Here is a 368,839-nt window from a genome sequence, read left to right as displayed (position 1 = left end):
CCCTGTTGTTATAAATGATAGTCAAATGATAACTTACGAAGGTTGTTCTACCATTTCGGATGCAAACGGGAAGTTATTGTTTTATACTGACGGGTATAGAGTTTGGAATAAAAATCATCAAATGATGCCTAATGGTACCGACTTATTAGGAGACTCATCAAGTACACAATCTGGAATTATAATACCTAAGCCTAATACCCCTGGTATTTACTATATTTTTACGGTACCTGCATTGGCAGGTCCGGATGGACTTAGATATTCAGAAGTAGATTTATCCTTAAATGGAGGTCTGGGAGATGTAACCTCAAAAAAAAATATTTTATTATACACTCCTTCTTGTGAAAAACTTACGGCTATAAAAAATGCTGCCGGTGATGGATATTGGGTTCTATCACATGGCTTTGGAAACAATCGTTTTATGGCTTATAGTATAAAAGCAAATGGTGTAAATTTAACCCCAATTGTAAGTAATGCAGGAAGTATCATTGATAGTGTAGATGGAGACAGATCAGGTTCAATAGGTTACTTAAAAATTTCTCCTAATGGTGATAAGGTAATAAGCAGTAATAGAAATCTAAATGTCGAATTATTTGATTTTGATAATGCAACGGGGATTGTGAGTAATCCAGTAGTAATTTTATCAAATAGTTGGCCAAATTATGGTGCTGAATTTTCTCCTTCCGGAAACATAGCATATGTTACAACAAAAGATGGGGATCTACTCCAATTTGATTTAAGAGCTTCAAATATTGCAAGTACCGCAACTACTCTGCACTCCAATTATAAAAATTTTGACCCACATATAGTATCAGCACTTCAATTAGCCCCAGACGGTAAAATTTATGGGGCTCTTTTTGCAGAAAGATATGTTTCCGTTATTAATAATCCGGACGTTTTAGGAGTAGGAAGTGATTTTGTAGCACAAAGGCTTTTTTTAGGAAATGATGCAACATCTATTAGTGGTTTACCACAATTCATTCAATCCTATTTTAATGTTGGAATCAATGTTCTAAATAATTGTTTAGGAGAAAACACAACTTTTTCTTTAAGCGGTAACAAATCTATAACTTCTGCAACATGGGATTTTGGAGATGGAACAACATCGACAGATATTAATCCAACGCATACTTACCTGGCTGATGGAGCTTTTACGGTTTCAGTTACCGCTACGAGCCCTGGTGGCACAAGCAGCAAAACGAGAGATATTATTATATCAAAAGTTCCCACAGCTACAAAGCCAAAAGATATATTGGCTTGTGATGATAACAATGATGGTATCTATACTTTTGACTTAACCATTCAAAATACAGCTATTTTAAACGGACAAGATCCTAACTTATACAAGGTGAATTATTTTGCAAACAATATTGCTATCACAACACCTACTGCTTACGCCAATAAAGTTGCTTATCAAAAGGAAATCATTACTGCTGAAATTTCAAATTCTGCTAACGGAAGATGTAAAAGCAGTACAAGCTTTGCAATTGATGTTTTTGATAGCCCGTTACCAGAAACAGCAGCTGCCATTGTGGATTTAACTTCTTGCGACAATACAAGTGTTGGAACGGATAATGATGGTCGCATCGCTTTTGACTTAACGCAACGAGCTCCGGCCATTTTAAAAGGACAATTGGCTACTCAGTTTTCAATATCCTATTATAAAGATGCCGGTTTTACGCAACCTATTATTACACCAACAACCTATCAAAACACAATTTCTACTGAAACTATTTTTGTAAAAGTTGCAAACAAAGAAAATCCTGACTGTATAGCAACTACCTCTTTTAAAATTGCCGTTTTAGCTTTGCCAGTAATTACTGCAATTGCTAATTTAAAACAGTGTGACGATGATGTTGATGGTTTCAGTATTTTTAATTTAGAAGAAGCTATTTCTAAGATAACAACAAATGCTTCAAATGAAACGATTGCTTTTTTTAAGACGATAGCTGATGCGCAAAACAATACTAATTCAATATCTAATACTACAACTTACACTAATGCAATTGTAAGTAATGATGCCGTTTATGTTAGGGTTAGTAATGCCAATGCTTGTTTTAGAATAGCCCGATTAAACCTGATTGTTTCCACAACTCAGATTCCTTCAAGTTTTTCAAAATCGTTTACACAATGTGATGATGTAGCTTCCGGAACTAATACTGATGGTATAGCTATATTTGATTTTAGTAGTGTTACCAATCAGATTCAGTCTATTTTCCCTTCAGGACAACTTTTAGATATTACTTATTATAAAAACCTAAACGATGCTTTGGCCGAAAAGAATACGATTACAGATATTTCGAATTATAGTAATGTTGGTTATCCCAATTCTCAAAAAATATATGTACGTGTAGATAGCAAAGTCAATAATGATTGTTTAGGATTGGGAGGATATATTACTTTAAATGTTGAAGCAATTCCTATCTCAAAATCTCTCATAGAAACTAAATGCGACGACAATCAGGATGGATTATTTGCTTTTGACACATCAACTATTGAATCCCGAATTTTAAATGGATTAACAAATGTATCGCTTTCATATCTGGATCAAAATAATAATCCATTATCCAGTCCGTTACCAAATCCATTTGTAACGGGTTCTCAAACAATAAAAGTAAAAATAACAAACAATACTGCATCAGCTTGTTCTTACGACACTACAATTGCGTTTGTAGTAGATCGTTTACCACAAGCTTTTCCTGTTTCTCCTACTTTGACAACTTTTTGTGATGATGAAATTGACCCTGTTTTACAAGACGGAAAATATCCTTTTGATACCGCCGCTCTTCAAGATAATATTCTTGGTAATCAAACCGGAATGATTGTAAAATATTATGATGCAAATGGTAATGCCTTACCAAGTCCATTACCAAATCCGTTTGTATCAGCAAAACAAGATGTTAAAGTAGAAGTTATTAATCCGGTAAATCAAAATTGTACTGCAACAACAATTATCCCGTTCAAAGTTAATTCAGTTCCAAGTATTCAATTAACAGGAGACGAATTGGTATGTAGTGATTTGCCAACTTTTACCAAAATAATTAATGCTGGTTTAATAGATGAAACTCAAAAAGCAAATTATACCTACACCTGGACATTAGATGGAAACATAATTGTTGGTGCAAATCAATATGATTTAACCGTCAACAAAAAAGGAATTTATAAAGTAGAAACCACTAATAATAATGGCTGCTCCAGAACAAGAACTATCACTGTAAACGCATCTGACAAAGCAACCGTAAAAGTAGATATTGTTGATTTATCTGAAGAAAACAGCATAACAATTTTAGCAACCGGAGCGGGAAACTATGTTTTTTCTTTGGATAATGAATTTGAAGAATATCAGGATAGTAATGTTTTTCAAAATGTTCCATCAGGAATTCATACCGTTTATGTAAAAGACCTAAATGGGTGCGGTGTTGTCACAAAAGAAATCGCTGTTTTAGGAATTCCAACTTTTTTTACTCCTAATCAGGATGGTTCAAACGACACTTGGAATTTAAAAGGAGTCAATTCTGTTTTTAATGCAAAAACAACTATTCAAATTTTTGATCGTTATGGAAAATTGCTTAAAGAAATAAACCCAATGGGCGAAGGCTGGGACGGTACTTATGTTGGTCAACAAATGCCTGCTTCTGACTATTGGTATTCGATTAGACTGGAAGATGGAAGAATTTTCAAAGGACATTTTTCTTTAAAGCGATAGAGAATTTTCATCCCTTTTTCTTAAATCACTTAATATTTATGCGATGTGTGTGTTTAAATCATTAACAAAATTGTCCAAAAAATGTTCCGTAGAAATACGTAATACAAAGCTTCAGAGAAATCTGGAACTTTTTTGTTTATTATAGTTTTTTATCGATTTACTTTGTATCACACGAAAGAATTCGTTCAAAACCTAGGAAAGAACAATACAATTTAATCTGGAGATAATATGTTTAATTTTTTTAAAAAGAAGAAGAAAAAAGAATATCTAATAACAAAAGTTGAATTAGCTTTCTTTAAAAGTTTGATCACAGTTTTGCCTAGTAAGTATCGTTATCTGTTACCCCAAATAAATGATGGTTTTTTACTTGCTTTTAAAGAAAATGTGCTCGGGTTTAAAGATAGTTATACTTTTTTGTTAAATGCAAAACTGGAGCCAATCTATATAAACAAAAAGTTACCCCATTTTTTTATCTTACAGAATATTAAAGTATGGAATAAAGTAAAAAATGATTATATCTCAGTTAATTTAAATATCTTATCAGGTTATTTAGGTGGATTTAATGTAGAAAGTACTGAATTTTCAAACTTTGATTTTACCAAATTTGATATTTCAGATATTAATGAAAAGCACTTTGAAAATAAAGAACTCGACGATTTATTAGTACAATCAAATTTTAACAGTACTAATAAAGTATTATTTGAACAAAAAATCAATTATACTTATTCAATAAAAATTCCAGAAGGGATTTTCTTCTATATTGATCATATTAGTAATGGTGATGTACTTGCTATTGATCTCTTGGGTAATTGTTATCTTTTAATACATGACCCATATAAAGTAATCAAAATTTTCAATACAGAAGAATTTTTCTTCAAATTGGAAACAGATTCACTATTAAAAGATGCGACTGAGAAATATGAATATTATGCTCGATCTAAATAAATTAATAAAAATAGCTACAGTTTAGACTGTAGATTTTTTTTTGTGACAAAATCTTAATATGGTGCAAAATAATATGACCCAAGTGAAATTCTAGCTTATAAATTAGAAAATTTATATAATAAAATAAACGCGGTAGCAGAGAAATTTTGGGCCAAATATGGAATTAAACACTAAACCATTAGAATGGTATTAAAAAGGATGACAATAGGAAATATATTTAAAATTAATATTGAAAAAGAAGTAAGATATTTTCAATATTTTTATTCAGATTCTAACTATCTCGGAGGTGACTTAATTTGGATTTTTAATTTAAATGAGGACACTGAAAATCTAAATGAAATTTTAAATTCAGGGTACAGTTTTTATTTTTATACTACGGTAGAAACGGGAGTAAAACTAAAAAAATGGAAATTATTAGGCAATTTAGAGATCCCTGAAGAAATGAAATCACATCTTCCATTTCGTTGGAGAGATATTGAAACAGGTATATGGTACAAATTGCAGTATGATAAAAAAACTCCCTTAGGTACTACTTTAACAAATGAACAACTAAAAATACCAATTGTTTCCTTTCAATTTCCTGTATGAGCCCTTGAATTTATTCTAAATGGAAAAGATTTTCACAAAGAAAAGACTGTTGATTTTGAAAGTAAATACTTTGAAAAAAATAAAAAAATATAAGTTAGAATAATTCTCCACTTATGGAAGAGTTCCTTCTGAAAAAGTTGCAAATGTCTCTGAATTTGCGCATTTTTTTTTATATTCTTGTAAAATCTTTGATTCATAAAAACCCTCTACTATCAGCCGTTCTTACGAGTGAATGTACTAACTTACCGTGGAGTTTTAGTTAAGGGCAAACCTCTTACAGGCTCTATGGAGCACCTTGGAATGGTAGGTGTTTAACACAATATATTAAAGCTTTAATATTATTATTAAACCATTTAATTTCTTAAATCCTTCTTCTATTCCATTAAATTTGGAAGGAAGAATTTTGGAAGGTGGTACATCAGCATTTTAACATATTATGAAAAACGTATTTATAAAAAAAAATTGGGAGGAAGAAAACATATTGTTTTACCTGCATTTTCAAGATGGTGAAGCAATTAGGCAAATTGAAATCAAAGAAAATGAAAAACTCTTTTTGTCTTCAGATACACCACAAATAGGTGATTCATTTTTATATGACCAGTCACTAGATGAACTCGATTTACAGGAATCTGATTTCATTACAGAAAATGAATTTGATAAAATTTGGAATAATCAATAAAAAAAAGCTCCGGTTTACGGAGCTTTTTTTTTATTAATTTTCTTTATAATTTTCTACGACAAATAAGTCAATATTAGGAAAGCTTCCAGCTACTTTATCAATTACATTTTTTACATCATCCCAATTTAAACCACCTAAACCAGCTCCAATTTTCGGCAATGCGATTTTGTAAACCTTATTTTGATTGGCATAATCCATCATTTTCATTAATGCAGTTTCAATAGCTTTAATATCCGCCTTCGTTTTCCAAGTCTTTTGGGTTCCAAGGTTAAAAATAATTTTATCATCATGATTATATGTAAAAACATCCCCTAAAGAAAACTTTCCTTCTTTACACATTTCTTTATATTGCTGATACATTACAGGAAATTTATCTCGAAATTGCAATGCTATTCCTTTTCCCATTGCACCAGCACAATTACAGCCATGAGCATAATTTAAGATTCCTTCTAAAGTGAAGATATTGCCATACTCAATATATGTAACCATTAATTTTAAGTTTATAAGTTAGTTATTACTTCTAAACAAATATAGAATACTTTTGCAAAGCAGTAAAACCTGGTAAAGCAATATTATATTCGATAAAGAGAAGTTAATTTATAATAGAAGTACTACTGAAATTATACCGAAAAAGTATGATCCGCCGTGGAGTCCCCAGGACGACATAAGGACATTTTTAAGAAAATTAATGGTCTTTTTGGTAGAATGAAACTTCAAAATACTGAAGCAAAAAAAAAATAGAGAGCAGTTTATATTACTGCTCTTTAAATAACTATATTTTTCAGGAAAATAAAATTTTAAAAACCAATACCTTACAATTGATTTTCAACTGTAATTTTCATACATTTACATCTATAACAGTACATTGACTAACTGATATTAGAATGTTCAAGAAAACAAAGGGCTATAAGGTAAATCATTATATATGAGACCTATTCGGCTACCCTTTTTGGAAGAGTGCTTGAGAACACCAATAAAATCAACGAATTAAGGAATAGGCATGTAATCCTGCCACCCCGACAAAAGTCTTTTCATCTTCTTGAAAAGACTTTTTTTTTGCTTTATACCGAAATCTTCTTTTATATAAAATTACAACATACGCTTATCACGGATCAAGACGAAAACCTGTGGAGTAGCAAAAATTAAGCATAAATATTAGTTAGTCTGAAAAGGAAGTATTCTATATTTCTAACGCCCCTGAATTTTGACCTAAATGCTGGGTCAACACAAAAACCTGTGGAGAAACACAAAACATTTTGTATTGTAAATAATTTTAACGCAAAGCGCACTAAGATTTTATGCGGCAGATTATAGATATAAAAATGTTTTTTTTTGCCACAAATTTCACAAATTTTCACAAATTAATTCGTGAATTCGTGGCTGATAAACTTTGCGAATCTTTGCTGTAAAATTCATCCCTGATTTATAGCTCCACAGGTTTTGGCATTGATCCGTTATCACGTCCCAATTGAAAATCGAAAAAACCGCAGTTTCAAATACTACCACTAACAAAAGACTTATTATCCTTTCTTTATTCGCAATACTGTCATTTCGACCGGAGGGAGAAATCACATCCAGAGAGCAACGAACCGTAAATCCGTAATGTGATTTCTCGTTCTTCGAAATGACAAGATTCCGGTTGAAGACCATTCATTACCAAACCCGACAGGTTTTTAAAACCTCTCGAGTTTAAATTGTGAAGATCCGTGTTTACAGCAAATGATACAATTTTAAGTTTTCAAATACTACTTGTCCGAAAAATTGTATTTTTGTTTAATACATTTCAATTATTCAGCTTATCGCATGGTACAGAATTACTTTTACCGATATCGCACCATATTGAATATGTATTTTACCAATTTCTTAATTTTTGATTTGTAATTATTATCTTTGAGCTATGAGCACATTAACAAAACCAAGTCATATCGGACGAAAAATTAGCCGTATTCGTGAATTGAAAGACATGAAGCAGGAAGCACTGGCACAAGCTTTAGGAACAAATCAACAAGCGGTTTCTGCAATTGAAAATAGTGAAACAATAGATGACAATAAACTTACCGAAATTGCCAAAGCACTTGGTGTGACGGTTGAGGCAATCAAAAATTTCTCTGAAGAAAATATGATTAATTATTTCAATACTTTCACGGATAATGACTTCAGTAATATTCAAGGTGCTATTGGCGGACAAAATAATGCGTGTACATTTAATCCGCTTGATAAATTAATGGAAGCTCATGAGGAAATCAAAAAGCTTTACGAACGTTTATTACAAGCCGAAAAAGATAAAATCGAATATTTAGAAAATATTATAAAGAGTAAATAATCTTTATAAAAGATTTATAAGCAATAAAAAAAGAGGCTCTTTCGAACCTCTTTTTTGTTTTATTTACTTCTCCATATTAATATACGAAGGATATGATTCACGATTGGGTAAATCAAATTCTTCATCATAAGGTTGAGTACCTGTACCATTATTGTATAATGCCAAACGTTTTACACCTGTTGCCGTGCTGCCGCCAGTACTATTGATAACGTTTTGAATATTACCCGAACCCGCAAAACGAGTGATACACATTTTTTCGAGTTTTACATTTGAACTATTAGGAACTTCAAAACCGTTTTTCTTATTTACATTGCCATCATTTCCTGTAAAAACTGCATAAGAACCCATTCCTATAGTATGATGTTCTTTTACGGTATTAGCAACCTTGAATGCTGCAAAACCATCAACTCTGCCTCCCTGACTACTCCAACTTGCTTGATTTGGAGCATCGTATGGCGGTTCGTTTTGAAAGAAATAAGTTCTGCCGCGTTCTCCTAACCATAACACTTCATATTCTTGAAAATGTTCGACAAATAAACCATAAAGTGTAACATTATTGCCTGTAACAATAAGCCCGTTTTTGCATCTGTCTCTTAACCAGCGTGCATTTCCGCCCTTTTGCGAACCATGATCGGCACGCCAAAGCCAGAAATGATCGCCAACTACATTGTTGCTGTTTATTTGCATAGCAGTTTGTATCTGAATATTTTTTGACTGAACTCCACCCACTCTACAAGTGATATCTGCAAGCAAAATAGGATCTGCCGAATGATCTGCATTTGCTCCTTGTTCCCCAATTCTAATTTGATACGTTGTACTATTAAAGGAATCCATAAGAAGTCCTGCAATGATAATTCCATCTTTATCATCAGCATAAATACATCCCCAAGTATTTTTCTCAGTCGGCTCTAATGTTACAGAAGCTATTCCAGCACCCAGAAGAATTGCATCTTTTCGATTTACTTGGATTGGAGCATTCAATGCATAATGTCCTGGTGTAAAGAATATATTTTTGCCTGCTTTTAACGCGTTATTAATTTCTACATCGGTATCACCTTCTTTGGCAACATACCATTCAGTAAGCAAATCCTGAGTTTGACCTTTTCCCATATCTGTTACGGACCACGAAACTCCTACTCTATCCCTTTGCCAAGCCGGAACAAATACTTTGTATTCACCATCTTTATCTATAAAAAGGAATGGTTTTTCTCTGACAATAGGTGTCGTTGGAATTGGAGAATTGGCGTCGTCTGCTTGAGGAGAATTGACACAACCTTGCCAAACCATATTATACGAACCGCCCATAACACCTGAACCTTCAGGAAAAACAGCATTTCTGGTATACCATTGTTGTTGTCCGCCCCAGTCTGGTCTGGATGATGTATAATGAGTATCGGCAATAAAGCCACCACTGCCCCAAAAGTTGGTATCGCCAATATCCGAAATATATTTTGAAGTACTTTCAATAAGCATTCTTCGTGCACTGGTTGATTGAGAAACTGTCCAGGCAAAATCGCGCATCACCGCAACATTTTCTACAGAACGCCAAAATGTGCACGTAGCATTTGCTCCGCCCGAAAGATGTGGTCTTGTGAATATAGCACCTAACTTAACATCTGATGGTACTTTTCCTAAACCTCCAATATGAGAATAAAATCCTAATTCTATTGAATTGGCTTCCGCCGATGATGCAGAACCTGACCCGCCCGAATCATAAGTTTGATCCTTAACATTTGCTTTAAAATAATAGGCCTGACGTTTTATAGTCCACTCGCCATTTGATCCCCCAAGACCAATAGCAGCAAATTGCGAATTAATTTCGTTTCGTGCAGTTTCTGCTTTTTCATATTTTCTATCGTAGAAATACATATTACTGCCAAAAATTTGATTCTCTAATGAAAGTATTATTGTTATATCGTTACGGGTAACTTTATAGTAGTTCTCGTATTTATCTTTATTTGGCTTATTATCTGTAAATATCAATTTAGACGTCGAGCCAACAGAAACAAAATCTGATGCCAAACGACTTCCTCCTTTTGTAATTGTATAATTTCCCGAAGAGCCAAATTCTTGCCATGATAAAGTCATGCTGTGTTTTTTCTTGTTGTAAACAATTTTGCCTTCTGCTTTATTCTCCTGACTTTTTTCATCAAATGAAGAGGATGTTACAAAACTGGATAAAATCAGCATAAATGAAAATACTGCACATATTAAGAACGCTTTTTTAATCATAAAAAAATCTTTTTGGTTTAATAGTAATTATAGTTTTTAAGGATTCGAAAAATAGTCATAATCTTTAACCTATAAGTTCCTTTTTAGTTTCTATTTTCTCATCAAAAACTATACAAACCACTAAAATTAGGCTTTTCGTAACATAAATATACCTTATAGAATACTTTCATTTTTACCTGTAGGCTTTTCTTTGCCCGTCAAAAAAATGAAAAATGAAAAATTTAATAATACTTATAATCCTGGTTTTTTCCACAGCTGTCAATGCACAAAAAAAAGCAACAGACTCCTGTGATGCAAGCATAAAATATACGCTATATAAGGAAAATGCTCATGCCTCTTATTATCACGATAAATTTAACGGACGAAAAACGGCAAGCGGCAAGAAATTCGACAATACTAAATTGACTGCCGCACATAAAAAATTTCCTTTTGGAACAAAACTAAAAATTACAAACGAAAAAAATAATAAATCTGTCATTGTAGAAATCACTGATCGCGGACCTTTTGTCAACGGAAGAGAAATTGACTTATCTAAAAAAGCTTTTATGGATATTACTTCAAATAAAGGAGACGGAGTAGTTTATGTGAAAATTGAGATTATAGAAGATTAATTCTCATAACTAAAAAGCATAATTTTCTCCTTAAAAGTAATAATTCCACTTACTTATTAACATCTGAATTTCAATCTTTTATAGAAATTTGATAATACAAAAAGTACTAAACACATTTTGTTTTTAACTAAGTAATAATTCAAAAAACTAAAATTATGAAAAATTTAAAAGAATTGAAGTTTACAACATTAGACGCTTCACAAATGAAACAAGTAAAAGGAGGAGGTTTACTGAACGATACAATAGGTATTGTTAATACTACTGTAAATTCTACTGCAAATGCAGCAAATACGGCAGTTACTAAGGTATACAAGGCACTAAATATAGACTTAGCAGGTATAATTAAGGCCGTTATTTAAGTTCCTTAAAATTAATGCAAAAAAGGAAAACTTACGTTTTCCTTTTTTTTATATCCTATACTAAAGCAATTTTGATATAGTTCTTTCCATTTGCTCAATAATTCGGTCTTTTTCTTTAAGTCTTTCTTTATAAAGCAACTCTATCAGAGCAAATTTCTCTTTGTTAGTCTGATGCAAGCTTTGCTGCAGTTCAAGCTGATTGGCAGTTTTTGTATCAATCCCCAAAAGAGTACCTACGGAAGTTTCCAGAATTTCGGCAATCCTAATAAGTCTTTCAAGGGTGAGTTTCGTTTCGCCTTTTTCTATTTTCGAATAGGCGACTTGTCCAATATTCAATTGATACGCTATATATTCATGCGAATAACCCTTTTCTTTACGAATGGCTTTTATTTTTTCGATTACAACTTTCATAACCAAATAGTATTTATTTAGCGGCTTGTTTTGAAAGTAATGAAACAGCATTTCCGGGGGACAAAAATTACTGCATTAATAATTGGATAATTTGATTATTATAAAAGTAAGGAATAATTTAATTCGTTGATCGTTAAGAGTTAATTATTTAGCTATTTTCCTATAATAATTATAATCTCGTTAAGTAATTAAGTCATATTAAAAAAAACTTTAGCCCTAATTCATAAAAAATCACTGCAACACATAAAATTATCAATTTTAAGGCTTTAAGAAATTTGAAATAAAATATTTGCATTCGCATAAATGATTTTTCGAGTCTTAAAAAAAAAGAAAATCATTTTTCTTTTGAAGTCCGTTTTTATTTGATTTTTTACATAATTAGAAAACTTCCATGCCAAATACATATTTTCATCCCTAAAGAAAATACCTCATATTTTGCAAACAAAACTCCGCCAGACAATGAGAAATCAGGCTTTCACAAATGTTAACAAAATAGATTTTCAAAAACCATAAATAATTGTATTTTTACGGTTCAAAATTCAGAAAATAAATGGGCAAAATCATTGCGATTGCTAATCAAAAAGGAGGCGTTGGAAAGACTACTACATCTGTAAATCTTGCGGCCTCATTAGGTGTTTTAGAAAAGAAAGTATTACTGATAGATGCTGATCCTCAGGCGAATGCCACATCTGGCCTTGGCATTGATGTAGAATCTGTAGAAATTGGTACTTACCAAATACTTGAACACAGTCATACGCCAAAAGAAACCATTATAAAATGTTCAGCTGTAAATGTTGATGTGATTCCTGCTCATATTGACCTTGTTGCCATCGAAATTGAATTGGTTGATAAAGAAAACAGAGAGTATATGCTTAAAAAAGCATTAGAAAGTGTTAAAGATGAATATGATTATATCATTATCGACTGCGCACCTTCGTTAGGTTTATTAACCTTGAATGCTTTGACCGCAGCAGATTCAGTGGTTATTCCAATTCAATGTGAATATTTCGCACTTGAAGGTCTTGGAAAATTATTGAATACTATAAAAAGTATCCAAAAAATACACAACCCGGATCTTGATATCGAAGGATTATTACTAACGATGTACGATTCTAGATTGCGTTTATCAAATCAGGTTGTCGAAGAGGTTCAAAAACATTTTAACGATATGGTTTTTGATACCGTGATTCAGCGTAATGTAAAATTAAGTGAAGCTCCAAGTTTTGGTGAAAGCATCATTAACTATGACGCAACAAGCAAAGGAGCAGTTAATTACATTAATTTAGCTCAAGAAATTATAAAGAAAAACAGTAAATAGTTTTTATGACAAAAGCAATTAAAAAACAAGCCTTAGGAAGAGGATTATCAGCATTATTAAAAGATCCGGAAAACGACATTACCTCAGTAGAAGACAAAAATGCTGACAAAGTTGTTGGAAATATCATAGAGCTTGAAATAAGTGCTATCGAAATAAATCCGTTTCAGCCCAGAAGCAATTTTAATGAAGAATCATTACGCGAATTAGCTACTTCTATTAAAGAACTTGGCGTAATTCAACCTATAACTGTTCGAAAATTAGACTTCAACAAATACCAATTAATTTCTGGAGAACGTCGTTTACGTGCTTCGACTTTAGTTGGCTTAACTCATGTTCCGGCTTACATTCGTATTGCCAATGACAATGAGTCTTTGGTTATGGCTTTGGTTGAAAACATCCAACGTCATGATTTAGACCCAATTGAGATCGCACTTTCTTACCAACGATTAATTGACGAAATTCAATTAACGCAGGAACAAATGAGCGAGCGTGTTGGAAAAAAACGTTCTACTATTGCCAATTATTTGCGTCTTTTAAAATTAGATCCAATTATCCAAACTGGTATTCGTGATGGTTTTATCAGTATGGGTCACGGTAGAGCGATTATCAATATTGAAGATTTAGATATTCAAACTGATATCTATCAAACAATAGTAAGCCAAAACCTTTCTGTTCGTGAAACAGAAACTTTAGTAAAAAATTATCACGAAAGCCTAAAACCAAAAGCCGAAGGAAAACCAAAAGCAGATTCTTCTTTTCTGGTTAAGGAAACGCAAAAAAACACCTTCAACGATTATTTTGGTGCGAAAGTTGATGTAAAAGTAGCCGGTAACGGAAAAGGAAAAATTACAATTCCATTTAATTCTGAAGCCGACTTTAATAGAATTATAAAATTAATTAACGGATAGTGAATAAGATTGTCCCCATAAGTCTATTGTTCTTTCTTATAGGAACCGTTTYTATTTTTGCTCAGGTAAAAAAAGACACGGTTTTAGTCGTAAAAGACACTACTGCATATAAGGAAATAGACCCACTTACTCCCGCAAAAGCAGCATTTTATTCTGCAATCCTGCCTGGTTTAGGTCAGGCATACAATAAAAAATACTGGAAAATTCCGCTTGTTTATGGAGCAATCGGTACCAGTTTATACTTTTATATTGATAACAATAAAAAATACCACGATTATCGAGATGCCTACAAACGAAGATTGGAAGGCTACAATGACGATAATTACAAGTTTTTAGATGACAGCCGACTTATTGCCGGACAAAAATTCTATCAACGAAACCGGGATTTATCTGCTCTGTTTGTTGTTGCTTTCTATGTTTTAAACATTATTGACGCTAACGTTGATGCAGCTTTAATCCAATTCAATGTCAACGAAAGATTATCGATGCGTCCGGAGGTTTATCCTAACGATGTAACTTTCAGACCAAATGTTGGACTAACTTTTAATTACCAATTTTAAATAGCTGCTGTTATTTAAAAAATCAAAAAATATATAAAATGAAAATTGCGCTTTTAGGATACGGAAAAATGGGTAAAGTAATTGAACGAATTGCTTTAGAAAGAGGTCATGAAATTGTTTTAAAGAAAGACGAACACAATACATACGACGGACTTTCTACAGCTGATGTTGCTATCGATTTTAGCGTTCCTACTGCTGCCGTTGATAATATTTCGAATTGTTTTCACGCAAATGTTCCAGTGGTTTCAGGAACAACGGGCTGGTTAGAACATTATGATGAAATGATCGCACTTTGCAACGAAAAACAAGGAGGTTTTATCTCCAGTTCAAACTTTAGCTTAGGTGTAAATATCTTCTTTGAATTAAATGAATATTTAGCCAAAATAATGGCACAATTTGATTCGTATAAAGTGACGATGGAAGAAATTCATCACACACAAAAATTAGATGCTCCAAGCGGAACTGCAATTTCACTGGCTAAAGGTGTTATTGAAAACAGTAATTATGCCAATTGGACTTTAGACGAAGCAAAAAACAACGAAATTCATATTGAAGCCAAAAGAATTGGTGATGTTCCGGGAACTCACACGGTAACTTACGATTCAATTGTAGACAGTATCGAACTAAAACATACTGCTCACAATCGCGAAGGTTTTGCTTTGGGCGCTGTTATTGCTGCTGAATGGCTAGCAGGAAAAACTGGTATCTATAACATGAAAGACGTATTAAACTTAAAATAAACAGATTTAACGATTAAGGCAAAATTCAGATTAGAACTTAATCCTAAAACTTTAAACAAAATATCATGACTCTATATCTTTGGTTTGTTTTTTTCTTAGCAGTTCAGGTTATTCACTTCATAGGAACCTGGAAATTGTACGTCACAGCAGGAAGAAAACCTTGGGAAGCTGCAATTCCGGTTTATAATTCAATTGTTTTAATGAAAATAATTGGACGACCAGCCTGGTGGACCATTTTACTTTTCATCCCGATTATCAACTTGATTATGTTTCCGGTTGTTTGGGTGGAAACTTTAAGAACTTTTGGGAAAAAATCTACTTTAGATACTGTATTAGGAATCTTTACTTTTGGTTTTTATATCTATTATGTTAACTATACTCAAAAACTGGAATATAATGCTACTCGTAAATTAACATCTGAAAACAAAGCTGCAGATACTGTAAGTTCATTGCTTTTTGCTATTATCGTAGCAACACTAGTACATACTTATGTCGTACAACCTTATACTATTCCAACTTCATCATTAGAAAAATCTTTATTAATTGGAGACTTTTTATTTGTTAGTAAAGTAAATTACGGTCCCAGAGTACCTATGACTACTATTGCATTACCAATGGTTCATGACTCTATACCGTTAATGAAACGCAAATCATACCTAAGCTGGCCACAATTACCTTATTTCAGATTGCCTGCATTAGAAAAAATCAAACGAACTGATATTGTTGTTTTTAACTGGCCGGTTGATACTGTACATTATTTTTATGAACAAAAGGGAAGACCTGGTGTTATAAAACCAATTGACAAAAAATCAAACTACGTAAAAAGATGTGTTGGTATTCCTGGAGACAGCTTATCTATTAAAGACGGATTTGTTTTTATCAACGGAAAAAAATTAGTTTTACCGGAACGTGCTAAACCACAATATTCCTATGCAATTGCTTTAGATGGAAAAACGTCTATTGATTTTGAATCTTTACTAAAAGAATTAGACATTACGGATGGTGCTTACTTTAAAGATGAACAAAAAAGAGATACGCTTTACTTCAGAGCTTTAACTGAAGCCAGCGCAGAACGATTCAAAAATACTCCTGGCGTAACTGGTGTAATAAGACAAATTCAGAAAGGAAACGACAATTCAATTTTCCCTCATATCAACAAATGGAATCAGGATAATTTTGGTCCGATATATATTCCCGAAGCTGGAAAAACTGTTGCTTTAAACAATGAATCTTTGCCTTTTTACAAAGAAATCATTACGAATTACGAAGGAAATACATTGCAATTGGATGGTTCTAAATTTATCATAAATGGAAAACCTACAACAACTTATACCTTCAAACAAAACTATTACTGGATGATGGGAGATAACCGTCACAACTCTGAAGATAGCCGTTATTGGGGTTACGTTCCAGAAGATCACATCGTGGGTAAACCGGTTTTTATCTGGATGAGCTGGGATACTAACGGAAAAGGAATCAATAAAGTTCGTTGGAACAGAGTATTTACTACTGTTGACGGTGAAGGACAACCACAATCTTACTTTAAATACTTCCTATTTATTCTTGCAGCCTATTTTGTTGGAGATTATTTCTGGAGAAAAAGAAAAGAAAACAAAGCATAAAAAAATTAGTTATTTTTGTTTCAGGTTTCATGTTTCATGTTCTTTGCGAACCTGAAACATGAAACCTGAAACTTTTAAACAAAGAATATAATGAACTCATTATTACTTCCTACCTATTTTCCTTCGATAAGCCACTTTGCAGTTATGGCTCAATCTGAAAATATTACTTTTGAAATGGAAGATAATTTTCAGAAACAGACCAATAGAAATCGTACGTATATCTATAGTCCGAATGGGATTCAGTTATTAAATATTCCGGTTAAACATTCTAAAACACTTCATCAAAAAACAAAAGATGTTTTAATTGAGAATGAATTTGACTGGCAGAAACAGCATTTCAAATCGCTGGAAGCTGCTTATAGAAGTTCTCCTTTTTTTGAATTTTTTGAAGATGATATTCGCCCCGTTTTCGAAAAACATCACAACTTCCTAATGGATTTAAACCTTGAAGTTTTAGACATTACGACCAAGTGTTTGCGCATGAAACTGGAGTTTAGCAAAACCACAGAATATTTTCATGAAGCAGAAAATATTTCTGACTTTAGAGTTTTGGCTAACGGAAAAAAAGATCTTAATTCTTTTGAAAAATATACGCAGGTTTTTGATGACAAACATGGCTTTATAAACAATCTAAGTGTTTTGGATTTACTTTTTAATGAAGGTAAATTTGCAATGGATTATCTGAAGACGCAGAAACTGCTAGTCTAGATTAAAATGATTTTTTTGCCACGAATTACACAAATTTCCACAAATTAATTCGTGCTGATTCGTGAACCGAGCGATAGCAAACAGGCGAAGCAAATTCGTGGCTGATAAACTTTGCGAACTTTACGCTTTTTACTTTGCTTCCTTTGCGGTTATTTTTTCGCCACTTATTATATGATTAAAAACGATTTTTTTGCCACAAATTACACAAATTTTTACAAATTAATTCGTATTCATTCGTGAACCGAGCGATAGCGAACAGGCGAAGCAAATTCGTGGCTGATAAACTTTGCGAACTTTGCGCTTTTTACTTTGTTTCCTTTGCGGTTATTTTTTTTTGCCACAGATTATAGAGATAAAATGATTTTTTTTCGCCACAAATTTCACAAATTTTCACAAATTAATTCGTGCTAATTCGTGAATTCGTGGCTCTAAACTTTGCGAACTTTACGCTTGATGCCTTGCGCCCTTTGTGGTTAATTTTTTTTTTGCCACAGATTATAGAGATTAAAATGATTTTTTTTACACCACAAATTACACAAATTTCCACAAATTAATTCGTGTTCATTCGTGGAATTCGTGGCGATAAACTTTACAAAAATCTCTCTTTAATTCTTTTCAGCGATTCTTTTTATTTCGAGCCATCTTGAAAGAGTTTCCATGATAAGTGCTTTATCTTTTTCAGGGAAATCTTTTACTCTTGTGGAATGGCTCCCAGTAGGAAGAACCATTTTTAAGGCATCCAGTTTTGGGTTTGGTGTTGGCGAACAGGAGAACCAAGTATCATAACCTCCGTAGATATATAAAATTTTGTCTCCTTTGTTTTCAACATATTTTCGGACTTTCTTAATATATTTCGGATTGTATTTTATTGCAACTCCTTTTGGTGCAAATCGATCATTTGAGGTGCTTTTTACAATCTGCAGTAAATCAGCAACGGGGGATAAATCAAAACCATAGTAACCTAACTCACTTAAATGCTGATAATAGGATGGCAGATAAGTAAAATATATTTTGTCATTGTAAGTCCTTACTCCAACTATATCATTCAGATAATCAAACAGTTCTTTTGGTGATGCTGTTACAGGCGGAATCGCTTCGCACTTTCCTCCCCATTGCCAAAAAGAAAAAGGAAATTCTAAAACTGCATATTCTAAAGATTCAGCCATAGGAACTTCTGTAAAAGTCATTTTTTTAGCTTCTGCATATTGAGCAAACTCCTTTAATACGGCTTCTCTATTTTGTAAAACCGCTCTTTGAAATGCTGTGATTTTGGCTCTGCATTCTGGTGTTCCAACCGTTCTGTCGTGATTTATTGTTCTGGGATCTTCCTGCGTATTAATTAACGGAGCCACGTAAGGCATTGCAACATCTACATCATTTGGATATTTTGATTTATAAATCAAAGCTGTTTCTCCGCCTTTGCTTATTCCGGTTGAGATCCATTTACCTGAATATATTTGCTTTAGTTTGGTTACAATATTATGATAGTCTTCAATTGCCTGATCGTTGTCTAAATATTCCCACGGAAGTGGTTCCGGACGTGATTTTCCATAAAAACGATATTCGACAGCAATTTGATTGGCACTTAATAAGGTACTTACTTCGCTTTTAATATTGTTGGTATTATAGCCATGCGTTTCAATTACCAGTGGTTTATTAAAACCAACATGCGAGAGATATACATAATGTTTAAATGTTCCTTTTTCAGGATTTTTATGGTCTAATGGCTCATCCAAAATCAACTGATATGATTCTGAATAACCTTCTAAGTTTTCTATGGCGGTGATTTCGGCTTTGGGAAATAATTCTGTTAGCTTTTGAAATAGATTTGATGTTTGTGCCGAACCTAAATATGGCGTTAAAACCAAAAACAGTATTACCAGCAAACTTTGTATTCTTTTCATTTTTTAAGGTTTAATTGAATTTTAAAAATACTGGCATTATCGCTCTAATTATGATAGTATATTACCATCAAATTATTCTATTTTATCTACTTGGAGTTAAAATAACACTATACCAAAATAATTACTTAATTTTAATCCGTGACGGAAATTGACCTGAATTATTAACTTTAAAATATAAAAAATGACAATTGGAGTTGGCGGATCTACTATAAATACAGAACTGGAAAAAATACAAAATATGACACTGAATGTAAAACCCATTCAGATAGAAGAATACCAACAGCGTATTCAGAAAGCAGTGTCTCTTATCAAAACAGCGGGATTTAAAGCTTTATACTTAAATGCCGGAACCAATTTATATTATTTTACAGGAACCAAATGGAATGCTTCTGAAAGAATGGTTGGCGCCCTATTATTTGAAGATGGAAGCTTAGAATATATTGCTCCTAAATTTGAGGAAGGTACTTTTAAGAAATACATGAAAATCGATGGCAAAATTAATTGTTGGGAAGAACATGAATCTCCTTCTGCTCTATTTGGGAAGTTACTTCAAAATAAAAACATCAATTCAGGGAAAATTGCTTTGGACGAATCTGCAGGTTATTTTTTAATTGATGCTATAGTAAAAGCCAATCCTGCTTATGAATTTGTAAATGCGCAACCTGTTACTGCCGGATGCCGTATGCAGAAATCAGAAAACGAAATCGCTATTATCCAGCAGGCTAAAGAAATCACGATGGTGGTTCAACGTGCTGCTGCCCGAATTTTACATCCCGGAATAAAAGTCGAAACTGTGGTTGATTTTATACATCATGCACATATTAAAGCAGGAATTTCTTCCGGTTCATACTTTTGTATTGTTCTCTTTGCCGATGATTCGCAATATCCGCATGGTGTAACTGTTCCGCAGGATTTAAAAGACAATGATGTTGTACTAATTGATACCGGTTGTCGCCTTGAAGGTTATCTGTCCGATATTACCAGAACTTATATCTATGGAACTCCAACTGAAGCGCATATCAAAATTTGGAATTTAGAGAAAGCGGCACAAAAAGCAGCTTTTGATGCAGCACAATTAGGCGCAACTTGTGGCTCTGTTGATGATGCTGCCCGAAAAGTAATTGCAGAAGCAGGTTTAAGCCCTGATTATGAACTTCCGGGATTACCTCATCGTGTGGGTCACGGAACGGGATTAGACATACATGAATTCCCATATTTGGTACGAGGAAACACTACTACTTTACAAGAAGGAATGGTTGTAAGTAATGAGCCAATGATTTGTATTCCGGGACAATTTGGAATTCGTCATGAAGATCATTTTTATATGACAGCTGAAGGTCCAAAATGGTTTACGACTCCCATGCATAGTATTGAAAATCCCTTTGGAATTGGCGTGAACTAATTTATGAGTTTTTAAATACAATTGCTTCATCTATCATTTCTCTCGGATCATAAAAAATCAAGAGTTTAAAGTTTATAATTGTGCCGTTAGGCACTAAATATTGGTAGTCATTAGATTTGAAATTCGATGGCGTGCCGTAGGTACGCAACAAAACGATACCATTGCGTACCTACGGCACGCTATTTATTTTTGCAATCCATCTTTTTTACCAATATTTAGTGCCTAACGGCACATTTCAACTCTTGATTTGTAAGAATCAAAAAGGGGAAACGACTAATCGTTTCCCCTTTTTTCTAATAACCAAACTAGAATTACTTAATTAATAATTTTTTGTTCTCAGTGAAGCTTCCGTCTGTAGCCACCACTATATAAATCCCCTTTCTAAGACGATATGCAGGATATGATGTTACGTTGTGTAAAACATCTACCAAACCTCCCGTACTGTCATAAATAGTTATTTTAATATTTGATAAGTCCAGATTATTAAAATTGAAATTAACGATATCTGAAGCTGGATTAGGATACATTGAGAATGATTTCGTTGAATCAAGATCGATTGCTCCGGCACTTCCGCTTTGTAAATCAATTGTCAATGGATTACTCCAATCACTAAATTCTGTAGCATTTTTTGCTCTTACTCTAAACTGATAAACAGTTTGTGTTCCCTGTTTTGGAATCCATAGATAATAGCTTGTTGAAGTTCCAAATGTTGTCCAGCCTGTAGTGGCATTATTCAATTGCACTTCATAACTCGTAGCATTCGAAACTGTTGTCCATGAACTGTAGAATCCTGAAGAATAAACTCCAGAGTTACCTGCAACAGGCATAGCCAATGTTGTCGGATTCGGGTTTGTAACTGTTCCTGAAACTACGGTATAATCTTCAACTTCTCCGTCCGTAATATTACCGCAAGCTGATGGATTCGAATAGTATTTCATTACAATACGCATTCTTGTCGATCCTGTAAATGCAGCTGCCGTAAAGCTTCCGGTTGCAGTTCCGTTAGAAGAAATTCCATCAATAACTTTTTCCGAAGCTTCAAAAATATTGTTTTTATTGTAATCAATCCAGATTCCCCAATATTCCAAATAAGCATCACCAGAGAAACCAGGCGTCAAACTTACATTTGTAACAGTGCTTGGCGCAACGGTTATTGTTTTTGAAGTATAATCAGCATAACCAGCTGTGTTTTTACCAGAAGCATTAGTAAAACTTCCAATTGTTACTGAATTAATATATTCGTATTTATTATCTGATTGTGTCGTACAATATGCTGAATTTGCTGTAATCGTCGCAGATACTTCATTAGAATATGCCGAATAAATAGTATTTGCTTTTGCACGAACCCTATATTTATAAGTACTTCCAGCTGTTAAACCTGTATTCGTATACGTTAATGCTGTACTTGGCAATGTTACTATTTCTGCATAAACATTATCAGTTCCTGCTCTTTCGATTACAATGTTTGTTGCATTTACAGCATTATTTACCCAAGTTAATTGTACTTCGAATGCCGTATTATTTATAGTAGCTGCTAAACTTGTCGGAGCCAAAACTGTTGTTGTCGTTTGAGTTCCTGCTAAGATTACTTCGCCCGGTTTTGTGTTATAAGCATAATCTAAAACGCTATATCCTACTCCGCCTGCTTCTACTTTTACATGCATCCATCCGTAACAAGTGCGTCCTCTGCTTGTATATTCAAAACCAACATATCCTGTTTGATTGTCCCAAGCTGTATAAGTTGCTGTTCTCAAATCTAACTGATCCGGATATGCTGCTCCCGGAGCCACAAAATTACTTGAGACACCAATTGAAGTTCCCTGAGCAATTAAAGTAATATTTCTAGTTCCCGTCTGGCTCACTAATCTTTTGCCATAGGTTTCTATTTTTAAAGCCGCAGCTGCAAATTGCCATGCTCCATACTCTGTATTATCACCAATTCCCATATTAAAATACTGCCATGTTTGTGCTGCAGAAGCAACATAATCAGGGTTATTAACATAGATTATTCCGTAAGGCGCATCAAATTTGACATTGATTGTTTTTGAAGCACTATCAAGAGTTGAGATTCCGCCTGTAATTGCAGCATCTTTAAAGCTAATAATGACAGAAGCATCATTTGCCGGAAGGTGTGCAGTTGCTTTTCCTGTAAATGATAATGCAACTTTATTATTTGCCTGAAGTGTTAATACTGCCGTTAATCCAGCCGGAACTCCGCTAATTGTATAATCAGTTCCTGCTGTAAAAGTTCCTGTACTTTTTGTAAATGTTGCGTTGTTAGTCGATAAAGAAATCACACTGGTTGCCGTAACACCACCATCATTTGCATTTGCCTCATACAAAATACTATCAGATAATGTTACCGCAGTTTTATTTGACATTCCGGTATAGATTGGCGCGTTTGGTTGTGTATTATAAGCATACTCAGAAATGGTAAATGCATCTCCACCTGCCGCAACATCAACTTTGAACCATCCGTAGCACGTTTGTCCTTCGATTTGGTATTCAAAACCTACATATCCTGATTTTCCTTCCCATGCAGTATAAGTTGCCGTTCTCAAATCTAATTGATTAGGATATGCGCCCGGAGCCGTCATGTTGCTTGCCGGTCCTACTGCTACGTTTTGTCCTAATAAAGTAATATTTCTCGTTCCTGTTTCACAAGCTAATTTTTTGCCATAAGTTTCAATTTTTAACGCATTGGCAACATAACGCCAAGCTCCAAATGAAGTATCATCTCCTTTTGCGATGTCAAAAGCTTTCCAGGTTAAACTTGAAGAAATGTTTATGTTAGGCATATCAACAAAAAATATCCCGTATGGATCTGTAAATTTCAAATTGAAAAATAAAGATGAACACGATAATCCCGTAGTTCCGCCGGTAAATGCAGCTGGCAAGAATGTAATTCCGGCTGTTGTGTTTTGTGCTGCAGCGTGATTAACCGCTTTACCGGTAAGCGTTACCGTTACTTGTCCGCTTGAATTTACTGTAACTATTGGTGTAATACCCGCCGGAAAAGTGTGAGTATAATGTGTTCCGGCTGACATCGTTCCTGAACTTAATGCAAAAGTTTTTCCTGCACTAAGTGTTACAATCGATGGTGTATCAAAAGCTCCATCGTTTACAACTGTTTCTTTTAATGTAGTTACACTTGCCACTAAACTGCTCTCTGTTGAGTTGACTCCTGTGTCTATCAAATTTTGTGGCTGCCAAAGCGTTATCCTCGCCGGATGCTGCAATGCTGCCAACATTCTGTCTATCTGTCCCTGAGTGTACATTTTGTAGCAACCTTGTGCTCCATTATAACCCATGTAGTTTTCAACGTTTACTTTGTCTCCGCTACAATTGGTTCCGGGCGTACAAGCAAGTGTATGCAAACCATCTTCCGGAGGTGTATCTACAACTTCATCAGTTCCGGTACAGCCTCCTTCAAAAGTGTGAATTAGATTTAGAAAGTGACCAAACTCATGTGTTAAGGTTGAAGAGAATTCTTTGCTATAGGAATTATCATAAAGATAAGCTCCGTTAAAAACAACACGCGCTGTATTGCTTGCCGTCATTCCAGAATCCGGATACCATGCAACTCCGGAATTATTTAAAGCACCATCGTTATACAAGTCGTTCTGAATGTAAACATTCATATATTTTGTATTATCCCAGGCATCTGCAGCAATTTGATCATCATAACCGCCACCGTTTCCGTAACCGTTTTTTGCGGTATGAAAAACGACACCTGTTGTACAGCCTCCATTAGGATCTTTTTTGGCTAATTTAAATTCGATGTTTATCGTTCCTCTTCTCGCCTGAAAAAAAGGTTCAACGGTTTGGTAATCTGTATTTCTTCCGTTAAAATCATCATTTAATTGTGCCAGATGGTTGACAATTTTTTCATACGTAATTGTTTTACCACTTTGTACATCTCCATAAATGTGAAAAACGACCGGAATGGTATAAGTAACTGCCTCAGTTTTTGAAGTTTTGCTTTTACGCTGAAGCGTGAAATTCTTTGTAAAGTTTTCAAAATTCTTTTTCTCCTGAAGTGCGTTTGGGTTCGCCCGATACACTTTTGCGTTTTCTTCCGTCGTCCGGCAAGGAAGTCCCTGCGCGCTGATTTTTCCTATCGAAAAAACCAACAATAACATTAGTAATTTTATTCTCATAATATGTTTAGGTTAAATTGTTGCCACCAAAATTACCAACATAGAGGCTATTTGACTGATACTATGTTATTTAAAAATAATACATAATTAACAGCTTTTTAACCTTAAAAAAACGTTATATTAAAAAATATTCTTATAATATTATTTATACACAGCTAAATAGTAGGTTTTATTACATATAAAAGAACAAATATTTCTAAAATTGCACCCTTACAAATTTAACCGCAAGGAGCGCAGTGGAAACAAGAACTCAAAAAAATCTCGCAAAGGCGCAAAGTTTTTTGTTTCACGCAGATTTTAAAAAGATTTAGGCAGATGTACGCAGAGATTTATAAATTTAATCTACTGAAATTTGCAGAATCTGCGTGAAACAATTATATATAAGAATAAATAATCCGCAAAGAGCGGAATGATACAAAAACACAAAAACATCTCACAAAGAGGGAAAGTCGCAGATTATCAGGATTAAAAAAAAATGTTTCACGCAGACTTTAAAAAAAATTTAAGCAGATGTACGCAGAGGATTTATAAATTTAATCTGCTGAAATTTGTAGAATGTGCGTGAAACAATTACACATATAAGAATAAATAATCCGCAAAGAACGGAATGATACAAAACCCAAAAAAATCTCTCAAAGAGGGAAAGTCGCAGATTATCAGGATTAAAAAAAAATGTTTCACGCAGATTTTAAAAAAATTTAAGCAGATGTACGCAGAGATTTATAAATTTAATCTGCTAAAATTTGCAAAATCTGCGTGAAACAATTATATATAAGAATAAATAATCCGCAAAGAACGGAATAATACAAAAACGCAAAAAAAATCTCGTAAAGAGAGAAAGTCGCAGATTATCAGAATTAAAAAAAATGTTTCACGCAGATTTTAAAAAGATTTAAGCAGATGTAGGCAGATGATTTATAATTTTTTTTAAAATCTGCTAAAATCTTTTTAAAATCTGCGTGAAACAAAAAAACTTTGCGAGCAAAAAAATCTTTCTCCCAATCCCGAGACTTCGGGACGAGATTGTGCGCTTTGCGTAAATCTTTAAAAAACAAAAAAACCGGGTAATCTAATTAAAGACTCCCGGTTTCAAAAACAGAAACTAACTCAATTTTTTAAAATTTATCCCAAAATATTTTTGTTGTCATTGCATCTCCTCCAATAGCAGCGGCAGCGACATCATAATTATTTTTATTCAGTGTTTTGTCAAAAAGTGAATAAATATTACGGACCGGTACTTTCCCTTGTGCCGCTTCAACCGCGGTCGCAGGCGCTTGTAAAACTGGGTAATCCAATCTTCTATATTCTGTCCAGGCTTCAAATCCTCTATTGTAGTAGGCAATCCAAAGTTGGTAGGCGATTTTTTCTTTAGGTGTTCCAGTTGCTGTAGCAAAAGCAACATCGGCTCTATTGGCATATGTTTGCGCATCTGCATCTGGAATTCCCCAAAAATGCATACTTGCCAAAATTCCTTTTTTATAGTAGTCAGCAGCAGTTCCTCCTACAGAAAATCCTCTATTAGAAGCATCTGCCAATAAAAAACAAGTTTCTGTATAATCGAAAATAACACCAGGATTTGTTTTTTCCTTTAGCCTTGTTCCTACATTAGAAAAATCACCATAAGTTACTTGTTTAGCATAAGGAGCGCCTTTGTAAACACCTCCTTTTTTAGAAGCAGGGTTAAAGAAAGCATCACGTCTTGGATCTTCTTTTGCATTCAGTTCATTAACAAGAAATTCTGTAGGTACAGTCTGTTGTTCGTTTACCAAAGTATTGTACAAAGGATTCATATCAACATTTGACGAAAAATACTGAAACAATGCCGTCTGACCTTCATTTGTCATTACTCCTGAATTATAGGCACTTTCTACTATACTTTTGGCTTTTGCAGGTTCTACGTCAGCAAGATGTAACCCTAATTTTAGTTTTACGCTGTTGGCTAATGTTTTCCAGTTGTTTACATTGCCTTTATATATTAAATCGGCTTTGCCAAAACTTTCCTGTGAACCATCCATACCAGCAATTGCAGCATCTAGTCGTGATGCCAAATCCAAATAAATGGTTTTTGCATCATCATATTTAGGAAGTGGATGCGCCGTAATGTCCAAAGCTTCGCTATACGGAACATTCCCAAACAAATCGACAAGCGCTTGATAAGCCATAATAATCTGAACTTCAAGAATTGAAATTTTGTTTTTCTTAATGGCGATATCAACCGAACCAAGTGCTTCCTTATCTTTAATTTGATTTTGCGCTTTTATCAAATCCTGCAAAACATCCCTATACAATATTACGGAATGAGAATTTCCTAAATTCCTTCTTTCCTGATTGTAATTTACCTCATCTGTATACGTTGTGCTCGTCCAATATTGAGCATATCCTCTAAAATTGTTATCATTTACAGAGGCATTTGTCAGGAAATAAGCGTAATTAACTTGTGAACTCGTCATTAAGGCACCAGGCAAAACAGTTGTATATGCTTTTTTATCCTGATTTAAATCTTCTAAATTATCACACGAAGCAACCGAAAGTAAAATGGCTCCTGCAAAAAATATTGTTTTTACTATTTTCATCTTATTTGTTTTTTAGAATTGAACTTTCATATTAAAGTTATACTCTTTTGATGTAGGCAAAACTCCGGTTTGAAATCCTTGAAGATTTCCTGAAGACATTCCTGCTTCCGGATCTGCATAAGGTAAATTTTTACTAATAATCCATAAATTAGATCCATTGAAAGCCAAAATTATATTGCTTATAAAAGTCTTTGTAAGGAATTTTGAAGGCAATCTATAGCTTAATCCAACCTCACGTAACTTTACATAAGAAGCATCATAAACATATTGCTGTTCCGGCATCGAATTATAAAAATTATATCCATCAGCTCCCGTCACACTTACAACCTTATCATTTGGAGTTCCGTCTGCTTTTACACCTGGCAACAAAATTCCTCCGCCATTTGCAACAGGATCTCTTTGTGGATTTCCTAAATAATTGTTAGATACCGTACTTTCATATATTCCTGTAGTATGTCCAAAACGTTGGTCTAATGAATAAACATCTCCTCCTTTTTTCACATCGATTAAGAAGTTAAATGTGAAATTTTTATAGGTTAAAACATTATTTACACCACCAATCCAATCCGGGTTTATATCCCCAATTGTAGCTCCGGCAGTTTGCTGATATCTTCCGTTTGCACGAATTACTTTTTGTCCGTTTAAATACGTAAATCCTGAACCAATAAGTTGTCCAACTGGTTTTCCAACCTCAGCAACATAACCTACACCCTGAAAAGATCCTAACGAGATTCTGTCAGCTCCTCCTAATGAAATTACCTCATTTTTATTTGTAGACCAGTTTACTTTTGCTTCCCAGGAGAAATCTTTTGTTTTTACCGGAACTATAGTCATCGTTACTTCATATCCTTTATTTTGAACATCTCCAGCATTTATATAAGCTCTTGTGTATCCTGTTTGTGAAGGAGTTTCGATGGAAAGAATTTGATTCGTAGTATTGGTTTTGTAGTAAGAGAAATCAAAACCTAATCTGTTTTTAAACAATTTAAGTTCAATACCTGCCTCGATACCTTTTGTTAGCTCACTTTTTAAATTAGAGTTACTTTTATTATTTTCTGTAGAAAAGCGAATTCCATCAGGACCAAAATTATCATTCTTAGGATATGTTGATGAAGTCACCGCAAAAGGAGCATCATTTCCTGTTTCTGCATAATTCAGACGTAGTTTCCCAAAAGACAGCCAATCTGCTTTAATATGATTACTAAAGATATAGGTTCCTGTAATAGACGGATAAGAGTAGGTATTATTATCCTTTGGCAATGTTGAGGACTGATCTACACGATAAGTTCCTTCCAGAAAATAAGTATCTAAAAAATTAAAACTTGCATTGGCATAAATACTATTTGTCCCCAAAGTTGTCTGAGATTCCCCCGGACTGTTTATTTTATCAATAGAATTATTCAAAGCATAAATTCCAGGCACTACCAATCCTCCATTTGTAGCCGCAAATATTGAATTGCTAATAGAGCGTCTTGAATTTCCTCCAATCAATCCGTTGAATTTAATTCCATCTGCAATGTCAGCCTTAAAATTTAAAATTAAATCAAAATTGATCTCTCTAAAAGTTTTATCATACCTTGTATATTGTCCAAGTGCATTTGAAACTCTTTTTGATCCCACAGCAATGCGCTCTTCCTGCATTTGATGATAATAATCTACCGCACCTTTACCTGTAATATCAAACCAGTCGTTTACTTGTGTAGTTAAAGCTACGTTACCGAAAAAACGATCACGATCTAAACTGTTGTAATTATTGTATCTCTGAAAATAAGGATTATCATGAAACTGAAGCGTCAAATCTGTAGGACTGGCCACGTTCCATGTTGTATTTTCTTTGGTCAAATTATAGGCTTCTTTTAAATCCCTAAAATCTACACTTGTAGAATACCACTGTCTTATACTGCTTAAAAAATTATTTCCACCATCACCATAACCCGTTTCATTCATTCCCTTGGCATTTGCTTTTAAATAATTGGCAGAAGCCGATAATTTAGTCTTTGGCTTTAGGTTGTAACTTGCCGAGAAATTGAAATTGTCTTTACGATTGTCACTGTTTGGCAAAATTCCCTGATCCATATTGTAATTTGTATATCCAAATCTGAAATCACCAAATTCATTAGATCCTGCAACCGCAACGTTATTTACATACGTTATACTCTTTTGATAAAAGCTGTTTGGATTGTCTTGTACTGCTTTCCACGGTGTTGCTTTTCCGTAACCCGGCAATTCAGGATAAAATGATTTCCAGTTGTAAACCAGTAAATTAGGATCAAATTTTGGTCCCCATGAAGCATCATCTGTCGCTGCATAAGGATGAACTCCGCTTCCTAAATTTACCGTTCCATAAAAATCACCATATCCGCCGCCATATTGATTTTGATATTCCGGCAATGTTTTTTTATCGACTACACCAATAGTAATTCCAGAGCTAAAAGTCACTCCCAAACCGCCTTTAGATTTACTTCCTTTTTTTAAGGTTACTAAAATTACTCCGTTTGAAGCCCTCGAACCGTACAAAGCAGAAGCTGCAGATCCTTTTAGAACGTTCATGGTTTCGATATCATCCGGATTAATATCCGCAGCAGCGTTTCCATAATCATAACCACCAGTATTACCACCACTTTTTTGATCAGCACTATTCGTATTATCATTATTTAATGGAATACCATCAACGATCCACAATGCCTGATTGTTTCCGGTTAGCGAAGTTGTACCACGAATAATAACATTCGTCGAACCGCCAATATTATTATTACGTCTGATTTGTACACCGGCAATTTTACCCGAAATTGAGTTGGCAACGTTACCCGTATTTACTTTTGTCAGATCCTCACCTTTTATTTCCTGAGTGGCATATCCCAGAGATTTCTTTTCTCTTTTTACACCCAAAGCCGTCACAACAATTTCCTGAAGCTGTTCTGAACCTCCAGCCAAAGCTACATTCACCACAGTTTTTGAAGCTGTAATTTCCTGAGTTTTCATTCCGATATAATTAAAGACAAGAACCGCATTTGCACTTGCTTTAATAGAATATTTACCGTCAAAATCCGATTGTGTTCCCGTTTTTGTTCCCTTAATTAATACACTCGCACCTGGTAAAGGTATTCCTGCATTATCTGAAACAATTCCCGATACAATCCGCTCTTGTGCGAGCGCAAATTGTGCTAGCAGTACAAAAAAAAGTACCGCCATTTTTCTTTGAAAAAACTTAAATTTCATAAAATGATTTTATAATTAGTATTGGCAAATGTTTTGCTTTTTTGATAATTTTTATACCAATATATTACCACAAAAACCTACTATATTACCCTTAATTACATATTTATCATTTTTATATGTATTATCTTACCTTCTAAAATCAACCTCCTTTATACCTTGTAAATCAATCAGTGGAGAAATATAAAATATTTTGCATTGGCTAATCATTTTAACCGCAAAGCACGCTAAGATTTTTATCTTAATACTATGTTTGAAAAACACAAAGTTCGCAAAGCTTTGTGTTGATCTAGCTTTGCGAACTTTGTGTTTTCTGTGCATAAAGTAAAATTAAATCTTAGCGTGCTTTGCGGTAAAATTTATTCCAAAACAAAAAAGAGAGAATTTCCTTTTACAGAAATTCTCTCTTTTTTTATTCTAACAATTAAATTTTATTTTGCTCCCGGAGGGCTTTTTTCATATATAAATTTTATAAAAGTATCTACTAAATGTCTAGTAGTACCTTCTCCTTCATAAATCGAATGCGAACGATTTGGGTAGATCATTAAATTAAACATTCTATCGTATTTTATAAGCTCATTAATCAAAACTTCTGCATTTTTGTAATGCACATTATCATCTCCCGTTCCGTGAATGTAAAGCAGATTTCCTTTTAAGTTTTTTGCATAAGTTACTGGTGAAGCTTTAACATAAGTCGCCTCATTTTCGCTTGGCAATCCCATATAACGCTCTGTATATATATTATCATAAAAATGCTGATCTGTAACCGCCGAAATAGCTACACCGGTTTTATATATATCAGGATATTGAAACATTAGGTTTAACGTTACAGCGCCGCCACCGCTCCATCCGTGAACAGCAACTCTATCTGAATCAATAAAATTCCATTTCAAAATTTCTTTTGCAGCCATTGCCTGGTCACGAGTATTAATAATTCCGATATTCTTATAAATCGATTTTCTCCATTTTGTTCCTTTTAAGGATGGAGTTCCTCTATTATCCATAGCAATTCCGATATATCCTTTTGGAATTAATAAATCTATAAATTCATTAAAATAAGGAGTATCATTTGCTACACAAGCCATTGGTTCTCCATAAACATAAAAAAACAGCGGGTATTTTTTATTCGGATCAAAATCAAGCGGTTTAGCCATGATTCCATCCATTTCAACTCCATCAACAGTTGTCACTTTAAACTTTTCAAGAGAAAAATCACGTCTTGGTTTCGCAAAAACATCTGCTTCTTTTGGTAATATTTTTTTATGATCTGATACCGAAACTAATCGCATATTAAAATCACGATTGATATTAGAATTCATGTGTTTTGCATACGATCCGTCTGTTGAGAATTCATATTCATTGGTTCCTTCAAATACTTCGGGAGTAACTCTTTTTGTTTTTCCCGAATTCAAATTGGTTTCATACAAATATCTTTGCGTCGCATCTTTAGGACTTGAAATATAGTAGATTGATTTTGTCTTATCATTATAAGCTTTATAATAAGCATCAAAGTTTCCGGTTGTAATCAATTCTTTCTTTTTTCCGTCACTGCTAATTTTATAAATATGCATCCAGCCATCAGCATCTGAACTCCATAAAAAGGCTTTTCCATTATCTACAAACTGACATGGGAAACCGTCATAAACGCCTGAGGAAATATCAAAAACATCGATCCACTCCGCTGATTTTTCCTGATAGATTAAATTCGCTTTCCCTGTTTGTGAATTGCAATTATAGATCGAAGCCTGATTTTGATGTCTGTTCAGCTGAATCACCATTATTGCATCTTTAGCAGTCCATTCCATACGAACCAAATAATTATTATCAGGTTCACCCGGAATATCCAGCCAATTTGTTTTTAGAGAAGCAATATCTATAACACCAATTTTTACCGATGAAGGTTTTTCACCTGCTTTAGGATATTCAACAGGAACTACAAATGGATATAGCGCATCTGTATTATTAATCATTAAATGGAATTTTGTTTCCGAAGCATCAACACGCCAGTAAGCAATACTTTTTCCGTCAGGGCTCCAGCGAAATCCGTCGCGTGCAGCAAGTTCTTCTTCGTAAACCCAGTCAAAAGTTCCGTTAATAATCTTATCAGTTCCATCTGTTGTCAAAGGCGTTATTTTGCCCGAAGCCAGATTTTCCAGATAAATATTGTGTTTTGAAACGTAAGCTACATTTTCATTATCGTTAGAGAATTTAGCAAACATCAATGAAGACGCTTCCAGATTTCCTCCCAGTTTTCTTCCTTTTCCGGTTGCCAGGTCAAAAAACCAATAATCACCTTTAGTTTTGGCTCTCCAAACTGTTTTTGAATTGGTGTAAACCAAAACTTTCGTCTTGTTTTGATTCCAAACCAAATCTTCAACTTCACCATTGAAGCCTGAATTTTTTAATTGTTCACCTGTTAAAACAGTAGTACTTTGATTTAATTTATCTACATCGTAAACCAAAACATTCTGATCAGAACTTACCCAGAACGAATGCGAATTGGGTAACCATTTTAATTCATTTATATCAATACCCGTTTGGGCAAAGACACCTGAGCAAATAAAAAGTAATAGTAAAAAGTGTTTTTTCATTTTGGTTATTTGGTATTAATTATCAATTCTATTTCTTTAATTTCAATTGGTATTTCCTCAGATAAATTGATGTTTCCATTTTCGATCAGTAAATAATCATTTTCTAAACGGCAGCCTATTCCTTCTTCCCGAATGTAAATTCCGGGTTCGCAAGTAAGCACCATCCCTTTTTCGAACGGTTTTGAATACAAACCAACATCATGAACATCAAGTCCTAGAAAGTGCGCCGTTCCGTGCATGAAATATTTCTTGTACGCAGGATTTTGAGGATCCTGATTGGCAATTTCTTCTATGGTAATCAATCGTAATTTTACCAATTCTGCTTCGATCAGACTTGCCATTTGCAATTCATAATCTTTCGACAAAACTCCCGGTTTCAAAAACTTCGATCCTTCTTTTAAGCAATATAAAACCGACTCATAAACTTCTTTCTGACGTGCCGAAAATTTTCCGTTTACCGGAAGACAACGTGTAATATCTGAATTATAATTGGCATAACAAACACCAAAATCTACCAAAATCATTTCGCCATCCTGACAAACTGAATCATTGGTATTATAATGTAACGCACAGGCATTTTTGCCCGAAGCCACAATTGGTTTGAACGCGTGACGATTTCCTCCGTTTTTAATATATTGATACGCCAATTCTGCTTCTAATTCGTACTCTTTTATGCCAGGTTTTACAGCATTCAAAAGTCCTTTGAATCCTTTGACACTTATTGAAACTGCTTTCTGAATCAACTCAATTTCTTCCTGAGATTTTACTGGTCGCAATTCTCGGGTAATTTTGGCAACACGCTCATATTGATGCAATGGATATTTTTGTTTGCACCATTGAATCATTCGATCTTGTCGCGTATTCATTTCCGATGTTATTCTTTTAATATGCTCGTTATGTCCTAAATAAATTGCATCTGCTTCAAAAGCAAAAAGCTGTATTGTCTTTTCGAATTCATGAATCCATTTTACATTTTTAATTCCGGAAATAGCCGAAACTTTTTCTTTTGTCAAAAAATCTCCTTCCCAAATTAAAGTTTGCTCACTTACTTCTTTTACAAATAAAATGGCTTTATTTTCTTCTTTAAAAGCATCCGGATAAAGTACTAAGATAGTTTCATCTTGTTCAATTCCTGACAAATAAAACAAATCATTGTTTTGGGCAAATCCCATTACGTCATCTGCGTTATTAGGCATAACATCATTTGAGGTTAAAATTGCCAAACTATTGTTTTGCATCTTTTCGACAAATCTTTTTCGGTTGTTTTCGAACAAAGAAACTGGAATTGAATCGTATCTCATCTTTTATAATTGAAACATTTTGGTATCTACAGAGGTCGTTTTTCCCGAAATTAATTCAGTAATTACTTTTCCTGTCGCCGGCGCAAGACTTAAACCCATCATGGCGTGTCCCGTGGCGAAAGTCAAATTTACAACTTTTTTTGATCGCGTAATAATCGGCATTCCGGAAGGTGTGCAAGGTCGGAATCCAAACCAGGTATCTTGTTCTTCGGGCATTCCGATTTTCATTTCGGGATAAAATTCATTTATGCTATTCACAATTCCCTGTAATCTGTTTTTATTGATTTTAGTATCTCCGGTATGCGTAATTTCCATAGTTCCTCCAAAACGAATATCATTATTCATAGGCGTTACGGCAACTTTCCCTTCGCATAAAATAGAAGGTATTGAAGGTTTATGGCTTTTATCTTTTAAGGTAAAACTGTATCCTTTTCCCGGTAAAATTGAAACTGAAATTCCTAATTTTTTCGCTAATGAAGGACTCCAGGAACCTGCTGCCAAAACTACTTCGTCTGTTGCAAATATACCTTTGCTCGTTATTATTTTTGTGATTTTATTATGATCGAAAACAAAATCCTGCACCGTTGTTCCCGAATGAATTTCGACTTTTAATTGTGCCAATTCCTCTTTGATAAATTTCATAAATTTTTGAGGATATAAATGTGCATCACCTGTATAATGTACACCTCCCAAAACTTCCGTTTTTGTGCCACTCTCTAATTTTGCAACGGCTTCTGCCGAAAGATAATCGACTTTCAAACCTAACTTTTCTGCTTCTCTTCCTTCAAGAAACATTTCGTGTCCCACTTTTTCTGTTTTGTATAACATCAAAAGTCCTTTTTCTTCATAGAAAAAAGAATTGTTCTTTTTAGCAAAATCCTGATACAACTCTTTACTTAACAAAGACAAGTCCCGAAGTGCTGGCATTGCTTTTTCTACATGTTTTTCATTTGCATGTTTGTAGAATTGTAATCCCCATTTTATCAAATCAGCATCTAATCTTGGTTTTACGTAAAACGGACTTTGGCTATCAAACATCCATTTCATTCCCTGTGCAATCATTCCGGGTTGCGCTAACGGAATTATATGCGACGGTACAATCATTCCGGCGTTTCCATAAGAACAGCCGTCATCCATCGCCGACTGATCAAAAATGGTCACCTCATATCCTTCTTTAGCAAGATAATAAGCTGAACAAAGCCCTATTATTCCTCCTCCAATTATACTTACTCTTTTCATTTAAACAGAATTAAAAAATTCATTGAAGGAAGTTTTTATATCTCCCTTCAATGAATCTAAATTTTTATAAGTTTTTAAATTACCTGAAAACCATGTGCATACGGATCATCTGATTCATCGATCATGATTGTATTATAACCGTACACTTTTGCCCAGCCTTGAATACTTGGTACAATTGCAGGAATATCTCCAATAGTTGTTTCTTCTTCGACTCTGCCAATAAATTTGCTTCCAATATAACTTTCGTGAATAAAATCTTCACCCAATTTAAGTTTTCCTTTTGCATGTAATTGTGCGATTCTTGCCGAAGTTCCTGTTCCGCAAGGCGAACGATCGATGGCTTTGTCTCCATAAAAAACAGCATTTCTTCCGGATGATGATGGATCTAAAGGTTCACCTGTCCACAACATGTGTGTTACATCACGAATGGTGTCATTTTGCGGATGGATAAAATAATCGGGATATTTCGAATTAATTCTTCTACGGACTTCCTGACTAAACTGAATAATTTTTCCGGCAGTAAAATTCTGAATCCCGGAGAAATTTTCCTGCGGATCTACAATCGCATAATAATTTCCTCCATAGGCAACATCAAAAGTAATTTCGCCCAATTCGGGACAATCAATAGTCAAACCTTCGGCAGCCAGATACGATTTTACATTGGTCAAACGTACCCAGTCTACTTTTCCTGCAGTTTGTTGGTATTCTATATTTACCAAACCTGCAGGAGCTTCCATTTTTATTTTTCCGGGTACTTTTGGTGTTATCAAACCTTCTTCGATTGCTATCGTAATGGTTCCAATTGTTCCGTGACCGCACATTGGCAAACAACCGGAAGTTTCGATAAATAAAATTCCAAAATCATTGACAGGATCACTTGGCGGATATAAAATACTTCCGCTCATCATGTCGTGACCACGAGGTTCAAACATTAATCCTTTGCGAATCCAATCAAATTCTTTTAAAAAATGCTGACGTTTTTCGCTCATATTAGCGCCTGTCAAATTTGGTCCTCCGCCAGCCACAACTCTCACGGGATTTCCGCAAGTATGTGCATCTACACAAAAAAAAGTTTTCTTTGACATTGTTATATCTGAGATTTTGTTTGAATATTATTTAGCGTTCTTAGTATTTGCAACGGATTTTCATTTTGCAATTCAGGAGGTAATAACTCATTTGGCCAGTTTTGATAACTAAATGGTCGCACCCAGCGATTGACAGCGTGAATGCCAACTGCAGTAAATCTTGAATCTGAAGAAGCCGGATAAGGACCTCCGTGAATCATTGACGGACAAACTTCGACTCCTGTAGGCACGCCATTAAAAATCAAACGCCCTACTCTGTTTTGCATCGCCGCAATCAGTTTATTATATTCTTTTAACTCATTTGGTTCTCCGATTATCGTTCCTGTTAATTGTCCGTCCAATTGGTTGAGAATTTTTACTAACTGCTCCTCATTATCACATTGTACCAATATAGAAACTGGTCCAAAAACCTCATGACTTAATGTTTTATTCTCTAAAAAAGTTTTGCCTTCTACAGTAAGAATTTTTTGAACTCCGTAATTTGCAGGAGCTTCACCTTTATATTCTGCAATCTTCGAAACGCCATTTTGAGAAATCATCGTTGCTGCTCCTTCTTCAAAACTATTTTTCATTGATGGGTGCAACATACAAAATGGTTCAACTTTTTCAATGGCTTTTGTCAATTCTTCTGAAAAATTATTTAATTCAGCTCCTTTTACTCCTATTAATAAACCCGGATTGGTACAAAACTGACCTGCACCCATCGTAATTGATCCTGCATAAGCAGTAGCCCATTTTTGACTATTTAATGCTAATGCTTTTGGCAAAAACACTACCGGATTCACGCTTCCCATTTCGGCAAAAACCGGAATTGGTTCTGGGCGTTGTGCAGCAAGATCAAATAAGGCTCTTCCGGCACGAATGCTTCCTGTAAAACCAACTGCTTTTACCAACGGATGTTGAACCAAACTGGCTCCAAGTGTTGTGCCGCCTCCAACAAGATTAGAGAAAACTCCTTCGGGCATATTTGTTTTTTGTGCCGCTTTAATAATTGCCGTAGCAACCATTTCGCCCGTACCCACATGCATCGAGTGACTTTTTACAATCACAGGACAACCCGCAGCCAAAGCTGAAGCGGTATCTCCTCCTGCTGTTGAAAACGCAAACGGAAAATTACTTGATCCAAAAACCACAACGGGACCTAATGGCACCATCATTTTGCGTAAATCTTCTTTTGGAGCAGGAACTCTGTCTGTTATTGCAGTATCAATTGCAGCCTGAACCCAGCTTCCTTCGGTAAGCATTTGAGCAAACGAACGCAATTGACCAACCATTCTGCCGCGTTCACCCTCTGCCCGACCGATTGGAAACCCGGATTCACTGCAATACTGAACTAACAAATTATCTCCTAAAGCTAAAACTTCATCGGCAATAGCATTTAAAAAATTGGCTTTTTCAAGACCGGAACAATTTTTATAAGTTCCAAATGCCTGATTGGCCAACGTAACAGCTTCTTCTATTTCTTCTTGAGTTGCTTCCGTAAAAACCCAAGGATTTTCTATATCTAACTGCGGATTAAAGGTTTTGAATGTTTTTTCTCCGGCAGCTTTAAGTTTGCTCCCCACGTAATTTTTTCCTGTAATCATATTTCTTTTTTTATTTTTAGAATAAATACTTTACAATTCTTAAAAGATGAAGTTTGTAAAACCAATTGTAACTCCTAACGACTATAGATTTTTATAATCCGGCAATTCCGGTCTCGTTTCTAATGATCTGGCGATGATTCCTAAAACGTGTTCTCTCTCAGCTCCACGAAGCGGTAATCTTGGCGCACGAACATTTTCTGTTCCAATACCTGTTGCTACTTCTGCAAGCTTGATATTCTGAACTAAAAAAGCATTAATATCTAATTCTAATAAAGGTAAAAACCATCTGTATATTTTCAAAGCTTCATCAATTCGACCCGCTTTTGCCAATTTGTAAATCGCAACAGTTTCTCTAGGAAAAGCGTCTACTAAACCTGAAACCCATCCGTGAGATCCCATCAATAAACTTTCTAAAGCCAATGTATCTACTCCTGATAATATTTTTAAACGATCTCCAAAACGGTTGATCATTCTTGTTACATTAGAGATATCTCTGGTTGATTCTTTTACTGCCTGAATATTATCGAATTTCAAAATTTCTTCGAACATATCCAGTGTAACTTCTATTTTATAATCGATTGGGTTGTTGTAAACCATGATTGGAAGCGATGTGTTTTTAGCCACTTCAGAGAAAAAAACAACTGTCTCATAATCCGAAGCTTTATAGCGCATTGGAGGCAACATCATCAAACCTTTTGCTCCATCTTTTTCTGCTTTATTAGCCGCCAAAATTGCTCCGCGGGTAGTTTGTTCGGCAATATTCATTATTACAGGCACCTGATTGTTAACCATGCTAACCGTACCTGTTACTAACTCTCTTTTCTCTTCTTCTAACAGTGTGCTGGCTTCTCCTAAAGTACCTCCAAGAATAATTCCTTCTACACCTGCGTCTAATTGTGCTTTTAAATTTACCTCAAACATTCTGAAGTCTAACTTATCATCTGCAGTAAATTTTGTAGTTACTGCCGGCATTACGCCTTTCCATTGAATACTCATAATATTGATTTTAATTGGAACCAAAATTATTTATATTGAACAAAGCAGAAGGCTAATAAATTACCTTAAAACAATACTATATTACCTTATACAGGCCGTTTATGTAAAAAACTAACTAATATATTGCTATTTTTTTGCATAAATAAAATATATTTGAAGTAACTAACTAACCCAACCATGAAAGTTTTTCCATTTAAAATCCCTAAATCGGGAGAAGATCCCCTTATATATCAAGAAGATAGAGAAATTGTTTTCTATGACAAGCTTCATCAACATGAAGAGATTCAAATTAGTTTTATCGAAAAAGGCGAAGGTGCAGTTTTTGCCGGCGACACTATATCGCACTACAATCAAGGCGATATATTGGTGATTGGCAGCAATTTACCTCATGTTTTCAGGAGTGAAATACGCGAAAATGAACCCTCAATAATGCTTACCTTATTTTTTACAACATCTTCATTTGGCAAAGATTTTTTTAATCTGAATACGTTCAAAAACATTCATCCTTTTTTAGAAAGCAGCAAAAACGGCTTTATAATTCATAATGCTCCAAAAAAAATAACCAAGTCTTTTAAAAAGTTAAATAAAGCCGACAATTATCAGCGCTTTATTTTGTTTCTGGAAATCATGAAATGGCTTTCAAACAACGATAAAGAACTCTTGTCGAATCATTTATACGATAAGAAAATTACGGATAATGAAGGAAAACGCATGCAGACGGTTTTTGAACATGTGATGACTAACTTTAGCAAAAACATAAATCTAGACGAAATTGCCTCAATTGCCAATATGACCAAAAATGCTTTTTGCCGGTATTTTAAAGTCCGGACCAACAAGTCTTTTTTCCAGTTTTTAATCGAAGTGAGAATTGAGCATGCATCAAAACTATTGGCAAACAACAGCGAACTGTCCGTTCTGGAAATCGCCGAATTATGTGGTTTTAATAACATCTCCAATTTCAACAGAAAGTTTAAAGAGTTAAAACAAACTTCTCCATTGCAGTATAGAAAGCTAAACTTGTAGACTGTGTGTTTTTTTACCGCAAAGTGCGCAAAGTTTTTTTATATACAAGCTTTTTATAAAACACAAAGTTCGCAAAGCTAGATCAATACATCCGAAGCTTCGGGATTATGAAGTTTGTGTTTTATATGCGTAAAGTAAAAGTAAACCTTAGCGCACTCCTATGTTTGCCCACAGATTAGAAGATTAAAAATGATTTTTTGCCACAAATTTCACAAATTATCACAAATTAATTCGTGCTGATTCGTGAAATTCGCGGCTGATAAACTTTGCGAATCTTTGCAGTTAGAATAGTGTTTTTTTACCGCAAAGTGCGCAAAGTTTTTTATATACAAGCTTTTTGCAAAACACAAAGTTCGCAAAGCTTTGTGTTGATCTAACTTTGCGAACTTTGTGTTTTATATGCGTAAAATAAAAGTAAATCTTAGCGCACTTTGCGGTAAAAAAACCTTTGTGGTAAAAAACTATTCTATAGAAAGCCTTGTCATTATCGGATAATGATCTGAGTTTTCAAAATCAGGAAAACTTTCGAATTGTTTTACTTTCATTTTACTGTCTGTAAAAATATAATCAATTCGGGCGGGATAGTATTTGAATTTATATGTGGCTCCAAAGCCTTCTCCAGCTTCTTCAAAAGCGTCTTTTAGCTTGCCTTTTATACTTCGATAAACGTATGAAAACGGACTATTATTCATGTCTCCACAAATAATAATCGGATTTTTACATTCTTTAATATTTTCTTTAAAGATCTGGGCCTGTTCTTGTTGTTGTCTGAATCCTTTACTGATTCTGGTATAAATCAATTGCGATTTTTCCTGATTTACATTGTCTATATTATTCGAAATATCACTAACATCAGGCGAAATCTTAATCGATTGCAGGTGCATGTTATAAACCCTGATAATATCTTTTCCGCGCTTTATATCAGCATAAATGACATTATTATCAGAATTCGGAAAAATAATATTTCCTTCATATAAAATTGGGAACTTCGAGAAGATTGCCTGACCGGTTTTAATTTTATTTCCTTCTATAAAAATATAACGATGCGGATATACTTTTAAATCAATATGTGCCGAATTCGAATACTCCTGAATACATAAAATATCCGGATCTTTCTCGTCTATAAAAGTTTTTATATTTGAAGGAATATCGTCTCGATCCAACCATTTAAAAACATTAAAAAGACGCACATTATAACTCATTACAGAAAAATCCTTTTCGTCCTGAACATATTCTTTAGCCGAGAATTTATAAAATTTACTGATAAAGGTAATTCCGGTCAATAATACCAAACCTGATAAAATAAGACGCTTTTTAAACTGAATCGCCCAATAAACGAAGAACAATCCGTTCAGGACAAAAAAAGCTGGCATAAACAGCGTAAGCACCGATAAAAGCGGAAAGCTTTTAGGTGCTAAGAATGGTAAAATATAGATACTAAATGTTAGAACAGTCAGCACTATATTCAAAAAGAACATTATTTTATTAAACCACGAAAGGTTTTTCATATTTGTTTGCTAAAAGGATTATTTTCCAGCTTTAAATAAAAACTCTTTTTCTTCTTTTGTCAGACAATCATAACCGGACTGGCTAATCTTGTCTAAAATTTCGTCGATTTGCTGTTGCGTTTTGTCTTTCGTAACAATTCTTGACGTCACTTTTTCTGTAGGTTTTTTGTAATTCTTATGAACTTTTGTGAATGGGGTCGATGGGGATTTTTTGAATAGATTGGTAAAGAAATCAATTGTTTTAGAAATAATGATACTCAAATCTGTTCCGTTTTGAAGTAATTTAATGTAAATAAATCCAAAAATTGCTCCGGCTAAATGTGAGATATGCCCGCCGGTATTGTCTAAACGAAACTGCATTAAATCTAAAATCAAAATTACAGCTGTAATGTGCCATAATTTTACGTTTCCTATAAGTAACAAACGCACATTCATTAACGGCTGATAGGTTGTAGTAGCGACCAAAATTGCCATGATAGCAGCAGAAGCACCAACGATAGAAGCCGAAAAATTTAAAAAGTAAAAACTCAAGGCAAAAGCAACTCCGGAGAAAATAGCACTTAAAATGTATAATCCTAAATATTGCTTTTGTGTAAAGAAGGTCAAAAATAATTGACTGGCAAAGTTCAAAACCATCATATTAAATAACAAATGCAAAAATCCGTCATGAAAGAAGGCATACGTTAAAAAAGTCCAGGGTCTAAACAGGAAAACTTCGGGATCTGACGACAATGCCAACCAACTTGGAAAAGTAAATTGACCAATAGAAAATTGGTAGAAAAACACTAACGAAATCAAGAAACAAGCAATGTTCCAGTAAATGACACGCATTGCGATTCCCCCTAATTTATATTGTAATTTCAGATCGTCCAGAATATTCATAAAAGCTTTCTTTAGTTTTTATTTTTTATATTAAAGTTAAAAATTAATTCCAACGATTTTGATTAAACTGATTTTTTTTCCAATACAACATCATCAAATACCCAGTTAGTGCGCCACCAATATGAGCAAAATGCGCTATTCCAGTACCACCGCTTCCAAATAAAGAACTTCCTTTAAATCCTAAAAATAAATCGACAGCTAAAATACCCGGAACAAAATACTTTGCTTTAATTGGAATAGGTATAAACATTATACCCAACTCAGCATTTGGAAACATAAACGCAAAAGCAGTAAGTAATCCATAAATTGCACCTGAAGCTCCAACAACAGTTCCCTGAGAAATTGCTGCTGCTTCCGTTAAAATGCCAAATTGCTCCTGATTACAGTGCGCTCTATCTAAAACAGCCTTAATAGGACCTTCAATCATATGCCCGCTTGCATCAAATAAAGATTTATAATCCATATTTAAAACCAAATGCAAGTCAGCCTTTGAAAGCCCCAAAGTTGAAACTGAATCTAAAAGAGAATGTATTTGAATATAATTTATCCCTGTATGAAGTAATGCCGCTCCTAAACCACAAGATATATAAAAAAATAGAAACTTTTTACCACCCCAAAAATGCTCCAAAGCTGATCCGAAAGAATACAAAGCGAACATATTAAACAAAATATGCATGTAACCACCATGCATAAACATATGTGTAAGTAATTGCCAAAATTGAAAACTTTGATCCTCTGGATAATAAAGCGCAAAAATACGGAAGGCAGGATTATAGGACGAAAAATTACCCAATGCCATCGTTCCTATAAAAAAGAGAACATTTATAATTATTAACTGTTTAACAGTTTCTGTTATTTTCATCATAAGGCAAACTTTTTATCTATATCTTCAACACGCATGGTGATGAATGTAGGTTTTTGAAAAGGTGAAATATTTGGGTCTTTACAGGCAAACAAACCATTTACCAAATTATCTTGTTCTTTTTCGGTTAAATAAGATCCGGTTTTAACCGCTAAACTTTTTGCCATAGATTTCGCAATTGTATCATTCTGACTGTAACTGCTGGCTGGAATTCCGTCTTGCAAATCTGTCAATAATTGCTCGATTACAAGAGAAACTTCACTTTCTGTGATATTTACCGGAATTCCGGAAATAACAATATGATCCGTTTTTGCTTCTTCAAAAACAAAACCCGTTGTTTCTAATGAAGGCTTTAATTCTTCGATTAATGTCATTTCATCTGAAGAATAAAACAAATCTAAAGGAAACAATAATTGCTGGCTTGATGCTTGATTAACAGTCATATTCAACAAAAATTGTTCATATAAAATACGTTGATGTGCCCGTTGCTGATCGACAATAACCATTCCTGATTTTATTGGCGAAACTATATATTTTTTATGAATTTGGTAGGTTCCCTGACTCGCTTGTTCTATCTCATTATCATTAAATAATGATGATGTTACTTCTTCGTTTTCAAATGTAAAAGGCGAACTTTCGATACTTTCAGTTTCCAAACCTACATACAAACTTTCCCAACTTGCGGTTGGTTCTACTCGTTTGGAATATCCTCCTGAATATGAATTTGATCCGGAACTATAGCTTGCACCAGAACTTGATCCTGAACCAGATCCCGAACTTGCTTTCGAATAATGCTGATTTGTTTTATCATCCGTAAACGGATTAAAAGTTCCATCAACCTGAATCGTTGGTGTTTCAGCTTCTAAATCTTTATAATGATAGGGTGTATCCAAATTTGCATCGCGATCAAAATCCAAAACCGGCGCTACATTAAACTGTCCTAAACTATGTTTAATCGAAGCTCTTAGAATAGCGTACAAAGCCTGTTCATCATCAAACTTAATTTCTGTTTTGGTCGGATGAATATTAATATCAATCGTGTTTGGCGGAACTTGCAAATACAGGAAATAACTGGGTTGTGAACCGTCTTTCAAAAGTCCGTCGTAAGCTGCCATTACTGCGTGATGCAAATAACCACTTTTTATGAAACGATCGTTTACAAAAAAGAATTGCTCTCCTCTGTTTTTCTTGGCAAATTCAGGTTTACAAACAAATCCCTGAACATTTATAATCTCGGTATCTTCATTAACGGGAACCAATTTTTCGTTGGTTTTACCGGACATTATCCCAACAATTCGCTGACGATAACCTGCCGCGGGCAAATTATACATTTCGCTTCCGTTATGGTAGAATGTAAAGTGAATATTAGGGTGTGCCAATGCTACACGCTGAAACTCATCCATTACATGACGAAATTCAACGGTATCTGATTTTAAGAAATTACGACGAGCGGGAATATTAAAAAACAAATTTTTAACCGCAAACGAAGTTCCTTTTGGTAAAACTGCGACTTCTTGCGAAACAAATTTACTGCCTTCTATTATAATATGGGTACCAAGTTCATCCTGATCTTGTTTGGTTTTCATTTCCATGTGGGCAATTGCCGCAATAGAAGCCAAAGCCTCTCCACGAAACCCTTTGGTATGAAGAGAGAATAAATCTTCTGCCTGACGTATTTTTGAAGTTGCATGACGCTCAAAACACAAACGAGCATCTGTAACGTTCATTCCCATACCATTATCAATCACCTGAACCAATGATTTTCCAGCGTCTTTAATAATCAATTTAATATCAGTTGCTTTTGCATCAACAGCATTTTCCAATAGCTCTTTTACAACTGAAGCAGGTCTTTGGACCACTTCTCCGGCAGCAATTTGATTAGCAACGTGATCAGGAAGTAATTGAATTATACTCGACATTTAAAATTTTAGATTGTAGATTAACGATTTAAGATTTTTGATTTAAAATCTAAACCAAGGTGTACAAATTTAATGAATTTCTGTTGGCTTTTAGAATAAGTCTTGTCATAAAAAAAACAAAAAACCTGTACTATTTTACACAGCACAGGTTTTTAATATTTTAGAAGAAAAATATTTTATTCTTTTTCAATCGTTATTGGCTTGTCTTCTATCTGAAGCGCGCCTGAAGACAATAATGGTTGATGAAACGGATGTGACATTGAAGCTTGCTGACGAATATATGCCATTTTTATTGCTGCAATTGCCGCTTCAGTTCCTTTATTTCCGTGAACTCCTCCACTTCTGTCAATCGATTGCTGCATGTTATTGTCTGTTAAAACACAAAAAATAACCGGAATATCAGTCTGAACATTCAAATCTTTAATTCCCTGCGTTACACCTTCACACACAAAATCAAAATGTTTGGTTTGTCCCTGGATTACACATCCAATTACAATAACCGCATCTACATTTTGCGTCTGTAACATTTTCTTTGCACCATAAATCAGCTCAAAACTCCCAGGAACATTCCAACGGATAATTTGCTGTTGTGGCACATCACAATCAATTAACGCATCAAAAGCACCATTGTAAAGCCCTTCTGTTATGGTTTCGTTCCACTCAGAAACAACAATCCCAAATCGAAAGTCTTTCGCATTTGGGATCGTGTTTTTATCGTATTCTGATAAATTTTTATTTTCAGTAGCCATCTTTAATATTTAAGATTTTAATCCCGACAGGTATCGGTAATAGATTTTCGAATGTAAAAATACAAATCTAAAATCTAAAATCTGAACTCTATAAATAAAATTATTGCGCTAATCCAATCAATACATCAACAGAAGCTGCTTCTGGAGTTGCATCGTAGTTTTCTTTAATATCTGTTAAGTACTTAATAGCATCTTCTTTTTGACCTAAAGCCAAAGCTGTTTTACCTGCTTTTAATAAGAAACGAGGTGTTGTGAAATCATTTTTGTTAGATTCAGCAGCTTTCACATAATAGTCTAAAGCTTCTTTTTGTTGGTTCTTTTGAGAATAAGCATCTCCAATCGCACCAATTGCCAAAGCTCCAACGATAGCTTCTTTTGACTTAAATTCCCCTAAGTATTTAATAGCGTCATCATATTTACCAATGTTCAAAGAAGCAATACCTGCATAGTAGTTTGCTAAATTTCCTGCATCAGTTCCAGAATATTCGTCAGCAATTTTAACGAATCCGAATTTACCTTCAGAACCATTCAAAGCTAATTTATATAATGAATCGCTTGCTACACCATTTGTCGCTTTTTCAAAATTTTGTTGCGCAACAAACATTTCGCTTGCAGCTTCATTTTGTTTTGGAGCTTCAATAAATTTTTGGTAAGCCAAGTATCCAATTGTAGCAACTGCAATACCAGCAACTAAACCAATAATGATTTTTTGATTTTTAGCAACCCAATCCTCAGTTCTTGAAGCAGTTTCATCTAATTTTGAGAACACACCGGCTGTTGTACTATCCTTCTCGTCAATGATTACTTGTTGTTCTTCTGTAACAACATCTTTAACTTCCTTTTCTTTTGGTGTTTTATATCCTCTTTTATTATAAGTAGCCATTTCAATTTAATTTAGTGAACGGCAAAAATAAAATTTTTATTGAAACTAAAGCAAAAAAAAGCAAATTTATATCCATTTTAAAAAAATAATTCACTAAACAGTACCATCTTTAGTGTTTAAGGGAAAATAATTCATCTTGCAACGCCCTAAAAGTCTATTATATCAATAATTTTCAATAATTTGCACCCTTAAATTTTTACTGTTCAAAACAGGGCTTTTCGGGAGCTGCGAGCATAATTTTCGCCACAGATTCTCACAGATTCTCACAGATTAGAAATATTTTTCAAGAGAAATCCTTTAAAAATCATTCAATCTGAAGCGAAGTCCTATTTATAAACACCCGATTTTACCCTTAGAGTTTCCAAAAAAATGCATTTAAATAAAATTTCTTTATTCAATTATAAAAATTTCTCCGAAGTCAGTTTTGATTTTGACCGCAAGATCAATTGCTTTGTGGGCAAAAACGGCATTGGAAAAACCAATGTGCTTGATGCAATTTATCATTTGGCTTACGGAAAAAGTTATTTTAATCCGCTGGCGGTTCAGAATATTAAACACGGAGAAGAGTTTTTTGTAATTGATGCCGAATTAGAAAAAAATGACAGAATAGAACAAATCGTTTGCAGTTTAAAAAAAGGACAAAAGAAAATCTTAAAAAGAAACGGAAAAGCTTACGATAAATTTTCAGATCATATTGGATTTATTCCGCTTGTGATTATTTCTCCCGCAGATCGTGATTTAATTGTTGAAGGAAGCGAAACACGCCGTAAATTTATGGACAGTGTGATTTCACAATTGGACTCTACTTATTTACACCAGCTTATTCAGTATCAAAAAGTGATTGTGCAGCGAAATGCATTATTGAAGTATTTTGCCCTGAATCATGTTTTTGACAATGATACTTTATCTATATATAATGAGCAGCTGAATAGTTTTGGGCAATCTATTTTTGAGAAACGAAAAGATTTCCTGGAACAGTTTATACCTATATTTAATGTACATCATCAAACCATAACAGGATCTGAAGAAACGGTGCAATTGGTCTATGAAAGTAATTTATACGAAAAAGATTTACTGACGCTTTTGCGAGAGCATATCAATAAAGATCGCGCGCTTCAATACACAAGTGTCGGAATTCATAAAGACGATTTGTCATTTGAGATTGATTCGCATCCGATAAAGAAATTTGGCTCTCAAGGTCAGCAGAAATCTTTTTTGATTGCCTTGAAATTAGCTCAATTCGAATTTCTGAAGAAACAAAGCGGCGTAAAACCGTTGTTATTATTTGATGATATTTTTGATAAATTAGACGAAAGTCGCGTTGCCAAAATAATCGAAATGGTTAATAGCGAAACTTTTGGTCAGCTTTTTATTTCGGACACACATCCGGAACGTACCGAAGCGATTGTGAAATCGACACATCAGAGTTATAAGATGTTTAATTTGGGGTAGTTATTTTGCCACAAATTTCACGAATTTCCCCGAATTTACTTTGTTTGAAATATTAGCCACAGATTTTACGGATTAAACGGATTTTATGTTTTTAGAATGCTTTGAAGCAAAGTAAACTCAATATTGTCATTCCGAGGAACGAGGAATCTCCGTAAGTAGCTCGACAAAGATTGGCGATTTTGCCTGAGGAGTTTCTTGCGGAGATTCCTCGTTCCTCGGAATGACAAAAATGCGAGTATTCGCTTTAAATGAGAAATTCGTGGCAAACCATTTTTTTTCACTTTCTATTATGAACTCAAAAATTGAAAAATCACTACTTTAGCAATTCTATTTTTAAAATTCACTCTTATGAAATTTCCTAAAATTTTATTACTAATAGTTTCCGTTGTATTATTTTCCTGTAACGAAAAGAAAGACAATTCTTTTAAGGAAATTGCTCCGAAAGATTTTGCAGAAAAAATTAAAACAACCGAGAATCCTCAGATATTGGACGTTCGAACTCCTGAAGAATTTGAATCAGAGCATATTGACAATGCCGCAAATGTAAACTGGAACGGCGAAGGTTTTGCCGAAAAAGTAGCAACTTACGACAAATCGAAACCTGTTTTTGTTTATTGTTTAAGTGGCGGAAGAAGTAAAAAAGCTGCTGCAAAACTAAATGAATTGGGGTTTACCAACGTTTATGAATTAGAAGGCGGAATCATGAAATGGAATGCAGAAGGATTATCAACTCCTTCAACAGCTCAGGTAGGAATGACAATGAATGATTTCAATGATTTATTAACTTCTGACAAAAAAGTTCTGGTTGATTTCTATGCGGAATGGTGTGGTCCGTGCAAACAAATGGAACCGTATCTTTTAAAAATGCAGAAAGAAATGGCCGATAAAGTGGTAATCATTAGAATTGATGTGGATAAAAACAAAACTCTGGCAACTCAAATGAAAATTGAGCAGCTTCCTACTATGGTTTTATACGAAAACAAAGCGGTACAAAAAAAATTGATCGGTTACATCAGCGAAGAAGACTTAAAAAAACAACTGCAATAATATATCAAATATGCTAACGAAAGAATCATTGCAATTTTTAGACGATTTAAAAAAGAACAACAACAGAGATTGGTTTCAGGATAATAAAAAAAGATACGAGGTTTTCAAGAAAGATTACCATCAATTGGTCAGCGATTTTCTGGATGTGATGAAACCACTTGATCCTTCATTAGAATTATTGGAAGTTAAAAATTGTATTTTCAGAATCAATCGTGACATTCGGTTTTCTAAAGACAAATCTCCTTACAAAGCACATCTTGGAGTTTGGATGTCTTGCGGAACGAAAGGCTTAAATCGTGCCGGATATTATGTTCATATCGAAAAAGGCGCCAGTTTTATCGCCGGTGGATTTTATTCGCCTGAAGCTCCGGATTTAAAGAAAGTCCGTAAAGAAATTGCTTTTTTCCATGATGATCTGGAAGCTATTATAACCAATAAAGAATTCAAAAAAGAATTTGGAAGTCTGGATGTAAACGAAACTAATTCGCTTAAAAATCCGCCAAGAGGTTACGAAAAAGAACATCCTGCAATTGAATTTTTAAAATTGAAAAGTTTTACTGCAACTCAAAAATATGATATTTCTGAAGTGACTCAGAAAGACTTCGTTGCCAAAATGAGCAAAAAACTAATCGCATTAAAACCATTAAATGAATTTATCAATCGCGCTTTAGATACTGACGAATTTTAGAAAAAAAAGGTAGCCACGAATTACACTAATTTTCACCTATTAAAAGCTTTAACAAAGTTTAAACTTTCTCAAAGCCAAACAATAAAAATTCGTGGAAATTCGTGTAATTCGTGGCAAAAAAATTTATGTTTGCCGAATGAAAAAAAGAAAAATACTTTTTCTGGGAGAATCTTATCGCGCCGACGCTATCACTTGGATGAAAGGTTTGAAAGAATTTGGCGATTTTGAAATCTGCACTTGGGAACTTCAAACTCCAAACAATTCAAAACTCAACAGATTCAAGCGAATATTAGAATATGCCTTCTCTCCTACTTCTATTCGAAAAACAATCCGACGAGAAAAACCGGATATGATTATCGCCGAAAGAACAACCAGTTACGGTTTTCTTGCTGCTATTTCAGGAATGCATCCAATTGCAATTGCTCAACAAGGCAGAACTGATTTATGGCCGGACGGTTCTGTTTTACTTCCTCTTAAGAAAATTATTCAGAAACACGCGTTCAAAAAAGCCGATTTAATTCATGCTTGGGGTCCGGTTATGACGATTTCTATGAAAGCAATTGGAGTTGATATGAGCAAAGTTTTGGTTATCCCGAAAGGTATTGATTTATCACTTTTTTCTCCTTCTATTAATAATTCGGATAAAATTGAGGCAATTGTAACACGTTCTTTGCAACCGGAATATCGTCACGATTCTATTTTGAAAGCTTTTGCAATTCTTAACCAAAAAGGAATTGATTTTTCGTTAACTATCGTTGGTGACGGAACACGATTGCAATTCCTGAAAGATTTAGCAAAAGAATTACAAATCGAAAATRAAGTCATTTTCACAGGAAGAATTCCAAATATAGAACTTCCTGGATTATTACAGCAATCCAATATTTATATCAGCATGCCAATTACCGAAGGCGTTTCGGCATCATTATTTGAAGCAATGGCTTGTAATTGTTATCCGATAGTTTCAGATATTGCCGGAAATCAAAGTTGGATTAAACATCGCGAAAACGGACAATTGATTGAAATCGACAATATCGAAATGCTCGCCGAAGAATTAATCTGGTCTTTTGAAAATGCCGAATCCCGAAATAAAGCTATTTTACAAAACAGAAAGTTTGTAGAAGAGAATGCGAATTATAATATTAATATGAAGGTGATTGCAGATAAATATCATGATTTGCTGAACCAACATTCTATTTAAAAAAAACCAATAAAAACCAACTCTATTTATATTTCACAATGAAAGATCTTTTTGAAAAAATCAAATTAATTTACTTGCCTTTTTTAATAATTGCAATAGGTTTTATTTTCATTTATACTTTCTTACATTGGTTTTTATTTATCAAATTAGACTTATTTTCTGTTAAGGAAATGCTTCTAAAATTTTGGCTTCCTTGTGGTATTCCATGCATACTTGTTTATTTTTTCTTACGACCAAGATTAAAAAATTTAAAATTTAAAGACGATAATAAATCTATCTTCTTTCTTTTCATGGCAGTTGTTGTAATTGCACTTCCCACTATGATTGCACAAGAATATCTGATTACTGCAACTGGAAAACTAACTCCAATTGAAACTATTTCAGAGATTCCAAAACATGAAAAGACAAAATATTATACTTTACAAAAATTCTATATTGACAAAAAGAATATCGGAGTCTTAAATACTGCCAATGTATCCGGAAAGAACAACGAATACTTTGATATGCTTATTTACGTTGCAATGCCCATCTTAGAAAATGCCAAAGAAACGTCTAAACATGAATGCAAATATTGGTTAGGAAAAAAATATTCAGAACAGGCAAGTAATCGTTTATCCAATATCGAAAAACAGATTAGATTCAAACAATTTGCTAAGAGAATTGAACAGGAATTTGAACACACAGACTTTAATCAATTTACTTATTTAGAGTTAGTAGGAAATACCGAGGATCATGACAATTTTAATTCGGCAATTGAGCAAAACACACATTACGATCTTAATAAACCTATTTTATTAGAAGCTCACGAAGAACCTTTTAAAAATCGAAACGGTAAAAAACTCGAATGGTTTTTAGGCAGTTTAGGAATTGGCCTTTTATTTTGGTTTATCCTAATATTTTTTACCAAACTTCAACCACAAAGTTTCAGAAATTCTAAAATTGGGGAAAAATCAAAATTACAAAGTCTAAAAGATACTTTTGATTTTTTAGTGCCAAGAGAAGATTTTTACATCACTCCAATTTTAATTAACCTCAACTTCTTCATTTTCATTTTAATGGTTTGTACAGGTTTTGGACTTTTTACTTTTAAAGGAAAAGATCTGCTTGATTGGGGCGCAAACTTCAGACCTTTTGTCGAAGACGGACAATGGTGGAGATTGCTTACATCTGTCTTTTTACATGGCGGTATAATGCATTTAGTCTCAAATATGTTTGGTCTTTATATTGTTGGTTTATTTCTGGAACCTCTTTTAGGAAAAGCAAAATATCTTATAATATATCTCGCTACAGGAATTTTTGCAAGTCTCGCCAGCATTTGGTGGCATAACGCAACTGTAAGCGTTGGAGCGTCAGGAGCAATTTTTGGGCTTTATGGACTTTTTATTGCGTTATCGTTTCGAAAAGTTTTTTCACCACTATTAAACAAAGCTTATTTAATTTTCAGTGCAATATTTGTGGGCTACAATTTATTAATGGGATTATTTGGAAACATTGATAATGCAGCACACATTGGAGGGCTTATAAGTGGCTTTGTTATTGGCTGTATAATAGCATCACATTTAAAAGAAGAAGCTGATTTTGACAATCAATAAACCCTAAAAAAACAACATATTATTATATTCAAATCAGAGCGTAACTTTTCTTCCATCTCAACGACATATTGTTGTAATGAATTGTTTAATTTAATCTAATAGTAAAAAATGAATAACAGAAGAAATTGGCTAAAACAAATAGGTTTAGGTACGCTAGGATTGGGATTTTGTCAAATTGAAGCTTTTGCAAGCCCTACAGAAGAATACATTTTACCTGATTTAGACAATTCTCCAATTTTGCTCAGATCAAATGAAAATCCTTATGGTCCGTCTCCATTAGCTCGTGTTGCGATGGCAAAAAGCATTAATAACAGCAATCGATACGGCTGGAAACTTTGGCCGGAATTAATCGCTCTCATTGCTAAGAAGAATAACGTTTCAGATAATAATATTACGCTTGGTGCAGGATCAACAGAAATTCTGGATTTAGTACTTCAATACACGGCATCCAAAAAAGGGAATTTTATAATGGCCGAAACCACTTTTGATTATTGGACTGCTCCTTATGAAAAATTAGGGCTCAAGAAAATAACTGTTCCATTAACCAAAGACAAAAAACATGATTTACCCGCCATTTTGAAAGCTATTGATTCAGAGACAAAAATGATTTATATCTGTAATCCAAATAACCCAACAGGAACAATCTGTAATAGAGAAGAATTGGTCTCTTTTATAAAAGAAGCCACACAAAAAACCACTGTATTTGTCGATGAAGCTTATATCAATTATACAAAAGAACAATCCTTAAGCGATCTGGTTCTTGAGAATAAAAACCTGATTGTTACCAAAACATTCTCAAAAATGTATGGTTTGGCAGGCGGTCGTATTGGTTATGCAGTTGCACATTCGGCAACAATTGACGAACTCAATACTTTGAAATCAAGTCCAAATATGTCTGTGAGTATTGTATCGGCTGTGGCGGCAATTGCTTCTTTAGACGACGAAAAATTCATTCACCAAGTTTATACTTCGAATCAAGAAGTAAAAAAATATACTACAGAACAACTCACTCAATTAAACCTAACTTGTATTCCGTCTTATTCCAATTTTATTTATTTCTCTTTAGAGAATTATAAAAAAGATTATTTCAAACAATTGGAAGATCATAACATTCAAGGAACCAGAATTTATGAAGAAAACGGAAAATGGACCCGAATTACAATAGGAACCCAAAAAGAAATGCAACGATTTATTGCCGCTATAAAATAAAGACTACAATACTATTTTTGGTTTATTAATTAACACCCAACAGTTGTAAAAACTCCAACAGGCTTAATTATTCTTCCCTTTTTAGCAGGTTTAGACAAATACAATGTTGGGCTCGAAACATTGTAATGACTTGCTGTATTAATGATTAAGTCTAATTTATTGTCGTCGTCAAGATCTCCGGCAAACATTATTTGAATCATCTGGTCATCAAAATCTTTCTTTGCAACCAGGAGTTCTGTAATTTGTTTTCCGTCAATCACAGCAGTTAAGTATAATTTGTAATTCGAAACTACAATCCAATCTGCATCTGATTGTTCCCTTTTCTTTTTACCTGTCGCAAACAAGGTGTACTCGATGCCTTTGTAGCTAAATTTAAAATTGTCTTCTGGATAAATATTTTCGGGTATTTTGACATTTGATATATTCCCATCGATAAAATAAGGCAGTTTTTCAATTAAAATCAAACAAGTATCTTTTACAGAAGCGCTGACTTCCCAACCTGTTTTGTCTTGCTCATTCTCATCAATTATGGGATCATTGACACGCTTAAAAAATACTTTCGTTTCAGAAAGAGAATAATCATTATTATTTTTAAAAAGTCCAAACCAAACTTTTTTATCGAAATTTTCATCAATTTCATCACTATGAAACGTTTCCAACTGAAGAATTTTAACTTGTAAAGTACTATCAACAGGAAAAGAAAAATCATCTTTTACAGGATCATTAACTGCTAGTTTTGATTCATCATTTGTGTCTTTATTTATACTGCTAATAATTGCAGTTTCTGATTTAGATTTATTACAACTGAATAATTGAAAAATTACAATTAAAAGAAATAATGTTTTGCAGGTTACTTTCATCTATTTGTTTTTTTGATAAGGGGAATCAAACATACAAAAGAAAATTTTTAATATTGCGGGAACAATGTAAAAATTGAATTACGAAATTAAAAATGTTTCATTAAGAAAACTTACGAAAAGTATTGTAAATGGAATTAAAATTTCAATTCGATATTTTAACAAAATCTAACTGAAATAAATTATAATCCTTACTTTTGACCTCAGAATTATCCCAACATTTCGGGATTCAAAAAAGCCTTTTATTTATGGAGATCCAATCCAATTTTTCTTTAAAAAACTACAATACTTTTGGCATTGAAGCCAGTGCTAAACAATTTGTCGCAGTACATTCTGTTGCTGAATTGAAAACTATTTTAGAAGAGCACAAAAACGAGAAAAAATTTATTTTAGGAGGCGGAAGCAATATGCTTTTAACTAAAGATATCGACGCTTTGGTAATTCATATTGATTTAAAAGGTAAAAAAATCATTAGAGAAGATGACGATTCCGTTTGGGTAGAAAGTCAAGCCGGAGAAACCTGGCACGATTTCGTATTGTGGACGATCGATAATAATTTTGGCGGTTTAGAGAATATGTCCCTGATTCCGGGAAATGTTGGTACAACTCCAGTTCAGAATATTGGTGCCTACGGAACCGAGATAAAAGATACTTTTATTTCTTGTGAAGCAATAAATATTGAATCGCAGGAAATGAAAACTTTCACAAATACAGAATGTAATTTTGGATACCGTGAAAGCATCTTTAAAAATGAGATTAAGGATCAATATATTATTACATCGGTAATTTATAAATTAACGAAACGCAATCATAAAATCAATACTTCGTACGGAGATATAATTGCGGAATTGGCTAAAAACAACATTGCAAATCCAACTTTAAAAGACGTGAGTAATGCTGTAATCGCAATCAGACAAAGCAAATTACCGGATCCTAAGGAATTAGGAAATAGCGGAAGTTTCTTTAAAAACCCGATTTTGTTGAAATCTGATTTCGATAAAATCCATCAGAAATTCCCTGAAATGAAATATTATGAAGTTTCAGAAACTGAAGTAAAAGTTCCGGCTGGTTGGTTAATTGAGCAAGCAGGCTTTAAAGGAAAACGTTTTGGTGATGCGGGAGTTCATAAAAATCAAGCTTTGGTTCTGGTAAATTACGGAAATGCAACCGGACAAGAAATTTTGGCAGTTTCGAGAGATGTTCAGAAAACTGTTTTTGAAACTTTCGGGATTCATATTGAAGCTGAAGTCAATGTCATTTAAAAACAAGCATAAACAATTTAATTTCTAAATGAAAAAAATTAATATCCTTGTTATTTTAATACAATTGTTTGGAATGATTTTCCTGATTCATGGCATATTGCAATTAAGATATTACTCAGTAGCCGAAGAGTACATTTGTGCTATAAAACATTTTCAAGGTCAACGATCAGAATGCTTTAACGAATTATTCCCTAACAAAGAAATTATAATAGATTTTTGGCCAAGTATCTATATTTGGATCTTTTTGGGTTTATCAGTTGGGATTCTTCTGGTTTCTTTCCTGAATTGGAAACATAAATTTTCATCCCTAAATACACTTATAGTTGCCATAGTAATGTACATTATTATAAGGCTTAAGTTTTTTAGAAGAGGCGTGTTTTCCCAATTATTCCACTCTTTTACAGCTGCGTTTTCTGATGACTTTACGGTGCAATTAATTGTTGGAGGAGTTCTTTTTACTTTGACAGGAATTACAATTTTATGGATTAGTGTTCATCCAAAGCTGTTTAACATTAAAAAAGACTTCATTACACCTTAAAAAATGACTCAGACACTTTCCATAAAAACGGCAAATCCTGACGATGAAAAAGTCGCTGCAATTATCGAAGAATTGTCCATAAATCTTTATCTTCGTTTTGGAAGTGACGGAAAAAATTCTTTTACAGATTGGCAATATAACAATTCGAAGTTTGCATTTGTAATCGCCAATCTTGACAATGAAATTGTGGGTTGTGGCGCTATAAGACCTTTTAATGATGTTATTGGTGAAGTAAAACGAATGTATTCTAAATTTCCCGGAAAAAAAATCGGACAACGTATTTTGGCTTTTTTAGAAGATAAAGCAAAGGAAATAGGATATAAAACAATTCCGAATTACGGAAAATATACAGATCGACCGGAAGCTATTTGCCTTGGAAAATCTTTAAATCAAAATTCATAAAAATGTATACTCCTAAAATATACAAAGACGAAGATCCGGAATCTATCAGAACTTTTTTGAAAGAAAATAGTTTTGGAATTCTGATCAATCAAACTCACGGAAAATTATGTGCAACTCATATTCCAATTGAACTTGAAGTTAATGCTGATGGAAAAGAGATTCTGCAAGGACATCTTTCTAAACTTAATCCGCAAGCAGAAGGTTTTGCCGAAAACGATCACGTTTTAGCCGTATTTACAGGTCCGCACAGTTACATTTCTTCATCTTGGTACGATCACGAAAATGTACCAACATGGAACTATATAGCCGTACATGTTTATGGGCGAATTAAGATTGTTGATGAAACAACTACAATAGAACAGCTTAAAAAACTAGTTGATAAATACGAAGCTGGTTCTGTAAATCCGGTTCGTGTTGAAGATTTATCAACAAAAACGATGCGCGAAGCCAGAGGAATATTTGGTTTTGAAATTGAAATTGATGAGATTCAAGCCACTAAAAAACTATCTCAAAACAGAGATGATCACAATTATAAAAATATAATTTCGGAATTAGAAAAAACTGAAAACCCTCAGGCTATTGCTGTTGCAAAAGAAATGTCGAAGTGTCGAAAGTAAATTGGCTTTAGCCATTGAAATCTAGGAATTCATAAGTACATTTGCACTCGCAAGATTCAGAAATTAAAAGACATTAAAATCAGATGCTTATAACTTTATTTTACTTCTTTATTGCTATTGTTGTTATTCAAATTTTCTATTATTTAGGGATTTTTGGAAAATTTGCTTTTGGTAAACCACAAGAGATTACGCCCAAAAACCTCCCCGTTTCAGTAATTGTCTGTGCTAAAAATGAAGAAGAAAATGTTAAGAAATTCATTCCGCTATTAGCAGAACAAGATTATCCTGATTTCGAAATTGTTTTAATTGACGATGCTTCAAGCGACGAAACGTTAGAAGCTTTTGAAGAATTTGAAAAACAATACTCCAACATCCGCTTGGTTAAAGTACAAAATAATGAAGCCTTTTGGGGAAACAAAAAATATGCATTGACATTGGGAATCAAAGCATCAAGAAAAGATTACTTATTATTTACTGATGCTGATTGCTACCCAACCTCAAAACATTGGATTACTGCAATGACTTCGCAATTTACAATGAACAAAACTATTGTTTTGGGTTATGGCGGTTATGAAAAAATAGAGCGTTCCTTATTAAATAAAGTAATTCGTTTTGAAACTGTTTTAACAGCAGTTCAATATTTTTCTTGGGCAAAAATCGGACTTCCATATATGGGAGTTGGACGAAATCTAGCTTACAAAAAAGAAGAATTCTTTAATGTTAACGGTTTTATAGATCATATTCAGGTTCGTTCCGGCGATGACGATTTGTTTATTAATCAGGCTGCACATAAAGCAAACACCGCAATTTCATATAATCCGGAAAGTTTTACCTATTCAAAACCGAAGGAAACTTATGGAGAATGGTTTACCCAAAAAAGAAGACATACTTCTACTGCAGAATATTATAAGTTTTTTGATAAAATGCAATTGGGTTTATTTTTTAGCACACAATTATTATTCTTTTTATTAGTTATTCTTTTACTGGCTTTCCAATTTCAATGGATTGCAGTATTGGCAATTTTGGCAACGCGATACACTGTTATCTGGACAGTAATTGGATTTTCTGCAGGAAAACTAAAAGAAAATGATCTTAAAATTTGGTTTCCTATTGTAGAAATCGTGCTTATATTCACGCAAATTAATATCTTTATAACTAATATCTTTTCAAAACCTGTACATTGGAAATAAATTCTAAAATAGAAAAAGCAAAAAAAGGCGACCAAATTGCCTTTACTTTTTTATTAGATTATTACTGGAATGAAGTATACGGCTTCATGCTAAAACGTACTGAAAACGAAACAACTGCCGAAGATATTACGATTGAGACTTTCTCAAAAGCCTTTGACAAAATAGCCTCTTACAATTCTGAATTTCAATTCAATACCTGGTTAATTGCAATTGCAAAAAACGTTTATATTGATTTACTTCGAAAAAAGAAAACCAATCTTTTTATAGAAATCACTGACGCCGAGGATCAGCAGGCTTACAATATTGCTGACACTACTCCATCTGCTGAGGATGCTTTAATTAAAGAGCAAAACCTCTCCAGATTGCTTCTTTGCATCAAAGAATTAAAACCCCACTATCAGGAAGTAATCCAGTTACGTTACTTTCAGGAAATGACTTATCAGGAAATCGCTTTGAAAATTGACGAGCCTCTGAGCAATGTAAAAGTAAAGTTACTTCGTGCTAAAAAATTATTAGCAGAAATCATTGAACGTAATAGATAATTTATTATCTTTAGATAAAGAATAAAACATCTACACTTTTATTCTTAAAAAAATAAATTATTCACATACTAAAATAACAATCCCTACGTTGTTAGCTAAAACCAAAACCCAATTGCTTATGATTTAAAGTTACTTAACCTTAAAATCCAAAAATCATGTCTAAATCAAACATCTACGAAACCACTTGGACCGACCTTGTTTTCGAAAACAAAAACAAAGAGTACGGCGCGTATCAATTACGCCAAGAGAATTCCAAAACAACAATTACAGCTCTATTTGCGGGACTGCTATTATTGGCAAGTCTGGGAACTGCGTCGATGTTGATTAATAAATTAGGAGGCGGCACTGTCATAGAAACACCAACCGCTCCTGATATTCCAATACACCCAACAAAAGTTGACATTCACCCGCACGTAGTAGAACCGCCAAAACCAATTGCGCCTCCACAACAAACTGCACCAGCTCCTGAAGTAGTTCAGTTAACACATCCTGTGGTTGCTGCAGCTCCCGAGGCCGCACCGGAAATTGCAACTAATAAACAAAATGGTCCTGCTATTGACAATGCTACGCCAGGAAGTGGAACTCCTAGTAATAATGTATTACCTGGTGGTAACGGACCAGAAATAATAGTAACACCATCAGTGAATCCAGAGGTTCCTGTAATTGTTGCCGCATTAGACAAATTACCAGAATTCCCTGGAGGAATCAATAAATTCTACACTTTCGTGGGGAATAATTTCAACAGACCTGAATTAGATGCAGAAAAAACATTAAAAGTGTATGTTTCATTTGTGATCGAAAGAGATGGTTCAATGACTGACATCGAAGTAAAAAGAGATCCTGGTTACGGAATGGGTAAAGAGGCGATTAGAGTTTTAAAATCATTAAAAACAAAATGGAGTCCGGGAATGCTAAACGGAAAAGCGGTTAGAACTGCCTACAATCTCCCAATAACTATAAAAACAGAACTAGAATAATAAACTGGAAAAAGCAGAACTTAGGTTCTGCTTTTTTTTTGCTTTTCCAAATAAATCAACCTACACAGAAAAACATTCTCCTTTATATTACTTAATCTCTTAACGGTAAAACAACCTCCTTTTTTTATTTTTAATTACTTTTACAGTTCCTAAGAAGGCTAAAAAATTGTAAATTAAATTAAAAACTAAAAAATGGGAATATTTTCAGCTATTCTTGGTAATGCTGGTTCAGTAAGCCAAGAAGATTTACTTAAAAAATACGGACAACTTTTAACTGACAGTGAAGAAATTGAAATGGGTTTTAAATTAATCCGTGACACTTTTATCTTCACTAACAAAAGGTTAATTCTTGTTGACGTACAAGGATTAACAGGCAGCAAAACCGAATACAAATCAATTGCTTACAAAAGCATCACAAGATTCAGTGTAGAAACTGCAGGAACTTTTGATCTTGATGCCGAATTGAAAATCTGGGTTGCCAGCGAATTACAGCCTAGTATCGTAAAACAATTCAATAAATCTGTAAATGTTTATGATGTGCAAAAAGTATTAGCCTATCACGTTTTAGGTTAATCTTAAAATAAAAAAACCGACAAATTCTTGAAATTTGTCGGTTTTTATTTTCTAAAAGAAATTATTATTTCTTTTTAGTAGTTGTTTTTTTCTTCGTTGCCGCTTTTTTAGTTGTAGTAGTTTTTGCCGGCGCAGTATTTACAATTTTTTGCTGTACATATGGTTTATACAAACCGTCTTTTTCTGCACGTTTTTTAGCATCTTCAGCTCTTTGTTTTGAATCAGGATGCGAACTCATCATTTGATCAATAAATGAAGCTTCGGTTCCTTCGCTCATTTTAGCCAATATTCTAAAGGCAGATTCTTCGGCATTTACATTATAACCATTCTTTTTCATGAAATTATAAGAAAACAAATCGGCCTCAGCTTCTTGTTTACGGCTAAATTTACTATCGATAATAGAACTTCCAATTTTCCCTAATTGACTATCCGTAACACTTGCAACTGTTGCTGATTGCGAAGCTGCTGCATCCATTAAAGCCTCTTTTTTATATGCTGCCTTTATTGCATCCTGAGAATCATGATTGGCAACGTGACCAATTTCATGACCAATTACAGCCAGTAATTCATTGTCATCCATAATATCCATTAAACCAGTATAAACACGAACGCTTCCGTCAGCAGTTGCAAAAGCATTTACTTCTTTTAATTTATAAACTTTATAGTTTAGTGTATAACCCTCACCTGCAGTATATTTTCCAAAAACCCTGTTCAATCTTAATGTATAAGGATCAGTTGCACTTGCGACATCATGCTCAGTATCCATTTTGTCCACTGCAGCTTTTGATAGTGCAGCTGCATCTGCATTACTAAATGTAAAACCTGTAACGCCTTTTTGAAGAGCTCCTATAGCTTTATCTCCTAAATTAATTTGCGCATTCATTCGAGTAAAACCAAAAGTGGCAAATAAAACTCCCAATACAATAAATTTCTTTTTCATGTTTTTTATTATTACAATTTAACAGCAAATGTAGTACAACATCAATACCTTTTATTTGATTAAAGGTTATTTTTTTAACAAATAAAGATATAAATTTTAAACGAGTAAAAATCAGACTTCTATCAAAATTATTCGTCTTATTCAAATTAACAAACAAAAAACAGACGTTTCAATCAACTTCATGATTTAAAAACAATGATTTAACATTAAGACAAAACTTTCGTCAAAACAAGCTTTTGCAAATCCCAAATAGATCAATACCAAATTAAATCTTAAACGAATCCCCAAATAAACTACATTGCTTATCTTTGTACTTTGAATTTTGATATATGGAAACAGTCATTGAAAATATACCAACTGGAAAACCTAAATGGTTAAAAGTAAAACTTCCAATTGGACAAAAATATAGTGAACTACGTGGTTTAGTTGATAAATATAGCCTAAATACTATTTGCACCTCAGGAAGTTGCCCTAATATGGGCGAATGCTGGGGCGAAGGAACAGCAACATTTATGATTTTAGGAAATGTGTGCACTCGTTCTTGCGGATTTTGTGGTGTAAAAACCGGCAGACCTGAAACGGTAGATTGGGACGAACCTGAAAAAGTAGCGCGTTCTATAAAAATCATGAACATCAAACATGCTGTAATTACAAGTGTTGACAGAGATGATTTGAAAGATGGCGGTTCTATTATCTGGATCGAAACTGTGAAAGCTATTCGCAGAATGAACCCAAATACTACTCTTGAAACTTTGATCCCTGATTTTCAAGGAATCGAAAGAAATATTGATAGAATTGTAGAAGCAAATCCTGAAGTAGTTTCGCACAATGTTGAAACGGTTCGTCGTTTAACCCGTGAAGTTCGTATTCAGGCGAAATATGATCGTAGTTTGGAAGTTTTACGTTATTTGAAAGAAAAAGGAATCAACAGAACCAAATCCGGAATTATGCTGGGTCTTGGAGAAACTGAAGAGGAAGTTTTTCAAACTATGACAGATTTAAGAAACGCAAATGTTGATGTTGTTACAATTGGTCAATATTTACAACCAAGTAAAAAACACTTACCTGTAAAAGAATTTATCACACCTGACCAATTTGCCAAATACGAAAAATTTGGTCTTGAATTAGGCTTCCGTCATGTCGAAAGCGGACCATTAGTTCGTTCTTCATACAAAGCACAAAAACATATTCTTTAAAAGTTTAACCGTTTGTTCGTTTAATCGTTAAATCAATTAGCCGAACAAACGATTAACTGAACAAATAAAAACATTGAAAACTAGAATTGCCATAAACGGTTTTGGAAGAATTGGCAGAAATTTATTCCGTCTTCTTATAAACCATCCCCAAATTGAAGTCGTTGCAATTAATGATATTGCTGATAACAGAACCATGTCGCATTTGATAAAATACGACAGTATTCACGGTGTTTTACCTTTTAAAGTTAGTCACGATGACGAAGGTATTATTGTTGACGGAAAACATTTTTTATTCTTTCATGAAAAAAATATTTCGAATTTAGACTGGAAAAGTCATGATATTGATTTTGTGATTGAGTCTACCGGAAAATATAAAACTCATGAAGAACTACATGCACATATTGAAGCCGGAGCAAAAAAAGTTATTCTTTCAGCCCCTTCAGAAGTTGATACTATAAAAACAGTTGTTCTTGGTGTAAATGAAAATATCCTGGACGGAAGCGAAAATATCGTTTCGAATGCAAGCTGCACGACAAATAATGCTGCTCCAATGATAAAAATCATCGATGAATTGTGTGGAATTGAGCAAGCTTACATCACAACAATACATTCCTACACAACAGATCAAAGTCTTCATGACCAGCCACATAAGGACTTGCGACGCGCAAGAGGTGCAAGTCAGTCGATTGTTCCAACAACTACGGGTGCAGCTAAGGCATTAACGAAAATTTTCCCTAAATTGCATCATAAAATCGGAGGTTGCGGAATTCGCGTTCCGGTTCCCGATGGTTCATTGACAGACATAACGTTTAATGTAAAACGTGCTGTTACTATTGAAGAAATTAATAACGCATTTGAAAAAGCCTCAAAAACAAATTTAAAAGGAATATTAGATTACACAGAAGATCCAATCGTTTCTGTTGATGTAATTGGCAACACGCATTCATGCTTGTTTGACGCACAGCTAACCTCTGTTATTGACAAAATGGTAAAAGTTGTGGGTTGGTATGATAACGAAATTGGCTATTCATCAAGATTGATAGATTTGATTTTACTAATAAGGAAAACATAAGGTTCATTGTAAAAGCATAGCCATACATGAAATATCATCTTTTTATTCTTGTTTGTTTTTTTAATTCATTTTTGTATTCTCAAACCAAACAGAGTACAGATAGCATTTCCTATTATAATAAACTGGTAAACAAGAATCTTAATAAAAAGGAATATAATCAGGCTGTATTTTACACTAAAAAATCAATTGATTTTTGCGAAACCAATCATAAAACAGAGAATTTAGCCAACCAGACTTTTAAGCTTGGTAAAATCTATTACAATCAAAAAAAATACGAAGAAGCGTTAAAAAATTTCCACAAAAGTGTTTCTTTCTTTGATAACGTAAATCCTACTTGTACTAAAGTTTTGGCGTTGCATTATATTGGCGTAACCAATACTGCAAAAGGCGATTACAAAACAGCTGATATCTATTATAAAAAAGCAGAGGATCTTTTAAAACAACTGAATATTATTGACCATGCCGAAGTTTTAAATTATCAGAAGGCAATGGCGCTAAAAACAAATAAAAACTTGCCTTTAGCCGCAAAATCTTTTCAAGATATAATTAAAAAACCAGACAATCCTTCTATTTTAAAAACAAAAACTAACGCTTATTACGAGCTTGGTTTAATTGAAACAAAGCTGAAACGAAATGATTCTGCCATAATTTATTTTGACAATGCTTTAGATTATAATGCCCGGACTAATAATCTGGCTCAAAAATCCCAAATTATTTTAGGCATCAGTGAGTATTACAAACAAAATAAAAATTATGGTCTTGCTTACTCTTATTTAGATGAACATTATCAAATTGAGAACTATCTTTTAAAGTTGAAAAATGCAAAGGTTGATCTTAATGAGTTTGAAAAATTCAAAAAAAATCAATCTTTAAACAATACGCTTAAACGCGAAAGTGAAGAAAAAATTCAATTAAAAACCTACCGATACTCTAAACTTGTCAGTATTTTAGCCATTGCCCTTATTTCGATTTTATCTCTTTTGAGTTTAGCTTTATACAAAAATAATATTATTCGAAATCAGAATAATTTACTCTTACGAGAAAAAAACAAAGAACTCATTCTGGCAAAAAACAAAGCCGAAAAAGCATCAAAAGCCAGATCAGAATTTCTATCAACTGTAAGTCACGAGCTCCGGACGCCCCTAAATGCAATTAACGGAATAACACATTTACTACTCGAAGACAATCCTAAAAAAACACAATTAAAATATCTGGAGTCTTTAAAATTCTCCGGAAATTATCTGACTACTTTTATTAATGAAATTCTTGAAATCAATAARATAGATTCGACTAAAGTTGAAATAGAACATATTAGTTTCAACTTAAAAGAATTATTATTCAACATTCAGAGCTCTTTGAAAGAATTAGCAACAGCCAATAAAAATTATTTTAATCTGGAAATAGACGAAACAATTCCGGATAATTTAATTGGCGATCCAACCAAGTTATCCCAAATCATACTTAATTTAATAAACAATGCTTTAAAATTTACGCAAAACGGAAACGTAAATGTCATAGCAAAACTGTATGCTCAGGAAGAGGAAGTTGCAACCGTTTATTTTGAAATAGTTGACACCGGAATTGGAATTCCCGAGGATAAATTACAAACTGTTTTCGAAAGTTTCTCACAAGGATCTATTGAGGTTAATCGAAAGTATGGCGGAACGGGACTGGGACTAACCATTGTAAAAAAACTGATTGAACTTTTGGGTGGCGAAATAAAACTAAAAAGCGAGGTTGGCAAAGGATCTACTTTTACGTTCAAACTTAATTTCAAAATTAACTATGAACCATTGGAAGTAGTCGAAGAAGTAAAACCTTATAACGATAAGCAATTAAAACACAAATCGATTCTATTGATTGAAGACAACAAAATCAATCAAATGATTACCCGAAAAATGCTCGAAAACAAAGCGATTTGTTGCGAAATCCTCGATAATGGCGAAGATGCTGTAGAACTTTTAAAAGTCAAACGTTTCGACATGATTTTAATGGATGTTCATTTACCCGGAATCAACGGAACGACAGCAACAAAACAAATCAGGGAATTTGATAAAACAACTCCAATTATTGCTTTGACAGCTATTTCGCTTGACGAAAACAGAGATATGCTGATATCTTTTGGAATGAATGATGTTATTACAAAACCATTTGTTCCAGATGAATTTTACAGCACTATTGCTAAGTTTTTTGATTAGTTTTTTGAGTTTCTGAGGTACTATCCCGAAACTTCGGGACTAAGATTCTAAGTTAATCTTAACATACTCCAAAACGGTTGCATCAAAATTTTGCTGATTCTGAATAAACGTACTTTTTATTGGAAGGTAATATAATTGCGAAACCAATTTAGAATCTTTCAGACGTACATAATCTTTCTCTGTCGTAATAATCTTTTTGCTTTGCGCTTTACTTTGAATCAAAGCCAGATCTGAATCAGAGAAATTATGATGATCCGGAAAAGTCAAACATTCATCTTTTTCATTTTTTAAATAATCAAAAAATGGCGTTGGCTTTGCAATTCCCGCTAAAAGCAATTTTGGCTCGTCTTTAATTTCATCCACAGCAATTTTTTCCTCTTTCCCATAAATTGCATCATCATAATCGATGAATGTAAAATAAGATTGTTGCGAACAATTTAGTTTTAACTTCGATCTGATTTCCTCTTGTTTTTGAGCCGATAAATCTTTCGGACATTTTGTTACTACAACAATATTCGCACGATTTGCTCCACTTCTGCTTTCACGCAAATTTCCGGTTGGCAACATAAAATCATCCGCATACAAATCACCATAAGAAGTCAATAAGATATAAAAACCAGCTTTTACTTTTCGATGCTGAAAAGCGTCATCCAATAAAATTATTTGAGGTTTTTCTTTTTGAGAAAGTAATTCTGTAATTCCGTTTATTCTATTGGCATCAACTGCAACTTGGATATTAGGGAATTTTTGATAAAACTGAAAAGGTTCATCACCCAAAATTTCGGCATTTGAAGTTGAATCTGCCAGAACAAAACCCTCAGATTTTCGTTTGTAACCACGGCTTAAAGTTGCGACTTTATATCGATCAGATAATAACCGAATCAGATATTCTATTTGAGGTGTTTTTCCGGTTCCGCCAACGCTTAGATTTCCAACTGCAATAACCGGAACTTCAAATGAAGTTGATTTCAGAATTCCTTTATCAAAAAGAAAACTCCTGATTGTAGTTATGAATCCGTATAAAATAGCAAACGGAAAAAGTATTTTTCGAAGTAATTTCATAAAGTTATTTATCAGAATAATGACCCATTGCAGAAATCACAAAAACAGTTACAACATCTTCTTCTATCCTGTAAATTAAGCGATCTTTTTGATTAATACGTCTTGACCACAATCCCGAATATTCATATTTCAATGCCTCAGGATTTCCAAAACCCTGATCTGGATTTTCTGACAGTTCAATTAAAATTTTAGCAATATTTTTAATTGAAATTTTATTTCCTGATTTTTTATGTTTTTCAATATCTTGATTTGCGATTTTGGTTACTTCAACCCTAAACTTCCCCATATATCTTTTGGATCTAGCGTTGTAGTTTCTCCATTTTTAATGTTTTCTTCTGCTTTTTTAACTTTTTCAATAAATTCTGGACTATATACACTTTGTTCCTCGTTAACTTGTCCATAAGCATCTGTTTCAACAATTTCAATTTCCTCAAAACCTTTAAAACTATCAAACATGACAATAAAAGCTTTCCCTATCTTAGTGCGTTCGTTTATTTTTACGGTTAGCGTTTTCATGATTCTTGATTTAAACACAAAGATACAAAATTACTGGTAGTACTAAATTCATATATAACAATATCAATTCCCTGACATTTATTTTTATCCTTCGGCATAATTAATTACAAAATTTTATTCTATCAAAAAGAAAATTCCTAATTGTAGTAATGAATCCGTATAAAACAGCAAACGGAAAAAGTATTTTTCGAAGTAATTTCATAAAGTTATTTATCAGAATAATGTCCCATTGCAGAAACTATAATAACAGTTACAATTTCTTCTTCTACCCGATAAATCATTCTGTCTTTTTGATTAATTCTTCTAGACCAATATCCATTAAAATTATGCTTCAGTTCCTCAGGTTGTCCTTCGCCTAAAAATGGATTTTCAGTCAATTCTAAAAGTATTTTTTCAATCTTTTTAATAGTAGCTTTATTTCCTGATTTATAGTGATTTTTCAAATCTTTACGAGCAATGTCGTCAAATTCTACAAAATACTTCCCCATATATCCTCAGGATTTAATCTTGTTGTTTTTCCTTGTCTAATATTTTCTTCTGCTTTTTTAATCTTCGCAATAAATTCAGGACTATATATACTTTTTTCTTTTATTAATTTTTTAGAATCTGTTTCAACAATCTCCACACCATCAGCGCTATTACTAAATGTTTCGGACAAAATTGCCATAAAAGCTTTTCCTGCTTTAGTCCGTTCGTTAATTTTTATTATTACCGTAGTCATGATTATTGATTTATAATTACAAAGATACAAATTTAGTAACATTATGTTACTCGTGTTACTAATGTTACTTATCCGCATAAAACAATACCATTCAAATATTTTAAATTTAATTCGTTAATTTGTTTCAAGGTTTTCCCAGTAACATGAAACTTGAAACAAATAAAACCAGAAACTAAAAGCAAAAAATGAAAATCAAAGAAATATTAGCAGTTCTCGAAGAAATGGCACCTTTGGCTTACGCCGAAGATTTTGACAATGTTGGACTTTTAGTCGGTAATTCTGAAACTGAAAGTACAGGAGTTTTAGTTTGCCATGATGCCTTAGAAAACGTAATTGACGAAGCTATTGCTAAAAATTGCAATTTAGTGGTTTGCTTCCATCCCATTTTATTCTCTGGAATTAAAAAAATCACAGGTAAAAATTATGTGGAACGTGCGATCCTCAAAGCTATTAAAAATGATATTGCTATTTATGCCGTTCACACTGCACTTGACAATCATTCGCAAGGTGTTAATAAAATATTTTGTGATGCTTTAGGTTTGACCAATACAAAGGTTTTGATTCCGAAGCAAAACTTCATTCAAAAATTAGTTACTTATACAACTCCTGATAATTCAGATAAAGTTCGCAATGCGATGTTTGAAGCTGGTGCGGGAACAATTGGAAATTATGACAATTGCAGTTTTAATACCGAAGGTTTTTTTACTTTTAAAGGAAATGAAAACAGTAATCCTGTAATTGGTGAAAGAGGAAAATTACATACAGGAACAGAGGTAAAAATTGAAGTTATTTTTGAAAAACACTTACAATCTAAAATTTTAAAAGCGCTGCTTGCCAATCATATTTATGAAGAAGTCGCTTATGAAATTTACAATCTTCAAAATTCGCATCAGAATATTGGATTGGGAATGACTGGCGAGTTTGAAACTGAAATGGATGAAAAAGACTTTCTACATTTCGTAAAAGATAAAATGATTGCTGACGGAATTCGTCATTCTGCCTTTTTAGGAAAAAAAATAAAGAAAGTAGCCGTTTTGGGTGGTTCTGGAAGTTTTGCAATAAAAAATGCAATTATGGCAGGTGCCGATGCTTTTTTGACTGCCGATTTAAAATACCATCAGTTTTATGAAGCCGAAAACCGTCTACTTTTAGCCGATATTGGTCATTTTGAGAGCGAACGCTATACAAAAAACTATATTGTTGATTATCTTCGAAAAAAAATCCTTAATTTTGCAATCATTTTATCAGAAGAAAATACAAATCCAGTTAAGTACTTATAGAATATGGCGAATACGAAAGAATTAAGTGTTGAGGACAAGTTAAGAGCAATATACGATTTACAGCTTATTGACTCTAGAATTGACGAAATCAGAAACGTAAGAGGGGAACTTCCTTTAGAAGTGGAAGACTTAGAAGATGAAGTTGCAGGTTTAAGCACGCGTTCAGAGAAACTGAAAAGTGAACTTGAAGTGATTGAAGATCTTATCAAATCGAAAAAAAATGCGATTGATGAGCACAAAGAGGTTATCAAAAAATACACAAAACAACAAGAATCAGTTCGTAATAACAGAGAATTTAATTCTTTGACTAAAGAGGTTGAATTTCAGGAATTAGAAATTCAATTGGCTGAAAAGCAAATCAAAGAAATGAAAGCTTCTATCGAACATAAAAAAGAAGTTACTTCTAATTTAAAAGAAAAACTTGACGCTAAAAGCTCTCATTTAAAACATAAAAAATCTGAATTAGACGCTATCATGGCTGAAACTCAAAAAGAAGAAATCTTCTTGTCTGAGAAATCAGCTGAATTTTCTGCTCAGATTGAAGAAAGATTATTAGCTGCTTATACTAGAATCAGAACAAGTGTTCGTAATGGTTTAGCTGTTGTATCTATCGAAAGAGGAGCATCTGCAGGATCATTCTTCACTATTCCGCCACAAACTCAGGTAGAAATTGCTTCAAGAAAGAAAATCATTACTGATGAACACTCTGGAAGAATTTTAGTTGACAGCGCACTAGCTGAAGAAGAAAAAGAAAAAATGGAACAATTGTTCTCTAAATTCTAAATATTTAAAATCCCGATTTAATCGGGATTTTTTTTTGCATTTAATTTTTTGCCACAGATTAAAATGATTTTACTAATCTGTATTTTTTCGCCACGAATTTCAAGAATTAGCACGAATTAATTAGTGTGAATTCGTGCTAATTCGTGGCGAAACTTTTTACTAATCTGTGAAAATCATTTTACTCTGTGGCAAAACATTTTTTATCTTTATAAAAAAATTAAGTTTTGGGAATTAAAAAAGGAATTCGTTTCATTACATTAAAATCGGTTGGATCATATATTAACTTTCTGAGTTATGTTCGCCCACAAAAAGCTGTTGAACTTTCATATGCCCTTTTTAGTCAGCCCAGAATTGGGAGATTACAAAAAAACAGTTTGCCAAAAATTCTAAAAAATACTGAAACAGAAACGTTTCATCATAATGAACATCATTTTCAAACTTATGTTTGGAAAGGAAACGAAACCAAAATTCTTCTTGTTCACGGATGGGAAAGTAATGCTTCTCGCTGGAAAAAAACTTTACCACATCTTCAAAAATCAGGAAGTACCATTATTGCCATCGATGCTCCGGCTCACGGACAAAGCAGTGGTAAAGAATTTAATGTTCCGCTTTACGCCGAATTCATTAATAAAGCTGTCGAGAAATATCAGCCAAGTATTATTATTGGTCATTCTATTGGCGGTGCAGCTTGTGTTTATCACCAATATTTATTCCCAAATACCAGCATTAACAAAATGGTGATTCTTGGAGCGCCATCAGATTTGAAAATTTTAATTAATAATTACATTTCGATGCTAAGCTTGAATACCAAAATGTTTTCGCTTCTGGAAGGCAAATTTATGAAGCGTTTCAACTTTAAACTGGAAGATTTTTCCGGGCAAAGATTCGCTTCAGAATTTAATGTTGCCGGTTTAATTGCACATGACACATCAGATAAAATTGTGGCTTTTGAAGAAGGTAAAAAAATCGCAAGTAATTGGAAAAACAGTCAGTTTGTTGAAACCAAAGGCTTAGGCCACGGAATGCATGACGATGAATTGTATGACAAAGTGATGGAATTTTTGTTTAAGGAAGGTTCTGAGCCACTAAGTCGCTAAGGCACTAAGCTTTTTTTGATTAAAAGCCGTAGTATTGTCATTTCGACGGAGGAGAAATCACAATAGAAATTCGACAATCAAAATCGCAGATCTTTGTCGAGTCACGAGTGTGATTTCTCCTCCGTCGAAATTGACAAGATTGCGCGAAATCTAATAATCTGCAATCTAAAATTCTAAGAAACCACTATCTTAAAATATTTCAACAGCTCTTTTTCTCCTTTTCCGGTAATAATTATAGCTCTTGAATCTTTGGTTTTCCTCAACCAATCTTCGTTTATCATTTTATTGAATAAAAGCGAACCTATGGAACCTGCAATATGATTTCTTCTTTCGCTCCAATCCAGGCAAGGCTTTAAAAATATCCGTTCTTGTTTTTGGGCTTCTTCTAAATTAATCCCAAAATTAGAAAACCATTTTTCTCCTTCAGAGCTGACTTCAAAAGTGTTTTTATTTTCTATTATTATCTTTTGTTTTAATAAACTATCGGCTAAAGCCACGCCAATTTTTCCTGCTAGATGATCATAACACGTTCGGCAATACTTTATTGGAGGATATTTCTCTGTGTCTTTTTTGGATTGAATTTCAAGTTTCGGAATAAGATTTGCCATTGCTTCAACAACATACGCTACTTCTTTATTCGAAAATCTGTAATATTTATGACGTCCTTGCTTTTCAACACTTAACAAATCAGCATCCAGAAGTTTTCCCAGATGCATACTCAGATTTTGTGGCGATGTATTTACTGCAACTGACAATTCTGTAGCTGTAAAGGCTCTTCCGTCGAGCAATGTCCACATAATTGCGGCACGAGTTGGATCTCCTATTAAAGTTGCCGCTTTTATAAATTGATCTTCCATTTAGGTTTTTATAGTTAAGTACAGAATGAAGTATCCTTGTGTAAAGTTAAATAACTTTGCTAAAAAAGTAAACATGATCTCTTCTTTATTCTTGCAATCTGATGTTCCTGATCCTTATTTAATATATGAAAATATGTTGAATATAAATCCCGTTTATTGGGATGAACCAAATAAAACCTGGGCAATATATTCTTATAAACATTGCGTTGAAATTCTAAAAAATACTAAAACACATATTCCGGATATAAATCCTGATAACGTTCAAAAATTAAATACAGATGCTTTATATATTTTGAATAACTTAACTCGATTGTCAAATGGAGTTGAACATGAAATTGCGAAAGAAATCACAACAATAATTTTTTCGAAGATGAAATCAGTTGAAATCGGTCCGGTTACCGCTGCGTTAATTCAAAATGGTTTAGTCGAAAATAAAATAGATTGGGTAGATTCGATATGTAAAAAACTACCTGTTTTAATTCTTCTGAAAAGTTTCAGTTTTGACACTAATGATTCTGATTTTATTTCTAAGAAAATAGAAACTATCGTTAAAATAATGCTTCCAAAGAAAACCGTTGAGGAAGTAAATTCTATCAATGAAATTTCAGAGGATTTGTTTTTCATAATTAAAAAGCATTTATCATCTCTTGCCCTTGAATCATTATTATCTAGCATTGCAGAAAAACATAAAATGACACTTGAACAGGTTATAAAAACAGTTGTGAGTAATTTAATCGGATTATTTATTCAGAGTTATGATGCGGGGCGTGGAATTTTGAGTAATGCGTTGTTGCAAATTATTCAAAATAAAACTTTTTCGAATAAAAAAGCAATAGAAAAATCAGTTATAGAAACGCTTCGTTTTGATCCGCCCATTCACAATACGAGAAGAATTGCAACTGAAGATTTTTTTATCGGCGAAAGCCTTATTAAAAAAAATGACTTCATATTAATTGTTCTGGCATCAGCAAATCGTGATCCTGAAAAGTTTGAAAATGCATTCGAATTTAACATTGAAAGAAGTAATAACTTTGAAAATCTAACTTTTGGGATTGGTGGTCATATGTGTCTTGCAAAATATTTCTCGATTCAATTAGCGACAGAAGCTTTATGGCTTTTATTTGATGAATATAAAACGATAACCATTTTAGATCACAACATTCAATACGAACCTATGATTAATGCCCGATTACCTAAGAATATTTGGGTTTCGATATTATAATTAAAAAACAAAAAAAAATGATAGCAGTAATTTTTGAAGTGATTCCAAACGAAGGAAAAAAAGAAGAATATCTTGATATCGCAGCAAGTTTGCGACCAAAGTTAGACGATATAGATGGCTTTATATCTATCGAAAGGTTTCAGAGTTTTAGTAATCCTGAAAAGGTTTTGTCTTTATCTTTTTGGAGAGATGAAGAAAGTATTCAGCAATGGAGAAATCTCGAGATGCATCGCGACGCCCAATCAAAAGGAAGAAATGAAGTTTTTAAGGATTATCACTTAAGAATTGCGACGGTAGTTCGTGATTATGGAATGTTTGACAGGAAAGAAACTCCTGAAGATAGTTCTGAGTTTCATTCTTGAAGAAGGTTCAAAGGTGCAGAGGTTCAAAGGGACAAAGGTTTTTCTTTTGAGTTTGTCATTTCGACCGAAGGGAGAAATCATACTAGAAACTCCGTGCCTGTAGTCGCCAATCTTTGTCGAATTACTTGTGCGATTTCTCCCTTCGGTCGAAATGACAAGATTGTGAAAAATCTAAACTCTGAGATCTAAAATTCTAAGAAGTCTAAATTTTGACTACTTTTGCAGTATGGAAGAGAATTTAAAACGTCTTAATAAATTTATTGGAGAAACAGGTTACTGTTCTCGTCGTGAAGCCGATAAACTTATCGAAGAAGGGCGTGTGACAATAAATGGTGTTGTACCAGAAATGGGAACCAAGGTTTCACCAAATGATGAAGTACGTATCGACGGAAAATTGATTGTAGAGAAACACGAAAAATTAGTGTATTTAGCTTTCAATAAACCTGTTGGTATTGAATGTACAACCAATTTGGAGGTTCGAAATAATATTGTGGATTATATCAATTACCCAAAACGTATTTTTCCGATTGGAAGATTGGATAAAGCCAGTGAGGGATTAATTTTCATGACCAATGATGGTGATATCGTAAACAAGATTTTACGCGCCAGAAACAATCACGAAAAAGAATATACGGTAACGGTTAACAGACCAATTACAGATCGATTTATAGAACGAATGGGAAATGGTGTTCCGATTTTGGATACGGTTACCCGAAAATGTAAGGTGGAGCAAATAAGCCAATATACTTTTAAAATCATCCTTACACAAGGTTTAAACCGTCAGATTCGTAGAATGACTGAATATTTGGGTTATGATGTTACGGCACTTAAGCGTATCCGAATTATCAATATATCGCTTGATATTCCGGTGGGTCGTTATCGAGATTTGACTGATGATGAGATTAAAGAATTAAATCAGTTGATTGAACCATCCAGTAAAACCGAGGAAGCGAGTTTACCAAAAGTAGAAACGCCTAAAAGTCCTCCAACCAGAAGAACAGAATTCATCTCAGAACATGATCCCCGATTTAAGAAAAAAGGAGATTATTAGATTATAAAAAATTCCCATTTGTTTATGACAAATGGGAATTTTTCTTTTAATTATATTGAATACATTTTTATCAAAACCATCTTCTTCTTTTAAACAAGAATGCTCCGCAAGAAGACAAAATAACAGATACAAAAAGAAGAATCCAAAAACCATATTTACTTTCTTCTAATCCATTTGGGACATTCATTCCGTATAAACTGGCGATCAGGGTAGGAATCATTAGAATAATAGAAATTGAAGTCATTTGCTTCATGATATTATTCATATTATTAGAAATTACCGAAGCATACGCATCCATCATTCCCGTCAAAATATTACTGTAAATATTGGCTGTATCTTGTGCCTGACTTAATTCGATATCAACATCTTCCAGCAAATCCGGATCAAAATGCTCTCTGTGGGCTTTTAGGTTTTTAATTCGGTGAAACAAAACATCATTCCCTTTTAAAGAAGTTATGAAAAACACCAGACATTTCTCTATTTGCAAAAGTGCCTGTAGTTCCTGATTTTTAATAGATTTCTCCAGATTGTCTTCTGCCAGTTTTATCTTTTGATTAATTTGTTTTAAATATTTTAAATACCAAACACTTGATGATAACAACAATCTTAAAACTAAATCGAAGTTGTCTTTTGTATTTATGTTTTTGCGTTTTGTGTATTGTACAAAATCAGAAATCATTTCTGTTTTATAAAAACTGATGGTAACACAAATATCAGCTTTAAAAATCACACCGATCGGAATGGTTTGAAAAGGCAATTTAATGTCGTTACTTTTTATGGGAACACGCATGATAATTAATGTCCAGCCATCTTCTATTTCGATACGCGGTCTTTCGTCAATATCTTCAATATCATTGTAAAATGCTTCTGGAATTTGAAGTTCTTCGAGTAGATATTTTTTTTCAGTTTCTGTAGGAGATTCAATGTTGATCCAGCAATTTGGAGTCCATTTTTGTGTCTCGATTAATCCGTTGTTGTTTTTGTAAAAGGCTTTCATTTCAAAATTGCGGGGTTTATTATAGCAATTTGAAAAAGATCAAAAAGCTATTTTTAATTAAATAGTAACGAATAATAATCGTCCATTGGAGAAGTTTTTTTTTAAGTGCTGCAAAAGTATCCTTTATTTTTAGAATCAAAAATAATTAGGCATTAAAAAACCGTCTTAAGATTACATCAAGACGGTTTTATTACAATTTATTAATCTTATTTTAAAAACTCATAATACAAAGCTTTCGATAAAAACGTTTTTTCCTGATAGATATAAATATCATTCTCTTTATTTAATTCTGCATTTGTCTCTTTAATTTTATTTTCCAGAAAATATTCCCGACGTAGTTCATCATTAAAATTTAAATCATTTAAAAATGTCGTTTCTACTCCTTTATTAACTGAAATATTATAGATAGTAATTAAGTTTCCCCAATTTACAAAACTGCATAAAAGTATTGTTCCATAAAAGCACCAAACCATCTGGTTAAAAAGATAAGCGTTTGTTTTTTGCTTTGTAATCTTAAAAAATGCAAAAACTAATCCAATTATTGCCAGTATCAGAAATGCGTAAACTCCCAATCGTTTATAGGTTAAACCGAAAAAAGAAACATATTCTGAATTTTTAATAATTGTACTTACAATAAGAATAACATTTAAAACGATCCAAATTTTAGCGAGTTTTTTTAGATTAGTTGCTTTTTCATCAAAATTAAATCCGCCTTTAAAGTAAAACAAGATCACACCAACTGCCATAATAATCGAAAAGATAACCGCATTTACTCTTTCGTGTGTATCTGAACTTAGTTTCGTTTTTTCTACCACTTCGAAAAACTGTTCGTAATTATAGGTAACAATAAAAATTAAGAGCATAAAATTTAAAAGTACCAACGTTATCTCGCCGCTTTTTCTTTCGAAATCGAGATCAAGAAACGAAAATGTCTGTTGATTTTTGACTTCGGCTATATTTTCGAAATCATTGTCTAATAACTCATTTTTTTCATAACAAAGCTCCGGAACCCAATAATTCCAAAAACTGAAAGAAATATAAAACCCCAATAAACCAATTAGAATAACTTGTACAATGTCAAGATCTAAAGTATAATCTGTTAGTAAAGAAGAAAAATGAGTACTTCCGAATGAATATGCCGCAAAAAACACAATTAAAAAAATTGCTGGAATAATAAAATAAGCCACCAACTTCTTAGCAAAGTTATTATGAATTTTTCTTTCCGGAAGCCATTGGCTAAACATAAAAACACGACCCAAAGTGGCAAATGCATTTAAAAATACAAGAGGAAAAATCTGTATTACTTTAAGTTTTGAGTCTTGTGTTTTAAATTGTAAAAAGAGAACTGACATTGCTAAAGCCAAAAATGAAGCAAAATCACCATACCAAGCAAATGCCAAACAAGATAAAACCGATGTTATTACCAAAACTAAATGTGATCTGTCAACCGACCGATCCTGAAATGAATACGAAACCAAACAGGTTAATAATAGTCCGAAAATAGCGAGGTTCACTCCTATAGACTCGTTGTAAAAAAGCAGTGTAAATATCAAACTGCAAGCTAGAATAATCTGGTGTTTTTTCATATTTGTTGATTTTATTTATTAGTGGTCAAATATGTTATCGCCTTTTTTATAGGTTTTATTTTTTAGTGGCGATTTCATAATTTTAAATTTAAAAGTACTTTGCATTTCAAAGTATTTAGGTAAAAAAATATAGTTATTAAGATTTCATTAATTTTTCAAGGTAAGATAAGTGTTCTTTAAAGGCTGCACGTCCTCTAGGTGTAACTTGGTATGAAGTTTTGGGCTTTTTGCCTACAAACTCTTTCTTTACTTCGATATATTCTGATTTCTCAAGTGCCGAGGAATGACTGGCTAAATTTCCATCGGTGATGTTCAGGAGATTTTTCATCTCGGTGAAATCAACCCATTTATTAACCATCAGTATGGACATAATACCCAATCTGACACGGCTTTCAAAATCTTTATTTAGTTTATCAATAATTCCCATTGCTTGGATTATTTATATTTTTTGAACATTATTAATCCGTACAAGATATGCAAAATACCAAATCCTATGATCCAAAAAACTAAACCATATCCAATATAAAAAAGTGAAATAAATCCTAAAACCAACTCACAGAATCCTAAATATTTAATATCTGAAAAAGTATATTTTTCAGCATTTATAAGTGCCAAACCATAGAAAATTAAAGTCGCCGGCGCTACTAAACCATAAATTTCATGATACAAAAGCGCTAAACAAAATATACCTCCAGCCAAAAGTGGAACGGCCAAATTAAACAACATTTTTTTTGTCGCTGATGTCCAAATAGGCAAATCGTATTTTTTGCTTTTTCTGATCGTAAAAAGAAGGCCAAATGTAAAAGCGCAAATCAGAACAATAACTGCGGTAATGAATAAGTGAGAAACTAAATTGGCGGAATACAATTTATGTTCTCCATCAAAATATTCAAGTCCGTTTGCTTTGAACAACTGATAAACATATAATCCTCCTATTAACGCTGAAAGTCCGGCAAATACTCCTGAGAGCCCGCTTAACGATATAAATCTGGAAGAGCGTTCCATCATGGAACGAATATGTGCTAAATCTTCTTGGTGCTTCTGATTCATAATAAAGTACTTTGTAGTGCAAAGTTATGTTTTATTTTGAATTGACAAGTATAAAATTTGATTTTTTTAATGTGCCGAAATTAATTATAATTTTTATATGTCACCCCGATGGGGTTCTGAAAAACGAATCACTGTTTTTCTATAAATATATCGTCCCAATGGGACTTGATTCATTACCGTAAAATTGCGTGAGGGATAGGAATCAATGTCATTAAGTTAAGGGAATATTGCCGAATAAATCTCGCGCAAAGTCGCAGAGTCGCAAAGAAAATGTGTGTAAACTTGGCGGCTTTGCAACTTTGCGCGATTTTTTTTCAGTCTTAATTATCTAAAAAAAGCTTAACTTAATGACATTGGGATAGGAATAAGCTACCGCAGTAGCATGGATAGCCCGACCGTATTTGCGAAAGGCGCACATAAGCGTCATGTTAAATAGCGCCTTTTGTAAATACGGTCACGCCCAAAGTAAATTAAAACGACAAAGCCTACTCGATTGAATAGGCTTTGTTTATTATTATAGTCGAAAAGATTATTTCTTTGCGCTTCTCATTTTTCTTGCCAAAAGCGTATTTTTAAGCAACATTGCGATTGTCATTGGTCCTACTCCACCAGGAACTGGCGTAATATATGATGCTTTTTTGCTTACGCCGTCAAAATCAACGTCGCCTTTTATAACGTAACCTTTTGGGTTTGAAGCATCGTCTACACGAGTAATTCCAACATCAATGATTACAACTCCATCTTTAACCATGTCTGCTTTTAAGAATTCAGGAACTCCTAAAGCTGTGATGATAATATCTGCATTTTTAGTAAATTCTGCTAAGTTTTTAGTACGGCTGTGTGTCAAAGTAACGGTAGAATCTCCTGGATTTCCCTTACGACTCATTAAGATACTCATTGGGCGTCCTACAATATGACTTCTACCAATCACTACTGTATGTTTTCCGGCAGTTTCTACTTTGTAACGCTCCAACAATTCCATAATTCCGAATGGCGTTGCAGGAATGAAACTTTCCATTTCAAGCGCCATTCTACCAAAGTTTGTTGGATGAAATCCGTCAACATCTTTATCAGGATCGATTGCTAATAAAATTTTTTGCTCATCGATGTGTTTTGGCAAAGGCAACTGAACAATATATCCGTCAAGATCGTCGTCTTCGTTTAATTCTTTAATTTTAGCTAGTAAATCCTCTTCGGTAATATCTTCCGGTAAACTCACTAAAGTTGAATCGAAGCCAATTTGCTGGCAAGATTTTACTTTACTTCCTACGTAAGTTAAACTTGCCCCGTTTGTACCAACGATTACAGCTGCCAAATGAGGTACTTTTCCTCCGGCATCTTTTATCGATTGAACTTCGGCTGCAATTTCGTTTTTAATGTCTTCAGCTGTTTTTTTACCGTCTAGTAGTTGCATTATTCTTTAGTTAAAATGTTTCAGGTTTAAAGTTTCAAGTTTTAAAAAGCTAAAACTTGTGTTTATTGTAATCAAAAAAGTTTCAAGTTTTAGTCCCGAACATGAAACTTTAAACCTGAAACTTTTTTCTTATTTTTTTATCTCGGCATTCCGCCTGGCATTCCTTTCATGCCTCCCATCATTTTCATCAGGTTTTTTCCGCCTGGACCTTGCATCATCTTCATCATTTTGCTCATTTGGTCGAATTGCTTCATTAACTGATTTACTTGCTCGACTTTCGTTCCGGAACCTTTAGCGATTCTGGCTTTTCTCTTTACGTCGATTATGGCAGGTTTACTTCTTTCGATTGGTGTCATCGAGTGAATAATTGCTTCGATATGTTTAAAAGCATCATCTTCTATTTCTACATCTTTCATGGCTTTTGAAGCTCCTGGTATCATTCCAACCAGATCTTTCATATTACCCATTTTCTTTACTTGCTGAATTTGTGTCAAGAAATCATCAAAACCAAATTCGTTTTTAGCGATTTTCTTTTGAAGTTTTCTGGCTTCTTCCTCATCAAATTGTTCCTGAGCTCTTTCTACAAGCGACACAACGTCTCCCATACCTAAGATACGCTCGGCCATACGATCCGGATAGAAAACATCAATTGCTTCCATCTTCTCGCCTGTACCTACAAATTTGATTGGTTTGTTTACAACCGATTTAATCGAAATTGCAGCTCCACCACGTGTATCTCCATCTAATTTGGTTAAGATAACTCCATCAAAATTCAGGATATCGTTGAAGGCTTTTGCTGTATTTACAGCATCTTGTCCTGTCATTGCATCCACAACAAACAAGGTTTCCTGAGGTTGGATTGCTTTATGAACACGAGCAATTTCATCCATCATTTCTTTGTCTACTGCCAAACGACCAGCCGTATCGACAATAACTACATTGAAACCGTTTGCTTTTGCATGTTTGATTGCGTTTTGAGCAATTTCAACAGGATTTTTATTTTCCGGTTCTGAGTAAACCTCAACACCTATTTGGTCCCCAACAACATGTAACTGATTGATCGCCGCAGGACGATAGATATCACACGCTACAAGTAGTGGTTTTTTATTTTTCTTTGTTTTTAAAAAGTTGGCAAGTTTACCAGAGAAAGTTGTTTTACCAGAACCCTGAAGTCCTGACATCAAAATAACTGTTGGTGTTCCTGAAAGATTGATTCCTGCAACATCACCACCCATCAATTCAGTTAGTTCGTCTTTTACTAACTTCACCAATAATTGTCCCGGCTGAAGTGTTGTTAAAACGTCCTGACCAATTGCTTTTTCTTTTACTTTAGTTGTAAAATCTTTAGCAATTTTAAAGTTAACATCGGCATCTAATAAGGCACGACGAACTTCTTTTAAGGTATCGGCAACGTTTACTTCTGTAATTTTACCGTGTCCTTTTAATATATGGAACGCTTTATCTAACTTATCACTTAAATTATCAAACATACTATTTTCTTTATTTGAAGTGCAAAGATAATCTAATTAGACATTTCAGGCAATTTTTATTTAAGGGCAATTTTTTGGTTTTGCCACAAAGGCACTAAGACGCAAAGTTTTTTATTTATATCTGGTAATGCTTATATAAAAAAAGCGCAAAGAAAAATAATCTTTGCGCTTTTGTGCCTTTGTGGCAATATTTTTTAAAACTGAAAATAAATAAAGGGTTGTGAACCTGCAACGGCTGTTGCGTAAACAATCCAATAGACGAAGCCCAGAATTACGGCTTTTAGCAGTAAAGGTGTATTATCGAAAACAAATTTCATTTTGGATGTAAATACTTCTGGTAAAAAGTGCCAAACATATCCGAAAAGCATTAATCCAAACACATTTTTATATCCTAAAACTATTACTTTCCATTGTTCCGGCTCGAATGTTAACTGACCAATATTGTTGATTACTTGTATCGCTGTTTCGAAATCTCTGGCGCGGAAAAAGATCCAGCAGAAAACCACGAAATGAAATGTTATTACGATTGAAAAGAACCTCCATACAAAACCGGAACTTTTACCTTCTTTTTTGGAAGGGAAAAATTCTAAGAAAATTTTATGAACCGCCAATGCTAAACCGTGTAACGCTCCCCAAATAATAAACTGTGCTCCTGCTCCATGCCATAATCCTCCTAAAAGCATTGTGGTAAATAAATTAAAATTGGTTACCAGCGTTTGATTTTTTTTCTTCGAAAGTAAAAATGTCAAACAAAAAACTACAAGCGCTCCAATTGCTATTCCTAACGGAATAAAGCTCACATTTACATTTGAAATTCCCCAAAGCAATAATCCAAAGAAGAATAAACTCGGGAATAAAAACCCTGCAAATGTTCCTTCTCTGTTTCCTCCGATAGAGATATACAAGAAATCCTTTAACCACGTTGAAAGTGAAATATGCCATCTTCTCCAAAAATCCGTTATCGAAGTTGATTTATATGGTGTTCTAAAGTTGGCTGGTAATTTGAATCCTAATAACAAAGCGATTCCGATTGCCATATCTGAATATCCCGAGAAGTCACAATAAATTTGTATCGCATATCCGTAAGATGCCATTAAGTTTTCGAATGACGTATAATTCATTGGCGTATCAAAAACACGGTCAACGAAATTTATAGAGATGTAATTTGAAATTACTGTTTTCTTGATTAATCCGCCAATAATCAAAAACAAGGCGTTGTTTACATCTTGCTTTGTTAAGTTTAATTTTTGGTAAATCTGAGGAAGAAAATCTTTTGCCCTAACAATTGGTCCGGCTACTAATTGTGGAAAAAACGAAACGAAAAATAAATATTCGATGTAGTTTTTTGTCGGTTTAATTTCTTCACGGTAAATCTCAATAATATAACTCATCGACTGAAAAGTATAAAACGAAATTCCCACTGGAAGAAAAACATCATGAAGCTGGAAATTACCATGAAACATATCATTGAACGTTACAATCATAAAGTTCATGTACTTGAAATATCCAAGTAATCCTAAATTCAGGATGACACTTATTACCAAATAAATTTTCTTGGTACTGTCTTTTGTTGCTTTAAAAATAATCTGGCTCAGACTATAATCAACTACAGAGGAAAGCAATAAGAGTAAAAAGTAAATTCCGCTTGACTTATAGTAAAAGAAAAGCGAAAACAGAATAACATACGTTAATCTCAAATAAAATGTTTTGCGTAAAAAAGCATACACAAAATAAAAAACCAAAAACAGTCCTAAGAATAAACCTGTATTAAACAATAATTTTTCTTCGGGATTGTATATAAACCAGCTTTTAGCCTGCTCTAAGGTAATTGCACCAAAATTTTGAACAAACCAATTATTTATGCTATCAATTGTAATCAACTTAATTCTTTAATTTAAAATTATTGTATGCGCTTAAAAATGCCTGTGTAAACAAATCACCTTGTTTTTCGTATCCTTTTTTAGAATAATGAACCCAATCCGGTCCAATTAATCCTTGAAGTTTTAATTGATTAATACCGTGCATCCCACCAAATTCATCATATAAATCCCAAACAGCAACATTGTCGCTTTCTGCAATTTGAATTATACTTCTCGCATAATCGAATATGTAAGTATTGGTTCTTTTTGCTTTAAGCAAAGAAGGCGCTGGTGTACTAATAATTATTGGAACGTGTATGTTTTGTTCTTTCACTTTCTTTATAAACTGGCGCAATTGCTCAATATAAGCCGGAGCTTCCATGTGATCATAGCTTTCGTTTGTTCCTAAAGAAAGAACCAACATATCGGGATGTAATGCTTTTAACTGTTCAAAAAACAAAGGATATTTATTGTAATCTGAAAACTTAGATCCGTTTACTCCAATACTGCTGTAAATTAAACCCGGTGAATCTTTCTCGAGAACAATTCCGTTCAATTCGTATTTTGAAGCGTCTTTATTCGGAATTAGAAAAATTTTATCTAATGCTTTTTCAGAATTGTAATAATGACTAAATGAATCTGATTCTAAATCTAAAGAAACAAATGCCGAATTCTTGATCGCTTTGGGTTTTGTTTCGTTTGTCTGAATTTTCAATACTCTTCCGGCACGAATATTATCTGACTTTAAGTGATTGTTTCTTTTAATTTCGGCAACTGAAACATTGTATTTATCGGCAATAGTCGATATCGCTTCTCCCTTTTTGATTTTGTGTGTAATTACTTTTCGCTCTGTAGACTGAATAATATTGGTTTGAGATGATGTTGCCAAATCAAACATATTCTGGTTTCTAGGCGTAATAATGCGTATTGTATTAAACTTATAAGCAGGATCTTTGACATTCAATTCGACGGCAAAACCGCCACTATCTCTCCAAAGTCCTATTCCGCTTAAACCTATGGGAACATTTTTAAAGGGATGAATGTTTCTATAACTTTCCCATGTTCTGTTCGAGCGAAAACGCTCATTATAAGAACCGTTTGTTTTGGCTAATTGATATGGAAAAACTAAACCTCGACCAGCATTTCCAAATTTCTGTTGTAGATTCTTTCTGATTTCATTGGTCATTAAATCGCCCTGAATATGAGAATCGCCAATATGAACAATGTTTATCTTTTGATTGTTATGCTTTTCATTTTCCTGTAATTTCTTGAAAAAACTCTCCAATGCTTTCGCATTATAAATATCCTGATCAGAAATAGGTTCAATCGCTGCTGAATCGACTTTTTGAATCATATTTTTTTCTATTGAATGTGAATCTGTCGTTTTTGGTTTATCGTTTGTTGAGAAAAAAAGGCAACAAAACAAAATTATAAGTCTAGTCATATACGCTATCTTTTTTTACAGAAACGGAATCTGTATTTGCTTTTTTTGCTGTTTTCCGTTTATCGGTAACAACTTCTCTATTCTCTCTAAGAGCTTTGTATTGTTCGTATCCTTTATTTAATTGATCGTATAATAATTTACCTATTGCTTTTGCACCGCGTTGATTAAAATGCGTGTAATCTTTATTGGCTCTCGCAGGAGATTCATCAACCCATTTCACCATAGATCCGTCGCCGCCCATTAAAGTGTATAAATTTACAAATCCGGATTCGGTTTCCAGTGCATATCTTTTTTGAGCTTTCATTAAAGGAACAACAGCAGAATCTGTTTTCATTTCCAGATCATACTTTGTTGATTTATCTGCAGTCGAAATAATAAGAATAGAAACTCCCGGGAAAGATTCTTTGATTTTATTCACCGTTTTTTTCATTCCTCTTTCGTACCAGAAATAATTTTTGGTACCGTAATTCAATACGTTGGTTCCGTAGTGTAAGATAATCAAATCGTACTTCAAATTAGTATTGAAGGCTTGCATTACACTGGCATCAAAAGCCGAAATTGGTAATCCTGAATTTCCTCTTTGCGAGAAATTGTCGACGTGAACTCCTTTTCCGTTATCGAAATTAAATCCGTAAATCGGAATTGAATCGGCATGAATGAAATTTGCCTTGAAAGCTTTTATACTTCCCGATGTTACTTTTAAGGTATTTACCAAATTATTCGGAATCAGGCTTTTTCTCAAGGTATCTTTTCCAATCACAAAATTCACATTTCCTCTCTTAGAAGATCTTCCGTAAAACAAGGTTGGATTATCTAACGAGGTTGAATTTTTATTAGGTCCTGCTTCATATTGAACCCAGGTTGCGTTTGCTTTATCATTTGCAAAAAACACATGCCCGTTTACTCCAAAAGGACTTGATGGTCTTCTCACATTCAAGTAAGATTGCATTTTCCAGTTCTTAGAATACAATGATTTTACAGAACCTCTGGAAGCAGCAGATTCTGAGGTTATGGATACAAAACCAACTCCGTTTCCGCCAAAACGTTCCTGATAATTGGCACGAACATCTTGTACAATTAAATCTCCGTCTGTCATAGAATCTCCGTAATAAGCGATTCTAACATTGCCTTGGGGGTTTTTTTCCAGCTGATATAATTTTTCGTAAAAAGAAATCAAATATTGATACCCTTTGTAATTGTCAAAAGTCTCAGACGGAAATTCAATTCCTTCTGAAGCATCATAAACAATTTTTTCCTCACCCAGTTTTCGCTCGCTTTCCTCGATACTATCGCTTTTTAGCGATAATGAATCTTTTGCTACTGATTCTAAAAGCATACTGTCGATTAGTATATTTTTGGAATCGATTTTACTCTCCGAAAATATTTTATCCGGTAAGATTTGCTTAAACCCAATGAAAGCTACAAACGCTAAAGCGACAATTGCAAAAGACTGAAAAAAATAAGATTTTGTATTCACCTACTATTATAAATTTGAAGGATATAATTACAAGAATTAAACCGTTTTTAAATCTCTGTTAATTGCTTGTAAAAAAAATATGCGCAAAGATAGGACTAAAAATGAATGTTTGGCGCATTTTATTTGCAGTAAAAACAAAAAAAGAGGTTAGACGAATCCAACCTCTTTCTCAAAAAAAAATAAAAAAAACAAAGCTAATGATTAACTGAATTATAAAACAAGCAATCTTGATTTGCTGTTATTGAACTATTATTTTACCAGTTTTAACTTCCTTATTTCCAGAAAGAATTTTATAAAAATAAATTCCTTTTTGGTAACTAGCAGGAATATTCCAGTTCACAACTTGATTTGGCGTTACTGTTCCTTTAAAAACTGATTTTTCATTTCCTAATTTATCTGAATACACAACAATTTCAATTTCTTTATTCGTAGAGAAATTTGTTGAGAAGTTAATTGATTCGGATGTTGGATTGGGATAAACTGTTAATAAATCACTCTCTGATTGAAACTTTAAAGTTTGTTGTTTCAAAGCAGATATACCATATAAACTTATTTTATTGCTATTTGACCTCTTTACAGATCTTACAGTCCTAAATATAACTGCAGTATGATCATTCTGTAAAAGACTTATCGCAAGGGGGTATGGAGTCAAATCCAAATCCTTTGTAGTTTCATCAAATACAATTGGATCTTCTTGACTTCCCAAAAACCATGAGTATCTATATTCACCAACTCCTCCAGTCGGTTGACTGCCTGTTATTTTATAACCACTAATTGATATGCTATTGTTTTCTATATCAGTAATAGGCAAAGGTACTGGCAATATATTAACATGATTACTTGTAGAGCTTCTACTTCCAGAAGTTATATATCTTACGATAGTTGCATTTGGATATGAACTTAAAAAATTATATAAGCTTTCTGTGATTTCTAAATTCTGTCCATTATCTGGAAAAGTGTAAGGGTCTTCAGCCCCTAATAACACCCAAGAAAAAGTGTAGGAAGAATTTATGCCTCCCGTAGGAATAGTTCCTTTAATTGTCCAGTCAACTAAATTAATTGTATTATTTTGTATAGCTGGTGCTGGCTTTATCCAAATTGCAATTCTATTACTATAGACATCCTTAGAGACACCATACGCTCTTCTCCAATAATACGTTGAGTATTGCTCGACAGGCAAATAATCTTTCCCGACAGCACCTGGAATAGCAACTGTACCTCCAACTGCATCTGTACGTAGTTTGTACCACTGATAGGTAGATCCCATATCGCTCCCTATTAGCTTTTTAAACTCAGTCCCTTCATTAACAGTCTGATCATTTTCGGAAGAATTATTATAAGTAATTATATTAGTGCTTGGCGTTGGATTTGTTGGATTCGTTGGGTTTGTCGGATTTGTTGGGTTAGTTGGGTTGGTTGGAGTTGTCGTCGATCCATTTTTATAATTTACAGTAATTTTAATCATTTCAGATTCACTCTGAAAACAACTTCCATTGGTAGTAAACTTATAAACTTTTTGAGTATCCGAAGTGACCGTTTTTTTAAATTTAAATTTTAATGTTGTTGTTTGTCCTGGAATTAAGGATAATCCATTTGAAGCTAGATTAGAAACAAATCCATCAGGATCACCACATAAGAAGTGCTGATTAAGAATTACGGGGTTACCACTATTTCCATAACAACTAATTATAATATCCAGAGATCCTTCGACACCTGAATTAGTTGTTACTGTACCACTTTTGGATGAGTATGTCACAGAATTTTGAGCAAAACCAATCTCTACAAAAACCAGTAAAGACAATAAAAGTAATTTTAATTTCATATTTATAGTGATTTACATAACATTAAGTAATTATCCTCATCTGTTTTTAAAATTTATTTTAGATCTCTATTTATAAAACAAAGACGTAAAACAAAATTTACAATAGAATAAAAGTAACTTTCTACATGTTAAAATTAATTATAGGTTAAAAAATAACCCCGAATAAATTCGTATTCGAGGTTACTAATACTTTTTTAGAAAGTTGTTGTGCTATTAGCTTGGTATGCGAAATTGAAAGTATAATATCTTGACGTAGATTCTGCCGTTGGAGTTGTTGGTGCTCCTTTATAGTAGCTTAAGATTTCGAATTTTGCGTATTTCCCATCATGAGTTTTTACAACAATAACTTTCCCTGCAATTGGAGAAATTATTGTGTTAGCATAGTTGTACCATCCTTGCCCACTTACTCCAGGAATTGCGTACACAGTAGCGGCATCTTGTTTAAAAGTAGCTGTTGCCGGAAATGCTGTTACAGCGGCGAAAGTGTTAGAAACAATACTAATAGCTCCTGATCCAGTTCTTGCTGGTTCACCTGCATCATCAACATTGACTTTTGCTCCCCCGTTTACAATAATGAACGTTCCACGAAAAGCGATATCCCACTTATCAGTAGTAACAACTTTATTTTCAGAAAAACTGAATTTTGTATACGCACCACCTGTTGGTAATCCCGTTCCACCTCCTCCAGTTTGCGGAGCATTAAGATCAGACACTTTTGTTGTTACAACTACTTCAGGAGTTGTATTTTTATCATCATCACTGCTACAAGATGCAGTAAAAAGTACTAGTGCTAAAAGCGAAAATTTTAAGAAATTTGTTTTCATTGTAAAGGTTTTAAATAATTATTAAATTAGAAATTGTATTGAATTCTTGCATAAATTTGTCTTCCTGCCAAACTCGGAATTTGGCTAGGATCTGTGTAGTCAAATAGATTATTAACTCCGGCCTGAAGCATGAATTTATCCATAATATATTTTGTGGCTGATAAGTTTGCTATAAAATAATCCCCTATAAAGTTGTCATATTTGTCGAGAATTCCATTTCCGTTGGTATCAAACAACCCGTATTTGCTTCGATAAAGAACACGTAAATTGATGTCTGTTTTAATTGAAGGAATAGTATACGCAAATTTAATATTGGCCGTATGCTTCGATCTATTGTATAGTCCGAAATAATCTGATTTATCAATTTTAATGGTTTGTAAATCCGAATTTCGAATGTATTGATGCTCCTCAAAATTATCAACAACTGATTTGTCTTTGGCAGTTAAATATTGATATCCAACCGAAACTGAAAAGTCTCTCGTAAATTCATAAGCAGAATTAAACTCTAAACCATAGGTAAAAACTTTGCTATAATTGAAGTAGCTAAAAATGTTTTGTCCACTCTTTTTTGCAGCAACAACACCTGTATCAATCAAATCACTAATCGAATTGTAAAAAGCATTTAGTTCTATTTTGAGCTTGTTTTTTTTATAATATCCTCCAAAATTAAAATTGATGGAACTTTCCGGTTTCAATGGTTCATCAAAATTGATTCCCGCTACTCTGGAAGACAGAAGTCCTTGACTATCAAATTCATCCAAACGAGCTTCAGCTACATTATATCCCAATACGGTATATCCTACTGATGGATTTGTAAAATCGAAATATAACTGACGGAAATCTGGTGCTTTATAACCATATCCTACTGCACCTTTTAAAGAAAAACTGGTATTAAATTTATAATTTACCGCTAATTTCGGGCTTAATTGCGATGCATATTCGCTATGATTATCATATCTGAATCCTGCAAGAATATTTAGTTTTTCCGTGGGATTATAATCATATTGCAGGTAAACATACTGCGAATTAAACTTGACATTATTCGCAAAATACGTACGATCCAAGGTTTCATAATTTAATCCTGCTCCTGCTGTTAATTTATCCCTATTTATAGACCATGTTGTTCTTATTTCTGGTCTAACAAGCCATTGATTATAATATGTTTTCTCAAAAAGCACATTATCGGGATCATTCAAAAAAGCATCATTCTTATAATTAGTAGCATAAAATTCATATTCCCAATATAATCTGGAATTCCATCTGTGTTCTAATTTAATTTGCGAATTCCATTCATTTTCTTTTGCATCACCTGTATATCTTTCAGATTCAATTATAGCTTTGTTGTCTATCTTTTGATTGAAAAAACGGTTGTTTACAGTTAGTTTAAGATTTTCTGAAAAATCGTAATATATTTTTGGCTGAATTGTCGTGTTATGAAATTTTTCAACATTTTGTAACCACGTACTTTTATCTAAGTCAAATCCGTCTGTTGAATAAAAATTAGCAAATAAGTTGGCAGCAAATTTTTTCTTTTTCCAAAGTAAATTAGCGTTCGCATCATTGGTATTAAATGTACCATATCGATAAGACAGATTACCAGAAAACATATCTTTTTTAGGTCTTTTTGTAATTACGTTAATCACTCCGCCCATTGCTTCTGAACCATACAAAGCCGATGACGCTCCTTTTACAATTTCAATTCTTTCTATATTTCCTACAGAAATTCTTGATAAATCCAAAACTCCTGAACTTCTTCCTACAAGCGGAACGCCATCAATAAGAATCATGGTATAAGCTGCATCTAAACCCTGAATCTGAACACCTTCAAAACCACTTTCATCCGGAATCAAAATAATACCTGTTTGTTCATTTAGAATTTCATTTAATCTTGTAACGCCAGATTTTATAATTGCTTCAGATGTAATAACTGTCATTGGTAATGGCAAGGAAGAAAGCACTCTCTCGGTTCTTGTTGCCGTTGTAACCGTTACTTCTGACAATTCGTTCGCTTTAATACTATCTTTTTGTTTTTCCTGCGCAAAAGAAATTTGACAAAAAATGAACACAGCTAAAAGGGTAAATGTTATTTTCATTATTTTTATTCAGTCTTAATAATGGCGCAAATATAGAAACTATTTTTATTTGTTCTAAATAAATTATATATATTTGCCAAAAAATTTAAAACAAAACAATAAGTTATGATTTCAAAAAGCCTCTATTTTTCAGCCGTAATGGCTTTGACTTGTAGCCTTGGTTTCAGTCAGGACAAAAAACAACAAGACATTAATTCAATCAAATCAATGTGTGGTTGTTATGAAGTGAAATTTAATTTTACAGAAACTTTTCAATACCCTAAAGATTCTGCTACTTATAAGCCATCAGAGACCAAACATGAATCTGGTTTAGAATGGGTAGAGTTATTAGAAGACACTCCTAACAAAATCTCCATGCAACACTTATTAATTGTAAGTGATGATATGATCATCAAACACTGGAGACAAGATTGGCTATATGAAAACACTGACTTATATTCTTTTGACAAAGGTTCTTCCTGGAAATACAAAAAATTAGACAAGAAAGCTGTTAAAGGACAGTGGACTCAAAAAGTATATCAAGTAGATGATAGTCCAAGATATGAAGGTTCCTCAACTTGGGTTCACGTTGACGGACAAGATTATTGGGCAAATGTTGCTGATGCTCCTCTACCAAGAAGAGAGCAAACAAAACGTAATGATTACAATGTTTTGAAAAGAAGAAACATTCATGAAATTACTGCTACAGGATGGAATCACGAACAAGACAACGATAAATTGATCAGAGATGACAGTGGAAAAGATGTTTTGTTAGCACAAGAAAAAGGAATGGATATTTATACTAAAGTTCCAGATGTAAAATGTATTGCTGCTCAAAAATGGTGGGTTGCCAACAATGCTCTTTGGAAAAATGTTCGTGACAAATGGCAAACGCTATTTGACAGACATCAGGACTTAAATTTAGAAGCTAAAGTTGACAGAAAACCTCTTTATTCTCTTTTGTTTGATTTAAAACCAGACGCTACAAAAGCAGAAACGGATGCAATTATCAACAAGTACGTAAAATAAAAATGTTTCTGTTAGTTGTAAAAAAGCCGATAGTCTAAACACTATCGGCTTTTTTTATGCAAAAAAAACCGCCTGAAATTCAATCCAGACGGTGTACCCTTTTATGTTTTCTACTAAATGTTTACTAATCCAATATAATTTAAAACGATATAGGGATTTGTTTTAATACTTTATAAACGCAATAAAATGCATTTAATTTTTATCCCAGAATAATTTTGTTTTCAATTTATCGCCGCCAATTGCTGCAGCCGCAGCATTGTAATTTGCAGCATTCAAAGTTTGCTCTCTAATTGGATAAGTCATTCTTGACGGAATCTGACCTTCTGCAGAAGCATCAGCATTTGATGGCGGAACAAGAGCCGGAAAATTAAGTCTTCTTGTTGATGTCCAACCTTCAAATCCTCTATTGAATAATGCATACCAAGCTTGTTCACCAATTTTTTGTTGCCAGGTTCCTGTAGCAGTCGAATACGCAACAGTCGATTGAGCTAAATAAGTATCTATATCTGCTTGTATTATTCCCCAATCTTCCATAGATGCGGTAATTGCTTTTGTGTAATGAGATGCTGCATCTCCGCTTACTGCAACTCCTCTTTCAACGGCTTCAGCCAATAAAAATTCAATTTCGGCATAATCCATATAAGTTCCTTTAAAGTCCGGTGCCTGAATTTTATCGCTTACGTGGGTATATCTTGAATACGTATTTTTTACTCCCACAATACCACCTTTATAACCTGTTACAACAATTAAATCACCGGTGGGATTTGCAGGATCTATATCTTTATAAGTTTGATTAAAATAAGTTTTTGTTCGAGGATCATTTTTTGCTACCAACGCATCAACAAACGGTTTCGCTGGCACAAAATCATGTCTTCCCGAAGAAACCAACTCTACGTATATAGGATTTGTATTAGGAACATTTTTTTCATAAGATATTTTCGCATTGTCAGCATTTGTGCTAAAAACTCCTTTTGAAGCTGAAATAATAGCGGCATCTGCGATAGCGTCTTCCAAGCCGGAAGCTTTAAGGTTAATCCCTAATTTCAATTTAATACCATTTGCAAATTTTACCCATTGAGTCAAATTATCTTGATAAATGATATCTGCATCTCCAAAGCCAGGGTGCGAAGTATCGATGTTTGCAATATCATTATCAAGTCGTACAATTAAATCTTTATAAATATCTAATGCTTTATCATATTTTCCCAAATAATATTTCGATCCTTTGAATGCTTCAGAATATGGAACATCTCCAAAAGTATCAACCAAAATTTGGTACGAATAAACAATCAGAATATCAATCATAGCAAGCTGATTCTTTTTGATATTCATTTTAGCAGCAAACTGTGGATCAGAAGCAATAATAACCTCATTTTCTATAAAAACTTTTGCCTGAATTAAATCACCTAATGAACCATCCTTGACTGTACCGGCATAAAAAGCTCCCCAATGATTATCAGAAATCTTTCTGGTTGTCCATTGATAAACAGATTCATCTGTATAGGTGGTTTCTGTCCATTGCTGATTTACCAGTCTAAAGATGTTTTTGTTTACACTTGTATTTACTACCTGTTCTGCAATTCCTTTTGCTGCAGCTGTAAATAGTGACGAGGCTGGAGGTTTTGATGAGTTTTTCTCATCTGTATTTAAATCCGTTAAATCGCTGCAAGAGCTTATCAGAAATGTGATAGTTAAAAAATATATTATTTTTTTCATGTTTTTTCTTTATTAAAATTTTAACGTTAAGTTGAATCCAATATCTCTCGTTGTAGGTAAAGATCCAACCGAATAACCTCTCGATTTATTTCCCGATGACAATCCACTTTCAGGATCTGCATAAGGTAAATTTTTACTTATTATCCATAAATTTGAACCTAACAAACTTAAAGTCGCCGCGTTTACGAATGTTCTTTCAAAGACTCTTTTAGGAAAATTATACGAAATAGAAACTTCTCTTAATTTTACATAAGAAGCATCATAAATAAAAGCTTTCGTTGGTTCAGCAAGATATCCGTAATTGCTTGAATAAGCGCCCGGACCAGTTTTACCAGGTGTATCATTAGTGTTTACTGTCGAAACTGTGTTGGGGATACCATTAGGAGCTACACCTACATTTACAATACCGTTTTCTCTAACATTACCAGCTGCTGTTTCCGTATATAAACCATTGGCAAGTCCATAATACATATCTAATGAAAAGATATCTCCTCCTTTTTGAGTATCGATTAAGAAACTCATAGAAACATTTTTATAGGTCAGTTTATTTCTAACTCCTCCATTCCAATCTGGCGTAATATTTCCAATAGTATTGTCTGATGTACCAGAGATTAAATATTTACCCGTTTTTTGATCCACTGTTCGTTGACCATTTGTATATACATAATCTGTTCCTTTCAGACTTCCGTAAGCTTCCCCTTTAGTCGCATTAACTGTAACTCCTCCTTGAAAAGAAGCAATTTCAAGATTGTCTATATTACCTGGTAAAGAAATAACTTTACTCTTATTATTAGACCAGTTTATAGTTACATCCCAACTAAAACTCTCTGTTCTTACAGGAGTTCCGGTAACTTGAATTTCTAAACCGGAATTTTCAATGTTTCCACCATTAATCCATCCACCTGTATATCCAGAAGCTGACGGAACCGCTGCCGACGCAATTTGATCTACTGAGTTTGTTATATAATAGGTAACATCTAAACCTAAACGTCTGTTGAAAGTGCTTGTTTCTACACCTACTTCAAAAGATTTTGTTCTCTCGGGTTTAAGATCTTTATTTTTATTAACATTTGGCAAAATATACATTGGCTGCCCATTAAAATTAGGAATTCTGGTATACGTATTTATTAAACTTAAAGGCAATGCATCATTACCCACTTCTGCATAGTTTAATCTAAATTTCCCTAAGTTAAGCCAGTCTGCTTTTACTACATTTGAAAACAAAAATGATCCTGAAATTGCAGGGTATGTATATTTATTATTCCCTTTTGGTAATGTTGAAGAAGCGTCTCTTCTTATAGAAGCATCAATAAAATAGGTGTCCAAATATCCTAAAGAAGCTTGTGCATAAATACCATCTACTCCCCAATTGACTTTATCTTCAAGAGGAAAAGGCAGTTCAAATCTGGAATTAGAAAGAGCATACATTCCGGGAGTAACTAAACCTCCCATTGTAGAAGAAAGTATATTATCTCTATTGTTTCTTCTAATATTTGCTCCCACAACTCCTGTTAAGCTTAAATTTTCTCCGAATTTTTTATTGAAATTCAGCATAAAATCATAATTGATTTCCTGAAAATTAATGTCATATCGTTGATAACCGGAATTTTCATCAATTGGTGATAATCCAAAAATAGCCGCTGTAGATCCTACCGCTCTTCTCTCCTCTTGCAATTGTTTATAGGTATCCAGAGAGACCCTCCCTAATGCACTTAACCAAGGAGCTATTTTATAATCAAGTGAGGCATAACTAAATAAACGTGTTTTATTATCTGAAGAATAATTTTGATAACGACTAAAATAAGGATTATCCCAATATGCAGGTTTTAGTTCAGAAGCTGTTGGATCTGCCCAGTTCCAAGATATGTTTTGACCTCCTGACGCGTTGTAAACATTTTGCAATTCTTTTACATCAACGTTAGTTTGCCACCATTGTCGATATGATGACATAATATTATCACTATATCCTGTAGTATTTCTACCAACAGTACTTTGTAATGTTACTGCCGCATAAGCATTTGCTGTTAATTTATCAGTGATTTTTTGACTGAATCGGGCACTTAACTGATTTTTTTTCAACTCACTATTTGGCAATATTCCTGTTTGAAGTGTATTGACATAAGACATTGACAAACTTGATCTCTCAGTTGCTTTTTCAAGAGACAGACTGTTTGTATTTGTTATTGCTGACTTAAAAAAAGTAATCGGACCATTTTCGGCAGCACTCCATGCAGTAGATTTATTGTAGTTTTTTGAATATGGTGTAAAAGAATCCCATTGATAAACCTGATTTCCTGTAAATGGATCTCCATAAGAAGCGTCATTTGAAGTGTCTACTGTAGGTATTGCTTTTTCGTCAAGAAAAGAGGTGCCAAATCCGTAACCTCCTCCGTATTTATTTTGATATTTAGGAAACGTAGATTTATCAACTGTACCAACTGTCATAGTACTCGAAAAAGTGAAACCTACTTTATTATCGTCTCCTTTTTTTCCTTTTTTAGTAGTAACCATAACAACTCCGTTAGCAGCTCTGGAACCGTATAAAGCCGTTGCGGCAGCTCCTTTAAGAATATTAATGCTTTCAATATCTTCCTGATTAATATCTGCTACGTTATTACCATAATCATAACCACCTCTGCCTGTTTCCTGATCCGATTTGTTTGAACTTGAATTATCTACAGGAACTCCATCAATTACCCAAAGAGCCTGATTATTTCCTGTAAGAGACTTATTACCACGAATCACAACATTTGTAGACCCTCCAAAGTTGGTGTTTCTCGACACCTCAACTCCGGCAGCTTTCCCGGATAAAAGATTGGCCACGTTTGCATTTCCTGCCCCGCCATCTAAGTCTTTTCCTGAAATTTGCTGTGTTGCATATCCCAAAGATTTCTTTTCTCTTTTGACACCCATCGCAGTAGTTACTACAACTCCTTCAAGTTCTACAGAATCATCTTTTAATTTTACATTAATTACTGAAGAACTAGCCGTTACTTCTTGGGTTTTCATCCCAATATAACTAAATACTAAAATTTGGTTAGCTTCTGCCTTAATAGCATATTTTCCATCAAAATCAGTTTGTGCACCTGATTTGGTTCCTTTAACTAAAATGCTCACCCCTGGTAAAGGTATTCCGGCATTGTCGGAAACTGTCCCTGTAATTACTTTTCCTTGACCAAATGTCAATTGCAAAGCAAGTACAAAAACCAGTACTACAAATCCTTTTAATTTTTGTTTCATTATTTTGAGTTTTTGATTTAAGAGCGCAACTTATCACAAAAATATAATTTTAACAAGATTTTTATTTTATTTAATATTATAAATTATAATATAAATATTACAATTAACTTATTTTAATGATAAAATAGTAGTAGAAGTTGTTGGCCTTAAGAACCTTATCTTACAATCTTGAGTTATTTTTGTAAGAATAAATTAAAAATATGAAACCAAAATAAAAACATTAAAACTGTTATTTTTTTAAGTTTTCAGCAATTAACATGAATTATAAATTGCATTGAAAAGAATGTTTATTCGAATAAAAAAACCATCTAAAATTCAATTCAGATGGTTTTATCCTTTTATTACTTTCTTCTAAAAGCTTACTAATTCAAAATAGTTAAAAATAAATATAAGGGTGTTTTACTAATTACTAACCTAATTAAACCTGTAGCAAAAGTATTACAGAATATCATCTTAATCTGACACAATAAGTCATAAAAACAATAAAAAAAGCCAATAGTTTTTCAACTATTGGCTTTTATAATTTGTAATCATTTAGATTTTTACATTCTCTCCGGAACTTCTATTCCTAATAAAGTAAAGGCCGATTTAATAACTTCGGCTACCTTTTGAGAAAGCTGTACTCTGAATATTTTTTTGGTTAAATCAACTTCACCTAAAATATGAACAGATTGATAGAATGAATTATATTCTTTTACTAGATCGTAAGTATAATTTGCGATCAAAGCTGGACTATGATTATGAGCTGCATTTTGAATTACTTCGGGGAAAAGCTCGATTTGTTTTACCAATTCTTTTTCTTTCTCATGAAGCACTTCGACTCCGCTCAGTGTGACATTATAATCAAAATCAGCTTTACGAATAATAGATTGAATTCTCGCATATGTATATTGAATAAACGGACCTGTGTTTCCTGCAAAATCAACCGATTCTTCCGGATTAAATAAGATACGTTTTTTGGGATCTATTTTTAAGATGTAATATTTTAACGCTCCTAAACCAATTGTCTTATACAATTTAGCTTTCTCTTCTGCTGAATAACTGTCTAATTTTCCTAAATCTTCTGAAATTTGTTTTGCTGTATCGGTCATATCCTGCATCAAATCATCAGCATCTACAACAGTCCCTTCACGGCTTTTCATTTTTCCAGACGGAAGATCAACCATCCCGTATGATAAATGGTATAAATTTGAAGCCCAGTCAAAACCAAGTTTTTTTAGAATTAGGAATAAAACTTTAAAATGATGATCTTGTTCGTTACCAACGGTATAAATCATTCCCCCTACATCGGGCATATCTTTTACACGCTGAATTGCTGTTCCTATATCTTGCGTCATATAAACCGCAGTTCCGTCTGAACGTAAAACAATTTTACGATCTAATCCTTCATCGGTTAAATCAATCCAAACTGAACCATCGGGATCTTTTTCGAAAACACCGCTATCAAGACCTATCTTTATAACATCTTTTCCTAATAAGTAAGTGTTGCTTTCGTAGTAATATCTATCAAAATTAACTCCAAGATTAGTATAAGTAATTTCAAAACCAGCATAAACCCATTGGTTCATTTTGTTCCAAAGTTCCATTACTTTTTCGTCACCAGCTTCCCATTTCTTTAGCATTTCTTGTGCTTCAACAATAATTGGAGCTTGTTTTTTAGCTTCTTCTTCGGTTTTACCGGTTTCTATTAATTGATTGATTTCCCCTTTATAAGCTTTATCAAATTCAACATAATATTTCCCAACTAATTTATCTCCTTTTAAACCTGAACTTTGAGGAGTTTCTCCGTTACCAAATTTTTCCCAGGCCAACATCGATTTACAGATATGAATCCCACGATCGTTGATGATTTGCGTTTTATAAACTTTTTTACCTGAAGCTTTAATAATTTCAGCAACAGAATATCCTAACAAATTGTTACGAACGTGTCCTAAATGCAACGGTTTATTAGTGTTTGGCGAAGAATATTCGACCATTATTGCTTTATCCTCCGGATTAGGCGTTACATATCCAAACTTGCTATTGTCTTTTATTCCATTAAAGAAATTCAGATAATAACTATCTGCAATTACAATATTCAGGAAACCTGAAACTACATTAAAGCGAGACACTTCAGAAACATTTTCAACCAGATAGTTTCCAATTTTATTTCCCAATTCAACAGGATTGCTTTTGATCACTTTCAATAAAGGAAAAATTACCATAGTAATATCGCCCTCAAACTCTTTTCTGGTAGTTTGAAATTCGATTTTTTCAACAGTAACATCAAATAATGCTTGTATTGCTTTTTGTATAGAAGGAGTAAGAATTTGTGATAATGACATGTAAACTTATTTTTAAAGTGAGCAAAGATACTGCTTATTCATCAATTACAGAAAATGAAAAACATATAAAATACAAGAAAACGATTAGAATTTCTTAAAAAGCAAACTGTTCTGAATGTTAAAATTATCAAAAAATCAAAACACTAATCTCTTATAAAACAGGATATATAACTTAAAAGATATTTTTTATTTTAATTTTCTTGTAACATATCCATGATAAAAGAGTCTTAATAGGGACTTTAAATTTGTTTAAAGCAGAAAACTAAAAAAACAAAATAACAATCATCATCATCAATCAATCAAAAAAAATCAATTATTACAATATGAAACTAAAATTCTTTCTGTTTGCATTACTGGGTGTATTTGCAACAGCACAGGCCCAGAATGCAGGAACGGTCTCCGGAAAAATTACCGAAAAAACAAATAATGCACCAATTTCTTATGCTACCGTTTCTATCAAAGACAACGGAAAAGTAGTTACTGGAGTAAACACAGACGACAATGGTGATTTTACAATTAAAAATTTAGCCCTAAAAAGCTATACGATTGAAATTCAATATATTGGATTCAGAAAATATATTGGTACTGTTATTTTAAGTGATAATAAAAAAACAGCAACTGTTAATGTATCTCTTGAAGAAGAAGCTACTCAGCTTAAAGGTGTAAACATTGTTGCTGAACGCTCTACAATAGAACAAAAAATCGACAGAAAAGTAATTACCGTCGGGAAAGACTTAACGACTGCGGGCGCTTCTGCCTCTGATATTATGAGTAACATTCCGTCAGTAAACGTAGATCAGGACGGAAAACTTTCTCTTCGTGGAAACGACAATGTACGTGTTTTAATTGACGGAAGACCATCTAATATTGATCCTGCCCAATTATTGAAACAAATTCCATCGACTTCTATCAAAAAAATTGAGTTGATTACAAATCCAAGTGCAAAATACAATCCGGAAGGAATGTCTGGAATTATCAACATTATTCTACATAAAAATGCTAACACTGGTTTCAACGGAAGCTATAGTGGTGGCATTACCTTTGGAGAAACGGCTAAATACAATCAATCACTTGATTTGAATTACAAAACCGGAAAAGTAAATTTCTTTGGGAATGTGGGTGAAAATTTTGGAACTTATTTTAACAATGGAAGAATCCAACGATTAGATCAGGATGTTAACCAAAAATTAAAAATCTCTAATGATAATGATAACTATTTGTACAAAGTTGGTATGGATTATTTAATCGATGATCATAATACTTTATCTTTTTATACCAATCAAAATAAATCTACCGGAACCGGAATTGTATTAACTGATATTGATTATAATAACGGTGATCCGAATATTAAAAACATCTATCAAAAAGCAAGATACCAGGGACCTAATCAAACCGGGACTTATAATTTAGCTTACAAACACATCTTTAAAAAAGAAGGTCACACTTTAGATTTTGAAGGAAACTATAGTGATACTAAAGAAACTCAAAATGCAAGTTTTGATACTAAAACAACAAGTCCTAATAACACCTCTAACGATATTGTGTATAATGATGCTACAGGCGAGAAAAGAAAGCTAGGTACTTTAAATGTTGATTATGTAAACCCTTTGAACGACAAAACTACTCTTGAGGCTGGTGCCGAAGCCAGAATTACAAGAACAGATAATGATTACAATACCGGTAATCCGGCGGTTACTGATCCTAATAATCAAGCTTCTATTTATACATATGATACTGATATTTATTCGGCTTATGTGACTTTTGGTCAGAAATTCAAAAAATTCAGCTATCAGGTAGGAACTCGTTTTGAAAGTTACAAAGTAGTTGCAAATTTAAATTACGGTTATAAAACTTTTAATGATGATTACATCACGCTTTACCCTTCAGCTTATTTTACTTATAATCTAAACGAGAAAAACGTATTGCAATTAAGTTACAGTCGTCGTGTTGACCGTCCGAGTTTAGAGCAGACAAAACCTATTCGTGAGTTTTCTACCCCGCTGGTAACATCTTATGGAAATCAAGAATTAAGACCTCAGTTCACCAATTCTGTTGAAGTAAATTACACTAAAACTCTTGAAAAAGGAAGCATAACAGCAGGTGTTTTCGTAAGAAAAATTAACGATCAAATCAGCAGAACTTTAAGTCCTGATCCAAATGACGAATCAGGATATAAACAAATTTTAAGCTTTGCCAATTATGACAACAGTAGCTCTTATGGCTTTGATGTTTCATTAAATTATAAGATTACAAAATGGTGGGATATCCAGCCATCTATTGATTTTTCAAGTATAAAACAACATGGTGTAGTATTTGAATTTGATCCTGCAACGAAACTAAGTTCTCCGCTTGAACGCACTGTAACAACATCGGCATTTAATGCTCGTATGAACTCAAACTTCAAGCCTACAAAACGTTTAAGTTTTTTATTATTCGGTTTTTACAGAGGTCCAGTTGATGAAATTCAACAACACAGAAAAGAAATGTACAAAATGGACATAGGTTCACGTTATACATTGTTAGACAATAAGATGAATATAAGTGTACGTTTCAACGACGTTTTCAATACTATGAAATATGCTTTTGACGGAATCTACCCTTATCCTCAAACTGGTCAGTTTACATGGGAAAGTCAAACGGTTTATTTAGGATTGACATACAACTTTGGAGGTGGAAAAATCAAAAACCTGCAACGCAAACAAAGAGAAGATAACACTAATAAAGGTGGTGGTGGAATGTTTTAATCCCGCTTTTACTAGTAGATTTTAATAGTTCTTGTAGAAAAGAAAAGCCTGGAGTATGCCAACTCCAGGCTTTTTTATTTGATATTTTATAAAAAGTCTTTTAATTCTTTTATCTCTTCCGGATTTGCAGTTTCTGAATTATCTGTTATAGCCGATGAATGATAAAAAGTTGGTTCCAGTTTATCCTGTAATAATTTAATATTGGAGGATCGCAAACCTCCGCCAGGCATAATCTCGATTCTGTCTTTGGCAAGTTTCTGAATCATTTCCAAATCGTCAATTCCTTCTTCAACATTTTTTCCTCTGCCAGAAGTTAGAATAGTACTAAAACCACAAGCAATTACATCTTCCAGCCCTTGTTCTATAGCATTAACCACATCAAAAGCACGATGAAAAGTACACGACAGCGGACTTGCTAAATTTACCAATTCCTGGTTTTGCTTTTTATTGACACTGCCATCAGAATTCAGAATTCCAAAAACAAACCCATCAACTCCCAATTTCTTAAATTGTTTTATGTCTTGTTTCATTTCTGTAAACTCCTCATCGGTATAAACAAAATCTCCACCTCGAGGTCTTATGATGACATGCATTTTTATTGTTATATTTTCTCTTACTTTTAGTGCTAGAATATAATTAGGAGTTGTTCCGCCAAGTTGCATATTTTCGCACAGTTCAATTCTGTCTGCACCGCTTTCTTGTGCAATTATTGCCGATTCGTAATTGAAACAGGCTATTTCTAATTGATTTTTTTTCATTTTTTTATTTTAAAAGAAGGCACTTCTAATCTACTTATTCGGAATCTACTGTCATCCTGAGCGAAGTCGAAGGCGTGCCAATTGGAACAGGGACTTCGACTTCGCTCAGCCTGACAATACGACTTCGTTCAGACTGACAAATATTGAGTACAAAGTATTCATTAAAACCTAAGTGTCACCCTGAGCGAAGTCGAAGGCAAATTTACTACTAAATCTTCTTTTTATTATAATTTTTAAAGTGAGTTTCGTTCAAACATTCTGATAGCTTTTTCAAATCTTCCCAATTATCAGCTATAATTGCCTCTTTCTTTTTCCTACTCCAACCTTTTACTTGTTTTTCAAATAAAATAGCCTGATTTACATCATTAAACTCCGTGCAAAACACTAATTCAAGTGGCTTTTTATTATAAGTGTAACTTTCCTTATTTAAACCAAAATTGTGTTCATTTAATCTCCTCTCTATATCATTTGTAACTCCAGTGTAATAACTATTATCGGAGCATTTTAAAATATAGACATAATATCTTTTCATTTTGTGATTACTTTAAATTAGAATAAGTTTTGATTTTCTGATTAACAAATTTAAAAGTAAGAAAAATATTTCAAACAATAAATACGGATGATACTATTATCCACGTTTTAATATGTCTTCCTGAGCAAAGGCTCAACAATTGGAACGGGGGCTTCGACTTCGCTCAGCCTGACAAATGTGCATAAAAAAACCTGCTCCAAAAGAGCAGGTTTTAAAATATAATGCAAGATGAATTAATTTACCATTTAATAATAGCACTTGCCCAGGTAAAACCACTACCAAAAGCAGCCAAAACAACTGTATCTCCTGATTTGATTTTTCCTTGTTCCCAAGCTTCTGTCAAAGCAATTGGAATAGAGGCTGCAGTTGTATTTCCGTATTTCTGGATATTATTATGCACCTGATCATCCGTCAATTTGAATTTATTCTGAATGAATTGTGAGATTCTCAAATTTGCCTGATGCGGAATCAACATATCGATATCCGAAACTTGTAAACCATTTGCTTCTAAACCTTCGTTGATTACCTCAGCAAAACGAACTACTGCATTTTTAAATACAAATTGTCCATTCATATAAGGATAATAACTTTCGTCATTCGGGTCATTATCAGCTAAAATATCCGTTACCCAACGTGCTCCCATTCCAGGTGCCTGCAAAGCTAATTCCTCCGCATGCTGTCCTTCTGAATGTAAGTGTGTTGATAAAATTCCTTTTGTCAAATCTTCTTCACGGCTTAAAACTGCCGCTCCTGCTCCATCTCCAAAAATTACCGAAACTCCACGTCCGCGGGTTGTCATATCTAATCCTGTTGAATGAACCTCTGAACCAATCACCAAAATGTTTTTATACATTCCGGTTTTAATATATTGATCTGCAACAGAAATTGCATAAACAAATCCTGAACATTGATTTCTAACATCTAATGCTCCTACAGTTCTCAATCCTAAATCACGCTGTACCAAAACTCCAGGCCCTGGAAAATAGTAATCCGGACTTAATGTAGCAAAAACTACAAAATCGATATCTTCTTTGGCAACGCCAGAACGTTCTATAGCAATTTTAGCTGCTTTTACTCCCATCGTTGTTGTGGTATCTTCTCCACGAATGATATGTCTGCGCTCTTGAATTCCTGTTCGCTCCTGAATCCATTCATCATTGGTATCAATAAGTTTGGACAAATCATCGTTGGTCACAACATTTGAAGGAACATAATATCCTAAGCCCGTTATTTTTGAATGATACATATTCTTTTATTATTTGTTAAAAAATTGGATTGCAAATTTAAGTATTGTTTAAAACATAAGGGTACAAATTACTCTTTTTTTCGTAATTAGCAATTTAATATACTTTAATTATCAAACCTATTAAAGTAAGTTCTCTTTTGAAAAATCAGTTTTTGCCCCAAAACAATGAAAAGTATGAAAAATAACGCATAAAATGTAACAAGAGTAAACTACCTTAGACAAACATTTATGAGTACCACTTTTTCAAACCCCTAAAATTCAAATTATGAAATTAAAGGTTACATTATTCTTATTTTTAAATATTGGTTTCTTCGCTTTTGCTCAAGAAAACTTAACGTATCAAAAACCATCTAAATCAATTTTAGATTTAGCCGATTATGAAAGAGCTCCGACAGTATCAATGGATACTAAAAAAGAAAATATACTCTTATCATACGGGAATACCTATAAAACATTAGACGATTTAAATCAGGAAGAACTTCGTTTAGGAGGTTTAAGAATCAATCCTGTTACGAATATTTCGAGCACGGTTACTTATATTATCAATCTTAAACTAAGAAAGATAAGTGGTAAAGACGAAATTCAAGTTACCGGTTTGCCAAACAATCCTAAGATAAGTAACATCCTTTGGTCACCAAACGACAAGAAGATTTTGTTTTCGCATACAACAGCTTCAGGTGTTGAACTTTGGGTACTGGATGTTGCATCGGCGCAAGCTACAAAATTGACAGAAGCGACTGTAAATGCAAATCTTGGGAATCCGTTTAGCTGGTTTTTAGACAATGAAACTATTTTGGTAAAAATGCTTCCAAAGGATAGAAAACCTCTTTTAGATTCTAAAAAAGATTTACCAACCGGACCAATTATCTCTAATACTTCCGGAGAAAAATCTCAAAACAGAACGTATCCTGATATGTTGAAAAACAAAAACGACGAAGTTAATTTCGAAAACATCATAACATCTGAATTATACAAAGTAAACATTAACGGAAATGCCGTTTTATTTAAAGAAGCTGCAATGTTTGCGGGAGAAAAAATCTCTCCTGACGGCAACTACATTATGTTGACTACAATTCAGAAACCATTTTCATACGTTGTTCCTTTAAGCAGATTTCCATCTAAGTCAATTGTTTACGACATAAGAGGAAAAGAAATTAAAACGGTTAATGAAGTTCCGTTGAACGAAATTATCCCTAAAGGTTTTATGGCAGTTCGAAAAGGAAAAAGAGAAATGGCGTGGAGAAATGACAAACCTGCAACTTTATCGTATGTTGCAGCTCTTGACGAAGGTGATCCGGCAAACAAAGTCGACTTTAGAGATGAAGTTTTTCTTTGGGATGCCCCTTTTACAACCGATGCAACTTCATTGGTAAAAACACCTCAGCGTTATTCTGATGTTGTTTGGGGTAATGACAATATTGCTTTTATTAAGGATGAATGGTATGATACCCGTAATACCAAAACGTATTTAATTAATCCTTCAAATCCAAGCCAGCAAGCAAAAGTAGTTACAGATAGAAATCAACAAGATGTTTATTCGGATCCGGGTATTTTTGAAACAAAAAAGAATGAATATAATAAATATGTTCTTGCGATAGAAAAAGATAATACTTACAGAATTGGTGACGGATATACTAAAAACGGTCAGTTTCCTTTTATAGATGAGTTCAATCTAAAGACGTTACAATCCAAACGTATTTATACTTCTTCTTATAAAGATAAAAAAGAAGATCTACTGGAAATTGAGGATTTCAGATCTGGTAAAGTTTTGGTTCAGATTCAGTCTAAAAGTGAATATCCGAATTATTACTTTAGAAATATTAAAAAACAAAACAGCTTAACTCCTATTACAACTTTCAAAAATCCGTTTGAAAGTATTAAAGATGTTAGCAAAGAAGTGATCAAATACAAACGTAAAGATGGATTGGAACTTTCCGGAACTTTATATCTTCCGGCTGGTTATGATAAAGTAAAAAAAGAAAAACTACCATTATTGATCTGGGCTTATCCCGCAGAATATAAAGACCGAAATAGTGCTGGACAATCAACTCAAAACTCAAACGAATTTACTTTTCCTTATTACGGATCTTTTGTGTATTGGGTAACTAAAGGTTATGTGGTTCTGGACGATGCCGCTTTCCCAATTATTGGCGAAGGTACTACGGAACCTAACGATAACTTTATCTCTCAATTGGTAGATAATGCCGAAGCTGCAATTAATGCAGTTGATGCTTTAGGTTATATTAATCGCAAAAAAGTAGCTATTGGAGGACATTCTTATGGCGCTTTTATGACGGCTAATTTATTAACGCATTCTAATTTATTTGCCTGCGGAATTGCAAGAAGTGGTGCTTACAACAGAACCTTGACTCCGTTTGGTTTCCAGAGCGAGCAACGTAATTACTGGGAAGTTCCGGATGTTTACAATGCAATGTCTCCGTTTATGAATGCGGATAAAATGAAAACTCCAATTTTATTGGTTCATGGCGAAGCCGATAATAATCCGGGAACTTTTACTTTGCAGACTGAACGTTATTTTCAGGCTTTAAAAGGTTTAGGAGCGCCTGCAAGAATGGTGATTTTACCTAAAGAAGCACATAGTTATGTGGCTAAAGAAAATATTCTACATTTACTTTGGGAACAAGATCAATTTTTAGAGAAGTATTTGAAAAACTAATAACAAGAACTAATTTATACAACAAACCCGATAGTTTTTTAAACTATCGGGTTTGTCATTTTATAGATAAAAGAATTATCTAATTTTTTAATTGGCACATTCTCTAATTATAGATAATTTAAACCTAGAAATATTTCCTGTTCAAGAGGCAAATCGATTTCACTTTCAAAAAATACCAGTTGTCTTTTATAAACTGTTTCTATCAAAAAATGATTTCCTCTAAAATAAGTTCTTCTGATTTTTACCGGTAAATTAGACTCTGTAACCATTTTAAACTGATGCGGATAAACCAAAGTTTTATGCGTCTCATCTTCATAAGGAACCAATAAATGCGTTGGAATTTCATTTACTTCTCCAAAAAGTGATGCTACATATTTAGTTTCCGGATCTTCGTAGATTTTAGTTGGATCACCTTTTACAATAACTTCTCCGTTGCGCATTACAATCGCTTCATCTGCAAATGACAAAGCATCTGTACTATCATGCGTTGCGATGATGCAGGTAATTCCTTTTTGTTTTAAGTATCGAAATAAATTTCGGCGTAAAGCATTTTTTCTAAAAGCATCAATTTGGCTAAAAGGTTCGTCCAGCAAAATCACTTCCGGTTCTAATGCCAAAACCCTTACTAAAGCTACTCTTTGTTGTTGTCCTCCACTTAAAAATTTTGCTTTTACATTAGAAAATGATTCCATTTCGACCATCTCTAATAATTCCTGAACACGAAGTTTTTTCATGTTTGCAAAACCATTCGAAAGGAACTTCCCAACATTTTCGGCTACAGTTTCAAAAGGGGACAAATCAAAATCCTGAGCCAGATATTTCATATAAGGCATTCCGGGAATTAAATTATATTTTGGACCTAAAATGGGCTTTTCATTATAAAAAATCTTGCCTTCATCTAAATCATATAAACCGTACATTAATTTAAGAAGCGTACTTTTTCCGCAGCCGCTCTCCCCTATAATGGCAATATTATCGCCTTTATTTATAGTAAAAGAAACGTTTTTTATAACAGGGTTTTCGGTATACGAAAAAGAAATATTTTGAATGTCGAGCATGGGTTGTATTTGAAAGTCCAAATTTACAATGTTTAATTTCTAAAGTCAAAAAAAGCTGCTTCAATTACGAAACAGCTTTTAAGAAATTTTATTGCGTTTGAAAACTTATTTTCCAGATTGTGCTTTAGCATCATTTACCATTTTGTCATTTGCAGTAATTGAAAACTCTACACGACGGTTTTGTGCTTTTCCTTCCGGAGTATCATTTGTTGCAATTGGATCAGCGATTCCTAAACCAGAAGTTTTGAAACGGCTTGATTTTAATCCTTTTGAAACTAAATAAGCCTGAACAGAAGCAGCTCTTTGTCCTGAAAGTGTCAGGTTATATTCTGGTTTTCCTGTATTATCAGTATAACCAAAAATTTGAATATCAGTATCTCCGTACTCGTTAAATACAGGAACTAATTTATCTAAATTTGCTTTTGCTGTAGAAGTCAAAGTTGATTTATTAGTATCAAAACGAACAGAATTTTCATTTAATGTTAAGTGAATTCCTTCCCCTACTCTTTCTACAGAAGCTCCAGGTAAAGCCTGATCGATTTCACGGGCTTGCTTGTCCATTTTGTTTCCAATAAGCGCACCGGTTCCACCACCAACGGCAGCACCAATTGCAGCACCTAAAGCAGCATTATGTCCACCTAAATTATTTCCTAAAATACCTCCAATAAGAGCACCTGCAGCAACTCCTATCCCAGCACCTTTTTGTGTATTATTTGCGTTCTTTACCGAATCGCAACTTATAAAAAAGCTACTTAATACAAGTAAACTGCTTAAACCTAAAACTGATATCTTTCTCATCTTATATATTTTTATATTAATTAGCTCTTTGAAATTGGTAAGTTACATCCTTAACTTGTCCACCAACATTAATATTGTCGATTAACTGAAATGAATTATCTGATAATCCGGCAACTTTAAGTAAATATCCTGATTTTACATTTTTGGATTTCAATCCCGGATCTACAATTTTAAGTACTAAAAGCCCCTGATTGTTTATACTCCAAACAATTGGAGAAGTAAAAGCGGTACAACTTGGCGCAGTCAGAGTCATAGTCCCTTTATTATTATTTGAAATAAAGTTCCATGTACTTCCAATAAAACATTTAGAATCTGCAAGATCAAAAGAATTTACTTTGATGTATTCAGAACCAGGGTAAGAAACATTGGTTAACACCCAATTTCCTTTAAGCGCTACTTGAGTAGGTCTGTCAAGTTTAGTCGATAGCGTAGTTGCTTCAGTTGAAGCTGTTGTAGACGAAGCTGATTTACACGCGAAAAACATCGTGGCGATCATGCAAATGAAAATAACTTTCTTCATTTTGTACATTTTTTTTAAGTTAATACTGACACGTTTAACAATCATTATACCACAAAGATACAATTCATAGGAATATCTTGGGTTCCAAAATCTAATTATTTTCTTTCAAAATTAACACTTACGCCATTTTGTCACCCAAAAAACAATTGGTATTCTATTTGAAGAAATGAGTATCATCACATTAAACTAAAAATTAAAATAAATATGACAACAGGTAAAATTAATGTTTCGGTAGAAAACATCTTTCCCTTAATCAAAAAGTTCTTGTATAGCGATCACGAAATTTTCTTGCGTGAGCTAATTTCAAACGGAACTGATGCTACTTTAAAATTAAAACACCTAATTAGTATTGGCGAAGCTAAAGTAGAATTCGGAAATCCGATAATCGAAATCAAAATTGATAAGGAAGGAAAAAAAATCCACATCATTGACCAAGGTTTAGGTATGACAGCTGATGAAGTTGAAAAATACATCAATCAGGTTGCTTTTTCAGGAGCCGAAGAATTCCTTGACAAATACAAAGATTCTGCTAAAGATTCTGGAATTATTGGTCATTTTGGTCTTGGTTTTTATTCTGCATTTATGGTTGCAGAGAAAGTAGAAATCATTACAAAATCATACAAAGATGAGCCAGCTGCACATTGGACCTGTGACGGAAGCCCTGAATTTACTTTAGAGCCTGCTGACAAAACTTCACGTGGTACAGAAATCATCTTGCATATTGCCGAAGATTCTCTTGAATTTTTAGAAGATTCTAAAATCAGTGGATTATTGAATAAGTATAATAAGTTTATGCCTATTCCAATTAAATTCGGAACAAAAAAAGAAAAAATTGAGCAAAAAAAGGGTGAAGAAGTTGCTCCCGAAGATGTAGATAATATTTTTACAGAAGTTGAAGTTGACAATATCATCAACAACCCTAATCCAGCCTGGACGAAACAGCCAACTGAATTATCTGATGAAGATTATAAAAGTTTCTACAGAGAATTGTATCCAATGCAATTTGAAGATCCATTATTCCACATTCATTTAAATGTAGATTATCCGTTTAACTTAACCGGAATTTTGTATTTCCCTAAGTTAGGTTCAGACATGCAAATTCAGAAAGACAAAATTCAATTGTACCAAAATCAGGTTTACGTTACAGATAACGTAGAAGGAATTGTACCTGAATTTTTGACTATGCTAAAAGGTGTAATTGATTCTCCTGATATTCCTTTGAATGTTTCTCGTTCCGGTTTACAAGCTGATGGTGCGGTTAAGAAAATATCTAACTATATCACTCGTAAAGTTGCTGATAAACTAAAAGCTTTATTCAACGAAAACCGTGCTGATTTTGAAGCTAAATGGAATGATATTAAAATCGTTCTGGAATACGGAATGCTTTCTGAGGATAAATTCTACGAAAAAGCTGGTGCGTTTGTATTATATCCAACAGTTGACGATACGTACTTTACTCTTGAAGAATTAAAAGAGAAGTTAAAAGACAATCAAACAGATAAAGACGGAAAATTGGTTGTTCTTTATGCTGGAAACAAAGATGCACAACACTCTTATATTGAAACAGCAAAAGAAAAAGGATACGAAGTTTTACTTTTAGATTCACCAATTATCTCGCACTTGATTCAAAAAATCGAAGGTGATAATAAAGATGTAACTTTTGTTCGTGTAGATTCTGATCATGTTGATAATTTAATCAAAAAAGATGAAAACACGATTTCTAAATTATCTGATGAAGAAAAAGAAATTTTAAAAACTTCATTAGAAGCTTATATTCCAAAAGCATATTCTGTACAATTGGAAGCTATGGATAGTCAAGCTGCTCCGTTCATTATCACGCAACCGGAATTTATGCGTAGAATGAAAGAAATGAGTCAGTCTGGCGGTGGCGGAATGTTTGGAATGGGAAATATGCCTGAAATGTATAACTTGGTTGTAAATACCAATTCTGATTTGGCAACAAACATTTTAAATACTGAAGACAAAACACATCAGGAACATTTGGTAAAACAAGCTTTAGACTTAGCAAAATTATCGCAAAACCTATTAAAAGGGGAAGCTTTGACTGCTTTTGTAAAAAGAAGTTTTGAAATGATTAAATAAGATTTCCGACTGTATAAGTCTATACTATTAAAAAGTCCTGTAAGTTTAACTTACGGGACTTTTTGTTTTACTGCAAAAGTGAATGAAACATTAAAAAATAAAAATATGCTGTAAAATCCTATCAGTTTAGCTGATAGGATTTTTTTATTGCAATTCATTTTTTTTGCTACATTTGAAATGCCTTTTATCTAACATAAACAAAAACCATTATGAAAAAACCAATCTTTTTATTTCTAGCAGTTTGTGCAACAGCACTAACTTATATTTCTTGTTCTAACAATGACAGCGTTGTTGAACAAACGGATGTAACCGCAGTTGGAGCCTCTGTTGCGATTGACGCCGCAAACGAAATGGACATTAGCACAGGATTACTTGTAACAACACCAACTGCTTCAACCGGAAAAACAACCGAAACTCCACCAGCAGGAATTTGCGCTACAATCACAGTATCTCCAACAACAGATACTTACCCAAAAGTATTTACTGTAGATTTTGGAACTGCAGGCTGTACAACCAACCAACTTACACGAAAAGGAAAATTAAAAATTACACTTACCGGTCCTGTAACTACTACCGGAAGTAAAATGACAATCGAAAGAATTGACTATTCGATCAATGGATTAAAACTGGAAGGAACTATTGAATACACCAACACTACAACCGTTCCAACTGTACCACAATGGACTAGAAAAGTAACGAATGGAAAACTTACCGATACACAGGGAAGAATCTTTACAAATTCTGGCATACACACTATAAAACAGACTGCAGGTGTTGATACTCCTTTTTTATTAGATGATAATGTATATGAAATGATTGACGGAAATCACACTGTAACTTCTGAAAAAGGAGGAACTTTAACATTGACCGTTCTGGAAACATTGGTAAAGAAATATTCTTGTATGTTTGTTTCTAAAGGAAAACTAAAAGTTCAGGGAGGATTTTTAAACGGAGTTGTTGATTTTGGAAACAACGATTGTGATAGCAAATACACCTATACTCACGAAAATGGAACTGTATACAATTTAGGAATGTAACAGAATTTTCTTCTATAAATAACATAAATCCCAATTTAAAAATAGATTGGGATTTATTTTTTGCAAAATTTAACATCTACTTCTATACATTCAAACTATTTTCTTTATTTTGCAGCAAAATCTAAAAACCCAATGAAAAAATCAATTATTGCCTTTGTTACTCTCGCTGTATTAGCATCTTGTAGCAAAAAAGAATCGGCTGACAACTTACATATTACCGGAAATATAAAAGGATTAAAAAAAGGAACTTTATATATTCAGAGAATTGTTGACACTTCTCTTGTTGCTATTGACAGCATCAAAATCGACGGAAATTCAGCCTTTGAAAGCGATATAAAATTAAAATCTCCTGAAATGCTGTATTTATTCCTGGATCGCGGAGTAACCAATTCGTTAGACAATAACATCTTATTTTTTGCAGAGGCAGGAAACATCAACATTGATACTAATTTGGACAATTTTATTTCCAGTGCTAAAATCACAGGATCTAAAAATCAGGAATTGTACGAGCAATATCAAAAAATAAATTCTCGTTTTATTGATGAAAATCTTTCTTTGGTTGAACCAAGATTTAAAGCTTTAAAAAGACAAGATCAAAAAGCGGTTGATAGTATTGACGCAAAACAATCTTCAAATATCAAAAGAAAATATCTATATGCTACAAACTTTGCTATCAATAACAAAGATCACGAAATAGCACCTTATATTGCTTTAGCGGAAATTTATGACATTAACATCAAATTTCTTGATACTATTGAAAAATCAATGACTCCAAAAGTAGCTCAATCACTTTATGGAAAAAAGCTAACAAAATACATTGCCGACCTTAAAAAACAGCAATAAAAAATAACATACAATACTAAAAACCAACAACTTAAACCCAAAAAGTTGTAGTGTCATAAATACATTAATCCTGTTTTATTATTAGAACAGGATTTTTTATTGCCCATTTTTTAAAATATTGACATTAAAACCACAAAATATTGACACTTAGATAATTCCGATTAAAAACGTCAGAAATTTCAGCAATACAATTTTTATTTGTAATAACTTAGCTTCATAAAACAATAATCTTATGAAGAATCCACCTAGCATTATCAGTCGTGCAAAGTATGATTTTATCGATTCCTCTACGATCGAAAAAATAGAATCATACCATTCTAAACCTATTTTAGAATCACAAAAAATTCCTTTACAGGATCCGTACACCTTAAATGGTCAAAAATTGCGTTTAAATTTTATTCGACAACAATTAAAAACAAATGTTGATTATCTAGCCGGAGATAAAATATTTGACGATAATGAAAGCCTAAAAGGCAATATTGAAAACTATATAGGAATGAGCCAAATTCCCACCGGAATTATCGGGCCATTAGTAATTAATGGCAGTAACGCTCAGGGAATTTTCTATGTTCCTATGGCTACTACTGAAGGAACTCTGCTTGCATCCTACAGTAGAGGCGCAAAAGCCTGTAGAGAATCCGGAGCAATTACTGTTATCACTCTGCAAGAAGGCTTACAAAGAACACCTACTTTTAAATTTAAAAACCTAATTGATCTTGGAAAATTTGTATCGTGGGTTCTGGAACACAAAGAAACTTTTGCTACAATAACCCGAGAGTCCAGTAATTATGCAATACTAAATGATGTAGGTATAAATATAGAAGGAAATATTCTTATCATAAAATTCGAATATACATCAGGTGATGCGTCAGGTCAAAACATGACTACTATATGTACTGATAAAATATGCAAGTACATCGTAGCCAACTGTCCCGTTGAGCCAGTTTTCTGGACTATCGAAGGTAATACTTCCGGAGATAAAAAAGCAACTTCATTAACCAAGCGCGTTAGAGGAAGAAAAATAACTGCCGAAATTACATTACTAAAAGAAGTTGTCCAATCTGTATTGAAAACAACTCCGCAACTATTATATCGGCAATGGAGAATAAATGTTTCAGGAGCTGTAAAATGTGGCAGTATAGGTACCGGTATGCATCCAGCCAATGCTATTGCCGCTTTATTTATTGCCTGCGGACAAGACGTAGCTTGTACAGGTGAAGCTTCTACTGCTATTACGAGAATAGAAATCGATGATAATGGAGATTTATATTGCGCAATCACAATGCCTAATATAATTGTAGGAACAGTTGGCGGCGGAACCTCTTTTCCCACACAAAAAGAATGCTTACAATTAATAGATTGTTACGGTCCGGGAAAAAGCGGTAAACTTGCCGAAATTGCAATTGCCTTATGTTTAACAGGTGAAATTTCAATTATGGCAGCCATGTCAGCGGGACAATTTACAGCTGCCCATCAAAAATTTGGACGATAATATTCCTTCCAAAATACACTAAACAAATATCAAATTAAAAAAATCATTCGACATAAAGAATTAATCCTATTTATGCGAAAAGAGGTTGCCTGAAAACAGGCAACCTCTTTTTGTTATATAAATCTTTGATTTCAAAAACACATTGTCTCTTAATTTATCTTCCTAACAAAGCGCCCAAAATTGCAACCACAAATATAAGTCCATACAATACCATGATAGCCAACATTAGAATACCAATAAATTTATAGTGTGATTTTAGATATCCCAAAGCATTGGTTAATGCTTCAGAATCGTTATCTCTAAAAGCTCTTTTGGCATTTACGGCAAATTTATTTAGATAATAGATCGGGAAAAAGTAAATAGCTGCAATAAAAACATACACAAATGCCATTATTATTCCAAAAGAACCGCCCAATCCGCCCATTCCCGGCATAGCACTTCCCATTGACGAAAAAATACTTCCTGCAAAAACAGCTAATAAAAGCATAAGCCCAATTCCTACATAGCCTATAATCGATAAGATATAAGCCCATTTTGCGGTTTCTTTCAAAAAGTCTCTTGCAGTTTGGTCTAACTGCAACTCAAATTTTTCAAATACAGAAGTTTCTTCCATGTTTATTATGTTTTTTGGTTAAGCAACAAACATAAGAAAAACATTGTTATAATATCCATCTAAATAAATTCCAAATTCCAATAATTTCATAATGCAAAAAAGAGGTCCTTATAGACCTCTTTCTTATTATTGATATATGTTTTATTAAAAGACTATTTCTCCTTTAGTAATTTTTCTAAATATTCAACTTTTTCTTTTTCAGCAAGAACCAAACGTTCGTAAAGCTCTACGACTTTATCTAATGGATTAAAGGAACAATTGTTTGATTGTATTGCTCCATTACTATGACTAAAATCATTGTCATATATAGTATTGAAATAATTAATAACTGCATCTTCTGAGAAATTTTTGATTGCTTCTACAGTTACACCAAGCGCTTTTGCAATTTCTACAAGTTTAGCATCTTCTATCGTTTCACTGTTTTCAATAGCCGAAACTGCTTGTTGGTTTGTCCCTAAAGCTTGCGCCAAAGCTTCTTGTTTCATATCTCGAAGTTCACGAATACGGCTAATTTTTCGCCCTATATGATTTGGTTTTGCTAGTGTGCTCATAATTCAAAGATAATGATTAAGTGTAATAACAGCAATAATTAAAAAGACCTATTTCTCCTTTAGCAATTTTTCTAAATATTCATTTTTCTCTTTTTCAACCTGAACTAAACGTTCGTAAAGTTCTACAACTTTATCAAGTGGATTAAATGAGCACTGATGATTTTGACTGAAAGCTCCTTGACTATTGCTAAAATCAGTGTCATTAAATGTGTTGAAATAATTAATCATATTTTCTTCCGAGAAATTTTTGATTGCTTCTGCAGTTACACCAAGAGCTTTTGCAATTTCTACAAGTTTATCTTCGTCAATTGTTTCACTGTTTTCAATAGCCGAAACTGTTTGTTGGTTTGTCCCTAAAGCTTGCGCCAAAGCTTCTTGTTTCATATCTCGAAGTTCACGAATACGGCTTATTTTTCGCCCTATATGATTTGGTTTTGCTAGTGTGCTCATAATTCAAAGATAATGATTAAGTGTAATAACGGCAATATGTAAGAAACATATTTAACGATGTAAGATACTTACAAAAATACAATTTTTCGAACAAGTACAGTTTTGTTTTAGATTTTAAAACACAATCTTGTCCTTGCTTCGAAATGATAAATTACATAAAATCAACTATTTTTTCGGAGCTATTTCCTGCTATCCGTTTCAATCTTTTGTTCCATTTCATTACACAAAAGGATTTCCACTTCTATCAGGGCTATGGCAACCGTTTACATAAGAGTATTTTCGTTTAGCTTTCCAAACCCGACAGGCTTTATCCCGAGGCTTCGGGCAATGTCATTAAGTTAAGATATTTTAGATTTTGTTCCATCGGAACATTTCATCGGTAGAAAAAAATGCATCGAGAGAAACATCGTCCCATTGGGACGTTTGAGAAATTGTATATATAATCTGTTTATGTTTTTACCAATTATTATTTATAAAATCAAACGTTCCTAAGGAACGTGAAAAAATGGCGTATTTATTGGGGGCTACCAATGAAATGTTCCGAATGGAACAAAAACAAATTGTTACATTGCATTTTTCCTTAACTTAATGACATTGGGCTTCGGGACTGTCGGGTTTATAAGATTCTGCTTCAATCTTGTCAATTTCGATCCCGAGGCTTCGGGAGAGAAATCGCACTATCCCGAAGCTTCGGGACGCAATCAAAATCGCCAATGTTTGTCGAATCCCGCGTGAGATTTCTCTCCCGAAGCCTCGGGATCGAAATGACAAACTGAACGAAAACATTCTTGTAAAAATGAATGCCGTAGCCTGATAGTCCCGATCCCGTCCGATCCCGAAACTTCGGGACGGGATCGGGACGAGATCGGGCAATGTCATTAAGTTAAGCTTTTAAAAAATAAAATCATTGCAAATCAAATCCGTTTTTATCCGCGTTTTTACGAAGTAAATCTGTTTTATCCGCGTCAAAATTAGACGCAGATTTTACTGATTCGCTAAAGCGAAAACGCTGATAAAAACGGATTTTTCTAATTACTTTCTTGATTAAACTGTTAAGTAATTTTATAGATTTCCCTTAACTTAATGACATTACCCGATCCCGAAACTTCGGGACGGGAGCCATAAAAGATTGAAACGGATAACAGGATTAGCTCCGAAAAAAAAGATCTGGCATTATTATAAAATCGAAATGACAATTTTATACTTAACAAAAATATATGCCTGGTTTTATAAAAACATAAAGTCACAATCCCGATAGCTATTGGGATTGTGTCGAACCAGCTTTGTGAACTTTGTGTTTTCTATGCGTAAAGCAAAATTAAATATTAGCGTGCTTTACGTTAAAAATTCATTCCATTTATAACTCGCCTTTTTTGGAATTTCATTTTTTGACTTTATTCCAAAAAAAAAACATCACTAAAAAAGTGATGTTTTTACGTTGAGCCGGCGGAGGGACTCGAACCCACGACCTGCTGATTACAAATCAGCTGCTCTAGCCAACTGAGCTACGCTGGCGACTCATTACGGGTGCAAATATAAAGTGGATTTTTGTATTTTCCAAAATAAATTTACTGCTTATTTTAATAAAAAACCACCACTAAAAGTGATGGTTTTATGTTGAGCCGGCGGAGGGACTCGAACCCACGACCTGCTGATTACAAATCAGCTGCTCTAGCCAACTGAGCTACGCTGGCGACTCATTACGGGTGCAAATATAAAGCGGTTTTTCGTTTTACCAAAATAAATTTGCACTTTTTTATACTTTTTTTTGCTTACAATTCGTTGATTTTAGCAATCAATTGATTAGCAGTTTCTTCCAATTCAACATTGATTTGTTTAAAGTGTGCTTTTTTGTTTTCAACGTTCTTAGCATTCACTTTTGTGATCAAAGTATCAAAAGCTGCAATAGCCTGATCGATCAAAGCATTCGTTTCCGGAGTAGGATTTCCTGTTGTTGACATTTCAAACAAGTAAATTGCCTCAATAATATCTCCTAATACGAAATTGATGTCTTTCTTTAAATTCTTAACGTTTGCCATTTTATTTTTATTTTAAATTTGCGACTGCAAAAGTACACATAATCTTTTTATTTACTGCTATGAAATGTAAATTTCTAAAATTGAAGCATTTCCATCCAGAATAAATGCATTTATCTCAGCAGGAACCAAAACCGTATCTCCTTTTTTATAGGTATGTGTAAAACCATCATATTCAATTTCAAAACTTCCTTCGATACACATATAAACGGTAAAAGTTGCTCCGGATTTAGATACCGTTATTTTATCTTTTAACGGAATAAAATTGGTTGTAAAATAAGGGCAATCCACTACTGTATTAGAAATATTTGCTTTTGTATCGTATTTTTTTTGTGTATCTACCTTGTTATAGTTTATGGCATCAAGTGCTAAATCTACGTGAAGTTCTCTTTTGTTTCCTTGTGCATCTACCCTATCGAAATCGTACAAACGGTAGGTAATATCAGATGTTTGCTGAATTTCGGCAACCATAAGTCCTGCACCAATAGCATGAACAGTTCCGGTTTCTAAAAAGAAAACATCACCAACTTTTGCCTTTACATCATCAAGAATCGAAACAAGTGTATTATTATGTAAATGCTCTAAATATTCCTCCTTACTGGAATCTTCTTTAAAACCTACGATAATTCGGGCATCGGTATCAGCTTGTAACACGTACCACATTTCGGTTTTTCCAAAAGAATTATGGCGTTCTTTTGCCAATTTATCATTCGGATGTACTTGTATTGAAAGATCTTCGCGAGCATCCAAATACTTAAAAAGCAACGGAAACTGTTTTCCAAAACGTTTATAAACTTCTGTTCCCAAAATTTCGTTTGGCGTTTCGTCAATAAGTTCCATTAATGATTTTCCTTTCAGAACACCATTAGAAATAATACTTACATCACCTTCAACAGTAGATAATTCCCAACTTTCGCCTGTGATTTTAGAAACAATTGGCTTATTAAGAACTGTTTTTAGTTTTTCTCCTCCCCAGATTCTTTCTTTTAGAATAGGTTCGAATTGCAATGGATATAATTTTGGCTTCATAAATATGTTTTTTTTGGCTAATATCTTTATTAATTAGACTCCGATATAATACTATTTTTTAGTTTTATAATACTAATTCTTTAATAGTCTCAAGTGCTTTCGGAATATGTTTTGCAGCATTCATACTATCAAAAATCAAAATAACAACACCATTTCGATCAATAACATATGTTACTCTTCCTGGTACAAGACCAAACAAGGTATCGCGAACCCCAAAAATGTGTCGGATTCTTTTGTCCTGATCTGATAATAATATAAAAGGCAATTGATGCTTTTTGGCGAATTTTTGATGTGATTTAACACTATCACTACTTATACCAATAACCTCAGCACCTAAGTCTTTAAAATCTTCGTATTGATCCCTAAAACTACAAGCTTCGGTAGTACAACCGGGCGTATTGTCTTTTGGGTAAAAATAAATCACGAGAGGTTTTCTACCCAAAACACTTTGGCTTTCAAAAACTTCACCATGACTATCTTTTGCAGTAAAATTCGGAACTATATCTCCTGTTTTTAATGACATTTATTATTCTCCTTTATAAGTTACAAAATTGCGGTCCGTTTCATTCAAAACGATTTCTAAATCAAAATCGGATTGAATTCTTTTTCTAATTTTATTCCATATCACAACTGCAATATTCTCAGCAGTTGGATTCAAATCTTGAAATTCCGGAACATCCAGATTCAGATTTTTGTGATCAAACGGTATTTCTACTTCTTCGTGTATAATATCCGCCAATACTTTCACATCTAAAACAAAACCAGTTTCTGGGTCAATTTTTCCTGTAACACTTACTGTTAAACCATAATTATGACCATGGAAATTAGGATTATTACATTTTCCAAAAACAGCATTGTTTTTCTCAAACGTCCAATCTTTTCTATGCAATCGATGTGCAGCATTAAAATGTGCTTTTCTTGATATGGTTACTTTCATTTAGGTTTCCTGGTTAGTATGGTTTTATATTTTATGGTCTTCTAAATAATGATAAAATTCATCAAAAATTATTTTGAACCAAACGGTATAAATTTCGGGCTGTTTTTCAATATCATTTTTTATATCTTCAATCTTCATCCATTTCCAAGCTTCAACTTCATCAAAATTTATGATTGGGTCATCATTATAATATCCAATCATAACATGATCCAGCTCATGTTCCGTCAAACCATTATCAAAAGGAGCTTTATAAATAAAATGGAAAAGTTCTTTCAATTCTGTTTTAAAACCCATTTCTTCAAACAATCGTCGACTTCCTGCTTCTAAATTTGTTTCTCCTTCACGCTGATGACTACAGCAAGTATTTGTCCAGAGTAAAGGTGAGTGGTATTTTTGATGAGCACGTTGTTGTAACATAATCTCGTTTTTACTATTTAGAATAAAAACCGAAAAAGCGCGATGCAAAAGTGCTTTTTCATGTGCTTCTAATTTTGGCATTAAACCAATTTGCTCATCATTTTGATTAACTAATATTACGTTTTCTTCTATCATTAGGGCGTTTTGTACAAACAAAAATACGAAAAAAGAAATGGCTTGAAAATCTTAGAAAAGATTGTGAAAAGTTTAACGAGCATTGCATTTTATACAAAACTGATTTACAAATAATTACAACAATATTCCTCTAAAAAAACCTTTAAAAATAAGACATAAAAACTACAACCTTCTGTTTTACGTAAATAATGAAAAGTTAAAACATACTTAAATAAATCTGAATTGTAAAGTACACGACATTTCAAGGTAAAATCTAGTCGTATCTTTGAATTACAGAATTAAAGCACACAAAAACAATGAAAACAAAAACTCAAATCTTCAGCCTTTGCTTTTTAATTCCGCTCTTCATTTTTCAGGCGTGTGGACAAAGCGAAAAAAAACAAAATACAAAAACAGTGGTCATGGAAAACAAAATCTCTAAACCAGGAAATCCTTATTACTCGAATACAGACACGAAGAAATTGAACGTGAGTAACGCCGAATGGAAAAAAGTACTTCCAGATGATGTCTATGCTGTAATGCGCGAAGCTGATACAGAACGACCTTTTACCGGAAAATACTGGAAATCGGACGAAAAAGGAACTTATTACTGTGCTTCTTGTGGCAATAAACTTTTTAGATCCGGTGCTAAGTTTGCCAGCAGTTGCGGATGGCCAAGTTTTTTTGAACAAGAAAACAAAAGCAGCGTAGTTTATAAAAGCGATAACTCTCTTGGAATGGAGAGAACCGAAGCACTTTGTGGTCGCTGTGGCGGACATTTAGGTCATTTATTTGATGATGGACCTCCACCTACAGGAAAACGCTATTGCATGAATTCGATTGCACTTGATTTTATTCCTGATAATAAATAATTAAAGACATGAAAAATACAATTTTAATTTGCCTTTTCGCTTTATCCTTAAATGGTTTTGCGCAAAATAAAAAAGCTTCAAACCTTGAAACCATAACGCTTGGCGGAGGATGTTATTGGTGCGTCGAAGCTGTTTACGAAAATCTGGACGGAGTAAAATCTGTTGTTTCAGGATTTTCAGGAGGAAAAGTTGCCAACCCATCTTATGAAGAAGTTTGCACGGGAACAACTGGTCATGCCGAAGTCGTTCAGATTACCTATGATAAAAACGTAACTGACATTAATGAAATTTTTAAAGTTTTCTTTACCGTTCACGATCCAACAACATTAAACAGACAAGGCGCAGATGTTGGGACGCAATATCGTTCTATAATTTTTTATAAAAATGAAGAACAAAAAAAAGCTGCCCAAAGCATTATAGCCGAGCTTAATAAAGCAAAAGTTTATGATAGTCCTATTGTAACTAAAGTAGAGCCTTTTAAAGCTTTCTATAAAGCCGAAGATTACCATCAGAATTATTATGCGAACAACAAAAACCAGCCGTATTGCAAAATGGTAATTCAGCCTAAAATCGAGAAATTCGAAAAGGTTTTTAAAGACAAACTAAAAAAGAAATAACAGACAATTATCAAGGTTAATCTATGTTACCGTTCACTTTCGTGAACGGTTTTTTTGTGCTTTTTTGCCACGAATTTCACTAATTTACACTAATTTTTTTCTGCAGAAAGCTCAATTATAATTCGTGAAGATTCGTGAAATTCGTGGCAAAAAATTTTCTAGAGTATCAGTTTATTTTTTTTGTAATTTGCAGCAATAAACTAGTCAAAAACCAAAACTAAAAACTACAAAATGAAGCAATTTTTCTTATTCCTTGCCTTATTGATTACGGCTTCACAAATTCATTCGCAGGAAAACTTACCGACAGATTATCTCTCCAAAGAATTTCACCAAGGCCGCAGAGAAGCTTTTAGAAAACTTATGCCAGCCAATTCTGTCGCAGTAATTTTTGCATATCCGGAGAGAGTTTTTTCGAAAGACATTAATTACAACTTTCATCAAAATCCGGATTTATATTACCTGACAGGATATAAAGAGCCGGACGCTGTTTTATTGATTTTTAAAGAAACCCAAGGAACAGAGCAAGCCTATAATGAAGTGTTTTTTATAAGAGAAAAAAATGCTGCCAGAGAAATGTGGACAGGAAGACGTTTGGGCGTTGATGGCGTAAAATCTCAACTAGGAATTTCTAACGTTTACAACGGAAAGGATTTTAAGGATTTTGCGGTTGATTTTAAAAAATTCGACAAGATAATTTATGATAATATACCCGTAGATCTTAGAAATGATAATTCTGGTTTTGATCTTTCCGGATTACTACAAACCTTCAAAACCAAAGCCGAAATCATAAAAGAAGATCCTGTTTCTTTAGAATATTTCAGATCAATTACATGCACACTTAGAGAGATTAAAACCCCGGAAGAAATGGAGTTAATGCGCGAAACCGTTAAACTTTCCTGCATTGCTCACAACGAAGTCATGAAAGCTGTTGGTCCGGATATGAGCGAAAACGAAGCTAACGGAATTCATGCTTATATTCACAAAAGATATGGCGCCGAAGACGAAGGCTATCCGCCAATTGTTGGCGCTGGAGCAAATGGCTGTATCTTACATTATGAAGAAAACAACAGTACAAAAATCGACAATCAATTACTATTAATGGATGTTGGATCTGAATATCACGGCTATTCTGCAGATGTTACCAGAACAGTTCCCGCAAACGGAAAATTTACCGAAGAACAAAAAGCCATTTATCAATTGGTTTATGACGCACAAGAAGCTGTATTTAAAATTTGCAAAGAAGGAACACCACTTATCGATCTAAATAAGACCGCAAAAGAAGTTCTCGCAAACGGCTTAATAAAATTAGGCATCATCACAGATCCTAAAGATGTAAAATTGTATTATCCGCACAGCTGTTCGCATTTTCTGGGTTTAGATGTTCATGATAAAGGAAACTACAGCGGCCCAACAAGTGCACTAAAAGAGAATATGATTATTACTGTTGAACCTGGAATTTACATTCCTGCAAATAGTAAATGTGATAAAAAATGGTGGAATATTGGTGTTCGTATCGAAGATGATATTGCAATCAAAAAAGATTCATATGAAAATCTATCTGCAGAATCTCCAAGAAAATGGCAGGATGTAGAAAAATTAGCAGCACAGAAAAGTACTTTCAATGAAATAAAATTCCCTAAAATATAAATGATTTTTTGCCACAGATTCTAAGGATTAAAATGATTTTTTTTGCCACGAATTTCACGAATTAGCACGAATTAATTAGTGTAAATTTGTGAAATTCGTGGCAAACTATTTTTGCATGCAGTTTTAAGAAAAGCTTTCAAAACTTAAGCTGATTTTTACCGTACTTTGTATTCTTAAATACATTAAAAATGAAAGCACTTACCTTCTCTACTTTCGGAAATTCTGATGTTCTGGAATATATTGAAATCCCGAATCCACATTTAAAACAAGATGAAATTCTAGTCGAAATGAAAGCCATTGGATTGAATTTCGCCGATGTTTACAGACGAAAAGGAAATTATCATTTAAAAGGAAATCCACCTTTTATTGCAGGTTACGAAGGTGCCGGAATTGTTGTCGATGCAAATAACCATCCTGAATATAAAATTGGTGACCGTGTGGCTTTCGCCGATGTTCCCTTTGCAAATGCTGAGTTGGTTGTCGTAAATACAAATCATGTTCTCCCTTTACCGGAAGCCATTTCTTTTGAAACTGCCGCTGCTATTTTATTACAAGGTCTAACAGCCCATTATTTAGCAACCGACAGTCATAAAACCCTGAAAGGTGAAACCGTTTTAATTCACGCAGTTGCTGGTGGAGTTGGACAATTTCTAACTCAAATCAGTAAACTTTTAGGTGCCAATGTAATTGGTTTAACCTCATCAGCAGACAAAGCAAAGGTTGCACTTGAGCAAGGTGCAGATCATGTTTTTCTATACAATGAAGATTGGAAATCGGATATTTTCAAAACAATTCCGAATGGTGTTGATGTAGTTTACGACAGTATTGGAAGTACATTAATGGAAAGCTTTGAAGTTACGAAAGAATGTGGTCAGGTCGTTTTCTTCGGAATGGCGGGTGGAGATCCTGAACCCATAAATCCAAGAATGTTAATGGATACTTCAAAAACCTTAACAGGAGGAGATTTATGGAGTTATTTAAATTCGAAAGAAGAACGAATCAAAAGAGCCAATCAATTATTCAATTGGATTATCGAAGGAAAAATTACACTTGCGACACCAACTTCTTTCAAATTATCCGAAGGAAAGTTAGCGCATGATTATCTCGAAAGTCGAAAAAGTACAGGGAAAATAATTTTGATTCCGTAAAGAATAATCTGGGCGTTGTCACCGACAAAAAGTTTTCAGTTTTCAGTCTCAGTTTTCACCGCAATCTTGTCATCCCGAAGAATGAGGGATCTTCGTAAGAAGCTCCTCAATCAAAATCGCTAATCTTTGTAGAGCTGCTTGCGGAGATCCCTCGTTCCTCGGGATGACATAAAATGAGCGTATAAAATCCGTTTTATCTGCGTATTTCTTTTTTCACAATCTCTTTGCGATCTCTAGCAACTCAACACAAAGCCCAGCGAACCTTGCGAATCCCGATAGCTATCGGGATTGCGGTCTTTGCGGTAAAATCAATCCAATTTTACAACTGATTCACTTCTATCTTAGTTAACTCTGATAATTCTAAAATTCTTCCAACATCACTTTTATTTGCCACAAAAAACAAATAATTGTCTCCGTGCGTATCATACGTCATTAACTCAAGATCATGTTTTTCTAAAGCCGACTGTATATAAGGAAACAAATCATGACTATAGGTTTCTTCCGGATATTCGAAATTAAGATCTTCGCCAATCATTTCTGAGATGAAATATTCGGCATCTTCAGGATCAAATTTCCAGTCGCTATTCCAACAATCCACACTTTCAAAGGCATCAAAATAACCTTCTACAATTGCGTGATATTCTTTTGATTCTTTTTTAAAATTCTTCAAAAGTTTTTTTGATTGTTTTTTAAGCAACTTATCTTCAACATTCCCTCTTGAAATCAACTTAATGAATTCTTCAAAAGTTTCCTGAGTCACTTCAATTTCTTCAGGAATTAAATTTTCTTGCGAAAGAAGCTCAATGCTTTCCGGCAATTCTATTTCTGCATATTGACATATTCCCTGCAACACTCTTTCAAATTCTTTAAAACCTATTTTCTGAATATCATTCTTCGGTTCGTTAACATCAATATATTCAGTATCTAACAATCCTCTTGTATAATCCAGAAAATAACTGTTGTTGTATAAAATCCTGAAATCGTTTGTTTCTAAGCTATTTGTACAACAAAAGAAAATGACGAAATTATGTAAAACATGTTTTAAATGCTTTTTCATTTCTGAAGTTGGCGGTTCTGTATAAAACTGAATATGGATATAATCGTATTCTAATTCTGCCTTAATATTTTCTTCAGAAATTGGATCAATATTTATCTTTTTATATACTTCATTTAAAACTTCATAAGCATTTTTAAAACCGCTTTTCTCAATTTCATTTCTTCCCTCTTCATGATCAAACGAAGTTGGAAACGAATAGAAATTCACAGAAACTGTATCATGAATTCCTTTCATTTTAAAATCAAAACTATTTACTTCATTATACAAATAAGAGTAAATAGAATATATAACATCAAAAGAAACTATTGTTTTTGGATCGTTATTTCTACCAAAGAAATTAGAAAAGAAGTCTTTTACCAAAATATGCTATTTTAAAGTTTCAGCAATCATTAAAGCGCATTTTTCACCATCAATTGCTGCTGATATAATTCCGCCTGCATAACCTGCTCCTTCGCCACACGGATATAATCCTTTTATTTGTAAATGCTCATAAGTTGTAGGATCTCTCGGAATACGAACCGGAGATGAAGTTCTGCTTTCCGGAGCATGCAAAATTGCTTCATTGGTTAAATAACCACGCATAGATTTTCCAAATTCCTTAAAACCTTCACGTAAAATCTGTGTCAAAAACCCAGGAAAAACCTGTCCCATTTCTACTGAGGTAGTTCCAGGAACATAAGATGTTTTCGGAATATCTGCCGAGACTTTATTTTGAGTAAAATCAATCATTCTTTGTGCCGGAACCTTTTGAGTTTCCCCAGCCAAATGCCATGCTTTTTGCTCAATGCTTTTTTGAAATTCCATTCCTGCCAAAGCACCAAATTTTTCAAAAGGCTTAAAATCTTCCAATTTCAATTCAATTACAATTCCGGAGTTTGCCGTAACCTGATCGCGTTTAGATGGTGACCAACCGTTTGTAACCACTTCACCCGGACTTGTAGCGCAAGGTGCAATTACACCACCCGGACACATACAGAACGAATACATTCCGCGCCCATTCACTTGTTTTACTATAGAATATGGCGCCGGAGGCAAATGTTCACCGCGATAATCACAGCTGTACTGAATACTATCAATTAATTCTTGCGAATGTTCCGCACGAACTCCTAAGGCAAAAGGTTTTGCTTCGATAAAAATTTTCTTTTTATCTAATAATTCAAAAATATCCCGTGCCGAATGTCCCGTTGCTAAGATTAATTTATTAGAAAGAATTTTATCTCCATTTTGGGTTACAATTCCTTCAACTTCGTTATTTTTTACTAAGATATCTGTTACTCGCGTGTCAAATAAAACCTGACCACCAAATTCGATGATTTTATTTCGGATATCTTCTATGATTTTTGGCAATTTATTAGTCCCAATGTGCGGATGTGCTTCTACCAAAATATCTTCAGAAGCACCGAAAGCTACTAAAAGCTCTAAAATTCTGGTTACATCTCCACGTTTTTTAGAACGCGTATATAATTTCCCATCCGAATAAGTTCCTGCTCCACCTTCGCCAAAACAATAATTAGAATCTTCGTTAACCAAATGATCTACATTGATTGCTTTTAAGTCACGTCTGCGTCCCCGAACATCTTTTCCACGTTCGATTACAATTGGCTTTAATCCTAATTCAATTAATTGCAAAGCCGCAAAAAGTCCTGCCGGACCTGCTCCAACAACAATCACTTCCTGTGCCGAAGAAACGTCCTTATATATAGGTAGCTCAATTTTAGTTTCCTGAAAAGGTTCGCCCTGTAAATAAATAATGACTTTCAAATTGATTTTTATCGCTTTTTGACGCGCATCAATAGATCGTTTCAAAATCGAAACATGTTGAATTTCCTTTGGAGAAACCTTTATTTGTTTAGACAAATAGTCTTTTAGCAACAATTCGTTTGCAGCTATATCAGGAGAAACTTGTAATAGAAGTTCTTTTGGCATTTTTTATGTATTCTGAAATTTTATGGAAATAACTTATAAATGTCTTCCCGTTTTGCAAATCTAGTAAGTTCTACGACTTCTCCATCAAAAAAAAATCCCAATCTATATTTTCCGATTCTGATTCTGTAAGCTTCGGGATGGCCTTTCATTTTTTTTATATTTGGAATTTCTTGAATATCTTCAACATTTTCAAGAGCAATAATTACCTGAATAACATTATCTTTTAGAGTGGAATCTTTTATCTTTATTAAATCTTTAGAAAATAATTTTCCAAATATGACTTTCAAGATTTCAGGATTTTCATGATTTCTTCTCTTGAAACCCGTTCTGACCGATCAGCTTCCTGCATTAACATCAGCAAACCTAAATCTTCTTTTTCCTCATCAGACAAATTATTAAATTGACTTGATTGCTTATTTTTCACATATGCTTGTACGGCATTTTCAATCAATCCCTTGACACTTGTTTTTTCAAATATTGAAATTACTTTCAATTTTGTTAAAGTGGCTTCATCAATATCTATAAGTTTTCTCATAACAATAAAATTTTACACAAATATATATAGTATATACTGTATATACAATTTTCAGATCTTAATCTATTCCTAATCTTTTTGACTTAAACTTTGTACCTTTGCCACTCTGTGCCGAAGTTTCGGGATTAACCTTAAAAAAAATGTCTAGAAAAATAAAATTAATTTGGGATTTTCGTGGTCCTGCATCCGCAAAAACAGCGGAGCATCATGAAATTCATTTGAAAGAATATATTACGATAGAAAAACTTCCGTTGAATATTACAGGTTTTAAAATCGTAAATGAAATGCAGGCAATCGCTTTTATGGTTGTAACCGATGAAAACATGATTCAGGTTCGTGACGCTTTGAAACCGCATCGAGGGGAAGTTTATAGCGAACAGTAATCAGTCGCAGTCGCACTTTTCAGTCTCAGTGAGAAACTGCAAACTGAGACTGAATACTGAATACCGTAAACCGAGACTGTAAACTTTTTTAGTTCGCTACTTCACTAATAAACTTAATTCGCATTAAGCGTAATTCATCGATATCATAATCTCCATCGAATTCTTTGAGAGCATCTTCGATTTTATCTGATTCTGATTCCATGAAATAATCGTGAATTTCTTCTTGCTGATCGTCGTCAAGCATATCATCAACCCAATATTTAATATTTAGTTTGGTACCGGAATAAACAATTTGTTCCATTTCTTTGATCAAAGAGTCCATTGATAATCCTTTTGCAGAAGCAATATCATTCAAGGATAATTTTCTATCTATATTTTGAATGATGTATAATTTATTCGCCGAATTTACTCCGGTAGATTTCACTACCAAGTCATCCGGGCGAATGATATCATTATCTTCAACATAACGGCTAATCAGGGTAACGAACTCTCCACCATATTTTTTAGCTTTTCCTTCTCCAACACCGTGAATGTTATACAATTCGGCCAGAGTCATTGGATATTTCAAAGCCATATCTTCAAGAGAAGGATCCTGAAAAACAACAAACGGAGGCACTCCTAATTTTTTGGCTACTTTTTTACGTAACTCTCGTAACATTCCCATCAAAACTTCATCAGCAGTTCCTGATGATTTTGCTGCGGTTACGATTGCTTCATCTTCAGTTTCATTGTATTCATGATCTTCAGACATCATAAATGAAACTGGTTTTTTAATGTAGTTCAAACCTTCTTTTGTGATTTTCACCACGCCATAGGTTTCAATATCTTTAGACAAATATCCTGCAACTAAAACTTGTCGCAATAATGCCATCCAATATTTTTCATCATGATCTGAACCTGATCCAAAAAAAGATTGCGTATCTGTTTTATGTGCTTTAATTACGGCGTTTACACGACCTATTAATGTAAAGACAATTTCTTTGGATTTATAGATGTGTTTAGTATCACGAACAATTTCTAATAATTTAACGACTTGCTCCTGTGCTTCAATTCTCGTTTTAGGATTGCGAACATTATCGTCCATATCTGCACCTTCTCCCGATTCGCTGTCAAATTCTTCACCAAAATAATGTAATAAGAACTTTCTGCGCGACATTGAGGTTTCGGCGTAAGCCACAACTTCCTGCAAAAGAGCAAAACCAATTTCCTGCTCTGCAACGGGTTTTCCGGACATAAATTTCTCGAGCTTTTCTACATCTTTATAAGAGTAATAAGCCAAACAATGTCCTTCTCCTCCATCACGTCCGGCACGACCAGTTTCCTGATAATAGCTTTCTAATGATTTTGGAATATCATGATGAATTACAAAACGAACGTCTGGTTTGTCGATTCCCATTCCGAAGGCAATTGTTGCCACAACCACATCTACGTCTTCCATCAGAAACATATCCTGATGTTTGGCGCGTGTTTTGGCATCTAAACCTGCATGATAAGGAACGGCACTGATTCCATTAACTTGTAAAACTTCGGCAATCGATTCTACTTTTTTACGGCTTAAGCAGTAAATAATTCCAGATTTGCCTTTATGTTGTTTGATAAATCGAATGATATCCGATTCAATATTTTTAGTTTTTGTGCGAACTTCGTAGTACAAGTTCGGTCTGTTGAATGATGCCTTAAAAGTATTCGCATCAGACATATCAAGGTTTTTCAGAATATCTTCCTGAACTTTTGGGGTTGCAGTTGCGGTAAGTCCAATAATAGGTACTTGTCCTAATTGTTTGATTATGTTTTTTAGATTCCGATATTCAGGCCTAAAATCATGGCCCCATTCTGAAATACAATGTGCTTCATCAATAGCGACAAAAGAAATTGGTACACTTTGTAAAAAGGCCACATATTCTTCTTTAGTTAAAGATTCCGGTGCCACATACAAAAGTTTGGTCAAACCAGAACTAATGTCTTTTTTTACTTGCGCAATTTCTGTTTTGGTAAGGGAGGAATTTAGCACATGCGCAATTCCGTTTTCCGAAGAAAGGCTTCTGATGGCATCAACCTGATTTTTCATCAAAGCAATTAAGGGAGAAACAACGATTGCTGTTCCGTCTTGAATTAAAGCGGGTAATTGATAACAAAGAGACTTTCCACCGCCAGTTGGCATAATTACAAAAGTATTCTTTTTACCTAAGATACTCGTAATGACTTGCTCCTGCAAGCCCTTAAATTGGCTAAAGCCGAAATACTTCTTTAATTCCTTGTGTATTTCAATTTCGTTTGAATTCATTCTTTATATTAATGGATATTTTGTATAAATTTGCAACACATAAAGATACAACTTTCTTTTATACATACAAATTTTAAATATTCTGTTTTGATCACAAAAGAAAATATATTGGCAATCGCCAAAAAAACCATACTATCTGAAAGTGAAGCAATTATAAAGTTAATTGATTTTCTAGACGAAAATTTCTACGAAGCAACCCAACGCATTTATGAAACCAAAGGCCGATTGATCGTTACCGGCATTGGAAAAAGCGCCATCATTGCTCAAAAAATGGTAGCCACTTTTAACTCCACCGGAACTCCTTCTATGTTTCTACATGCCTCAGAAGCCATCCATGGAGATTTAGGAATGATACAAAAAGAAGACATTATTATTTGCATTTCAAAAAGTGGGAATAGTCCTGAAATAAAAGTTTTGGTACCTTTATTAAAACGCTTTGGAAATATTTTGATTGCAATTACAGGAAACATAACTTCATCTTTAGCAAAAGGTTCTGATTATGTTTTGAATACTACGGTTGACATGGAAGCTTGCCCGATAAATCTGGCTCCAACAAACAGTACTACTGCACAGCTTGTAATGGGAGATGCACTTGCGGTTTGTTTAATGGAAATGCGCGATTTTAAACCAGAAGATTTTGCCGTATATCATCCTGGTGGGGCTCTTGGAAAAAAACTATTGCTTCGCGTTAAGGACATGATTGAACACTCGTTAAAACCAATGGTAACTCCAGATACCTCAATCAAAAAAGCTATTTTTGAGATCTCTGAAAAAAGACTTGGTGTAACGGCTGTTATCGAAGACAATAAAATTATCGGAATTATTACGGATGGAGACATCCGAAGAATGCTAAATGACGTAGATACTATTGCTGACTTAACTGCAAGAGATATTATGTCAAAAAATCCTAAAACAGTATCTTCAGAAACTATGGCAGTTGATGCCTTAAATATTTTAGAAGATTTTTCTATAACACAATTGATTGTCTCAGACAACGGCGAGTACAAAGGAGTATTACATTTACATGACATTTTAAAAGAAGGAATCGTATAATGGCAAAGAAAAACCTTGGCGAGATGTCATTTTTAGACCATCTTGAAGAATTAAGATGGTTATTAGTTAGGAGTACAATTGCAACAATGATAATGGCATTTGTCACTTATTTTGTTAGTGATTATTTATTTGATAAAATTATATTAGGTCCAACCAGACCTAGTTTTTTTACCTATGTATGGTTTTGTGATTTATCTCATAAACTGGGTTTTGCAGATAGTATCTGTATTACAGAATTGAATTTTATTATTCAAAATACTGAAATGGAAGGCCAGGTAAATATTTTTGTATGGATGTGTCTTTTGGCAGGTTTCATATTAAGCTTTCCTTATATTTTATGGGAAATCTGGAAATTTATCAGCCCCGCTTTGTATGTAAAAGAAAGAAAAAATGCTAAAGTATTTATATTCACTTCTTCATTACTGTTCTTTTTAGGAGTGCTTTTTGGATACTTTGTAGTAATTCCAATGTCCGTAAATTTCGTTGCCACTTTCTCTGTGAGTGATGTGGTAAAAAATCAATTTACGCTTGACTCTTATATGGGAATGGTAAAAACAAGTATTCTTGGTAGTGCAATCTTTTTTGAATTACCAATCGCTATTTATTTCTTAACTAAATTAGGATTAGTTACCCCTGATTTTTTAAGAAAGTATTGGAAATATGCCGTAGTAATCATCTTGATTATCGCAGCAATTGTAACACCTCCAGATGTAGTAAGTCAAACTATTGTAGCAATACCTATGTTGCTTATCTACGAAGTGAGTATTCTGATCTCAAGAATTGTTTATAGAAATAAATTAAAAGAAAGTAATGTCTGATATCATACAAGAATTTAACGACTATCGTTCTAAAATGAACGAAAAATTATTGGCTGACAATAACAAAATTGTAAAGCGAATTTTTAATCTTGACACTAATGCATATGCTCCCGGAGCACTTGATGTTAAGACAAAAGAACTTTTAGGACTAGTAGCTTCGGCAGTTTTACGTTGTGATGATTGTGTAAAATATCACTTGGAAACCAGCCATAAAGAAGGTGTTACCAAAGAAGAAATGATGGAAGCAATGGGAATCGCAACTTTGGTTGGAGGAACAATTGTAATCCCGCATTTAAGAAGAGCTTACGAATTCTGGGAAGCTCTTGAAGAAGAAGCTGCAAATTAGAAAATTAGAAAATTAGATAATTAGTCAATTAGATAATTTCAATAAGGATATGTTAATTCCTTTAATTGATTGACTTATTTTAACTTATTTTGCCCTTCTCAAATATAAGAGATGAATCTTACGTACAGTCAATTATCTAATTTTCTAATTGACAAATTATCTAATTAAAAAAAAATGAAGTTAAGAGCCGATAATTTAATCAAAACCTATAAAGGTCGCAGCGTTGTAAAAGGAATATCTGTTGAAGTAAATCAAGGAGAAATCGTAGGTCTTTTGGGACCAAATGGTGCCGGAAAAACAACTTCGTTTTACATGATTGTAGGATTGGTAAAACCAAATTCGGGAAATATTTATCTTGATGATTTAAATATTACTGATTATCCGATGTACAAACGTGCACAACAAGGCATTGGTTATTTGGCACAGGAAGCTTCAGTTTTTAGAAAATTAAGTATTGAAGATAATATCCTAAGCGTTCTACAATTGACTAAACTTTCAAAAGAAGAGCAAGTTGCCAAAATGGAAAGTTTAATTGAAGAATTCAGTTTGGAACATATTCGTACCAACCGAGGAGATTTACTTTCGGGAGGAGAACGTCGTCGTACTGAAATTGCTCGTGCTCTGGCAACTGATCCAAAGTTTATTTTATTAGATGAACCTTTTGCAGGAGTTGACCCGGTTGCCGTAGAAGATATTCAAAGAATTGTAGCGCAATTAAAAAATAAAAATATCGGAATCTTAATTACAGATCACAACGTTCAGGAAACTTTAGCGATTACCGATAAAACATACCTAATGTTTGAAGGAGGAATTTTGAAAGCCGGAATTCCAGAAGAATTAGTTGAAGATGAAATGGTTCGTCGTGTTTATCTTGGACAAAACTTCGAATTACGTAAGAAAAAATTAGAGTTCTAAAAAAAAGATTCAGTCGCAGTTTTCAGTCTCAGTGAAATACTGAAAACTGCGACTGCGACTGAAAAGTAAAAAATATGATTCCACAAAAACCAACGCAGGAAGATTACAACAACTGGCATAAAGATCCTAATAATTGGCATTTGGGAATGTTCTATTATAACAAAGAAGACGCGAGAATGTTTGTTCCAAAAAAAATGAAATGGGCTGGTTTTACTGTGAACTTTGCAAATACAAAAGCAATTTTAATCACTATTGCTTTCCTTTTCTTTATTTATACTCTTACTCAGCTTAAGTAAAAAGTTTTCAGTTTTCAGTCGCAGTTTTCAGTTTTTACTTAGACTGTAAACTGCGACTGAAAACTAAAAACTACTCTACGGTTATAAACTGCAATTGTTCTAAATCGCCGTTGTAGATATTCACATCTACTCTGTGTTTAATTCCCGGCAAAGATGCTTTCTCTGTAAATTGCCAAAAAAGCCAATCTGGTTCAATTTTTTCTCTGTAGAAATTATAGTTGGCAATCCAAAATAAGTATTCTCCAAATTCTTCTTTCAAAAAATCGTCATAATAACGTTCTCCTGTATAAATTATTGGACGTACTTGATAATGCGCTTCAACTTTATTCAACCAGCGTTTTAAACCTTTTTTTAGACTATCCAAAGGTTGATTCTTTGGTAATTTTTCGATATCTAAAACGGGCGGTAAATCACCTTTTTGCAATTTTACTGTTTTAATAAAAAGATTTGCCTGTTCGATAGAATTTTCATTCGGTCGATAATAATGATAAGCGCCTCGCATAATCTTATGTTCTTTAGCGCCAGCCCAGTTTTTCTCAAACTGCCTGTCAACTCTGTCATTTCCTGCAGTTGCACGGACAAAAACAAATTTAACGGGGTATTTTTCTTCCAGAACTTCAACTTCGTCCCATTGAACTTTTCCCTGAAATTCTGATACATCAATACCAATTACTTTTCCTTTATGATTCTCGAGAACCTGAATATTTCTAACATCCGAAAGATGCTTGTCAACTTCGTCTTCGTCCAGAACTTTACTTGATTTAAAACCAAGATAATACGCCAGTCCATCCCGATAGTGATAAACCGTTGCAAAGAAAAGCAATACTAAAAAGGAATAAATAATGAAACGAAGTCCACTTGCTAAAAATGATCTTTGAGGTTTAGCTTTCCTGGAGTAAGAAGTTCTTCGTGTAGTTGTTTTTCTTGCCATTCAAATAAAACTACTTTTTCAAAAACAAATTATTCACCACTGATAATAACACATAAAAAATGATGATTAAGGGAATTGCTATATAATGAAGTAATAAAACCATTACAATCGAAACCAACAAAAATACCATTTGAAGCGCATTATCTTTTAAATTAAACTTCTTAACTTTTAAAGAAAATAACGGAATTTCGGCATTTAAAATATAGGCACTACATAATATAATAACCAATAAAACCCACTGATTTGTTAGAACTTCTAATATGATTAATGAATCTGAAAATTTCAGAACTAAAGGCAAACTCAATATAAAAAGTGCATTTGCCGGAGTTGGCAGACCTATAAATGAATCTGTTTGACGTGTATCAATATTAAAATTTGCCAATCTGTAGCAAGAACCCAAAGTGACTATAAATCCTAAAAAAGGAATTGCCGGATTTGTTCCTAATTCGTGCGCACTGTTTACAAATAAACTGTACATTACATAACCTGGCGCAACACCACTGGTTACCATATCTGCCAAGGAATCAAGCTGTAATCCAAGCGGACTTGAAACTTTGAATAATCTGGCAAAAAAACCATCAAAAAAATCAAAAAATATTCCTAAACAAACCATATAAAAAGCCATTTCATAATTGGCTTGAGAAATAAAAACAACGGCGATACAGCCACAAAAAAGATTGATTAATGTAATTAGATTAGGAATGTGTTTTTTAATATTCATCTTTTAAAATTTTAGATAATGACAGGGAACAAATTTAGCATAATAACTCTATGTAAAATGCGTTTTTGCAAGAGTTTTTTATTTGAAAATTCGACTTTCGCAATATTTATCAAAAGGAATAAATTTGCTGACTAAAATATTATATTTTTGGTAAAAATTAAAACAGACTTCGGTTTGCAAAAAAATATCCGTTGAAGAAAATCCTTGCGTTTTTATTATTTAGTAGCTGCACAGTACAATATGGGCAAACTGTTCGAAAATATTCGAATGAATTCATGAATATTGGTGTTGATGCTGCCGCATTGGCAATGTCGAGTGCTGTAGTGGCTTCTACAGATGATGTAAACTCTGTTTATTGGAATCCTGCAGGTTTGACCAACCTTGAAGATCATCAGATATCTTTAATGCACGCCAATTATTTTGCCAATATCGCGCAATATGATTATATAGGTTATGCAAGTCCAATTGATGACAGAAGTGCCTGGGGAATTTCGATGATCCGTTTTGGTGTGGATGACATTATGGATACTACACAATTGATCGATAATCAAGGAAACATAGATTATAACCGAATTAGCTTATTTTCAACAGCAGATTATGGTTTTACTTTCTCCTATGCCAGAAAACTTCCTATAGAAGGATTTCAATATGGTGTAAATGCAAAAATCATAAGGAGAATTATTGGAAAATTTGCCAATTCCTGGGGTTTTGGTTTTGATATTGGATTACAATTTGAAAGAAATGACTGGAAATTTGGTTTGATGCTTCGAGACATTACGACTACTTATAATGTCTGGAATATTGATGAACAGGAATATGCCAAAATTGCCAACGCTATTCCGGGTGAAAACAATGAATTACCTCAAAGCACTGAAATAACTTTGCCAAAAGCACAATTGGGAGTCTCAAAAAGGTTTGATTTTCATAATGATTACAGTCTGTTAGTTGCAACAAATTTGAATATGCGCTTTGAGCAAACTAATGATATCATATCGACAAAAGCGGTAAGTATTGATCCTGCTCTTGGTTTCGAATTTGGATATACTGATCTTGTTTTCCTGAGAGCCGGAGCAGGAAATTTTCAGAATGTCACACAATTAGACAATACTGAAAAAGTGAATTTTCAACCCAATATTGGTCTGGGTTTTAAGTACAAAGGTATTCAGGTTGATTATGCCTTGACTGACTTAGGGAATCAAAGTACTGCTTTGTACTCAAATATTTTTTCTTTAAAGGTAGATTTAGGTATCTTTAGATAATATTTACTAACCATTAAACTTCTTAAAATTTTAAATTATGAAAAATGTCATTATAAAAAAAACACTTTTTAGTTTACTATTCTTATTAAGTTTTATTGGTTTTAGCCAAAATTTACCTTTATCAAAAGATGCCAAAATTAGCGTTTTGACTTGTGGACTTGGGAACGAATCGTATTCTTTTTTTGGTCATACCGCTATTAGAGTTGCTGATCCCTCCAACAATATTGATGTAGTTTACAATTATGGTACATTCGATTTTAGAACGCCAAATTTTGTTGCCAAATTTGCCAAAGGCGACTTACAGTATTATGCTACTGCACATGGTTTTGGAGATTTCGTAAATGATTATACTTACGAAAAAAGAAGCATTTTTGAACAAGAATTACTTATTCCGCAAGAATTAAAGCAAAAGCTTTTCGACAAACTAAATACAGTGATATTTTCTGAGGAACGTTTCTATACGTATAAATTTATTGATAAAAATTGTACTTCAATGGTTGTCGATGTTATCAATTCAGCCTTGAACGGAAATGTAATTACCAAAAAAGGAAACACCGATACAACTTATCGTTCGATTTTATTCCCTTATTTTAATGGCCATTTTTACGAACAATTAGGAACAAGTATAATTTTTGGAACTAAAGTAGATCAATTAGGAACAAAGATATTTTTACCTTTTGAATTGAAAAACAGTTTGGAAAAAACTACTTTTCAAAATCACCCATTAGCAGCTGAAAGCAAAACATTGCTTAGTTTTGAAAAAGAAACACCAACTTCATGGTGGAACAACATTTATACGTATTTGTTTATTCTTGCTTTTGTTGTTTTGGCACACAACAAAGTAGTTGACAAAATTTATCTTTTAATTCTGTCTTTAATCGGGGTGTTTTTTGTTATTGTGGGATTTTATTCTCTTCACCAAGAACTGGCGATGAATTATAATGTACTTTTGTTCAGTCCTCTTTTATTGATTTTATTGCTTTTTTCAGTTATAAAGAACAAAAGATGGACTTACAGATTTGCCGTTTTACATTTGATGTTTCTGGCAATTTACCTCATTGTTTTGATCAGTAAAGCACACTTCTTTATTATGTTACCCATGATAATTACAAGCGGATTCGTTTTAGTTAGAATAGCTCTTCGAAATAAAAAACGTATTCCGATTATTATCTAATTATTGTCCGCGATAGAATAAAACCGTTGTAATTGTTTTAAAAGTGATACTCAGATCAAGAAAAATGCTACGATGTTTGATGTAGTATAAATCATATTGAAGCTTGATTAAACTTTCGTCTATAGATTCTCCATACGAATAGTTAACCTGTGCCCAACCCGTTAATCCTGGTTTTATAACATGTCTTGTCTCATAGAAGGGCATTATTTGTGCAATTTCATCAACAAAAAATGGTCTTTCGGGTCTTGGTCCAATAACCCCCATATCGCCTTTTAAAATATTGATAAACTGAGGCAATTCATCGATTCTTGATTTGCGCATGAATTTTCCAAATGGAGTTATGCGTTTATCATTTGAAGTTGCAAAAACAATTCCATTTGCTTCTGAGTTTTCGACCATTGTTCTAAACTTATAGATTTTGAAAACAACGCCATTTTTTCCAACGCGCTCTTGTGTATAAAATAAACTCCCTTTATTGGCAAGCTGATTTCCGATAACAATGAAAGGAACAAAAACACTACAAATTAACAAACCGACGAAAGATAAAAAAAACTCAAAAAGTCTAATTAAGGATAAATATAACTTATTGTTATTACTGCGGCTAAAAGGAAAAAAACGATAGAAATCCCGAGAAATGTAATGAACAGGAATACGCTGCGTCTTACTTTCGTAAACTTGGGTGTACTCTCTAATTACGTTTCCTGACTCTAATAAATGAAGTAGTTGTTGGTATAAATCAGTCGTAATTCCATCTGTTTTTTGAGAGGCAATAACAATTTCTGAAACATTATTTTTACTTACAAAAGACTCTAAATCATTTTTTTTTATCTCTTTTACGTAATGGAAGTTTAAATTTTCTTCAGAAATTGTGTCTGAATTTACAAATCCAATAATCTTATAATGCGGATCTACGTTCTCAAGTCCCAAAACTAATCCTTCTACCTGATCCTGATCACAAATTAAAACGACATTTTGTGAAAAACGATGTGATGCMAAAAAAAAGGCATAAAAAAAACGCCACAACAATAAAATGCTCAATATCGAAAAGTAAAAAAGCGGTATAATTAATCGTTGCTTAGGAAGTTCCGGAGATAAAATAGGTGTAAATAAATAAACCAAAACTGCTGTGGAGGTGGTGAGAATTACGCTTCGAAGAATTTGGAACTGATTACTCGCGACTTGCAAATTATACATTTCGAATATAGATCCAAAAATATAGATATAGCAAACGAGTAAAAATGGTCCAAAAAAGTTGGCCTTTTCCAAATTAAAATAATGGTATTCAAACATTATACTTAATAAGTATAATGCTAGCAAAACAAAAAAAGCATCACAAATACGGAGCAGAATTTTCCTTTCGGAGATTTCGAAGTGCATTTTTTTATTTGAAAGCAGCATTATTCTATACTTTTAAGTTATTTATTTTGAAGCAAATGTATTATAAAAAAAATTACTTAATCGACCGAATTTTCTGCTTTTTCAGGAATTTTAACCTGAACAAAAAGCAGTGTCAGACCATACACAAAAGCTGGAGCTGCAATTCTCATTGCAGCATGATTTATGGTTAATAGCCAAAAAAAGTAAAACGATAAAAAATACAGATGTTGTTTATTATTTATATACACAACAAATGGTGTTATAAAAAGTATCAAAAGTCCAAATATACCAAACAAGCCATGTTCACTTAACATTCTGGTTATTTCATTATGTGATGCGACCTCTACTCCTAAATCTTCAACTCTTTTGTATTTGCTTAATCCTGCGCCTACTCCAAAGATAGGATTATCAACAAAAAGCTTGATTTCGGCATCCATAATTTCCTCTCTACCTCCCAAACGATCCTTTTTTACCCTTCCTAATCGGTCTTGATTTGCATATCGCTTATTAATTAAGCCACTGGTTTGAAGCGAACTATAACTCCAAATCCCTACTGCCATTAAACCGGTTAAGATAAAAACCCAGGTAAACTTGCTTCTTCCTTTTGAATTTGAGAAATAATACAATAAAAATAAAAGACAAATAACCATCACCACAGCAGTAAAAATACCTCCTCGGGAAAAAGTTACAACACCTCTATAACTAATAAATACTAATATACTTCCGTTTATAAACATCTCAAATTTTGACTTTGAGAATAGAACTAATTGTGTAAAAAATATAAAAATTCCTAATCCTAAAATTGTTGAGACCTGATTTGGTCCAAACCCACCTGAAGTTGCAAAGTTGGATTGTGTTCCTGTAACAACGTCTTTAACGCTGGGATTGTATAAAAACAAATAAATTGTAGTCGTAAAAATTGGCAATGCCATTACATTCAAAATACGCTGTACATCTGAAAATAAAATTGTTCTATTAAACATATATACAGCACAAAATATCAAACAGACGGGACCTGATAAATTAAAAACCAAAACTTTTCTGGTATCAAAATTAAAATCCAAATTACTAGTTGTAATTAAAACAGCAGGAATTAATAATATCAGTACGAATAAATATATAATTCCGTTTGTTGAAAAATTACTATATATCATGCCTAAAAACATGAAAAAAATAACAGAAAATTTTACATATTCGTTATTAAAATTACCTCCGGTCATACGCAAAAAAACCTCAACACCAACCATATAGGCAGCTACCATTAAAACTTCCTGATTTTTATTCTTATTTCCTGCAACAATAAAAAAACCTATTACAGGAATTATAAGTGSCAATAGTTTTGATAAAAATGGTACCACAAAAACTGCTAAAGCAATTACTGCATGAATTAAAAGAAGATAATTATATGATACCTTGGAGTTTTTCATTTATTATAGAAAGTATTTACGCGACAAAAATAGTCAAAGAATTCAACCATAAAACATAGTCTTGTATAATAGATTCTTCACTAAAATTTAATCGTATAACTTTATTTAACTCTAGTCCCATTTCAATTCTATAATTTTCATTCTCAATCAATTTTTGAATTGATTGGGCAAATTGTGACAAATCATTAGATTCTACAAGTAATCCCTCTTTTTCAGAAGTAATAATCTTAGAAATATCGCCAACATTTGTGGCTACAACTGGTAATTTGTATAATCCATACTCTAAAACAGCCAATGGAAGTCCTTCTGAAAATGAAGACAAAACGGCAATATTGCATTGCTCTAAAGCAGAAGCAACATTATTTACTGCGCCATAAAAGAAAACTGTTTCCCGAAGTTTTAAGGTATTGACTTTATTATTTAATTTTTCTGAATATGAATCATGAAAATCCTGACCAAATAAATGAAAGCTCCAATCCTGAAATTTTTCTTTAATTAAAAGTGCTGCACTTATAAGCAGTTCATGATTTTTTTGAGCCCTTAAATTGGCAACGCAAATTATTCTTTTACCTTCCGTTCCTTTTAAAAGGATTTTATCGCTAAAAGAGGCTTTCTCTTCAATAAAATTAGACAAATAAATAATGTTAGGACACCATAAATAAGTTTCTGCCCATCTTTTTAATGCGATATTAACTGAAATAACTCCACTAAAAAAGAGAGATCCAAATTTTAATCCTAAACTTTTTCTGGCATCCAAATCTTGTGAAATACCATAATGATCATGCCAAATAATTTTTATTTTCGGAAAAGTAAATTTTACTAAAACAGCAATAAAAAACGAAGAACTATGTGCATGGATAACGTCAATACTATTTTCTTTAATATATTTTCTTAATCGAAAAACAGCCGGAAAATCGACTTTTCTAGTTTTGTTTAAAAACAGATAAGACACTTCTTTATTAATCTGATCTAAAAGTAATCCTTGCTTTCGCGTTGCAACTAATCCAGAAAACGAAATCTTTTTGGACAAAGCATTTGCATAATTGACCGCCATTCGTTCTGCTCCTCCGGATTCAAGAGAATCAATAATCTGTACAATTCTCATTTTTTTAATATGTTTTTAATTTCAGTTTCAAAAACATCGGTGGTATAATTTTGCGACCATTCCGTAGACAATTTACTTTTAGAAAAGAAACTATTTTGATCTCTAATTATGTTTTCTATTCGTGTTAAATCACTTTCTAAATCCATTTCAAGCAGAACTCCTCTTTTGCCATTATCTAACATAAAAGGAACACATGAAACTGAAGTAGCAATTGGAACACATCCATAAAACATACCCTCAGCGACTGCTTTAGGCCAACCTTCACTTTTTGATGGCAATATAACAAAATGACTTCTTTTATAGGCATTTTTTACTGTTTCCTTATTTTGATTTCCATTTAAAAAAACAATATTCTGTAGCTGATTTTCTTTAATATAATTTTCTAAAGCAACTTTTTCAATTCCTTCTCCATAAAAATTCAAAACGACATTATTTTCTTTCTTCGCCAATTGTTCTACTAATTTTAAAGCATACATTGGATTTTTGCCTGCAACTAAACTACCCACAAAAATAAATTCTATTGCCGAATCGAAATTTTTTTCCTCAAAACTTTTCTTTTCAATATCTGCGTACGTTGCTGTAAAAAAAGGTTTTATATTTTTTGATTGATTTTTCCAGTCTCCATAAACCAAAACCTGCATATTTCGGGTCAGAAATGTATTTCTCAAGATATACGTCTGCAATTTATAGGTCCATGGTTGTTTACTCGTCGGGTCCCAATTACCAGCATATTTGGCTGTTTTTATTTTTTTAGGAAATAGAATCTGAACAAAACAACCAATCAATCCCATATTACCAGGACAGCGCAAATGAATGTGATCTGCTTTATTCATTGCCCAAAAAATACTCCAGAAAATCGCCGGTAATTTATAAAGTGATATTAAATTACTTTTTAAACTCGTAAAGCTAAATTCTGATACGTGCCTGAAATCAATTTTATGGTGAATGTAATTTAAATCAATTGTCGTTGGATTTCCTTTTGACGAAGGTGCAACAACAATTACTTCATCAACATATTTTAGCCAAATATTCATCTCACGAACATAAGGAGCATAAGCAAAATAGTCCTCTCCGCTTTGAATGTGATTTACATGAGTAATTATGGCAAATTTCATTGGTCTATTGAATATTATATTGAGACAATTTAACTTTAATTTTTTTTCTGGTTTTCTCTTTGGCTAAATCAACATCTTTTATAGAATGTAAATTGGCGGAGCTTTTGGCGAAATTTAAATACTTAACCTTTTACTTAAGGTCATTTATATTTTCGTTTAAAACCACTAATTCACTATTTACATTAAAAGAATAATTCTCATAATACTCTTTATAGTATTTAAGCGCATTATTTGCCATTTCTGTCTTTACTTCAAGAGGTAAAGAAAGGGCTTTATCTATAATTGGCAAAATATCTGATATTTCCTGATATACTAAACAATTAACATCATTTTTTAATGATGGATTAAGCCAATTTGAATAATTCAAAATGGGAATTACCCCCACTGACATAGCTTCTAAAAGATTATGGCACATGGGCATTGTCATTCCGGGCGCGCACAAAATAAAATGAGCCGACGATAAATAGGTTCTCCATTTGTCTGCTGGAATAGCACCAGATTGCCATTTCATTAAAATCAGATTTTCATTGAAGATTCCTGAATTTAAATTTTTTATTACTTCATCGCCCGAAACTAATTTTAGTTTATCGTGTTTCAAAACCTCTTGATAAATTCTCCATCTGTTTAATAATCCAAAATTATCTTCGATAGTTTTTGTATCATAAATTTTTTTATCAAAATTTCCGCTCATTATAATACCAATATTTTTTGGTAAAACTTGAACTTCAGGTTGCAGATAATTAATTGGATGCATTATATAGGGCAAAACATTTTCCTGATAATCATCAGTGGTGTATACTTTTTTATATCCAAAATTCACCACAAAATCATCTTTTTTAGAATGGCTGAAGGTTTTCAATTTCTCTAATTTTGAGAAAGGTTTTTCAAAATAAAGATAATCAAGTTCCTTGAACCACTTTGCCAAAAACAACATTCGTAAAACAGAAAATTTTAAAACGATGGGTTCATCATAAACATTTCTAATTCTAAAAAAAAGATTTAAATAAGTTCTAACTTTTGTACGATGCTTTAAATTCACATAAACAACAGGTTGCTGCCCATTATAAAACCGAACAGATGAATAGTTCAATTTAAATTCTTTAAGCTTTTTTTGAATCTTCTTTTTTATTACAAACATCATTATGTTTTGACTGATTAAACCAGCTTTTTATCCCAAAAATACCTGGCAAACTCTCTAATTGAGAATACGTATAACTATTACAAATTTATTTTTTCAAACTGTAAAATTCCTTTAGCAAGTCTTTTGAACTTCTTTTAATTGTATCCTTTTTTAATGTAAAAGCATACCCTTTTGGCATAGAAACGCTTCTTCTATTTGGAGTTTTTTGAAGTCTGTCCAAATATTTCATCCAACCAAATAATAACCTGGTCAAAAATAACCAACTACTTCTAATTATTTTTTTTGAACTTAGATTTACGAAATAATTTGATATTGTAACTGCCATGTTAGCAGCATTTCCTTCGGTTATTTCAACTTTTACCACTTCACATTGAGAAAACAAACTTCTAAATCCTGTATAGGTAAATCTAAAAAAATCGTAAGGTTCAGCGTGATAAGGAAAACTCTGAGGCGCTTCTATCTGAAGCAAACCTCCAACTTTTGTAACCCTTTGTAATTCTAAACAAAACTTCCATGGATTGATTGTGTGCTCTATAACCTGCGCTGCCAAAACTACATCAAAAGAATTATCACTGAACGGAATAAAATGACCATCAAAAACATAATCAGGTTTAAATTGATTATGAACATCTGAAGTAATTACTTCGCAGGCAGGGAATTTATTTTTATAATAATCAATTTTCTCACCAGCGCCAACTATTAACATTTTACTATTAGCCGGAACGAGCTTATAAAGTTCTTCGTATCTTTTTTCTATATTAAAATCAGTACAAAGTGCCGGAAGCAGTTTTCTTCTAATATAATTTTTAAAATTAGACGTGTCTAAATGAGAACTATCTTGTGTTGTTTTTTTTGAATTGATAATGTCCTCCTGACTAAATATAGATTCGACACTGAATAAAATTGGAGTGCCGTCGTGAACAATTAATTTAGATCCGTCTTCAAAAAGTAAAAAGTCATTTGTTCTTTCTTTTAATTTAGAATGAGAATCAGGATGTATTATATTTTCTATCATTGTTACTTTATTAAAATCTGAAACCACCCAACAATTCTTCCTGCTGTGTCTGTAAAAGCTTCTTTGCGCTTTGTGGTTGTGAATATATTGCTAAATCTTAGAATTGTCAAAAGTGCCGTAATTGAGTGCCATTTAAACCGGTCTTTCAAAGTTGGGTTTGGATTTTTAATGCGCCAAACATACCAACCATTTTTAACAACCATTTTACCATATTGAAATTGATTTGGTCTCCCCGAAGGCTCATGAAAATGGGACAATTTTGCATTTGTATTGACAGCATTTTTACCAAACTCTAAAGCTCTTAAGCTAAAATCTGCATCTTCATATAGACCATAACCTTCAAAAAAACTTGAAAATTTAATCTTGTCAAAAACACTTTTCCTGAAAGACATCGACATTCCAATTAGCAAATCTACATCATATGTTTTTCCTGTCATCGGAAAAAAACATGGTCTTGCATGAGAGAACGCAGGCATTTTTCCAGGTCCTAAATTAGCAGCAAGCCCGAGATAATTTCTAATCACATTTCGCAAACCTTCTTTATAAGCATACCCTTCAAACAGATAATATTTTTTCGGGTTATAAAAAAAGTTCTCGATTTGAGGTTCCCATTTATATTCATTTACCGCCACACCTCCTACACCAATAACATCAGGATTTGTCTGGAATGTTTTTAATATTTCCGAAAAATAATCCTCTTCTAAAACGGTATCATCATCCAAAAAACAAACAATTTCTGAATCATTGGCAATCTTAGTGATTCCAAAATTTCTTTGTTTTGTCAATCCTCTATTTTCCTTATTGACTAAAAAATAATTTACATTTTTAAATTGGAATTGCTCTAAAGCATTTTTTGTTTTATCATTTGTAGAACCGTCAACAATTAAAATTTCGTCCGGATAAAGATTTTGATTTTGAACAGATTGCAGCAATGCAACTAATGAATCTGGTCTTAGATACGTACAAACTATTAAGGAAAATTTCATTTCTTATTTTTTAATTCGTTGGCCCAATATAAACTCTGAGCCCATTGTTTTTGAAAACTACTCCAATATTTAATTGGATTTTTAACCGTTTGAACTTTATAAAATTTAAAAAACAATGTTAATTTATATCCTTTAATCTGCTCCGGGGTCTTATGCAATAATTTAAACAACATTATTGTTGGTGAAGGTTTTGGCTGAACAACATCATTTTGCCAGGCTAAAAGTGGTTTGGTTCTAAATCCTCCTGTTGGTGCACTTAAATGTGTGATTTCAGGATTAGGAAAATACAAAACATCAACTCCGGAATTTCTTAATTGCATTCCAAAATCACTGTCTTCACCGTAACCAAACTCAAAACCCATTCTAAAGGAAACTTTATCAAGTAAACTACTTAGAATAAAACTATTTCCAGAACCAAAAAAATCAGCTTGATTTACATGATCAATCTTTCTTTTTTCATTAATTTTTGGATAAAAATTACTCGAAACTTCAGAGCCATATTTTATACAATTCTCAAGAGTTTTTTCTATTAGATCACTTCCAAATCTATTGTCATCATCATTAAGAAAAACCCATTCACTATCAACTTCAGCCAATGCCACATTTCTGGCATTACAAGCTCCTGCCTGATGTGTGAATATATGTTTTATTGTAAAGGGCCAGTTTTCATCTGTAATATAATCAAGTTCTGATGTGCTTACGGGATTTGGATTTTGTTCCACTACAATTACTTTTTTTGGTAAATGCGTTTGTTTTGACAAATCTTTCAATACATCACATAAGTATTTTTTTCTTCCAATTGTTGGAATTATTACATCTATAGTACCTTTTTCTACTATCTTTTTTGAAGATTGAACTTCAATACGATCTAACAATTCTTTATTAATTACTCTCCTGCGATAAAACAAACTAAAGATGAAGGGCAAAAAGGCAATTTTTTTCTCATATAAAAACAAATTGAGTAACAATAAAAAAATCCAGCTTCCTTTATAATGCTGTTTTACAAATCGGAATAAGGTAAACAGGCCTTGTTTTTCCTCTTGTTTTTTATCTGGAATGTTATTTAAAAACGCTGGTTCTGAATAACATAAAAGACCTGCAGGCATCGCTAACTTCGCTAATGAATTCAAAAAATAACCAAAGTTCTCCGATTTTTTAATTTTACCTTTGAAAGACAATAAAACCGATGCATGAACTCCGCCTACGGAACTGCTCATTTGCCAGGTTGGATAACATACGTCTTTTTTAATTTTTATAAATGGAGTACCTTCAACATAGCCGATTGCTTCTGTTAGAAATGGACTATCAGAGAAATTATAAGATGCCATTATTTTATTATGATGAAAAATTTCCTGGAGTTTTGAAAGATTTAAACTTGTTTTTAAATCAGTATGACACCAAATAATTAATTGATCAGAATAGGAAACAGCTATTTTAAATAAAGCTTTAGGTATATTTATTTTTTCAAAATCAATACGTTTTTCATCATATTGAACTTCAACAACTTTATTATTTTGATGATAAACAATTACCATTTTTTATTTATTTTGATTAATTGTTTTCTGATAAAATTCTATATTTCTTTTGACAATTTTATTGATATCAAATTTCTCTTCGACTCTGATTCTGGCTTGTTTACCTATTTGCAAACAAAGCGAATTATCTTTTAACAATTGAATAATTTTTTCGGCATATAAATCATGATTTTCAGGATGAACCAGAAAGCCGCTTTCTCCATCAATAATCAATTCTTTTGACCAGCCAATATCGCTATTTACAACTGCTTTTTGCAAAGCCATTGCTTCAATTGTAACCATTCCGAAGGTTTCTGCCAAGCTTGGAAAAACGCAGACATTTGCCTTTTTTATATAGTTCTGTATTTCATCATAAGGAATTTTGCCTAAATATTTGACATTTTCTAAATCTTCATTTTTGAATTGATTCTGCATTAATTTCCAGGTCGAATCTGAATTTGTTTTTATATCATGAGAATCACTGCCTATCAGAATCAATTTTGCGTGGGGTAAAATATTCCTAACTTTATTAAAGATTTCCGGTAATTCCATAACTCCTTTTTTTCTAATTAAAGTTCCTACGTACAATATCAGTCCCTTTTCATATTCTAAAGCAAAATTATTAGTGAATTTTTTCAATTCTAAACCGTGGTGAATCGTTTTTATCTCCTTATATTTTATTTTAAAAAGTTTTTTAGAAACATTCCCGGCAAAACTCGTTGGCGAAATAAATGCCTGTGCTCCATTTATTGCTAATTTTTCAAACAAGAAATTTCTAGTTTTTTGTTTTCTATTTTCCAAATGACAAAAATAAGCATCACTTCCATGGAAACGGATTACTAATGGAATCTTAAAATTCATAAAAGCAGTTATTCCAGTCCAATCTGGCGCTTCAATAATCTTTATATTCTTTTTCTCAATAACTTTATTTATCAATTTTTCAATCTTCTTTCTATTGAAATAAAACTTAAAAAAAGTTGCTTTACTATTTGTTAAACTATAGATAACTACATTTTCTTCTTCCAGAATAAACTCCTCATTTTGTCCGTAAACAAAAACCGAAACCTTAATATCAACCTTTTTGAGTTTTTCAACTAAATTGTAAACGCTTGTTCCTAATCCGCCATCGTGTCCAAAAACTTTATGAGGATAATGAGAAACTATGTATCCAATATGTAAATTTGTTATCATGTTTTTTTTATTGAAAGCATTTTTTTAACACTCTTTTTAAGTTCTATTTTTCTTCTCTTTACAAACCTTTTAAAGCTAAAATTATAACCTCCAAAATCGTTGAACTTTCCTCCGTAAAAACACAATAGAAAATCATAGGACGCAAAAATATTGTCCTGATCTTTCATTATATCTATGTTTTTTTTTAAATAAACATCAAAATTTCCTTTCCCTTCTTCTCTTTTTGTAAAAGAAAAAATAGTAGAAAATATACCAAAATCTTTTTGCAAAAGAAACTCTTTATAATTAAAAAACTTTGAAACTTTGAATACCTTAATTAATTGATTAATCACTAAACAGTCCGCCATTTTTCTGGACTTTAAATAAGAGACATAAATCAAAAAAGGAGGTAAAAAATAGTCTTTCTTTAAAACATATAAGATGGTAAAAGAATTAATCTCATCATTGTCCTGAATGAATTTTACATCAAAATAGCTTAAAATATATCCTTCAATTTCTTTGCGATTTTTCTCTGTTTTAATATCAAAAACAATATCCTGAAGTTTAACTTTATCTTTTAGATGATCGTATTTTATCCATCTTTCCGGATAATAATCTTTATCATCAAGTTCTTGGCTTTTCAAACCGTCAAAATTTTTTAATGGTCGTATAACTTTTGAATCTTTTTTTTCTCCCAGCCACGCAGTCCACCATGAAAAAGTAGAATTACTTATTATAAAATCATCACACATTGAACCTAGGCAAAGCTGTTCGGCTTCATTCAAACCAGATCCAAAAAAAGCATTTTCAAGAAATGAAAAATGAAACTTACAATACTTTATATCATCACTTAAAACTATCAAATTACAAGATTCCCAATCCGGAAAAAATTGTGATAAACTATTTAAATAATAATTTATTGGCAATTGAAAATAATCCGGATGATTTACAAAATCTCCTCTTCTGATTGAAAGTAGAATCGTTCGCTTATCAAATATGCTACTATACAAGCTTTTAACACGATCAATTACCGAATCAGAAAATTCAAAATAATGTTTAGTTAATACTGTATCAAAATATTTTTCAGTTTGCAGCCAACCTGAAAGGTCATAATTTTTGTTTTGTAAATCCCATTCCTGATAATGATACCCTTTTTCTTCAATATTAATAAAATCAGGAAAAACTGTGTCTAAAAGAGGCAATTTATTTTTAAAGTATGCCTGATATTTCCAATTTAAAAAGACAAAATCCTGTTCATTTTTAACACTCAACCCAATAGTAGATGCGATTTGAAAAAGCTGATTTCCCAAATGTCCTTTCTTACCTATTTTACTGTATGTTATCATTTTTTAAAGAATCTTGAGTCCAAGGCACTACTTATTAAAAAAATCTTTTATAATTCGGGCTGTAAACATTTTTGCACCTTCATCAGTCATATGACCGCAAGAAGAGAAATATTTATTTTCGACTACTACGTTTTCATAATTATGAATTTCGGGATATGCCTTTTTTACTTTTTCAAAATAATTCATTCCAACAACATTTTCGCACATTGGCGTCATTACTGCAATAAAATTAATATTATTGGCTTTGCAAATACTTCTGATCTCTTCATAATATTTATTATGAGGAAGGGGTTTTAGATTTGCAATATTATTTTTCATATTGCCGTTTTTGTGTTTTTCTAATGGATGATATCCAAGATTATCCAATTGATTTGTCTTTTTATTAATCGCCCCAAAAAATATTTCCCTAAATCCAATTTTGGTACCGTATTTAATATATCTGTAAAAGGGAATGTAATACAATTCCTTAAAATTATCTTCCGTCGAAAAATGCTCTTTTATCATTTCAGAGTTATGTATATAAGGCAGAAACAAAGCTGAGATTCCTTCTGCTTCGTCTTCGTTTGATAAATTTAAATCGGCTTCTAAAATGACATTTTTTATAGCATATTTTCTTTCGATCATAAGTTTTAAAAGCAATGAAGCTTCAAATAGATGTCCGCCACTCATCCCATAATTAAAGGATTTTAATCCTTTATCTCCAAACATTTGTGCAACAAAATGATTATTGGCCCGAGAAGATCCTAAAAAAACAACATCAAATTTTTTGGGTGTTGAATTATATACATCTTCAATTTTTCCTCTATTTTTTGTTTGTAAAAAAATAGCGGTATAAATTCCGTCTAAAACAACTGCAACTAAAATTGTTATGACAAAAATCTTAGTACTATAAATTAAAAAACGTTTCATTAAAATTGAAAATATATAAATTCCTTATAATCCGAAAATGTTCCAAAAGCCATAATTGCAACTATTGCCAGTGCTATTTTTAATGTACTCTTATTACCTGAAAGTGGTTCTGTTCTGGTACGACTATTCCATTCAACCAAAACAAAAAAGCCTATCATTGCCAACAACTCATAGCTGTAACGTTCATTATCTAAATATTGAAAACCAAAATCTCTATTGGTAACAATTCTTTTTAAATATAAAATAGCATCAGTGATCGTTTTTGCCCTAAAAAATACCCAGGCAATACAAGTAATTAAAAAAGTCGAAAGGATACTCAACATTACTTTTACTGAATCAAAATTCCAGGAAATTTTTACATCGTCAATATTGTTTCGGTTACTGTTGGACAACAATAATGGCAAAAAGTAGATCGCATTTATGAAACCCCAAGCGAGGTAAGTCCAATTGGCTCCATGCCAAAAACCGCTCACGACAAAAATAATAAACGTATTTCTGATCTTCATCCAAAGTCCGCCTTTACTCCCTCCAAGAGGAATATAAAGATAATCGCGAAACCAGGAAGAAAGCGAAATATGCCAACGACGCCAAAACTCGGCAATATCTCTGGAGAAATAAGGATAATTGAAGTTTCTAAGTAAATCTAAACTAAATAATTTTGAAACCCCAAGTGCAATATCTGAATATCCTGAAAAATCTCCATAAATCTGAAAAGCAAAATATATTGCTCCCAAAATTAAAGAGAATGAATTCATAGCCGTATAGTGATCAAAAATAGCATTGGCATAAGTTGCGCAAGTATCAGCAATAACAACTTTTTTGACCAATCCCCATATGATTTGACATACACCATCTTTAGCCATCTGAAGATCAAATTCTCTTTTAATTTTTACCTGAGGCAGTAAATGTGTGGCTCTTTCGATTGGTCCGGCAACTAATAACGGAAAGTAACTTACAAATAATGAATAATCTACAAAATTGTATTCGGCTTTTATTCGTTTATAATAAATGTCGATTACATATGATAATCCGTGAAAAGTATAAAATGAAATTCCGACCGGAAGAATTACATTAAGCAAAATTGGACTTGCTTTAAAACCAACATTATTTAATAATTCTGCAAATGATGAAGCGAAAAAATTATAGTATTTAAAAACCCCAAGAAACCCTAAGTTGGTTAAAACACTAAGCCAAAACCAAAATTTTCGATTCCGTTCTGTTGTCCCTTTTTCGATTTGAATTCCTGTGTAATAATCCAAAAAAGTAGAAAAAACTAAAAGGAACAGGAATCTCCAATCCCAACAAGAATAAAAATAATAACTGGCAACAATTAATAAAGCGTTTTGAGTGCTTTTTGTTTTATTAAAAACGAACCAATACAAGAAAAACACGATTGGTAAAAAAATGGCAAAAGCCAAAGAGTTAAAAAACATATGGTAAAATCAATATTAGATAATAAAAATGTATCTGTTTGTTATTTTAATGAGATTGGCCTCAAAATTATGCAACTATTTTTTTTATGGCTTCAAATATACGTTGGGAAGCAAATTGTGGCGGATGCTGATTAATTTTTTCAAACCATTTTCTGGTATTGATAAGAATCTGTTCATTTTCTTTTAATGCTTTTTCTATTGCATCAGGAATCAAATCCGGACTGTCCATGAAGAAAACCGGATTTTCGGTGGGCATCGATCTAAAATGTACATATCTATAACATTTAAAAATATCCCAAGTGTTATCTAATTGTACTTTTTGATTGTAACGGAAATAGCCGCATGGTTTTTCATGAGAAACAAAATCAAAAACCATAGAAGAACCCAGATTTAAAACCATTTCGCAATGTTCTGCTAAATTAGATAAGAGATAATCATCTTCTTTTGTTGGCAAAATCGTATTCCAGGAAGATGAAAAAGGCTTCCATAGTGGATCAATTGTTTTAATTATATCAGGGTATTTTTTTACAACCTCATCATAACGCCCGGAAAAATCTACCGGACATCTTCGGAAAATTATTCCTAAATTAAATCCTTTATCATTCATTTTTTGAATTGCCACAGCGGCCTCTTCCAAATACTTAGGATCATCAGGACTTGTGACAACATCATCTCCGGAAAAACAAACGTATTTTTTTGTTAGATCCATCTCATTTTGCTGGAAAAATTCTTCTCTTGAAAGTAACTTTTCTTTATCAAAATGAATTTCAAATTGAGGTGTGCCGGTAACAAAAATATTTTCTTCTTTGATATATGAATAATAAAACAACAATTCTTCTTTCATATGATTACTCCACACAAAATAGTAATCAGTTTCAATTACCATCATCGCTTTAGGTAAATTATCCCATGAATATATAAATGCAGCTGTTGGAATTCCTAAATCTTTTGCAGCTAATATTGGTGCAATTGCGGTTAAAGGACGTTGATTCGTACAAAAAACCATTGCAGGATTTTCACGTTGCAACGTTTTTATACTTTGATCATAATAAAGTGTTTTTCTTTCTAATTGAGATATTTTTTCCCTTATTTTAATAAGTCCTTTATCTGTTGAATAAGCAAAGGTTAAAAAACGTATTGCAACACTTTTTACCGTTTTTTTTATCCCTTTATATGGCAAAGGGAATCTATAAGAATCGTAAACCTTATCCTTTGTTTTCTTTATATTTAAATTGAGCTCAATTTCTTTCCTCGCATTTTTATAAACTTCGGTTAATACATTGCTTTTTGAATTTTCAATTTTAATTTCCTTAAAAGACAATTCTGTTAAATTAAAAGGCGTATTGTTCCAAAAAGTAACTTCAAAATTTTCATTTTGACCTACATTATAAAAATTAGAATAGGCAAAATTGCGTAAACCTATTCCATCAGGAAGAAATATGAGTATTTTTTTATTTTGCATTTTTTTACTTTAAACTTCCTATTCGGCCGTGGTCAGAATAGGATCTATGTACTATGAATTCATTATCTAAAGGAAATTCTGAAAGAAAAGTGATATCACAGAAATAATTTTCCTCAATAGGATTCAGTCTCCAAGGCACTACACTTTCATGATCTAAAACCCAATTGTTTTTCTCTAAATCTTTAATTTTTAAATCATTCCAGGATGTGATATAATCGATCCACAAATAGCCTAATGACCAAGCTTCTTCTTCTAATTTCTGAAGATTATTAATATCTACAACTCTTAATCCACCAACATTTTCCTGACTAACTGCTGTTGAACCATCGCTAAGAATAATTCCTTTTAAGGATGGCTGCTGAAAATAATGTGTTCCTTTTTGTATTAGATGGTCAATATCAACTGTAATATCTTTACAAACGGTATCAATTGTTTTTACTTCGCAGTTGGGATTTATTTTTACGTATCTAACTAAATCATAGTAACGAACCCAACGCATATTTCTATACAATCCTAACCCGGCTGCATTTGCTGCGGTAGCAGCTAAAGGATAATATTGTCTTGCCAGTTCATATAATTTGCCTAAAATACCTTTTCCACGGCATTCTTCGTTTAGATATACATTTATAATCCATGCTAAATCTCCTCCAAAATTAGCTCCAACATGTCCAACTACTTCACCTTTGTCATTTAAACAAATAAAAGAGCGTCCGCATTTCTCATCTCCAAATTGCCAAACCCAAAACTCTTTTTGATGAAGAGGATGATCTTCTCTATATATAATTTTAAAAAAAGTTAATAAGATATCCCAATCTTCAATTGTAGCTTCTCTAGTTATCATAATATTATTCTATCTATAATTTTTACCTCCGGGAAGGTCATTACAGTCAAATCTATTTAATAGTAATTGATTTTCTGTAAAAGTATTTTTTCCTCTTTTTGTTGTAAATCCTAGTTTATATCCTTCTTCTTTTGCAAAGTCAGCAACCTCATTTGTACAAGTTTCGGGAGTTCCGTATGGATATGATACCATTTCGATTTTTGAATTGGTTAATTTTTCCAAAAACGTTTTTGAATTTTCTAATTCAAATTTAATAACATCGGAAGTTTGCAAGCCTAACGGACAATGGCTATGTGTATGGCTTCCAAGACAATTAATTTTTGCCAGTTCTTTAATATGATATTCTGACATATATAATGAATCTAAAACCTCATCTTCATTAAAATAGATCTCAAACAATTCTTTAACAATCTCTTCTTGTTGAATGAAGGTCAATTTAAAATTCAGAATATATTTTAGAACTGCGCTATTTTTGTCATCGTAAATATAAGTTGCCTCAGCTTTATCTTTTTCTGAATTGGAAAAACTAAAACCTTCAACTTTATGAATTTTTTCTAAAAACTCAGCGGTAGAAATAATCGATCTTAAAAGATGAATTTTATGAACTGTACTCACTTTTTTTTCCTGATGATTCATCGAATTAACAAAAAATATTGCCTGAATATCAAGTTCATCTAAAATAGGAATTGCAAAATCAAACTGCTCTTTTAACCCATCATCAAAAGTAATTAAAAACTTATTTTCAGGAGATTGCAGTACTCCATTTATATCGTTTAGCAGTTCTTTTGGTTTAATAATATCTCCTTCATTTTGAAGCAACAATAATTGCTCTTTAAATTTTAATGGAGTTACACCAAATATACTTGGATATTTAGTGTCAAAATTATTTCTGATATAATGGTAATTACTTACTGTTAACATCTAACTGTCTCTGAATTGTTTTTGGTGATTAAGTTGCCAAAGATCGTTTTTTAAAAGTGATTCCAGAAATAATTGTGTACTATTTCCATCTCCATATTCTGCATCTGAAATCTGAACATGATGCGTATCAATTATCGACAATGCTTCTTTAATACTGTCAAAAGTATAGTCTACATTTACAATATCTGCATGAACTGAACGGTTGTTTTGTCTGGTACCAATATTTATAATTGGAATTCCATAATAAGGAGCTTCGCGAATTCCGGCACTGCTATTACCAATTATAAATTGACTGTTTTTTAATAATGTAAGAAAATATTCAAATCGCAATGATGGAAAAATCCTAAATCTTGAATTATCTTTTATTCTATTATAAGCATCAATAATAAACTGGCTTCCTAAATCATTGTTTGGAAAAATAACAACATAATTATGATTATCATTAAGTAATGAACTTACAAAATCGTCTGCATATTTTTGCATATGCTTAAACTCGGTTGTAACCGGATGAAACATGACAATAGCATATTGATCAAAATCAATTTGATAATAGTCTTTAACAACGTCAAGTTGCGGCAATTGATCTGAAAACATGATGTCAATATCCGGCGAACCAATTTCAAAAACCGATTCCGGAATTTCGCCCATTTGCAAAAGTCTTTTCTTAGCTTCGGCATTTGAGGTAAAATGAATATGACTTAATTTACTCACGCTATGTCTGATTAATTCATCTACAGTTCCTGATATCTCACCTCCTTCGATATGTGTAACGAGAATATTATTAAGTGAACCAACGATTGCGCCGGCAAGTGTTTCAACGCGATCGCCATGAACCACAATCATGTCGGGATTAATGTTTTTGCAATAACCTGACAAACCCTCAATAGTTTTTGCTAGGGTTAAATCCATCGTAGTTTCGTGTGTGTAATTTTCGAATACATGAATGTTTTTAAAATTACAACGCTCAATTTCGATCAAAGTATAACCGTATTCCTCTTGCAAATGCATGCCTGTTACAAATACAAAAACTTCAAATTCTTCTTGCTTTTCAAGAATTGAAATCAATGATTTAATTTTTCCAAAATCAGCACGGGTCCCGGTTAAAAAAAGGATTTTTTTCATTATTATTTTTATTGAATATCCTCCCAAATTAATTGTTCGTCATTCTCAATATTTCGTGTGGCGGTTTTGCCTATTAAATCATTAAAATGTTCCGCTAATATTTCGCCTGTTCCCGGACGCTTTACCCATATGTTTTCTTTTGTAAAATTATCTCCTTTTTTAATTGTAGTAATTGTACAAACTGTAGCAAAAGCAAAATCTATTGTAACTTGCTCTTCCTTAGCTGGTCCCTTAGATCCTCCGCGCATTTGAGTAATTTCGGAAGAACCAATAATTAAATCCTGACAAGCTTTCTCATCCATACTGCATACAATATCCGGACCTGTTCGCTGCATATGATCTGTAAAATGACGTTCTAAAATGCTTGCTCCTAAAGCAACTGCTCCTAAACAGGCATTATTATTTAAAGTATGATCGCTTAGTCCAAAAACCTTATCCGGAAATGCTTCGTGCAATTGGATCATAGCACCAAATCTTACTAAATGAATTGGTGTTGGATATAAATTAGTGGTATGTAATAAGGCAACCGGCACTTTATGTTTATCAAAAATTGCCACTGCTTTCTGAACACTTTCTATGGTATTCATTCCGGTACTTAAAATAACTGGCTTTCCAAAAGAAGCAATATGTTCCAGCAAGGGATAATTATTACATTCGCCTGAACCAATTTTATAAGCAGGAATATCAAATTTCTTAAGTCTTTCTGCTCCTGCACGAGAAAATGGTGTCGAAATAAAAATCATGCCTTTACTTTCTACATAATTTTTAAGTTCAAATTCATCAGCTTCATTTAAAGAACAACGCTCCATAATTTCGTAAATAGAAACATCTGCATTTCCTGGGATTACTTTTTTTGCAGCTCCACTCATTTCGTCCTCTACAATATGTGTCTGATGTTTTACTACCTCAACACCTGCTCTTTGGGCTGCATCAACCATTTCCTTAGCTACTTTAAGAGATCCTTCATGGTTAATTCCGATCTCTGCAATTACTAATGGCGGATAATCTAATCCTATTTTTCGGCCTGCTATTTCAATATATGGATTCATAAAAATTATATGCTTATATTATTAACTGTTTTTGGATTTGTACTAGTATTAAAAATGGACCATTTATGCTTCATCTTAAGAAAGGGTTTTTCTAAAAACTCATAAGATAATCCCGCAACTAATATCGTACTAACTATTGAAAGAATATATAATGGGATTGTGTTTTCAAAATTAAATTTCAATAGAATGTTTATACACAGTACAATCACAATCTGATGATACATATATAGTCCGTATGAAATTTTGCCTAAATAGGTAAAAGGTTTAAATTCTAATACTTTTAAAAGTCTTTTGTTGTAAACTAAATTAAGAATTATTGTTATGAACAAAAATGCATAAAATGAAGAATTAAAATGGGGCACTTGAAAATTATACAGTAGTGCCAGGATTAAAACTAAAATGGAAAAAACAAAACTCACATCGTTTGCAATCCTTTTTATGACATGATCATTCTTATGAAAATAATAGGCTCCTAATGCTCCAATTGTTAAAGAATCTAATTGAACTGAAGCGCTATAATCCCGAATTATAGTAATATATTTTATTCCGTCTAAAAATGAAAAAGATAATAAAAACAATAAAACATTATAAAACACTATTATAGATAAGAACCATTTTTTGAGATTTGAAATTTTATTTATCAGGAGCGGCCAAACAAAATAAAACTGTTCTTCTGTACCTATTGACCAGGTTTGTGTAGCGAAAGGCACTAATTTAATACTGATTAACAGATTTGATAAAAAACAAATAAATAAAACACAAACTAAAAAAAACTGAGAATTAGTATCAAAATCTAAATGAAGATTTGGAATGTGGAAAAGACTTATTTTTGGAAGAACAAATAAAGAGAGTAAAACTATAAAATAGTACAGAGGCCAAATTCTAAGTACTCTTCGCCAATAAAAAAAAGATATTTTAATTCTTCCATTTACTTCTTTTTCCTTTATTAATAAATAGGTAATCAGGAAACCGCTTAAAACGAAAAATAAAGACACACCCAATCTTCCTAAATGTTTTACTTCATGAAAGTGATTCTCTAAATTAAAGTAACTTTTGTTTAATTCCAGATGACTTATTATTACCATTAAAGCAGCAATGCACCGAACACCATTAAGATTAGGGAAATAAATATTATTTTTTGTCATTTCGAGCAGCGCTTATAAATTTTGCGTAATCTAAATCTTCAAATGTATCGATATCAACTTTAGCAAAAGCATGCTCTACTTCTAGGGGAAAAGCATTTTCTGAAATTACAATCGCGCTCATAATCAAGTGCGCTTTTGTAATATATAATAATCCATTTTCAAAATAAAGTGGTTCTAAATCCTGACTTCTTTGTCCTATTGTATAATTGAAAGGTTGATATTTACCTTCTATTATTTTTCCAAATTTCTGATGATTCCTTGAAACAGTAAACAAGCTATCATAACTTCCACTATTATAAATCTCAAAAGCTTCACTCAACAAATTCTCCGGTCGCAAAGGATTAGTGGCTTGTAATAAAACTACATTTTCGACATCACTGCTATCAATAGCTTCCAGAACATGTTTAAGTGCTGAAACAGTAGGTTCTAAATCTCCTGAAATTGATGCTGGCCTGTCAATAACTTTAGCGCCAAATTGCAATGCGATTTTTTTTATCTCAACATTATCTGTTGAGACATAAATCTCGTCTATAAATGTTTTATTCTTTTGGGCATAGATAATAGAATGCGCTAATAAAGGTAGTCCATCAAAAATCTGAATGTTTTTTTCAGGAATGCGTTTTGAGCCTCCACGTGCCGGAATTATAGCAATTGTTTTCATTAGCTCAAACTATTTTTAGCATTTTCGATTATTGTATTCATCGTCTTGTTCCAATTTTGCATGGAATATAAATTTTCAGGAATAGTAAAATTATTATTTTCATCCTGTTGCAAAAATTCTTCTATGGCTTCTGTCCAATCTTCAATAAAGTTTGGTCTGTCAATTAATTTTCCGAGTTTCCCGTATTGCAAAACTTCAGGAACTCCACCATTTGCAGAAGCGATACAATAGCAACCACAATGTAGAGCTTCAATTAAACTCATTCCGAAACCTTCGTGACAAAGTGTAGAAAACAAATAACAATCGGCAATTTGATAATATTGAGGTAAATCATCATTAGGAATCTTTCCTAAAAAAGAAACTCCATCGATTTTTACATCCCGATTAGCTCCAATTATTAGTAAACTAATATCTTTGTCTTGAGTATATATTCTTTTCCAAGCATCCAAAATAAGTTCTAATCCTTTTTTTGGACGGTCTTGTGAACACCAGACAAATACTTTTTTACCGGTAATATTCAACTTGCTTTTTAATAGTGTCTTTTCTTCAGTTGCTATTTTGTGAAATTTTGAAGTATCAATTCCGTTATGCAATACCGAAAATTTTGTTGGTAAAATAGTATAATACTCTTTATGTACTTTATAAGAATGATTAGTCAATAAAACCATTTCATCAATATTTTCGAAAAACCATCTTCCGGTAAAATTTTCATAAAAAGGTGGAAATCCATGATAAAAGAACTGAAGAAAACATTGCTTTCTCTTTCCTTTCTTTTCCAAAAATTCAAGAAGTGGTTTTACAATTCCAAAATTATCTATGATTTGAATAATGAATTTATCTTCTTTTTTTAGAATTTTCTCCAAAGCTTTAAAATAACCCAAATATGAATTTCCGGAAATTTTCTTTTTAATTTTTAATTCAAAAGTATTACCAACAAATTGATATTGAATTTCAGGATATAATTGCTCTGGCTGCTCACAAATAATGTAATCAACTTTATGATTATTACTTAAATAATTATGATATAAAGTTGTCCAGCTTCCAATTTTGGAATAGGGCAAAGGAACTTGTGAAATCAGAATTACTTGAGGCATTTTATGAGGATTTGCGTAAAAATAATAAAATTTAAATCTTTCTTATTTTTTTATTTTAAAAGTAATTTTTTTTAGATCATCACTGACTTCATAAGAGTAAGGAGAAGTATGATAGAACGAAATTATATGAAGTAAAATCATGTCATTAATTTCTTTTAGTGAATAGTATTTGGGAACTTTTTTCCCCAGTAATTTCTTTATTTTATATTTTAACGATTCTTGAAAATCATCTTTTACAAAACAAACATTGATAATTCCGTTTTTGAAATTTGGCAATTCATAAAATAAAAAATGAGTTATAACATCTACTTTATTAAGCAATATTTTTTGCGTTTGATCTTGTTTTAATTCTTGAAAATCGGATGCTGAAAATCCATTTCCCCAATCTTCATTATTTACGGCTGCTTTTCCATTTTCATTGTTGAATAACAAATGCTTATGGTTTATTTGAACCACATTTGTTAGTTGTAAATCTTTTGCAAGAATATCGGTTTCTTCTCTGCGATAACTTTTATGCCATTGATGAAGCATTAAAATTTCGGTATTATAGAAAACACTTTCTACATCTATTCTGTCTAATCGATTGTGAATATCAATATCTTCGGCTCCCCAAAAATGCAAAAACTCATCATAACCATTAATTTTGCTAATCTCTTCAATAGAAAATAGCGATAATCCCTGAGCGCCAACTCCGCTGCTAGAGTCGATAGTATAATTATCAAATGGTTTTATAGTCCGAGATTCTTTCTCATTCAAAAAGCCAACTTTAAAATAATAAGCTTTTAATGGATTTTTCAACTCTTGCAACTTTGCAATAAAATTGAGACTGAAAATCATATCAACATCTGCCGTAAAAACATAATCTGTTGTAACATTTCTTAATCCAATATTAATAGCTTTGGCTCTTGACCAAGGCTGAAGTTCAGAAAAATTATAAATATATCTTGCAAATGGATAAGATGAAACAAGCTTTTTAATCTCAGATGCCGAAGAAATGTTAGAACCGTAATCTACAAAAATCACCTTAAAATCAGGATTGGTTTGCTCCATTAACGAATCTAAAGAACGTTTAACACGTTCTGTTTCTCTATTGCGATAAGGATAAAGTATAGTTAGCATAAAAATTAAGCTCTTAAATTGGTGTCGATTTGCTGTAAAAGTTCCTGACTATCATTTCTAAATTTTCGGGCAAAAAAAGCTTGATTGTCTCCTATTTCATTGGGTACAAAATTGCTTTCAAATACATTAAGGTGCTTTTCAGAGATATAAGCCGGACCTGGATGAACCGACCAGTCTACGTATGTTAAATTTCCTTTTAAATTGCCAATATCAGAATTTCCGATTATGGTTGGTATCAAAATCTCTTCGGAACAATACGAATGCTTAAAAAAACTTTCATATTCCGGATGAGAATCTAAAAATTCTAATATATAATCAACGGTTGAATGACTTAGAATCCACCAAGTTGGTCCAAAAAAAACTTTTTGAAACGGGAAATTCTTTTTTGGAAAATATAAGCTTATCTTCTTTTCTAATTTTAAAAGAATTTTTATCCAAATTGGTTTATTTGGCTTTCTTCTATAAAACAAATCAAAATAAAATTTAGTGACCCAGCCTTTTTTCATTTCAGAAGGAAAACCTTCTTTTATACTAATAAATTCGCCGCCTTCGTTTAATTTTGAATATAAAAAATTATTCTTTTTAATGGGATAATCACTTCCGCTTATTAAAGCATAATAATCATGGTTCTTTTTAATAGCTTCTGACATTAAGTTAAGTATGGCTTTTTGATGGGACCAGCCTGCCCACCAAACTTTATGCCTTTTAATAAACTGAATGTTATTAAAATCATCCAAATTAGCAGGCATTAAAGAACTCTTATCAATGTGTATATAGAAAAAAACATGACGATCAGTAAGTGCTAAAATTAACTTTTTGAGATGATCATAATCGTGATAAGCGGTTATAAGATAGGCAATCTTAATTTTATTCTCCATTTTCTCCTTCAATTTATAAATAAGTATCTGCCTCTTCTCTTGAAAGCCCTTTCCTGATTATAAAGTATTTCATGATTTTTTTATTCAATATAAACTTGGCAAAAAGTCTGCTTTTAATAAAATAGGAAAAAGAAGAACCTGATTTAATCACTTTTAAATCGTTAGTATATTCTTTATGATTATCATGTGTTTTAAAGACTAAATCAAACATCCAGTCTTCTATAACATTCCCCATATGATAAGCATAATTGTTGGAAGTGGATAATCTCCAAAAACCATTTTTTACAACCGGAATATCCAAAAATTCAGATTCACTATTCCCTCCAAGTTTGTAATTTGTATATCGCTTTTGCAAATTATCAAAAACAGAAGCTCTGTAAGTTGTAACAAAATGTCCTGCTCCAACAACTGCTTTTTTATCTTTATGTGTTATTGTGAGGTATTTTTTTAATTGTACCGAATTGTAAAAATCAATATTGCCGGCACTATGTGCAAATTTTTTTAATGCTTCAGGATTTTCAACAGTTGTGAATTTTAATTTTTTAGAAAAAAACAAATCCCAATATATATTTGCCGTATTAGACCTTAAAGATCTTGAAGATGGTGTAGGACATACAGCACCTGTTTTAGGGAAATTTTCAAAAACATCATAAGTTGCTTTTTGCCAATTATCTAAAAAAAGCACATCTGAATCTGAAATAGTAATTAGAGAAAATTTATTCCCTGAAATACCTTTCAAAATAGCATTTAGTTTTCCAATGTTAACGGTATGAATTATCTCCTGAATTTTATTTTCTGCATATAAATCGTTCAAATAATTCTTTATCAAATCACAGCTGCCATTGTTTACGATTGTAATAAACGTTTTATCATGAATTGTAGCAAAAAGTGAATTCAGACATAGTTTTAAAATCTCAAAACCATCTTTAAAATAGTCGTCCTGATTAGGTATATAAACAGGAATAATGATCTGATGAAAATAATCTGATGTCTCCTGAACTTTATCTTTATGTGGATTAAAACCTACTCGCATATCTTAAAAACGGCGTCGATTGCCTCTATATATTTTTTTGATATTATTTTATTGCTAAGTTCATTTTCATATTTTTCTCTAATATTTTGTGATAAATTCGAAACCTCCATATTTTCTAAACTACTAATCTTGTTCATTTGTTCTGTCAGACTTTCCAAAGTATTATCGAAGAAAAAATCATAATCTAGCAGTCTCTCTTGCATTGCACCAGTCTTAGCAGATAGTATTAATCTTCCTGATGCCATTGCTTCAACTCCGGTCAAAGGTCCTGTTTCTAAATCGTAATGAGAGATTATGAGACAATCAGATATTTTAAAAAAATCTAAAACTTTTTTATTAGAAACAAATCCTGTAAATTGTATGTTATTATTATTTTGTGACATCTCCTTCAAATTACTCAATTCAGTCCCATCACCTACAATTATTAACTGATTTTTATTGTTAAAACTCTTCAAAAATGCTTTTATAACGACATCAATATTTTTTTCCTTTTCTATACGGGCAATTGTCAAAAAAACTTTTACTTTATTTTTAAGTGTGGGAATTTCTAATAATTCTGTTTCATTAAAAGCGCATTGATCAATAATTTTATAATTGTGCTTTGTGATCTTAAATCGCTTTGCATTATTTTCAGAATGATGTAAAAATAGATGCACCTTATTAAGAAAAGAAAAGTCTTGATTGTCCTGGATACAACCTGTTGTTCTAAATATAATTTTTTTATTCTGAAATTGGCTTTTTTTAATAATTTCTTCTATGTATGCAGATGAAAGTTGCGCTACAATCAAAATCATATCATAATTTGACAATATCTGATCCAGAATCACCTTTATACGATTTTCATAATTCAAATGTTTTTTAGCAAATTTATTATTTGCGAATGCTTCAACAGAGCCTTTCTTTTTATTTTTGTAATAACTTAAATAAGCTAATAATTTTATCCCAAAATACTTCTGGCATAATAATTCTTTCAAAGAAAAAACGCTAAGCTTTTTATTAAAATCAAAAACTTGGGACTTAGAAGACAAGTTTCCTGTGGTGCATGCAGCTACATCATATTTTGAAGAAAGAACATTTGCAATATATGCAGTTTCTAGTTCTCTTCCTCCAAAATCACCAATTGGTCCAATAATTAATATTTTCTTTTTATTAAGCATCAAAATTAATTATCTAAGTATTTCTTTTTTAATGTCTCTAAAAATTGAAAAGCCAATTTTAGATTTAAAACCGAAATAGAAAACATTAAAAATTATTATTCCAATTCGATATCCTTTGAGTTCTTTTGAATAGTAAATCAAATTTAAATAGGTTAGGTATAAGTACCTGTTTATTTCAAAAACTTTGAGAACTCTCAAATTGTGATATATTTTCGTCCAGCTATTTAATAATTTATCAAATTCACTTTTTGTTCTAATAGAACTTGTATTATCACCGTGAATTCTATATCCTACTAAAACACTGGAAATCATCACAATTTGGGGAGATTTTTTTAAAATTTCAGATAAAAAAACAGCATCATCGTTGGGACTATCGATCCATTTTAGTCCATGAATAAATTCTTTGGAAACTAACCATGCGCCTGTCGCAATAAAACCTCCGTTTACTCCCATTTTTTGAACCAGACTCTCTGCAGTAACTAAAGGTTCATCATATAATGTATTGAAAGGAAAATTATAATCGACTTCAATTTTAGTAAAAAACTTTTTCCACTGACAAATAGAAAGTTTACAATTAGGACTTTTTTTTAATGCTTCCAACTGTAGTTCTATTTTTTCTGGAAAAAGGTAATCATCATAATCCAAAAACTGGATCCAATCTCCTTTAGCCAAAGCCAAAGCCTCATTTCTCGCATTATCCCGCCCACTGCTTGTCTTTATAAATATCAATCTTGAATCTTCTATTTCTAAAAAAAGACGGCATTCTTTTATTTCCAGATTCCCATTGCAGGCTACTATAATTTCAATATTTTGATGTGTTTGCGATAAAGCACTCTTTATACAAGCTATAAAAAAAGAGTGTGTTTTATGAACAGGAATTATGATTGAAACAAGCATATAGTATTAAAATATCAAATAATTACGTTTTCCTTTTATTAAACTTATCTTCGTAAAGATGATTCAATTTTACAAATAGAATTCTCAGCTCCTTTCTAAAACCACTTTTGATAGATGCTTTTTTTAAAAGCAACCCTAATTTATAAACATTAGTTTTTTTTAAATCTTCAAATTTACATTTAAATAAGTTCGTTGATTTAGAAAACCTTTCAATTAAAATTAATGATAACCTATTGTATTCTTCTACAGATAAAAATTGCTTTAAATAAACATATGCCTTAATGTAATCCGGCAACATGTTTTTTGTCATTGTTACACTGTTTGGATTAATCCTATACAATGCCAATGGTTTGTCAATAAAAATACATTCGGTTTTATTATTTTTAAAAAACAACACCCACATAACCCAATCTTCATATGCATTTAATGACTCATTAAATTTGAAATCTTCAAAAAATTTTACATCAAAAAAACCACAATGCAGAGGTATTGTAAATAATTCATTCCAAATAAACAAAATTGATTCATAATCAAAATATCGTTCTTCAAAATTACAATATGGAGGTAAAACATCTTTTTGATTCTCTCTAAACAATTCAAAATTTGAAATAACTATTCCATATTCTTTTACACTCTTTTTCGCCAATTCATTTATTGCGATCTCTATTTTATCAATAGCTAAAACATCATCCGAATCTAAAAACTGTACAAATTCCCCTTTTAAAAATCTAAGTCCAAGATTTCTTGCACTACTTACACCTCGATTCTCCTGATAATAATAACTAAATCGGCTATCCTTTTGAAGCCATTTTTGGGCAATTTCATCTGTATTATCTATACTTCCATCATTTATAATAAGACACTCCCAATTTGAGTATGTTTGATCTAATATAGATTGCAAAGTCTCCTGTAAATACTGGCCTTGGTTATAACATGGAATTATTATCGAAACAAGTGGGGTCATAAAATAAATACTATCTATTAATGTAAATCCTTCTAAAAAATTTGGCCAAATTATATATATCGCTGTGTTTTAAATGCCATTTCACTATTTTAATTAATAGTGAAAACTCTTTTTTTTCAAAATACTCGTTTTCTAATATTGCGATGATTACAAGCCTCTGTTCTTTTCTGAAAATAGAAAGGTACTTATCTGAAAGTGTCGTGTAAAATTGTAAAGAAGCATTTTTTTTCTGTTCGAAATTATCTGTTTTTCCGGAAATACTCAATGACGATTCTCTAACATAAATCTGTGCAAGATTGATCGAGTATATATTTTTAAAATTTGAAAACTTTATCCATGCCAGATCATCACTATGCCATGCGAGTGGATAATTAACAAATTTAAACTTCGAATAAACCTCTCTTCTAAAAATATATTCTGAAAGGGAACTTCTTGTTTTCCAAGTGTATTTTCTCCAGAAAGAATCTGCAGCGTTTTCCAATTTCGGATGCTGGTAGATCTCTGAAACTGGATTTCCATTCTCATCAATAATCTGCGAAGCATACCTTACAATATTAGATTTTGCTTCTTCTATTTCGGTCAAATTGTTATAAAATGTTTCTATTGCATTTGGACTCATTACATCATCATCGCCTAAAATCATTAGCCATTCTTCGTTATTAGATAATTCAATACAACGCTCCCATTGCTTTGTTAAAGAAATTGACCCTAAATTTTCCTCAAATTTATGATAAACAAAATTGAACTTTCCTTTATACTTTTCTAATAAAGCAAGCGGCGACTCTGGGCTTGCATCGTCTCCAATATAAACTTTAAATTGTTGAATTGTTTGATTTTCTAAAGATTGTAATGTTTCCTCGAAAAAAGACAGTTTAAAATATGGAATAATTACTCCAAGCATGAATCACTTTTAAATTTACATTAATTTATCTAAGGCTTCTTTCATTCTATTTGAATCCGAAGACAATTTATTTCTCCCGCTTTTACCTTCAATATATAAATTTGGCAAATGATGAATTAAATTGTCTTCAAACTCAGAAATACAAATCATTTTCTTCATGCCTCCATATTTATATATATCAGTATTAACCTTACATTTTACGCTATAAATTTTTAATCTCTCCGTTTTAAAACCTAAACTGATTTTAATTTTTCTAATTAACTTATTAATCAGTTTATTTTCAGGATCTATATATAATTCTTCGAAATTGATTTTTTTACTAATCAGGTTTAATTGCTTTTTTGTTAAAATAAAAGAAGCTTGATGGATATTTGAAAAATGTGCAAACTTTTTACCGTTATATTCTTCTACTGAATTAAAATCCCAATCAAAGGAAGCATGGTAAGCCGGATAGTGATATCCCTCACCATTTTCTTCATATTGAATCAATCCTGAAATTCTGTTTTTAGGTAAAATATTAGAATATTCAATATGCTTTTCAATATGTTTTTCCAGAAATAAATGATCATTTTCTCCGTAAACAAACAAATCAAATTTATCTTTATTCTCCCATATTACCTTTCTGCAAGTCAATGGTAATAATTGATAATCATTAAGAACAAAAACATTTACCTCATCAATTCCTATAATGTTTAATTCTATATTTGAGTTTACAATAATAGTAACGTCAAATTTTTTAAAGCTCTTGAGTTCTTTTACGACTTTTTTCAGAAACTCAAGTTGTTCGTCACCGTAATTAACTAGTACCGCTAAAAGCTTAGGCAGGTTATTCATGCTTTAATCGTTATGTTTATTAAGAAAAGGATAATTAAGAGTTTTGCTGTTTTCTTRAATACTCTTTATTAAATTATAATTTTTCAAAAGTTTTTTAAAGTAGCAGAAATTATAAAAAAACTCTCTTTTTTTTAATTTTATCGTTGATGTAACTATTTTTCGTATAGTAAATTTAGTCATTCTATTAACTGACCAATAATTACCCGGATCCATAAGTTTTAAGTCATTTATATCAGTAAAAGTTTTTAAATCAAACTTTCTATCATTCAATACTCTATCGTGATATGCAATAGCTTCAGGTACAATACCAATCTTTAATTTTTTGAAACGACATCTGTTCACGTAGTCATTATCTTCAGCATAATGAAAAAAATAAGGATTGAATCCACCAACTTTCTGTAAAGTATTTTTAGAAACTGCCCAAATTGCCGCATTTACAAAATTGACATTATATATTTTTTTTATATTTTTTCGTAAAAAAACATCCGAATAAAAATCTTGACAATTATTTGGAGATACGTAAAATTGAAAATATAAATCTATCTTGTCTCCTTTACCATTTAAATGAATTGGACTTAATACCCCGTAATCTGTGTTTAATTCTAATTGTTCAAGTAATAACTGTATCGTATTATGTTCTAAATACGCATCTTGATTAAGTAAAACGAAATACTCTCCGCCGTTTTCTAAAGCTACATCTAATCCAATATTATTAGCCGCTCCGAAGCCCAGATTTTGCTTTTGCTCAAAAAAAAGTATGCTTTTAAAATTTGTCTTTATAAATTCAATGGTTCCATCAGTGCTATTATTATCAACAACAATGATCTCAACCGGTATAGAACAGCTTAAAACACTATTTAAACAGTTTTCTATCCATTTCATACCATTAAAAGTTACAATGACAACAAATATCTTTTTATTCATTTCTTTAACTTTCCTGATAATAACTTTATTTTAATATCCTTTTCAAAAATTTGAATGGCAATAATACAAAATGTCCAACTCTATATGTAATACTCGTTCGAAACTCTTCAAATAACTCATTCTTCATGAAATTTCCGCCGTCAAAAATAGAAGTATTTTGTTTTTGAAAATCAACATCGGAGGTTATTATTATTAAAAACATCGGGTTTATAACTCTATTTTTAATCCCAAAATAATTCCCATAATAAAAGCTCAAATCTTTTTGATATTTATCCTCTTGAACAATTGAGCTACCATTACTAAAAATTTGCGAAAGTAATTGAACATTATTAAAATATTTAAAAACTAAATCAGAGAATTCATCTTTGTATAATTCTTTAACATGAAATTCATTTATTAAGTTTCGATTTTCTGAATAGTGTAATTTATCTGGCGTAGATATTATCAATAACCCATTTGCTTTTAAAACTCTTTTTATCTCGATCATCATTTCATCGTGTTCACCGTGATGCTCAATTGTTTCAAAACTAACAACAATATCAACACTATTGTCTTCTAAAGGAATTGCGCTTGTACTGCCTTCTAAAAATTCAATATTTTCGTCTTTATATTTTAATTTAGCTTCATCAATACTTGATTTATCAATATCAACTCCATATACAAACGAAGCTTTCTTACTCATTAAACTTACACCATACCCTTCTCCACTGGCAATATCTAAAACTACTTTATCTTTTACATAATCACTTGCGATTGCATATCTATGTAAATGTTCAATTGCTATTCGATTATAAATAAAAGTTTCTAATCTTTCGCCTGTCCAATTTTTCATAATTTTTTATTTCCATTTTAAGATTGGTCTAACAACTCCAGGGAAATTACCACTATAATTTCCTCTTGCAGTATGTTGGCCAACTTCATCAATAATATTAAACCCTACAATATCTATTTCATGAAATTCAACAAAAAAAGGATTATATGTCATTATAGCAAAACTACATGAATAATTTCCTTCAGCCAGTAAATTGCCCGGTAGTACAATTCTCTTTTTATATATCCCTTTCTTTAATGAGCTTTTTAGAGTCTGAGAATCTTTATCATGAGAACTTAATATATGGATATTCTGACTATTATATAAATTAAATCCATGAGTAAACAATCTTTCTTCTTTAATAATTTCATATGTAAACTCCAATATTATCGAATTAGAGATCAAATGATTCAATGTTAATTCATCATTTTCATTTAATACTTTTGCCTCCAGTAATCTCAAGAAATCAGTTTGCGGACTTGCTTCCGGATTCCACTTTCTTTGAGTTAACTGCATTAAATCATTAAAATATTGATTTATACAATCTTCAATTCCTCCCTCAAAAACTACTTTTCCATGCTCTAAAACAATTCCTCGAGTACACAAACTTTTTACAGCTGCCATATTATGACTCACAAACAAAACTGTTCTGCCTTCACCTCTGGAAATATCCTGCATTTTACCAATTGCTTTCTTTTGAAATTCAGCATCTCCAACTGCTAAAACCTCATCAATTACTAAAACTTCCGGTTCTAAAAAAGCTGCAACAGCAAATGCTAAACGAACTGTCATTCCACTGCTATACCTTTTCACTGGCGTATCTACATAGCGCTCACAACCTGAGAATTCAATAATCTCATCAAGTTTTGAAGTAATTTCTTTTTTGGTCATTCCAAGAATTGCTCCATTTAAGAAAATATTTTCTCTTCCTGTCATTTCTCCATTAAAACCAGTTCCAACTTCTAACAGAGATGCGATTCTTCCACGCGACTTTATACTTCCTGTTGTTGGAGCGGTTACTTTAGATAATATTTTTAAAAGTGTTGATTTTCCTGCACCATTTTTTCCAATAATCCCTAAAACTTCTCCACGTTCAACTTCAAAATTAATATCCTGCAAAGCCCAAACGTAATCAGAAGTTCCTTTTGTTGAGCGATCATTTATATCTCCAATTTTTAAGTATGGATTTTCTTTTCCTCGTATTTGATACCACCATCGATTTAAATCATGACTCAATGTACCAGTCCCTACTTGTCCTAAACGATATTGTTTAGAAATGTTTTCGGCTTTTAAAATAATATCTTTTTCCAACTGTAAAATGTAATTATAAATTATGAATTATGATTTTCATCTAAAAAAACTAAACCGTATCGATAAAGCTTTTTTCTGTTTTATTAAAAACTAAAAGACCTATAAAAAATATGACAATTGTTATTCCTAATGTATAGACTAATCCCAAAATTGAAATTTGACCTACATTTAAAAGCATATATCTACTGGTTTCAATTACATATGCCAAAGGATTATAATCAACAATCCAACCATACTTTGGCAACTTTTGCTTAATTAATTCCATGGGATACATAACTGCCGATAAATACATAAGCAGCTGTATACCAAAACCAATTAAATTACTAAAATCTCTATATTTTGTTACCATTGAAGAAATCAGCATTCCTAATCCTAAACCTAAAATCCCCATGATGATTATCAGAATAGGGAAAAATAAGATTGAGCTATTTACAGATAGATTGGCACCATTAAAGTAATAGTAAATATAAAAGACTATAAAAATTAGAAATTGGATTCCGAATTTGATCAAAGTAGAAATAACTACAGATAGAGGTGTAATAATTCTAGGAAAATAAACTTTACCAAATATTCCGGCATTGGCTTTGAATGTATCTGAAGTACCATTGAGGCAAGCTGTAAAATAATTCCAGACTGTAATTCCAGCTAAGTTAAATAAAAATGGAGGAATTGTACCTGTATCGATACCTGCTACATTATTAAATATTATCGTAAAGGTTATAGAAGTAAATAAGGGTTGAATCAAGTACCAAAGCGGTCCCAAAATAGTTTGTTTATATACCGTTATTACATCTCGCTTAACAAAAAGAAATAATAGATCTCGATATTGCCAAACTTCTTTAAGATTTAATGAGAAGAACTTGTTTTTTGGCGTTATTTCAAATAGCCATTGATTGGTATTATTTGTTGTATTCATTTTTTATATTTCCCAACAATTAATGCTATGGGAATTTCTTTATTTATTAAAATATATTTACAAATCTATTGTGCAATTAATGAAATTACTTTCATTTTTTAAATTAACAAGATTTTTAATCGTTTAAAAATTGCTAAAAAAACAAAAAGGCGTTTTTAAAAAAACACCTTTTACTTTTCTATATTCTGAATTTTATATAATTCTGTTTTATAAATTTTTATTTATCTAAGACTTCAAAAGCTGAATTCATACTTTTAAATTCCGGGACAATTTTTTTCATCTTAGCAACAATGTCGTCATTATCATAAAAATCTGCGATACCTATTAATTCGTCGATCTCTGTATGAAGATTTTCGTATTCATCCTGAATTTCCTGTGCAATCATAATTTTATTATGATAAGTAGGCAATGTTTTAGAAGTATCATTTAATAACTCTTCGTAAAGTTTTTCTCCAGGTCTTAATCCAACAATTTTTATCTTGATTTCTTTGTCCGGAATAAATCCTGCCAGTTTAATCATTTTTTTAGCCAAATCAATAATACGAACCGGTTTACCCATATCAAAAATATAAATCTCACCTCCATTACCCATTGCTCCTGCTTCTAAAACCAATTGACAAGCTTCTGGGATAGTCATAAAGTAACGAATTATATCCTGATGTGTTATCGTAACTGGTCCACCTTCGGCAATTTGTTTTGTAAACAAGGGAACAACAGATCCGTTTGATCCCAAAACATTTCCAAAACGGGTTGTAATAAACTTTGTGACAACTTCGGAATTTTCTTTTTGATTTTTTAAATATAAAGATTGTACATATTTCTCGGCTATACGTTTACTCGCTCCCATGACATTACTAGGGTTAACAGCTTTATCTGTTGAAACCATAACAAATTTTTTGACTTGGTATTTACAAGATAAATCTGCTAAGGTTTTAGTCCCTTTAATATTTGTCAAAATAGCCTGCGAAGGATTTTCCTCCATCAAGGGAACGTGCTTATATGCAGCAGCATGAAAAACAACATGTGGATTATAATTTTTAAAAACTTTCTCGAGTGCTTTTTTACTTTTTACATCCGCAATTACTGCAACAATTTTTGATTGAGAGCCTATTGCAAAGGTTTCCAAGCACAAATTATGAAGCGGTGTTTCGGCATGATCTAAAATAATAACCACTTTAGGATTGAAGCCTAATACTTGTCTTACTATTTCACTACCAATTGAACCGGCAGCTCCTGTAATAAGAACCGTTTTGTCTTTTAATTGTTTTGAAATTGATCTACTATCCAGAACGATAGGTTTTCTTTCTAACAAATCTTCAATTTGGATATTTTTTACTTTCTGAGAAATCTCCTTTTGATTTTCCCAATCCGAAATTAGTGGAACGGTATAAACTCTATAGTTAAATTCTAAACATTGATCAACAATAATTAATTGTTCTTCCTTAGACAAACTTTTATCTGCAATAATGACACCTTCTGCGGCTACAGAACGCATCAAAGCAGGTAATTTTTTTCTCAAAATCAAAATTGGCAAATCGAGCATTCGCTTAGATGCATTTTGATTATTTTTATCTACAAAACCAACAATTTTAAATCTAGAAGGGGTTTCAAATTTTAATGCATTTGCTACTGAAATTGCATTTGCATCTGTTCCATAAATAACTGTTCTGATTAACTTAGAATTCGTTTTCTCTGAAAAATACAATTCGAAAGTTTGTTTTACAATAACACGATATAAAAACAAACCGCAAAATGACAACACTAAATTAATAAAAAGAGCTGTATTTAGAAATGCCTTATGTCCAGTATACAATTCAAAAACTAAATTGAAAAATAAAAAGAACACCAAGACTGACATCTGAGAAAACAGCAATTTTATAGCGTCTATATATGACGAATGCCTAATAATTCCTGAATAGGTTCTAAAAAGCCAAAAGAAAAAAATATTTACTACGATCAAACTCCCAACAAAGTAAAAATGATGAGAAGTTACAATATAACCTAATGCTGTCCCTTCAAACAACATATAAGTAAAAGTAAATGAAAAAATAAGAACCATTATATCTATTGCAATAATGATCCATCTAGGTAAGTAACTAAGATTATTAATACTTGCCCTCAAATTTCTTGGCGAGAAAGCATTAAGTAATAAAGAGACTATTTGGGTTGATTTATCTGTATCCAATTTGGTTCAGTTTAATTGTATAAGCTGTGTATGACTTACAAAAATACAAATTAAAGGTTTTAAAAAATCATTTATTAATGCAAATTACAATTTAACACCTTTTCTCTTTTGTTTTAAGAATTCTATTAGGTAAGATCCGTATCCGGATTTGACTAAAGGTAATGCCAGTTCTTCAAGTTGACTATCATTTATAAACCCTTGTCTCCAAGCGATTTCTTCGATACAACCTACTTTCAAACCTTGTCTTTCTTCAAGTACCTGAACAAATTGTCCAGCTTGCATTAAACTATTAAACGTTCCGGTATCTAACCAAGCTGTTCCTCTGCTTAAAATACCAACTTTTAATGCTTCTCTTTCCAGATATACCTTATTCACATCAGTAATTTCATATTCGCCACGAGCGCTGGGTTTAATATTTTTTGCTATTTCAACAACTGAATTATCATAAAAGTACAACCCAGGAACTGCATAGTTAGATTTAGGCTCTTCCGGCTTTTCTTCAATTGAAATTGCTTTCAAATTTTCATCAAATTCTACAACTCCATAACGCTCCGGATCTGAAACATGATAAGCAAAAACAACTCCGCCACTTGGTTTTGTGTTTGATTTTAAAAGTTCCTGCATATTTGATCCAAAAAATATATTGTCTCCCAAAATTAAAGCGACATCATCAGTACCAATAAACTCCTCTCCAATTACAAAAGCCTGTGCCAAACCGTTCGGGATAGCTTGCTCAGCATAACTAAATTTACACCCCAAAGTCGATCCATCTCCTAATAATTTTTTAAAATTTGGTAAATCATGCGGAGTAGAAATAATCAATATTTCATTAATACCAGACATCATCAAAGTTGATAATGGATAATAAATCATTGGTTTATCATAAACCGGCATCATTTGTTTACTCATCGCAAGTGTTAAAGGATGCAAACGAGTTCCAGAACCTCCTGCCAAAATAATTCCTTTCATAAATTCTGATTTTTGATTTTAAATTTTAGATCAAAGGATTGTTTTTAAAAAACTCTTTCATTGAAATATTAAAACCGTTTCTATTTTAAGCAAACATTTTTTTTAAACTCTTTTTATAATTTGGAATACCCAAACCGTAAATCAATTTAATTTTTGATTTATCCAATAGCGAAAACTTAGGACGTTTTGCCGGTGTTAAATAAGATGCTGATGGAATACCTTTAATATTGCAATTATATCCACCAAATTCTTTTATAGCCAACGCAAATTCAAACCAACTTATTTCACCTTCGTTAGAATAATTGTAAATTCCAGGAATCCAATTTGGAGATTCAATAATTTCTATCATTGCCTGTGCCAAATCGGCAGCATAAGTTGGCGAACCAATTTGATCGTTTACAACATTTATCAATTCTCTTTCCTGCATTAAACGTTGCATTGTCTTAACAAAATTATTTCCAAATTTACTATAAACCCAAGATGTTCGAATAATAATTGAGTTCAGATTTTCTTTCATACATGCAATCTCTCCTGCTCTTTTGCTTTCCCCGTATATGTTTATAGGATTTGTTTCAGCTTCTTCATTTAATGCAATAGAAGATGATCCGTCAAAAACATAATCAGTAGAAATATGAATTAATTTCGCTTTATTTTCTTCGCTATATCTAGCTATTAACTCAACAGCCAGATGATTAACCATAAAGGCTTGTTCTTTCTCTGCTTCTGCTTTATCTACAGCTGTATAGGCACCACAATTCAATATTATATCCGGGTCAATCTCATTTAATTGTTCTTTCAGCAATACTAAATTATCTAACGTAACTGTTATTCTATTTGCGAAAACCCAATCAAATTGAGAATATCTTGAAGATAAAACTTTAAGTTCACTCCCTAATTGTCCATTTGCACCCGTTACAAGAATTTTTTTCATTAAAATAAACTATTACAATTTTCAATAAAAGGCAAAATTTGATCTTTTTCAGAAACGATAGCTTCTTCTAAACTAATTCCCCAGTCAATACTTAATGACGGATCATCAAATTTAATTCCGCCCTCCGACTCTTTATTATAAAATTGGTCGCATTTGTACATAACAGATGCCGTATCACTTAGAACTGAAAATCCGTGAGCAAAACCTTGTGGAACAAGTAATTGTTTTTTATTTTCAGCTGAAAGTAAAACACTAAATGATTTACCGTACGTTGGAGAATCTTTCCTTAAATCTACAGCAACATCCATAATTTCACCTTCTAGAACGCGTACTAATTTTGTTTGTGCATAGGGTGGATTTTGATAGTGTAAGCCACGTAATGTACCTTTTTTTGAATAAGACTGGTTATCTTGCACAAACTTGATATCAATACCCAAATCACGGAATTTTGTCTTGCTGTAAGCTTCAAAAAAATAACCTCGTTCATCTTCAAAAACTATCGGCTCGACTATTAATAAATCTTTTATAAATGTTTTTTCTATTCTCATATTAAAATTCCAAATCTTATTTCATTTTTTTTCAAAGAAAAGACAAATTGCTTCCTTGATTCTATTTCTATCTTCCGATGTAAGGTTTGACCCTGAAGGCAAACACAAACCCTTTTTAAATAAATCTTCCGCAACCTTATTTCCATAATAAGGATATTTTTCAAAAACAGGCTGTAAATGTAGTGGTTTCCAAAGTGGACGAGATTCAATATTAGCAATCTCAAGTCCTTTTCTTAAACTTTCTCCATTTATATTATTTTCAATATCAGGTTCAATTAAAATAGTACTTAACCAATAATTAGAAAAATAATCCTCATTTATACTTTGATATAATTTTACGTTAGGAATATCTTTAAAAATTGATTCGTAAAAAAGGTGCATTTCCCTACGAGCATTAATATTTTCATCCAATATATGCATTTGCCCAAGACCAATACCAGCACAAATATTACTCATCCGGTAATTATATCCCACTTCACTATGCTGATAATGTATTGCTTTATCTTTTGACTGATTGGCATAAAAAATAGCCTTTTCCTTTAGCAATTTTGATTTTGTAATTAATCCCCCTCCGCTTGAAGCAGTAATAATTTTATTCCCATTAAATGAAAAAACACCAAAATCACCAAACGTCCCACACTTTTTACTTTTATAAGAACTCCCCAGTGCTTCAGCACTATCTTCTATAATCGGAATTTGATATTTATCTGCAATAGAATGAATTTCATCAATTTTATAGGGGTTACCATAAATATGAACGGCAATAATCGCTTTTGGTTTTTTCCCTTTTTGGATTCTGTCTTTTATTGCTATTTCAAGATTCTCCGGGCAAATATTCCAGGTGTCAAATTCGCTGTCTACAAAAACTGGAATTGCGCCTTGATATAACACTGGATTCACAGAAGCCGAAAAAGTCATACTTTGACATATCACTTCATCTCCGGATGCGACACCCAACAAAATTAATGCTAAATGAATTGCAGATGTTCCAGAATTTAAGGCAACTACTAAAGATTCATCATCAATATAATTTTCTAATTTCTCTTCAAACTCAGAAACATTTGGCCCACCGGAAGTTATCCAATTTGAATCTAATGCGTTCTTTACGTAATCTTGCTCAAAACCACTTTGTTGAGATAATGATAGAAAAACTCTGTTATTTTCCATTAATTTCCCAATAATCAGAACTATAACGAGCCTCATCTTCTTTTACATTTGCTAATGGCAAAGTAGAAAATGAGATTAACTTAGAATCTTTTTCCAATGATTCGATTGCATTTGCATAACCTGGCGGAATATGAACAATCTTACTTTCTGAGGCAGAAACGAATATCATTTCTATTTCCAGATTTTTAGATGGATTTTCCCAATTATCAATTTTGACAAAATGAATATTAAAAGATCCGTTAATGCAATAAAAGTTCTTAGCATCCAGCTTATGTCCTTGCCAGGCACGAATTGGATTTTCTTCGGAATTACTGATGATATAAAATCTTTCAATATCATCAAATCTAAAATCATTTACATAGGAAATACTCCCTCGATGATCTAAAAAATTACCTCCTTCAATTATATTCGGAATCATAGATCCAGTTTTAGCTTTTTCTTGTTTAACAAATAAAATTTCAATGTATAGATCAAAAGAAGAGGCATTATGACAATTAAAAACAATAATGTATCATTAACTTTTTGATATAAAAAGATAACCAAAGTGGAAATGATAGTTTGAACCAAAGCATAATACAACGACACTAATCTGTGTTGTATTTGATATTCATTACTTAAAATCTGATATAAATGTAGACGATGTGCTTCAAAAATATTCTGTTTCAAGTATAAACGATGCAAAATTGTACAAACAGCATCAATGCCATAAACAGCCAAAAATAAAAGCCAGATTAAAGAATTTGTTACCAAAACCAATTTGAGAACTAAGTAAATTACCCAAAATGCAATTGCAATACTTCCTACATCGCCGGCAAAACATTTGGCTTTTTTTCTATAATTAAAAAAAAGGAAAACTAAGCTTGCAACCATTCCATACTTTATAAAACCACCATCTATAAAAAGCTGAATATTTGAATTAACATATAATAAAGCTCCTAGAACTACTAAAGTATATAGCCCTGTAATTCCATTAATGCCGTCCATAAAATTGTAAGCATTTATTAATCCGATTGCTAAAATATATGCTGCAACGATGGCAAAAAGAGGAACAGCAGTAAACAATCCTAAATCATAAAAAATTAAAGTTATTGCAAGAAAGTGAATGGATATTCTAATTTTATTAGATAAACTTTGAATATCGTCCCAAAAACTAACGAGACTAACTAAAGTTATTCCGGTAAAGAAAAAATAGTTATTTTGAAAATGCTGCACAAAATAAAGTAAAGCAGAAAACCAAAAAATAATTCCTCCTCCTCTTAATGTTATTTCTGTGTGCGAGCTTCTTTGATTTGGTTTATCAATGATATTAAAACGATTTGCAACTTTAAAATAAAGAAGCATTAAAATCATTAAAATCAACCCAAGTATTGTGTATTGCATTATTTTCTAAGCTATTGATCTATTCCCAGTTGGTATCCTTAATTTCATTGTACACTTTTTGGATTCCTTCTTCCAAAGCTATTTTAGCTGTCCATCCAAAACTGTTTAATTTTGAAACATCCATTAATTTACGAGGGGTACCATCTGGTTTCGTTGTATCTGTTAGAATTTCTCCTTCAAATCCTACAACTTTTTTAACTAAAATTGCAAGATCTAAGATTGATATATCGTCACCAATTCCAATATTTACTAATCCGGAATCATTATAATTTTCCATTAAAAATAAACAAGCTTCTGCTAAATCATCTGCATGTAAAAATTCTCTTTTAGGACTGCCTGTTCCCCAAATAGTTACTGAAGCTTCTTGGTTACGTTTTGCTATTATAAATTTTCTCAACATTGCGGGTAATACATGAGAATTTTTTAAATCGTAATTATCATTAGGTCCATACAAATTTGTAGGCATAACCGAAATAAAATTACAGCCAAATTGATCTCTGTATGCATCGCACATTTTAATACCGGCAATTTTAGCAATTGCATAAGGTTCATTTGTTGGTTCTAACTCTCCTGTAAGCATATACTCTTCTTTCAACGGCTGTGGAGCCATTTTTGGATAAATACAGGAGGAACCAAGAAACATTAATTTCTTTACGTTATTCAAATAAGATTGATGAATTACGTTGTTCTGAATCATCAAATTCTCATAAATAAAATCACCTCTATAAGTATTATTGGCAATAATTCCACCAACTTTTGCAGCGGCTAAAAAAACATAATCAGGTTTTTCTGTGGCAAAGAAATCCACTACAGCTTGTTGGTTTCTTAAATCTAATTCGGCAGAAGTTTTTAAAACAAAATTTGTATATCCTTCAGCTTTTAATCGACGTAGAATAGCTGAACCCACCATTCCGCGGTGTCCAGCTACATATATTTTATCATTTAAGTTCATAATGTTACTTTCTAATGTAAGAATAAAATTGTTTGATCAATTTAAAATTAATATTTAATTGATGATCTTACTTCTTTCAACATCTTTTCTCTACGAACATTGTCAAGATCACATGCCATCATTTCTTTTACCAATCCAGCCAAATCATATTTTGGAACCCAACCCAACTGTGTTTTTGATTTCGTAGGATCTCCAATAAGTAAGTCTACTTCTGTTGGACGGAAATATTGCGGATCAATGGCTATAATCTGTTTCCCTACTTCAATCTGATAGTCCGGATTACTACAAGAAGCAACATAACCTTTTTCATTTACTCCTTCTCCCTTGAATTCGATGCTTATTCCTACTTCTCCAAATGACATTTTAACAAAATCACGTACATAAGTAGTTTCTCCCATAGCAATCACATAATCTTCCGCAACATCTTGTTGTAGAATACGCCACATAGCTTCTACATAATCTTTAGCGTGTCCCCAATCACGTTGAGCATCTAAATTTCCTAAATATAAGCAATCCTGTTCTCCTAAAGCAATAGCTGCTGTAGCCATAGTTATTTTACGAGTTACAAAAGTTTCTCCTCGACGAGGTGATTCGTGATTAAACAAAATTCCATTACAAGCATACATATTATAGGCTTCACGATAATTTTTAGTAATCCAAAAACCATAAATTTTAGCAACGCCATAAGGTGAACGAGGATAAAAAGGAGAATTCTCATCATAAAACCCTTTATCGTTTTTATTTTCAGCCAAACCACCATACAATTCAGACGTTGATGCTTGATAAATACGTGTTTTCTTTTCCAGACCTAAAATACGTACTGCCTCTAAAATTCTTAATGTACCAATACCATCAACATTTGCAACATATTCTGGCGAGTCAAAAGAAACTTTTACGTGACTCATTGCTCCTAAATTGTAAATTTCATCAGGCTGTACCTCTTGAATAATTCGAATAATATTAGTAGAATCCGTTAAATCTCCATAATGTAATTTAAAATTTACATGAACTTCATGTAAATCCTGATAAATATGATCAATACGTTGTGTATTAAAAGAAGATGCTCTTCTTTTAACACCATGAACCATATAACCTTTCTCTAATAATAACTCTGCCAAATACGAACCATCCTGCCCTGTAATACCTGTTATAAGTGCTACTTTCATTTTATCTTCTTTAATTAATATTTAATTTATTATATCTTTTTGAAAGACTTAAAAGTCTTAATTAGTCCCTCGTTGGTAGTAATTGGAAGAGATTTTCCAATTGCTTTAATAATTTTATCATTACTTACTACATAGTTTTCAGTAAGCTTTTGAAGTCTTTCTGAATTTAATGGTAAGTGTAAAAAGTCTCCCAATTTTGAAATACCTTGTATTACCGGAATTGGGATTTGCAAAATAGTACATTTTTTATCTAAGGCCTGATTTAATATTAAAACTAAATCATTTGTAGAAATTGACTTGTCATCTGCGATTTGATACACTCCTGACTCAATATTTTCGTTTTCCAGCAGTTCTTTAATTACAAAACAAAGATTTTCGACGCTTAAAAAAGATCTTTGATTTGAAAAAGCTCCTAACGGCCACGGAATTCCTTTTGACACTAAAGAATACAATATATTTAAGTTTCCCTTATTACCCGGACCATGGATCATGCAAGGTCTAATAATGTACACCCTTTTTCCAACTGGCAATTTCTTGTTTAAAATATATTGTTCTGCTTGCAATTTAGAAATCCCATAATGTGTTTTGGGATCGGAAATATTATTTTCGTTCAAAATCCCTTCAACTTTATCTGCACAAGCCTTGACGCTGCTCATAAAAATAAAAACCTGAGCGTCTGAATTTAAAAAACCATCAAATAGTTGTTTTGTTAACTCAAAATTGGCTTCGTAATAGTCTGTTGGTTTTGAAACTTTTTTTAAATCATGTGCCTTACCTGCCAGATGTACTATAGCATTTGCTTCTACGTTAAATTTTTGATCAGATAAAAAACGTACACTTAAAGGTTTTATTTCGTGACTTTCTTTTAAATAATCCTGAAGATTCTTACCAACAAAACCTGAAGCTCCTGTAATTGCTACTTTCATTTTCTCAAAAATCCGATTATTTTCCATAAAAAACGCCCTTTTATTTTTAGAGGAGAAAATTGAATATTATTCATACTTAGCGCTTTTTGAATTTCTTTAGTAATCAACGAATATGAAGCTGATCCGGAACTGCTCAAACCGCCAACCAGCATTGCTGTAGTAGTAATTCCTGAATATTTCCAGCTTATATTATTTTTCAAAAAGAATCTGGTAATTAACTCATAGTCGGCTCCAATTTTAAATCCTAACTCATAATTCCCGAACTTATTAAAAAGTTCTTTTTTGAAAAAAATAGAAGGATGTGGTGGCATAAAACCGATCTTAAGTTTTTCCGGGCTCCAAAATTTAGACGAATATAGCCTTACAATTTTACCATTTTCTTTATGTTGACTAATATTTCCAACTGAAGCATGTGTATCATTTTTCTGATGAAAATTTGCTATTTCTTCAAGAACTGATTCATTATTAAAAACATCATCAGAATTTAAAATACCAATCAGATCTCCGGTTGCCATCTCAATCCCCTTGTTCATCGCATCATAAAGTCCCTTATCTGGCTCAGAAATCCATTTAGTTATTTTACTCTCGTGTTTTTTTATAATTTCTAAAGTACTGTCAGTAGAATTCCCATCTACAATTATATATTCTACATTTTTATTAGTCTGCTCAGCTACAGAAAGAATTGTTTTTTCTATAGTTGCAGCACTATTGTAACAAACTGTTATTATTGATATTTTCATTTCTTTTTGTAATCAGATATCCATTTTAATGTATTTATTATTCCTTCTTTTCTCTTAAAAGGCAACACCGGGGCCACTTCATATGTATTAGCTAAATTTATTACATTATCAGTCGTCATATTATGCAATCTAAATGAATTCATTGGAAATTTTAAAACACCAAAAAACTTTAAAAAATCTCCACCTATTGCAGCGGTCTTTATTAATAAATAAGGCATTTTTACAATTTTATCGCCAATTTCATTAGCAATTTCATTAGCCCATTCTTCGATATTAGTGGCAGGTTCATCTCCTATAAAAAAAACTTTCTTGCTTTCTAAATTTGTGTCAGTGAAAAGAATTTTTTTTATCTGATAAATTGAATTACCAACATAACCATATGTTTTCGTGCATCCTTTATTTCCTATATGGAAATATTTTTTTGAAAGAATCATATCAAAAAAACTTTTATATGGTATTCCAAACCAAGGTCCCCAAATTGATGTAGGTCTTATTATTGCCCAATCACAACTTGGTTTATTCTCCCAGACAAGTTTTTCAGTCATCACTTTACTTTCTCCATAAACTGTTGTTGGCATAAAATCAAATTGGTCTTTAGGATAATATCCTCCATGACATACTAKCATAGAAGATGTTATAATAATTTTTTTTAACACCTTTAATTCACTCGATATTTTAAGAAGATTTTCGACTCCCAAAATATTAGTTTTGTAATCCTCTAAATTAGTACCATCTAAGTCAGTACGAGCCGCCAAATGTATAATATAATCAGGATTAAAATCGACAACATCAACTTTTAAGACATCAAAAGAGTTGATATCTGTTTTTTTCCAATTCTCTATAAATTCAGGATTTTTGGGTTCTAGGATGTCTAAATTTAAAACCTCGTAACCATCTAAAACTAAACTTTCTGTTAAATTAGTTCCGATAAAACCTGATCCTCCTGTAATAAGAATTCTATATTTGGCAGACATTATTTTTTATTTTTAAAAAAATTATTTTAATTTATATCAATTCAAGTATTCTAAGAATAATTGCTTTATTCTAGCATTGAACTGTTCTGGAGAAAATTCTAATTTAGCATGTTCGATATTATGCTGCTGAATTTCTGAAAGCAAATCTGGGTTTTCAAGAAAGTATTCTATTGCATTATATACACTTTTGACATCATTGGGCTTAACCAAAAGGCCTTCTCTCGCTGTTACAATATCAGCCAAAAAATTATGATCTGTTGTAATTACCGCATTCCCTGTTCTCATAGCTTCAACATTCACTAATCCAAATGATTCTGTTTTAAAAAATGTTGGAAACAACAAAATATCGCTCTCTAAAAACAATTCTTTTTTGTCATCCCCTGTAACAACTCCGTGATATACAATTCTTTTTGGGTAATCTTGCTTTAACGCATGAATTTTATCATCAAATAATGTTTTTACATCTGATGCAGACATTAAATAATCTGACAACGGTTCTCCAGCAATATGAAATGTAACATTTTCATAATTTGCTGCTATTTTTTCAAATGCTTCTAACGCAATAAAAATTCCTTTACTTTTCATCAAAAATGAAATATATAAAATTTGTATTTCATCTTTTTTAGTTTTAAGGCTAAAATCAACATCTTCTAAAACTGAATCGTAACAATTTGGAATTACAACTTTTTTCATTTTTGACAATACTGAAGGCATAAGTTCTTTTTGGCGCTCAGTTACAAAAATTGTTAAATCTATCTGCTTGTATGCCCAAAGAATAATTTTTGAAAAAATTCCTCCTGTAAAAAGATCCATGACCTCATTACCATGTAGATGATTTATCACTTTAACTCCTCGTAATTTGCATAAAGAAAGCAGAAGAATATCTTTTAAGGCTCCCTTTTTACTTCTTGTACATGTAAAATAAACTAAATCAACTTTGCGGAAAAATAAAATGCAAAAAGTTTTTAATAAAATTATTATCGTGCCAAAATATTTACTTTTAACATTCGTATTAATTAGAAACTTAGGCTTAATTAATTTATAAACAATATTAGATATTAATGCTTGTCCTCCAATTGGAGGGGGAATAGGACAAAAAAATAAAATATTTTTTTTCATTTACAATATTTAAAAATTATTCCCCAATTTGCGATGGGTTTAAATTTTAAGGAAACAAAAAGCTTTATCAAACTTTAATTGTTTGTACCTCTAATTTTGTATTTTAATTTATAGATTTTTTCAAAAACTGAATCAGGAATAGACTTTTTAACTAATTCGACAAAAGACAAATAAGCAACACTTTTAAAAAAGTAAAAATGATTCATAAGTGATGGTGTTAAGGTGTTCTTAATTTGCAACCTTTCTTTAAAAACATTTATACGATTCATATCGGATAATCCACCGTTAGAAACGGTAGCTATTACCTCTGAAACTTTATAAAACTTTGCTCCCTCTAAATAGCTTTGTAGCAGGAAATCGTAATCAGCACAAATTCTATATTTCAAGTCGTAAATATTTTTTTGATGTAAAGATCTTTTAATAAGACAAGCTTGATGGCTAAAAATCATATCTTTTTTAATTCTATTAACGTCTGTAGCTTTATTCACAAAACCAAATTTCACTCCTTCGGATAATACATTAAAATCACCATAAATAATGTCTGAATTATTACTTTGTTCAATATGGCGTGACATCAAATCCAGAATATCAGTGCTATGAAAAAAATCACCTGAATTAAGAAAAAGCAACCACTCTCCAGAGCATAATTGAATTCCTTTATTCATTGCATCATATATTCCCTTATCTTTTTCGGAAATAAAAACATCAATTTTATTTCTATACTTATTTATTTCTTCAACGGTAGAATCGGTAGAACCGCCATCAATTATGACATATTCTATATGATTGTATGACTGATTAATAACACTTTCAATAGTTCTTGATATATTTTTCCCGTCATTATAAACTACGGTTATAATTGAAATTTTTGGTAACATTTTTATAATTTAATGAAGTTAATGTCAAAAGAAACACAGTAACATAAGTTAATATACCTCCAATGTAATCAGGTCTCTGCAGAATTAGAATTAAATAAATTAGACAACTCTTTTGAGGAATTGTCAACCAGTTCCTGTTTCTAAAACAAACATAGATATAATAAAATACGTGCAAAGAGAATATTAATCCTCCAATAATACCGTGTATTCCAAAAATGCCTAGAAAATTCGCCGACATAAAAGTCCCATAAAACTTACTGTCTTCGTTCGAAGAATACGAAATACCTTGACCTATTAGAGGGGAGTCTGCAATAGCTTCTTTAGCAGTCGAAATTAAATTTGATCTATTATCTGCCTGAAAATTACCAGATGCAGCATCTGGATTGATTATACTTTCTAATCTGCCTATTGATGATCCATAAATAACACCTTGATACTCGCTATCTAATTGGGAGTATAAATAAATAGAAATCAAAGAAATGAAGAAGCACGAAATCAAAATTTTAATCAAATTCTTTCTACTCAAATAAAGTAAACCATAAATAATAAGAAGAATATAAAATGCAACTGAAAATGTAAATAGACCAACTATCATTAATACCATTTGAACCTTGGGCTTTTTAATAGTTAAATCGTTTAATAGAATAGCAACAATAAGATAAAAAGCAAGGGTTCCCGGTTCATCAAAAAAACCAGCGGGGCGAATAAACTTACCAAAACCGTAGTCAATATTAGTATTTGTAAATGCTATAATAAAATTAAACCCTTCTCTTCCGTCCGGATTATGAAAAACAGAATAATATGGCAAATTGATAGTTATACACAGTAAAAAACAAATAGCAGACAGCACTCCCATGATAAGAGTAAATTTAATTAAGGAGTTTGCCAAATTTTCCATCTTTAAAAAAACGGAAACATAAACATATATTATCAGTGGAACTACAATTTGAAATAATAAATTTATATAGGCAACATCGCCATGAATAAATAAATAAGCAAATGCCGTAAAAATTTGAAATAAGAATATAAAAGACATCGTAGGATTCAATTTAATGTCTTTAAGCTTCATCAGTACTCCTACTATCAAGAAAACAGTCAGTATTGACATAATCATTTTTGCAGGAAGGTCATAAGCCTGCGAAATTGAAAAAGGGAATGCCATAAACATGATAAGCCATATTAATAGATAGCCTAGTTTATTATCTTTTAAAAAATTAATCATTAAAGCATGTGTTTATTGTCTAATAAAATTTCTTGGTACAGCTTTATATATTTGTCTGTTACAAGTGAACTATTAAAATTATCAACAATTTTCTTTCTCGAATTCACAGAAAGCAAGGAATGATTATTGTCATCTAAAACCCATTTAATACCATTAGCTAAATCTTTATTATCAAATGGTTTAGCTAAATAACCTGTTTTCCTATGTTCAACAATATCCAATAGTCCTGTATGCCCAAAAGCAACAACAGGAGTACCACATGACATTGCTTCAGTAGCAACTTGAGGTAACGTTTCCTGCAGACTTGGCACGACAACCAAATCGACTGAATTATATAATGAAACTAGACTTACATCATCACTTAAGTGACCTAAATAATGCGTTTTAAACTTTACAAAGTCTTTTTCTTTTGGCTCACTACTGCCAAAAATAACCAACTCAATATCTTCATTATTTAAGAATTCTAATGCATTTTCTAACTGCTGATAGCCTTTATTAACATCACTTGTAGCTGCTATAGCACCAAATAATACTAACTTTTTATCTTGTGGAAATTTCCATAAACTTCTTGCTACCTTTTTATCAAAAGGAGTAAATAAATCCGTATCAATTGGATTTGGTATATTTATGACTTTATGATTTCTAAACAATGTACTTTTCTTTGCACAATCCGTTATCCATTCACTTAAACCGTTTATGACCATGTTGGGCAATTTAGCATATGTTTTTTTCTTTCTATTAAAAACATATCTACTCAAATCATTTTCCTTTGTACTTCCAAGTCTTGGACAGCTTCCACAATCTGCAGTATATTTGTCGCAATCCCACATAATATGGCAGCCACCTGTAAAAGCCCAATTGTCATGTAAAGTCCAAACAATTGGCGCTTTAATTTTTGCCAATTCCTCCACTTTTATCATTCCTCCACAAATCCAATGAAGATGAACAACATCGGGGTTAATTGCATTAATTTGATTGACAACATTATTAAGACCTAACCAGGAAGGGCTAAAAAGTGTCTTAGTCTTATTTTTGTAAAATCTTAACGGAAGCAGGTCTAATATATGTTTAATTTTTGCAAGCAATTCTTGAAAAAGACCTTTTGGAAAAGACTGAACAGTATAATCATCGCTTAATTTACGCTGTACAATCATATTACTGTCAATTCCTTTTGATAAAAGTGATTTGTGCAATCTATATGCTGCTCTCGCAGCTCCTCCAACATTATCAAACGAATTAACTATTACTATTTTCATTATTATAAACTCAGTTAAAATTTAGTATTACAATGTTTTAATTTAGGTATTAATCTTATTTACCTATTGAATCATGAATTTATTTACAATTTATGCAAATATTAAATTGTATATAAAAAGAAATTTTTTAAAACTTGAATTAAAAGGGAATAGCCTTAAAGAATTAAAATAAAAAATTGGAGATATCCATATTAAATTTATGGAATTGTAAATCAAAAAAATATGTGTGATTTTTTAATTCATTAAAATCTTTTTTAATTCTGAAGCAGTTTTTAAATGCTGGAGACCAAAAAAATCTTTTACAAACTCTAAACCTTCTGTTGTTGGATTTTCATGTGATAAAATAGACATCAATTTCTCTTGTATCTGATAATAACTAATCATATGGTTTTCAATTTTTAAAAAACCAAGCCTATTAATATGGTTTTCATTACCTTGTTCTCCAACAACTTCACTCTTTTGATTGATGAGTTTAATTTTTTTATTCAAGCACAGACAGTATGCAATATAGGTACCCACCTCGTTTGAAATTACAAAATCAGACAATTCAATAATCGATTTAAGTCTATTTAGAAAAAATCTATCGTTTATATGTCCTGCAGTGGTAACCCTATAACCCTTTTTAATATAATTTTCTGCCCTGCCTATCTGAATATCTTTCCAATACAGGCAAACCAACACCGTATCAAAATTATTTTCTGTCTTATATTTTTCTATATTTTCAATAAATGTATCTGTATCAAAACTGCTTAGAACTCCATCTATTGAATGAAAGGGAAAAACTAATAAYGTTTTGCTAATTTCGTTTTTTATTTTGACTTTTTCTTCTAGAGATAATAAAGAATCAGCATAATGAATATAGGGACCAATTTTAACAACATTTACTTCATCCGAGTATTTCTTTTTTATTTGTTCTTCCCTAAAATCACTAAAGGTCATGATTACATCATTTTTTATGTAATGATTAGAAACAAAAGTTGAAAACATGAAACCATGTTCATTAGAAATTATACTTTTTAAATTTGTCAACCCTGTGTATTTAGAAATAACATGATCAAAACCATAAAATTGTATTTCATTTGGATAAAAAAAAGGCGCAATATTTTTAGCTAATTTATCATATTCAAAAAGCCCAAGCATTCGTCTAGAATTACATTCTGCACCCATTTCTTGGATTCGTTTGTGATTTTTCAATTTCAATAATATGTAAAGATATTTACGCGTCAGAGAACGCTGTAAAAAGTACTTTATAATTTTTTCTTTCATATCTTTTTTACGTGTTTTTTTAAGTAAAAAACAACTAAAAAAACTAACATTATGAAGCTAATAAATAATTTAAATTTATAATTGACTTCAACTAAAAAAAGTGCTAAAGCAAAACAGAGTATTGTTACAAAAAACCAGGTTATTGGCTTAAAATCAATAACCGCGCTTTCTTTATAATCTTTCAAGAAAAACACACCATAACCCATAATAAGATAACTAAAAAATAGAACATACGCTGGAGTGGTAAATCCTAAAACAGGTATCAATAAAAAATTTGAAATAACACATACTAGCCCTGCCCCTAATGTTACTTTCCAAAGATTGCGGGTTTTTTCATTGTAAAATAAAAAACTTCCTGAACCAAAATACATAGGTCTATAAGAATGGCCCATAATAAAGACAATGGCTAAAAAATATGTTGTTTGCAGATGATCATTTTTAACCACGATTTGAAAAATTTCTTTCATCCACATACAGCCCACAGTTACAGCAATTAAAAAACATCCTTGTATCGCCCAAATTAAATTACGAATGGATAAATATTGCTTGTTACTCATCATTTGAAATAGTATTGGACTTATTGCAGTATTGATGGCTCCAACAAATAGAGCTGTTAAATTGCCAAATGTTGCTGCAAAACCATAAAAGCCGATTTGAACTGTGGCTACTGTATAATATTTTAATATTAAACTATCAACCGACCCAAGTAAAAAAGAACCATAATAGTGGGGAATCATAGGCAAAGAAACCTTTAACCCTTTCTTAATTACTAATGTCTTAAAATGATAAATTGGCCTTATATTCAGTTTGTAGTGCAATGGATACCAATAAGATGCGTTTAATAATAATGTTGAAACACAAGTGGAAAAGAACCATCCCATATAATGCAGATTCAATATTACGATGGTCACGTAATTTAAAACAATTGTAATAAATGATACAATTACAGTTCTGATAACTACCTGTTTTGGCTGCTGATTAAGTTGATAATATAATTGACCAATATCAGCAGTTGGGCCAAATAAAACAATTGGTACAACATTAAATACGATTATCAAGAATACATTTTCCTGAGCTTCTATGGGGACAATACAGTAAATTATTCCAGCTAATAAAACAGCATATATTACCATCCATAAATTTAAAAAACCGTAAAATTGGCCCCATCTTTTTTTATAGTGATAATTGTGTTTAAAAAAAACATTGGTTAAAGGAAGATTTAAGCCTAGCATTGCCAGTACACCAATTAATCCCATACTTGAATTTAATAATGACTGAACACCATAATCTACTGGATTTAAAACTGCCGTAAAAATTGGCAGCATCAATAAATTAATAACTTTGGGGATAAATGGAGCTAAACCATATATTAAACTGTGCGAGATTATTTTTTTAAACATAAAAACTGCATTTCACTTTGATAGTGAAATATTATTGTAAAATAAATTTAAAATGTAAGTGTGCTTAAATCTATTTGCGAAAGATAAATTGAGGTACCTGCTTGATTTTCGTGTCCTGAATAATAGCTCATCCAGAGAGTATTATCTCTCAGAACCATCCCTGGGTATGAGCAATCTCCTCCGCTTTTTAAGGTATAAACTTTTTTATATTGATTAGTCTTTAAATTATAATATCCCAAAATAACTTTATGGTCTTCTCTTCCACTTATCAACAAACCGTCTTTATAAAACACGAAATCTGGTCCTCCAAAACTATAAATAGGAATTTCTCCAAACCATTCAAATGTCGCTCCTGAATTTGTCGATTTTCCAATAATTGCCGATCCACCATCTCTTCTTGAAACAACATAAAACACTCCTTTATCATCAACTTTTAAAGTTGCCTCTGTAGGTATTCCTTTAATAGTCTGGTCAAAAAACATATTCTGAAAATTCAGAGCATCTGTACTTCTATAAAAATCAAAAAAACCATCTTTTCCGTAAGCAAATGAATATGCACTTCCCTTGTACCAGGTAATTTTCCATGGCCAAGCCTGATTGCCTTCAATTTTACTGGTATATCCTTTTCTTTTATCTAAAACAACGGCTTGCAAATTATTCCAACCTTGTCCTTTAACATAGTCTGATTTAAAATCTTTAAATACGGCTAAAGTTGTTCCATCATATCTTGAACCGTGAACATATGTCATTAATTTATTGCCATTAACTGCGAACATTGCATCTCGTAAATCTAAATTATCAACCTGATACTCTTTAACTAAATTCCATTTAGCACCATCGGGACTGCTTAAAATTTTCACAATACCATCACGTCCGAGTGCGTGCTTATCTGATTCTCTGAAAGAAAGGAACCAATTATTGTCAAAAAAAACTAAATCAGTAAAAGCATTACTAAGCCCCTGATTATTAGTAATTCTTTTTGTAATTACTTTTGTAGAATCATCTTCATCTTGTGCAGTACAAGAAAAACAAAATATCAATATAAACAGGAAATTTAGTAATTTTAGTTTCATATACCTTAATTTAATTAATGATGTAATCCCACTTTAATGCATCTCCTTTTTCCAAGTTAAATGCAGCCTTTTTTCCTAAAACCTCCTTAAAATATTTAGGATGCATTCCATAACCAGGCCTAATCGAGCGAATGTTTTTTTCTGTAAATTTTTCTCCTTCTTTTATGTCCTCTACAACATATAAAGATCTTGAAAAATCTTTACCCTCTATTTGCTTTTCTGTTAAAGAATAATTAACAATTCCAATTGCACTTTCAGCTTCACGCACTGCCTTTACCATTGCAGTAAATTCTTCTTCATTCATAGAAAAGGAAGCATCTGGACCGCCTATGGATCTATCTAATATAAAATGTTTTTCGATAACTTTTGCGCCAAAAACCGTTGCAACAATTGGAACTGTTGCACCCATTGTATGATCAGACAGACCACTTATAACATTATACCGCTCCGCCAAATCTTTTACCATACACATATTAGCCTCGTCAATTGGCGCAGGATAACTGGTTGTACATTTTAACAACACAATATCATCATTACCTACTCTTTTACAAGCATCAATTGCAAGTTCAATATCTTCTTGTTCTGCAATACCTGTCGAAATAATAATTGGTTTGCCTTTAGATGCCGCATATTCAATTAAAGGAATATCCGTAATTTCTAATGACGCAATTTTATAAGCAGGGACATTTAGATTTTCCAATAGATCAACCGCACTTTTATCAAAAGGTGATGAAAAATATACTAAACCTTCTTCTTTAGCTACTTTAAATAATTCTTCATGCCATTCCCATGGAGTATAGGCTTCTTGATAGAGTTTATGCAAATTTTTTCCTCCCCAAATAGTCCCTTTTATCAAGAAATCATCCTTATCACTATCAATTGTAATAGTATCTGCAGTATATGTTTGTAATTTTATACAATCTGCTCCTGCTCTTTTAGCTGCTCTAATTGTCTCAATTGCGGTTTCTATACTTCCATTATGATTCGCAGACAGTTCTGCGATAATAAAACAAGGGTATCCTTCTCCAATAATGGTTTTATCTATATTTATTTTTTTCATCATTTTATTGAATGTACTCATTAAATCCTTTATACAATTTTTTTCCTACTGAATTATTTTGATATTGAGAAAGAGATAAATTTAATTTATCCTCAATTGACCATTCTAAATCTTTAAAACCAAATAAGTGTCTAAACCTAACTGTACTTGAAAACCGTGGATTAATTTCAAAAACCACAGGTCCTTTCTTTGTAAGTCTTAATTGGGCATTAATACTTCCTACTAAATTGATTTTTTCAGCTAATTTAGACAATAAATCTTCAATACTCTTATCTTCAATGACTTCGCCATAACCTGTAAATCCACCCATTAATTCTCTTTTGAGAATAATTGATCTTATAAGTCCATTTTTACCTCTAAAAACCCCGCATGTATATTCTCCATTTTGCCCTTCCAAAAATTCTTGAACAATAAAATCCGGATTATGCTTTTTTATTGAAATAAAAGTATCTAAATCTTCAACTATGCTAACATTTGAACTTCCTGAACCAGTTCGAGATTTTAATATAACAGGAAACGTTGCAGGTTCTTCAACATTTTCAATTAATTCAGTTATAGGATAAGGCAGATTATTTTCTTTTAAAAAATTTGCTGTACTTAATTTGTCAAAACCAACTTTGAGTGCCATTGCAGATGCCAAAATTAATTCGGCTTTCCCAATTTTATTTATTCCCTTTTCTGAAAAAAACCTCAATTCTGGTTCAGAAATTGGAATAATTAAATCAATATCTTTTTCAACAACTATTTTTTGTAAATTATTTATATAATTTAAATCACTAAATCGAAGACCTAAGAAAAAATTATTATAAATAAATTTTCCTGCATTCTTATCAGAAATATCACAGCCGTATAAATTATTTACTAAATGGTATTCATTGAGTATTTTACCAATACTTTGTCCAATATCTCCACCACAACCTGTTACTAATATATTTATTTTTTCTTTTATCATAAATTTTAAATAAAGCTTCGCTAAGCTGCTATTTTTTTATATTATACATTATCTTAATAAGACCTTAGAAGAATATCCAATCCTAGATTCTATTTCTTTAATTTCTTCAATTAGTTTACTTGGATTATATGGGGATACTTTTACCTCATAGCTTTTATTATCTGTATTGATTACAACCCAATATGCATGACCTCCTTTTTGTCTTGATTGACCAACTGAGCCACAATTTATTAAAGTACTATTAGTACATCTAAATGAAAATGAATAGTGCGAATGACCTATAAGTACAAAATCATGCATACTTGAATTACATTTTTCTAATTGATCATGTGGTGAATCAGGATATAGATACTCATCAATACTTTCCGAGCTTCCATGATTTAATTGAAAAGAAACATTCTCTATTGTAATTGATTTTTGTATTGGCAGCGAAAATAACCAATTCAATGTTTCTCCATCAATATTTTTTAAAGCATATTCGTGTCCTCTACCATATTTTTGAACAAGTTTTTCCGGATCTATTTTTTTTTCAAATAAATCTTGCAAGATTACTTCATGATTTCCCTTAACAATCTCATAATCCCACTCTGAAAGCATTTTCAAAACCTTTTCAGGATGATAATAATATCCTACAATATCACCTAAAACAAAAAATTTTTCAATTCCAATTTTTCTTGCATCATTTAAAACTTCTTCCAAAGCATAATGATTACCGTGAATATCCGAAATAACTGCAATCTTCATAAATCTAAATTAATTTCAATAAATATTTTTTTTGCTGCATCTTCGGCTTTAATTAATCTATTATCCTCTTTTAAAGAGTCAAAATACTGCTTTTCTGGAAATTCATTATTTCTGATATCTTGTTGCATTTTAGTATCTAGTACTCCCGGATCTATACTGAAAATTTTAAGTTTATTATTATTTCTATTCTCATCCTCCAAAACTTTAAAAAACATCTTCATATAAGCTTTAGCTGAGCAGTATAATGACCAATGTAGTATTGCATTATTACCAGCTCCGGAAGTAATATTAATTAGTACGATCCCATTACTCTTAAAATTAGATAAAAGTGAATTTATCAAATTTACAGGAAAATTTATATTGACATTAATTGATCTATTAACATCTGCTATTTCAAAACTACTTATTTTATCGATAGGCAAAATTATACTAGCGTTATTAAAATAATAAAGAATACTGTTTTCTAGCATCTCCTTTTTTAAAACTTCAATAAATGTTGCAGAAAAGGGTTCTGCTAAATCTGTTTTTACCAATATTAACTTATCTGAACTTACGTCTACATGATCGTCATGTAAAGATCTGGAAATAGAAATAATTTTCGACTCTTTATCATTCAATGATAAATCAACGAGAGCTTTACCTAAACCTCTATTTGCACCAGTGATAATAATAATTTTTCTCAATAGATCTAGATTCTTTAATTAAATTAATACAGTATAATCTTTTCTTTATGCTTGAATGGATTTCCTATCACAAAACTATCTGGTGCAATATCCTTTGTTAAACAAGTTCCTATAGCAATTGTACTATTTCGCCCGACTACAATGTTATTAGCAACTGTTGCACCCGTCCCAATGAAGGAAAGTTCTCCAACACTAATAAATCCGCTTAAACATACTCCAGGGGCAATATATGTACATTTACCAATATGAGTGTCATGAGCAATTATCGATGAATTTAAAATTATTGTTCCATCTTCTATTACAACTCCTTGATCTATGTTACAAAGAGGATAAATGATAACTCCTTTTCCAATTTTAGCATTTTTACTTACAAAAGCTGATGGATGTATGAACGTGAAAATATTTCGTTTTTTTTCATTTAAATAGTTTAAAATATCATATTTTAAATTTTTACTCAAATATCCCAACGTGGGTATAAAAAGTAAATCATTAAAAACATCTAATTTAAAATCATTAAATCCAAATCTCCTCTCATTCGTATTAATATCAATATCATCCGCAAAAATGTAGATATTTTCTTCTGAGTAATTGTTTTCTAATAATGTATTGTATAATTGCTTTCCAACACTTCCAAAACCAATTAATCCAATTTTTGCTTCTTTATAAATCATAAAATACTTTTTTTAAATTAGTACATTGCTGATAAGTATACACTTTTTTTTGATTTTCAATTAAAAAACTTGACTTTATTACTTCTTCAACTTTTTCTTTAAACAAATTAAAATTAAGAGTTCTGTAATCACCAACTCCAATTGCTAAATCATTATCAACAAAATAGTTATATGGTTGAACCTGATTTTCAGCAAAGAAACCTAACAAGATTTTACTTCCTATAGACGCCGCTTCGTTCAACAAAGAGCTTGCAGGTACTATGCAGATATCTGAAGTAGCGATTAATGTCGCAACTTCATTTGCATTGATATTTTTGTGAATTTTTAAATTATGAAATTTTTCTAGACTAGGAAAAAACCTATACGCATCACCTATGAGCAAATGAATTTCAGAAAACAAATTCATTTCTTCTAAAAAAGTCATAATCTTTTCTGAAATATTAAAAAAGTCTGCTCCGCCAAACGACATAAATATTGTATGAGGCTTTTTTTTAATTATTCTATATTTAGGATTAAAAAAGTCTTCCCTCAATAAGGCGTAATCTGTCCCTAAACATAATTTTGTATAATCCTCCTTTTTAAAAGACTCGTAGGGAAAACCTGGTATATTATTAATTAATACATCACATACATAATCTTTATCATTGTGATCATCAATATAAATTAATTTGCAGCCTCTTTTCCTAATTTTAATCTGATATTCTGAATTAAAAAAATAATTATCTAAAACAACAATATCTCCTACATTTAGAAAATTCAAAAACTCTTCGTAATGCTTATCACTATCACTTAACTCTATTACGTGGTTGCAAATTTTCTTAATTTCATTTAATTGATAAACAGTTGGTGTTTGCGTCGCATACACACAATTAAATTCTTTGTTTATAAGTGCTGCCAAACCTAATGATCGTATAAAATGTCCATAGCCGATTTGAGAATTACCGTCTGCTCGAAAAACTACCCTTTTCATGATATGTTATTGTCCGAATTACTAAAATTATGCAATTCGACAATACATTTTAGCTTTTCGAAAATTAGCGTGTGACCTTTTTCATTCAAATGATGAAAATCAGAAATAATGGCATCTATCGGAAAATTATCATTATCAATAAACTTAGTATTAGCACTTAATATCTTGTTGTATTCTCCCGCATTTTTTTTTATTCCCGGAACCAATTTTTCATACTCATCACAAATTTGCAAAATCCCTATTGAATATAAAGGAACATCGGCAAAATATCTTTTTATATTTAACAAAGTATTTAAAAAAAGATCTTTTTTTGTGTATGTACAATTTCTTAGATTCCTAAGTCTTTTATCAAAAAGTTTCGTAATCCCCCTTAATCTTAATTTTTCAATAATTAATTTCTCGGATAAGCTAAAAGATCGTGGAGCACAATCAACAATTCCACAGTGAATAAAAACAAGATCAGGTTTGAACTGTTTGTAATAAAAACATTGTCCAAGCAAATCTGTAATTCTTCCGCCTCCCATTGCAAAATCACAAATAAGTGCCTGAGGGTACTTTTCTCTAACCAGAGAAATATAAGTATCTTCATAATTAACTTCACCTCCCTCGTATTTACGAGGTAATGATAATGAATCGGTCAAAAACAATATTCTCATTATTTAATTATCTTGCCTGTAATTTTACAACTACTTTTTTCACTTCAGAATGTCCTTTATAGAGTGCCATATGAGCAAAATTATTAGGTATTATACAAAAATAACCTGAAGGAACTAAAATTTCCTTAATTCTATTCGATGTATGTAAAGCGTAATCATCAACTTCAGAATAAGTTTTATATTCTTCAACTTCTGTATTTACATTTGCATAAGCAATAACATCTGTTCCTGAAAGTGTGATATGAATGTCCATTAGTTTTTTATGAGATTCTAATATCTTACTATCAAACGAAGATGAAACCTCATTACTATATATTGGAATTAAAGTTAAATTATTACTGATCGTTTTTTCGGACAAAGATTCTAATCTATTAAATTCCAGAACATTTAACAATTCATTAATTTCTGGATATATTGCTTTGTAAATCGATAAGTTTTCAATTGTATCGGTTATCATAATAAATTTTGATTACTTAAAGTGTTTTAATCTTTGTTTTAGTATTTAAAGTATCTATTAAGCCTTGGTCAGTTTTATATTTAAGCTGAATATGACTATTAATAGTTGGCAAATCCGAATTTGTATCTAATAAATTAAAAATATCTCTTATTGTATAGTTCCCTATTGAAGCAAGATTTTCATGAATTTTATTAAACAAAACTATATCTTCACTGTAGTCTAATGTAAGTCTGTAATTTCGAACCAAATGCTCTGGAAGATCAACTAGATTAATTTTAAAATGCTCGGGATTATTAATAAAATACCATGTCATATACTCTGAATAATCAGCAGAAGGGAAATGGCTTTTCACTTTTTCAAGAGCCTGAACATTAATAATTTCAATATTTGTACCAACCGCTGCGTGTTTAGCTGCAGTATAATCAGCACCATTATCAAAATGTGATTTCAACAAAATCTCACAAATTTCGTTATCAATAAATGGACAATCCGCTGTGACTCTAATTACAACGTCTGTTTTTAATTTTCTTGTAATATCTAAATATCTTTGTATTACATCTTCCGGATCACCTTGATGAAAAATAACCGATTCATTGTATGTAAAATCCTTAAGAGGCAAATCAGAATCTAAATTTGATGTTGCTAAAATTACATTATTTACATTCTCAAACTTGCAAGCATTTTTAACACACAATTCTACAGAAGTTAAATCCCCAATTTTTAGTAATGCTTTTTCTTTAAGTCTTGTTGATTTTAATCGACAAGCGATAATAACAGCTATACTAGCCTTTTTAAAATCTTCTCTCTGCAGGGTTTCTCCTTTCCTCTTTGAAACGGAAAGAACATGAAAATCAGAAACCAAATCTTTAATTTGTTTTGAATTTAATCCATTTTTTCCAGATCTTTTAAAATCAAAATCTTCCTCAATTGATAAATATTGCCCTCTTTCTTTCGCTTCTTTCAATAAAGGCTTCATAATAGATTTTTCTAAATATAAAATCTCTCTGTCATTAATAAATTCAGCCTTTAAAAGTTCTTCATAATTATTAATAACCTCAATCATTTTTGTAAACTGGGAAATTCCCAGACTTGAATACATATCATACTTAGTTTCTACATTCTCTAGCAATACATGTTTTTCAACAATATCTGCTCCAGATGCGATAGCTAAAGCTGGCAGCCAAACCGCATAATCTGACTCTCTATCAACATGATCTGCAAAAACTATTCTTTTAGAAAATGCATTTTTAACTTTAGAAATTTTAGAAATCCCCGAATCCTGCAATAAAGTTGGATATCCTTGAAATCCAACCTCAAGTAAAATTTCTTCAGGATTTAAACTTTCTTCATATTTATTTAAAAAATACTGAATTTCATTTAAATCAAGCGAAGCAACATTAAGTATTAATTTTTTCTGAGAAAGATCAACTTTTGACAATGCATTTAATACTGCATAGTTAAATAATACTGAAACTTGCAACTTGATTCCATAAATCTTTGAATGATTCTCTTCTAGAATTTGCACTCCATATTCATCAAATATATCTAGCCAAACATCTTTTGTTTCTTTTGCTAAATTTATTATATCATTCCATTCTAATGAATCAAATAATAATTGTTGATAAACTGAATGCCACTCAAAATCTTTTGTTGCTAATTTATCTGGGTGTAATGGTTGAAATTTAATTCCGAAATTTTCCTTGAATAACGAAAATTGCAAAACTAATTCTTTAACATATTTTATATCCCCTCCATGAGTATTTGCTACTTCAATTATAGTATATGCCATGAAAATTTTATTATTTTTTTGAATGAAATGAAATGATTTTTTCGATTACAAAGTCCTGCTCTTCTGCAGTCAAAGTTGGAAACATCGGTAAACTGATACATTTAGAATAATAATCTTCAGAATTACTCAAATTAACTTCATTGTAACCAATATTTTTATAGTAGGGCAATTGATGAACAGGAATATAATGAATTTGAGCATATATTTTATTTGAATGCAAATAATCATATAGACCTTTACGGTCTTCAACTTCTATAATAAAAAGATGATGTGCATTCAAAAAATTATCAGGTAAAATTTGAACCTTAAATTTTCCTTCAAAAGCATCTTTATATTTTTGCGCAATTTCATTTCTTTTGATAACACCTTTTTCATTTCTGGCTAATTGAGAAATCCCTAAAGCGGCTTGAAAATCTGTTATTCGATAATTAAAACCTAATGTCTGCATTTCGTAGAACCATCCTCCTTGATTCTCCGACATATTCTCTTTTGTAATTCCATGAGAACGTAATAGAAGTAATTTTTTATAAACTTCTTCTGAATTAGTAGTTACCATTCCTCCTTCTCCGCAAGCAATATGTTTTACAGGATGAAATGAAAAAACAGCAGCATCAGCATAAACACCATTGCCACAAAATTGTTTCTGATTTTTTGAATCTAGGAAATAACCTCCCGGCGCATGACAAGCGTCTTCTAAAATCCAAAGATTATGTTCGTTTGCCAATGCTCTAAAAGCTTCCAAATCTATAGGAAGTCCTCCAAAATCTACAGGAATAATCCCTTTAAAAAAACCTTTAGGTTTACTTTCTATTAGCTCTCTTGTTTTAACTAGAGATAATAAATAAGTATCTCTGTCTATATCTGCAAACCATACTTCAGCCCCAACAAATCGCGCGCAATTTGCTGACGCTGCAAATGTTATAGGAGTAGTAATTACTCGATCACCTTCTTTTAATCCTAACGACATCACACCAATATGAAGACCAGCCGTTGCATTATTAACTGCTACAGCATATTTTGCATCTACAGATGCTGCAAATTTGTCTTCAAATTCTTTTACTTTAGGACCTTGTGTTAAAAAATCAGACTGTAATGTTTCAATTACTGCTTTAATATCTTCTTCTGTAATATCTTGTCGACCGTAAGGGATAATTTTATTTTCCATTATAGCTCAAAATTAGCATCAACATGTTCTTTTATCAAACTTCTTAACGTTTCTACAGTTTCCCAATCTTCATTTGATCCGGAATTATAATTAAACCCTTCTTCGACTTTTTTCGCATTGAAATGACTTAAATATTGATCTAATTTAAAGCTAGGCACTGAAGGTAGAATAGTATAGTATTTCCCTAAATCATAAGTATAGAACGAATCCGAAGCTGTAATCATCTCTTCATGTATTTTCTCTCCGGGCCTTATTCCCACAACTTCAATTAGACAATCCGGAGCTACTGCTTTAGCAACATCTGTAATTTTGTATGATGGTATTTTTGGAATAAAAATTTCTCCCCCCCATGCATTTTCCATAGCATGCATTACCATATCTACACCTCCCTGAAGCGAAATATTGAAACGGGTCATTGCAATATCTGTAATTGGTAATTTTCCTTCTTTCTTTTTATTAATAAAGAAAGGAATTACGGATCCATTAGACCCCATCACATTACCATATCTAACTACTGAAAATTTTATTGGATTAAATCCTTTTATATTGTTTGCTGCTACAAATAATTTATCTGAAGTTAATTTTGTAGCTCCATAAAGATTAATTGGGGCACATGCTTTATCCGTAGAAAGTGCAACTACATTTTGTACATTTGTTTGCATTGCGGCATTAATAACATTCTGTGCTCCTCCAATATTTGTCTTAATACATTCATCTGGATTGTATTCGGCCAAATGAACGTGTTTCATTGCAGCTGCGTGTATTACATAATCAACTCCTTGAAATGCTCGTATTAATCTTTGTTCATCACGCACATCTCCAAGAAAAAAACGAATTTGTGGATATTTATCCAACGGATATTCTTGGGCCATTTGAAATTGCTTTTGCTCGTCACGAGAAAAAATAATAACCTTTTTTACGGATGGATATGTTTCAAATATATGTTTTGTTAAAGCTTTCCCCAAAGAACCGGTTCCTCCCGTTATTAATACTGTTTTATTGTTTAACATTGTATGTAATTGTTATTTGATTATTTTAATAAAAACTATTTAAGTAATTGTTTATATATACGTTTAATGATAAGGAAAATTACAATTAAAAACCCACCTAAGAATCCACCCAAGATTATTCCTTTCGCTTTTCCAAAACGTACTTTCTCCAATGGTAAAATAGGTCTGTCAATAACTTGAATTAAGGGCGTTTCTCTTCTTAATGTAACTTTTGCCATTTCGCTTTGTTTTACTAACTCAGTCAAAATTGCTGTATTTGCCTGTACATCAACTTGTCTTCGTGCCGATGGAGCTCTTCGGACGTTTAATGCAGGATTTAAATTAAAAGTATTATCATTTGCAACAGCAACACCGGTTATAGCACCATTAAGTTCACCTCGAATCGAATCTGTTTGCCGCTCAAGTATATCCATATTTATTCTTGCCTTTTTACTTTTGGTCTCAATATAAAAGCCACCAACTTGCCTGGCCAAACCTTCACAAAGGTATTTAGCGAACAATTCATCTGTAGATGAAACTTCCATTGTAATGATAGATATCTTTTTATCTTTCTGATCAACGATCAATCCCCCCTTAGACAATTTTTCATAAATTGATCCCAAGATACTATCGTGCACTCTAGTAAATCCTTTACGCCCTTGATTAGGTAAGAATTGAATATTTTTAAGACTTGGTTCTTCATTCCAGTTTTTTCTCCATTTATTATCTTGAATAAACATTTCTGCTAAAGAAATAACTTTTCCGTCCACATTCACAGGTGTTAAAAGCGTCTTTTCTACCATTGACCTTGATTTAAAGAGCTCCACCAAATTAGTACCTGTAAATACTCCACCAGCAGTACCTCCAATATCTAATCCTAATGTACTTGCAATACCTAATGCACTACCAAGTCCTCCACCTGCTTTTTCATCTTCTAAAGCAAAAGACAATTTAGCGGTGTAAACTGGTTTTTTTATTAGAGAATATCCGATACCTAAAGAAGCACCAATAACTCCAGCAAGCAAAATAATTTTCCATTTTGAAAACAAATAACCGTACCATTCTTTTACTTTTACGAGCAATTCTTTCAACGATATTTCGTCATTTTCGACAGTAGTATTCTCCATTAAAATGATTTTTATTTAAAGGCAGTTACAATTAGTAATGCTAAACTGGTAATTACACTTCCTATGCTAACCCATTCTCCGGTGCTCATTTTTTTAGTCTCTGGTTTTTCAGGAACAACTATCTGGGAATCAGGCTCCACGGTAGGGTATGATCTAAAGAATAAAAATGATTTCGTTACATCAGCTTTACCATTAGGGTATATTATGTATGCCTTTTTCTTCCAACCTTTATTGTTCACTCCTCCTACTGCATTTATGTAATATTTGAATCCTTTTCCACTTCTATACGGAATTTCAGATGTGAGTAAAACATTCCCTGAAACTTTCACTCCTTCATTATAAACAGCTACTTCAATTTCGTCACCTGGAAACAAAGTAACATTAGAATAATGATTTTTATCTTTTTCGATTTTTTCCCAATTAATAGGAATAGTAGAAAATTTGGTTTCGGCTAATTTTTCTATTAAAGAATCATTCTTAGACAAGTTTAAATCTATACTTTCTATTTTATCAATTTCATCTTGTTTAATTGGCCTTTTAATTTTCATACCTTCTACATTTGATATAGAAGTTAGTCCACCAGCCCTCATCACTATATCATATACTTTTTCTTTTTTGTTAGCTAATACATATTTTCCTGGATAAGTCACTGCTCCGGATATAGTAACCATTTGAGGTTTTTCATAAACCGCAATTCTCCTAATGTTTATAACATCAAAGGGATTTAAAAGAAATTTTTTGACTTGCTCATTATTATCAGTTGATATTTCGAGCTGTACCAATTCAATACGTTTTGGATCAGCATCATTTATTACATCAGACTTTACCATTCTCGCAATTTCTACCCTCTTAGATGCTGCACCTGTCAAACCTCCAACTTGAATAATTAAATCGTTCAATGTTAAGTTTTCCACAAATTTATAAACTCCAGGATTTTTAACTTCACCATCTATAGTTACTTTATATTCTTCTCTAAAATCTAAAATAGAATAAACCGTCACAATATCTTCTCTTTTTAACTCAATGTTAGAATTTAAATCCCCAGATAATGCAGCTCCTAAATCAATATTTAATATTTCTGTCGTCAGATCTGATTTTAAACGAATAACTCTTGCTCTTTTACTATATGCATCTTCTTTTAGACCTTCCGCTCTTGTAATAAGATCTGCAATTCGCATGCCTTCTGTAAAGGAATAATAATCAGGTCGAAAAACTGCGCCCTCAATTTTAATTCTATTTTCGTATCTACTTAAAATTTTAGTAACTTTAAAAACATCACCTGATTGAGGATTGTATGTACTAAATTCACTTTCATTGATGTCATGAACTTTAAACTCTTTTCCGGTTTTTTGTGTTACACTTACTGAAGCAGTATATGCAAACTCATTAAATCCTGAAGCAAAATTTAATAAATCAGAAAAAGTCTCTCCTTTTTTCATTTCAAAAATCCCCGGACGCTTTACTTCCCCCTGTACAGTTACACGTTGGCTATATGCCGGAATACGTATGACATCATTTTCTTTTAAGCTTACATTATCAGATTGATCCCCTTTTACTAAAAATCTATAAATGTCTACATTTTTGTAAACTTTGTTATTTCTGATTAATTCAATATTTCTGTAACTGCCATTCTTACCCGGACCACCTGCTAAATGCAAAGCATTATAAACTGTAGCCAATGATGAAACCGAATAATTACCAGGTTGTTTTCCTCCAACAACAGTAATTTTTATTGTACGTATTCCACTCAAACTTACACTTACTTGAGATTGTCCTGATCTAACAGTACTATAAACTTTAGCAATTGCCGACTTAATTTTTTGAGTAGCAGCCTCAACAGTAATTCCCGAAACTGCAATCTGTCCAACATATTGAATTGTTATTTTTCCTTCAACACTTACAGGTATACTCGAATTGTATTCCTGAACTCCGTATACGCTAACTTGTAGTTCATCTCCTGGTCCAAGAATATAGTTAACAGGAGTTGCTAACTTTAAATCTGGCTCAAAATTTAAAGTTGGATTATCAAACAATTCGGAGCCAAAAATCAAAGCGTTGGCAGAATCTTTAACTTTATTATTAGTAATTTTATCTTGATTTCTTCCAACAAATTCTGTTTTATTATTTTTAAGCTGATTGACATTATTACCACTATCAGCTGTTACTGACAAATCTTTCAACTTCATTTTAAGTTTATCAAATTCATCTTGACTCATCCCTTTAGAAATTGCCATTGGTTCAGCTTGATCAATAGTCATATTATTACTCTTTAATTGAGTTGCAATTTTCACAAGATCTTCCTGAGATAAATAATCTACTTTTATGGTACTTAGGTCTTTAGATTGTAATATTCCCTGAGCATTAGTAGCAAAAGAGATTAATAGCATAAAAAACAGGACAAGAGCACAAGTTATCTTTTTCATATTGAATTATAATTTAACCTAAAACTGGTTTAAATAGAAACATTTCTTTGTTATGAGTATTGTTTTTGATAATATTCTTTATAGGCTCCAGAAGTTACATTTTTCAGCCAGTCTTCATTATCAAAATACCAATTAATAGTTTTTTCCAATCCTTCTTCAAATGTAACGGACGGTTTCCATCCTAATTCTTTGTTGATTTTAGAAGCATCAATTGCATAGCGAAAATCATGACCTGGTCTATCCTTTACATATGTAATCAGTTCTTGAGATTTACCTTCGGCTCTACCCAACTTTTGATCCATAATTTTACATAGTAATTTAACCAAATCAATATTTTTCCATTCATTAAATCCTCCAATATTGTATGTTTCATGATTTTTCCCTTCATGAAAAACTAAATCTATTGCAATCGCATGATCTTCTACAAATAACCAATCTCTGGTATAATTCCCATCTCCATAAACTGGTAGTGGCTTATTATTAATAATATTATTGATGAAAAGTGGAATTAATTTTTCCGGAAAATGATATGACCCATAATTATTTGAGCAGTTTGTTAAAACGTATGGCAAGCCATATGTTTCACCATAAGCTCTTACAAAATGATCTGAACTCGCTTTTGAAGCAGAGTATGGAGAGTTAGGATCATAAGAAGTGGTTTCCGTGAAAAGACCTTCAGCTCCCAGTGAACCATAAACTTCATCAGTACTTATATGATAAAAACGTTTTCCTTTAAAATTATCTTTCCATTGATTCTTCGCAGCATTCAATAAATTCATGGTTCCAATTACATTTGTCTTTACAAATGACAAAGGATCCTCAATAGAACGATCAACATGTGACTCGGCCGCTAAATGTAAAACACCATCAAAATTATGAATTGAAAAAAGATCATTTATAAAAGTTTCATCTACGATATCTCCCTTTATAAATTTATAATTAGGCAAATGCTCAATATCTTTAACATTTTCAAGATTACCAGCATAAGTTAAAGCATCTAAATTGATGATTTGATATTCAGGATATTTATTCACAAAGCGTCTTACGACATGAGATCCAATAAAACCAGCTCCGCCAGTTATAAGAATTTTTTTCATTTTATGCTTTAATTTAATAAATCGGAATTTATTTTTTCCAACTCACTGTAGATATCTTTAACATCTTGTGAATTTTCTTTTTGTAAAATCAAATTGGCTGTGTCAGTATATACAAAAATAGTATTTTTCAATCCTAAAAAAGTCGTATGCTTACCAGACCCAATTACCATATTCCCATTTTTATCAATAGGGTGATTTTTTGAAACTAAATAGTCGTATACTGATTCAAAAGATCCTAAATCTGACCATGAAAAAGCCGCCGGTACTACTTTTATTTTTTTACTGCGTTCCATAACAGCATAATCTATGCTAATTGATGGGATTTCTAAGGATAAATCCAAATTTAAAAAACCTTCTTTATTTGCCTCCCAAACAGCTTTGGATTTTTCATAAACATCAGGCTGATATTGCTTTAACTCTTCTAAAAGTACACCAGCTTTAAAACAAAACATTCCGCTATTCCATAAAAAATTTCCTTTCGAGATAAATTCTTTTGCCGTAGTTTCATTAGGCTTTTCCCTAAATGAAATTACTTTATCTCCCTTAGATTCAATATAGCCATATCCTGTTTCGGGCTTAGTTGGAATAATTCCGAATGTTACTATAAAACCATCTTCCGCTTTGATAATCGCTTCACTAATTGCTAAATTATAATTCTCCATCTTATCAATAATATGATCCGAAGGAGTTATAATTAATATATCATCAGGATCTGATGCAAATGCTGCAAATGCAATAGCTGCAGCAGTATTTCTTGGTGTAGCTTCTACGATATTAATATAGGAAGTTTGAGTTTTACCCATCACTTTGTTACTTAAATGATGATTATCAATATTCCCTACTACCATTACTTTACTAGCTAAATGTCTATTGCGATCAACAGTCATTTCGAATAAAGATTTCCCTTCAAATATTTCTAAATATTGTTTTGGTTGACTTTTTCGAGATAACGGCCAAAGCCTGCTTCCTACCCCTCCAGTTAAAATTACATGAGTTATTGACTCGCTCATAATTATATTTTTTTTAATTGTTTTTCAGCAACTTCTTTTCTAAGATTACTGCTTGAAAAACGATGATCTCTAACATTATAATACAATATAATTCCTTTTTGTTCACAATATGCACGTCCTGTAAAATTTTTATCACGATATTCATCACCAATAATGCGAACATCAATTTTAAAGGAACGCAGAATATCTTCTAGATCTTGTTCCGTTGCATAAGGAACAATTTCATCAACAAATTTGCATCCTTTTAATTGTATATATCTTTCAACTACTGTTTGAGAAGGAGTATTTTTTTCAGGACGATCAAGTGTTGGATCGGTTTGCAAACCAACTATCAAATAATCACACTCTCTTTTTGCTTCTTCTAACATCTTAATATGTCCAGCATGTAACAAATCAAAAGCACTAAAAGTTATTCCCACTTTCATAATTTAAATTTAAAAATTATAACCTATTATCTGCTATAGTACCCAAAACTCCTTTTACATCATACAATAAACTATTTTCTTTTTGCAATGCTGAAAAATCTAAGTTTAAAAACTCATTATGAGCTACACCCAGTACAATGGCATCAAACTTTTCTTTTGGAACAGAATTAATAGTCTCTAATTTATATTCTTTTTTAACTTCTTCAATATTAGCCAAAGGATCATATAATGTAACCGCTATTCCATATTCTTTTAATGACCTTATAACGTCAACAATTTTCGTATTTCTTACGTCGGGACAGTTCTCCTTGAATGTAATTCCCAACATCAAAAGATTAGCTCCATTAACTGAAATTCCTTTTTTTATCATTAGCTTAACAACCTGAGAAGCTACATATTCACCCATACTGTCATTTAGTCGACGACCTGCCAAAATTATTTCAGGATGGTATCCAAATTCTTGTGCACGCTGTGCTAAATAATAAGGATCTACTCCAATGCAATGTCCTCCAACCAAACCAGGTTTAAATGGTAAGAAATTCCATTTTGTAGCTGCAGCTGTTAATACTTCATGAGTATCAATATTCATTAAATTGAATATTTTAGCCAACTCATTAACAAAAGCAATATTAATATCCCGTTGTGAATTTTCAATAACTTTAGCAGCTTCAGCAACTTTTATTGTTGGTGCTAAATATGTTCCTGCAGTTATTACAGATTTATATAAGGCATCTACTTTTAATCCAATTTCGGGAGTTGATCCTGAAGTTACTTTCAGAATTTTTTCAACAGTATGTTCTTTGTCACCTGGGTTTATTCTTTCTGGTGAGTAACCGGCAAAGAAATCTTCATTAAATTTTAGTCCTGAAACTTTCTCTAAAACAGGAACACATTGTTCTTCTGTTACTCCGGGGTAAACTGTTGATTCGTATATTACAATATCTCCTTTTTTTAAAACTTTACCTACCGTTTCACTCGACTTATATAAAGGCGTTAAATCAGGACGATTATTTCGATCTACAGGAGTTGGAACTGTAATTATAAAATAAGTACAATTTGCAATATCATTTAATGAAGTTGTGCAATATAATCCAGTTTCCCCATTAGGCTGATTGATCAAAACTTTTTGCAAAGTTTCATCATCAACTTCCAATGTTGTGTCTGTACCTGATTTTAAAGATTCCACTCGTGACTGATTTATATCAAATCCAATAACGGAATATTTCGTAGCAAATAATCTGGCTAAAGGCAAACCAACGTAACCTAAGCCAATAACTGCTATTTTAATATTTTTATCCATTTTTATGTTCTTTTTTATCCAATTCAGTCATTAAAATTCACGGCTTCGCCTCTCTGAATCACAAAAATTTGACACAGATAATTAAAAACCAATTTCGGCAAATATAACATATTAACTCAATTTATTCAATACGGTTTCCCGTAATCCTGTAAAAACGGACTAATTAAATAAAACTATGTTCATCAACCTTCTATCAATCAGTATGTAAAAAAATACATTATAAAAAAAAACAGAAAAATTAATTCTCAGATTAAAGAATTTCATCTTCTGTTTTTAATTGAAAATCGTTAAACTATAACTACATTATTTATATTTTATTTTAAGCACACAGCCTAAAGATTCCAAAACGAGTATATAATGTGTATTTGAGACTTCCTGAACAATAGCATCCTGATTACTAAAAGCTCCTGCTTCTATTTTAATACGATCTCCAACCTGAATTGAAGTCACTGATATATCGCTTATGTTTGGAGCTTTAAGACTTGTTTTTATACTATTAATTTCTTCATCACGAACAATAGCAGGTTTCCCGAGCCAAAACAAATAACGTACTACTCCTGACACTTGAAAAACAGAATTACGGTCAATATCTGCCAATTGAACGAATACATAGGAATTAAAAAGAGGCACTTCAACTTTTTTCTTCCGATCTGACCATTGTTTCACCTGAGTAATTAATGGACAATAACACTCAATACCTGTTTGAATCAGTCTTTCTGCAACTTTTTTCTCCCATTTAGGTTTTGTGTATACTACATACCAATTCATCTTTTCTTTTTATATTGAAATAAAATTTTTAAATCCATCAATTATTTTATCACTTTCCATTCAATATCATCCCAACAAATCTCTAATTAAGAACCTATTCCTTTATATATAAACCCAATTGATTCCATTTCTTTTGAATTTAATATGTTTCTACCATCAAAAAGAAATGCCGGTTTATGCATTGAATCATAAATTTTTTGCCAATCATAACTTGTAAACTCATCCCACTCTGTAAGAATTGCAATAGCATGAGCATCTTTACAGGCATCATAGGCATTATCAAACGTTACAACTTTAGAATTATTTTCTTCAGCAGATCTCGTTTCTAAATAATCTAAATCACTTAGCATTTTATTTCTTGAAACTTTCGGATCGTAAACAGCAATTTTTGCCTGCTCATTAATCAAATCATCTGCTACATATATTGCAGCCGATTCTCGGGTATCATTCGTATCTTTTTTAAAGGCCCAACCTAAAAATGCAATTTTTTTATCGGCAACAGTATTGTATAATGTCTGAACAATTTTATTTGAAAATCGTCTTTTCTGATAATCATTCATAATAATAACTTGTTCCCAATAATCAGCAACTTCTGTTAATCCATAAGATTTTGCGATGTAAACTAAATTTAAAATATCTTTCTGAAAACAAGATCCTCCAAAACCAACTGATGCTTTTAAAAACTTTGAGCCAATACGGCTGTCCATTCCAATTGCTTTGGCTACTTCACTAATATCTGCTCCTGTTTTTTCACATAATTCAGACATTGCATTTATAGAGGAAATACGTTGCGCCAAAAATGCATTTGCAGTAAGTTTAGACAATTCTGAAGACCACACATTGGTCTTTAAAATTTTATCTTTACTAACCCAATTAGCATACACATCAACCAATGCATTAATTGCCTCTTCGCCTTCTGGTGTTGAATCTCCACCTATTAAAATTCTATCTGGATTTAATAAATCGGTAACGGCGGTACCTTCTGCTAAAAATTCAGGATTGGATAAAATTTGAAACTGAACTCCATTTCCTGTATTATCTAAAATACTTTTTATTGCTTCGGCAGTTCTCACCGGAAGAGTAGATTTCTCAACAACAATTTTATTTTGCTTGGCTACTTTTGCAATTTGTCTGGCACAAAGTTCTATGTATTTCAAATCTGCAGCCATTCCTTTTCCTTTACCGTAAGTTTTGGTTGGCGTATTAACTGAAATAAAAATCACCTGAGCTTCATCAATTGCTTTTTCAACTTCTGTAGAAAAGAAAAGATTTCTACCTCTTGCTTCTGCGACTATTTCTGAAAGTCCCGGTTCATAGATTGGAATATTATCTGTATTTGGATCATTCCAATCTTTAATTCTTTGTTCATTCAAATCGACTACAGTCACTTGAATATTTGGACATTTTTGAGCAATTACTGCCATTGTTGGACCTCCAACATAACCTGCACCAATGCAACAAATTTTTGTAATTTTCATTTAATTTACTATTATCTTGATCCTGTTTTATTTCAAATTATTCCAATACCAACTCACTGCTTCTTTCAAACCATCTTGTAGAGAATATTTAGGATTATATCCTAAAGCACTTTTTGCCTTAGCAATACTAGCTAGTGAATGTGGAATATCTCCTGCTCTATTTTCTCCGTAAACAATTTCTACATCTGCAATTTTAGAATCAAACTCAGCTAAATACTCTTTTAAATATCCAACTAAATCATTTAATGTATTTCGATCTCCAAAAGCAGTATTATAAATTGTATTAATTGCTTCCGGATTTTGCGTTGTCATAGCCAACTCATTCATCTGAATTACATTGTCTATATATGTAAAATCGCGAGAATAATTACCATCACCATTAATAAGAGGACTTTCATGCTTCATTAATTGCATAACAAATTTAGGAATCACCGCAGCATAAGCCCCATTTGGATCTTGTTTTCTTCCAAAAACATTGAAATATCGCAAGCCAATAGTTTCTAATCCATAAGTTCTACTAAAAATTTCAGCGTACAATTCGTTCACATATTTAGTAATCGCATATGGTGATAAAGGTTTGCCAATTACATCTTCAACTTTTGGCAATCCTACAGAATCTCCATAAGTAGATGAACTGGCTGCATATACAAAACGTTTTACTTTTGCATCTCTTGAAGCAACTAACATATTCAAAAAGCCAGAAACATTTACATCATTTGTAGTAATTGGGTCGTTTATAGATCTTGGAACAGAACCTAAAGCGGCCTGATGCAAAACATAATCTACACTTTGAACTGCAAAATTACAATCCTCAATATTTCTAATATCTCCCTCGATTAATCTAAAATGAGGATTATTTATAAAATCTTTTAAATTATGGTGATGTCCTGTCGAAAAGTTATCTAAACAAATTACGTTATAACCTAGATTTAAAAAATGCTCACATAAATTTGAACCGATAAAACCAGCTCCTCCGGTAATTAGAATAGTATTCTGGTTTGACGTTTTCATTTACTTCAAATTATTATTTTTTTATTTTTTTCAAAATAGTTTGCCAGAAATCAGGTTTAACTTCATCATCATGATATCCATTTGAATATGCACCATAACCGTAACCGTACGCTGAACCATACTTTGCTTTATTTTCATAACCATTTAAAACAATACTTGCATTGTTTAATTCGCCACGTTTTACCCTGGTATTTAACAACGTTATCATATCTTTTTTAGTATAGTTCTGTCTAACGATATAAAGTGAAACGTCAGCATATTGAACCAGTTCTAGTGCGTCTGACACAAGACCAACAGGAGGTGTATCCAAGATGACATAATCGTATTTTTGCTTTAATTCATCTATCATTTCCTTCATGGCGTCACTCAAAATCAATTCAGATGGATTTGGAGGAATCGGACCGGAAAGTATAACATCCAGATTTGGAATTTGTGTTTTATTGACAATTTCATCCAAACTATTTTGTTTAATCAAATAGTTTACCACACCCAATTGATTTACTAAACCAAACTCATCTGCCAATCTTGGTTTTCTTAAGTCTAATCCAACAACAACTGTTTTCTTCTCACTTAAAGCAAAAACTGTAGCGATATTTATGGAACAAAATGTTTTTCCTTCTCCACTAATAGATGATGTAATCATTAGTGTTTTGGATCCATTTACTTGTTGCTTTTTATACAAAAACTGAAGTGAAGAACGAATTCCTCTAAAAGCTTCTGAAAGCGCCGACTTTGGCTTATCAAAAACAGCCAAATTGATAGCGTCTTTATTAACTCCAACAACTCCTATTAGGGGTATATTAGTTAATTTACTGATATCATCCGTATTCTGAATTGAATTATTAATAAAAAACAATAAAAAAACAAATGACAGAGGCACCAATATTCCTAAGAATAGTGCCAGTACATAATTTGCAGAAGTTTTTGGACCAATCAATCCTCCTCCAATATCTTTTGCAGGATCAATAAAATGAATATCTGATAAATTAGAAGCCTTTACAATTTCAGCCTCATTTCTTTTCTGAAGAAATTCTGTATAGATATTATCATTTAAATCATACTTTCTTTTAATTTTCAGTAATTCTTGCTGCTCTTCGGGAAGCCTTTTGACAGTACTTTCGGCTTCTCCGATTTTTGCATTAACAAGAGATAGATCATATAATAAGGATGTTTTTGCCGAGGCGATATTTTCTAACAAAACATCTTTAATAGCTCTCATTTGATTATCAAAATCTTTGAAAATTTTATCACTCTTTACAGCATAAGACATTTCTGACCTTTGTGTAGAAAGCGCGATGAGTTTTGAAACATTTGTTACAATATTTGGATCTTCAATTCCCGCCACAGAAGGCGCCGGCAATCTTGAATAATCAACACTGTTATTTAAATATGCTTTTAAAGAGTTATAATAAGTGATTTTTCTGGAAACCTGATCTCGCTCAACATCAAAATCCATGATTTTATCAGAAACCTTTGCTCCTCCACCTTCAATTTCATAAATATTTTTATCTTTCCTGAAGGTTTTTAATTCATTACCCGTTTGTTTCAACTGTGATTCCATCGCAACCAAAGTACTATCGATAAATCTAATGGTATTAGTCGCAAATTGATTTTTTCCGTCTAGTTGTATTTTAATCAACATCCTTACAGTCGCATTCAAATATTCAACCATTCTGGCTTTATTTGTGCCTGACATGCTAAGTGTCAATAACGAACCTCCTCCTTTATCCCCATCAACACTTATTCCTCTGTATCGAGACACAGTCCCATCAAAATCATTAAATCTTACAAAATATTCTTTCCCTTTATAAAACCCAGGATTATCATTTATTTGCAGTTTCCAATTTAAAAATGGTAATGTAACTTGCTCTCCAACTCTATATTTTTTAACAAACATTCCGGGTTGAACTGATGTATTACTATATGCATTGACCGAATAAGTAATTAAAGAAACTGAATTAGCCTCAAAAGGTATTTGAATCTGATATTCATTTTCACTCAAAAATTTAATACTAATTAAAGTATTTGCAAGTTGTGGTTTTGTCTTATCAATACTTACATAAAAAGGAGCAGCTCCATAAGAATCTACTAAGTTATATTTTTCCTGTTCCAGATAATCTATATAATATTGTAATTTATCGACAACCAATTCATTATGTGAACGTGATTGTAATATGGTAGAAATTCCATTTACCTGATCTGAAATACCTCCCCAATTAAAAACTAAACTGGTATTAGAGGTAAAAAAAGGGTTACTTTCTTCTTTGATTGAAATCATGGTCTGCATGGAGTAAATTTTCTCTTTTCGAACATTTACTTGGTATGCTATGGTAAAAGCGATTATTAAGCTAACCAGAAACCATTTCCAATAACTGGCAATTTTCAACAAAAATCCTTTAAAATCAAAACTTGAATGATTCTCAAAAATGGAAAAATCTTTTATATCTAACATCTTCTGAATTTAGTTTTAATTTTTGATAATTAAATAAACTGTTGTTGCCAATGATAATAAGGTAATAATTGTACCTATAGATTGTATACCAGTCTGACCCGTTCCCCACGTTTTCTGTCTCAATGGTTTTACATAAATATAATCGTTTGGCTGCAGGTAATAATAAGGTGATTTCATTACATTCACATCCGTAAGATCTATATTATTCATTAGCACTCCCGTTGGAGTTTGACGAATTACGGTTACAGTTTTTCTATCGCCAACAGTATTAATATCTCCTGCATTAGCAATTGCTTCCATAATATTGACATGCTCCTGAAACAATGTCTTTGTTCCGGTACTTCCTACTTCTCCATTTATAGTGTATTTAAAACCGGCCAATTTTACTGTAACAAAAATATTTGCTTCACTTTTAAAATATTCTTCAAGTAGTTTTTTTTCAATTGTAATTCGAACTTCTTCAAGAGTGTACCCTATTACATTAATTTCTCCTAAAACTGGCATTCTAATATTACCATGATCATTTACCGTAAATCCATCAAAATACAAAGCCGATTCTGTCTTACCAACTGTTAAGGCACTCTCTGTGGTACTAAAAATTGAAACCAACTTAGGATCAATTGCTTTTATGGTAATGCTTAAAACATCATTTGTTTGCAATCTGTAAGGTTTGGTTTGTACTGCAGAGATCGTGTTTTGTTCTCCTGTACTATTTTTATCTTGCAAATACACTAGATCTTTTATAGGAATACAAGATGTAAATAGCGCACTGATTAATAGTAGTATAAAAATGGTATTTTTAGTCATTATTAGGATTTTATCGCAAATATAGCTTTTCCTTTAATCTTCAAGAAATCTATATTTTATTTGAGGCATATTTAGTTGTTTTTGAAAGTTTTTTCAAACGGAACCCGATGCAAAATACTTCGTCCGAGTGTAATTTCGTCTGCGTATTCTAATTCATCACCCACAGAAATACCTCTCGCAATTGTAGAAATTATAATTTCTGATTCGCCAATTTGTTTATAAATGTAAAAATTAGTCGTATCTCCTTCCATTGTAGAACTTAAAGCAAAAATAATCTCAATTACTTCTCCTGATTTTACTTTTTCTACCAAACTTGAAATATTCAATTGACTGGGACCAACTCCTTCAATTGGAGAAATTTTTCCACCAAGAACATGGTAAATTCCTTTAAACTGTCCAGTGTTTTCTATAGCCATAACATCTCGAATATCTTCAACTACACATATTGTTTGATGATTTCTTGCCATGTTTGCACAAATTTCACACACTTTTGTGTCCGAAATATTGTGGCAACTTTCGCAAAACTTAATATCCGCTCTCATATTTAACAATGCCTGCGAGAGAAAGCTTGTTTGTTCTTTAGGTTGTTTTAATAAATGAAGGACCAATCGTAATGCCGTACGCTTACCAATTCCAGGCAATTGTGACATTTCGTTGACTGCTTTTTCTATTAATTTTGATGAAAATTCCATGAAGACAAAAGTAATACTTTTAATGATTTAGTAGGCTTTGGGGCAACTAAATTCAATGTTAACCAAAAATGCAAATTGAATTACAAGAATTTTTTCCAGCCTAAATAGAAACGACATACTTTTGTGGCAGTCCCGATAGCTATCGGCAGCCACAAAAGATATAGTGGATCCCGAAACTTCGGGAGAAATAGCTCCTTAAAAAAATTAATATTGATTTGTGGCCAATAGAACCAAAGTACAGGCAACTTCGGCTTTAATATTATTAAGTTCTAACAATTGATAAAATTCCGGATTTTCAGTTCCTGGATTAAATACAACTCTCTTAGGCTGAGCTTCAATAATGTAATTATAATAATCGCGTTGGCGCGTAGGATTCAAATATAAAGTAACGGTATCTATATTTTTTACAGGAATTGCTTTAGTATAAATTTTAACACCGGCAACTTCACCAGTATTTTGACCAATTGCTAAAACAGTATGTCCTTTTTCAACTAACATATTTATTGCTCTAAAAGCGTAACGATCTGGTTTTGTGGTTGCACCCAGAACTAAAGTTTTTTTATTTTTCATCATTTTTAAATATTCTACAAAAGTAATCAAAAAGAATGAGCTTAGTTTAGGTTATTGATTTAGAAATAACAACAATAAAGATAATATCCTAACAAGAATTTGCTTTCAGATATCAAAAAAAGACTATTTTTACTTCACTAACCAAAACAATATGGATTTATTCATTTATTTATTTGCCGCTCTTTTTTCAGTGTTAAACCCAATTGGAACAGTTCCAATTTTTGTTGGACTGACACAACATGATTCAAAAAAAGAACGTTCCCGTATTTCACTTTGGACTGCTATAAACGTTTTCATTATTTTGATGGTTTCCTTTTTTATAGGACAATATGTTCTATCATTTTTTGGAATTAGCATTGATGCACTTCGTATTGCTGGCGGAATTGTAATTGTAAATTCAGGATTTTCACTTCTTTCGGGAAAATTCAACAAAAAACGCGGAATCAATAAAAAGATTGAAAATGAAGCTCAACAGCGAAATGACATTGCTTTAACTCCGTTAGCAATACCAATGTTAGCAGGTCCAGGATCAATGTCTTTACTAATAGCATTTTATCAGGAACATCATAGAATGGACGAAATTATTATTTCGTCTTTGGCAATTCTGGCAATTGCGGTTGCAATTTTTGCAATCTTAAAAAGTGCGCATTATTTAGCAAGAATACTTGGTGCTTCGGGAATTGTGGCGATATCCAGAATTGTTGGTTTTATTGTAATTTCTATCGGAATTCAATATATCGTGAGTTCTATTATTAATATCGTTAAAGGGAATTTGATGTAAATTCTTTTTACTTCGTAACAATGTCCATAGATAATACTTTTTGAGGCATTTCAATTTTACTCTTTTTGATATTTTAAAGTTTAAAAACTGTATCATTAGAATATTTAATATTGATTAGTAAAGTTCCACTATTTGAAGATGACAATCTATTCGAAATGTGGATATAATATCCTACAAAAAGAATATTATAGAATATTCTTTTATCTTTAAAACTCAAAATTTTTAATTCAAATGGCGTTATCTTTGAGCCTTCAGAAAATTTATATTTATTATGGAACAGAAAATACATCAGGGAAGAAACGTAAAACGTTTTAGAGAAATGCTTGGTATCAAACAAGAGTCATTGGCTTTTGATCTGGGAAATGACTGGAATCAAAAGAAGATCTCTATGCTTGAGCAAAAAGATATAATTGAAGATGATATATTGGATCAAATCTCACATGCATTAAAAATTCCTGTGGAAGCTTTTCAAAATTTTAATGAGGAACAAGCCGTAAATATTATTTCGAATACTTTTGCAGAACACGCATTTACTAATTCATTTAATGGAACAGTTAATTTAAATCCAATTGAAAAATTAGTTTCACTTCACGAAGAAAAAATTGCTTTATACGAGCGTATGTTGAAAGAGAAAGATGAAATGATGGCAAGGCTTGAAAAATTAATCAATAAATAAGAAGCTCTTATTCATAATAAAAAAGGCTCAACCAAATGGTTGAGCCTTTTTTATATCAAATTTTATTAGTTATAAAAACAACAAACTTAACTTCTTGGCAAAAATACTTCAGCCATCATACATCTTGCGCTTCCTCCTCCGCAAGCTTCGATGGTATCAAGGCTTGAACTCAAAATTTCGGCGTGATTTTCTAATTGAGCAATCTGCTTCGGAGTTAAACTCTGATGTGCTGAGGCGCTCATCACAATATATTTTTTATCATCCATTCCACGAACTTCCAACATATTTCCCGCAAAATTATTTACCTGAGCTTCCGTAATTAGAATAACTTCTTTTTTGTCCGCTTTTAGATTTTCAAGAACCATCTTACGTTCTTTTTTATCATCAATACAATCTGCACAAATAACTGCAAAAGTTTCTCCCAAGCACATCATAACATTAGTATGATATATTAGTTTACGTTCTCCATCAACAGTTTGAAAAGCTTCAAAAATTACCGGAGCATAATCAAAATCTTCGCAGAATTCTATAAATAATTCTTCATCGGCACGAGGCGACAAAGCGCAATAAGCTTTTGCATTAGCACGATCTAAAAGCAGACTTCCGGTTCCTTCCAGAAAAAAACCATCTTCTTCAGCTGAAGTATAATCCATTATATTGCTTATTTCAAAACCTTTATCCTCAAGAGTGTCTAAAATATCCTCACGACGTTCCTGACGACGATTCTCTGCAAACATTGGATACAATGCCACATCTCCATTTTCATGAAAAGAAACCCAGTTGTTTGGAAAAATACTATCTGGAGTATCTGTTTCTAAAGTATCATCTATAACCGTAACATCAACTCCTACTGCTCTCAGTTTCTCAACAAAAGCATCAAATTCTTGCTGTGCTTTAGCATTTACTGTACTTGGCAAAAGTCCGTCTAATACTTTTTGGTAATAATTATTTACAGCAGTTTGCTCATTCATCCTGAAAGCAACTGGCCGAATCATTAGGATTGCGTTTGTTGTTTGTTTCATTTTTATATTTTTTTTTGTTTCAGGTTTAAAGATTCAAGTTACAGCAACTTGAATCTTTAAACCTGAAACTTTTTTAGTCTCTAATTAATGGCAATGTTGAACATCTCAATAAACCTTCTTGTTTTGCAATCTCTGCATAAGGAATTTCTTCTACTGTAAATCCGTTTGCACGAAGCCAATTGTTTAATCGGGTGAAGTTTTTTTCTGAAACAACGACATTTTCGTCGATTGAAAAAACATTAGAAAACATATTATACATTTCGTTTCTTTCGATATGAAATAAATTCTCAATTCCAAAAAGGTTTACTAAATATAAATAATCAGCTTCCTCACGAAAACCTCGTTTATAGATAATTCCTTTATCTTTTCCAACAGGCTGAAAACAACAATCTAAGTGTAAAGCATTGTCGCGAGCTTCTAATTTAGATTTCACTAAATCAAATTCTTTAACTATTTTATTAGGAAACAATTCTTTAATATAATTTACACCATGCATATTTGTTCTTGCTGTGATGTAATCTTTATAATCACTTCCTTTATAAGTTCCAATAAAAACATGATCGTTCCACAACATAACATCTCCACCTTCAATATGAACTTCTTCCGGTGGACGAACCACTTTTAACGGATCCATTTGATCAATTACATATTGAATTGCATCTAACTCACGTTCTCTATCCGGTAAAATATTTGATTTTATAAACGTATCATCAATTACAAAACCAATATCTCTCGCAAAAATCTGATTGTAATTTTCGATCATTTCCGGTCGATAAACCTTTACATCATACTTTTTAAAAACAGTATTAAAAGCCTCCATTTCAACAACCATATCTTCTTCAATAGGATAGGTTCCTGCCTTAATATGTTCCAATGATTTAGGATCATAAGCCTCATCTAAAGATGGGGTTGGCCCATTATGAACAGCTGAACCCAAGACTACAGCACGTAATCTTGACGTTTCGTTCTTTATATTTAATTGCAACATAATAGTATTAGATTTTGGGCAAATATAAAAAAAGCTTCACAGTTAAGTGAAGCTTTTAAAGTTATTTATTTGTTAGACTTAAAGTCTCTCAAGGGATGCCCTGTATAAATTTGTCTTGGTCTTCCAATTGGTTCTTTGTTTTCACGCATTTCTTTCCATTGTGCGATCCAACCTGGCAATCTACCAATAGCAAACATTACTGTAAACATATCTGTTGGAATTCCTAGTGCTCTGTAAATAATTCCAGAGTAGAAATCAACATTTGGATACAAGTTTCTTGATTTGAAATATTCGTCTTCTAAAGCAGCTGATTCTAATTTTTTAGCAATTTCTAAAATAGGATCGTCAACACCTAAAGTTTCCAATACTTCTTTAGCTGCTTTTTTGATGATTCTAGCTCTTGGATCAAAGTTTTTATAAACTCTGTGACCAAATCCCATTAAACGGAAAGGATCATTTTTATCTTTTGCTTTTGCCAAAAATTTATCTGTATCTCCTCCATCTTTATTAATCTCTTCAAGCATTTCAAGAACAGCTTGATTTGCACCTCCGTGAAGTGGGCCCCAAAGAGCAGAAACTCCTGCAGAAATTGAAGCAAATAAACCGGCGTGAGATGAACCAACCATTCTTACTGTAGAAGTAGAACAGTTTTGTTCGTGATCTGCATGAAGAATAAATAATTTATCTAATGCATCCACGATAATCGGATTTGCAGCGTAAGGTCCTGTAGGCAATTTAAACATTAATTGCATAAAGTTCTCTACAAATCCTTGTGTATTGTCGTAATAGTTCAATGGATATCCCATAGATTTTCTATAAGTCCATGTAGCAATTACAAGAAATTTACCCATTGTTTTACAAATGGCTTCGTACATTTCTTTTTCATTTTCAACATTTACTGCTTTTGGATTAAATGCTGTCAAAGCACTTGTTAAGGCAGATAAAACACCCATTGGGTGTGCTGTCTTTGGAAAACCATCAATGATATTTTTCATTTCTTCGTTAACCAAAGTATGTTTTTTAATACCATTTTCAAATTGCTCCAATTCTTTAGCAGTTGGCAATTCTCCAAAAATCAAAAGATAAGACACTTCTAAGAAGTTCGCCTTTTCAGCTAAATCTTCAATTGAATATCCTCTGTAACGTAAAATTCCTAATTCTCCGTCTAAGAAAGTGATTTCGCTTGTACAAGATCCAGAATTCTTATATCCTGGGTCGATTGTAATAAAACCAGTTAAATCACGTAATTTGTTAATATCGATAGCTGATTCATTTTCGCTTCCTGTGATTACCGGAAGTTCAATTTTTTGACCATCTACTTCTAATGTAGCTATTTTTGACATAATATATCGGAAATAATTCTTTAAAATAATAATTTATCAAATCTAAGGAATTTAAGACTAATTAAAAAAAGAATACTGCTATGAATTTGTTAAAACTCCAAAAAAAAACCACCCATTAAGAAATGGATGGTTTAAATCTATATATAAACTTACAATTATTTAATCTTGAAAGCGTTTAACCCAGGGAAATAAGCAGTACTTCCTAATTCTTCTTCAATTCTTAATAATTGATTGTATTTTGCCATACGATCAGAACGAGAAGCAGAACCTGTTTTAATTTGACCACAGTTTAAAGCTACAGCTAAATCAGCAATTGTGTTATCTTCTGTTTCTCCAGAACGGTGAGACATTACTGAAGTATAACCTGCATTTTTAGCCATATTTACCGCTGCAATAGTTTCAGTTAAAGTACCAATTTGATTTACCTTTACTAAAATTGAATTGGCAATTCCTTTTTCAATTCCTGTCGATAAACGCTCAACGTTAGTAACGAACAAATCATCACCTACTAATTGTACTTTATGTCCAATTTTTTCAGTTAAATATTTCCATCCATCCCAGTCATCTTCATACATACCATCTTCGATAGAAATAATTGGATATTTAGCAGCAAGTTCAGCTAAATAATCAGCTTGTTCTTCAGAAGTTCTGATTTTTCCAGTTTCACCTTCAAATTTTGTATAATCGTATTTACCGTTTACATAAAACTCAGAAGCAGCACAGTCAAGAGCAATCATAATTTCGTCACCAAAAGAATATCCTGCATTTTCAACTGCTAATTTTATAGTATCTAAAGCATCTTCAGTACCACCTGCTAAGTTTGGTGCAAAACCACCTTCATCACCTACAGCAGTACTTAAACCTCTATCGTGTAAAACTTTTTTCAAACTATGGAAAATTTCAGTTCCCATTTGCATAGCATGTGTAAATGAAGTTGCCTTTACAGGGAAAATCATAAACTCTTGAAATGCGATAGGCGCATCAGAGTGAGAACCACCATTGATGATATTCATCATTGGCACAGGCAATGTATTAGCAGAAACTCCACCAACATATCTGTATAATGGCATCCCCAGTTCATTAGCAGCAGCTTTTGCAGCAGCCAAAGAAACTCCTAAAATAGCATTTGCTCCTAATTTAGATTTGTTTGGTGTTCCGTCTAAATCGATCATTAATTGATCAATTGTGTTTTGTTCGAAAACAGAAGTTCCAACTAATTCTTCAGCAATAATAGTATTTACATTATTCACTGCATTCAAAACTCCTTTTCCTAAGAATGCTTTTCCTCCGTCACGTAATTCAACAGCCTCATGTTCTCCAGTTGATGCTCCAGATGGAACAGCAGCTCTTCCTAAAACTCCATTTTCAGTTACTACATCAACTTCAATAGTAGGATTACCTCTGGAATCAAAAATTTGTCTTGCGTGAACTTTAATTATAATACTCATTATTTTTGTTTTTTTATTAATAAATTATATTTTTTTTCGAAATTATAAAATTATTTAATAGTAAAAACGCATTATCACTATTAAACTCCTTTATTTATTAACTACATCGTTTTAGCAGCAGCCAATTTTATATTCTCTACAAATTGATCGAACAAATAAGATGAATCATGTGGTCCCGGACTAGCTTCGGGATGATATTGCACTGAAAAACAATTCTTATTTTTCATACGCATACCTGCAACAGTGTCGTCATTTAAATGTATATGGGTAATTTCTAATTCAGGATGACCTTCTAAAGCCTCTTTTTTAACAGCAAAGCCATGATTTTGAGAAGTAATTTCGCCCTTACCAGTAATAATATTTTTAACGGGATGATTAATTCCTCTATGTCCACCAAACATCTTATAAGTTTTAACCCCGTTTGCCAAAGCAATAATTTGATGTCCTAAACAGATTCCGAATAGTGGATTATTGTTTTCTATAATTTCCTTTGCCACTTCAATAACTCCTAATAGCGGATCTGGATCTCCAGGCCCATTTGATAAGAAGTAACCATCAGGATTAAACTCCGCCAGGTCTTTATAAGTAGAATTGTATGGAAATACTTTGATGTAACAATCTCTTTTTGCAAGATTCCTTAAAATATTTTTTTTAATTCCAAGATCTAAAGCTGATATTTTATAAGTAGCATTTTCGTCACCAAAAAAATAAGGCTCAGTAGTTGATACTTTTGATGCCAACTCTAAACCTTCCATATTTGGCACATTTGCCAACTCTTTTTTCAAATCTTCAACAGAAGTTCCATCAGTACAAATAACAGCATTCATTGCTCCATTGTCGCGAATATAACTTACAAGAGCTCTAGTATCAACATCAGAAATACAGATTAAATTTTGTTTGATAAAATAATCCTCTAAACTTCCGGATGCATCTTCTCTCGAATAATTAAAGCTGAAGTTTTTACAAACCAAACCAGCAATCTTAACGCTATCAGATTCAATTTCCAAATCATTAATACCATAGTTCCCTATGTGAGCATTAGTAGCCACCATTATTTGTCCAAAGTAAGATGGATCAGTAAAAATCTCCTGATATCCGGTCATTCCAGTATTAAAACAAACTTCACCAAAAGTTTTACCGCTAATTCCGATAGATTTTCCGTGAAAAATAGTTCCATCACTTAATAATAAAATGGCGCTTTGTCGTGTAGTGTATTTCATTCTTTAATTGTGTATTGTTTTTTTAATTGTGCCATGAAATTCGTTAGACGTCTTTCATTTGTAATTAGATATTTTGCAAATTTACTTCTTTAAAAGAGTGCTTCCAAGATTTTTTAAAAATTTCATTGATAAAATTAAAACCTATATTTCAAAATAAGTTACATTTTAAACTATTTTAAAAAAAATCAAAAAAAAAGGATAAACTAAAAATTAGTTTATCCTTGATTTCTATAGAATCATTACTTTCATAATTATTCAGAAGCTTCAGTAGTCGATTCTGACTCAGCAGCTGGAGCCTCTGCAGTCTCATCAGCTTTTTTTGCTTTACCACCACGACGGCTTTTTGCTTTTTTAACTTCTTTTTTACCTCCATTGTAAAGTTCATTAAAATCTACAAGTTCGATCATTGCCATATCAGCATTATCTCCCAAACGATTTCCAACTTTAATGATACGAGTGTATCCACCTGGACGGTCACCAACTTTAGCAGCTACGTCTCTGAACAAGTCAGTTACCGCATATTTACTACGTAGGTAAGCAAAAACAATACGACGATTGTGAGTCGTATCTTCTTTTGATTTTGTGATTAAAGGCTCAACGAATTGTTTAAGCGCTTTAGCCTTAGCAACAGTAGTGTTAATACGTTTGTGCTCAATAAGAGAACAAGCCATATTAGCTAACATAGCTTTTCTATGTCCAGTCTGTCTGCTTAAGTGATTGAATTTTTTTCCGTGTCTCATTGCTATTTTAAATTTAATCCGCCGTAGCGGATTGAATTATTCTTTATCTAATTTGTATTTAGCTAAGTCCATTCCGAAAGTTAAATTCTTAACAGCTACAAGTTCATCTAGCTCAGTTAAAGATTTTTTACCAAAATTACGGAATTTCATTAGGTCATTTTTATTGAACGATACTAAATCACCAAGTGTATCAACTTCAGCCGCTTTCAAGCAATTTAATGCTCTCACAGATAAATCCATATCAACAAGCTTAGTTTTAAGCAATTGTCTCATATGCAATGACTCTTCATCATACGATTCTGTTTGTGCAATTTCGTCAGCCTCGAGTGTAATTCTTTCGTCAGAAAATAACATGAAGTGGTGAATTAAAACTTTAGCAGCTTCAGTAAGAGCATCCTTTGGATTAATAGAACCATCAGTTTTAATTTCAAAAACTAATTTTTCGTAATCTGTTTTTTGCTCAACACGGAAGTTTTCAATTGCGTATTTTACATTTTTTACCGGAGTAAAAATAGAGTCTGTAAAAATAGTACCAATTGCAGCGTTCTGTTTTTTGTTCTCCTCAGCAGGAACATATCCTCTACCTTTTTCGATTGTTAAATCGAAGTTCAATTTGATTTTAGAATCTAAATTACAGATAACTAAGTCTGGATTCAGAACTTGGAAACCTGAGATAAATTTTTGAAAATCACCTGCTGTTAATTGATCTTTACCTGAAACAGAAATTGTAACTGCTTCGTTATCGATATCTTCAATTTGACGTTTGAAACGTACTTGTTTTAGATTAAGGATAATTTCGGTAACATCTTCAACAACACCTGAAATAGTAGAAAACTCATGATCTACACCTTCGATACGAACAGATGTAATTGCATAACCTTCTAATGCTGAAAGCAAAACTCTTCTAAGTGCATTACCAACTGTCAATCCATAACCAGGTTCTAAAGGTCTAAATTCGAATTTACCTTCAAAATCGGTTGAATCGATCATGATAACTTTATCGGGCTTTTGAAAATTAAATATTGCCATAAATTTCGACTAAGTCAATTATTATTTGTTGTACAACTCTACGATTAATTGTTCTTTAATGTTTTCTGGAATTTGAAGTCTTGCAGGTACAGAAACGAAAGTTCCTTCTTTAAGATCATTGTTCCAAGTAATCCATTCATAAACATGACTTGAATTTGATAAAGAACGTTCGATAGCTTCTAAAGATTTAGATTTTTCACGAACTGCAACTTTATCACCAGGTTTAAGGTGGTAAGAAGCGATATTTACAACTTCACCATTAACAGTAACGTGTCTGTGAGAAACTAATTGTCTAGCACCTCTTCTAGAAGGAGCGATACCCATTCTAAAAACAACGTTATCTAATCTTGCTTCACATAATTGTAAAAGAACTTCACCAGTAACACCTTTAGTAGCTGATGCTTTTTTGAATAAATTTCTGAATTGTTTTTCTAAAATTCCATAAGAATATTTAGCTTTTTGCTTTTCCATTAACTGAACAGCGTACTCAGATTTTTTACCTCTTTTTTTAGCCATCCCGTGTTGTCCAGGTGGGTAATTTCTTTTTTCGAAAGATTTATCATCTCCGAAGATTGCTTCGCCAAATTTACGAGCAATTCTAGTTTTTGGACCAGTATATCTTGCCATTTCTAAAAAATTAAATTTAAGGTAGAGATTATGAATTCAGGTCAAATCCTTCGATAATCTATATTCTACCTTGTTTATACTATGAATAAATAAAATTAAACTCTACGTCTTTTTGGAGGACGACATCCGTTGTGAGGCATTGGAGTAACATCGATAATCTCTGTAACTTCAATTCCACCGTTATGAATAGAACGAATAGCAGACTCACGTCCGTTTCCTGGTCCTTTTACATAAACTTTCACTTTTTTAAGTCCAGCTTCAAGAGCTACTTTACTACAATCTTCTGCTGCCATTTGGGCTGCGTACGGAGTATTCTTTTTAGAACCTCTGAAACCCATTTTACCAGCTGAAGACCAAGAAATAACTTCACCTTTTTTGTTAGTCAAAGAAATAATGATGTTATTGAAGGTAGCAGAAATATGAGCTTCTCCCGTTGATTCAACGATAACTTTACGTTTTTTTGCAGTTGCTTTAGCCATATTACTTATTATTTAGTTGCTTTTTTCTTGTTAGCAACAGTTTTTCTTTTACCTTTTCTTGTTCTAGAGTTGTTTTTAGTTCTTTGTCCTCTTAACGGAAGACCAGATCTATGACGAATACCTCTGTAACAACCAATATCCATCAAACGTTTGATGTTCAAAGAAACTTCAGAACGTAATTCTCCTTCAATTTTGAATGCTCCAACAGCTTCACGAATTGCTCCGATCTCGTCATCATTCCAATCTTGAACTTTTTTGTCTTGGCTAACTTGAGCTTTTTCTAAAATCTCAATAGCTCTACTTCTTCCTAATCCAAAGATATAGGTAAGTGCTATAACACCTCTTTTATTTTTTGGGATATCTACCCCTGCTATTCTTGCCATAATTATCCTTGTCTTTGTTTAAATCTAGGATTCTTTTTGTTTATTACGTACAATCTCCCTTTTCTACGCACAATGATGCACTCGGGACTTCTCTTTTTTACTGATGCTCTAACTTTCATAGTGAATATCCTTTAATATCGATAAGTAATTCTTGCTTTTGACAAATCATAAGGACTCATTTCTAGTTTCACTTTATCACCAGGTAATAACTTGATATAATGCATACGCATTTTTCCAGAAATATGAGCAATTACGATATGTCCATTTTCTAACTCCACACGGAACATCGCATTTGATAATGCTTCAATGATTGATCCGTCTTGTTCTATTGCTGATTGTTTTGCCATAAATATATTAAGCTACCGCTTTTCTATTTTTACCAGTCTTCATTAAACCATCATAATGTTTGTTTAACAAGTATGAATTGATTTGTTGAATAGTATCTATTGCAACTCCAACCATAATTATTAATGAGGTACCTCCAAAAAACATTGCCCAAGATTGTTGTACATCCATAATACTTACAACAATGGCTGGGAACACAGCAATCAAAGCAAGGAATAAAGATCCTGGGAAAGTTATTAAAGACATCACTTTATCTAAGAAGTCTGAAGTTTCAGCACCTGGACGAACGCCAGGAATAAAACCACCGCTTCTTTTTAAATCATCGGCCATTTTGTTAGTAGGTACAGTGATCGCAGTATAGAAGAATGTAAATACAATAATTAAAGTTGCAAATACAAAATTATACCAAAAACCAAACATATTACTAAACGCACCAACAATAGATTGTGATGTATCTGATTTAGACAATCCAGCTACAGCTGCAGGTATAAACATAATTGCCTGAGCAAAAATGATTGGCATAACTCCAGAAGCATTAAGCTTAAGAGGAATCCATTGTCTATTACCACCAGCCAAGTCTTGCTCGTAATCTCCAGTTGTTGTACGACGAGCGTATTGAACTGGAATTTTACGTACTGCCATTGTAAGCAATACACAAGAAATGATTACCAATAACCACACTATAATTTCAATAACTAATAACATTGGACCACCATTGTTATTGGTAACTCTTGAAGAAAACTCCTGCATAAATGCCTGAGGTAATCTTGCCAAAATACCAACCATAATCAATAATGAAATTCCATTTCCAATACCTTTATCTGTAATTTTTTCCCCAAGCCACATAGCAAAAATAGTACCTGTAACTAAGATAATAACAGACGAAAACAAAAATTCAGGTGAATTAAAGCCTAGTAAGAATGCACTTCCAGGTAACGTTCTGTATAAATTGTAGATATAAGTTGGACCTTGAACCAGTGTAATAGCTATAGTCAACCAACGAGTGATTTGATTAATCTTTTTTCTACCACTCTCTCCATCGTTCTGAAGTTTTTGTAAATAAGGAATAGCAATTCCCATTAACTGAACAACAATAGATGCAGAAATATAAGGCATAATACCTAAAGCAAAAACTGAAGCTTTAGAGAAAGCACCTCCTGTAAACATGTCTAGGATAGATCCTAAACCATTTTTAGTTTGTCCCGCTAAACCTGTTAATTGAGTTGCGTCAATTCCAGGCAGCGTTACGTGTGCACCAAAACGATATACTAAAAGCAATCCTAATGTAATTAAGATTCTATTTTTCAGTTCTTCGATTTTCCAAACATTACTTATTGATTCAATAAATTTCTTCATCTTAGTAGATAAGTTATATAGTTACAGCTTCTCCACCAGCAGCTTCAATAGCAGCTTTTGCAGTAGCAGTAAATTTGTGGGCAGTTACTTTTAATTTTGCTTTCAATTCTCCTCTACCTAAAATCTTAACGATTTCATTTTTGGTAGCTAGACGATTTGCTACGAAATCTGTCATTGAAACAGAATCAGTAATCACACCATTGTCTACTAATAATTGAAGCGTATCTAAATTAACACCTTCGTATTCTTTACGATTGATGTTTGTGAAACCAAACTTAGGCACACGTCTTTGAAGTGGCATTTGCCCTCCTTCAAAACCAATCTTTTTAGAATAACCAGAACGAGATTTTGCTCCCTTGTGACCTCTTGCAGAAGTACCACCTTTTCCAGAACCTTCTCCTCTACCTAATCTTTTATTTTGATTGTGTGTTGACCCTTCAGCTGGTTGTAAGTTACTTAAATTCATAACAGTATTTGTTATTTAGCTTCTTCGACAGAAACTAAGTGTTTAACTTTGTTTATCATCCCAAGGATTGCAGGATTTGAATCATGCTCTACAACTTGTCCCATTTTACGTAGACCTAAAGCTTCCAAACCTCTTTTTTGAGAAAGAGGGCAGTTGATTTTGCTTCTTACTTGTTTTACTAATAATTTAGCCATAATTTCCTTGAATTAACCTTTAAAAACTTTTTCTAAAGAAACACCTCTTTGTTTTGCAACAGTGTAAGCGCTTCTCATTTGTAATAAAGCATCAAAAGTTGCTTTCACTACGTTATGAGGATTTGATGATCCTTGAGATTTAGATAATACGTCGTGAATACCTACTGATTCAAGAACTGAACGAACAGCTCCACCAGCAATAACTCCTGTACCATGAGAAGCAGGAATTAAGTATACACGTGCACCACCAAATTTACCTTTTTGTTCGTGAGGAACAGATTGTCCATTTAAAGGAATTTTTACTAAATTTTTCTTAGCATCTTCTACTGCTTTCGCAATTGCTTCAGAAACGTCTTTAGATTTTCCTAATCCATGACCAACTACTCCGTTTTCATCACCTACAACTACAATAGCAGAAAAACCGAAAGCTCTACCACCTTTTGTAACTTTAGTAACACGATTAACACTTACCAGACGATCTTTAAGTTCAAGACCACTTGGTTTTACCAATTCTACATTTTTGTATTTAGACATAATATATTAGAATTTAAGTCCAGCCGCTCTTGCGCCTTCTGCTAATGATTTAATACGACCGTGATACAAATATCCACCTCTGTCAAAAGTGATGGTATCAATCCCAGCTTTTAACGCTTTCTCTGCAACTAGTTTTCCAACAGCAGCAGCGATTTCAACGTTAGTACCTTTTCCTATTTCTTTTTCTCTTGAAGATGCAGCTAATAAAGTAACTCCACTTACATCATCAATAAGTTGAGCGTAAATTTCTTTGTTACTTCTAAATACAGATAGTCTTGGGTTAGTAGCAGTACCACTAATCGATTTTCTAATTCTGAATCTAATTCTCTGTCTTCTATCAGATTTTGTTAATGACATAATCTTATTTTTTAAGCTGATTTACCTGCTTTTCTTCTTAATACTTCACCCACAAATTTAACACCTTTTCCTTTGTACGGCTCAGGCTTACGGAAACCTCTGATTTTCGCAGCAACCTGGCCTAAAAGTTGTTTATCAAATGATGTTAATTTTACGATAGGGTTTTTACCTTTTTCAGATATTGTTTCTAAAGCTACTTCTGGAGCAATTTCTAAAACAATATTGTGAGAATATCCAAGAGCTAAATCTAACTTTTGACCTTGGTTTGAAGCTCTATAACCAACTCCAACTAATTCAAGTTCTTTTGTAAAACCTTCAGATACACCAATTATCATGTTATTGATTAATGATCTGTATAATCCGTGCTTTGCTCTTTGGTCTTTATGATCAGACGATCTTTCTAATAGAACCTGATCGCCTTCAACTTTTACAGTAATGTCCGAAAACTCCTGAGTTAGTTGACCTTTTTTTCCTTTTACCGTAACGATACCATCTTTAACTTCAACAGTTACTCCAGCAGCGATTACAATTGGGCTTTTACCTATTCTTGACATCTTATTTAGTCTTTAAAATTAGTATACGTAACAAATTACTTCACCACCTACATTTAATTGTTTCGCTTGCTTTCCAGTCATAAGACCTTTTGAAGTTGAAACAATTGCAATTCCTAATCCGTTAAGGATTCTTGGTAATTTGGCAGCACCTGCATATTTACGTAAACCAGGTTTACTAATTCTTTGGATATCTTTAATTACAGGCTCTTTAGTATCTTTATCATACTTTAAAGCGATTTTGATTGAACCCTGAACAGAGTTGTCTTCAAATTTGTAACTCAAGATATAACCTTGATCAAATAAGATCTTAGTTATTTCTTTTTTTAGATTAGAAGCTGGAATTTCAACAACTTTGTGGTTTGCAGCCACAGCGTTACGAACTCTAGTCAAATAATCTGCAATAGGATCTGTATACATATGTATTTGATTGCGATTATGGTTTTCGGGAGACACTCGTCTCCCGAACCTTTAATCAATTAAAATTATTTTTTGGTTTGCAAAAGTAATAACTTTTTACGAGATTACCAAGATGCCTTTTTAACTCCAGGAATTAACCCATTGTTAGCCATTTCACGGAAAGTTACACGTGAAATACCGAATTGACGGATATACCCTCTTGGTCTACCTGTTAATTTACAACGATTGTGCAAACGAACTGGTGAAGCATTTTTAGGTAATTTTTGTAAACCTTCAAAATCTCCAGCTTCTTTCAAAGCTTTTCTTTTCTCAGCATACTTTGCTACCGTTTTTTCTCTCTTAACCTCGCGGGCTTTCATTGATTCTTTAGCCATGTCTTAATTCTTTTTAAAAGGTAATCCTAATTCAGCCAATAATGACTTTGCTTCCTTGTCTGTTTTTGCAGTAGTAACAAATGTAATATCCATTCCTGAAATTTTGTTTACTTTGTCAATATCAATTTCTGGGAAAATGATTTGCTCTAAAACTCCAAGGTTGTAATTACCTCTTCCGTCGAAACCAGTAGCTTTGATACCACTAAAATCTCTAACACGCGGTAAAGCAGAAGTAACAAGTCTATCTAAAAACTCATACATTCTTTCACCACGTAAAGTAACTTTTGCTCCAATAGGCATCCCTTTTCTCAATTTGAATGACGCAACGTCTTTCTTTGAAATTGTAGATACTGCTTTTTGTCCAGTGATCTTTGTTAACTCATCAACTGCATAGTCAATAAGTTTTTTATCAGATACAGCTGCACCAACTCCACGGCTCAAAACGATTTTTTCAAGTTTTGGAACTTGCATTACGTTTGTATATCCGAACTCCTCTTTAAGAGCAGAGATTACTCTACTCTTATATTCTTCTTTTAGTCTAGGTGTATATGCCATTACTATAGTACTTGATTAGATTTTTTTGAAAATCTTACTTTCTTATCTCCTTCTACTCTAATACCAACTCTAGTTGTTTCCTTAGTTTTAGGATCAATTAGTGAAATGTTAGATATTTGTATAGAAGCTTCTTTCTTAACGATACCACCTTGAGGGTTTTTAGCACTTGGTTTTGTATGTTTCGAAACCATGTTTACACCTTCAACTATCGCTTTATTTTTCTCACGGTAAACGCGTAAAACTTTACCTTCAGCACCTTTATGGTCTCCAGCAATAACTCTTACGATGTCTCCTGATTTTATTTTTAGCTTTATCATCTTAAAACGAATTAAAGCACTTCTGGTGCTAATGATACAATTTTCATGAATTGTTTTTCACGAAGTTCTCTTGCTACCGGACCAAAAACACGTGTTCCTCTCATTTCCCCTGCAGCATTCAAAAGAACACATGCATTATCATCGAAACGGATATAAGAACCATCAGCTCTTCTCACTTCTTTTTTGGTACGTACAACAACTGCAGTTGAAACAGCTCCTTTTTTAACGTTACCGTTAGGAGTTGCATCTTTAATAGATACTACAATCTTGTCACCAACAGAGGCATACCTTCTTTTGGTACCTCCTAAAACACGGATAGTTAAAACTTCTTTTGCTCCCGTGTTATCTGCTACTTTTAGTCTTGATTCCTGTTGTACCATAATTATTTAGCTCTTTCTAAGATTTCAACTAATCTCCAACATTTTGTTTTACTTAAAGGACGCGTTTCGCTAATTCTTACAGTATCTCCAATGTTACAGTCGTTTGTTTCGTCGTGTGCAACGTATTTCTTTGTTTTCAACACGAACTTACCGTATAATGGGTGTTTTACTTTTCTTACTTCAGCAATAACAATAGACTTATCCATTTTATTTGAAGTAACAACACCTATTCTTTCTTTTCTTAAATTTCTTTTTTCTTCCATCTTTCAGCAGAATACAATTATTGTAACTCTCTTTTAGTTAACTCTGTAGCCAATCTTGCAACCGTTCTTCTTACACCTCTAATTTGAAGTGGATTCTCAATTGGAGAAATAGCGTGAGCCATTTTTAGGTCAGCATATATTTTCTTAGTTTGACTAAGTTTTTCTTGCAACTCCGCTGCAGAAAGATCTTTTATTTCTGATTGTTTCATAATATAAATTTAATTATGCTTCGAAATCTCTAGCAACGACGAATTTAGTTTTTACTGGAAGCTTTTGAGCTGCAAGACGTAATGCCTCTTTTGCAACTGATAAAGGAACCCCTCCAACTTCAAACATAATTCTTCCGGGTTTAACAACGGCAGCCCAATATTCAACGGCACCTTTACCTTTACCCATACGTACCTCAAGAGGTTTCTTAGTAATTGGTTTGTCTGGAAATATTTTGATCCATAATTGTCCTTCTCTCTTCATAAAACGAGTTGCAGCAATACGCGCAGCTTCGATTTGACGAGAAGTTAAGAACATTCCATCTTCATGTACAGATTTAATACCAAACATTCCATTAGAAAGTTCATGCCCTCTTTGAGAGTTACCTTTCATTTTACCCTTTTGTACCTTACGGTATTTTGTTCTTTTAGGCTGTAACATTTTTCTTTAGTTTAAAAATTTACTTTCTTTTACGAGCGTCTGGTTTTCCACCTTTATTAAAAGGCTTTCTATCTCCTCTTGGAGAATCGCCACCTTTACCACCACCAGTTCCAGATTGTTTTTTATCCATTCCTGCAAGTGGAGAAAGATCTCTCTTTCCATAAACTTCACCTTTCATGATCCATACTTTGATTCCCATTCTACCGTAAGTAGTATGAGCTTCAGCCAAAGCATAATCAATATCAGCTCTGAAAGTTGATAGAGGAATTCTACCCTCTTTGAAACCTTCTGAACGTGCCATCTCAGCACCGTTCAAACGACCAGAAATCAAAACTTTGATACCTTCAGCGTTCATACGCATAGAGGCAGCAATAGCCATTTTGATTGCACGTCTGTAAGAAATACGGCTTTCGATTTGACGAGCGATGCTTGTCGCCACAAGATAAGCATCTAATTCAGGTCTTTTGATTTCAAAGATGTTGATCTGAACCTCTTTGTCAGTAACTTTCTTAAGTTCTTCTTTTAACTTGTCTACCTCTTGTCCACCTTTTCCGATAATGATACCAGGTCTGGCAGTAGTGATAGTAACGGTTACAAGTTTCAAAGTTCTCTCGATGATTACTTTAGATACACTAGCTTTTGATAAACGAGCGTGGATATACTTTCTGATTTTGTGATCTTCGGCAAGTTTATCACCGTAATCATTTCCACCATACCAGTTTGAGTCCCACCCTCTGATGATACCAAGTCTATTTCCAATTGGATTTGTCTTTTGTCCCATGCTGCTTAAGAATTGCTTTGTGTGTTATTGATAGCTCCAAGCACGATTGTTACGTGATTAGAACGTTTTCTTATTCTGTGTGCACGACCTTGTGGAGCTGGACGAAGTCTTTTCAACATCATTCCACCATCTACTCTGATCTCCTTAACAAATAATCCAGCTTCTTCTAAATTACCTTCGCTATTTTTTTGCTCCCAGTTATTGATTGCAGATAATAATAGTTTCTCTAATTTTCTTGAAGCCTCTTTAGAACTGAATCTTAAGATGTTAAGTGCTCTTTCTACCTTCTGACCTCTTACCAAGTCCGCTACTAAGCGCATTTTTCTAGGTGAAGTAGGGCAGTTATTCAATTTTGCGAAAGCAATAGACTTATTAGCCTCTTTTCTCGCATCTGCTGTTTCTCTTTTACGAACTCCCATTGCTTCTTATTTTTTACCTTTATTTTTTGCTCCAGCATGACCTCTAAAAGATCTAGTTGGTGAAAACTCTCCTAATTTGTGACCTACCATGTTTTCTGTTACGTAAACTGGTACAAATTGACGACCGTTATGAACTGCGATAGTTTGTCCAACAAAGTCTGGAGTAATCATAGAAGCTCTAGACCAAGTCTTTACTACTCCTTTATTTCCATTTTCAATGTTTTCCTGAACTTTCTTGTCTAACTTATAATGAACGAAAGGTCCTTTTTTTAATGAACGTGCCATATCTTATTATTTCTTTCTACGTTCTACGATATACTTGTTACTCGGGTTTTTCTTAGAACGAGTTCTATAACCTTTTGCTGGTATTCCATTTCTTGAACGTGGATGTCCACCAGAAGAACGTCCTTCTCCACCACCCATTGGGTGATCAACAGGGTTCATTGCAACAGGTCTTGTTCTAGGTCTTCTTCCTAACCATCTTGTTCTACCAGCTTTTCCTGATACAACTAATTGGTGGTCTGAATTAGAAACTGCTCCAATTGTAGCTGAACAAGTTAACAAGATCAATCTTGTTTCTCCAGACGGCATTTTAATTGTAGCATATTTTCCATCTCTTGCCATTAATTGAGCAAATGTTCCAGCTGAACGAGCGATTACCGCACCTTGACCTGGACGTAACTCAATACAAGAGATTACAGTTCCTAAAGGAATTCTGCTTAAAGGCAATGTATTACCAATTTCAGGTTGAGATTCTGGACCAGAAACTAATTTCTGACCAACTTTCAATCCGTTTTGAGCAATAACGTATGTTTTCTCTCCATCAGCATAAGCTAATAAAGCGATAAATGCAGTACGATTTGGATCATACTCAATTGATTTCACTGTAGCTGGAATTCCTTCTTTTGTACGTTTGAAATCAATGATACGATATCTCTGCTTGTGACCACCACCCGTATAACGCATGGTCATCTTTCCTTGACTATTTCTACCTCCAGAGTTTTTTATCGGCGCTATCAAAGAGCGTTCCGGCTTATCAGTTGTAATGGCGTCATAACCATTCACAACTCTAAATCGCTGACCTGGGGTAATAGGTTTTAATTTTCTTACTGACATTTTTCTATCTTAGATATTGTTGTAAAAATCAATTGTTTCTCCTTCTTGTACTTGAACAATCGCTTTCTTAATTGCATTTGTCTTTCCACTGATCAAACCACTTTTAGTGTATTTTGTAGTTCTATCCGGTCTTACGTTCATCGTGTTAACTGAAACGATAGTTACTCCATAAGCAGCTTCAATAGCTTTCTTAATCTGAACTTTGTTTGCTTTTTTGTCAACAACGAATCCGAAGCGGTTTAAAACTTCACTTTCTTTGGTTACTTTTTCTGTTACTATAGGTCTAATTATGATACTCATATTCCTATTATTTGCTTAAATTTTCTTCGATTAACTCCAAAGAACCTTCTAAAAGCACTAAATTATTAGTGTTTAAAATAGCGTAAGTGCTTAATTCTGAGCTAGTTACGACATTAGAAGCCTTTAAATTGCGTGACGACAAATATACATTTTTATTTGACTCTCCCAACACAAATAGAGATTTTTTATTTTCTAACCCTAAAGCTTTCAAAACGTTAATGAAATTTTTAGTGTTTGGCACTTCAAAATTAAAGTCTTCAAGAACGATGATATTCGCCTCTTTTGCTTTGATTGAGAAAGCTGATTTTCTCGCCAATCTTTTCAAGCCTTTATTCAATTTAAATGAATAACTTCTTGGTCTTGGTCCAAAAATTGTTCCACCACCCTTAAACAATGGATTTTTGATACTTCCCGCACGAGCAGTACCTGTTCCTTTTTGTTTTTTAATCTTACGCGTACTTCCTGTCACTTCAGCTCTTTCTTTAGCTTTGTGAGTTCCTTGTCTTTGATTAGCAAGATATTGCTTTACATCAAGGTATACAGCGTGATTGTTTGGCTCAATTGCGAATACTGAATCAGAAAGTTGAACTTTTCTTCCAGTATCTTTTCCGTTGAAATCTAATACTTTTACTTCCATTACTTCTGAATGATTACATAAGAGTTTTTATGTCCAGGAACACATCCTTTAATAACAAGTAGGTTCTTTTCAGCAACCACTTTTAAAACTCTAAGGTTTTGAACTTTTACATTGTCTCCTCCCATTCTTCCAGCCATACGCATTCCTTTGAATACTCTAGATGGATAAGAAGAAGCTCCTACAGAACCTGGCGCTCTTAAACGGTTGTGTTGACCGTGAGTTGCTTGTCCAACACCACCAAATCCGTGACGTTTAACAACCCCTTGAAAACCTTTACCTTTAGACACACCTTGTACATCTACAAATTCTCCTTCAGCAAAAATAGAAACATCAATAAGATCTCCTAATTTTTGTTCAGTTGCAAAATCTTGAAATTCAACGACTTTTTTCTTAGCAACAGTTCCAGCTTTTTTAAAGTGACCTAGAGCCGCTTTAGTGGAATGTTTCTCGTTTTTGTCATCGAAACCAAGTTGCAACGCTTCGTACCCGTCAACACCTTTGGTTCTGACTTGGGTAACAACACACGGCCCAGCTTCGATTACTGTACAAGGAATGTTTTTCCCGTTTTCGTCGAAAATACTAGTCATGCCGATTTTTTTACCAATTAACCCAGACATAAATATTAATTATTAATTACTAAAATTCCCTTCAATTTGAAAATAACAGAAATTTCCAAACAGGGAGTGCAAAAGTATATATTAAAATCGAATATACCAAACAGTTACAAAAATTAAATCGCTCATTATCAAAATTCAACGATCAAATTAACCGCTAACAATATTTTATCTATACCAAAAATTAAACCTAAACTTCTTAACTTGCAACAACATTAGACTTAACAATTACATAATCCACTAACAAAAAAAACATCGGCAACTACCTAAATAAAAGACATTTCACCCAAAACTGGTTTAATGAATTAAAAAACAAACACTTTAAAAATCATGAAGCAAAAATTCTTGACAACAAAAAAAGCGAGACATTTCTGTCTCGCTTTTTATATATAAAATATAATAAAAAAATTATACTTTTATCTCTACTTCAACTCCACTTGGCAATTCAAGTTTCATTAATGCATCAATAGTTTTAGATGAAGATGAATAAATATCAATCAATCTCTTGTATGACATTACTTCAAATTGCTCTCTCGCTTTTTTGTTAACGTGCGGAGAACGCAACACAGTGAAAAGTTTTTTGTGAGTTGGCAACGGAATTGGACCTGTTACAACTGCTCCAGTAGTTTTTACTGTTTTTACGATCTTTTCAGCAGACTTGTCCACCAACATATGATCATAAGATTTTAGTTTTATTCTGATTTTTTGACTCATTTTCTTAAGAATTAAGCGTTACCTTTTGCTTTTTTAATTACAGCTTCCGAAATATTAGAAGGTGTTTCTGCATAGTGAGAAAACTCCATTGTTGAAGTAGCTCTACCAGAAGACAATGTTCTCAACGTTGTTACGTATCCAAACATTTCTGATAAAGGCACATCAGCTTTAATAGTTTTAGCACCGTTTCTATCACCCATGTCATTAACCTGACCTCTACGACGGTTGATATCACCTACGATATCTCCCATGTTTTCTTCAGGAGTAATAACTTCCATTTTCATGATTGGCTCAAGAACAATTGCCCCAGCAGCTTTCGCCACTTCTCTATAACCCATTCTAGCTGCTAACTCAAAAGAAAGAGCATCAGAATCGACAGGGTGGAAAGATCCATCCGTCAAAGTTACTTTCAAACTATCCACCTGATAACCAGCCAAAGGACCAGTTTTCATAGCTTCACGGAAACCTTTTTCTACAGAAGGGATATATTCCTTAGGAACGTTACCACCTTTTACTGCATTAATAAACTGTAATCCTTTTGGAACCTTACCATCAACTTCATCAGCAGGCTCAAGTGTAAATACGATATCACCGAATTTACCACGACCTCCAGATTGTTTCTTGTAAGTTTCTCTGTGTGTTGCAGTTTTTGTAAACGCTTCTTTATATTCAACTTGAGGCTCACCTTGGTTTACTTCAACTTTAAATTCACGTTTCATACGATCAACTAAGATATCTAAGTGAAGCTCACCCATACCTGATATAATAGTTTGCCCTGAAGCTTCATCTGTTCTAACAGTAAATGTCGGATCCTCTTCAGCTAATTTAGCCAAAGCCATACCCATCTTATCAACGTCAGCTTTAGTTTTAGGCTCAATTGCAATACCAATTACCGGTGCAGGGAATTTCATAGACTCAAGAATAATTGGGTGTTTTTCATCACACAATGTATCTCCAGTTTTAATATCTTTAAATCCAACAGCAGCTCCAATATCTCCAGCTTCGATATAATCGATTGGATTTTGTTTATTAGCGTGCATTTGGTAAATACGAGAAATTCTTTCTTTATTTCCTGAACGTGTATTCAAAACATAAGAACCAGCATCAAGACGTCCTGAATAAGCACGGAAGAAAGCTAAACGACCAACGAATGGGTCAGTAGCAATTTTAAATGCTAAAGCAGCGAACGGCTCTTTTACATCTGGCTTACGCAAGATTTTAGTTTGATCTTCTTCTAACAATTCAGCATCATCAGGATCAATTCCCCAGATACCTTCTTTATCCATTGGAGATGGCAAGTATTTACATACCGCATCTAACATGAATTGAACTCCTTTGTTTTTGAAAGAAGAACCAGCAATCATAGGAATGATAGCCATATCCATGGTTGCAGCTCTAAGAGCTACGTTGATTTCTTCCTCTGTAATAGAGTTTTCATCTTCCATGAATTTTTCCAATAGATTTTCATCATAATCAGCTACTGCTTCAATAAGAATAGATCTGTATTCTTTAACTTCAGCTAACATATCCTCAGGAATTGGCACAATATCAAAAGTTGCCCCTAGAGTTTCATCATGCCAGATAATAGCTTGGTTTTTTACTAAATCTACAACACCTTTGAAATCATTTTCTTCACCAATTGGTAAAGTGATCGCAACAGCATTAGACTTTAACATATCACGAACTTGTTGACAAACTGCCAAAAAGTTAGATCCTTGACGGTCCATTTTATTTACAAATCCCATACGAGGAACTCTGTATTGATCTGCAAGTCTCCAGTTAGTTTCTGATTGAGGCTCAACACCATCAACAGCACTAAATAAGAAAACTAAACCATCAAGCACACGTAAAGAACGGTTTACCTCTACAGTAAAATCAACGTGACCCGGGGTATCAATAATATTAAAGTGATATGGCAATGACTCAGGCAAAATTTTACCTTGCTCAGTTGGAAAACTCCACTCGCAAGTTGTTGCAGCTGATGTAATTGTAATACCTCTTTCTTGCTCTTGAGCCATCCAGTCCATTGTTGCAGCACCATCGTGTACTTCACCAATTTTATGTGATTTTCCAGTATAAAAAAGGATACGCTCTGTTGTTGTTGTTTTACCAGCATCAATGTGAGCAGCAATTCCAATATTTCTTGTATATTTTAAATCTCTAGCCATTTCTTACGAATTAAAATCTAAAGTGAGAGAAAGCTTTGTTAGCTTCTGCCATCTTGTGAGTATCCATTCTTTTCTTAACCGCAGCACCTTCTTCTTTAGCCGCAGCTAAACATTCTGACGCTAGACGTTGTGCCATAGATTTTTCATTTCTTCTTCTAGAATAAAGTATTAACCACTTCATTGCCATAGAAATTTTTCTGTCTGGTCTAATTTGCATTGGAATTTGAAATGTAGCTCCACCAACTCTACGACTACGCACTTCTACGTGAGGCATAACGTTTGTTAAAGCATCTTTCCAAATTTCTAATGAAGATTTTTCTGAATCTTGCTTTTTAGACTCAATGATGTCAATCGCATCATAAAATACTTTGAAAGCTGTAGATTTCTTACCATCCCACATTAAGTTGTTCACAAAACGCGTTACCAATTGGTCATTAAACCTTGGATCTGGTAAAAGTGGTCTTTTCTTTGCCGCTCTTTTTCTCATGTCTTTTTTTTAATAAAAAGTTATAGGTTATCCGTTAAATGTTATGTGTTATCTGTTTTTAGCTTACGCTTCAAATTTCAAACCCTTAACTCCTAACCTCCAACTCTTAACGTTTTAAATTACTTTTTTGCTTCTTTTGGGCGTTTAGCACCGTACTTAGATCTTCTTTGCGTTCTTCCTGCAACTCCTGACGTGTCAAGCGCTCCACGAACGATATGATATCTAACACCTGGCAAATCTTTTACCCTTCCACCTCTAACTAATACTATCGAGTGCTCTTGTAAATTGTGTCCTTCTCCAGGGATGTAAGCATTCACCTCATTACCATTTGTCAAACGTACACGCGCAACTTTACGCATTGCAGAGTTTGGTTTTTTTGGTGTAGTAGTGTAAACACGCGTACAAACCCCTCTTCTTTGAGGACAAGAATCTAAAGCAACCGATTTACTCTTCTTAGTTATCTGAGTTCTTCCTGTTCTTACTAATTGTTGAATTGTTGGCATAATTAATACTAAAAATTTATTATGTATATTAAATTCCCGCTTTTTACGGGGTTGCAAATGTATAAAATATTTTTCACTATACAAACGTTAATTCATTAATTTTCAACAACATTATTTAAGCTTATGATTTTACAAACAAACAATAGATATTTGCAATACTTTTAATAAATGAAAAAATTGCTTTTAAAATCTTTTTTATACCTATTCTTTTTTTGTGCCAGCATATCTTGCTACGCACAAAACTTCCATTTAAAAATAAACGGATCTAATCAAACTCAAACCCAAATAATTGATTCTGTAAACTATACAACAAATCACACCAATATAAAATCATTGTTTAATGAAATAAAAAATACATCTGAAAAACTAGCTAAAAAAGGATATATAGACAATCAAATATTAGAAACTAACAAAACAAACGACAGCACTTACACAACAGTAATTGGCCTAAACAAAAAAGCAAAAACGATACATATATATATAGGTACAAATAAGTCCTTTTTTGACATATCAGAAATAAAACAAGATACCATAGTCATCCCATATGAGGAAATCGAAAATTTCTTAAATCAAAAAATAATTGATGCCGAAAAAAGAGGTTTTGCCTTAAGTAAAATAAAACTTGAAAATATTCAAAGAGAGAATTCAATAATTTATGCCGATTTAAATTTTAAATCCGAAAAAAAACGAGCGATAAATTCAATAATTCTAAATCAGGAAAACGGATCTAACCAAAATTATTTTCCAAAAGAACACTTAAAACAACTCAATAAAAAATATCTCAACAAGACTTTTAACCAAGAAACGGTAAAAGAACTTTACAATGACATCAACAGCTACGAATTCATCACTCAAACAAAATATCCTCAAATATTATTCACAAACGATTCTACTAAAATCTACACTTATATCGAAAAAAGGAAAGCAAATACATTTGACGGATATATTGGATTTTCGAATAACGAAAATAAAAAAACAACACTTAACGGATACCTTGACATAGCATTATTAAACACTCTTCATGCTGGTGAACAATTTTCATTATACTGGAAAAGCGACGGAAACCAACAAAGAACCTTTAACACAAAAATAGAAATCCCATATATATTTCAATCCTCATTAGGACTGAAAGCACAATTAAATATCTTCAAACAAGACAGCACTTTTCAAAACACAAAGACTTCGATAGATCTAGGATATCTTCTAAATTATAATACAAAAATATACTTTGGCTACCAGGCAACTGAATCAAGTGATATTCAAAACACAAACAATTTAACCATTAGCGACTATAAAAACTCTTACACCACTTCAACTTTTGAATACAAAAAAAGTGACACAGAAAACATTCTTTTCCCTAAAAAAGCTTTTGTGAATTTTATTATTGGATACGGAAAAAGAAGCACAAACAACGACCCCAAAACGGCAGACTCAAGCCCGCAATTTTACACAAATTCAAATCTTTCTTACAATTTTGAAATAAACAAAAAAAACTATATCTACATAAATCCACAAATTTTCTATTTAAAAAGTAAAAATTACATTACTAACGAATTATTTAGATTTGGCGGAATAAACTCAATAAGGGGTTTTTCAGAAAATAGTCTTCAAGCCAATTTCACAGCTATGCTTCTTACAGAATACAGATACATTGTTTCAACCAATTTGTACATAAACTCAATTATCGATTATGCGATATATCAAGACTTAACAAAAAATTTAAATCCCAAAAAAATTAACAATTTAACAGGAATCGGAATTGGAGCAACAATCCAAACATCTGGCGGTTTGTTGAGGATTAATCTCGCAAATGGAGGGGAAAGCATTAAAGAAATACATTTATTTAACACTATGGTAAGTATATGTTATAATGTTAAATTTTGACCCAACTCGAAAAAACTTTAAACTATCATTAGGAAAGTTAACAAATTATTAAGAGTTTTGCAACACTAATTCAAAATATTTAAAAATGAAACTAAAGTTCAATGGATTCTTAGTACTACTGCTAGTACTAATGGCGCAGCTAAGTTTTGCGCAAGAAAGAACCGTTTCAGGTACAGTTTCCGATAATGCAGGAATGCCTTTGCCAGGCGTGAGTGTATTAGTAAAAGGAACTAAATCTGGAACACAAACTGATTTTGACGGAAAGTTTTCTATCAAAGCATCAACAAGCCAAGTATTGGTATTTAGCTACATCGGAATGAAAACCCAAGAGGTAGCAGCAAGCTCATCATTAGTTAATGTAAAACTAGGCGATGCAGCACAAGAACTTGAAGGCGTAGTTGTAACAACTGCCTTAGGTGTAAAAAGAGAGAAAAAATCTTTAGGTTATTCTTCTCAATTAGTAACCGCTGAACAAGTTAACAGTTCACCAACAAACAACTTTCTTAACAATTTATCTGGAAAAGTTGCCGGTTTAGAAATCAAAGCAAACTCTAACTTTGGAGGATCTACTAACATTGTACTTAGAGGTATCAAAAGTATCACTGGTAACAACCAAGCTTTAATTGTTGTAGACGGAGTAGCAGTTAGCAATGCAAATTTAAATGACACAGATTCGCAAAACGGAAGACAAGGATTTGACTTTGGTAACGCCGCATCTGATATTGACCCAAACAACATCGAATCAATCAACGTTTTAAAAGGTGCTGCTGCAACAGCTCTTTATGGTAGTCAAGCTTCAAATGGAGCGATTATGATTACAACAAAAAAAGGAAAAAAGAATTCTGCTTTAGGAGTTTCTGTTAGTTCAACTGTTTCTGTTGGATCAATAGACAAAACCACTATGCCAACTTACCAAACTAAATATGGTGAAGGTTATGGTGGAGAAGACAGTAGCTATACTGCTGACGTCTTTGGAAATCCAAATGGACTTGTAGCTTCAACTGGAGATGATGCTTCTTACGGAAACAAATTTGACCCAAACATTAAAGTATACCAATGGAATGCATTCGTATTAGGAAACCCTAACTATGGAAAAGCAACTTCTTGGGTAGCTGCCCAAAACAATCCTACTTCATTTTTTCAAAAATCAACTACATACACAAACAACGTAAATTTAAGTGGTGGTGATGAAAAAGGAGCTTACAATTTAGGATTCACAAACATCAATAACACTGGTGTATTACCGAACAGTTTACTAAACAAAAACTCTCTTAATGGTAACTTTTCAAGAGATTTATCAGATAAATTAACTTCAACAGCATTCTTTACTTTTACTGACCAAAACACAACAGGTAGAAATAACACAGGATACGGAGACAACTTCATTGGAGGATTCAGACAATGGTGGGCAGTTAACAATGACATCAAAGAACTAGAAAGAGAATACAACAGAACAGGTCAAAACATTACATGGAACCAAACTGATCCAACTAGTGGAAACTTAGCTCCTGCTTTCTGGAATAACCCATATTTTGACAGATATCAAAATTACGAACAAGATTCTAGAACAAGATTCTTAGCCGGTACAAGTTTATCTTACAAAATCACACCAGACTTCGTACTTTTAGGACGTGCAACTATTGACTACTCTAACGACCAACAAGAATTAAGAAAAGCAGTTGGAAGTCATGCTGAAACATTTGGTATCAGTGGAGCTAACGACGGTTCAGGATACTCTCTTTACAAAAGAGACTTCATGCAACAAACTTATGACTTCATTGCTACTTACAATTTTCACTTAAGTGAAAACATTGGAGCTAAAGCTTTAGGAGGTTATACATACTTAAGATCTGATGCATATTCAATTCAATCATCTACAACCGGTGGTTTAGCATCTCCAGGATTATATAGTTTAGAAAATTCTAACGTATTTTTACCAGCAAGAGAATCTCAAATTTCTTATGAAAAATCAGGATTGTACGCTCAATTATCGTTAGACTACAACAAATTCTTATTCTTAGAGGGATCATTCAGAAGCGATAAGAGTACAGCTCTACCATCAGAAAACAGTAACTATAACTATTATTCTATCGGTACAAGTTTAATCTTTTCTGAATTCGTACAAGCAGATTGGTTATCATTAGGAAAAGTAAGAATTAATTACGCACAAGTTGGTAATGACCCTGCTGCAGGAAGACTTGGCGCTAAAGTTAACAACTACGGTATCGACGGAAATCCTCTTTTTGGAAACAGCCCAACGTATTTAAATTTTGCTAACTTAAAACCAGAAACTCAAAAAGCTTGGGAAGCAGGTCTAGAGATGTCAATGTTTAAAAACAGATTAAATTTTGATTTATCTTTATACAAAACAAATACAGAAGATCAAATTTTCAATGTACCACAATCTACTTCAACTGGGGTAAACTACGCAACAGTTAATGCCGGAGAAATCGAAAACAAAGGTATCGAGTTAGCTTTATCTGGAAAAGTAATCAAAACACAAGATTTCACTTGGGATCTTGGAGTTAACTGGTCTACTAATAAAAACACAGTAGTTTCTTTAAACCAAGGAAGAGACAATTTATTATTAGCAACTTTTCAAGGAGGAGCTTCTTTAAATGCAACTGTTGGACAATCATACGGAACACTAAGAGGTACAGATTACACTTATGACGCAAATGGAAACAGAGTAATTGACGCTAGTGGCTTCTATGTACTAAATAAAAACCAAGTTATTGGTAACACTCAAGCAAAATGGCTAGGTGGTATATCCAACAAATTCTCTTACAAAAACCTTTCGCTTAATTTCTTAATTGACATTAAAAAAGGTGGAGATATTTTCTCTCTAGATCAAGCTTACGGAAGAGAAACTGGTATATATGACTTAGGAATAAATGATCTTGGAAACTCAGTTAGAGACCCATTAACAAGTGGTAATGATAGCGGAGGTGTAATCTTGCCTGGAGTTCACGCTGACGGAACAGCAAATACTACAAGAATTGACGCATCAACATCTGGAGGAACTGCTTTCAGTTCTGACACAAACCCAACAAAAGCTTACGTATACGACGGTTCATTTGTAAAATTAAGAGAAGTAGGTTTTACTTATAGCGTACCATCACAAATTTCAGACAAACTAAAACTTAAAGGATTATCTTTTAGCGTAATAGGAAACAATCTATGGATTATCCAAAAAAATCTTCCATATGCTGACCCTGAAGCAGGTTCGTCAGCAGGAAATATTCAAGGATTTCAATCAGGAGTTATGCCAGCAACAAAAGTATACTCGTTTAATGTAAAACTTAACTTCTAGACAAAATGAAAAAGATATTATTATCAATAGTAACGTTAACCGTTTTAACTCTTTCGAGTTGTGTTAGCGACAATGACAATTTTAATGATGATAAGAAAAAGTCTTATGACGTTTCTGCAGAATCATTATTAACAGATGCACAAAAAGAATTAACAGATCAATTAACAACACCTAGCGTAAACAACAATCCATTACGCTATTACGTTCAATATTGGGCCGCTACATTATATGCAACTGAATCAAGATATAACTTAACACAAAGAACTATCCCTGACACACACTGGACGAACTTATATCAAAATGTTTTAGGAAATTTACAAACTTCAGAACAAGTATTATCTAAGCAAGTAAAACCTGGTAACGTAACAGATAGCGACTGGCAAAAACAACAACAAAACAAAGTTGCAATACTGGAAATCTTAAGAGTTTACACTTACCAAATATTGGTTGATACGTTTGGTGATATTCCTTATTCAGAGTCACTACAGAATCCGAAAATTATTCTACCAAAGTATGATGATGATAAGGCAATATACCCAGCACTAATCATTCGCTTAAATGCTGCTATTGCAAAGCTAGACCCAACTGGAAAAAGTTTTGACACAGGAGATCTTGTTTATAAAGGAAATGCTACTGACTGGAAGTTATTTGCAAATTCGCTAAAACTAAAAATAGGAATAAACATTGCTGAGAACGTAGAATTCGCTGCTTTAGCTAAAACAACTATTGAAGAAGCTTACAATGCAGGGGTAATATTAGACAATCCTAAAAATGCTTTATTTACATATGCATCATTCGCTCCTAATTACAACCCAGTTTTCGACAATTTGGTTGCAAGTCAAAGAAATGACAACGTTCCTGCAAACACTTTGGTTAACAGAATGAATGCATTATCTGATCCAAGAAGACCTATATTCTTTACGCCAATGGCTGACGGAACCTACAAGGGAGGAAATCCAGGATCACGTAACGCTAATCCTTACGAAACATCTTACTCACATGTTGGTGATGCAATCAAAAAACCAGCTGCACCAGGTGTTTTACTAGAAGCTTTCGAAGTTAACTTTTATTTAGCTGAAGCTGCTGCCAGAGGATTCGCAGTAGGAAACACTCCTGAATACTATTACAATAAAGCAATTACTTTATCATGTAATTACTGGGGAGTTACTCCAGAAGAAACCGCTGCATATTTAGCTCAACCTACGGTAGCTTATACAACAGCTGCAACTACTCCAATTGATGGATTCCCTGGAACCGGAACTGGATTATGGCAAGAAAAAATTGGTTACCAAGAGTGGATTGCCCTATATAACAGAAGTTTCCAATCATGGACTGCTTTTAGAAGATTAGATTTCCCTATTTTAATATCTAGCTCAACTTCTTTATCTATCGCAAGAGGACAAGTACCAGTTAGATGGTTTTATCCAAATGCCGAACAAACAGTTAATGGTACAAACTGGCAAGCCGCTTCTACAGCAATTGGCGGAGATCTTTTAACAACCAGAATTTTCTGGGACGTAAAACAGCCTCCATTAAAACCCCTATAAGATAACATAATTTAACATAAAGCCACCCTCAAAAAGGGTGGCTTTTTTTTGCAAAAGTTATAAAAAAAAGAAAAACAACACTAATTTTCTGAAATTTAACATTTCAGACCGTACCAATGTTTTTTATTATTATCATATTTCGACCAAAAAATTACGAATTTATAATTTATATATCTTTTTTAACTATAAAAAAACAATATCTTATAGTAAAATCATAATTTAACTAAAAAAAAAGCTTTTTATATTAGGTAGATTAACAAATTATTAAGATTTTTGTCGAACTAATTCAAAATAATTAAAAATGAAACTAAAGTTCAATGGATTCTTAGTACTTCTTTTGGTACTAGTGGCGCAACTAACTTTTGCGCAAGAAAGAGTTGTTTCAGGGATTGTTTCTGACAATACAGGAATGCCTATACCAGGTGTTAGTGTATTTGTAAAAGGAACAAAAACAGGAACACAAACAGATTTTGATGGAAAATACTCTATTAAAGCTTCTCCAAGCCAAATTTTGGTCTTTACTTACATTGGAATGAAGGCAAAAGAAGAGCCAGCAACGTCTACAACTGTTAACGCTAAACTAGCAGGAGACGCACTAGAACTTGAAGGAGTTGTTGTAGTTGCCTTTGGTACTCAGAAAAAATCTGAGATCACTGGAGCAGTTACAAAAATAGACGCAAAAGCACTAGAAAACACTCAAGCTTCAAATGCAATTCAGTCTTTAACTGGTAAAGTTGCCGGTGTACAAATTCAAGCAAACTCAGGACAACCAGGAGATCCTCCTCAAGTACGTTTTAGAGGTATTGGATCATTATCATCTTCTAATTCACCTTTATACGTTGTTGACGGTATCCCATACAATGGTGACATTAATGCTATTGCAACGCAAGATATTGAATCTATTTCCTTTTTGAAAGATGCATCTTCAAACGCCTTATACGGTAGTAGAGGAGCAAATGGTGTAATCATTGTTACAACTAAAAAAGGTAAAAAAGGACAAATGAAAGTAACTTACGAAACAAAAATCGGAGTTAACTCAAGAGCCGTTCCTGAATACGACATGATTACAGATCCAGGAGAATACTATAAAACTGTTTACAACAGAATTAGAACTGGATTAATATATGATGGTGCAACTCCTGCTGCAGCATCTACTGTAGCATCTCAAACTTTGATTAGTGGAGCAGAATACTCTTTAGGGTATAACAATTATAATGTTGCTGACAATCAAGTAATAAATCCTGCAACAGGACAAATAAATCCTAATGCAAAATTATTGTACCATGATGATTGGTCTAAAGCATTATTCAGAGACGCTACAAGAACAGAACATTTCTTAAGCTTATCAAGTAGCACTGACAACCTTAGCTCTTATTTATCTGTTGGATATCTAAAAGATAATGGTTATACCGTTAATTCAGACTTTAAACGTGCTACGGTTAGAGCAAATGTAGATTACAATGTAAACAGCAAAATAAAAGTTGGAGCTAACTTAAACTATGCGAATTCAGATCAAAATGCTCCAATCTCTCAAGTAGGATCTGCAACTTATAGTAACTTATTTAGCTGGGCTAGAAATATCGCTCCTATTTACACTATCTACCAAAGAGATGCTGCTGGTAATTATGTAACTAAACCTGATGGAAGCAAAGTTTACGACTTTAATCAAAACGGAAATCGTCCTTATGGAGCAAATTTAAATCCATATGCAACTACCTTATTAAACACAAATTTAAATCAAGAAAATAAATTTGGCGCAAGAGGATATGTTTCTATTGATTTCTTAAAAAACTTCAATTTCAGATACAACCTTGGATATGATTTACTATCTGGATACTATTTAAACAGTACTACCGGAGAAGGTGGTGATGACGCAGGAGTAGGTGGTAGAATTGGAACCGCTTCAGAAGATGATTACACGATCACCAACCAACAATTATTATCTTGGAAAAAATCATTCGGAAACCACACTTTGGATATACTTGTTGGTCATGAGTCATCTGATTTTACATCAAAAATGCTAGCAGGACAAAAAAGTGGAGTTATGATACCTGGTTTACCAGTATTAAGCAATGCTACTAAATATAACTATGTAGATGGTTATAATGACTTATACAAAGTTGAAGGATACTTCTCAAGAGTAACTTACAACTATAAAGAAAAGTACTTTGTTAATGGTAGTTTCAGAAGAGATGGATCATCCGTATTTGCACCTGAAAACAGATGGGGTAATTTCTATGGTTTTGGAGCAGCATGGTCTGTAATGAAAGAATCATTCTTCCCTAAATCTAAAGTTATTACAGATTTAAGAATTAAAGGGAGTTACGGAGAACAAGGGAATGATAACATTTTCTACCCTGCAAGTACATCAATTCAACACCGTAGTTATTTTGGTTCTGGCAGAAACTATTATGCTTACCAAAATCAATATGATATTGTACCAGATGCTAGCGGAGATGCAACAGTTATTCAGGTATTTACCGGAAACAGAGACATCAAATGGGAAGTTTCTAAAAACCTGAACGTTGGGTTTGAAATCGAATTATTCAACAGAGTGAACCTTGAAGCTGAATACTTTGAAAGAAAAGTTAGTGATTTAATTTACAACAGACCACTTTCTCCATCAACAGGAACGAACTTTATTAGTGAAAACATTGGAGACATGGTTAACAGAGGAGTTGAGATTAACCTGGGTGTAGACATAATTAAAACTGAAGATGTTGACTTTAATATCTGGGCAAACGGAACGCATTACAAAAACGAAGTAACTTCATTACCAAGTCCATTTACATCTGGAATATTCCGTTTTGAAGTTGGAGCTCCTGCTTATGCATATTACTTAAGAGAATTTGCAGGTGTTGACAAAACTAACGGAGATGCTTTATGGTATGTAGATCAAAAAGATGCTTCTGGAGCCGTAACTGGAAAAACGACAACTAATGTTTACGGGAACGCAACTCAGTATTTAAGCGATAAAGATGCAAATCCAACTGTATATGGAGGATTTGGAACAGTAGTACGTTACAAAAATTTAACATTACAAGGAAGTTTCGCTTATCAATTTGGAGGTTACATGTTTGATGGAGTTTACCAAAGCGCAATGTATTCTGGAGGAGATAATATTGGACAAAACTACCATAAAGACTCAGAAAAAGCATGGAGTGTAGACAATCCTAATTCTAATATACCAAGAATTGATCACGTTTCAACTTTACAAATGGCAGCTTCTGACTATTTCTTAATAAAATCAGATTACATAAGCTTACAAGATGTTTCTTTATCTTACGATTTCAAAAACAGTAAACTTACTGATCTTGGAATTACATCTACTAAATTTAGCGTAATGGGGACCAACTTAGCATTATGGTCAGAAAGAAAAGGTATGGACCCAAGATTGAACAATTTAGGTTCTAGATCAAACAATGGTCAGTCCCTGAATGTGTATGGAGTAATGAAAACTATCTCATTTGGTTTAACAGTAAATTTTTAAGAACATGAAAAAATTATTAATATTATCAATGTCCCTATTGATACTCACAGGCTGCTCAAAGGATTTTCTTGATACGCAACCGGAATCAACAATTAATGACGAGCAACTTGCAACATCTGCCGAGGCAAATAGTGCAATTATCAACGGGATCTATTCAGCCTTAAGATCTTTCGGTCTATCCATTGCAGGTAGCCACGAAGATTACGGTCACAAATCTATTCTTGCTGCAACAGATATGATGTCAAACGATATGTTAATGACAAAATCAAGCTGGTATGGATCTTTCTATAATTACTTAGGAAGAACACAAACCAACTCAAGATCAAAATTAGCATGGAGTATATACTATCCTCAAATTAAAACTGCAAACATAGTTCTTACCGCTATCCCAGCTAAAACTGACAATGCAAAACTAAATGCAGCACGAGGACAAGCTCTAGCTTTAAGAGGTTATTTTTATTTTATGTTAGCGCGTATGTATGGTCCTACTTACATTGGTAATGAGTCAAAACTATCTGTTCCGCTTTATACTGAAGTATCTTATGTAGGTAAACCAAGAGCTACTGTTGCTGAAGTTTATACTGTAATTCAAGCTGATTTGGAAGAATCTGTTGAATTACTTGAGGGTTTCGTACGTAAAAACAAAGATGGATTAGACCAATCTGTAGCACAAGCATTCTTAGCTGATGTTTACTTAGAAATGGGGAAATATCCACAAGCTGCAGATTTTGCTCACAAAGCGAGACAAAACTACACTTTACTTACTAAAGTAGATTGGAACACTGGATTCTACGATATCACTACTGGTAATGAAACAATGTGGGGATCAACAATAACTTCTGCACAAAGTAGTTTCGTAGCAAGTTTCTTTGGTCATTTTGATAATACAAATGATTCTGGATATGCTGGAGGTCTAGGGGTATACAAAAACATAGATAAAAATCTTTACGAAAGTATTTCTAATACTGATTATAGAAAAGCTGCTTTTGTATCACCTTCTACTGGAAATGCAACTTATCCTTCATTACCAGCATATGCTAATACGAAATTCAGAGATCCAACTATTGATTCTGGAGATTATATCTAYATGAGATCTGCCGCTTTATATTACATTGAAGCTGAAGCCCTTGCAAGATCAGGAAATGAAGGTACAGCAAAACAAGTTTTATATGATATTACAATTACAAGAGATCCATCTTATGTATTATCTACAAAAACAGGAGCTGCTTTAATCAATGAAATCATTCTTCAAAAAAGAATTGAATTATGGGGAGAAGGTTATGCTTGGTTTGACATGAAACGTTTACATGTTGGTCTTACTAGAGATTATCCTGGAACAAATCACCCAACTTTTGGAAAATTAAACATCCCTGCAACAGATAATAGATTTATCTTCCAGGTTCCACAAGCGGAAGTTGATGCAAATCCACTAATTGTACAAAGCCCACTATAATTAAATAGTACTTTAAATTACATACTAAACCACTCTGTTCATTCAGAGTGGTTTTTTTTTATATAAACATTATACCTATATTTGTCCCATGGAAAAAGAACATCAAATATTTGGAATTAGAGCCATTATAGAAGCAATTCAAGCAGGAAAAGAAGTTGATAAAGTATTTATACAAAAAGAAATTTCCGGAGAATTAATGAAAGACTTAATGAAGGTCATGAAACGTGCCAACATAAATTTTTCATATGTACCTGTGGAAAAACTAAATCGCTTAACGCCAAACAATCACCAAGGTGCAGTTGCTACCATTTCCCCTATTGGCTTTATAGAATTAGAACATTTAGTTGAATCAACAATTGAATCCGGATCAAAACCATTGTTTTTAATATTAGATCAAATTTCTGATGCAAGAAATTTTGGAGCTATCATTAGAACTGCTGAATGTACGGGAGTAAATGGAATCATTGTTCAAAAAGCTGGTTCGGCACCTGTAAATGGTGATACTGTAAAAACATCAGCCGGGGCAGTGTTTAATGTGCCAATTTGTAAAGTTGAACATATTAAAGACGCTATCTTTTATCTTCAGGGTTCAGGAATAAAAACCGTTGCCGCAACTGAGAAAACAGATCAAAACATTTATGATGTAGCCCTAAATGAACCTGTAGCTATTATCATGGGATCTGAAGACAGAGGAATAAACCCGTCTGTACTTAAAATTGTAGATGAAAAAGCAAAATTACCAATGTTTGGATCAATAGGATCTCTAAATGTTTCCGTAGCTTGTGGAGCATTTTTATACGAAGCAGTCCGTCAAAGAAGTTAAAAAAATGTTGAGAATAAAGACGTCAAATAAATACAACAATGAATGTCTTCAAGATTTACTCATAACATACCATTAAAAAAACTCCGCTTTATACTTGTAATATTCTTAATTACAAGTATAAACTATGGACAAACCACTACTTACAATCAGTTTTGGAATGAAATTCAATTCAATAGAACCATAAACGAAAAATGGTCAACAGAATTAAATCTTGGTGCCGCTTATAGCAGTACAGAATCTTCTTCTAATATTTTTCAGCAAAACATTCAAAGATCAGCCAGGGTTTGGGGACATTATTACCTTTCTCCACGATGGAAGCTTTCCTCTTTTATAGCATACAATTACAACAAAGATGTTCCGGAAATAGGACAATTTAAATCACCTGAAGTACGATTCGCTCTTCAGGGTATTTACTATTTTCATAAAACCGGTTACACTTTAAGTACGAGAATGAGAATGGAACTTAGACATATGAGAAGCGAAGATGGCACCTATGACAATGTTTTAAGATATCGTCAGCAAGTAAAATATCTAAAACCAATCAACAGTAAAGTGTTGCGGGAAGGAGTTGTTTATGCAATCGCATCAGATGAATTATTCTTTAAATCAGGCACAAAAGTAACAGGACTTAGTTTCTTTGACCGAAACAGACTCAATATTGGAGCAGGTTATTTGTTCACAGATGATATACAGGTAGAACTAACATACGCAAACGAATATCTGCCTAGAGATGAAGGAAATCAAATCGTAAATGCCGCATCACTAACGGTAACGTTTAACAACCTTTTTAAAAATCTTAATAAAAAATTATTACATAAAACTGAAGCAGCAAACGAAGACTAATCATTATTTATCTTCATTTATCTTCTTCTTTTTTAAGAAAACAAGCAAGTTGCTTAACAATCGCATCCTTATGTAATTTAAACTGGTAATCGCGAATAAAATCAGTTCCTGCCATATTAATCTCTGCGACATTAGCTTCAAATTTAGAAAAAGCCTCAATATCCTTATCATCGATTAAATAAAGCACCTGCATTATAGAATCATTGTGTCTATATTGGGTATCATAATGAGATAACTTATACGTATTACTATTTGCCAAATGGATTATTAAATCATCTTTGATTTTCTTCCCATCTTTTTTAGGAGGAAATGGAGTTGGTTGTAAAGCAATAAAATAATGCTCTTTATCAGTAACAATATTTATTTTTAAAGATTTAGATTTTGTGGTATAGAAAACAGCCGGTTCAAAATAATACATCATTGTTCCATCAGCAAGGACTCTGTTTTTTATTTCACATTGCGCATATGCACCTGAACTAATTAAAACTACTAATAGCAACACTATTGCAAAGCTGATTTTTTTCATAAAAAGGAAGAAATGAAATTAGAATGTCTTTAGCAAAAATAGTCAATTAGAATCAAAACAAATAGTTACATTCCGATTTTATCCTCTGATTCTCTTTTCGTTATGGTATAATTGATTGAAAGATTTGAATTGTAATAAGTCGAGATATCTTCTAAATCTTCTTCTGGAATTTCGGTATTAACAAAATTTCCATCTTCATCAAAGTGTTTCATAAAAGCATCATTTTCCGGATTAAAATCGGGTTTTTGCCAATCATAAACAATGGGTTTTGCGTATTCAGGCGTTTTATAAAATAAAGACATTGCAAAACCTGTTATGAAACCTGCCAAATGCCCCTCCCACGAAATCGTTTTGTCAACGTCTGGAAACACATACCAAATCATTCCTCCATATAGTAAAGTTACCGCAAACGAAAGTGCCACTAAACGATAATAACCAGTTTGAATTCCTTTGAAAAAAATAAAACTTACTATAACATAAATTAAACCGCTTGCGCCTATATGGAAATTTTCTCGCCCGATGATCCAGGTAATTAATCCTGAAAACAAAATACCATATACAACAACACTAAAAGATTGTTTTGGATAAAAAAATTGTAAAGCCGCCAATAAAACCAAAAGCGGAATGGAGTTATTATATAAATGGCTTAAATTTTCATGAATAAAAGGACTAAACAAAACGCCTTGTAAACCTGAAAAATCTCGCGGATAAATTCCGTTTTGATAAAAGTCAAAATCAAACCGTATCTGAACCCAATAAACAATCCACAGAAAAAGAACAAAAAAAACAGGAAGACCAATAACGGCGGTTGTAAATTTAAAATGGTTATCGTTCATGATTTTTGGAAATAAATTTAAAATAACAATATCAAAAAACTATCCAATTACAATATACTGATAATTTGTCAGCTAAAGCCTCCACATCCTTTGTTATGATTTGTAACCCTTTAATACTATAAAATTAAAATTGAAAATAGTAATTTTACAAAATGGAAGCACCTTTAGCCGAGCGTATTCGCCCACAGCAATTAGAAGATTACATTAGTCAAAGTCATTTGGTTGGTCCAAATGGTTCGTTAACACAACAAATATCAAAAGGAATAATTCCTTCATTAATATTTTGGGGACCTCCGGGAACAGGAAAAACGACATTGGCACAAATTATAGCACAAGAATCAAAACGTCCGTTTTACATCTTGAGTGCTATAAATTCCGGTGTTAAAGATATTCGTGATGTAATTGAAAAAGCAAAACAAAGCGGCGGATTATTCACGGCTAAAAATCCTATTTTGTTTATCGATGAGATTCATCGTTTTAGTAAATCGCAGCAAGATTCTCTTTTGGCTGCGGTCGAAAAAGGATGGATTACACTTATTGGCGCAACGACCGAAAACCCAAGTTTTGAAGTTATTCCTGCATTATTGTCACGTTGCCAAGTCTATATCTTAAACGCGTTTACAAAAGCAGATCTGGAAGCTTTATTGCATCGCGCGATGAAAACCGATACTTATCTAAAAACCAAAAATATTATACTTAAGGAAACAGAAGCTTTACTCCGACTTTCCGGAGGTGATGGCCGAAAATTATTAAACATTTTTGAGCTAGTTGTAAATGCTTCGTCCGGAGACGAAATAATCATTACAAATAATCGTGTTTTTGAATTGGTGCAGCAAAATACTGTCTTGTATGACAAAAGTGGTGAACAACATTACGATATTGTATCGGCATTTATCAAGTCAATTCGTGGCAGCGATCCAAATGGAGCTGTTTATTGGCTGGCAAGAATGATTGAAGGTGGCGAAGATGTGAAATTTATTGCCCGAAGAATGCTGATTTTATCAAGCGAAGATATTGGAAATGCAAATCCAACCGCTTTTATTATGGCGAATAATACGTTTCAGGCTGTAACAACAATTGGTTATCCCGAAAGCAGAATCATACTAAGTCAATGTGCAATCTATTTGGCTACTTCTCCTAAAAGTAATGCATCTTATTTGGCAATTGGAAATGCACAACAACTCGTTAAGCAAACTGGCGATTTACCTGTTCCAATACATTTAAGAAATGCGCCAACCAAACTTATGAAAGAATTAGGTTATGGTGACGATTATAAATATTCGCATGATTATGCCAATAATTTTGCCGAGCAGGAATTTTTACCAGATGCTATAAAAGAAACGGTTCTTTATAATCCGGGAAACAATTCTAGAGAGAATAGCAACCGTGAATTTTTAAAGAACCGTTGGAAAGATAAATATGGTTATTAAAACCACATTTTATATTTAGAATTTAACGACAATTTTTTCTGAAACCAATTTATCATTTTGATAAGATTCGAAATACCAGTATCCGTCTTCTTTCAAAATTAATGAACCTTGCAYATTATCTTTTATTGCAATAAACACATTAGATTGAGAAGTTTTAAGCAACTTCATAACCACTTTTGGTGTTTTATCAATTAATTGGTATCCTGATTCTGTTGGTTGTGCATACAATAAATTAGAATCTTTAAGATCTGGCGAAGGAGCAACGGCAACAGCAACTGCTGCTGATGTTGTAACTGCCGCAGCTGCAGGACTAACAGGCGTCGCTCTTACTGTTGGAGCAACGGCTTTACCACTATATTTATAATGTAATCCTGTTACAGAAACAAATGCAAGATCTAAGCATTCTCTATAAGCAACTTCGTAATCCTTCTCTTTACTTTTACCAATTTCCGAAGTATAAATCACTTTTCCGTAACAATCTTTAAACTCAATATAAAGTTTAGTTACTAAAAATCCATTATCTCTTTTTACATCCACATACAAAAGATCACAACGATCTCCGTATCCTGCAGGAAGTTCTTCATTTACATAAAAAGCTTGAAAACCAGCTTTAATTAAATTAGATTTTGTCATTGTAGACAATCTATATTGATTTTCGGTTTTAAGAAAATCATATTTTAAAGGTACAATTACCGCTTTATAGTCATTAACAGATTGCGAAAACCCAATAAACGAAGCTAGAAATGCAATTAACAAAAATTTTATTCTCATAATTATAAATATTTTTTAAGTTCTAATAAATGGTTTATTTGTTTGATATTCTCAGGAGCTTCAATTTTTTTATCATTGAAAAATATAGCGTCCAAACCAGCGTTTAATGCTCCATTAACGTCTGCGTCAAGGCAATCACCAATCATAATACTATTTTCTTTTGAAGCTTTAGCCAAATTGACAGCATAATCAAAGATAATACTATTCGGCTTTTTAACGCCTGCAAGTTCAGAATTTGTTATAGTATTAAAATAACCCGCAAGTGCAGCGTTATTTATTTTCTTGTCCTGAACATTTGCGAAGCCATTGGTAATGATGTGCAAATTGTATTTTGGTTTTAAATATTCCAAAACTTCAATTGCACCATCAAAAAGGTGATTATTATCGGTTAAAAATTCGATATAATCATTTGCAACTTGATTAATATCTTCATCCGATATTTCAAAATTTAAAGCATCAAAAGAAAACTTTAATCTATTGTAACGCAATTCGACATGTGTAATTTCATCGTTTTGATATAACTTCCAGCAAGCTTGATTAATGGGAGCATAATGGGCTATAAAATCCTGAATTTTAATTTCAGGAAATCTGTTTTTAAAAATACGATCAAAAGCCATCTCTGAGTTTTTATCAAAATCCCAAAGTGTGTGATCTAAATCAAAAAAAATGTCGGTAATAGTGGTATTCATAACTTATAAAATTCCTTCATCTACAAAACTATAATATTTTGTTTCAGTAATAATCAAATGATCTAAAACTTTAACATCTAAACTATCTCCCGCTAACTTAATTTTCTTTGTAACTTCTCTATCTGCATCACTTGGAAGCAAATTCCCGGAAGGATGATTATGACTCAAAATCAAACCAGTAGCTCCGTTTTCAAGTGCAAGTTTAAAAATAAGGCGAACATCAACGATTGTTCCCGTAATTCCTCCTCGACTTAATTGTGATTTTGAAACTACTTTATTAGAATTATTAAGAAAAAGCACCCAAAATTCTTCATGTGATAATTCCCCAATAATGGGCTGCATAATATCGAAAACCATTTTACTTGAAGTTATTCGAATCAACTGAACTGTTTCTTCAACTCTTCGACGACGGCCCAATTCTAAAGCGGCAACGATAGCAATAGCTTTCGCCTCTCCTATTCCTTTAAAATTCATTAATTGAGACAGAGATAATTTTGCTAAAGAATTCAGATTATCTACACTAGCTAAAATACGACGGCTTAAATCAACAGCAGATTCATTGCGACTTCCAGAACCGATAAGAATGGCAATTAATTCAGCATTACTTAAAGCTTCTTTTCCCTTTAAAATTAACTTTTCACGGGGACGATCTTCTTCTGACCAATCTGAAATTGGAAAATAAGTTATGTCCATCTATTGCAAAACATTAATAGATTTACTCATGCAAACACTATTTGTCAAGCCAACATAAGGCTCATAGTTTTTTACAATTTCAAACCCTACTTTTTGATATAAACTTATGGCTTCAATTTGTTTATAAAGCGTTTCCAAAATCATGGTTTCAAAACCTTGATTCTTTGCTTCTGTTTCGAGTTCTTTAATAACCAGTTGTGCCAATCCTAAACCTCTTGCTTCTGGCGAAACAAACATACGTTTTAACTCTACTGTACTCTCATTATATTTTTTAAAACACCCACTTGCAACGGGTTTTCCTTCTAAATAAATAAGAAAAACATTATCATTAAATTCAATCAAATTGTTACCCCAATACTCTTTCTTCAACTCCGGATAACGTTCCCATAAAAAGGTATCAAATATATCGATCAATTTTACAAAATCAGGATTCTCACTTGTGGTTCTTACAGCCTCTATTCTTGCACTCATACTTATTATATTCTTGAAGGGCTAATATATTAAAAAATAAGAAAAATCATTCATAAATAATGAATTACTATTTCAAAATTAATTAATTTTAAACGTAAAATAACTATCAATCAAACTCCTATATTTATCATAATGAAATCTATACATACTTTTATCATCGTGTTCTTATTCTTTTCTTGCAATCAAAAAGAAAAAGCAGCAGTTCTAACCGAAAATTCTACAGCAATATCAAACACTTTTGCAGATAAATTGTCAAATGCGGCGCTCTCTATTATTGATTCTTCGATAGAATACGATCCGTCTTATTTTTCGATAGAATACCCAAACGGCGATATTCCAAAAAATAAAGGAGTTTGTACAGATGTTATTATCCGTTCTTATCGAATATTAGGTATCGATTTACAAAAAGAAATTCATGAAGATATGATAGCGAATTTTTCAGCATATCCGAATTTACAAAAATGGGGAATGACAAAAACTGATACAAATATCGATCATAGAAGAGTTCCGAATTTAGAAGTTTTCTTTGAAAGAAATGGACAAGAATTACCAATAACTCAAAACCCAAAAGATTATAAAACCGGAGAAATTGTAACCTGGATGATTAACGACAAATTGCCACATATAGGAATTATTACAAGCAAAAAATCAACAGACGGAAAACGAAATCTAATTGTACACAACGTCAGCAACGGACAAGTTCTCGAAGATTGTTTATTCAAATACAAGATCGTAGGACATTATAGATATTGGGAATAAAATTTCAATAAATTCCAATAGAAAAAATCTAAACTCTAACTTAAAGCTAAAAAAAAGTGCCAACTACAAAATTGCATTGGCACATTATCAAATTTTCTAATTGACTAATTGACTAATTTTCTAATTAATCAATCCCTTCACTTCATCAAAGTTCAATCCTCCGTAATTCCCAGAACTCATCAATAACAAAGCTGAGTTTTCAAGATTCAAGTTGAACAAATATTCTTTGAATTCTGCAGGATTGGTATAAATAATCAAGTCTTTGCGATTGAAAGAACTCGCGATTTGTTCGTAAGTTACTTCTTCAAGTTGTTTAATTTTTACAGCGTCAGGCGAATAGAATACAACTGCAACATCCGCATATTCAAGTGCTCCTTCATATTCTTTCAAAAATTCTGCATTCAAACTACTATAAGTATGTAATTCCAGACACGCAACCAAAGTTCTGTTTGGATATTGTTCTTTTACCGCTTTTGTAGTTGCAGCCACTTTACTTGGTGAATGTGCAAAATCTTTATAGGCAACTTTTCCTTTTCCTTTTCCTTCTGCGATTTTTTCTAATCGTTTTGATGCTCCTTTAAAACTAGCAATCGCTTCGTAGAAATCAGCTTCATCAACGCCCATGTTTTGGCAAATCCATTTGGCTCCAGCCAAATTGTTCAAGTTGTGCGCTCCAAATACTTCGATTGGCATATCGCCTTCCGGAGTTTCCAGCAAAGTTACACCATCATGAACGCTATATTTTGGAGTTGTATAAGCCAATTTACGAATTGGATTCGTAGCGGCTTCGGCAACACGTTTTACTTCAGAATCATCTTCATTATAAACCAAGATTCCACCATTGGTAATTTTGGCAATGAAAATTTCAAATTGCTCAACATAATTTTCATACGTTGGAAAAACATTAATATGATCCCAGGCAATTCCGGAAATCAAAGCAATATTAGGTTGGTACAAATGAAACTTTGGTCGTCTGTCGATTGGAGAAGATAAATATTCATCGCCTTCCAAAACGACAAAATCATTTTCTTCAGTAAGATGCACCATAGTATCAAAACCTTCCAATTGTGCGCCTACCATATAATCGACTTCGATATTATGATAATGCATTACATGCAAAATCATTGAAGTAATTGTAGTTTTTCCGTGAGAACCTCCAATTACAACACGCGTTTTATTCTTAGATTGTTCGTACAAAAATTCAGGATAAGAATAAATTTTCAAACCCAATTCCTGTGCTTTCAACAACTCCGGATTGTCAGCTTTTGCATGCATTCCGAGAATTATCGCATCAATATCAGCCGTGATTTTTTCAGGAAACCAACCTAATTCAATCGGTAAAATTCCTTTTTTTTCTAATCTAGATTTTGATGGTTCAAAAATAGCATCATCACTACCTGTAACCTGATATCCTTTGTTATGCAATGCTAATGCTAAGTTGTGCATAGCGCTCCCGCCTATTGCGATGAAATGTGTTCTCATTTAAAATTCCAATTTTTAAGTTCCAAATTCCATTTTGCAGGAATTCAATTTTGAAACTAATTACTAAGCTTCAAATTTTCTTTTCAATTCTTGTACCTTTTTAGGGTCTTTTAATTTATTCAAATATAAATTATATAATTTTTGAAATGTAACTTTTGATTTACCAATTTCATTTGCTTTTATATAATTTTTTTCTGCCGATGCATATCTTTTGAAATATTCATCAATTCTTCCTTTCGATAAATATCCGTCTACAGGTGAAAATTGGGCCAACTCATTCGAATATGAAATTGCCTTCGATTCACTTCCTCCCAAAATTCCGGGTAATTGCAAGTATATTTCGATCAAAGCCCATCTCGCCTGAACGTGTTTTGGGTTTAGAGCAATTGCTTTTTCAAATGCTTCTTCCATTCCAGGTACCATCGTAAAAGCTTTTATTTTATTCACTTCCACAGCTCTCATGGCTAAACAACCTCCATATTTAAAAAAATAATCGGCTTCTGTAGGTTTCAATTCTTTTAATTTTTTGAAATACTCTGCTCCTTTTACCCATGATTTTTGATGCGCTTCAATTTCTCCTAAATAGTCAAGTGTTTTTATGTCTAAAGCTTTTGTTTTTAGAATAGCTTCAAAAATAACTTGTGCTTCAGCATATTTTTTTGATTGAAACAACTTTTCTCCTTTTTCGAAATTCGATTGCGACCATCCTAAAATAGGTATCAACAAAAAAAAGAATAGCAGTTTTTTCATGTTTCAAAAATAAGGAAATATAAAATGTATCATTTGCTTTTACAGATAAATTAGTAATTTGTACGGAATTATTTTACAACGTTCCCAACCTTTAATCCAAAACCGCACTCTATATACCTAAAACCGACTTATGAAAAATATACTATTTGTTTTCCTTTTGTTTACAACAGCTTTATTTGCGCAACAAAATGATAAAAAATGGATTAAAGTTACCTCCTATGAAAATGACGGTAAAATAAAATCCGCTAGCAAAATTGTTGATCAAATCTACAAGAAAGCTGTAGCACGAAAAGATGAAGTTCAAATGATAAAATGTTTTTTTTATCAATCTAAGTATCTTCAGGTAGTTGATGAAAATGCAAAAACTAAAATCTTAAGTAATCTTAAAACCGATATTAATAGGGTTTCAATACCGTCAAAAGCAATTTTGAATTTAGTGTATGCAAAATGTATAAATAATTATTCTAATTATGATGATGCTGTCACAGTTGTTGATAGTGCCCTTGCAGTTGTAGACGAAGCAGCATATGCCGTGGCAGACAGTGTTGAAGTTCCTTCATCTGAGGATTATCAGAGTCCATCAACAGAATTTACATCTGAAAAGGAAGTTATTGCTGTTATGGAAAAAACACTGGAAAACGAGTCAATTCTAAAAAACACTCCACTCTCAAATTATCAGGCTATCTTTGATTTTTTGTCTTTAGAAAAATTAAAAACGGAAAACTTATATGATTATTTACTCAAAGAAAATATCGATTTTTTTACCGAAAAAATAGAGCGTTGGCAAATTCAAAATAGTGAAATAGCAGTACATAAAAACGAACTTTTAGGAAATTCAGATGCATTTTTGAAACTTGATTTAAGTTTTATAAAAGATGAAAAACTTAGAAAAGTTATTGCTTTATATCAAAAGTTAGAATCAAGTAATCCTTCTTTAGAAAATCAATTTAACCGAGTTATATTCTGCAGTGATTTCATACCGGAACCTACGGATGATTTAACGCAGTTTTTAAATGAACTTCAACAACAGACGAACGACAAAATTCTTACTCAAAAAATCCTGCTAAAAAAGACTGAACTTTTACTTGCTCAAGCTTCAAAAGAATTTCATCCGGATTATAAAATTGAAGCTGTCAAAATGTATGACGATATAATAAAGATCAATGATAAAACGAATGAATCCCAAACCGCCTTACAGCAAAAACAAAACGTTATTGCTAAATCATTGGATATTCGACTTCAAAAATACAGTTATACCAAAGAGAATACCAGAGCTTTTATCAACTATAAAAATATTGATAACTTAAAAATATCATTCTACAAAATAGATCAAAAAACCCTAAAAAGATTTTCATACTCAGAAGGATACTACAATCAGGATAGTTTAACTGAGATAATTATAAAAAATAAAAGTGCAATTGCCTCTAAAGAGTACAAACTTCAAAACAAAAATGATTATTTTGAATATACAACAGAAGTTCTTCTTCCACAATTAGAAACAGGAAGTTATTTAGTTTATTTTGAAAGCGATTCCGGATTAAAAGACAAGAAAGCTTCTGCATTTGAAACTATGACAGTTTCAAACTTAAGCATTCTGGCATCTCAAGGAGATAGTAAAGAAAACTTTCAGGTTTTGGATCGAAAAACAGGAAAACCTCTGGAAAATGTGTCTATAAAATCGTCCTATTATATCCTTAAAACAGATACAAACGGCTTAGCATCCTATGTTGGAAGTAACAACCACTCTTACAATGATCATACTCAGTTTTCATTAGAGAATGATACGATTTTTCCACTTCAAAATTATATTCGATATACAGAGCGATACAATACAAACGAAAACAAGACTTTAAACGCCAAAGTCGAGTTTTATTTAGACAGGGCAATTTACCGTCCGGGGCAAACGGTTTACTACAAAGGAATTGCAATTCAAAAGCAAGAAAACAAAACAAGAATTGTTGCTAATACTTCTTTTAAAATTATGATTAAAGATGCTAACTATCAAAACTTTAAAGAATTTGAAGTTACTACAAATGAATTTGGCTCATTTTCAGGAGAATTCGTTTTGCCTAAAAGTGGCCTAACCGGCAATTTCAATATTTATGTATCAAGACCTGAAGATTTTGCAAAAGGAAACATTGATACAAAAAGCAACCAAAATGAACAATTCTGGAAAAATGTACAACTTGAAAGCGCAGGAATTAACTTTAGAGTTGAAGAATACAAACGTCCAAAATTCAAAGTAGATTTTGATCCTAAAAAAGAAAGTTTTCAGATAAATCAGTCTATTAAAGTAAACGGAATTGCAAAAGCATTTGCAGGAAGCAATATTTCTGATGCAAAAGTGACTTATACTGTAAATCGATTTATAAGCTATTTTAGAAATTATTACGGACAAGAACAAAACGAAGTTATGGCAACAGGTGAAACCAAAACAGATGCTTCGGGAAAATTTGTAATTGAATTTATAGCCGAACCTTCAAAAAATACAATAAAAGAACAATTACCTGTCTTTAACTACAGAATAACCGCGGATGTTACGGATATCAATGGAGAAACACACACCTCAGAAACCATCATAAAAGTAGGTTATCATGATTTGATTATCAATGCAAGTATTCCAAGTCGTATTGAAACTAAAAACAAAAATGAAATCATCCTTACAAGTACCAATTTAAACGGAGAATTTTTAGCAGCAAAAGGCGAAATTAAATTGTATTTCGTAAGCCCATTTTCTAATAAATTTAAAGAACAAGTTTGGCCAAAACCAGAAATCGAAACCATTTCGACAGCTGATTTTGAAAGATTATTTCCTTATGAAATCCGCGAAATTAAAACCGAAAAACCTAGCGAAACTTTATTATTCTCAAAGAAAATAGATACCGAAAAAGACAAAAAAATAGCACTTGATTTTATTTCAAATTATAAATCCGGAAATTATAAACTTGTTTTTTCCGCAAAGGACACTTTTAATAATCCTATAGAATCTGTTTCGACTTTTGAAATCAAACAAAGCAAAGACAAGTTTAATCCGAGTAAATTATTTACGGCTGAACAAATTAATACTGATCCAAAAAAAGATGGTTTTGTCGAAGTCAAACTTTCTTCAGTAATTCCAGATCTATATATCATTACAAACGGAAATTATGGCAATCAGTCTTATTTTGAAAACACCTATCATTTACAAAACAATGAACTAACAATCAAAATTCCGTTAAAAAATGAATTTGAAAATTCAATGCGTTTGGGTTTTCAAAGTATTTTTGAGAACGAAATTTTTGAAGATGAAATAAACGTTCCATTAAAAACAGAAGAATCTAAACTAGAATTCACTGTCGAGAGTTTTAGAAATAAAATCGAACCCGGAAGTACTGAAAAGTGGTCATTTAAACTAAAGTCAATCAATGCCAAAACTGAGGCAGAAGTGTTAGCATCTATGTATGACAGTTCTCTTGATCAGTTTACAATAAAAGATTGGAATCTTTTAAACATAAACAATTACCATTACAACTCCACCAATTTTAAATCTGGTTTAGGTTTTGAAAGAATAAATGCTTCTTTAGAAAACCTAGATGAAGATCTGTCTATAGATAAATTCTATAAAGAAGAAACAAAATTAAACTGGTTTGGTTTTGACTTTTACAATAGTAGATATGGTGATTCTCTTAATTACTCTATAACTGAAATTAAAGACAAAAAAGTAGGCATTGAAACTATCAAAGGAGATCCTGAAGCTGTTTTAACAGTTGATTCTCCTGTTGGTGCTGGACCTGCGGCCGTATTAGTTGAGGAAGACAATCAAGTTTATAACGCAATCTCTAGTGACACTTTAAAAAAGAAAAAAGCCTTATTATATATTAGTCGTTCGGAGAAATCTTCTTTCAAAATAAAAGGTAGTGTTTCAAATTCTTCTCAACTAATAAATCCTTTATACATTATAGATGGAGAAATTGCTACTGAAAATGATGTTAACAATCTAAATTCGGCAGACATTCTTGATATATCCGTCGTAAAAGATAAAGATGTACAAGCAAGTTACGGAAGCAAAGGTGCAAATGGCGTTATAATTATCACAACCAAAAAAGCTTTAGAAGCCTTAACACAAGTCAAAGCAAGAAAAAATCTTTCAGAAACTGCCTTCTTTTATCCTAATTTAAGAACGGATGCAAACGGAAAAGTAAGTTTCAACTTTACTTCTCCCGAAGCTTTAACTTCTTGGAAACTTCGTTTATTGGCGCATAATAAAGATGCTGTTTCCGGTCTTTTAGAGAAAAGTGTTGTGACTCAAAAAGAGTTAATGCTTTTACCAAATTTTCCGCGTTTCTTTAGAGAAAAAGATACGATTGTAATCTCGGCTAAAATTTCGAATATTACAGATAAACCCAAAACAGGAATTGCGATTCTACAGTTTTTTGATGCTGTAACAATGCAGCCAATTGATGCTAAAATGCTGAATGCAAAAAACATTAGAAACTTTACTGTAGGCGCTTTCGGAAACACAACGGCAAGTTGGACCATTTCAATTCCTGAAGGTTTGCAAGGCGTGCAATATAAAATTCTGGCTAAATCTGGTAATTTTTCTGATGGAGAAGAAAACATACTTCCGGTTTTGACAAACAATATGTTGGTTACAGAAAGTATTCCGGTTTGGGTTCGTGAAAATTCGACTAAAGAATATACGTTTACGAATTTAAAAAACAACAATTCGACGACTTTAAAAAATCATCAACTTACGTTTGAATATACTTCAAATCCTTCGTGGATTGCAATTCAATCCTTGCCGTATTTAATGGAATATGAACATGAATGTGCGGAACAAACTTTCGCTCGTTTTTATGCCAATGCTTTGGCTTCAGAAATCATTTCCAGTAATCCGAAGATTGCAACTGTTTTTGAAGATTGGAGAAAAAATGGAAAACTGAATTCGAAATTAGAAGAAAATGAAGAATTAAAATCAATTATTCTGGCAGAAACGCCTTGGTTAAATGACGCTCAAAGCGAAGATGAAAAGAAAAAGAATCTCGCACTTTTATTTGATTTAGAAAAAATGAAAACTTCGCAAGAAGCCACTTTCGAAAAATTAAAACAAAAGCAGAAACCATCAGGAGGATTTTCATGGTTTGACGGAAATGACGAAAGCGAATATATTACCAGACATATTCTGGCTGGTTTGGGTCATTTGTCTAAACTAAATAAAACAAAAGACAATGAGGATAAAATCGATGTAATTGCCAAAACCGGAATCCCATTTCTGGACAATAAATTCCTGGAATATTATAAAGGTCGAACAAAAAACTTAAAAACAACTGATAAAATAATCTGGATCAATCCTTATTCTGATTTGCACTATTTATATACCAGAAGTTTTTATTTAGATAAATATCCACTTTCAGATACGCTGAAAAAAGCAACCAAATTGTACTTGCAGACAGCCAAAAAAGATTGGTTAAATTATTCTATTTACGAAAAAGGATTAGCCGCTTTGACTTTAAATCGTTTTGGAGAAAGTGAAACTGCCAAGAAAATCATCGAAAGTCTAAAAGAAACGTCATCAAACAATGAAGATTGGGGAATGTACTGGATTGCCAACAAAGCAGGTTGGTATTGGTATCAGGCGCCAATAGAAACTCAGGCTTTATTAATTGAGGCTTTCGCCGAAGTAAATCACGATACCAAATCTGTAGATGCTATGAAAGTTTGGTTGCTAAAAAATAAACAGACTAAAAACTGGCCCACAACAAAAGCTACAACTGAAGCTATTTATGCTTTATTGATGCAAGGAAATGATTGGTTATCCGTAAAAGACAATACTGTTATTAAAATTGGAGACGAAAAAATCTTAACCGAAAAATTAGCCGAAAACGAAAAAGAAGCTGAAACCGGATATATCAAATTGAACTGGAAAGCGAATGAAGTGAAAAAAGAAATGGCTACTATAAAGATTCAAAACAAATCAAAAGTTCCGGGATTTGGCGGTGTTTATTGGCAGTATTTTGAAGATTTAGATAAAATCAAAACAAATTCGGGAGCAGTTTTATCCGTTTCTAAAGAATTATATTTGAAGAAGAATTCATTAAAAGGAGATCAATTGGAAAGAATTACAACTAAAAACCCTTTAAAAACGGGAGATTTAGTTACCGTAAGATTAATTATAAAATCCAAAGAAGATATGGAATTTGTTCACCTAAAAGACATGAGAGCTTCTTGTTTTGAACCAGTAAATACACTTTCAGAATATAAATACAAAGATCGTTTGGGATATTATATGAGCACAAAAGATGCCGCAACGCATTTCTTCTTTGATTCTATAAACAAAGGAACTTATGTATTAGAATATGAGATTCGCGTAAACAACAGTGGAGAATTCTCCAACGGAATTACCACAATTGAAAGTATGTATGCTCCCGAGTTTGCAAGTCACACTAAAGGAATTCGAGTAAAAGTAAATTAATAACGGTATGTAAAATTCACAAATAAACCATTATTTCGTTTCGTTTTGTCATTTCGACGCAAGGAGAAATCACACACGTAACTCGACAAAGATTGACAACATTTCTTTACGTCCCGAAGCTTCGGGATAGTGTGATTTCTCCTTGCGTCGAAATGACATACTTTGAGAATATCTTATTTTTTAAGCACAAAAAAACCCGACAGATTTAAAATCTGTCGGGTTTTGTTTTATAAATAAATTGAGATTATTTTATAATCGTCATTTCGTCAATAATATTTTTAGCTCCTGCGTATTTGTCAATAATCCAAAGTACATAACGAATATCTACGTTAATTGTTCTTTGCAATTTAGGATCAAAAATAACATCTCCAGCCATAGCTTCAATGTTTCCGTCAAAAGCAATTCCAATTAATTCCCCTTTTCCGTTAAGAACCGGAGAACCTGAATTCCCACCTGTAATATCATTATCCGTTAAGAAGTTTACTGGCATATATCCTGCTTTATCAGCATATTGACCAAAATCTTTTGCTTTGTTTAATTCTAATAAACGAGCTGGCAAATCAAATTCCTGATCACCTGCTTTATACTTTTTCACCATACTTTCCATGGTTGTATAATTGTTTATTTTAGCATCATTACGCGGGTCAGCAGGTAAAGCACGAACTTTTCCGTAAGTCAATCTCAAAGTAGAGTTTGCATCCGGATATTGAATTGCATTCAATTTTGATTCTCTCAAACCTTCAACTAATTCGCGGTAAGCAATTGCAAAACCATCATCAGCTTTTGCCTGATCATCTGTTTTAGCACGGTATTTTGTCAACAAATCATTAGAAATAATGTACAATGGATCGTGTACAATTGCCAATGGTTTTGGATCAGCCATAAATGCCAATACTTTATCTTTAGAAGTAAAATAACTTATCTCAGTTGCTTTTGCAACGTCAGCAGTAAAATCACCCTTATTCTCTGATTTCATTTTAGCAATTTGCGGAGCTAAACCATATTCAGCAGCTTTAGAAGCATAAAGATTTAATTGTGCCGTTAAAACATCTTTCTCAAGAGGAGCATAAAACTCACCATAAATGTTGTCGATCATTGTATTAATCTTAGGCAACATCTCCGCTTTTTTAGCATCATTTTCATTATAATATGCGATCAATGCATTTCCTAAATTTGCAGGTCCGGTTCCATAACTTGAAGTACGTAAAAGTTGTGATAAGTAATTATCATGAGTCGCTTTTAAGTTTGTTTCTCTGTAATAATCATTGATCGTTGGAATTACATTTTCGTACTTCTCTTTATTAGCAGGTTTAGTAGCCCATTCATAAAACTTATCTTCTTGTTCAGATTTAGCAGCAGCAGTTCCCGCTTTTGTTAAAGCATCGATCATACCTTGACGGTTTTTCCAGTAATTTGCTGTCGAAGCATATTTAGACGCATATTGCAAACGAACTGTTGCATCTTTATCCATATACTTTTTCATTACATCCATTCCGGTTTTTGCACCTTCAACCCAGGCAGGATAAGCAAACTTAACATTTTGCTCTATTCCCCCAGCGGGCATCCAACGGTTTGTTCTTCCCGGATATCCTAAGATCATAGCAAAATCGTTCTCTTTTACACCTTTAATACTTATTGGTAAATAATGTTTAGGCTGCAAAGGCACATTGTCTTTAGAATAAGCTGCAGGATTTCCGTCTTTATCAGCATAAACTCTAAACATAGAGAAATCTCCGGTTTGACGAGGCCACTCCCAGTTATCCGTATCTCCACCAAATTTACCAACACTTTCCGGTGGCGTTCCTACTAAACGAACGTCTGTATAATCTTGATAAACAAAATAGTAATATTCATTTCCCTGAAAGAAAGGACGAACAGACACAGTGTATTTTCCACCTTCATTGTTCTCTTTTTCAATTAAAGCAATTTCTTGCTGAATAACTTTATTTCTTTCTGTTTCTGTCATTTTATCATTGACTTTTGATAAAATTCTTTTAGAAACATCATCCATACGAACAAAGAAACGTACATATAAAGATTTTGGTTTCATTTCGGCACTTCTTTCTTTTGCCCAGAAACCATCTTTCAAATAATTTTGTTCAGCTGTCGAAAGTTCTGCAATTGCATTATATCCACAGTGGTGATTTGTCAAAACCAATCCGTTTTTAGAAACGATTTCAGCAGTACATCCTCCGTTAAACTGTACAACAGCATCTTTCAAACTATGATGATTAATACTATAAATTTCTTCGGCTGTTAATTGCAAGCCCATTTTTTCCATATCTCTATGGTTCAATCTTTCGATAAACATCAAAAACCACATTCCTTCATCAGCTTTTACAGGAAAAGCCATTAAGCACATGGTCAAGAATAAAACTATTTTTTTCATGTTATTTTGTTTAAGTCCTGCGAATATAACTCATTTTCGCAACAAAAAATAACTCAGATTATCAAAACCAAAAGATACAGAATGCTTTTTAAAACAATTTTACGAAATTCATAATTTCATAAAGAGAAGAATACAACCTCTTTTTCAAATTTTTGTTCTGCAAAACTCTTAAAAGTTAAAACAAAAATCGTTGAAATTAATTAATACCATAATTAAATTGTAAAAATATACTTTCAATAAATAAAAACTAAAATAAATTATTTCTTACAAATTTTAATTCCCTATGTTTGTGACCAATTATTTAATCAAAACAAAATGAAAAAATTATTATTAGCTGTTGCATTATTAATTGCAACAATTACAAATGCTCAAAAAGGTTCAATATTATTAGGCGGAAATGTTGGATTTGCGTCAGAAAAAATTGGTGACAATAAAATTGAAGGATTTGAATTTTCTCCAAAAGTAGGGTATCAGTTTACCAATCATTGGACAGCCGGAGTTGAGGGTTCAATTCAAAACTACAAAGAATCAGGCTCCGCAAGAGAAGAAGCATACAAAATTGGAGCTTTTGCACGTTACTCAACACCTCTTTCTGATTTATTCTCTTTCTATACCGATTTAGGAGTTGGTTATCAAGATACAACGCTTAATAATGCTAAAGGAATGTACGCAAACTTAACGCCGGCATTATTCATAAACATGAAAAAAGGTTTTGGTTTAAATTTCTCTATTGGAGGAGTATACTATGATAATCTTTCCGGAAAAGGAACTCCAAGAGAAGAACGTATAGGTTTCGACTTTGGAAAAAACTTCAATGTTGGGATCTCAAAAAATTTCGGACTTTAGTTTTCTAATTAAAACTCATCTGAAATAAATTTGTTTTTTTCGTTTGAAAACAAAAAACCCGACAAGTTAAATTGTCGGGTTTTTATATTTTTAAAATAGATAACTTAGTCGTTTAACATTTTCCAAAGTTTATCTTTTAAGTCAGTCAAACCTTGTTGAGCAACAGAAGAAATAAACATATACGGAATATCTTTGAAAGCAACATCAAGTTCTACTTTCAATTCGGCCTTAAGTTCATCATCCAGCATATCACATTTTGAGATTACCAAAAGACGTTCTTTATCTAACATTTCCGGATTGTATTTGGTTAATTCATTAACCAAAATATCATATTCGCCTTTAATATCCGGCGTATCAACAGGAACTAAAAACAGTAATGTTGAGTTACGCTCGATATGACGCAAAAAATAATGTCCTAAACCTTTACCTTCGGCAGCACCTTCAATAATTCCCGGAATATCAGCAATTACAAAAGATTGATAATCCCTGTAAGCGACAATTCCTAAGTTTGGTTTTAAAGTTGTAAAAGGATAATCGGCAATTTTGGGTTTTGCTGAAGTCAATACAGACAACAAAGTTGATTTTCCAGCATTTGGAAAACCTACTAATCCAACATCTGCCAAAACTTTAAGTTCCAAAATCACATCCATCTCTACTCCCGGTAAACCAGGTTGAGCGTATCTTGGCGTTTGATTCGTTGAACTTCTAAAATGCCAGTTTCCTAATCCACCTTTTCCACCTTTAGAAAGAATTCTTTTTTCACCGTCTTCGGTAATTTCGAATAAAGTTTCTCCAGTTTCTTTGTCTTTTACAACAGTTCCTAATGGAACTTCGATAAATTTATCGTCACCATCAGCACCAGTACTACGATCTCCTCCTCCATCTCCACCGTGACCAGCTTTAATATGACGAGCAAATTTTAAGTGAAACAATGTCCAAAGACCTTTATTTCCAACTAAATATACGTGTCCTCCACGACCACCATCACCTCCGTCCGGGCCTCCTTTTTCAATAAATTTCTCCCTATGTAAATGTGTAGATCCTTTTCCTCCCTTTCCGGAAGAAACATAAATCTTAACATAATCTACAAAATTTCCTTCTGTCATTGTTTTAAATTTCAGATTTTAGATTTTAGATTTTAGATTGCTCTAAATCATATTTCTAACTTCTATTGTTTTTAGTACTCAGCCTCAGTCACGTTGTTCAGTGCAAATTGCGACTAAATACTGCGACTGAAAACTATTTTTATGTTCAATCTCAATCTCAGTTTTCAGTGCAAACTGCGACTAAAAACTATTTTATTTTCTTTACTCTTTAAGTGTTTTCACCAACACTTTGTCAATCTTTACGCCATCCATATCGATGACTTCTAATACAAATTTCTGCCAGATTAATTTTTCACCTTCTTTCGGAATATGAGAAAGCTCCGTCATAATCATTCCGCTTACGGTATTAACTTCGTAATCATTTGTCAATTCGTCTAACTCAAAATAAGTTAGGAAATCGTGTAAGGAATAATGTCCGTCAACCAACCATGAACCGTCTTCTCGTTCGATTAATTGGAATTCATCTTTATAAAAATCAGATGCATCACCAACTAAAGCTTCCAAAATATCGTTTAAGGTAATAATACCTTGAAAAACACCATATTCATCTGAAACTAAAGCGTAATGTACGCCTGTTTTTTTGAAATTTTCTAATGCTTTGTAAGCTGTTGTTTGCTCCATTAAATATGGAGGATCTGTCATTATTGCGCCCAAATCGAAATGATCACTTTCGATGTTGGCAAATATATTTTTTAAAGTTACGATTCCAACAATGTCATCGTAATTATCTCTGTAAACCGGATAAACAGTATGCAAATCCTGAAGAACAAGTTCTTTTATTTTTGCTTTGTCAGCAGTAAAAGGCAACATGTCTACTGATTTACGGTGCGTCATTAATGAATTTACTTTTCTGTCACCAATATGAAAAACACGTTCTACGATATCTTGTTCAATTTCCTGAACTTCTCCGCCTTCGGTTCCTTCTTTAATGATGGCTTTAATTTCTTCTTCCGTTACTTTTCCGTCAGCTGAAGGTTTTATTTGTAAAACATTCAATAAAAAATCAGTCGAAGTTGTAAGTAACCAAATGAATGGTGCAGTAATAATCGAAACAATTTTCATTGGTAATGCTACCATTTTTGCAATCGATTCAGGATAATTCAAACCAATTCTTTTTGGCAATAACTCTCCTAAAACTAATGAGAAAAAGGTCAATACAACTACAACAATTCCAACCGCAACTGAATGTGCGTATGGTTTTAAAACGGCAAATCCGCTAACAAATGTTTCTACATCTATCGTGATTTTATCACCACTATAAATACCTGTCAAAATTCCGATTAAGGTAATTCCGATTTGTACTGTAGATAAAAACTTATTTGGCGAATTGGCTAAATCGAGCGCAATTTTGGCACTTTTATTTCCTTTTTTTGCAGCGGTTTCCAATCTGTTTTTTCTTGCCGAAATAAGTGCAATTTCGGACATAGAGAAAACGCCGTTTAATAGTATTAGAAAAAATATTATTAGTATTTCCAATTTGTGGATTATTCGTTATTTAATAGTTCGTTAATGTAATTTGCAATTCCAATATTTCATAGCCCAGATGGAAGTGAAAAGCCCGGAGCTAAAAAAACTAATTTTTCTTGCCGGAAAACAGTCGACTCCTGAAGCATCGGGATAAGCTCGTTTTCTAGTTAGAAAAATAGTTTTTTTAGCGTCCCGATATAGCTATCGGGATTTCACGTACAGCTGGAATAGCTTCTACAAATTATCTATAACTGACGTTAATCGTTGTGTAATTTCTTCGATAGTTCCGATACCGTTTACGGCGTGAAACTTATTTTGTTCTTTATAATATCCAATTAGTGGAGCTGTTTTTTCGTTGTATTCCTGATATCTCACACGAATTTTTTCTTCGTCCTGATCATCAACTCTTCCACTTGTTTTTCCTCTTTCTAATAAACGTGCTACCAGAATTTCGTCATCAGCCTCTAATGCAATTGTTGCCGTAACGCTTGACCCAATTGTTGGTAAAAACTTATCTAAAGCTTCTGCCTGATCTAAAGTTCTTGGATAACCGTCAAATAAAAAACCAGCGGTATCAGGATGTTTGTTTACTTCGTCAATTAACATTGCTGTAGTAACTTCGCAAGGAACCAATTCTCCATTGTCCATAAAAACTCTTGCTTTTTTACCTAAATCTGTGTCATTTTTTAAATTGAAACGAAAGATATCTCCTGTTGAAAGGTGTGTCAAATTGTATTTTTCTTTTAAAAATTCAGCCTGAGTTCCTTTTCCTGCTCCTGGTTTTCCAAATAAAACAATGTTAATCATAATATGAGTGAGTGTTGTTACTTCTGTTTTTTATAAGAAGTTTTAAATGAATATATAGTTGTGTGTGTTTTTAATTATTCCGCCAATTTATAGACCTCAGGCAGATTTCGTCCTAAACCATCGTAGTCTAATCCGTAGCCAACGATGAATTTATTTGGAATTCTGATTCCGATATAATCTATTTTAATGTCTTTTTTATAAGCTTCCGGTTTAAAAAACAATGTTGCAATTTTAAAATGTTTTACGTTTTGTTGTTTAAACAAATGCTTTAATTCTTCGATCGTATTTCCGGTATCAATAATGTCTTCGATAATTATAACGGTTCTTCCGGATAAATCCTGATTGATACCAATTAATTCTTTTACAGTATTGGTAGTTTCCGTTCCTTCATAAGATGACATTTTGATAAATGAAACCTCACAAGGGCTTTTGTATTTCTTTAAAAAATCGGCAACAACCATAAATGCACCGTTCAAAACGCCAATAAAAATTGGGGTATCATCTCCAAAATCATCTTCTACTTGTGCTACTATTTTGGTCAAAGCAAAATCAATTTCTTTGGCCGAAATAAACGGAACAAATTGTTTATCGTGAAGTTGTATCATTATTTTTTGTGTTTAAAATAATGCGCAAAGATACAGAATTACAACCAAACTGTAAGTATCAAAATAGGTCACGAACATATTTTTTTAAGATTGTTAAATATCACTAAAGATTTACATTTTTTTTCTTTGAAATATTCAATATTTCACTAAATTGTTATCCTTTAAACTTTTAACCTCAAACTACTATGAAAACCGTTCCAAAAATATTATCAATATCCTTTTTAGCTATACTTACAGCTTGCAATGGACAATCGAAAGCAGAGAAAGAAATTATATCCAAAGAACCTTCGGTAGTTGTAAAAACTGCGATTGGCGATCTTACTTTGCCTCCACCGTATGCTACCGAATCTAAAACAAAGAACAGTAAAGTTCTTGGCTGGCCGGAAGGCAAAACACCAAAAGCACCAGAAGGATTTACTGTGACAAAATTTGCTGATGGTTTTGATAATCCGCGTTGGAGTTATATAGGTCCGAATAATGATATTTTTGTTGTGGAAAGCGGAACTAAAACAAGTAAAAATCAAATTATAGTTCTTCGTGATACAGATAAAGACGGAAAATTTGAAACTCGTGAAGTTTTCTTAAAAGGTCTGAACAGGCCTTTTGGAATGTTAATTCTAAAAGACTTTTTTTACGTAGCCAATACCGACGGTTTATATCGTTATCCTTATAAAAATGCGCCTCTCAAATTAGAAACAAAAGGTGTCAAAATTGTAGAACTTCCTGCCGGAGGATACAACAATCACTGGACTAGAAATATAATTTCGAATCCTCAGGAAACAAAAATTTATATCGCAGTTGGTTCCGGAAGTAATGTGGGAGAAAACGGAATGGATAAAGAAGTGCGTCGTGCAGCAATTTTAGAAATTAATCCTGATGGAACTGGCGAAAAAACTTATGCTGAAGGACTTAGAAATCCAATGGGAATGGATTGGAACCCTGTTAATAAGGAATTATGGACGGCTGTTAATGAGCGTGATGAATTGGGCGACGACTTAGTTCCGGATTATATTACGAGCGTAAAACTGGGTGGTTTTTATGGATGGCCTTATTCTTATTACGGAAATAACCTTGACCCAAGAATGAAAGGTGAACGTAAAGATCTTGCCGCCAAAGCGATTGTTCCTGACGTTCCGGTTGGTTGTCATACTGCCTCTTTGGGATTGGCTTTTTATAATAAAAATGCTTTTCCTGCAAAATATAAAAATGGAGCTTTCGTAGGTCAACACGGTTCTTGGAATCGCTCCGTAATATCGGGTTATAAAGTTCTTTTTGTTCCGTTTGCAAATGGAAAACCTTCCGGAAAACCTGAAGATTTTTTAACTGGTTTTATAGCCAACGCAGATACTGCTGAAGTTTATGGACGTCCGGTCGCGGTAACTGTTATGAAAGACGGATCTCTTCTTGTAAATGATGATAGCGGAAATACAATTTGGAAGGTTACTGCTAATAAATAAAATTAAATTCCAATATTTAATCCCGAAGCTTCGGGACCAAATTCCAATTATACACTTTACACGCTGAGAATTTCAACACATAGAAACATAGTTACTTGACATCATAAAAGGCGTTTTACTTATTTAAACACACATAGCTATGTGACTTGATGTAAAGTGAAACGCCTTTTTTTGAACTATCAAAATCTATGTTTCTATGTGTTAATATTCTACGTAAAAACCTTCAACTCTGTTTTTATGATTCTAAAAAAATATTGCTTTCTTGTTTTTATCGCTTTTGTTTTCCAAAATACTTTTGCACAAGAACAGAAAAGTAAATCTATTGATTCTCTTCAAACAGAAAAATTAGAAGAAGTTGTTATTAGTTCGCTTCATATTAATGATAGTTTACAAAATGCGCCTGCTTCAATAGGAATTTTATCAAAAAAAGACCTTCTGCAAAATAATGCTACAGATATTAGCACCGTAATCAACACGATTCCGGGAGTATTTATGCAATCTTCGAATTTCACCACAACCCGAATTTCGATTCGCGGTATTGGTGCAAGAACAACTTACGGAACTAATAAAATAAGAGCATTTTACGGAAGTATTCCGCTGACTTCAGGAAATAGCGAAACTGTTATTGATGATATTGATCTCGAAAACATTGGTCAGATCGAAGTTATAAAAGGTCCGCTTTCCAGTATTTATGGTGCCGGTTTGGGCGGTGCTATTTTGATTTCACCTCAGCTTTCCAAAACAAAAGGAGAAAATGCAAACATAAGCAGCGTTTTTGGTTCATTTGGATTATTGAAAAACAGCCTGAATTATAGTCTGACAGAAAAAGAATCAAGTTTAAGCATCAGTTATCACAAACTAAAAACCGACGGATGGCGCGAGAACAGTTCTTATAATCGGGAAGGAATAACACTTGCAGGAGAATTATTCAAGAAGCAAAATAGCAAGCTTACTTATTTTTCGAATTATACTTATTTGAAAGCTTATATTCCGAGTTCGATCAGTAAAGAAGTTTATGATACGAACCCGCAATTGGGTGCACCAACGTGGGTTGCGTCAAAAGGATTTAAGGAATACAAATCGACTTTGGTGGGATTGGCTTATGACTTTAAAATCCACGACAATCTAAGCAATTCAACTTCGGTTTTTATTAATTATAAAGACAGTAACGAACCAAGACCTTTTGATATTTTGCGTCAATATACGTTTGGTACCGGAGCAAGAACGCAATTTTCAGGTAAGTTTAAAATCGGTAAAATTGAAAACCAGTTTATTGCCGGAATTGAATATTTTACAGACAATTATAACGGAAATACTTTTGAAAATTTATACAAAACCAACAATGGTCAAGGAAGTTTACAAGGAAAAGAACTGACAGAAACAGATCAGAAAAGGCATTTTTATAATATCTTTTCGCAAATAAGAACTTTGCTTTCTGAAAAATTTGAGTTTCAAGCAGGATTAAACTATAATGAAACTCATTTTGAGCTCACAAACTTTCTTCCTCAAAAAACGGCAACGGAAAAATACAGTTATGACGGAATCCTTTCGCCACAATTGTCTTTTCTTTTTAAACCAAATCAGGAACAAACTCTTTACTTCTCTGCAAGCCGAGGATTTTCATTGCCCGCTACAGAAGAAACGCTCACAAGTACGGGAAACATAAATCCGGATATAAAACCTGAAAGCGGTTATAATTTTGAAGTTGGTGGAAAATTCTACCTTTTCGGCAAAAACCTCTATACTGAATTTGCCGTTTATCGAATGGAAATAAAAGATTTACTGGTTGCAAAACGAATTGGCGACGATCAATATGAAGGTATAAATGCAGGCAAAACATTTCATGAAGGAATTGAAATTTCAGCAAAACACAATTGGTCCATTAATCGATTTTTCTCTTTAAACTCTTATATCGGTGCTTCTTTAGGGAAATATGAATTTAAAGATTTTGTCGATAACGGAAATGATTACTCGGGAAATAAATTAACCGGAGTTGCCGCCAATAAAGTAAATGCCGGAATAACGCTGAACACTAACTTAGGTATTTATTTTTCTTCCGATTTTCAGTTTGTGGACAAAATACCTTTAAATGATGCCAATTCCGTTTATTCTGATTCTTATATGATTCTAAATTTAAAGACGGGTTATCGTTTTGAGATTCTTCCTAATCTAAATGCACAATTGGCTTTTGGCATAAATAATCTTACTGATGAAAAATATGCTTCCTTAATTTTACCAAATGCAGTTGCAGTCGGGAGCTCAACGCCAAGATATTATTATCCTGGTCTTCCTATAAATTATTACGGAAGTGTTTCGATAAATTACTTATTTTAGATGTGTATTAAACTCACAAAAATGTCTTCGGAATTACAATCAAAACTTGATTACCTAAAAGCTTATAGAGAAAACCGTCTTAATGTCGCACAAGATGTTTTAGAAAATCCTTCTTTATTTAAGGAATTGGTTTCGATTTGTTTTTCTCCATCAGACAAGAACAATCATAAAGCTTGTTGGATTCTGGAGTTTGTATCTTACGAAGAATTGATTTGGCTGCAACCTCATCTTGATTTTTTCTGCTCAAATTTGAAGATTTTGAAAGATGAAAGTTCCATTCGCCCTATTGCAAAAATTGTTCAGCTTTTAGTAAAAGCACATTATAAGAAAGGTGAAAACAGTATCTTACTTTCTGAAGAAAATCTGCAGGATTGCATCGAGGCTTCTTTTGACTGGCTTATAAATGACGTAAAAGTTGCCACAAAAGCCTATTCGATAAGAACTTTATATCTTTTAGGAAACCACTACGATTGGATTCATCCCGAATTACAAATTATTTTAAATAAAGATTACGCAGATCATTCGGCAGCGTATAAAGCAGTTGCGAGAGAAGTTTTGAAGAAAATAGAAAAGTAATCTTGCCACAAATTTACACGTATAGCTTTGTGAACTTATTGCTGAATTTTAGCCAAAAACTCCAATCAAGCTTTGCGAACTTTGCGAAAAGACTTTGCGGCCTCTGCGGTTAATTTTTTTAGCCACAGATTTAAAAAAAGTTCGCCACGAATTCCACAAATTTTCACTAATTGTATTGTGTTTAAAATTGAAATTGGAAAAAAATCATGAAATTCACGAAATTCATGGCAAAAAAAAGATTAAAAAGTATCTTTGCAAAAACACAACTACAATGAATTATTTTTCTTCTGATTTTAAATTAGGAATATTAGGTGGCGGACAATTGGGCAAAATGCTTTTATTCGACACCAGAAAATTTGATATACAAACTTATGTTTTAGATCCGAGTGATGAAGCTCCGAGTAAAATTGCCTGTAATAAATTCTTTCAGGGTGATTTAATGGATTATGAAACGGTTTATAATTTTGGAAAACAAGTTGATGTTCTGACTTTTGAAATCGAATTGGTTAATCTTGAAGCGCTAACCCAATTAGAAAAAGAAGGTTTAAAAATATATCCTTCTCCAAAAACCTTAAAAGGAATTCAGAATAAAGGAATCCAAAAACAATTTTACGCAGATAATAATATCCCGACTGCACCATTTGAAAGATTTGAAAATTTAGAAAGTTTAAAATCTAAAATCAGCGATCTCAAATTACCTTTTGTATGGAAATGCACTGAATTTGGTTACGACGGAAATGGTGTAAAAGTAATTCGTCAGGCTTCTGATCTGGATGCTTTACCAAATGTAGAATGTATTGCAGAAACAATGATTCCGTTCAAAAATGAATTGGCAGTTATTGTTTGCAGAAATCCATCTGGAGAAATTAAAACGTATCCGGTTGTAGAAATGGAATTTCATCCTGAAGCCAATCAGGTAGAATATGTAATTTGTCCTGCCAGAATTGATGATAAAGTTGCCGAAAAAGCCAGAGCAATTGCTTTGAATGTTTCGGAGAAATTTAATCACGTTGGACTTTTAGCAGTTGAAATGTTCCAAACCAATGACGATGAAATTTTGGTAAATGAAGTTGCTCCCCGCCCACACAATTCGGGTCATTATTCTATCGAAGCAAGTTATACTTCACAATTCGAAAATCATTTGCGCGCGATTCTAGATCTTCCGTTAGGAAATACAGATAGTAAAGTTGCCGGAATTATGGTAAATTTAGTTGGTGCCGAAGGTTTTTCCGGAGATGTTGTTTATGAAAATATCGAAACTATTTTAGGTTGGAATGGCGTTACACCACATATTTATGGTAAAAAACAAACACGTCCTTTCAGAAAAATGGGTCACGTTACAATCGTAAATGAAGATATGGCAGAAGCAAGAAGAATTGCAGAGCAGGTTAAGAATACTATTAAAGTAATAAGTATATAGTTTTCAGTCGCAGTTTACAGTCACAGCGGAAACCTGAAACTTAAAAAAAACAAGAAACCAGTTTTTAATCTTGATTTAATCAATATAATTAAAATGGAATTTATAGAATTAGTAAGCAATCTTTTAAATTTATCTGACCCATCAAATCTGTTTAAAATTCATTTTGAAAGATTTACTGATAAAAATGAATATTTAGGTGAGCGAATAAAAAGCTTCCTTTCATTTACAATATTGACATTGTTTTCTATTGCATCCATTTTAGTAATTACATTTTTGATTTATAAATTATTAAAACGTCTTTAAACAAAATAACTTTTCAGTCACAGCGAAAACCTGAAACTTGAAACAAAATAAACAAAAAACATGAGCAAAGTAGCCATTATAATGGGAAGTATCTCAGACATGCCAGTCATGCAGGATGCCATCGACATACTAAAACAATTTAATATCGAAACCGAAGTAGATATCGTTTCGGCACACAGAACGCCTGAGAAATTATTCGATTTCAGTAAAAATGCACATACTCGCGGAATCTCGGTAATTATTGCCGGAGCCGGAGGAGCTGCACATTTACCGGGAATGGTTGCTTCGATGTCACCGCTTCCTGTAATTGGGGTTCCTGTAAAATCAAGCAATTCTATTGACGGTTGGGATTCGGTTTTGTCGATTCTACAAATGCCAGGCGGAGTTCCGGTTGCAACTGTAGCTTTAAACGGAGCAAAAAATGCTGGAATCCTTGCAGCGCAAATCATCGGAAGTCATGATAAAAAAGTGCTTGATACGATTATTGCTTATAAAGAAGAATTGAAAGCAGCGGTTAATAAAGCAGCTGAAGGATTGAAATAGTTTTCAGTTTTGAGTCGCAGTTTTCAGTATAAACTGCGACTCAAAACTGAAAACTGAAAACGAAAATTACGCTTCCTCTTCAATATCCTCCAGAACAGATTCAAATTCATATTGCGTTATATCTTCTTTATTTATCCAGTTTTCTGAAGTAACCAGATTGTAATTTACATCGTCTTTTGTTCTCAATTCCCAAACAATACCTTCCGCTTCAGGAAATGGAATATTTTGGGACATTTGATTTTCGAACAATCTTTTAATAAGGTTTCTATCAGACAAACCTCCGTTCAATAATTTCAATACGTTTTCGGCTGTCAATTTTTGCGTTTCTCCATCAATTGGAGTTAATGAAAAATGAACAATAGAAGCTTTTGCATTCGGGAATTTTCCGTTGTAAGCTTTAAAAAGCAACTGATTAACATGAAACAAAGTGCCTTGCATGTCTATTTCAGGATATTCCTCGCAAACTTTATCGATTAACATATTGTGTGCTATTTGCTCAACTTGCCCGTCATTTAATCTATCAGGGAATTTGTATTTCAAGACAATTTCGGCAGCTTCATTTGGTTCGTAATCCGAAATAGCCATTTCTAATAATTCCGGTAAACTCGATTTCTCTGCTGTTGCCCCATCCGGATAATTGAATTTTTCTAGTAACTGGACAAAATCTTCATCAGACCAATATCCTTCAACTTCATTAACAGTATCGATTCTCTTTATTACAATTTGATAATTCATCGTTTTCTTTTTTTTACAATTATTTCTGATTAGTATCTTATATTTCTAATCCTAATTTGTACAATTTAAGATTTTTAAAACCAGTATAAAAATAAATAACATATATATAACACAATTTAGTAAGGCTTTTATACAGACAATCCATCTTGTTTTGACGGGAAGATTTTTTAAATTGCTATCTTTGGAATTCAAAAATTTCGGCTTCAATTAATAAAATAATTATATCATACATGAACGTTTTACTTTCAAAATTCACAACCAAACATAACACTGCGCCTTTTTCGCAAATTAAAATCGAAGATTATTTTCCTGCTTTTCAGGAAGGAATTGCTTTGGCTAAAGCCGAAATCGATGCTATAGTAAACAATACTGAAGCACCAACTTTTGAAAATACTGTCGTAGCAATGGATTTCTCAGGAGATATTCTAGATCGTCTTTCGAGTGTTTTCTTCAATTTGAATTCGGCGGAAACGAATGACGAAATGCAAAAAATCGCTCAGGAAGTTTCACCTTTACTTTCAGAGTTCGGAAATGACATTACTTTGAATGCTGCTTTATTTGCCAAAATAAAAACGGTTTACGATCAAAAAGAAAGTCTGAATCTAAATCCGGAGCAAACAACTTTATTAGATAAAAAATATAAAAGCTTTTCCAGAAACGGAGCGAATTTAGCGGAAGACAAAAAAGATAAATTACGCGAAATCGACAAAGAATTATCAAAGCTGAGTTTACAATTTGGCGAGAATGTTTTGGCAGAAACAAATGCTTTCGAATTGCATTTGACTGACGAGAAAGATTTATCCGGTTTACCCGAAGGAACAATCGAAGCGGCACGCTTATTAGCAAAAGGCAAAGAAAAAGAAGGTTGGATTTTCACTTTAGATCATCCTAGTTATGTTCCGTTTTTGACTTATGCAGACAATCGCGAATTGCGTAAAAAAATGGCAATTGCTTTTGGTGCAAAAGCTTTTCAAAATAACGAATTCGACAATCAGGAAAATGTCTTGAAAATTGCCAAATTACGTTTCGAAAGAGCTAATTTGTTAGGTTATAAAACACATGCAAATTTTGTTTTGGAAGAAAGAATGGCCGAAAGTCCGGAGAAAGTTTTCTCTTTCCTGAATGATTTATTAGCAAAAGCAAAACCCGCAGCTCAAAAAGAATTTGCTGAATTAACTGCTTTCGCAAAAGATTTAGACGGAATCGAACAATTGGAAAAATGGGACGGTGCTTATTATTCTGAAAAATTAAAACAAAAGCTTTTTAATTTAGACGATGAAAAACTGAAACCTTATTTTCAATTAGAAAAAGTACTGAACGGCGCTTTTACGGTTGCCAAAAAACTATACGGATTAAATTTTATAGAAGTTTTTGACATTGACAAATACCACGAAGAAGTTACGACTTATGAAGTAACTGATGCTGATGGTAATTTGGTTTCAATTTTCTACGCTGATTTTTTCCCAAGAAAAGGAAAAAGAAACGGTGCCTGGATGACTTCATTCAAACATCAATATAAAAAAGACGGCGTTAATGAAAGACCACATATTTCGAACGTTTGTAACTTTACCAAACCAACAGAAACGAAACCATCTTTATTGACTTTTAATGAGGTTACGACTTTATTCCACGAATTTGGTCATGGTTTACACGGAATGTTGGCGAATACTGTTTACCCGAGTTTATCCGGAACTTCTGTTTTTTGGGATTTTGTAGAATTACCAAGTCAAATTATGGAAAACTGGTGTTACGAACCAGAAGCTTTGGCTTTGTTTGCGAATCATTACGAAACGGGAGAAATTATCCCGATTGAATATGTTCAGAAAATTAAAGAAAGTGCCAGTTTTCAGGAAGGATTAGCAACTTTGCGTCAGTTAAGTTTTGGACTTTTAGATATGGCTTGGCACGGACAAGATCCTACAAACATTACAGATCTTAAAGCTTTCGAAACAGAACAATTTGCCAACACACAATTATATCCTGATGTAAAAGAAAATGCAATGAGTACTGCTTTTTCACACATCTTTCAAGGCGGATATTCTTCTGGATATTACAGTTACAAATGGGCTGAAGTTCTGGACGCTGATGCTTTTGAATATTTTCAGGAAAACGGTATTTTCAATCACGAAGTAGCAACAAAATTCAAAGATAATGTACTTTCAAAAGGGGGAACTGAACATCCGATGATTTTGTACAAACGCTTTAGAGGTCAGGAACCAAAACCGGAAGCTTTATTGAAGAGAGCGGGACTTCTTTAAGATGAAGAAAATTATAATATTAAATATTCTGATTTTACTTTTGAGTTGTAATGAGAAAAAGAATGATCCCATAAAACCACAAAAGAAAAAACTCGAATTAGTTAAAGAAATTACTAATGGCAATTATTATTTTGATTTTGATGAAATTGAGTATTATAATATTGATCTAAGCGAAGAATGGATAATGAATACTTGGGATAAAAACAAAAAAACTCAAAAAGAAGAGCGTTTAATTTCAATTATTATGCAAAATACCCCTCCAAAATCAATAGATGACATAGCATTTCTGTCCTATATTGAAGATATTGGATTTAAAAAACAAAAAATATTCAAAAATAAAATCGAAAAGATAAAAGATATTTTTAGATTTAAACAATTCAATATGTCGGAACAATATGCTTGTATGGCTATCTATCGGGATATTTTAGTTTTTAAAAAGGAAAACAAAATTGTTGGTATTGCTAAAATATGCTTTGGTTGTAAGCAAAACAGAATTGTAGGAACTAAAGTTAATACAGATCAATTTGGACAAAAAGGCGATTACAAGAAATTGTATAATATATTACAAGAGAAATAGAACTTAAATGAAATGAGATAATAAAAACCGAACTATTTTAGCTTCGGTTTTTTTATTTGATTTTGACTATAAACAAATGTTATTTATCTTCACCACTTTTAAATCTTAATCTTACAAAAACACATTTTGAAAAAATATTTAAAAATCTTCATTTACCTTGCAATTATTGGATTAATTGCAATTGTTTCTGTAAATCTATACGTAAAATCTACAACCAAAAAACACATTAATTATTCCCTTAAAAAGTTCCCGAAAAATGATGTCGGAATTATTTTTGGTGCAGGAATTAATGGAGATCAACCAAGCAAATATCTAAAAGATCGATTGGATGCGGGAATTCTATTGTATAAATCAAAACGTATAAACAAAATCTTGCTTTCAGGAGATAACGGAAATGACGAACATGACGAACTAACGGTGATGAAAAATTACTGTTTTAGAAATGGAGTTGATACAACTAAAATATTCATTGACTATGCAGGTTTCGACACTTACTCAACAATGTATCGCGCCAAACATATTTTTAATATCAAAAAAGCGACTTTAATATCTCAGGAATATCATTTAAACCGTGCCATTTATATCGGACAAAAACTCGGAATAAAATCTGTTGGATATTCTGCTAATAAAGGAGAATATCTTGGTTACAAATATGTTTGTTTTAGAGAGTATCTTTCTGTTTTTAAATCCTTTTTTGATGTTTTAAGAAATCGGGAGCCCCATTTTTTAGGACATTCAATTGATATTAATGGACCTTCTAATTATTCTAAAGAAGATAAACGATAAAGAAAAATCCGAAGTAAAATTTACTTCGGATTTTTTTTTGAATTTACTCCGAACAACAATCAATGTATGATTGTGTTTAGATTTTATTTATAAAGGACTACATTATATGTAGTCCTTCTAAATTTCCTGTACTCGTCCCGGCTGCACCATCCATTGTCCTCTACTATTTAAGGTAACAGTAACCTCGAAATTTTTAAAATCCCTTAATTCAACTTTTGCAGATTGTCCGGAAATTGTTGCAAGATCAGCAAGTTCATTACTTTTAAAAGAACCGGTAGCGATATAAAATGAAAGATTTGGAGTAATTAGGCATTGTTCATTTGGATATGGAGACCAAGTAACTCCCAAAAATCCATTTTGTGTCTGAATACCAAAGCTAGCATTACTGTACCAATTGTCACTTTCATTTTTAGCTTTATCAAATGAATTAGATAATAAAACTATACTGTTATCCGGGCTTCCTTGACCTTGTACCAAATTCAGATTTGCTCCTTGCTTAGGAGGTGTACTCGCATAATGAGCTTCCCAGGTTTGTTTTAATTCAGCATCTACGACAACATTTGAGTCAATTTGAACGCCCAAACCTACTGCTTTACTTGATGCACCTGCTCCCAAAGAATATTTAGTCGGAATAACGATCGTATTTGTTCCCCTATCATTTGGGGAAACAGAAAGATAAACAGATGAATTTGCATAAATTTCATTATTAGATAGTCCATTTGGTTTTTCTAAAAATAACCAAAAATTTTTCGTATCCCTACTTTCATTTCTTAAAAAAATAGTATAATTAGTTCTTGAATTTAATGCTCCCATATTTAACATGATTTAATATATTTTTATTGTTTGTTTGTACTTATTTTCAGATTATGCCCAGCATTCTTTCCTGGATATTCATAGTTTATTTTTTTTGCTTTTCTGCATTGATAAAATCTAGAAGTTGTTGTGTTTTCAATGCTTCTATTTCCTTAATACGTTTCGCACGTGAATTATCTAAATTATTTGCATTCTTACCAGTAGCCGTCACTTGAGGTTTGGTAAATAGTAAATAATCTCCAAATAAATGACTTAAAAACAAAGGGGATTTTCCTGGTCTCTTTTTATCAAAGTTTGTAGATCTGTGACAAGAAAAGCAATTTGCCAAATTACCATTGTTAATTTTATGTATATCATCTTGAAAAGTCTGCGTATAAGTTTCCATCGTAATGTTTGCCAAATTAACTGAACCTCTGGCTAACGAATCCGGAAGCGCACTTGCAATGTTTTTTGTTACAATTGCTTTCTTTTGATTTTCAGAAGAAACTCCGTCAAAATTTAACCAGATAGAACCATTGTAAAAATAATTTCTAAAAACATCTTTCAAGTTAGATGCTACACATTTATTGATATCCTCAATATTATTAAAATTAGCAGGTTCTGACTGACTTGTAGCCATAAATTCACCTGTATTCAAATTCTTTGGTACTCCATACTCATATAGAATAAAAGCTTTATTAGCAACAACTGGAGAAGTTGCACCATTAATCCATCTAATACCATCTATACCTGTACTTGTTCCTTTTTCGTAAAACAACATTTCGTTTGCAGATGTTACCGAATTATTTTTCTTGTCATAAACTGGCGCCATATCTTTATGTTCGAAAGTTGCCCAAATAAATTCAGGATGATTTTTTACAACTCCCACTACGTGCATACCTAATAAGGCAACGGTTTTTTGAACATATTTTCCTTTACTATTTTGAACAGCCGCCTTAGTTGTAAAATAATCTTGTTGCTGCGCCTTGGCAATTGCATCGATATTAATCCAGGAAGCTTTTATTTCTAATGCGCCAACCGGAAATGTCTCTAAATTAGCAACAGGTAATTTCCCACTATTGATTAAAGAAGCCATTAAAACGGCTTTGTCTTTTAGCAGCGCATTAATATGTATGGAATAATAAACCGTATCTGCAACATTATTAAATTTAGGATTAGAACGCAAAACAGCACTAAAACCAGCTTGATTAATAGAACTCAACGTAAGTTTAAGACCTAATTGTGGCGCAACATCTTCCATTTGCGGACTAACTAAATCCAGAGAATCTAAAAAGAACGGATTTCCGCTTGGCAATGGTTTTGTAACCCACAAAAACTTTTGCCACGACCATTGGTGAAAATCACAATTTGTTGTACTTGCATTATCAAACGGACTTCCGTCACCTTCTTTTGGCGCCGGAGTTTGATCATGCGGAAACCAGCTTTTCTCACATTCACATGATTCAGCCGCTTTTCCATTTGTGGCATATCCTGAAGAGGTGCCAAATTTTTCCATTATTTTTTCTTTGTTCAGAAAAAATAATGAAATAGCTGCTATTACAAAGACAGCTAATACGATTATAATGATGGATTTTCTTTTCATTTTTTCTTAGGTTTAATAATTATTCAGAATCAGGATTCACTGAACAAAAAAGACCGCCAAAGTCAGGCGATCTTTTAAATCAAAACTCGAATCGAGTCAGGAAGTTTCGTTATCCTGTTGAATTTGTTTTTGGGGAAAATTTATTTCTAAACTAATTCTTCTTTTAAGTTTTTTGCTGCTGTAACTGGTACGTTTTCAATATTATGTTGGTAGTATGAAAAACCTCCAGTTCCGTTCCATGCATTATCGATTGCTAAATGAGCATCAAATTTTGCTAAAAAAGAACCAATTTTCGGTGGAGGAACAGAGTGAATATATTCTCCCTGAAGACTAACCAATTGTGTAACCTTACCAATTCCGGCTCCATATATTTTTCCTGTTACGTTAACAACAATATGACTATCTGGACCTTGTATCGCCTGAGTGATTACAACTGTACCTGTCACAGAATGTTGAGATGGTACTACTACTAAACTAAATTTTGCGATTGGAGCACCTGGTGTTCCCACATTTCCGATTGTGCCTTGTGCTAAATAAGCACCTGCTAATAAATCTGACATAATTTTTTTGATTTAGGATTCCTACTCGTAAGGCTTTTCGGAGCCGCCTCGTTTTTTTTAGTGGGTTCTGCTCCACTTGGTTAAATTGTAATCAAATAGTTCAAAAACATATTAGATAATACATTTTTGGTCTACTTTCTATTTCAAAATTATATCAAATGGATAAATGCTTTTGACAAAATGTAATGGGATAGAGATTATTAAGCATGAAACAGATAAAGGATGGCACAGGAAAATTCAGTGCGTAAAAACACCTGTTTTTACAATTCCAAAAAAGCGAAATAAAAATCTTACCTAATAAAGTTTCATTTATTTTTGAAAGTTTAAAAACTTTTGCTTACATTTGATCTATGGAATTCAAAGAAGCAAAAAATAAGTTTGTACAAACCTGGGGAGCATTAGGTTCTCAATGGGGAATTAATAAAACAATGGCGCAAATCCATGCTTTATTAATGGTCTCGAACGAAGCTGTTTCTATGGAAGACATTATGGATGAATTGCAAATTTCCCGCGGAAATGCCAGTATGAACCTTAGGGCTTTAATGGATTGGGGAATTGTCTATAAAGAATATAAAGCGGGAGAAAGAAGAGAGTTTTTTACTGCCGAAAAAGATTTGGACGAATTGGCTTCTAAAATTGCAAGAGAAAGAAGCAAAAGAGAAATCAAACCGGCTCTTAAGATATTAAAAGAAGTTTCGACTATTGAAGCAAAAGATTCTGCTGAAGAAAAACACTTTGTAGATCAAACGACTAAATTGTATGACTTTGTTTTAAAAGCTGATAATATGTTGGATAAAATGACAGAATTTAATGAAAACTGGTTGGGACGTTTGGTTCTGAAAATCATGAAATAAAACATCAAACTAAAAAAATTTAATCAAAACTTTCATTTTTTTCTGAAAGTTTAAAACAATCAATAACCATGAAAACAATATTTAAAATAATCGAGATCATAAATATAGCGGCACTTATGTTTGTACTAGCCGGTGGTTACGGTTTACCTTTTACTGGCGCGTTACAAGTTTTGGCAGCAATTCTATTTGTTTTAATCTTCCCAAAAAACAAATTAATATATATCTATTTTGCTTTAGTAATTCTCTTTTTCTCGTTTTGGGAGGGAGGTTTTGGCTGGTTATTCGTAATACCAATTTGCCTAATATTTTTCTTAACCATAATTATATACCATCAAAAAGCAAAACTAACAACTTCTTAAAAGCAGGATAAAAAAACTTAGCAGCAATTTATTTCATCAAAATAAGATTCACCCAAAACTTTCTTTTTTTACTACTGAAAGTTTAAAAATAACAAAATCATGACCTTTACTACATTACATAAAATCAACAAAATATTTTACTTTACAACTCTGGGACTTTATCTTCTTGTATATTTTGGAATGTTATTTCAAATCGTCTTAGGAATTGTACAAATAATACTAGGAATTATTTTGCTCACAAAAATGAAGGAACTCAGCAAAGAAAAAAAGAGAAAAATTCAGCTTTATTGGCTTTTAGTTTTTACAGCTTTTATATTAATTCTGAGCAACTGTGCATTCGGAAATGATTTAGGAAATTTTCTTAGTTTTTTTGTGTTTCCGATGTTAATAGCAACTTACTTCTATTTTCTAACAGCAAATATTACTTCTGATTCATTTCTAAAAGCAGAATGGAAAAACTTAGCACTTTTTAATTATGAAGTTGATCCTAAAATTTTAGAAAAATATATTCCAGCAGGAACTCAAATAGACATTTGGAACAACAAATGTTATGTAAGCTTAGTTGGTTTTATGTTTAAGAACACAAAAGTTTTGGGAGTAAAAATTCCGTTTCATGTAAATTTTGAAGAAGTCAATTTAAGATTTTATGTAAAGCGTTTTGAAAACGGCGAATGGAAACGCGGTGTAGTTTTCATTAAAGAAATTGTTCCAAAAAAAGCAATCACTTTTATTGCCAATACTTTATATCAGGAACATTACGAAACTCAGAAAATGAATCATGAAATCGTTGAAAATGACAATACACAAACTTTTGTTTATCAATGGAAAAATAAAGAACAATGGAATACAATTGAGTTAGAAACTGAGAAACAATCTACAGAAATTGAAATTGATTCTGAAGCGGAGTTTATCACAGAACATTATTTCGGTTATACCAAAATTGACGAAAAAGCCACTTTTGAGTATGAAGTTCAACATCCAAGATGGGAACAATTCAACGTTCTAAATCACAAAATTGATATTGATTTTCAGGAAAATTATGGTAATGAATTTGAGTTTTTAGAAACTACTATTCCAACTTCAATTTTCCTGGCGAAAGGATCTGCAATTGAAGTAAAAAACAAATGCAAATTGGCAGAAATACAAATTCAGGAGAACCTTACTACTACAATTAATAGTTATTAATTTCTAAAAAGCAAAACTATGAACGCAACTATACCAAACTGGTTAATAATCCTAAGCGGAATAGGCCAAATATTTACAGCACTTATTTATCCATACATTCGTCATCAGGTTTTTGATTGGTATAATGATGTAAAACAGCTCAAACCTCTTAATCAGGAAATAGCAAAAACCTACGGAAGATACATTCAGGGATTAAATTTTTGTTTTGGATTAATCGCAATTCTATTTACAAACGAATTGAAAGAACAATCAGCTTTAGCAGTTGCATTAACAGGATTAATTGCTTTGTATTGGGTTGGAAAAGTTGCGACTCAAATTGCCTATTATCCGATGTATCAAATTCCTCAAAAATTAATTTTCAAAGTAGGAAGCTACTTTATGAATACACTATTTGTATTGTTTGCAACCGTAAATTCAGCACTGTTTCTTTATAATTTAATTGGACATTATAAACTGCTTTAGTCATGAATCTCAACATCATTGGATATTTTATTTATCTCGGCATTACAGTTTTCATCATTTTAAAAGTTGGAAAAATATGCTACAGGAATGGAAACATTTATGTTCTGGAATTGATCCCAAATCACGCTGATATCTGCCAAAAAATCAATCAGGTATTACTTTTAGCCTATTATCTTCTAAATATTGGTTATTGCGCAATGACTTTAATTTCCTGGCAAAAAATACAATCGTTCCCTAATCTTGTCGAAACAATTGGAACAAAAACCGCAATCATCATTTTCATCATTTCACTTTTGCATTACCTCAACATCATAATATTAACCAAGTACATTCATAAATTAATCAAATAACACTTTAAATTTAAATATCATGGAAACTACAAAAATCTTAATCGGTTATGGAATCTATTTACCAATCGCTTTATTTCTTACCTATTACGTTTCTAAAACACTTTTCAAAAACGGAAAAATCTTTATGCTGGACATCTTCAAAGGGCGAGAAGAAATTGCAGAAGCAACAAACAAACTTTTTGAAACCGGTTTTTATCTTTTAAATATTGGCTTTGCTTTAATGATTTTAGAATTGCAATTAAACCACGACAGTTATCAGGAATTAATTGAAAGATTAAGTTACAAAATTGGAGGTTTTTCTATTTATCTTGGTATAATGTTATTCTTCAACTTATACTTCTTTTTCAGAGGGAAAAGAAAAGCAAAAGAAGCTCAAAGGGAAGAAAGATTAGTTTTTAAAGCTTAACATTTCATATTAAAAGGTTCGCCACGAATTTCACGAATTATCACGAATTAATATTTTAATCCTTATATGTAAAAATTAGTGCAAATTCGCGCAATTCGTGGCTAAAAAATCACTCAAAGATGAAAAAACTCATAATCGCAGCCGGAACCGGTTTTCTGGGACAAGTTCTAGTTAATCATTTCAAAGATAAGTTTGAAGAAATTGTAATTCTCACCAGAGGAAAATCTCAAACAATTGATGGAATTAAATACGTCAACTGGAATGCAAAGACTTTATCAGGTTGGGAAAAAGAATTAGAAAACGCAACGGTTTTAATTAATCTTGCAGGAAAATCTGTTAATTGCCGTTATACTAAAGAAAACAAAAAAGAAATTCTATTATCCCGAATTGAAAGCACAAAGATTTTAAACAAAGCGGTTTTAAACTGTCAAAATTCACCAAAACACTGGTTAAATTCATCGACTTCTACTATTTATCGTTTTTCTTTAGACAAAGAAATGGATGAAGTTAGTGGAGAAATCGGAAATGACTTTTCTATAAACGTTGCTCTTTCCTGGGAAAAAGCTTTTTTTAAAACCGAAACTCCAAATACTTTAAAAACCGCTTTGAGAACTTCGATTGTTTTAGGTAAAAATGGCGGCGCTTTTATTCCGCTTAAAACTTTGTCCAAAATTGGTTTTGGAGGAAAACAAGGAAAAGGAAATCAGTTTGTAAGTTGGATTCACGAAGAAGATTTTGCAAATGCAATCGAATTTATTCTTCAAAAAGAAATAACCAGCGTTATTAATGTCGTTTCTCCAAAACCAATTCGTAATGCTAATTTTATGAAAAAACTTAGAAAAGCAGTTGGTTTTCCTTTCGGAATTCCGATGAATACTTTCTTATTAAAAATTGGATCTTTCTTTATTCGAACAGAGCCCGAATTGGTTTTGAAAAGCAGAAATGTGATTCCGAAACGGCTTTTAGAAAATGGATTTAAATTTAAGTTTGGAGATATTGATGAGGCTTTTGAAAATTTATTGCAAAAATGACTAGAATATATATAATGGGTCACTGGATTCTAACATTATTATCCGGGCCACTAATTTTAATTTTAAAAAAATATCTACTTGATTTTGATACTCGTAATACTATTGAATTTTTAGAAATATATCCTATTATGATAATTATGGGATTTATGTTTTCAATACCAACTTACTTATTTTGTATTTTAATCTTTAACAGTATCGAAGACAAAAACATAAAAATTAATTATGCGAAAATATCTTTCATACTAATAATTATAATTGGAATATGGATAACAACATTTATAATTAGCGGAACGCTTTGGTTTGATATTGCAGTATCTTATTCAATATCAGCCATAACTATAGGATTCTTTTTTAAATCAGATTTTAAACTTCCTTCTCAAACATGACAACCATAAACCTCACAACCAAAATAAAAGCACCAAAACAAATCGTTTTTGATGCTTCAAGAAATATTGATATTCATATGCAATCTGCAAGTCCATCAAAAGAAAAAGCAATTGCCGGGGTAAAATCAGGTTTGATCAATTTAAACGAAACCGTAACTTGGCGCGGTAAACATTTTGGTTTTTATCTTACTCATAAAAGCCGAATTACCGCCATGAATTTTTACGATTATTTTGTAGATGAAATGGAACGAGGAAAGTTCAAATCATTCAAACATGAACATTTGTTTAAGGAAGAAAATGGTTTTACAATCATGAAAGACAAATTACAGTACGAAACTCCGTTTGGAATCTTTGGGGAACTTTTTGATATTTTGTTTTTAGAAAAGCATCTTACTAATTTTCTTTTAGAGCGAAATAAGGTTCTAAAAGAAGTTTCAGAAAAAAGTTAAGGTCTTTGTCTGATAATTAAAAAACTATTTATCGGCTTTATAAAACTTTATTTCCAGAGGAAACCAAAATTGACCATACAAATCTTGTTGATTACCATCTGAATTTAAATAATACAACGAGAAGCTTATTTTAATTTTACTTTTACCAAAATCAGAAATTACAGACTCAAACCATATAAAATTCTGTTTCTCGTTTGAAACTGACAGTTCGTTTCCTTCCTCTTCATTATTGAATATCTTATTTTTAGATTCACAAATTGGCTTAAATGAAACAATATTCTTTTTTATCGATTTGTAATTTTGAATTTTATTGAGAATAATGGAGTCCGATGAACCTCCATCAATAGAAATTCCAGAAATAATGATTTTGTCATTTCTTTTAGAATCAATAGAAATCTCATGAACAGAATTATCTTCATTGTTTTTTCTATAAATAGTAAACCAATTTTCTTTATCAATTTTGATTGGCTCATTTATATCATTCATAAGCCATTTATTTTTAATTGAATTTGTATCAATAACGATCAAAATTTCATATATAACTTGTTGGGTAACTGAAAGGGGCGTTTCCATTTTATTTTATTTTTGATTAAAAAAACACGAACAAAAAAAATTAGTTCGTGTTTTTCAATAAGGTTTATAAATTAAGGTTTACTAAAAATTAAACCGGAACAACTACTTGTGGATCCCAATAATAGTATCCATACAATTGTTGTGTTTGTCCATCACCTGCCAGAGTATAAACAGCGATGTATACATAAAAATTCTCTGTTCCGCCTCTGGCTATTCTAGAATCGTAGCTGGTAAAATTTTGAACCGTTTGAACCGGTGGAATACCATTTTGTTGACTTGGATTAGGCTGTACAGCTCTATTGCGTGTAACAATATTTGTTACAAAATTATTAAAGACCTGGTCCCCGTTCCAATATTTAACTCCGTAAAGAATTACAGAATCATCTGAATTTTGTTGAATTGATGTCCCTCTAAAAGATACATAATCCCCAGCGTTAGCTCTAAAGCTTAAATCTGCTGTGCCTTGACCTGAAACAATCCCTCTTGGACTATAACATATCATATATTGACTATTGTGATTTATTCCCTGAGGATTATTAGGATCTGAATTCTGAGAAAAATTATTTTTGATATATTCTGTGTCTATTACGACAAGAATATCAATCTGTGCCGCTGAGGCTGCTGCGCTTTGACTCATGATATTATATTATTTGTTTCCCTACTCGTAAGGCTTTTCAGGTTTTACCTTCGCTTTTTCCTGTGCGAAACAGTTCGTTTTTTCAGGTGGGTTCTGCTCCACTTTTTTGGTTTGTTGTTTATTTAGGGTATTTCAATAAAAAAACATTTTAAATTATTACAAAAAACTTAAAATCAAATTCTTAACAAACATCCTGGAATAAATAGTGAAAAATAAATGTAGCTAGCATGTACTTATTTTCTATACCAAAGCTATATCTGATATTTTGATTTAACAGAAAAAATGCTACAGGAAAAAGATTTTTTGTCATGAAACAAATAAAACAAGTCATGAGATTATTCGTATAAAAAATACACGTGCAAAAATCAAACAGTTAAAAATGAGTTATTTACAAATACATAACGATCTCATAATAGAAGATTAATCATAAAAAAAGTACCAAAACAAATTGTTTTGATACTTCAGGAAATATTGATATTCCTCAGCAATCTGCAAGTGCTTTAAAAGAAAAAACAATTGCCAGCGTAAAATGAAGTTTGAAGCCGAATTACCGCCATGAATTTCTACGGGTATTTTGTGGATGAAATGAAAAAGGAAAGTTCAAATCGTTTAAACAGGAACATTTCTTTAAAGAAGAAAATGGTTTCACAATCATGAAACACAAATTGAAATACGAAACTCTGTTTGGAATCTTTGAGAAACTTTTTGATATTTTATTTTAGAAAAACATCTTACTAATTTTCTTCTCTAGCGAAAGAAAGTTTTGAAGGAAGTTTCAGAAACAGATTTATTTTAGTTTTAAATACTCAATTATTATCTTCATCATCAAAAATAATCACTTCATCTAATACATTCTGACTGTCCTTTTTATAGAACATCATGTACATTAAAAAGATAGAAAAAATATTAATGACAAGATGTGCCATATAAATCCAGAAATTCATTGGTATCCAGATACTGTAAATCAACGTCGCAAAAATAGCTGTAAGGACCAACATGAAGTTCTGATAAATTCGGATAAGTGATTCGTGTATAAAAAGCAATGCCAAAATCAGCAATCCCATCAATCTATTGAAAAGACCAGCGAAAATAACGGAAAACCCACATACAAAAATGGACATAAAAAGGTAAGATCCTATAATTAATGGCCAAACAAAACCCAGAAAAAACATCCAGCAAAAGAAGAATATTATAAACTTTAGGTTCGTGAATTTGAATCCAAAAAAAGAAACTTGTTTTTCCATGTGGTATATTTATTTTCAAATATACTTTTAATAATTTTCAGAATAAAAGATATTTTTTAAAAAGTTAAACTGAACTTAAATTGAATAAAAAGTGAGAAATTTTCTCTATTTTAGAAAAATATATTCGAACTTATTAAAAATTAAACTTATAACAATAAAGACTAAAATTTTATCGATAGCATTTTTCATTGTTTCTTTTGTTGGATTTGCTCAAAGTAATTGTAAAGATTTAAAAGGTTGTGAACGAAAACTATGCGAGTTAAACGTCAAGTTAACTGCTGCAAAAAAAGCAGGTAATAAAAGCCAGATAAAAGGAGTTGAAGATGCGATTTCTCAAACTAAAAAGAACTGTACAACAAAAACAGTTAATAGTGACCTTGACAAAAAAGTAAAAGAAAAACAGCAAAAAGTCAGTGAAAAAACTGCTGATCTGAATAAAGCAATCAAGGACAACGAAAGCAAAGAAAAAATCGACAAGAAAAGAAAGAAACTAGATGAAGCGAAAGCTGATTTGAATAAGGCAGTTACGGCTCAAAAAACGAAATAGATTATTTAGTTTTTTCAAAAACAGCAAGGAATTTTCTCTCGCTGATTCAGCTGATTCAGCTGATTTATAAATGAAGTAGATTCATTTAAATTTCTCCAGCTAAGCTCAATGTCATTAAGTTAAGTTTTTAAAAAATAAATTATTGCAGATCAAATCCGTTTTTATCCGCGTTTTTACGAAGTAAATCTGTTTTATCCGCGTCAAAATTAGACGCTGATTTTACTGATTCGGTAAAGCGAAAACGCTGATAAAAACGGATTTCCCTAATTACTTTCTTGATTAAACTGTTAAGAAATTTTATAGATTTCCCCCTTAACTTAATGACATTGCCGGAAGGGACACGCCCAAAGAATGGAACTTATACTACAAAAAAACAATCATAAGCCACCAAAAAATCGGAACGCTTTCGACCCAGAAAGAGGTATAATATTTAGAACGATTTGGATTTGCAAAGGCAATAAAAAGCATCAAGGTGATTACCATTATTAAATTGATGAGAAGATCATGAAAATCAAATGTCAATATCCCAACTACCCAAAACGGAACCATAAGTGAAAAGCCTAAAATTTTAGTTCGCTTTACGCCAATGGTTTGAGGAACGGTTTGCAAATGGGGATCATCATTTGCCAAATCAATTATCTCGAAAACCAAAATCAAAACAAAAACCAAAACAAAACGCTGAATACACTTTACAAAGAAATTGGGAGTAAATGGAATTTCGGCATTTATGATAGGTAAAACTAAAGTCGCTCCTACCCAACAAATTGCTACAATGTAAATTTTTACGCCTGCCCAGTTTCGGGCATTTCTTCGATTTGGAAAAAATGGAAGCGTATAAAGTGCTGTTATGGCAAATATTCCGACGGAGATAATTTGTGTAATTCGCTTTAGATGGAAAAAATAATATCCGACCATAACCAGTGAAATAAAACTCAAAACGGCAATAATTTTCAGCTGAATTCCGATTGGTTTTTTCTTTACACGAACCAACGCATCGTATTTAACAAAATTATACCCCACAATTGTTCCAAAAAAAACAAATAGCGCCATTGGCTCATCATACTGAATATGAAACACATGAAACGTGATTCGCACGAGTGCATAACACGATAAAGCCACATGAATACTGCTATTCAGGTAAAAATCTAATATCCGTTTTGATACTATCATACCTCAAATCTAATCAATTATTAACAAATCAACTCTTTAGTTGTAAATTTCATAAAAAATGAAGTTAAAAATGCCAATTAAATTATTAATAATACTTAATTTTGCGCGACAAAAAAACAACACTATTACAACTATATGAAAACAGATGCTTTTGCTTTAAGACACATTGGTCCAAGAGAAACAGATCTTCAACACATGTTACAGACCATTGGAGTTGAATCGATCGAACAACTTGTTTATGAAACCCTTCCAGATGACATTCGTTTAAAAGCACCTTTAAACTTAGATCCAGCGATGACTGAGTATGAGTTTTCAAACCATATTCTGCAATTAGGAAACAAAAATAAACTTTTTAAAACATATATTGGTTTAGGTTACAATCAGGCGATCGTTCCTGCAGTAATTCAGCGTAATGTTTTTGAAAATCCGGGATGGTATACGGCTTACACGCCTTATCAAGCCGAAATTGCTCAAGGTCGTCTTGAGGCAATTTTGAATTTCCAAACTACTGTTATCGAGTTAACAGGAATGGAAATTGCAAATGCTTCTTTACTTGATGAAGGAACTGCTGCTGCAGAAGCTATGGCTTTGTTGCTTGATGTTCGTTCTCGTGACCAAAAGAAAAATAACGTAAATAAATTTTTCGTTTCTGAAGAAATTCTTCCTCAGACACTTTCAGTTTTACAAACTCGTGCAACACCAATTGGCGTTGAATTAGTAATTGGAAACCATGAAACTTTTGATTTCTCTACAGAATTCTTTGGAGCAATTTTACAATATCCTGGAAAATACGGACAAGTTTACGATTATACTTCTTTTATAGAAAAAGCGGCTGCAAACGAAATTAAAGTAGCAGTTGCTGCGGATATTTTGAGTTTGGCAAAATTAACTCCTCCGGGAGAAATGGGTGCTGCAGTTGTAGTGGGAACAACACAACGTTTCGGAATTCCGTTAGGTTACGGTGGTCCACACGCAGCTTATTTTGCAACAAAAGACGAATACAAACGAAGCATGCCGGGACGTATTATTGGGGTTACTGTTGACACAAACGGAAACCGCGCTTTACGTATGGCTTTGCAAACTCGTGAACAACATATCAAACGTGATAAAGCAACTTCAAACATTTGTACGGCTCAGGTTTTATTATCTGTAATGGCTGGTATGTATGCAGTTTATCACGGACCAAAAGGTTTACAATATATTGCCAATAAAGTTCATGCTGCGGCAGCAACTTTGGCAAACGAATTGAAAACTTTAGGCATTGAGCAAGTTAACTCGGCGTTCTTTGACACTATCTTAGTTAAAGCTGATGCTAAAAAAGTAAAAGCAGTTGCAGAAGCAAACGAAGTAAACTTTTACTATGTTGATGAAAACACTATTTCAATTTCATTGAACGAAACTACAAGTGTTTCTGATGTAAATGATATCATAACTATTTTTGCTGAAGCACTTTCATTACAGCCAAGTACTGTTTCTGATTTTACAGAAACAAATCATTATCCTGAAAACTTAAACAGAACTTCTGCTTTCTTAGCGCATGATGTTTTCAACAAATACCATTCGGAAACTGCCTTAATGCGTTACATCAAAATGTTGGAGCGTAAAGATTTAGCGTTAAACCACTCGATGATTTCGTTAGGATCTTGTACAATGAAATTGAACGCTGCTGCAGAAATGTTGCCATTGAGTAACCCAAACTGGAACAACATTCACCCATTTGCTCCGCTTGATCAGGCACAGGGATATCAGGAAATGTTAAAAAAATTAGAGCAGCAATTAAATGTAATTACTGGTTTTGCAGGAACTACTTTGCAGCCTAACTCAGGTGCACAAGGAGAATATGCAGGACTTATGGTAATTCGTGCGTACCACCAATCTCGTGGAGACGATCATAGAAATATTGCTTTGATTCCTTCATCGGCTCACGGAACAAATCCAGCTTCTGCTGCTATGGCGGGAATGAAAGTTGTAGTTACTAAAACTCTTGAAAACGGAAATATTGACGTTGAAGACTTACGTGAAAAAGCAATTCTTCATAAAGACAATCTTTCTTGTTTAATGGTAACTTACCCATCTACACATGGTGTATTTGAAAGTGCTATTAAAGAAATCACACAATTGATTCACGATAACGGTGGACAAGTATATATGGATGGTGCAAACATGAATGCTCAGGTTGGATTAACAAATCCTGCTACTATTGGTGCTGACGTTTGTCACTTGAACTTACACAAAACATTCGCGATTCCTCACGGTGGTGGAGGTCCAGGTGTTGGTCCTATTTGCGTAGCGCCACAATTGGTTCCTTTCTTACCAGGAAATCCGGTAATTCCAACTGGAGGAGAAACTGCCATTACAGCTATTTCTGCTGCTCCTTGGGGTTCTGCTTTAGTTTGTTTGATTTCTTACGGATATATTTCGATGTTAGGTGCTGATGGTTTAAAAAGCTGTACAGAACATGCAATTTTAAATGCAAACTACATCAAAGAAAAATTAAATGGTCATTACGATACTTTATATTCTGGAGAAATGGGTCGTGCTGCTCACGAAATGATTTTGGAATGTCGCCCTTTCAAACAAAAAGGAATCGAAGTTACCGATATTGCAAAACGTTTAATGGATTATGGTTTCCACGCACCAACAGTTTCTTTCCCGGTTGCAGGAACTTTAATGATCGAACCAACTGAAAGTGAAAATTTAGAAGAATTAGATCGTTTTTGTGACGCTATGATTTCTATCAGAAAAGAAATTGAAGCGGCTACAATCGAAGACAGCAACAACGTATTGAAAAATTCTCCTCACACTTTAGCAATGTTAACTACTGAAACTTGGGAATTTCCATACACAAGAGAACAAGCTGCTTTTCCATTAGAATATATTGCCGAAAACAAATTTTGGCCTTCAGTACGAAGAGCAGATGATGCTTTTGGAGATAGAAATTTAATATGTAGCTGTGCTCCTATTGAAGCTTATATGGAAGAAAACTAAGAAATAATTTTCTTTAAATACACATTATACCCGATATGTTAAAAACTGTCGGGTATTTTTTTGTTTCAGGTTTCAAGTTTAAGGTTCTAACGCACTTGAAACCTGAAACTTTTTTTTAAAATCATCAGGGCGTGCCACCATTTTAAAAAAGACCCTAAACACTTTGCGCATATTAGGTCTTTTCTTAAATAGTGTCGGGCTATCTGTACTGCTCGGCAGTTTCCTCCTATCCCAATGTCATTAAGTTAAGATATTTTAGATTTTGTTCTATCGGAACATTTCATTGGTAGAAAAAAAATGCATCGAGAGAAACATCGTCCCATTGGGACGTTTGAGAAATTGTATATATAATCTGTATATGTTTTTACCAATTATTATTTATAAAATCAAACGTTCCTAAGGAACGTAAAAAAATACCGTATTTATTGGACTACCAATGAAATGTTCCGATGGAACAAAAACAAATTGTTCCATTGGATTTTTCCCCGACTTAATGACATTGAATGCTATCCCTAACGCGGGCATAGGTTTGCTGTTTGTTTTCAAATTTCTGTTCTAACGTAACTTGAAACCTGAAACTTGAAACTTGAAACTTTTTTTTAAATTAAAAATCGGGACATTTTTTCCCATTTCCCCAAAAAGCCTGAAAAAAAAATTTCTGCCACCATTGATTTCAAACGTTTGAAATCTCGGCAAAACTAAAAATTCGTTAGAAAATTAACAATATATTTAATAAATAATTATTATTTCATAATTATATGCATGCATAGTATTTTTTATGACAGTTATCATGATTTTATTTATACTTTAGCAATAAATTTACCGGAATAATCGAGGAATAATGAAAATAAAAATAATAGGTATAGGAAGTTACATTCCTAATAAAGAAGTAAGCAATACTGACTTTGGCGATCATGTTTTTTTAAATGAAGATGGGACTCCTTTTGGTTACCCTAACGAAGTTGTAATAAAGAAATTCAAAGGTATTACGGGAATCGAAAATCGCCGTTATGCCGAAGACCATCATACCTCATCTGATTTAGCTTATTTTGCAGCCGAAAGAGCCCTTGAAAATGCTAATATCGATCGTGAGACTTTAGATTATATTATTTTTGCACACAATTTTGGCGATGTAAAATCAGGAACAAATCAGTCTGATATTTTACCGAGTTTAGCAACACGTGTTAAAAATAAACTGGATATTAAAAATCCAAAATGTGTCGCTTATGATATTCTTTTTGGATGTCCGGGCTGGATTGAAGGTGTTTTGCAAGCCAATGCATTTATTAAATCCGGAATGGCAAAACGTGTTTTGGTAATTGGTGCCGAAACTTTATCAAGAGTTGTAGACGATCACGATCGTGATTCTATGATTTATTCTGATGGTGCTGGTGCTTCAATTTTAGAAGCTTCTGATGATGATGAAACTGGTTTACTATCTTATGAAAGCGCTACTTATGCAAATGACGAAGCTAATTATCTATACTTCGGGAAATCATACAATCCTGACTCAGATCCAGACATTAAATACATCAAAATGTACGGGCGTAAAATTTATGAATTTGCTTTAAGCCAGGTTCCTTGCGCCATGAAAAGCTGTCTTGACAAAAGTGGAATCGGAATTGATGACGTAAAGAAAATCCTTATCCATCAAGCCAACGAAAAAATGGACGAAGCTATTATTGCTCGTTTCTACAAGCTTTACGACAAAACAGCACCAGAAAATATAATGCCAATGAGTATTCATGATTTAGGAAACTCAAGCGTTGCAACTGTACCTACTCTTTATGATTTATTGATTCAGGGAAAACTTGAAAATCACGAGATCAATAAAGGTGATGTGGTAATTTTTGCTTCTGTTGGAGCAGGAATGAACGTAAATGCTTTTGTTTACAGATATTAAGTCAATCTGAATATTTTATAATAACAAAACCCGTTGAGCTTTTAATTGGCTAAACGGGTTTTCTTATAAAGAGTATTAAATTATATACCTGATCGAATTGATATTCGCACATAATTAGTTTTTATCAATAGAACAAAACCTTAATCGCGAAGATTAATGACACTACACTTAATATACATATCACAATTCCAATAAAAGTTAACTTATTTGGTATTTTCCCTAAAATATCGTTTTCATCTTTTTTCATCATTCGCCTAGTTCTAACTGATTCTGTATTAACTCAAAATATTTTCCTTTATTCTTTATTAATTCATTGTGACTCCCTACTTCGATAATTCCTCCATTATCTAACACCACTATTTGATCCGCATTTTTTACTGTAGATAATCTATGAGCTACTACAATCATTGTTTTATTTTTAAAAAACGTATCTATATTTTCAACAATAATTCTTTCGTTTTTTGCATCTAAAGAATTTGTAGCTTCATCAAAAAACAAATAATCCGGATTTTTATAAATAGCTCTTGCTATTAATATTCGCTGACGCTGTCCATGACTTATTCCCACACCTTCTGTACCAATAAGTGTATTTAATTTAAGCGGTAATTTATCTATAAAATCACCAATATTTGCAAGTTTAACGGCATTGAGCAATTTTTCCTGATTTGCATTTTTTTCCAAAGAGATATTATATGAAATGGTATCTGAAAACACAAAACTATCCTGTAGGATTACGCCACATTTATTTCTCCACAATTTATTGTCAATTTCCTCTAAAGCAACTTCGTTTAAAAGCAAATTACCTTCTTGTGGTTTATAAAATTTAAGGATTAGTTTTAAAAGCGTAGTCTTTCCGCTGCCGCTGACGCCAACAATAGCTGTAGTCTTCCCCTTTGGAATTTTTAGCGTTATATTTTTTAGCGTATAATTGGAGTTAWCATAAGAAAAACCCAGATTTTCTATGTTGATATCTTGTATTTCATCAAGTTTTAAAACTCTGCTTATATTCTCTTCATCCGGTTTATTATGAATTTCATTTAATCTTTCAAAGCTTACTTTTACTAATTGGTACTGCATCACAAAATTTATCAATTGGCTTATCGGGACATTTAATCCTCCTATTATATACATAATTGCCAACATACTACCAATAGTCAAAGTTCCATTCATTACAGCAATTGCAGAAACAAATACAACTAATATGTTTTGAAGAAAACTTATAAATCTATAACTCTCGTATCGTTGATTAATTTTAAGTTTATCAATATTATTCAAGTAGATATTTGTTTGTATTTTCTGCCACTCATTTCGTTTGCTCTCCTCCAAATTATTCAATTTGATTTCATGCATTGAATTAATTAACTCATAAATCTTATTTTGATCTTTAGCATCTAATGAAAAGGTTTTTTTGTCTAAAATTTTAATTTTCTTTAAAAAACTAAATATCCACAATAACTCTAATGTAGTACAAACACAGATAATTAGAAAAATATCTACATTAAAATATAATAATACGAAGGAATAAATTACAATAGTAAAAATGGAAAAAACAGTTTGAATAAGATCTTTTGACAAAAAACCTTCAATTCTTTTGTGATCATTAATTCGTTGCGTTAAATCTCCAATGTTTTTACTATTAAAAAATTTAAGCGGCAACTTCATTAATTTAATAAGGAAATCAGAAATTATAGACAAACTTATCCTGCTGCTTATATGAATAAATAGCCACGATCGATAAAATTCTAAACTGACTCTACTAATGAATAAAGTAATTTGAGCGAATAAAATTAAATAAATAAGAGAGATGTCTTTTTGACCTACACCTTTATCTATAATTTTTTGTGTAAAAAACGGAAAAACAAGCTCAATGCAGGAAGATACTAAAAGTGTCAGAGCAATTAAAAACAATTGTTTTTTATGCTTCTTTAAATATTGGGTTACATACTGTAAATTGCCTCGCGTTTGTTTGCCGGAATTGTTTGTCTTTTCAGTGCTATCTGTAGACTCTAATAACAAAGCTACTCCTTCTTCCTGATTTTGTGCCCAACCTTTTATGAATTCATCCTTTGTATAAATAGCTTTACCAAATTCGGGATCGGCAACATGAACTTTATCATCCGTAATGTTATACACTACTATAAAATGATTTTGATTCCAATATGCAATAAAAGGAACGGGAGCATTATTCACCAAAGCGTTATAATCTGTTTTGGCAATCAAAGCGCTAAAACCTAAAGAAGATGCAAAAAGTTCTAGTTTACCAAGTGATATCCCATTGTACTGAAGATCATCACTATAATTTTCATCATTATATGCTTTACCATAATAATCACTAATCATTCGCATACAAGCGAATCCACAATCTGTACTTGAGAGTTGATAATAAAAGGGAAATCTTTTTAAGCGAAACCATTTTTTATTAAACATAATTCTGTAAATGTTTTTTCATTTAAAATTTCTTTATAAGGATTAAGATCAAGCAGCAAGAAACCTTTACTGATTAATTTTAATCTATCCTCTCTGTATGTTTCAGATATTGCAAGTCCATACTTTTCCCAAAAATTATACAAACCGTACCAAACGTAAATTGCCTGAACCAGATTTCTTATTGTTATGAAATTATTAGACCACGGAGAAACCACAGTCCTTCCTATTTCATTAGACAATTCTCTACTTGGCTGCCAAACATTCAGCTCATCAATCATGTATAATAATCCATGAATCGCTTCATGTACCAATGCATCTACAATCACGCTTTCCTCAACAGTATGACCATTGCAGATAACAATTCGTCCAATAAAACCACCATCTGACCCTGATGTAAAAAGAGTTTCTTTTTCAGGTATTTTTCTCAATAATATGGTATAGATATGCTTTTGGATCAAACGTTTTATAATTGGATCAAAACGATCATATATCTCACTTAAATTATCGGTTAATTCTTCCGCTTCAGAATAATCATATGTTGTAGACAACCATTCTTTAGGCATATGTTCTTCATCAATTCTATTATATACACTAAAACAATCCACAGGAATTTTAGTATCTGATAAATATGGGGTCGAGAACGTATCAAAATTATCATCTCCTGTATGGTTGATAAAGAATGATCCGTCTAACGCCCAAGAGCTATCAGAATACTCTGCGTAGTCAAATTTCTTATTTAACTTGGCCGCTTCCATCTCCATCGCATAAGCAAAAAATATTTTTAATTGATCAAGCTCATAATCATTTTTCCATAACAGCTTATTTATTACTTCAGGAGTTTGTAATAAATGTTTTTTCTGTTTGGAATTTAATTTATTATAATCTTCTTCTAAATTATTTTCTTTAATAAATTTAGAAAAAAGATCTTTAACAAAATGATTAAATTTATTTTCTACAGTTGTAAAAATATCACAACTTTCATCTGAAAATAATAGCGCACGACGTGCAAGAGATATATTTAGTACTTGATCTTCCATATTAATTAGCTTATACTTTCTGTTTCTTTTCCATAATCCAATTTTGTAATCATAGTATCTCGTATGACTTCCTCTGGTAAATTTGATACAATACTGTTTTGTATATGAACAATTAACTTCATCAGGTTGGAGCAATAAATACTTGGATTATCAAAACTTTTGTCATGAGAAAAGCGATGAGGCAAATATCCTCCACCACATATTTCTTTAACATCACATTTTTCACATTTAGGAGACAAATTCTTATGACTTAACTGATATGTCTTTGCCAAAGGGGTTTGTAAAGCATCATCAAAACTGGTAATCTTTACATTTGCATCTCCTTTTGTAAAACCGTCCCCGCATATTTTTAAAACATCCAGTGATTCTATATCTCCGTTTGTTTCAATTACAAGAACATCAGTATTTTTGTTTCCCATACTATCCGCTGACACATCATAACCTAAAATACTAAGCATAATTCTTTCGAAATAGCCAATTTTTAAATTATTTGTAGTATCATTAAACCATAAATCAAAGATTTTTATCATCCAATCAGCATGTAGAGTTGTATTGTTCTCTAAATCTAAAGCCAATTTTTCAGGTATATTTTCATAGTTCCCGTCTGATAATAAAATATCAACAGAAGATACATTTAAGGAGAGATACATATCATAAAGCATTTCAGGTTCAATATCTATATTAATAACCGAAAGTACTCCTACAGGTACGCTTGAATATTCATTGGCAAGTTCAATTCCCTTAACAATATCATGATAAGATCCTTTCCCGGAATGATAGATGCGATACATATCATTATATAATTCTGGACCGTCAATACTGATTCCAATAGAAATTTTCAGTCTATTAAATAACTCGCACCATTCTTTACTAAGAAGGACACCGTTTGTCTGCATCGTAAATCTTAGCTTAATATCAGTATCTTCAAGAATTTGCGTTGATGTTGCAACCAGGTTTTCGTAAAAACTTTTTGGCGCCAACAAAGGTTCTCCTCCATGAATTATAAATGTAAAAGTTTTAATATCATGTTCTAAACAATGCTCTTTTATTCTGTATATAAGAGATTTAACAACTTCTGAACTCATAACTTTAGGCTGAGTCAGGTATGTATTATCACCTTGATTGTAAACATAACAATAGGTACAATTCAAATTACATCTACTTGCAACTTTTACTACTGCAAAACGACATTTTAGATTATCAGTATTTTTTGGCATAATTTTTTTATTTGGGAAGGAGGGAGTTAATTAAATTAACTCCCTCCAAAGAATTAATTTTCTACTGATCTTTCCCAAGTAGATCTAGAGAATGAAGGCACGGATTTCGCTCCTGATAGATCCACGATATCTTTTAATCTGTTATTTTGAAATAACGATAAAGATTTAGTAAGCACTTCTTGGTCTTTTTTTGAAAATTTTGTCTTTTTCATGATAAAATTGTTTAAAGGTTTTAGTTAATCAAAGTTTTAACACATTAGATCCGAGTTGGTGTATCCTTGCAAGTATATTTTGACATCTTTCTTTTGTACAATTCGGTACAAAATGTTTAATGTTTAAATTGACAAATTTTAATTGGTTCTCTTTTTCTCTTCCTCATTACTTAGTTTTTTCTTTGAAGCCTTAATCGATTTTCCAAAATTCCAAACTAGCGATAATCTAATTTTTTGAGTATCCCGATAATCATAATTTTCTTGTTTTATACCATTCACAGACTGTGTATAGGTTTTCTTTTGAGTTCTGAACACATCCAAAAAATTGACAGATGTCTGAAGCTTATTTTTAAGAAATAAAAAGGTAAAGCCCATATCAAAATAATAAAAACCAGATATACTGTAACTTCCCGCAGTTGAAGGAGACTTACCGGTAAAGTTCAATTCTGACTTAATAGTTTTGGCTTTGTTTAAAGTGAAAACATTCGTCGAATTAAAGGAACAAGTCCAACTATCAATATTTGGAAGAACATTTGTAATGTCTGAAGTCGTTTGCGAATAGTAAACATTCAATTGATTATTACTTTCCCACCACTTCCATTTATTAAAAGTGTAACTCTCTATCCATCCAATACTTTTTTCTGTATAAAAATTAATAGGTCTTACGATTTGAGTAATAGAGCCTGCCGAAACAAAAGCTACTTCATCAAAACCATTTTTTAAATAATAAGCATAAACAGAACTATACAGATTTTTGCCGGTATGCGACAATTCAATATTATCCGTAAAATAAGGTTGTAAAAAAGGGTTTCCTTCTGTGTAATTGAATGAGGAAGTATAGAATCTAAATGGATTTAACTTTGAAAAAGCAGGTCTGTCGATCCTTCTATTATAATTAAATCCAAAAGTGCTGTTTTCAGATGCCTTATATGTTAAATATAAAGTAGGGAAAAGCTTTAAATAATTATTTACGTTTGTCTGATTAAGTGTTTCAGAGAATCCTTTTGTTTGTGTATTTTCTAATCTCAAACCTAACTGTAAATCCCATTTCTTTGACAAGTTTTTATTTCCGGATATATAAACAGCTTGTGTGTTCTCCTTATAATCAAAAATATTACTTTTTAATGGCTCAAAAATTGGATCTGAATTTGTTGTATTAAAATAAGAAACAGCACTACTATTATCAATAAAAGAAACTTTTCCTCCAAAAGAAACATTTACCCATTTCAAAGGCAGCTCATAATCAATTTTGGCTGAATAGATATCAATATTCTGATCACTCAGGTTGTTTGCAGATATAAACCTGTCAGGAACATCAGTACCATTAGGTAAAGAAGTATTGGTGCTAAAGTTATTATTCAAATCTGCAGAATAATTAAAATAATCTACATCAACTGAGAGTTGTCTGCCTATACTATCAATCTTTGTTATTACATGAAAATTTACTGAATTCGTTTTTCTGTCAATTTCCAAACGAGAAGGCGTAACAATCAAAGAATCCAAAACAAAATTATTGTTTGTAATACTTGAAGTATTTAATCCCTTCCGAATAGGTTTATTTGAAGCTCCCGAATATTGTAATCCCATAGTTGTCTTTGAATTGATTTGGTAATCTAAAGTAATTCCGCCACTTAAATTATTTTGAAAACTCCTAACCTTGTTGGTTTCAAACCAGGTATATTTAGGATAATATATTGTATACTCTTGATACGGCGCAGTACTTCCATTGTTGTAACTAATATTTGAAGTAACTGTTAATTTATCCTTTTGATAATTTAACCCGCCACCCAAAGTTCCTAACGGATACTTAGCTTGTGAATACGAAGTTTTTAAATTACCGCTTATACTATTTTTTTTTGCTTTCTTCAATTTTATATTTACAATTCCGCTATTTCCTTCAGCATCATATTTTGCTGGCGGATTAGAAATTACCTCTATACTTTTAATGTTACCGGAAGGAATTCCTTTAAGAAAACTGATCAAATCATCCCCTGAAAGTTTTACCAACTTATCATCAATCATCACAGACATTCCACTTTTACCAATCATAGAAATTTGATCTTCTTCAATTCTTATTCCGGGAGTCACTTTTAAAGCATCTGTTGCATCACCTCCAATAGCCGAGATAGAATTTTCGACATTAAAAACCAATCGGTCTACCTTTCTCTCTATAAGTTTCTTTTTGGAGAGAATGGTCACTTCCTTTAGCTGTTCCTGATTTTCGAATATTTTAATTACTCCCATATCTAAATTCTGGTCTGCCTTTACTTTTTGCTTTTGCAACATTTTACCAAATCCCTTTATCAGTATTAGATATTCTCCTTTATCGATTGAAGTTTTAAAATCTCCATTTACATCTGTAAGCTCACTTTTTACAATTACAGAGTCTTTATCTTGAAATTGGATTTCTACTAATTCTATTGGTTTATCATTTTGATTTCTAATTTGCCCGCTTATTTTTATTTGTGAGAAAATTTCATTTGGAAAAATAATAATTAAAAAAAGTACTATTAAATATACTTTACCCATTTTTATCATACTTTTATAAAAAATTGAAAATTGTGCCAACATCTATAAAAGACTTAATAACGCTATTTTATTTATTTTTGTCACAATCGTAATTCACTAGATAAAATATATGTATTTTCTTAAATTACATATTTTTATCATAGCTTTTAACTTACTTAATAACAAATTAACAGAATTAAATCTTACAAAAAATATGTAGGATTGTTAATTTTTTGTTAATTTTAAACAAACTCAATGTAGGCTTGCTATCAGAGCTTTAGGATTTTAGCTAATACTTTTTTAAAGCTGAATTATTCGTGGACAAAATTGAAATAACAAATTATTTAAGAAACAGAATCTTTATATTTGCAAACTCTAAAATAATTTAATGGTTAAAAACCAATCGCATGTACGAAAAAACGTTTCCGAATAAAAGATTTAAACTTACCCTGGAGTTTTTACAAAAACACGTTAAAACAACAGAAACCATTTTTGATTTTGGTGTACCAAATCCATTCTCCAAAATAATGGAAGAAAATGGTTATACCGTAAAAAACACAAAAGGCGAAGATTTAGACAACAATCAAACGGCGCTACAAACAGAAGAATATACTGTTTTTACAGCATTTGAAATTTTCGAACATTTACTAAATCCGTATACAATTCTAGAAAACGTAAAATGTGATAAATTGTTAATTTCAATTCCATTACGCTTATGGTTTTCACCTGCTTATCGTTCTAAAACAGATATGTGGGACAGACACTATCACGAATTTGAAGACTGGCAATTGGACTGGCTTTTAGAAAAAACAGGCTGGAAAATAACGGATCGTCAAAAATTCACACATCCTGTAAAAAAGTTTGGGTTCAGACCATTACTAAGATATTTCACTCCAAGATATTATATTGTTGCTGCTGAAAAAATCAAGATCTAAGATTTTTGATTAACGATTTTTGATTTTTGATTTTTAGATGGCGTCAACAATCTAAAATCTAAAATCTAAAATCTAAAATTTTTTAAATGAAATACTATATTGTTATTCCCGCACACAACGAACAAGATTTAATTGGTCTGACTTTACAATCTCTAGTTTCGCAAACTGTTTTACCTTCAAAAATTGTTGTTGTAAATGACAATTCTACAGATAAAACAGAAGAAATTGTGTTGGGTTTTGCAAAGGAAAATTCGTTTATTTCTGTTGTAAACAAAACTTCAGATGCGATTCATATGCCGGGAAGTAAAGTAATTCAGGCATTTCAGAAAGGTTTTGAAACGCTGGATTCCAAATATGACATTATTGTAAAAATAGATGGTGATTTAATTTTCCCTTCAAACTATTTCGAAACTATTATCAATCACTTTCAATCGGATCCAAAAATCGGAATGGCTGGGGGATTTTGTTATATTGAAAAAAATGGTGAATGGATTTTAGAAAATCTAACCGATAAAGATCATATTCGTGGTGCATTGAAAGCATATCGTGCAGCAACTTTTCAGCAAATTGGTGGTTTAAAACCTGCGATGGGCTGGGATACTGTAGATGAATTGCTTTGTAAATATTACGATTGGAAAATCGTCACAGACGAATCTTTACATGTAAAACACCTAAAACCAACAGGTGCAAATTACAACAAAACAGCACGTTATAAACAAGGCGAAGCTTTTTATACTTTAGGATATGGTTTTTGGATTACCGCAATTGCATCTGCTAAATTGGCGATAATGAAGAAAAAGCCACTTCTGTTTTTTGATTATATTAAAGGATTTTGGAAAGCCAAAAAAGCCAAAACTCCACTACTGGTTACCCCGGAACAAGCTAAATTTATTAGAAATTATCGTTTTGAAAAAATGAAACAAAAGTTAATTTGATTCGGAAAACTACCGAAAAACCTTAACTCATAACCCAAAACTCATAACTTCTTTTTACCTTAGCCAATATTTGTAAAACTATGATGCTAATTCGTTATTTATCTCAAATAGGAAGATATTTTTTAATGCTGAAAGAAATTTTTAACAAACAGACCAAATGGCCTGTTATGAAAAAATTGATTTTCAAAGAAATCGATGATCTAATAATTGACTCTCTTGGCATCGTTTGCTTTATCTCCTTTTTTATTGGAGGAGTTGTTGCCATTCAAACTGCTTTAAACCTTACTAATCCGTTAATTCCAAAATATTTAATTGGTTTTGCTACACGTCAATCTGTAATTTTGGAGTTTGCTCCTACTTTTATTTCGGTGATTATGGCCGGAAAAATGGGATCTTACATCACTTCCAGTATTGGAACAATGCGTGTTACGGAACAAATTGACGCGTTGGAAGTTATGGGTGTTAACTCCCTGAACTATCTCGTATTTCCAAAAATAGTAGCCTTATTAATGTATCCTTTCGTAATTGGGATTAGTATGTTCCTGGGTATTTTTGGAGGATGGCTTGCTTGTGCATATGGAGGATTTTCGACTAGTGAAGACTTTATTCAAGGTGCTCAAATGGAATTTATTCCTTTTCACATTACATATGCTTTTATTAAAACTTTGATTTTTGCAATGTTATTAGCAACAATTCCATCTTTTCACGGATATTACATGAAAGGTGGCGCACTTGAAGTTGGTAAAGCAAGTACAGTATCATTTGTTTGGACATCTGTTTGTATTATTCTTTTTAATTATATATTAACTCAATTATTATTAGGATAATGATCGAAGTAAAAAACATAGAAAAATCATTTGGTGACAGTAAAGTTTTAAAAGGTGTTTCGACAGTTTTTGAAACTGGAAAAACCAACTTAATTATTGGACAAAGTGGATCGGGAAAAACCGTTTTATTAAAAACGCTGTTAGGAATTCACACACCAGATTCGGGTACAATTGAGTTTGACGGACGTGTTTATTCTGAACTTAATCCGGATGAAAAAAGAGAATTAAGAACTGAAATTGGAATGGTTTTTCAAGGAAGTGCCTTATTTGATTCGATGACTGTTGAAGAAAATGTAGCTTTTCCTTTGAAAATGTTCACGAACGACAATAAAGCTAAAATTCAGGAACGTGTTGATTTTGTTCTGGAAAGAGTAAATCTAATTGACGCTCACAAAAAATTACCTTCAGAGATTTCCGGTGGTATGCAAAAACGTGTGGCGATTGCCCGCGCAATTGTAAACAATCCAAAATACTTGTTTTGTGATGAACCTAACTCAGGTTTGGATCCAAACACTTCGACGTTGATTGATAACCTGATTAAAGAAATTACCGAAGAATATAATATTACAACCGTAATCAATACGCACGATATGAACTCGGTAATGGAAATTGGCGAGAATATCGTATTCTTAAAAAAAGGTGTAAAAGCATGGCAGGGAACTAAAGAGGAAATCTTTAGAACAGATAACAAGGACATTGTAAAATTTGTATACTCTTCTAATTTATTCAAGAAAGTAAGAGAAGCCTATTTGAAAGGTTAAAACCTTTTTAAATTCCAATAAAAAAATTCCAAATTCCAATACTGAGCGCAATTGGAATTTGGAATTTCTGTTTTAGATGACTTTATTTTAAAATTGAGGAGAATAAATTTCAAATTTTAACTGCCCAAATTCTTCTAAAAATAATTTTAATTCATCTKAATATTTTTGAGAATCTAATTTTATGATAGATTCTTTGTCTAAATGATTCTCATTGAGCAAAATAAAATCTTGAATTGCAAATTTATAACTTACATCAGCACCTCCGGCACTTAAATAGTCATTTCGTTGAGATACATTTTTATATAAAATAGAGAATATTTTTTTGTCTTTTGGATTTATCTTTTTTGAGTAAAACTCAAAATTCAAAAATGATACTGTTTTATAAAGCTTATTGTTGTTGTTTTTAAAACCAACTTTAGAAAAAGTTAGGCAAAATAAAGATATCCCTAAAGCAGAAAACACGATTAAAAGTATAAAAAAAACATAATTTAGATTTTCTATTTTGTTATTAAAAAATGTTCTCCAACCTACATAAGAAAAATATAAAAAGAACAAAGTTGGCACTGACAGAATCGCTTTCTGTTTAAATTCGAAATTATAGTTTAGTATTATTTTATTCATTTTAAATTAATTATTTCCAGGCAAAAGTTCCACTTCAGCATTAGGATTAAAAAGATAGGTTTTTCCGGAGTTGATTTCAATACATTCGAAACGTTTGGTCCTAACCGCCAATTTCTTGAAGATTTTACCATTTTTAATTCTGAATACACTTCCAAACGGAATTTCAAAAACATAGTTTTTATCATTGTGCGCATCGTATTGTTTTAATGCCAGAGACAAAGTTGTATCTGTATCGCTACTTGCAGATGGATTTTTAAAATGTCTCGCTAATAAAGGCAATAAACCACCCGGGAAAATCTCCGGACGAATAAAAGGAATCATCATTCTCTGGAAAGTATGTTTCCATTCATTGCCGTGCGGTTTTATATTTCGTCCAAACTTCTCAAACGCTACTAAGTGAGAGATTTCATGAATTAACGTAATCAAAAAGCGATACTTATTTAAACTTGCATTTACCGTGATTTCATGTTTACCACTCGGTCCTCTTCTGTAATCCCCATGACGCGTTTGGCGCTCATTTACGATTTTCAGATGAACCTGATTGGCAACAATCAAATCAAATACAGGCTTTACAGCATGTTCCGGTATATATCTTGCAAGAGTTTCGTTCAATTTAGGTTAAATGTTATTTGTTAGAAGTTAAAAGTTTCGTTCAATTGGAATTTGGAATTTAAAAAATTGGAATTTTAACTACGGATTAGTAGACGAAACTTCGAGTACTTTACCATTAAAATATTTATTTCCGTTAAGAGTAAAATCATAAATATAAGTGGCCATTCCTTCTGCTGAAATTGGAGCCTGATATCCTGGGAAAGCTTCATTTAGCATTTCTGTCTGAACAGATCCAAGAGCCAGAACGTTGAATGAAATTCCTTGTTCTTTATATTCTTCTGCCAATAATTCCGTTAAAGTAATTACAGCGCCTTTACTTGAACTATAGGCTGCTAATCCTGCAAATTTAAGACTTCCTCTTACGCCGCCAATAGAACTAATTGTTACAACATGACTTCCTTTTTGAAGGTATGGCAAACAAATTCGGGTAAGATTTGCAACGCCAAAAACATTCACTTTATAAATACTTTCAAAATCGGCCTGAGTTGTTTCTGCAAAAGGCTTTAGCAATAAAGCTCCTGCGTTATGTACAACTGCATCTACTTTTTTCCACGTTGAAGAAAGGAAACTGTTTACTTCTCCCAAAGCAGTTTCATCTGCCAAATCAACTGAAAGGCAAGTAATATTTTGATGTTCTAAAAGTGTTTGAGGTATTTTTCTGGAAATCGCTAAAACCTGATGACCTGCATTAGCAAATTGTAGCGCCAGTTCGTAACCAATTCCTCGACTGGTTCCGGTAACAATAATATTTTTCATAAAGCAAAAATAAGCAAATCCAATAAAAAGACGGGTTATTTATTCATTGTAATTTCTTCTGTTGGCGTTATAGCGATTTTAGTCACTGCCGGCAAAAATTCCTGAATAAAAGAAGTCATATGCGGAATATCCATTACTTTAAATTCATCTGAAACATGATGATAAAATTCAAAATTCTCAAAATCAAAAGTACTTATCGATTGACATGGTTTTCCGAATGCCTGAAAAAACGAATAATTATCTGATCTGTAAAACAATTTATATTCGGCTTCTTTTGGTAAAAATCCTATGGTCTTTTTTCCAGTATATTCGTTTATCTTCCCTGCCATATTCGATTTGTCAAAACCGGTAATATAAGCCAGATAATCACGTTTCATTGGCACACCAATCATTTCTATATTCAATTGTGCATATAAATTAAAATTTTGTTTTTTCAGTTTCTCCACTAAACTTTTAGAACCAAGCAAACCTTTTTCTTCTCCGGCAAAAAATACAAATAGAATGCTGCGTTTATTCGATTTTGTCTTACTAAAATATTTTGCCATTTGCGCAACTGCTGTAACTCCGGATGCATCATCATTTGCACCATTGTTTATTACATCTGGTTGTTGTTTTGCCTCTAAACCAATATGATCATAATGTGCACTCAAAACCACAAATTCCTTTTTTAGTTTAGGATCTGTTCCTTCTAAAACTCCCACAATATTATACGCCGGTGTTTTAAAATTGGTAAGTGTATCGCGATAAGTAGCGAAATAAGGTTTGATATTGTTTTTTTTGAAAAAATTTTCTAAAAATTCCGCTGCTTTTTCAATGCCTTTTGTTCCGGTTTCACGTCCTTCTAATTCATCTGAAGAAAGATATTTCAGAAAATCTGAGACTTCTGTTTCACTTACTTTATAAGTAACTTCAATAGGTTTTGAATCTGATTTTGAAGTTGTTTCGGTTACTGCAGATGGATTCGATTTACAGGCTAAAAAAAGAAATGGAAGAAGAAAATATAGTTTTTTCATAAATGAAAGATTCGGTTTGAGCTTAGAAATTAAATTTCTAAAGCAACTGGTTTAAAATATTTCTTATACACTTTGAACACCTGAATACTTCCTAAAACAATAAAAAATAACGGAATAAAAACAGGCATTATATACTTTGAAAATTGGTTTGTTTTTTGAAAAAGGGTTTGCAAAATGACAATCAAACTAAACATTCCTAAAAAAACACCAATCAAAGTTCCCGCAATATAATAATATTTTAACTTCCTTTCAATTGTAATATACTTTCCGTTAAGCAAATATAAATTCCAACTGGTCCAAAATGGCAATTGCAAAAAATTAAAACAATTTAAAACCACACCAATTACAAATGGCGAATACATTAAATATTCTCTTAAACTAGCATTTAGAGTTGTAGTCGAATTAAAATTGAAGTAAAACAAATACGCCAGAACGAACATAAACCCGATTGCAAAAAAATCAATTACTTTCATTAATCTTTTATTATTAATGAGTTGTTTTGCAAAAAGCAAGGTGAAATAAATAACAAAAGTTTCTACAAAAATAACTCCAAACAAAAAGAAAACTAAGTTATGAAGCCCTGATTTTGAATAGATTTCTAAACCTGCTAAATTCAAATATCCCAAAGGAATTGAACCAATGAAACTCACCAGAAATCCTATTGAGATATTTTTTATCTTTTTCATCTTCAAAAATTTATGATCTTATTATTTTGAGCCAAATGCAATCTGTATTCGCGAATCCCGACTTTATAATCTAAATATGGAACTCCCATTTTATGATTTTCAACACTAATTTCATACATATAAGTGATGTGTCGCGCCAATTCTTTCCAGGCAAACCAAACGGAATGTTTAGGATCATAAATGTGTGTTGGCTCACTTGCTGCTCCGTTAAGTTCTACGATTTGAAAGTTTTCCCCGCGTTCTAATTCTTCAAAAGAATTGTACATGATATCAAAACGCCCAAAATAGAATTCCGGAATTTTAGTCGCAACTTCGTTAATCATTGCGGTTAATTTTGGCGTAATCAAATTACTGCCATCAAGAAATTTTGCTCCGCGCGCGTGATTTCCAAACGGAACTAAATTTATCATTTCACCATTTTGTAGCACCTTATGCAATTGCTCTCCATATTCTTCCTGCAATGTTTCCAGTTGTAATTGAAATCTTGGTGTTTTGCAAATCAAATCTTCAATTGTCGACATTCCGTCGCCGGTAACAATTAAAAATTCTTTAGAAACAATTCCTGTAATTCTTCCTTCTTTTTGATGTGGATGACGTACATAGAAAATCCCCACTTCATTTTTGAACGGTATTAAATCCTGTATCAAAAAATCGAAATTTGCTTTTCTGGCATATTCGCTTAATTCATATACATTTCTGATTTTTTTTACACCGGAACCACGCAAACCAATATCGGGTTTTGCGATAAACGGAAAATAAACGCTGCTTTCGACTATTCTACTTACAATCTTTTTTAAATCGGTATTTTCCCTGATTAAAATGGTTTTCGGATAATGTTCTTTCGGAAGCAAATCATAAATCTGTTTCTTGCTTTCCATTATAAATCCGCCGTTTTTAATTTTTGGATTGGAGGCATTAAAAAAGAAAACTGATCTTGCTTTGATCGCATAATATGCCCAAAGAAAATAAATTGGAGTATATAAAACCTGAAACGGCCAATACTCCCAATTGCTGATTTTATGGAAAAATAGTTTCATCTTTATTTATTTAAATACTTATAAATGAGCTCGAAAAATCTTCTGTTTTAATCAAATCATAGTACTTCATCGTACCTTTATTCTGTTTGATTATGACCTGCGTTACACTTAATGTTTTTAAGGTGTTTTCTCTGTTAATAATCAAACCGTTTTCGGAATCATCATTTTGGGTATTTCTATGAAAATCCAACATATCCAAAGCGGAAATTTCATTTTTATTTTTCAAAAAATCATAAAACCAGCTTGCCCGCTTTTTTCTAATTTCTTCAGAATATAAAGTAACCGATGACCAAATATGATTTTTGGAAGCATCAAATAATGTCTTCCATTTTGTATTACCATTCCAAATCAGTTCGTACAATTCTTCATTCTGATATAAAACCACTGTAAATGGCTCTATATCTTCAAGATTAATTTCGTTCCAAAAATCCTTTGGCGACGGACTTGAAATAATATCCAAAGCAATTAATCCACGGCTTTTTCTATACGGAAATACAGGACTATGTTTCTTGATTCCACCATTTAAAAGCACTAATACAGTTCCGTTTTCATCAACAGCAAACCACGTTCCTCCGGCTTTTGGATCTTTTGGATACATTATATTTTTACTATTGAGGCAATAATTTCTTGGCACAATCGCACTGGGACGAATTACTTGTTCATCTCTATTCGAAGTTATAACGACAACTCCGTTATTATTCACAAAACTTACTGTACACATTGTTTTCTATATTCTATTGTCGAGCGTGCCACGCCAAAATCTTCATTAACCGAAATATCTCCCAGCTGCAAAACGGCAACTTTTATTAAAGCCTGATGATGAATGCAATGTTCCAGATTATAAAGTAATTCTCTATAATAATTGCTTTGAATTCTTAGTGAAAGTCCATCAATCAATTGTTCTAAATAGATGATTTTGTTCTCGCTTTTTAATCCAATTTTTATTTCACTTATAAATTGTTTTGCAAATTCAGTTTCGGTTTGAATTCGTTTATTTCTCTCGCGATTATCATAATTTAAAATTCCCGAATCATAACCGGTTTCAAGACATTTAAACATTTCCAGAATATGTCTTACATGTTCTCCAATCGTTGCGTTGCTTAAAGCTTCGCAAGATTTTGCATAATCTTTATCAGATAACTGGTCTAACAGATCCGTTAATTCATCTAAACTGTGGCGTATTGATTTTAGTAACATGGTTATTTTTTTAGAAGATTAAACAATTTACTTTTATTAAAATAAAGTAATCCTAAACAACATATTAAGGTAATAATCGCTAATGAAAAGAGCAATCCTCCGTCATTTTCAACTACAATTCCCAAGACAAATAAATGTGACAAAATAGCTCCGGTCATGATTCCGCATGCGCCCAAAGCACCAATCCAGGTTGTTCTTGGTATCAGAATTAAAATTGCCGCAATCAATTCGGCAATTCCGGAACCAATTCTTCCGTAAGGTTCTATTCCCAAAGTCGAAAAAATATAAATACTTTCTTTTGCTCCGCTGAACTTAAAAAACAAAGTCTGCAACAGAATTCCTACGGCTGCGATTCTTAAAATCCAGATTGTTATTTCTGTTTTCATAATCGTTATTGTTTATAGGTATTTTTCCAGTTATTGTCGGCTTTCGATTTTAGGTTTTTCTCGTCTTTATTCCAGCTTTTCAACGTATTATTGAAAAAGGCGTTGTAAAACAAATAGAGTTTATTGTCGATAATCTTGAAAGTTTCAGGATTTATGTCGACTTTTTCACCAGCACTTCCCATTGCATAAGCGCACCATCCGCCATATTGAGGTTCATATTTTGATGGGTTTTTTAAGAATGCTTCTTTATTTTCGCTTGACGAAAATTTATAAGTTACTCCCTGATAAGTCGCTGAGATTTCTTTCTTTCCTTTGATTGCTTTTCCCTGATTAAAATATCCAACAGGATCATAACCCTGAATTGCCACTTTATCTTCTAAGTTATACTGACTAATTCGTTTCGCATCATTTTGAGCAAATGAAATACCCGAAACCAAAATCAACACAAATAATACTAGCTTTTTCATCTTCTATTATTTTAAATTTGTTAATACTGAAACAAGTAAATCGGTCGTGATGCGGTGCTTAAAATCCGGAGCAATATATTCGAATAAAATGTCAGATTCCGGGTTCAAAACAAAAACGGACGGAACTGGCAACAAACTCGTATTGTCTCCTTTAGAATGTACGTTAATTACTGATTTATAGTTTTCAGGAGCTTCATAAGCAATCCCAACAGCTTTGATAAGTTCGCCTTTTGAATCCGAAAGCAAAGTGTATTTTATCTTGTCTTTTTCTTCGGTAATTTTTAAATTCTCAGGTGCATCAGGGCTAATGGCAATAATTTGATAACCTAGATCCAGAATTTGTTTTTCGGCTTCAGCCAATGCCTGCAAATGTGCATTGCAATATGGGCACCATCCACCACGATAAAAAACTAAAACTGTTTTTTTCTTTTTAAATAAATCAGAAAGTTTGACAACTGCATTTTCAGCTGTCTTTAAAGTAATGTCCGGGATTTTCTCTCCTATTAATAAAGGAGCGATTTCTGTCGCAGATTTAGGGATTGTGTTCTGTGCATTAGCAATCGTACTTAAAGTTGCTAAAAAAATAAAAAGTAATTTTTTCATAATTTTTGGTGTTACATCTTTTTGATGATGTAAAATTACTTTGCTATGAAAAAGGAAAATGTCGGCTAATTTACAATTAGCCTAAAATAAATTGTAACCGTTGTCTGTAATTATAACTTAAACACATAGATATATAGACTTTGTTTGCGTAAAAAGGCATTTCATTTTTATTAATTCACAATAGTTGATCCGTGTTTACTATTTACTAAATTAGATTTTTATGAATTATACAGAATGACCTAATTATATTTTGGTAATATCGGGAATGACAATTTCTTTTCTATTGTATGATAAAAGATTATTGCTTTCCATTTCATTCAATAATTGTGTCGCAGTTTGCCTTGAAGTACAAATGATTTGGGCAATATCACTTTGAGTAAGATAATTGTCAAGTACAATTGTGTTTCCGTTTTGTATTCCTTCTTTTTCCGCCCAATCTTTCAGAAACTGATATAATCTTGTTTTTGCATCTTTAGAAATTAAATTTGCATAACTATTCTTAATGCGTTTCATTTTTAAACCAACAAATTTGGTGTACGAAAGTGCCAAAGTTGGATTTCTGAGCAATAAATCTTCAAAATCAGACATCAAAAAACTACAAATGGCAACATCGTCTGAAAGGACTTTTGCGTATTCTTCATTTTTATTATCGGATTCTAAAGTCAATTCGCCAAACAAATCTCCTTTTTGAATAATATCTTTTATCGTTTCGTTTCCATCGTCATCAATGGCAACAATTTTGATATTTCCTTTTTTAAGTAAAAAAATACGGGGTACATCTGAAGTAGAGAAATAAATAATTTCTCCTTTTGAAGCTTTTTTAAAACCTGTAATAATACACAATTGTTTGATTTGTGAGTAACTCAAAGTTCTAAACAATTTATGATCTCGTAAATACCAATATTTTAAATCTTCGTACATAAAAAAGTTTCTTTAGGTAAAGATAACCAAATTAAAAGCCAAACAAAAAACCCTTTCGAAGCAGAAGCCTGAAAGGGTTTTATTTTATAGTATTATAAGAAAATTATCCTGCAATAACTGATCTTGAAATTACAATTTTCTGAATCTCTGAAGTTCCTTCATAAATCTGAGTAATTTTTGCATCACGCATAAAACGCTCTACGTGATATTCTTTTACATAACCATTTCCTCCGTGAATCTGAACCGCTTCTACAGCTGTGTCCATTGCCACTTGCGAAGCAAATAATTTTGCCATTGCGCCACTTACATCATAATTTTTATGTTGGTCTTTATCCCAAGCCGCTTTCATACACAAATGACGCGCTGCTTCGATATTAACCGCCATGTCTGCCAATTTGAAAGCGATTGCCTGGTGATTACAGATTTCAGTTCCGAAAGCTTTACGCACTTTAGAATAGTTCAAAGCCAATTCATAAGCTCCCGAAGCGATTCCCAAAGCCTGAGAAGCAATTCCGATACGACCTCCCGCAAGAGTTTTCATTGCAAATTTGAATCCGAAACCATCTTCTCCAATTCTGTTTTCTTTAGGAACTTTTACATCACTAAACATTAAAGAGTGTGTATCAGATCCGCGAATTCCCATTTTTTGTTCTTTTGGACCAATTGAGAAACCCGGCATATCTTTGGTCATAATTAAAGCATTGATTCCTTTGTGCTTTTTTTCAGGATGCGTTTGTGCTATTACCAAATAAACTGATGCTGTATTTCCGTTCGTAATCCAGTTTTTTGTTCCGTTTACGATATAGTGATCTCCCATATCAACCGCAGTTGTTTTTTGCGAAGTTGCATCACTTCCTGCTTCCGGCTCGCTTAAACAAAAAGCTCCGTGAATTTCACCTGAAGCCAGACCCGGTAAATATTTTTGTTTTTGTTCTTCTGTTCCATATTCTTGTAATCCCCAGCAAACTAGTGAGTTGTTTACAGACATTACTACAGAAGCAGATGCATCAACTTTAGAAATTTCTTCCATCGCAATTACGTATGAAATTGCATCAAGTCCGCTTCCGCCATATTTAGGATCAACCATCATACCCATGAATCCTAATTGTCCCATTTTTTTTACTTGTTCCGTCGGAAAAATTTGTTTTTCGTCACGCTCAATAACACCTGGTAACAATTCGTTTTGAGCAAAATCTCTGGCGGCTTGTTGTATCATTAAATGCTCTTCGGTAAGATTGAAATCCATAGTCTTGTAGTTTTATTGTTTTTTGAAAACCAAAATTTGAAAAACTTCGTTTATAGAAATGATTTGGTTTTATATTTTAATTGTTTTTGCTTTTTTAAACGGCTCCCAAAGGTAATTTTTAAAACTTAATTTAACAATGCATGCATATAAATTTAATAGATCAGCAACAATTACGATAACGTTTTCGTAATAATCTTGCTTTTTTGCGTAACATACATCAACTTTGCAACGTTTTCTTTAAATTTTAAGAATATAATTACCGATAAAAATTTATAAAACACAAAAAAATAGTACAATTTTCATCTCAAAAAGATTAAACATATCTTAAAACACGTAAATACACGTAAAACAACTCTTACTAAAGTGATTATTAATTACATACATTAAAAAAAATAAAAAATTGAAATAAAAAAACATCTGTAATAACAACTTAAAATTAATAAATTAACATTATTTTTGCCCAAAAACATAATTATCGACAGAATATGAAAAAGATTTTACTATTACTTACATTCCTTTTAAGCATACAATTTTCGACGGTTTCTGCACAAGCTACACTTGATGTAAATGGTGTTACTGTTCCAAGAAAAATTGAAGTTCAAAATAAGACAATGCAGCTTAATGGTGCTGGCGGAAGATCAAAAATGTGGTTAGAAGTTTATGTACAAGCTTTGTATTTATCACAATTGAGCCAGGATCCAAAATTCATCATTGACAGTGATACTGAAATGGCAATTAGAATTGAAATTACCTCTTCTATGGTTTCTTCAAACAAATTGACAAAAGCGATGAATACAGGTTTTGAAAAATCTGCCGGAAGTAATCTTGAAGAATTACGCCCAAGAATTGAACAATTTAAAACTTTATTGAGCGATGCCATTACAGAAAAAGATGTTTTTATTTTATGGTACAATCCGTTAGACCAAACGGTGAATGTAATTAAAAATGATGTTCCAAAAGGAAAAATCCCCGGATTTGATTTCAAACAAGCATTATTTGGAATCTGGTTATCTGACAAACCAGTTGATGATACATTAAAGAAACACTTATTAGGACAATAATAATTATCCCAAATTTTTATAAAATTCTTAAGCCGAAAGCATTTTGTTTTCGGCTTTCTTTTTTATGTTTAAAAAATTTGGCATAAAATACATTATTCGCATTATTCTATTTTATACTTTTACGCAAACTAAACATATCTCAACAAAATGAAAGATTTATTACAGCAATTTGAAAATAAAGCACCGGAAATTGTTTTTAACTGGAAAGATTCTGAAACAGAAGCTGAAGGATGGACCGTTATTAATTCACTACGTGGAGGAGCTGCAGGTGGAGGAACAAGAATGAGAAAGGGCTTAGATATGAATGAAGTTTTATCATTGGCCAAAACAATGGAAGTTAAATTTTCGGTTTCCGGACCTGCTATTGGAGGTGCTAAATCAGGAATAAACTTTGACCCGAATGATCCTCGCAAAAAAGGAGTTTTACAGCGTTGGTACAAAGCGGTTTCGCCTTTATTGAAAAGTTACTACGGAACTGGTGGAGATTTGAACGTAGATGAAATTCACGAAGTAATCCCAATGACAGAAGAATGTGGTGTTTGGCATCCGCAGGAAGGCGTTTTTAACGGACACTTTAAACCGACAGAAGCAGATAAAATCAATAGAATTGGACAATTACGTCAAGGTGTTATTAAAGTTATCGAAAACCCGAAATTCTCACCGGATGTTACCAGAAAATATACTGTTGCAGATATGATTACAGGTTATGGCGTTGCCGAAGCTGTTCGTCATTTCTACGCTACTTATGGCGGAGATATTAAAGGTAAAAAAGCAATCGTACAAGGTTTTGGAAATGTAGGTTCTGCTGCTGCTTTCTATCTTGCTGAAATGGGCGCAAAAGTTATTGGAATTATTGATCGCGATGGCGGATTAATCAAAGAAGAAGGTTTTTCTTTTGAAGAAATCAGAACTCTGTTCCTAAATAAAGACGGGAACAAATTGGTTGCCGATAATATGATTCCGTTTGAAGAAATCAACTCTAAAATCTGGACTATTGGTGCTGAAATTTTCACACCTTGCGCTGCTTCAAGATTGGTACAACAAACACAAATCGACAGCTTAATCGCTAACGGATTAGAAGTTATCTCTTGTGGTGCAAACGTTCCTTTTGCTGACAAGGAAATTTTCTTCGGATCTATTATGGAAGAAGTGGATCATAAAGTAAGTTTGATTCCGGATTTTATTTCGAACTGCGGAATGGCAAGAGTTTTTGCTTATTTCATGGAGAAAAAAGTTCAAATGACAGATGAGGCTATTTTTAATGATACTTCTGAAATTATTAAAAATGCGATTGTAAAAGCTCATGCTTTAAATTCATCTAAAACAAATATTAGTGCAACTGCTTTTGAGATTGCATTGAAACAATTAGTATAATTTTCTTTATACTTTCATTCTAAACGGATCAAATACCTTTATTTGGTCCGTTTTTTTTTACCGCAAAGTTCACAAAGTTTTTTCGCAAAGTTCACAAAGCTTAATTTGAGTTGATTCTCAAGTGAAGTTCGCAAAGCTGTTTGCATTTAAAGTCGCAAAGAAAAACTTAAAAAAGAAAAACTTTGCGCCTCTGCGACTTTGCGTGAAATAAATTTGGTCCGTTTTTTTACCGCAGAGTCCACAAAGATTTTTCGCAAAGTTCACAAAGCTTAATTTGAGTTGATTCTCAAGCAAAAGTTCGTAAAGCTGTTTGCATTCAAAGTCGTAAAGAAAAACTTAAAAAAGAAAAATTTTGCACCTCTGCGACTTTACGTGAAATAATCCAACTTACTTTGTGGTTATTTTTTTGCCACAGATTTACACGAATTAAAACAGATTAACTTCTTTGTGAACTTAATAAACCTAGCTTAAAGCCACTCAACAAAACTTTGTGAACTTTGCGAAAAAATTTGCGGACTCTGCGGTTAATTTTTTTCTACAGATTAGAAGCTAATGACCTTTGCCGTTAAATTCCCTCTTTGTTTCTAAACAATTTTTACTACTTTTAAACGTTTTTATTTAATACAATTACAAAACTCAGAATCAAAATGACTTCTACGGATTCTTCAGATAAAAAGAAATCTCTATTAATATCTACAGCAATTTATGCTGTCTTACTGTTGCTTTTATTTTTCATTCGTTTTTGGCCTCCTTATAATCCGGAAAACAATGTTGCCCTTGCAGAAGGCGGCGGTGGCGGTGGCGTAACGGTAAATTTTGGAGACAGTGATTTAGGATCCGGAGCCAATTATAAAAGTGAAGTTCTGGAAGTAAAAAACCAAACCAAACAAGCTCCCGCAAAAGCAACTCCTGATGAAGCTATTATTACACAAGAAAACACAACCGATGCTAATGATGTAGTGATTCCGACAAAAGAAAAACCTAAAAAAGCAACTCCTGTCGTAAAACCGGAAACAAAACCTGTTCCTGAAAAACCAAAGGTTTCGAATTCTACCAATGATGCTTTATCAAGTATTTTAAAAGGATCAAACAAAGGCGGTGATGGCGATGATAAAGTTGCAGGAAATAAAGGAAAAGCAAACGGAAGTTTAAACTCTAACGGTTATTACGGCTCCGGTGGTTCCGGTGGCGGAACAGGCGGAGGAAACGGTACCGGAAATGGTATTGGTACCGGAAGCGGTTACGGAGCAGGAAGCGGTGGTGGTTCCGGAGGCGGATCTGGTTATTCATTAAATGGTAGAAAAGTACTTTCTAAACCTGCACCAAAATATACTTGTGACGAAGCCGGAAGAGTAGTTGTAGAAATTACAGTAGACCAAAACGGAAAAACAATTAGCGCAACGCCTGGAATAAAAGGAACAACCAATACTGCAAAATGTTTGCTGGATCAGGCAAAAATTGCTGCAATGAATACCAAATGGGACGCTGACAGTAATGCTCCCGCAAAACAAGTTGGTAAGATTATTTATAATTTTAGTTTGGATTAAAAACACGAATTTACACGAGTTGAAAATTCACTTAAATAGAAAAAGGCTTTCTGATATTTTTAGAAAGCCTTTTTTATTCATATTCTAAGTCCTTACGAGGAACGAAGCAATCTCACTAACAAACAGATATAACCCAATCTTGTCATTTCGACAGAGGAGAAATCACACATAAAACTCCGTAAAGAAAGGCGCAAATCTTTGTCGATCAACGAGTGTGATTTCTCCTCCGTCGAAATGACAAAAATGCGAATAAAAAAGGCTTTCTGATTTTCAGAAAGCCTTTTTTAATACTTTATTATTTCCTAAAAAACTGTATTTGTTTTAATCTAATTTTCGCACCATCCAAGTCATAATTACTTTTTGGCAATTGCTCAACTAATTCATAATCACCAAACCTTAATTGTTTTACATTGGGTCCATTATCGAGTAAATTAAATTCTCTACAGGATTTACATCTAACGATTAAAAAATCCGAATCTAAAATACTATCCTCTTTAGATAAAATAAAAGTCTCCAGATTAGACTCACATTTAGTACAATTTTGAGATAATATTTCAATGATTTTTTCTTTTCCTCTAAAGAAATTTGAGACTTTGAAAATATAGATTAACAAACTTCCATAAAGCCATTTATTTAATTCATTCTTAAAATCTACCTGAATAATTTTCGAAATCTCATAAAATGTGTCACAAATAAATTCCTTTTCTTCTGTATCAAAATTAAACTTATCAAAACTATTCAATCCTTTAGCTAACTCTTTTTTTAATATTTTTTCAGAAGAATTAATTTCAATTAAACCAATTAAAGAACTTAAACATGAATTAAATTTAGTTTCCATATAGTCACATAAATCAGAACCTGATGGATTTAATCCTCTGTTTTCCCATTCTGAATCAGCAAACTTTTCCTTATCTAATAAAAATTGCAGTCGATCTAATCTTGAACTACTCATTCCTTAATGTTATAAAATCTACTTCGGACTTGTAGCAATCACAAACTTAAGATTGTTCTTCACTCCTATTTGTAATACATCTACTAAATCCTGTACTTGTAAATTAAATGGAATTCTCACAACCACTGTTTGTTGTTTGTCGGCTCCAATTTTTGACATTAGAGTCGTTTCGAGCGCGTCGAATTCAACGGGCTGTTTGTCGATGTAGAATTTTTTATCTTCGGTAACCGATAAACTAATCAGTTGTTTGTTCGTTTTTTCATTTGATTTCGCTTTTGGCAAAGTCATTTTGATCACATTAGGATTTGCAAGCGTTGAGATAATAAGGAAAAACAACAGCAAGAAAAACATAATATCACTCAATGATGAAGTTGCTACTTCGGCATGAAATCTTCTTTTTCTCTTAATAGACATAACTTATGATCTTTGTATTATGTTTACAAATTCTAGTATTTGTTTCTGAATTTTTAAAGCAAAATCATCAATTTTTCCGTTCAATAAATGGTACGCACTATAAGCAATAATACCTACAATAAGTCCAGATCCTGAACTAATCATTTTCTCGTATAAACCTCCGGAAATGTTTCCGATACTAATATTTTCTGTAACTGAGATACTATAGAAAATCTTGATAACTCCGGAAATTGTTCCAATGAAACCAAGAGTTGGTGCAATACCGGCAATTAATCCCAGATGCCCTAAACGTCGTTCCATTTCTCCAATTTCGATATCGGCAGCACGATCCATGTTTGATTCGATTTCGGCAATTGGTCTTCCGATTACTAAAACACCTTCTTTTAAAATGTTTGCGGCAGCAGTATTACTTCTTTCTACAATTGTTCTTGCCAGTTCGATATTACCTGAATTCAGTTTATCGCCAACATCCTGCATTAATCTGCTGTCAATTTTTGAAGCTTTACTAATGTATAAATAACGTTCTATGATGACATAAAAAGTGTAGAATAATAAGATGGCAATTGGAATCAGGAAAAAACCTCCTTTTAAGATAAATCCTAAAACTGAGATTTCGGTATTTGGAGCAATTTTTTCGATAACTACGTTAGAAGCGGCGTTTGCAATGGTATCTGTTTGTAATTGAATAAAACTAAACATACATTAATTCTTGTTTTTAATAATTAATTCTAAAAAATATTTGAAATTTGCAATAAAGATAATTTTCGCTGTTATATAAAACTAAAAAAAACGAAAATTATTTCAATCAACAACACTTTTACTCAAAATAAATGAACTATCAGGAAACTACCAATTGGATGTTTAATCAACTCCCAATGTACCAACTTCAAGGCGCTTCGGCATACAAAGAAGATTTGACCAATATTAAGTTGCTGGCAGCACATCTTGATAATCCCCAAAATGAGCTAAAATGCATTCATGTTGCGGGAACTAATGGCAAAGGATCTACTTCGCACATGTTAGCTTCGGTTTTGCAGGAAGCCGGATATAAAGTTGGATTGTACACTTCACCTCATCTAAAAGATTTTAGAGAAAGAATAAAAATCAATGGCGCCGAAATTTCAGAAGATTTTGTGTGTGAATTTGTCGCCAAACACAAAGATTTTTTTGAAGCTAATGACATGAGTTTTTTCGAAATGTCGGTTGGTTTGGCTTTTGATTATTTCGCAGCAGAAAAAGTTGATATTGCCATTATCGAAGTTGGTCTTGGCGGAAGACTTGATGCGACCAACATTATTACGCCATTGGTTTCTGTGATTACAAACATCGATTTAGATCATACGCAGTTTCTTGGAAATACTCCTGCAGCAATTGCAGGCGAGAAAGCCGGAATTATAAAACCCAATGTTCCCGTTGTTATTGGTGAATATACAACGGAAACTCAACCTGTATTTTTGGCTAAAGCCGAAGAAAATAAAGCACCAATATACTTTGCTTCCGATTTGATTTCAGAAGTTTTTCCATCTGATTTAATTGGCGATTACCAGTTTCATAATAAAAAAACGGTTCAGCAAACTATTGCAGTTTTGAATTCTCAAAACGAATTTACTGTTTCCAACGAAAATCTAAAATCGGGCTTATTAAAAGTGGTGAAAAATACCGGTTTGCAAGGAAGATGGCAACAATTGGGAGAAAATCCGAAAATCATTTGTGACACCGCACACAATAAACACGGATTGGCAGTTGTGATGAATCAGATTAAAAATCAAACTTTTGAGAATCTTCATATTGTTCTTGGAGTTGTAAATGATAAAGATCTGGATTCGATTTTACCTCTTTTCCCGAAAAAAGCTCAATATTATTTCTGCAAACCAGATTCGTCACGTGGTTTACCTACCGAAATTCTGAAAGAAGCGGCAGAAAAACATGATTTATTAGGCGAAAAATACGATTCGGTTGAAAGCGCCTTCGCAGAAGCAAAGAAAAATGCCTCCAAAAATGATTTTATTTATGTTGGCGGAAGTACTTTTGTTGTCGCCGAATTGCCTTTAAATTAATTGAATTTTAAATCGTACGAAAAAGACTAAAAAATATTCTCTTATAATAAATTCAATTACAACGAGATAGGAAAAACTTTAAAAAAACTTTAAATTTTTAGCCTATTTTGTTTGCAGAACTGAAAAAGTGGCTTATATTTGCACTCGCAATCAGAAACGATAGCAACCTAGTAAAATAGGGCGATTAGCTCAGCTGGTTCAGAGCACCTCGTTTACACCGAGGGGGTCGGGGGTTCGAACCCCTCATCGCCCACCAAGAAACTCCTTAAGAAATTAAGGAGTTTTTTTTATGCCCAAAAACAACAGTTCATTTCAACATCCCCTGTAAATTGTTATTAATACTAAAATTACTGATTTGTAGTTCTCAAAGTTCAAACAACATAAAACGATAGATATAAATCTTCTTTATTACTAAAATTATTCCTCCAACGAATAGAAATTGTATTTAATAAATTATAAAAATTTTGTTTCTATATTAGTCCACAAATTATACTGATGATTATTATACTTTACAAATCTTAATCATGATAAATTTTGTATTTAATAAGTATAATTTACGCACAGGCGATATAGTATTATTTGAAACCAAACATAATATCAAAATTATTCCCTATGGAAAAAAAGTGGAAAAATTTTAGTGGAAATATTAATATCTACAAAGATTTACAAAGAAATGATATTCGTGAAATTTTTGCCGAAAAGAACATTCATTCTCTTCAATTTTATGAATTTGAAAATCCAAAAAATGAAACTTGGGAAATCTTAAATGATTTTTTTGGAGAATATCCAAACATCGGTTTAAGATTATTATGGTTCGAAACTCAAAATTTCTCATTTTATAAACTAATTCCAAATATTAGAAAATTTACCATTGCGTCCTACAATACATTTGATTTTTCAAAACTCCAAATTAACACCAAATTAAACCATTTTGGAATTGAAGAAACAAAATCAATCGCTGTAGATGTTTCCTTTATTAAAGAATTTATAGATCTAGAATCTCTTTATGTTGATGGAATGAAAAAAGGATTGAATAATATAAAATCATTAACAAAACTGAAGAAATTAACTTTTAGAGGAGTTAAGCTAGAAAATCTTCAGTTTATAACGGATTTAAAAAATTTAGAAGATCTTAAATTACTTTTTGGTAGTTATAAAGATTTAGACGCTTTAAGTAATCTCAAAAAATTAAAATCTATTGAATTTAGTCGAGTTAGGCAAATTCCAGACTTTAATTTTTTAAACTCCTTGGAGAATCTTGAAAAAATTGAATTTGAAGGAATGGCTAAGATGGAAGAAATCCCAGACATGTCTAAATTAACTAAACTTAAAAAGATTATTATAAATAATAACCTACAGCTTAATGATATACAAAACATTAGTAAAATACCAAATTTAAAACTTTTACATCTTACTTTTGCTGACAATTCAAAAGCACAGGATCGTAAAAATTTAATCAATCAATCATTAGAAATTTTAATGACTAGTAAAACTATTAAATACACAAATATATTTCACTGGATAGATGAAGTTTCAACAAAAAGATTAACAGACAAAGGAATAGAAAAGTGGGAATGGGGCAAAGAAATGTAATATACTATAATAATCGACATTTTCTTCAAATCCCACAAAGATTGATTCGTAATAAGGCTCATAAGAACCACAAAGTTTCCAAAAACCCCAAAGTCACTTGATGTTGGAGTTTTTTCTATATAATTGTATCACACAATTTCAAATCTGTTTTTTACCAATTGGGAAATTTCTGAGAAATTTTAAATATCTTTGAACTATGAGCACACTAATAAAACCAAATCACATAGGGCGAAAAATTAGCCGTATTCGTGAACTTCGAGATATGAAACAAGAAGCTTTGGCGCAAGCTTTAGGAACAAACCAACAAGCTATATCTGCCATTGAAAACAGTGAAACAATAGAAGATGGAAAACTTGCCGAAGTTGCAAAAGCTCTTGGTGTAACAGTAGAAGCAATTAAAAATTTTTCAGAAGAAAATATGATTAGCTATTTTAATAGTTTCCACGATAACAGCACCAATAATGGTCAAAATGCTGCATATCCAATATATAACTTTAATCCTCTTGATAAGTTGATGGAAGTTTACGACGAAAAAGAAAAACTTTATGAACGTTTAATCCAAGCAGAAAAAGAGAAAGTCGAATATCTGGAAAAAATAATAAAAGGGAAATAACCTTTTTGAAAAGCAAAAACTCCTTAAGAAATTAAGAAGTCTTTTTTATGGCTTTATTTTTCTTCCGCAAAGTATTTGTCATTTCGACCGAAGGGAGAAATCACACAAGCATATCTACAAAGATTGGCGAATTTAGGCACGGAATTACTAGTGTGATTTCTCCCTTCGGTCGAAATGACAAGATTGTGTACATCTTTTTGTCTACGATTTAAGTTTCAAACGCAAAAATTAAGCGTTCTTATATTTATCAGAAAAATTGTAGTTTTGTTTAAAATTCCTAATCAACATCTGTGATTTACATTTTAAATTATGTTTTTTACAATTCCTGTTTATTATACTTAATTATTATCTTTGAACTATGAGCACACTAATAAAACCAAATCACATAGGGCGAAAAATTAGCCGTATTCGTGAACTTCGAGATATGAAACAAGAAGCTTTGGCACAAGCTTTAGGAACAAACCAACAAGCTATATCTGCTATGGAAAACAGTGAAACTATCGATGAAGAAAAATTAATTGAAGTAGCGAAAGTACTTGGCGTAAGCGTAGAAGCAATTAAGAATTTTTCGGAAGAAGCTGTTTTAAATATTATAAACAATACTTTTACTAATACTAGTCACGATAACTCAACAATTAACTCAATTAATATCCAGCCTAACTTTAATCCTCTTGATAAAATTGTAGAACTTTACGAACGATTAGTCCAATCCGAGAAAGAAAAAGTTGAATATCTGGAAAAAATAATAAAAGGAAAATAACCTTTTAGAAAAGCAAAAACTCCTTAAGAAATTAAGGAGTTTTTTTATGTCTTTTTTATGTTTCGAATATATTAAAGCAATTCCTTTAAAACTTTTTTACCATTTTCATTATCCGGATTCAATTCAACAGATTTTTGATACATCTTAATCGCATCTTCTTTTTTGCCACATTGCAGTAATGCCTCGCCATAACTATCATATATATTGGCGCTCTTTGGAAAAATTAATGCCGCAGAAGCAAATGTTTCTAAAGAATTTTCTTTTTTCTGAAGTCTCAGAAATTGATAACCCAATCTGTTAAAATCCCTTTCTGTTGCTTCATAACTACCAGGGTTCTTTAAATATTCTTCGATCAATTGATTTGCTTTTTCTTTACTTCCGTTTTCAAGCAAACTACCATAAACTCTTGAAAGATTTTGTACCGGAACGACATAAGGTTTATCATTAATTAATTGTAAAACTGCATTAGATACCGCAAAAATAGGACTTGCAGTATTAGATAAAAGTACCACTGTCTGGTTTTTATCAATGTTATGGATCAAAATAGAGCTAAGTCCGGTAATGGATCCATCGTGAAAAACTAATTTTCCGTTACTTTCATCAGTATACATTTCCCAACCCAAACCATAGGCTATCTCTTTTTCGCCATAACGATAAGAGGCGATTTTCCCATCATTGAGCTTTGTTGGTGTTAATGCTTCTTCTAATTCTTTCTTGTCCAAAAGCTGATATTTAAATAATGCATTTTCATACTTCTGCAAATCCAGAGCCGTGCTTATAATACCGCCGTTTCCATAAAAATTGCTTTTCTCAAATATCAAAAAAGATTCTTTCTGATCTTTAATATTAACGAAGTTCGTCGAATACATGTTTGGATAGGAATATAATTCTACTTGATTTGGCACCTTAATCTTTCTATTCTCCGGAAGAAATGAATCGTTCATTTTGGCAGGTTTGAAAATATTCTTTTCCAAATAATCTCTGAAACTAATTCCGGATATTTTCTCGACTATTAATGCCGCAAGACAGAAATTAACATTACTATATTCCCATTTACTTCCGGGCAAAAATGAAAGCGGAGTTTTATTCTGAATAAATACCGGTATGATATCCGCATTAGAAATATTTTTTTCAGGCTGCTCTTTTATTACATTATCAAATAGATGATAATATTCCGCCAATCCAGAAGTATTACTGAGCAAATGCCTAATGGTGATATTTGGATAAGGAAAATCCTGAAGATATTTTTGAACCGGATCATCAAGCTTTAATTTCCCTTTTTGTTTAAGCTGTAGTATTGCCGTAGCAGTAAACGTTTTTGATACGGATGCAATTGGAAATTGAGATTTGTCAGTGATTTTTTCTTTCTTTTCGAAATTAGAAAATCCATAAGTCTTAGAAAAAGTAATTTCTTCTGATTTTGAAATTAAAACGCTACCATTAAAAAGATCATTTTTACTAAGTGTCGAAAAGAAATCATTTATTTTTTGTCCCGAAACGGTACTGCTCAAGACAGACGCTACTAAAATAAGAAAGATTTGTTTGTTCATTTTTGATTGATTGATTTATTGATTGATTGATTTGTTTTTAAGCCAGTATATGAAATATTATTACTACAATTATTTTTTTGGAAGGTTATATTTTTGGTCTTTCAATATTGCTGTAATTGCAGCTGAAATTTCAAAAACTTTTCCATTATAATTGTTATCTAATAGAATTATTGTGAATTTTTCATCAATATCTGATACTAAAATTGCTTCATAATTTCCAGCTCTTCCATCGTGTAGATGCGTAATTAAATTTTCGTTTTTATATTTTGCTTGTCCCAAAGCCGATTGAGTTTCCGGCAAATCAAATTGTTGACCTATTTTATAAAGTGATTTTTTATTAATTACTTTATTGTTGTGAAGACAATTTGCCCATTTTAATAAATCAATAGTCGTAAGGTAAGTTCCTCCTGTTATTGGTAAATCTTTTTTGTCTGGAACTAAATTATTATTAAATCCTTGCGCAATATTTTCTTCTCCTTCTAAAGGAGTCAATTTAGCCGAATACATTTTACAAGGTTTGAAAATGAATTTTTCTGAATATGTTTTAAAAGATATCCCTGTCAATCGTTCAACAATAAATTGTCTTAAAAAAATATTATTATTGTTATAATCGTAATTTGTACCAGGTTTAAAATCGAGCGTATCAATCAGCATTAAACCATCAAAAAGGTCTTTGTCATTTTTAATACTTTTCCAATTTACATTAGGCAATCCGCTTGTGTATTGTAATAAATTTCCAATCGCAACTTCATTTGCCCATTTTGGTAATTCGGGAATAAATTTGGAAACCTTATCTTCTAGTTTCAGTTTACCTTGTTCTTGTAATTGGATTAAAGCAATCGCACTGAATTCTTTTGTAATAGAACCAATATTAAATCTGTAGTCAGTAGTTAATTTGTTCGTTTTTGTTGCATCAGTAAATCCAAATGAAGCGTTGTATATTATTTTATTATTTTTTGAAACAAGTACATTTCCATTAAAAACGCCAATTTGGTTTGACCATTTCATTAAAGAGTCAATTTGTTTTATTTGCTTATTCTGGGCAAATATATTATTAGTTAGAAGTAATAGAACAGTGAAAATCGAGAACAGTTGTTTGTTATAGTGCATCTTTTAATTTCTTGGTTTCTTTATGAGCTTTGGTTAACTTGACAAATAGTATTAATTTTTTTTCCATTTTTGACTAAATCTGATTTCTGCCAGCTTATCGTAAAGTTTTTTTAATCCGTAAGTTCCAATCATTCCATAGTCGCTAATGGTTTTTACTTTGCCATTATTAAACGTTATTTTCAAATTTCCTGTTTGATCGTCAGTATGCATTACATAATATTCTTTGTTTAAATTCTCAAAATCACAGTAATTTATAAGTTCCTCTAATTTGTCAAATTCTGTTTTATTAATCTTTGCAGAGAATACTCCTTCTTCCTTTCCATAACCAACTTCTTGCTCTTTATTAAAATTATAATACCGAGCATTAAATACCGATAAAGAATTCCTGTTTAAAGTAAGTTTATAAACCGGACAAGAACCAAAACAGCCTGAAGTACTAAACTCAATTCTCGTAATTTTATTTTTTTTTGGATTTTCATTGTATTCGATAAAGTCGCCAAATTTGAAAGTCAAAATATTTTTTGATTCTGCATATTCATTTTTTTTACCATCAACTAATTTCTGTGTATAAATAACTAAGAAAGGCTGAGAGTTTATATGTTCAACTTTCGGGACGATTGAATTACCCCATTCTTTATCAATGTGAAAAATTTTGGTTTTATTTTCGCCATAATTCATTACTACAATTGGTGAAAAACTACACGATTCTTCCCCTTCAATTCCTGGTCTAAAACTTATACAATCATGATTATCACCAATAGCGAGCAAATCAGTGTAACCATTATTATCAAAATCAACTTTTGTATAATTTGTTTTGACATTAAGTTTATTTGCTAAAATCTTATTTATACTATCTCTCCTATTACTTCTGTTGAAATTCTGAAGATTTTTTAATTCATATTTCTTGTAATTTGTGTCACTTTTTTGAATGAACTTTTCTATTTCTGATTTACTTTTTAGCCTATCTATTTCTGATTGGACAATTGGGGTTTTAAGAAATTTAGTTTCGTTTTTACAAGATGCAAAAACTAACAGAATTAAAAATAATTTTATGATTTTCATTTTTACTTTTTTATGCTTTATATTTTCCAAAAATTCATTTTATAATTCTTATAATCTATTACGGATTCTTTGTCTGACTAAAACCAATCATTGACATTAAAAAGAAAAATAAACCTATAAGTACAAATACAAAACAATCCCAATGTTTGTTTTCTGATTTATTAAAATTATTATCTGATAATTTTAAATAATTAGTTGTTTTTGATTTAATACTTTCAATGCCAATATTTTCATTAAAAAAATAGGTATCACTTACTGATAACGAATCAACTTTTATCAATTTTTCCCGATAATCTTTTTTATCGATACCAAGATATATAGAATCGCCTTTATTTACATCGCTAATTATTTTTTTTACAAGATCTCCTCCCAAAATCTTCTTGCTTATATGGAAAACTAAATCAGGGTATTTTTTTAATCTGACATTAATATAACTATGCTTACCTCTTACATATTCAATTTTTTCTGATGTTATATCGCCAAGAACAATTATGTCTTTTGATTTTATATCTTCAATATGCAAAGCATTATATGCTCCATAAAAAAGTAAAGCGCTTATTGTTAAAAATATAATAGCGAGTTCTTTTCCTATTTTTCTTTCTGCTAATTCTTCACGTTCTGTATCGCGTTTTTTGCCTTTTGTAACTTCATTTTTTAATTCAAAATAATTTTCAAAATAGTCACATGTTATCTTTATTTTTTCTTCATTTTTAAAATATAAGGTTATTTCTTCCCATTTATTAGATTTTCCTTTTAATTGTTTTTCAGTCCAACTTTCAATCTCATCAAGTTCATAGACTTTTTTTTCACTTCTTAAAAAAGACCATTGAATTAACTTGTTTTTTGTAATGCTGTAATTTTTTATTGAAAATAAATTGAGTAAAATAAAAACGGAAACCAGTAAAGACAAAAGGAACACAATTAGACAAATGTTTTTTGCATTATTGTCAGGTGTATATTTTATGAAGGTATAAATTGCAAGTATTAAACAAAATAGTAGACCAAACAAATGGCTTTTCCAGTAATCTTTTTTCTTTTTTGTGCTAAAATAATTATCTGTCAATTTTTTGTTTTTTTAAGATTTCGATCAACGAAGTAGACTTTCTTTTGGGCTAATATAAGAAATATCGCAAGAAAATATATGTAAACTTGGCGGCTTTGCGACTTTGCGCGATTTTTTTTCAGTCTTAATTATCTAAAAAAAGCTTAACTTAATGACATTGCGCTATAACATGTATATCTTATATCTCTAAAATTATTGAATTAAATGTTGGAGAAATTCCAAAAAAAATCAATAAATTACCATAAATAAATAATCACAAATGAAACAACAAAAACAATGGTCAATAGATGAAATTCAAAAAGTTTGGCAATTAGCTTCAAAATTACATGATGGACAAAAATATGGTGGTTTTAGTAAGGGCGAACAAGTCGAGTATATAAATCATATCGGAAGTGTTGTATTCGAAGTTTTAAACGCTATTCAATCAACTGAAAACATAAATGCCGATTTGGCTATTAAATGCGCCATACTTCATGATACTATCGAAGATACAGCTTTGACATATGAAAAAGTAAATGCCCTTTTTGGTCATGAAGTTGCAAGTGGAGTTCTTGCGCTAACTAAAAATGATAAAATTGAGGGATCGTTGGAAAAAATGCTTGATAGCCTAAAAAGAATTAAAGAACAACCCGTAGAAATTTGGGCAGTTAAAATGGCAGACAGAACGGCAAATCTATACGAACCTCCATACTATTGGACAGACGAAAAAAAGTTAAAATATATTGAAGAAGCCGAAATAATATTGGATGAGCTAAAAGATGGAAATGAATATCTAGCCAAAAGATTGAAAAATAAAATCCAGGAATATCATCGTTTCGTTGGTTCATCAGTAAATTAGCCTATAAATCACAATTAAGCTGGTTCCCAAAGCTCTATTTTATTACCATCGGCATCCATAATATGCACAAATTTTCCGTAGTCATAAGTTGCAATATCATCTAATATGGTTACTCCGTTTTCTTTCAGTTTAGCTACAAGTCCTTCGATATTCTGAACTTGATAATTGATCATAAACTCTTTTTTGGATGGAGAAAAATATTCATCTCCCTTTTTGAAAGGGCTCCATTGAAGTGAATTTACTTTATCAGCATTATTAATATCTCTGGATTGAAATGTCGACCCCCAATCATTGGTTTCAAGTCCAAGATTTTTAGAATACCATTCTTTCGTTTCTTTCGGATTGTCCGAAAAAAAGAAAATACCGCCAATTCCTGTGACTTTTGGTGTGGTGTCAATTGGTGAATTTGAGTTATCCGATTGTTGTTTTGAATCTTCCATATTGGGTTGTTTTTTAGTTGTCTATCTACAAATTTAAGAACTATTATAATCGATATTACTAATCTTAAATATTCCTTTCACTTAAAACTCTATTTCACTTTCCTGCAGGTAATAAAAAAGAACGGAAAACTTTCATCCAATGCTATGATTTCGAACAATCCAAATTTATCAAACTCAGCATGAACTGATTCTTTGTCGTAAAAGAACATTTTGACGCCTTCAAATATTTCGTAACGATCTTTGCTTACAAATTTGCCTTTGCCATAAGTCTGAGCCTCTTTTGTGATTGCTGTAAAAATCATATAACCATTCTCTGATAATTGATTGTAAGAATCCCTGATTAGTTTTTGTCTCTCGTCACTATCTAATAAATGAATTAATGCATAACAGAATATTCCATCATAATGATTAGTATCAAATGGCATATCGGTCACAGAACCATGATAAATTTTCAAATCTGTACCAAAATGTTTTGCTGCAAGATCAATCTCCGTTTTTGATATTTCAATTCCCGTTACCGTAATTCCGTTTTCTCTGAAAACTTGTGAATTTCTTCCGTAACCAATTCCCGGAATCAGAATATTTTTTATTGAATTCTCCACAAAAAAATCCTTTGCCAATAGTGCGGATTTTGAAGGCTCGAGTCCCCACATTTCTTGTTTTTCAACAAAATTATCTTCCCAGAATTCTGCCATAATATTACTTTTTATTTTACACTTTTAATATTCTGAAAATAGTATAATTTCTATTCACTTAGATTAAAATACAATCCACAACAAATGTTAGATCAAAATTAATTTTTATACATTTGAAAAATAAAGATAAAAAATGAATAGAAAAGGTTGTCTTCCTCCGCCAAGATTTTAATTTCTTCTTAAAAATAGATGAAGTTGCAAATTGACAATACGTCAAGTGTTTTGCTATACTTCATATTTAACTAGTAATTAATTTATAATCTTGTTCGGTTTCGGACAGACAATTTTTATGAAAAACTCTTATCTAAAGTTGCACATAGCTGTAATACTTTCGGGTTTTACCGGTATTTTTGGCAAACTCATTTCTCTTAACGAAGGACTATTAGTTTGGTACAGAACCTTCTTTTCGGCGATTATTTTATTCTTTCTTCTAAAATTAACCCAAACATCCGTTGCAATTACTATTCGCGAAAAATTAAAAATTTCCAGAAGCGGTATTTTTATTGCTATTCACTGGGTCTTTTTTTATGCAAGTATAAAATATTCCAACATTTCTATAGGCGTAGTTTGTTATTGCTTAACAAGTTTTTTTACTGCCATTTTTGATCCTTTACTTAATCGAAATAAGTTCGTATTTTCTCAATTCATATTTAGTGGAATAACCCTTTTGGGTATCAGTTTAATTTTCAAATTTGATAGTTCTTACCATACCGGAATTATGCTCGGTTGTATCTCGTCGGCTTTTGCAGCACTTTATACAATTTACAACGAACGATTGGTTAAAACTTATGATAGTAAAGTCATTAATTATTACCAAATGACCGGAGGTACAATTTCTTTAACGATTCTATTACCCTTTTATTTATTTCTTTTTCCTGTAAATAGTTTAATTCCAAATGAAAGAGATTTTTTCTATCTCCTCCTATTATCATCATTTTGTACAGTTGCATTATACGTTTTATTTGCAGAAGCATTAAAAAAAACACCTGCTTATACGACTAACCTAACCTTTAACTTAGAACCTATTTATGCCATAATTTTAGCATTTATATTTTTTAATGAAGGCAAAGAAATGGGAAAACCATTTTATGTGGGACTCTTTTTTGTATTTGCTTCGGTAATTTTGCAAACTATTATTTCATTCAACAAAAAGAAATAATCAAAACAAGAAACCTCCAAAATCAAATGACTTTGGAGGTTTCATAATTTAAACTCTATTTTTTTTCAATTACCAAGGACTAATTCCTGTTTCATCGTCAATATCATTACTGAAAAATTTTCCTGTTGGTCCATTCTCATCTGTATCTGTATGTTTAATGATAAAACTTGCGGCGCTTTCTACAGATCCCGGACCTGAATGATGATTAAAATCTGTTGCGGTATAACCCGGATCAATTACATTTACTTTAAAAGGTAAATCTCTCAATTCATAAGCCAATATAATCGTGTAAGCATTCAAAGCAGCTTTTGAAGTCACATAACTTGTTGCTTTAAAATTATAGTATTTCCAATTTGGATCACTATGTAAAGTTAGAGATCCAAGTCCCGAAGTAATATTGCTGATTCTTGGATTTTCTGATTTTTTAAGCAATTCTAAAAATGCTTGCGTAACACTTATAACACCAAAAAAATTGGTATCGAATACATTTTGAATATCTTTTTTCGAAGCGTCAAAAGCGCTTTGAGGAAATTCACCGCTTATTCCTGCATTATTGATTAAAATGTCTAGTTTACCTTTTTCTTTTTCAACAATACTTTTTGCTGCTGCAATAGAATCCGCATTTGTAACATCAATTTGAATTGCTTTGATGTTTTCGAATCCATTTTCATTTAATTCTTTTACAACTGCATTTCCTTTTTCAAGATCGCGGGTTCCTAAATAAACAAACAAACCTTTTTTAGAAAGTTGTTTTGTAATTTCTAATCCTATACTTCTATTTGCTCCTGTAATTAATACTGATTTCATTTTTCGTGTTTTTAAATTATTGAAGCAAAGGTCATTCGTTTAAAAACAAAATCATTTGCCATTTGACAAAAAGCGATTTAACGAATATTTTTTCTAATTCGGCTTAAGGAAGATTGTGTAACTCCTAAATAAGAAGCAACGTAAGAAAGCGGAACGCGATTGACAACATTGGGGTAAATTTCCAGAAAATTCAAATATCTTGTCGTCGCATCTTCTGAAACTAACCGACTTCTTCTGTCTACTTTTTGTTTCATTTTTTTTGTACTAATTTTATGTGCTATAGCTTCCCACGGAATAATAGTGTCTAAGAGTTCTCGCCAGTCTTTTTTTGAGAAAACCAATAATTTACAATCAATAGCTGCCTGAACATAAGCATTTGAAGGAATATCATTTTCGAAACTTTCGAAATCGACCACAAGATTATTTTCGTCAATAAAATAGGTGGTAATATCTTCTCCTTTATTGTTGTAATAGCAAATTCTTACGATTCCGTCTAAAATAAAACCAACTTGCTGGGCAATCTTTCCCGCTTCAGAAAAATACTCGTCTTTCGGGAGGTTTAACTCCGTCGCTTTCTGCGAAATTAAATCAAGTTGCTGTTGGTTTAAATCTCCAAATTGCAATATGTATTCTATAAATTCTTTCATAACTGCAAGTTAATCAAAGTTATTCTTGATGGATTTGTCATTTGGCAAAAAAAGTTACACCCTGTTGACATACTCTTGTCACCAGACCTCTTTACTTTTGATGCATTAAATAAACAATTAAAAACAAAATTATGAATTTAGCATCATTAAGAATTATTACGGCTGATATTAAACGTTTGGTTCAGTTTTTAGAAAATACAACTAATTTTAGGGCAATTTGGTACACCGAAGACTTTGCAGAAATAACGATGGGTTCGTCCACTTTGGCAATAGGAAGTACGAGAACATTAAGCTTTTTTGGAGAAGGAGTTGCACAGCCCGCCAGTAACAAAAGTGTGATTATAGAATTTCGTGTTGACAATGTTGATCTTGAATTTGAGAGAATTAAGAATTTTGTACACGACATTGTACAGGAACCTACAACAATGCCATGGGGAAATCGTTCGTTATTATTTCGTGATCCGGATGGTAATTTGATTAACTTTTTTACGCCTGTTACTGCAGAAGCTATTCAAAAACTCAAGTAACAAATACATCTACACAACTGATCTTTAAATAATTACCAAAATTTAAATCGCAAAAGTTTTCTTAAATTGGTTTGAATGCATTTTTGCATATTGTAAATTAGCTTTTACGACAACCTTAAAAAATGAAAACTATGAAAACGAGAATCATTCTTGCCACATTGTTACTGGGTTTTGTAATATCGGGCAATGCACAAAAGAAAATTGAAACTACTGAATTACCAAAGACATCACAGGATTTTCTGAAAAAATATTTTAGTCACACCACTGTTGTTAATGCTAAAAAAGATGCAGAACATGGCGAAAAAGGATATGAAGTCAAACTTAAAGATGGTACAGAAGTAGAATTCTGGAAAGACGGTTCGTACCGCGAAGTTGATGGAGATGGAAAACCAATTCCCACTGATTTTATTCCGAAATCAATTAAAGATTATGTGGCAAAAAACTATCCAAACGAAAAAATCACACATATTGATTATGGTCACAAAGATCTCGATGTAGATTTAACGAACAAAATTGATCTGGAATTTACCAAGGAAGGGAAATTTATAAAAGGTAAAAAAGATTAAAAATTAAAAACTCCAAAGTCATATGATTTTGGAGTTTTTTTTATGATTCTAAATCTGTTTCCGGAAGAGAATTAATTTTTATAAAATGATTCCTTAAAAGCGATTGGACTGCTATTTGTTTTTTTCTTAAACAATTTATTGAATGATTGCGGATGTTCAAACCCTAATTTATATGCGATCTCAGATACAGATAATGTTCCTGTTGCAATATATTCTTTTGCCTTTTCTATTAATTTGTCATGAATGAATTGTTGTGTATTCTGACCACAAAGATTCCGTAGCAAATCACTGAGATATCTGGGAGAAAGTTTCAATTCATCCGCCACAAATTGTACAGTTGGAATTCCATTTAGAATCGTTTCTTCGTCATCAAAATAAGTATTCAATAACGTTTCCAGTTTTGCAAGCACATCATTGTTAATCGCTTTTCGGGTTAAAAACTGACGGTTATAAAACCGATTGCTATAATTGAGCAAAAGTTCTATTTGCGAGATAATCACATCCTGACTAAAATTATCAATTCGTTCATTCAGTTCATTCTGAATATTGGCAAAAACACCCAAAATAGTTTCCTTCTCTTTCTCTGATAAATACAAAGCTTCAGAAGCAGCATAACCAAAAAAGCCGTATTTTTTTATATTAGTATTTAAAGAATAAGGCCTGAAAAAATCCGGATGAATATGCAATGACATTCCGCTATAATCAGCTTCTTCATCCTGCATACGCAAAATTTGTCCGGGCGAAACAAATGACATTCCTCCTTCTTCAAAATCATAAAAACCATGTCCGTAGCGCAATTTTCCTGTAAAATTAGTTTTGAAAGATATCTTGTAAAAATTCAAAATAATACCTTTTTCAAAATCTTTAGGATCAAAAACTGCTTCGCCATAATTTAGAATACTAATAAGCGGATGCATGGGTTTAGGCTGTCCCATGGCTTTATGCAATTCAGATATGTTGTTGAATATTTTTGGCTGATCTTTCATTGTTCGGGATACTTCTTTTACAAATTTACGAAATGTTCTATTGTTGCAATATTCCAACTCACAGTACTTTGATCAATCATATCGTGAACGACTGAATCACTAAGTTCTGTCATTAATTGGTGCATTGCGGCGGTTCCTTGTTCCTTACTATCCCAAATAAGCATATCGTAGACAATACCTTTTTTTAACTCAGAAATATTTCTGGATCTAAATCCTTCCTGACGTTTCAGAAATTCGTCTACTTCTTTATTGGCTTCAATAAATTGCTCGATCGTAAAACCGTTAAGTTTAAAAGTAGTCAATTCTATGGCTTGATTTTTCATAATTCTTTAAATTAAAAAGTAAACATTGCTTTGATATTCTGTACTTGCGATTCTGCGCCTGATTTCACTCTTTCTTTGTACAAAGCATTCGCATCATTTCCAGCAATATATCGCAATTGATTTTTATTATCCGTTGCGGCTTCATACACAATTTGAGCAATATCTTCTACCTTGCTGTAATTTGCAATTTGTTCAGCGCTATATCCTTTACTCACTTCTTCGGTCAATTTTGCGTAGGCATCGTGTTGTCCAACTTCCATAGATCGAACGGCAAAATCAGTTTGCATTCCGCCCGGAGCAATCACTTTTACTTGTGTATTAAATTGCGCCAATTCATAAGCCATACTTTCTGAAAAACCATCTACAGCAAATTTTGTAGCGCTATAAATAGAACAAGTTGGAAATCCAATTAATCCAAATGTGGAGGAAATATTTAGAAAAACACCACTTTTTTTGGCTCTGAAATGAGGTGTAAAAGCTTTTGAAACCCGAATAACTCCCAATAAATTTGTAGTAATTTGGCGATGAATCTGTTCATCGTCTAAAGATTCTAAAGCACCAATTAATCCATAACCGGCATTGTTCATTACAACATCTATCGAATATAAATTGGTAACTTTTTGAATTGTAGTATTAATTTGTTCCGAATTAGTTACATCAAGCGGAAGTAAAATCACGTTTTCTAATTGGTCTAATTCGGTTTCATTTTCAGGATTACGCATGGTCGCAATGACTTGCCAGCCTTTACTATGAAATAATTTTGCCGAAGCTTTTCCTAATCCTGATGAAGCGCCTGTGATAAAAATTGTTTTTTGCATTTTTTCTTGTTTTAAGATTACAATGCAAAAGTCTATAGAAACAGAAGCTTTAATGTAGCCTGTTTGGTTCTTGTATTAGCCAAAATGACAAGTGTTTTTAATTAATATGATATTATAAAACACTAGATTTCTCATAAAACTGAATGCCCTCGCCTAGATAGTCCCGAAGCTTCGGGAGGAAATCCTTTTATGGCAGTCGCGAGGTTTCGGGCAATGTCATTAAGTTAAGGGAATATTGCCGAATAAATCTCGCGCAAAGCCGCAAAGTCGCAAAGAAAATGTATGTAAACTTGGCGGCTTTGCGACTTTGCGCGATTTTTTTTTCAGTCTTAATTATCTAAAAAAAGCTTAACTTAATGACATTGAGCTTCAGGAGTCATAAAAGATAAAATGTATGGATTAGCTTCAAATAAAACTTATAAAATAATTTAAACTCTCAACGAACCACGAAATCCTCTGGCAGCATAATAAGAATCTGCTCCGTTATGATAAACGAACACCGTATTGTATCGAAAATCTGCAAATAATGCGCCGCCAAGTTTTCTAATTTCCGGAGTTGTTACAATCCAGCTTGACGTTTTTGCGTCAAATTTCCCTAGTTTGTGCAACTCCCGATATTGTTCTTCTGTCAGGATTTCGATACCCATTTCGGCAGCCATATTTGCAGCGCTGTTTATGGGTTTGTGTTCTTTTCTTTTTTCGAGTGCTTCGTGATCGTAACAAATACTTCTGCGCCCTTTTGGGCTTTCGGCAGAACAATCATAGAAAATATATTCAACTGTTTTTTCATCAAAACCTACAACATCTGGTTCTCCTTCTGTTCTTTCCATTTCGTCGAGTGACCAAATTTTTTCAGGATTAGCTAATAATTTTGTTCGTACTTTATCCCATTCAATCCCTTTATGACGATTCAGATTATTTTCAAAACGAGCTTCCAGAACACTAAGTATTTCTTCTTGTTGATCTGATGACAATTTTTTATTGATTTTCATAATCTCTTTATTAGCCAATTTGTGTTTGTAAATACTCTTCCAGTTTATCTACATTCTGAATCAATCCTTCGTCTGCCTTAAAAACTTTAACGACCGTTTCGTATAATTCATCGGTTTCAAAAACTCCTGTCCAGTCCAATACCGTTTTATTTTCTTTCGATTCAAAAATTATTGTCGCTAAATAATTGGGATTGTAATGCTGAAAAACAATCTTTTTAAAAGGGACAATTTCAACAAAAGTACTTCTGTTTTGATAATTTTTTCCGTCAGGACCGTGCATCGTTAAATTCCATTCGCCTCCGTCATTTAAATCCATTTTATGAATGGTATTCGTGAATCCGTTTGGTCCCCACCAATTTGCAATATGTTCAGGATTAGTCCAAACTTCCCAAACTAAATCTACCGGAGCATTTAATACCCTGGAAACATCCATTGCACGATTTGTTATATTGTTTGATTTTTCCATAATTTGGTATAATTAAAATTACTTTTAGCCTTTATATTGTCAAAATAAAGTATGCCAATAACACAATAAAAATTAATAAATCTGTCCATAATGCATAAGTTTCATTGGCGCTGACTGGCTTCTTTATTAAATGCTGCAATCCGGCAATACCAAAATAAAGTCCGCTTGCAAAAGCACTAACAATTCTCCATTCAGGCTTATAGATCGAAATAATTCCAACCAAACCAAAACATAAATTAGCAAATCCTAATTCGCGTATAATTGGAAAACTATCCGAACTTTTGATATGAAAAATTTCCTTTGCCGTAAAAGCTGGTTTTACTGATTGCTGAATTCCGGCAACAACTAAACGAAGTCCTACCGCTGAAAAAATAAACCACTTGCAGAATACGATAAATGTAAACGGAATATTTTTCATAAATGCCTCAATCATAAATCCAACTATTGGAATTATAAAAGTCATTAAAGTCACGCCGATGAAATATTTTTTACTCATAATAAATAAATTTACAACCTAATCCTTCAATCCTTTTCCGTCCAGAATATTTGGTATGTTTTTTTCGACTCTTGACTCTCTTGTTTTGGATTGTTTGGGTTGAGAAAAATGCAACAAATAACCTCTTTGCCGTCCTGGTGTTAAGGCGTTAAATGCTTTTTTTAAGTCGGGCATTTCATCTAATTTTTTCTGAAATTCAGCCGAAACTTCAAATTCAGCAGTTTCTTTCAAATCTACTGTCAAACCTGCTTTTTCTACTTCAATAGCTTGATAAATATAGGTTTTCAAAATATCTTTCTGATCTGTTATTTCCTTAAGATTGGTAAACCGGATCTGGCGTCCAGCTTGTACATTATCTGATTGCTGAATTAAAATATCATGAGTATCTTTTAGCAAAGCGCCTTTAAAAAACAAAAAAGCACAATATTCCTTATAGTCATGTATTAAAACAATGTTCTTTTCTCCTAAAGTATAGCAAGGAGTTCCCCATTTTAATTCTTCCGTAAGTTGACAATCAAGAGCAATTTTTCTTAATTGCTCCAGTTCTTTTTGCCACTTATCGGCTTTATCAAAATAAAAATCAACTTTAGGATTTGTGTTATTCGGCGTCATAGTATTTTGTTTTAAATTTTACTATGTATTAAAATTCATACTTTATGCTAATTTAGAAAATCTTACGAGAGAAGAAATTAAATTTAACAGATTTTTAAAACGCCTGAAATCAACATCATTAAATAAAAATCTTACTTTATATTTCCTTCGTCAATCGATCCATTTCTCTCAGTAAAGTTGGCATTCTATATTCTCCCGCCATGCTTGCTACTTTCTGGAAAGCATCTTCCAATTCAATTCCAATTGCTGTGACATATAATGGTTTTATACTTTCACCTCTGATCAAACTTTTTTTGTCTTTTTCAATCGAAGCAAAATTTGTTTTGGCAACTCCAATTATCGGAATTTCATTGTTTAGTTTTTCATATAAATGACCTCCTAAACCGTATTTCTTTTCATCATCCAGATAAACAAATCCGTCCACAATAATCACTTCAAGATTTTTTAAGTCCATTTTATTTAACAGACTAAGAATACATGGAAGTTCTCTTTTGTAAAATTCTCCCGGAATATATTCTTCAACATTATCAATTATTTCAGTGTGAACTTTAAAGTCTGTACTTTGGTTCCATTCTGTAAATTCAAGACAAACTGTTTTTGCTTTTCCGTCGAAGTAATAAGTATCAAATGCTAGTATCATATTTTTGGTAAAATAGTATCGCTTACACTAAGTGTGTATGATAATTTGGGATAAATAAAGTTCAGAATGTTATTTTCCTCTCCTCTCAATTTAAAAAATTCTCTTTTTTGATCTTCATCAGCCAATGTCAATAATTCTCCATCAGAAAAATAAGGAAGATCATCCTTAAATTGGATAAATGTCTTCGATTTCCTGAAGGTAATTCCCAACCATTTATTGTCTTTTTCTGATCGTTTTGGGCTTGGAACCGATTCTAATATAATCTTATGAAGAAACTTTGCATTGGTTGCCAGCGAAAATAAAAAAACTGAATTATGCGTTAGCGAAATCTCAAATTCTTCATCCGTTGTTCGGTCTTTAAGTTTCAGCTTTCTTATATTTTTTTCCGTAAGTTCATTTGGGTTTTCGTAGCACGTAAAAAGCCCAATATAAGAATCTGCTTCCAGATCCATACTTTGATCTGAATGGTATTTCATTGTCGTATAATTACAATCATACACTTCTATCAAAGCATTATCAAAATCTAACAATGGCAAATTCTTATCGCCATTTTGATTTTCAACATTTAAACTTTCTATTATTTGGTTATGAATAGCCGAAAAATTATTTGCCGGTATATCATACATTGTCGTAGTTCTCACTATCGGAATACCTTTTTCTCCTACTTTAACCAAATGATTTCCGATTCTGCCTTTGGCTACGTTTTCAAAATCTGCAGATTCTAATAAATCCTCAAATAAGTCTTTCTCTAAAAGAAGTGTAATTTTATAAAAGCCTGAGTTATTCATTATATAAATTCAGATTAATAGATTGGTTTTTCATAATCACCTGAATTCATACTGAAATGAATTTTTCCGTATTCAACATTCTTTTCGCTGCTATTTTCTTCATAATAAGAGTTTCGCAAATTGGTCATTGTTTCCGGAGTCATTTGCTCCAGTTTTACTAATTCGCCATTCTCCTTAATATAAGTCTGACCGTTTTTGTGCAAAGCTTCCAAGTTTGAACAACGTGCTACATAACCCATTCTAATCGGGATTTGATCTACATTTAATACCGAAGGTTTAATTTCATGCGTATATAATCTGTTGGTAGAAAGCGGTATTAAAAATGCTGAATTTGGATATAATGTAACACTGAATTCTTTTTCTAAAGCGGGATCATTTACTGTATTTTTCAATTTAAACTGAAGTCTTGTTAATCCGCTCGTTTGTTTATAACACCAATCATATCTGTCATTTTTTGATGGCGCTAATTTGTCAAAATTTGATGTATCATAAAAGGTACAAAAGGCAATAATACCATCTTTTGGCATATCCTTAATTTTATCAGAATGCGCTTTTATTTTCGATTTTACCTCTTTTGCATTTTCTTCGGTTTTCATTTTATTCTCATAAATCTGAACCAAAGCATGATTTAGTTTTGTTTCTTCTTCAAAAGTAAATTTAATAGCATCGTTTAATGAATCGATTATAACATGATCTGTGTCGCGGAAATTATCCGTTGGTCCGGTAAAATTACTCGAACATCTTAAAAGTCGATAATGCAATATTTCCTTAGCTTCGGCTTTTTCTTTTGAAACTTCCGTCAGGTAAATTCCAGTTCTTAAAGCCATAGAATCTTTGTTCGATTCCGTTAAATGCTGAAATGTATGTTCTGATTTAATTGCATTAAAATAATCACCACTATCAAACATATCTCTAAAATAAATACCAGCATTACTAACAAGAATTGGAACTTTACCAAGTGTTATTAATTGAATATTTTCTCCAATATAATTTTCGTAATTTACAGAAAGCTCTTTAATTACAAAAAAAGTTTCGTTATCATTTTTAAGCTGATTTATATCTCCACAAGCATAAATTCTTTTATCACTTAAAGAAGTCTGAATTTCTGATAGATTCTTTACTACTGAACCACAAAAATTTTCAGTCAAATAATGAAGTTCAGAGTTTAATTCTATATTTTCTTGTAGAACAATGAGAATATTTTTGTCTTTAGAAATTTTGTTTTCAATATTTGATGTGCTCATTTTGTATTTAAATTTGATAAAGATTTAGGCCGTTTTTCCTTTTTACTAATAGTTATCATTCCATTCTTTGCAATGCTAACTTAGTTTTATAATTGCTAATATAGAATTAAATTTATTGTAAAAAATGATTTAGAAAATATCATTCCTCAACCAAAGAAATCTCAAAAACAGTTTTTCCACCTTCATTTTTGTGCGCAATATATCCGCCATGCGCTTCAATAATATTTTTAGAAAGTGTCAAACCAATTCCTGCACCTTCATTTCTGGTGGTAAAAAAAGGTAGAAAAATCTTGTTTTCAATTTCCTTTTCGATTCCATTTCCATTATCAGAAATTCTGATGAAAATTCGGTTTTCTTTGGCTTCCGCCGAAATTAAAACTTGTTTCTCAGTAATATCTTTTAAGGCATAAATACAATTCGTGAGAAGATTAATCAAAACTTGCTCGATTTGCTGAGAGTCAACATTTACCCAACGTTTAAAAGAGATTGCATTTACAACTCCAATCTGATTTTCCTTAAATAAAGGAGTCATAATTTGTATACAATTGTCTATCAAATGCTGCAATTCAATTTTTTCCTTTTTAGGAGAAGGAAGCATTGCCAGTTTTCGATAACCTTCGACAAATTTTTGAAGATGATCACTTCGTCTTAACATGGTTTCAACACTATTTTTGATATCTTCCAAATCTTCAGCCGATAAAGAATCCTGCTCGACCAAATCCTGCAAATTCTGGCAAATAGAACGAATTGGCGTTATGGAATTTAAAAGTTCATGCGAAATCACTTTCATCAAATTTACCCATGCGTCTTTTTCTTTTTTCTCAACAACATTCTGAATCGAATCCAGTAAAACAATAAAATAATCTTTTTCGAAAATCTCTGTTCTCGAAGCCTGCAAAACAAATGTTTGCATGTTTTGCTCGTTTATCCTGATTTCTACAGATGTTTTTATTTCCTGAAAATTATCTTCTTCGATGATTTCGCATAAAGTTGGTAATTGATTCTTTAAATATTTCCATTTAGAAACTTTAGGAACATTAAAATTCGAAGAAAAATAATCGTTCATTAAAAAAATATCCCAGTCATTTTCCTGCTTTTGCAAAATAACAATTCCTGTTTCGATATTATTTAAGATCGAACGGTAAATAATATCTTTTGAAACCTGCTCGTTTTGTTTGTTTTTTAAAGTATCATACAACAGAAACAAATCATTATAACTTTTATTGAATTTATGTTTCGTGAAATCGGATGTAAAATCATTCTGCAAAATCGAAGCAATGGTTTTATCATAAAGCAAAACAAAATTTCGAACATAGAAATACATTTCCCGAACTAACAGAAAAACAATAAAAAGTCCAAATACTCCCGTAAAAAGTAAACCATCTTTAAAAAAGTAAATCGAAAATTCAATTCCTGCCACAATAAAAATTAATCGCAAAAACAGCAATTTATAAGTCTGAAACGATTTAAACATATTAATTGACATTGATGTTATATTTCTCTAAACGTCGATACAGTGCGCCTCGCGACAATCCCAATTCTTCGGCAGTTTTACTAATATTATTATTGTTTTTTAGTAAAACTTTTTCGACTGCAGCTTTCTCAACAGAAGAAAGTTGAATATCATCCGGGGTTTCTTCATAAGCCGTAATCGTTTCCAAATCTAAATCAGCAACTGTAATTTTATTGTTTTCACAAAGAATTACGGCGCGCTCAATTTTATTTTCCATTTCCCGGATGTTTCCATTCCAGGCGTGTTTCTCGATTTGTTCCAAAACTTTTTTATCAAAAGTAATTTCGTCCCTTCCGTATTTTTCGATCATTTTATCCAAAAGATATTCTGCCAACGGAATTTTATCTTCGTTTCGTTCGCGCAACGGAGGCAAAATAATTTCCATTGTATTGATTCTATAATACAAATCTTCCCTGAAATTTTTATCGGCAACTTCTTCTTTCAAATTCAAATTTGTTGCGGTAATAATTCGAACATTTAAAGGTCTTGGTTTGGTTTCTCCTAATCTTGTTACCGTTTTGGTTTGAATAACCTGCAAAAGTTTAGATTGCAAATGCAACGGAACATTCCCAATTTCATCCAGAAAAATAGTTCCGTTTTGAGCCATTTCAAAACGTCCGGGAGTATCTATTTTTGCATCTGTAAAAGCACCTTTTGCATAACCGAACAATTCACTTTCGAAAATATTAGAATTTAAAGATCCCAAATCTACCGCCACAAATGGATTGTTTTTTCTTTCGGATTGACTAAAAATATGATGTGCCAGAACAAATTTCCCTGTTCCGTTTTCTCCAAGAATCAAAACATTCGCATCCGTTTTTGCCACTTTATCTGCCAGTGAATATGCTTTTTTTATAATTTCTGAAGTACCGGTAAAAAAGTCATTTTCGATTTCAACATTCTTAACTTTCTTCTGTTCTTTTCTGGATTTATCCACGGCTTGTTTTACCGTTTCAAGTAGTTTTTTGTTTTCCCATGGTTTTAAAATATAATCAAAAGCACCATTTTTTAATCCTTCAACAGCTGTTTCAACTTTTCCGAAAGCGGTCATTAAAATCACAACGGTTTTTGGCGAAAGCGTTTTTATTTCATTCAATAAATACAAACCTTCTCTTCCGTCTTCAAAACCAATTCTGTAATTCATGTCGAGTAAAACAACATCGATTGTTTTTTTCGATAATAATTCAACAATATTTTTTGGATTATTGAGCGTATAAATGTCTTCAAAATACTTTTTCAGGAACACTTTCGACGCAAAAAGGATGTCTTCCTGATCGTCGATAATTAATATTGAGGCATTTGTCTTTTTCATTTTTGTTCGGTTTTGGACGAAAGCTGTCCAATTATGGACACTTCAGATTTCTTTGGAAAAATAAAATTGTAAAAATAAGGCAGTTACAATCTTTAAAATTTTGGCACGAAAATCACAATTAGATTAGTAAATCATCAAATAGTGAAACATTATTGTTGGTAAAAGTAACAAAAATAGACATCTATCAATTATATTGTTAATTATCTTAATTTCGAAGCTGTTTCTGTTACTTCTGACAATAAAAATCTTTAAAAACATCAATCTTAAAACAACGATTATGATCAACATCAAGAATCTTTCAAAAATTTTCAGAACAGAAGAAGTAGAAACTAACGCTTTGAGCGAAATTTCATTAACCATCAATCAAGGCGATTTTGTCTCGATCATGGGACCATCCGGAAGCGGGAAATCGACTTTATTGAATATCATTGGTTTACTGGACAGTGCTTCTGCTGGAAGTTATGAATTGTTAGGACAGGAAATGATTGGCATTAAAGAGAAATTAAAATCTAAGGCAAGAAAAGAAAACATAGGTTTCATTTTTCAAAATTTCAACTTGATTGATGAACTTTCTGTTTTTGATAATATAGAATTACCTCTTATTTATAATGATGTTCCTTCTTCAGAAAGAAAGAAAAAAGTACTGGACATTGCCACTAAATTAGGTATTTCACACCGATTGAAACATTATCCACAACAACTTTCGGGAGGTCAGCAACAACGTGTCGCCGTGGCAAGAGCTTTGATTAATGATCCGAAAATCATTCTTGCAGATGAGCCTACAGGAAATCTGGACAGCAGAAACGGAAATGAAGTGATGGAATTATTAACAGATCTTCATGCAACTGGCGCCACAATTTTGATGGTTACTCACTCAGATTATGACGCTTCTTTTTCGCAAAGAACAATTTTAATGAAGGACGGAATTATTCTTTCTGAAAAAATAAATAATAGAAATGTTGATGTTTTTGCAGCCAATTTAAACAATTACGATCATGCTTAAAAATTGGACTAACATATTTATTTACCACATCAAAAGCAACAAATTCTTTACGGCTTTGAATGTTTTGGGTTTGAGTATTGGAATTGCAGGATTAATTTTTGCCACTATATATTGGAATGAAGAACATTCATACGATGAATGGAATCCTGGAAAAAATAAAATTTATGCCGTTTTAAATGACCTTGGCGGAGGGAATGTTTGGGCGGTAAACTCGCCTATAACGGCTCCATTATTAAAATCAACCACTTCAGGCTTACAAGATTATTGCTACTTTACAACTGGTTATGCTAGAGAAACCATGCAGTATAATGGAAAAATAGAATTGGTAGACAACATTTTTTCTGCTCAGGGTAACTTTTTCTCTTTTTTCCCTTTTGAATTTACTCGTGGTAACGGAAAAAGTGCTCTTCACGACCGTAACAGTATCGCTTTTTCTGAAGAAGCTGCATCTCGCTTATTCAAGAATGAAAACCCCATGGGAAGACAGGTTAAATATGCCGACAAAATTTTCGTTGTTCGTGGTGTTTATCGATTAACTGAAAAATCTTCAGTAATGCCTGCTGCTGTTACAACAATAATTGAAGATGAACTGGAAAAAAAGAAAGATAATTGGGGATTTAATTTCGGCTTAATGCTAAAATTAAAACAACAAAGTGATACGACAAGAGTCATCAAAAAATTAGATGAAATTTTTATTGAGGACAACTACAAAAAACAGGCAAAAGAAGAAGGAGTAACCTATGAAACTTTTCTAAAAATGTATGGTGACCCTGTAAAAGCCAAATTATTACCGCTTCCTCACGCAAGACTTTTTCAGGGAAATTATCCTTTTCCGGAAGGAAACGGAAATCTGCCATTTTTGCGGATATTAATGGGATTATCTATACTTATTTTATTGTTGTCGATTGTAAATTATATTAACCTTGCGACCGCAAACGCAGTAAAACGTGCCAAAGAAGTTGGTGTACGAAAAATTGTTGGCGCTACAAAGCCACAAATTATCGCTCAATTTGTATTTGAAACCACCTTAATTACGCTTTTTTCTCTCTTACTTGCACTGGTAATTGTTGAGCTGTCATTGCCATTTTATAATTCGCTTTTAGACAAAAACCTTATTCTTGAAGGTTCCCAACTCTATTTACAATTAATCTTCATTTTTATAATTGTAATTCTGGTTTCAGGAGTTTTACCGGCAATATATGTTTCGAATTTTGAGCCTTTGAAAGTTTTAAAAGGAAATTATTCCCGTAGTAAAAACGGAATTTGGCTTAGAAACGGAATGTTAGTTTTACAATTTGCGATAGCTACTTTTTTTATAATTGGTTCTTTTATAGTTTATCAACAGGTAAATTATATGACAGAAAAAGATTTAGGTTTTAAAGGAGCGCAGGTAATGGACATTTCTTTTAAACCAAAAAAAGATCAAAAACAATTTGAAAGATATAAAACAATAAGACAAGAGCTCTTAAAAATAAAAGGTGTTCAAGCGGTTTCTGCCGGAGTATTTTCTATCGGAACCAATGTAAATTCCTGGTCAGGTATGCATTATAAAGACAATAAAGAAGTTATAACGCAACAAATGCCCATTGATTTTGGAATGCTTGATGTTTTAGGAATACGAATAATTAAAGGAAGAAATTTATCTGAGAAATTTGCTTCAGACACACTTTCTAATGTTTTACTGAATGAAACTGCGGCTAAAACTTTAATGGAAAAAGATCCTTTAAATAAAGAAATTGTTTGGGGAAGCAGAAAATTAAAAGTCGTAGGGATAGTAAAAGACTTTAATTATTTTGGGCTTGAAAATAGAATTGCGCCAATGATCTTTTTTCACATTACCGCTTTCGATTTTATACAAAAAGATTTACGTAATATTTCAGTTAAAATTGCTCCGCAGGATATGCCTCAAACAATTGCTGCTCTGGATAAATTTTGGCGAACAAAAGTTGATGCTGAATATCCTTTTGAATACAATTTTGTAGACAGAAACTTTGCCCGAACCTATAAACAGTATCAAAACCAAAGTCAATTGTTTTCTCTTCTCAATGGAATTGTTATTCTAATTGCCGTCTTCGGATTATTTGCTTTAGCCTCTTTTTCTATGGAAAGAAGATTACGAGAAATTGCCATCAGAAAAACATTAGGCGCAGAAACCAATATTTTACTCAAAGAGTTATCAAAACAATATGTGATTTTTTGTTTGATTGGTTTTACTATCGGAATAATTCCAGCTTTTCTTTTATTGCGAAAATGGCTTGAAAATTTTGCTTTTAGAATTGACATTCCAGTTCTTCCATTTTTTGCTGCTCTAATTGCGTTGATGTTTTTAACCTTGACAATTGTGCTGGCAAAAGCTTATCAGGTAACCAAAATTGATGTTTTAAAATATCTGAAATATGAATAAATAAAAAGACTGCAAATTTTTTTTATTCTCAACCCCATAACTAAAACTATGATTTTAAATTATATCAACATATTTATTTATCAGCTTAAGCACAATAAATTATTTTCATTTCTCAATATTTTGGGATTGTCAATAGGAATTGCGGGAGTGATTTTTGCCTTGCTTTATTGGAATAACGAACAAAGTTACAATCAATGGAATCCTGAAAAAGAAAAGGTATATCAGGTTTTGGTTCAATTGAGTGATATGCCAGCTGTTTCAGAAAATTCGGCTCGCTTAAAGGCACATTTAGAAAATGATCCAAACATAGAAACAATAGTTTATGCAGATAATTGGTATCAAAAAGATAAAATTGTCTATAACGGAAAAAAAGAATTCGTCGATAAAATTATCAATGTCGAAAGTGGTTTCTTTTCTCTTTTCCCTTTTGAGATTATAAAAGGAAATGCAGCTTCAGCCTTAAAGGATGGAACAAGTATTGCCATTTCAGAAGATATTGCAAAAAGAATATTTGGGAATGAAAACCCAATTGGTAAACAAGTAAATTCTTTTGGTAAAATGTTTACAGTTCGTGCAGTATATCGCATTCCCGGAAATTCTTCAATTGCTCCAAATGCAATTATCAATACGATGAAAGATTTGGTCAATCCGGATATAAACAGAAGTCTTTTTGCTTTAAAAATACTTTTGAAAGTAAAAGATGTTACTAAAATTGGCGCAACTATCAGAATGTTGGAGAAAGTATATTATGACGAAATCATTGTAAAAAGTTCTAAAGAAGCCGGAATGACTCCCACGGAAATGGAGAAAAAGATAGGTCATTTTAAAATTTTTATGGAACCACTTTCACAAGCGCGCTTACATTCTATAGCCGACGGTTATCCTGAAGGAAGAGGAAATTATCAATTTCTATTAATTATGGCTGGGTTATCAGTTTTAATACTGATTTTATCCATCGTCAATTATATAAATATGGCAACCGCTAATGCTATAAAACGAGCAAAAGAAGTTGGAATCCGCAAAATATTAGGCGCTTCAAAAAGCGATATTATTATTCAGTTTATTTTTGAAACGGTACTTATCAGTTCGTTTTCAATTCTATTTGCACTTGTAATTGTCGAATTAAGTCTGCCCTATTATAATAATTATCTGGGAAAAAACCTCATGATTGTTGGAGGACAATTTTACCTGCAATTGATTTCGATTTTTATTGTAACCATATTAGTCGCAGGAATATTTCCGGCGTTTTATGTTTCAAACTTCGAAACCGCGAAAGTATTAAAAGGCAATTTCGAAAGAAGCAAAAGCGGTGTTTGGCTTCGCAACGGAATGTTAATTTTTCAGTTTGCAATTGCGTCCTTTTTTATCATTGGCTCAAATATTGTTTACAAACAAATACAATATTTAAGCAATAAAGATTTAGGTTTTAAAGGTGATCAGGTATTGGCTATCTCTCTAAATTTTCCATCTTCCTATTATGAAGGAGATCAAATTGGGAAAAAGATTTATGACCGTTACAATACCATAAAAGAAGAACTAACCAAGATAAAAGGGGTTGATAAAGTTTCGGCAGGTTTAATTTCATTTGATGGAACTGACAATTCTTTAGCTCCAATTTGGTACAAAGAGGAACTTTTCAAGCAAAAAGCAATCGGACTCGATTTTGGAATGCTCGACTTGATGAAGATAAAAGTAATTAAAGGAAGAGATTTTGATCGAAAACTGGCTTCAGATACCACCAATTCTGTTTTAATAAATGAAACAGCTTTGAAACTAATGAACATCAAAGATCCAATTAATACCGAAATCAGAATTGGAAATCAACCAATGAAAATTATTGGTATTGTCAAAGACTTTAATTTATTAAGTCCCGAAGTCGCAGTTCCACCAATGACTTTTTATCATATAAAAGCATTAAATATGGCTGAAAATATGAATGTCATCTACGTAAAACTAAAATCTAACACTATAGAAAATACCATTGCTGACATCGAAAAATTCTGGAAAAGCAAAGTTGATACTGAATATCCGTTTAAATACGATTTTGTAGACAAACAATACGCAAGGACGTATGAGGCATACATAAAGCAAAAAAATCTTTTTTCGTTGCTTAATGTAATTGTAATACTTATTGCCCTTTTCGGATTATTAGCATTGGCTTCTTACTCCATCCAAAGACGCATGAAAGAAATCGCCATAAGAAAAACGCTTGGAGCTAACACAAATGTTTTATTAAAGGAACTATCAAAACAATACGTCATATATTGTCTAATAGGATTTTTATTGGCCTTACTTCCTGTGTACTATTTATTGAATAAATGGCTGGAAAATTTTGCATTCAGAATTGATATAACCTTACTGCCATTTATTTCAGGCTTTGCAACGCTCTTAATTCTTACTTTAATTATTGTGCTTTCAAGAGCTTATGCAGCTACAAAAACAGATGTTTTGCAGTATTTGAAATATGAATAGAAGATTTATACCATTAACCCTCCACATCATATTTTTTAAATAAATTGTTAATATTAGTCACGAAAAACTCCTTAATTACTTAAGGAGTTTTTTAGTTATGTTAGTACTAAAAAATTAACTAAGAAAATAATCCTTTTACAATGCCTCTTTTAGATTCTCTTATAAACTCTAAAATTAAATCTCGTTCCATCGTTTGCTTAAATTCATTTTCGATCAACTTCAATGCAAGTGAAGTATTTCTCTTCTCCTGAAAAATAACGCGGTAAATATCTTTCAGTTCTTCAATTTTATCAATTGAAAAACTGCTTCTTTTCAACCCAATAACATTTAGTCCAACATAAGAAAGTGGTTCACGCGCAGCCATGATAAAAGGTGGAATATCCTTAACAATCCTACTCATTCCACTTATCATACTGTGTCTGCCAATAACCGAAAATTGATGAATTACAGATAAACCGCTAATATTTACATAATCTTCAACTCTTACTTCACCCGCCATTCCTACACTAAAACCAATAATACAATTATTACCAATAATACAATTATTACCAATCGAACAATCATGACCAATATGCGCATTAGACATTATTAAATTATGATCTCCCACTACCGTTTTTTGTTTAGAAGCAGTTCCTCTATTTATAGTTACAAACTCACGAATAATATTATAGTTTCCAATCTCCAGCAAAGTATATTCACCTTTATATTTCAAATCTTGCGGAATTCCAGCTAACACAGCACCCGAATATACTTGACAATTACTACCAATTCTACAACCATTTAAAATGGTAACATTATTTCCAATCCAGGTATTGTCACCAATTATAACATCATTTTCAATTGTGCTAAAATTTCCAATCTGTACGTTCTTTCCAATATTTGCTTTTCGTCCAATAATCACATATTTCAAATTCAATCTATTTTAATTGACTGCAAATATTGAGTAAAATAAAAACACTTTTCTTGATCTAAAGTCAATTAATCGCGGCTCTAATTCGGCTTAATGTTTCCTGACTGACTCCAATTAAAGAGGCAACATGTTTTAATTTTGCTTTTAAAATAATCTGAGGAAAAGAATGAAGAAGATAAGAATACTTCTCCTGAGCATTCATTACTCTAAATAAGTGATGAAACTCGTTTATCTTAGAAAGATAAAGTCTTAATTGCTTAATATGAAATTTAGAGAATAGAGGATATTCTAATAAAATCTGTTCGTCACTATATGACAAAGAATATACTGTTGTTTCTTCACATACCTGAAAATTTTCAAAAGAAGGTTTTTCTTCAAAAAAACTACTCAAAGAAGTAATAAATTGATTGCTCGTATAAATCCATTTTGTCACTTCAATTCCATCTTCCAGACAAAATCTTCGAACAGTCCCCAATTTAATAAAATACACTTTACTACAGATTTTCCCTTCTTGAATAATCAGTTCCTCTTTCTTAAACTTCTCTACAATGAAATACTTGTGTATAGCTTGCTCAGTTTCAAAATCCAACTCTTGAAAACTTTTAATCACATTAATTAGCTCTGTCATTCTTCAAATTGTTAATCAAACAAATTTATCAATATAATTTAAGAAAGGATTTTAAAATTATAATACTATCCAAAGAAAATAAGTTTATCTTAAAATAATAGATTTAAAATATCTTTATTCTTAACTAAAGGAATAAGTCATAAACTTCGGGTCAAAACATATTGTTGTGGAGAAATATTAAAATATAGATATTTGTATTTTAAAATTACCCCCAATGCAAGATTCTTTTATCGACCTTCTTAAGTTATTATTACCTGAAATAATAGTAGACTACTTTGAACTCACGTCTTATAAAAAAGAAGGTGAAACACTTCATCTTTATCTAAAAGAGATTAATTCAATACCTAAAGAATACAGAGAATCTAAATTAAGTTCAAAAGGATTCTTTGAGGAGATAACGGTTCAGGATTTTCCTATTCGTGGACATCAAGTTTATTTGCATATC

At 32.4% G+C, this 368,839-nt stretch carries 346 protein-coding genes, 3 tRNA genes and 1 pseudogene; 109 read left to right on the top strand and 241 right to left on the bottom strand.

Annotated features, from left to right (window positions below):
* Positions 1–25: 25 nt before the first annotated feature.
* From EAH81_RS13030 to EAH81_RS13015, 4 genes are all read left to right on the top strand, one after another.
* Positions 26–3,703 carry a T9SS type B sorting domain-containing protein gene (locus tag EAH81_RS13030; protein WP_140507682.1) on the top strand — a complete coding sequence of 1,226 codons (3,678 nt, stop codon included), beginning with the start codon at positions 26–28 and terminating at the stop codon, positions 3,701–3,703.
* Between the two features lie 228 nt (positions 3,704–3,931).
* Positions 3,932–4,648 carry a hypothetical protein gene (locus EAH81_RS13025; RefSeq protein WP_140507680.1) on the top strand — a complete coding sequence of 239 codons (717 nt, stop codon included), beginning with the start codon at positions 3,932–3,934 and terminating at the stop codon, positions 4,646–4,648.
* Between the two features lie 198 nt (positions 4,649–4,846).
* On the top strand, positions 4,847–5,236 hold the full coding sequence (locus EAH81_RS13020) for a hypothetical protein (RefSeq protein WP_140507678.1): 390 nt from the start codon (positions 4,847–4,849) through the stop codon (positions 5,234–5,236).
* A gap of 436 nt (positions 5,237–5,672) precedes the next feature.
* Positions 5,673–5,915, top strand: a complete 243-nt coding sequence (locus EAH81_RS13015) for a hypothetical protein (protein WP_140507676.1) — start codon at positions 5,673–5,675, stop codon at positions 5,913–5,915.
* Positions 5,916–5,948: 33 nt separating this feature from the next.
* On the opposite strand, the gene EAH81_RS13010 is transcribed toward EAH81_RS13015, so the two are convergent.
* Complete coding sequence (locus EAH81_RS13010) at positions 5,949–6,404, bottom strand: macro domain-containing protein (RefSeq protein ID WP_140507674.1); 456 nt, start codon at positions 6,402–6,404, stop codon at positions 5,949–5,951.
* Between the two features lie 1,408 nt (positions 6,405–7,812).
* Between EAH81_RS13010 and EAH81_RS13000 the strand changes: the two genes are divergently transcribed.
* Positions 7,813–8,238 (top strand): helix-turn-helix domain-containing protein, encoded by a 426-nt coding sequence (locus tag EAH81_RS13000; protein WP_140507672.1) that lies wholly within the window; start codon positions 7,813–7,815, stop codon positions 8,236–8,238.
* A 63-nt stretch (positions 8,239–8,301) separates the two neighbouring features.
* Here EAH81_RS13000 and EAH81_RS12995 read toward each other — a convergent pair whose 3' ends face one another.
* Complete coding sequence (locus EAH81_RS12995) at positions 8,302–10,470, bottom strand: hypothetical protein (protein ID WP_140507670.1); 2,169 nt, start codon at positions 10,468–10,470, stop codon at positions 8,302–8,304.
* A 212-nt stretch (positions 10,471–10,682) separates the two neighbouring features.
* Here EAH81_RS12995 and EAH81_RS12990 point away from each other — a divergent pair, with 212 nt between their 5' ends.
* Together EAH81_RS12990 and EAH81_RS12985 are read left to right on the top strand one after the other, a co-directional pair.
* Entirely contained in the window at positions 10,683–11,081 is a 399-nt protein-coding gene (locus EAH81_RS12990) for a septal ring lytic transglycosylase RlpA family protein (protein ID WP_140507668.1), read from the top strand.
* 155 nt (positions 11,082–11,236) lie between these two features.
* Positions 11,237–11,440: a hypothetical protein gene (locus EAH81_RS12985; protein ID WP_140507666.1), complete on the top strand. Its 204-nt coding sequence runs from the start codon at positions 11,237–11,239 to the stop codon at positions 11,438–11,440.
* A gap of 60 nt (positions 11,441–11,500) precedes the next feature.
* On the opposite strand, the gene EAH81_RS12980 is transcribed toward EAH81_RS12985, so the two are convergent.
* Positions 11,501–11,851: a helix-turn-helix domain-containing protein gene (locus tag EAH81_RS12980; RefSeq protein ID WP_161595808.1), complete on the bottom strand. Its 351-nt coding sequence runs from the start codon at positions 11,849–11,851 to the stop codon at positions 11,501–11,503.
* Between the two features lie 550 nt (positions 11,852–12,401).
* Here EAH81_RS12980 and EAH81_RS12975 point away from each other — a divergent pair.
* From EAH81_RS12975 to EAH81_RS12950, 6 genes are all read left to right on the top strand, one after another.
* The gene (locus tag EAH81_RS12975) at positions 12,402–13,169 is read left to right on the top strand and encodes a ParA family protein (protein ID WP_089353624.1); all 768 of its coding nucleotides are present in this window, start codon (positions 12,402–12,404) and stop codon (positions 13,167–13,169) included.
* A 5-nt stretch (positions 13,170–13,174) separates the two neighbouring features.
* Positions 13,175–14,077 carry a ParB/RepB/Spo0J family partition protein gene (locus EAH81_RS12970; RefSeq protein ID WP_140507661.1) on the top strand — a complete coding sequence of 301 codons (903 nt, stop codon included), beginning with the start codon at positions 13,175–13,177 and terminating at the stop codon, positions 14,075–14,077.
* Positions 14,077–14,637 carry a DUF5683 domain-containing protein gene (locus tag EAH81_RS12965; RefSeq protein WP_140507659.1) on the top strand — a complete coding sequence of 187 codons (561 nt, stop codon included), beginning with the start codon at positions 14,077–14,079 and terminating at the stop codon, positions 14,635–14,637. Before EAH81_RS12970 ends, EAH81_RS12965 begins: the two co-directional genes overlap by 1 nt.
* 38 nt (positions 14,638–14,675) lie before the next feature.
* Positions 14,676–15,377, top strand: coding sequence for a 4-hydroxy-tetrahydrodipicolinate reductase (dapB, locus tag EAH81_RS12960; protein WP_140507656.1), 702 nt, complete (start codon positions 14,676–14,678; stop codon positions 15,375–15,377).
* Between the two features lie 65 nt (positions 15,378–15,442).
* On the top strand, positions 15,443–16,999 hold the full coding sequence (gene lepB / locus EAH81_RS12955; RefSeq protein ID WP_140507654.1) for a signal peptidase I: 1,557 nt from the start codon (positions 15,443–15,445) through the stop codon (positions 16,997–16,999).
* Between the two features lie 90 nt (positions 17,000–17,089).
* Complete coding sequence (locus EAH81_RS12950; protein ID WP_140507652.1) at positions 17,090–17,707, top strand: WbqC family protein; 618 nt, start codon at positions 17,090–17,092, stop codon at positions 17,705–17,707.
* 605 nt (positions 17,708–18,312) lie between these two features.
* Here the strand turns inward: EAH81_RS12950 and EAH81_RS12945 are convergent.
* Positions 18,313–19,611 (bottom strand): S28 family serine protease, encoded by a 1,299-nt coding sequence (locus tag EAH81_RS12945; RefSeq protein WP_140507650.1) that lies wholly within the window; start codon positions 19,609–19,611, stop codon positions 18,313–18,315.
* Positions 19,612–19,792: 181 nt separating this feature from the next.
* On the opposite strand from EAH81_RS12945, the gene EAH81_RS12940 reads away from it, so the two are divergent.
* Positions 19,793–21,013 (top strand): M24 family metallopeptidase, encoded by a 1,221-nt coding sequence (locus EAH81_RS12940; RefSeq protein ID WP_140507648.1) that lies wholly within the window; start codon positions 19,793–19,795, stop codon positions 21,011–21,013.
* Between the two features lie 311 nt (positions 21,014–21,324).
* Here EAH81_RS12940 and EAH81_RS12935 read toward each other — a convergent pair whose 3' ends face one another.
* The 9 genes from EAH81_RS12935 to EAH81_RS12895 form a co-directional block, all read right to left on the bottom strand.
* A complete protein-coding gene (locus EAH81_RS12935) occupies positions 21,325–25,173 on the bottom strand; it encodes a M43 family zinc metalloprotease (RefSeq protein ID WP_140507646.1) in 3,849 nt (1,282 codons plus the stop codon).
* A 1,115-nt stretch (positions 25,174–26,288) separates the two neighbouring features.
* Positions 26,289–27,746 carry a SusD/RagB family nutrient-binding outer membrane lipoprotein gene (locus EAH81_RS12930; RefSeq protein WP_140507644.1) on the bottom strand — a complete coding sequence of 486 codons (1,458 nt, stop codon included), beginning with the start codon at positions 27,744–27,746 and terminating at the stop codon, positions 26,289–26,291.
* A gap of 12 nt (positions 27,747–27,758) precedes the next feature.
* Positions 27,759–30,965 carry a SusC/RagA family TonB-linked outer membrane protein gene (locus EAH81_RS12925; protein ID WP_140507641.1) on the bottom strand — a complete coding sequence of 1,069 codons (3,207 nt, stop codon included), beginning with the start codon at positions 30,963–30,965 and terminating at the stop codon, positions 27,759–27,761.
* Positions 30,966–31,393: 428 nt separating this feature from the next.
* On the bottom strand, positions 31,394–33,553 hold the full coding sequence (locus tag EAH81_RS12920) for a S9 family peptidase (RefSeq protein ID WP_140507639.1): 2,160 nt from the start codon (positions 33,551–33,553) through the stop codon (positions 31,394–31,396).
* 5 nt (positions 33,554–33,558) lie between these two features.
* The gene (locus EAH81_RS12915) at positions 33,559–34,854 is read right to left on the bottom strand and encodes an aminopeptidase P family protein (protein ID WP_140507637.1); all 1,296 of its coding nucleotides are present in this window, start codon (positions 34,852–34,854) and stop codon (positions 33,559–33,561) included.
* A 3-nt stretch (positions 34,855–34,857) separates the two neighbouring features.
* A complete protein-coding gene (locus tag EAH81_RS12910; RefSeq protein ID WP_140507634.1) occupies positions 34,858–36,093 on the bottom strand; it encodes an NAD(P)/FAD-dependent oxidoreductase in 1,236 nt (411 codons plus the stop codon).
* A 74-nt stretch (positions 36,094–36,167) separates the two neighbouring features.
* Positions 36,168–37,178 carry a 4-hydroxyproline epimerase gene (locus EAH81_RS12905; RefSeq protein WP_140507632.1) on the bottom strand — a complete coding sequence of 337 codons (1,011 nt, stop codon included), beginning with the start codon at positions 37,176–37,178 and terminating at the stop codon, positions 36,168–36,170.
* Between the two features lie 2 nt (positions 37,179–37,180).
* Positions 37,181–38,764 carry an aldehyde dehydrogenase (NADP(+)) gene (locus EAH81_RS12900; RefSeq protein WP_140507630.1) on the bottom strand — a complete coding sequence of 528 codons (1,584 nt, stop codon included), beginning with the start codon at positions 38,762–38,764 and terminating at the stop codon, positions 37,181–37,183.
* Positions 38,765–38,845: 81 nt separating this feature from the next.
* The gene (locus EAH81_RS12895; RefSeq protein ID WP_140507628.1) at positions 38,846–39,760 is read right to left on the bottom strand and encodes a dihydrodipicolinate synthase family protein; all 915 of its coding nucleotides are present in this window, start codon (positions 39,758–39,760) and stop codon (positions 38,846–38,848) included.
* A gap of 177 nt (positions 39,761–39,937) precedes the next feature.
* Here EAH81_RS12895 and EAH81_RS12890 point away from each other — a divergent pair, with 177 nt between their 5' ends.
* Positions 39,938–40,783: an AraC family transcriptional regulator gene (locus EAH81_RS12890; protein ID WP_140507626.1), complete on the top strand. Its 846-nt coding sequence runs from the start codon at positions 39,938–39,940 to the stop codon at positions 40,781–40,783.
* A gap of 461 nt (positions 40,784–41,244) precedes the next feature.
* Here EAH81_RS12890 and EAH81_RS12885 read toward each other — a convergent pair whose 3' ends face one another.
* From EAH81_RS12885 to EAH81_RS12860, 6 genes are all read right to left on the bottom strand, one after another.
* Positions 41,245–42,291, bottom strand: a complete 1,047-nt coding sequence (locus tag EAH81_RS12885; protein WP_170214135.1) for an endonuclease/exonuclease/phosphatase family protein — start codon at positions 42,289–42,291, stop codon at positions 41,245–41,247.
* Positions 42,292–42,309: 18 nt separating this feature from the next.
* Positions 42,310–43,173, bottom strand: a complete 864-nt coding sequence (locus EAH81_RS12880) for a rhomboid family protein (RefSeq protein WP_140507624.1) — start codon at positions 43,171–43,173, stop codon at positions 42,310–42,312.
* A gap of 43 nt (positions 43,174–43,216) precedes the next feature.
* Complete coding sequence (locus EAH81_RS12875; RefSeq protein ID WP_170214136.1) at positions 43,217–44,035, bottom strand: rhomboid family intramembrane serine protease; 819 nt, start codon at positions 44,033–44,035, stop codon at positions 43,217–43,219.
* On the bottom strand, positions 44,035–45,954 hold the full coding sequence (mutL, locus tag EAH81_RS12870; protein ID WP_140507620.1) for a DNA mismatch repair endonuclease MutL: 1,920 nt from the start codon (positions 45,952–45,954) through the stop codon (positions 44,035–44,037). The genes EAH81_RS12875 and mutL overlap by 1 nt, the downstream gene beginning before the upstream one ends.
* Positions 45,955–46,130: 176 nt before the next feature.
* Positions 46,131–46,703 carry a 6,7-dimethyl-8-ribityllumazine synthase gene (gene ribH, locus EAH81_RS12865; RefSeq protein ID WP_140507617.1) on the bottom strand — a complete coding sequence of 191 codons (573 nt, stop codon included), beginning with the start codon at positions 46,701–46,703 and terminating at the stop codon, positions 46,131–46,133.
* Positions 46,704–46,803: 100 nt separating this feature from the next.
* Complete coding sequence (locus EAH81_RS12860) at positions 46,804–47,586, bottom strand: tetratricopeptide repeat protein (protein WP_121328970.1); 783 nt, start codon at positions 47,584–47,586, stop codon at positions 46,804–46,806.
* Between the two features lie 369 nt (positions 47,587–47,955).
* Here EAH81_RS12860 and recF point away from each other — a divergent pair, with 369 nt between their 5' ends.
* From recF to EAH81_RS12830, 6 genes are all read left to right on the top strand, one after another.
* Positions 47,956–49,038 carry a DNA replication/repair protein RecF gene (gene recF, locus EAH81_RS12855; protein WP_140507614.1) on the top strand — a complete coding sequence of 361 codons (1,083 nt, stop codon included), beginning with the start codon at positions 47,956–47,958 and terminating at the stop codon, positions 49,036–49,038.
* A 348-nt stretch (positions 49,039–49,386) separates the two neighbouring features.
* The gene (locus tag EAH81_RS12850) at positions 49,387–50,085 is read left to right on the top strand and encodes a thioredoxin domain-containing protein (protein ID WP_140507612.1); all 699 of its coding nucleotides are present in this window, start codon (positions 49,387–49,389) and stop codon (positions 50,083–50,085) included.
* A gap of 10 nt (positions 50,086–50,095) precedes the next feature.
* Positions 50,096–50,773 (top strand): DUF2461 domain-containing protein, encoded by a 678-nt coding sequence (locus tag EAH81_RS12845; RefSeq protein ID WP_140507609.1) that lies wholly within the window; start codon positions 50,096–50,098, stop codon positions 50,771–50,773.
* Positions 50,774–50,909: 136 nt separating this feature from the next.
* Positions 50,910–51,971 carry a glycosyltransferase gene (locus EAH81_RS12840; protein ID WP_140507607.1) on the top strand — a complete coding sequence of 354 codons (1,062 nt, stop codon included), beginning with the start codon at positions 50,910–50,912 and terminating at the stop codon, positions 51,969–51,971.
* A gap of 290 nt (positions 51,972–52,261) precedes the next feature.
* A complete protein-coding gene (locus EAH81_RS12835) occupies positions 52,262–53,563 on the top strand; it encodes a rhomboid family intramembrane serine protease (protein WP_161595807.1) in 1,302 nt (433 codons plus the stop codon).
* Positions 53,564–53,671: 108 nt separating this feature from the next.
* Positions 53,672–54,772 carry a pyridoxal phosphate-dependent aminotransferase gene (locus EAH81_RS12830; protein WP_140507604.1) on the top strand — a complete coding sequence of 367 codons (1,101 nt, stop codon included), beginning with the start codon at positions 53,672–53,674 and terminating at the stop codon, positions 54,770–54,772.
* Between the two features lie 29 nt (positions 54,773–54,801).
* Here the strand turns inward: EAH81_RS12830 and EAH81_RS12825 are convergent, their stop codons facing one another.
* On the bottom strand, positions 54,802–55,632 hold the full coding sequence (locus EAH81_RS12825) for a hypothetical protein (RefSeq protein WP_140507601.1): 831 nt from the start codon (positions 55,630–55,632) through the stop codon (positions 54,802–54,804).
* Between the two features lie 245 nt (positions 55,633–55,877).
* On the opposite strand from EAH81_RS12825, the gene murB reads away from it, so the two are divergent.
* The 8 genes from murB (at position 55,878) to EAH81_RS12785 (ending at position 61,730) form a co-directional block, all read left to right on the top strand.
* Positions 55,878–56,891, top strand: coding sequence for a UDP-N-acetylmuramate dehydrogenase (gene murB / locus EAH81_RS12820; protein ID WP_140507598.1), 1,014 nt, complete (start codon positions 55,878–55,880; stop codon positions 56,889–56,891).
* A gap of 28 nt (positions 56,892–56,919) precedes the next feature.
* Entirely contained in the window at positions 56,920–57,429 is a 510-nt protein-coding gene (locus tag EAH81_RS12815; protein ID WP_140507596.1) for a hypothetical protein, read from the top strand.
* 3 nt (positions 57,430–57,432) lie between these two features.
* Complete coding sequence (locus EAH81_RS12810) at positions 57,433–57,831, top strand: GNAT family N-acetyltransferase (RefSeq protein ID WP_140507594.1); 399 nt, start codon at positions 57,433–57,435, stop codon at positions 57,829–57,831.
* 2 nt (positions 57,832–57,833) lie between these two features.
* Positions 57,834–58,448: an FMN-binding negative transcriptional regulator gene (locus EAH81_RS12805; protein ID WP_140507592.1), complete on the top strand. Its 615-nt coding sequence runs from the start codon at positions 57,834–57,836 to the stop codon at positions 58,446–58,448.
* Positions 58,449–58,531: 83 nt separating this feature from the next.
* Positions 58,532–59,638: a glycosyltransferase gene (locus EAH81_RS12800; RefSeq protein WP_140507590.1), complete on the top strand. Its 1,107-nt coding sequence runs from the start codon at positions 58,532–58,534 to the stop codon at positions 59,636–59,638.
* Positions 59,629–60,180, top strand: coding sequence for an RNA polymerase sigma factor (locus tag EAH81_RS12795; RefSeq protein WP_140507588.1), 552 nt, complete (start codon positions 59,629–59,631; stop codon positions 60,178–60,180). Before EAH81_RS12800 ends, EAH81_RS12795 begins: the two co-directional genes overlap by 10 nt.
* A 155-nt stretch (positions 60,181–60,335) precedes the next feature.
* Positions 60,336–61,157, top strand: coding sequence for an energy transducer TonB (locus EAH81_RS12790; RefSeq protein ID WP_140507585.1), 822 nt, complete (start codon positions 60,336–60,338; stop codon positions 61,155–61,157).
* Positions 61,158–61,349: 192 nt separating this feature from the next.
* Positions 61,350–61,730 carry a PH domain-containing protein gene (locus tag EAH81_RS12785; RefSeq protein ID WP_140507582.1) on the top strand — a complete coding sequence of 127 codons (381 nt, stop codon included), beginning with the start codon at positions 61,350–61,352 and terminating at the stop codon, positions 61,728–61,730.
* Between the two features lie 64 nt (positions 61,731–61,794).
* Here EAH81_RS12785 and EAH81_RS12780 read toward each other — a convergent pair whose 3' ends face one another.
* Complete coding sequence (locus EAH81_RS12780; RefSeq protein WP_140507579.1) at positions 61,795–62,670, bottom strand: M48 family metalloprotease; 876 nt, start codon at positions 62,668–62,670, stop codon at positions 61,795–61,797.
* Positions 62,671–62,999: 329 nt separating this feature from the next.
* Between EAH81_RS12780 and lipA the strand changes: the two genes are divergently transcribed.
* The 3 genes from lipA to EAH81_RS12765 all read left to right on the top strand — a co-directional run bounded on the left by lipA (position 63,000) and on the right by EAH81_RS12765 (position 67,136).
* Positions 63,000–63,866 carry a lipoyl synthase gene (gene lipA / locus EAH81_RS12775; protein WP_140507576.1) on the top strand — a complete coding sequence of 289 codons (867 nt, stop codon included), beginning with the start codon at positions 63,000–63,002 and terminating at the stop codon, positions 63,864–63,866.
* Between the two features lie 73 nt (positions 63,867–63,939).
* Positions 63,940–64,938: a type I glyceraldehyde-3-phosphate dehydrogenase gene (gene gap / locus EAH81_RS12770; RefSeq protein ID WP_140507574.1), complete on the top strand. Its 999-nt coding sequence runs from the start codon at positions 63,940–63,942 to the stop codon at positions 64,936–64,938.
* Positions 64,939–64,964: 26 nt separating this feature from the next.
* Positions 64,965–67,136: an ATP-binding protein gene (locus EAH81_RS12765; protein ID WP_140507571.1), complete on the top strand. Its 2,172-nt coding sequence runs from the start codon at positions 64,965–64,967 to the stop codon at positions 67,134–67,136.
* A 39-nt stretch (positions 67,137–67,175) separates the two neighbouring features.
* On the opposite strand, the gene lpxK is transcribed toward EAH81_RS12765, so the two are convergent.
* From lpxK to EAH81_RS12735, 5 genes are all read right to left on the bottom strand, one after another.
* On the bottom strand, positions 67,176–68,198 hold the full coding sequence (gene lpxK, locus EAH81_RS12760) for a tetraacyldisaccharide 4'-kinase (RefSeq protein ID WP_140507569.1): 1,023 nt from the start codon (positions 68,196–68,198) through the stop codon (positions 67,176–67,178).
* A gap of 4 nt (positions 68,199–68,202) precedes the next feature.
* Positions 68,203–68,484, bottom strand: coding sequence for a Txe/YoeB family addiction module toxin (locus EAH81_RS12755; RefSeq protein ID WP_140507566.1), 282 nt, complete (start codon positions 68,482–68,484; stop codon positions 68,203–68,205).
* Positions 68,460–68,714, bottom strand: coding sequence for a DUF2683 family protein (locus EAH81_RS12750; RefSeq protein ID WP_140507563.1), 255 nt, complete (start codon positions 68,712–68,714; stop codon positions 68,460–68,462). The genes EAH81_RS12755 and EAH81_RS12750 overlap by 25 nt, the downstream gene beginning before the upstream one ends.
* A gap of 206 nt (positions 68,715–68,920) precedes the next feature.
* Positions 68,921–69,202 carry a Txe/YoeB family addiction module toxin gene (locus tag EAH81_RS12740; protein WP_140507561.1) on the bottom strand — a complete coding sequence of 94 codons (282 nt, stop codon included), beginning with the start codon at positions 69,200–69,202 and terminating at the stop codon, positions 68,921–68,923.
* Entirely contained in the window at positions 69,184–69,435 is a 252-nt protein-coding gene (locus EAH81_RS12735; RefSeq protein ID WP_140507559.1) for a DUF2683 family protein, read from the bottom strand. Before EAH81_RS12735 ends, EAH81_RS12740 begins: the two co-directional genes overlap by 19 nt.
* A 185-nt stretch (positions 69,436–69,620) precedes the next feature.
* On the opposite strand from EAH81_RS12735, the gene EAH81_RS12730 reads away from it, so the two are divergent.
* From EAH81_RS12730 to EAH81_RS12720, 3 genes are all read left to right on the top strand, one after another.
* Positions 69,621–70,715, top strand: coding sequence for a Nif3-like dinuclear metal center hexameric protein (locus tag EAH81_RS12730; protein ID WP_140507556.1), 1,095 nt, complete (start codon positions 69,621–69,623; stop codon positions 70,713–70,715).
* A gap of 3 nt (positions 70,716–70,718) precedes the next feature.
* Entirely contained in the window at positions 70,719–71,498 is a 780-nt protein-coding gene (locus EAH81_RS12725) for a zinc ribbon domain-containing protein (RefSeq protein WP_072964878.1), read from the top strand.
* Between the two features lie 224 nt (positions 71,499–71,722).
* The gene (locus tag EAH81_RS12720; RefSeq protein ID WP_140507554.1) at positions 71,723–72,595 is read left to right on the top strand and encodes an alpha/beta fold hydrolase; all 873 of its coding nucleotides are present in this window, start codon (positions 71,723–71,725) and stop codon (positions 72,593–72,595) included.
* 173 nt (positions 72,596–72,768) lie between these two features.
* Here the strand turns inward: EAH81_RS12720 and EAH81_RS12715 are convergent, their stop codons facing one another.
* Positions 72,769–73,452, bottom strand: a complete 684-nt coding sequence (locus EAH81_RS12715) for an ArsR/SmtB family transcription factor (RefSeq protein WP_140507552.1) — start codon at positions 73,450–73,452, stop codon at positions 72,769–72,771.
* Positions 73,453–73,525: 73 nt separating this feature from the next.
* Between EAH81_RS12715 and EAH81_RS12710 the strand changes: the two genes are divergently transcribed.
* The 3 genes from EAH81_RS12710 (at position 73,526) to rluF (ending at position 76,087) form a co-directional block, all read left to right on the top strand.
* Positions 73,526–74,674, top strand: coding sequence for a cytochrome P450 (locus tag EAH81_RS12710; RefSeq protein ID WP_161595806.1), 1,149 nt, complete (start codon positions 73,526–73,528; stop codon positions 74,672–74,674).
* 17 nt (positions 74,675–74,691) lie between these two features.
* Positions 74,692–75,036: an antibiotic biosynthesis monooxygenase family protein gene (locus EAH81_RS12705; protein WP_140507548.1), complete on the top strand. Its 345-nt coding sequence runs from the start codon at positions 74,692–74,694 to the stop codon at positions 75,034–75,036.
* A 226-nt stretch (positions 75,037–75,262) separates the two neighbouring features.
* Positions 75,263–76,087: a 23S rRNA pseudouridine(2604) synthase RluF gene (gene rluF, locus EAH81_RS12700; protein ID WP_140507546.1), complete on the top strand. Its 825-nt coding sequence runs from the start codon at positions 75,263–75,265 to the stop codon at positions 76,085–76,087.
* A gap of 70 nt (positions 76,088–76,157) precedes the next feature.
* Here rluF and EAH81_RS12695 read toward each other — a convergent pair whose 3' ends face one another.
* The 12 genes from EAH81_RS12695 to EAH81_RS12640 form a co-directional block, all read right to left on the bottom strand.
* Complete coding sequence (locus EAH81_RS12695) at positions 76,158–77,084, bottom strand: magnesium transporter CorA family protein (protein WP_140507543.1); 927 nt, start codon at positions 77,082–77,084, stop codon at positions 76,158–76,160.
* 206 nt (positions 77,085–77,290) lie between these two features.
* Positions 77,291–78,670, bottom strand: a complete 1,380-nt coding sequence (locus tag EAH81_RS12690) for a DUF4173 domain-containing protein (protein ID WP_140507541.1) — start codon at positions 78,668–78,670, stop codon at positions 77,291–77,293.
* A gap of 136 nt (positions 78,671–78,806) precedes the next feature.
* The gene (locus EAH81_RS12685; protein ID WP_140507538.1) at positions 78,807–79,097 is read right to left on the bottom strand and encodes a winged helix-turn-helix domain-containing protein; all 291 of its coding nucleotides are present in this window, start codon (positions 79,095–79,097) and stop codon (positions 78,807–78,809) included.
* Positions 79,098–79,105: 8 nt separating this feature from the next.
* Positions 79,106–79,720: a hypothetical protein gene (locus EAH81_RS12680; protein WP_140507536.1), complete on the bottom strand. Its 615-nt coding sequence runs from the start codon at positions 79,718–79,720 to the stop codon at positions 79,106–79,108.
* 529 nt (positions 79,721–80,249) lie between these two features.
* Positions 80,250–81,134, bottom strand: coding sequence for a bifunctional 5,10-methylenetetrahydrofolate dehydrogenase/5,10-methenyltetrahydrofolate cyclohydrolase (locus tag EAH81_RS12675; protein WP_140507533.1), 885 nt, complete (start codon positions 81,132–81,134; stop codon positions 80,250–80,252).
* 137 nt (positions 81,135–81,271) lie between these two features.
* Positions 81,272–82,624 carry a signal recognition particle protein gene (gene ffh / locus EAH81_RS12670; protein ID WP_140507531.1) on the bottom strand — a complete coding sequence of 451 codons (1,353 nt, stop codon included), beginning with the start codon at positions 82,622–82,624 and terminating at the stop codon, positions 81,272–81,274.
* A 194-nt stretch (positions 82,625–82,818) separates the two neighbouring features.
* Complete coding sequence (locus tag EAH81_RS12665) at positions 82,819–84,504, bottom strand: MBOAT family O-acyltransferase (protein WP_140507529.1); 1,686 nt, start codon at positions 84,502–84,504, stop codon at positions 82,819–82,821.
* Between the two features lies 1 nt (position 84,505).
* Positions 84,506–85,927 (bottom strand): GDSL-type esterase/lipase family protein, encoded by a 1,422-nt coding sequence (locus tag EAH81_RS12660; RefSeq protein WP_140507527.1) that lies wholly within the window; start codon positions 85,925–85,927, stop codon positions 84,506–84,508.
* On the bottom strand, positions 85,920–87,404 hold the full coding sequence (locus EAH81_RS12655) for an SGNH/GDSL hydrolase family protein (RefSeq protein WP_140507524.1): 1,485 nt from the start codon (positions 87,402–87,404) through the stop codon (positions 85,920–85,922). Before EAH81_RS12655 ends, EAH81_RS12660 begins: the two co-directional genes overlap by 8 nt.
* 238 nt (positions 87,405–87,642) lie before the next feature.
* Positions 87,643–89,226, bottom strand: a complete 1,584-nt coding sequence (locus tag EAH81_RS12650) for a T9SS type A sorting domain-containing protein (RefSeq protein WP_140507522.1) — start codon at positions 89,224–89,226, stop codon at positions 87,643–87,645.
* Between the two features lie 194 nt (positions 89,227–89,420).
* Positions 89,421–90,050 (bottom strand): HmuY family protein, encoded by a 630-nt coding sequence (locus EAH81_RS12645; RefSeq protein WP_140507519.1) that lies wholly within the window; start codon positions 90,048–90,050, stop codon positions 89,421–89,423.
* 26 nt (positions 90,051–90,076) lie between these two features.
* Positions 90,077–92,143 (bottom strand): TonB-dependent receptor plug domain-containing protein, encoded by a 2,067-nt coding sequence (locus tag EAH81_RS12640; protein WP_140507517.1) that lies wholly within the window; start codon positions 92,141–92,143, stop codon positions 90,077–90,079.
* A 105-nt stretch (positions 92,144–92,248) separates the two neighbouring features.
* On the opposite strand from EAH81_RS12640, the gene EAH81_RS12635 reads away from it, so the two are divergent.
* Positions 92,249–93,151, top strand: coding sequence for a DUF6607 family protein (locus EAH81_RS12635; RefSeq protein ID WP_140507514.1), 903 nt, complete (start codon positions 92,249–92,251; stop codon positions 93,149–93,151).
* 192 nt (positions 93,152–93,343) lie between these two features.
* On the opposite strand, the gene EAH81_RS12630 is transcribed toward EAH81_RS12635, so the two are convergent.
* The 3 genes from EAH81_RS12630 to argS form a co-directional block, all read right to left on the bottom strand.
* Positions 93,344–94,867, bottom strand: a complete 1,524-nt coding sequence (locus tag EAH81_RS12630; RefSeq protein ID WP_140507513.1) for a SusD/RagB family nutrient-binding outer membrane lipoprotein — start codon at positions 94,865–94,867, stop codon at positions 93,344–93,346.
* A gap of 12 nt (positions 94,868–94,879) precedes the next feature.
* Positions 94,880–98,107 carry a SusC/RagA family TonB-linked outer membrane protein gene (locus EAH81_RS12625; protein ID WP_140507511.1) on the bottom strand — a complete coding sequence of 1,076 codons (3,228 nt, stop codon included), beginning with the start codon at positions 98,105–98,107 and terminating at the stop codon, positions 94,880–94,882.
* A gap of 542 nt (positions 98,108–98,649) precedes the next feature.
* On the bottom strand, positions 98,650–100,431 hold the full coding sequence (gene argS / locus EAH81_RS12620; protein ID WP_140507508.1) for an arginine--tRNA ligase: 1,782 nt from the start codon (positions 100,429–100,431) through the stop codon (positions 98,650–98,652).
* Between the two features lie 323 nt (positions 100,432–100,754).
* Between argS and EAH81_RS12615 the strand changes: the two genes are divergently transcribed.
* Complete coding sequence (locus EAH81_RS12615; RefSeq protein WP_140507506.1) at positions 100,755–103,175, top strand: TonB-dependent receptor domain-containing protein; 2,421 nt, start codon at positions 100,755–100,757, stop codon at positions 103,173–103,175.
* An 86-nt stretch (positions 103,176–103,261) separates the two neighbouring features.
* Here the strand turns inward: EAH81_RS12615 and EAH81_RS12610 are convergent, their stop codons facing one another.
* The 3 genes from EAH81_RS12610 to EAH81_RS12600 form a co-directional block, all read right to left on the bottom strand.
* A complete protein-coding gene (locus EAH81_RS12610) occupies positions 103,262–103,933 on the bottom strand; it encodes a copper homeostasis protein CutC (protein WP_140507503.1) in 672 nt (223 codons plus the stop codon).
* Between the two features lie 208 nt (positions 103,934–104,141).
* A complete protein-coding gene (locus EAH81_RS12605) occupies positions 104,142–104,465 on the bottom strand; it encodes a GIY-YIG nuclease family protein (protein WP_140507501.1) in 324 nt (107 codons plus the stop codon).
* A 238-nt stretch (positions 104,466–104,703) separates the two neighbouring features.
* Positions 104,704–105,711: a 3-oxoacyl-ACP synthase III family protein gene (locus EAH81_RS12600; protein WP_140507498.1), complete on the bottom strand. Its 1,008-nt coding sequence runs from the start codon at positions 105,709–105,711 to the stop codon at positions 104,704–104,706.
* A gap of 265 nt (positions 105,712–105,976) precedes the next feature.
* Here EAH81_RS12600 and EAH81_RS12595 point away from each other — a divergent pair, with 265 nt between their 5' ends.
* Positions 105,977–108,388, top strand: coding sequence for a prolyl oligopeptidase family serine peptidase (locus tag EAH81_RS12595; protein WP_140507496.1), 2,412 nt, complete (start codon positions 105,977–105,979; stop codon positions 108,386–108,388).
* A 107-nt stretch (positions 108,389–108,495) separates the two neighbouring features.
* On the opposite strand, the gene EAH81_RS12590 is transcribed toward EAH81_RS12595, so the two are convergent.
* From EAH81_RS12590 to EAH81_RS12580, 3 genes are all read right to left on the bottom strand, one after another.
* Positions 108,496–109,446 (bottom strand): ABC transporter ATP-binding protein, encoded by a 951-nt coding sequence (locus EAH81_RS12590; protein WP_140507703.1) that lies wholly within the window; start codon positions 109,444–109,446, stop codon positions 108,496–108,498.
* A gap of 105 nt (positions 109,447–109,551) precedes the next feature.
* Positions 109,552–110,244 carry an OmpA family protein gene (locus tag EAH81_RS12585; protein ID WP_140507493.1) on the bottom strand — a complete coding sequence of 231 codons (693 nt, stop codon included), beginning with the start codon at positions 110,242–110,244 and terminating at the stop codon, positions 109,552–109,554.
* 16 nt (positions 110,245–110,260) lie between these two features.
* Positions 110,261–110,764, bottom strand: a complete 504-nt coding sequence (locus EAH81_RS12580; protein ID WP_170214134.1) for a lipocalin family protein — start codon at positions 110,762–110,764, stop codon at positions 110,261–110,263.
* A gap of 204 nt (positions 110,765–110,968) precedes the next feature.
* Between EAH81_RS12580 and htpG the strand changes: the two genes are divergently transcribed.
* The 4 genes from htpG (at position 110,969) to EAH81_RS12560 (ending at position 116,239) form a co-directional block, all read left to right on the top strand.
* A complete protein-coding gene (gene htpG / locus EAH81_RS12575) occupies positions 110,969–112,867 on the top strand; it encodes a molecular chaperone HtpG (RefSeq protein WP_140507491.1) in 1,899 nt (632 codons plus the stop codon).
* A 209-nt stretch (positions 112,868–113,076) separates the two neighbouring features.
* On the top strand, positions 113,077–113,904 hold the full coding sequence (locus tag EAH81_RS12570) for a hypothetical protein (protein ID WP_140507489.1): 828 nt from the start codon (positions 113,077–113,079) through the stop codon (positions 113,902–113,904).
* Between the two features lie 132 nt (positions 113,905–114,036).
* Positions 114,037–114,747 (top strand): DUF4369 domain-containing protein, encoded by a 711-nt coding sequence (locus EAH81_RS12565; RefSeq protein WP_140507487.1) that lies wholly within the window; start codon positions 114,037–114,039, stop codon positions 114,745–114,747.
* A 232-nt stretch (positions 114,748–114,979) separates the two neighbouring features.
* Positions 114,980–116,239, top strand: a complete 1,260-nt coding sequence (locus EAH81_RS12560) for a hydroxymethylglutaryl-CoA reductase (protein WP_140507485.1) — start codon at positions 114,980–114,982, stop codon at positions 116,237–116,239.
* Between the two features lie 154 nt (positions 116,240–116,393).
* Here EAH81_RS12560 and EAH81_RS12555 read toward each other — a convergent pair whose 3' ends face one another.
* From EAH81_RS12555 to idi, 10 genes are all read right to left on the bottom strand, one after another.
* Positions 116,394–116,852: a hypothetical protein gene (locus EAH81_RS12555; protein WP_140507483.1), complete on the bottom strand. Its 459-nt coding sequence runs from the start codon at positions 116,850–116,852 to the stop codon at positions 116,394–116,396.
* Positions 116,853–117,004: 152 nt separating this feature from the next.
* Entirely contained in the window at positions 117,005–117,403 is a 399-nt protein-coding gene (locus tag EAH81_RS12550) for a helix-turn-helix transcriptional regulator (RefSeq protein WP_140507481.1), read from the bottom strand.
* Between the two features lie 48 nt (positions 117,404–117,451).
* Positions 117,452–117,853 (bottom strand): helix-turn-helix domain-containing protein, encoded by a 402-nt coding sequence (locus EAH81_RS12545; RefSeq protein ID WP_140507479.1) that lies wholly within the window; start codon positions 117,851–117,853, stop codon positions 117,452–117,454.
* Positions 117,854–119,294: 1,441 nt separating this feature from the next.
* Positions 119,295–119,368: transfer RNA gene (locus EAH81_RS12540), tRNA-Thr, on the bottom strand.
* A 105-nt stretch (positions 119,369–119,473) separates the two neighbouring features.
* Positions 119,474–119,547, bottom strand: a tRNA-Thr gene (locus EAH81_RS12535).
* Positions 119,548–119,625: 78 nt separating this feature from the next.
* Positions 119,626–119,892, bottom strand: a complete 267-nt coding sequence (locus EAH81_RS12530; protein ID WP_026982865.1) for a hypothetical protein — start codon at positions 119,890–119,892, stop codon at positions 119,626–119,628.
* A 57-nt stretch (positions 119,893–119,949) separates the two neighbouring features.
* Positions 119,950–120,918 carry a type I phosphomannose isomerase catalytic subunit gene (locus tag EAH81_RS12525; RefSeq protein ID WP_140507477.1) on the bottom strand — a complete coding sequence of 323 codons (969 nt, stop codon included), beginning with the start codon at positions 120,916–120,918 and terminating at the stop codon, positions 119,950–119,952.
* Positions 120,919–120,982: 64 nt separating this feature from the next.
* Positions 120,983–121,441, bottom strand: a complete 459-nt coding sequence (locus EAH81_RS12520; RefSeq protein WP_140507475.1) for a peroxiredoxin — start codon at positions 121,439–121,441, stop codon at positions 120,983–120,985.
* A 3-nt stretch (positions 121,442–121,444) separates the two neighbouring features.
* Positions 121,445–121,855: a 6-carboxytetrahydropterin synthase gene (locus EAH81_RS12515; protein WP_140507473.1), complete on the bottom strand. Its 411-nt coding sequence runs from the start codon at positions 121,853–121,855 to the stop codon at positions 121,445–121,447.
* A gap of 24 nt (positions 121,856–121,879) precedes the next feature.
* Positions 121,880–122,407 carry an isopentenyl-diphosphate Delta-isomerase gene (gene idi, locus EAH81_RS12510; protein WP_140507471.1) on the bottom strand — a complete coding sequence of 176 codons (528 nt, stop codon included), beginning with the start codon at positions 122,405–122,407 and terminating at the stop codon, positions 121,880–121,882.
* A gap of 296 nt (positions 122,408–122,703) precedes the next feature.
* On the opposite strand from idi, the gene msrB reads away from it, so the two are divergent.
* From msrB to EAH81_RS12490, 4 genes are all read left to right on the top strand, one after another.
* Positions 122,704–123,258 (top strand): peptide-methionine (R)-S-oxide reductase MsrB, encoded by a 555-nt coding sequence (msrB, locus tag EAH81_RS12505; RefSeq protein ID WP_140507469.1) that lies wholly within the window; start codon positions 122,704–122,706, stop codon positions 123,256–123,258.
* An 8-nt stretch (positions 123,259–123,266) separates the two neighbouring features.
* Positions 123,267–123,875, top strand: a complete 609-nt coding sequence (gene msrA, locus EAH81_RS12500) for a peptide-methionine (S)-S-oxide reductase MsrA (protein ID WP_140507467.1) — start codon at positions 123,267–123,269, stop codon at positions 123,873–123,875.
* A gap of 231 nt (positions 123,876–124,106) precedes the next feature.
* Complete coding sequence (locus tag EAH81_RS12495; RefSeq protein ID WP_140507465.1) at positions 124,107–125,522, top strand: aminopeptidase P N-terminal domain-containing protein; 1,416 nt, start codon at positions 124,107–124,109, stop codon at positions 125,520–125,522.
* A gap of 188 nt (positions 125,523–125,710) precedes the next feature.
* Complete coding sequence (locus EAH81_RS12490) at positions 125,711–126,670, top strand: quinone oxidoreductase family protein (protein ID WP_140507463.1); 960 nt, start codon at positions 125,711–125,713, stop codon at positions 126,668–126,670.
* A 319-nt stretch (positions 126,671–126,989) separates the two neighbouring features.
* Here EAH81_RS12490 and EAH81_RS12485 read toward each other — a convergent pair whose 3' ends face one another.
* The 4 genes from EAH81_RS12485 to EAH81_RS12470 are packed head-to-tail and all read right to left on the bottom strand — an operon-like array spanning position 126,990 to position 130,188.
* Entirely contained in the window at positions 126,990–128,087 is a 1,098-nt protein-coding gene (locus tag EAH81_RS12485; RefSeq protein ID WP_140507461.1) for a hypothetical protein, read from the bottom strand.
* A gap of 6 nt (positions 128,088–128,093) precedes the next feature.
* A complete protein-coding gene (locus EAH81_RS12480) occupies positions 128,094–129,653 on the bottom strand; it encodes an NAD(P)/FAD-dependent oxidoreductase (protein ID WP_140507459.1) in 1,560 nt (519 codons plus the stop codon).
* 20 nt (positions 129,654–129,673) lie between these two features.
* A complete protein-coding gene (locus tag EAH81_RS12475) occupies positions 129,674–129,940 on the bottom strand; it encodes a type II toxin-antitoxin system RelE family toxin (protein WP_140507457.1) in 267 nt (88 codons plus the stop codon).
* Entirely contained in the window at positions 129,937–130,188 is a 252-nt protein-coding gene (locus tag EAH81_RS12470; protein ID WP_140507455.1) for a hypothetical protein, read from the bottom strand. Before EAH81_RS12470 ends, EAH81_RS12475 begins: the two co-directional genes overlap by 4 nt.
* 140 nt (positions 130,189–130,328) lie before the next feature.
* Between EAH81_RS12470 and EAH81_RS12465 the strand changes: the two genes are divergently transcribed.
* A complete protein-coding gene (locus tag EAH81_RS12465) occupies positions 130,329–130,571 on the top strand; it encodes a hypothetical protein (protein WP_140507453.1) in 243 nt (80 codons plus the stop codon).
* Positions 130,572–130,659: 88 nt separating this feature from the next.
* Here EAH81_RS12465 and recQ read toward each other — a convergent pair whose 3' ends face one another.
* Positions 130,660–132,855, bottom strand: coding sequence for a DNA helicase RecQ (gene recQ / locus EAH81_RS12460; RefSeq protein ID WP_140507451.1), 2,196 nt, complete (start codon positions 132,853–132,855; stop codon positions 130,660–130,662).
* Between the two features lie 87 nt (positions 132,856–132,942).
* Between recQ and EAH81_RS12455 the strand changes: the two genes are divergently transcribed.
* The 5 genes from EAH81_RS12455 to EAH81_RS12435 all read left to right on the top strand — a co-directional run bounded on the left by EAH81_RS12455 (position 132,943) and on the right by EAH81_RS12435 (position 136,283).
* On the top strand, positions 132,943–133,908 hold the full coding sequence (locus tag EAH81_RS12455; RefSeq protein WP_170214133.1) for an SIS domain-containing protein: 966 nt from the start codon (positions 132,943–132,945) through the stop codon (positions 133,906–133,908).
* Entirely contained in the window at positions 133,908–134,726 is an 819-nt protein-coding gene (gene tatC, locus EAH81_RS12450; RefSeq protein ID WP_140507449.1) for a twin-arginine translocase subunit TatC, read from the top strand. Before EAH81_RS12455 ends, tatC begins: the two co-directional genes overlap by 1 nt.
* Positions 134,719–135,072 carry a carboxymuconolactone decarboxylase family protein gene (locus EAH81_RS12445; RefSeq protein ID WP_007803834.1) on the top strand — a complete coding sequence of 118 codons (354 nt, stop codon included), beginning with the start codon at positions 134,719–134,721 and terminating at the stop codon, positions 135,070–135,072. Before tatC ends, EAH81_RS12445 begins: the two co-directional genes overlap by 8 nt.
* Before the next feature lie 174 nt (positions 135,073–135,246).
* Complete coding sequence (gene lptB, locus EAH81_RS12440) at positions 135,247–135,987, top strand: LPS export ABC transporter ATP-binding protein (protein WP_140507447.1); 741 nt, start codon at positions 135,247–135,249, stop codon at positions 135,985–135,987.
* 74 nt (positions 135,988–136,061) lie between these two features.
* Positions 136,062–136,283 carry a DUF5808 domain-containing protein gene (locus tag EAH81_RS12435; protein ID WP_140507445.1) on the top strand — a complete coding sequence of 74 codons (222 nt, stop codon included), beginning with the start codon at positions 136,062–136,064 and terminating at the stop codon, positions 136,281–136,283.
* Between the two features lie 70 nt (positions 136,284–136,353).
* Here the strand turns inward: EAH81_RS12435 and EAH81_RS12430 are convergent, their stop codons facing one another.
* Positions 136,354–137,214: a glycoside hydrolase family 25 protein gene (locus EAH81_RS12430; RefSeq protein WP_140507443.1), complete on the bottom strand. Its 861-nt coding sequence runs from the start codon at positions 137,212–137,214 to the stop codon at positions 136,354–136,356.
* Between the two features lie 10 nt (positions 137,215–137,224).
* Positions 137,225–137,935, bottom strand: coding sequence for a CDP-alcohol phosphatidyltransferase family protein (locus EAH81_RS12425; protein WP_140507441.1), 711 nt, complete (start codon positions 137,933–137,935; stop codon positions 137,225–137,227).
* Between the two features lie 275 nt (positions 137,936–138,210).
* Here EAH81_RS12425 and EAH81_RS12420 point away from each other — a divergent pair, with 275 nt between their 5' ends.
* Together EAH81_RS12420 and EAH81_RS12415 are read left to right on the top strand one after the other, a co-directional pair.
* The gene (locus EAH81_RS12420; protein ID WP_140507696.1) at positions 138,211–139,194 is read left to right on the top strand and encodes a PorV/PorQ family protein; all 984 of its coding nucleotides are present in this window, start codon (positions 138,211–138,213) and stop codon (positions 139,192–139,194) included.
* A gap of 37 nt (positions 139,195–139,231) precedes the next feature.
* On the top strand, positions 139,232–140,368 hold the full coding sequence (locus tag EAH81_RS12415; RefSeq protein WP_140507439.1) for a DUF4105 domain-containing protein: 1,137 nt from the start codon (positions 139,232–139,234) through the stop codon (positions 140,366–140,368).
* On the opposite strand, the gene EAH81_RS12410 is transcribed toward EAH81_RS12415, so the two are convergent.
* The 75 genes from EAH81_RS12410 to EAH81_RS12040 form a co-directional block, all read right to left on the bottom strand.
* Positions 140,369–141,763, bottom strand: coding sequence for a sugar transferase (locus tag EAH81_RS12410; RefSeq protein ID WP_140507694.1), 1,395 nt, complete (start codon positions 141,761–141,763; stop codon positions 140,369–140,371).
* Between the two features lie 59 nt (positions 141,764–141,822).
* Positions 141,823–143,172: an O-antigen ligase family protein gene (locus EAH81_RS12405; protein WP_140507437.1), complete on the bottom strand. Its 1,350-nt coding sequence runs from the start codon at positions 143,170–143,172 to the stop codon at positions 141,823–141,825.
* 16 nt (positions 143,173–143,188) lie between these two features.
* Complete coding sequence (locus tag EAH81_RS12400) at positions 143,189–144,277, bottom strand: glycosyltransferase (RefSeq protein WP_140507435.1); 1,089 nt, start codon at positions 144,275–144,277, stop codon at positions 143,189–143,191.
* A complete protein-coding gene (locus tag EAH81_RS12395; protein ID WP_140507433.1) occupies positions 144,274–145,392 on the bottom strand; it encodes a glycosyltransferase family 4 protein in 1,119 nt (372 codons plus the stop codon). The genes EAH81_RS12400 and EAH81_RS12395 overlap by 4 nt, the downstream gene beginning before the upstream one ends.
* A gap of 130 nt (positions 145,393–145,522) precedes the next feature.
* Positions 145,523–146,482 (bottom strand): ATPase, encoded by a 960-nt coding sequence (locus EAH81_RS12390; RefSeq protein ID WP_241676559.1) that lies wholly within the window; start codon positions 146,480–146,482, stop codon positions 145,523–145,525.
* A gap of 136 nt (positions 146,483–146,618) precedes the next feature.
* Positions 146,619–147,548: a class I SAM-dependent methyltransferase gene (locus EAH81_RS12385; protein WP_140507429.1), complete on the bottom strand. Its 930-nt coding sequence runs from the start codon at positions 147,546–147,548 to the stop codon at positions 146,619–146,621.
* 2 nt (positions 147,549–147,550) lie between these two features.
* The gene (locus EAH81_RS12380; RefSeq protein ID WP_140507427.1) at positions 147,551–148,534 is read right to left on the bottom strand and encodes a glycosyltransferase family 2 protein; all 984 of its coding nucleotides are present in this window, start codon (positions 148,532–148,534) and stop codon (positions 147,551–147,553) included.
* Complete coding sequence (locus tag EAH81_RS12375; RefSeq protein WP_140507425.1) at positions 148,531–150,069, bottom strand: glycosyltransferase family 2 protein; 1,539 nt, start codon at positions 150,067–150,069, stop codon at positions 148,531–148,533. Before EAH81_RS12375 ends, EAH81_RS12380 begins: the two co-directional genes overlap by 4 nt.
* Positions 150,070–150,072: 3 nt before the next feature.
* The gene (locus EAH81_RS12370; RefSeq protein ID WP_140507423.1) at positions 150,073–151,239 is read right to left on the bottom strand and encodes a glycosyltransferase family 4 protein; all 1,167 of its coding nucleotides are present in this window, start codon (positions 151,237–151,239) and stop codon (positions 150,073–150,075) included.
* On the bottom strand, positions 151,236–152,564 hold the full coding sequence (locus tag EAH81_RS12365) for an alpha-1,2-fucosyltransferase (protein WP_140507421.1): 1,329 nt from the start codon (positions 152,562–152,564) through the stop codon (positions 151,236–151,238). The genes EAH81_RS12370 and EAH81_RS12365 overlap by 4 nt, the downstream gene beginning before the upstream one ends.
* A gap of 27 nt (positions 152,565–152,591) precedes the next feature.
* Positions 152,592–153,473: a hypothetical protein gene (locus tag EAH81_RS12360; protein ID WP_140507419.1), complete on the bottom strand. Its 882-nt coding sequence runs from the start codon at positions 153,471–153,473 to the stop codon at positions 152,592–152,594.
* Positions 153,473–154,906 (bottom strand): MBOAT family O-acyltransferase, encoded by a 1,434-nt coding sequence (locus EAH81_RS12355; protein ID WP_140507417.1) that lies wholly within the window; start codon positions 154,904–154,906, stop codon positions 153,473–153,475. The genes EAH81_RS12360 and EAH81_RS12355 overlap by 1 nt, the downstream gene beginning before the upstream one ends.
* 67 nt (positions 154,907–154,973) lie before the next feature.
* The gene (locus EAH81_RS12350; protein ID WP_140507415.1) at positions 154,974–156,368 is read right to left on the bottom strand and encodes a UDP-glycosyltransferase; all 1,395 of its coding nucleotides are present in this window, start codon (positions 156,366–156,368) and stop codon (positions 154,974–154,976) included.
* Between the two features lie 4 nt (positions 156,369–156,372).
* Positions 156,373–157,209, bottom strand: a complete 837-nt coding sequence (locus tag EAH81_RS12345; RefSeq protein WP_140507413.1) for a GNAT family N-acetyltransferase — start codon at positions 157,207–157,209, stop codon at positions 156,373–156,375.
* Positions 157,210–157,218: 9 nt separating this feature from the next.
* Positions 157,219–158,130 (bottom strand): polysaccharide deacetylase family protein, encoded by a 912-nt coding sequence (locus EAH81_RS12340; RefSeq protein WP_140507411.1) that lies wholly within the window; start codon positions 158,128–158,130, stop codon positions 157,219–157,221.
* Positions 158,131–159,252 (bottom strand): UDP-N-acetylglucosamine 2-epimerase, encoded by a 1,122-nt coding sequence (neuC, locus tag EAH81_RS12335; protein WP_140507409.1) that lies wholly within the window; start codon positions 159,250–159,252, stop codon positions 158,131–158,133.
* A gap of 8 nt (positions 159,253–159,260) precedes the next feature.
* Complete coding sequence (gene neuB / locus EAH81_RS12330) at positions 159,261–160,301, bottom strand: N-acetylneuraminate synthase (protein ID WP_140507407.1); 1,041 nt, start codon at positions 160,299–160,301, stop codon at positions 159,261–159,263.
* Positions 160,302–160,306: 5 nt separating this feature from the next.
* Positions 160,307–161,446 carry an acyltransferase family protein gene (locus EAH81_RS12325; protein ID WP_140507405.1) on the bottom strand — a complete coding sequence of 380 codons (1,140 nt, stop codon included), beginning with the start codon at positions 161,444–161,446 and terminating at the stop codon, positions 160,307–160,309.
* On the bottom strand, positions 161,433–162,107 hold the full coding sequence (locus tag EAH81_RS12320; RefSeq protein WP_140507403.1) for a cytidylyltransferase domain-containing protein: 675 nt from the start codon (positions 162,105–162,107) through the stop codon (positions 161,433–161,435). The genes EAH81_RS12325 and EAH81_RS12320 overlap by 14 nt, the downstream gene beginning before the upstream one ends.
* Entirely contained in the window at positions 162,107–163,201 is a 1,095-nt protein-coding gene (locus tag EAH81_RS12315; protein ID WP_140507401.1) for a glycosyltransferase family 4 protein, read from the bottom strand. The genes EAH81_RS12320 and EAH81_RS12315 overlap by 1 nt, the downstream gene beginning before the upstream one ends.
* Positions 163,202–163,243: 42 nt before the next feature.
* Positions 163,244–164,320, bottom strand: a complete 1,077-nt coding sequence (locus EAH81_RS12310) for a glycosyltransferase family 2 protein (protein WP_140507399.1) — start codon at positions 164,318–164,320, stop codon at positions 163,244–163,246.
* 5 nt (positions 164,321–164,325) lie between these two features.
* On the bottom strand, positions 164,326–165,198 hold the full coding sequence (locus EAH81_RS12305; protein WP_140507397.1) for a beta-1,6-N-acetylglucosaminyltransferase: 873 nt from the start codon (positions 165,196–165,198) through the stop codon (positions 164,326–164,328).
* Between the two features lie 13 nt (positions 165,199–165,211).
* Positions 165,212–166,231 carry a glycosyltransferase family A protein gene (locus tag EAH81_RS12300; protein ID WP_140507395.1) on the bottom strand — a complete coding sequence of 340 codons (1,020 nt, stop codon included), beginning with the start codon at positions 166,229–166,231 and terminating at the stop codon, positions 165,212–165,214.
* Positions 166,222–167,388, bottom strand: coding sequence for a glycosyltransferase (locus EAH81_RS12295; RefSeq protein ID WP_140507393.1), 1,167 nt, complete (start codon positions 167,386–167,388; stop codon positions 166,222–166,224). The genes EAH81_RS12300 and EAH81_RS12295 overlap by 10 nt, the downstream gene beginning before the upstream one ends.
* A 9-nt stretch (positions 167,389–167,397) precedes the next feature.
* Positions 167,398–168,285: a glycosyltransferase family 2 protein gene (locus EAH81_RS12290; protein ID WP_140507391.1), complete on the bottom strand. Its 888-nt coding sequence runs from the start codon at positions 168,283–168,285 to the stop codon at positions 167,398–167,400.
* Between the two features lie 22 nt (positions 168,286–168,307).
* The gene (locus EAH81_RS12285) at positions 168,308–169,249 is read right to left on the bottom strand and encodes a glycosyltransferase family 2 protein (protein ID WP_140507389.1); all 942 of its coding nucleotides are present in this window, start codon (positions 169,247–169,249) and stop codon (positions 168,308–168,310) included.
* Positions 169,250–169,259: 10 nt separating this feature from the next.
* Complete coding sequence (locus tag EAH81_RS12280; protein ID WP_140507387.1) at positions 169,260–170,150, bottom strand: glycosyltransferase family 2 protein; 891 nt, start codon at positions 170,148–170,150, stop codon at positions 169,260–169,262.
* A gap of 15 nt (positions 170,151–170,165) precedes the next feature.
* Positions 170,166–170,984, bottom strand: coding sequence for a hypothetical protein (locus EAH81_RS12275; protein WP_140507385.1), 819 nt, complete (start codon positions 170,982–170,984; stop codon positions 170,166–170,168).
* A 3-nt stretch (positions 170,985–170,987) separates the two neighbouring features.
* Entirely contained in the window at positions 170,988–171,908 is a 921-nt protein-coding gene (locus EAH81_RS12270) for a glycosyltransferase family 2 protein (protein WP_140507383.1), read from the bottom strand.
* A gap of 25 nt (positions 171,909–171,933) precedes the next feature.
* Positions 171,934–172,740 carry a class I SAM-dependent methyltransferase gene (locus EAH81_RS12265; protein ID WP_140507381.1) on the bottom strand — a complete coding sequence of 269 codons (807 nt, stop codon included), beginning with the start codon at positions 172,738–172,740 and terminating at the stop codon, positions 171,934–171,936.
* A 6-nt stretch (positions 172,741–172,746) separates the two neighbouring features.
* Positions 172,747–174,030, bottom strand: a complete 1,284-nt coding sequence (locus EAH81_RS12260) for an ABC transporter ATP-binding protein (protein WP_140507379.1) — start codon at positions 174,028–174,030, stop codon at positions 172,747–172,749.
* Between the two features lie 49 nt (positions 174,031–174,079).
* A complete protein-coding gene (locus tag EAH81_RS12255) occupies positions 174,080–174,946 on the bottom strand; it encodes an ABC transporter permease (RefSeq protein ID WP_140507377.1) in 867 nt (288 codons plus the stop codon).
* Positions 174,947–175,163: 217 nt separating this feature from the next.
* Positions 175,164–177,131 (bottom strand): polysaccharide biosynthesis protein, encoded by a 1,968-nt coding sequence (locus EAH81_RS12250; protein WP_140507375.1) that lies wholly within the window; start codon positions 177,129–177,131, stop codon positions 175,164–175,166.
* Between the two features lie 84 nt (positions 177,132–177,215).
* On the bottom strand, positions 177,216–178,100 hold the full coding sequence (gene rfbA / locus EAH81_RS12245) for a glucose-1-phosphate thymidylyltransferase RfbA (RefSeq protein WP_140507373.1): 885 nt from the start codon (positions 178,098–178,100) through the stop codon (positions 177,216–177,218).
* Positions 178,101–178,185: 85 nt separating this feature from the next.
* Positions 178,186–179,031: a dTDP-4-dehydrorhamnose reductase gene (gene rfbD / locus EAH81_RS12240; RefSeq protein ID WP_140507371.1), complete on the bottom strand. Its 846-nt coding sequence runs from the start codon at positions 179,029–179,031 to the stop codon at positions 178,186–178,188.
* Complete coding sequence (gene rfbC / locus EAH81_RS12235) at positions 179,031–179,579, bottom strand: dTDP-4-dehydrorhamnose 3,5-epimerase (protein ID WP_140507369.1); 549 nt, start codon at positions 179,577–179,579, stop codon at positions 179,031–179,033. The genes rfbD and rfbC overlap by 1 nt, the downstream gene beginning before the upstream one ends.
* Before the next feature lie 21 nt (positions 179,580–179,600).
* A complete protein-coding gene (locus EAH81_RS12230) occupies positions 179,601–180,746 on the bottom strand; it encodes a DegT/DnrJ/EryC1/StrS family aminotransferase (protein ID WP_140507367.1) in 1,146 nt (381 codons plus the stop codon).
* Positions 180,736–181,164, bottom strand: coding sequence for a WxcM-like domain-containing protein (locus EAH81_RS12225; RefSeq protein ID WP_140507365.1), 429 nt, complete (start codon positions 181,162–181,164; stop codon positions 180,736–180,738). Before EAH81_RS12225 ends, EAH81_RS12230 begins: the two co-directional genes overlap by 11 nt.
* Positions 181,161–182,126 (bottom strand): MraY family glycosyltransferase, encoded by a 966-nt coding sequence (locus EAH81_RS12220; RefSeq protein WP_140507363.1) that lies wholly within the window; start codon positions 182,124–182,126, stop codon positions 181,161–181,163. Before EAH81_RS12220 ends, EAH81_RS12225 begins: the two co-directional genes overlap by 4 nt.
* Before the next feature lie 19 nt (positions 182,127–182,145).
* A complete protein-coding gene (locus tag EAH81_RS12215; RefSeq protein ID WP_140507361.1) occupies positions 182,146–183,078 on the bottom strand; it encodes a GDP-L-fucose synthase family protein in 933 nt (310 codons plus the stop codon).
* A gap of 47 nt (positions 183,079–183,125) precedes the next feature.
* Entirely contained in the window at positions 183,126–184,244 is a 1,119-nt protein-coding gene (gene gmd / locus EAH81_RS12210; RefSeq protein WP_140507359.1) for a GDP-mannose 4,6-dehydratase, read from the bottom strand.
* A 29-nt stretch (positions 184,245–184,273) separates the two neighbouring features.
* Positions 184,274–185,197, bottom strand: a complete 924-nt coding sequence (locus EAH81_RS12205; protein ID WP_241676558.1) for an NAD-dependent epimerase/dehydratase family protein — start codon at positions 185,195–185,197, stop codon at positions 184,274–184,276.
* A complete protein-coding gene (locus tag EAH81_RS12200) occupies positions 185,167–185,910 on the bottom strand; it encodes a glycosyltransferase family 2 protein (protein ID WP_140507357.1) in 744 nt (247 codons plus the stop codon). The genes EAH81_RS12205 and EAH81_RS12200 overlap by 31 nt, the downstream gene beginning before the upstream one ends.
* Positions 185,907–186,884: an NAD-dependent epimerase/dehydratase family protein gene (locus EAH81_RS12195; protein WP_140507355.1), complete on the bottom strand. Its 978-nt coding sequence runs from the start codon at positions 186,882–186,884 to the stop codon at positions 185,907–185,909. Before EAH81_RS12195 ends, EAH81_RS12200 begins: the two co-directional genes overlap by 4 nt.
* A 36-nt stretch (positions 186,885–186,920) precedes the next feature.
* Positions 186,921–187,577 (bottom strand): glycosyltransferase family 4 protein, encoded by a 657-nt coding sequence (locus EAH81_RS28130; protein WP_410501107.1) that lies wholly within the window; start codon positions 187,575–187,577, stop codon positions 186,921–186,923.
* Positions 187,578–188,077: 500 nt separating this feature from the next.
* On the bottom strand, positions 188,078–188,881 hold the full coding sequence (locus EAH81_RS12185) for a glycosyltransferase family 2 protein (protein ID WP_140507351.1): 804 nt from the start codon (positions 188,879–188,881) through the stop codon (positions 188,078–188,080).
* Positions 188,844–190,103, bottom strand: a complete 1,260-nt coding sequence (locus tag EAH81_RS12180; protein ID WP_140507349.1) for a hypothetical protein — start codon at positions 190,101–190,103, stop codon at positions 188,844–188,846. The genes EAH81_RS12185 and EAH81_RS12180 overlap by 38 nt, the downstream gene beginning before the upstream one ends.
* The gene (locus EAH81_RS12175) at positions 190,103–191,359 is read right to left on the bottom strand and encodes a glycosyltransferase family 4 protein (protein ID WP_140507347.1); all 1,257 of its coding nucleotides are present in this window, start codon (positions 191,357–191,359) and stop codon (positions 190,103–190,105) included. The genes EAH81_RS12180 and EAH81_RS12175 overlap by 1 nt, the downstream gene beginning before the upstream one ends.
* 234 nt (positions 191,360–191,593) lie before the next feature.
* Positions 191,594–192,625, bottom strand: a complete 1,032-nt coding sequence (locus EAH81_RS12170) for a hypothetical protein (RefSeq protein ID WP_140507345.1) — start codon at positions 192,623–192,625, stop codon at positions 191,594–191,596.
* Complete coding sequence (locus EAH81_RS12165; RefSeq protein WP_140507343.1) at positions 192,622–194,025, bottom strand: lipopolysaccharide biosynthesis protein; 1,404 nt, start codon at positions 194,023–194,025, stop codon at positions 192,622–192,624. Before EAH81_RS12165 ends, EAH81_RS12170 begins: the two co-directional genes overlap by 4 nt.
* Positions 194,026–194,072: 47 nt before the next feature.
* Positions 194,073–195,098 (bottom strand): hypothetical protein, encoded by a 1,026-nt coding sequence (locus EAH81_RS12160; protein ID WP_140507341.1) that lies wholly within the window; start codon positions 195,096–195,098, stop codon positions 194,073–194,075.
* A gap of 10 nt (positions 195,099–195,108) precedes the next feature.
* Positions 195,109–196,179, bottom strand: coding sequence for a pseudaminic acid synthase (gene pseI, locus EAH81_RS12155; RefSeq protein WP_241676557.1), 1,071 nt, complete (start codon positions 196,177–196,179; stop codon positions 195,109–195,111).
* Positions 196,163–197,110, bottom strand: a complete 948-nt coding sequence (locus tag EAH81_RS12150; protein WP_140507339.1) for an ATP-grasp domain-containing protein — start codon at positions 197,108–197,110, stop codon at positions 196,163–196,165. The genes pseI and EAH81_RS12150 overlap by 17 nt, the downstream gene beginning before the upstream one ends.
* A 48-nt stretch (positions 197,111–197,158) precedes the next feature.
* Positions 197,159–197,854, bottom strand: coding sequence for a metallophosphoesterase family protein (locus EAH81_RS12145; protein ID WP_140507337.1), 696 nt, complete (start codon positions 197,852–197,854; stop codon positions 197,159–197,161).
* Positions 197,851–198,537 carry an SDR family NAD(P)-dependent oxidoreductase gene (locus EAH81_RS12140; RefSeq protein WP_140507335.1) on the bottom strand — a complete coding sequence of 229 codons (687 nt, stop codon included), beginning with the start codon at positions 198,535–198,537 and terminating at the stop codon, positions 197,851–197,853. The genes EAH81_RS12145 and EAH81_RS12140 overlap by 4 nt, the downstream gene beginning before the upstream one ends.
* Positions 198,538–198,560: 23 nt before the next feature.
* Positions 198,561–199,208 (bottom strand): acetyltransferase, encoded by a 648-nt coding sequence (locus EAH81_RS12135; RefSeq protein ID WP_140507333.1) that lies wholly within the window; start codon positions 199,206–199,208, stop codon positions 198,561–198,563.
* On the bottom strand, positions 199,198–200,178 hold the full coding sequence (gene pseG, locus EAH81_RS12130) for a UDP-2,4-diacetamido-2,4,6-trideoxy-beta-L-altropyranose hydrolase (protein WP_140507331.1): 981 nt from the start codon (positions 200,176–200,178) through the stop codon (positions 199,198–199,200). Before pseG ends, EAH81_RS12135 begins: the two co-directional genes overlap by 11 nt.
* On the bottom strand, positions 200,175–200,834 hold the full coding sequence (locus EAH81_RS12125; protein WP_140507329.1) for an SGNH/GDSL hydrolase family protein: 660 nt from the start codon (positions 200,832–200,834) through the stop codon (positions 200,175–200,177). Before EAH81_RS12125 ends, pseG begins: the two co-directional genes overlap by 4 nt.
* A 7-nt stretch (positions 200,835–200,841) precedes the next feature.
* Positions 200,842–201,291, bottom strand: a complete 450-nt coding sequence (locus EAH81_RS12120) for a YhcH/YjgK/YiaL family protein (protein ID WP_140507327.1) — start codon at positions 201,289–201,291, stop codon at positions 200,842–200,844.
* A 16-nt stretch (positions 201,292–201,307) separates the two neighbouring features.
* Positions 201,308–203,080: a cytidylyltransferase domain-containing protein gene (locus EAH81_RS12115; RefSeq protein ID WP_140507325.1), complete on the bottom strand. Its 1,773-nt coding sequence runs from the start codon at positions 203,078–203,080 to the stop codon at positions 201,308–201,310.
* 10 nt (positions 203,081–203,090) lie between these two features.
* Positions 203,091–204,245: a UDP-4-amino-4,6-dideoxy-N-acetyl-beta-L-altrosamine transaminase gene (gene pseC / locus EAH81_RS12110; RefSeq protein ID WP_140507323.1), complete on the bottom strand. Its 1,155-nt coding sequence runs from the start codon at positions 204,243–204,245 to the stop codon at positions 203,091–203,093.
* Positions 204,245–205,255, bottom strand: coding sequence for a UDP-N-acetylglucosamine 4,6-dehydratase (inverting) (gene pseB, locus EAH81_RS12105; protein ID WP_140507321.1), 1,011 nt, complete (start codon positions 205,253–205,255; stop codon positions 204,245–204,247). Before pseB ends, pseC begins: the two co-directional genes overlap by 1 nt.
* A gap of 35 nt (positions 205,256–205,290) precedes the next feature.
* Positions 205,291–206,361 carry a Wzz/FepE/Etk N-terminal domain-containing protein gene (locus EAH81_RS12100; RefSeq protein WP_140507318.1) on the bottom strand — a complete coding sequence of 357 codons (1,071 nt, stop codon included), beginning with the start codon at positions 206,359–206,361 and terminating at the stop codon, positions 205,291–205,293.
* 11 nt (positions 206,362–206,372) lie between these two features.
* Positions 206,373–208,784 (bottom strand): SLBB domain-containing protein, encoded by a 2,412-nt coding sequence (locus EAH81_RS12095; RefSeq protein ID WP_140507316.1) that lies wholly within the window; start codon positions 208,782–208,784, stop codon positions 206,373–206,375.
* Positions 208,785–208,834: 50 nt separating this feature from the next.
* On the bottom strand, positions 208,835–209,881 hold the full coding sequence (gene rfbB, locus EAH81_RS12090) for a dTDP-glucose 4,6-dehydratase (RefSeq protein WP_140507313.1): 1,047 nt from the start codon (positions 209,879–209,881) through the stop codon (positions 208,835–208,837).
* An 8-nt stretch (positions 209,882–209,889) separates the two neighbouring features.
* A complete protein-coding gene (locus EAH81_RS12085) occupies positions 209,890–210,891 on the bottom strand; it encodes a mannose-1-phosphate guanylyltransferase (RefSeq protein ID WP_194150821.1) in 1,002 nt (333 codons plus the stop codon).
* Positions 210,892–210,893: 2 nt separating this feature from the next.
* Complete coding sequence (locus EAH81_RS12080; RefSeq protein WP_140507309.1) at positions 210,894–211,316, bottom strand: adenylyltransferase/cytidyltransferase family protein; 423 nt, start codon at positions 211,314–211,316, stop codon at positions 210,894–210,896.
* Positions 211,317–211,332: 16 nt separating this feature from the next.
* Entirely contained in the window at positions 211,333–212,616 is a 1,284-nt protein-coding gene (locus tag EAH81_RS12075) for a nucleotide sugar dehydrogenase (protein WP_140507307.1), read from the bottom strand.
* Between the two features lie 303 nt (positions 212,617–212,919).
* The gene (locus EAH81_RS12070; RefSeq protein ID WP_140507304.1) at positions 212,920–213,384 is read right to left on the bottom strand and encodes a UpxY family transcription antiterminator; all 465 of its coding nucleotides are present in this window, start codon (positions 213,382–213,384) and stop codon (positions 212,920–212,922) included.
* A gap of 86 nt (positions 213,385–213,470) precedes the next feature.
* Positions 213,471–214,862: a UDP-glucose 6-dehydrogenase gene (locus EAH81_RS12065; RefSeq protein ID WP_140507301.1), complete on the bottom strand. Its 1,392-nt coding sequence runs from the start codon at positions 214,860–214,862 to the stop codon at positions 213,471–213,473.
* 27 nt (positions 214,863–214,889) lie between these two features.
* Positions 214,890–215,873: an SDR family oxidoreductase gene (locus EAH81_RS12060; RefSeq protein ID WP_140507299.1), complete on the bottom strand. Its 984-nt coding sequence runs from the start codon at positions 215,871–215,873 to the stop codon at positions 214,890–214,892.
* 13 nt (positions 215,874–215,886) lie between these two features.
* Positions 215,887–218,325 (bottom strand): polysaccharide biosynthesis tyrosine autokinase, encoded by a 2,439-nt coding sequence (locus EAH81_RS12055; RefSeq protein WP_140507296.1) that lies wholly within the window; start codon positions 218,323–218,325, stop codon positions 215,887–215,889.
* 15 nt (positions 218,326–218,340) lie between these two features.
* Positions 218,341–219,132 (bottom strand): polysaccharide biosynthesis/export family protein, encoded by a 792-nt coding sequence (locus EAH81_RS12050; protein WP_140507294.1) that lies wholly within the window; start codon positions 219,130–219,132, stop codon positions 218,341–218,343.
* A gap of 71 nt (positions 219,133–219,203) precedes the next feature.
* On the bottom strand, positions 219,204–219,824 hold the full coding sequence (gene recR, locus EAH81_RS12045) for a recombination mediator RecR (protein WP_140507292.1): 621 nt from the start codon (positions 219,822–219,824) through the stop codon (positions 219,204–219,206).
* Positions 219,825–220,028: 204 nt separating this feature from the next.
* The gene (locus EAH81_RS12040) at positions 220,029–220,394 is read right to left on the bottom strand and encodes a CoA-binding protein (protein ID WP_140507688.1); all 366 of its coding nucleotides are present in this window, start codon (positions 220,392–220,394) and stop codon (positions 220,029–220,031) included.
* 151 nt (positions 220,395–220,545) lie between these two features.
* Between EAH81_RS12040 and EAH81_RS12035 the strand changes: the two genes are divergently transcribed.
* Both EAH81_RS12035 and EAH81_RS12030 read left to right on the top strand, forming a co-directional pair.
* Entirely contained in the window at positions 220,546–221,175 is a 630-nt protein-coding gene (locus EAH81_RS12035; protein ID WP_140507277.1) for a MarC family NAAT transporter, read from the top strand.
* A 271-nt stretch (positions 221,176–221,446) separates the two neighbouring features.
* Positions 221,447–221,851 (top strand): helix-turn-helix domain-containing protein, encoded by a 405-nt coding sequence (locus EAH81_RS12030; RefSeq protein ID WP_140507275.1) that lies wholly within the window; start codon positions 221,447–221,449, stop codon positions 221,849–221,851.
* Positions 221,852–221,937: 86 nt separating this feature from the next.
* On the opposite strand, the gene ctlX is transcribed toward EAH81_RS12030, so the two are convergent.
* The 37 genes from ctlX to rpsL all read right to left on the bottom strand — a co-directional run bounded on the left by ctlX (position 221,938) and on the right by rpsL (position 245,629).
* Entirely contained in the window at positions 221,938–222,873 is a 936-nt protein-coding gene (gene ctlX, locus EAH81_RS12025) for a citrulline utilization hydrolase CtlX (protein WP_140507273.1), read from the bottom strand.
* Positions 222,874–222,946: 73 nt separating this feature from the next.
* Positions 222,947–223,861, bottom strand: a complete 915-nt coding sequence (locus EAH81_RS12020; protein WP_140507271.1) for a dimethylarginine dimethylaminohydrolase family protein — start codon at positions 223,859–223,861, stop codon at positions 222,947–222,949.
* 65 nt (positions 223,862–223,926) lie between these two features.
* Positions 223,927–225,204: a citrate synthase gene (locus EAH81_RS12015; RefSeq protein WP_140507269.1), complete on the bottom strand. Its 1,278-nt coding sequence runs from the start codon at positions 225,202–225,204 to the stop codon at positions 223,927–223,929.
* A gap of 155 nt (positions 225,205–225,359) precedes the next feature.
* Complete coding sequence (gene eno / locus EAH81_RS12010) at positions 225,360–226,652, bottom strand: phosphopyruvate hydratase (RefSeq protein ID WP_140507266.1); 1,293 nt, start codon at positions 226,650–226,652, stop codon at positions 225,360–225,362.
* Positions 226,653–226,753: 101 nt separating this feature from the next.
* Positions 226,754–227,872, bottom strand: a complete 1,119-nt coding sequence (carA, locus tag EAH81_RS12005) for a glutamine-hydrolyzing carbamoyl-phosphate synthase small subunit (RefSeq protein ID WP_140507264.1) — start codon at positions 227,870–227,872, stop codon at positions 226,754–226,756.
* Between the two features lie 251 nt (positions 227,873–228,123).
* Positions 228,124–228,612, bottom strand: a complete 489-nt coding sequence (rplQ, locus tag EAH81_RS12000) for a 50S ribosomal protein L17 (RefSeq protein WP_140507261.1) — start codon at positions 228,610–228,612, stop codon at positions 228,124–228,126.
* Between the two features lie 36 nt (positions 228,613–228,648).
* Positions 228,649–229,641, bottom strand: a complete 993-nt coding sequence (locus EAH81_RS11995; protein ID WP_026109818.1) for a DNA-directed RNA polymerase subunit alpha — start codon at positions 229,639–229,641, stop codon at positions 228,649–228,651.
* 21 nt (positions 229,642–229,662) lie between these two features.
* Positions 229,663–230,268 carry a 30S ribosomal protein S4 gene (gene rpsD, locus EAH81_RS11990; RefSeq protein WP_026982953.1) on the bottom strand — a complete coding sequence of 202 codons (606 nt, stop codon included), beginning with the start codon at positions 230,266–230,268 and terminating at the stop codon, positions 229,663–229,665.
* A gap of 95 nt (positions 230,269–230,363) precedes the next feature.
* Positions 230,364–230,747 carry a 30S ribosomal protein S11 gene (gene rpsK / locus EAH81_RS11985; protein ID WP_007803677.1) on the bottom strand — a complete coding sequence of 128 codons (384 nt, stop codon included), beginning with the start codon at positions 230,745–230,747 and terminating at the stop codon, positions 230,364–230,366.
* 8 nt (positions 230,748–230,755) lie between these two features.
* The gene (gene rpsM, locus EAH81_RS11980) at positions 230,756–231,130 is read right to left on the bottom strand and encodes a 30S ribosomal protein S13 (protein WP_056245953.1); all 375 of its coding nucleotides are present in this window, start codon (positions 231,128–231,130) and stop codon (positions 230,756–230,758) included.
* A 2-nt stretch (positions 231,131–231,132) separates the two neighbouring features.
* Positions 231,133–231,249: a type B 50S ribosomal protein L36 gene (gene ykgO / locus EAH81_RS11975; protein WP_072945378.1), complete on the bottom strand. Its 117-nt coding sequence runs from the start codon at positions 231,247–231,249 to the stop codon at positions 231,133–231,135.
* 12 nt (positions 231,250–231,261) lie between these two features.
* Positions 231,262–231,477, bottom strand: a complete 216-nt coding sequence (gene infA, locus EAH81_RS11970) for a translation initiation factor IF-1 (protein ID WP_007136545.1) — start codon at positions 231,475–231,477, stop codon at positions 231,262–231,264.
* A gap of 7 nt (positions 231,478–231,484) precedes the next feature.
* Positions 231,485–232,831, bottom strand: a complete 1,347-nt coding sequence (gene secY, locus EAH81_RS11965) for a preprotein translocase subunit SecY (RefSeq protein ID WP_089351921.1) — start codon at positions 232,829–232,831, stop codon at positions 231,485–231,487.
* A 13-nt stretch (positions 232,832–232,844) separates the two neighbouring features.
* Positions 232,845–233,297, bottom strand: coding sequence for a 50S ribosomal protein L15 (gene rplO / locus EAH81_RS11960; protein WP_017495009.1), 453 nt, complete (start codon positions 233,295–233,297; stop codon positions 232,845–232,847).
* Between the two features lie 11 nt (positions 233,298–233,308).
* Complete coding sequence (gene rpmD / locus EAH81_RS11955; protein WP_017495010.1) at positions 233,309–233,491, bottom strand: 50S ribosomal protein L30; 183 nt, start codon at positions 233,489–233,491, stop codon at positions 233,309–233,311.
* A 12-nt stretch (positions 233,492–233,503) separates the two neighbouring features.
* Positions 233,504–234,028, bottom strand: coding sequence for a 30S ribosomal protein S5 (gene rpsE / locus EAH81_RS11950; RefSeq protein WP_140507259.1), 525 nt, complete (start codon positions 234,026–234,028; stop codon positions 233,504–233,506).
* A gap of 3 nt (positions 234,029–234,031) precedes the next feature.
* On the bottom strand, positions 234,032–234,382 hold the full coding sequence (gene rplR, locus EAH81_RS11945) for a 50S ribosomal protein L18 (RefSeq protein WP_140507257.1): 351 nt from the start codon (positions 234,380–234,382) through the stop codon (positions 234,032–234,034).
* An 11-nt stretch (positions 234,383–234,393) separates the two neighbouring features.
* Complete coding sequence (gene rplF, locus EAH81_RS11940; protein ID WP_042565877.1) at positions 234,394–234,936, bottom strand: 50S ribosomal protein L6; 543 nt, start codon at positions 234,934–234,936, stop codon at positions 234,394–234,396.
* Between the two features lie 18 nt (positions 234,937–234,954).
* On the bottom strand, positions 234,955–235,353 hold the full coding sequence (gene rpsH / locus EAH81_RS11935) for a 30S ribosomal protein S8 (RefSeq protein WP_017495014.1): 399 nt from the start codon (positions 235,351–235,353) through the stop codon (positions 234,955–234,957).
* Positions 235,354–235,457: 104 nt separating this feature from the next.
* Entirely contained in the window at positions 235,458–235,727 is a 270-nt protein-coding gene (rpsN, locus tag EAH81_RS11930; RefSeq protein ID WP_007803655.1) for a 30S ribosomal protein S14, read from the bottom strand.
* Positions 235,728–235,730: 3 nt separating this feature from the next.
* Entirely contained in the window at positions 235,731–236,282 is a 552-nt protein-coding gene (gene rplE / locus EAH81_RS11925; protein WP_007803652.1) for a 50S ribosomal protein L5, read from the bottom strand.
* Between the two features lie 2 nt (positions 236,283–236,284).
* Positions 236,285–236,599, bottom strand: a complete 315-nt coding sequence (gene rplX / locus EAH81_RS11920; protein WP_007803650.1) for a 50S ribosomal protein L24 — start codon at positions 236,597–236,599, stop codon at positions 236,285–236,287.
* Positions 236,600–236,610: 11 nt separating this feature from the next.
* On the bottom strand, positions 236,611–236,979 hold the full coding sequence (rplN, locus tag EAH81_RS11915; RefSeq protein ID WP_007803649.1) for a 50S ribosomal protein L14: 369 nt from the start codon (positions 236,977–236,979) through the stop codon (positions 236,611–236,613).
* Positions 236,980–236,981: 2 nt separating this feature from the next.
* A complete protein-coding gene (rpsQ, locus tag EAH81_RS11910; RefSeq protein ID WP_007803646.1) occupies positions 236,982–237,242 on the bottom strand; it encodes a 30S ribosomal protein S17 in 261 nt (86 codons plus the stop codon).
* Positions 237,243–237,259: 17 nt separating this feature from the next.
* Positions 237,260–237,451 (bottom strand): 50S ribosomal protein L29, encoded by a 192-nt coding sequence (gene rpmC / locus EAH81_RS11905; RefSeq protein WP_133507759.1) that lies wholly within the window; start codon positions 237,449–237,451, stop codon positions 237,260–237,262.
* 13 nt (positions 237,452–237,464) lie between these two features.
* Positions 237,465–237,890 carry a 50S ribosomal protein L16 gene (gene rplP / locus EAH81_RS11900; RefSeq protein WP_007803637.1) on the bottom strand — a complete coding sequence of 142 codons (426 nt, stop codon included), beginning with the start codon at positions 237,888–237,890 and terminating at the stop codon, positions 237,465–237,467.
* A 19-nt stretch (positions 237,891–237,909) separates the two neighbouring features.
* Positions 237,910–238,671, bottom strand: a complete 762-nt coding sequence (rpsC, locus tag EAH81_RS11895; protein WP_007803635.1) for a 30S ribosomal protein S3 — start codon at positions 238,669–238,671, stop codon at positions 237,910–237,912.
* Between the two features lie 5 nt (positions 238,672–238,676).
* On the bottom strand, positions 238,677–239,090 hold the full coding sequence (gene rplV, locus EAH81_RS11890) for a 50S ribosomal protein L22 (RefSeq protein ID WP_007803631.1): 414 nt from the start codon (positions 239,088–239,090) through the stop codon (positions 238,677–238,679).
* Between the two features lie 6 nt (positions 239,091–239,096).
* A complete protein-coding gene (gene rpsS / locus EAH81_RS11885; RefSeq protein ID WP_007803626.1) occupies positions 239,097–239,375 on the bottom strand; it encodes a 30S ribosomal protein S19 in 279 nt (92 codons plus the stop codon).
* A gap of 6 nt (positions 239,376–239,381) precedes the next feature.
* On the bottom strand, positions 239,382–240,206 hold the full coding sequence (rplB, locus tag EAH81_RS11880; RefSeq protein ID WP_059114053.1) for a 50S ribosomal protein L2: 825 nt from the start codon (positions 240,204–240,206) through the stop codon (positions 239,382–239,384).
* A gap of 9 nt (positions 240,207–240,215) precedes the next feature.
* Positions 240,216–240,506 (bottom strand): 50S ribosomal protein L23, encoded by a 291-nt coding sequence (gene rplW / locus EAH81_RS11875; RefSeq protein ID WP_007803621.1) that lies wholly within the window; start codon positions 240,504–240,506, stop codon positions 240,216–240,218.
* A 7-nt stretch (positions 240,507–240,513) separates the two neighbouring features.
* Positions 240,514–241,143: a 50S ribosomal protein L4 gene (rplD, locus tag EAH81_RS11870; protein ID WP_140507254.1), complete on the bottom strand. Its 630-nt coding sequence runs from the start codon at positions 241,141–241,143 to the stop codon at positions 240,514–240,516.
* Positions 241,143–241,760, bottom strand: coding sequence for a 50S ribosomal protein L3 (gene rplC / locus EAH81_RS11865; RefSeq protein WP_007803612.1), 618 nt, complete (start codon positions 241,758–241,760; stop codon positions 241,143–241,145). The genes rplD and rplC overlap by 1 nt, the downstream gene beginning before the upstream one ends.
* Before the next feature lie 405 nt (positions 241,761–242,165).
* Complete coding sequence (gene rpsJ, locus EAH81_RS11860; RefSeq protein WP_007803605.1) at positions 242,166–242,471, bottom strand: 30S ribosomal protein S10; 306 nt, start codon at positions 242,469–242,471, stop codon at positions 242,166–242,168.
* 11 nt (positions 242,472–242,482) lie between these two features.
* A complete protein-coding gene (fusA, locus tag EAH81_RS11855) occupies positions 242,483–244,639 on the bottom strand; it encodes an elongation factor G (RefSeq protein WP_140507252.1) in 2,157 nt (718 codons plus the stop codon).
* Between the two features lie 10 nt (positions 244,640–244,649).
* Positions 244,650–245,126, bottom strand: a complete 477-nt coding sequence (gene rpsG / locus EAH81_RS11850) for a 30S ribosomal protein S7 (RefSeq protein ID WP_007803600.1) — start codon at positions 245,124–245,126, stop codon at positions 244,650–244,652.
* Between the two features lie 119 nt (positions 245,127–245,245).
* Positions 245,246–245,629: a 30S ribosomal protein S12 gene (gene rpsL, locus EAH81_RS11845; RefSeq protein ID WP_007136570.1), complete on the bottom strand. Its 384-nt coding sequence runs from the start codon at positions 245,627–245,629 to the stop codon at positions 245,246–245,248.
* 168 nt (positions 245,630–245,797) lie between these two features.
* Between rpsL and EAH81_RS11840 the strand changes: the two genes are divergently transcribed.
* The 7 genes from EAH81_RS11840 to EAH81_RS11810 all read left to right on the top strand — a co-directional run bounded on the left by EAH81_RS11840 (position 245,798) and on the right by EAH81_RS11810 (position 258,982).
* Positions 245,798–247,513, top strand: a complete 1,716-nt coding sequence (locus EAH81_RS11840) for a hypothetical protein (protein WP_140507250.1) — start codon at positions 245,798–245,800, stop codon at positions 247,511–247,513.
* Positions 247,514–247,598: 85 nt separating this feature from the next.
* Positions 247,599–250,826 carry a SusC/RagA family TonB-linked outer membrane protein gene (locus EAH81_RS11835; protein ID WP_140507248.1) on the top strand — a complete coding sequence of 1,076 codons (3,228 nt, stop codon included), beginning with the start codon at positions 247,599–247,601 and terminating at the stop codon, positions 250,824–250,826.
* 5 nt (positions 250,827–250,831) lie between these two features.
* Positions 250,832–252,373 carry a SusD/RagB family nutrient-binding outer membrane lipoprotein gene (locus EAH81_RS11830; protein ID WP_140507245.1) on the top strand — a complete coding sequence of 514 codons (1,542 nt, stop codon included), beginning with the start codon at positions 250,832–250,834 and terminating at the stop codon, positions 252,371–252,373.
* Positions 252,374–252,674: 301 nt separating this feature from the next.
* Positions 252,675–255,863 (top strand): SusC/RagA family TonB-linked outer membrane protein, encoded by a 3,189-nt coding sequence (locus EAH81_RS11825; RefSeq protein ID WP_140507243.1) that lies wholly within the window; start codon positions 252,675–252,677, stop codon positions 255,861–255,863.
* 4 nt (positions 255,864–255,867) lie between these two features.
* On the top strand, positions 255,868–257,316 hold the full coding sequence (locus EAH81_RS11820; RefSeq protein ID WP_140507240.1) for a RagB/SusD family nutrient uptake outer membrane protein: 1,449 nt from the start codon (positions 255,868–255,870) through the stop codon (positions 257,314–257,316).
* A gap of 88 nt (positions 257,317–257,404) precedes the next feature.
* A complete protein-coding gene (gene rlmB, locus EAH81_RS11815) occupies positions 257,405–258,139 on the top strand; it encodes a 23S rRNA (guanosine(2251)-2'-O)-methyltransferase RlmB (protein ID WP_140507238.1) in 735 nt (244 codons plus the stop codon).
* 42 nt (positions 258,140–258,181) lie between these two features.
* On the top strand, positions 258,182–258,982 hold the full coding sequence (locus tag EAH81_RS11810) for a DUF2490 domain-containing protein (protein ID WP_140507235.1): 801 nt from the start codon (positions 258,182–258,184) through the stop codon (positions 258,980–258,982).
* A gap of 13 nt (positions 258,983–258,995) precedes the next feature.
* Here the strand turns inward: EAH81_RS11810 and EAH81_RS11805 are convergent, their stop codons facing one another.
* Together EAH81_RS11805 and EAH81_RS11800 are read right to left on the bottom strand one after the other, a co-directional pair.
* Positions 258,996–259,508, bottom strand: coding sequence for a hypothetical protein (locus EAH81_RS11805; RefSeq protein ID WP_140507233.1), 513 nt, complete (start codon positions 259,506–259,508; stop codon positions 258,996–258,998).
* Between the two features lie 65 nt (positions 259,509–259,573).
* A complete protein-coding gene (locus tag EAH81_RS11800) occupies positions 259,574–260,344 on the bottom strand; it encodes a rhomboid family intramembrane serine protease (RefSeq protein ID WP_140507231.1) in 771 nt (256 codons plus the stop codon).
* A 152-nt stretch (positions 260,345–260,496) separates the two neighbouring features.
* On the opposite strand from EAH81_RS11800, the gene EAH81_RS11795 reads away from it, so the two are divergent.
* Entirely contained in the window at positions 260,497–261,774 is a 1,278-nt protein-coding gene (locus EAH81_RS11795) for a replication-associated recombination protein A (protein ID WP_140507229.1), read from the top strand.
* Between the two features lie 15 nt (positions 261,775–261,789).
* On the opposite strand, the gene EAH81_RS11790 is transcribed toward EAH81_RS11795, so the two are convergent.
* The 4 genes from EAH81_RS11790 to EAH81_RS11775 are packed head-to-tail and all read right to left on the bottom strand — an operon-like array spanning position 261,790 to position 264,398.
* Positions 261,790–262,545 carry a hypothetical protein gene (locus EAH81_RS11790; protein ID WP_140507226.1) on the bottom strand — a complete coding sequence of 252 codons (756 nt, stop codon included), beginning with the start codon at positions 262,543–262,545 and terminating at the stop codon, positions 261,790–261,792.
* A gap of 2 nt (positions 262,546–262,547) precedes the next feature.
* On the bottom strand, positions 262,548–263,234 hold the full coding sequence (locus EAH81_RS11785) for a YjjG family noncanonical pyrimidine nucleotidase (RefSeq protein ID WP_140507225.1): 687 nt from the start codon (positions 263,232–263,234) through the stop codon (positions 262,548–262,550).
* A 3-nt stretch (positions 263,235–263,237) separates the two neighbouring features.
* Positions 263,238–263,927 (bottom strand): RadC family protein, encoded by a 690-nt coding sequence (gene radC / locus EAH81_RS11780; protein WP_140507223.1) that lies wholly within the window; start codon positions 263,925–263,927, stop codon positions 263,238–263,240.
* Positions 263,928–264,398, bottom strand: a complete 471-nt coding sequence (locus EAH81_RS11775; protein ID WP_140507221.1) for a GNAT family N-acetyltransferase — start codon at positions 264,396–264,398, stop codon at positions 263,928–263,930.
* 132 nt (positions 264,399–264,530) lie between these two features.
* Here EAH81_RS11775 and EAH81_RS11770 point away from each other — a divergent pair, with 132 nt between their 5' ends.
* The gene (locus EAH81_RS11770; RefSeq protein ID WP_140507219.1) at positions 264,531–265,157 is read left to right on the top strand and encodes a DUF1287 domain-containing protein; all 627 of its coding nucleotides are present in this window, start codon (positions 264,531–264,533) and stop codon (positions 265,155–265,157) included.
* Between the two features lie 120 nt (positions 265,158–265,277).
* On the opposite strand, the gene EAH81_RS11765 is transcribed toward EAH81_RS11770, so the two are convergent.
* Entirely contained in the window at positions 265,278–266,639 is a 1,362-nt protein-coding gene (locus tag EAH81_RS11765; RefSeq protein WP_140507216.1) for a UDP-N-acetylmuramate--L-alanine ligase, read from the bottom strand.
* 63 nt (positions 266,640–266,702) lie between these two features.
* Complete coding sequence (locus EAH81_RS11760) at positions 266,703–267,389, bottom strand: tetratricopeptide repeat protein (protein WP_140507214.1); 687 nt, start codon at positions 267,387–267,389, stop codon at positions 266,703–266,705.
* 130 nt (positions 267,390–267,519) lie between these two features.
* Between EAH81_RS11760 and EAH81_RS11755 the strand changes: the two genes are divergently transcribed.
* Positions 267,520–273,840, top strand: a complete 6,321-nt coding sequence (locus tag EAH81_RS11755; protein ID WP_140507212.1) for an alpha-2-macroglobulin family protein — start codon at positions 267,520–267,522, stop codon at positions 273,838–273,840.
* Between the two features lie 244 nt (positions 273,841–274,084).
* On the opposite strand, the gene EAH81_RS11750 is transcribed toward EAH81_RS11755, so the two are convergent.
* Complete coding sequence (locus EAH81_RS11750; protein ID WP_140507209.1) at positions 274,085–276,229, bottom strand: S46 family peptidase; 2,145 nt, start codon at positions 276,227–276,229, stop codon at positions 274,085–274,087.
* A gap of 315 nt (positions 276,230–276,544) precedes the next feature.
* On the opposite strand from EAH81_RS11750, the gene EAH81_RS11745 reads away from it, so the two are divergent.
* Positions 276,545–277,075: an outer membrane beta-barrel protein gene (locus EAH81_RS11745; RefSeq protein WP_140507207.1), complete on the top strand. Its 531-nt coding sequence runs from the start codon at positions 276,545–276,547 to the stop codon at positions 277,073–277,075.
* Positions 277,076–277,179: 104 nt separating this feature from the next.
* Here the strand turns inward: EAH81_RS11745 and obgE are convergent, their stop codons facing one another.
* From obgE to hpt, 4 genes are all read right to left on the bottom strand, one after another.
* Positions 277,180–278,181, bottom strand: coding sequence for a GTPase ObgE (gene obgE / locus EAH81_RS11740; RefSeq protein ID WP_140507205.1), 1,002 nt, complete (start codon positions 278,179–278,181; stop codon positions 277,180–277,182).
* Positions 278,182–278,382: 201 nt separating this feature from the next.
* Positions 278,383–279,657 (bottom strand): hemolysin family protein, encoded by a 1,275-nt coding sequence (locus EAH81_RS11735; protein WP_140507203.1) that lies wholly within the window; start codon positions 279,655–279,657, stop codon positions 278,383–278,385.
* 225 nt (positions 279,658–279,882) lie between these two features.
* Positions 279,883–280,455: an adenylate kinase gene (locus tag EAH81_RS11730; RefSeq protein ID WP_140507201.1), complete on the bottom strand. Its 573-nt coding sequence runs from the start codon at positions 280,453–280,455 to the stop codon at positions 279,883–279,885.
* Between the two features lie 74 nt (positions 280,456–280,529).
* Positions 280,530–281,060 (bottom strand): hypoxanthine phosphoribosyltransferase, encoded by a 531-nt coding sequence (hpt, locus tag EAH81_RS11725; protein WP_140507199.1) that lies wholly within the window; start codon positions 281,058–281,060, stop codon positions 280,530–280,532.
* A 185-nt stretch (positions 281,061–281,245) separates the two neighbouring features.
* On the opposite strand from hpt, the gene EAH81_RS11720 reads away from it, so the two are divergent.
* From EAH81_RS11720 to purE, 5 genes are all read left to right on the top strand, one after another.
* A complete protein-coding gene (locus tag EAH81_RS11720; RefSeq protein ID WP_140507197.1) occupies positions 281,246–282,517 on the top strand; it encodes a PQQ-dependent sugar dehydrogenase in 1,272 nt (423 codons plus the stop codon).
* 237 nt (positions 282,518–282,754) lie between these two features.
* Positions 282,755–284,851: a TonB-dependent receptor gene (locus tag EAH81_RS11715; RefSeq protein ID WP_140507195.1), complete on the top strand. Its 2,097-nt coding sequence runs from the start codon at positions 282,755–282,757 to the stop codon at positions 284,849–284,851.
* A 21-nt stretch (positions 284,852–284,872) separates the two neighbouring features.
* Positions 284,873–285,427 carry a hypothetical protein gene (locus tag EAH81_RS11710; RefSeq protein ID WP_140507193.1) on the top strand — a complete coding sequence of 185 codons (555 nt, stop codon included), beginning with the start codon at positions 284,873–284,875 and terminating at the stop codon, positions 285,425–285,427.
* Between the two features lie 271 nt (positions 285,428–285,698).
* Positions 285,699–286,847: a 5-(carboxyamino)imidazole ribonucleotide synthase gene (locus EAH81_RS11705; protein ID WP_140507190.1), complete on the top strand. Its 1,149-nt coding sequence runs from the start codon at positions 285,699–285,701 to the stop codon at positions 286,845–286,847.
* Positions 286,848–287,210: 363 nt separating this feature from the next.
* Positions 287,211–287,693: a 5-(carboxyamino)imidazole ribonucleotide mutase gene (gene purE, locus EAH81_RS11700; protein ID WP_041516353.1), complete on the top strand. Its 483-nt coding sequence runs from the start codon at positions 287,211–287,213 to the stop codon at positions 287,691–287,693.
* A 66-nt stretch (positions 287,694–287,759) separates the two neighbouring features.
* Here purE and EAH81_RS11695 read toward each other — a convergent pair whose 3' ends face one another.
* Complete coding sequence (locus EAH81_RS11695; RefSeq protein ID WP_140507188.1) at positions 287,760–288,428, bottom strand: hypothetical protein; 669 nt, start codon at positions 288,426–288,428, stop codon at positions 287,760–287,762.
* A 230-nt stretch (positions 288,429–288,658) separates the two neighbouring features.
* Here EAH81_RS11695 and EAH81_RS11690 point away from each other — a divergent pair, with 230 nt between their 5' ends.
* From EAH81_RS11690 to EAH81_RS11680, 3 genes are all read left to right on the top strand, one after another.
* Complete coding sequence (locus EAH81_RS11690; RefSeq protein ID WP_140507186.1) at positions 288,659–290,686, top strand: M3 family metallopeptidase; 2,028 nt, start codon at positions 288,659–288,661, stop codon at positions 290,684–290,686.
* A gap of 1 nt (position 290,687) precedes the next feature.
* Entirely contained in the window at positions 290,688–291,263 is a 576-nt protein-coding gene (locus EAH81_RS11685; RefSeq protein ID WP_140507184.1) for a hypothetical protein, read from the top strand.
* 126 nt (positions 291,264–291,389) lie between these two features.
* A complete protein-coding gene (locus tag EAH81_RS11680) occupies positions 291,390–292,049 on the top strand; it encodes a vancomycin high temperature exclusion protein (protein WP_140507182.1) in 660 nt (219 codons plus the stop codon).
* A 117-nt stretch (positions 292,050–292,166) separates the two neighbouring features.
* Here EAH81_RS11680 and EAH81_RS11675 read toward each other — a convergent pair whose 3' ends face one another.
* The 3 genes from EAH81_RS11675 to EAH81_RS11665 form a co-directional block, all read right to left on the bottom strand.
* Entirely contained in the window at positions 292,167–292,871 is a 705-nt protein-coding gene (locus EAH81_RS11675; RefSeq protein ID WP_140507179.1) for a hypothetical protein, read from the bottom strand.
* Positions 292,872–292,947: 76 nt separating this feature from the next.
* A complete protein-coding gene (locus EAH81_RS11670; RefSeq protein ID WP_140507177.1) occupies positions 292,948–294,444 on the bottom strand; it encodes a hypothetical protein in 1,497 nt (498 codons plus the stop codon).
* A 146-nt stretch (positions 294,445–294,590) separates the two neighbouring features.
* A complete protein-coding gene (locus tag EAH81_RS11665) occupies positions 294,591–295,004 on the bottom strand; it encodes a DUF1842 domain-containing protein (RefSeq protein WP_140507175.1) in 414 nt (137 codons plus the stop codon).
* A 350-nt stretch (positions 295,005–295,354) separates the two neighbouring features.
* Here EAH81_RS11665 and EAH81_RS11660 point away from each other — a divergent pair, with 350 nt between their 5' ends.
* The 8 genes from EAH81_RS11660 to EAH81_RS11625 all read left to right on the top strand — a co-directional run bounded on the left by EAH81_RS11660 (position 295,355) and on the right by EAH81_RS11625 (position 300,486).
* A complete protein-coding gene (locus tag EAH81_RS11660; protein ID WP_089351967.1) occupies positions 295,355–295,858 on the top strand; it encodes a GbsR/MarR family transcriptional regulator in 504 nt (167 codons plus the stop codon).
* Positions 295,859–295,926: 68 nt separating this feature from the next.
* Positions 295,927–296,217, top strand: a complete 291-nt coding sequence (locus tag EAH81_RS11655) for a hypothetical protein (RefSeq protein WP_140507173.1) — start codon at positions 295,927–295,929, stop codon at positions 296,215–296,217.
* 99 nt (positions 296,218–296,316) lie between these two features.
* On the top strand, positions 296,317–297,402 hold the full coding sequence (locus EAH81_RS11650) for a DUF2071 domain-containing protein (protein ID WP_317130494.1): 1,086 nt from the start codon (positions 296,317–296,319) through the stop codon (positions 297,400–297,402).
* Between the two features lie 18 nt (positions 297,403–297,420).
* Positions 297,421–297,864, top strand: a complete 444-nt coding sequence (locus tag EAH81_RS11645) for a hypothetical protein (protein WP_110835496.1) — start codon at positions 297,421–297,423, stop codon at positions 297,862–297,864.
* 2 nt (positions 297,865–297,866) lie between these two features.
* Positions 297,867–298,214, top strand: coding sequence for a hypothetical protein (locus EAH81_RS11640; RefSeq protein ID WP_140507171.1), 348 nt, complete (start codon positions 297,867–297,869; stop codon positions 298,212–298,214).
* 19 nt (positions 298,215–298,233) lie between these two features.
* Entirely contained in the window at positions 298,234–298,620 is a 387-nt protein-coding gene (locus EAH81_RS11635; RefSeq protein WP_140507169.1) for a hypothetical protein, read from the top strand.
* A 119-nt stretch (positions 298,621–298,739) separates the two neighbouring features.
* Positions 298,740–299,651 (top strand): TIGR01777 family oxidoreductase, encoded by a 912-nt coding sequence (locus EAH81_RS11630; protein WP_140507167.1) that lies wholly within the window; start codon positions 298,740–298,742, stop codon positions 299,649–299,651.
* Between the two features lie 382 nt (positions 299,652–300,033).
* Positions 300,034–300,486, top strand: a complete 453-nt coding sequence (locus EAH81_RS11625) for an SRPBCC family protein (RefSeq protein ID WP_140507165.1) — start codon at positions 300,034–300,036, stop codon at positions 300,484–300,486.
* Between the two features lie 24 nt (positions 300,487–300,510).
* Here EAH81_RS11625 and EAH81_RS11620 read toward each other — a convergent pair whose 3' ends face one another.
* The 3 genes from EAH81_RS11620 to EAH81_RS11610 form a co-directional block, all read right to left on the bottom strand.
* Entirely contained in the window at positions 300,511–301,059 is a 549-nt protein-coding gene (locus tag EAH81_RS11620; protein WP_140507163.1) for an AidA/PixA family protein, read from the bottom strand.
* Between the two features lie 88 nt (positions 301,060–301,147).
* Entirely contained in the window at positions 301,148–301,696 is a 549-nt protein-coding gene (locus EAH81_RS11615) for an inclusion body family protein (protein WP_140507161.1), read from the bottom strand.
* An 806-nt stretch (positions 301,697–302,502) separates the two neighbouring features.
* A complete protein-coding gene (locus EAH81_RS11610; protein ID WP_140507159.1) occupies positions 302,503–302,940 on the bottom strand; it encodes a hypothetical protein in 438 nt (145 codons plus the stop codon).
* A 91-nt stretch (positions 302,941–303,031) separates the two neighbouring features.
* Between EAH81_RS11610 and EAH81_RS11605 the strand changes: the two genes are divergently transcribed.
* Positions 303,032–303,487: a DUF1090 family protein gene (locus EAH81_RS11605; RefSeq protein ID WP_140507157.1), complete on the top strand. Its 456-nt coding sequence runs from the start codon at positions 303,032–303,034 to the stop codon at positions 303,485–303,487.
* A 363-nt stretch (positions 303,488–303,850) separates the two neighbouring features.
* Here EAH81_RS11605 and EAH81_RS11600 read toward each other — a convergent pair whose 3' ends face one another.
* Complete coding sequence (locus tag EAH81_RS11600; protein WP_140507155.1) at positions 303,851–304,657, bottom strand: hypothetical protein; 807 nt, start codon at positions 304,655–304,657, stop codon at positions 303,851–303,853.
* A gap of 135 nt (positions 304,658–304,792) precedes the next feature.
* Here EAH81_RS11600 and gcvP point away from each other — a divergent pair, with 135 nt between their 5' ends.
* Both gcvP and EAH81_RS11590 read left to right on the top strand, forming a co-directional pair.
* On the top strand, positions 304,793–307,645 hold the full coding sequence (gcvP, locus tag EAH81_RS11595; protein ID WP_140507153.1) for an aminomethyl-transferring glycine dehydrogenase: 2,853 nt from the start codon (positions 304,793–304,795) through the stop codon (positions 307,643–307,645).
* An 841-nt stretch (positions 307,646–308,486) separates the two neighbouring features.
* Entirely contained in the window at positions 308,487–309,548 is a 1,062-nt protein-coding gene (locus EAH81_RS11590) for a 3-oxoacyl-ACP synthase III family protein (RefSeq protein WP_140507151.1), read from the top strand.
* Between the two features lie 246 nt (positions 309,549–309,794).
* Here EAH81_RS11590 and EAH81_RS11585 read toward each other — a convergent pair whose 3' ends face one another.
* From EAH81_RS11585 to EAH81_RS11570, 5 genes are all read right to left on the bottom strand, one after another.
* On the bottom strand, positions 309,795–311,975 hold the full coding sequence (locus EAH81_RS11585) for a peptidase domain-containing ABC transporter (RefSeq protein WP_140507149.1): 2,181 nt from the start codon (positions 311,973–311,975) through the stop codon (positions 309,795–309,797).
* A complete protein-coding gene (locus EAH81_RS11580; protein ID WP_140507147.1) occupies positions 311,948–313,012 on the bottom strand; it encodes a hypothetical protein in 1,065 nt (354 codons plus the stop codon). Before EAH81_RS11580 ends, EAH81_RS11585 begins: the two co-directional genes overlap by 28 nt.
* A gap of 5 nt (positions 313,013–313,017) precedes the next feature.
* Positions 313,018–314,229 carry a radical SAM protein gene (locus EAH81_RS11575; RefSeq protein WP_140507145.1) on the bottom strand — a complete coding sequence of 404 codons (1,212 nt, stop codon included), beginning with the start codon at positions 314,227–314,229 and terminating at the stop codon, positions 313,018–313,020.
* A 53-nt stretch (positions 314,230–314,282) separates the two neighbouring features.
* Positions 314,283–314,441, bottom strand: a complete 159-nt coding sequence (locus tag EAH81_RS27415; protein ID WP_158283870.1) for a hypothetical protein — start codon at positions 314,439–314,441, stop codon at positions 314,283–314,285.
* Between the two features lie 138 nt (positions 314,442–314,579).
* Positions 314,580–316,970, bottom strand: a complete 2,391-nt coding sequence (locus tag EAH81_RS11570; RefSeq protein WP_161595805.1) for an outer membrane beta-barrel family protein — start codon at positions 316,968–316,970, stop codon at positions 314,580–314,582.
* 386 nt (positions 316,971–317,356) lie between these two features.
* Between EAH81_RS11570 and EAH81_RS11565 the strand changes: the two genes are divergently transcribed.
* The 4 genes from EAH81_RS11565 (at position 317,357) to EAH81_RS11550 (ending at position 320,407) form a co-directional block, all read left to right on the top strand.
* Entirely contained in the window at positions 317,357–317,884 is a 528-nt protein-coding gene (locus tag EAH81_RS11565) for a methyltransferase (protein WP_140507141.1), read from the top strand.
* A gap of 86 nt (positions 317,885–317,970) precedes the next feature.
* Positions 317,971–318,819, top strand: a complete 849-nt coding sequence (locus EAH81_RS11560) for a glycosyltransferase (RefSeq protein WP_140507139.1) — start codon at positions 317,971–317,973, stop codon at positions 318,817–318,819.
* Between the two features lie 80 nt (positions 318,820–318,899).
* Positions 318,900–319,646 (top strand): MlaE family ABC transporter permease, encoded by a 747-nt coding sequence (locus EAH81_RS11555; RefSeq protein ID WP_041516219.1) that lies wholly within the window; start codon positions 318,900–318,902, stop codon positions 319,644–319,646.
* A complete protein-coding gene (locus tag EAH81_RS11550) occupies positions 319,646–320,407 on the top strand; it encodes an ABC transporter ATP-binding protein (RefSeq protein ID WP_071635273.1) in 762 nt (253 codons plus the stop codon). The genes EAH81_RS11555 and EAH81_RS11550 overlap by 1 nt, the downstream gene beginning before the upstream one ends.
* An 87-nt stretch (positions 320,408–320,494) precedes the next feature.
* Here EAH81_RS11550 and EAH81_RS11545 read toward each other — a convergent pair whose 3' ends face one another.
* From EAH81_RS11545 to EAH81_RS11485, 13 genes are all read right to left on the bottom strand, one after another.
* The gene (locus EAH81_RS11545) at positions 320,495–321,028 is read right to left on the bottom strand and encodes a hypothetical protein (protein ID WP_140507137.1); all 534 of its coding nucleotides are present in this window, start codon (positions 321,026–321,028) and stop codon (positions 320,495–320,497) included.
* Positions 321,029–321,034: 6 nt separating this feature from the next.
* A complete protein-coding gene (locus EAH81_RS11540) occupies positions 321,035–321,640 on the bottom strand; it encodes a SprT-like domain-containing protein (RefSeq protein ID WP_140507135.1) in 606 nt (201 codons plus the stop codon).
* A gap of 78 nt (positions 321,641–321,718) precedes the next feature.
* Positions 321,719–322,396 carry an SDR family NAD(P)-dependent oxidoreductase gene (locus EAH81_RS11535; RefSeq protein ID WP_140507133.1) on the bottom strand — a complete coding sequence of 226 codons (678 nt, stop codon included), beginning with the start codon at positions 322,394–322,396 and terminating at the stop codon, positions 321,719–321,721.
* A 35-nt stretch (positions 322,397–322,431) separates the two neighbouring features.
* A complete protein-coding gene (locus tag EAH81_RS11530; RefSeq protein ID WP_140507131.1) occupies positions 322,432–323,409 on the bottom strand; it encodes a M20/M25/M40 family metallo-hydrolase in 978 nt (325 codons plus the stop codon).
* A 29-nt stretch (positions 323,410–323,438) separates the two neighbouring features.
* Entirely contained in the window at positions 323,439–324,095 is a 657-nt protein-coding gene (locus EAH81_RS11525) for a hypothetical protein (protein WP_140507129.1), read from the bottom strand.
* Positions 324,096–324,097: 2 nt separating this feature from the next.
* Positions 324,098–325,132 (bottom strand): D-alanine--D-alanine ligase, encoded by a 1,035-nt coding sequence (locus EAH81_RS11520; RefSeq protein ID WP_140507127.1) that lies wholly within the window; start codon positions 325,130–325,132, stop codon positions 324,098–324,100.
* 10 nt (positions 325,133–325,142) lie between these two features.
* Positions 325,143–325,853 (bottom strand): NRDE family protein, encoded by a 711-nt coding sequence (locus tag EAH81_RS11515; protein WP_140507125.1) that lies wholly within the window; start codon positions 325,851–325,853, stop codon positions 325,143–325,145.
* A complete protein-coding gene (locus EAH81_RS11510) occupies positions 325,841–326,329 on the bottom strand; it encodes a DinB family protein (RefSeq protein WP_140507123.1) in 489 nt (162 codons plus the stop codon). Before EAH81_RS11510 ends, EAH81_RS11515 begins: the two co-directional genes overlap by 13 nt.
* A 2-nt stretch (positions 326,330–326,331) precedes the next feature.
* A complete protein-coding gene (locus EAH81_RS11505; protein WP_140507121.1) occupies positions 326,332–326,715 on the bottom strand; it encodes a DoxX family protein in 384 nt (127 codons plus the stop codon).
* Positions 326,716–326,720: 5 nt separating this feature from the next.
* Complete coding sequence (locus EAH81_RS11500; RefSeq protein ID WP_140507119.1) at positions 326,721–327,182, bottom strand: YHS domain-containing (seleno)protein; 462 nt, start codon at positions 327,180–327,182, stop codon at positions 326,721–326,723.
* A 6-nt stretch (positions 327,183–327,188) separates the two neighbouring features.
* Complete coding sequence (locus tag EAH81_RS11495) at positions 327,189–327,785, bottom strand: peroxiredoxin-like family protein (protein ID WP_140507117.1); 597 nt, start codon at positions 327,783–327,785, stop codon at positions 327,189–327,191.
* Between the two features lie 243 nt (positions 327,786–328,028).
* The gene (locus tag EAH81_RS11490; protein ID WP_140507115.1) at positions 328,029–328,706 is read right to left on the bottom strand and encodes a Crp/Fnr family transcriptional regulator; all 678 of its coding nucleotides are present in this window, start codon (positions 328,704–328,706) and stop codon (positions 328,029–328,031) included.
* A 103-nt stretch (positions 328,707–328,809) separates the two neighbouring features.
* Entirely contained in the window at positions 328,810–329,952 is a 1,143-nt protein-coding gene (locus EAH81_RS11485) for an acyl-CoA dehydrogenase (RefSeq protein WP_140507113.1), read from the bottom strand.
* Positions 329,953–330,437: 485 nt separating this feature from the next.
* Here EAH81_RS11485 and EAH81_RS11480 point away from each other — a divergent pair, with 485 nt between their 5' ends.
* The 3 genes from EAH81_RS11480 to EAH81_RS11470 all read left to right on the top strand — a co-directional run bounded on the left by EAH81_RS11480 (position 330,438) and on the right by EAH81_RS11470 (position 333,934).
* A complete protein-coding gene (locus EAH81_RS11480) occupies positions 330,438–331,013 on the top strand; it encodes a chalcone isomerase family protein (RefSeq protein WP_140507111.1) in 576 nt (191 codons plus the stop codon).
* Between the two features lie 147 nt (positions 331,014–331,160).
* The gene (locus tag EAH81_RS11475) at positions 331,161–332,387 is read left to right on the top strand and encodes a Glu/Leu/Phe/Val dehydrogenase dimerization domain-containing protein (RefSeq protein ID WP_140507109.1); all 1,227 of its coding nucleotides are present in this window, start codon (positions 331,161–331,163) and stop codon (positions 332,385–332,387) included.
* A 647-nt stretch (positions 332,388–333,034) separates the two neighbouring features.
* Positions 333,035–333,934, top strand: a complete 900-nt coding sequence (locus EAH81_RS11470) for an energy transducer TonB (protein ID WP_140507107.1) — start codon at positions 333,035–333,037, stop codon at positions 333,932–333,934.
* A 295-nt stretch (positions 333,935–334,229) separates the two neighbouring features.
* Here EAH81_RS11470 and EAH81_RS11465 read toward each other — a convergent pair whose 3' ends face one another.
* Genes EAH81_RS11465 through EAH81_RS11455 form a run of 3 tightly spaced genes read right to left on the bottom strand, consistent with a single transcriptional unit; the run spans position 334,230 to position 335,999 of the window.
* Positions 334,230–334,886 carry a DUF4844 domain-containing protein gene (locus tag EAH81_RS11465; protein ID WP_140507105.1) on the bottom strand — a complete coding sequence of 219 codons (657 nt, stop codon included), beginning with the start codon at positions 334,884–334,886 and terminating at the stop codon, positions 334,230–334,232.
* Positions 334,887–334,904: 18 nt separating this feature from the next.
* Positions 334,905–335,300 carry an ExbD/TolR family protein gene (locus EAH81_RS11460; protein WP_140507103.1) on the bottom strand — a complete coding sequence of 132 codons (396 nt, stop codon included), beginning with the start codon at positions 335,298–335,300 and terminating at the stop codon, positions 334,905–334,907.
* Positions 335,301–335,303: 3 nt separating this feature from the next.
* Entirely contained in the window at positions 335,304–335,999 is a 696-nt protein-coding gene (locus EAH81_RS11455) for a MotA/TolQ/ExbB proton channel family protein (protein ID WP_140507101.1), read from the bottom strand.
* Positions 336,000–336,130: 131 nt separating this feature from the next.
* Between EAH81_RS11455 and EAH81_RS11450 the strand changes: the two genes are divergently transcribed.
* The 5 genes from EAH81_RS11450 to EAH81_RS11430 all read left to right on the top strand — a co-directional run bounded on the left by EAH81_RS11450 (position 336,131) and on the right by EAH81_RS11430 (position 340,323).
* Positions 336,131–337,357, top strand: a complete 1,227-nt coding sequence (locus EAH81_RS11450) for a bifunctional folylpolyglutamate synthase/dihydrofolate synthase (protein WP_140507099.1) — start codon at positions 336,131–336,133, stop codon at positions 337,355–337,357.
* A gap of 178 nt (positions 337,358–337,535) precedes the next feature.
* Positions 337,536–337,613 (top strand) — tRNA-Val (locus tag EAH81_RS11445).
* Positions 337,614–337,969: 356 nt separating this feature from the next.
* Positions 337,970–338,950 carry a leucine-rich repeat domain-containing protein gene (locus EAH81_RS11440; protein WP_140507097.1) on the top strand — a complete coding sequence of 327 codons (981 nt, stop codon included), beginning with the start codon at positions 337,970–337,972 and terminating at the stop codon, positions 338,948–338,950.
* A gap of 196 nt (positions 338,951–339,146) precedes the next feature.
* Entirely contained in the window at positions 339,147–339,563 is a 417-nt protein-coding gene (locus EAH81_RS11435; RefSeq protein WP_140507095.1) for a helix-turn-helix domain-containing protein, read from the top strand.
* A gap of 358 nt (positions 339,564–339,921) precedes the next feature.
* Complete coding sequence (locus tag EAH81_RS11430) at positions 339,922–340,323, top strand: helix-turn-helix domain-containing protein (protein ID WP_140507093.1); 402 nt, start codon at positions 339,922–339,924, stop codon at positions 340,321–340,323.
* A 71-nt stretch (positions 340,324–340,394) separates the two neighbouring features.
* On the opposite strand, the gene EAH81_RS11425 is transcribed toward EAH81_RS11430, so the two are convergent.
* The 4 genes from EAH81_RS11425 to EAH81_RS11410 all read right to left on the bottom strand — a co-directional run bounded on the left by EAH81_RS11425 (position 340,395) and on the right by EAH81_RS11410 (position 345,108).
* On the bottom strand, positions 340,395–341,873 hold the full coding sequence (locus tag EAH81_RS11425; RefSeq protein ID WP_140507091.1) for a serine hydrolase domain-containing protein: 1,479 nt from the start codon (positions 341,871–341,873) through the stop codon (positions 340,395–340,397).
* Positions 341,874–341,942: 69 nt separating this feature from the next.
* Positions 341,943–342,881, bottom strand: a complete 939-nt coding sequence (locus tag EAH81_RS11420; RefSeq protein WP_140507089.1) for a serine hydrolase domain-containing protein — start codon at positions 342,879–342,881, stop codon at positions 341,943–341,945.
* 153 nt (positions 342,882–343,034) lie between these two features.
* Complete coding sequence (locus tag EAH81_RS11415; protein ID WP_140507087.1) at positions 343,035–344,045, bottom strand: DUF6438 domain-containing protein; 1,011 nt, start codon at positions 344,043–344,045, stop codon at positions 343,035–343,037.
* Positions 344,046–344,103: 58 nt separating this feature from the next.
* Positions 344,104–345,108 (bottom strand): hypothetical protein, encoded by a 1,005-nt coding sequence (locus EAH81_RS11410; RefSeq protein ID WP_140507085.1) that lies wholly within the window; start codon positions 345,106–345,108, stop codon positions 344,104–344,106.
* A gap of 259 nt (positions 345,109–345,367) precedes the next feature.
* On the opposite strand from EAH81_RS11410, the gene EAH81_RS11405 reads away from it, so the two are divergent.
* Positions 345,368–345,946: an HD domain-containing protein gene (locus tag EAH81_RS11405; RefSeq protein ID WP_140507083.1), complete on the top strand. Its 579-nt coding sequence runs from the start codon at positions 345,368–345,370 to the stop codon at positions 345,944–345,946.
* 14 nt (positions 345,947–345,960) lie between these two features.
* On the opposite strand, the gene EAH81_RS11400 is transcribed toward EAH81_RS11405, so the two are convergent.
* Both EAH81_RS11400 and EAH81_RS11395 read right to left on the bottom strand, forming a co-directional pair.
* Positions 345,961–346,386 carry a VOC family protein gene (locus tag EAH81_RS11400; protein ID WP_140507081.1) on the bottom strand — a complete coding sequence of 142 codons (426 nt, stop codon included), beginning with the start codon at positions 346,384–346,386 and terminating at the stop codon, positions 345,961–345,963.
* Between the two features lie 89 nt (positions 346,387–346,475).
* Complete coding sequence (locus EAH81_RS11395) at positions 346,476–347,081, bottom strand: class I SAM-dependent methyltransferase (RefSeq protein WP_140507079.1); 606 nt, start codon at positions 347,079–347,081, stop codon at positions 346,476–346,478.
* A gap of 289 nt (positions 347,082–347,370) precedes the next feature.
* On the opposite strand from EAH81_RS11395, the gene EAH81_RS11390 reads away from it, so the two are divergent.
* Positions 347,371–348,240 (top strand): DMT family transporter, encoded by an 870-nt coding sequence (locus EAH81_RS11390; protein WP_140507077.1) that lies wholly within the window; start codon positions 347,371–347,373, stop codon positions 348,238–348,240.
* Positions 348,241–348,309: 69 nt separating this feature from the next.
* On the opposite strand, the gene EAH81_RS11385 is transcribed toward EAH81_RS11390, so the two are convergent.
* Positions 348,310–349,047 carry an SDR family oxidoreductase gene (locus tag EAH81_RS11385; protein WP_140507075.1) on the bottom strand — a complete coding sequence of 246 codons (738 nt, stop codon included), beginning with the start codon at positions 349,045–349,047 and terminating at the stop codon, positions 348,310–348,312.
* Between the two features lie 77 nt (positions 349,048–349,124).
* A complete protein-coding gene (locus tag EAH81_RS11380) occupies positions 349,125–349,694 on the bottom strand; it encodes a Crp/Fnr family transcriptional regulator (protein WP_140507073.1) in 570 nt (189 codons plus the stop codon).
* A 131-nt stretch (positions 349,695–349,825) separates the two neighbouring features.
* Between EAH81_RS11380 and EAH81_RS11375 the strand changes: the two genes are divergently transcribed.
* On the top strand, positions 349,826–350,221 hold the full coding sequence (locus EAH81_RS11375) for a VOC family protein (RefSeq protein ID WP_140507071.1): 396 nt from the start codon (positions 349,826–349,828) through the stop codon (positions 350,219–350,221).
* Positions 350,222–350,352: 131 nt separating this feature from the next.
* Positions 350,353–350,787 carry a PepSY-like domain-containing protein gene (locus tag EAH81_RS11370; RefSeq protein WP_140507069.1) on the top strand — a complete coding sequence of 145 codons (435 nt, stop codon included), beginning with the start codon at positions 350,353–350,355 and terminating at the stop codon, positions 350,785–350,787.
* Between the two features lie 71 nt (positions 350,788–350,858).
* Here the strand turns inward: EAH81_RS11370 and EAH81_RS11365 are convergent, their stop codons facing one another.
* From EAH81_RS11365 to EAH81_RS11310, 12 genes are all read right to left on the bottom strand, one after another.
* On the bottom strand, positions 350,859–351,773 hold the full coding sequence (locus tag EAH81_RS11365) for a helix-turn-helix domain-containing protein (protein WP_140507067.1): 915 nt from the start codon (positions 351,771–351,773) through the stop codon (positions 350,859–350,861).
* Positions 351,774–351,790: 17 nt separating this feature from the next.
* Positions 351,791–352,096, bottom strand: a complete 306-nt coding sequence (locus tag EAH81_RS11360; protein WP_140507065.1) for a hypothetical protein — start codon at positions 352,094–352,096, stop codon at positions 351,791–351,793.
* 11 nt (positions 352,097–352,107) lie between these two features.
* A complete protein-coding gene (locus tag EAH81_RS11355) occupies positions 352,108–352,914 on the bottom strand; it encodes an SDR family oxidoreductase (protein ID WP_140507063.1) in 807 nt (268 codons plus the stop codon).
* A 428-nt stretch (positions 352,915–353,342) separates the two neighbouring features.
* Positions 353,343–353,906, bottom strand: a complete 564-nt coding sequence (locus EAH81_RS11350; protein ID WP_140507061.1) for a DUF4256 domain-containing protein — start codon at positions 353,904–353,906, stop codon at positions 353,343–353,345.
* Positions 353,907–353,916: 10 nt separating this feature from the next.
* Positions 353,917–354,372 (bottom strand): SRPBCC family protein, encoded by a 456-nt coding sequence (locus tag EAH81_RS11345; protein WP_140507059.1) that lies wholly within the window; start codon positions 354,370–354,372, stop codon positions 353,917–353,919.
* Positions 354,373–354,403: 31 nt separating this feature from the next.
* Complete coding sequence (locus tag EAH81_RS11340) at positions 354,404–354,868, bottom strand: DUF6790 family protein (protein WP_140507057.1); 465 nt, start codon at positions 354,866–354,868, stop codon at positions 354,404–354,406.
* An 18-nt stretch (positions 354,869–354,886) separates the two neighbouring features.
* Positions 354,887–355,480 (bottom strand): YdeI/OmpD-associated family protein, encoded by a 594-nt coding sequence (locus EAH81_RS11335; protein WP_140507055.1) that lies wholly within the window; start codon positions 355,478–355,480, stop codon positions 354,887–354,889.
* A gap of 136 nt (positions 355,481–355,616) precedes the next feature.
* The gene (locus EAH81_RS11330) at positions 355,617–356,120 is read right to left on the bottom strand and encodes an endonuclease V (RefSeq protein WP_140507053.1); all 504 of its coding nucleotides are present in this window, start codon (positions 356,118–356,120) and stop codon (positions 355,617–355,619) included.
* Entirely contained in the window at positions 356,117–356,908 is a 792-nt protein-coding gene (locus tag EAH81_RS11325; RefSeq protein WP_140507051.1) for a hypothetical protein, read from the bottom strand. The genes EAH81_RS11330 and EAH81_RS11325 overlap by 4 nt, the downstream gene beginning before the upstream one ends.
* A gap of 14 nt (positions 356,909–356,922) precedes the next feature.
* Positions 356,923–358,152 carry a hypothetical protein gene (locus EAH81_RS11320; protein ID WP_140507049.1) on the bottom strand — a complete coding sequence of 410 codons (1,230 nt, stop codon included), beginning with the start codon at positions 358,150–358,152 and terminating at the stop codon, positions 356,923–356,925.
* Positions 358,153–358,291: 139 nt separating this feature from the next.
* On the bottom strand, positions 358,292–359,626 hold the full coding sequence (locus EAH81_RS11315) for a sensor histidine kinase (protein ID WP_140507684.1): 1,335 nt from the start codon (positions 359,624–359,626) through the stop codon (positions 358,292–358,294).
* A 1-nt stretch (position 359,627) separates the two neighbouring features.
* Complete coding sequence (locus tag EAH81_RS11310; RefSeq protein ID WP_140507047.1) at positions 359,628–360,977, bottom strand: sigma-54-dependent transcriptional regulator; 1,350 nt, start codon at positions 360,975–360,977, stop codon at positions 359,628–359,630.
* 277 nt (positions 360,978–361,254) lie between these two features.
* Here EAH81_RS11310 and EAH81_RS11305 point away from each other — a divergent pair, with 277 nt between their 5' ends.
* Genes EAH81_RS11305 through EAH81_RS11295 form a run of 3 tightly spaced genes read left to right on the top strand, consistent with a single transcriptional unit; the run spans position 361,255 to position 366,856 of the window.
* On the top strand, positions 361,255–361,980 hold the full coding sequence (locus EAH81_RS11305; RefSeq protein ID WP_140507045.1) for an ABC transporter ATP-binding protein: 726 nt from the start codon (positions 361,255–361,257) through the stop codon (positions 361,978–361,980).
* Positions 361,973–364,384, top strand: coding sequence for an ABC transporter permease (locus EAH81_RS11300; protein ID WP_140507043.1), 2,412 nt, complete (start codon positions 361,973–361,975; stop codon positions 364,382–364,384). The genes EAH81_RS11305 and EAH81_RS11300 overlap by 8 nt, the downstream gene beginning before the upstream one ends.
* A gap of 48 nt (positions 364,385–364,432) precedes the next feature.
* Positions 364,433–366,856: an ABC transporter permease gene (locus tag EAH81_RS11295; RefSeq protein ID WP_140507041.1), complete on the top strand. Its 2,424-nt coding sequence runs from the start codon at positions 364,433–364,435 to the stop codon at positions 366,854–366,856.
* Between the two features lie 118 nt (positions 366,857–366,974).
* Here the strand turns inward: EAH81_RS11295 and lpxA are convergent, their stop codons facing one another.
* Both lpxA and EAH81_RS11285 read right to left on the bottom strand, forming a co-directional pair.
* The gene (gene lpxA / locus EAH81_RS11290) at positions 366,975–367,772 is read right to left on the bottom strand and encodes an acyl-ACP--UDP-N-acetylglucosamine O-acyltransferase (protein WP_410501106.1); all 798 of its coding nucleotides are present in this window, start codon (positions 367,770–367,772) and stop codon (positions 366,975–366,977) included.
* A gap of 58 nt (positions 367,773–367,830) precedes the next feature.
* Positions 367,831–368,394, bottom strand: a complete 564-nt coding sequence (locus EAH81_RS11285; RefSeq protein ID WP_140507037.1) for a Crp/Fnr family transcriptional regulator — start codon at positions 368,392–368,394, stop codon at positions 367,831–367,833.
* 214 nt (positions 368,395–368,608) lie between these two features.
* On the opposite strand from EAH81_RS11285, the pseudogene EAH81_RS11280 reads away from it, so the two are divergent.
* Positions 368,609–368,839, top strand: a pseudogene (locus tag EAH81_RS11280) (DDE transposase); the annotation flags it as partial.

This window comes from Flavobacterium pectinovorum, assembly GCF_006438875.1.
GTDB lineage: Bacteria > Bacteroidota > Bacteroidia > Flavobacteriales > Flavobacteriaceae > Flavobacterium > Flavobacterium pectinovorum_A.
The sequence above is the reverse complement of the archived record's forward strand: the minus strand, read 5'-3'. Positions and strand labels throughout refer to the sequence as shown.

Coding starts and splice junctions, on each gene's coding strand:
- EAH81_RS13030 (WP_140507682.1), top strand. CDS start 26: ATGATAACTTACGAAGGTTGTTCTACCATTTCGGATGCAAACGGGAAG.
- EAH81_RS13025 (WP_140507680.1), top strand. CDS start 3,932: ATGTTTAATTTTTTTAAAAAGAAGAAGAAAAAAGAATATCTAATAACA.
- EAH81_RS13020 (WP_140507678.1), top strand. CDS start 4,847: ATGACAATAGGAAATATATTTAAAATTAATATTGAAAAAGAAGTAAGA.
- EAH81_RS13015 (WP_140507676.1), top strand. CDS start 5,673: ATGAAAAACGTATTTATAAAAAAAAATTGGGAGGAAGAAAACATATTG.
- EAH81_RS13010 (WP_140507674.1), bottom strand. CDS start 6,404: ATGGTTACATATATTGAGTATGGCAATATCTTCACTTTAGAAGGAATC.
- EAH81_RS13000 (WP_140507672.1), top strand. CDS start 7,813: ATGAGCACATTAACAAAACCAAGTCATATCGGACGAAAAATTAGCCGT.
- EAH81_RS12995 (WP_140507670.1), bottom strand. CDS start 10,470: ATGATTAAAAAAGCGTTCTTAATATGTGCAGTATTTTCATTTATGCTG.
- EAH81_RS12990 (WP_140507668.1), top strand. CDS start 10,683: ATGAAAAATTTAATAATACTTATAATCCTGGTTTTTTCCACAGCTGTC.
- EAH81_RS12985 (WP_140507666.1), top strand. CDS start 11,237: ATGAAAAATTTAAAAGAATTGAAGTTTACAACATTAGACGCTTCACAA.
- EAH81_RS12980 (WP_161595808.1), bottom strand. CDS start 11,851: ATGAAAGTTGTAATCGAAAAAATAAAAGCCATTCGTAAAGAAAAGGGT.
- EAH81_RS12975 (WP_089353624.1), top strand. CDS start 12,402: ATGGGCAAAATCATTGCGATTGCTAATCAAAAAGGAGGCGTTGGAAAG.
- EAH81_RS12970 (WP_140507661.1), top strand. CDS start 13,175: ATGACAAAAGCAATTAAAAAACAAGCCTTAGGAAGAGGATTATCAGCA.
- dapB (WP_140507656.1), top strand. CDS start 14,676: ATGAAAATTGCGCTTTTAGGATACGGAAAAATGGGTAAAGTAATTGAA.
- lepB (WP_140507654.1), top strand. CDS start 15,443: ATGACTCTATATCTTTGGTTTGTTTTTTTCTTAGCAGTTCAGGTTATT.
- EAH81_RS12950 (WP_140507652.1), top strand. CDS start 17,090: ATGAACTCATTATTACTTCCTACCTATTTTCCTTCGATAAGCCACTTT.
- EAH81_RS12945 (WP_140507650.1), bottom strand. CDS start 19,611: ATGAAAAGAATACAAAGTTTGCTGGTAATACTGTTTTTGGTTTTAACG.
- EAH81_RS12940 (WP_140507648.1), top strand. CDS start 19,793: ATGACAATTGGAGTTGGCGGATCTACTATAAATACAGAACTGGAAAAA.
- EAH81_RS12935 (WP_140507646.1), bottom strand. CDS start 25,173: ATGAGAATAAAATTACTAATGTTATTGTTGGTTTTTTCGATAGGAAAA.
- EAH81_RS12930 (WP_140507644.1), bottom strand. CDS start 27,746: ATGAAAATAGTAAAAACAATATTTTTTGCAGGAGCCATTTTACTTTCG.
- EAH81_RS12925 (WP_140507641.1), bottom strand. CDS start 30,965: ATGAAATTTAAGTTTTTTCAAAGAAAAATGGCGGTACTTTTTTTTGTA.
- EAH81_RS12920 (WP_140507639.1), bottom strand. CDS start 33,553: ATGAAAAAACACTTTTTACTATTACTTTTTATTTGCTCAGGTGTCTTT.
- EAH81_RS12915 (WP_140507637.1), bottom strand. CDS start 34,854: ATGAGATACGATTCAATTCCAGTTTCTTTGTTCGAAAACAACCGAAAA.
- EAH81_RS12910 (WP_140507634.1), bottom strand. CDS start 36,093: ATGAAAAGAGTAAGTATAATTGGAGGAGGAATAATAGGGCTTTGTTCA.
- EAH81_RS12905 (WP_140507632.1), bottom strand. CDS start 37,178: ATGTCAAAGAAAACTTTTTTTTGTGTAGATGCACATACTTGCGGAAAT.
- EAH81_RS12900 (WP_140507630.1), bottom strand. CDS start 38,764: ATGATTACAGGAAAAAATTACGTGGGGAGCAAACTTAAAGCTGCCGGA.
- EAH81_RS12895 (WP_140507628.1), bottom strand. CDS start 39,760: ATGAGTATTCAATGGAAAGGCGTAATGCCGGCAGTAACTACAAAATTT.
- EAH81_RS12890 (WP_140507626.1), top strand. CDS start 39,938: ATGAAAGTTTTTCCATTTAAAATCCCTAAATCGGGAGAAGATCCCCTT.
- EAH81_RS12885 (WP_170214135.1), bottom strand. CDS start 42,291: ATGAAAAACCTTTCGTGGTTTAATAAAATAATGTTCTTTTTGAATATA.
- EAH81_RS12880 (WP_140507624.1), bottom strand. CDS start 43,173: ATGAATATTCTGGACGATCTGAAATTACAATATAAATTAGGGGGAATC.
- EAH81_RS12875 (WP_170214136.1), bottom strand. CDS start 44,035: ATGAAAATAACAGAAACTGTTAAACAGTTAATAATTATAAATGTTCTC.
- mutL (WP_140507620.1), bottom strand. CDS start 45,954: ATGTCGAGTATAATTCAATTACTTCCTGATCACGTTGCTAATCAAATT.
- ribH (WP_140507617.1), bottom strand. CDS start 46,703: ATGGCTACTGAAAATAAAAATTTATCAGAATACGATAAAAACACGATC.
- EAH81_RS12860 (WP_121328970.1), bottom strand. CDS start 47,586: ATGGCTACTTATAATAAAAGAGGATATAAAACACCAAAAGAAAAGGAA.
- recF (WP_140507614.1), top strand. CDS start 47,956: ATGCATTTAAATAAAATTTCTTTATTCAATTATAAAAATTTCTCCGAA.
- EAH81_RS12850 (WP_140507612.1), top strand. CDS start 49,387: ATGAAATTTCCTAAAATTTTATTACTAATAGTTTCCGTTGTATTATTT.
- EAH81_RS12845 (WP_140507609.1), top strand. CDS start 50,096: ATGCTAACGAAAGAATCATTGCAATTTTTAGACGATTTAAAAAAGAAC.
- EAH81_RS12835 (WP_161595807.1), top strand. CDS start 52,262: ATGGCAGTTGTTGTAATTGCACTTCCCACTATGATTGCACAAGAATAT.
- EAH81_RS12830 (WP_140507604.1), top strand. CDS start 53,672: ATGAATAACAGAAGAAATTGGCTAAAACAAATAGGTTTAGGTACGCTA.
- EAH81_RS12825 (WP_140507601.1), bottom strand. CDS start 55,632: ATGAAAGTAACCTGCAAAACATTATTTCTTTTAATTGTAATTTTTCAA.
- murB (WP_140507598.1), top strand. CDS start 55,878: ATGGAGATCCAATCCAATTTTTCTTTAAAAAACTACAATACTTTTGGC.
- EAH81_RS12815 (WP_140507596.1), top strand. CDS start 56,920: ATGAAAAAAATTAATATCCTTGTTATTTTAATACAATTGTTTGGAATG.
- EAH81_RS12810 (WP_140507594.1), top strand. CDS start 57,433: ATGACTCAGACACTTTCCATAAAAACGGCAAATCCTGACGATGAAAAA.
- EAH81_RS12805 (WP_140507592.1), top strand. CDS start 57,834: ATGTATACTCCTAAAATATACAAAGACGAAGATCCGGAATCTATCAGA.
- EAH81_RS12800 (WP_140507590.1), top strand. CDS start 58,532: ATGCTTATAACTTTATTTTACTTCTTTATTGCTATTGTTGTTATTCAA.
- EAH81_RS12790 (WP_140507585.1), top strand. CDS start 60,336: ATGTCTAAATCAAACATCTACGAAACCACTTGGACCGACCTTGTTTTC.
- EAH81_RS12785 (WP_140507582.1), top strand. CDS start 61,350: ATGGGAATATTTTCAGCTATTCTTGGTAATGCTGGTTCAGTAAGCCAA.
- EAH81_RS12780 (WP_140507579.1), bottom strand. CDS start 62,670: ATGAAAAAGAAATTTATTGTATTGGGAGTTTTATTTGCCACTTTTGGT.
- lipA (WP_140507576.1), top strand. CDS start 63,000: ATGGAAACAGTCATTGAAAATATACCAACTGGAAAACCTAAATGGTTA.
- lpxK (WP_140507569.1), bottom strand. CDS start 68,198: ATGAAATTACTTCGAAAAATACTTTTTCCGTTTGCTATTTTATACGGA.
- EAH81_RS12755 (WP_140507566.1), bottom strand. CDS start 68,484: ATGGGGAAGTTTAGGGTTGAAGTAACCAAAATCGCAAATCAAGATATT.
- EAH81_RS12750 (WP_140507563.1), bottom strand. CDS start 68,714: ATGAAAACGCTAACCGTAAAAATAAACGAACGCACTAAGATAGGGAAA.
- EAH81_RS12740 (WP_140507561.1), bottom strand. CDS start 69,202: ATGGGGAAGTATTTTGTAGAATTTGACGACATTGCTCGTAAAGATTTG.
- EAH81_RS12735 (WP_140507559.1), bottom strand. CDS start 69,435: ATGACTACGGTAATAATAAAAATTAACGAACGGACTAAAGCAGGAAAA.
- EAH81_RS12730 (WP_140507556.1), top strand. CDS start 69,621: ATGAAAATCAAAGAAATATTAGCAGTTCTCGAAGAAATGGCACCTTTG.
- EAH81_RS12725 (WP_072964878.1), top strand. CDS start 70,719: ATGGCGAATACGAAAGAATTAAGTGTTGAGGACAAGTTAAGAGCAATA.
- EAH81_RS12715 (WP_140507552.1), bottom strand. CDS start 73,452: ATGGAAGATCAATTTATAAAAGCGGCAACTTTAATAGGAGATCCAACT.
- EAH81_RS12710 (WP_161595806.1), top strand. CDS start 73,526: ATGATCTCTTCTTTATTCTTGCAATCTGATGTTCCTGATCCTTATTTA.
- EAH81_RS12705 (WP_140507548.1), top strand. CDS start 74,692: ATGATAGCAGTAATTTTTGAAGTGATTCCAAACGAAGGAAAAAAAGAA.
- rluF (WP_140507546.1), top strand. CDS start 75,263: ATGGAAGAGAATTTAAAACGTCTTAATAAATTTATTGGAGAAACAGGT.
- EAH81_RS12695 (WP_140507543.1), bottom strand. CDS start 77,084: ATGAAAGCCTTTTACAAAAACAACAACGGATTAATCGAGACACAAAAA.
- EAH81_RS12690 (WP_140507541.1), bottom strand. CDS start 78,670: ATGAAAAAACACCAGATTATTCTAGCTTGCAGTTTGATATTTACACTG.
- EAH81_RS12685 (WP_140507538.1), bottom strand. CDS start 79,097: ATGGGAATTATTGATAAACTAAATAAAGATTTTGAAAGCCGTGTCAGA.
- EAH81_RS12680 (WP_140507536.1), bottom strand. CDS start 79,720: ATGAATCAGAAGCACCAAGAAGATTTAGCACATATTCGTTCCATGATG.
- EAH81_RS12675 (WP_140507533.1), bottom strand. CDS start 81,134: ATGCAACTACTAGACGGTAAAAAAACAGCTGAAGACATTAAAAACGAA.
- ffh (WP_140507531.1), bottom strand. CDS start 82,624: ATGTTTGATAATTTAAGTGATAAGTTAGATAAAGCGTTCCATATATTA.
- EAH81_RS12660 (WP_140507527.1), bottom strand. CDS start 85,927: ATGACTAGACTTATAATTTTGTTTTGTTGCCTTTTTTTCTCAACAAAC.
- EAH81_RS12650 (WP_140507522.1), bottom strand. CDS start 89,226: ATGAAATTAAAATTACTTTTATTGTCTTTACTGGTTTTTGTAGAGATT.
- EAH81_RS12645 (WP_140507519.1), bottom strand. CDS start 90,050: ATGAAAACAAATTTCTTAAAATTTTCGCTTTTAGCACTAGTACTTTTT.
- EAH81_RS12640 (WP_140507517.1), bottom strand. CDS start 92,143: ATGAAAATAACATTTACCCTTTTAGCTGTGTTCATTTTTTGTCAAATT.
- EAH81_RS12635 (WP_140507514.1), top strand. CDS start 92,249: ATGATTTCAAAAAGCCTCTATTTTTCAGCCGTAATGGCTTTGACTTGT.
- EAH81_RS12630 (WP_140507513.1), bottom strand. CDS start 94,867: ATGAAAAAAATAATATATTTTTTAACTATCACATTTCTGATAAGCTCT.
- EAH81_RS12625 (WP_140507511.1), bottom strand. CDS start 98,107: ATGAAACAAAAATTAAAAGGATTTGTAGTACTGGTTTTTGTACTTGCT.
- argS (WP_140507508.1), bottom strand. CDS start 100,431: ATGTCATTATCACAAATTCTTACTCCTTCTATACAAAAAGCAATACAA.
- EAH81_RS12615 (WP_140507506.1), top strand. CDS start 100,755: ATGAAACTAAAATTCTTTCTGTTTGCATTACTGGGTGTATTTGCAACA.
- EAH81_RS12610 (WP_140507503.1), bottom strand. CDS start 103,933: ATGAAAAAAAATCAATTAGAAATAGCCTGTTTCAATTACGAATCGGCA.
- EAH81_RS12605 (WP_140507501.1), bottom strand. CDS start 104,465: ATGAAAAGATATTATGTCTATATTTTAAAATGCTCCGATAATAGTTAT.
- EAH81_RS12600 (WP_140507498.1), bottom strand. CDS start 105,711: ATGTATCATTCAAAAATAACGGGCTTAGGATATTATGTTCCTTCAAAT.
- EAH81_RS12595 (WP_140507496.1), top strand. CDS start 105,977: ATGAAATTAAAGGTTACATTATTCTTATTTTTAAATATTGGTTTCTTC.
- EAH81_RS12590 (WP_140507703.1), bottom strand. CDS start 109,446: ATGCTCGACATTCAAAATATTTCTTTTTCGTATACCGAAAACCCTGTT.
- EAH81_RS12585 (WP_140507493.1), bottom strand. CDS start 110,244: ATGAGAAAGATATCAGTTTTAGGTTTAAGCAGTTTACTTGTATTAAGT.
- EAH81_RS12580 (WP_170214134.1), bottom strand. CDS start 110,764: ATGAAGAAAGTTATTTTCATTTGCATGATCGCCACGATGTTTTTCGCG.
- htpG (WP_140507491.1), top strand. CDS start 110,969: ATGACAACAGGTAAAATTAATGTTTCGGTAGAAAACATCTTTCCCTTA.
- EAH81_RS12570 (WP_140507489.1), top strand. CDS start 113,077: ATGAAAAAACCAATCTTTTTATTTCTAGCAGTTTGTGCAACAGCACTA.
- EAH81_RS12565 (WP_140507487.1), top strand. CDS start 114,037: ATGAAAAAATCAATTATTGCCTTTGTTACTCTCGCTGTATTAGCATCT.
- EAH81_RS12560 (WP_140507485.1), top strand. CDS start 114,980: ATGAAGAATCCACCTAGCATTATCAGTCGTGCAAAGTATGATTTTATC.
- EAH81_RS12555 (WP_140507483.1), bottom strand. CDS start 116,852: ATGGAAGAAACTTCTGTATTTGAAAAATTTGAGTTGCAGTTAGACCAA.
- EAH81_RS12550 (WP_140507481.1), bottom strand. CDS start 117,403: ATGAGCACACTAGCAAAACCAAATCATATAGGGCGAAAAATTAGCCGT.
- EAH81_RS12545 (WP_140507479.1), bottom strand. CDS start 117,853: ATGAGCACACTAGCAAAACCAAATCATATAGGGCGAAAAATAAGCCGT.
- EAH81_RS12530 (WP_026982865.1), bottom strand. CDS start 119,892: ATGGCAAACGTTAAGAATTTAAAGAAAGACATCAATTTCGTATTAGGA.
- EAH81_RS12525 (WP_140507477.1), bottom strand. CDS start 120,918: ATGAAGCCAAAATTATATCCATTGCAATTCGAACCTATTCTAAAAGAA.
- EAH81_RS12520 (WP_140507475.1), bottom strand. CDS start 121,441: ATGTCATTAAAAACAGGAGATATAGTTCCGAATTTTACTGCAAAAGAT.
- EAH81_RS12515 (WP_140507473.1), bottom strand. CDS start 121,855: ATGAAAGTAACCATATCAAGAAAAGCACATTTTAATGCTGCACATCGA.
- idi (WP_140507471.1), bottom strand. CDS start 122,407: ATGATAGAAGAAAACGTAATATTAGTTAATCAAAATGATGAGCAAATT.
- msrB (WP_140507469.1), top strand. CDS start 122,704: ATGAAAACAAAAACTCAAATCTTCAGCCTTTGCTTTTTAATTCCGCTC.
- msrA (WP_140507467.1), top strand. CDS start 123,267: ATGAAAAATACAATTTTAATTTGCCTTTTCGCTTTATCCTTAAATGGT.
- EAH81_RS12495 (WP_140507465.1), top strand. CDS start 124,107: ATGAAGCAATTTTTCTTATTCCTTGCCTTATTGATTACGGCTTCACAA.
- EAH81_RS12490 (WP_140507463.1), top strand. CDS start 125,711: ATGAAAGCACTTACCTTCTCTACTTTCGGAAATTCTGATGTTCTGGAA.
- EAH81_RS12480 (WP_140507459.1), bottom strand. CDS start 129,653: ATGCCAAAAGAACTTCTATTACAAGTTTCTCCTGATATAGCTGCAAAC.
- EAH81_RS12470 (WP_140507455.1), bottom strand. CDS start 130,188: ATGAGAAAACTTATAGATATTGATGAAGCCACTTTAACAAAATTGAAA.
- EAH81_RS12465 (WP_140507453.1), top strand. CDS start 130,329: ATGTCTAGAAAAATAAAATTAATTTGGGATTTTCGTGGTCCTGCATCC.
- recQ (WP_140507451.1), bottom strand. CDS start 132,855: ATGAATTCAAACGAAATTGAAATACACAAGGAATTAAAGAAGTATTTC.
- tatC (WP_140507449.1), top strand. CDS start 133,908: ATGGCAAAGAAAAACCTTGGCGAGATGTCATTTTTAGACCATCTTGAA.
- EAH81_RS12445 (WP_007803834.1), top strand. CDS start 134,719: ATGTCTGATATCATACAAGAATTTAACGACTATCGTTCTAAAATGAAC.
- lptB (WP_140507447.1), top strand. CDS start 135,247: ATGAAGTTAAGAGCCGATAATTTAATCAAAACCTATAAAGGTCGCAGC.
- EAH81_RS12435 (WP_140507445.1), top strand. CDS start 136,062: ATGATTCCACAAAAACCAACGCAGGAAGATTACAACAACTGGCATAAA.
- EAH81_RS12430 (WP_140507443.1), bottom strand. CDS start 137,214: ATGGCAAGAAAAACAACTACACGAAGAACTTCTTACTCCAGGAAAGCT.
- EAH81_RS12425 (WP_140507441.1), bottom strand. CDS start 137,935: ATGAATATTAAAAAACACATTCCTAATCTAATTACATTAATCAATCTT.
- EAH81_RS12420 (WP_140507696.1), top strand. CDS start 138,211: ATGAATATTGGTGTTGATGCTGCCGCATTGGCAATGTCGAGTGCTGTA.
- EAH81_RS12415 (WP_140507439.1), top strand. CDS start 139,232: ATGAAAAATGTCATTATAAAAAAAACACTTTTTAGTTTACTATTCTTA.
- EAH81_RS12400 (WP_140507435.1), bottom strand. CDS start 144,277: ATGAGAATTGTACAGATTATTGATTCTCTTGAATCCGGAGGAGCAGAA.
- EAH81_RS12395 (WP_140507433.1), bottom strand. CDS start 145,392: ATGAAATTTGCCATAATTACTCATGTAAATCACATTCAAAGCGGAGAG.
- EAH81_RS12385 (WP_140507429.1), bottom strand. CDS start 147,548: ATGATAGAAAATATAATACATCCTGATTCTCATTCTAAATTAAAAGAA.
- EAH81_RS12380 (WP_140507427.1), bottom strand. CDS start 148,534: ATGAAATTTTCCTTAATAGTTTGTACGTATCTAAGACCAGATTCATTA.
- EAH81_RS12375 (WP_140507425.1), bottom strand. CDS start 150,069: ATGGTAATTGTTTATCATCAAAATAATAAAGTTGTTGAAGTTCAATAT.
- EAH81_RS12370 (WP_140507423.1), bottom strand. CDS start 151,239: ATGATAACAAATTTACATATTGGATACATAGTTTCTCATTATCCTCAT.
- EAH81_RS12365 (WP_140507421.1), bottom strand. CDS start 152,564: ATGATAACATACAGTAAAATAGGTAAGAAAGGACATTTGGGAAATCAG.
- EAH81_RS12360 (WP_140507419.1), bottom strand. CDS start 153,473: ATGAAACGTTTTTTAATTTATAGTACTAAGATTTTTGTCATAACAATT.
- EAH81_RS12355 (WP_140507417.1), bottom strand. CDS start 154,906: ATGTTTTTTAACTCTTTGGCTTTTGCCATTTTTTTACCAATCGTGTTT.
- EAH81_RS12350 (WP_140507415.1), bottom strand. CDS start 156,368: ATGCAAAATAAAAAAATACTCATATTTCTTCCTGATGGAATAGGTTTA.
- EAH81_RS12345 (WP_140507413.1), bottom strand. CDS start 157,209: ATGATAACTAGAGAAGCTACAATTGAAGATTGGGATATCTTATTAACT.
- EAH81_RS12340 (WP_140507411.1), bottom strand. CDS start 158,130: ATGTTAACAGTAAGTAATTACCATTATATCAGAAATAATTTTGACACT.
- neuC (WP_140507409.1), bottom strand. CDS start 159,252: ATGAAAAAAATCCTTTTTTTAACCGGGACCCGTGCTGATTTTGGAAAA.
- neuB (WP_140507407.1), bottom strand. CDS start 160,301: ATGAATCCATATATTGAAATAGCAGGCCGAAAAATAGGATTAGATTAT.
- EAH81_RS12325 (WP_140507405.1), bottom strand. CDS start 161,446: ATGACAAAAAATAATATTTATTTCCCTAATCTTAATGGTGTTCGGTGC.
- EAH81_RS12320 (WP_140507403.1), bottom strand. CDS start 162,107: ATGAAAACAATTGCTATAATTCCGGCACGTGGAGGCTCAAAACGCATT.
- EAH81_RS12315 (WP_140507401.1), bottom strand. CDS start 163,201: ATGCCTCAAGTAATTCTGATTTCACAAGTTCCTTTGCCCTATTCCAAA.
- EAH81_RS12310 (WP_140507399.1), bottom strand. CDS start 164,320: ATGCTAACTATACTTTATCCTTATCGCAATAGAGAAACAGAACGTGTT.
- EAH81_RS12305 (WP_140507397.1), bottom strand. CDS start 165,198: ATGGAGAATAAAATTAAGATTGCCTATCTTATAACCGCTTATCACGAT.
- EAH81_RS12300 (WP_140507395.1), bottom strand. CDS start 166,231: ATGCGAGTAGGTTTTAATCCACATAAAGATAAAGTTCAGGAGACATCA.
- EAH81_RS12295 (WP_140507393.1), bottom strand. CDS start 167,388: ATGCTTAATAAAAAGAAAATATTAATTATTGGACCAATTGGTGATTTT.
- EAH81_RS12290 (WP_140507391.1), bottom strand. CDS start 168,285: ATGCTTGTTTCAATCATAATTCCTGTTCATAAAACACACTCTTTTTTT.
- EAH81_RS12285 (WP_140507389.1), bottom strand. CDS start 169,249: ATGACCCCACTTGTTTCGATAATAATTCCATGTTATAACCAAGGCCAG.
- EAH81_RS12280 (WP_140507387.1), bottom strand. CDS start 170,150: ATGCTTGGAGTAATTATTCCATATTTTAAACTGTCTTTTTTCGAGGAA.
- EAH81_RS12275 (WP_140507385.1), bottom strand. CDS start 170,984: ATGAATAACCTGCCTAAGCTTTTAGCGGTACTAGTTAATTACGGTGAC.
- EAH81_RS12265 (WP_140507381.1), bottom strand. CDS start 172,740: ATGAAAAATTGGACAGGCGAAAGATTAGAAACTTTTATTTATAATCGA.
- EAH81_RS12255 (WP_140507377.1), bottom strand. CDS start 174,946: ATGAATACAACAAATAATACCAATCAATGGCTATTTGAAATAACGCCA.
- rfbA (WP_140507373.1), bottom strand. CDS start 178,100: ATGAAAGGAATTATTTTGGCAGGAGGTTCTGGAACTCGTTTGCATCCT.
- rfbD (WP_140507371.1), bottom strand. CDS start 179,031: ATGAAAAAAATTCTTGTAACGGGTGCAAATGGACAATTAGGGAGTGAA.
- rfbC (WP_140507369.1), bottom strand. CDS start 179,579: ATGAGAATAGAAAAAACATTTATAAAAGATTTATTAATAGTCGAGCCG.
- EAH81_RS12230 (WP_140507367.1), bottom strand. CDS start 180,746: ATGGAAAATAACAGAGTTTTTCTATCATTATCTCAACAAAGTGGTTTT.
- EAH81_RS12225 (WP_140507365.1), bottom strand. CDS start 181,164: ATGATTCCGAATATAATTGAAGGAGGTAATTTTTTAGATCATCGAGGG.
- EAH81_RS12220 (WP_140507363.1), bottom strand. CDS start 182,126: ATGCAATACACAATACTTGGGTTGATTTTAATGATTTTAATGCTTCTT.
- EAH81_RS12215 (WP_140507361.1), bottom strand. CDS start 183,078: ATGAACTTAAATGATAAAATATATGTAGCTGGACACCGCGGAATGGTG.
- gmd (WP_140507359.1), bottom strand. CDS start 184,244: ATGAAAGTAGCACTTATAACAGGTATTACAGGGCAGGATGGTTCGTAT.
- EAH81_RS12205 (WP_241676558.1), bottom strand. CDS start 185,197: ATGGAAAATAATCGGATTTTTGAGAAAATGAAAGTAGCAATTACAGGA.
- EAH81_RS12200 (WP_140507357.1), bottom strand. CDS start 185,910: ATGAAAATATCAATAATAACAGTTTGTTACAATAGTGCTGCAACTATA.
- EAH81_RS28130 (WP_410501107.1), bottom strand. CDS start 187,577: ATGAAAAAAGTTGTAATTCCAAATTGTTACGATTCAGTTTTAGAAGAT.
- EAH81_RS12185 (WP_140507351.1), bottom strand. CDS start 188,881: ATGTTACCAAAAATTTCAATTATAACCGTAGTTTATAATGACGGGAAA.
- EAH81_RS12180 (WP_140507349.1), bottom strand. CDS start 190,103: ATGATTAATTTTTTAAAAGATAATAAACTAGGCTATCTATTAATATGG.
- EAH81_RS12175 (WP_140507347.1), bottom strand. CDS start 191,359: ATGAAAATAGTAATAGTTAATTCGTTTGATAATGTTGGAGGAGCTGCG.
- EAH81_RS12165 (WP_140507343.1), bottom strand. CDS start 194,025: ATGTTTAAAAAAATAATCTCGCACAGTTTAATATATGGTTTAGCTCCA.
- EAH81_RS12160 (WP_140507341.1), bottom strand. CDS start 195,098: ATGAAACTAAAATTACTAAATTTCCTGTTTATATTGATATTTTGTTTT.
- pseI (WP_241676557.1), bottom strand. CDS start 196,179: ATGAGTACATTCAATAAAATGATGAAAAAAATAAATATAGATAAAACC.
- EAH81_RS12150 (WP_140507339.1), bottom strand. CDS start 197,110: ATGATAAAAGAAAAAATAAATATATTAGTAACAGGTTGTGGTGGAGAT.
- EAH81_RS12145 (WP_140507337.1), bottom strand. CDS start 197,854: ATGAAGATTGCAGTTATTTCGGATATTCACGGTAATCATTATGCTTTG.
- EAH81_RS12135 (WP_140507333.1), bottom strand. CDS start 199,208: ATGATTTATAAAGAAGCAAAAATTGGATTAATTGGTTTTGGAAGTGTT.
- pseG (WP_140507331.1), bottom strand. CDS start 200,178: ATGAAAAGGGTAGTTTTTCGAGCAGACGGTAATTCTCAAATCGGCTAT.
- EAH81_RS12125 (WP_140507329.1), bottom strand. CDS start 200,834: ATGAGAATATTGTTTTTGACCGATTCATTATCATTACCTCGTAAATAC.
- EAH81_RS12120 (WP_140507327.1), bottom strand. CDS start 201,291: ATGATAACCGATACAATTGAAAACTTATCGATTTACAAAGCAATATAT.
- EAH81_RS12115 (WP_140507325.1), bottom strand. CDS start 203,080: ATGGCATATACTATAATTGAAGTAGCAAATACTCATGGAGGGGATATA.
- pseC (WP_140507323.1), bottom strand. CDS start 204,245: ATGGAAAATAAAATTATCCCTTACGGTCGACAAGATATTACAGAAGAA.
- pseB (WP_140507321.1), bottom strand. CDS start 205,255: ATGTTAAACAATAAAACAGTATTAATAACGGGAGGAACCGGTTCTTTG.
- EAH81_RS12100 (WP_140507318.1), bottom strand. CDS start 206,361: ATGGAGAATACTACTGTCGAAAATGACGAAATATCGTTGAAAGAATTG.
- EAH81_RS12095 (WP_140507316.1), bottom strand. CDS start 208,784: ATGAAAAAGATAACTTGTGCTCTTGTCCTGTTTTTTATGCTATTAATC.
- rfbB (WP_140507313.1), bottom strand. CDS start 209,881: ATGAAAAAAATTCTTATAACTGGCGGAGCTGGTTTTATTGGATCTCAT.
- EAH81_RS12085 (WP_194150821.1), bottom strand. CDS start 210,891: ATGAGCGAGTCAATAACTCATGTAATTTTAACTGGAGGGGTAGGAAGC.
- EAH81_RS12080 (WP_140507309.1), bottom strand. CDS start 211,316: ATGAAAGTGGGAATAACTTTTAGTGCTTTTGATTTGTTACATGCTGGA.
- EAH81_RS12075 (WP_140507307.1), bottom strand. CDS start 212,616: ATGGATAAAAATATTAAAATAGCAGTTATTGGCTTAGGTTACGTTGGT.
- EAH81_RS12070 (WP_140507304.1), bottom strand. CDS start 213,384: ATGAATTGGTATGTAGTATACACAAAACCTAAATGGGAGAAAAAAGTT.
- EAH81_RS12065 (WP_140507301.1), bottom strand. CDS start 214,862: ATGAAAATTACAAAAATTTGTTGCATTGGTGCAGGTTATGTTGGAGGT.
- EAH81_RS12060 (WP_140507299.1), bottom strand. CDS start 215,873: ATGAAAACGTCAAACCAGAATACTATTCTAATTACCGGAGGAGCTGGT.
- EAH81_RS12055 (WP_140507296.1), bottom strand. CDS start 218,325: ATGTTAGATATAAAAGATTTTTCCATTTTTGAGAATCATTCAAGTTTT.
- EAH81_RS12050 (WP_140507294.1), bottom strand. CDS start 219,132: ATGACTAAAAATACCATTTTTATACTACTATTAATCAGTGCGCTATTT.
- recR (WP_140507292.1), bottom strand. CDS start 219,824: ATGGAATTTTCATCAAAATTAATAGAAAAAGCAGTCAACGAAATGTCA.
- EAH81_RS12040 (WP_140507688.1), bottom strand. CDS start 220,394: ATGAAAAATAAAAAAACTTTAGTTCTGGGTGCAACCACAAAACCAGAT.
- EAH81_RS12035 (WP_140507277.1), top strand. CDS start 220,546: ATGGATTTATTCATTTATTTATTTGCCGCTCTTTTTTCAGTGTTAAAC.
- EAH81_RS12030 (WP_140507275.1), top strand. CDS start 221,447: ATGGAACAGAAAATACATCAGGGAAGAAACGTAAAACGTTTTAGAGAA.
- ctlX (WP_140507273.1), bottom strand. CDS start 222,873: ATGAAACAAACAACAAACGCAATCCTAATGATTCGGCCAGTTGCTTTC.
- EAH81_RS12020 (WP_140507271.1), bottom strand. CDS start 223,861: ATGTTGCAATTAAATATAAAGAACGAAACGTCAAGATTACGTGCTGTA.
- EAH81_RS12015 (WP_140507269.1), bottom strand. CDS start 225,204: ATGTCAAAAATAGCTACATTAGAAGTAGATGGTCAAAAAATTGAACTT.
- eno (WP_140507266.1), bottom strand. CDS start 226,652: ATGAGTATTATAATTAAAGTTCACGCAAGACAAATTTTTGATTCCAGA.
- carA (WP_140507264.1), bottom strand. CDS start 227,872: ATGAAATACACTACACGACAAAGCGCCATTTTATTATTAAGTGATGGA.
- rplQ (WP_140507261.1), bottom strand. CDS start 228,612: ATGAGACACGGAAAAAAATTCAATCACTTAAGCAGACAGACTGGACAT.
- EAH81_RS11995 (WP_026109818.1), bottom strand. CDS start 229,641: ATGGCAATATTTAATTTTCAAAAGCCCGATAAAGTTATCATGATCGAT.
- rpsD (WP_026982953.1), bottom strand. CDS start 230,268: ATGGCAAGATATACTGGTCCAAAAACTAGAATTGCTCGTAAATTTGGC.
- rpsK (WP_007803677.1), bottom strand. CDS start 230,747: ATGGCTAAAGCAACTGCAAAAAAACGTAAAGTTATCGTTGAATCAACG.
- rpsM (WP_056245953.1), bottom strand. CDS start 231,130: ATGGCAAGAATAGCAGGGGTAGATATCCCAAAAAATAAAAGAGGTGTT.
- ykgO (WP_072945378.1), bottom strand. CDS start 231,249: ATGAAAGTTAGAGCATCAGTAAAAAAGAGAAGTCCCGAGTGCATCATT.
- infA (WP_007136545.1), bottom strand. CDS start 231,477: ATGGCAAAACAATCAGCAATAGAACAAGACGGATCAATCATTGAAGCA.
- secY (WP_089351921.1), bottom strand. CDS start 232,831: ATGAAGAAATTTATTGAATCAATAAGTAATGTTTGGAAAATCGAAGAA.
- rplO (WP_017495009.1), bottom strand. CDS start 233,297: ATGAATTTAAGTAACTTACAACCAGCTGAAGGGTCAACACACAATCAA.
- rpmD (WP_017495010.1), bottom strand. CDS start 233,491: ATGGCTAAATTATTAGTAAAACAAGTAAGAAGCAAAATCAACTGCCCT.
- rplR (WP_140507257.1), bottom strand. CDS start 234,382: ATGTCATTAACAAAATCTGATAGAAGACAGAGAATTAGATTCAGAATT.
- rplF (WP_042565877.1), bottom strand. CDS start 234,936: ATGTCAAGAATAGGTAAAAGCCCAATTGTAATCGCTGCTGGAGTAACT.
- rpsH (WP_017495014.1), bottom strand. CDS start 235,353: ATGTATACAGATCCTATTGCAGATTATTTGACTAGAGTTCGTAACGCT.
- rpsN (WP_007803655.1), bottom strand. CDS start 235,727: ATGGCTAAAGAATCAATGAAAGCCCGCGAGGTTAAGAGAGAAAAAACG.
- rplE (WP_007803652.1), bottom strand. CDS start 236,282: ATGGCATATACACCTAGACTAAAAGAAGAATATAAGAGTAGAGTAATC.
- rplX (WP_007803650.1), bottom strand. CDS start 236,599: ATGATAAAGCTAAAAATAAAATCAGGAGACATCGTAAGAGTTATTGCT.
- rplN (WP_007803649.1), bottom strand. CDS start 236,979: ATGGTACAACAGGAATCAAGACTAAAAGTAGCAGATAACACGGGAGCA.
- rpsQ (WP_007803646.1), bottom strand. CDS start 237,242: ATGGAAGAAAAAAGAAATTTAAGAAAAGAAAGAATAGGTGTTGTTACT.
- rpmC (WP_133507759.1), bottom strand. CDS start 237,451: ATGAAACAATCAGAAATAAAAGATCTTTCTGCAGCGGAGTTGCAAGAA.
- rplP (WP_007803637.1), bottom strand. CDS start 237,890: ATGTTACAGCCTAAAAGAACAAAATACCGTAAGGTACAAAAGGGTAAA.
- rpsC (WP_007803635.1), bottom strand. CDS start 238,671: ATGGGACAAAAGACAAATCCAATTGGAAATAGACTTGGTATCATCAGA.
- rplV (WP_007803631.1), bottom strand. CDS start 239,090: ATGGGAGTTCGTAAAAGAGAAACAGCAGATGCGAGAAAAGAGGCTAAT.
- rpsS (WP_007803626.1), bottom strand. CDS start 239,375: ATGGCACGTTCATTAAAAAAAGGACCTTTCGTTCATTATAAGTTAGAC.
- rplB (WP_059114053.1), bottom strand. CDS start 240,206: ATGTCAGTAAGAAAATTAAAACCTATTACCCCAGGTCAGCGATTTAGA.
- rplW (WP_007803621.1), bottom strand. CDS start 240,506: ATGAGTATCATAATTAGACCTATAGTAACAGAAAAAGTAACCAAAGAA.
- rplD (WP_140507254.1), bottom strand. CDS start 241,143: ATGGAAGTAAAAGTATTAGATTTCAACGGAAAAGATACTGGAAGAAAA.
- rplC (WP_007803612.1), bottom strand. CDS start 241,760: ATGTCTGGGTTAATTGGTAAAAAAATCGGCATGACTAGTATTTTCGAC.
- rpsJ (WP_007803605.1), bottom strand. CDS start 242,471: ATGAGTCAAAAAATCAGAATAAAACTAAAATCTTATGATCATATGTTG.
- fusA (WP_140507252.1), bottom strand. CDS start 244,639: ATGGCTAGAGATTTAAAATATACAAGAAATATTGGAATTGCTGCTCAC.
- rpsG (WP_007803600.1), bottom strand. CDS start 245,126: ATGAGAAAAAGAGCGGCAAAGAAAAGACCACTTTTACCAGATCCAAGG.
- rpsL (WP_007136570.1), bottom strand. CDS start 245,629: ATGCCAACAATTCAACAATTAGTAAGAACAGGAAGAACTCAGATAACT.
- EAH81_RS11840 (WP_140507250.1), top strand. CDS start 245,798: ATGAAAAAATTGCTTTTAAAATCTTTTTTATACCTATTCTTTTTTTGT.
- EAH81_RS11835 (WP_140507248.1), top strand. CDS start 247,599: ATGAAACTAAAGTTCAATGGATTCTTAGTACTACTGCTAGTACTAATG.
- EAH81_RS11830 (WP_140507245.1), top strand. CDS start 250,832: ATGAAAAAGATATTATTATCAATAGTAACGTTAACCGTTTTAACTCTT.
- EAH81_RS11825 (WP_140507243.1), top strand. CDS start 252,675: ATGAAACTAAAGTTCAATGGATTCTTAGTACTTCTTTTGGTACTAGTG.
- rlmB (WP_140507238.1), top strand. CDS start 257,405: ATGGAAAAAGAACATCAAATATTTGGAATTAGAGCCATTATAGAAGCA.
- EAH81_RS11810 (WP_140507235.1), top strand. CDS start 258,182: ATGTCTTCAAGATTTACTCATAACATACCATTAAAAAAACTCCGCTTT.
- EAH81_RS11805 (WP_140507233.1), bottom strand. CDS start 259,508: ATGAAAAAAATCAGCTTTGCAATAGTGTTGCTATTAGTAGTTTTAATT.
- EAH81_RS11800 (WP_140507231.1), bottom strand. CDS start 260,344: ATGAACGATAACCATTTTAAATTTACAACCGCCGTTATTGGTCTTCCT.
- EAH81_RS11795 (WP_140507229.1), top strand. CDS start 260,497: ATGGAAGCACCTTTAGCCGAGCGTATTCGCCCACAGCAATTAGAAGAT.
- EAH81_RS11785 (WP_140507225.1), bottom strand. CDS start 263,234: ATGAATACCACTATTACCGACATTTTTTTTGATTTAGATCACACACTT.
- radC (WP_140507223.1), bottom strand. CDS start 263,927: ATGGACATAACTTATTTTCCAATTTCAGATTGGTCAGAAGAAGATCGT.
- EAH81_RS11775 (WP_140507221.1), bottom strand. CDS start 264,398: ATGAGTGCAAGAATAGAGGCTGTAAGAACCACAAGTGAGAATCCTGAT.
- EAH81_RS11770 (WP_140507219.1), top strand. CDS start 264,531: ATGAAATCTATACATACTTTTATCATCGTGTTCTTATTCTTTTCTTGC.
- EAH81_RS11765 (WP_140507216.1), bottom strand. CDS start 266,639: ATGAGAACACATTTCATCGCAATAGGCGGGAGCGCTATGCACAACTTA.
- EAH81_RS11760 (WP_140507214.1), bottom strand. CDS start 267,389: ATGAAAAAACTGCTATTCTTTTTTTTGTTGATACCTATTTTAGGATGG.
- EAH81_RS11755 (WP_140507212.1), top strand. CDS start 267,520: ATGAAAAATATACTATTTGTTTTCCTTTTGTTTACAACAGCTTTATTT.
- EAH81_RS11750 (WP_140507209.1), bottom strand. CDS start 276,229: ATGAAAAAAATAGTTTTATTCTTGACCATGTGCTTAATGGCTTTTCCT.
- EAH81_RS11745 (WP_140507207.1), top strand. CDS start 276,545: ATGAAAAAATTATTATTAGCTGTTGCATTATTAATTGCAACAATTACA.
- obgE (WP_140507205.1), bottom strand. CDS start 278,181: ATGACAGAAGGAAATTTTGTAGATTATGTTAAGATTTATGTTTCTTCC.
- EAH81_RS11730 (WP_140507201.1), bottom strand. CDS start 280,455: ATGATTAACATTGTTTTATTTGGAAAACCAGGAGCAGGAAAAGGAACT.
- hpt (WP_140507199.1), bottom strand. CDS start 281,060: ATGATACAACTTCACGATAAACAATTTGTTCCGTTTATTTCGGCCAAA.
- EAH81_RS11720 (WP_140507197.1), top strand. CDS start 281,246: ATGAAAACCGTTCCAAAAATATTATCAATATCCTTTTTAGCTATACTT.
- EAH81_RS11715 (WP_140507195.1), top strand. CDS start 282,755: ATGATTCTAAAAAAATATTGCTTTCTTGTTTTTATCGCTTTTGTTTTC.
- EAH81_RS11710 (WP_140507193.1), top strand. CDS start 284,873: ATGTCTTCGGAATTACAATCAAAACTTGATTACCTAAAAGCTTATAGA.
- EAH81_RS11705 (WP_140507190.1), top strand. CDS start 285,699: ATGAATTATTTTTCTTCTGATTTTAAATTAGGAATATTAGGTGGCGGA.
- purE (WP_041516353.1), top strand. CDS start 287,211: ATGAGCAAAGTAGCCATTATAATGGGAAGTATCTCAGACATGCCAGTC.
- EAH81_RS11695 (WP_140507188.1), bottom strand. CDS start 288,428: ATGAATTATCAAATTGTAATAAAGAGAATCGATACTGTTAATGAAGTT.
- EAH81_RS11690 (WP_140507186.1), top strand. CDS start 288,659: ATGAACGTTTTACTTTCAAAATTCACAACCAAACATAACACTGCGCCT.
- EAH81_RS11685 (WP_140507184.1), top strand. CDS start 290,688: ATGAAGAAAATTATAATATTAAATATTCTGATTTTACTTTTGAGTTGT.
- EAH81_RS11675 (WP_140507179.1), bottom strand. CDS start 292,871: ATGTTAAATATGGGAGCATTAAATTCAAGAACTAATTATACTATTTTT.
- EAH81_RS11670 (WP_140507177.1), bottom strand. CDS start 294,444: ATGAAAAGAAAATCCATCATTATAATCGTATTAGCTGTCTTTGTAATA.
- EAH81_RS11665 (WP_140507175.1), bottom strand. CDS start 295,004: ATGTCAGATTTATTAGCAGGTGCTTATTTAGCACAAGGCACAATCGGA.
- EAH81_RS11660 (WP_089351967.1), top strand. CDS start 295,355: ATGGAATTCAAAGAAGCAAAAAATAAGTTTGTACAAACCTGGGGAGCA.
- EAH81_RS11655 (WP_140507173.1), top strand. CDS start 295,927: ATGAAAACAATATTTAAAATAATCGAGATCATAAATATAGCGGCACTT.
- EAH81_RS11650 (WP_317130494.1), top strand. CDS start 296,317: ATGACCTTTACTACATTACATAAAATCAACAAAATATTTTACTTTACA.
- EAH81_RS11645 (WP_110835496.1), top strand. CDS start 297,421: ATGAACGCAACTATACCAAACTGGTTAATAATCCTAAGCGGAATAGGC.
- EAH81_RS11640 (WP_140507171.1), top strand. CDS start 297,867: ATGAATCTCAACATCATTGGATATTTTATTTATCTCGGCATTACAGTT.
- EAH81_RS11635 (WP_140507169.1), top strand. CDS start 298,234: ATGGAAACTACAAAAATCTTAATCGGTTATGGAATCTATTTACCAATC.
- EAH81_RS11630 (WP_140507167.1), top strand. CDS start 298,740: ATGAAAAAACTCATAATCGCAGCCGGAACCGGTTTTCTGGGACAAGTT.
- EAH81_RS11625 (WP_140507165.1), top strand. CDS start 300,034: ATGACAACCATAAACCTCACAACCAAAATAAAAGCACCAAAACAAATC.
- EAH81_RS11620 (WP_140507163.1), bottom strand. CDS start 301,059: ATGGAAACGCCCCTTTCAGTTACCCAACAAGTTATATATGAAATTTTG.
- EAH81_RS11615 (WP_140507161.1), bottom strand. CDS start 301,696: ATGAGTCAAAGCGCAGCAGCCTCAGCGGCACAGATTGATATTCTTGTC.
- EAH81_RS11610 (WP_140507159.1), bottom strand. CDS start 302,940: ATGGAAAAACAAGTTTCTTTTTTTGGATTCAAATTCACGAACCTAAAG.
- EAH81_RS11600 (WP_140507155.1), bottom strand. CDS start 304,657: ATGATAGTATCAAAACGGATATTAGATTTTTACCTGAATAGCAGTATT.
- gcvP (WP_140507153.1), top strand. CDS start 304,793: ATGAAAACAGATGCTTTTGCTTTAAGACACATTGGTCCAAGAGAAACA.
- EAH81_RS11590 (WP_140507151.1), top strand. CDS start 308,487: ATGAAAATAAAAATAATAGGTATAGGAAGTTACATTCCTAATAAAGAA.
- EAH81_RS11580 (WP_140507147.1), bottom strand. CDS start 313,012: ATGGAAGATCAAGTACTAAATATATCTCTTGCACGTCGTGCGCTATTA.
- EAH81_RS11575 (WP_140507145.1), bottom strand. CDS start 314,229: ATGCCAAAAAATACTGATAATCTAAAATGTCGTTTTGCAGTAGTAAAA.
- EAH81_RS27415 (WP_158283870.1), bottom strand. CDS start 314,441: ATGAAAAAGACAAAATTTTCAAAAAAAGACCAAGAAGTGCTTACTAAA.
- EAH81_RS11570 (WP_161595805.1), bottom strand. CDS start 316,970: ATGGGTAAAGTATATTTAATAGTACTTTTTTTAATTATTATTTTTCCA.
- EAH81_RS11565 (WP_140507141.1), top strand. CDS start 317,357: ATGTACGAAAAAACGTTTCCGAATAAAAGATTTAAACTTACCCTGGAG.
- EAH81_RS11560 (WP_140507139.1), top strand. CDS start 317,971: ATGAAATACTATATTGTTATTCCCGCACACAACGAACAAGATTTAATT.
- EAH81_RS11555 (WP_041516219.1), top strand. CDS start 318,900: ATGATGCTAATTCGTTATTTATCTCAAATAGGAAGATATTTTTTAATG.
- EAH81_RS11550 (WP_071635273.1), top strand. CDS start 319,646: ATGATCGAAGTAAAAAACATAGAAAAATCATTTGGTGACAGTAAAGTT.
- EAH81_RS11535 (WP_140507133.1), bottom strand. CDS start 322,396: ATGAAAAATATTATTGTTACCGGAACCAGTCGAGGAATTGGTTACGAA.
- EAH81_RS11530 (WP_140507131.1), bottom strand. CDS start 323,409: ATGAAAAAACTATATTTTCTTCTTCCATTTCTTTTTTTAGCCTGTAAA.
- EAH81_RS11525 (WP_140507129.1), bottom strand. CDS start 324,095: ATGAAAAAGATAAAAAATATCTCAATAGGATTTCTGGTGAGTTTCATT.
- EAH81_RS11520 (WP_140507127.1), bottom strand. CDS start 325,132: ATGAAACTATTTTTCCATAAAATCAGCAATTGGGAGTATTGGCCGTTT.
- EAH81_RS11515 (WP_140507125.1), bottom strand. CDS start 325,853: ATGTGTACAGTAAGTTTTGTGAATAATAACGGAGTTGTCGTTATAACT.
- EAH81_RS11510 (WP_140507123.1), bottom strand. CDS start 326,329: ATGTTACTAAAATCAATACGCCACAGTTTAGATGAATTAACGGATCTG.
- EAH81_RS11505 (WP_140507121.1), bottom strand. CDS start 326,715: ATGAAAACAGAAATAACAATCTGGATTTTAAGAATCGCAGCCGTAGGA.
- EAH81_RS11500 (WP_140507119.1), bottom strand. CDS start 327,182: ATGAAAAAGCTAGTATTATTTGTGTTGATTTTGGTTTCGGGTATTTCA.
- EAH81_RS11495 (WP_140507117.1), bottom strand. CDS start 327,785: ATGAAAAAATTACTTTTTATTTTTTTAGCAACTTTAAGTACGATTGCT.
- EAH81_RS11490 (WP_140507115.1), bottom strand. CDS start 328,706: ATGTACGAAGATTTAAAATATTGGTATTTACGAGATCATAAATTGTTT.
- EAH81_RS11485 (WP_140507113.1), bottom strand. CDS start 329,952: ATGGATTTCAATCTTACCGAAGAGCATTTAATGATACAACAAGCCGCC.
- EAH81_RS11480 (WP_140507111.1), top strand. CDS start 330,438: ATGAAAAAGATTTTACTATTACTTACATTCCTTTTAAGCATACAATTT.
- EAH81_RS11475 (WP_140507109.1), top strand. CDS start 331,161: ATGAAAGATTTATTACAGCAATTTGAAAATAAAGCACCGGAAATTGTT.
- EAH81_RS11470 (WP_140507107.1), top strand. CDS start 333,035: ATGACTTCTACGGATTCTTCAGATAAAAAGAAATCTCTATTAATATCT.
- EAH81_RS11465 (WP_140507105.1), bottom strand. CDS start 334,886: ATGAGTAGTTCAAGATTAGATCGACTGCAATTTTTATTAGATAAGGAA.
- EAH81_RS11460 (WP_140507103.1), bottom strand. CDS start 335,300: ATGTCTATTAAGAGAAAAAGAAGATTTCATGCCGAAGTAGCAACTTCA.
- EAH81_RS11455 (WP_140507101.1), bottom strand. CDS start 335,999: ATGTTTAGTTTTATTCAATTACAAACAGATACCATTGCAAACGCCGCT.
- EAH81_RS11450 (WP_140507099.1), top strand. CDS start 336,131: ATGAACTATCAGGAAACTACCAATTGGATGTTTAATCAACTCCCAATG.
- EAH81_RS11440 (WP_140507097.1), top strand. CDS start 337,970: ATGGAAAAAAAGTGGAAAAATTTTAGTGGAAATATTAATATCTACAAA.
- EAH81_RS11435 (WP_140507095.1), top strand. CDS start 339,147: ATGAGCACACTAATAAAACCAAATCACATAGGGCGAAAAATTAGCCGT.
- EAH81_RS11430 (WP_140507093.1), top strand. CDS start 339,922: ATGAGCACACTAATAAAACCAAATCACATAGGGCGAAAAATTAGCCGT.
- EAH81_RS11425 (WP_140507091.1), bottom strand. CDS start 341,873: ATGAACAAACAAATCTTTCTTATTTTAGTAGCGTCTGTCTTGAGCAGT.
- EAH81_RS11420 (WP_140507089.1), bottom strand. CDS start 342,881: ATGAAATGGTCAAACCAAATTGGCGTTTTTAATGGAAATGTACTTGTT.
- EAH81_RS11415 (WP_140507087.1), bottom strand. CDS start 344,045: ATGAAAATCATAAAATTATTTTTAATTCTGTTAGTTTTTGCATCTTGT.
- EAH81_RS11405 (WP_140507083.1), top strand. CDS start 345,368: ATGAAACAACAAAAACAATGGTCAATAGATGAAATTCAAAAAGTTTGG.
- EAH81_RS11400 (WP_140507081.1), bottom strand. CDS start 346,386: ATGGAAGATTCAAAACAACAATCGGATAACTCAAATTCACCAATTGAC.
- EAH81_RS11395 (WP_140507079.1), bottom strand. CDS start 347,081: ATGGCAGAATTCTGGGAAGATAATTTTGTTGAAAAACAAGAAATGTGG.
- EAH81_RS11390 (WP_140507077.1), top strand. CDS start 347,371: ATGAAAAACTCTTATCTAAAGTTGCACATAGCTGTAATACTTTCGGGT.
- EAH81_RS11385 (WP_140507075.1), bottom strand. CDS start 349,047: ATGAAATCAGTATTAATTACAGGAGCAAATAGAAGTATAGGATTAGAA.
- EAH81_RS11380 (WP_140507073.1), bottom strand. CDS start 349,694: ATGAAAGAATTTATAGAATACATATTGCAATTTGGAGATTTAAACCAA.
- EAH81_RS11375 (WP_140507071.1), top strand. CDS start 349,826: ATGAATTTAGCATCATTAAGAATTATTACGGCTGATATTAAACGTTTG.
- EAH81_RS11370 (WP_140507069.1), top strand. CDS start 350,353: ATGAAAACGAGAATCATTCTTGCCACATTGTTACTGGGTTTTGTAATA.
- EAH81_RS11365 (WP_140507067.1), bottom strand. CDS start 351,773: ATGAAAGATCAGCCAAAAATATTCAACAACATATCTGAATTGCATAAA.
- EAH81_RS11360 (WP_140507065.1), bottom strand. CDS start 352,096: ATGAAAAATCAAGCCATAGAATTGACTACTTTTAAACTTAACGGTTTT.
- EAH81_RS11355 (WP_140507063.1), bottom strand. CDS start 352,914: ATGCAAAAAACAATTTTTATCACAGGCGCTTCATCAGGATTAGGAAAA.
- EAH81_RS11350 (WP_140507061.1), bottom strand. CDS start 353,906: ATGAAAATCAATAAAAAATTGTCATCAGATCAACAAGAAGAAATACTT.
- EAH81_RS11345 (WP_140507059.1), bottom strand. CDS start 354,372: ATGGAAAAATCAAACAATATAACAAATCGTGCAATGGATGTTTCCAGG.
- EAH81_RS11340 (WP_140507057.1), bottom strand. CDS start 354,868: ATGAGTAAAAAATATTTCATCGGCGTGACTTTAATGACTTTTATAATT.
- EAH81_RS11335 (WP_140507055.1), bottom strand. CDS start 355,480: ATGACGCCGAATAACACAAATCCTAAAGTTGATTTTTATTTTGATAAA.
- EAH81_RS11330 (WP_140507053.1), bottom strand. CDS start 356,120: ATGATACTAGCATTTGATACTTATTACTTCGACGGAAAAGCAAAAACA.
- EAH81_RS11325 (WP_140507051.1), bottom strand. CDS start 356,908: ATGAATAACTCAGGCTTTTATAAAATTACACTTCTTTTAGAGAAAGAC.
- EAH81_RS11320 (WP_140507049.1), bottom strand. CDS start 358,152: ATGAGCACATCAAATATTGAAAACAAAATTTCTAAAGACAAAAATATT.
- EAH81_RS11315 (WP_140507684.1), bottom strand. CDS start 359,626: ATGTTTAAATCGTTTCAGACTTATAAATTGCTGTTTTTGCGATTAATT.
- EAH81_RS11310 (WP_140507047.1), bottom strand. CDS start 360,977: ATGAAAAAGACAAATGCCTCAATATTAATTATCGACGATCAGGAAGAC.
- EAH81_RS11305 (WP_140507045.1), top strand. CDS start 361,255: ATGATCAACATCAAGAATCTTTCAAAAATTTTCAGAACAGAAGAAGTA.
- EAH81_RS11300 (WP_140507043.1), top strand. CDS start 361,973: ATGCTTAAAAATTGGACTAACATATTTATTTACCACATCAAAAGCAAC.
- EAH81_RS11295 (WP_140507041.1), top strand. CDS start 364,433: ATGATTTTAAATTATATCAACATATTTATTTATCAGCTTAAGCACAAT.
- EAH81_RS11285 (WP_140507037.1), bottom strand. CDS start 368,394: ATGACAGAGCTAATTAATGTGATTAAAAGTTTTCAAGAGTTGGATTTT.